At 67.7% G+C, this 458305-nt stretch carries 397 protein-coding genes (1 of these 397 only partly in view); 189 read left to right on the plus strand and 208 right to left on the minus strand.

From position 1 onward, the window contains the following. Window positions 1-535 precede the first annotated feature (535 nt). The 4 genes from ABL843_RS22085 to ABL843_RS22100 all read right to left on the minus strand — a co-directional run bounded on the left by ABL843_RS22085 (window position 536) and on the right by ABL843_RS22100 (window position 5457). Entirely contained in the window at window positions 536-1354 is an 819-nt protein-coding gene (locus ABL843_RS22085; RefSeq protein WP_418117309.1) for a hypothetical protein, read from the minus strand. 123 nt (window positions 1355-1477) lie between these two features. Beyond that, a complete protein-coding gene (locus ABL843_RS22090) occupies window positions 1478-2845 on the minus strand; it encodes a hypothetical protein (RefSeq protein ID WP_418117310.1) in 1368 nt (455 codons plus the stop codon). A 110-nt stretch (window positions 2846-2955) separates the two neighbouring features. Further along, the gene (locus ABL843_RS22095; protein WP_418117311.1) at window positions 2956-4728 is read right to left on the minus strand and encodes a hybrid sensor histidine kinase/response regulator; all 1773 of its coding nucleotides are present in this window, start codon (window positions 4726-4728) and stop codon (window positions 2956-2958) included. A gap of 45 nt (window positions 4729-4773) precedes the next feature. After that, the gene (locus tag ABL843_RS22100; RefSeq protein ID WP_418117312.1) at window positions 4774-5457 is read right to left on the minus strand and encodes a response regulator; all 684 of its coding nucleotides are present in this window, start codon (window positions 5455-5457) and stop codon (window positions 4774-4776) included. Window positions 5458-5987: 530 nt separating this feature from the next. On the opposite strand from ABL843_RS22100, the gene ABL843_RS22105 reads away from it, so the two are divergent. Continuing rightward, window positions 5988-6431, plus strand: a complete 444-nt coding sequence (locus ABL843_RS22105; RefSeq protein WP_418117313.1) for a TcpQ domain-containing protein — start codon at window positions 5988-5990, stop codon at window positions 6429-6431. Window positions 6432-6833: 402 nt separating this feature from the next. Here ABL843_RS22105 and ABL843_RS22110 read toward each other — a convergent pair whose 3' ends face one another. Beyond that, window positions 6834-7235, minus strand: coding sequence for a MerR family transcriptional regulator (locus ABL843_RS22110; RefSeq protein ID WP_418117315.1), 402 nt, complete (start codon window positions 7233-7235; stop codon window positions 6834-6836). A gap of 55 nt (window positions 7236-7290) precedes the next feature. Here ABL843_RS22110 and ABL843_RS22115 point away from each other — a divergent pair, with 55 nt between their 5' ends. The 4 genes from ABL843_RS22115 to ABL843_RS22130 all read left to right on the plus strand — a co-directional run bounded on the left by ABL843_RS22115 (window position 7291) and on the right by ABL843_RS22130 (window position 10306). Further along, entirely contained in the window at window positions 7291-8058 is a 768-nt protein-coding gene (locus ABL843_RS22115) for an alpha/beta fold hydrolase (protein WP_126024421.1), read from the plus strand. A 142-nt stretch (window positions 8059-8200) separates the two neighbouring features. Continuing rightward, entirely contained in the window at window positions 8201-8920 is a 720-nt protein-coding gene (locus ABL843_RS22120; RefSeq protein ID WP_418117316.1) for an SIR2 family NAD-dependent protein deacylase, read from the plus strand. A 215-nt stretch (window positions 8921-9135) separates the two neighbouring features. Next, on the plus strand, window positions 9136-9732 hold the full coding sequence (locus ABL843_RS22125) for a hypothetical protein (RefSeq protein ID WP_418117318.1): 597 nt from the start codon (window positions 9136-9138) through the stop codon (window positions 9730-9732). Between the two features lie 124 nt (window positions 9733-9856). Beyond that, window positions 9857-10306 carry a hypothetical protein gene (locus ABL843_RS22130; RefSeq protein WP_184642668.1) on the plus strand — a complete coding sequence of 150 codons (450 nt, stop codon included), beginning with the start codon at window positions 9857-9859 and terminating at the stop codon, window positions 10304-10306. Window positions 10307-10580: 274 nt separating this feature from the next. Here ABL843_RS22130 and ABL843_RS22135 read toward each other — a convergent pair whose 3' ends face one another. Next, complete coding sequence (locus ABL843_RS22135) at window positions 10581-10778, minus strand: hypothetical protein (RefSeq protein ID WP_418117319.1); 198 nt, start codon at window positions 10776-10778, stop codon at window positions 10581-10583. 98 nt (window positions 10779-10876) lie between these two features. Between ABL843_RS22135 and ABL843_RS22140 the strand changes: the two genes are divergently transcribed. After that, on the plus strand, window positions 10877-11326 hold the full coding sequence (locus tag ABL843_RS22140) for a hypothetical protein (RefSeq protein ID WP_418117320.1): 450 nt from the start codon (window positions 10877-10879) through the stop codon (window positions 11324-11326). A gap of 88 nt (window positions 11327-11414) precedes the next feature. On the opposite strand, the gene ABL843_RS22145 is transcribed toward ABL843_RS22140, so the two are convergent. Next, window positions 11415-12002, minus strand: a complete 588-nt coding sequence (locus ABL843_RS22145; protein WP_418120504.1) for a DUF308 domain-containing protein — start codon at window positions 12000-12002, stop codon at window positions 11415-11417. A gap of 165 nt (window positions 12003-12167) precedes the next feature. Between ABL843_RS22145 and ABL843_RS22150 the strand changes: the two genes are divergently transcribed. Next, on the plus strand, window positions 12168-13643 hold the full coding sequence (locus ABL843_RS22150; protein WP_418117322.1) for an HD domain-containing phosphohydrolase: 1476 nt from the start codon (window positions 12168-12170) through the stop codon (window positions 13641-13643). Here the strand turns inward: ABL843_RS22150 and ABL843_RS22155 are convergent. Continuing rightward, the gene (locus tag ABL843_RS22155; protein WP_240650777.1) at window positions 13636-13941 is read right to left on the minus strand and encodes a hypothetical protein; all 306 of its coding nucleotides are present in this window, start codon (window positions 13939-13941) and stop codon (window positions 13636-13638) included. The two genes, ABL843_RS22150 and ABL843_RS22155, sit on opposite strands and share 8 nt — an antisense overlap. A 223-nt stretch (window positions 13942-14164) precedes the next feature. On the opposite strand from ABL843_RS22155, the gene ABL843_RS22160 reads away from it, so the two are divergent. Continuing rightward, window positions 14165-15187, plus strand: coding sequence for a LysR family transcriptional regulator (locus ABL843_RS22160; RefSeq protein WP_126024404.1), 1023 nt, complete (start codon window positions 14165-14167; stop codon window positions 15185-15187). Here the strand turns inward: ABL843_RS22160 and ABL843_RS22165 are convergent. The 4 genes from ABL843_RS22165 to ABL843_RS22180 all read right to left on the minus strand — a co-directional run bounded on the left by ABL843_RS22165 (window position 15105) and on the right by ABL843_RS22180 (window position 20215). After that, window positions 15105-16001, minus strand: coding sequence for an ABC transporter permease subunit (locus tag ABL843_RS22165; protein ID WP_126024402.1), 897 nt, complete (start codon window positions 15999-16001; stop codon window positions 15105-15107). The two genes, ABL843_RS22160 and ABL843_RS22165, sit on opposite strands and share 83 nt — an antisense overlap. Continuing rightward, entirely contained in the window at window positions 15994-16782 is a 789-nt protein-coding gene (locus ABL843_RS22170) for a taurine ABC transporter ATP-binding protein (protein WP_184641581.1), read from the minus strand. Before ABL843_RS22170 ends, ABL843_RS22165 begins: the two co-directional genes overlap by 8 nt. Window positions 16783-16798: 16 nt before the next feature. Beyond that, window positions 16799-17812 carry a taurine ABC transporter substrate-binding protein gene (tauA, locus tag ABL843_RS22175; RefSeq protein WP_184641580.1) on the minus strand — a complete coding sequence of 338 codons (1014 nt, stop codon included), beginning with the start codon at window positions 17810-17812 and terminating at the stop codon, window positions 16799-16801. 864 nt (window positions 17813-18676) lie between these two features. Continuing rightward, window positions 18677-20215 carry a PLP-dependent aminotransferase family protein gene (locus tag ABL843_RS22180; RefSeq protein WP_418117324.1) on the minus strand — a complete coding sequence of 513 codons (1539 nt, stop codon included), beginning with the start codon at window positions 20213-20215 and terminating at the stop codon, window positions 18677-18679. 149 nt (window positions 20216-20364) lie between these two features. Between ABL843_RS22180 and ABL843_RS22185 the strand changes: the two genes are divergently transcribed. The 12 genes from ABL843_RS22185 to ABL843_RS22240 all read left to right on the plus strand — a co-directional run bounded on the left by ABL843_RS22185 (window position 20365) and on the right by ABL843_RS22240 (window position 34109). Continuing rightward, complete coding sequence (locus ABL843_RS22185) at window positions 20365-20772, plus strand: nuclear transport factor 2 family protein (protein WP_126024395.1); 408 nt, start codon at window positions 20365-20367, stop codon at window positions 20770-20772. A gap of 37 nt (window positions 20773-20809) precedes the next feature. After that, the gene (locus ABL843_RS22190; RefSeq protein ID WP_418117326.1) at window positions 20810-22294 is read left to right on the plus strand and encodes an NAD(P)/FAD-dependent oxidoreductase; all 1485 of its coding nucleotides are present in this window, start codon (window positions 20810-20812) and stop codon (window positions 22292-22294) included. A 220-nt stretch (window positions 22295-22514) separates the two neighbouring features. Next, window positions 22515-24128, plus strand: coding sequence for an ABC transporter substrate-binding protein (locus ABL843_RS22195; protein WP_418117327.1), 1614 nt, complete (start codon window positions 22515-22517; stop codon window positions 24126-24128). An 18-nt stretch (window positions 24129-24146) separates the two neighbouring features. Next, window positions 24147-25124, plus strand: a complete 978-nt coding sequence (locus ABL843_RS22200) for an ABC transporter permease (RefSeq protein ID WP_418117329.1) — start codon at window positions 24147-24149, stop codon at window positions 25122-25124. Then, on the plus strand, window positions 25121-26038 hold the full coding sequence (locus ABL843_RS22205; protein ID WP_418117330.1) for an ABC transporter permease: 918 nt from the start codon (window positions 25121-25123) through the stop codon (window positions 26036-26038). The genes ABL843_RS22200 and ABL843_RS22205 overlap by 4 nt, the downstream gene beginning before the upstream one ends. Window positions 26039-26189: 151 nt before the next feature. Beyond that, the gene (locus ABL843_RS22210; protein ID WP_418117332.1) at window positions 26190-27245 is read left to right on the plus strand and encodes an ABC transporter ATP-binding protein; all 1056 of its coding nucleotides are present in this window, start codon (window positions 26190-26192) and stop codon (window positions 27243-27245) included. Next, window positions 27242-28279 carry an ABC transporter ATP-binding protein gene (locus tag ABL843_RS22215; RefSeq protein ID WP_418117334.1) on the plus strand — a complete coding sequence of 346 codons (1038 nt, stop codon included), beginning with the start codon at window positions 27242-27244 and terminating at the stop codon, window positions 28277-28279. The genes ABL843_RS22210 and ABL843_RS22215 overlap by 4 nt, the downstream gene beginning before the upstream one ends. After that, window positions 28276-29976 (plus strand): amidohydrolase, encoded by a 1701-nt coding sequence (locus ABL843_RS22220; RefSeq protein WP_418117335.1) that lies wholly within the window; start codon window positions 28276-28278, stop codon window positions 29974-29976. Before ABL843_RS22215 ends, ABL843_RS22220 begins: the two co-directional genes overlap by 4 nt. Then, window positions 29976-30926, plus strand: a complete 951-nt coding sequence (locus ABL843_RS22225) for a CobW family GTP-binding protein (RefSeq protein ID WP_418117336.1) — start codon at window positions 29976-29978, stop codon at window positions 30924-30926. Before ABL843_RS22220 ends, ABL843_RS22225 begins: the two co-directional genes overlap by 1 nt. A gap of 59 nt (window positions 30927-30985) precedes the next feature. Beyond that, window positions 30986-31447 (plus strand): N-acetyltransferase family protein, encoded by a 462-nt coding sequence (locus tag ABL843_RS22230; RefSeq protein ID WP_418117337.1) that lies wholly within the window; start codon window positions 30986-30988, stop codon window positions 31445-31447. An 11-nt stretch (window positions 31448-31458) separates the two neighbouring features. Then, window positions 31459-31938: a nickel-responsive transcriptional regulator NikR gene (gene nikR, locus ABL843_RS22235; RefSeq protein WP_418117339.1), complete on the plus strand. Its 480-nt coding sequence runs from the start codon at window positions 31459-31461 to the stop codon at window positions 31936-31938. Between the two features lie 89 nt (window positions 31939-32027). Beyond that, a complete protein-coding gene (locus ABL843_RS22240) occupies window positions 32028-34109 on the plus strand; it encodes a TonB-dependent receptor (protein WP_418117340.1) in 2082 nt (693 codons plus the stop codon). A gap of 8 nt (window positions 34110-34117) precedes the next feature. Here ABL843_RS22240 and ABL843_RS22245 read toward each other — a convergent pair whose 3' ends face one another. Next, window positions 34118-34459, minus strand: coding sequence for a hypothetical protein (locus ABL843_RS22245; RefSeq protein WP_418117341.1), 342 nt, complete (start codon window positions 34457-34459; stop codon window positions 34118-34120). Between the two features lie 198 nt (window positions 34460-34657). Between ABL843_RS22245 and ABL843_RS22250 the strand changes: the two genes are divergently transcribed. After that, window positions 34658-36565: a GspE/PulE family protein gene (locus ABL843_RS22250; protein WP_369661345.1), complete on the plus strand. Its 1908-nt coding sequence runs from the start codon at window positions 34658-34660 to the stop codon at window positions 36563-36565. A 39-nt stretch (window positions 36566-36604) separates the two neighbouring features. On the opposite strand, the gene ABL843_RS22255 is transcribed toward ABL843_RS22250, so the two are convergent. After that, a complete protein-coding gene (locus ABL843_RS22255) occupies window positions 36605-37774 on the minus strand; it encodes a DJ-1/PfpI family protein (protein ID WP_418117342.1) in 1170 nt (389 codons plus the stop codon). Window positions 37775-37816: 42 nt separating this feature from the next. Here ABL843_RS22255 and ABL843_RS22260 point away from each other — a divergent pair, with 42 nt between their 5' ends. Continuing rightward, complete coding sequence (locus ABL843_RS22260) at window positions 37817-38839, plus strand: GlxA family transcriptional regulator (protein ID WP_418117344.1); 1023 nt, start codon at window positions 37817-37819, stop codon at window positions 38837-38839. A gap of 203 nt (window positions 38840-39042) precedes the next feature. After that, complete coding sequence (locus ABL843_RS22265) at window positions 39043-40779, plus strand: YadA family autotransporter adhesin (protein WP_418117345.1); 1737 nt, start codon at window positions 39043-39045, stop codon at window positions 40777-40779. Window positions 40780-40818: 39 nt separating this feature from the next. Here ABL843_RS22265 and ABL843_RS22270 read toward each other — a convergent pair whose 3' ends face one another. The 5 genes from ABL843_RS22270 to ABL843_RS22290 form a co-directional block, all read right to left on the minus strand. Continuing rightward, window positions 40819-42699 carry a WD40/YVTN/BNR-like repeat-containing protein gene (locus tag ABL843_RS22270; RefSeq protein WP_418117346.1) on the minus strand — a complete coding sequence of 627 codons (1881 nt, stop codon included), beginning with the start codon at window positions 42697-42699 and terminating at the stop codon, window positions 40819-40821. A 237-nt stretch (window positions 42700-42936) separates the two neighbouring features. Further along, window positions 42937-44277 (minus strand): adenylosuccinate synthetase, encoded by a 1341-nt coding sequence (locus ABL843_RS22275; RefSeq protein WP_418117347.1) that lies wholly within the window; start codon window positions 44275-44277, stop codon window positions 42937-42939. 7 nt (window positions 44278-44284) lie between these two features. Further along, on the minus strand, window positions 44285-45265 hold the full coding sequence (locus ABL843_RS22280; protein WP_418117348.1) for a VWA domain-containing protein: 981 nt from the start codon (window positions 45263-45265) through the stop codon (window positions 44285-44287). A 40-nt stretch (window positions 45266-45305) separates the two neighbouring features. Further along, window positions 45306-46301: a lipopolysaccharide kinase InaA family protein gene (locus tag ABL843_RS22285; RefSeq protein WP_418117349.1), complete on the minus strand. Its 996-nt coding sequence runs from the start codon at window positions 46299-46301 to the stop codon at window positions 45306-45308. Window positions 46302-46311: 10 nt separating this feature from the next. Next, the gene (locus ABL843_RS22290) at window positions 46312-47625 is read right to left on the minus strand and encodes a hemolysin family protein (protein ID WP_184641567.1); all 1314 of its coding nucleotides are present in this window, start codon (window positions 47623-47625) and stop codon (window positions 46312-46314) included. A gap of 23 nt (window positions 47626-47648) precedes the next feature. On the opposite strand from ABL843_RS22290, the gene ABL843_RS22295 reads away from it, so the two are divergent. Next, window positions 47649-48494 (plus strand): symmetrical bis(5'-nucleosyl)-tetraphosphatase, encoded by an 846-nt coding sequence (locus ABL843_RS22295; protein WP_418117350.1) that lies wholly within the window; start codon window positions 47649-47651, stop codon window positions 48492-48494. Window positions 48495-48509: 15 nt separating this feature from the next. Here ABL843_RS22295 and ABL843_RS22300 read toward each other — a convergent pair whose 3' ends face one another. After that, entirely contained in the window at window positions 48510-49226 is a 717-nt protein-coding gene (locus ABL843_RS22300; RefSeq protein ID WP_418117351.1) for a GNAT family N-acetyltransferase, read from the minus strand. Between the two features lie 97 nt (window positions 49227-49323). On the opposite strand from ABL843_RS22300, the gene ABL843_RS22305 reads away from it, so the two are divergent. Next, window positions 49324-50802, plus strand: a complete 1479-nt coding sequence (locus tag ABL843_RS22305) for a PLP-dependent aminotransferase family protein (RefSeq protein ID WP_418117352.1) — start codon at window positions 49324-49326, stop codon at window positions 50800-50802. Here the strand turns inward: ABL843_RS22305 and ABL843_RS22310 are convergent. The 7 genes from ABL843_RS22310 to ABL843_RS22340 form a co-directional block, all read right to left on the minus strand. After that, window positions 50799-51716, minus strand: coding sequence for an AraC family transcriptional regulator (locus ABL843_RS22310; protein ID WP_418117353.1), 918 nt, complete (start codon window positions 51714-51716; stop codon window positions 50799-50801). The genes ABL843_RS22305 and ABL843_RS22310 overlap by 4 nt on opposite strands. Window positions 51717-51817: 101 nt before the next feature. After that, the gene (locus tag ABL843_RS22315; protein ID WP_126024355.1) at window positions 51818-52507 is read right to left on the minus strand and encodes a fumarylacetoacetate hydrolase family protein; all 690 of its coding nucleotides are present in this window, start codon (window positions 52505-52507) and stop codon (window positions 51818-51820) included. Between the two features lie 82 nt (window positions 52508-52589). Beyond that, window positions 52590-53573: an ABC transporter substrate-binding protein gene (locus ABL843_RS22320; protein ID WP_418117355.1), complete on the minus strand. Its 984-nt coding sequence runs from the start codon at window positions 53571-53573 to the stop codon at window positions 52590-52592. After that, window positions 53570-54571, minus strand: a complete 1002-nt coding sequence (locus tag ABL843_RS22325; protein WP_418120505.1) for an ABC transporter substrate-binding protein — start codon at window positions 54569-54571, stop codon at window positions 53570-53572. The genes ABL843_RS22320 and ABL843_RS22325 overlap by 4 nt, the downstream gene beginning before the upstream one ends. A gap of 10 nt (window positions 54572-54581) precedes the next feature. After that, on the minus strand, window positions 54582-55409 hold the full coding sequence (locus tag ABL843_RS22330; protein WP_418117356.1) for a class II aldolase/adducin family protein: 828 nt from the start codon (window positions 55407-55409) through the stop codon (window positions 54582-54584). 9 nt (window positions 55410-55418) lie between these two features. Continuing rightward, entirely contained in the window at window positions 55419-56546 is a 1128-nt protein-coding gene (locus tag ABL843_RS22335; protein WP_418117357.1) for an LLM class flavin-dependent oxidoreductase, read from the minus strand. A 38-nt stretch (window positions 56547-56584) separates the two neighbouring features. Beyond that, window positions 56585-57586: an ABC transporter substrate-binding protein gene (locus ABL843_RS22340; RefSeq protein WP_418117358.1), complete on the minus strand. Its 1002-nt coding sequence runs from the start codon at window positions 57584-57586 to the stop codon at window positions 56585-56587. Window positions 57587-57697: 111 nt separating this feature from the next. Between ABL843_RS22340 and ABL843_RS22345 the strand changes: the two genes are divergently transcribed. The 5 genes from ABL843_RS22345 to ABL843_RS22365 all read left to right on the plus strand — a co-directional run bounded on the left by ABL843_RS22345 (window position 57698) and on the right by ABL843_RS22365 (window position 62521). After that, the gene (locus ABL843_RS22345; protein WP_418117359.1) at window positions 57698-58930 is read left to right on the plus strand and encodes an acyl-CoA dehydrogenase family protein; all 1233 of its coding nucleotides are present in this window, start codon (window positions 57698-57700) and stop codon (window positions 58928-58930) included. Beyond that, window positions 58927-59907 (plus strand): ABC transporter substrate-binding protein, encoded by a 981-nt coding sequence (locus ABL843_RS22350; protein ID WP_418117360.1) that lies wholly within the window; start codon window positions 58927-58929, stop codon window positions 59905-59907. Before ABL843_RS22345 ends, ABL843_RS22350 begins: the two co-directional genes overlap by 4 nt. Beyond that, window positions 59904-60518 (plus strand): cysteine dioxygenase, encoded by a 615-nt coding sequence (locus ABL843_RS22355; RefSeq protein ID WP_418117361.1) that lies wholly within the window; start codon window positions 59904-59906, stop codon window positions 60516-60518. Before ABL843_RS22350 ends, ABL843_RS22355 begins: the two co-directional genes overlap by 4 nt. Then, complete coding sequence (locus ABL843_RS22360; protein ID WP_418117362.1) at window positions 60515-62146, plus strand: rhodanese-related sulfurtransferase; 1632 nt, start codon at window positions 60515-60517, stop codon at window positions 62144-62146. Before ABL843_RS22355 ends, ABL843_RS22360 begins: the two co-directional genes overlap by 4 nt. 141 nt (window positions 62147-62287) lie before the next feature. Continuing rightward, the gene (locus ABL843_RS22365; RefSeq protein ID WP_126024346.1) at window positions 62288-62521 is read left to right on the plus strand and encodes a hypothetical protein; all 234 of its coding nucleotides are present in this window, start codon (window positions 62288-62290) and stop codon (window positions 62519-62521) included. A 134-nt stretch (window positions 62522-62655) separates the two neighbouring features. On the opposite strand, the gene ABL843_RS22370 is transcribed toward ABL843_RS22365, so the two are convergent. From ABL843_RS22370 to ABL843_RS22395, 6 genes are all read right to left on the minus strand, one after another. Then, entirely contained in the window at window positions 62656-64122 is a 1467-nt protein-coding gene (locus ABL843_RS22370; protein ID WP_126024345.1) for a DEAD/DEAH box helicase, read from the minus strand. 131 nt (window positions 64123-64253) lie between these two features. Then, window positions 64254-65138: a neutral zinc metallopeptidase gene (locus ABL843_RS22375; RefSeq protein ID WP_369661324.1), complete on the minus strand. Its 885-nt coding sequence runs from the start codon at window positions 65136-65138 to the stop codon at window positions 64254-64256. A gap of 99 nt (window positions 65139-65237) precedes the next feature. Further along, the gene (gene dcd / locus ABL843_RS22380; RefSeq protein WP_019655140.1) at window positions 65238-65804 is read right to left on the minus strand and encodes a dCTP deaminase; all 567 of its coding nucleotides are present in this window, start codon (window positions 65802-65804) and stop codon (window positions 65238-65240) included. A 163-nt stretch (window positions 65805-65967) separates the two neighbouring features. Next, on the minus strand, window positions 65968-67254 hold the full coding sequence (guaD, locus tag ABL843_RS22385; RefSeq protein WP_369661323.1) for a guanine deaminase: 1287 nt from the start codon (window positions 67252-67254) through the stop codon (window positions 65968-65970). Between the two features lie 97 nt (window positions 67255-67351). Further along, the gene (locus ABL843_RS22390) at window positions 67352-68326 is read right to left on the minus strand and encodes a hypothetical protein (protein WP_418117363.1); all 975 of its coding nucleotides are present in this window, start codon (window positions 68324-68326) and stop codon (window positions 67352-67354) included. A 5-nt stretch (window positions 68327-68331) separates the two neighbouring features. Next, complete coding sequence (locus ABL843_RS22395; RefSeq protein ID WP_418117364.1) at window positions 68332-68937, minus strand: short chain dehydrogenase; 606 nt, start codon at window positions 68935-68937, stop codon at window positions 68332-68334. Between the two features lie 104 nt (window positions 68938-69041). On the opposite strand from ABL843_RS22395, the gene ABL843_RS22400 reads away from it, so the two are divergent. From ABL843_RS22400 to ABL843_RS22410, 3 genes are all read left to right on the plus strand, one after another. Next, entirely contained in the window at window positions 69042-69923 is an 882-nt protein-coding gene (locus ABL843_RS22400; RefSeq protein WP_418117365.1) for a LysR substrate-binding domain-containing protein, read from the plus strand. A gap of 64 nt (window positions 69924-69987) precedes the next feature. After that, window positions 69988-70458 (plus strand): helix-turn-helix domain-containing protein, encoded by a 471-nt coding sequence (locus ABL843_RS22405; RefSeq protein ID WP_418117366.1) that lies wholly within the window; start codon window positions 69988-69990, stop codon window positions 70456-70458. After that, entirely contained in the window at window positions 70451-71179 is a 729-nt protein-coding gene (locus ABL843_RS22410; RefSeq protein WP_184641549.1) for a nucleotidyl transferase AbiEii/AbiGii toxin family protein, read from the plus strand. The genes ABL843_RS22405 and ABL843_RS22410 overlap by 8 nt, the downstream gene beginning before the upstream one ends. On the opposite strand, the gene ABL843_RS22415 is transcribed toward ABL843_RS22410, so the two are convergent. Continuing rightward, window positions 71176-72285, minus strand: coding sequence for a BMP family ABC transporter substrate-binding protein (locus ABL843_RS22415; RefSeq protein WP_418117367.1), 1110 nt, complete (start codon window positions 72283-72285; stop codon window positions 71176-71178). The genes ABL843_RS22410 and ABL843_RS22415 overlap by 4 nt on opposite strands. Window positions 72286-72509: 224 nt before the next feature. On the opposite strand from ABL843_RS22415, the gene ABL843_RS22420 reads away from it, so the two are divergent. After that, window positions 72510-72764 (plus strand): hypothetical protein, encoded by a 255-nt coding sequence (locus ABL843_RS22420; RefSeq protein ID WP_418117369.1) that lies wholly within the window; start codon window positions 72510-72512, stop codon window positions 72762-72764. A gap of 22 nt (window positions 72765-72786) precedes the next feature. On the opposite strand, the gene ABL843_RS22425 is transcribed toward ABL843_RS22420, so the two are convergent. Both ABL843_RS22425 and ABL843_RS22430 read right to left on the minus strand, forming a co-directional pair. Beyond that, window positions 72787-73650 (minus strand): SDR family NAD(P)-dependent oxidoreductase, encoded by an 864-nt coding sequence (locus tag ABL843_RS22425; protein ID WP_418117370.1) that lies wholly within the window; start codon window positions 73648-73650, stop codon window positions 72787-72789. 110 nt (window positions 73651-73760) lie between these two features. Continuing rightward, a complete protein-coding gene (locus ABL843_RS22430; protein ID WP_418117371.1) occupies window positions 73761-74708 on the minus strand; it encodes a GlxA family transcriptional regulator in 948 nt (315 codons plus the stop codon). A 171-nt stretch (window positions 74709-74879) separates the two neighbouring features. Here ABL843_RS22430 and ABL843_RS22435 point away from each other — a divergent pair, with 171 nt between their 5' ends. Beyond that, the gene (locus tag ABL843_RS22435) at window positions 74880-76127 is read left to right on the plus strand and encodes an MFS transporter (RefSeq protein ID WP_418117372.1); all 1248 of its coding nucleotides are present in this window, start codon (window positions 74880-74882) and stop codon (window positions 76125-76127) included. 22 nt (window positions 76128-76149) lie between these two features. On the opposite strand, the gene ABL843_RS22440 is transcribed toward ABL843_RS22435, so the two are convergent. The 4 genes from ABL843_RS22440 to ABL843_RS22455 all read right to left on the minus strand — a co-directional run bounded on the left by ABL843_RS22440 (window position 76150) and on the right by ABL843_RS22455 (window position 83221). Further along, window positions 76150-78606, minus strand: a complete 2457-nt coding sequence (locus tag ABL843_RS22440; protein WP_418117373.1) for a penicillin acylase family protein — start codon at window positions 78604-78606, stop codon at window positions 76150-76152. 152 nt (window positions 78607-78758) lie between these two features. After that, window positions 78759-81296: a penicillin acylase family protein gene (locus ABL843_RS22445; RefSeq protein ID WP_418117374.1), complete on the minus strand. Its 2538-nt coding sequence runs from the start codon at window positions 81294-81296 to the stop codon at window positions 78759-78761. A 121-nt stretch (window positions 81297-81417) separates the two neighbouring features. Then, a complete protein-coding gene (locus tag ABL843_RS22450; RefSeq protein ID WP_418117376.1) occupies window positions 81418-82224 on the minus strand; it encodes a helix-turn-helix domain-containing protein in 807 nt (268 codons plus the stop codon). Further along, the gene (locus tag ABL843_RS22455; RefSeq protein WP_418117378.1) at window positions 82190-83221 is read right to left on the minus strand and encodes a LysR substrate-binding domain-containing protein; all 1032 of its coding nucleotides are present in this window, start codon (window positions 83219-83221) and stop codon (window positions 82190-82192) included. The genes ABL843_RS22450 and ABL843_RS22455 overlap by 35 nt, the downstream gene beginning before the upstream one ends. A 105-nt stretch (window positions 83222-83326) precedes the next feature. Between ABL843_RS22455 and ABL843_RS22460 the strand changes: the two genes are divergently transcribed. Next, complete coding sequence (locus ABL843_RS22460; RefSeq protein ID WP_418117379.1) at window positions 83327-84637, plus strand: MFS transporter; 1311 nt, start codon at window positions 83327-83329, stop codon at window positions 84635-84637. Here ABL843_RS22460 and ABL843_RS22465 read toward each other — a convergent pair. Together ABL843_RS22465 and ABL843_RS22470 are read right to left on the minus strand one after the other, a co-directional pair. Continuing rightward, window positions 84598-85659: an adenosine deaminase gene (locus ABL843_RS22465; RefSeq protein ID WP_418117380.1), complete on the minus strand. Its 1062-nt coding sequence runs from the start codon at window positions 85657-85659 to the stop codon at window positions 84598-84600. The genes ABL843_RS22460 and ABL843_RS22465 overlap by 40 nt on opposite strands. A gap of 86 nt (window positions 85660-85745) precedes the next feature. Next, a complete protein-coding gene (locus tag ABL843_RS22470; protein ID WP_126024332.1) occupies window positions 85746-86549 on the minus strand; it encodes an IclR family transcriptional regulator in 804 nt (267 codons plus the stop codon). 204 nt (window positions 86550-86753) lie between these two features. Between ABL843_RS22470 and ABL843_RS22475 the strand changes: the two genes are divergently transcribed. The 5 genes from ABL843_RS22475 (at window position 86754) to ABL843_RS22495 (ending at window position 90739) form a co-directional block, all read left to right on the plus strand. Further along, on the plus strand, window positions 86754-87521 hold the full coding sequence (locus tag ABL843_RS22475) for an ABC transporter substrate-binding protein (protein WP_184641536.1): 768 nt from the start codon (window positions 86754-86756) through the stop codon (window positions 87519-87521). Window positions 87522-87535: 14 nt separating this feature from the next. Continuing rightward, window positions 87536-88207 (plus strand): ectoine/hydroxyectoine ABC transporter permease subunit EhuD, encoded by a 672-nt coding sequence (gene ehuD / locus ABL843_RS22480; protein WP_126024330.1) that lies wholly within the window; start codon window positions 87536-87538, stop codon window positions 88205-88207. Next, entirely contained in the window at window positions 88204-88965 is a 762-nt protein-coding gene (locus ABL843_RS22485; RefSeq protein ID WP_126024329.1) for an amino acid ABC transporter ATP-binding protein, read from the plus strand. Before ehuD ends, ABL843_RS22485 begins: the two co-directional genes overlap by 4 nt. Then, a complete protein-coding gene (locus ABL843_RS22490) occupies window positions 88962-90242 on the plus strand; it encodes an NAD(P)/FAD-dependent oxidoreductase (protein WP_418117381.1) in 1281 nt (426 codons plus the stop codon). Before ABL843_RS22485 ends, ABL843_RS22490 begins: the two co-directional genes overlap by 4 nt. Window positions 90243-90346: 104 nt before the next feature. Beyond that, the gene (locus tag ABL843_RS22495; protein WP_418117382.1) at window positions 90347-90739 is read left to right on the plus strand and encodes a nuclear transport factor 2 family protein; all 393 of its coding nucleotides are present in this window, start codon (window positions 90347-90349) and stop codon (window positions 90737-90739) included. Window positions 90740-90901: 162 nt separating this feature from the next. On the opposite strand, the gene ABL843_RS22500 is transcribed toward ABL843_RS22495, so the two are convergent. The 17 genes from ABL843_RS22500 to ABL843_RS22580 form a co-directional block, all read right to left on the minus strand. Beyond that, a complete protein-coding gene (locus tag ABL843_RS22500) occupies window positions 90902-91237 on the minus strand; it encodes a hypothetical protein (RefSeq protein ID WP_126024326.1) in 336 nt (111 codons plus the stop codon). 174 nt (window positions 91238-91411) lie between these two features. Then, window positions 91412-92071: a hypothetical protein gene (locus ABL843_RS22505; RefSeq protein ID WP_240650771.1), complete on the minus strand. Its 660-nt coding sequence runs from the start codon at window positions 92069-92071 to the stop codon at window positions 91412-91414. Window positions 92072-92178: 107 nt separating this feature from the next. Further along, the gene (locus ABL843_RS22510; protein WP_126024325.1) at window positions 92179-93129 is read right to left on the minus strand and encodes an FHA domain-containing protein; all 951 of its coding nucleotides are present in this window, start codon (window positions 93127-93129) and stop codon (window positions 92179-92181) included. Between the two features lie 22 nt (window positions 93130-93151). Next, window positions 93152-95299 carry a TOMM precursor leader peptide-binding protein gene (locus ABL843_RS22515; protein WP_418117383.1) on the minus strand — a complete coding sequence of 716 codons (2148 nt, stop codon included), beginning with the start codon at window positions 95297-95299 and terminating at the stop codon, window positions 93152-93154. Then, the gene (locus ABL843_RS22520; protein ID WP_418117384.1) at window positions 95292-96047 is read right to left on the minus strand and encodes a class I SAM-dependent methyltransferase; all 756 of its coding nucleotides are present in this window, start codon (window positions 96045-96047) and stop codon (window positions 95292-95294) included. Before ABL843_RS22520 ends, ABL843_RS22515 begins: the two co-directional genes overlap by 8 nt. 100 nt (window positions 96048-96147) lie before the next feature. Beyond that, window positions 96148-96930, minus strand: coding sequence for a BMA_0021/BMA_0022 family TOMM bacteriocin (locus tag ABL843_RS22525; RefSeq protein ID WP_126024322.1), 783 nt, complete (start codon window positions 96928-96930; stop codon window positions 96148-96150). Between the two features lie 18 nt (window positions 96931-96948). Beyond that, window positions 96949-100986: a TOMM system kinase/cyclase fusion protein gene (locus tag ABL843_RS22530; protein ID WP_418117385.1), complete on the minus strand. Its 4038-nt coding sequence runs from the start codon at window positions 100984-100986 to the stop codon at window positions 96949-96951. A gap of 327 nt (window positions 100987-101313) precedes the next feature. Next, window positions 101314-102486 carry a BMP family ABC transporter substrate-binding protein gene (locus ABL843_RS22535; protein WP_418117386.1) on the minus strand — a complete coding sequence of 391 codons (1173 nt, stop codon included), beginning with the start codon at window positions 102484-102486 and terminating at the stop codon, window positions 101314-101316. Window positions 102487-102535: 49 nt separating this feature from the next. Continuing rightward, entirely contained in the window at window positions 102536-103456 is a 921-nt protein-coding gene (locus tag ABL843_RS22540) for an ABC transporter permease (protein WP_126024319.1), read from the minus strand. Window positions 103457-103458: 2 nt separating this feature from the next. Further along, the gene (locus tag ABL843_RS22545; protein ID WP_369661306.1) at window positions 103459-104607 is read right to left on the minus strand and encodes an ABC transporter permease; all 1149 of its coding nucleotides are present in this window, start codon (window positions 104605-104607) and stop codon (window positions 103459-103461) included. Continuing rightward, window positions 104594-106132, minus strand: coding sequence for an ABC transporter ATP-binding protein (locus tag ABL843_RS22550; protein WP_418117388.1), 1539 nt, complete (start codon window positions 106130-106132; stop codon window positions 104594-104596). The genes ABL843_RS22545 and ABL843_RS22550 overlap by 14 nt, the downstream gene beginning before the upstream one ends. Window positions 106133-106245: 113 nt before the next feature. Continuing rightward, window positions 106246-107646 (minus strand): NCS2 family permease, encoded by a 1401-nt coding sequence (locus ABL843_RS22555; protein ID WP_126024316.1) that lies wholly within the window; start codon window positions 107644-107646, stop codon window positions 106246-106248. A gap of 75 nt (window positions 107647-107721) precedes the next feature. Beyond that, window positions 107722-108714 (minus strand): LysR family transcriptional regulator, encoded by a 993-nt coding sequence (locus ABL843_RS22560; protein ID WP_126024315.1) that lies wholly within the window; start codon window positions 108712-108714, stop codon window positions 107722-107724. Window positions 108715-108906: 192 nt separating this feature from the next. Continuing rightward, window positions 108907-111354 carry a xanthine dehydrogenase molybdopterin binding subunit gene (xdhB, locus tag ABL843_RS22565; RefSeq protein ID WP_418117389.1) on the minus strand — a complete coding sequence of 816 codons (2448 nt, stop codon included), beginning with the start codon at window positions 111352-111354 and terminating at the stop codon, window positions 108907-108909. Window positions 111355-111356: 2 nt separating this feature from the next. Then, window positions 111357-112973 (minus strand): xanthine dehydrogenase small subunit, encoded by a 1617-nt coding sequence (gene xdhA, locus ABL843_RS22570; protein ID WP_418117390.1) that lies wholly within the window; start codon window positions 112971-112973, stop codon window positions 111357-111359. Between the two features lie 187 nt (window positions 112974-113160). After that, the gene (locus ABL843_RS22575; protein WP_418117391.1) at window positions 113161-113940 is read right to left on the minus strand and encodes a TSUP family transporter; all 780 of its coding nucleotides are present in this window, start codon (window positions 113938-113940) and stop codon (window positions 113161-113163) included. Between the two features lie 171 nt (window positions 113941-114111). Next, the gene (locus ABL843_RS22580; RefSeq protein ID WP_418117392.1) at window positions 114112-115026 is read right to left on the minus strand and encodes a LysR family transcriptional regulator; all 915 of its coding nucleotides are present in this window, start codon (window positions 115024-115026) and stop codon (window positions 114112-114114) included. A 120-nt stretch (window positions 115027-115146) separates the two neighbouring features. On the opposite strand from ABL843_RS22580, the gene ABL843_RS22585 reads away from it, so the two are divergent. The 11 genes from ABL843_RS22585 to ABL843_RS22635 all read left to right on the plus strand — a co-directional run bounded on the left by ABL843_RS22585 (window position 115147) and on the right by ABL843_RS22635 (window position 132927). Further along, on the plus strand, window positions 115147-116361 hold the full coding sequence (locus ABL843_RS22585; protein WP_206169551.1) for a PQQ-dependent sugar dehydrogenase: 1215 nt from the start codon (window positions 115147-115149) through the stop codon (window positions 116359-116361). Between the two features lie 38 nt (window positions 116362-116399). After that, window positions 116400-117005, plus strand: coding sequence for a c-type cytochrome (locus ABL843_RS22590; protein WP_369661299.1), 606 nt, complete (start codon window positions 116400-116402; stop codon window positions 117003-117005). 99 nt (window positions 117006-117104) lie between these two features. Further along, a complete protein-coding gene (locus ABL843_RS22595) occupies window positions 117105-119264 on the plus strand; it encodes a thiamine pyrophosphate-dependent enzyme (RefSeq protein ID WP_418117393.1) in 2160 nt (719 codons plus the stop codon). Between the two features lie 14 nt (window positions 119265-119278). Beyond that, on the plus strand, window positions 119279-120895 hold the full coding sequence (locus ABL843_RS22600) for an indolepyruvate oxidoreductase subunit beta family protein (protein ID WP_418117394.1): 1617 nt from the start codon (window positions 119279-119281) through the stop codon (window positions 120893-120895). 38 nt (window positions 120896-120933) lie between these two features. After that, window positions 120934-121914: a Bug family tripartite tricarboxylate transporter substrate binding protein gene (locus ABL843_RS22605; RefSeq protein ID WP_126024307.1), complete on the plus strand. Its 981-nt coding sequence runs from the start codon at window positions 120934-120936 to the stop codon at window positions 121912-121914. Window positions 121915-121920: 6 nt separating this feature from the next. Next, on the plus strand, window positions 121921-123156 hold the full coding sequence (locus tag ABL843_RS22610) for an alpha-hydroxy acid oxidase (RefSeq protein WP_418117395.1): 1236 nt from the start codon (window positions 121921-121923) through the stop codon (window positions 123154-123156). Window positions 123157-123201: 45 nt separating this feature from the next. Beyond that, entirely contained in the window at window positions 123202-124254 is a 1053-nt protein-coding gene (locus ABL843_RS22615) for a TRAP transporter substrate-binding protein (RefSeq protein WP_418117396.1), read from the plus strand. A 3-nt stretch (window positions 124255-124257) separates the two neighbouring features. Beyond that, window positions 124258-124782 carry a TRAP transporter small permease gene (locus ABL843_RS22620; RefSeq protein WP_418117397.1) on the plus strand — a complete coding sequence of 175 codons (525 nt, stop codon included), beginning with the start codon at window positions 124258-124260 and terminating at the stop codon, window positions 124780-124782. Then, on the plus strand, window positions 124779-126080 hold the full coding sequence (locus ABL843_RS22625) for a TRAP transporter large permease (RefSeq protein ID WP_418117398.1): 1302 nt from the start codon (window positions 124779-124781) through the stop codon (window positions 126078-126080). Before ABL843_RS22620 ends, ABL843_RS22625 begins: the two co-directional genes overlap by 4 nt. Then, window positions 126080-126514 (plus strand): acyl-CoA thioesterase, encoded by a 435-nt coding sequence (locus ABL843_RS22630; protein ID WP_418117399.1) that lies wholly within the window; start codon window positions 126080-126082, stop codon window positions 126512-126514. The genes ABL843_RS22625 and ABL843_RS22630 overlap by 1 nt, the downstream gene beginning before the upstream one ends. 158 nt (window positions 126515-126672) lie before the next feature. Continuing rightward, window positions 126673-132927, plus strand: coding sequence for an autotransporter outer membrane beta-barrel domain-containing protein (locus ABL843_RS22635; RefSeq protein WP_418117400.1), 6255 nt, complete (start codon window positions 126673-126675; stop codon window positions 132925-132927). Here the strand turns inward: ABL843_RS22635 and ABL843_RS22640 are convergent. Next, entirely contained in the window at window positions 132893-133543 is a 651-nt protein-coding gene (locus ABL843_RS22640) for a low molecular weight protein-tyrosine-phosphatase (protein ID WP_418117401.1), read from the minus strand. The two genes, ABL843_RS22635 and ABL843_RS22640, sit on opposite strands and share 35 nt — an antisense overlap. A 252-nt stretch (window positions 133544-133795) precedes the next feature. Here ABL843_RS22640 and ABL843_RS22645 point away from each other — a divergent pair, with 252 nt between their 5' ends. From ABL843_RS22645 to ABL843_RS22655, 3 genes are all read left to right on the plus strand, one after another. Next, window positions 133796-133993 carry a hypothetical protein gene (locus ABL843_RS22645; protein WP_184641513.1) on the plus strand — a complete coding sequence of 66 codons (198 nt, stop codon included), beginning with the start codon at window positions 133796-133798 and terminating at the stop codon, window positions 133991-133993. A gap of 226 nt (window positions 133994-134219) precedes the next feature. Beyond that, entirely contained in the window at window positions 134220-136985 is a 2766-nt protein-coding gene (gene mgtA, locus ABL843_RS22650; RefSeq protein WP_418117402.1) for a magnesium-translocating P-type ATPase, read from the plus strand. Window positions 136986-137078: 93 nt separating this feature from the next. Further along, window positions 137079-137795 (plus strand): MgtC/SapB family protein, encoded by a 717-nt coding sequence (locus tag ABL843_RS22655; protein WP_126024302.1) that lies wholly within the window; start codon window positions 137079-137081, stop codon window positions 137793-137795. A 6-nt stretch (window positions 137796-137801) separates the two neighbouring features. Here ABL843_RS22655 and ABL843_RS22660 read toward each other — a convergent pair whose 3' ends face one another. Beyond that, entirely contained in the window at window positions 137802-139244 is a 1443-nt protein-coding gene (locus ABL843_RS22660; RefSeq protein ID WP_418117403.1) for an NAD-dependent succinate-semialdehyde dehydrogenase, read from the minus strand. A 230-nt stretch (window positions 139245-139474) separates the two neighbouring features. Here ABL843_RS22660 and ABL843_RS22665 point away from each other — a divergent pair, with 230 nt between their 5' ends. After that, window positions 139475-140062: a phospholipid scramblase-related protein gene (locus tag ABL843_RS22665; protein ID WP_418117404.1), complete on the plus strand. Its 588-nt coding sequence runs from the start codon at window positions 139475-139477 to the stop codon at window positions 140060-140062. Between the two features lie 27 nt (window positions 140063-140089). Here ABL843_RS22665 and ABL843_RS22670 read toward each other — a convergent pair whose 3' ends face one another. From ABL843_RS22670 to xdhC, 3 genes are all read right to left on the minus strand, one after another. Continuing rightward, window positions 140090-141433, minus strand: coding sequence for a glycerate kinase type-2 family protein (locus ABL843_RS22670; protein WP_184641510.1), 1344 nt, complete (start codon window positions 141431-141433; stop codon window positions 140090-140092). A gap of 78 nt (window positions 141434-141511) precedes the next feature. Beyond that, window positions 141512-142717, minus strand: a complete 1206-nt coding sequence (locus tag ABL843_RS22675; RefSeq protein ID WP_418117405.1) for a urate hydroxylase PuuD — start codon at window positions 142715-142717, stop codon at window positions 141512-141514. 219 nt (window positions 142718-142936) lie between these two features. Then, complete coding sequence (gene xdhC / locus ABL843_RS22680; protein ID WP_418120506.1) at window positions 142937-143746, minus strand: xanthine dehydrogenase accessory protein XdhC; 810 nt, start codon at window positions 143744-143746, stop codon at window positions 142937-142939. Window positions 143747-143802: 56 nt separating this feature from the next. On the opposite strand from xdhC, the gene ABL843_RS22685 reads away from it, so the two are divergent. Beyond that, entirely contained in the window at window positions 143803-144300 is a 498-nt protein-coding gene (locus tag ABL843_RS22685; RefSeq protein ID WP_126024298.1) for a hypothetical protein, read from the plus strand. 9 nt (window positions 144301-144309) lie between these two features. On the opposite strand, the gene uraH is transcribed toward ABL843_RS22685, so the two are convergent. After that, window positions 144310-144660, minus strand: coding sequence for a hydroxyisourate hydrolase (gene uraH / locus ABL843_RS22690; RefSeq protein ID WP_184641509.1), 351 nt, complete (start codon window positions 144658-144660; stop codon window positions 144310-144312). A gap of 94 nt (window positions 144661-144754) precedes the next feature. On the opposite strand from uraH, the gene ABL843_RS22695 reads away from it, so the two are divergent. The 4 genes from ABL843_RS22695 to ABL843_RS22710 are packed head-to-tail and all read left to right on the plus strand — an operon-like array spanning window position 144755 to window position 149419. Beyond that, a complete protein-coding gene (locus ABL843_RS22695) occupies window positions 144755-145429 on the plus strand; it encodes a GntR family transcriptional regulator (protein ID WP_019655080.1) in 675 nt (224 codons plus the stop codon). 8 nt (window positions 145430-145437) lie between these two features. Further along, window positions 145438-146400 carry an allantoinase PuuE gene (puuE, locus tag ABL843_RS22700; protein WP_418117407.1) on the plus strand — a complete coding sequence of 321 codons (963 nt, stop codon included), beginning with the start codon at window positions 145438-145440 and terminating at the stop codon, window positions 146398-146400. Continuing rightward, entirely contained in the window at window positions 146397-148175 is a 1779-nt protein-coding gene (gene uraD / locus ABL843_RS22705) for a 2-oxo-4-hydroxy-4-carboxy-5-ureidoimidazoline decarboxylase (RefSeq protein ID WP_418117408.1), read from the plus strand. The genes puuE and uraD overlap by 4 nt, the downstream gene beginning before the upstream one ends. A 17-nt stretch (window positions 148176-148192) precedes the next feature. Continuing rightward, window positions 148193-149419, plus strand: coding sequence for a M20 family metallopeptidase (locus tag ABL843_RS22710; RefSeq protein ID WP_418117409.1), 1227 nt, complete (start codon window positions 148193-148195; stop codon window positions 149417-149419). Between the two features lie 24 nt (window positions 149420-149443). Here the strand turns inward: ABL843_RS22710 and ABL843_RS22715 are convergent, their stop codons facing one another. After that, a complete protein-coding gene (locus ABL843_RS22715) occupies window positions 149444-151474 on the minus strand; it encodes a putative bifunctional diguanylate cyclase/phosphodiesterase (RefSeq protein ID WP_418117410.1) in 2031 nt (676 codons plus the stop codon). A gap of 164 nt (window positions 151475-151638) precedes the next feature. Between ABL843_RS22715 and ABL843_RS22720 the strand changes: the two genes are divergently transcribed. Continuing rightward, window positions 151639-153357: an S-layer protein gene (locus ABL843_RS22720; RefSeq protein WP_418117412.1), complete on the plus strand. Its 1719-nt coding sequence runs from the start codon at window positions 151639-151641 to the stop codon at window positions 153355-153357. Between the two features lie 31 nt (window positions 153358-153388). On the opposite strand, the gene ABL843_RS22725 is transcribed toward ABL843_RS22720, so the two are convergent. After that, complete coding sequence (locus tag ABL843_RS22725; RefSeq protein WP_126024292.1) at window positions 153389-154138, minus strand: TerC family protein; 750 nt, start codon at window positions 154136-154138, stop codon at window positions 153389-153391. 431 nt (window positions 154139-154569) lie between these two features. Here ABL843_RS22725 and gspD point away from each other — a divergent pair, with 431 nt between their 5' ends. After that, window positions 154570-157236: a type II secretion system secretin GspD gene (gene gspD / locus ABL843_RS22730; RefSeq protein ID WP_418117413.1), complete on the plus strand. Its 2667-nt coding sequence runs from the start codon at window positions 154570-154572 to the stop codon at window positions 157234-157236. Between the two features lie 36 nt (window positions 157237-157272). Here gspD and ABL843_RS22735 read toward each other — a convergent pair whose 3' ends face one another. Further along, window positions 157273-158055, minus strand: coding sequence for a winged helix-turn-helix domain-containing protein (locus ABL843_RS22735; protein WP_418117414.1), 783 nt, complete (start codon window positions 158053-158055; stop codon window positions 157273-157275). A gap of 341 nt (window positions 158056-158396) precedes the next feature. Between ABL843_RS22735 and ABL843_RS22740 the strand changes: the two genes are divergently transcribed. The 8 genes from ABL843_RS22740 (at window position 158397) to ABL843_RS22775 (ending at window position 168144) form a co-directional block, all read left to right on the plus strand. Continuing rightward, window positions 158397-159695, plus strand: coding sequence for a hypothetical protein (locus tag ABL843_RS22740; protein ID WP_418117415.1), 1299 nt, complete (start codon window positions 158397-158399; stop codon window positions 159693-159695). Between the two features lie 278 nt (window positions 159696-159973). Next, a complete protein-coding gene (locus tag ABL843_RS22745; RefSeq protein ID WP_126024288.1) occupies window positions 159974-161467 on the plus strand; it encodes an NCS1 family nucleobase:cation symporter-1 in 1494 nt (497 codons plus the stop codon). A gap of 42 nt (window positions 161468-161509) precedes the next feature. Then, the gene (locus ABL843_RS22750) at window positions 161510-162247 is read left to right on the plus strand and encodes an aspartate/glutamate racemase family protein (RefSeq protein ID WP_418117416.1); all 738 of its coding nucleotides are present in this window, start codon (window positions 161510-161512) and stop codon (window positions 162245-162247) included. Window positions 162248-162261: 14 nt separating this feature from the next. Then, the gene (locus ABL843_RS22755; RefSeq protein ID WP_418117417.1) at window positions 162262-163017 is read left to right on the plus strand and encodes a GntR family transcriptional regulator; all 756 of its coding nucleotides are present in this window, start codon (window positions 162262-162264) and stop codon (window positions 163015-163017) included. Window positions 163018-163023: 6 nt separating this feature from the next. After that, entirely contained in the window at window positions 163024-163563 is a 540-nt protein-coding gene (locus tag ABL843_RS22760; RefSeq protein WP_418117418.1) for a helix-turn-helix transcriptional regulator, read from the plus strand. A 116-nt stretch (window positions 163564-163679) separates the two neighbouring features. Beyond that, a complete protein-coding gene (locus tag ABL843_RS22765) occupies window positions 163680-165446 on the plus strand; it encodes an EAL domain-containing protein (RefSeq protein WP_418117419.1) in 1767 nt (588 codons plus the stop codon). 55 nt (window positions 165447-165501) lie between these two features. Then, the gene (locus ABL843_RS22770) at window positions 165502-166485 is read left to right on the plus strand and encodes an NAD-dependent epimerase/dehydratase family protein (protein ID WP_418117420.1); all 984 of its coding nucleotides are present in this window, start codon (window positions 165502-165504) and stop codon (window positions 166483-166485) included. A 168-nt stretch (window positions 166486-166653) separates the two neighbouring features. After that, complete coding sequence (locus tag ABL843_RS22775; protein ID WP_126024282.1) at window positions 166654-168144, plus strand: nucleobase:cation symporter-2 family protein; 1491 nt, start codon at window positions 166654-166656, stop codon at window positions 168142-168144. Window positions 168145-168157: 13 nt separating this feature from the next. Here ABL843_RS22775 and ABL843_RS22780 read toward each other — a convergent pair whose 3' ends face one another. Both ABL843_RS22780 and ABL843_RS22785 read right to left on the minus strand, forming a co-directional pair. After that, window positions 168158-169018, minus strand: a complete 861-nt coding sequence (locus ABL843_RS22780) for an aldo/keto reductase (RefSeq protein WP_418117422.1) — start codon at window positions 169016-169018, stop codon at window positions 168158-168160. Between the two features lie 31 nt (window positions 169019-169049). Next, on the minus strand, window positions 169050-170477 hold the full coding sequence (locus ABL843_RS22785) for a sensor histidine kinase (RefSeq protein WP_418117423.1): 1428 nt from the start codon (window positions 170475-170477) through the stop codon (window positions 169050-169052). A 351-nt stretch (window positions 170478-170828) separates the two neighbouring features. Here ABL843_RS22785 and ABL843_RS22790 point away from each other — a divergent pair, with 351 nt between their 5' ends. The 9 genes from ABL843_RS22790 (at window position 170829) to ABL843_RS22830 (ending at window position 181135) form a co-directional block, all read left to right on the plus strand. Further along, a complete protein-coding gene (locus ABL843_RS22790) occupies window positions 170829-171914 on the plus strand; it encodes a tartrate dehydrogenase (protein WP_126024279.1) in 1086 nt (361 codons plus the stop codon). Between the two features lie 36 nt (window positions 171915-171950). Further along, a complete protein-coding gene (locus ABL843_RS22795; protein ID WP_418117424.1) occupies window positions 171951-172901 on the plus strand; it encodes an ABC transporter permease in 951 nt (316 codons plus the stop codon). After that, window positions 172898-173797 carry an ABC transporter permease gene (locus tag ABL843_RS22800; RefSeq protein WP_418117425.1) on the plus strand — a complete coding sequence of 300 codons (900 nt, stop codon included), beginning with the start codon at window positions 172898-172900 and terminating at the stop codon, window positions 173795-173797. Before ABL843_RS22795 ends, ABL843_RS22800 begins: the two co-directional genes overlap by 4 nt. A gap of 175 nt (window positions 173798-173972) precedes the next feature. Further along, window positions 173973-174968, plus strand: a complete 996-nt coding sequence (locus tag ABL843_RS22805) for an ABC transporter ATP-binding protein (protein ID WP_184641491.1) — start codon at window positions 173973-173975, stop codon at window positions 174966-174968. After that, on the plus strand, window positions 174965-175783 hold the full coding sequence (locus ABL843_RS22810; protein ID WP_184641490.1) for an ATP-binding cassette domain-containing protein: 819 nt from the start codon (window positions 174965-174967) through the stop codon (window positions 175781-175783). The genes ABL843_RS22805 and ABL843_RS22810 overlap by 4 nt, the downstream gene beginning before the upstream one ends. A gap of 50 nt (window positions 175784-175833) precedes the next feature. After that, window positions 175834-177327, plus strand: coding sequence for an ABC transporter substrate-binding protein (locus ABL843_RS22815; RefSeq protein WP_418117426.1), 1494 nt, complete (start codon window positions 175834-175836; stop codon window positions 177325-177327). A 4-nt stretch (window positions 177328-177331) separates the two neighbouring features. Beyond that, entirely contained in the window at window positions 177332-178753 is a 1422-nt protein-coding gene (locus ABL843_RS22820; protein WP_418117427.1) for an amidase, read from the plus strand. A 24-nt stretch (window positions 178754-178777) separates the two neighbouring features. Beyond that, complete coding sequence (locus tag ABL843_RS22825; RefSeq protein ID WP_418117428.1) at window positions 178778-180232, plus strand: aldehyde dehydrogenase family protein; 1455 nt, start codon at window positions 178778-178780, stop codon at window positions 180230-180232. Window positions 180233-180241: 9 nt separating this feature from the next. Next, on the plus strand, window positions 180242-181135 hold the full coding sequence (locus tag ABL843_RS22830) for an NAD(P)-dependent oxidoreductase (RefSeq protein WP_369661263.1): 894 nt from the start codon (window positions 180242-180244) through the stop codon (window positions 181133-181135). Between the two features lie 269 nt (window positions 181136-181404). Here ABL843_RS22830 and ABL843_RS22835 read toward each other — a convergent pair whose 3' ends face one another. Continuing rightward, complete coding sequence (locus ABL843_RS22835) at window positions 181405-182028, minus strand: tyrosine-type recombinase/integrase (RefSeq protein WP_418117429.1); 624 nt, start codon at window positions 182026-182028, stop codon at window positions 181405-181407. Window positions 182029-182243: 215 nt separating this feature from the next. Next, entirely contained in the window at window positions 182244-182639 is a 396-nt protein-coding gene (locus tag ABL843_RS22840) for a winged helix-turn-helix transcriptional regulator (RefSeq protein WP_418117430.1), read from the minus strand. A 91-nt stretch (window positions 182640-182730) separates the two neighbouring features. Here ABL843_RS22840 and ABL843_RS22845 point away from each other — a divergent pair, with 91 nt between their 5' ends. Both ABL843_RS22845 and ABL843_RS22850 read left to right on the plus strand, forming a co-directional pair. Then, entirely contained in the window at window positions 182731-183141 is a 411-nt protein-coding gene (locus ABL843_RS22845) for a DoxX family protein (RefSeq protein ID WP_418117431.1), read from the plus strand. Window positions 183142-183153: 12 nt separating this feature from the next. After that, window positions 183154-183900 (plus strand): SDR family NAD(P)-dependent oxidoreductase, encoded by a 747-nt coding sequence (locus ABL843_RS22850; RefSeq protein WP_418117432.1) that lies wholly within the window; start codon window positions 183154-183156, stop codon window positions 183898-183900. A 122-nt stretch (window positions 183901-184022) separates the two neighbouring features. Here ABL843_RS22850 and ABL843_RS22855 read toward each other — a convergent pair whose 3' ends face one another. Both ABL843_RS22855 and ABL843_RS22860 read right to left on the minus strand, forming a co-directional pair. Then, on the minus strand, window positions 184023-185003 hold the full coding sequence (locus ABL843_RS22855) for a pilus assembly protein PilP (protein WP_418117433.1): 981 nt from the start codon (window positions 185001-185003) through the stop codon (window positions 184023-184025). Between the two features lie 434 nt (window positions 185004-185437). Then, complete coding sequence (locus ABL843_RS22860; protein ID WP_418117435.1) at window positions 185438-186412, minus strand: LysR family transcriptional regulator; 975 nt, start codon at window positions 186410-186412, stop codon at window positions 185438-185440. Window positions 186413-186605: 193 nt separating this feature from the next. Between ABL843_RS22860 and ABL843_RS22865 the strand changes: the two genes are divergently transcribed. After that, window positions 186606-187355: a glucose 1-dehydrogenase gene (locus tag ABL843_RS22865; protein WP_418117436.1), complete on the plus strand. Its 750-nt coding sequence runs from the start codon at window positions 186606-186608 to the stop codon at window positions 187353-187355. A 29-nt stretch (window positions 187356-187384) separates the two neighbouring features. Beyond that, window positions 187385-187774 (plus strand): nuclear transport factor 2 family protein, encoded by a 390-nt coding sequence (locus tag ABL843_RS22870; protein ID WP_260319672.1) that lies wholly within the window; start codon window positions 187385-187387, stop codon window positions 187772-187774. Window positions 187775-187916: 142 nt separating this feature from the next. On the opposite strand, the gene ABL843_RS22875 is transcribed toward ABL843_RS22870, so the two are convergent. From ABL843_RS22875 to ABL843_RS22890, 4 genes are all read right to left on the minus strand, one after another. Further along, a complete protein-coding gene (locus ABL843_RS22875; protein WP_418117437.1) occupies window positions 187917-188186 on the minus strand; it encodes a hypothetical protein in 270 nt (89 codons plus the stop codon). A gap of 494 nt (window positions 188187-188680) precedes the next feature. Continuing rightward, on the minus strand, window positions 188681-191512 hold the full coding sequence (locus ABL843_RS22880) for an ExeM/NucH family extracellular endonuclease (protein WP_418117438.1): 2832 nt from the start codon (window positions 191510-191512) through the stop codon (window positions 188681-188683). A 285-nt stretch (window positions 191513-191797) separates the two neighbouring features. Beyond that, window positions 191798-192115, minus strand: coding sequence for a YciI family protein (locus tag ABL843_RS22885; protein ID WP_418117439.1), 318 nt, complete (start codon window positions 192113-192115; stop codon window positions 191798-191800). A 48-nt stretch (window positions 192116-192163) separates the two neighbouring features. Next, a complete protein-coding gene (locus ABL843_RS22890; protein ID WP_418117440.1) occupies window positions 192164-192790 on the minus strand; it encodes an FMN-dependent NADH-azoreductase in 627 nt (208 codons plus the stop codon). A gap of 100 nt (window positions 192791-192890) precedes the next feature. Between ABL843_RS22890 and ABL843_RS22895 the strand changes: the two genes are divergently transcribed. After that, a complete protein-coding gene (locus tag ABL843_RS22895; protein ID WP_418117441.1) occupies window positions 192891-193895 on the plus strand; it encodes a LysR substrate-binding domain-containing protein in 1005 nt (334 codons plus the stop codon). On the opposite strand, the gene ABL843_RS22900 is transcribed toward ABL843_RS22895, so the two are convergent. Next, complete coding sequence (locus tag ABL843_RS22900) at window positions 193853-194035, minus strand: hypothetical protein (protein ID WP_418117442.1); 183 nt, start codon at window positions 194033-194035, stop codon at window positions 193853-193855. The two genes, ABL843_RS22895 and ABL843_RS22900, sit on opposite strands and share 43 nt — an antisense overlap. A gap of 243 nt (window positions 194036-194278) precedes the next feature. Here ABL843_RS22900 and ABL843_RS22905 point away from each other — a divergent pair, with 243 nt between their 5' ends. From ABL843_RS22905 to ABL843_RS22920, 4 genes are read left to right on the plus strand one after another with little or no spacing between them, the layout of a single operon-like run. Beyond that, a complete protein-coding gene (locus ABL843_RS22905) occupies window positions 194279-194848 on the plus strand; it encodes a TetR/AcrR family transcriptional regulator (protein ID WP_418117443.1) in 570 nt (189 codons plus the stop codon). A gap of 33 nt (window positions 194849-194881) precedes the next feature. Continuing rightward, window positions 194882-195868, plus strand: a complete 987-nt coding sequence (locus ABL843_RS22910; protein ID WP_126023504.1) for a Bug family tripartite tricarboxylate transporter substrate binding protein — start codon at window positions 194882-194884, stop codon at window positions 195866-195868. After that, a complete protein-coding gene (locus ABL843_RS22915; RefSeq protein ID WP_418117444.1) occupies window positions 195865-198744 on the plus strand; it encodes a carboxylesterase family protein in 2880 nt (959 codons plus the stop codon). Before ABL843_RS22910 ends, ABL843_RS22915 begins: the two co-directional genes overlap by 4 nt. 29 nt (window positions 198745-198773) lie before the next feature. Then, a complete protein-coding gene (locus ABL843_RS22920; RefSeq protein ID WP_418117445.1) occupies window positions 198774-200498 on the plus strand; it encodes a tannase/feruloyl esterase family alpha/beta hydrolase in 1725 nt (574 codons plus the stop codon). A gap of 159 nt (window positions 200499-200657) precedes the next feature. Here the strand turns inward: ABL843_RS22920 and ABL843_RS22925 are convergent, their stop codons facing one another. Beyond that, on the minus strand, window positions 200658-201545 hold the full coding sequence (locus tag ABL843_RS22925) for a LysR family transcriptional regulator (RefSeq protein ID WP_126023502.1): 888 nt from the start codon (window positions 201543-201545) through the stop codon (window positions 200658-200660). Window positions 201546-201814: 269 nt separating this feature from the next. Here ABL843_RS22925 and ABL843_RS22930 point away from each other — a divergent pair, with 269 nt between their 5' ends. The 5 genes from ABL843_RS22930 to ABL843_RS22950 all read left to right on the plus strand — a co-directional run bounded on the left by ABL843_RS22930 (window position 201815) and on the right by ABL843_RS22950 (window position 210416). Then, on the plus strand, window positions 201815-205375 hold the full coding sequence (locus ABL843_RS22930; RefSeq protein WP_418117446.1) for an indolepyruvate ferredoxin oxidoreductase family protein: 3561 nt from the start codon (window positions 201815-201817) through the stop codon (window positions 205373-205375). A gap of 108 nt (window positions 205376-205483) precedes the next feature. Next, a complete protein-coding gene (locus tag ABL843_RS22935; RefSeq protein WP_418117448.1) occupies window positions 205484-207676 on the plus strand; it encodes an ATP-binding protein in 2193 nt (730 codons plus the stop codon). Continuing rightward, a complete protein-coding gene (locus ABL843_RS22940; protein WP_418117449.1) occupies window positions 207673-208299 on the plus strand; it encodes a response regulator transcription factor in 627 nt (208 codons plus the stop codon). The genes ABL843_RS22935 and ABL843_RS22940 overlap by 4 nt, the downstream gene beginning before the upstream one ends. A gap of 204 nt (window positions 208300-208503) precedes the next feature. After that, entirely contained in the window at window positions 208504-209856 is a 1353-nt protein-coding gene (locus ABL843_RS22945; RefSeq protein ID WP_126023498.1) for an MFS family transporter, read from the plus strand. Between the two features lie 125 nt (window positions 209857-209981). Then, window positions 209982-210416, plus strand: a complete 435-nt coding sequence (locus ABL843_RS22950) for a hypothetical protein (protein WP_418117450.1) — start codon at window positions 209982-209984, stop codon at window positions 210414-210416. 28 nt (window positions 210417-210444) lie between these two features. Here ABL843_RS22950 and ABL843_RS22955 read toward each other — a convergent pair whose 3' ends face one another. After that, a complete protein-coding gene (locus tag ABL843_RS22955; RefSeq protein ID WP_418117451.1) occupies window positions 210445-211194 on the minus strand; it encodes an SDR family oxidoreductase in 750 nt (249 codons plus the stop codon). A 114-nt stretch (window positions 211195-211308) separates the two neighbouring features. On the opposite strand from ABL843_RS22955, the gene ABL843_RS22960 reads away from it, so the two are divergent. After that, a complete protein-coding gene (locus tag ABL843_RS22960; protein ID WP_418117452.1) occupies window positions 211309-212214 on the plus strand; it encodes an AraC family transcriptional regulator in 906 nt (301 codons plus the stop codon). Between the two features lie 109 nt (window positions 212215-212323). On the opposite strand, the gene ABL843_RS22965 is transcribed toward ABL843_RS22960, so the two are convergent. Continuing rightward, window positions 212324-213850, minus strand: a complete 1527-nt coding sequence (locus ABL843_RS22965) for a tripartite tricarboxylate transporter permease (protein WP_184642724.1) — start codon at window positions 213848-213850, stop codon at window positions 212324-212326. Window positions 213851-213866: 16 nt separating this feature from the next. After that, window positions 213867-214253, minus strand: coding sequence for a tripartite tricarboxylate transporter TctB family protein (locus tag ABL843_RS22970; protein WP_184642743.1), 387 nt, complete (start codon window positions 214251-214253; stop codon window positions 213867-213869). A gap of 287 nt (window positions 214254-214540) precedes the next feature. On the opposite strand from ABL843_RS22970, the gene ABL843_RS22975 reads away from it, so the two are divergent. Then, complete coding sequence (locus ABL843_RS22975) at window positions 214541-215233, plus strand: SMI1/KNR4 family protein (protein WP_418117453.1); 693 nt, start codon at window positions 214541-214543, stop codon at window positions 215231-215233. A 19-nt stretch (window positions 215234-215252) separates the two neighbouring features. On the opposite strand, the gene ABL843_RS22980 is transcribed toward ABL843_RS22975, so the two are convergent. The 6 genes from ABL843_RS22980 to ABL843_RS23005 form a co-directional block, all read right to left on the minus strand. Then, complete coding sequence (locus ABL843_RS22980; RefSeq protein ID WP_418117454.1) at window positions 215253-216518, minus strand: TCR/Tet family MFS transporter; 1266 nt, start codon at window positions 216516-216518, stop codon at window positions 215253-215255. A gap of 10 nt (window positions 216519-216528) precedes the next feature. Then, on the minus strand, window positions 216529-217494 hold the full coding sequence (locus ABL843_RS22985; RefSeq protein ID WP_418117455.1) for a glycosyltransferase family 2 protein: 966 nt from the start codon (window positions 217492-217494) through the stop codon (window positions 216529-216531). Window positions 217495-217658: 164 nt separating this feature from the next. After that, window positions 217659-219524, minus strand: coding sequence for a DUF1963 domain-containing protein (locus ABL843_RS22990; RefSeq protein ID WP_418117456.1), 1866 nt, complete (start codon window positions 219522-219524; stop codon window positions 217659-217661). Between the two features lie 61 nt (window positions 219525-219585). Further along, on the minus strand, window positions 219586-220638 hold the full coding sequence (locus ABL843_RS22995; protein WP_418117457.1) for a hypothetical protein: 1053 nt from the start codon (window positions 220636-220638) through the stop codon (window positions 219586-219588). A 205-nt stretch (window positions 220639-220843) separates the two neighbouring features. Beyond that, complete coding sequence (locus ABL843_RS23000; protein ID WP_369661232.1) at window positions 220844-221803, minus strand: DUF72 domain-containing protein; 960 nt, start codon at window positions 221801-221803, stop codon at window positions 220844-220846. 174 nt (window positions 221804-221977) lie between these two features. Continuing rightward, complete coding sequence (locus ABL843_RS23005; RefSeq protein ID WP_369661231.1) at window positions 221978-222823, minus strand: PASTA domain-containing protein; 846 nt, start codon at window positions 222821-222823, stop codon at window positions 221978-221980. Window positions 222824-223264: 441 nt separating this feature from the next. Here ABL843_RS23005 and ABL843_RS23010 point away from each other — a divergent pair, with 441 nt between their 5' ends. Beyond that, window positions 223265-227443 carry an ESPR-type extended signal peptide-containing protein gene (locus ABL843_RS23010; RefSeq protein WP_418117458.1) on the plus strand — a complete coding sequence of 1393 codons (4179 nt, stop codon included), beginning with the start codon at window positions 223265-223267 and terminating at the stop codon, window positions 227441-227443. Window positions 227444-227480: 37 nt separating this feature from the next. Continuing rightward, window positions 227481-228356 (plus strand): OmpA family protein, encoded by an 876-nt coding sequence (locus tag ABL843_RS23015; protein WP_418117459.1) that lies wholly within the window; start codon window positions 227481-227483, stop codon window positions 228354-228356. Window positions 228357-228386: 30 nt separating this feature from the next. Here ABL843_RS23015 and ABL843_RS23020 read toward each other — a convergent pair whose 3' ends face one another. The 3 genes from ABL843_RS23020 to ABL843_RS23030 all read right to left on the minus strand — a co-directional run bounded on the left by ABL843_RS23020 (window position 228387) and on the right by ABL843_RS23030 (window position 234344). Further along, window positions 228387-231788 (minus strand): efflux transporter outer membrane subunit, encoded by a 3402-nt coding sequence (locus tag ABL843_RS23020; protein ID WP_418117461.1) that lies wholly within the window; start codon window positions 231786-231788, stop codon window positions 228387-228389. Then, the gene (locus ABL843_RS23025) at window positions 231776-233053 is read right to left on the minus strand and encodes a hypothetical protein (RefSeq protein WP_418117462.1); all 1278 of its coding nucleotides are present in this window, start codon (window positions 233051-233053) and stop codon (window positions 231776-231778) included. Before ABL843_RS23025 ends, ABL843_RS23020 begins: the two co-directional genes overlap by 13 nt. A 61-nt stretch (window positions 233054-233114) precedes the next feature. Next, on the minus strand, window positions 233115-234344 hold the full coding sequence (locus ABL843_RS23030; protein ID WP_418117463.1) for an HlyD family secretion protein: 1230 nt from the start codon (window positions 234342-234344) through the stop codon (window positions 233115-233117). 570 nt (window positions 234345-234914) lie between these two features. Here ABL843_RS23030 and ABL843_RS23035 point away from each other — a divergent pair. Together ABL843_RS23035 and ABL843_RS23040 are read left to right on the plus strand one after the other, a co-directional pair. Beyond that, a complete protein-coding gene (locus ABL843_RS23035) occupies window positions 234915-235295 on the plus strand; it encodes a hypothetical protein (RefSeq protein WP_369661228.1) in 381 nt (126 codons plus the stop codon). After that, window positions 235292-235681 carry a DUF427 domain-containing protein gene (locus tag ABL843_RS23040; protein ID WP_126023485.1) on the plus strand — a complete coding sequence of 130 codons (390 nt, stop codon included), beginning with the start codon at window positions 235292-235294 and terminating at the stop codon, window positions 235679-235681. The genes ABL843_RS23035 and ABL843_RS23040 overlap by 4 nt, the downstream gene beginning before the upstream one ends. A 21-nt stretch (window positions 235682-235702) precedes the next feature. Here ABL843_RS23040 and ABL843_RS23045 read toward each other — a convergent pair whose 3' ends face one another. Next, a complete protein-coding gene (locus ABL843_RS23045; protein WP_369661227.1) occupies window positions 235703-235990 on the minus strand; it encodes a hypothetical protein in 288 nt (95 codons plus the stop codon). Between the two features lie 298 nt (window positions 235991-236288). Here ABL843_RS23045 and ABL843_RS23050 point away from each other — a divergent pair, with 298 nt between their 5' ends. From ABL843_RS23050 to ABL843_RS23070, 5 genes are all read left to right on the plus strand, one after another. Then, a complete protein-coding gene (locus ABL843_RS23050) occupies window positions 236289-236720 on the plus strand; it encodes a hypothetical protein (protein ID WP_369661226.1) in 432 nt (143 codons plus the stop codon). A 33-nt stretch (window positions 236721-236753) separates the two neighbouring features. Further along, on the plus strand, window positions 236754-236966 hold the full coding sequence (locus ABL843_RS23055) for a hypothetical protein (RefSeq protein ID WP_369661225.1): 213 nt from the start codon (window positions 236754-236756) through the stop codon (window positions 236964-236966). A gap of 69 nt (window positions 236967-237035) precedes the next feature. Further along, window positions 237036-237461: a CBS domain-containing protein gene (locus ABL843_RS23060; protein ID WP_126023481.1), complete on the plus strand. Its 426-nt coding sequence runs from the start codon at window positions 237036-237038 to the stop codon at window positions 237459-237461. A 30-nt stretch (window positions 237462-237491) separates the two neighbouring features. Next, window positions 237492-237824 carry a hypothetical protein gene (locus ABL843_RS23065; protein WP_418117464.1) on the plus strand — a complete coding sequence of 111 codons (333 nt, stop codon included), beginning with the start codon at window positions 237492-237494 and terminating at the stop codon, window positions 237822-237824. Window positions 237825-237854: 30 nt separating this feature from the next. Beyond that, the gene (locus ABL843_RS23070) at window positions 237855-238292 is read left to right on the plus strand and encodes a PPC domain-containing DNA-binding protein (protein ID WP_126023479.1); all 438 of its coding nucleotides are present in this window, start codon (window positions 237855-237857) and stop codon (window positions 238290-238292) included. Window positions 238293-238298: 6 nt separating this feature from the next. Here the strand turns inward: ABL843_RS23070 and ABL843_RS23075 are convergent, their stop codons facing one another. Beyond that, complete coding sequence (locus tag ABL843_RS23075) at window positions 238299-239201, minus strand: nucleotidyltransferase (RefSeq protein WP_418117465.1); 903 nt, start codon at window positions 239199-239201, stop codon at window positions 238299-238301. Window positions 239202-239297: 96 nt separating this feature from the next. On the opposite strand from ABL843_RS23075, the gene ABL843_RS23080 reads away from it, so the two are divergent. From ABL843_RS23080 to ABL843_RS23090, 3 genes are all read left to right on the plus strand, one after another. Further along, window positions 239298-240116: a metallophosphoesterase family protein gene (locus ABL843_RS23080; protein WP_260319414.1), complete on the plus strand. Its 819-nt coding sequence runs from the start codon at window positions 239298-239300 to the stop codon at window positions 240114-240116. A gap of 186 nt (window positions 240117-240302) precedes the next feature. Continuing rightward, window positions 240303-241634 (plus strand): C4-dicarboxylate transporter DctA, encoded by a 1332-nt coding sequence (locus ABL843_RS23085; protein ID WP_126023477.1) that lies wholly within the window; start codon window positions 240303-240305, stop codon window positions 241632-241634. A gap of 29 nt (window positions 241635-241663) precedes the next feature. Continuing rightward, the gene (locus ABL843_RS23090) at window positions 241664-242371 is read left to right on the plus strand and encodes a GntR family transcriptional regulator (RefSeq protein WP_019657009.1); all 708 of its coding nucleotides are present in this window, start codon (window positions 241664-241666) and stop codon (window positions 242369-242371) included. Window positions 242372-242467: 96 nt separating this feature from the next. Here ABL843_RS23090 and ABL843_RS23095 read toward each other — a convergent pair whose 3' ends face one another. Both ABL843_RS23095 and ABL843_RS23100 read right to left on the minus strand, forming a co-directional pair. Further along, complete coding sequence (locus ABL843_RS23095; RefSeq protein ID WP_418117466.1) at window positions 242468-242803, minus strand: hypothetical protein; 336 nt, start codon at window positions 242801-242803, stop codon at window positions 242468-242470. A 6-nt stretch (window positions 242804-242809) separates the two neighbouring features. Then, complete coding sequence (locus ABL843_RS23100) at window positions 242810-247690, minus strand: RHS repeat-associated core domain-containing protein (RefSeq protein ID WP_418117467.1); 4881 nt, start codon at window positions 247688-247690, stop codon at window positions 242810-242812. Between the two features lie 428 nt (window positions 247691-248118). Here ABL843_RS23100 and ABL843_RS23105 point away from each other — a divergent pair, with 428 nt between their 5' ends. From ABL843_RS23105 to ABL843_RS23115, 3 genes are all read left to right on the plus strand, one after another. After that, window positions 248119-249234 carry an AI-2E family transporter gene (locus tag ABL843_RS23105; RefSeq protein ID WP_418117468.1) on the plus strand — a complete coding sequence of 372 codons (1116 nt, stop codon included), beginning with the start codon at window positions 248119-248121 and terminating at the stop codon, window positions 249232-249234. A 126-nt stretch (window positions 249235-249360) separates the two neighbouring features. After that, window positions 249361-249798 (plus strand): DUF2141 domain-containing protein, encoded by a 438-nt coding sequence (locus ABL843_RS23110; RefSeq protein ID WP_418117470.1) that lies wholly within the window; start codon window positions 249361-249363, stop codon window positions 249796-249798. Between the two features lie 18 nt (window positions 249799-249816). Beyond that, complete coding sequence (locus ABL843_RS23115) at window positions 249817-251316, plus strand: carotenoid oxygenase family protein (RefSeq protein WP_418117471.1); 1500 nt, start codon at window positions 249817-249819, stop codon at window positions 251314-251316. A gap of 19 nt (window positions 251317-251335) precedes the next feature. On the opposite strand, the gene ABL843_RS23120 is transcribed toward ABL843_RS23115, so the two are convergent. Next, the gene (locus ABL843_RS23120) at window positions 251336-252238 is read right to left on the minus strand and encodes a LysR family transcriptional regulator (protein ID WP_418117472.1); all 903 of its coding nucleotides are present in this window, start codon (window positions 252236-252238) and stop codon (window positions 251336-251338) included. Between the two features lie 111 nt (window positions 252239-252349). On the opposite strand from ABL843_RS23120, the gene gcl reads away from it, so the two are divergent. The 3 genes from gcl (at window position 252350) to ABL843_RS23135 (ending at window position 256035) form a co-directional block, all read left to right on the plus strand. Beyond that, window positions 252350-254140, plus strand: a complete 1791-nt coding sequence (gene gcl / locus ABL843_RS23125) for a glyoxylate carboligase (protein ID WP_369661216.1) — start codon at window positions 252350-252352, stop codon at window positions 254138-254140. A 163-nt stretch (window positions 254141-254303) separates the two neighbouring features. Next, on the plus strand, window positions 254304-255089 hold the full coding sequence (hyi, locus tag ABL843_RS23130) for a hydroxypyruvate isomerase (RefSeq protein WP_418117473.1): 786 nt from the start codon (window positions 254304-254306) through the stop codon (window positions 255087-255089). Window positions 255090-255123: 34 nt separating this feature from the next. After that, window positions 255124-256035 carry a 2-hydroxy-3-oxopropionate reductase gene (locus tag ABL843_RS23135; protein WP_418117474.1) on the plus strand — a complete coding sequence of 304 codons (912 nt, stop codon included), beginning with the start codon at window positions 255124-255126 and terminating at the stop codon, window positions 256033-256035. Window positions 256036-256177: 142 nt separating this feature from the next. Here the strand turns inward: ABL843_RS23135 and ABL843_RS23140 are convergent, their stop codons facing one another. Further along, window positions 256178-257512, minus strand: a complete 1335-nt coding sequence (locus ABL843_RS23140) for an NAD(P)/FAD-dependent oxidoreductase (protein WP_418117475.1) — start codon at window positions 257510-257512, stop codon at window positions 256178-256180. Between the two features lie 253 nt (window positions 257513-257765). Between ABL843_RS23140 and ABL843_RS23145 the strand changes: the two genes are divergently transcribed. The 5 genes from ABL843_RS23145 to ABL843_RS23165 all read left to right on the plus strand — a co-directional run bounded on the left by ABL843_RS23145 (window position 257766) and on the right by ABL843_RS23165 (window position 263551). Next, window positions 257766-260066 (plus strand): NADP-dependent malic enzyme, encoded by a 2301-nt coding sequence (locus ABL843_RS23145; RefSeq protein ID WP_126023463.1) that lies wholly within the window; start codon window positions 257766-257768, stop codon window positions 260064-260066. 207 nt (window positions 260067-260273) lie between these two features. Beyond that, complete coding sequence (locus ABL843_RS23150; RefSeq protein ID WP_184641186.1) at window positions 260274-261305, plus strand: ABC transporter substrate-binding protein; 1032 nt, start codon at window positions 260274-260276, stop codon at window positions 261303-261305. Then, window positions 261305-262159, plus strand: a complete 855-nt coding sequence (locus tag ABL843_RS23155) for an ABC transporter ATP-binding protein (protein ID WP_418117476.1) — start codon at window positions 261305-261307, stop codon at window positions 262157-262159. The genes ABL843_RS23150 and ABL843_RS23155 overlap by 1 nt, the downstream gene beginning before the upstream one ends. A 10-nt stretch (window positions 262160-262169) precedes the next feature. After that, the gene (locus tag ABL843_RS23160) at window positions 262170-262940 is read left to right on the plus strand and encodes an ABC transporter permease (protein ID WP_369661212.1); all 771 of its coding nucleotides are present in this window, start codon (window positions 262170-262172) and stop codon (window positions 262938-262940) included. A gap of 11 nt (window positions 262941-262951) precedes the next feature. Then, window positions 262952-263551 (plus strand): putative immunity protein, encoded by a 600-nt coding sequence (locus ABL843_RS23165; RefSeq protein ID WP_418117477.1) that lies wholly within the window; start codon window positions 262952-262954, stop codon window positions 263549-263551. 12 nt (window positions 263552-263563) lie between these two features. Here the strand turns inward: ABL843_RS23165 and ABL843_RS23170 are convergent, their stop codons facing one another. Continuing rightward, window positions 263564-263788, minus strand: coding sequence for an oxidoreductase-like domain-containing protein (locus tag ABL843_RS23170; protein WP_369661210.1), 225 nt, complete (start codon window positions 263786-263788; stop codon window positions 263564-263566). Window positions 263789-263861: 73 nt separating this feature from the next. On the opposite strand from ABL843_RS23170, the gene ABL843_RS23175 reads away from it, so the two are divergent. Then, window positions 263862-265034, plus strand: a complete 1173-nt coding sequence (locus ABL843_RS23175) for an acyltransferase family protein (RefSeq protein ID WP_418117478.1) — start codon at window positions 263862-263864, stop codon at window positions 265032-265034. Here the strand turns inward: ABL843_RS23175 and ABL843_RS23180 are convergent. Further along, the gene (locus ABL843_RS23180) at window positions 264970-266322 is read right to left on the minus strand and encodes a sensor histidine kinase (RefSeq protein ID WP_418117479.1); all 1353 of its coding nucleotides are present in this window, start codon (window positions 266320-266322) and stop codon (window positions 264970-264972) included. The genes ABL843_RS23175 and ABL843_RS23180 overlap by 65 nt on opposite strands. Before the next feature lie 7 nt (window positions 266323-266329). Further along, a complete protein-coding gene (locus ABL843_RS23185) occupies window positions 266330-267013 on the minus strand; it encodes a response regulator (RefSeq protein WP_369661207.1) in 684 nt (227 codons plus the stop codon). 126 nt (window positions 267014-267139) lie between these two features. Here ABL843_RS23185 and ABL843_RS23190 point away from each other — a divergent pair, with 126 nt between their 5' ends. Next, the gene (locus ABL843_RS23190) at window positions 267140-267838 is read left to right on the plus strand and encodes a phosphatase PAP2 family protein (protein WP_418117480.1); all 699 of its coding nucleotides are present in this window, start codon (window positions 267140-267142) and stop codon (window positions 267836-267838) included. A gap of 4 nt (window positions 267839-267842) precedes the next feature. Here the strand turns inward: ABL843_RS23190 and lpxO are convergent, their stop codons facing one another. From lpxO to ABL843_RS23205, 3 genes are all read right to left on the minus strand, one after another. After that, window positions 267843-268739, minus strand: coding sequence for a lipid A hydroxylase LpxO (gene lpxO, locus ABL843_RS23195; RefSeq protein ID WP_126023442.1), 897 nt, complete (start codon window positions 268737-268739; stop codon window positions 267843-267845). Between the two features lie 111 nt (window positions 268740-268850). Next, on the minus strand, window positions 268851-270278 hold the full coding sequence (locus tag ABL843_RS23200; RefSeq protein WP_126023441.1) for a sensor histidine kinase: 1428 nt from the start codon (window positions 270276-270278) through the stop codon (window positions 268851-268853). Then, window positions 270275-270958 (minus strand): response regulator, encoded by a 684-nt coding sequence (locus tag ABL843_RS23205; protein WP_184641178.1) that lies wholly within the window; start codon window positions 270956-270958, stop codon window positions 270275-270277. Before ABL843_RS23205 ends, ABL843_RS23200 begins: the two co-directional genes overlap by 4 nt. Before the next feature lie 231 nt (window positions 270959-271189). Between ABL843_RS23205 and ABL843_RS23210 the strand changes: the two genes are divergently transcribed. After that, entirely contained in the window at window positions 271190-272263 is a 1074-nt protein-coding gene (locus tag ABL843_RS23210) for an alpha/beta fold hydrolase (protein WP_418117481.1), read from the plus strand. A 1-nt stretch (window position 272264) separates the two neighbouring features. On the opposite strand, the gene ABL843_RS23215 is transcribed toward ABL843_RS23210, so the two are convergent. Next, a complete protein-coding gene (locus ABL843_RS23215; protein ID WP_418117482.1) occupies window positions 272265-273167 on the minus strand; it encodes an NAD(P)-dependent oxidoreductase in 903 nt (300 codons plus the stop codon). Window positions 273168-273292: 125 nt separating this feature from the next. Between ABL843_RS23215 and ABL843_RS23220 the strand changes: the two genes are divergently transcribed. After that, window positions 273293-273646 carry a winged helix-turn-helix transcriptional regulator gene (locus ABL843_RS23220; RefSeq protein WP_176662848.1) on the plus strand — a complete coding sequence of 118 codons (354 nt, stop codon included), beginning with the start codon at window positions 273293-273295 and terminating at the stop codon, window positions 273644-273646. A gap of 241 nt (window positions 273647-273887) precedes the next feature. Here the strand turns inward: ABL843_RS23220 and ABL843_RS23225 are convergent, their stop codons facing one another. From ABL843_RS23225 to ABL843_RS23235, 3 genes are read right to left on the minus strand one after another with little or no spacing between them, the layout of a single operon-like run. Continuing rightward, entirely contained in the window at window positions 273888-274289 is a 402-nt protein-coding gene (locus ABL843_RS23225; RefSeq protein ID WP_184641173.1) for an OsmC family protein, read from the minus strand. After that, entirely contained in the window at window positions 274286-274813 is a 528-nt protein-coding gene (locus tag ABL843_RS23230; protein WP_184641172.1) for a GNAT family N-acetyltransferase, read from the minus strand. Before ABL843_RS23230 ends, ABL843_RS23225 begins: the two co-directional genes overlap by 4 nt. Before the next feature lie 22 nt (window positions 274814-274835). Then, the gene (locus ABL843_RS23235; RefSeq protein WP_019656974.1) at window positions 274836-275303 is read right to left on the minus strand and encodes a winged helix-turn-helix transcriptional regulator; all 468 of its coding nucleotides are present in this window, start codon (window positions 275301-275303) and stop codon (window positions 274836-274838) included. Window positions 275304-275431: 128 nt separating this feature from the next. Between ABL843_RS23235 and ABL843_RS23240 the strand changes: the two genes are divergently transcribed. Continuing rightward, entirely contained in the window at window positions 275432-276733 is a 1302-nt protein-coding gene (locus ABL843_RS23240) for a D-amino acid dehydrogenase (protein ID WP_418117484.1), read from the plus strand. Window positions 276734-276863: 130 nt separating this feature from the next. On the opposite strand, the gene ABL843_RS23245 is transcribed toward ABL843_RS23240, so the two are convergent. Then, window positions 276864-277949 (minus strand): Rieske 2Fe-2S domain-containing protein, encoded by a 1086-nt coding sequence (locus ABL843_RS23245; RefSeq protein ID WP_418117485.1) that lies wholly within the window; start codon window positions 277947-277949, stop codon window positions 276864-276866. Between the two features lie 347 nt (window positions 277950-278296). Here ABL843_RS23245 and ABL843_RS23250 point away from each other — a divergent pair, with 347 nt between their 5' ends. From ABL843_RS23250 to ABL843_RS23285, 8 genes are all read left to right on the plus strand, one after another. Beyond that, window positions 278297-279337 carry an ABC transporter substrate-binding protein gene (locus tag ABL843_RS23250; RefSeq protein ID WP_418117486.1) on the plus strand — a complete coding sequence of 347 codons (1041 nt, stop codon included), beginning with the start codon at window positions 278297-278299 and terminating at the stop codon, window positions 279335-279337. Beyond that, window positions 279334-279867 carry a nucleoside deaminase gene (locus ABL843_RS23255; protein ID WP_184641168.1) on the plus strand — a complete coding sequence of 178 codons (534 nt, stop codon included), beginning with the start codon at window positions 279334-279336 and terminating at the stop codon, window positions 279865-279867. Before ABL843_RS23250 ends, ABL843_RS23255 begins: the two co-directional genes overlap by 4 nt. A 136-nt stretch (window positions 279868-280003) precedes the next feature. Continuing rightward, window positions 280004-280834, plus strand: coding sequence for an urease accessory protein UreD (locus ABL843_RS23260; protein ID WP_418117487.1), 831 nt, complete (start codon window positions 280004-280006; stop codon window positions 280832-280834). A gap of 117 nt (window positions 280835-280951) precedes the next feature. After that, a complete protein-coding gene (locus ABL843_RS23265; protein ID WP_418117488.1) occupies window positions 280952-281854 on the plus strand; it encodes an iron-containing redox enzyme family protein in 903 nt (300 codons plus the stop codon). After that, entirely contained in the window at window positions 281851-282798 is a 948-nt protein-coding gene (locus ABL843_RS23270; RefSeq protein ID WP_418117489.1) for a methyltransferase, read from the plus strand. Before ABL843_RS23265 ends, ABL843_RS23270 begins: the two co-directional genes overlap by 4 nt. Then, window positions 282798-283895: a hypothetical protein gene (locus tag ABL843_RS23275; RefSeq protein WP_418117490.1), complete on the plus strand. Its 1098-nt coding sequence runs from the start codon at window positions 282798-282800 to the stop codon at window positions 283893-283895. The genes ABL843_RS23270 and ABL843_RS23275 overlap by 1 nt, the downstream gene beginning before the upstream one ends. Before the next feature lie 14 nt (window positions 283896-283909). Next, a complete protein-coding gene (locus ABL843_RS23280; protein ID WP_184641163.1) occupies window positions 283910-284728 on the plus strand; it encodes a GNAT family N-acetyltransferase in 819 nt (272 codons plus the stop codon). A gap of 148 nt (window positions 284729-284876) precedes the next feature. Continuing rightward, the gene (locus ABL843_RS23285) at window positions 284877-286421 is read left to right on the plus strand and encodes a diguanylate cyclase domain-containing protein (protein WP_418117492.1); all 1545 of its coding nucleotides are present in this window, start codon (window positions 284877-284879) and stop codon (window positions 286419-286421) included. A gap of 5 nt (window positions 286422-286426) precedes the next feature. Here ABL843_RS23285 and ABL843_RS23290 read toward each other — a convergent pair whose 3' ends face one another. Further along, entirely contained in the window at window positions 286427-287305 is an 879-nt protein-coding gene (locus tag ABL843_RS23290) for a LysR substrate-binding domain-containing protein (RefSeq protein WP_126023425.1), read from the minus strand. A gap of 108 nt (window positions 287306-287413) precedes the next feature. Here ABL843_RS23290 and ABL843_RS23295 point away from each other — a divergent pair, with 108 nt between their 5' ends. From ABL843_RS23295 to metC, 4 genes are all read left to right on the plus strand, one after another. Beyond that, window positions 287414-288007 carry a hypothetical protein gene (locus ABL843_RS23295; RefSeq protein ID WP_418117493.1) on the plus strand — a complete coding sequence of 198 codons (594 nt, stop codon included), beginning with the start codon at window positions 287414-287416 and terminating at the stop codon, window positions 288005-288007. An 88-nt stretch (window positions 288008-288095) separates the two neighbouring features. Further along, window positions 288096-289679 (plus strand): rhodanese-like domain-containing protein, encoded by a 1584-nt coding sequence (locus ABL843_RS23300; protein ID WP_418117494.1) that lies wholly within the window; start codon window positions 288096-288098, stop codon window positions 289677-289679. 59 nt (window positions 289680-289738) lie between these two features. Continuing rightward, a complete protein-coding gene (locus ABL843_RS23305; protein WP_418117495.1) occupies window positions 289739-290758 on the plus strand; it encodes a Bug family tripartite tricarboxylate transporter substrate binding protein in 1020 nt (339 codons plus the stop codon). 45 nt (window positions 290759-290803) lie between these two features. After that, window positions 290804-292015 carry a cystathionine beta-lyase gene (gene metC / locus ABL843_RS23310; RefSeq protein ID WP_418117496.1) on the plus strand — a complete coding sequence of 404 codons (1212 nt, stop codon included), beginning with the start codon at window positions 290804-290806 and terminating at the stop codon, window positions 292013-292015. 4 nt (window positions 292016-292019) lie between these two features. On the opposite strand, the gene ABL843_RS23315 is transcribed toward metC, so the two are convergent. The 6 genes from ABL843_RS23315 to ABL843_RS23340 all read right to left on the minus strand — a co-directional run bounded on the left by ABL843_RS23315 (window position 292020) and on the right by ABL843_RS23340 (window position 298875). Further along, window positions 292020-292541 (minus strand): lipocalin family protein, encoded by a 522-nt coding sequence (locus ABL843_RS23315; protein ID WP_418117497.1) that lies wholly within the window; start codon window positions 292539-292541, stop codon window positions 292020-292022. Between the two features lie 163 nt (window positions 292542-292704). Then, complete coding sequence (locus ABL843_RS23320) at window positions 292705-293133, minus strand: sel1 repeat family protein (RefSeq protein ID WP_418117498.1); 429 nt, start codon at window positions 293131-293133, stop codon at window positions 292705-292707. Between the two features lie 120 nt (window positions 293134-293253). After that, window positions 293254-295419 carry a TonB-dependent receptor gene (locus ABL843_RS23325; RefSeq protein ID WP_418117499.1) on the minus strand — a complete coding sequence of 722 codons (2166 nt, stop codon included), beginning with the start codon at window positions 295417-295419 and terminating at the stop codon, window positions 293254-293256. 241 nt (window positions 295420-295660) lie between these two features. Further along, window positions 295661-296464 (minus strand): class I SAM-dependent methyltransferase, encoded by an 804-nt coding sequence (locus ABL843_RS23330; protein WP_184641156.1) that lies wholly within the window; start codon window positions 296462-296464, stop codon window positions 295661-295663. A 127-nt stretch (window positions 296465-296591) separates the two neighbouring features. After that, window positions 296592-296798: a YbdD/YjiX family protein gene (locus tag ABL843_RS23335; RefSeq protein WP_124462312.1), complete on the minus strand. Its 207-nt coding sequence runs from the start codon at window positions 296796-296798 to the stop codon at window positions 296592-296594. A 4-nt stretch (window positions 296799-296802) separates the two neighbouring features. Next, window positions 296803-298875, minus strand: coding sequence for a carbon starvation CstA family protein (locus tag ABL843_RS23340; protein ID WP_418117500.1), 2073 nt, complete (start codon window positions 298873-298875; stop codon window positions 296803-296805). Between the two features lie 219 nt (window positions 298876-299094). Between ABL843_RS23340 and ABL843_RS23345 the strand changes: the two genes are divergently transcribed. From ABL843_RS23345 to ABL843_RS23405, 13 genes are all read left to right on the plus strand, one after another. Beyond that, a complete protein-coding gene (locus ABL843_RS23345) occupies window positions 299095-299502 on the plus strand; it encodes a type IV pilin protein (protein WP_418117501.1) in 408 nt (135 codons plus the stop codon). Further along, window positions 299496-300053, plus strand: a complete 558-nt coding sequence (locus ABL843_RS23350; RefSeq protein ID WP_418117502.1) for a type IV pilus modification PilV family protein — start codon at window positions 299496-299498, stop codon at window positions 300051-300053. Before ABL843_RS23345 ends, ABL843_RS23350 begins: the two co-directional genes overlap by 7 nt. Next, window positions 300050-301195, plus strand: a complete 1146-nt coding sequence (locus tag ABL843_RS23355; RefSeq protein WP_418117503.1) for a PilW family protein — start codon at window positions 300050-300052, stop codon at window positions 301193-301195. Before ABL843_RS23350 ends, ABL843_RS23355 begins: the two co-directional genes overlap by 4 nt. Next, a complete protein-coding gene (locus ABL843_RS23360; protein WP_418117504.1) occupies window positions 301192-301764 on the plus strand; it encodes a hypothetical protein in 573 nt (190 codons plus the stop codon). Before ABL843_RS23355 ends, ABL843_RS23360 begins: the two co-directional genes overlap by 4 nt. A gap of 43 nt (window positions 301765-301807) precedes the next feature. Then, window positions 301808-304888 carry a pilus assembly protein gene (locus ABL843_RS23365; protein WP_418117505.1) on the plus strand — a complete coding sequence of 1027 codons (3081 nt, stop codon included), beginning with the start codon at window positions 301808-301810 and terminating at the stop codon, window positions 304886-304888. A 20-nt stretch (window positions 304889-304908) separates the two neighbouring features. Further along, window positions 304909-305424 (plus strand): GspH/FimT family pseudopilin, encoded by a 516-nt coding sequence (locus ABL843_RS23370; protein ID WP_126023410.1) that lies wholly within the window; start codon window positions 304909-304911, stop codon window positions 305422-305424. A 144-nt stretch (window positions 305425-305568) separates the two neighbouring features. Beyond that, on the plus strand, window positions 305569-306393 hold the full coding sequence (locus ABL843_RS23375) for a DUF6502 family protein (protein WP_126023409.1): 825 nt from the start codon (window positions 305569-305571) through the stop codon (window positions 306391-306393). Then, window positions 306390-307757, plus strand: a complete 1368-nt coding sequence (locus ABL843_RS23380) for a DUF5666 domain-containing protein (RefSeq protein ID WP_418117506.1) — start codon at window positions 306390-306392, stop codon at window positions 307755-307757. The genes ABL843_RS23375 and ABL843_RS23380 overlap by 4 nt, the downstream gene beginning before the upstream one ends. A gap of 85 nt (window positions 307758-307842) precedes the next feature. Beyond that, window positions 307843-309135: an FAD-dependent oxidoreductase gene (locus tag ABL843_RS23385; RefSeq protein ID WP_418117508.1), complete on the plus strand. Its 1293-nt coding sequence runs from the start codon at window positions 307843-307845 to the stop codon at window positions 309133-309135. A 135-nt stretch (window positions 309136-309270) separates the two neighbouring features. After that, window positions 309271-309987 carry a DUF3348 domain-containing protein gene (locus ABL843_RS23390; protein ID WP_418117509.1) on the plus strand — a complete coding sequence of 239 codons (717 nt, stop codon included), beginning with the start codon at window positions 309271-309273 and terminating at the stop codon, window positions 309985-309987. Beyond that, a complete protein-coding gene (locus tag ABL843_RS23395; RefSeq protein ID WP_418117511.1) occupies window positions 309984-312617 on the plus strand; it encodes a DUF802 domain-containing protein in 2634 nt (877 codons plus the stop codon). Before ABL843_RS23390 ends, ABL843_RS23395 begins: the two co-directional genes overlap by 4 nt. Beyond that, window positions 312614-313270, plus strand: coding sequence for an OmpA family protein (locus tag ABL843_RS23400; RefSeq protein WP_418117512.1), 657 nt, complete (start codon window positions 312614-312616; stop codon window positions 313268-313270). The genes ABL843_RS23395 and ABL843_RS23400 overlap by 4 nt, the downstream gene beginning before the upstream one ends. Further along, on the plus strand, window positions 313263-313961 hold the full coding sequence (locus tag ABL843_RS23405; protein WP_418117513.1) for a DUF2894 domain-containing protein: 699 nt from the start codon (window positions 313263-313265) through the stop codon (window positions 313959-313961). The genes ABL843_RS23400 and ABL843_RS23405 overlap by 8 nt, the downstream gene beginning before the upstream one ends. Here ABL843_RS23405 and ABL843_RS23410 read toward each other — a convergent pair. From ABL843_RS23410 to ABL843_RS23425, 4 genes are all read right to left on the minus strand, one after another. Beyond that, window positions 313958-314512 carry a C40 family peptidase gene (locus tag ABL843_RS23410; RefSeq protein ID WP_418117514.1) on the minus strand — a complete coding sequence of 185 codons (555 nt, stop codon included), beginning with the start codon at window positions 314510-314512 and terminating at the stop codon, window positions 313958-313960. The two genes, ABL843_RS23405 and ABL843_RS23410, sit on opposite strands and share 4 nt — an antisense overlap. 134 nt (window positions 314513-314646) lie before the next feature. Further along, entirely contained in the window at window positions 314647-314934 is a 288-nt protein-coding gene (locus tag ABL843_RS23415; RefSeq protein WP_125946996.1) for an HU family DNA-binding protein, read from the minus strand. 196 nt (window positions 314935-315130) lie between these two features. After that, window positions 315131-315400: a hypothetical protein gene (locus tag ABL843_RS23420; protein ID WP_418117515.1), complete on the minus strand. Its 270-nt coding sequence runs from the start codon at window positions 315398-315400 to the stop codon at window positions 315131-315133. A 100-nt stretch (window positions 315401-315500) separates the two neighbouring features. Next, entirely contained in the window at window positions 315501-316127 is a 627-nt protein-coding gene (locus ABL843_RS23425; RefSeq protein WP_418117516.1) for a DUF938 domain-containing protein, read from the minus strand. A gap of 205 nt (window positions 316128-316332) precedes the next feature. Between ABL843_RS23425 and map the strand changes: the two genes are divergently transcribed. Beyond that, window positions 316333-317079 (plus strand): type I methionyl aminopeptidase, encoded by a 747-nt coding sequence (map, locus tag ABL843_RS23430; protein WP_418117517.1) that lies wholly within the window; start codon window positions 316333-316335, stop codon window positions 317077-317079. A gap of 76 nt (window positions 317080-317155) precedes the next feature. Here the strand turns inward: map and ABL843_RS23435 are convergent, their stop codons facing one another. From ABL843_RS23435 to ABL843_RS23510, 16 genes are all read right to left on the minus strand, one after another. After that, complete coding sequence (locus ABL843_RS23435) at window positions 317156-317974, minus strand: class I SAM-dependent methyltransferase (RefSeq protein WP_418117518.1); 819 nt, start codon at window positions 317972-317974, stop codon at window positions 317156-317158. A gap of 443 nt (window positions 317975-318417) precedes the next feature. Continuing rightward, complete coding sequence (locus ABL843_RS23440; RefSeq protein ID WP_418117519.1) at window positions 318418-319140, minus strand: hypothetical protein; 723 nt, start codon at window positions 319138-319140, stop codon at window positions 318418-318420. Window positions 319141-319251: 111 nt separating this feature from the next. Beyond that, a protein-coding gene (locus ABL843_RS23445) for an IS3 family transposase (protein WP_418116623.1) occupies window positions 319252-320387 on the minus strand; the annotation gives its coding sequence in 2 pieces (ribosomal slippage) (window positions 319252-320126 and window positions 320126-320387; 1137 coding nt in all). A 65-nt stretch (window positions 320388-320452) separates the two neighbouring features. After that, window positions 320453-321031 (minus strand): hypothetical protein, encoded by a 579-nt coding sequence (locus ABL843_RS23450; RefSeq protein WP_418117520.1) that lies wholly within the window; start codon window positions 321029-321031, stop codon window positions 320453-320455. A 645-nt stretch (window positions 321032-321676) separates the two neighbouring features. After that, on the minus strand, window positions 321677-322354 hold the full coding sequence (locus tag ABL843_RS23455; protein WP_418117521.1) for a response regulator: 678 nt from the start codon (window positions 322352-322354) through the stop codon (window positions 321677-321679). Then, a complete protein-coding gene (locus ABL843_RS23460) occupies window positions 322351-323733 on the minus strand; it encodes a cache domain-containing protein (protein WP_418117522.1) in 1383 nt (460 codons plus the stop codon). The genes ABL843_RS23455 and ABL843_RS23460 overlap by 4 nt, the downstream gene beginning before the upstream one ends. 38 nt (window positions 323734-323771) lie before the next feature. Beyond that, entirely contained in the window at window positions 323772-325019 is a 1248-nt protein-coding gene (locus ABL843_RS23465; protein WP_418117523.1) for an MFS transporter, read from the minus strand. A 123-nt stretch (window positions 325020-325142) separates the two neighbouring features. Then, the gene (locus tag ABL843_RS23470) at window positions 325143-326081 is read right to left on the minus strand and encodes a DedA family protein/thiosulfate sulfurtransferase GlpE (RefSeq protein ID WP_418117524.1); all 939 of its coding nucleotides are present in this window, start codon (window positions 326079-326081) and stop codon (window positions 325143-325145) included. A gap of 132 nt (window positions 326082-326213) precedes the next feature. Beyond that, window positions 326214-327611 (minus strand): heavy metal sensor histidine kinase, encoded by a 1398-nt coding sequence (locus tag ABL843_RS23475; RefSeq protein ID WP_418117525.1) that lies wholly within the window; start codon window positions 327609-327611, stop codon window positions 326214-326216. Further along, complete coding sequence (locus ABL843_RS23480) at window positions 327608-328303, minus strand: heavy metal response regulator transcription factor (protein WP_019657824.1); 696 nt, start codon at window positions 328301-328303, stop codon at window positions 327608-327610. The genes ABL843_RS23475 and ABL843_RS23480 overlap by 4 nt, the downstream gene beginning before the upstream one ends. Window positions 328304-328356: 53 nt before the next feature. Further along, entirely contained in the window at window positions 328357-331530 is a 3174-nt protein-coding gene (locus tag ABL843_RS23485; RefSeq protein WP_019657825.1) for an efflux RND transporter permease subunit, read from the minus strand. Further along, window positions 331527-332744: an efflux RND transporter periplasmic adaptor subunit gene (locus tag ABL843_RS23490; protein ID WP_418117526.1), complete on the minus strand. Its 1218-nt coding sequence runs from the start codon at window positions 332742-332744 to the stop codon at window positions 331527-331529. Before ABL843_RS23490 ends, ABL843_RS23485 begins: the two co-directional genes overlap by 4 nt. Window positions 332745-332748: 4 nt before the next feature. Beyond that, entirely contained in the window at window positions 332749-334239 is a 1491-nt protein-coding gene (locus ABL843_RS23495; protein WP_418117527.1) for an efflux transporter outer membrane subunit, read from the minus strand. Window positions 334240-334715: 476 nt separating this feature from the next. Beyond that, window positions 334716-335726 carry an aldo/keto reductase gene (locus tag ABL843_RS23500; protein ID WP_019657828.1) on the minus strand — a complete coding sequence of 337 codons (1011 nt, stop codon included), beginning with the start codon at window positions 335724-335726 and terminating at the stop codon, window positions 334716-334718. 99 nt (window positions 335727-335825) lie between these two features. Then, window positions 335826-337409, minus strand: a complete 1584-nt coding sequence (locus ABL843_RS23505; RefSeq protein WP_418117528.1) for an alkaline phosphatase D family protein — start codon at window positions 337407-337409, stop codon at window positions 335826-335828. A 70-nt stretch (window positions 337410-337479) separates the two neighbouring features. After that, window positions 337480-338745, minus strand: coding sequence for a cupredoxin domain-containing protein (locus tag ABL843_RS23510; protein ID WP_418117529.1), 1266 nt, complete (start codon window positions 338743-338745; stop codon window positions 337480-337482). Window positions 338746-338918: 173 nt separating this feature from the next. Here ABL843_RS23510 and ABL843_RS23515 point away from each other — a divergent pair, with 173 nt between their 5' ends. Further along, window positions 338919-339497, plus strand: coding sequence for a sigma-70 family RNA polymerase sigma factor (locus ABL843_RS23515; RefSeq protein ID WP_418117530.1), 579 nt, complete (start codon window positions 338919-338921; stop codon window positions 339495-339497). Then, window positions 339484-340176 carry an anti-sigma factor family protein gene (locus ABL843_RS23520; protein WP_354326222.1) on the plus strand — a complete coding sequence of 231 codons (693 nt, stop codon included), beginning with the start codon at window positions 339484-339486 and terminating at the stop codon, window positions 340174-340176. The genes ABL843_RS23515 and ABL843_RS23520 overlap by 14 nt, the downstream gene beginning before the upstream one ends. 9 nt (window positions 340177-340185) lie before the next feature. On the opposite strand, the gene ABL843_RS23525 is transcribed toward ABL843_RS23520, so the two are convergent. From ABL843_RS23525 to ABL843_RS23570, 10 genes are all read right to left on the minus strand, one after another. Further along, the gene (locus tag ABL843_RS23525) at window positions 340186-341436 is read right to left on the minus strand and encodes an MFS transporter (protein WP_184606297.1); all 1251 of its coding nucleotides are present in this window, start codon (window positions 341434-341436) and stop codon (window positions 340186-340188) included. A gap of 132 nt (window positions 341437-341568) precedes the next feature. After that, the gene (gene urtE, locus ABL843_RS23530; protein WP_418117531.1) at window positions 341569-342261 is read right to left on the minus strand and encodes an urea ABC transporter ATP-binding subunit UrtE; all 693 of its coding nucleotides are present in this window, start codon (window positions 342259-342261) and stop codon (window positions 341569-341571) included. A gap of 13 nt (window positions 342262-342274) precedes the next feature. Continuing rightward, window positions 342275-343153 carry an urea ABC transporter ATP-binding protein UrtD gene (urtD, locus tag ABL843_RS23535; protein WP_019657835.1) on the minus strand — a complete coding sequence of 293 codons (879 nt, stop codon included), beginning with the start codon at window positions 343151-343153 and terminating at the stop codon, window positions 342275-342277. Next, on the minus strand, window positions 343150-344376 hold the full coding sequence (gene urtC / locus ABL843_RS23540; RefSeq protein WP_418117532.1) for an urea ABC transporter permease subunit UrtC: 1227 nt from the start codon (window positions 344374-344376) through the stop codon (window positions 343150-343152). The genes urtD and urtC overlap by 4 nt, the downstream gene beginning before the upstream one ends. Continuing rightward, window positions 344373-345920 (minus strand): urea ABC transporter permease subunit UrtB, encoded by a 1548-nt coding sequence (gene urtB, locus ABL843_RS23545; protein WP_418117533.1) that lies wholly within the window; start codon window positions 345918-345920, stop codon window positions 344373-344375. The genes urtC and urtB overlap by 4 nt, the downstream gene beginning before the upstream one ends. Before the next feature lie 193 nt (window positions 345921-346113). Then, on the minus strand, window positions 346114-347382 hold the full coding sequence (gene urtA, locus ABL843_RS23550; protein WP_019657838.1) for an urea ABC transporter substrate-binding protein: 1269 nt from the start codon (window positions 347380-347382) through the stop codon (window positions 346114-346116). Between the two features lie 116 nt (window positions 347383-347498). Continuing rightward, window positions 347499-348179, minus strand: a complete 681-nt coding sequence (locus ABL843_RS23555) for a hypothetical protein (protein ID WP_418117534.1) — start codon at window positions 348177-348179, stop codon at window positions 347499-347501. A 121-nt stretch (window positions 348180-348300) separates the two neighbouring features. Further along, window positions 348301-348618 (minus strand): nucleotide pyrophosphohydrolase, encoded by a 318-nt coding sequence (locus ABL843_RS23560; protein ID WP_184606296.1) that lies wholly within the window; start codon window positions 348616-348618, stop codon window positions 348301-348303. A 64-nt stretch (window positions 348619-348682) separates the two neighbouring features. Further along, the gene (locus tag ABL843_RS23565) at window positions 348683-350143 is read right to left on the minus strand and encodes an MFS transporter (protein ID WP_418117536.1); all 1461 of its coding nucleotides are present in this window, start codon (window positions 350141-350143) and stop codon (window positions 348683-348685) included. A gap of 64 nt (window positions 350144-350207) precedes the next feature. After that, on the minus strand, window positions 350208-350603 hold the full coding sequence (locus tag ABL843_RS23570) for a nuclear transport factor 2 family protein (protein ID WP_126183219.1): 396 nt from the start codon (window positions 350601-350603) through the stop codon (window positions 350208-350210). A 126-nt stretch (window positions 350604-350729) separates the two neighbouring features. Between ABL843_RS23570 and ABL843_RS23575 the strand changes: the two genes are divergently transcribed. Continuing rightward, window positions 350730-351659: an AraC family transcriptional regulator gene (locus ABL843_RS23575; RefSeq protein ID WP_132799462.1), complete on the plus strand. Its 930-nt coding sequence runs from the start codon at window positions 350730-350732 to the stop codon at window positions 351657-351659. A 21-nt stretch (window positions 351660-351680) separates the two neighbouring features. Here the strand turns inward: ABL843_RS23575 and ABL843_RS23580 are convergent, their stop codons facing one another. Next, complete coding sequence (locus ABL843_RS23580; protein ID WP_418117539.1) at window positions 351681-352733, minus strand: alpha/beta hydrolase family esterase; 1053 nt, start codon at window positions 352731-352733, stop codon at window positions 351681-351683. A gap of 67 nt (window positions 352734-352800) precedes the next feature. Beyond that, complete coding sequence (gene ppk2, locus ABL843_RS23585) at window positions 352801-353730, minus strand: polyphosphate kinase 2 (RefSeq protein ID WP_184606292.1); 930 nt, start codon at window positions 353728-353730, stop codon at window positions 352801-352803. A gap of 157 nt (window positions 353731-353887) precedes the next feature. Here ppk2 and ABL843_RS23590 point away from each other — a divergent pair, with 157 nt between their 5' ends. From ABL843_RS23590 to ABL843_RS23625, 8 genes are all read left to right on the plus strand, one after another. Further along, window positions 353888-355519 carry an inorganic phosphate transporter gene (locus ABL843_RS23590; RefSeq protein WP_418117541.1) on the plus strand — a complete coding sequence of 544 codons (1632 nt, stop codon included), beginning with the start codon at window positions 353888-353890 and terminating at the stop codon, window positions 355517-355519. An 18-nt stretch (window positions 355520-355537) separates the two neighbouring features. Continuing rightward, a complete protein-coding gene (locus ABL843_RS23595; protein WP_369661134.1) occupies window positions 355538-356614 on the plus strand; it encodes a transporter in 1077 nt (358 codons plus the stop codon). Between the two features lie 97 nt (window positions 356615-356711). Continuing rightward, a complete protein-coding gene (locus ABL843_RS23600; protein WP_418117542.1) occupies window positions 356712-357569 on the plus strand; it encodes a 3',5'-nucleoside bisphosphate phosphatase in 858 nt (285 codons plus the stop codon). Then, complete coding sequence (locus tag ABL843_RS23605) at window positions 357566-358543, plus strand: DMT family transporter (protein WP_184641114.1); 978 nt, start codon at window positions 357566-357568, stop codon at window positions 358541-358543. Before ABL843_RS23600 ends, ABL843_RS23605 begins: the two co-directional genes overlap by 4 nt. A 19-nt stretch (window positions 358544-358562) precedes the next feature. Beyond that, the gene (locus ABL843_RS23610) at window positions 358563-359198 is read left to right on the plus strand and encodes an L-threonylcarbamoyladenylate synthase (protein WP_126023361.1); all 636 of its coding nucleotides are present in this window, start codon (window positions 358563-358565) and stop codon (window positions 359196-359198) included. Between the two features lie 41 nt (window positions 359199-359239). Continuing rightward, entirely contained in the window at window positions 359240-359911 is a 672-nt protein-coding gene (locus tag ABL843_RS23615) for a site-2 protease family protein (protein ID WP_126023360.1), read from the plus strand. A gap of 33 nt (window positions 359912-359944) precedes the next feature. Further along, window positions 359945-361279, plus strand: a complete 1335-nt coding sequence (locus tag ABL843_RS23620) for a tryptophan--tRNA ligase (protein ID WP_184641112.1) — start codon at window positions 359945-359947, stop codon at window positions 361277-361279. 74 nt (window positions 361280-361353) lie between these two features. After that, the gene (locus ABL843_RS23625) at window positions 361354-361956 is read left to right on the plus strand and encodes a LuxR C-terminal-related transcriptional regulator (RefSeq protein ID WP_007837193.1); all 603 of its coding nucleotides are present in this window, start codon (window positions 361354-361356) and stop codon (window positions 361954-361956) included. Window positions 361957-362106: 150 nt separating this feature from the next. On the opposite strand, the gene shkS is transcribed toward ABL843_RS23625, so the two are convergent. Then, a complete protein-coding gene (shkS, locus tag ABL843_RS23630; RefSeq protein ID WP_126023358.1) occupies window positions 362107-363522 on the minus strand; it encodes a surface-behavior sensor histidine kinase ShkS in 1416 nt (471 codons plus the stop codon). Between the two features lie 97 nt (window positions 363523-363619). Between shkS and ABL843_RS23635 the strand changes: the two genes are divergently transcribed. Then, complete coding sequence (locus ABL843_RS23635) at window positions 363620-364021, plus strand: phage holin family protein (RefSeq protein WP_184641111.1); 402 nt, start codon at window positions 363620-363622, stop codon at window positions 364019-364021. A 4-nt stretch (window positions 364022-364025) separates the two neighbouring features. Here ABL843_RS23635 and ABL843_RS23640 read toward each other — a convergent pair whose 3' ends face one another. Together ABL843_RS23640 and ABL843_RS23645 are read right to left on the minus strand one after the other, a co-directional pair. Beyond that, on the minus strand, window positions 364026-365342 hold the full coding sequence (locus tag ABL843_RS23640; RefSeq protein WP_418117544.1) for an FAD-dependent oxidoreductase: 1317 nt from the start codon (window positions 365340-365342) through the stop codon (window positions 364026-364028). Between the two features lies 1 nt (window position 365343). Next, complete coding sequence (locus ABL843_RS23645) at window positions 365344-366354, minus strand: Bug family tripartite tricarboxylate transporter substrate binding protein (protein WP_418117545.1); 1011 nt, start codon at window positions 366352-366354, stop codon at window positions 365344-365346. A gap of 138 nt (window positions 366355-366492) precedes the next feature. Here ABL843_RS23645 and ABL843_RS23650 point away from each other — a divergent pair, with 138 nt between their 5' ends. After that, window positions 366493-367392, plus strand: coding sequence for a LysR family transcriptional regulator (locus ABL843_RS23650; protein WP_418117546.1), 900 nt, complete (start codon window positions 366493-366495; stop codon window positions 367390-367392). A gap of 100 nt (window positions 367393-367492) precedes the next feature. Beyond that, window positions 367493-368437, plus strand: coding sequence for an alkaline phosphatase D family protein (locus tag ABL843_RS23655; RefSeq protein ID WP_418117547.1), 945 nt, complete (start codon window positions 367493-367495; stop codon window positions 368435-368437). A gap of 22 nt (window positions 368438-368459) precedes the next feature. Here the strand turns inward: ABL843_RS23655 and ABL843_RS23660 are convergent, their stop codons facing one another. Genes ABL843_RS23660 through ABL843_RS23675 form a run of 4 tightly spaced genes read right to left on the minus strand, consistent with a single transcriptional unit; the run spans window position 368460 to window position 373132 of the window. Continuing rightward, the gene (locus ABL843_RS23660; RefSeq protein WP_418117548.1) at window positions 368460-369575 is read right to left on the minus strand and encodes a substrate-binding domain-containing protein; all 1116 of its coding nucleotides are present in this window, start codon (window positions 369573-369575) and stop codon (window positions 368460-368462) included. 28 nt (window positions 369576-369603) lie between these two features. After that, the gene (locus ABL843_RS23665) at window positions 369604-370692 is read right to left on the minus strand and encodes an ABC transporter permease (protein ID WP_418117549.1); all 1089 of its coding nucleotides are present in this window, start codon (window positions 370690-370692) and stop codon (window positions 369604-369606) included. Then, entirely contained in the window at window positions 370689-372203 is a 1515-nt protein-coding gene (locus ABL843_RS23670; protein ID WP_418117550.1) for a sugar ABC transporter ATP-binding protein, read from the minus strand. The genes ABL843_RS23665 and ABL843_RS23670 overlap by 4 nt, the downstream gene beginning before the upstream one ends. Beyond that, window positions 372200-373132 (minus strand): SMP-30/gluconolactonase/LRE family protein, encoded by a 933-nt coding sequence (locus ABL843_RS23675; RefSeq protein WP_369661123.1) that lies wholly within the window; start codon window positions 373130-373132, stop codon window positions 372200-372202. The genes ABL843_RS23670 and ABL843_RS23675 overlap by 4 nt, the downstream gene beginning before the upstream one ends. 292 nt (window positions 373133-373424) lie before the next feature. On the opposite strand from ABL843_RS23675, the gene ABL843_RS23680 reads away from it, so the two are divergent. Next, window positions 373425-374435, plus strand: a complete 1011-nt coding sequence (locus ABL843_RS23680) for a LacI family DNA-binding transcriptional regulator (protein ID WP_369662411.1) — start codon at window positions 373425-373427, stop codon at window positions 374433-374435. 10 nt (window positions 374436-374445) lie between these two features. On the opposite strand, the gene ABL843_RS23685 is transcribed toward ABL843_RS23680, so the two are convergent. Then, window positions 374446-375192, minus strand: a complete 747-nt coding sequence (locus ABL843_RS23685) for an IclR family transcriptional regulator (protein ID WP_418120507.1) — start codon at window positions 375190-375192, stop codon at window positions 374446-374448. A gap of 169 nt (window positions 375193-375361) precedes the next feature. Between ABL843_RS23685 and ABL843_RS23690 the strand changes: the two genes are divergently transcribed. The 7 genes from ABL843_RS23690 to ABL843_RS23720 are packed head-to-tail and all read left to right on the plus strand — an operon-like array spanning window position 375362 to window position 381875. Continuing rightward, a complete protein-coding gene (locus tag ABL843_RS23690) occupies window positions 375362-376348 on the plus strand; it encodes a Bug family tripartite tricarboxylate transporter substrate binding protein (RefSeq protein WP_418117551.1) in 987 nt (328 codons plus the stop codon). A 51-nt stretch (window positions 376349-376399) separates the two neighbouring features. Continuing rightward, window positions 376400-377089 (plus strand): RraA family protein, encoded by a 690-nt coding sequence (locus ABL843_RS23695; RefSeq protein ID WP_418117552.1) that lies wholly within the window; start codon window positions 376400-376402, stop codon window positions 377087-377089. After that, a complete protein-coding gene (locus ABL843_RS23700; RefSeq protein WP_418117554.1) occupies window positions 377086-378015 on the plus strand; it encodes an NAD(P)-dependent oxidoreductase in 930 nt (309 codons plus the stop codon). The genes ABL843_RS23695 and ABL843_RS23700 overlap by 4 nt, the downstream gene beginning before the upstream one ends. A gap of 43 nt (window positions 378016-378058) precedes the next feature. Continuing rightward, window positions 378059-379045 carry a Bug family tripartite tricarboxylate transporter substrate binding protein gene (locus ABL843_RS23705; protein ID WP_418117555.1) on the plus strand — a complete coding sequence of 329 codons (987 nt, stop codon included), beginning with the start codon at window positions 378059-378061 and terminating at the stop codon, window positions 379043-379045. A 22-nt stretch (window positions 379046-379067) separates the two neighbouring features. Next, window positions 379068-380030 (plus strand): tripartite tricarboxylate transporter substrate binding protein, encoded by a 963-nt coding sequence (locus ABL843_RS23710; RefSeq protein ID WP_418117556.1) that lies wholly within the window; start codon window positions 379068-379070, stop codon window positions 380028-380030. 13 nt (window positions 380031-380043) lie between these two features. Further along, complete coding sequence (locus ABL843_RS23715) at window positions 380044-380931, plus strand: amidohydrolase family protein (protein ID WP_418117557.1); 888 nt, start codon at window positions 380044-380046, stop codon at window positions 380929-380931. A gap of 23 nt (window positions 380932-380954) precedes the next feature. Further along, on the plus strand, window positions 380955-381875 hold the full coding sequence (locus ABL843_RS23720) for an SMP-30/gluconolactonase/LRE family protein (protein WP_418117559.1): 921 nt from the start codon (window positions 380955-380957) through the stop codon (window positions 381873-381875). Window positions 381876-381961: 86 nt separating this feature from the next. On the opposite strand, the gene ABL843_RS23725 is transcribed toward ABL843_RS23720, so the two are convergent. The 3 genes from ABL843_RS23725 to ABL843_RS23735 all read right to left on the minus strand — a co-directional run bounded on the left by ABL843_RS23725 (window position 381962) and on the right by ABL843_RS23735 (window position 387101). Beyond that, window positions 381962-385042: an FAD-binding and (Fe-S)-binding domain-containing protein gene (locus tag ABL843_RS23725; protein WP_418120508.1), complete on the minus strand. Its 3081-nt coding sequence runs from the start codon at window positions 385040-385042 to the stop codon at window positions 381962-381964. 172 nt (window positions 385043-385214) lie between these two features. After that, the gene (locus ABL843_RS23730) at window positions 385215-386204 is read right to left on the minus strand and encodes a Bug family tripartite tricarboxylate transporter substrate binding protein (RefSeq protein WP_418117561.1); all 990 of its coding nucleotides are present in this window, start codon (window positions 386202-386204) and stop codon (window positions 385215-385217) included. Window positions 386205-386225: 21 nt separating this feature from the next. Continuing rightward, complete coding sequence (locus tag ABL843_RS23735) at window positions 386226-387101, minus strand: amidohydrolase family protein (RefSeq protein WP_418117562.1); 876 nt, start codon at window positions 387099-387101, stop codon at window positions 386226-386228. 85 nt (window positions 387102-387186) lie between these two features. Between ABL843_RS23735 and ABL843_RS23740 the strand changes: the two genes are divergently transcribed. Further along, window positions 387187-388152, plus strand: a complete 966-nt coding sequence (locus ABL843_RS23740) for a LysR family transcriptional regulator (RefSeq protein ID WP_418117563.1) — start codon at window positions 387187-387189, stop codon at window positions 388150-388152. Between the two features lie 65 nt (window positions 388153-388217). Here the strand turns inward: ABL843_RS23740 and ABL843_RS23745 are convergent, their stop codons facing one another. Continuing rightward, the gene (locus tag ABL843_RS23745) at window positions 388218-389297 is read right to left on the minus strand and encodes an L-idonate 5-dehydrogenase (RefSeq protein WP_418117564.1); all 1080 of its coding nucleotides are present in this window, start codon (window positions 389295-389297) and stop codon (window positions 388218-388220) included. Between the two features lie 30 nt (window positions 389298-389327). Next, entirely contained in the window at window positions 389328-390281 is a 954-nt protein-coding gene (locus tag ABL843_RS23750) for a 2-hydroxyacid dehydrogenase (protein WP_418117565.1), read from the minus strand. 140 nt (window positions 390282-390421) lie between these two features. Between ABL843_RS23750 and ABL843_RS23755 the strand changes: the two genes are divergently transcribed. The 3 genes from ABL843_RS23755 to ABL843_RS23765 are packed head-to-tail and all read left to right on the plus strand — an operon-like array spanning window position 390422 to window position 392526. Beyond that, window positions 390422-391183, plus strand: a complete 762-nt coding sequence (locus tag ABL843_RS23755; RefSeq protein WP_184641091.1) for an SDR family oxidoreductase — start codon at window positions 390422-390424, stop codon at window positions 391181-391183. 45 nt (window positions 391184-391228) lie between these two features. Continuing rightward, complete coding sequence (locus tag ABL843_RS23760) at window positions 391229-392134, plus strand: NAD(P)-dependent oxidoreductase (RefSeq protein ID WP_184641090.1); 906 nt, start codon at window positions 391229-391231, stop codon at window positions 392132-392134. Between the two features lie 50 nt (window positions 392135-392184). Further along, the gene (locus ABL843_RS23765) at window positions 392185-392526 is read left to right on the plus strand and encodes a hypothetical protein (RefSeq protein ID WP_126023335.1); all 342 of its coding nucleotides are present in this window, start codon (window positions 392185-392187) and stop codon (window positions 392524-392526) included. On the opposite strand, the gene ABL843_RS23770 is transcribed toward ABL843_RS23765, so the two are convergent. The 25 genes from ABL843_RS23770 to fliE form a co-directional block, all read right to left on the minus strand. Next, complete coding sequence (locus tag ABL843_RS23770; protein WP_418117566.1) at window positions 392489-394432, minus strand: glycoside hydrolase family 15 protein; 1944 nt, start codon at window positions 394430-394432, stop codon at window positions 392489-392491. The two genes, ABL843_RS23765 and ABL843_RS23770, sit on opposite strands and share 38 nt — an antisense overlap. Before the next feature lie 354 nt (window positions 394433-394786). Beyond that, complete coding sequence (locus ABL843_RS23775) at window positions 394787-395521, minus strand: RNA polymerase sigma factor FliA (RefSeq protein ID WP_126023334.1); 735 nt, start codon at window positions 395519-395521, stop codon at window positions 394787-394789. Window positions 395522-395559: 38 nt separating this feature from the next. Then, window positions 395560-396369 carry a MinD/ParA family ATP-binding protein gene (locus ABL843_RS23780; protein WP_418117567.1) on the minus strand — a complete coding sequence of 270 codons (810 nt, stop codon included), beginning with the start codon at window positions 396367-396369 and terminating at the stop codon, window positions 395560-395562. Between the two features lie 10 nt (window positions 396370-396379). Next, on the minus strand, window positions 396380-398905 hold the full coding sequence (gene flhF, locus ABL843_RS23785; protein WP_418117568.1) for a flagellar biosynthesis protein FlhF: 2526 nt from the start codon (window positions 398903-398905) through the stop codon (window positions 396380-396382). Then, window positions 398902-401004, minus strand: coding sequence for a flagellar biosynthesis protein FlhA (flhA, locus tag ABL843_RS23790; protein ID WP_184641085.1), 2103 nt, complete (start codon window positions 401002-401004; stop codon window positions 398902-398904). Before flhA ends, flhF begins: the two co-directional genes overlap by 4 nt. Next, window positions 401001-402158 carry a flagellar biosynthesis protein FlhB gene (gene flhB / locus ABL843_RS23795; protein WP_184641084.1) on the minus strand — a complete coding sequence of 386 codons (1158 nt, stop codon included), beginning with the start codon at window positions 402156-402158 and terminating at the stop codon, window positions 401001-401003. The genes flhA and flhB overlap by 4 nt, the downstream gene beginning before the upstream one ends. Window positions 402159-402300: 142 nt before the next feature. Then, complete coding sequence (gene cheZ / locus ABL843_RS23800; protein ID WP_126023329.1) at window positions 402301-402948, minus strand: protein phosphatase CheZ; 648 nt, start codon at window positions 402946-402948, stop codon at window positions 402301-402303. 1 nt (window position 402949) lies between these two features. Beyond that, window positions 402950-403348: a chemotaxis response regulator CheY gene (gene cheY, locus ABL843_RS23805; RefSeq protein ID WP_126023328.1), complete on the minus strand. Its 399-nt coding sequence runs from the start codon at window positions 403346-403348 to the stop codon at window positions 402950-402952. A 34-nt stretch (window positions 403349-403382) separates the two neighbouring features. Continuing rightward, window positions 403383-404462, minus strand: a complete 1080-nt coding sequence (locus ABL843_RS23810; protein ID WP_418117569.1) for a protein-glutamate methylesterase/protein-glutamine glutaminase — start codon at window positions 404460-404462, stop codon at window positions 403383-403385. 2 nt (window positions 404463-404464) lie between these two features. Beyond that, on the minus strand, window positions 404465-405109 hold the full coding sequence (gene cheD / locus ABL843_RS23815) for a chemoreceptor glutamine deamidase CheD (protein ID WP_126023326.1): 645 nt from the start codon (window positions 405107-405109) through the stop codon (window positions 404465-404467). After that, window positions 405106-405942 carry a CheR family methyltransferase gene (locus ABL843_RS23820; RefSeq protein WP_418117571.1) on the minus strand — a complete coding sequence of 279 codons (837 nt, stop codon included), beginning with the start codon at window positions 405940-405942 and terminating at the stop codon, window positions 405106-405108. Before ABL843_RS23820 ends, cheD begins: the two co-directional genes overlap by 4 nt. A 108-nt stretch (window positions 405943-406050) precedes the next feature. Further along, window positions 406051-407349, minus strand: a complete 1299-nt coding sequence (locus ABL843_RS23825) for an EAL and HDOD domain-containing protein (protein WP_418117572.1) — start codon at window positions 407347-407349, stop codon at window positions 406051-406053. A 20-nt stretch (window positions 407350-407369) separates the two neighbouring features. Further along, window positions 407370-409478, minus strand: coding sequence for a chemotaxis protein CheA (gene cheA, locus ABL843_RS23830; RefSeq protein ID WP_418117573.1), 2109 nt, complete (start codon window positions 409476-409478; stop codon window positions 407370-407372). A gap of 53 nt (window positions 409479-409531) precedes the next feature. Continuing rightward, window positions 409532-410410 carry a flagellar motor protein MotB gene (motB, locus tag ABL843_RS23835; RefSeq protein WP_126023322.1) on the minus strand — a complete coding sequence of 293 codons (879 nt, stop codon included), beginning with the start codon at window positions 410408-410410 and terminating at the stop codon, window positions 409532-409534. Between the two features lie 40 nt (window positions 410411-410450). Next, window positions 410451-411311 carry a flagellar motor stator protein MotA gene (gene motA / locus ABL843_RS23840; protein WP_126023321.1) on the minus strand — a complete coding sequence of 287 codons (861 nt, stop codon included), beginning with the start codon at window positions 411309-411311 and terminating at the stop codon, window positions 410451-410453. 75 nt (window positions 411312-411386) lie between these two features. Continuing rightward, a complete protein-coding gene (gene flhC, locus ABL843_RS23845) occupies window positions 411387-411974 on the minus strand; it encodes a flagellar transcriptional regulator FlhC (RefSeq protein ID WP_369661100.1) in 588 nt (195 codons plus the stop codon). Beyond that, window positions 411971-412333, minus strand: coding sequence for a flagellar transcriptional regulator FlhD (gene flhD, locus ABL843_RS23850; RefSeq protein ID WP_184641079.1), 363 nt, complete (start codon window positions 412331-412333; stop codon window positions 411971-411973). The genes flhC and flhD overlap by 4 nt, the downstream gene beginning before the upstream one ends. 337 nt (window positions 412334-412670) lie before the next feature. After that, a complete protein-coding gene (locus ABL843_RS23855) occupies window positions 412671-412946 on the minus strand; it encodes an EscU/YscU/HrcU family type III secretion system export apparatus switch protein (RefSeq protein ID WP_126023319.1) in 276 nt (91 codons plus the stop codon). A gap of 61 nt (window positions 412947-413007) precedes the next feature. Continuing rightward, window positions 413008-414309: a flagellar hook-length control protein FliK gene (locus tag ABL843_RS23860; RefSeq protein WP_418117574.1), complete on the minus strand. Its 1302-nt coding sequence runs from the start codon at window positions 414307-414309 to the stop codon at window positions 413008-413010. Window positions 414310-414343: 34 nt separating this feature from the next. Continuing rightward, complete coding sequence (locus ABL843_RS23865; protein ID WP_221297679.1) at window positions 414344-414676, minus strand: flagellar protein FliT; 333 nt, start codon at window positions 414674-414676, stop codon at window positions 414344-414346. Window positions 414677-414704: 28 nt separating this feature from the next. Continuing rightward, window positions 414705-415124, minus strand: coding sequence for a flagellar export chaperone FliS (fliS, locus tag ABL843_RS23870; RefSeq protein ID WP_184641077.1), 420 nt, complete (start codon window positions 415122-415124; stop codon window positions 414705-414707). A gap of 34 nt (window positions 415125-415158) precedes the next feature. Further along, a complete protein-coding gene (fliD, locus tag ABL843_RS23875; RefSeq protein ID WP_369661097.1) occupies window positions 415159-416601 on the minus strand; it encodes a flagellar filament capping protein FliD in 1443 nt (480 codons plus the stop codon). Between the two features lie 55 nt (window positions 416602-416656). After that, window positions 416657-417013, minus strand: coding sequence for a flagellar protein FlaG (locus ABL843_RS23880; protein WP_184641075.1), 357 nt, complete (start codon window positions 417011-417013; stop codon window positions 416657-416659). A gap of 166 nt (window positions 417014-417179) precedes the next feature. After that, entirely contained in the window at window positions 417180-418835 is a 1656-nt protein-coding gene (locus ABL843_RS23885; RefSeq protein ID WP_184641074.1) for a FliC/FljB family flagellin, read from the minus strand. 179 nt (window positions 418836-419014) lie between these two features. Continuing rightward, on the minus strand, window positions 419015-419332 hold the full coding sequence (gene fliE / locus ABL843_RS23890; RefSeq protein ID WP_126023313.1) for a flagellar hook-basal body complex protein FliE: 318 nt from the start codon (window positions 419330-419332) through the stop codon (window positions 419015-419017). Between the two features lie 282 nt (window positions 419333-419614). Here fliE and fliF point away from each other — a divergent pair, with 282 nt between their 5' ends. From fliF to fliR, 13 genes are all read left to right on the plus strand, one after another. Then, window positions 419615-421369 (plus strand): flagellar basal-body MS-ring/collar protein FliF, encoded by a 1755-nt coding sequence (gene fliF, locus ABL843_RS23895; RefSeq protein WP_418117576.1) that lies wholly within the window; start codon window positions 419615-419617, stop codon window positions 421367-421369. Next, window positions 421362-422360 carry a flagellar motor switch protein FliG gene (fliG, locus tag ABL843_RS23900; protein ID WP_126023311.1) on the plus strand — a complete coding sequence of 333 codons (999 nt, stop codon included), beginning with the start codon at window positions 421362-421364 and terminating at the stop codon, window positions 422358-422360. The genes fliF and fliG overlap by 8 nt, the downstream gene beginning before the upstream one ends. Then, window positions 422347-423177: a flagellar assembly protein FliH gene (gene fliH, locus ABL843_RS23905; protein WP_418117577.1), complete on the plus strand. Its 831-nt coding sequence runs from the start codon at window positions 422347-422349 to the stop codon at window positions 423175-423177. The genes fliG and fliH overlap by 14 nt, the downstream gene beginning before the upstream one ends. Window positions 423178-423185: 8 nt before the next feature. Then, window positions 423186-424643: a flagellar protein export ATPase FliI gene (gene fliI / locus ABL843_RS23910; protein WP_418117579.1), complete on the plus strand. Its 1458-nt coding sequence runs from the start codon at window positions 423186-423188 to the stop codon at window positions 424641-424643. Continuing rightward, on the plus strand, window positions 424640-425095 hold the full coding sequence (fliJ, locus tag ABL843_RS23915) for a flagellar export protein FliJ (protein WP_126023309.1): 456 nt from the start codon (window positions 424640-424642) through the stop codon (window positions 425093-425095). The genes fliI and fliJ overlap by 4 nt, the downstream gene beginning before the upstream one ends. Window positions 425096-425126: 31 nt before the next feature. Further along, complete coding sequence (locus ABL843_RS23920; protein ID WP_418117580.1) at window positions 425127-426563, plus strand: flagellar hook-length control protein FliK; 1437 nt, start codon at window positions 425127-425129, stop codon at window positions 426561-426563. 166 nt (window positions 426564-426729) lie between these two features. Beyond that, window positions 426730-427242, plus strand: a complete 513-nt coding sequence (fliL, locus tag ABL843_RS23925) for a flagellar basal body-associated protein FliL (protein ID WP_126023308.1) — start codon at window positions 426730-426732, stop codon at window positions 427240-427242. A 36-nt stretch (window positions 427243-427278) separates the two neighbouring features. Beyond that, window positions 427279-428277, plus strand: a complete 999-nt coding sequence (gene fliM / locus ABL843_RS23930) for a flagellar motor switch protein FliM (RefSeq protein WP_126023307.1) — start codon at window positions 427279-427281, stop codon at window positions 428275-428277. Then, window positions 428270-428725 (plus strand): flagellar motor switch protein FliN, encoded by a 456-nt coding sequence (fliN, locus tag ABL843_RS23935; RefSeq protein WP_126023306.1) that lies wholly within the window; start codon window positions 428270-428272, stop codon window positions 428723-428725. The genes fliM and fliN overlap by 8 nt, the downstream gene beginning before the upstream one ends. Further along, on the plus strand, window positions 428722-429159 hold the full coding sequence (fliO, locus tag ABL843_RS23940; protein ID WP_184641070.1) for a flagellar biosynthetic protein FliO: 438 nt from the start codon (window positions 428722-428724) through the stop codon (window positions 429157-429159). Before fliN ends, fliO begins: the two co-directional genes overlap by 4 nt. Next, the gene (gene fliP, locus ABL843_RS23945) at window positions 429156-429917 is read left to right on the plus strand and encodes a flagellar type III secretion system pore protein FliP (RefSeq protein ID WP_260319401.1); all 762 of its coding nucleotides are present in this window, start codon (window positions 429156-429158) and stop codon (window positions 429915-429917) included. The genes fliO and fliP overlap by 4 nt, the downstream gene beginning before the upstream one ends. Before the next feature lie 13 nt (window positions 429918-429930). Beyond that, window positions 429931-430200 carry a flagellar biosynthesis protein FliQ gene (gene fliQ, locus ABL843_RS23950; RefSeq protein ID WP_126023304.1) on the plus strand — a complete coding sequence of 90 codons (270 nt, stop codon included), beginning with the start codon at window positions 429931-429933 and terminating at the stop codon, window positions 430198-430200. A gap of 28 nt (window positions 430201-430228) precedes the next feature. Continuing rightward, window positions 430229-431014 carry a flagellar biosynthetic protein FliR gene (fliR, locus tag ABL843_RS23955; protein WP_165909663.1) on the plus strand — a complete coding sequence of 262 codons (786 nt, stop codon included), beginning with the start codon at window positions 430229-430231 and terminating at the stop codon, window positions 431012-431014. A gap of 37 nt (window positions 431015-431051) precedes the next feature. On the opposite strand, the gene ABL843_RS23960 is transcribed toward fliR, so the two are convergent. From ABL843_RS23960 to ABL843_RS24065, 22 genes are all read right to left on the minus strand, one after another. After that, a complete protein-coding gene (locus ABL843_RS23960; RefSeq protein ID WP_418117581.1) occupies window positions 431052-431966 on the minus strand; it encodes a hypothetical protein in 915 nt (304 codons plus the stop codon). Between the two features lie 88 nt (window positions 431967-432054). Continuing rightward, entirely contained in the window at window positions 432055-433089 is a 1035-nt protein-coding gene (locus ABL843_RS23965) for a GGDEF domain-containing protein (protein ID WP_418117582.1), read from the minus strand. Window positions 433090-433167: 78 nt separating this feature from the next. Continuing rightward, complete coding sequence (locus tag ABL843_RS23970) at window positions 433168-435165, minus strand: EAL domain-containing protein (RefSeq protein ID WP_184641068.1); 1998 nt, start codon at window positions 435163-435165, stop codon at window positions 433168-433170. Between the two features lie 208 nt (window positions 435166-435373). Then, window positions 435374-436585, minus strand: coding sequence for a flagellar hook-associated protein FlgL (gene flgL, locus ABL843_RS23975; protein WP_418117583.1), 1212 nt, complete (start codon window positions 436583-436585; stop codon window positions 435374-435376). Between the two features lie 68 nt (window positions 436586-436653). Then, window positions 436654-438618 (minus strand): flagellar hook-associated protein FlgK, encoded by a 1965-nt coding sequence (flgK, locus tag ABL843_RS23980; protein ID WP_418117584.1) that lies wholly within the window; start codon window positions 438616-438618, stop codon window positions 436654-436656. Window positions 438619-438726: 108 nt separating this feature from the next. Then, the gene (locus tag ABL843_RS23985) at window positions 438727-440442 is read right to left on the minus strand and encodes a methyl-accepting chemotaxis protein (protein ID WP_418117585.1); all 1716 of its coding nucleotides are present in this window, start codon (window positions 440440-440442) and stop codon (window positions 438727-438729) included. A gap of 20 nt (window positions 440443-440462) precedes the next feature. Further along, window positions 440463-442181, minus strand: a complete 1719-nt coding sequence (locus ABL843_RS23990) for a methyl-accepting chemotaxis protein (protein ID WP_418120509.1) — start codon at window positions 442179-442181, stop codon at window positions 440463-440465. 68 nt (window positions 442182-442249) lie between these two features. After that, entirely contained in the window at window positions 442250-443947 is a 1698-nt protein-coding gene (locus ABL843_RS23995; protein WP_418120510.1) for a methyl-accepting chemotaxis protein, read from the minus strand. Between the two features lie 26 nt (window positions 443948-443973). Then, on the minus strand, window positions 443974-445575 hold the full coding sequence (locus tag ABL843_RS24000; RefSeq protein WP_418117586.1) for a methyl-accepting chemotaxis protein: 1602 nt from the start codon (window positions 445573-445575) through the stop codon (window positions 443974-443976). A gap of 70 nt (window positions 445576-445645) precedes the next feature. Then, complete coding sequence (locus ABL843_RS24005; RefSeq protein WP_126023294.1) at window positions 445646-446140, minus strand: chemotaxis protein CheW; 495 nt, start codon at window positions 446138-446140, stop codon at window positions 445646-445648. A gap of 61 nt (window positions 446141-446201) precedes the next feature. Further along, window positions 446202-447818, minus strand: a complete 1617-nt coding sequence (locus ABL843_RS24010; RefSeq protein ID WP_418117587.1) for a methyl-accepting chemotaxis protein — start codon at window positions 447816-447818, stop codon at window positions 446202-446204. Between the two features lie 18 nt (window positions 447819-447836). Further along, window positions 447837-447989: a hypothetical protein gene (locus ABL843_RS24015; protein WP_165909652.1), complete on the minus strand. Its 153-nt coding sequence runs from the start codon at window positions 447987-447989 to the stop codon at window positions 447837-447839. Window positions 447990-448098: 109 nt separating this feature from the next. Next, window positions 448099-449814, minus strand: coding sequence for a methyl-accepting chemotaxis protein (locus tag ABL843_RS24020; protein WP_418117588.1), 1716 nt, complete (start codon window positions 449812-449814; stop codon window positions 448099-448101). Between the two features lie 104 nt (window positions 449815-449918). Then, window positions 449919-451637 carry a methyl-accepting chemotaxis protein gene (locus tag ABL843_RS24025; RefSeq protein ID WP_418117589.1) on the minus strand — a complete coding sequence of 573 codons (1719 nt, stop codon included), beginning with the start codon at window positions 451635-451637 and terminating at the stop codon, window positions 449919-449921. Beyond that, window positions 451634-451933, minus strand: a complete 300-nt coding sequence (locus ABL843_RS24030; RefSeq protein ID WP_369661080.1) for a hypothetical protein — start codon at window positions 451931-451933, stop codon at window positions 451634-451636. Before ABL843_RS24030 ends, ABL843_RS24025 begins: the two co-directional genes overlap by 4 nt. Before the next feature lie 6 nt (window positions 451934-451939). Further along, complete coding sequence (locus ABL843_RS24035) at window positions 451940-453505, minus strand: methyl-accepting chemotaxis protein (RefSeq protein WP_418117590.1); 1566 nt, start codon at window positions 453503-453505, stop codon at window positions 451940-451942. A 63-nt stretch (window positions 453506-453568) separates the two neighbouring features. After that, on the minus strand, window positions 453569-454087 hold the full coding sequence (locus ABL843_RS24040; protein ID WP_126023289.1) for a chemotaxis protein CheW: 519 nt from the start codon (window positions 454085-454087) through the stop codon (window positions 453569-453571). 34 nt (window positions 454088-454121) lie between these two features. Further along, the gene (gene flgJ / locus ABL843_RS24045) at window positions 454122-455102 is read right to left on the minus strand and encodes a flagellar assembly peptidoglycan hydrolase FlgJ (RefSeq protein ID WP_418117591.1); all 981 of its coding nucleotides are present in this window, start codon (window positions 455100-455102) and stop codon (window positions 454122-454124) included. Window positions 455103-455115: 13 nt separating this feature from the next. Beyond that, complete coding sequence (locus tag ABL843_RS24050; RefSeq protein WP_184641057.1) at window positions 455116-456207, minus strand: flagellar basal body P-ring protein FlgI; 1092 nt, start codon at window positions 456205-456207, stop codon at window positions 455116-455118. Window positions 456208-456425: 218 nt separating this feature from the next. Next, window positions 456426-457145: a flagellar basal body L-ring protein FlgH gene (locus ABL843_RS24055; protein WP_126023519.1), complete on the minus strand. Its 720-nt coding sequence runs from the start codon at window positions 457143-457145 to the stop codon at window positions 456426-456428. A gap of 17 nt (window positions 457146-457162) precedes the next feature. Continuing rightward, window positions 457163-457945, minus strand: coding sequence for a flagellar basal-body rod protein FlgG (flgG, locus tag ABL843_RS24060; protein WP_093197930.1), 783 nt, complete (start codon window positions 457943-457945; stop codon window positions 457163-457165). 46 nt (window positions 457946-457991) lie between these two features. Continuing rightward, window positions 457992-458305: the final stretch of a flagellar basal body rod protein FlgF gene (locus tag ABL843_RS24065; RefSeq protein WP_418117592.1), read on the minus strand. Its footprint extends 433 nt past the window's final position; only the last 314 of its 747 coding nucleotides appear in the window; its start codon lies off the right edge, out of view — the gene reads right to left on this strand; its stop codon occupies window positions 457992-457994.

The raw sequence follows: 458305 nt of genomic DNA on the forward strand, positions 1-458305 counted from the left end.
ACTCGGATGCCCGCGATGCGGACAAGAAAAAAAGCCTGCCGGGTGGACCACCCGGCAGGCTTTTATTGCCTGAAGGATGGACCTCCAGGCACACAAGGGCCTGGAAGCTCTACACGAGCGACTCCACGGAGAACGCGCACAGCGCTGCGCCGGCAGCAAGTGCGGCGAAGGCAAGTTCTCGTTCGAAGGTCATGTCCACATCTCCAGTTGAGCAGGCGGAAAAACAAAAAACCCGGTGGCTTGGGCCTACCGGGTCTTGTGAAACTCAGGAGGCCGAGCCTCCGGGGGAAAGGCTCTAGGAAAGCGATTCAGCGAAATATGTGCGCAGCGCATCCACCGCTGCATTGCGGGTCGTCGATGCGTCTTGCGTGATCGGGAATTGCTTCATGGTCTCTCGTGCTATTGGCTGGTACCGCACGCGATGGTTGTAAATCTTTGGGGAGCGGAGGCTAACACCGTCGTCGAGATCCGGCAACAGGAGCGTTGCGCGACCGCTGCAGCAGCGGCTCTCGGAAAGGTGTCGCGCATGCTCCCGTCATCGTCTGCGAGGGCTGTACTCGGCGCAGGACTTCTTGCCTGCAGAAAGCAGGCATTGCATCCGCTCATCCTCCACACCTACCGCATCAAGGTATGGACTCGTCCCCGTCGCACCGTCGGGGTAGGTCACCAGATAGCGGCGGCTCTCCTGAGGGTCGGCGCGAACCGTCATGGCCATGTCTTCGACAACTCTCACTTCCAGGGTCATGGTTCCAGATGCCGAGGGATCGAGGTTCGGCGGAAAGAAGAGTGACTTGGGCCGCAGCCGAAGTTCATTCTTCGAAGGATCGTCCTTCACAAGGATCACAGGGAAGTACGCGAACTCCGCCTTCACGTTCGGGGTGCGAATGGCATCCTTCGCGCTCCTGAAGTTGAACTCGTTTCCATGCGAGATCACTTCCCTGCCTTTGACCAGCCGATGGTTGCTGCGGTACTTGAATGAAGTTTCCAGCAATGCCAGTTTCCACTGGCAAGCACCTCCTGCATCGATGGCGAAGCGCGCCTTGTAGGCGTTACCCGAGGCCTCCCTGACGAGTTCGACCTTCTCGAAGTTCAAGGCTCGCATCATGGCAGTGCCGCTTTGCGACTGGCCGCCAACGCCGTAGTGCGTCGCTTCCTTGCATTTCTCAGATGCGTACTGCAGCGTGACGGGCTGGGGCTCCACACCATCCGCAGCCTTCACGATCAGCGTCAGCCAGCGTGCATCCGCGGAGGGGCTTTGCGTGCGGTCTGCCTTTCGATCCAGGCCAGATGCCGATGTGCAGCCCGCCAGGAAAGAACAGATCACGAACAGGGGAATGCCAATTCTCTTCTTCATGTGTCTCGTGTTGACTTCGTCGAAGCGGCCGGCGGTCTTGATGAGCCGGCGCGCTCCGGGTTGCCAACACTATAGGGGCCGGCAGGTTGGCCGGATGCCTGGCCCTCGGGACTTCGGAAGAGCTCAAGGCGCAAGCGTGAGCTTGAAGATCTGGTTGCCGTTCGATGCACCCACGTAGATGGTCCCGTCGCCGGCAACGGCCACGCCGATCGGGAAGTTGAACGCCAAGGCCGTGCCGCTGCTGTCCCGCAGCGTGCTGATCTCACCCGACGGCGAGACCACACGCGCCACGCCATCCCATGCCTGGGTCAGGAACACGTTGTTGTTCGCATCAGCCGTCACGCCATAGGAGTAACCGAGCTTGGCCGGCGTAGCGGAGGTGCCGTCGACCACGCCGGCGCCCGCATTGCCGTTGGCGCAATCGCCCAACAGCGTGCTCACCGTGGCGCTGGCCACGTCGATCTTGCGCAGGCAGGGGCTGTCGGTGTCCGTGTCGTACAGCGTGCTGCCATCGCGGCTGATCGCCAGGCCCTGCGGACGAGCCATCTGGGCGGCCGTGCCTACTCCGTCCAGGTAGGCCTGCGTGCCGTCGCCCGCAAGCGTGCTGGTGGTGCCGTCGGCCGCGACCTTGCGCACGCGCTTGTTCTCCGTGTCTGCCACGAACAGGTTGCCCGCGCTGTCCAGCGCAATGCTGGCGGGGTTGTGGAACAGCGGAGTGGCCGGGCTGTCGGCATAGCCGCTCGTGCTGTCGCCAACCCAGGCGCTGAAGGTCGTGGCGTTGGGGGCGATCTTGTTGATGCGGTGCTGGTCGCTCACGTACAGCGTGCCATCGGCTCCAAGCGCCAGGCCATACGGCGTATTCATGGTCGTGCCTGGTGTCACCTCTGCGCCGTTGCCGCTGGCCGTGTCGATTTTGTAGACCGAGCCATTGCCGCCCATGGCCACGTAGAGGTTCGCGCCGCTCGCATCCAGAAGCAGTTGATAGGGATGGTTGTAGCTCACACCCGTGGTCGCCAGCACGTTGGCGACCCATGGCTTGACGGTCAGCGTGGCGGCATGGCTGGTCACGCTGCCGTCTGCGCCCGTCACCCGTACGCGCAGTTGCTGGCCGCTGTCGGCCAGCTGGTTGGCAGCCGTGGTGAAGCTGTCTCCAGTGGCCCCGGAGATATCCGTCCAGCTGGTGCCTCCATCGACGCTGCGCTGCCACTGATAGGCCGTGGCGCGCACGGCTTGCACCTTCAACGTGGCGGACACACCCTGTCCAACGGTGGTATCCGATGGCTGCATCGTGATGGAAGGTGTGGTGTCTTCCGGTGCGGGCGCAGGCGCCGGAGTTCCCTGCGAAGCGGGCGCGGGCGCGGGGGCGACAGCGAACCCGGGGAACCCGCCGCCTCCTCCCCCGCCACCGCCGCAGGCGGCCAGCAGGAGATTCGTCATGAGCAGCGCGACAGGTGCACGCCATGCACGGGAAACGGTACGAGTGGCAATCATGATGGGCCTTCCTTTTTTCAAGTGGAGTGAACGAGAAGGCCTTCACGTTAGGGAACGTAACTCCCGCAATCCAGTGTCGAAGGTCATCGGATTGCGCAGAAAAAAGATGCTCAGGAGTGCATGGAGGTGTCCGTCGTATCGCGTCGCTTCAACGCTGAAAGGGCCTGCAGCAACCTCTCGGCGGCCACCGGCTTGAGCAGCACCTGCAACCCGGAGTCGCGCATCTGCTGTTGTCGTTGCGGTGCGGTTTCCCCGGTGATCAGCAGCACCTGCAGGCCGGAGCCGAAGCGCGCGCGCAATCGCTGCGCCACAGCCAGTCCGTCGGCACCATCGGCCAGGCGGACATCGCACAGCAGCACTTCGACAGGGGCACTGCCATGTGCGGCGTGCGACAGCACGGCCCCGGCCTCGGCTTCGCCAGCCACTGCATCGATGGTCACGCCGTGGGCCTGCAGCAGCCCGGTGACGGCCTGGCGGATCGCGACTTCATCGTCGACGATCAGCACGCGCTGCGGCAATGGCAAGGCAGCGCCCTGGCGCGCAGCGGATGGCGCGACGCCAAGGGCCGACACCGCAGGAAGCACCAGGCGAAAGCGACTGCCGCGATGCAGGCGCGAACGCACCTGCAGCGGATGTGCCAGCAGGCGCGAGATACGCTGCACGATGGACAGGCCGATGCCCAGCCCTCGCGCCCGGTCGCGTCCCGGATTGCCCACCTGGTAGAACTCGTCGAAGATCCGGCCGAGGTGCTCGTCCGCAATTCCGATGCCGGTGTCGCAGATGTCGATCCACACCACCGGCCCTCGCGCACGGGCGGCCACCACCACGCCGCCGCGCTGCGTGTACTTGAGCGCGTTGTCGACGAGATTGGACAGCAGCCGCTGCAGCAGCTGCGGATCGCTCAGCACCCAGCACGGCGTGGCGCGCAAGCGAAGCTGCAGCTCCTTGTCGGCCGCCTGTGCCGCAAACACATTGTTGAGCGCGAGAAACAGTGGATTGAGCTCCACGGGCCGTATCTGCGGCGCCACCTCGCCGGCATCCAGCCGCGAGATATCCAGCAGCGTGTCGAGCGAATCGCCGAGCGTTCCGACCGCATCCATCAGCCGCGCAGCGCGATCCCAATCCTCGCTGCCGCGAAGCTTCTTCTCGATGACGGCTCCGAACAGCGCGATGGCATGCATGGGCTGGCGCAGGTCGTGGCTCGCCGCGGCAAGAAAGCGCGTTTTCTCCTCGCTGGCGCGCTGCGTGGCTGCAATCTGGTGGCTCAGCTGCTCGGCCAGCGCCTCTTTCTCGAAGCGCATCGTCAATGAAGCGGTCAGCAACCTGTGATGCTGCAGCGCGAACATGATCATCACGCACATGTACAGCAGACAGCCGCTGGCCAGGAACAGGTGCGTGCTGTCGCCCCGCCAGGCCAGCGCCAGGGTCAGGCTCGCCATGCTGGGCACGATGAAGCGCGGGATGTTGCGCTTGAGAACTGCCAGCGACAGCGCTCCGCCCGCGCAGCCGCCCATCATCATGACGATGACCATGACCCAGAGCCCCAGGTTGCGCCCCGCCGGAACGCACAACCAAGGCGCAAGGCCCCAGACGCAGGAGCGCAGCAGCACATTGCGCGCATTGAAGCGCGCCCAGTACTCGGGGTGCTCCGCCGCATCGGGGCTGCGCTGATAGCGCCTGTAGGCGCGCCGCAGCGTCAGCGCCAGGTGCAGCGTCATCCACAGCAGGACTTGCCAGCGCAACGTGGCCAGGAACAGGCCGATGCCCAGCGACTGCGCCGTGAGGAAGTCCGCAAGATAGGCCGCAGGCGCGTTGGCATGGACCGCGGCCACCTGCTCGCGCAGCACCCGCTGGGCCAGCTCGGGCGGATGCAGGTCATTCATGCAGGCATCGCCACATCGAAGGCCGCATGACGCAAAGAGATCAGCTCACCGAAGGCTGCTGATGAGCTGGGCCCGCGAGCGCATGCCGAACAGCAACAGCAGGGTGGACACATGGTTCTTCACCGTGCCTTCGGTCAGATGCGACAGCTGCGCGATCTCCTTGTTCGACTTGCCGGACAGCACCCAGTCGAGGATCTCGACCTGACGCGCATTGAGCTGCGGCTGCAGCTCGGCTGGTACTGGTGTTGCGCAGATGGAGACCGGAGGCGCAGGCTGCGAGGCCGGCTGGGCGACCAGATCGTTGTCCCTCACGTAGCGCAACACCTCGCCCAGATGACCGGTCTTGGGCAGGAAGGCCTGAGCCCCGAGCGCCATCACTCCCTGCATCAGCGCATGGCTGTCCTTGCCCGAAAGCACGACCACGCGCGATGCGGGAAAGGCGCGCCTGAAGCGCACCAGCGTATCCAGGCCTTGAGAGTCGGGCAGATCGAGATCGAGCAGCACCAGAAGATGCGACGAGATATGGAACTCGTACAAGCGCAATGCGTCGGCGAGGCTGCGTGCCTCGTGCACCGGCACGCTTGCGGTCTCGGCCAGCAGCAGCGCCCGAAGGCCCAGACGCACCAGCTCGTGGTCGTCGACCACCAGGATGCCCCGCGCCGATATGGCGACACCGGCCTCGCTACGCAACGGTGCGGCATGCGAAGACAGTGATGCGGCGTTGGCCATGGTGCGGGCATCTTAGTTCCGATGTTTGCGAAGCTGAAATGACCAAAGTCATGAGGAACAGGGCGCTGTTGCCTTGCTGCGGCGGCTGTTCTCTTGCCCTGGCGACGCATGAAGTCTGCGGATCTGGCTGGCGATCAAGTTGATCTCCAACGGTTCGATACCAGCTCTCACAGAGGAGAGAAGCATCAGAAGCATCGCTCTCGCCGACTCCAGATGCCTGACCACGATGCCGGACGTGCTCGCCCTTCTGGAGTTCGGTTGCCTCGCAAATAGGAAGGCATACGCAAGAAGACATATGCCTTCAGAACGCCTCGCTTCAGGAAGCATGGAGCACTCGCCCTGCAGACCTGATGCCTCGCTTGCAGGCCCGTGCTCGATGCTGCCGGATAAAATGCGGCACTGCTTTCCTGGCCAAGCCCCACCGGGCTCTGCGCCGCTGCTCCCTCAACCACTTGCCAAACTCCTTGCATCCCACGGACTCGCCGATGAGAAAGGCTCTGCTCCGTCCATCAATCTGGGTAGGAATCAGCATGAGCCTTGCCGCGACGCTCGCCGGCGCAACGGCGGGGGTTCAGGTGGAAAAGATATCGCGAGACATGCCCGCAGGCGTCGCGCTCCCGGGGCCGGATGAAGTTGTCCCTGCAAGCGCCGCAGCCAGTACGCCCGCGGCAGAGGCCGCCTCGCTCGCCGAGCGAAGAATCCGTGCGGTTCGCGCTCAGTGGCCCATCGAGGACGAATCATTGCGTCGCGTGATCATGCACTGGGGCTCCACCGTGGGAGTAGAGGTCCGCTGGGACAGCACTCGCGACTACACCCTCACACCCGAGGTACGCGCCGGACATTTCAGCGGATCGTTCAAGGATGCGCTGTTCCAGCTCGCGCAGAAGTATCAGATGCTCGATGCGCCGCTGTTGCTCGAGTTTTCGGAGGACGGCACCGTTCTTCGGGTGAGCGATCAGGAAAGGCCGCAGTAGGTCTTGCGCTCCTTTGAAGCGATGCATTGACGGCTCCGCGAGTGCGGCGTCGACATTTCTGCAACTACAGTCGGCCGCCTACGACGCCGAGCTTTCGCCTGCAGAGGGTGCGTGAGTTGCAAAGCTGTCTCAAGCTGAACTGGCGCTCATCGATACGGCACTTCTCTTGCAAGTCTCCAGAGATTGGAGAAAAGTCGCACGCGTGGTCGGAATGGCGATTTGTCGATGCGAGACCCCCCAAGCGATGTTCCCGACGCCTTCTTCGCGAAGCGGGTCGGGCTGCTTGTCGAATCCGGTCAACTTGAATCGCAGGGCGACCTTCGGCGGATGCGATTTGGCGAATTACGGCGAACATCTGGGTGACGGCAGAATGCGGCCATGAGCTGACATCGCATCCCCACCTCATCTCTTTGCGGCATGGTTGGCTGGGTGTGAAGGCGGCGGCCCCTTCGCGCCCGTTTCGAGCCAAGCTATCTTTCGTTCGATGAAGGTGAGCATCGCCTGCAATTCCAGAGCCCTGCCACGCAACTTGTCGCGCTGCACGGTCAAGGCCTTGAGCATCCGGGCGTGTCCGCTTCCTGAACGCCGCTCCCCGATGAGCAGCTTGATCTCCTGGAGTGAGAGGCCCAGAGCCTGGCCCGCCTGGATGGCCGAGAGCAGGCGCAGGTCGGATTCGGTGAACTCCAGGTAAGGCCGCGACCCGCCGGCGGGCCCGGTACGCCGCGACAGCAGGCCTTCCCGCAGGTAGTGCCTGACGGTCGTCTGCCTCACTCCTGCGCGGCGCGCGAATTCAGTGATCCACATCTGTCGTGTACCCCGTCTTGACTATGCATCCAACTGCATAGTTATAACCTCGGTCATGAACCACCCGACGCCCATTCTTCTCCTCCCCGGTCTGATGAACGACGCCCGAATCTGGAGTCCGCTGACGACCGCCATCGCCGGAGAGCGCACGTTGCATGTCGCTCCTACGCAGCTGCATGACAGCATCGTCGAGTCGGCTCGCGATGCGATAGCGGCCATGCCAGCCGGATCATTCGCGGTCGCAGGGTTTTCGCTGGGTGGGTACGTCGCGCAGGAGGTTTGCCGCCAGGCGGGCGGCCGCATTGCCGGGCTGGGCCTCCTGGACACGGGCGCCCGAGCCGACACCGAGGAAGTGAAGCAGGCACGAGAGAGGATGATCCAAGCCGTGGACGGCGCCGAAGGCGCGGGCACTGCCACCTTCGTTCAGGTCGCTCAAGGGTTTGCCGCGCGAATCGTTCACGCATCGAGGCTGCAGGACCGGGAGTTGTTCCACCTGCTGCTCGACATGGCTTCCAACGTGGGGAGCAAGGGCTTTGTCCGGCAGCAACGGGCCGCAATGAACCGGGACGATACCCGTGACCTGCTGCCTCGCCTGCACGTTCCCGCCGTAGTGGTATGCGGGCGTGAGGACCAAATCACTCCCTTCAGCCTGAGCCAGGAGATGGCATCACTTCTGCCGGACGCCGAGCTTGTGGCAGTGGCCGAGGCGGGTCACATGTCGATCCTAGAGCAGCCTGCAACGGTCGTTGCGGCGCTGGTGCGTTGGCTGCGACGTGTCGACGCTGCAACCGCGCGCCACGGCGAAAGGCCGGCGTCGGCCTGAGAACGGCTGCGTTGGGCCCGTTCACGACAGCGGCGCGACCGGCTACATTCGGCCAGGAGCAGCCAGTCGCCACGCTCGCTTAAATTGGGCTGCGACCTGCATTCTTGCCAATCCCTGTTTTACCGAAAGTCTCAGGCGTTGAATGAAACCAGAGGTTCAATCGAACAAGGTTGTCGTGCTTTCAGGCTCTGGAGTCAGCGCCGAGAGCGGCCTACCAACCTTCCGTGACTCGGCAGGTCTCTGGAACTCGTATTCGTGGGAGGAAGTATCGAGTCCGCAGGGCTGGGAGCATCGACCCGAAGTGGTGCTTGACTTCTACAACCAGCGACGTCAGCGGGCCTGGGAGGCGGCACCCAACGCCGCGCATCACGCTATTGCAGCCCTGGAGGCTCGCTACGAGGTCGTCGTCATCACCCAGAATGTCGATGAACTGCACGAGCGGGCAGGTTCCAGCAACGTCATCCATGTCCACGGGCAAATTGCGTATGCGCGCGGAACTTCTGTCGCGCGAAGGCGCTACAAGATTGGCGGCGCGGCGATTTCGATGGGGCAGCTTTGCGAAGATGGGACGCAACTTCGACCTGATGTGGTCTGGTTTGGCGAAGAGGTTGAATTTCTGGCGGAGGCGAAACGCCACGTTGCGAGCGCAGGGCGGGTACTCGTAGTCGGAACATCACTTTCGGTCTTTCCGGTCGCCGCTCTGGTGAAGGCTGCACGTGGCAGGGCCGACAAGATCCTAATCGGATTCGACGTCACAAAGCCGCCATACGGATACACGTTCCTTCGGGGCAAGGCGACCGAGCTTGTCCCAACGGTAGTGGACAAATGGCTAGCCGACAGCAAGTCCAGGACCAGCACGTAGCGGGACGGATTTGGGCAGATGCCAACGAACTCTCGCGTTCACAACCAGGCAGCGGCGGACTACAGTCGACCATAACCGGTCATTCGAGGAGGCCTGGTCGCGTCGTCGGCGACGGGCGTCGATTCAGTTCTCTGCCCCCTAATAAGTGAGTAGTGCCTCGCAGCCCATATCCTTCCTCCCGTGCATTGTTTTGTGATAACAAGAGGGAATTTTTAATGAGACTGATGATCACCGCCGCGGCAGCCCTTTTCTGCTGGGCCACGAATGCGTCGGCAGAACAAGTTACCTTGAAGGCGCTAGGAGCTGCTGTAGTTCTTCCTCCGCAGTGGATCGTCACTCAGGGGGGTGATTCCACACGCCGTTGGGCCGCATTCAAGCCATCGAAAGACGCCGATGCGAACAACGCCTTGCGCTGCAGGATAGACAAACACCAACTGCCCGAACGTTTTCGTAGCATGACTCAAGCTCAGATCAATGAGTTGCAGGCGCGCGCGCCGCTCAGTGCTCCAAAATTCGCGGAGCAACTGCAAATGGACGGAGTGTTGCCCACCATCGTAGAGAACGGCGATGGGATGATCGATACCAGTCGTGCGAGTTGGGCGATCACGACTACTTCGGAAACCAAGGGGACAACGACCGCTTACTACAAGTCGAAAATTGCGTTACCCCAGACGCCTGGATACGGTTGGAACCTTCAATGCATTGCTGTCTCGTCCGGTGGACCGGCTGGGGCGAACGCAGTATTCATCGCAAGCAAGTCAATCATCGATCAATTTTTCCAGTCGTTCCACTACTTGCCTATACAGAACTAGCGCAGGCTATGGCCCAAACGCGACGCCGCTTACGTGACGGGAGGCGGCCATGACCAGTCGTTGGTACCGAGAGGGAAAATCAATCAGACAGCGGACGTTCAAGCCCTGCGACTACGGTTATTAAATGAGTTCCGACAGCAAACGCAACGTTGCCAACATAATCATTCTTCTGGGTCTGGTCCCCGCCGTGTTGTGGCTAGGACTTTTCGCGATCAGTAGAGCACTGACCCCGTGGGCAGCCGGCGGCATCATCTGGCTCGGGGTTCCTCTGTGTTTTCTGAGCCTCATGATTGCCGGCAGTGCGTGGGTATGGGCGCGCGATCTTGCAAAAGCCAATCCTGAAGAATGGCGAGGTGCTCACCGTATCCCTGGATGGATCGCGACCGGTGTCGGTGGCGTTGCAGTTGGCGCGGTGTTCGCCATCAACATCCAAAGTTCTAGCACGCCTGGAGAACCTCCGTCTCGATCAGTCCAGTTGTCCGCGGAGGAAAATGCAGAGGTCGAACGGCAGGCGAAATCAATGATTGAACAACTGACCGGCAAACCTCAATCGCCGGCCTCACCCGCTCGCTAGTGGCGAATGCGGCCAGAACCGGTCGTTCGCCGACCCGGCACAACGCGGCCACAAGCGGACGTGGCCCTGAGCAAGCGAACTTGAATATCTCATTCCACTTCAACGTATGAGTGCAACTCATCGCACCGATCAGATCCTCCTCCACGCAGCTGAGCCTCCCTCAGCGGGAAGCCACCGTGTTGTGTCAAGGGTGGAAGTGGAAACTGGGTCTGGCTATGTTCATGTCTTGCAGAACACGGTCGCATCCAAGCATGAACTCGATACTTTTTGGGCATCATGTCTCAGCGCTGATCAGTCCATTGAGCCCGTGCGAGCTCAAATAGAGGCGGCAGATCCGGCCCACCTGCAGAGGATTCTCGAATCCATTAAACGCGATCTTGCGCGAGTGGCGAGTGTCGCGACGATCAATTTGTTGTTGCCGGTAGACGAGTGCTTTCACGTCATAAATGGGTGCGAGCATTGTTTTGGGCATGTGTTACTGCTGAGCTCGGGTGGCAACGCTGTGTTCATTCATTGGCATCGGGAGTCATAGACTCCACTCGGCCAAAAAGCAGCAGCACAGGACACTCTATGCATCACTCCCGCGAATTGAACTTTTGCTTCGTTGAGCTAACCACTGTTCCTGCCGACGAGCATCTTGACCAGCAAGGCGTTGCCGTTCGTGTTGAGTTCTCGTACGACGAGTCTGGCTGTCGTTCGGCCGAGTATTGGAAAAGCACCACCCGTGCCATGCAATGGTTGGAGCGTGAGAACCCCTCGACCATTCGAGTTGGGCCAGCTACGCCGTTGAAGCTCGAAGTCGCGGCATCCCTCTTGGACTTGGTGCGCTCGGCAAAGATTGGTGCCGTTGTCGAGGGCCGCTATGCCTACATCCATGCCACCATTTTTCGATTGACGGTTTCGTCATTGGAGTTTTCGTGCGACCTCTCATGGTCTGCCGAGCTACCGCCAGAGTGGCACTCACTTCAAGAAGTGGTCCAGACGCTCATGTCGATAGGCAGCGGGGCGGTACCGAACTGACGGCGAGACGAGCGACCGTTTTGGAGATAGTCCGACCGGCAGCTTAGGGCCCCAAGCTGCCGCCCAACGCTCCAGCACCCCGTCGACATCAACCTCCCCCAGAAGCAAGCCCCCGAGCCCCCCGCCTGCTCTCCCGAACCAGAACCATCACCCCCGAAATCAGAAAGTACACGGCCCCGACCGCCGCGTACCCCACGATCGTCTGAAGCACCGGCGCACCACTCCCCTGCTGCGCCACGAAGAACCCACCGGCCAGCGCCGACTGCGCCCCGCTCAGCATCATCACCCACTGCCCTCCGTTGTCCTTGCGGCGACGAATGGCCGTAGCCAGTTGCAGCAGCCCTGCAACGATCGCCCAGATTCCGAATATCGCCAACGCGATCTGCAGCTTGAACACCAGAGAGCCCGCAACCGCCAGCGTGACGAGTGCGCTGATCCAGATGTTGAGCAATTGCGTGGCATTGGCCTTCGCACCGCCAGTCATCCTCACATCCAGCAGATTCGCAAACGCATCCCAAGCGGGATAAACGATCAGCAGCACGGTCGCCAGTGCGGGCGATTGCTTCGCGACGGTGAAGACCGCCGCGACCCACGCGAACGAGAAGGCGGCACGAACGAGGTAGTACTTGCGCAGCCAGGCGGCTCGCTGGGATTCGGTTTTCAAGGGGTCGGACATGATGAGGAATGAAAAGGAGAAAAGATCGCCGTCCATCGAGTGAACGGCACGGACGCACCCATTCTTTTCCCTCCCCGCCGCACGCGGTATCCGTCGGATGACCGACAGAGCCCCGAAAAACTGTGCGATGCTGGGTGCCCGCCGCCGCGATTCCCTCCTGCCCCCATGTCCGACGACACGACGACCATCACCGTTTTCGACGCGGTCCGCGCGCTGGCCTTCATCGGCGACCTGAGCATGGGCCAGCCGACGGACCACTCGCTGCGCACGGCCTGGCTGGCCGGGAAGATCGCAGCCGGGGCTGGGTGCGACGCGTCGCAGGTCGAGGCCGTGCGGCATGTCGCGCTGTTGCGCTGGTCGGGCTGCACAGCCAATGCGCAGGAGTTCGCGGATTTCCTCGAAGACGATGTACAGGGCCGGCAAGCGCTGCTCGCATCGCGGGCACCCCGCATGCGCCAGCCGCACATCAGCGGGCCGGTGCCCGATGCCGTGCTGGCCATGGCCGACATCCATTGCGAGATTGCCGGCGACATCGCGAACACGTTGGGGCTGAGCCGCGAGACCGAAGCCGCGCTGCGCACGGTGTTCGAGGCTTACGACGGCAGCGGCGTGCCCGGCGTGCTTCAGGGCGAAGACGTTCCGCTTGCGACCTACGTGGTGGCGCTGGCGAGCGATCTGGAAATCTTCGGGCGTCTCTACGGAATCGATGAAGCGCTCACTGTGGCGCGCGGACGTGCGGACAGCCTCTACCCGGCCTTCCTCGTCGATGCGAGCATGCCCTTCGCCCCGGCATGGATGAAGGAGCTTGATTCCCCCGCCGCGCCATGGACCGAGCCCGCGGAGCAGCCCGCATCGATGCTGCGACGCATGGGCCTGGAACTGGTCGGCGATGTGATCGACCTCAAGCTGCCGTGGATGACGGGCTACTCGCGCCGCGTGGCCAGCCTGGCGCGCGATTGCGGTGTACAGCTCGGCCTGGATGAAGCCGCGTGCCACCGCACGTACAAGGCCGGCCTGATCCACGGCATCGGCCGGGCGGCGGTTCCCAACGCGATCTGGAATGCACCCGAGCCGCTGCCGGCGTCGTCGCTGGAGCGCGTGCGGCTCGTGCCCTACTGGACTTCGCGCGCCGCCGGGCAGATCGACGGTCTCGCAGCCGAAGCGGAGATCGCATCCTTCGCCTTCGAGCGGCGTGACGGCTCGGGCCACTTCCGCGGCCGCTCGGGCTCGGCGATGCCGCTGGAGGGGCAGATCGTCGCCGCGGCCGAGCAGTGGCAATCGCACCGCACCCGACGTCCATGGCGGCCGGAACTCACGCAGGCACAGGCGCTCGACTGCATGAAGGAAGACGCCAAGGCAGGCCGCTTCGATCAGGAAGTCGTCACGGCGCTGCTCGCATGCGTTCAGCCGGGCAGCGTTTCAAAGCCCGTTGTGCCGGCACAGGCCGATGCGTCCCTTTCCCAGCGCGAACTCGAAGTCCTGCGTTGCATCAGCCAGGGCCACAACACGAAGGAAGTGGCCCGTGTGCTGGGCATCAGCCCGAGCACGGTGCGCACTCATGTCGAGCGCGTGTTCCAGAAGCTCGGATGCACGACCCGTGCGGCCGCGACGCTGAAAGCCGCGACCAGGGGACTCATCTAGCAGCAACGGCGGCACGCAACGACCGCAGCGTGCCCTCGGCCGCCTCGATGCGCCGGCGCAGTTCGTCGTTGACGACGCGCACCAGCGCGCTGAGTTCGGAGCGGCTGGAGCAGACCTCCTCCGCATCGTTCACGCGCTGCGGGCAGATGAGCCTTTCGAGGCCGGCGTAGGCGTGCCGCACTTCGTGCAGGCTATCGATGTCATCGCAGGCCTGCAGCGCAAGCGATTCGACGCCGGTGGATTCTTGAGAGTCGGGGAATGAAGAGACACGCGCGGACGCGCGAGCGGATGCAGCCATGAATTGGCCTCCAAGACGTTCAGTTATTAAAAACAATGCCGCTGGCCAAGAGGCGCTTGCGGCGGCGTCGCAGAGGTGACTCGGGAGACCAAGCCCGGTCACGCCTTTTTGTGACGTGACGGGGCGCAGTATAGCTACGGAGGTATTCATGGCAGCGGCCCCAAACCGGCGATGTCCCTACACCCGACGGCCTCATCCCGGAAGCTGGAACAATCCGGCCACCATGGACGGTCTGGATCTCATCAAAACATTTCGCGAAGTCGCCTTCCGGCGCAGCTTTTCCCGCGCGGCGATCTCGCTGGGCATGTCCAAGGCCACCGTGAGCCGCTACGTGGCCGAGCTCGAAGCCCGCAGCGGCGTGCGGCTGCTCAACCGCTCCACCCGCTCCCTGAGCCTCACCGACGCCGGCCAGGTGCTGCTGGAACGCAGCACGCAGCTGGTGACGATGGCCGAGAACACGCTCAACGACCTGCAGGCGCATGGCTCGCATCCGCGCGGGCGGCTGCGCATGAGCGCGCCGCACGGGTTGATCGCCGGCTGGCTCTCCGACGTGATCGCGGGCTTCATCAAGCTCTACCCCGACGTGTACGTGAGCCTTGTGTTCACCAACGACGACCTCGACCTGATCGAGGAAGGCATCGACATCCACCTGACCGGCGGGCGCATCGACGACATGAACCTGATCGTGCGCCGCCTCGTGCAGTTCGACATGGTGGTGTGCGCGGCGCCTTCCTACTGGGCGCAGCGCGGCATGCCGCAGGTGCCCGAAGACCTGAGCCGCCACGACGTGCTGAGCTTCTCGGCCAAGCAGACGACCAACCTGCCCTTCGAGACCGACGGCGAGCCGTACGAGGTGCCGGTGCACAGCCGCATGGAAGCCAACGATGCCGTCGCGCTGATCGAACTGGCGCTGCGCGGCGTGGGCGTGGCCTACGTGCCGGAGCCGCTGGCGCAGTCGCACCTGGAGCGCGGCGCCCTGGTGCCGGTGCTGCGCGACCACATGCCGCGCGAGCACTGGCTGTACGCAGCCTACTCGCAGCGCCGCCACAACAGCGCCGCGATGCGCGCGATGCTCGACTACCTCGAGCAGTCGATGGACGCGCTCACCGAAGGCCCAGCCCTGCCGCCTCCGATGCCCGTGACGGTGGCACCGCCGCCACCGGTCACATGCGCCCTTTCCAAGGCACAAGGCGCCGCTCGAGCCACCGCATCAGCAGGTCGAAAAGATAGGCCACCACGCCAATGACGACGATGCCCATGATCACGATGTCGGTGCGCAGGAAGTTCGACGCGTTCAGCACCATCTGACCCAGCCCCATGTTGGCCGCGACCATCTCGGCCGCCACCAGCGTGGTCCAGCCGAAGCCGATGGCGATGCGCATGCCCACCAGGATGTCGGGCAGCGCCGAGGGCAGGATCACGTGGCGGATCACCTGCATGTAGCTCGCACCCATCGAGTAAGCCGCGTTGATCTGCTCCTGCGAGGCGCTGCGCATGCCCGAGCGGGCGGCCAGCGCCAGCGGCGCGAAGCAGCTCAGAAAGATCAGCAGCACCTTCGGCAACTCGTCGATGCCGAACCAGATGATGATGAGCGGCAGGTACGCCAGCGGCGGCAGCGGCCGGTAGAACTCCAGCGGCGGATCGAAGATGCCGCGCCAGAAGCGGCTCATGCCCATCGCGATGCCCACCGGAATGGCCGTGGCACAGGCCAGCAGGAAGGCCGAGAACACACGGAACATGCTCGCCAGGAAGTGCTGCCACAGCGGCTTGTCGTTGGCCTGCCCGGTGAGGTATTCGTAGAACTGCTGGAACACCGCCTGCGGCGTGGGCAGGAAGAGCGGCTTCACCCAGCCCATGTTCGTGACGAGGAACCACAGCGCCACCAGCGCGATCACCGTGACGATGCTGATCGTCAGGCTGGAGCCCTCGCCCGGCACCTTGAAGGAGCTGGTCTTGAGCTTGGCGCCCGTCGCCGGTGGTGCTGCAGGCGTCGGCGATGCGGCGGGCTTGGAAGGTGTTGGCGTCATGGCGACGGGGGATGCGATCGACACCTCAGGCATGTGCAACCTCGCGATGATGAATGATCGACAAGACCTCCTCGCGCATGCGGATGAAACCGGGCTCCGACTTCACCTTGCGCGAATCGCCATGCGAGAGGTACTGGCGCGAGAACGGCACATCGTCATACACGTGCGAGATGCGCCCCGGGCTCGGGCTCATCACGATCAGCCGCGTGGCGAGGAAGAGCGCCTCCTCCACCGAGTGGGTGATGAAGAACACCATCTTGTTCGACTTGGACCAGGCTTGGAGAAGAATCTCCTGCACCTGCTCGCGCGTGAACGCATCGAGCGCGCCCATGGGCTCGTCCATCAGCAGCACGGCCGGGTCGCTCGCCAGTGCGCGCGCAATGCCCACGCGCTGCTGCATGCCGCCCGAGAGCTCGTACACCGCGCGATCGGCGTACTTCTGCAGGCCGACGAGATTCAGCTTCTCTTCGGCAATGCGGTCGCGCTCGGCCTTGCCCATGCCGCCCAGCCGAAGGCCCAGCGCCACGTTGTCGCGCACGTTGAGCCAGGGCATGAGCGCATGCTTCTGGAACACCACGCCGCGGTCGGCACCGGGGCCGGCCACGGGCTTGCCGTCGAGCAGGATCTCGCCGGTCGAGGGCGGCAGGAAGCCCGCGATGCTGTTGAGCAGCGTGGTCTTGCCGCAGCCCGAGGCGCCGAGCGCAACGACGAAATCGCCGTCGTGCATCGTAAGGTTCACCGGCGCCAGCGCTTGGAGCGTGCCGCCCTTGACCGCGTAGTTGACCGTCAGGTCGCGAATGTCGAGCGTGGGCATGTGGTGCCGCTCCGGTTCACTTGCCCATGGCCTTTTCGACGTACGCCGTCGTCACGTAGGCGCTGTAGTCGGGCTTCACCTCCTGCACCCGGCCCTGCTCCTTGAGGAACACGGCCGTGTTCGCCATCGCCTTGGCCGCGCCGCCACCCAGCCACGTGGGCGAGACCTGCTCGGCCATGGTCGGGAACGAATAGAGCGCCATCGCCGGGCCCACGTCCTTCGGGTCGGCCTTGGTCCACTTGGCCATGGCTTTTGTCTGCGGCGAATCGGGTGTCCAGCTCTTGCCCGTGGCCTTGTATTCCTCGTTCGCGCGGTTGAGCGCCTTCACGAACGCGACCATGAAAGCCTCGTTGGCGGCTGCCCACTTGGCGTTCACCACGATGCCCTCGAAGGTGGGCGCGCCGCGCTTGCCGATGCTGCCCGACGTGGCGATGGTCTTGCCCGTGCCCTTGATCTTGGAGAGCACCGGGTCCCAGATGAAGGTGGCGTCGATGTCGCCGCGCTCCCATGCGGCCGCGATCTCCGGCGGGCGCATGTTCATCACGTTCACGCTCTTGGGGTCGACACCGTCCATCTTCATGCCGGCCATCAGCTGGTAGTGCGCGGTCGACACGAAGGGCGTCGCCACCTTCTTGCCGGCCAGGTCCTTCATGCTGCTGATGCCCGACGCGTTGCGGGCAATGAGCGCCTCGGCGTTCGCGATGTCCGCGGAGATCCAGAACAGCTTGATGTCCTGCCCCTGGCTGGCCGCGGCAGTCAGCGGGCTGGAGCCGGTTTCACCCATCTGCACGTCGCCTGAAGCCATCGCGCGGATCACGTCGCCGCCGCCGGAGAACATGCGCCAGTTGATCTTGTAGCCCGTGGCTTTCTCGACCTCGCCGGATTCCATGACCAGGCGCAGGGGGACGAGCATGTCCTGGTGGGCGAAGGTGACTTCCTTGGCCTGCTGGGCGTAAGCCGTGCCGCACAGGGCTGACAGCGTGGCGGCGAGAACGGCGAACTGGAGGGGGAGACGGCGGGACATGGTCATCTGGTTGCTCCGGTGGGTGAATTGAATCTCGCCGGACTTTGCACCCATCGGGAGCAGCCAGGAAGTACCAGCGACTGTGTCGGCATGGAGCCAGTCGGTGAGTGAATACCCTTGTTGTGGTGCGTTCTGCACGGGGGAGGTGCATTTTGGAAGTTGGCTTTGCCTCGGTGAGACGCTGCTGGGTGGTTGCTTCCCGAGGCCGGGTCTCGGCCCGGCGGCCGACCTACTTTTCTTTGCTTCGCCAAAGAAAAGTAGGCAAAAGAAAGGCGACCCTACTGTCTGCGTCCCTTCGCTTCGCTACGGGCAACCTGCGGTGCTCGACGTAGGAGGGGGTCCGCAGAACTCGCTCCACTGCGTTGCGCTCAAACAGCTGCGGCCCTTATCCCTCCTACGTCTGCGCTCCTCGGCGCAGCCAGAAGGGATCTCCACGCGCCATCGCTGCGCTCGGCTTCTGAACAGCCTTGGACTGGCCTTCGCTTCGCTCGGCCGGGGATACAGGTTCAGAACTAGTCTTGACGGCGCCAGCAGCGTACGCAGCAACCTCACCGCCTCATTCCAAGGCACGGCAGGCGCGAAGCGCCTGTCGTGCCTTGGGGGCCGAGCGAAGCAAAGGCCCGGGCATCTCCCCTCCCCCTCTGGCTGCGCCGAGGAGCGCAGCGTTTCGCGGATAAGGGCTCGCCCCTGTCTGAGCGAAGCGAGTTTGGGCGAGACCCCGCGAAACGCGAGCACCGCAGGTTGCCCCTTCGCAAAGCGAAGGGGTCGCAGACAGTGGGGTCGCCTTTTCTTTGCCTACTTTCTTTTGGCGAAGCAAAAGAAAGTAGGTCGCCCGCCGGGGCGAGTCCCGGCCTCGGGAAGCAAACCAACTCAGTGAGTAAACCCGCCAAGAGATCGAACTTCACCCCGAGCCAACGCCAACTCCCCCACAGCCAAAGCCAAAGCCCGAATCCCAGCCGGAATCTGCCCAGCAGCAATAGAAGAAAGCCTCAACCGAAAGAACGGACAAGGATAAGGAGGCCGAGCAAAGAACACATCCCCCGCCTCGATCAACACCCCATGGCTTCGAGCCATCAACGCCAGCTCAGTCGCATCCACCCAAGTAGGCGCCTGCACCCATATGGAAGCCCCTCCGGAAGGCAGCCGAAACTCGAAATCAGGCAAGTGCTCCCGCAACGCCTGCGCCGCAATGGCCAGCCGCTCCTGCATCGCATGATTGACGCGCCGTGCATGCGACTCGTGGTGTCCGAGCGAAAGAAACAGCGCATAGGCATGCTGCAGAAAGGCACTCGGATGCCGCACCATCGCATGCCGGATCACCCGCAGTTCCCTGATCAACGCCCGAGGCGCAACAATGAACCCCAGCCGAAGCGCAGGCGAAAGGCTCTTAGAAACAGACCCCACGTAAATCACCCGCCCCGTCTTGTCCAGGCTCTTGAGCGCCGGCATGGGTGTGCCTTCATAAAGGTTCTCAGCCTCGTAGTCGTCTTCGATGATCACGAAGTCCTGCAGCTCCGCCTTGCGCAACAGCCACTGCCGCCGCTCCAGGCTCAGCGTGGCGGTGGTGGGGCTCTGATGCGAAGGCGTGACGAACAGATAGTCGGCAGCGGGCAGCGCATCGACCACCAGCCCGTCTTCATCCACATCGACCTCCACCCACTTCGGCTGCCGCAATGAAAAGCTGTTGCGCGCATGCGGGTGCCCCGGCTCCTCCAGCCCCACGCGGGTCTGTTCGTCGAAGAGCGCCTCGGCCAGCAGGTAGTAAGCGTGCTGCGCGCCCATGGTCACGAGGATCTCTTCCTTCAGCGCGAACACGCCGCGCTTGGGCAGCAGGCGCGTGCGGATCTGCTCGATCAGGTCGGGGACGTCGTCGGTTTCGAAGTCGGGCGTCCAGTGGGGCAGCTGCGAGCGCGCCAGGCTGCGCGCGCAGCATTCGCGGAAGTCTTCGGTGGGGAACAGCTGCGGGTCGTAGTTGCCGTAGACGAAAGGGTACGGGTAGTCGCGCCAGCGGTCGGGCTTGGAGAGCGTGGGCTTGTCGACCAGCGAGCGCAGTACACGGTCCGACCAGTCCGGCGGCTGGCTGGCCTGGCCGCTGCGGCCCACAAGCGGTTCGGCGGGCGCCGCGGTGAGAGGGCGCGCGCCGTGCGCCACGAACACGCCGCTGCGCGGGCGCGCCTCCAGAAAGCCTTCGTCGATCAGTTGCAGGTAGGCCGAGGTGACGGTGTTGCGGCTCAGCCCCAGCAGCGCGGCGAGTTCGCGCGACGAAGGCAGCGGTGCGCCGGGCGCCAGGTGTTCTTCGAGGATGGCCTGCACCACGCTGGCGCGCAGGCGGGCCTGCAGGGGCAGCGCCGGCTGGTCGGGCAGCGCGAAGAGCTGCGCCCATTGGGTTGCTCGCGGATTCGGGGGCATGGTGCGCCGCAGTTTAGGGCAGGCATGCCGATCCGTGGCGCATCCGTGGCGTTCTGGCTCGGTCGAATCTCCGCAACTGGCCCTATCGCGCCGGCACCCCGCTGCCTACTCTTGCCTCCATCGAACTCCCCAGCCTCAGTGCAACCGCCATGCCTTCTTCTTCCGCAACGCCCGCAGTGACCACCGACACCCTCGCCGCCTTCAGCGACGCCTGGAACCGCCACGACATCGACGCGCTGATGAGCTTCATGACGCCCGACTGCATCTTCCAGACCGCCGCCGGCCCTGATGCCTGCGGCACGCGCCACGTCGGCACCGATGCGGTGCGCACGGCCTTCGCCGCGGCCTGGGCCACGGTGCCGGACGCGCAATGGAAAAACGGCGTGCACTTCGTGCATGGCGACTTCGGCACATCGCAGTGGACCTTCACCGGCACGGCCGCCGACGGCAGCCGCATAGAGACCGACGGCATCGACGTCTTCACCTTCAAGGACGGGAAGATCCACCTGAAGAACGTGTTCCGCAAGGCTCGGCCCAACCTGCCCGCCGCCAAGTGAACCGTTCTACAGCTCTCTTCTTCGACTGGAGCCTTTCATGACCACGACAAGCACTGCGCGCCGCCTGGACGCCAGCGCGGCCAGCATCGACAGCGCGGCGCTCCAGCATCAGCAGCAGCCCAAGGCACCGTCCCGCCCCTACGACCCGCAGTACGACCCGCTCCTGGCCCCCGACCCCGGCGCCGGCCGCGCCTACGCGCCCACCTGGTGGGTAGCGAGCGCAGGCACGCCGCCGGAGGACGACGGCCCGCTCACGCAGGACATCGATGTCGACGTGGCCGTCATCGGCTCGGGCGCGACCGGAATGTCGACAGCGCTGTACCTCGCGCAGGAGCATGGCATACAGGCCACGGTGCTCGAAGCCAACCAGGCAGCCTGGGGCTGCTCCAGCCGCAGCGGCGGCCAGGGCCAGAACGCGAGCGGCCGGCTGAAGCGCTCGCAGTGGATCGAGCGCTGGGGCCTAGACACCGCGAAGAAGCTCGACGCAGAGATCCGCAGCGGATTCGAGAACTTCCGCCACCTCACCACGCAGATCGATTGCGACGCCTGCGACGGCGGCCATCTCTATCTTGCGCACCGCAAGGAGAAGCTGCCCGTCCTCGACGCCGAGGCGCGGCTGATGCGCGAGAAGTTCGGCTACGCCACCCGCATGATGAGCGCGGAGGAAGTGCGGCGCGACTACTGCGATGAGCGCGAGACGGTCGGTGCGCTGTACGAGGCCGAGGGCATCGGCATCCACCCGCTGAAGTTCACCTTCGGCCTGATGCGGCGCGCCCGCGCGCTGGGCGTGAAGGTGCACACATCGAGCCCAGTGCAGGGCTGGCAGACCATCGACGGCGTGCACCACCTGCGCACGCCCGGCGGCGTGGTGCGCGCGCGCCGCGTGGCGGTGTGCACCGGCGGCTACACGGGGCAGGCGCTGAACCCGATGCTGAAGGACCGGATCATGCCGATCCTGTCGAACTCGGTGGTCACGCGCCCGCTCACCGATGCGGAACTGCAGGCCACCAACTTCCGCTCGAAGACCTTTCTGACCGACACGCGCACGCTGCGCTTCTACTACCGGCTGCTCGAAGGCAACCGGCTGCAGATCGGCAGCAGAAGCGCGGTGAGCGGCGCCGATGCCGAGGGCGCGGTGCACCTGAAGCTGCTCACCGACGCCATCGCGCGCAAGTTCCCGCCGCTGGCGGGCATCCGCATCGACTACTCGTGGTGGGGCTGGGTCGACATGAGCCACGACATGATGCCGCGCATCACCCAGCCCGATGCGAGCAAGAGCATCTGGTACGCGGTGGGCTACGGCGGCAACGGCGTGTCGTTCTCGACATGGGCCGGCAAGCGGCTGGCCGAGCGCGTGGCGGGCAAGGACGCCGGCCGGGAGGTGTTCGAGCTTCCCATCTACCACTCACAGCTGCCCTTTCCCAATGTGCTGGGCGTGGTGGAGTCGCGCGCCTTCGCGCCGTTCCGGCGCATGGGGCAGCGCATGCTCTACAAGTGGTACTGGCTGCGCGACGAGAAATAAAGAAGGTAGCGCGGCGCACCGCCGTCGCGCATTCCCCGAAGTGGCGCACCGCCTCGCCGCACAACGGGGCAAACCCGCCCCTTCTGGCCCTGCGAGTCGCAGCGGGTTGGCTCTTCGCTGGCATGCACCCAGCGCCTATCTTCGACACAAGGTCTTCGCATCGCACCACTGCGATGAGGCCGAATCCGATTGCCTGTGTCGAACTCTCCGAGGTCCTGTCATGCAGCTTCCCCCTCCCCAGCTTCCCCTGCTCACGCGCCGCACCACCCTGCTCTCCGCCACGCTACTGGCCGCGAGCAACCTGCTTCCGCTTTACGCCTTCGCGGCCGAAGAACCCAAGCGCGGCGGCACGCTGGTGATCGGCAGCACGCAGACGCCGCGGCACCTGAACGGCGCGGTGCAATCCGGTATCGCCACCGCCATGCCTTCCACGCAGATCTTCGCGAGCCCGCTGCGCTTCGACGACAAGTGGAACCCGCAGCCCTACCTGGCCGAATCGTGGAAGCTGGCCGAGGACGGCAAGTCGCTCACGCTCAAGCTGCGCAAGGACGCGCTCTTCCACGACGGCAAGCCCGTCACCTCGGCCGACGTGGCCTTCTCGATCATGGCCATCAAGGCCAACCACCCGTTCACCACCATGATGGGGCCGGTGGAGAAGGTGGACACGCCCGATCCGTACACCGCCGTCATCCGCATGGGCGTGCCGCACCCGGCCATCGTGCTCGCGATGTCGCCCGCGCTGTGCCCCATTCTTCCCAAGCACATCTACGGCGACGGGCAGGACCTGAAGAACCATCCGCGCAACACCACCGACGTGGTCGGCTCGGGCCCGTTCCGCGTGACCGAATTCAAGCCCGCGCAGCGCATCGTGATGGAGCGCTTCGACAAGTTCTTCCTGCCCAACAAGCCGTACCTCGACAAGGTGATCGTCAACATCACGCCCGACATGGCGAGCCTGGTGCTCGGGCTGGAGCGCGGCGATGTCCAGATGCTGCCCTTCGCCACGCTGCCCACGGACCTTAAGCGCTTCGCGAACGACCCGAGAGTGTCGCTCACGCCCAAGGGCTACGACGGCATCGGCGCGCTCAACTGGCTGGCCTTCAACACCGCGAAGAAGCCGCTTTCCGACGTGCAGGTGCGCAAGGCCATCGCCACGGCGATCGACAAGAACTTCATCGCCAAGGCGCTGATGGGCGGCTTCGCCACCGTCTCCGACGGCCCGCTGGTGGCGAACAGCCCCTTCGCCGTGCCCGACCTGGTGCGCTACCCGCTCGACCTGAAGAAGGCAGGCGAGATGCTCGACGCTGCCGGCTACAAGGCCGGCGCCAACGGCGAGCGCTTCAAGCTCACCATCGACTACCTGCCGGGCGCGGACGACCAGCAGAAGAACGTGGCCGAGTACATCCGGGGCCAACTCAAGAAGGTGGGCATCACGGTGGAGGTGCGCGCCTCGGCCGACTTCCCGGCCTGGGCCAAGCGGCTGGCCTCGCACGACTTCGACATGTCGATGGACGTGGTCTTCAACTGGGGAGACCCGATCATCGGCGTGCACCGCACCTACCTGTCGACCAACATCAAGCCCATCGTCTGGACCAACACACAGTCTTACGCCAATCCGAAGGTGGACGAGCTGCTGAACACCGCGGGCGGGCTGATCGACCCGACGCAGCGCAAGGCCTACTACGCGACCTTCCAGAAGATCGTGACCGACGAACTGCCCATCGAGTTCATCAACCAGGTGCCGTACCACACCATTGCCAGCAAGAAGGTGGCCAATGTGCCGGTCACCATCTGGGGGCCGCTGTCGCCGCTGGACGAGGTGTACATCAAGTAGGCAGGCGGGCGCGACATCATGGGCACGCTTCGCTATGCCGCCTCGCGTCTGCTCCAGGCCCTGGGCCTGGTGCTCGCCGTGGTGGTACTCAATTTCGTGCTGGTGCACGCCGCGCCGGGCGACCCGGTGGAAACCATCGCCGGCGCCAGCGGCGGCATGTCGCCCGAGCTGATGGCGCAGCTGCGCACGCAGTACGGGCTCGACCGGTCGCTACCCGTGCAACTGGGGGTGTACCTCGGCAAGGTGGCGCAGGGCGACCTGGGCTACTCGTACTTCTTCAACCTGCCGGTGACGAGCATGATCGCCGAGCGCGTGCCGGCCACGCTGCTGCTGGTGCTCAGCGCGGTGCTGCTGGCCTTCTTCGTGGGCACCGCGCTGGGCGTGCTCTCGTCGCGCAGGCCGAACGGATTGCTCTCGCAGTTCATCACCGTGCTGTCGCTGGTGGGCTTCGCGGCGCCGGTATTCTGGCTGGGGATCATGCTGGTGATATTGCTGGCCTCGGTGTTTCCGGTGCTGCCGGTGGCAGGCATGCGCTCCATCGACTCGACGGGCGGCGGCGGCTTCGCCGACATGCTCGACGTGGCGCACCACCTGGTTCTGCCCACGCTCACGCTGAGCCTGGTGTACCTCGCGCAGTACAGCCGGCTGGCGCGCTCGTCGATGCTCGACGTGCTGGGCTCCGACTTCATCCGCACCGCGCGCGCCAAGGGCCTGGCCGACCGCGTGGTGCTCTACAAGCACGCGCTGCGCAACGCGCTGCTGCCGGTGGTGACGGTGCTGGGCCTGCAGTTCGGCAACGTGCTGGCGGGCGCCATCCTGGTGGAGACGGTGTTCAACTGGCCGGGCCTGGGCCGGCTGGCCTTCGAGTCGGTGCTGCGGCGCGACTACCCGACCATCCTCGGCGTGCTGCTGTTCTCCTCCATCGTGGTGGTGGTGATGAACCAGCTCACCGACCTTTGCTACCGCTTCATCGATCCACGGATCAAGACCTCATGAGCAAGGTGATCGCAATGCCCACCGCTGCTGCTTCTGCCGCCGCCGCATCCGAGAAGAGGCCCGCCGTGCGCGTCGAGCATCCGGGCGTGGAGGCGATGCGCATGTTCCTGCGCAACCCGGCGGCCATCGCCGGCATGGTGATGCTGCTGGCCGTGCTGCTGGTCGCGATCGCCGGCCCGTGGATCTACCCGGCCGACCCGTTCGAGATCAAGGCCGCGCCGCTCACCCCGCCCTTCAGCGAGGAGGCCTGGCTGGGCACCGACTACCTCGGCCGCGACGTGCTCACCGCGCTGATCTACGGCGGCCGCGCCACGCTGCTGGTGGGTGCCGTGGCCGCGCTGCTTTCGGTGCTGATCGGCATCACGCTGGGCGCCTTCGCGGGCTACTACGGCGGCAAGGTCGATGCCGCGCTGATGAAGCTCACCGAGTTCTTCCAGGTGCTGCCGGCGCTGCTCTTCGCGATGGTGGTGGTGACGCTGTTCTCGCCCACGCTGGTGACGGTGACGCTGGCCATCGGAATCGTGAGCTGGACCGGCACCGCGCGGCTCACGCGCGCGGAGTTCATGAAGTACCGGGGCCTGGAGTTCGTGCGCGCCGAGCGGGCCATCGGCGCGCGCGACGCACGCATCATCTGGAGGGTGATATTGCCGAACGCGCTGCCACCGCTGGTGGTGTCGGCCACGCTGGCCATCGGCGCGGCGATTCTTTTCGAGGCGGGGCTGTCCTTTCTCGGCCTGGGCGATCCGAACCAGATGAGCTGGGGGCTGATGATCGGCTCCAGCCGGCAGTACGTGCTCTCGTGCTGGTGGGCGGTGGCCTTCCCCGGCGCGGCGATCTTCATCACCGTGCTGGCCGTGAGCCTGATCGGCGACGGCCTGAACGATGCCCTCAACCCCAAGCTGAGGGAAAGATGAAGTCCACCCCCAGGCTTGCCCACTTCGTGTGGCCGCCAACCCCCTTGAAGGGGGCAATACCTGCGGCCCGGCAAAGCCGGTTCCGCGGTATTCCCGGAAAAGACGCCACGCCGGGAATGTCCGCAGATTTGCGTGCGAAAGGTATCTTTGCATGACTTCGCCTTCCGATAGCACGCTGCTGCGCGTGCAGGACCTGCACGTGGAGTTCAAGACGCGGCGCGGACAGGCGCTGGTGCTCAACGGCGTCGACTTCGAGATCCGCGCCGGCGAAACGCTGTGCGTGGTCGGCGAGTCGGGCTGCGGCAAGAGCATGACGGCGCTGGCGCTGCTGCGGCTCATTCCCTCGCCGCCGGGGCGCATCCGCGGCGGCCGGGTGCTGTTCCAGGACGAAGACCTGGTGCAGGCCACCGATGCCCGCATGCGCGAGGTGCGCGGCAACCGCATCTCGATGATCTTCCAGGAGCCGATGACTTCGCTGAACCCGGTGTTCACCGTGGGCGACCAGATCGGCGAATCGCTGCAGCTGCATGCCGGCATGAACGCGCACGCGGCGCGGCAGCGCGCCATCGAGATGCTGCGGCAGGTGGGCATTCCGGCGCCCGAGCGGCGCGTGGACGAGTACCCGCACCAGCTCTCCGGCGGCATGCGCCAGCGCGTGATGATCGCGATGGCGCTGGCCTGCAGGCCCGACATATTGATCGCCGACGAGCCCACCACCGCGCTCGACGTGACGGTGCAGGCGCAAATCTTCGACCTGCTGCGCGAGCTGCAGCGCGAGAAGGGCACGGCCATCATGCTCATCACGCACGACATGGGCGCGGTGGCCGAGATGGCCGACCGCGTGATGGTGATGTATGCCGGCCGCGTCATCGAGCAGGGCACCACCGAGCAGGTGCTGTCCGAACCCGGCCATCCCTACACGCGCGGCCTGATCGACTGCCTGCCCGAGCTGGGCAGCAGCACGGCGCAGGAGGGCGACGGGCGCGAAGACCTGGCCGAGATCGCCGGCGTGGTGCCCTCGATCTGGGAGCTGGGCACCGGCTGCGCCTTCCGCGAGCGCTGCCCGCGTGCCATGCCGCGCTGCGCCGCCGAGGTGCCGCCGATGTTCGCCGTGCACGGCGAGGTCGCGGCGGGCGTGCCGCACGGCGCCGCCTGCTGGCTGCATGCCGAGGCCCACGCGGCCCAACCCGAAAGAGAGGCCGCATGACGTTCATCGGCAAGACCGACACGCTGCTTTCGGTCGACGACCTGAAGGTGCACTTTCCGCGCGGCAAGGCCGGCTGGGGCCGCACACCCGAAGTGGTGAAAGCGGTGGACGGCGTTTCCTTCGAGGTGCGCCGGGGCAGCACGCTCGCCGTGGTCGGCGAATCGGGCTCGGGCAAGACCACCACCGCGCTGGCGGTGATGCGGCTCGCGCCCGTCACATCGGGCCGCATGCAGCTGGGCGACACCGACTTGGGCGCGCTGCAGGGCGAGGCGCTGCGGCAGGCGCGCACGCGCATGCAGATCATCTTCCAGGACCCGTTCTCCTCGCTGAACCCGCGCGAGCGCGCGGGCGCCGCAGTGCGTGCGCCGCTGGACCTGATGCGGGTGGGCACGCCCGAGGAGCGCACGCGCCGCGTGGCCGAACTCTTCGAGGCGGTGGGGCTGCGGCCAGAGCAGCAGCACCTGTTTCCGCACCAGTTCTCGGGCGGTCAGCGCCAGCGCATCAACATCGCGCGGGCGCTGGCCACCAACCCGGAGCTGGTGGTGTGCGACGAGCCGGTGTCGGCGCTGGACATCGCCATCCGCGCGCAGATACTGAACCTGCTGGCCCGGCTGCAGCGCGAGCTGGGGCTGACCTATCTCTTCATCTCGCACGACATGGCGGTGGTGGAGCACATCTGCGACGACATCGCCGTGATGTACCTGGGCCAGATCGTCGAGCGCGCGCCGCGCCGCAGCTTCTTCGCGCGGCCGCTGCATCCGTACAGCGTGGCGCTGATGTCGGCCGTGCCCACGGTGAGCGGCGGACGCCGGCGCGCGGCCAACCGCATCAAGCTGAGCGGCGACCCGCCCAGCCCCATCGACCCGCCCAGGGGCTGCCGCTTCGCCGGCCGCTGCCCGGTGGCGGAAGCGGCCTGCGCGGCCGAACTGCCGCCGCTGCGCGAGGTCGCGCCCGATCATTGGGTACGCTGCAGGCGCGTCGACATCGTCGACGGGCTGCCGCGACCTCCTCTTTCGATTCCGGAATCGCCATGAGCCAACAGACAGCGAACAACACGACCACCACCGTCTACACCGCCCGCAAGATCATCACGATGAACCCGATGCAGCCGCACGCCACCCACGTGGCGGTGCGCGACGGCCGCGTGCTGGCCGTGGGCGCGCTCGCGGACATGCAGGGCTGGGGCCCGTTCACGCTCGACGAGCGCTTCGCCGGCAAGGTGGTGATGCCCGGCCTTGTCGAAGGCCACTGCCACCTGAAGGAAGGCAGCATGTGGGACTGGACGTACCTCGGCTGGTTCGACCGCCGCGACCCCGAGGGCAAGGTGTGGAGCGGCCTGCGCTCGATGGACGAAGTGGTCTCCCGCCTGTCGGAGGTGGCCGCGAAGATGACGGCCGACGGCGTGCCCGACACCGAGCCGCTGGTCGCCTGGGGCTTCGACCCCATCTACTTCGGCGGCGAGCGCATGACGGTTCGCCACGTCGACCGCGCGAGCAGCACGCGGCCCATCGTCATCGGCCATGCCAACGGCCACCTGATGAACGTCAACAGCGCGATGCTGCGCATTGCCGAGATCACGCGCGACAACGAGATGGAAGGCGTGGTCAGGTTCGCGGACGGCGCCGATGAAGGCGAGCCCACCGGCGAGTTGCAGGAGCCGGCCGCGATGTTCCTGGTGCTGCGCAAGATCGGCAACGCCGGCCTGCTCGCACCGATGACCGAGGCCGGCGTGCGCTCCTTCGCGCGGCTGGCCTGCCTGCAGGGCGTGACCACCGCGACCGACCTGGTCAACAAGCTCACGCCCGACGACTGCGGCGTGCTGGAGACGGTGACGGCGGACGACGGCTTCGGCGTGCGCATCCTGCCTGCCTTCCAGGCCTTCCATGGCACGCACGGCGCGGCCCAGGGCGCGGAGCATGTGAAGTCGCTGCTGCCGCGCAACACCGACCGTCTGCGCTACGGCCTTGTGAAGATGATGCTCGACGGCTCGATCCAGGGCTTCTCGGCGCGGCTGCGCTGGCCAGGCCATTTCAACGGCGCGCCCAACGGCATCTGGGTGACGGCACCCGCGCAGTACGAGACCGATTTCGAGACCTACCACCGCGCGGGCCTGACCATTCACACGCACACCAATGGCGACGAGGCCAGCGCCGTGGCCATCGACGCCATCGAGCGCGTGCTGGCGCGCGCGCCGCGCCCCGACCACCGCCACACGCTGCAGCACGGCCAGATGATCGATGCGCCGCTGTTCCGCCGCATGGCCGCCCTGGGCCTTTGCGCGAACCTGTTCGCCAACCACATCTGGTACTGGGGCGACCAGCACTACGAGATGACCATGGGGCCCGACCGCGCCAACCGGCTCGACGCCTGCGGCAGCGCGCTCGCTGCGGGCGTTCCGCTGGCGATTCATTCCGATGCGCCGGTGACGCCGCTCGGACCGCTCTTCACCGCCTGGTGCGCCGTCAACCGCATCACGCCCAAAGGCCGGCTGCTGGGCGAGGCCGAGCGCATCACCGTGCCACAGGCGCTGCGCGCCATCACGCTCGGCGCCGCATGGACGCTGAAGCTGGACGGCGAGATCGGCAGCATCGAATGCGGCAAGCGCGCCGACTTCTGCGTGCTGGAAGACGACCCGCTGGAGATGGACCCGATGGCGCTCAAGGACGCGCGCGTGTGGGGCACGGTACTCTCGGGGCGCGTGTTCGAGGCGCAGAGAGGCCAGGGCGCGTGATGCCCGGAAGGAGGCTTCCGTTCACCGTCATCGGCGGCTTCCTCGGCGCCGGCAAGACCACCCTGCTCAACCGCTGGCTGCACGGGGCCAGGGGCCTGCGCATGGCGGTGCTGGTGAACGACTTCGGCGCGCTCAACATCGACGCCGGGCTGATCGCCGCCACGCATGGCGACACGGTGGCGCTGACCAACGGCTGCGTGTGCTGCCAGATCGGCGACGACCTGGGACGGGCGCTGGCGGACGTGATCGAGGCGACGACGCCCTTCGACGCGGTGGTAATCGAGGCCAGCGGTGTGTCGGACCCGTGGCGCATCGCGCAGATCGGCATGGCGGCGCCCGAGCTGAGCCTGGAAGGCGTGATCGTGATGGTGGATGCGAGCGCGGCGGCGCGGCAGTCGACGGACCCACTGCTGGCCGACACACTGGCGCGGCAGTTGAAATCGGCCGACCTCGTGGTGCTGAACAAGGCCGACATCGCAGCGCCTGATGCGCTGGTCGCGGCGAGGTCATGGGTCGAGGCGAACGCGCCCGGAACGCCGTGCATCGAGACCACGGAAGCGGCGGTGCCGCTGGCGCTGCTGTCGGGGCTGCCGCAGCAGGCCTTGGGCACCGCTCACGCATGCGGCCCCGACTGCGATCACGACCATCACGCACCCGACCACGGCGCACTGTTCCAGACCTGGAGCGCGCAGCCCGGCGCGATGATTCCCGCGGCCGCGCTTCGCGCCTGGCTGCGCGAAATGCCGGCGGGCGTGCTGCGCCTGAAAGGCCTGCTGCGCACCGGTCATGGTGCCGTCGGCGAGGAGTGGTCGGAGGTGCAGTACGCCGGCCGCCACGGCTCGCTGCGCAAGGCGGCACCGCCCTCGGGGCTTGCCCGCGCCGGAGTGGTCGCCATCGGCCTGCATGGCCAGCTGCCTGAAAAGGCACTGAAGGAATTCTTCGTTCGCTGAGCGCCGGCCGTGTTGCCCATGTTGCAATTGCACGTTTTCAACGCGCAGTTTCCGACGACATGACCTCTTCCTTGCTGATCCGCCCTCCGGTGCCAGAAGACTACGCGGCATGGAAGCCGCTCTGGGACGGCTACAACGCCTTCTACGGCCGAGAGGGCCCGAGCGCCCTCGCCGACGAGATCACGCAGGCCACCTGGCAGCGCTTCTTCGACGCGTACGAACCCGTGCATGCGCTGGTCGCCGAGCGCGACGGGCAACTGGTCGGCCTCGCCCACTACCTCTTTCACCGCAGCACCACCCGGCTGGAGCCGACCTGCTACCTGCAGGACCTGTTCACCCTGCCTTCCGAACGCGGCAGGGGCGTCGGCCGCCAGCTGATCAACGGTGTGTACGAGCGCGTGAAGCTCGCGGGCGGCCATCGCGTGTACTGGCAGACGCACGTGACCAACACGGCAGGCCGCACGCTCTACGACAAGGTCGCGACGCACGACGGCTTCATCGTGTACGGCACGCTGGTCTGAGCACACCTGCCATGCAGCGCTTCACCATTTCCCTGGACGACGAACTTGCGGCGCAGTTCGACCAGCTGATTGCCAGCAAGGGCTACGTCAACCGGTCGGAGGCAGTGCGCGACCTGATCCGCTCCGCGCTGGGCAGCGCCGTGCTCGACACCACGCCGCGCAAGAAGGGCCCCGCCCCTTGGTGCGTGGCGAACGTGAGCTACGTGTACGACCACCACGAGCACACCGTGACCTCGCGCGTGCTCGACCTGCAGCACGACCATCACGACCTTGTGATCACCAGCCTGCACACCCACCTCGACCACGACCACTGCCTGGAAACCGTGGTGCTGCGCGGCCCCACCGAAGCCGTTCGCGCCTGCGCCGAGCAGCTGGTGGCGCTGCGTGGCGTGCGGCACGGCAACGTGCACCTGGTACCGATGGACGCCAGCGGCGAGCGCCATTCGCACGGCACGGCGGGCGCGCACGCGCACCTCAAGCCGCGCAACTGAAAAGCCGGCCGGAGGTTCGCCGGATGGCGTATGGCGCCTGGGCCCGGATGTATGAAGAATTCCATTTTCTTCCTACACAGAACAAGAACATGCCGCCTCGTCTCCATCGCCACGTCCTCTGCACGGCACTTCTCGGCGGCGCAGCAGCCGTCTGCGCGCAGGAAAGCCACCTGCCCGAGGTGCAGGTGCGCGGCCCCCGCGACGCCACCATCGGCACAGCCGACAGCGCCAGCGAAGGCGCCGCCGAGCGCGAGTCGTTCCAGTCGCGGCCCAAGCTGCGGCCCGGCGACATCGTCGAGGCGGTGCCGGGCGTGGTGGCCACTCAGCATTCAGGCGACGGCAAGGCCAACCAGTATTTCCTGCGGGGCTTCAACCTGGACCACGGCACCGACTTCTCGGTGACGGTGGACGACATGCCCGTCAACATGCCCACGCACGGCCATGGGCAGGGCTATGCCGACCTGAATTTCCTGATTCCCGAGCTCGTGTCGGGCGTGCGCTACCGCAAGGGGCCGTACTTCACGGACTCGGGCGACTTCTCTCTGGCAGGCAGCGCCTCGATGGACTATTTCGGCGCGCTCGAGGCGCCCTTTGCCGAGGCCACGCTCGGCGGCCACGGCTTCAAGCGCCTGCTGGCGGCCGGCTCGCGCACCGTGCAGGACCAGACCTGGCTGGGCGCCATCGAGCTCGAAGGCAACAATGGCCCGTGGGACGTGCCCGAGAACCTGAAGAAGGCCAATGCCGTGCTGCGCTACTCGCAAGGTTCTCAGTCGCGCGGCTTCAGCATCACCGGCATGGCCTACAGGAGCAACTGGACCTCGACCGACCAGGTGCCCCAGCGCGCCATCGACAGCGGCGAGCTGAGCCGCTTCGGCAGCCTCGACCCGACCGACGGCGGCAAGACCCAGCGCATCAGCCTGTCGGGCAAGTGGTTCGACAAGAGCGCGGAAGGTGAAACGCAGATCAGCGCCTACGCCATCGACTACCGCTTCGACCTGTTCTCCGACTTCACGTACTTCCTGAACAACCCCGTCAACGGCGACCAGCTCGAACAGACCGACCGCCGCCGCGTCTTCGGCGCGCAGGCCTCGCGCTCGGTGGCCAACAGGATCGGCGGGCTCGACGGCCTTTTCAACTTCGGCGCGCAGTGGCGCGGCGACCGCATCGGCGAGGTCGGGCTCTACCAGACCGAGGCACGCCAGCGGCTGTCGACGGTGCGCAACGACAAGGTCTCGCAGGACCTGTTCTCGGTGTACGCCCAGCAGTTCGTGAACTTCAGTGACCGCTGGCGCGGCTATGTCGGCCTGCGCGGCGACACGCTGCGCTACGACGTTCGGGGCCGCGAGCCGGTCTACGGACCGGCCAACAGCGGCAAGGGGCACGATTCCATCGCGAGCCCGAAGGCGGGACTGGCCTTCACGCTGACGCCGGCGCACGAGCTGTACCTGAACGCGGGCACGGGCTTCCACAGCAACGACCTACGCGGCAGCACCATCACGCTCGATCCGCAGAGCGGCCTTCCCGCCGATCGCGTGCCCGCGCTGGTGAAAGGCCGCGGCACCGAGATCGGCTGGCGCTTCCAGCCCGGCGAAGACTTCACGCTGACCGCCGCGCTGTGGCAGCTGAAGCTCGACTCCGAACTGGTCTATGTCGGCGACGCAGGCACCACCGAGCCGGGCCGCGCCAGCAGCCGGCGCGGAATCGAGGCCACGCTGCGCTGGAAGATCGACCGCGCATGGCGCCTCGAGCTCGACGCGGCGCTCTCGCGTGCGCGTTTTCGCGGCGTGGCGCCCGAGGGCGAAGGCAACTACGTCGACAACGCGGTCGAGCGCGTGTTCGCCGCCGGCGTAACTTATGCCGACGGACCGTGGACGGCCTCGCTGCGGCTACGCTACCTGGGCCCGCGCGCGCTGGACACCACCAACAGCGTGCGCTCGCGCTCCGCCACGCTGCTGAACCTCGGCATGCGCTACGCGGTGAACAGGAACCTCACGCTGGGCCTCGACGTGTTCAACCTCGCGGGCAGCAAGGGCAACGACATCGAGTACTTCTATGCCTCGTGCACGGCGGGCGAAGTGGTGGGCGGAAGCTGCAACGGCGGCGTGAACGACCGGCACATCCACCCGATGGAGCCGCGCACCGCGCGCGTGAGCGCCCGCTGGACTTTCTGACAGCCTGATCAGTACCTGATCGTCACCCCGGCCTTCACGCCGTTGTTGTTCTTGCCGTCGCTCTGCACGCCGCCCGAGAACGACACGTTGCCGCCGGTGCTCGCGCCCAGCGAGTACGTGGGCCGGGGCGTGGAGGTGTCGGTGCCGATGTAGGTGCCGCTGCCGTCGGGGCGCTGTACGCCGACGGTGGCGCCGTTGACGGTGGCCGATGTCTCGGTGGGATTGACGTTGGGGGCGACGTAGACGGAGCCCTTCTCGTCGCTGTCTACAGGCAGCTTGATGGGCTCTGCCCTCGCCGCGAAGCCGAGCATGCCCACCAGCGCAGTGGTGGCAAATATCAATCGATGCATTCCGGCGATGTTTGGCGAAGCGGCGGTTGCTGCCCGTAGGACGAAAGGAAATCCGGCGCACGGACCGTGCCGCCGGTTGCCGTCACGAGTTAACTTGTTGTTGACTTGAGTACTTGCGTACTCAAGCTCGAACCTGTGGCAATGGACCCGATCACGCTCTACGATCCATGCACGAAATCGAGCAGGAGAACGTCCCCCATGTCCATCAACGAAGTCGTCATGCCGGAGCAATTGCTGAACGCGCTGGAGGCCCAGAGCCGCACGCCCATCGCGCGCATCGGCGAGGCGCTCATCTCGCTGGGGATGGTCACGCAGGAGCAGCTTCGCGCGGGCCTGGACCGGCAGAAGCTGGACCCGATGGTGCCGCTGGGCGAGACGCTGGTGCGCATGGGCGTGGTGAGCCGGGGCCAGTTGCAGACGGCGCTGGTTCGCAAGATGGGCTATCCGCTGGTCAACCTGCATCTCTATCCGCCGGCGGCCGAGGCGCTGCGCAAGCTGCCGCACGCGGTGGCGCGGCGGCTGCAGGTCATGCCGCTGATGCTGCACGAGGGGCGGCTCATCGTCGCCATCGACGATCCGACCAGCCGGCACTCGGCGCTCGACGAGGTGGAGTTCATCGCGCAGCTGAAGGTCACGCCGGTGGTGGGCCAGTGCCTGGACCTCGACGGCGTGCTGAACGCGGTGTACGAGAAGATCGGCGAGCACACGGGCGCGGCGCCCAACCCCTTCGCGGCCCACTTCGACCCGAGCCAGCCGCTGGACTTCGACGTGGCCGGTACGAGCGAGCTGCTGCAGACGCTGGAGAAGGAAGTCGCCGCGCCGCCGGCGGCAAGCGAGGCGCCCATCGAGCAGTCGGACAACTCGCTGGTGCGCATGATCAACAGCATGATCATCGAGGCGCACCGCGAGGGCGTCTCCGACATCCACATCGAGAGCTACCCGGGCCAGGAAAAGACCCGCATCCGCTTCCGGCGCGACGGCCTGCTCTACACCTACCTGGAGCTGCCGCCGAGCTACCGCAACGCGATCGTCGCGCGCGTGAAGATCATGTGCGACCTCGACATCAGCGAGAAGCGCAATCCGCAGGACGGCAAGATCAACTTCGCGAAGTACTCGCCACAGCACCGCATCGAGTTGCGCGTGGCGACCATTCCCACCAACAACGGCCTCGAAGACGTGGTGATGCGCATCCTGGCGTCGGCCAAGCCCATTCCGATGGACCGGCTGGGCCTGTCGCCCGACAACCTCGCGCAGTTGACGAAGGCGGTCGAGCGCCCCTACGGCATGGTGCTGTGCGTAGGCCCCACGGGCTCGGGCAAGACCACCACGCTGCACTCGGCGCTGATGCACATCAACACGCCCGAGCGCAAGATCTGGACCGCGGAAGACCCGGTGGAAATCACGCAGGCCGGGCTGCGGCAGGTGCAGATCAACCCGCGCATCGACTGGACCTTTGCCAAGGCGCTGCGCGCCTTCGTGCGCGCCGACCCGGACGTGATCATGGTCGGCGAGATCCGCGACGAGGAAACCGCCAAGACCGCCATCGAGGCCTCGCTGACAGGCCATCTGGTGCTCTCGACCCTGCACACCAACAGCGCGCCCGAGACCGTCACCCGCCTGCTGGACATGGGCATGGACCCGTTCAACTTCGCCGACTCGCTGCTGGCCGTGCTCGCCCAGCGGCTGGTGCGCCGCCTGTGCACGCAGTGCACCACCGGCACGCCCGCGAGCCCCGAGGCTGTAGAGGAACTGCTGGACGACTACATGCACGCCTTCGGCCCCGAGCAGCAGCGCGACGCGGCCCAGCGCCAGGCGGTGCTGGCCGGCTGGGTGCAGCGCCATGGCCGCGACGGGCGGCTGCACACCTACACCAGCAAGGGCTGCAAGCACTGCGGCGACACCGGTTTCAAGGGCCGCGTGGGCATCCACGAGCTGATGAGCATGTCGAAGACGCTGCGGCGGCTGGTGCAGACCGGCGCGCGCGCCGAGGAGCTCCAGCAGGCCGCGTTGCAGGAAGGCATGCGCACGCTGCGCCAGGACGGCATCGAGAAGGTGCTGGCCGGGCAGACCAGCATCGAGGAAGTGCGCGCAACCAGCAACGCCTAGGCGGCCAGCCGACGTTGCCCGTGTCCCCACCCGGCGCGGTCACCCGGCGCAGGCGGCGCCTTGCTGCGCCGGGTACTCCATCTCCAGCATCACCCAGTCGCGCCGGGCATCGCCGTGTCGACCGGCGATCTCGCACAGCGTGCGGTCGAGTTGCGGCACCGGCTTGAGCGTGGCCGACAGGGGCAGCCGGCGAGCGCCATTACTGACGCCATCGCCGGCGGAGGCGGGCCTGGCCAGCAGCACCAGTCCGCTGCGCAGCCTGACCGGGCCCGAGGCCGACACCGCCTCGACACGCACGCGCCCGGTGCGCTCCCATGCGTCCACAGCCAGCGCGAGGGATACGTCGTCCGTGCCGTCGCGCACCTCGACGCTCCAGCGCTCGACGCGCCAGAACGCAGCCTTGTTGAGCAGGTAGGCGAAGCGCTTGCCGGCATCGAGGCCGAAGGGCGTGCTGTCGTGCACCGGGCTCCACGAGGCCACGCCCAGTTCGGCCGCGAGTGCGGAGGCCTTCTCGCGTCCGCCGATGGCCTCCACCAGCGCCAGCATCGCGGGCACCGACGCGGTGATGCCGGTGGTGGTGGCCACGCCGCGGTCCACCACGTAGCGCCGGTGCGGTACGTGCGTCGAGCCAGCATGGCGCTTCAGCAGCGTGCCGCGGTCGTACCAGTGGCCCGCGAAGCGCCGGCCGTCGAGCAGGCCGGTCTGCCCCACCACAAGCGCGCCGGAACACACGCCGATCACCCGCGCGCCCTGCTGCGACTGCCGCCGCAGCCAGGCGGTGATCTCGGGCGCATCGTCCTTGAGCATCGCGGGGACGATCACGTAGTCGGCACCCGAGGGATGCGCGCGGTCGAAGCCGGCGAAGTCCTGCGCGCCGTCCACCTGCAGCGCGGGAAACAGGTCGATGCGGCCGGCGCGCGGCGCCACGATGCGCACTTCGGCGATGTCGGCGCGCCCGAGCACCGCGTACGGCAGGAGCAGGTCGGTCATTTCGGTGCCGTCGTTGGACGCGAGCACGGCGATCACCGGCCGGCTGCCGCCCGGGCTGCGAGGCTTCATCGCATCGACGAAGGCCTGCTGGTCGCGCTGGAGCGCGGCCGCATCGTCGCGCGGCGGTGGCGGCAGCGGCGCGCCGGAGGAGCAGCCCGCCAGAACGAGCACCGCCATGCCGGCGGCAACCAGCGCGCGTGAAAATGACCCCGTGAACATCGCCGTTCCTCCATGGCTGCAAGCAATGCCCTGAGACTACGAATGCCCACCCTGCCCCACAAGGACGAAGAAGCCGCTGTTTCTGCCAGCCATGGCGCCGGCGGCGCGGTGGTGCTGCTCGCCTTCGATGGCGTCGAGGCCATCGACATCGCCGGCCCGGCCAGCGTCTTCAGCAAGGCCGAGCAGATGCGCCCCGGCACCTACCGGCTGCACATCGCGTCGCCCGCGGGCGGCAGCGTGCCCACCAACGGCGGCCTGAGCTTCGCGGGCACGCTGGCGCTGCGCGAACTGCCGGCCGCGATCGACACGCTGATCGTGGCCGGCGGCGACGAGCCCTCGGTGCGCTCGGCCATCCTCGAACAGAAGGTGAGCGAATGGATCGCCGAGGTCGCGCCGCGCGTGCGCCGCGTGGGCAGCGTATGCACCGGAGCCTTCGCGCTCGCAGCCGCCGGCCTGCTCGACGGGCGCGAGGCCACCACGCACTGGAGCGCCTGCGACATGCTGCAGCAGCTGCGCCCGCGGGTGCGCGTGCAGCGCGAGCGAATCTACGTGCAGGACGGCCCGATGTGGACCTCCGCCGGCGTCACCACCGGCATCGAGCTGGCGCTGGCCCTCGTGGAAGACGACCTGGGCCATGCAGTGTCGATGGACATCGCCCGCACGCTGGCGCTGCCGATGCTGCGCGGCGGCGAGCAGCCGCAGCTGAGCCAGGCACTGGAGGCACAGGCCACGGCCAGCCATCGGCTGCGCGAGCTGGTCGCGTGGATAGGCACGCATCCGCAGGAAGACCTGTCGGTCGAGGCGATGGCAGGGCGCGTGCGGATGAGCCCGCGCAATTTCGCGCGCGCCTTCGCCACCCAGACCGGCTGCACGCCCGCGCGCTTCGTCGAGCAGACCCGCGTGGCCGCCGCCGCGCAACTGCTGCGACAGACGGGCTGGACGCAGGAGAAGATCGCCAGCCGCAGCGGCTTCCGCTCGGTGGATGCGCTGCAGCGCGCGTTCGCGCGCCAGCACGGGGTGACGCCGCAAGGCTATCGCGACGGGGGCGGCCGCGAGGGCCGCTGAGCGGTCCGATCGCGGCGGCCGCCCTTCGGCACGGCAACGCCGCCCTTCGCGCTCCCACTGAAGGGCAGCCCGACGGGCGAAGGCTCATGAACGGCCCCGAAAGGGCCGGATTTACCAGTTCTCGGGGATGGCGGCACTGGAAACAAAAACACACACTCGTGCTGTTTTTTTGTCTGTCTGCCGTTTCAGCGAAGGAGGAACTCATGACCACTCAGCCCAAACACGTACTCAGAAGCCTGCAGGCCGCCGCATTGCTCGCCATCGGAAGCGCCCACGCGGCAGGCTATGTGGCCGGCGCCCCGGGCAACCCGGGGCCCAACCAGCCGGGCTGGACGAGTTCCAGCGGCGGTGCCGCCGCCACGGTCCAGGGTGACGGCGCCACCGCCATCGGCGCGGGCGGCGACGGCAGCAACGGAACCGCCGGCGGAAGCGGCGGCATAGGCGGAGCTGGCGCCAGCGCGAGCGCGAACGGCGCGACGGCCATCGGCGGCGGCGGCACTGCCGGCCAGGGCTTCGCGGGTGGCACGGGCGGCGCCGGGGGCAGCGGCGCGCAGGCCTCGGCCAGCGGTGCCATCGCGGTCGGCGCGGGAGGCCAGGGCGCGGAAGGCTGCTGCGGCTTCCCCGGCACGGCCGGCGGCAGCGGCGCACAGGCATCGGGCACCTCGGCGGTCGCCATCGGCAGCGCATCGGGCACCACGCGGGGCGCGGTGGCATCGGGCAACGGCAGCACGGCGATCGGCGGCGCCTACAACGGCTCCGCCGGCGCGTCGGCGCTGGCCACCGGCGGCGTGGCCATCGGCTCGGGCAGCCAGGTCGCGGCCGGCGCTGCCAACAGCATCGCCATCGGCGCCAACTCGGTCGCCACCGCGGCGAACACGGTTTCCTTCGGCTCGGCGGGCCAGACGCGCACCCTCGTCAACGTGAGCGCGGGCGCGGTGAACGCCACCAGCACCGACGCAGTCAACGGCAGCCAGCTCCACACCGTGCAGCAGACCTCCGACACGGCCCTGGGCCTCGCCCAGAACTCGGCGCAGTACGGCGCCGGCGGCACCGCGCTGCAGCTCAACGCCAACGGCGGCGCGGGCACCACCATCAACAACGTGGCCGCCGGCCAGGCGAGCAGCGACGCGGCCAACGTCGGCCAGGTGCAGCAGGCGCAGCAGACGGCCATCACCACCGCCAACAACTTCACCGTGCAGCAGGTCAGCGCGCTGCAGTCGCTGATGAACCAGGCCCTGTCCAGCGGCGTGTGCGCGGTGAGCGCAAGCGGCTCGGTGGCCTGCGGCCCGGGCGCGGGCGCCAGCGGCGCGGGCAGCACCTCGATGGGCACCAACGCGCAGGCCAGCGGCGAGAACACCGTGGCCGTCGGCAACGGCGCGCAGGCCAACCATGCGGGCTCGGTCGCCATCGGCGCGGGCGCGAAGGCGCTGGCCGACCCGACCACCGCCGTCGGCAACAACGCCGTGGCCACCGGCAACAACGCCGTCGCGCTGGGCGCCAACACGCTGGCCAGCGGCAACAACGCGGTGGCGCTGGGCCAGGGCTCCGTGGCCGACCGGGACAACACCGTGTCGGTCGGCAACGCAGCCACCAACCAGTTGCGCGGCATCACGAATGTCGCGCCCGGCCTGCTGGCCACCGACGCCGTCAACCTCGGCCAGTTGCAGCAGGCGGTGGCCAACGCGACCAGCCAGGCGAACGCCTTCGCCGCGCAGGGCGTCGCGGCGGCGCTGGCCATGCCGTCGATGCCGACATTGGCTGCGGGGAAGAAATGGATGGGCGCCGCCGTGGGCAACTACGCGGGCGCGTCGGGGGTGGGCGTGGCCTTCGGCTATCAGGTCAGCGACAACCTGAACCTGGGCGTGGGGGTTTCGACGGCTACGAGCAGCGGGAACGGGAGCAGGGTCGCTGCGCGGGTGCAGGCGGGGTATGCGTGGTGAGGCGCGGGTGCGGCATCGGTTGGTCGTGGGCCTGCGGCTTCAGCGAACGACGAATGCCGCATTGGCCAGCACATAGCCGACGGGCATGAACACGCCGCCTCCCACGTATTGCAGCTCCAGCGAGTCCTGTTGCCCTCCGGAAATCGACCCGGCCGTGCCGAGGGTGGTCGAAGTGCGACGCGTGCCGAGCTGGATGGCCGAGCCCGCCTTGGCGGCGGCCACCTTCAGGCCGTCGGTGCTGCTCGCGACCGCAGTCCAGCTACCGCCGTCGCTGGTCGCGCGCCAGGTCCGGCCGCTGTCGCTGGACTCGTACAGGCGGCCACCGCTGGTGGCGGCCACGACGTAGCGGCCGTCGGCGGACGTGGCAATGCCTCGCCAATCACGGCTGACGGTCTGCGCTTCCCATGTGGCACCCGAATCGGTGGAGAGCCAGATCGCGCCCGTGTCCACGGTGGCGTACAGGGCGCTGCCGTCCGCCGATGCCGCCACCGACCACCAGAACTGGCCGCTCGCACGCGCGGCCCAGCTCACGCCATAGTCGGTCGAGACAAACAGCTGGGAGCCATTGGTGGCCGCCACCAGAACCCGGCCATCGGCCGAAGAGGCCACGGCGCGCCAGGCGCGGCTCGATTCACGCGCCGTCCAACTGCCACCGCCATCCGCCGAGGTCCAGATCTGCCCGAGGTAGGCGGTCGCGACCAGGCGCGACCCGTCGGCGGAACTGGCCACCGCGCTCCAGGCCCGGGACGATCCGTCGTTGGTCCAGTTGAGGCCGCCATCGGCCGAGCGGTAAAGCGCACCGCCGTTGGATGCAGCGATCAGCGACAGGCCATCGCTGGAAGAAGCGATCCCACTCCAGGGCTGTCCCATGAGGCGCGGGATCCAGGTCGCACCGGAATCATCCGAGGTGTAGAGCTCGCCGCTGGTGGACACTGCCGCCAGGCGGGTGGCATCGGCGGACGAGGCAATGCCGCTCCAGCTGCCGGCGGGCGACACCGGGCGCCAGTCGAAGTCCGTTCCGCCGGGCAGGCCGCGCGTGTCGATGCGCTGCCCCACGTTCTGCGCGATGGTCCACCCGCCGCTGCCCACCCCCACCACCTTGATCCAATCGCCCACCGTGGGCTCGGGCGGCAGCGTGAGCGTGACGCCGGTGCTCGAATTCGCCTGATAGCCGGTGTTCGACTCGGTCTGGAAACTCGAGGCGGTGACGCTGACCCAGCGCGTGTCGGCCGGCGCGGCCGCGCACACGTAGGCCGTGGCCGTGACCTCCGCGGCGTCGAGCACGCCGTTGGCGTTCAGGTCCAGCCCGGACTGCACTCGTTGACCGCCATAGGCGCAGGTGCCGCCCGGAGCTTCGGCGGCGAATGCGAGCAGGCTGTCGCGGCCATTCGACCCTACAGCACCCGCAGCGCCCGTGGCCCCCGGCGCACCGCCGCAGACGTATGCAGAACTCGTCACCTCCGCATCCTCGAGCACGTCATTGCGGTTCAGGTCCTTGCCGGCCAGCACCTGCGAGCCGCCCTGCGCGCAGTTGCTGCCGGCGGGCTCGGCCCGCATGCGCACCAGCGTGCTGAGGCCATCCGCCCCGGCGGTGGCGTTGCAGATGTACTGGGTGGACGTGACTTCGCTGTCCGCGAGCACGTGATCGTTGTCGGCGTCCAGGCCGGCCTCGACGCGTGCACCGCCCAGGATGCAGTTGACGCCGACCGCCTCCGGCTTGATGCGCATCAGGACGGTGGATTCGCCGGATGTGCCGCCGGGCGCAGGCGCGGCGGGCTGCTGCGCGGGGGGAACGAAGAATGCCGCGTTGCCCGCATCGCCTCCGCCACCGCCACACGCGGCCAACGCCACAGCGGAAATCAGGCCTGCGGCCAGGCGGGCATTGCGAACGCAGAAGTAGGCAAGTCTGGACGAGGGCATGAGCGGGCGCTGTGAATGTACGAAGGCGCGATTTGGGTTGCACCGGCGAAATGAAACGCAACGTATTGTAAGAAAATGCCGCACAAAGTCACATCTCGACAAGCCGGTAGCAGGCGTACAGAGACGTCGGCCGGCATGCCAGGGAGCCCGGAACGAGGCGCTCGTTGCAACAGAACCCGCTTTTTGCCGCTGAATGGACAGGTCACGCGCCGCCGCCGGCTGCCCCCGCGTTCTCGATCAGGGCAGGTGCTTGCGCCCTCGCACGCTCTCCCGCGTCGGCCCGAAGGAGCCGAAACGAACCGGCAGGCCGCTCAGCGCCTCTGCGTGCTCCACCCACGCATGCGGCGTGGCGATGAGATTCGGCTCGTAGATCGGCTCGGCGCTTTGCAGCAACTGCGTCAGCGCCTGCTGGTGATCGAGGTCCCGCACGCCGCCCAGCGGCAGCGAAGTGATCCGCCCCGCATCGTCCGTGCGATAGCCCGCGCACCATCGCAAACCGGCCCTCTCGATGGCATCCAGGTGACTCACCGCCAGCCCGTCGAGCGTTCCGACCACATCGAGCGCATAGCGCAGCAGCACCGCATCGGGGTGCCCCCTGCGGAATGCGCCCTGCCAGCCTTCGTCGGCGTTGTGCGGTTCGGTCAGCCGCGCATCGAGCATGCGGTCGTGCGTGGGCAGCGGGCCGGGGCCGTGGCGCGTGAGGTAGCTGCGCAGCACGCCCACATGCTGGACGTGGGCGTCGATGCCGGCATCGTGCAGCACGGCTTCGACGGCGGCGGTCGAGATGGTGCTCCAGGTGGTGTGCGGATGGAAGCCGTGCCATTCGTCGAGCAGCACGCCCTGGGCGCCCTCGAAGATCACGGTGCCGGACCGCGCGAGGCGTTCGGCGATGCGGTCGATGCTCGCGGGCGGCGATTGCGCCACGCATGGCGCGGCGGCTTCCAGCCAGCGCCGCGCAAGCGTGTCGTCGCGCAGCATGGCGATTTCCTGCGCGGCATGGGCGTGCCGCAGCGCCGGGCTGGCCGCGAACTCGTGCAGAAGCACGGTGCGCAGCGCTTCGATCTTTTCGAATGCACGTGCAGGATCGCGCAGATCGCCATAGCGCAGCGCTTCATCGGGCGAGGCCAGCGCCTGCCGCGCGGTCTCGCCCACGCCGACGCCGCAGCTGCCGTGCGCGGCCTCGCCCCGTTCCAATTCGCGCAGGCGGCCTGCGGCCTGGTGGAACGGCGTGGTCACGCGGCAGCGCGCGTCGACGAGCAGCCGCCCGAAGGCGTCTTCCACGCCGACCCGGCGCAGCGCGGCTTCCTCCACGCGCAGCGCCGTGGGGTGCACGACCACCGGGCTCGCAAGCACGGTGCCCACGCCCGCATGGAAGCTGCCGGCGCCGAACTGCGAGAAGGTGTGGTGCCGCCCGTCGGCCAGCACGACGTTGTGCCCGGCCTGTGCGCCGCCGTTGAAGCGCACCACGGTGTGGGCGTCCAGCGCGCCGCCGAGGTGGTCGGTGAAGAGCCCCTTGCCGCAGTCCCCGAAGCCGAGGCCCAGCAGCGAGACGTAGTGCGTGCGAGCGTGCGCCGTCACACGGCCGTCAGCCGAACAGCCGCTTCCACCACGACGAGCGCGCACCGGCCGCGGCTGCCGCCACGCTGGGCGGCGCATGACGTGGCGCGCCCGGGTCGAGCAGCGCGGCATAGGCGTCGAGTGCGTGCAGCACGCCGCCCACGCGTTCCTTCTCCATGCCGGTGGCGCTCATCACGCCGGCCAGCGCTTCGAGGCTGGGCACGGCCTTCTCGGTGAGGGCGACGATGCCGGCGGCCACGGCGCAGGCGTCGTCGGGCGATTCCATGCAGATGACGTGGTCGCCCAGCAGTTCGCGCCAGCGGCCTTCGCAGCGGCGGCGGCGCTGCGCGTCGGGGATCAGGAAGAACAGATGCGTGGTCTCGGCTGCGGCGGCGATGACTTCCTCGATGGGAATGTCCTCGTCGAGCTTCTCGCCGATGAGGCCCTCGATCTGGTGGCGCGAGACGGCCGGATAGGGCAGCTCGTCGCCGGTCACGAACAGGTAGCCGCGCTTCCTGCGCTTGACCCAGCAGTCCATGTCGGTGTGCTGCGCCATCACGTAGAAGGCGAGCTCGTAGCTTTCCTCGCCGGTGCCGCCGCCACCGCCTTCCAGGTAGCTCCAGGTGAGCCACTGGTCCATGAGGTTGGCGGTCGATTCGAACTGGCCGACCTGCAGCGGCGCATGGTCGGAGTTGGCGTCGCCGATGGCCATGAACAGGAGTTGCGGGTCCGCCACGCCGCAATCGGTCAGCAGCTTCATGAAGGTGGGCAGCTCGCGGCGCGCGAGGATCTGCGGGATGTCGCCCATGGAGCCGGTCACGTCCAGCGCGAAGGCGATGCCCAGCGAGTTCGGATGGTCGGCGTTGTCGCGCGATTCGCGCACCTTGAGCCCTTGCGGGTTCATCAGCGGATGCGTGGAACGCTGCGTGAAGACTTCCGCGCCCGGTCTCGCGGCGCGGTCGGCGATGAGTGCCGTGTGGGCGGCGTGCGAGTAGTTTCCGTAGCCCATGGGTTCTGCTCCTCTGTGACTGTTGTACGTATGCGTTGATTCAGGCGCCGGCGTGCGGTGCAGGCGCCGGATCGAAATGGACGAACCGCGGCGCACCGAAAGCTTCGCGCGAAGCCGCCGACAGCGCCTGCTCGATGCCCTGCGCGCCCAGGCGCCCGCAGGCGGCTGCGTCCTCGCTGCATTCGCGCAGCAAGGCGGCGAGAGGCGCGGGTGTGCGGGCACCAAGGCCGGGCTCGCCGGGTGCTGCGCCGTGCAGAACGGCGCGCACGGCCCAGGCCGATTGCATCAGGTCGCGCGCGACGGCTGCGTCGTGCGCCGGCCCGGTGGCCTGCTGCGCGCGCGACCAGCCGATGAGCAGCACGCCATGGTCGCGCGGATGCACGAGCGCATGCGAGGGCGACAGGTCGCGGTGCGTCCAGCCGGCGCCATGAACGAAGGCCAGCACTTCCAGCATGCGGCGCCAGATCCATACGGCGTGGCGCGGGTCGATGCCTTGCGGGTTGGCCTGCCGCACGTCTTGCAGGCTGCCCCAGAAACCGGTCGGGTGGCGCAACACCAGCGCCTGCCGCGAGCCGTCGCTCATTGCGCTCGCCAGCCCTTCGGCCACGCCGATGCCCAGCGGCTGGGGCAGGCGGCGGGTGAAGTAGGCCGCGCCGGGCACGGAAAGATCCTGCAGGGCTTGCAGCACGGTGAATTCGCGCTGCAGCACGCCGTCTGCCGAACTCTCGCGTGCAAGCTTGAAGGTGACGCGCTCGGGCAGCGCGCCCAGTCGTTCGGCCAGCAGTACATCGCTGTGCTCGCCGGTGGCCAGCGGCGCGAGCACGCGGTAGCGACCGCCGCGCCACGCAAGAACGCGGCCGCCGGGCACGTCGGCATTGGCCCGGCGCCATGCGGCACGGAAGCTCTCGCGCTCGACGGTCTCCTGCCCACGCACCACGGTGGCGCCGCAGTAGCTGCAGTTCACCGTGCGCCACCGGGCGGCGCGCGACAGGGGCGCGGAGCACTGGGGGCAGCTGAGAGCCTGCAGCGACAGCATGGCCCGCGCCCTACTCTTCCCTGGGCGGGGCCGTCGGGTCCGGCGAGGCCAGCACCCGGTCGATGCGGCGGCCTTCGAGCGCGACGATCTCGAAGCACCAGCCGGCGCAGTCGATCTGCTCGCCCACCTCCGGCAGGTGGCCCGACACGGCCATCAGCAGGCCGGCCACGGTGTTGTAGAGGCCGCGCTCCTCGTCGGGCAACTCGCGAATGCCCAGGCGCGCGCGCAACTCCGACACGGGCATGAGGCCGTCGAGCTCCCAGAGGCCGTCGGCGCGCTGGTGCGCCCAGGCGTCGGTCTGCATGCCGGGCTGCAGCTCGCCGGTGATGGCTTCGAGCAGGTCGCGCGGTGTCATGAGGCCCTGCACCACGCCGTATTCGTCGACCACGAACACGAGCCGGCCGGCGCGGGCGCGGAACTGCTCCAGCAGCTCCATGCCGGTGAGGGTCTCGGGCACGAACACGGCGGGCGACGCCTCCTGGCCCAGCACGCCGGTGTGCGCGGGGCCCAGGCGCAGCAGGTGCGCAACGCTGATCACACCGACCACGTCGTCCAGCGAATTGCGGCACACCGGATACCAGGAGTGCACCAGGTTGAGCGCGCCCGCGTCGGCCACCTTCTGCAGCGCCTGCTGCACGGTGAAGGAGGCGTCGAGCCATTCGATGTCGGCGCGCGGGATCATCAGCGACGACAGGCGCCTGTCGTCGAGGTGGAACACGTTGCGCACCATCTGGTGCTCGTGCTGCTCGATGACGCCGGCGTCCACGCCCTCCTCGAGGCTGGCGGAGATTTCCTCCTCGGTCACCGAACGCGCCGCGTTGGCGTCGATGCGCAGCACCTTCAGCGTGGCGGCGGTGGCGCCCGCCAGCAGCCACACGAAGGGCTTCGCGCCCTTGGCCAGCCCGCGCATCGGGCGAGACACCCAGCGCGCCACCGGCTCGGGATAGAGCTGGCCGATGCGCTTGGGCACCAGCTCGCCGAAGATGATGGTGAAGAAGGTGATGCAGGTGACCACCAGCGCGGTCGACGCGATGCTGGCCGTGCCGCGGCCCATGCCCAGCCCTTCCATCCACACGCCGAGCGGCTCGGCGAAGGCGGCCTCGCCCACGATGCCGCTGAGCATGCCGATGGAGGTGATGCCGATCTGCACCGTCGAGAGGAACTGCGTGGGCGATTCCATCAGCTTCAGCGCGGCCACCGCGCCGGCGTCTCCCGTTTCGGCCAATGCCGCGAGACGTGCGCGCCGGCTGGTGGAAAGGGCCATTTCGGACATTGCGAACAACGCGTTCAGCGTGGTCAGCAAGGCCAGGAGGAAGACATCCATGAACTGAGGGAGAGAATGGGGGAATGGCACTTTACTTGATCGGCGACCTGCAGGGCTGCGACGCCCCCTTCCAGCGGCTGCTGCGGAAGATCGACTTCTCCCCCAGCCGCGACACCCTCGTGCTGCTGGGCGACCTGGTGAACCGGGGCCCCGATTCGCTCTCGGTGCTGCGCCACGTGCAGGGCTACGGCGCCTCGGCACTGAGCCTGCTGGGCAACCACGACCTGCACCTGCTGGGCGTGGCGCACGGCGCGCGCAAGGCCGGCCGCAAGGACACGCTGGGCGAGCTTCTCGCCGCCGCGGATGCCGAGGCGCTGCTCGACTGGCTGCGCAACCAGCACATGGCGCTGCACATGCGCATAGGCGCCGGCGACCTGCTGATGGTGCATGCGGGCGTGCTGCCGCAATGGACGGTGGGCGACACGCTGGTGCTGGCCTCCGAGCTCGAGTCGGTGCTGCGCGGCCCGGCGCTGGGCGAATTCCTGATGTCGATGTACGGCAACGAGCCGGCCCGATGGAGCGACACGCTCACCGGAAGCGCTCGCCTGCGCGCCATCGTCAACGCGCTGACGCGCATGCGCTTCTGCACCGCGGACGGCGTGATGGAGTTCGAGGCGAAAGACAGCGCCGCCACCGCGCCCGAGGGCTACATGCCGTGGTTCGACGTGCCCGGGCGCAAGACGGCCAACGCCACCGTCGCATTCGGCCACTGGTCCACGCTGGGCTGGCTCTCGCGGCCCGACCTGCTGTCCACCGACACCGGCTGCGTCTGGGGCGGCTGCCTCAGCGCGGTACGCATCGGCGCGACGCTGGACGAGCGCGAGCTGATCCAGGTCGAGTGCGAGCAGGCGCAGAAGCCGGGCAAGTAGCTGGCGGCGGAGGAATCAGGAAGAAGGCAGCCGGAACTTGTCGAGCGACATGCGCTGGCCGCCCTTCTCGTCGAAGTTGCCGGGCGCCAGCCAGCGCTCGAAGGCCGTGCGCAGCGCCGGCCACTCGCTGTCGATGATCGAGAACCACGCCGTATCGCGTGTGCGGCCCTTGTAGATCACCGCCTGGCGGAACAGCCCCTCGTACCTGAAGCCCAGCCGCAGCGCCGCGCGCTTCGAGGGCTCGTTGAAGTTGTCGCACTTCCATTCGTAGCGGCGGTACCCCAGCTCGTCGAAGGCGAACTTCATCAGCAGGTACTGCGCCTCGGTGGACATCGGCGTGTTCTTGAGCAGTGGCGAGAAGTTGACGGTGCCCACCTCGATGGTCCCGTTGGCCGGATCGATGCGCATCAGCGCCAGCGAACCCACGGCGCGGCCGCTTCGCACGTCGACGACGGCGAAGTGCAGCGGATCGCAGCTCTTCGCGATGCGCTCGACATAGGCCCGCAGGCCGGCCAGATCGGCGGGCCGCTCCACGCCAAGGTAGGTCCAGTCGCGACCATCCGGCGCCTGCGCATAGGCGGCGTACAAATCGTCGGCGTGTTTTGCAACGTCGAGCGGCTCGAGCCTGCAGAAACGGCCCTCGATGACGCGGCGCGGCGGCAGGGCGCGGGGCGTCCATTCGGGAACCTCGGGGCCGATGGACTGGCCGAACTCGTTCTGGCGGGCTGACATGGGTGGAAGCTTTCGGTGGATGGTGAACGGCGGGGCCGGAGAGCGCTAAAGTAGCCGCAACGTGGCGCCACGAGAAGTGCCATGCAGATCCAATTTCATGGTGCCACGCTCCACTTCCCCCTTGCTCGAATCCCCGCTCTCCAGGGAGCGCCGGTCGGGCCCGATGCAGCGCCAGCTGCACGACCGCCTCAAGAACGCCATCCTCGACGGCAGCCTCGCCCCCGGCAGCCGCCTGCCGGGCTCGCGTGCGCTGGCCGAGGCGCTCGGCATCTCGCGCAATACGGTCACCGCCACCTACGAGCATCTGGCGGCCGAAGGCTATGTGCGGCCCGACAGGCAGGGCACACGCGTGGCCGAGCTCTCGTCGCCGGCGCCATCGAAGCGTGAGCGTGCTGGCAAGCAGGCCGGCACGCCGGCCACCGCGCAGCGCCTCGCAAGGATCCTGCCGAGCGCTCCACGTGCCGACATGGGCGCGGCGCTGCGTCCCGGGGTGCCCGCGCTGTCGCACTTTCCGCTGGCCGCATGGCGTCGCTCGCTGGAACGTGCGATCCGCGGCGGCTGCTGCGCGGCTCTGGGCTACGGCGACGCGCTGGGCGAGCCGGCGCTGCGCGCTGCCATTGCGCGGCACCTGTCGGTGGCGCGCGGCGTGCGCTGCGAGCCGCGGCAGGTCGTCATCGCCGAAGGCGCGCAGGAAGCCATCTCGCTGTGCGTGCGCCTGCTGTCCAACCCCGGCGAGACCGGCTGGGTCGAAGATCCGGGCTACCGCGGCGCGAAAGCCGCCATGCATGCGGGCGACATGCGCATCGTGCCCATGCGCGTCAATGCCGAGGGCCTCTGCGTGAGCGAGCGCGACTGGCGCAAGCACCCGCCGCGGCTGGTCTACACCACGCCGTCGCACCAGTACCCGGCCGGCTCGGTGCTGAGCATCGCGCGCCGGCTGGAGCTGATCGCGCAGGCCCGGCGGCACGGCGCGTGGATCGTCGAGGACGACTACGACAGCGAGTTCCGCCACACGGGCGAGCCCATCGTGGCCATGCAGGGGCTGGTGGACGACGCGCCGGTGCTCTACGTCGGCTCCTTCAGCAAGACCATGTTCCCGTCGCTGCGGCTCGGCTTCCTGGTGCTGCCCGAGCGCCTGGTGTCCGCCGTGCAGGCACCGCTGGAGGAGATGCTGCGCGGCGGCCATCGCCACGAGCAGCTCGCCATGGCCGACTTCATCGAGAGCGGCCAGTTCAGCAGGCACCTGGGCCGCATGCGCAGGCTGTACCGCGACCGACAGCAGGCACTGCGGCTCGCGCTCGAAAAGCATTTCGAGGTGCCGCACGAGATCGACGGCGGCCACTGCGGCATGCATCTCACCGTGCGCCTGCCCGGGCGCTTCGACGACCGGAGGATCGCCGCCGAGGCGCTGCGCCAGCGCATCGCGCCCACGCCGCTGTCGGGCTTCGCGATGCGGCCGATGCCATCGGACAACGGGCTGGTGCTGGGCTATGGAAACACGGCGAGCGAGCTCTTCGCGCCGCTGGTCACGCGGCTGTCGCAGCTCGCGCGGGCCTCGGAACCCGGCGGCGTCTAGCCGAGCTTGCCCACCACGTGCTCGCGCCTGAAATTGCGCGGCGTGCTCCCCACCACCTGCCGGAAGCGCCGGTTGAAGTACGCCTCGTCGGCAAAGCCGCACTGGTGCGCGATCTCCCGCACCAGCAGCGAGGTGGACGCGAGCAGCTCCTTCGCGCGCTCGATGCGCCGCTCGGTCACGAGGTCGGTGAAGGTGCGATCGGTTTCCTTGCGCAGCAGGTTGGCCAGGTAGTTGGGCGAAAGGAATGCGGCCGCCGCGGCGTCGGTCAGCGACAGCGGCTTGTCGAGGTTGTCGCGCACGTAGCGCACGACGCGCTGCAGGGCGTCGCGCTGCGAAGTCTTGCCGTCGTGCTGCAGCGAAAGCCGCATCAGCGCGTTCTCCTGCCGCATGCAGGCCAGGCCGACGATCTGCTGCAGGATGCCGCGCATGGCAGTCTTTGCGCCGAAGCTGCGGCTCGCGTTCAGCGCATGCAGCTCGTCGAGCCAGCCGCGGATGCGCGCGAAGTCGGCCTCGTCGAAGGCGAAGTCGACGTATTCCTGGAACAGGAAGGGCGCGAGGTCGGGATGGCGCGCGAGCGGCACGTCTTCCAGGTCGAGCGCGTCGACATCGAGCTCGGGCCACAGGAAGCGCTGGTCGAAGTTGACGATGCAGTACAGCGCCTCGGGCGGATGCGGGATCACGTGCACCCGGTACGGCAGCACGAAGCTCAGGTGGCGCGGTCCGAAGGGGCGCACCTCGCCGCCGATGGACTGCTGCGAGCTGCCCTCGATGCCGATCTGGATCTGGAAATAGGCATGCCGGTGCGGCAGCGTGAGTTCGTTGCGCGCACCCTGGAAGCGGATGTCGAAGTCCAGGTGGTCGGCACGCTCGTGCATGCCGTAGGTGCGGACTGACGTGGGGGTGGAGGAGCGCATCGGGGCAGGCGTCTTCGTCTTTCGCCCGTGAGGGTACGCCATCTGGCGCACCGGCGATCCGGTCGCACCCGCCGGATCTGGTGAGCGCCCTGTCTTCGGGCTCAGACGACCGCGACTTCGAGCACGCCCACGCCCGCCACGCTGCCGCGCATGCGGTCGCCGCGCTGCACCGCCGCCACGCCGGCCGGCGTGCCGGTGAAGATCAGGTCGCCGGGCTGCAGCGTGAACAGCGTCGAGAGGTAGGCGATGGTGTCGGGCACGTTCCAGATCATGTCGGCGAGGTCGCCCACCTGGCGCTGGGCGCCGTTCACGTCGAGGCGGATCTCGCCGCTGGCCGGATGGCCGGCCCTGGCCACCGGCACCAGCTCGCCGCAGGGCGCGGAGCCGTCGAAGGCCTTGCCGGTGTCCCAGGGCCGGCCCATCTTCTTGGCCTCGCCCTGCAGGTCGCGGCGGGTCATGTCGAGGCCGACGGCGTAGCCGTAGACGTGGCCGAGCGCGTCGGCGGCGGCGATGTTCGCGCCGCCGGTCTTCAGCGCGACCACGAGTTCGATCTCGTGGTGCACGTCGTTCGACAGCGGCGGATAGGCGAACTCGCCGCCGTCGGCCACGATGGCGCTAGCCGGCTTCATGAAGAAGAACGGCGGCTCGCGGTCGGGGTTGTGGCCCATCTCGCGGGCGTGCTCGGAGTAGTTGCGGCCCACGCAGAAGATGCGGTTGACAGGGAAGCGGACCTGATCGCCCTGGATGGGCAGCGAATGGACGGGGGCGGGGGAAATGGCATAGGAAGTCATGCGACGACTCTAGCCAGCGCAACTCCGCGCCCCGCGCACGCAACTACGCGAGTCTTGGACTCAGCTACGGTCGCGCGTTTTTTCAGCCGGCCACGCCGAAGCTGGTGTCGAAGGTGCCCTTCACGTCCAGCGGCTGCCTGATGAGCCCCACCTGCCGGTAGAAGTCGGCCGTGCCCTGCTGGTCGGCGATGACCTGCGCGTCGATGGCCACCCACTTCTGCTGCCGCCGCTCGAACTGCAGCTTCGCCGCCTCGGGCGGAATGCCGATGATGCGCGCCAGCGCGGCCGAGTAGGCATCGACGTTGCGGTACGACCAGAGCTGCGCCTTCACCACGCGCTGCAGAAAATCCTGCAGAACCGGCCGCTTGGAAGCGATGGCGCTGTCGGTGGCCGCGAGGTAGCTCAGCCCCGGCAGCAGCCCGCGCCCGCTCACGAGCACGCGCGCGTGCTTGCTGACCTCGGCCAGCGCGGTGTAGGGCTCCCAGGTGGCCCAGGCGTCGACCGAGCCCTGCGTGAGCGCGAGCTTGGCGTCCGCCGGCGCCAGGAAGCGCAGGTTCACGTCCTCCGGCTTGAGGCCGGTCGAGGTGATGGCCTTGAGCGTGACGTAGTGGCCGATGGAGCCGCGATTGGTCGCGACGCTCTTGCCCTTCAGGTCGGCGGCAGTCTTCAGCGGCGAGTCGGGCCGCACGAGCACGGCCGTGCCGTAGGAGTCGGAGCGGTTCGCGCCGATGGCCTTCACGCGCGTGCCGGCCGCCAGCGCGAAGATCAGTGGCGCGTCGCCGATGGGGCCCGAGTCGACGGCGGCGGCATTGAGCGCCTCCGCCAGCGGCGCGGCGGCCGGGAACTCCGACCACTGGATGTCGTAGCTGAGCCCTTCGAGCCCGCCGGCTGCTTCGAGCAGCGCGCGCAGCCCGCCCTTCTGGTCGCCGGCCTTGAGCACCGGACGGCCCTGTGCAAAGGCCACGCCGGGTAATGCGACAGCGGCTGCAATGGCCGTGCCCTGGGCAAGAAGCTGACGACGGGAACTGTTGTGGCTCATGCGGATGCGGCTCGTATTTCTGTTCATGCCAGGGGATCGAAGGAAACGTGGTCGGCAAAGCGCACCGGGTCGGTGGTCTTCTTGAGTACGCCCACGCCGCGGAAGTCGCGGGCGTAGAACTCGACCTCGTCGCGCAGGTTGCGACCCAGCGGGTGGTGCTTGTGCGTGAGCGTGCCCAGCAGCGCGCGCAGGTCTTCCACCGCCACGTTGGGCGAATATTTCGAGAAGAGCCTGGCCGACTCGTTCGGGTTCTCGGCCACGTAGTCGGAGGCCTGCGCGATGGCGCGCACCAGCGAGGCGACCGTCGCCTTGTCCTTGCGCACGAGCTCGCCGCGCGCGCCGACGATGCAGCAGACCTTGTCCTTGTATTCGCCCGAGAGGTTGCTCGCCACCTCGACGTAGGCGCCCTGGTTGCGCTTCTCGATCAGGTAGATGTTGGGATCGCCGTCGGCAATGGCCTGGATCTCGCCCTTCTTCACTGCGATGTCGAGCAGGTCGGCCGGGTACTGGCGCCAGGTCACGTCCCTGTCGGCGTCGATGCCGTTCTTCGCGAGCAGGATCGAGAAGAAGTTCTTGCCCGGGCTCGCGATGTCCGACACGCCGATGGTCTTGCCCTTCAGGCTCGCGAGATTGGTGACGCCCGCGCCCTTGGCTCCCACCAGCCGCACGCAGCCGCCATGCGAGCTGCCGACGATCTTCACGTCGAAGCCCGATTCGAGCGGCTTGAGCCAGCGGTGGATCATGCCCACCGCGGCGTCGGCCTTGGCGGTGGCCAGCGATTCGAGCAGCTGGTCGGTGGAACCCGTGTAGTTGATGAGGTCGACCTGCAGGCCGTTGCGCTCGAAATAACCGCGCTCCTGCGCCACCACCACGGGCGAAAGGCAGAAGGCCGAGGCGTTCCAGGCGAAGGTGAGCTTGCGGGACTGCTGCGAGAAGGCCTGCGAGGCGATCAGGCCACCCGAGGCGACCACGGCGGCGGCGCCGCCTGCGCGCAGCACGCTGCGGCGGGAAAGAGTGGGGGTCATCATGTTCGCGTCAGAGCAGCAGTTCGGGCTCGGCCTCGACCAGGCCTTCGTAGAGGCTGTCGAAGGAATGGATGGCGCCTTCGGGCCCGCCGATCTGGCTGTGCGTGTGACGCGCCGTGGCCTCGTCGATGGGCTGCGGCCTGCCCGCGGCCTCGGCCAGCAGCTGCGTGTGGCAGGCGTTGTCCAGCGCGATGTACCACCAGGCGGCAGCTTCCACCGTGGGGCCCGCCGTCAGGATGCCGTGGTTCTTGAGGATCGCGCCCTTCCTGTCGCCCAGCGCCTGGGCGATGCGCTCGCCCTCGCTGGTGTCGACCACCATGCCGGTGAAGTCGTCGAACAGCGCCACGTCGTCGTGGAACACGCAGCTGTCCTGCGTGATGGTGTCGAGCTTGCGGCCCAGCGTCGACCAGGCCTTGCCGTAGGTCGAGTGCGTGTGAGCGGCGGCGACGATCTTCGGGTTGTGCTCGTGGATGGCCGCGTGGATCGCAAAGGCCGCCTTGTTGAGCGGCCTGTCGCCGATCACGGTCTCGCCCTTCGAGTTGACGAGCAGCAGGTCGGAGACCTTGATGCGCGAGAAATGGATGCCCAGCGGGTTCACCCAAAAGTGGTCGGTGAGCTCCGGGTCGCGCGCCGTGATGTGGCCGGCAAGCCCCTGCGCGAAACCGAAGCGTGCGAACAGGCGGAAGGCGCCCGCCAGGCGCTCCTGCCGGTGGCGGCGCTCCGCCTGCACGGTGGTGCGCGGCGGGACGGGATCGAACCAGTATTTCTGCTGCGGGTTCTGGTTGAGCTTCAGGGGCTGCGAAGCCGCGCTGCGGTCGATGGAAAGAACTGCGCTCATGGTGATTCCTCAGGCCGCCTTGCGTTGTTGCTGCGCGCGCTGCGCCACCAGCTCGCGCGTGCGCGGGATCAGCTCGCGGCCGTAGTCGAGCGCGTCTTCCAGTGGATCGAAGCCGCGGATCAGGAAGGTGGTCACGCCCAGGTCGTAGTAGTCGAGCAGCGCATCGGCCACCTGCTCGGGCGTGCCGACCAGCGCGGTGCTGTTGGAACGCCCACCGATTTCCTGCGCCACCGCGGTCCACAGCCGCTTGTCGAGCCGTGAGCCCTTCTCCGCCGCGGCCAGCAGGCGCTTGGCGCCTTCGCTCTGCTGGGGGCCGCCGCGGTTGTAGCCCTGCACCACGCGCAACCTTTTGGTCTCGGCCAGGATGTTCTCGGCGCGCGCCCATGCGGCCTCCTCGGTATCGGCCAGGATCGGCCGGAACGACACCGAGAAGCGCACGCTGCGCCCATGCTTCGCCGCCTCGGCGCGCACGCGCGCGGTGAGTTCGCGCGCCTGGTCGAGCGATTCGCCCCACAGCGCGTAGACGTCGGCGTACTTGCCCGCCACCGGAATCGCTGCCTCCGAGGCACCGCCGAAGTACACCGGCACGTGCGGCCTGCCGTTGCGCGTCTGCAGCGGCCTCACTTCGGAGAAGGCGTTCTGGAAGCGGTAGTGCGCGCCTTCGTGGTCGAAGGGCTTCTCCGCCGTCCACACCTTGTGCAGCACCTCGAGGTACTCGTCGGTGCGCGCGTAGCGTTGGTCGTGGTCGAGCCAGTCGCCGTCGCGGCGCTGCTCCTCGTCGGAGCCGCCGGAGATGTAGTGCACCGCGAGCCGGCCGCCGCTGAACTGGTCGAGCGAGGCGAACTGCCGCGCGGCCAGCGTGGGCGCGACGAAGCCGGGGCGGTGCGCGAGCATGAAGTGGATGCGCTCGGTCACCGAGGCCGCATAGGCCACGGTGAGCGTGGCGTCGGGGCTGGTCGAGTGGTGCGGCACGAGAACGCGGTCGAAACCCGCGGTCTCGTGGGCCTGCGCGAAGGCGCGCACGTAGTCGCGGTCGAGCGCGGGGCCCTTGGCCGGGTGGATCTCCGAGACTTTCTGGCCCTGGATCATGCCGATGAATTCGACGAGGCCGTCTTGTTGCTGTGGCTGCTGGCTCATGGTGCTGTCCTTGTTTGAATGTTCATGGAAGGTGGTTGTCAGGCGGCGGGCAGGCGCAGCACGCTCTCGAAGCTGCGGTCCCACAGGGGCTTCACATCGGCCGGGCCGTCGAGCACGCCGATCTTCAGGAAGGTGTCGGCCACGTCCTGGTGGCTGCGCACCACCGCGTCGCTGACCGGGCCCAGGCTGTAGTCGCCGCTGCGGCGGTTGAACAGCTCGACGATGTCGCCCACCGGTACGCGCGTCTCGGCCGACTGGGCGCGGGCGTAGGCGAGGAAATTGCCGTTGATCCACGCGAACGAACGCTGCAGCCGCTGCAGCAGGTCGGCCAGCGCGGCGCGGCGAAGCTGGTCGTCGAGCGCGCGCGGATTGGCGTAGATCGGGAAGTTGCCCGAGAGATAGCCCACGCCGGTCTTGATGACCCGCGCCCCGTACTGGGTGCGCGCGAGTTGGCCGTTGTAGCCGTAGATGGCCCAGGCATCGAGGTCGCCGCGCGCGAAGGCTGAAAGGCCGTCCGAAGGCGTGAGGCTCACGGCCTGGATGTCGTTGAACGTGAGGCCCGCCTCGGCCAGCTGCTTGGCGAGGTAGTAGTGCGAAGTGGTGGCGCGCACGTAGCCCACGCGCTTGCCCTTGAAGTCGGCGATGCTGCGGATCAGCGCGTCCTTGCGCGCCAGCGTGGCCTGGTTGTTCAGGTCCTCGTGCGTCACGGCCACCAGCTTCACGCTGGATTTCTGCCGCGCCGCGAACACCGGCGGAATCTCGCTGCCCGAGCCGAGGTCGAGCGCGTCGCCGTTGATGGCCTCGATGTGCAGCACGCCGTTGTTGAGCTCGCGCCAGTCGATCTTGTACGGCGTGCCGGCCTGGCCCGACGCAGTGAGCAACGGCCGCCACAGGCCCTTGTAGGTGCCCACGCGCAACGTGACGCCAGAGAGGTCGCGTGATGGCGCAGTGGCTTGCGCCCAGCTGCCAGAGCCGGTGGCGGCGAGCGCCGCGGCGGTCTGCAGCAGCCGGCGACGGTCCGGAAGAAAGTCTGATTTCATGCACCCGGACCGTAACCAGGCGCCGCGCGGAAACGAACGCAGAAAAACGAGTTTGCATATGCGGGATGCGTCGTTTTCGCGCGGCGGGCGGGCCGCTACCGTGCGGAAACCATGAGTGCACTTCCCTTGCGCCGCGCCAGCGCCGCGCCCGAACACCCCTCCCCCGCCACCGTCGATGCTTCCGTGCTGGCCCGCCTCACGGCCCAGTTCGCAGCCACCGCCGCCGACCACGACCTGAGCGGCGCCTTCCCTCGCGAGAACTTCGCGGCGCTGCAGGCGCGCGGCCTGATCGGCCTGGTCGCGCCCGCCGAGCACGGCGGCGGCGGCGCCACGCTGGCGACGGCCCGGCGCGTGATCTCGGCGGTGGCGCGCGGCGAGCCGGCCACGGCGCTGATCCTCACGATGACCTACCTGCAGCACCATGCGCTGACGCGCCCGAACAGCCGCTGGCCCGCGCACCTGCGCGAGCGAGTGGCGCGCGACGCGGTGGAGAACGGCGCACTCATCAACGCGCTGCGCGTGGAGCCGGCGCTGGGCTCGCCCGCGCGCGGCGGCCTGCCCGGCACGGTCGCACGTCGCCACGGTGACGGCTGGCAGATCGACGGCCACAAGCTCTATACCACCGGCATCGAAGGCCTGAGCTGGCTCGCCGTGTGGGCGCGCACGGACGAGGCGCAGCCGCGCACCGGCGTGTTCCTGGTGCCGCGCAACGCGCCCGGCGTACGCGTGATCGCGAGCTGGGACCACCTGGGCCTGCGCGCCTCGGGCAGCCACGAAGTCGTCTTCGAGAACGTCGCGATCGACGCCGACCATGCAGTGGACCTGCGCGCGGCGGCCGACTGGGCGCCCGACGCGGGCAGCCAGACCGACATCGACGCCCACGCCGCGCAGCAGGCGTGGATGACCGTGCTGCTCGGCAGCCTCTACGACGCGGTAGCGCAAGCCGCGCGCGACTGGCTGGTCGACTTCCTGAACCGGCGCGCGCCTGGCAGCCTCGGCGCGCCGCTGGCCAGCCTGCCGCGCGTGCAGGAGCACGTCGGCGAGATCGAGGCGCTGCTGCGCACCAACCGCGTGCTGCTGGACGACGCCACCGCTGCGGTCGACGGCGGCCATGCGCAGCCGGCCACCGACAGCGGCCTGCTCAAGTACACGGTGACGGGCAACGCGATCCGCGTGGTCGAACTCGCGCTGCAGCTGAGCGGCAACCATGGCCTCTCGCGGCGCAACCCGCTGGAGCGGCACTACCGCGACGTGCTGTGCAGCCGCATCCACACGCCGCAGAACGACGCGATTCTGGTGGCGGCGGGCAAGCGCGCGCTGTTGTCTTCGGGGGCTGCGGCATGAGGTCTGCGCTCTTCTCCAGGTCATCACGGCGTGGCTGGCTCAAGCAAGGCGCCGCGCTGTCGCTGACCGCTGCCGGCTCGCTGCGCGCCTTTGCGCAGCCCCAGACCGCGCTGGTGCTCGGCGACCAGGCCGGTGGCCTGCGCTCGCTGTTCGAGGCCTCGCGCGCGCTCGACGGCGCCCCATTTGCCTACCGCTGGGCCAACTTCCAGGGCGCCGCGCCGCTCTTCGAGGCGCAGCGCAGCTCGGCGGTGGACACCGCCATGGCCGGCGACCTGCCCGTGCTTGCCGCAGCCGTGGGCAAGACGCCGCTGAAGATCGTCGCCACGCGCGTCGGCAAGGCCGATTCGCTGGGCATCGTGGTGCAGCCCGATTCGCCGCTGCGCAGCGTCGCGGACCTGCGCGGCAAGACGGTGATCGTGTCTTCCGCGCGCGGCAGCATCTCGCAGTACCAGCTCTACGGCGCGCTCGAAGAAGCCGGCGTGAAGCGCGAGGAGGTGACGGTGAAGTTCGTGCTGCCCACCGACGCGGCCGCGGCCTTCGCGTCGAGGCAGATCGACGCCTGGGCCATCTTCGACCCCTACTACACCATCGCCGTGCAGCAGGGCGGGCGCATCTTGCGCGACGGGCGCGGCATCAACACCGCGCTGGGCTTCATCACGGCCACCGAGTCTTCGCTGGCCGACCCTGCCAAGCGCGCGGCCATCGTGCAGTTCCTCGACCGGCTCGCGCGCGCGGGCGACTGGGCGCTGGCCAATCCCGAGGCATATGCCCAGGCCTACAGCCAGCTCACGCGGCTGCCCATCGAGTCGTCGCGCATCATCACCGCGCGGGCCTCGGTGGCGGGACGGCCGGTGAGCGAGGCCGACATCGCCGCGCTGCAGACGGTGGCCGACCGCTCGGCGCGAGACGGCATCCTGCCGGTGCGGGTGGACGTGCGCGCGATCACCGACACTGGGGTCTGGAAACGCCCCGCATGACGACAAACTCCCTGACTCCCCTTCGCGAATTCGTCGGCGCCTTCGGCAGGCTGCTCGATGGCGCGCCCGACGAGCCGCGCATTCTTTCGGAAGGCGGCGCGCTGCTGCGCAAGCTGGTGTCGCGCGACGACTGGCTGCCGGAAGCCTTCGCACAACCCGACCCCGTGTACTACCGGCAGTTCCTGCTGCACGCCGACAGCACCGAGCGCTTCTCGGTCGTGAGCTTCGTGTGGGGACCGGGGCAGGCCACGCCCGTGCACGACCACACGGTGTGGGGGCTGATCGGCATGCTGCGCGGCTCGGAGTTCAGCCAGGGCTATGCGCTGGACAGCGTCGGGAACGCGCGCCCGCATGGCGAGGCGGTGCGGCTCGACCCCGGCCAGGTGGAGGCGGTATCGCCCACCGTCGGCGACCTGCACCGCGTGCACAACGCGCACGCCGACCGGGTCTCGATCAGCATCCACGTGTACGGCGCGAACATCGGCGCCGTGCGGCGGCATACTTACCCGGCGGAGGGCGGCCGCAAGCCCTTCGTCTCCGGTTACTCCAACACGCTGCTGCCCAACCTGTGGGACCGCAGCGCAGAACTCAGAGCCTCGACAGACGCATGACGACGACCACCGCCAACAGCTTTCCCGTTCTTTCCTACGCCGCCGTGCGCGAGCGGCTCATCGCCCGCGACGAGACCGCGCTGCTCGACGTGCGCGAGGAAGACCCGTTTGCGCAGGAGCACCCGCTGTGGGCGGCCAACCTGCCGCTGTCGCGCATCGAGATCGAGGCCTGGCGGCGCATTCCGCGGCGCGACACGCTCATCGTGCTGTACGGCGAACACGCCGGCACCGACCTCGCGCCGCAGGCCGCGCGCACCCTCGCCGCGCTGGGCTACACCAACGTGCACCTGCTCGACGGCGGCCTCGAAGGCTGGCGCAAGGCCGGCGGCGAACTGTTCCGCGACGTGAACGTGCCGAGCAAGTCCTTCGGCGAGCTGGTCGAGCACGAGCGGCACACGCCGTCGCTCTCGGCGCCCGAGGTGAAGGCACTGATCGACGCGAAGGCCGACGTGGTGGTGCTCGACGCGCGCCGCTTCGACGAATACCAGACGATGAGCATTCCCTCGGCCACGAGCGTACCGGGCGCGGAAATGGTGCTGCGCGTGCGCGAGCTGGCGCCCGATCCGGCGACGCGGGTGATCGTGAACTGCGCGGGCCGCACCCGCAGCATCATCGGCACGCAGTCGCTGGTGAATGCGGGCATCCCGAACCCCGTGGCGGCGCTGCGCAACGGCACCATCGGCTGGAAGCTGGCCGGACAGGTGCTCGACCACGGCGCGGACAGGCAGGCCCCGGCGGCCGTGTCCGAAGCCCATCGCGCGCAGGCGCAGGCCGATGCGCGACGCGTGGCCGACAAGGCGGGCGTGCATCGCATCGCGCTGGACGCGCTGCACACGCTGGAGGCTCCGGGACGCACCGTCTACCGCTTCGACGTGCGCACGCCAGAGGAATATGCGGCGGGCCACCTGCCCGGCTTCGCCAGCGCGCCCGGCGGGCAGCTGGTGCAGGAAACCGATCACCAGGTGCCGGTGCGCGGCGCGCGCATCGTGCTGGCGGACGACGACGGCGTGCGCGCATCGATGAGTGCGTCATGGCTGGCGCAGATGGGGTGGGAGGTCTATGTGCTCGATGCGGTGCCGGCAGCGGCCGACTTCAGCGAGACGACTACTCCCGCGAGCGCATACCCCCAGGTTGCCGTCGCGGTGAGCGAGATCGCACCGGCCGAGCTGGCTGCGCTGCTGAAGCAGCCGGGCACCGCGGTGATCGACGTGACCACCAGCGCCAATTACGTGAAGCGCCACATTCCGGGCGCCTGGTATGCGATCCGCGCGCAGTTGCCGCAGGCGATCGACACGGCCATCCCGCCCTCGTCGCGCTACGTGCTGACCTGCGGCAGCAGCCTGCTCGCCCGCTATGCCGCGGCCGACCTGCGCGCGCTGCTCGATGCTCGCGGCCAGCGCGATGCGCAGGTGCTGGTACTGGCCGGCGGCAATGCGGCATGGTTCGCCGTGGGCCTCGGCCAGGAAAGCGGCGAAACCCGCCTCGCGACCGCGCGCACCGACCGTTATCGCCGCCCCTATGAAGGCACCGATGCGCCAGCCGAGGCGATGCAGGCTTACCTGGATTGGGAGTACGGCCTTGTCGCGCAGTTGGGTCGCGATGGAACGCACCATTTCAGGGCGATCTGAAGACCTGGCAAGCGCGAAAGCGTTCTGAAAGGAAAGAGACACGCCGGTCACAGTGTGTCGCCCGGGTAAAGGCCGTCATCCGGCGGTACTGGACGACGTTGGAGGTTCACACCGACAACAACTCGTTCCAGGAGCTTCGCCATGAGATTCCCATCTCTTCTTGCAGTGTCCGCCACCGCCGTGCTGGCGGCCACGCTCACCGGCTGCGTGGTCGCGCCGGCCGCCCCCGCCCCCGTGTACGCGGCGCCTCCTGGCGTGGCCTACGTGGCGCCTACGTATGTATCGCCGGGCGTCGGCTTCGTGTGGGCATATCACCCGCGCTATGGCTGGGGCTGGCACCACCCGCAATACGGCTGGCATCGCGGCTGGAGGTGACCGGGCTCGCCCCCCGGCTGCGCGCACTTCGTGTCGCTGCGCCCCCTAACGGGGGCGATACCTGAGGCCCGGCAAAGCCGGTTCCTCGGTGTTCTCGAATCAGAAAAGGGGAGCGCCAGTGCCCTGTCGGGCGATCAACTCGGCTCGGCGCTCTTGAACAGGGCCGGGACCTTGCGCTTGGACTTGATGTTGCTGGAGATGCCGCGTCCGGGCGTCGAGGCCTTGGCGGCGGCTTCCCATGCCGGCGTCGCGTCGGGCTGGCCGGGCTCGTAGGGCTTGTCGAAGAACGGGTCGCGCGGCGCCGCGGGTGCGCGATGCGGGCGTCCGCCGCCGCCACGACGGGCGTCGGCGTCGCGGCGTTCGCGCGGCTGGTCGAGCACGTCGCGTGCATCGCCCGCTTCGCCTTCTTCGCGCCAGTGGCGGCGTCCGTCGTTGATGCGGCCGCGCGGGCGGTCCTCCTCGAATTCGACGGGTTCGAGCTCGATCTTCTTCTTGATCAGCTTCTCGATGTCGGCCACCAGGCGGGCATCGTTGCCGCCGCTGGCGAAGCTCACTGCCAGGCCCGAGGCGCCGGCGCGGCCGGTGCGGCCGATGCGGTGCACGTAGTCTTCTGCGTTGAACGGAATGTCGAAGTTGAAGACGGCGGGCACGTCCTTGATGTCGAGACCGCGGGCTGCGACGTCGGTGCACACCAGCAGGTCGACCTCGCCGGCCTTGAAGGCCGCGAGCGACTTCAGGCGCTCGTCCTGGCTCTTGTCGCCGTGCAGGGCCGAGGTGCGAAGGCCATCGCGCTCCAGCGAACGCGCGAGCCGCGCGCAACCAAGCTTGCTGTTGACGAAGACGAAGGCCTGCGTGATGCCGCGCTGGCGCACGATCTGCCTGAGCGCGCGGCGCTTGTCGTCGTCGGCCACGCTGTAGAAATGCTGCTCGACGGTTGAGGCCGTTTCGTTGGGCCGTGCCACTTCGATGGTGACCGGGTTCTGCAGGTAGCTGCCGGCCAGCCGCTTGATTTCGGGCGAGAAGGTCGCGGAGAACAGCAGCGTGGTGCGCTGCTTGGGCAGGTAGCTCAGGATGCGCTGCAGGTCGGGCAGGAAGCCGATGTCGAGCATGCGGTCGGCCTCGTCGAGCACCACGTACTCGACCTGGTTGAGCACCGCGTTCTTGGCTTCGATGTGATCGAGCAGCCGGCCCGGCGTGGCCACCAGCACTTCGACGCCCTTCTTCAGTTCCAGCGTCTGCGGCTTCATGTCGATGCCGCCGAACACCACCGTGCTGCGCAGGTTGGTGTACTTGGCATACAGCTTGATCTGCTGCGCAACCTGGTCGGCCAGCTCGCGCGTGGGCAGCAGCACCAGGGCCCGCACCGGATGCCGCGCGGGCGAGGTCGAGGCGTTTTCATGCTTGAGCATGCGCTGCAGCAGCGGGAGGGAGAAAGCCGCCGTCTTGCCGGTGCCGGTCTGGGCGGCGCCCATCACGTCCTGGCCCGAGAGCACGACCGGAATGGCCTGCGCCTGGATCGGAGTCATGGTCTCGTAGCCCATTTCGGCCACGGCGCGCGCCAGCGGTTCAGCCAGCAGTAGATTGGAGAAGGAGCTTGTCATTGAGCCCGCTATTGTCGCATTGCCGCAAAAAACGGCAGTGACCGCGCCATGACAACGCCCGCGCCGGCCAAATTGCTATTTATTCCATAGCATTCGAGCCAGCCTCAACGGGCGCTTGCAGCTACCGCAGCTCAGAGGCTGCGTGCATTGAAGGTGTCGCAGGCCTTGATGTCGCCGCTCTGGTAGCCCGTGCCGAACCAGCGCTGGCGCTGGGCGCTGGAGCCATGGGTGAAGCTGTCGGGCACCACCGCGCGGCCCGCGGAGCGCTGCAGCGCATCGTCGCCGATCTTCTGCGCGGCATTCATGGCGGCCTCGATGTCGCCCGGGTCGAGCCACTTCTTCGACTCCTGCGAATGATGGGCCCACACGCCCGCGAAGCAGTCGGCCTGCAGCTCGACGCGCACGCTCATCGCGTTGTTCTGCGTCTGGCTCAGGCGGTTGCGCATGCCGTCGACCTTGGCGGTGATGCCGAGCTCGTCCTGCACATGGTGGCCGACCTCGTGCGCGATGACGTAGGCCTGCGCGAACTCGCCCGGCGCGCCGAGCTGGTTCTTGAGCGTGTCGTAGAAACCCAGGTCGATGTAGACCTTCTGGTCGCCCGGGCAGTAGAACGGCCCCATGGCCGACTGGCCCGTGCCGCAGGCCGTGGGCGTCGCGTTGCGGAACAGCACGAGCCGCGGCGGATGGTAGGTGCCGCCGTTCTTGCGGAAGATGTCCGTCCAGACCACTTCGGTGTTCTTGAGCACGGTCGAAACGAAGGCGGCCTCGCGGTCGTTCGACGGCGGCCTGGGCGCGGGCCCCTGTTGCTGCTGTTGCACCTGGGCCGGGCCACCGCCGCCGCTGAGAAGACTCAGCACCGTGAGCGGGTTGATGCCGAAGACCCAGCCGGCGATCAGCGCGACCGCGATGGTCCCGATGCCGATGCCGCGGCCGCCGATGAAGCCGCCACCGCCTCCGCCGCCTTCACCGCGGCGGTCCTCGACGTTGTCCGATTGTTCGTTGCCTTCCCATCTCATCGCGCTCTCCTTGCCGGCCTTTTGCAGGAGTGATGGCCGGTGACCGCAGGATGGTACTTCGGGTGCGGCGCACCCGTGTAAGCGCTTATGCCGAACCGATCAGGTCTTCGGCAGGGTCACGCCACGCTGGCCCTGGTACTTGCCGCCGCGGTCCTTGTAGCTGGTTTCGCAGACCTCGTCGCTCTCGAAGAACAGCACCTGCGCGCAGCCCTCGCCCGCGTAGATCTTGGCGGGCAGCGGCGTGGTGTTGCTGAATTCGAGCGTCACGTAGCCTTCCCATTCGGGCTCGAAGGGTGTCACGTTGACGATGATGCCGCAGCGCGCATAGGTGCTCTTGCCCAGGCAGATGGTCAGCACGTTGCGCGGGATGCGGAAGTATTCGACGGTGCGTGCCAGCGCGAAGCTGTTGGGCGGGATGATGCAGTAGTCGCCGTGCATGTCCACGAAGCTCTTCTCGTCGAAGTTCTTCGGGTCGACCACCGTGCTGTGGATGTTGGTGAAGACCTTGAATTCAGGCGCGCACCGGATGTCGTAGCCGTAGCTCGAGGTGCCGTAGCTGATGATCTTGTGGCCCGAGGCCTCGCGCACCTGGCCGGGCTCGAAAGGCTCGATCATGCCGTGCTGCTCGGCCATGCGCCGGATCCATTTGTCGCTCTTGATAGACATTGAAAAACACCCCAGTCTTCGCGCACTTCGTGTCGCTACGCCAACCCCTCGAGGGGCAACACCAGCGGCCCGGCAAAGCCGGTTCCGCGGTGTTCCTGGAAAGGGTTTCGCCGCGCTCGCTGGGTCGGCGATTGTGGCATGGGCGGGTCCGCCCTCCCGGGCCCTAGCAGGCCTGCGAGATCACGGTGCGCTCGACCAGCCGGTCGTCGCCCAGAACGATCATCGCGAAGAGCATTTCCTCCAGCGAGTCCGCCTGCTTCGTCTTGCGAGCCAGCAGCGGCGTGGCCGCCGGATTCAGCACCAGGAAGTCGGCCTCGCAGCCCGGCTGCAGGTTGCCGATGACGCCGTCGAGCCCCAGCGCGCGCGCCGCGCCGCCGGTGTGGCGCCACCAGAGTTCCGATGGCGCGATGCTCAGGCCGGCCTTGGTCTGGCCCTCACGGCCGACGTAGTAGGCAGCCATCATGGTGTGGAACGGGCTGAAGCTGGTGCCGCCGCCCACGTCGCTGGCCAGGCCGTAGGGGTAGCCCACGCGGTCGGCCGAGCCGAAGTCGAAGAAGCCGCTGCCCAGGAACAGGTTGCTGGTCGGGCTGACGGCCGCGGCCGTCTTCGTCTCGCGCAGCAGGGCGCGGTCGGCCTCGTCGAGGTAGATGCAGTGGGCGTACACGGCCCGCTCGCGCATCAGGCCGAAGCCTGCATACACGTCGAGGTACGAGCGCGCCCTGGGGTACAGCTCGCGCACCCAGCTCACCTCGTCGCGGTTCTCCGCCACGTGCGACTGGATCCAGGTGTCGGCGTACTTCGCGGCCAGTTCGCCCGCGCCGCGCATCTGGGCGTCGGTGCTCGCAGGCGCAAAGCGCGGCGTGATGGCGTAGCCCAGCCGGTCGACCTTGTGCCACTTGCGGATCAGCGCCTCGGTGTCGACCAGGCTCTGCTCGGTTTCGTCGCGCACGCCGTCGGGCGAGTGGCGGTCCTGCAGCACCTTGCCGGTGATCAGGCGCATGCCGCGGCGCTGCGCGCCCTCGAAGAGCGCGTCGACCGAGGCCACGTGCGAGGTCGCGAAGGTCAGCGAGGTGGTCACGCCGTTGCGCAGCAGCTCGTCGAGGAAGAACTGCGCCACTTCGTTCGAATGCGCGGGGTCGGCGAACTTGCTCTCCGCGGGAAAGGTGTAGTTCTCGAGCCAGGGCAGCAGGCCCGGCGCCGGCGAGCCGATGATGTCGGTCTGCGGATAGTGGATGTGCATGTCCACGAATCCCGGCGCGAGGATGCGCCCCGGCAGGTGGGTCGTGTGTGCGCCGGGATGGCGGGCCGCGACGTCGGCATGGCTGCCGGCATCGAGCACGCGCTGGCGGCCGGTGGCGTCGGGGGCGACGACCAGCAGGCCGTCCTCGTCGAAAACGGGCTTGCCGGAGGCGTCGAATCGCAGGAGGGAGGCGCGGTAGGCTTTTTTCATCGTGGTTGCGGAGGGTAATCCAGCGCCGTCCCACCGCAATTTCCATGGGCGTATGAGTGCTATATGCGCAGCGCACTCGCCGCGGTGCGGCACCTACCTAATGCGGCAGCGCGCGCGACTGGATGTCGAAGGGCACGCCGGTCGGCACCGGTCCGTCGCCCTCCTTGCGCCTGGTGAGCAGCGAGTACTTCGACTCGATGAAGTAGACGCGGTCGCCCCACACCGCGCCGGACGAGGGATCGTTGAGCCCCGCAACCACCGTCCGCAGGCCGAGCCTCGCGCCTTCGACGCGCGCCACAGTGATCTGCCCGCCGTAGGGGCCTTCGCCGAAGGCATTGCTCTCGAACAGCACGAGCCGCCCGGGCTTCCACGCGCGGATCGCGTCCACATTCTTCAACTCGCGCGGCGCCTCGACGCGCATCACCTCGCCGGCCTTGCCGTCCGCGCCGAGACCGATGCGCAGCACGTAGGGCGCCGCCGCCACGAGGCTCACGTAGACATCGCGCCCGCCGTCGATGGCGATGCCGTTCAGGCCCTTGTAGGGGCCCGCGCCGGCCAGCGCCTGATCCTCCTTCCACACCGCGAGCGAGGCGGCGCCTGGCGCGAGTTTCAGCACGCGCGGGTGGTACGAGTCGGTCACGTAGAGGTTGCCGCGTGGGTCCTGCGCGAGGTCGTTGCAATAGCCGCCGTCGGGCATGGCGTAGCTCGCGCGCGGCGCGCCGGTGGCAAGGTCATAGCGCTTGAGCGCGCTCGGCGTCGACGGCACGGTGGTGAAGCCGATGTTGCCGGAGCAGACCCACAGCGCGCGGCGCTTCGCGTCGACCAGCACGCCCTGCCCGTTCGCGAGCCCGTGGGTGCCGGGCTTGACCAGCACCTCGGCCTTCGGCGCCGAGCCCGGCTTCAGCCGGGCGACAGCGCCCTGCCGCCAGCTGCCGACATAGAACGCGCCGTCGGGCCCGATGGCCACGCTCTCCGGATACCAGTCGTCGGGCAGCGCCTGCACCACGGGAGGGACGGCGATGGCCGCCGTCGCCGCGAGCGCCAGCAGCGCGCCTGCAAGCCGTGGATGCACGCTCTTCATTGCCACACGCGGAAGACGCGTCCCGTCAGCGGACCTTCGACGCTGCGCACATAGGCCAGCGCCACGCGCGCGGCTGATACGGTTTCGACGCCCGGAAAGAGCGCGCCATACGCCTCCATCGATTCAGTCAGCAGCGTCGGGCTCACCGCGTTGATGCGCAGCCCGCGCGCCAGTTCGACCGCCGCGCCCTTCACGAAGCCCTCGACCCCGGCATTGACGGCAGCCGCATTGCCTCCGCCGCGAACCGGATCGTCGGCCGCGACGCCCGTGGTCAGCGTGATCGAGCCGCCGTCGCGCAGCACATGCTGGCCGAGCAGCGCGAGCCGCACCTGCCCCAGCAGCTTGTCCTGCAGGCCTACATTGAAGTCCGCCGGCGTCATCTCGAACAGCGGCCCGAAGAAGAGCCCGCCCGCCGTCGAGACGATCGCATCGACACGGCCGACCGCCGCGTACAGCGCCTCGACGCTCGCGTCGCTGGTGATGTCGACCTGGTGATCGCCGCGCGTACGCCCCGCGCGAATCACCTCGTGGCCCCGCCCTGCCAGCGCCTGGGACACCGCACCGCCAATCGCGCCCGTCGCGCCCACAACAAGAACCTTCATGGAAAACCTCGCAAAGTGAATCAAACAAGCGGTGATTGTTTTGCGAACCATTCATTTGATAAATTTCCTCGCAGTTAGCTCATTCGGAATCAGGAGTTCGCAATATGGACAAGCTGCGCGCAATGGAAGTCTTCGTCGCAACGGTGGACGCGGGCAGCTTCGCCGCCGCGGCCGAGGCGCTCGATCTCTCGGCCGTGATGGTCGGCAAGCACATCCGCGCGCTCGAGGAGCAGTTGGGCGCCCGCCTGCTGGAGCGCACCACGCGCCGCCATTCGCTCACCGAGATCGGCGCCGCGTATCTGGAGCGCTGCCGCGACGTGCTGGCCAGCGTGCACACGGCCGACGGCGTGGCCGAGTCGATGCGCGCCATGCCGCAGGGCGTGCTGCGCGTCACCGCGCCCGTGGCCTACGGCGCGCACCGCCTCACGCCGGTCATCGGCGAGTACATCGCCGCCTATCCGCAGGTGAAGGTGGAGCTGAGCCTCAACGACCGCGTGGTCGACCTCGCCGAGGAAGGCTTCGACTGCGGCATCCGCTCGGGCACGGAGGTAGACGACCGGCTCATCGCGAGGCCGCTCGCGCTGGCGCGTATGTACGCGGTGGCCAGCCCCGCGTGGGTCGCGCGCCACGGGCAGCCGAAGCACCCGTCCGAGCTCGAAGCCTTCCCGCTGCTGGGCTTCGCGGCCTGGGGGCCGAACCATTCCTGGCGCTTCACGCGCGAGGGCAGGACAGTGCACGTGCCGGTGCGCGGGCCCCTCAACACCAACAACGGCCAGGCACTGCTGGCCGCAGCCATGGCCGGCGTGGGCGTGATCGTGCAGGCCGATGCGCTGCTCGCTCCCGCCCTCGAGTCGGGCCGGGTGGTGCAACTGCTGCCCGGCTGGGAACTGCCCACGCGGCCGGTTCACATCATCCGGCTGCCGGAAGCGCGGCCCAGCGCGAAGCTGCGGACCTTCGTGGACTTCGTGGTGGAGCGGCTGGGCTGAAGCGAACGCTTCAGATGCATCTCATTCTGGACAAATTATCAAATTTGCCTAATATGAGATACACATGCCATCCACTTCCCCACCCACCACCGCCACGGCCGACCGTCGCCTTGCCACGCTAGGCCGCCGCATCCATGCACGCCGCAAGGCGTTGAAAGTCAGCGCAACCACCGCCGCAGAGGCGGCGGGCCTGTCCCGCATGACCTTGCACAGGATCGAGCGCGGAGAGCCCTCCGTCACGATGGGTGCCTACATGAACGCGCTGGGCGCCCTGGGTCTCGATGTCGACGTGGTGACATCCACCGAGCCCCCCGCCCTTGCGCCGCTCCCTGGCGGCATCCGAGTTGCCGACTACCCTCAACTGCGCCGGCTTGCCTGGCAACTGGACCCGGGCACCGAACTCACACCCAAGGAGGCATGGGGCACCTACGAGCGCAACTGGCGCCATGTCGACATAGCCGCACTGGATGCGAGGGAGCGACAGCTGCTGGCAGACCTGGCGCGCAGCCTCGGCAGAAAGCCGCTGCATGTTTGAGCGGCCACACCATCAGCGTGTCGCATTCGTGCTGGGCGCACTCGACGCGGATCTGCTCGCCCGAAGCCACTGCCTTTTCGGAGGCGGTACGGCCATCGCGCTTCGCTACGGCGAGTACAGGGAATCCGTGGACATCGACTTTCTCGTATCCGACATCGGAGGCTATCGGCATCTGCGCCAGTTGCTGACGGGAAGCCAAGGCCTCGGTGCTCTCGCGCATCGAGGCTTGCAGATACAGCAATCGGCCGAGCTCCGCGCCGATCAGTACGGCATCCGGTCGTCGGTTCGCGTGGACGACACCGAGATCAAATTCGAAATCGTGCTCGAAGCACGTATCGAGCTCGAATCGCCGGGAGCGGAAGACAGGATCGGTGACATCGCGACGCTGACGCCCCTCGACATGGCAGCGAGCAAGCTGCTCGCAAACTCGGACCGCTGGGCCGACGACAGCGTATTCAGCCGCGACGTCATCGACCTCGCGATGATGAACCCCGGCGCCAGGCTGTTGCGTCAGGCAAGGGCCAAGGCCAGCCGCGCCTATGGCGACAGCATCGAGACCGACCTGGCCAAGGCCGCCGAGGCACTGCTTTCGCGGCAGGGTCGAATGGACCGCTGCATGGCCGTTCTGCAGATGACTCCGACCGTCACGCCCGCGCTGCTTCGCCAGCGCATCAAGGCTCTGCTGCCTCGCGTTTCTCGCGACGGGCGCCAGCCGGGCTAGCGCCCGATCCGCCCCTGCACGCCCTCGGCCAGCCAGTTCATCGTCAGGATCTGCTCGTCGTTCAGTTGCGCGCCCTTGGCGATCACGACGCGGCCCTCGTTGTCGCGCACGTCCGCCAAAACAGCACGGAACGGCTGCAGCTTGCCCGCCGCGATGTCCTTCTGCCGCGCCAGCACCTCGTCCTGCACGGCCTTCGGTACCTTGGTGCCGAAATCGCCGACGCGGATCATCCCTTCCTTCACGCCGCCCCACAGATTGCCGCTCTTCCAGCTGCCGTCGAGCACCGCCTTCGCGCGCTGCATGTAGTAGCCGCCCCACTGGTGCGTGACCGCGACGACCTGCGCGTCGGGCGCGATCCTGCGCATGTCGGAGTGGTAGGCGATGGCTAGCTTGCCGCGCTCCTGCGCCGCCGCCATCACGGCGGTGGAGCCGGTGTGGAAGGCGACGACGTCGGCGTTCTGGTTGAACAGCGCCATGGCGGCGTCACGCTCCTTGGGCGGATCGAACCATTCGTTGAGCCACACCACGCGCACCTGCGCCGAGGGGTTCACCGAGCGCATGCCCAGCGTGAAGGCGTTGATGCCCTGCAGCACTTCCGGAATCGGAAAGCCCGCGACATAGCCCGAGATGTTGGTCTTCGTCATGCGCCCGGCCGCGATGCCCGCGAGATAGCGGCCTTCGTAGTAGCGCGCGTTGGCCGTCGCCACGTTGGGCGCGGTCTTGTAGCCGGTGATCGACTCGAACTTCGCGTCGGGGAAGTCCTTCGCGACCTTCATCGTCGGCTCCATGTAGCCGAAGCTCGGCGTGAAGATGAGCTTGTTGCCCTGCTGCGCGAGGTCGCGGATCACGCGCTCCGCATCGGCGCCCTCGGCCACGTTCTCGACGTAGGTGGTCTTGACCCTGGCGCCCAGCGCGGCCTCGACGGCCTTGCGGCCTTCCTCGTGCTGGCGCACCCAGCCGGCGTCGGTGACGGGCGTGACGTAGACGAAACCGATCTTCAGCGGCGCCTGGGCCTGCTGCTGTGGCTGCTGTTGTGAAAGAGCGGGGGATAAAAAGCCGGCGGCCGCCAGCGCCAGAACGGCGCGGCCCGCGAGGTTTTTGTACATGGTGTTCCTCTACATGGCCCCGGAGATGCAAAACCCCGCAACCGGCCGGGACGCCCGATTGCGAGGGGCGGGATTTTAAACGGCGCCGCAGTCCGCGATGCGGCCGGGGCGTTGGCCTACTTCAATGTCGGCGCTTCGCCTCAGGCCCGATGCGCCGGGATGCACGAGGCTTGCAGCACCGATCGATTCACTATCCAGAAAGAGAGAAAGGAAGGCCAGCCACCATGACCGCATCCACCGTCAACGATTCGCTGACCCCGCTCGACATCTCTCAAGCCGTGCTTGAAGGCGAAGAAAACCCGAACGCGGCACGGCCGCTCACGCCCAAGGAACGTGCCGCACGCGGCCTGCATGCCGAACCAGGCCGCCGCGCGGGCATTCGAGGCATGCTGCGCAGCCCTGCCCTCGCCTGGTGCGGCGCGGCGGCCACGGGGCTGGCACTGGCGGCGCTCTACGCGCGCCGGACCAACCGCATCTGAACTGGAAGACCCCGGTACGACCTCACGCCGGTGACGCGGCGGAGTCGACGCCGACGCGGTAGCGCGCCGCGGGAGCGGTGCTGGACAACCGCCCCGACATCGCACGCCGCGCCGTATCGAAGGCCTCCCACTCGGCCAGGTCGGGCAGCGCGGGGATCGTGACCTGCTCGCCTTGGTCGAGCCCGGCCAGGGCGGCGTCGACCATGTCTTGCGCTGTCATGACGATCTCCTTGGGCAGGTGCTCCATCGGCACGCCTGCGATGCCCCAGAACTCGGTAGCCGTCGCGCCTGGCAGCACGGCCTGCACACGCACGCCCTTGTCCTTGAGCTCGTGCTGCAGCGACTGGCTCAACGCGAGGACGAAGGCCTTGCTGCCGCCGTACACGCCGTTGAGCGTCTCCGGCGAGATCGCGACGATGGAGGCAATGTTCACCAACGTGCCTTCGCCGCGTTCCACGAAGCCGGGCACGGCCGCATAGGTGAGCCGCGTGAGCACGCTCACGTTGAGCGCGATCATCTCTTCCATCTTGTCGACGTCGGAGGCCAGCAGCGGCGCGGCGGCGCCGACGCCGGCGTTGTTCACCAGCATGGTGATGTCGCTGCGGGTGCGCAGCGCGGCCTCGACTGGCGCGAGGTCCTTGCGGCTCATCAGGTCGGCGGGAAGAACCTCGATCTTGCGGCCGGTTTCGCGGACCAGCTTCGCGGCCAGCGCCTCGAGGCGTTCGCGGTTGCGCGCCACGAGGATCAGGTCGAAGCCGCGCCGCGCGAGACGGTCCGCGTACACGGCGCCGATGCCGGACGACGCGCCGGTGACGAGGGCGGTGCCCTTGGGGGAATTTGCCGAAGCAGCAGCAGCAGTAGTAGTAGTAGTAGTAGTTGCAGTCATGGAGCTTTCCTTTTTCGCCGCATCGATGTGTGCGGCAGTGGGGGAAAGTCTCCTCCTGCAAGGCTATGGCGTAAATGTCATATAAGCCACCTTTCAGGACATCCTGCCGCTCAGGCCACGGCCGCCTCCCGGCGCGCCACGCGTCGCACGCTCTGTGGCGGCTGCCCCAGCGTGCGCAGGAAGGCGCGACGCATGCGCTCGGGGTCGCCGAAGCCCGTTTCGCGCGCGACCACGCCGAGCGCGAGGCTGCCTTCGTCGATCAGCGCACGCGCCGCCTCCACGCGCAGATTCTCCACCGCATGCGCGGGCGACTGGCCCGTCTCCGCCTTGAAGGCACGGCTGAACTGGCGCGGGCTCAGGTGCGCGACCTCGGCCAGTTCCTCCACCGACAGCGTATCGCGCAGGTTGGCCCGCGCATGCACCAGCGCCTTCTGGATGCGGTCGGATTTCGGCTCCAGCTCCAGCAGTGCGGAGTACTGCGACTGCCCGCCTGCGCGCCGGTGGTAGACAACCAGCTTGCGTGCCGCGAAGCGCGCCGCTTCCACGCCGAGGTCTTCCTCCACCAATGCCAGCACGAGGTCGATGCCCGCGGTCATGCCGGCCGACGTCCACACCGGCCCGTCGTTGATGAAGATGCGGTCGGGCTGCACCTTCACCGCGGGATGGCGCTTCTGCAGTTCGCCCGCGAAGGACCAGTGCGTGGTCGCCTTGCGGCCGTCGAGCAGCCCCGCATCGGCCAGCCCGAAGGCGCCGGTGCAGATGCTGGCCACGCGGCGCGCATTGCGCAGCCCGGCGCGCAGGAAGCGGCACATCTTCTCGGAGGTGGGCGCGATGAAGAGCGCGCCGCTCAGCACGAGCGTGTCGTACCTCGCCGTGCCGAAGCGCTTGCTGTCCGTGCTCACGCCAGACGAACTGACCACGAGGCCTCCCTCCTCCGACAGGAGCTCGACCTGGTAGACCGGCTTGCCGGCGTGAATGTTCGCAAGCTCGAACGCGGCGATGGCGGCGAGGTCGAGGATCTGGAAGCCGGGGAAGACGAGCACGCCGATGCGTTTCATGGCGATGTCCTGAAAGGAGGTTTACGAACGATGCAGGACGCGAGACTAAGCGACCCGGTCCAACCGCGCGGGCATCAGGGACTCGCGGCATGCCTTGCCGCGCTGCGATGGCCGCCGCCGCCAATCGGTAAGCGCCATCGCGCATGCGTCGTCCCACAATGGGTGTTCCCCATGACGCATCCGACGACAACCGCAACGACGACCGCCCCTTCCGCCGAGCAGGGCGCCAATCTCCACTGGCAGCGCAACCTCGCCGTCTGCATGTTCGGCTCCTTCACGACCATCATCGCGATGACGCTGCTGCTGCCCTTCCTGCCGCTGTACGTCGAGCAGCTTGGCGTGAAGGACCACGCGGCCATCGTGCAGTGGTCGGGCGCGGCGTACGGCGCCACCTTCCTGAGCGCCGCGCTGGTGGCGCCGCTGTGGGGCCGGCTGGCCGACCGCTACGGGCGCAAGCCGATGCTGATCCGCGCGAGCCTGGGCATGGCGGTTGCAATGGCGCTGATCGGCGTCGCGGGCAATGTGTGGCAGCTGGTGGGCCTTCGGCTGCTGGCGGGGCTGCTGGGCGGCTACGCCTCGGGCTCGATGGTGCTGGTGGCCACCCAGACGCCCAAGGACCGCACCGGCTGGGCGCTGGGCACGATGTCATCGGCGATCATGGCGGGCAACCTGGTGGGGCCGCTGGTCGGTGGCGCGCTGCCGTCGCTGATCGGCATCCGCGCCACCTTTTTCGCGGCGGGCGCGATCATCTTCGTGGCCTTTCTCGCGACAGCCTTCCTGATTCGCGAGGAGCGCAAGGCACCTGTCGCACGCAAGCAGGATGGCGGCATTGCTGCCGAGCAGACCGGCTGGGCCGCCGTGCCCGACAAGCGCCCCCTTGTCGCGATGCTCTTCACCGGCATGCTGCTGATGCTGGCGAACATGTCGATCGAGCCGATCATCACCGTCTATGTCGCCACGCTGGTGGAAGACCCGAACCGCGTGACGATGATGGCCGGACTCGTGATGTCGGCGGCAGCGCTGGGCAGCATCCTCTCGGCCTCGCGGCTGGGCAAGCTGGCCGATCGCGTGGGTCACTGGAACGTGATCGTCGGCTGCCTCGCGGTGTCGGCGCTGCTGCTGGTGCCGCAGGCTTTCGTCAGCTCGGGCTGGCAGCTGGTGGTGCTGCGCTTCCTGATGGGGCTTTCGCTCGGCGGGCTGCTGCCGTGCATCGCGAGCGTGATCCGCCACAACGTGCCCGAGCGCGTGGCCGGCAACATGCTGGGCTACTCGACTTCGGCGCAGTACACGGGCCAGGTGGCGGGGCCGCTGCTCGGCGGCTTCGTGGGCGGGCACATCGGCATGCGCGCCGTGTTCCTCGGCACCTGCGTGCTGATGGCTGCGGGTGCCGCGTGGAACTGGCTGGCGAAGCGGCGCTGAAGCGCTACTTCGCCCCTCTGCCTCACTCGCGGATGGTCACGCTGCTGTAGGCAGCATCGGCCTTGATCTCCGACTCGGAGAACGGCAGGCGCAGCCACTGCCCGGCGCTGTAGGCCCGCGTGTAGTCGCCGTTGTGCGCCGAGGCCGGATCGTCCGACAGCGAGAAAGTCAGGAAGGTGTGGGCCTCGACGCCGCCGGCGGGGAACCGCACGATCTGCATGTAGCTGTTGCCGTTGGGGTCGCCGTCCATGGTGTAGCCGCCCTTGTCGAGCGGGTTCTCCGAGCACATGACGGTGAAGTAGCCCTGGGTGTCGCAGCCGCCGGACAGCGGCACCTTGCGGCCGTTGCGCGTCACGAAAAGAGCTTCGCCGCGCGGCGCGTCGAGCGCGTAGCCGCTGGCCTGCACGCGCAGCACGGCCGCGCCGAAGGCCTGGCGCAGGTCGTCGGCGGCCGAGGCCTTGAGGCCGCGTGGCGTGCCGATGGGGTCGTTCGCGCTGAAAGGCACGGCATAGAGCTCGTCGGCAGGCAGGCGCACGGCGCGCGCCCAGAACTCGTCCCATACGTGAGCACCGCGCGCCGAGGCCACGCCGGTGTTGTTCCATGCCTTCAGCACCTCGCAGGCGGGACCGGTGTCGACGCCCCGCGGCGGCGAGAACGACTCGCCGGTCTGCGCGTCACCCTTCACCTCGATGCGGGGCACGCCGCACAACATCTCCAGCGCGGGGGCCTTGAACAGCTCGGCGGTGTAGGCGCGGCTGTCGAGCGTCGCACGCTCGACTGCTTGGACCGTCGCGCCCTTGGCCGTGCCCTGCGCGATGAGGTGACCGAGCCGCGTGCGGAAGCTCTGCGCGTCGCTGCCGGTCGGTCCGAAGATGGCCGGGTAGCCCGTGAGCGGTGCCTTCGGGTTGGCGAGCCAGTAGCTGTCGTTCATGTTCGCCACATAGTCGTCGCGCAGCAGGTTCGGCATGCGCGAGGCGCCAATGGCACCCTTCTGCACCGAATCGGCATCGGTCTGCCAGTCGCAGGCACTGCGCGAGCCGTCGAACACGGGCACGCGCGGCAGCACGGCCGCCATCGCCTTGCCGGCCGGCGTGGTGCAGTTGGCCACCTGCTCGGGCGAAACGTTGGGCACTGCGCCGATGTCGCCGTACCAGACCTGGGCGCTGCCCCGGCCCACGGCCACGGTGTTGACCCAGGGGATCGAAGCTTCTTCGCGCTGGATGGCCATGAGCTCGTCGAGCGACTTCGCCTGCGCCCAGCGCAGCCAGGTGCGGAAGGTGCGGAAGTTGTCGGCGTTGATGTCGCGGATGGCGAAGGCAGCGGACCGGTTCCAGGCCAGCGCCGGATTGATTGCGCCCAGGTTCACGAGCGGGCCGTATTCCGAGGCGTAGAGCGTGCGCGTCACCGGCTCGACACGGCCCGAGGCCCGCTTCACCTTCACGGTGATGGCACGGGCCTGCATCCTCACGGGCTTGCCGTCGCGCAGATAGCTGGTGGCGTCGCCGGGCACGAGCGCGAGCTGGTAGAGGCCGAAGCGCCGCGCCGCCGACACGGTGTGGCTCCACGCGATGTCGTTGTTGAAGCCGATCAGCAGCACCGGCACGCCGAGGAAGGAGGTGCCGCTCGCGTCGAGCTGCCCCGGAATGGTGAGCTGCGCCTGATAGAAGCGGTCAGGCCCGCGCCAGTACCAGTGCGGGTTGCCGAAGAGCAGCGGGCTCGAATCGCCGGTGGCGGCCGTGCCGAAGCCGATCATGTTGCTGCCCACGCCCGCCGCGCCGCCGACCTGGAGCGCCATAGGCTGCGCGTCGCTCGTCCCGGGCGACGACACCCCGGCGCCGGGCGGTGCCGCGTTCGCGATGTTCGAGAGAAAGTTGCTGTAGCCCGCCGCGAGGTTGGTGGCGTACATGCGGCGGAAGATGTCTGTGGCGCTCACCGGCCGCACCCACGCTTCGTTGCGGCAGGCCGCGTGGGCATTGCCCTTGTCCACGGCACCGCTCTTCAGGTCGCGCACGTATCGGTTGTAGCCGGCGGCGAAGCCTTCGACCATGCCCCGGATGGCCGCGGGCTGCGCGCGGTGCATGGCGTCGATCACTTCGTCCGTGATCACGTGGCGATGGAAGAAGTCCGAATCGATGTTCGCGGGCTTGCCGATGGTGCTGCTGGCTGGCGGCTTCGCCTGCGCCCCGAAGAACTCGGAGCGCTCGCCGCGGTAGGTGAGAAAGCCGTCGGCCATGGTGCAAAGGTTGTCCTGGGCCTGTGCGTAGCCGTAGCCATAGCCCGCGCCGGCCCAGTCGCGGGCCTTGATGTGCGGCACGCCCATGGCGGTGCGGCGGATCTCGGCCTGGTAGCCCGCAGAGCGTGCCGAGGCATCGAAATGAGAAGTCGAAGACCGGCTCGAAATGCCTGAACAGGCCGCAAGGGCCATGGCAACCGGCAAGAGAAAAAGCGGCCTGAGGCCGCCTCTGAGTTTTGGGCGCATGCAGTGTGTTCCTGTTGGATGAGGAGCGCAGCTGCGTAAGCCCTGAGCGTGCGTGGCGCGTTCGCCGCCGATCTTACGGCCAGCGGCAGACGGGGCGCCCCGCACGCGCTTTTTTCATTTTTTCACTGCCCGACAGGATTGCCGGGCGCCGATCACTCGGCGACCGACTTGCTGGTGTAGTTCGCGTCGGCCTTGATCTCCGGTTCGGAGAAAGGCACCTTGAGCCACTTGCCCTCGCTGTAGGCGCGCGTGTAGTCGCCGTTGTGCGCCGAGGCCGGGTCGTCCGAGAGCGAGAAGGTCAGGAAGGTGTGGGCTTCCACGCCGCCGTCGGGGAATCGCACGACCTGCATGTAGCTGTTGCCGTTCGGGTTGCCGTCCATGGCGTAGCCGCCCTTGTCGAGCCGGTTCTCCGAGCAGGCGATGGTGAAGTAGCCCGGCCCGCCGCAGCCGCCGTACAGCGGGATCTTCTTGCCGCCGCGCGTGGCGAACAGGTAGTCACCACGGGGTGCGTCCACCGCGTAGCCGCTGGCCTGCACGCGTGCCACCGCGGCTCCGAAGGCCTCGCGAAGCTGGGTACTGGCGGCACTGTTGAGGCCGCGCGGCGTATGGATCGGGTCTGCCGGATCGAAGGGCACGGTGTAGAGCGAAGCTGCGGGAATCTGCGAAGCGCGATTCCAGAACTCGTCCCACAGGTGCGCCCCCTTCGCGCCGGTCACGCCCGTGCCGTCCCATGCCGTGAGCGCGGTACATGCAGCGCCCACATCCACGCTCGGGCCGATGGCCTCGGTGGTCAGCGGGTCCTTGGTCACCGCGATGGGCGTGCCGTCGCACACGATCGGCAGCACGTCGGCCTTGAACAGCTCCGCCGTGAGCACGCGGCTATTGAGCACCATGCGCTTGACGGTGTCGGGCGTCGCGCCCTTCGCGCCGTAGCTGTCGGAGCCGTCGATGCGTCCCTGCGCCAGCACGTTGCCCATGCGGGTGCGGAAGCTCACAGGGTCGGAGCCGGCCGGGCCCATGATGGGCGGGAAGCCGGTCATCGGCGCCTTCGGGTTGGCGAGCCAGTAGCTGTCGTTCATGTTCGCCACGTAGTCGTCGCGCAGCAGGCTGGGCATGCGCGATGCGCCGATGGCGCCCTTCTGCGCCGAGTCGGCATCGGTCTGCCAGTCGCAGGCGCTGCGCGAGCCGTCGAAGATCGGCACGCGCGGCAGCGCGGCCTGCATCGACGCGCCCGCCGGGGTGGTGCAGTCGGTGACCTGCGCGGGCGACACGTTGGGCACCGCGCCGATGTCGGCGTACCAGGCCTTGGCGCTGCCACGGCCCACGGCGACGGTATTGACCCACGGAATCGCGGTTTCTTCGCGCTGGATAGCGATGAACTCGTCGAGCGACTTCGCCTGGTTCCAGCGCAGCCAGTTGCGGAAGGTGCGGAAGTTCTCGCCGTTGATGTCGCGCATCGCGAACGCGGTGGTCTGGCTCCAGGCCAGTGCCGAGTTCATCGGGGCCAGGTTGACCATCGGGCCGTATTCGCTCTTGTAGAGCGTGCGCGTGACCTGCGTCATCGCGCCGTCGGTGCCCTTCACCTTCACGGTGATCGTGGAGGGCTGCATCTTCACCGCGGCGCCGTCGCGCATATAGCTGGTCGTGTCGCCCGCTGCCAGCTTAAGTTCGAAGAAGCCGAAACGCCGCGCAGTCGACACGGTGTGGCTCCATGCGATGTTGTCGTTGAAGCCGATGAGGATCACCGGAATGCCGAGGAACGAGGTGCCGCTGATGTTCAGCTCGCCCGGAATGGTGAGCTGCGCCTGGTAGAAGCGGTCGGGTCCGCGCCAGTACCAGTGCGGGTTGCCGAAGAGCAGCGGGCTCGAATCGCCGGTGGCGGCAGTGCCGAAGCCGATCATGTTGCTACCCACGCCCTCATGGCCGCCCACCTGCAGTTCGGGCTCCTCGAGCTTCAGTGCCGCCATCTGCGTCGCCGCCTTCCTGTGGGCGGGACGATCCGCCGACACCTTGGTAGGCGCAACCACGGCAGGCGCCGTCGCGTTGGCGATGTTCGCGAGGAAGTTGCTGTAGCCGCCCGCGAGGTTCGCCGCGTACATGCGGCGGTAGATGTCGTCGGCGGTGATGGGCTGCACCCATGCCTCGTTGCGGCAGGCCGCATGTGCCGTGCCGCCGGCCTTCACCTCGCGCACGTAGCGGTTGTAGCCGGCGGCGAAGCCGACGACGAGCTTCTTCAGGTTGTCGGGCTGGGCGTCGATCATCTTCTGCAGCACGTCGGCCGAGATGACATGCCGGTGGAAGAAGTCGGAGTCGATGTTCTTCGGCAGGCCGATGGTGCTGCTGGCCACCAGCTTCGCGTCGGCGCCGAAATACTGCGAGCGCTCGCCGCGGTAGGTGAGGAACGAGTCTGCCATGGTGCAAAGGTCGTCCTCGGCCTGCGCGTAGCCGTAGCCATAGCCCACTCCGGGCCAGCTGTCGGCCTTGATGTGCGGCACGCCCATCGACGTGCGGCGGATCTCGGCCTTGTAGGTGGCCTCGGCTGGCGGATTCGTCGGCGTGGATGGCGAGGACGGGAAGAACACGAAGCCGTTGCCTCCTCCACCACCGCCTCCACAGGCGGTGAGCGCAGCGGCGGCGGCGAGCGCGAGCAACGACGGCGGCACGACGCCGCGACGGATCGAAAGTCTCATGAGGTCTCCAGTTGATGCTGATGCTCTCTTGGCGGAGCGTCCCGGAGCTTAGGCAGCCTCACGGCTCGCGGCTTGTACGCAGCCGCTGCATTGCATGCGATGGCCCCTGCGGCCGATCGCGTCAGTGCAGCGGCGCGTTCTGGCCCCACGCGTGCGAGGCATGCTCATCGGCCGTCACGCGCACCTGGCTGGCCAGGAACGAAGGCGGCAGGCCGAAGTAGCGCTGGAAGGTGCGGCTCATGTGCGCCGCATCGGTGAAGCCGCTGACCAGCGCCACGTCGGTGAGCGAACGCTGCCCGGTGAACTGCTGCACAGTGCGGCGCACCTTGGTCCACAGCGCATAGCGCTTGACCGACACGCCCACCTGCTCGGCGAACAGGTGCGTGAGCCTGTCGGGCGAAAGGCAGGCAACGGCCGCGAGATCGCGCAGCGCGATCTGCCCCGCATGCGCGCGGATGGCCTGCAGCACGCGGTCGATGCGTGGATCGAGCGGCGCCTGCAGCTCGGGGCTCTCGGTGATGGCCTCGACCATCTTCGCGCTGAGCGACTGCAGCCGCTCGTTGGGCAACGCGCCGCATTGCGCGGGCCCGAAGTCGTCGCGCAGCGCGCCGAAGCGCCGCGCGTCTATGGGCTGGATGCCATGGCCGCCCATGCGGCGCGCGAGCATGCGGTAGGCGCTGGAAGCGGGGTCGAGGTTGAGCGAAAGCAGCCCGCAGCCATCGACGTCGAGCCGCCGCGACACGTGCGGCGCGACCAGCGCGGCGGTGCAGTGCACGCGGGTGCCGTCGACCGCCTCGAGCGTGAAGGGATGCCCGCTGACCGACGCCAGCAGCGTGGCCGACGAGCGGGCCGTCAGGCCCGACTGGATGGCCGGTGTGATGTAGAGGAACCTGTCATCCCACAGGTGCAGGAAGTTTTGCGTTGCCATGCCGTACCACTTTTGTTCTTGTCTCCAGCGGCGGATTCTCACGCATCGGCAACCCGGCCGGCTGCACGTGCTGGCGAACGGCCTCCAGCAGCAGCCCGGCAAGGCGGCTCGCCGGCGCCTCGGGCAGGGCCTGCGCACGATAGAGCACGAGCGATATCTGCGGCAGCGCGGGCAGCGCCAGCGTGGAGCGGTCGATGGCCCGCACGTGCGACGGCAGGCCGAAGGGCGTGCGCACCGTGAGCCCCAGCCCGGCCGACGCCGCCGCCCACAGCGCCGCGAGGCTGGCACTGCCGAAAGCGCGCCGCCAAGGCACGCCGGCCTTGTCGAGCGCGGTGATGACGATCTCGCGCAGCGGACAGGGCGCGTCGAGCATGATGAGCGGCAGCGGCTCCTTGCTATCGGGCTGGCGTGCGCCCGCGCCGTGTTGCTGCTCGCGCTGCGTCCACCAGAGCGCCTCGACCCGCTCGGGCGTGCGCGGCCCGATCCACAGCAGGGGCAGCCGCGCGACGCGCTCGGCATACGGCGACAGCGGCTGGTCGCCCGCATCCCAGGCCAGCGCGAGGTCGAGCTGGCCGAGTTCGAGCCGCTCGCGCAGTTCGCCGCTGCGCGCCACGCAGGCCTCGATGCGCACCTTGGGATGCGCGCGTGCGAAGCGGCCCAGCACGGCCGGCAGCAGCGTCTCGCCGAAGTCTTCCTGAAGGCCCAGCCGCACCGAACCCTGCAAGTCGACGCCGCGCATCGCGGCGCTGGCTTCGTCGTTGAGTTCGAGCATGCGGTGGGCATACGCCAGCAAGGTCTCGCCGGCATCGGTGAGCTCCAGCCCCCGGCCGGCCTTGCGGAACAGCGCGGTACCGGCCTGCGATTCGAGCTTCTTCAGCTGCGCGCTCACGGCGGAGGTGGAGCGCCCCAGCTTGTCGGCCGCACGAGCGAAGCTGCCGAGCGCGATGCCGGTGGAGAAAGTGCGCAGCACGTCTAGATCGAACATCACCTGGCTCATTGCGGTTCCTTCGGGTTTCGTGGCGATCATCCTGTTTTTCAGGACGATTCGCCAATTATTTTCTGATTTTCAAAACCGTCGCCGAGGCGGAAACTGCCCGGCAAGATGACCCATTCGCCCTTTTCCCCCATCCCCTCTTCATTCACGCCGCGCCACCGCTGGAAGGTGCTGGCGGCAGGCGTGGCTGCCAACGCCGCCTTCTCGGTGGCCTTCAGCGGCATCCCGATGACCGCCGTACTGATGCGCACCGGCTACCAGCTCGACAACGCCACCCTCGGGCTGGTGCTCGGCCTCATGGGGCTGGGCATCGCGGTGAGCGAGCTGCCCTGGGGCCTACTGACCGACCGCTGGGGCGACCGCCCGGTTCTGCTGGCGGGCCTGGGCAGCACGGCGCTCGCGCTGGTCGCGATGGCGCTGTGGGCCGCGCCGGCCGCGGGGCACATCCCCGGGCTGGGCTGGCTGGGCAGCGGGCTGCTGCTGGTGGGGCTGCTCGGCGGCAGTGTCAACGGCGCCAGCGGCCGCGCGGTGATGACCTGGTTCGACGCCAGCGAGCGCGGCCTCGCGATGAGCATCCGCCAGACGGCCGTGCCGATGGGCGGCGGCATCGGCGCGCTGGTGCTGCCTTACGTCGCGCTGCACTTCGGCTTCGCGGCGCTCTATGGCCTGCTCGCGCTGCTGTGCGCGCTGAGCGCTGCCATGAGTTGGGCGTGGGTGCATGAACCGCCCATCGCGGTGGCCGGCGACACGGCTTTGCCGGCTTCAGCCGCCGCGCCGAAGAGCGGACCGCTGCGCGACGAGCGCGTGTGGCGCATCGTGGCCGGCATCGGCATTCTTTGCGCGCCGCAGTTCGCGGTGCTCTCCTTCGGCACGGTGTTCCTGCACGACTTCGGCCATGCGGGCCTGGCGACCATCACCGCGACGATGGTGTTCGTGCAGGTCGGCGCGATGGCCATGCGCGTATGGAGCGGCCGCTGGACCGACCGCAACAGGAACCGGCCGGCCTACCTGCGCGCCTGCAGCGGGCTCACGGTTCTCCTGTTCGCGGGCCTCGCCGTGCTGGCGCTGGCATCGGGCGCGCATGCGGCCGACTCGGCGGCGCTGCGCATCGCGCTGGTCGTGCTGCTTGGCGTGAGCGGCGTGTGCGTGTCGGCATGGCACGGCGTGGCCTACACCGAGCTCGCCACGCTGGCCGGCGCATCGCGTGCCGGCACCGCGCTGGGCATGGCGAACACCAGCGTGTTCCTGGTGTGCTTCGTCACGCCCTTCTCCATTCCGCACCTGCTGGCGCTGCAGGGCTGGCCGATGGTGTGGCTGGCGGCCAGCGCCTGTGCGCTGGTGGCGATGCCGCTGCTGGTGGGGCGGCCCGCCGCCGCCGATCAGAAGCTCGCGAAGACGGCGTTGAGCCGCTCGACGTAAGCGCGCTTGGCGGCCGCGTCGATGAAGCTGCCTTCGAAGCTGTTCGCCGCGAGCTGCCAGGCCTGCTGCACGCTCAGGCCGGTGGCGGCGAAGGTCTCGGTGAAGTTCTGGTTCATGTAGCCGCCGAAGTAGGCCGGATCGTCCGAGTTGACGGTGGCCACCAGCCCCGCGTCGAGCAGCGCGCCGAGGTTGTGCTTCGACAGGTCGGGGAACACGCAGAGCTTGAGGTTCGACAGCGGGCAGACGGTCAGCGGAATGCGGTCCTTCGCGAGGCGCTTCATCAATTCCGGGTCCTTGGTGCTCTGCACGCCGTGGTCGACGCGCTCGACCTTCAGCAGGTCGAGCGCGCTCCAGACGTATTGGGGCGGGCCCTCTTCTCCCGCGTGGGCGACGAGGTGGAAGCCCAGCTCGCGGCAGCGCGCGAACACGCGGGCGAACTTCTCGGGTGGATGGCCCACTTCGCTCGAATCTAGCCCCACGCCGATGAACTTGTCGCGATAGGGCAGCGCCTGCTCCAGCGTCTCGAAGGCATCTTCCTCGCTCAGGTGCCGCAGGAAGCACAGGATGAGCGCGGCGCTCACGCCCAGCTTCGCCTGTGCATCGACGCAGGCGCGGTGCAGGCCGCTGATCACTGTCTCCATCGCCACCCCGCGCGCGGTGTGCGTCTGCGGGTCGAAGAACATCTCGGTACGCACCACATTGTCGGCCGCGGCGCGCTCCAGGTAGGCCCAGGCCATGTCGTAGAAGTCCTGCTCCTTGAGCAGCACGCTGGCGCCGGCGTAGTAGATGTCCAGGAAGCTCTGCAGGTTGGTGAAGGCGTAGGCCTTGCGCAGCTCCTCGACGCTGGCGTAGGGAATGGACACGCCGTTGCGCTGCGCGAGCGCGAAGATGAGCTCGGGTTCGAGCGAGCCCTCGATGTGCATGTGCAGCTCCGCCTTGGGCATGGCGCGCAGCAGCGCGGGCAGGCGGTCGGCGGCGATGCGGTCGAAGCTCTTGTCGTAGGTGGGGCGGAAATCGGTCATGGTGGGTGCGAACTGCTGCTGCGTTGTGATCCCGCACAGCATAAGGGCAGCCACCTGCCGGCGCGATGTCTGAAACCGTATAGGTCTCAGTCGATGCTGCGTGCCGAACTGGTGAGCGAGCGTGCGCACAGCAGCAGCGTGGGCGCCAGCTTGCGCACCGCCTCCTCCAGCGTCCAGCGGCTGGTGGGCGCCACCACGTGCACCGAGGCCACCGGCCGCCCCTGCGCGCCCAGCACGGGCGCGGCGATGGTCATGTCGCCGAGAAAGAGCTCCTCGGCATTGGTGGCGAAGCCCTGCTGGCGCGCCTGGCGAAGCTCTTCCAGGATCTCGTCCACGCCGGTGCGGGTGTGCATGGTGTGCGCCACGCGGTCGGAGGCTTCGATGAGCGCGCGCGCCTCATCCTCGGGCAGCGCGCTGAGAAAGGCGCGCCCCGAAGCGGTGCAATACATGGGAATGCGGCTGCCGATGGGCATGTGCACCGGCACGAACTGCGCGCTGACGAAGCGCGCCACATAGACCATGTCCAGCCCGTCGGGTTCGGTGAGGCAGGAGGTCTCTGTCGTCACCTTGGTGAGCTCCGACAGGAACGGGTTGGCCACGTCGATCAGCGAATGGGCCGCGAGGTAGTTGAAGCCGATCTCCATGACGCGCGGCGTGAGCTGGTAACGCCGCGTCTTCGGGTGCTTGCGCACGTAGCCCAGCTTCTCGAGCGTGAAGACCATGCGCTGCGCCGAGCTCTTGGTGATGTCGGTGGCCTCGGCCACGTCGGCCAGCGTCATGGTGCGGCGCCGGGCGCTGAAGGCGCGCAGCACGGCCAGGCCCTTCTCCAGCGACTGGTTGAAAAGCAGGCTCTGGCTGTCTTCGGGGGCTGTGTCGGGGGTGGCGTCCATGGCGGTGGAGTATAGCCACACTCTTCCGAAGTATCGAATATCGATATTTATGATTCGACTAGTGGTTTGTATTTATTGTCTAGAGATTCAAAAGAATCGATTATTGGCATGCATGTTGCATCGCGCTGCCCGCATCACTTTCCTTCGCTGCCTCTTTTTTTCTTGTCTCTTTCTTCAACTTCCCTTGCTTCGAGGAGTGCTTCCATGAATCGCATCGTTCGCCGCCTTCATCGCCTGGCCCTGGGTCTTTGCATCGCCGGCGCCGCCTCGCTGGCCGCCGCGCAGGGCGCCGCGCCCACCTACAACGTGGGCGCCACCGCCACCGGCGTGCCCTTCACCTTCCTCGACGTGAAGACCAACAGCATCCAGGGAATGATGGTCGACACCGTCACCGCCGTGGGCAAGGCCGGAGGCTTCGGCGTGAACGTGCAGCAGACGGTGTTCTCGGCGCTGATCCCCTCGCTCACCGCGCGCAAGATCGACATCGTCTCCGCCGCCATGCTGAAGACGCCGGCGCGCCAGGAGGTGGTCGACTTCAGCGACCCGGTGTACTCCTACGGCGAGGGCCTGATCGTCAAGGCCGACGACACCCGCGCGTACGTCTCGCTCGACGAGCTCAAGGGCGAGGTGGTGGGCGCGCAGGTCGGCACGGTGTTCCTCGACATGCTCAACAAGAAGGGCATCTTCAAGGAAGTGCGCAGCTACGACTCGGTGGCCGACATGACGCGCGACCTCTCGCTCGGGCGCATCAAGGCGGGCCTCGGCGACCAGCCCATCATGGCCTACCAGATCCGCCAGAACACCTTCCCCGGCGTGAAGCTGGTTGACAGCTACAAGCCAGTGAACGTGGGCGATGTGTGCCTCGTGGTGCGCAAGGGCGACGCCGAGACCTTGGCGCGCATCAACAAGGCGATCGCCGCCATCAAGGCCGATGGCACGCTCGCCAAGATCGTCCAGAAATGGGGCATCTGAGGGCGCTCTGACTCATGGCTGCTCCCTCCTTCCTCCAGCACGCGCAGGACTTCCTGCCGATCCTCCTGCAGGGCGCGATCGTCACCGTGCAGGTGACGGTGCTCTCGTTCCTGCTGAGCAGCGTGCTCGGCCTCGGACTCGCGCTGATGAAGCTCTCGCCGGTGCGCCCGTTGTCGATGGCGGCTACTGCGGTGATCAACGTGATCCGCGGTCTGCCGATCATCGTGCAGCTCTTCTACATCTACTTCGTGCTGCCGGATTTCGGCGTGCAGCTCACGGCCTTCCAGGCCGGCGTGATCGGGCTGGGCATCGCCTACTCGGCCTACCAGGCGGAGAACTTCCGCGCCGGCATCGAGGCGGTCGACCCGGGCCAGCGGGAAGCGGCGCAGGCCATGGGCATGCGCTCGGCGCTGATCATGCGGCGGGTGATATTGCCGCAGGCCTTCCGCATCGCGCTGCCGCCCTACGGCAACACGCTGGTGATGATGCTGAAGGACTCCTCGCTGGTCTCGACCATCACCGTGGCCGAGATGACGCGCGCGGGCCAGCTCATCGCCTCGTCCACCTTCCAGAACATGACGGTCTACACGCTGGTCGCCCTGCTCTACCTGCTGATGAGCCTGCCGCTGGTGTACGGCCTGCGCCGGCTCGAGAAGCGCTTCGCCGCCGGGAGGAAGCAGCCATGATCCACGTCGAGGGACTCGAAAAGCGCTTCGGCGCGCACCGCGTGCTGCAGGGCGTGAGCCTGCATGTGGACAAGGGCGAGGTGGTGTGCCTGATCGGCCCGTCGGGCTCGGGCAAGTCGACGGTGCTTCGCTGCATCAACGCGCTGGAGTCGTACGAGGGCGGCGAGATCCGCGCCTTCGGCGAGCGCGTGGACCGCAACGCGCCGAACATCCACCGGCTGCGCAGCCGCATGGGCATGGTGTTCCAGCGCTTCAACCTGTTCCCGCACCGCACGGTGCTGGAGAACGTGATGGAAGGCCCCGTCTACGTGCTGCGCCAGAGCGCGGCGCAGGCGCGCGAGGAAGCGATGGCGCTACTGGCCAAGGTCGGGCTGGCCGAGAAGGCGCAGGCCTGGCCGGCGCAGCTCTCGGGCGGACAGCAGCAGCGCGTGGCGATCGCCCGCGCGCTCGCGATGAAGCCCGAGGCCATGCTGTTCGACGAGCCCACGTCGGCGCTCGACCCCGAGCTGGTCGGCGACGTGCTCGGCGTGATGCGCGCGCTGGCCGACGAGGGCATGACGATGATCGTGGTCACGCACGAGATGGGTTTCGCCCGCGAGGTAGCCGACCGCGTGTGCTTCCTGCACAGCGGCAGCATCGTGGAGGAAGGCCCGTCCGCGCAGGTGCTGGGCGCGCCGCGCCATGCGCGCACGCAGGACTTCCTGCGCCGCGTGCTGCATCCTTCCGGTGCCGCGGCGGCCGCGGAGGTGCGCGGATGAGCGCTGGCGCACTGCCACCCTCCCTTTGGGCCGCCACTGCGCCGCCGGCACCGCCGACGCCGCCGCTGGCCGAGTCGCGCAGGGCCGACGTGCTGATCGTCGGTGGCGGCTTCACGGGCCTCTCGGCCGCGTTGCACCTGGCCGAGGCCGGCGCACAGGTCTGCGTGCTGGAAGCGCACGAGCCCGGCTGGGGCGCCTCTGGGCGCAACGGCGGACAGGTGAACCCGACGCTGAAGCACGACCCCGACGAACTCGTGCGGATCTTCGGTGCCGAGCGTGCCGAGCCGCTGATCGACGCCGTGTCGCGCTCGGCCGACCTGGTGTTCGAATTGATCGCGCGCCACGGCATCGACTGCCAGCCGGTGCGCAACGGCTGGCTGCAGCTTTCCTATTCGGAGAAGGACGTGGCCGGCCTGCACGCGCGCGCCGCGCAATGGGCCAGGCGCGGCGCGAAGACGGAAACGCTGGACCGAGCGGCCGTCGCGGCGCGGCTGGGCACCGACACCTTCGCCGGCGGCTGGCTCGACGGCCGCGCCGGCGGCATCCAGCCGCTGGCCTACACGCGCGGGCTGGTGCGCGCCGCGCAAAGCCTGGGCGCGGCGGTGCACGGCGGCACCGAGGTCACGGCGCTGGAGCGGCGCGGCGCGCACTGGCACGCGAGCACGGCTACGGGCGCGAGTGTCACGGCCGAGCAGGTGCTCATCGCGACCAACGGCTACACCGGCGCGCTGTGGCCGGGGCTGAAGCGCACGGTGCTGGCGGCCAACAGCTTCATCGTGGCCACCGAGCCTCTGAAGGGCGCTGCGGCCGACGCCATCCTGCCGCGCGGCGAAACCGCTTCGACCTCGCAGCGCCTGCTGCTCTATTTCCGCAAGGACGCGCAGGGCCGCCTGCTGATGGGCGGGCGCGGCCATTTCGCCGATCCGGCCGGTCCGGCCGATTTCGCGCACCTGGAGCGCTCGCTGGAGCTGCTGTTCCCGCAGCTCGGGCGGCTGCGCTACGAGTACCGCTGGGCCGGCCGCATCGCCGTCACGCGCGACTTCATGCCGCACGTGCACACGCCCGCGCCGGGCATGACGATCGCGCTGGGCTACAACGGCCGGGGCATCGCGCTGGCCACGAGCATGGGCCGGCACGTGGCGGCGCGGATGCTGGACGCGGGGGCGGATTTTCCGTACCCGGTGTCGCCGATCCGGCCGATACCGCTGCATGGTCTGCAACGCTTCTATATCGCGGGCGGCGTGGCGTGGTACAGCCTGCTGGACCGGCTGGCCTGAAGCACGGGTCGCTGCAGAGTCGCCTAGGCGCGCGCGGCGCCTTGCCATGGCTGCCGCGCATGCGTCAAATGGCGGGCATCGACCACAACAGCCCCAGGAGACTCATGCCGATCGACACCCTCGCCACCTGGCACCGGCTCGTCAAGGAACGCGATGTCGCAGGGCTCGACGCCCTGCTCGACGACGCGGCGGTATTCCATTCACCGGTGGTGCACACGCCCCAGGTGGGCAAGCGCATCACGCAGAAATACCTGGCGGCGGCATTCCAGGTCTTCTTCAACGAGAGCTTCCGCTACGTGCGGGAGCTGAAATCGGAGCGCGACGCCGTGCTCGAATTCGCGCTGGAACTCGACGGCATCCAGATCAACGGCGTCGACATGATGAAGTGGAACGACGAAGGGAAGATCACCGATTTCAAGGTGATGCTGCGCCCACTGAAGGCCGTGAACCTGATCCACCAGAAGATGGGCGCCCAGCTGCAGCCCCCAAATTCCTGAGCTATCCCGCGCGCCCTGCCCCATTCGCGGGACACCGCGGAACCGGCTCCGCCGGGCCGCAGGTGTCGCCCCCGGAAGGGGGTTGGCGAAGCGACACGAAGTGCGCGCAGCCTGGGGGAGAACCTATTCCTCCACGAAGTGCGCGCAGCCTGGGGGAGAACTTTATTCCGCCACTACCTGCAGCGTGCCCTGCTGGCTGTAGGCACGCACGCACATGCGGGTCAGCTGCACCAGGAACTGGAACACGGCCGGCTCGCCCAGGCAGTCGGGCGTGATCGCCATGATGTCCTTGCGCAGTTCCATCAGCCGATTGCCCGACATCGCCATCTCGGCGGAGGCGCCGTAGTAGTTCCTCCAGAAGTCCTGCAGGAGACCTCGCTTGACCTCGTCGATCACCAGCGTGTAGCCGCGCTCCCAGACCTCCTCCTCCATCGGCAGGCAGTCGACCTGCGGATCCTCCAGGTGGCCGCCCCGGGGCACCAGGCACACGCGCCGCATGGCCACTCTCTCAACTGTTGCTTGCCGCATGTGCATGGCCGGACTCCTGGAATTCGATGGCCGCCGCCGGCGCCGTGCCGGGTTTGGCTGGGTGGACAGGGTGGCGGGTGCTTCTTTTCTTCATGGTCGTCGTCCTCAACGAAGCCACAAGGCGTGTGACAGGCTTGGAGTTCTTCATGCCGCCGCGAGCATGCGCAGGCGGCTTGCGTTCGAAAGCGCCAGGCTCTCCGGCTGGTCCCAGCTTCCGTCCGCGTTCAGCGTGGTGGTCAGTGCATAGACGCCGGGCGGGTACGCCAGCTCCAGCGGGTTGCCGATCGCGCCGACGTCGATCACGTCGCCTTCCTCGAAGTCGCCGTAGGCGATGAAGTACTTCGGATGCGGCGAGAAGGTCAGGTTCTGGCCGGTGCGCGCCTGCACCGCGTACACGGTGCTGCCGCCCATGGTCACGCCCACGGCGGCGGCCGACCTGGCCGGAATGGCCGTCGACTGGGCCAGATAGAGGCGCGACTGCTCAGGCCCCTGCGAGGGATTCACGAACCGGTAGGTGCGATTGCAGTCGAGCGTGATCTTGTTGTTGGCGCCGCTCGGCTCGTAGGTTTCGGTGGGGGTGAACTGCACGCCGGGCTGCAGCTCGCCGGTCTCGGCCCAGGCGAAGCCCACATCGACGCTCCACTGGAACTTGACGCGGGAGGTCGGCCCCGGGTTGGAGAACCTGGCGAACCAGGCCAGCGACAGGGCATTCGGCGCCAGTTGCGTCGGGTCGTTCTGGAACACCATGAAGTAGGCCGAGTGGCTTGCATGGTTGTTGACCGTGACGGAATAGATCATTCCCATGACGACTTCCCGAATGAAACAGAGTGGTGGGCGGCAGTACGGGCCACGATGGCACCGTGCTGGACCTCACTCTAGGGAGCGCAGGGGGTGATTTGAATTACAGACGATTACAGAGGTTGCGCTCCGCCACGAATTTCGAAGGGGTAGTTGCCCAGGCGCACGGTACCGCGCCGGCGCTCGACCAAGGGCGGCTCGGCCAGGTGCGCCGGCAGCGCGTTCAGGATCTGGTGCTTGGCGCGGAAGATCTGGATGTTCACGTAGGAAGGCTCCACCCCCAGCATGCGCGACAGCTCGTCGAGCCCGACCCAGCCCTGGCTCTGCGGCGCAATGCCGCGCTGCGCGTCCTTCTGGCGCAGGCGCGCCAGCGTGACCAGCGTGTAGTGGTGAATGCGCTCGCCCAGCGGCACCGACCTGCCCTGCGCCACCAGGTTCAGGCTGGTGTGCTCCTCGTTCTGGCTGACCTCGAAGTGCAGGGCCACGCCGGCCGACATCGGCACCGGCATGGGCGTCGATATGGGCGTCTCGGAGGTGAGGTCCAGGTCGTCGCACAGGACGAACTCCCAGGTGCCGGACGAGGTGCGCACCGTGGCGCCGTCGCTCAGCAGCTCGATGCCGTCGATGTGCTCCAGCATCCACTTGCCGTCCTGGAAATACACGTTCGCCTCGGGCTCGTGCTCGTCCGGCAGCAGGTTCTCGCGCAGGTTCAGCTCCACGATGCCGCCGGCTTCGTCGACGCCGGACGGAAAGAGGCAGGTGGCCGGCGGCGAGAGGTCTTCCACGGTCCAGACCGACTCGTCGCCGATGCCCATGCGGACCTCGGCGCCGGCCGGCAGCGCGGTCCAGCGGCCGCTGGGCAGGCGCTGGCCGTTCAGCGTGGTGCCGTTGCGGCTCTGGTCGGCGATTTCCCACGCCTGCCGGCTCCAGCGCACCATCGCGTGGACCTGGGACACGTCGGGCGCCTGCAGCACCGTCTGGCAGACCGAGGCGCGCCGGCCGAATGCATGTACCGGCCGCAGCACGGTGGCACGCCGGTCGAGCTTGTTCCTGAAGATGGCCATCGCCGCATTCTCCTACGCGATCTCACACGTACAGCGCCTGCGGATTCAGGTCGCCTTCGCGCAGGGAAGTGTCGCGCCATCCGAGGGCGACCGGCACGCCGTACAGGCGCGGATTGCCAAGTTCCGGCCAGATGTGGCACAGGCCCGGCACCACCACCTTCACCGTGCACAGGGGGAGATCGGGGCGGGTGTGGTCCAGGACGATGGTTTCCAGCCCGAGCGAGGCGGCGATGCCGACGCAGCGGCGGATCTCCCCGGCGATGTCGGACCGGGCGGCGGGGGCCGCCGCAACCGGCGCGGCGCCTGCGGGCAGGAGAAAGGCCGGCGCCCCCTCCTCCCCGGATTCGGCGGCCGGCACCGCGAAGCTCTTGCCAGCCGCGATCAGCTGGCTCATCTCCGTGAGCGCCCGCTCGCATGCCAGCGCCCGGCCGGGGCTGCACCCGAAGCCGACGGCCCAGGCGCCCGTGTCCAGATGACGACCGATGGCGACGACGACCGGAATGCCGAAATCGTGCGTGATGTCGAGCACCCAGCGCTCCCAGCGCGGGCCGCAGGTGCGCTCGATGCGCTGGAGGATCTCCGCAGACAGGCTGTCGAGCCCGACCGCCGGCCTGCGGTGCCGGCCGTACCACCAGATGGCGGCGGCGTCGCGCTCCACCAGTTCGAGAAAGCCCTGGAGGATGGCTTCCTCGCGCGTATTTCCCGCCGCGCAGCCGTTGGAGGTCCAGCCCACGTGGAACTGGCTCTGCGCCGGTGCATTGGCGAAGCAGAAGGCCAGCGGCAGGTAGCGGGGCTCGTCGGCGGTCAGCGACCAGGCGGGCGTCCACCATGACGCTGCTTCCTGCGGCGCGGCGGACGTGGCCACGGCGTGCGGCGGCTTGTGCGTGTGGAAGCGTTCGCGCTGCCGGTCGCTGAAGAGCGCCAGCGCATGCGGTTCGATGCAGGGCGCGTCCAGGTCGGCCGCGGGCGCGATCACCCAGGCCTCGTCGCCTTGGAAGAAGGCCGAATGCCGCTCGGCCGCCTCGCAAAGCGCGCTGGCGCGGGACTGCTCCATCGACATGCCCTTGCCCAGGCACACCTGGGTCAGCACGCCGGGCAGTTCGTCGTCGCCGGCCGGCGGCGTCCTGAAGATCTCGCTGCGGTAGACCGTCAGCGCGCCCTCGGCCTCGGCGTTCAGCGGCACGATGCGCGCGACCGCGCCGGTGAGCGGGCTGACATGGCGCATCAGCCGCTCCACGGTGACCGAGGCCGGCACGGTGCGCCAGCCGCCGTCGTGGCTCGCGGTGGGCAGGCCGGGCGCCAGCACGACGCGCTCGCGCTGCCGGCGCGCCACGAGATTCGGCGTTCCGCAATGCGGGCATTGCGGGCGGACGGCGACGAAATGAGGCTGCGGCGAATCCAGCGTCCGCACCTGGGCGCCATCCGCCTGCGCCACGATGTCGAGCGCGATCGGGAGCAGCTGGCCGAGGCGCTCGGCGACGAGCCCTTCGCCGGCACGCACCGGCGCGCCGCTTTCTTCGTTTCCGTGGCGCGATTGCCACCAGGCACGTGCCGGGCGGTTCCGGAGCCAGCGATGCGCGAGGCAGTGCCAGCACGGGCCGGAAGACCTGAAGACCGGGCCGGCCATGGCCTGCTCGCCGGTCGGCTTGACCAGCAGCCAGGGCCGGCCCGCGGCACGCTGCTGCGCGTCGATGACGGCAAGCCGGGGGTCGAGATAGTCGTCGCAGAAAACCAGGGTGAGGCCGGTGCCGGCGGGCAGCGACCGTGCCCAGTGGCCGGGCACATCGCCGCCGACGGCCTTCGACAGCGCGACCGCGTCCACATCGCCGGACAGGGCGGTGCGCACGGGCACCGCCGAATAATCGGGAACCAGCCAAGAATCGGTGTCGCCCTTCGCGACAGGCCGGACCAGCCCCTGGCGCGCCAGCGTCTCCAGCGCATGGAGCATCTGCGCGAGCTGCGCGGCGGCTTCCCCGGTGCGGCAATAGGCGGCGAGGCTGACGCCTTCGCGAAGCACCCGCTCCAGGGCCATGACGCCGGGCGAGCCCAGCACCAGCAGGTCGTTCTCGCTGGCCAGCAGCAGGCGGTCTTGAAGCACCACCGGCGGCAGGAACCTGTCGTGCCAGCGGAAGACGTCGGAGAAGAAATCGGGCGCCACGGCGCTATTCATCACCGTGGCGCCCCAGTTCGAGGCGCACCACGCCGTACGGCGATGCGCCGGTCGTGGCCCGGAATGCCGCTTCGAAGAGCCGGTGCTTTTCCGAGAACTGCCCGTAGATGTGGTCTTCCGAGAGCACCCGCATCGACGGATGCAGGCGCGCGATCTGCGCGGCGTTCTCGAAGCCCGAAACCACCGGCAGCCGCATGCCGCCCACGGCCATCGACTGGGCCGCGAGCACCGGATGCACGTGGTCGAGCACGACGACGCAGGGTGCCGTGCCTTGCGCGAAGCGATCGGCAAGGCTGCGCAGCACGGTCTCCAGCGGAGACTGCGGCAGGTAGGGGCACACGCCCTCCAGCATCACGAGCACCGGCCGGTCGCCCGGCAGGCCGGCGGTGTCGAGCCAGCGCTCGTCGAGCACGGAGCAGACAATGTCGGCGCCCTCGCCTTCGTCGGCGTGCGGTACGTGTTGCGCCCGCAGCCCGATGGCATCGGGCAGGTCGATGTTGAGCCAGCGCGAGCGCGCCACCAAGGCGCCGAGCCGGCTGCGGCGCGTGCACAGCCCCGCGCCCAGCGTGATGCACAGGGCGCCGGGATGATCCGAAAGAAAACCGGCCGCGAAGCGGTCGAAGAGCGCTGCGCGCAGCACGATGCTGCGCACGAAGGCCGGGTCGGCCGCATAGGCCGAGATGTCGAAAGGCAGCGACGCGGCAATGCGCCGTGCCTCGGGATCGGAGAACACCGACGCATCGGCCACGGCGCCGGAATTGGCGCGCGCAGCCAGCGTCAGCAGGAGCGTGGCCGTGGCGCCCTGCAGCGCGGGCGCGCTTGCGGCCGGCTCCTGCCCTGTCGCGGACTCAGCAGGTGAAGGGATAGGGGTCGCCCGTGTTGTTGTACGAGGTCAGCGCGATGGCGCGCATGTTCTCTTCCACCGGTGCCGTCGGGTAGTTCAGGCGGATGGCGTTCTTGATCGCGGTGCCGTCGGCGTTCTTCTGGTTCCATTCGCACTTCGTCGCGTCCCAGGTGAAGGCCGAGTTGGTGGTGAACAGGATCTTGAAGTTGAACGGGTTGTTGTAGCCCAGCCATTGGCTCAGCACGTTCGCCTTGTCGGTCTCGGGGTCGCGGGTCAGCTCGTACTGCAGCTCGGGCGACTGCCATGCGATGGCGATCGCGCGCAGCACCACGCCGCCGAAGGCCAGCAGCGAGCCCTCGTTGCCGCCGGGAATGCCCAGGCCGGTGGGCAGCGCGCCGCCCACGATGCCGGGAGGAATCTCGAAGGCAGCGGAAGAACCCATGAAGTTCGGGAACAGCTGGTAGTAGGCGGCCAGGGCTTCGGTGGCGTTCGAGGCCGGAGCCTGCGGCAGCACGATGACGAAGGAGTCGTCGGGGCCGACCCAGCCGGAAGTCAGCATCGGCTTCCATTCGGCGCGCTGGGCCGGATCGGGGCTCTGGAACAGCGACACGTCCAGCTGCGGCCAGGCTGTCGGCAGGCCGAAGTCGCGGTGCAGCATCGGCTGGATGTCCTGCTGGTCGAGCAGTTCGCGGCGGTAGGCGTCGTCCTGCCACGAACGGGCGATGGCGCGCAGGTAGGCCAGGCGGAACTCGAGCAGCGGATCACCGCTTTGGACTTGGAAAGTCATGATTACTTCATCCTTGGTTCAAGAGGAAATCGGCGCGTGCGTCGGCACGCGCGCGGGCAACTCCGGCCGCAGCCCGGCCAGATTCTTCAGGCGCTCGGCGATGTCCGGCGAGGCGGAATCCGCCAATGCCTGCATCGCCGCCAGGGCCTCGTATTCGGTTCTGTGCTTGGCGCCCTCGCGCGCCACCTCGGCGGCCTTCGCGAAGCACGCGGCCACCGTCTCGCGGTCGCCGCCGGCGGCCTGCAGGTAGCGGGCCTTCTGCAGGTGCAGCTCCGAGCGGTAGAGCCCTTCCTTGAGCTCGTCGGTCATGCGCAGGCATTCGTCGATGCGCTCCAGCGCCTCGTCCCAGCGGCCGTTGGCGGCCAGCGTGTCGGCGGCGAAGGCGCGGTAGTAGGTCTGGCAGTAGCGGCAGCCCATGGCCCACAGCGCCTGTATCCAGGCATCGGCCGCCGCGATGTTGTCGACGTCGCCTGTGGCCCAGCAGCGGATGATCTCGGCGTAGCCCTGGAACGCCGGCAGGCCGTAGCGCTGCGTGATGCCCAGCAGCTCGCCGGTGCTCACCAGCGCGCGCGCCTTGTCGTTGCGGCCCTGGTGGCCCAGGCTCTGGTAGAGCAGCGCCATGCTCAGCGACGGGATGTGCGACATCTCGCGTGCCCAGCGCACGGCATTGGTGGCGTCGGCGCGCGCGGCGGCGTCGTGGCCCGCGAACCAGCGCACCAGCGCGCGGCCGGTGGTCGCCCACACGCGGGTGTCGAAGCCGAAGTCGGCCGCATGGTGCGCGTGGGCCTCGGGGTTGTAGCGCTCGACGGCGTCGGTCAGCGACTGCTCGGCGCGCTCGAAGTCGCCGTCGGAGTAGTGCGCGAGGCCGAGGTAGGTCTGCGCCGCGACGAACACGCCCTGGTCCTGCTGCTGCACGGCCTGGTCGAGCAGGCGGTTGCTCAGCTGCTGCACCTCGGCGCGGTTGCTCGCCACGTGGTGGAAGGTGATCAGCGTCCAGAGATGCTGCACCTGCTTCTCGCGCGGCACCTCGTCGGACAGCAGTTCCTGCGACAGCGCGATGCGGTCGACCACCTGCGCATGCGCCCAGCCGTACTTGTTCATCATGGCCTGCGTGACGTAGCTGTTCACGTCCAGCCGCGCCTCGCGCTGCGCCTCGCCTTCCAGGTGCGCCATCCAGCCGTCGATGTGTTGCGCGTAGGAAATCGTTTCGTCGTTGAGCGAGCGGTGCTGCGTGATGCGCAGCTGGCGCACCGCCAGCGCCACCGCCTGCGCGTACTCGCCCGCATCGGCCCAGTGCTGGGCCACGTTGCCGGGTTCGTTCGCCACGTATTGCGGCTGGCTGTCCATCAGCGTCTGCGCGACGTTGCGGTGCAGCTGCCGGCGCTGCGCGACCAGCATGCTCTCGTAGGCGGTATCGCGGATCAGCGCGTGGCGGAAGATGAAGCTGCCCGGCTGGCCCGCAGGCGCGACCAGGCCCGCATCGAGCAGCACGGACATGTCCTTGTCCATCGCCTCGGCGCTCTTGCCCGAGCAGGCGCACAGCAGTTCGGCCTCGAACTGGCGCCCGATGGTGGCGGCGAGCTGCAGCAGGCCCTTGACGGCGCCGAGCCGGTCGAAGCGGCTCACCAGAGAGTCCCGCAGAGTGACCGGAATCGCCGCCGGCTGCGCCGTGTCCTTGAAGACCCAGACGTGGTCCTTCTCGACCAGGTAGGCGTCGAGCATCATGCGCGCCATTTCCTGGATGAACAGCGGCACGCCGTCGGTGCGCTGCACCACGTTGTCGATCACCTGCGGCGCGACGACGCGCGGCGCCAGCGCCTGCCGCGCCAGCTCGGCGGCCTGCACATCTTCGAGCCGGCGCACCTCGATGCACTCGGCCTGCATGGCCTCGGGCTTCACCCATTCGGGGCGAGCGGTGAGCACCAGCAGCACGCGCCGCTGCGGCAGCTGGGCGATGAGCTGCTCGACGAACTCGATGGTCGTGGGGTCGGCCCAGTGGACGTCCTCCAGAAGCAGCAGCAACGGCGAGGCCTCGGCCATGTGCAGCAGCCACTGCGCGATCGACTGCAGCAGCAGCGCCTTCTGCATCGGCGGCGACATCTGGCTCGGCGTGCGGTCGCCCAGCGGCAGCGACAGCCACGCGCAGAAGATCGGCAGCACGGCCTCGCCATCGCAGCCTGCTGCCTGCAGGGCCTCGCGCAGGCGCTCGCGGCGGGCCTCGGGCGATGCGGCGTCGGGCATGGCGTCGAGCCGCTGGCGCAGCAGCGCGAGGAACGGCGTCAGCGCGTTGTTCTGGTTCTCGGGCTGGCACTGCGCGACGACGGTCTGCAGGCCTTCCTTGGCCACCTGGTCGCGCAGCACGTCGGCCAGGCACGACTTGCCGATGCCCGGCTCGCCGCGAATCCACACCGCGCCGCCCTGCCCTTCGCGGGTCCGGGTCCATGCCGAGCGCAGCTGCTGCAGCTCGGCCTCGCGGCCGATGCACGCCTTGTGCAGCGCCTGCTCGGCGAAGCCGTCGGAGGCCAGCGCCTGCTGCTCGCCGCCGAGGCGGTAGGTCTGGATGCCGCCTGACTGGCCCGGCAGCGTGACGGTGCCGGCCTTGTCGAAGCTCGCGTGGCGGCTCAGCAGGCGGTAGCTGCTCTCGCTCGCCAGCAGCGTGCCGGTGTCGGCCACGCCTTCGAGCCGCACCGCGACGTTGACGGCATGGCCCGAGGGAATCTCGCCGGCGGCGACGATCGCCATGCCGGTGTGCATGCCCATGCGGATGCCGAGGTGCACGCCGTGCTCCTGCTCGATGGCGGCGGAGCGCTGGCGGCTCAGGGCGATGAGTTCCATGGCCGTGCGGCCGGCCTGCCGCGCGTCGGTGTCGCTGGCGTGCGGATAGCCGAAGAGCACGATCATCCGGTCGCCCAGCGTGCCCGCCAGCAGGCCGCCGCGGCGCGTGGCGGTCTCGGAGAACAGCGCGAGCTCGTTGCGTTGCAGCAGCTCCAGGTTCTCGATGTCGGAAGGCAGGGCCTCGTCGGCGCTCTCGTCGTCGGCCGCGTCGGGCCACACCGAGACGCTGCAGCACAGCACGGTGAGCTGGCGCTTCTCGGAGAAGCCGCGCGTGGTGATCACGGTCTGCGCGAGCGCCTCGTCCTGCGCCTGCTTGGCCGAACGCAGCACGCCCACGAGGTCGTCCAGCCGCAGGCGGCCGAGTTCGCCCAGCAGGGTGGCGGCGGAATCGCTGCGGTCGGCCGCCTTCTTGCGCAGCGCCTGGCGCAGCACGGAGGCGACCGGGTGGCTGGCGATCTCTGCGGGCAGCGGCACTTCCTGTGGGCTGAGCTGCTGGTGAAGGATCTCCGCCGCCGAGGCGCCGCGGATGGCGGGCGCACCGGTGAGGCACTCGATGAACATCAGGCCCCACGCGTACAGGTCGGACTTCACGCCCGGCGGTTCGCCGCGCAGCTGCTCGGGCGCGCTGTAGGCCGGCGTGCCCAGGGCCTCGTCGGTCATCGTGAGCGTGGGGAACTCGTCGCCGCGGTTCGAGGGAATGACGGTGCCGATGCCGAAGTCCAGCACCTTCGCGTGCGGAACGGCGCCGGTGAACGTGACCATCACGTTGTCGGGCTTCAGGTCGCGGTGCACGATGCCCGCGCTGTGCGCGCAGTCGAGTGCGTCGAGCACCTCGGCCATCAGGTGGCCGGTCTCGGTGGCCGTGAGCGCGCCCTTGCGCCGGATCAGGCTGGTGAGCGTTTCTCCGGGCACGTACTCGAAGACGCCGTAGACGCAGGGCCCCTGCTCGCCCTTGTCGAGCAGCTGCACGATGTGCGGATGGTGCAGCGAGGCGCACAGCTTCGTCTCGCGATGGAAGCGCGCCACGCGCTGGCTGCCCACCTGCAGCTTCACGACCTTGATCGCGACCACGGTGCCCGTGCTTCGCTGCAATGCGCGATAGACGATGCCGTAGCCGCCGGCGCCCAGCTCCTCCAGCAACTCGTAACCCGGAATCTCCAGCGGCTCGGGCAAATTCGGCTGCGACGCCGCGTGCGTGGGATTGGTGACTGCGTCCTGCATTTCAGTCTCGTCGTGATGGAGCGTGGATGGTCCTCCGGGACTTGCCTCGGACTGCGTTCCGCCCTGCGACAGCACGCAATAGTGACACTAATTGTTACTTTAGCGGAGGCCGAGAGGTTTCAGGTAGGTAACCCCTTAAAAAAAGAAAACCCGCAACATGTGCGGGTCGTTAGAACTTTTCGGTGTATATGAAGCGCCCGGCGCAGCCCGGGCTCCTTCGCAAACACCGCGGAACCGGCTTTGCCGGGCCGCAGGTGCGCAGGTGTTGCCCCCGGCAGGGGGTTGGCGCAGCGGGCACTCAGTGTCCACGCAGCCTGGGGGCGAGCTTTACTTCTTGTCGCCGCCGGGCACCTTGCCTTCCACGCCCTTGACGTAGAAGTTCACGCCCGACAGGAACTTGTCGTCGGCCACCGCGTCCTTGGCGACCACTTCCTTGCCGTCCTGGCCGAGGATCGGGCCCTTCCAGATCACGAAGCTGCCATCCTTCAGGCCCTTCTTCACCTCCTCGACCTTGGCCTTGGTTTCGGCCGGCACGTCTTCGGCGATGGAGACGAGGTCGATCGCGCCTTCCTTCACGCCCCACCAGGCCTGGCCGGTGGTCCACTTGCCGTCCAGGGCTTCCTGGGTGGCCTTGATGTAGTACGGAGCCCAGTTGATGGTGGCCGAGGCCAGGTGGGCCTTGGGACCGTAGGCGGTCATGTCGGAGTCCCAGCCGAAGGCGCGCTTGCCCTTTTCCTGCGCGGTCTTGAGCACGGCCGGCGAGTCGGTGTTCTGGAACAGCACGTCGGCGCCGCCGTTGATGAGGGCGGTGGCGGCTTCGGTTTCCTTCGGCGGGCTGAACCACTCGTTCACCCACACGACCTTGGTCGTGATCTTCGGGTTCACCGACTGGGCGCCCAGCGTGAAGCTGTTGATGTTGCGCAGCACTTCGGGAATAGGCACCGAGCCGACCACGCCCAGCGTGTTGCTCTTGGTCATGGCGCCGGCGATCAGGCCGGCCATGTACGCGCCTTCGTACGTGCGGCTGTCGTAGGTGCGCATGTTGTCGGAGGACTTGTAGCCGGTGGCGTGCTCGAACTTCACGTCCTTGCTGTCGGCCGCGACCTTCAGCATGGGCTCCATGTAGCCGAAGGTGGTGCCGAAGATCAGCTTGTTGCCCTGGCCGACCATGTCGCGGAACACGCGCTCGGCGTCGGCGCCTTCCGGCACGCTCTCGACGAAGGTGGTCTTGATCTTGTCGCCGAATTCCTTCTCGAGCGCCTTGCGGGCGTTGTCGTGCGCGAAGGTCCAGCCGCCGTCGCCAACCGGTCCGACGTATGCGAATGCGATGTTCAGCGGCGCTGCCGGGGCCGGAGCCGCCGCGGCGGGTGCCGGGGCCGGCGCGGGTGCAGCCGCAGGAGCCGCCGCTTCTTCTTTCTTGCCGCAGCCGATCAGGGCCGCCGAAGCGACCGCCGTGAGGGCGGCCAGCTTGAGCAGGGAGCGCTTGTTCAGATCATTCATTGTCGGAAATCCTCAAAAGGACAGGTTGGCGGGAAAACGAAAAACGCGATTATGAGCCGGGGTAGAACGGTTTCCCGATGGAAGCCGGCATGTTGGCGCGGATGAAAGCCGGGTTGCGCGAGATCAGCGCCAGCACCACGATCGGCGCGATGTACTGCAGCATGCTGAGGAACTGCGCCGGTACGTCCACGCCGCTGCTTTGCAGGTGGAAGCCCAGCATCGACACCCCGCCGAACAGGTAGGCACCCAGCAGCACGCGCACCGGCCGCCAGGTGGCGAAGGTGGTGAGCGCCAGCGCGATCCAGCCGCGGCCGGCCACCATGCCCTCGACCCACAGCGGCGTGTACACCGTCGAGAGATACGCGCCCGCCAATCCGCACAGCGAGCCGCCCGCGATCACCGCCATGAAGCGGATGCGCCGCACCGGGTAGCCCAGCGCATGCGCCGACTCGGGCGACTCACCCACCGAGCGCAGCACCAGCCCCGCGCGCGTGCGGTAGAGGAACCAGATCAGCCCGAAGGTCAGCACCACCGCGAAATACACCATCGGGTGATGGCGGAACAGCGCCGGCCCGACCAGCGGGATGTCGCCCAGCACCGGAATGGCGTACGAGGCGCTTTCCGGCAGCTTGGCCTGCACGAAGCTGATGCCAGCGAAGGCCGAGAAGCCCACGCCGAACAGGCTCAGCGCGAGGCCGGTCGCGTACTGGTTGGTGTTGAGCCAGATCACAAGCACACCGAAGAAGGCCGCGAGCAAGGCGCCCGCCGCCATGCCGGCCAGGAAGCCGAGCCAGGGGTTGTGCGTGGTGACGACCGTCGCGAAGCCCGCGATGGCGGCGCAGAGCATCATGCCCTCGGCGCCGAGGTTGACGATGCCGGCCTTCTCGTTGATGAGCAGGCCCAGTGCAGCGATGGCGAGCACGGTGCCCGCGCTCAGGGTGGAGCCCAAAAGGAGTGCGTAGCTTTCCATGGTCAGTTGCTCCCTTCGGTGGCACGCGCGACGGGTGCGGTAATGGGCGTGCTCGCCTGCAGCGAGGCCGTGGTCATGGAGGAGGCAGCCTTCGCGGCCGCCTTGCGCCGGATGCGGTAGGCAATGAGCGTGTCGCAGGCCAGCAGCGTGAACAGCAGCAGCCCCTGGAACACGCCGGTGAGCGACTTGGGCAGGCCCAGGCGCGACTGCGCCAGTTCGCCGCCGATGTAGAACATGCTCATCAGGATGGCCGAGAAGATCATGCCCACCGGATGCAGCCGCCCGACGAAGGCCACGATGATGGCAGCGAAGCCGTAGCCCGCCGGCACGTAGGGCGTGAGCTGGCCGAGCGGCCCGGCAACTTCGAGCGCGCCGGCCAGTCCGGCCGCGGCGCCCGAGGTCAAAAGCGCCACCCACACCGCGCGCCGCGCCGAGAAGCCCGCATAGCGCGAAGCCGCCGGCGCCAGCCCGCCGACCTGCTGCGCGAAGCCCGCGCGCGTGCGGAACAGGAACACCCACAGCGCCCCCGCCCCCACCAGAGCGATGACGAGGCCGATGGTCACGCGCGAGCCCTTGAACAGTCGCGGGATCTGCGTGACCGCCTCGAAGGTCTTGGTCTGCGGGAAGTTGTAGCCGTGCGGGTCCTTCCAGGGTCCGTAGACCATGTAGCCCAGCAGCAGCGTGGCCACGTAGACCAGCATCAGGCTCACCAGGATCTCGTTGGCGTTGCACCTGTCGCGTAGGAAGGCGACGATGCCCGCCCACACCATGCCGCCGACGATGCCCGCCAGCAGGATGGCCACGACGATCCACTGCCCCGTGTTCTTGTCGGCCAAAAGCGCCACGCCGCCCGCCGCGATCGCGCCGAACACGAACTGCCCCTCGGCGCCGATGTTCCACACGTTGGAGCGGAAGCACACCGCCAGCCCCAGCGCGATGATGAGCAGCGGCGTGGCCTTCACCATCAGCTCGCCGATGGCGTAGCCGCTCTTGATGGGCTCGTAGAAGAACACCAGCAGGCCCTTGACCGGGTCCTTGCCCAGCGCGGCGAAGAGCGCCACGCCGATGAGCACGGTGATCAGCAGCGCCAGGATCGGCGAGGCATAGCTCCAGAAGCGGGACAGCTCCGGACGCGGTTCAAGCTTGAGCATGGGCCGCCTCCAAGGTTTTATTGCCTTCGCCCTGCCACAGGCCACTCATCCACTCGCCGATCTGCTGCAGCGTGGCGGCCGCGCGGTCGATGGAAGGCGACAGCCGCCCCTTGGCGATCACATGCAGCCGGTCGCTGATATTGAACAGTTCGTCGAGTTCCTCGCTGATGACCAGCACGGCGCAGCCCGCGTCGCGCAGCGCGAGGATCTCGACGTGGATCAGCGCGGCCGCGCCCACGTCCACCCCCCAGGTCGGCTGCGAGACGATGAAGAGCTTCGGGTTCGCGTCGATCTCGCGCCCGACGATGAATTTCTGCAGGTTGCCGCCCGAGAGCGAGCGCGCTGCTGCCTTCGGACCTCCTGCCTTGACCTTGAAACGCTCGATGATGGCCTTGGCCTGGCGCTCCAGCGCGCCGGTGCTGATCCATCCGCCCCGGCCCACCGCCTCGCTGCGCGTGAGCAGCAGGTTGTGCGCGAGCCCCAGCGTGGGCACGGCGCCGCGGCCCAGCCGCTCCTCGGGCACGAAATGCAAGCCCAGCGCGCGTCGCGCCCGGGGGCGCAGCCGCCCTGCCGGCTTGTCGAATACGCGCACCATCGGCGCCTCGGCGCGCACGTCCTCGCCCGAGAGCGCGTAGAGCAGTTCCTTCTGGCCGTTGCCCGAAACGCCCGCGATGCCGACGACCTCGCCCGCGCGCACCTCGAAGGAAATGCCGTCGAGATCGACGCCGAACTGGTCCTCGCGCGCCAGCGACAGCCCGTCGACGCGCAGCGCCACCGCGCCCGCGTGCACCGGGCGGTGCTGCAGCGGCGGCGGCTCGCTGCCGATCATCAGCCGCGACAGCGACTGGGTGCTCTCGTTCTGCGGATTGCACACCCCCGTCACCTTGCCGCCGCGCAGCACGGTGCAGGCGCTGCACAGCTCCTGGATCTCGTGCAGCTTGTGGCTGATGTAGAGGATGCTGCAGCCCTCGGAAGACAGTTTCTTCAGCACCGTGAAGAGCTTGATCACCGCCTGCGGCGTCAGCACCGAGGTCGGCTCGTCGAGGATCAGCAGCCTGGGGTTGGTGAGCAGCGCGCGGATGATCTCCACCCGCTGCATCTCGCCCACCGACAGCGTGTGCACCGGGCGCGAGGGGTCGATGTCCAGGCCGTACTCGCTGGCCTTGGCGGTGATGCTGCGCGTGACCTCGGCCAGCTGCAGCGATTTGTCGAGCCCCAGCCAGACGTTCTCGGCCACGGTGAGCGTGTCGAACAGGCTGAAGTGCTGGAACACCATGCTGATGCCCAGCGCCCTCGCCTGCTGCGGGTTGCGCAGGCTGACGGCCTGGCCGTCGAACATCACCGTGCCCTCGTCGGGCTTCACCGAGCCGTAGATGATCTTCATCAGGGTCGACTTGCCGGCGCCGTTCTCGCCGAGCACGGCGTGGATTTCGCCGGGCGCGACGCTCAGGGAGATGTCGCTGTTGGCCACCACCGCGGGATACCGCTTGGTGATGTGAGCGAGCTGGAGTCTGGGGGTTGTCATGCCGGGTTTCGTGGATTTGTCTCGTTCAACAGCAACAAAGCGGGAACGGCCATGAGTCTAATGGCGTCCCCGCGACCATCGGCGCCCGACGGCGCTTCGCTCAGCTCACTGCTTCAGTGCCCGCCGATGTAGGCGAACTTGAAGAGGAACACGGCTGCGATGACCCAGACCATCGCATGCACTTCCCGTGCCCGCCCGGTGCACAGCTTCAGCACCGCATAGGTGATGAAGCCGAAGGCCAGGCCGTTGGCGATCGAGTAGGTGAAGGGCATGGCCAGCGCGGTCACCGCCGCCGGGATGACCTCGGTGGTGTCTTCCCAGTCGAGCTCGACCAGGTCGCGCAGCATCAGGCAGCCCACGAAGAGCAGCGCCGGCGCGGTGGCGTAGGCCGGCACCGAGCCCGCCAGCGGCGAGATCATCAGGCAGGCCAGGAAGAGCAGCGCCACCACCACGGCCGTGAGGCCGGTGCGCCCGCCGGCCTGCACGCCGGCCGCGCTTTCCACGTAGGCCGTGGTGCTCGAGGTGCCGAGCAGCGAGCCCGCGAAGATCGCGCCGCTGTCGGCCAGCAGCGCCTTGTTCATGCGCTCCATCTTGCCCGGTACCAGCAGGCCTGCGCGCTTGGCCACGCCCATCAGCGTGCCGGTGGCGTCGAACATCTCGACCAGGAAGAACACCAGCACCACGTTCAGGATGCCGCCCTTGAGCGCGCCCAGGATGTCCAGCTGCATGAAGGTCGGCGCGATGGACGGCGGCGCGTCGAACACGCCGTGGAACTTGTTGCCGCCGAAGAAGAAGGACAGCACCGTCACCGTGATGATCCCGATCAGGATGGCGCCGCGCACCTTGAGCTTGTCCAGCGCCACGATGATGAGGAAGCCCAGCGTCGCCAGGATCACCGGCGCCGAGTGCAGGTCGCCCAGCGTGACGAAGGTGGCGGGCGATGCGGCCACCACGCCGGCGCTCTTCAGTGCGATGAGCGCCAGGAACATGCCGATGCCCACCGTGATCGCCGTTCGCAGCGACTGCGGTATGCCCTGTATGAAGAGCTCCCGCAGCCCGGTAACCGTGACGATCAGGAACAGGCAGCCCGAGATGAAGACCGCGCCCAGCGCCACCTGCCACGTGTAGCCCATGCCCAGCACCACCACGTAGGAGAAGTAGGCGTTCAGGCCCATGCCCGGCGCCATGGCGATCGGGTAGTTGGCGTACAGGCCCATGATGAGCGTGCCCAGCGCCGCGATCAGGCAGGTGGCCACGAAGACCGCGCCCTTGGGCATGCCCGCGTCGCCGAGGATCGACGGGTTCACGAAGATGATGTAGGCCATCGTCAGGAAGGTGGTCAGCCCCGCGATGACTTCGGTGCGCACCGTGGTGTTGTGCGCATCGAGCTTGAACAGGCGTTCAAGCAGACCCGAGCCGCTTGCGCTGCCCACAGCCGCGCGCGGGCGCGCGGACTCGACATGCCCCGGCGCGCGGGGCTCGGCGCCCTTGGGCGCCTGTTCAAACGTACTCATTTCGCTTGTCTCCAGCTGTTGTAGTGGCGGTTTCATCGTTGCCCCGCTCACGACGCCGGCGCGAACGGGGTTTTCTCAGGGATCCGAGGTTTCAGGTGCGGCGGGCGGGCGCGCCGTGGCGCCTGATATGGCGGAAGCCGGAGGCCGCAGCGACGCCGCCACCTCCTTGATGCATTCGCGCAGCCAGCGCGCCGAGCTCGACGAATGGGTGCGTTCGTGCCAGAGCTGGTAGTACATGAGGCGCGGCAGCGCCACCGGGCAGTCGAGGATCTTCAGCGGCAGCCGCGCAGCGAAGCGCTCGCAGTACTGTCGGCCGGTGGTCAGCACCAGCAGGCTGGAGGCGACCATGTCCGGAATGAGCCCGAAGTGCGCGCAGCGCGCCGTGATGTTGCGCTGCCGGCCCAGCTCGTCGAGCATCTGGTCGATGATGCCGCGCCCCCCCGGGTGCATGGGCGTGGGCGCGATGTGCTCGGCCGCAAGCCAGGTCTCCAGGTCCCAGCCGCGGCGCACCGCCGGATGGTCCTTGTTGACCAGCGAGACCACGTCGTCCCCGAAGAGCCGCGCCATGTGCAGGTCTTCCGGCGGCTTGAGCCAGTTGCCGATCACCAGGTCGACCTGGCCGAGCGCCAGGTGCCCGTGGTAGTCCGAGTCGGGCGTGAGCGCGTGGATCTCGATCTGGCACAGCGGCGCGTCGCGCTTGACCTGCGCCACCAGCATGGGCAGGAAGAGCGGGTCCATGTAGTCGCTGGCCGCGATGCGGAAGGTGGTGGCCGCCGACTGCGGATCGAAGCCGCGCGCATCCGAGAACAGCATCTCCGCCGCGCGCAGGATGCTGGCGGCCGGCTCGATCATGCGCAGCCCCGCGTCGGTCGGCACCATGCCAGAGCCCGATCGCACCAGCAGTGGATCGCCCGAGAGCTCGCGCAGCCGCTTCAGTGCCGCCGACACCGCCGGCTGGTACATGCCCAGCCGGATGGCCGCCCGCGAGACGCTGCGGTCGGTCAGCACGGTGTGAAGCACCCGGATGAGGTGCAGATCGATCTTGTCGAAAAGAGCCTGGTCTCTCATGGCCGCGTGCCTGGTAGTGAGCAATGCGGATGGTTATACGCCGGAAGAAATCGGGCAGCCGAACACAGAAGGCAGACAGAAGTTGCGCAGAAGTCGCGAAAGGGACCGAAGACATTTTTTCGGTTTTCCTTCTGCGACCTTCGCGAAACCTTCGCGTCCTCTGCGTCCGGCTGTCCGCTTTCACGGCGGCCATCACCCCTGCACGGCAGTGATCGCACGCAGGATCGACTCGCTCGTGGCCGGCGCCTTCAGCGGCGGATCGACCCTGTGGCCACCCGCGGCCGACACCGCGTCGCGGATCGCGAAGAACACCGAGAACGGCAGCAGGAGCGGCGGCTCGCCCACGGCCTTGCTGCGGTGGATCGAGTCCTCGAAGTTCTGGCCCTCGAACAGGCGCACGTTGAACACCGGCGGGCAGTCGTTGGCCGTGGGGATCTTGTAGGTGCTGGGCGCGTGCGTGGTGAGCTTGCCGCTTTGCGGATGCCACACCAGCTCCTCGGTGGTGAGCCAGCCCATGCCCTGTATGAACGCGCCCTCGACCTGGCCGATGTCCACCGCCGGATTCAGCGACTTGCCCGCGTCGTGCAGGATGTCGGCGCGCAGCAGCTTCCACTCGCCGGTGAGCGTGTCCACGATCACTTCGCTCACCGCCGCGCCGTAGGCGTAGTAGTAGAACGGGCGGCCCTGCATCTTGTCCTTGTCCCAGCTCAGGCCGGGCGTGGCGTAGAAGCCGTCGGACCACAGCTGCCTGCGGTCGAGGTACGCCTCGCCCACCACGGTGCTGAAGGCCAGCGAGCGGCCGTTGACCTCGACCGTGTCGTTGGCGAAGCGCACTTCGCTCGCCTTGCCGCCGTGGCGCTCGGCCGCGCATTCGGCCAGGCGCTCGCGGATCTGGCGCGCCGCGTCCTGCGCGGCCTTGCCGTTCAGGTCGGCGCCGGTCGATGCGGCCGTGGCCGAGGTGTTGGCCACCTTGGTCGTGTCGGTGGCCGTGACGCGCACGCGCTCGAAGCTCACGCCCAGCTCGTGCGCCACCACCTGGGCCACCTTGGTATTCAGGCCCTGCCCCATCTCGGTGCCGCCGTGGTTCACCAGGATCGAGCCGTCGGTGTACACGTGCACCAGCGCGCCGGCCTGGTTGAAGTGCTTCACGTTGAAGGAGATGCCGAACTTCAGCGGCGCCAGCGCCAGCCCGCGCTTGAGCACCGGGCTCTTCGCGTTGAAGGCGGCGATGTCCTCGCGCCGCGCGCGGTAGTCGCTGCTGGCCTCCAGCTCGGCCACGAGTTCGTGGACGATGTTGTCGGTCACGGTCTGGCGGTACGGCGTGACGTTGTTCTCGGCCTTGCCGTAGAAGTTGATGCGGCGCACGTCGAGCGGATCGCGCTTCAGTTCGCGGGCCACCGAGTCCAGGATGTTCTCGATGGCGATCGCGCCCTGCGGGCCGCCGAAGCCGCGGAAGGCCGTGTTGCTCTGCGTGTTGGTCTTGCCCGAGAAGCCGTGCATGGCCACGTTGGGCAGCCAGTAGGCGTTGTCGAAGTGGCACAGCGCGCGCGTCATCACCGGACCCGAGAGGTCGGCCGAGTGTCCGGCGCGCGAGACCATGGTGATCTCCGCGCCCAGGATGCGGCCCTCGCCGTCGTAGCCCACTTCGTATTCGTACCAGAAGCAGTGGCGGCGGCCCGTGACCATGAAGTCGTCGTCGCGGTCCAGCCGCAGCTTCACCGGGCGCTGCAGCTGGCGCGCCGCGATGGCGGCCACGCAGGCGAAGAGCGCCGACTGCGATTCCTTGCCGCCGAAGCCGCCGCCCATGCGCCGGCATTCGACGTGCACCTCGTTCGACTGCAGGTGCAGCGCATGCGCCACCAGGTGCTGCATCTCGCTCGGATGCTGCGTGGAGCAGTGGATGTGCAGCGCGCCGCCTTCCTTCGGAATGGCGTAGCTGATCTGGCCTTCCAGGTAGAACTGCTCCTGCCCGCCCACGTCGAAGGTGGCCTTGTGGCGGTGCGGCGCCGCGGCGATGGCAGCGCGCACGGCCGCCTCGTCGCCCTGGTTGGCGGCACCGCCGCTGCGCACGATGTGCATCGGCGGCACCACGTACTGGCCGCGCTCGTGCGCGGCCTGCGGCGTGAGCACCGGCGGCTGCGCCTCGATGGTCAGCGCGTCCTTGGCCTTCGCGGCGGCGCGGCGCGCGGCCTCGCGGGTCTCGGCGATCACCGCGAACACCGGCTGGCCGAGGTAGCGGATCTCGCCGCCGTCGTTCACCGGCAGCAGGATGGGGTCGTCGTGGATGATCGAGCCGCAGTCGTTGGTGCCCGGAATGTCGTCGGCCGTGATGACCGCGACCACGCCCGGCATCGCGCGAATGGCGTCCAGCGAGATCGCCGTGACGCGCCCGTTGGCCGCCGGTGAAAGCCCCAGCGCGCAGTGCAGCGTGCCGGCGAGCTCGGGAATGTCGTCGATGTAGGTGGCCTCGCCGGCCACGTGCAGGTGGGCCGACTCGTGCGGGCGGCTGATGCCCACGCGCATGCCGCGCTCGTGCGCCAGCGCTTCTGCGCCCACGTCGATGCGCGCGGCGGTGTTGGCCAGGTAGTCGGCGAAGGCCTCGGCGGGCTGCAGCAGGCGGGCGTCGATGGGTTTGTTCATGTTCAGATTCCTTCCGCCGCCGCGTTGACGGCATGGGGCATCACGCTCCAGACGCTGGTTTCCTCGATCAGCAGCGCGTCCTCCGCCCGCGTTTCGAGCCAGAGGCGCTGGATGAGGTTCTGCGCCACCAGCAGCCGGTAGTCGGCCGATGCGCGCATGTCCGACAGCGGCTTGAAGTCCTGCGCCAGCGCGAGCCTGGCGGTGGCGACGCTGGCCTGCGTCCAGGGCTTGCCGACCAGCGCGGCCTCGGCGTTCGCCGCGCGCTTGACCACGGCGGCCATGCCGCCGAAGGCCAGGCGCACGGCCTTCACCGTGTCGCTGCCCGCCTCGAGCTCGATGGCGAAGCCCGCGCACAGCGCCGAGATGTCGCAGTCGAAGCGCTTGCTGATCTTGTAGGCGCGCACCTGGCGGCGCATCGCGGCGTGCGGAACGACCAGGCCCTGGACGAACTCGCCCGGCTGGAGCTGGTTCTTCATGTAGTCCAGGTAGAACTCGGGCAGCGGCATGCGGCGCACCACATCGCCTCGGCGCAGTTCGATCTGCGCATCGAGCGACATCAGCACCGGCGGCGAATCGCCGATGGGCGAGCCGTTGGCCACGTTGCCGCCCATGGTGCCGGCATGCCGGATCGGGGGCGAGGCGAAGCGCAGCCACACCTCGGCCAGGCTGGGCACGCGCTCCACCAGCGCCGCGAAGGCGGACTCGAGCGAGGCGCCGGCGCCGATGTAGAGCTCGCCGCCGTTGTCCTTGCGGTCCTCGATGGTCTTCAGCTCGGCCACGTCGCCCACGTAGATGATGTCGCCCAGGTCGCGGAACTGCTTGTTGACCCACAGGCCAACGTCGGTGGAGCCGGCCAGCAGCTGCGCGCGCGGCTTCTGTTCGCGCAGGGCGGCGAGCTGGGCCAGGGTCTTCGGGGCGTGGAAATGGTCGATGCGCGCGCCCAGCGGCGCGGCGTAGTCGAAGCCCTCGTTCTTCAGCGCGGTGAGCGCGGCGATCACGGGTTGGGTGTCGAGGCGCACGGCGGGCAGGTCGAACATGCGCTGGCCTGCGTCGAGGATGGGGCGGTAGCCGGTGCAGCGGCACAGGTTGCCCGAGAGCTCGTCGGCCAGCTGCTGGCGGGTGGGCTGGGTGCCGCCAGCCTGGTGGTGCTCGTAGCTGGCCCACAGCGACATCACGAAGCCGGGCGTGCAGAAGCCGCACTGGGAGCCATGGCAGTCGACCATCGCCTGCTGCACGGGGTGCAGCGTGTGCACCGGGTGCTTGCCGTTGCTGCCGCTCTGTGTCTTCGGCAGGCACTGCGCCTGCGCCTTGAGGTCTTCGACGGTGAACAGGGCCTTGCCGTGCAGCGTGGGCAGGAACTGGATGCAGGCATTGACGGTCTGCAGGCTCAGGCCGTCGACGGTGCCGGGAGCCTGGGGGTCGGCGGCCAGCTCGCCGATGACGACGGTGCAGGCGCCGCAGTCGCCTTCGTTGCAGCCTTCCTTGGTGCCGGTGCAGCGGGCGTCCTCGCGCAGCCAGTCGAGCACGGAACGGGTCGGATGGACGCCGGTGACGTCGACGATCTTTCCGCGATGGAAGAAGCGGATCGGTTGAATCTTGCTGCTGCTGTCGGTGCTCATGCTTTTGGGGCTCGTGGGCGACCCGTCATGGGTCAGTCATGGACGTTAGCGGCTTGTCCGGCGTCTTGCATACGCAGGTGCCCATAACGCGTATGTGGGGGCCGGTATGCCACGTACGGGGAAACCCTTGCGTGGGGGTTGCAATTCCCGGGCCACCGGGGGATTTTCGGATGGCCCCGGGCGAGGTTCAGCGCTGCGCGATGGCCACCCAGGCAGTGGCCACCAGCGTCGAACCCGCCACCGCGAGCAGCCCGCCGACCAGCCACTTGAGCGTGCGCGGCTGCAGCTTGTTGGGCAGGCGGTGATGCAGCCGCGTCACGCCGTAGACCACCGGCATCGCGCAGCCGGCCAGCAGCGCCGAATGCCACGAGAAGTGCCCCGTGGGCACCACGATCATCAGCCGCACCAGCGAGTTGAAGGCGAACATCAGCAAGAGCGCGCGGCGCACCAGCTCGCGATCCAGCGGCTGGCGGTACATGTGGAACACGATGGGCGGCCCCGAACTGGAGAAGAGCCCGCCCAGCACGCCCGACAGCCCGCCGATGACGGCGAAGCTCGCGCGCCCCGACACCACCGGCAGCGGCTTCGCCTGCAGCACCAGCAGCACCGCGCAGCCCAGGATCGACACGCCCAGCAGCCCGCGCAGCCAGTCGACCGCGCCACCGCTGAGCCAGGTCAGCAGCATCAGGCCGACGATCACGCCCACGGTGCTGCCGTTGAGCGCCGGCTTCATCAGCTGCCAGGGCACCACGCCGGGCCGGGCGCGGAAGTAGGTCCAGGCATTGATCAGGCTCAGCACGGTGGCTGCGTTGGCCGTGTCGCTCACGCTGGCGACGTGCAGCACCGACACCAGCCCGAGCAGGATCAGGCTGAACGCGAAGCCGGTGAGGTTCTGCGCGTAGGTGGCAAGGGCCACGCAGGCCATGAAGACCAGCACGGGGCCGGCCTGGGAAAGAATCGCTTGCACGGGCTGCTCGCTCAGAGTGCGGCGGCAGGCGCGGAACGGAAACGGGAGGCGTGGGGGAAGAAAGCGGGAGACGGAACGGACATTCGGAGGCAATCGGGGGGCAACTGAAGGCGCGGGCAGCAAGGAAGGGCGCCTGCCCAAGAATAACCGCGCCCCCGATCCGGGGCCCGCTCACGGTTTCTCGGAGAAGAGCTCCGTGATGACCTGCCTGAGCCAGCGGTTGCCCGGATCGGCCTCGAAGCGCTTGCTCCAGTGCAGCGACACGGTGAAGTCGCGCAGCGGAAACGGCGGCTCCACGATGGCGTAGCCGCCCTCCTGCGCGAAGCCGCGCGCGATGTTGCGCGGCATCACCACCGCGAGGTCGGTCGCGCGCACGATGGCCGGCAGCACCATGAAATGCTCCGTTGTCAGCCGCAGCCGGTCTTCCAGGTTCAGCAACTGCAGGATGCGCAGCGTCTCGGCGTGCGTGCGCACCGCCACGTAGTCGAGCTCCTGCAGGGCCTCCAGCAGCGCCTGCCCGCTGCGCCTGCGCTTCACGAAGGGATGGTCCTTGCGCAGCAGCACGATGTAGCGGTCCTTCAGCAGCTGGGCGCGCTGGGTGTCCTTCACGCCGGGCAGGAAGCCGAAGGCGAAGTCGACCTTGCCGCTGTCGAGGCCGGCCGCCACGTCGCCCGGCGCCAGCGGCATGGTCTCCAGCCGTACCCCCGGCGACAGCTCGCGCAGCCGCGCCATCAGCGCCGGCAGGAAGCGGCCCTCGCCGATGTCGCTCATGTGGATGCGGAAGGTCTTGCGCGACACCTGGGGCTCGAAGCGGTCGGGCTCGTGCAGCGCCTCTTCCAGCGTGCTCAGCGCCGCCTGCACCGCCACCGCGAGCCGGTCGGCGCGCGGCGTGGGGGCCACGCCGCCGGGGGCGCGGGTGAAGAGCGCGTCCGCCAGCAGCAGCCGAAGCCGCCCCAGCCCGTGGCTGGCCGCCGGCTGCGTGAGGCCTAGGGACTCGGCCGCGCGGCTCACGTTGCGCTCGCGGTAGACCGCGTCGAAGAGCCGCAGCAGGTTGAGATCGAGCGCGTCCATATGCATGCCATTCATATTACTTAGCTCGATCATTTTATTGAGCATGGCGGCGGCGCCACGCACACTGGCGGGCGCTGTCCGGATCGCCCCTCGAAAGGCGCCGGCCGGCGCCCCACGACAAGAAGGAGACGAGACATGGCCCCGATTCGTGCACTCCGCGCGTTCCGCGCGCACGCGGCGCTCGCCGCCCTGCTCTGCACCGCCGTTACCGCCGCCGCGCAACAGCCGCCGGCCGAAGAACCTGGCTGGGCCAAGGGCCGGCCGAAGACCGAGGCGGCCACGCGCATGGCACCGGTGCCCTCCTTCCCCATTCCGACAGCGCCCGACCAGCTGCCCACGGCCAAGTTCAAGCTGCCGCCGGGCTTCAAGGTCGAGACCTGGGCCTCGGGCGTGCTCGACGCGCGCGAGCTGCGCCAGGGCGCCAAGGGCACGGTGTTCGTGAGCACGCTCTTCGTGGGCAACAAGGTCTACGCCATCGCCGAGAAGGGCGACCGCAAGCCCAAGACCATCATCGACAAGACCGAGTTCGCCACCGGCATCGAGTTCGACAAGGGCGCGCTCTACCTCGCCACGCACAAGCAGATCCTTCGCTACGACGGCATCGAGGACAAGCTCGACAACCCCGGCGCGCCGGTGGTGCTCAACGACAAGCTGCCCGGCGGGCAGGACCACAGCTGGCGCTACCTGCGCATGCACGAAGGCAAGCTCTACTACGCCGTGGGCGCGCCCTGCAACCTGTGCGAACCCGACGACGCGCATGCGCGCATCTTCCGCATGAACCCCGACGGCAGTGGCATCGAGACCGTGGCGCGCGGCGTGCGCAACACGGTGGGCTTCGACTTCGACCCCAAGACCGGCAACCTCTGGTTCACCGACAACGGCCGCGACTGGCTCAGCGAAGACCTGCCCAACGACGAGCTGAACGTGGTCACCAGGCCCGACCAGCACTTCGGCTACCCGTACTGCCACCAGGGCAACATCCTCGACTCGGAATTCGGCTGGGGCAAGAGCTGCAGCGACTACCAGAAGCCCGCCGCACTGCTCGGCCCGCACGCCGCCGCGCTGGGCCTGACCTTCTACAACGGGAAGATGTTCCCGGCCAGGTACCGCGGCGCCATGTTCATCGCGCGCCACGGCCCGTGGAACCGCACCGTCAAGTACGCCGACATCGCCGTCGCCTGGCCCGACGGCAAGGGTGGCGCGAAGGTGGAGCCCTTCATGACCGGCTTCGTCGAGAACAACAACTACCTCGGCCGCCCGGTCGACTTCCTGGTGCTGAAGGACGGCTCGATGCTCGTGAGCGACGACCACGCCGGCGCCATCTACCGCATCAGCTACGGTGGCCGATGACACCTGCGAGCCTTCTCTTCCGATGCGCGGTGGCGGCAATGACCGTGGCAGCGGCGGCATCGCCGGCCGGTGCGCAGGGCACCAAGGGCAGCGTCTACGCCCAGCGCTACGCCGAGCTGTGCGCCTCGTGCCACGGCGCCAACGGCCGTAGCGACATGGCGGGCACGCCGGTGCTCGCCGGGCAGCATTCGTTCTACGCCATCACGCAGCTCTACCTGTTCCGCGAAGGACGGCGCGACAACCCCGCGATGAGCGCGGTGGCCAAGACCATGAAGGACGAGGACCTGCGCGGTTTCTCGGACTTCATCGCCACCCTGCCCGCCGTGCCCGCGCCGCCGCCGGCCACGCCGCCCGACGCGGCGCGCATGGCACGCGGCCAGGCACTGGCGCAGGAGAACCGCTGCCTGCTGTGCCATGGCGCCGACCTGGCCGGCGGGCAGCAGGTGCCGCGCATCGCGCAGCAGCACGAGGACTACCTGCAGCTGACCCTGCAGGGCTTCCGCACGGGCAAGCGCCCGGGCTACACGCAGGCCATGAGCGAGGCGGTGGGCCGCATGTCGCCTGAAGACCTGGACACCCTTGCCTACTACGTGGCGCGCTTCCCCGGCGCCGCCGCAAAGCCGACTTCTTCGCCCCCCAGATAGACGCCATCACCCGACGTGCGGCACCCGCAGGACGAGCGCGGTGCGGGCACGGCTCACCCCGAATCCCGAACAACCCCCTCAACATCGGAGCCGAATCTCTTGGAAGTTTCATTCAGCAAGGAAGTGGAAATGCTGCGCCTCGGCGCGGGCGACACCTTTCACGGCGAGGGCATCCTCGCGATCACCAAGGGCCTGCTGCAGTCGGGCGTGGCGTATGTGGGCGGCTACCAGGGCGCGCCGGTGTCGCACCTGCTCGACGTGATGGTCCAGGGCAAGGCCTACATGGACGAACTGGGCGTGCACGTCGAGGCCTGCTCCAACGAAGCCTCGGCCGCCGCCATGCTCGGCGCCTCCATCCACTACCCGCTGCGCGGCGCGGTGACGTGGAAGTCGATCGTCGGCACCAACGTGGCGGCGGACGCACTGTCGAACCTGTCGTCGCCGGGCGTGACCGGCGGCGTGCTCATCGTGGTGGGCGAGGACTACGGCGAAGGCGCCAGCGTGATCCAGGAACGCACGCATGCCTACGCGCTCAAGTCGAGCATGTGCCTGCTCGACCCGAGGCCCGATCTCGGCGTGATGGTGCGCATGGTCGAGGAAGGCTTCCGCCTCTCGGAAAGCTCGAACATGCCCTGCCTGATGGAGCTGCGCATCCGCACCTGCCACGTGCGCGGCAGCTTCGAGTGCAAGGACAACGTCGCGCCCACCGTCTCCACGCGCTCGCTGATGGAGGAGCCCGCCGGCTTCGACTACATGCGCCTCGCGCATCCGCCCGTCACCTTCAGGCACGAGAAGCTCAAGGGCGATGCGCGCATCCCGGCCGCGCGCAGCTACATCGCCGAGCACGGCCTCAACGAGCTGATGCCCGGGCGGCGCCATGCCGACCTCGGCATCGTGGTGCAGGGCGGGCTCTACAACGCGCTGATCCGCAGCCTGCAGCAGCAGGGCCTGGCCGACGCCTTCGGCGAGACGGACATCCCGATCCTGGTGCTCAACGTGACCTACCCGCTGGTGCCCGCGCAGGTCGCCGACTTCTGCGTAGGCAAACGCGCGGTGCTGGTAGTGGAAGAAGGCCAGCCCGAGTACATCGAGCAGGACATCGCCACGCTGCTGCGCCGGCGCGACATCCAGACGCCGCTGCACGGCAAGGACATGCTGCCCCCGGCGGGCGAGTACGGCGTGGAGGTGCTCTCGGCGGGCATCGGCGCGTTCGCCGCGAAGTACATCGAGCCGGACGAGGCCTCGCACTCGGCGCAAGCCTGGCTGGCAGGCAACCGCGAACGCCGCGAGGCCGTGGCGCGCAGTCTGAGTTCTCCGCTGCCCAACCGGCCGCCGAGCTTCTGCGTCGGCTGCCCCGAGCGGCCGGTGTTCTCCGCGCTCAAGCTGGCGCAGCAGGAGACCGGGCCGGTGCACGTGGCCGCCGACATCGGCTGCCATGCCTTCGGCACCTTCGAGCCTTTCTCGATGGGCCATTCCATCCTCGGCTATGGCATGAGCCTCGCGAGCCGCGCGGGCGTGGCGCCGATGATGAACCGGCGCACCCTGTCGATCATGGGCGACGGCGGCTTCTGGCACAACGGCCTGCTCACCGGCGTGCAGAGCGCGCTCTTCAACGGCGACGACGCGGTGCTGCTGATCTTCAAGAACGGCTACACCTCGGCCACCGGCACGCAGGACATCATCTCCACGCCGGACGACGAGATCAAGGAACGCGCCGAGGACAAGCAGCAGAGCCTGGTCGACAAGAACCAGACCATCGAGGCCACGCTCAAGGGCCTGGGCGTGCAGTGGATGCGCACCGTGACCACCTACGACGTGGAGCGCATGCGCCGCACGCTCACCGAGGCGCTCACCAGCGACTTCGACGGCCTGAAGGTGGTGATCGCCGAGGGCGAATGCCAGCTGGAGCGGCAGCGCCGAATCAAGCCGTGGATCTCAAGCCTGCTGAAGAAGGGCGAGCGCGTGGTGCGCGTGAAGTACGGCGTGGACGAGGACGTATGCAACGGCGACCACGCCTGCATCCGCCTGTCGGGCTGCCCCACGCTCACGCTGCGCGACAACCCCGATCCGCTGAAGGTGGACCCGGTCGCCACCGTCATCGACGGCTGCGTGGGCTGCGGCCTGTGCGGCGCGAATGCGCACGCGGCCACGCTGTGCCCGAGCTTCTACCGGGCCGAGGTGGTGCAGAACCCGAAGTGGCATGAGCGGCTTCTTCACGGCCTGCGCGGCGCCTTCGTTCGCGCACTGCAACCGGCATGAGGGGCGAGGAAACCATGGAACAGAACCGCCCCATCACATTGCTCGTCTGCGCCCTCGGCGGCGAAGGCGGCGGCGTGCTCACCGAATGGCTGGTCGACACCGCGCGCCATGCCGGCTACGCGGCGCAGAGCACGTCCATTCCCGGCGTGGCGCAGCGCACCGGCGCCACCACCTACTACATCGAAGTGTTCCCCGTGCCGCTCGCGCAGCTCGGCGGGCGCCGCCCGGTGTTCAGCCTGAGCCCCGTGCCGGGCGCGCTGGATGCCATCGTCTCCTCGGAGCTGCTGGAAACCGCGCGCCAGATCGGCAACGGCATGAGCGCGCCGCAGCGCACGCTGGTCATCAGTTCGTCGGCGCGCATCCTCACCACCGCCGAGCGCATGGTGCCCGGCGACGGCCGCGCCGACGCGCAGCGGCTGCTCGACGTGGTGAAGGCCTTCAGCCGCGAGCACCATGTGTTCGACATGAACGCCATCGCGCGCGACAGCGGCACGGTGGTCAGCGCGGTGATGCTCGGCGCCATCGCGGGCAGCGGGCTGTTCCCGTTCCCGCGCGAGGCCTACGAGCACGTCGTTCGCGGCGGCGACACCAGCGCGCCCGAGAAGCTCAGCAAGATGGCCGCCGCCAGCCTGCGCGGCTTCGCCTCGGCCTTCGACGCGGTGAACGCCCCGCGCGCGCAGGCCGCCTTCGTCAGCAGCGTGATGGCCGGCGACACCAACGACGCGCCGCCGCCCCCCGCGGCCCTGCCCTCCGACCTGGCACGGCGCTTTCCGCCGGCCGTGCACGACATGCTCGCGCTGGGCCATGCCCGCGTGCTCGATTACCAGGACGCCGCCTACGCATCGCTCTACGCCGAGCGGCTGGGCCGCCTGCTCGATGCCGAACGCGCCGCCGATCCGGCCGGCGCGCGGGGCTTCGCCATCACCCGCGAGGCCGCGCGCTGGCTCGCACTGTGGATGGCCTTCGACGACATCGTGCGGGTGGCCGCGCTCAAGGGCCGCGCCAGCCGCGCGCAGCGCGTGCGGCGCGAGGTGCGCGCCGGCAAGGAAGACATCGTGAAGGTCTACGACCACTTCAAGCCCGGCGCGGCCGAGTTCGCGGCGCTGCTGCCGCCCTCGCTCTCGCGCCGCGTCACGGCCTGGGACCGGGGCCGCCAGTCGCGCGGCCTCGCGCCGTGGGCGCTGCCGCTGAAGGTGGGCAGCCACTCGGTGCTGGGCATGGCCTCGCTGCGGCTGCTGGCCTCGCTGCGCTGGCTGCGCCGCCTGGGCAGCCGCTTCGCGCAGGAGCAGGCACTCATCGAACGCTGGCTCAAGGCCGTGGAAGCAGGCACGCGCGAGACCTGGGCGCTGGGCCACGAGCTGGCGCTGTGCGGACGGCTCATCAAGGGCTACGGCAGCACCAACGAGCGCGGCAAGCACAACCTGCTGCATGTGATCGACGAACTCGCCGGCCGCAACACCCTGCCCGCCCCCGCGCGCGCCACGGCCATCGCGGCGGCGCGCGAAGCGGCACTGGCCGACGAGGGCGGCAAGGCGCTCGACGCCACGCTGGCCGCGCACGGCGCCGCGCCGCGACCGGTGCAGGCGCAGCCGATCCGCTGGATGAAGCGCCCCCCGTCGGTCAAGGCCTGACCGGACGCAGCGAAATACAAGAAAAGGAGACAAGACCAATGACCCGCCCCGCCCTTCCCTGGCGACGATGCCTGCTGGCACTGGCCGCCGCTGCCATGCTCGCCCCGGCGCATGCCAACACAACATGGCCCGCCAAGCCGATCAAGGTGATCGTCAACTTCCCCGCAGGCGGCGCGGCCGACCAGATCGCGCGCGCCATCTCGCAGCCGCTGCAGGAGTCGCTGAAGCAGCCGGTGGTGATCGAGAACCGCGCCGGCGCCAACGGCAACCTCGGCGGAGAGGCCGTGGCCCGCGCGCCGGCCGACGGCTACACGCTGCTGATGAGCTCTGGCGGCATGGTGTCGGTGAACCCGCACCTGTACTCGCGCATGAGCTTCGACCCTGCGAAGGACCTGGTGCCGGTGGCGGCCGCCGCGCGCGTGCTGGTGTTCCTGGTCACGCGGCCCTCGCTGCCGCCGGCGAACGTGAAGGAGTTCATCTCGTACGTGAAGGCCAACCCGGGCAAGCTGTCGTACGGCTCGCCGGGCAACGGCAGCTCGCCGCACCTCGCGGGCGAGATGTTCAAGACGCAGGCCAACCTGTTCGCGCTGCATGTGCCCTACCGCGGCGCCGCGCCCGCGCTGCAGGACCTGCTGGCCGGCCAGATCGACTACGCCTTCGACCCCGGCATCGCGCTCACGCAGGTGCGCGCGGGCAAGCTGCGGCTGCTGGCCGTGGGCAGCCCGAAGCGCTCGCCGCTCTTTCCCGACGTGCCCACGCTCGACGAGGCCGGGCTGCGCGGCTTCGACGCCGACACCGTGTTCGGCTTCTACGCTCCGGCCGGAACGCCGCCCGAAGTGGTGGCGCAGCTCAACGCGCAGATCAACCGCACGCTCGCGCTGCCGGCCGTGCAGGAGCGCATCGCGTCGATCGGCGGCGAGCCGCAGCCCGGCTCGCCGGCTGCGTTCCAGCAGCGCGCGGCGACGGACTTCCAGCGCTTCGGCGCGCTGATCCGCGAACGCCGGATCGCGGCGGACTGAGCAAGGATGGCCCAACTGCTCAACGTGGAAGACTACCGGCGCCGCGCCCGAAGCGCGCTGCCGCGGCTGGTGTTCGACTACATCGACGGCGGTGCGGAAGACGAGCGCTGCATGCAGCGCAACCGCGACGCGCTCGAAGCGCTGCCGCTGATTCCCGAATGCCTGCGCGACACCAGCAAGGTGGACATCGGCATCGAACTCTTCGGCCGCCGCTGGCGCGCGCCCTTCGGCATCGCGCCCATCGGGCTGGCCGGCCTGGTGCGCCCGCGCGCCGACGCGCTTCTGGCCGCCGCGGCGCAGGCGGCCGGCGTGCCCTTCGTTCTTTCCACCGCCTCCAACACACGCATCGAGGACGTGCGCAACGCCGCGCCCGATGCCGCGCTGTGGATGCAGCTGTACGTGATGGGCGAGCGCGCCATCGCCGAGCGCATCGTGCGCCACGCGCGCAATGCAGGCTTCGAGGCGCTGGTGCTCACGGTAGATGTTCCCGTGAGCGGCCTGCGCGAGCGCGACCTGCGCCACGGCTTCCGTGTGCCCATGCGGCTCACGCCCGGCACGGTGCTCGACATGGCGCGGCATCCCGCGTGGCTGCTGCGGCAGGCCGGCGGCGGCATGCCGCAGTTCGCGAACCTGCTTCCCGATGAAGAAGACAGCGCACCGGTCTCCGCGCAGACGCAGGCCGCGCTGCTCTCGCGCGCCATGGACCGCACGCTGACCTGGGACAGCCTGGGCTGGCTGCGCAGGCTCTGGGACGGGCCGCTGCTGGTCAAGGGCCTGCTGGGCGCCGAGGACGCGCGCCGCGCACTGCGGCATGGGGCGGACGGCATCGTGGTCTCCAACCACGGAGGCCGCCAGCTGGATGCCGCGCCGGCCACCATCGCCGCGCTGCCGGCCATGCTCGATGCGGTCGGCGGCCGCATTCCGGTGCTGTTGGACAGCGGCATGCGACGCGGCAGCGACATCGTCAAGGCGCTCGCGCTCGGCGCCAGCGCGGCGCTCGTGGGCCGCGCGCCGGTCTACGGACTGGCCTGCGGCGGCGAACAGGGCGCGCTCTCGGTGCTGCAGCTGCTCGCGCAGGAAACCGAACGCACGATGACCCTGCTCGGTGCCTCGCGCGTGGGCGAACTCGGGCGCCGGCACGTCGAAATGCATGCGCCGCGTTCGCACGCCGAACAGGCTGGGCCCGCACCCGTGCAGGCGCACGGGAAAGCCTCCATTTACCCCGCGCACGCGGCTGCCTAGATTGCGGATTCACTCGTAGAGACACACAACACAACGAAGGAGACCATGAAAGCCAATCGCCAATCCCGTCCGTCCCGTCGCCTGGCCACGAGCCTCGCGGCGGCCACCGCAGCCCTCGCGCTGACCGCCCCGGCCGTGCAGGCGCAGGACAAGCCGGTGCAGCTCAAGCTGTCGAGCTGGGTACCCGCGCAGCACCCGCTCAACCCCGCGCTGCAGGCGTGGGCCGACGACATCAAGAAGGAATCGGGCGGCACCATCACCGCGATCCTCTTCCCGTCGGAGCAGCTGGGCAAGGCATTCGACCACTACGACATGGCGCGCGACGGCATCGCCGACTTCTCGTACGTGAACCCGGGCTACCAGCCGGGCCGCTTCCCGGTGATGGCGGGCGCGTCGCTGCCCTTCCTGTTCGCCAACGGCAAGGAAGGCTCCGCCGCCATCGATGCCTGGTACCGCAACTACGCGGCCAAGGAAATGAAGGACGTGAAGTACTGCTTCGCCTTCGTGCACGACCCCGGCACCTTCCACTCGCGCAAGAAGATCACCGTGCCCGGCGACGTCAAGGGCATGAAGGTGCGCCCGGCCACCAGCACCGTGGGCCAGCTCATCACCTCGCTGGGCGGCACCAACGTGCAGGCCTCGGCCCCCGAGTCGCGCGACATGCTCGAGCGCGGCGTGGCCGACGCCATCACCTTCCCGTGGGGCTCCATCGGCCTCTTCGGCATCGACAAGGTGGTGAAGTACCACATGGACGTGCCGCTTTACGTCACGCCCTTCGTGTGGGTGATGAACAAGGGCAAGTACGACGCCATGTCCGCCGCACAGAAGAAGGTGATCGACGACCACTGCACCAGCGAATGGGCGCAGAAGGTGGCCGGACCGTGGGCCGACTTCGAGTTCGCGGGCCACGCCAAGATGGCGGCACTGTCGGGCCACGAGATCTACAAGCTCACGCCCGATCAGCTGGATGCATGGCGCAAGGCGGCGGCACCCGCCGAGGCGCAGTGGGCAGAGGGCGTGAAGAAGGCCGGTGAAGATCCGAAGGCCGTCATGGACGCGCTGAAGGCCAGCCTCGCCAAGTACAAATCGGCGCTCTGAGCGATGGCTACACGGTCCGCCAGCTATATGGACCGCGCGATCAACACGATCGAATGGCTCGCCGCCATCTTCGTGGGGATCGTCGCGCTCAACATCTTCGTGGCCGTGGTGCTGCGCAAGTTCTTCGACACCTCGATTCCCGACGCCTACGACTTCGGGCGCATGCTGCTGGGCATCCTGATCTTCTGGGGCATCGCGGCCACCAGCTACCGGGGCGGCCACATCACGGTCGACCTGGTGTGGACGGCGGCGAGCCCGCGCATGAAGCGCGCCATCGACGTGTTCGCCACGCTGGTGCTGCTCTTCGTGGTGGCGGTGCAGACCATCATGCTGTTCGACAAGGTGCGCGGCACCTATGTCGACAACGTGCAGACCTACGACCTCAACATCCCGACCTGGCCGTTCTACGCCGTGGCCTGGGCCGGCGACGTGTGCGCCGTGCTGCTGATCGCCATCCGCACCTACAGGCTGATCTTCCATCCCGAACAACTCGAAGAAGTTCACGCAGAACAGAAGGCCGACGAATGAGCCCCGATGCAGTCGCAGTGTTGGGCTTCGTCGCCCTCTTTGCTTTGATGTTGTTGCGCGTGCCGGTCGGCATGGCGATGGGCCTGGTGGGCGTGGTGGGCTACAGCTACCTCGTCGGGCCGGGCCCCGCGCTCAAGCTGGTGGGCCAGACCTCCATGCGCACCGTGACCGACTACACCTTCGGCGTGATCCCGATGTTCATGCTGATGGGAGCGCTGGTGTCGGTCTCGGGTGTGAGCCGCGAGCTCTTCAAGGCCGCCAACTCGATGATCGGCCACCTGCGTGGCGGCCTGGGCGTGGCCACCGTGGTGGCATGCGGCGGCTTCGCGGCGATCTGCGGCTCGTCGGTGGCCACGGCCGCCACGTTCTCGGCGGTGGCCTATCCGGAGATGCGCCGCTTCAACTACCCGCAGTCTTTCTCCACCGGCGTGATCGCCGCGGGCGGCACGCTGGGCGCGATCCTGCCTCCATCGACCGTGCTTGCGGTGTACGCCATCCTCACGCAGCAGGACATCGGCAAGCTCTTCATGGCGGGCATCGTGCCGGGCATCCTCGCGATGGCCATGTACGTGCTGACCATCGCGGTCATCGTGAAGACGCGGCCGGGCTGGCTGCCTGGCGGCGAGGTGAAGCCCTGGTCGGAGCGCCTGAAGGACCTGAAGAACGTGTGGGCGCCGCTGGTGCTGTTCGTGTTCGTCATCGGCGGCCTGTATGGCGGCTTCTTCACGCCGACCGAGGCGGGCGGCGTGGGCGCGAGCGGCGCCTTCATCCTCGGGCTGGTACGGCGCAAACTCGACGGGCCGAAGATCCGCGAGGCGCTGCTGTCGGCCACGCGCACGGCGGCGGCAGTGTTCACCGTGCTGATCGGCGCGCTGCTGTTCGGCTACTTCCTCACCATCACGCAGAGCCCGCAGAAGCTCACCGAGTTTCTTACCGGCCTGGGCATCGGCCGCTACGGCGTGCTCGCGCTCATCATGCTCATGTACCTGGTGCTGGGCTGCCTGATGGACGCGATGGCGATGATCATCCTCACGGTGCCGATCATCTACCCGGTGATCGTGCACCTGGGCTTCGACCCGATCTGGTTCGGCGTGATCATCGTGATGACGGTGGAACTCGGCCTGATCCACCCGCCGGTGGGCATGAACGTGTTCGTCATCAAGAGCGTGGTGAAGGACGTGAGCTTCACCACCATCTTCAAGGGCGTGCTGCCGTTCATCGTGACCGACATCGTGCGGCTGGTGATCCTGATCGCGTTCCCCATCATCGCCCTGTGGCTGCCGACGAGAATGGGCTGATGAGCAATACAAGCACCAACGCAACCAAGGAAGTCGTCTACACCGTGCGCGTGGAGTTCGGCGACTGCGACCCCGCCGGCATCGTCTGGTTTCCGAACTTCTTCCGCTGGATCGATGCGGCCTCGCGCCACTTCTTCGCCGAATGCGGCGTGCCGCGCTGGGAGGAAACGACCGAGACGCTGGGCGTGATCGGCACGCCGCTGGTCGACACGCACACGCGCTTCGTGAAGTCCGCGAGCTACGGCGACACGCTGCAGATTGCGGTGCGCATCACCGAGTGGCGCGAGAAGAGCTTCGTGCAGACCTACCGCGTGACGCGCGGGAGCGAGCTGGTCCTGGAGTGCGAGGAAGTGCGCATCTTCGGGGCGAAGCGCGAAGGCGGCGGGATCCGGGCCGTGGCGATTCCGCCTTCCATACGGGTGCTCTGCGAATAGCCGCGAAGCCGGCGCCACCTGCGCGGCGCTGGTTTTCACCTACGCCATATTTCTTCTTTCTCTTGCCGCATCACGCGTCCTGAGTCCTTTCGGCAGATATTCACCTCGCCCATGCCTCACAAATAATCACACGCATTACAAAGGCTTGGAGGCGAGCCGTGAACCATGTCTACCGTGTGATCTTCGACCGCCGGCAGAGCCGGTATCGCGTGGTTTCCGAACTGGCGAAAAGCGCCAGCGGTTCCGGAGGGACAGCAGTCAGGGGACGAAGGCGCACCGCGCGCAGGGGCGCAGCTCCTGCGCTCGGGGCGCTCGGGGCCCTCGCGGCCCTGGCCGCACTGGCACTGCATGGCGGCACGGCGCTCGCGGCCTGCACGCCCGCCTCGCCTGTCGACAACGACGTGGTCACCTGCACCGGCGTTCCGATCCTGCTGCCCCCCAACCCGAACAGCTTCCTGAGCAACGCCAACGGTCTTGCCGTCACGGTGCAGTCGGGCGGCATCATGAGCACCCTGCCGGGCGGCACGGCGATGACGCTGGGCGGCAACGGCATCACGCTCAACAACCTGGGCGCCATCGACGCCAACGCAGCGGGCTCCCTCGTGCTCTCGCGGGCCCTCACGATCGGCAACCTGGTCGTGCCCGGCAGCGGCAACGTCACGGTGAACAACCAGGGCATGATCGAAGGCACCTTCGACGGCACCTTCGGCCTGCTGGGCGCGGCGGCCGTCATCGCCACCACCGGGACCACGACTTTCAACAACAGCGGCACGATCGGCATGAGCGCGCTCGGGCTCTTCGATCCGATCAACTCGATCGCCGTCGCCGTGTACGGCGGCGGCAACGTCAACTTCACCAACACCGGAACGATCACCGGCCGCGTGGCCTTCCAGAGCCCCGACAGCGGCGGCAACGCCTTCGTCAACGCTGGCACGATCAACGGCAGCGTCTCGCTGGGCACGACGCTGAGCAACGACACTTTCGTGGCGGTCACGGGCTCGTCGATCAACGGCGGGCTGGTGCCGCTGCCCGGCGTGACCATTCCGACGCCCGCGGTGCCGCCGAGCTTCCTCACCTTCGCCGCCGGGGGTACGGTCGACGCGGGCATAGGGGGCAACGACACGCTGGTGCTGCAGAACACCGTGGCGGGGCCTGGTTCCGGCAGCGGCGGCGCGGGCACGGTCTCGAGCCTGCAGTACCTGAACTTCGAGAACCTCGTCGTCAACAGCGGCACCTGGACGCTCGAGGGCCCCGTGGTGAGCGGCGCGGCCGCGCTCAACGGCGGCACCGCGATCTTCGACAATGCGCTGTCCTTCGGCACCGGAACGCTCACGGCGAACGGTGGTTCCATGCAGGCCTCGGTGGCAGGCCTGACGCTGACGCAGAACATCAGCCTCACGGGCGGCCTGATCGTTCAGGGCGCAAACTCCCTGACGCTCGGCGGCACCGTCACCGGCGCCGGGGGGCTGATCAAGAACGGCAGCGGCGCGCTCACGCTGTCGGGGAACAACGACTTCAGTGGCGGGCTGGCCCTCAATGGCGGCGGCCTGACGCTGGGCAACGCGAGTTCGCTCGGCACGGGCCTGTTCCTGGTCGGCGGCCCCGCCACGCTCAACACCGCCTTCACCGGCACGCTGACCAATCAGGTGCAGCTCGACGGCGCGCTGACGCTCAACGGCGCGGGCACGCTGAGCTTGAACGGCAACATCAACGGGGGCGGCAGCCTGACGCTCGCCAGCGGCGACCTGGTGCTGAACGGCGCCAACAACTACAGCGGCGGCACCGTGCTGCAGGCCGGCTCGATAGACCTCGGTTCCGCAACCGCGCTCGGCTCCGGCGCATTGACGGTCGATGGCGCCGCCACGCTGACCGGCAAGAACGGCCTCGCGTTGAGCAACGACATCGTGCTCAACAACACGCTGAACCTGGGCGGCGGCGGAAGCGGCGGTGCGCTGACGCTCAATGGCAAGATCAGCGGCGCGGGCGGGATGAGCCTGGCCGGCGCGCCAGGGCTCACGCTCAACGGTGCCAACGACTTCAGCGGTGGCTTCAACCTGGGGGGCGGCCAGCTCACCGTGGGCAACAACTTCGCGCTGGGCACGGGCGCGGTGACGGTGAGTGGCGCCAGTTCGCTGGCAGCGAATACGCCCGTGGGCCTGACCAACAACTTCAACCTGAATGCGGGGCTGAACGTTGCGAGCAGCAGCGCTCTCTCGCTCAACGGCACCATCGGCGGCCTCGGCGGACTGACGCAGTCGGGGCCAGCCAAGCTCACCTTGGGCGGCGCCAATGGTTTCGCCGGCGGAGTGAACCTGCTGGGCGGCGGACTGGGCGTGGGCACCAACACCTCGCTGGGACTCGGCGCGCTCACGGTCAACGGCGCGGCCACGCTCGATGCCAGCGCGGGTGTGAACCTGGGCAACGCGGTAGTGCTCAACGCGGGCCTGGATGTGGGCGGCAGCAACGACATCGCGCTGGGCGGGCCGGTGTCGGGCGCTGGTGCGCTGTCGTTCAACGGCACGGGCAAGCTGAGCCTGAACGCTGCGAACGCCGGCTTCAGCGGCGGCGTCACGCTGGGCAGCGGCACGCTCGGCGTGGGCAACAACCTCGCGCTGGGCACCGGCGGGCTCGCCGTGACAGGCAACGCGAGCCTCACGGCGAACGTGCCGGGCATCGTGCTAGGCAACGGCGTAACCCTGGGCAGCGGGACCACGCTGAGCCTGACCGGTGCCAACGCGCTCGCGCTGGGCGGCACCATCACCGGCGCCGGCGCGCTCGCGGTGAACGGTCCCGGCGGCGTCACGCTAGACGGCGCGAGCGACTTCTCGGGCGGCGTTTCACTGGCGGGCGGCACTCTTTCGCTGGGCACCAGTACCTCGCTGGGCAGCGGCACCCTCGGCGTGACGGGCAACGCCGGCCTGCAAAGCGCGGCCGGCGCCCTGACGCTGGTCAACGCCGTATCGCTCGGCACAGGCGCGGGCCTGACGGTGGGCGGCGCCAACGATCTCACGCTGAACGGGCCCATCGGCGGCGGAGGCTCCCTCATCAAGACCGGCGCCGGCACGCTGGTGCTCGGCGGCGCCAACAACTTCGGCGGCGGTGTGACGCTGCAGGCCGGCACGCTCGGCGTGGGCACCGGCACCTCGCTGGGCACGGGCACGCTGACTGTGAGCGGCGCCGCCACGCTGACATCGAGCGCCGACGTCGCGCTGGCGAACGACGTCACGCTCAATGGCGCGCTGAGCGTCACGGGCGCGAAGAACATCGCACTGGGCGGCGTGATCGGTGGCGGCTCCGGCCTCAGCTACAGCGGCACCGGCATCCTGAGCCTTGGCGGCGCGAACGCCTATGCAGGCACCACCACCGTCGCTTCGGGCACGCTGCTGGCCACCAATGCGAGCGGCAGCGCCACGGGCACCGGCGCGGTCACGGTGCTGACCGGCGCCACGCTGGGCGGAACCGGCCGCATCGGCGGCGACGTCACCCTGAACACGGGCGCGAAGCTGGCTCCGGGCGCCGGCACCGCCGGAAGCTTTGGCGTGCTGGCCGTGGGCGGCAATCTTTCGCTCGCCGCCGGCAGCACGCTCGATTTCGATTTCGGCGCGCCTGGCCCCAACTTCAGCACGCCGGGCGCGAGCGACAGCGTGAGCGTGGGCGGCGACCTGTCGCTCGGCGGCGCGGTGACGCTGAACGTCGCCAACGCCGGCAGCTTCGGCCCCGGCGTGTACCGGCTCGTCGACTACGGGGGCTCGCTGACGGGCGCCGGCAGCCTTTCGCTCGGCGGCTTGCCGGGCGGCAGCACGGTGCTGCTGCAGAACCTCAGCGCCGACAAGCGCTTCAACCTGCTCAACACCACCGGCCTGACGCTGAATTTCTGGAACGCCGACGGCCTGGCCAGCCCGGTGCAATCCGGCGGCGGCACGGGCACGTGGTCGACCACCAGCCCGGTTTGGACCGACGCGGCCGGTACCGTGACCGTGCCCATGCAGCCGCAGCCGGGCTTCGCCATCTTCGGCGGCGCGCCGGGCACCGTGACCATCGACAAGACCGGTGGCGCGGTGCAGGCGCTGGGCATGCAGTTCACCAGCGGCGGCTATACGCTGGCCGGCGATGCGCTCACGCTGCTGGGCACCGGCGGCGGCAAGGCCGAGATCCGCGTGGGCGACGGCAGCGCGGCCTCTACGGGCTTCGTCGCGACGGTGAACAGCGCCATCGACGGCAGCGCGGGCATCGCCAAGACAGGCGCGGGCACGCTGGTGCTGGGCGGCACCAACACCTACACAGGCGGCACGACCGTGCAGGGTGGCGTGCTGTCGGTTTCCGCCGATGCCAACCTCGGCGCGGCCGGCGGCGGGCTCGCGCTCGACGGCGGGCGCCTGCAGATCACCGGCACGGGCTTCGCCGGTACGGCACGCGACATCGACATCGGCGCGGCGGGCGGCGGCATCGAGGTCGTCGACGCGGCCCACGACTTCACCGCGAGCGGCACGCTGGGCGGCAGCGGCACCCTCGTCAAATCGGGCCAGGGCACGCTGACCCTGGCCGGCACCAACACCCACACGGGTGCCACGGTGGTCGACTCCGGCACGCTGCGGCTCGGCGCGGCCGATCTGCTGAACCCGGCGGCGACGATCGCGCTGGCCGACAAGGCCGGCGCCACACTGGACCTGAACGGCTTCGACCAGACCATCGGCTCGCTCTCGGGCGGGGGCAGCGCGGGCGGCGAACTGAAGCTGGGCAGCGCGACGCTCACCACCGGCGGCGACAACACCAACACCACGTTCGGCGGCAGCCTGAGCGGCAGCGGCAGCGTCGTGAAGCAGGGCACCGGCACCTTCACCCTCGCCGGCTCGAACAGCTACGGCGGCGCGACGCAGGTGAATGCGGGCACGCTGCAGGCCGGTGCCGCCAACGCCTTCAGCGCGACTTCGGCCCACGGCGTGGCCGCGGGCGCGACGCTCGACCTCGCGGGCTTCAACCAGACCGTCGCGTCGCTGAACAACAGCGGCACGGTTTCGCTGCCGGGCGCGACGGCCGGCACCAGCCTCACCGTGACCGGGCCTTACGTGGGCAACAACGGCGTACTGCGGCTGGGCGCGGTGCTGAACGCGAGCGGCCCGTCCGACCGGCTGGTGCTCGACGGCGCCGGCGCCACGGCCAGCGGCCGCACCACCGTGCAGATCGTCAATCTCGCAGGCCTGGGCGCGCTGACCACCGGCAACGGCATCGAGGTGATCAGCGCCCTCAACGGCGCGACCACCACCGCGCAGACCACCAGGGACGCCTTCACGCTCGCCGGCGGGCACGTGGATGCCGGTGCCTACGAATACCGCCTCTATCCCGCCGATGCGAACGGTGCGGGCGAAAACTGGTACCTGCGCTCGACCACGGGCGCGGGCGGCCCCGGCGTGCCAGGTGCACCGGGCGGGCCGGGCCTGCCGACCTATCGCGCCGAAGTTCCGCTCTATGCCGCCCTGCCCCAGCAGTTGCGCCAGGCCAATGTCGCGATGCTCGGCAACCTGCACCTGCGCGGCGGCGACGAGATGCGGCAGCCCAACGACGCCGGCGACACGACGACTTACGCCGGACGCCGCGCATGGGGCCGCGTGCTGAGCACCGACATCGACGTGCGCCAGCGCGGCACCGTGAGCCCCGAGAGCAAGGGCCGCCTCACCGGCTTCCAGGCCGGCACCGACCTGTGGGCCGATGCGAACTGGCGTGCCGGCATCTACGTCGGCCAGCTCGAGGGCGACGTCGACGTGCGCGGCTTCGCCAGCGGCATCCAGGGCCTGCGCGTGGGCCGCAGCGATCTGCGCAGCCGCTACCTCGGGGTGTACGCCAGTTGGCACAACGATGCCGGCTGGTACACCGACATCGTGCTGCAAGGCGGCCAGCACCGCTACACCGCGCGGCCGCTTGCGAGCATGGGCAGCTCGGGCAAGGGCGACAGCTTCCTGGCTTCGTTGGAAGTGGGCAAGGCCTTCGACATCGGCGGCGGCTGGCGCGTGGAGCCGCAGCTGCAGCTCATCCACCAGCGCCTGAGCATGGACGGCGCGAGCATCTCCGGCGCGTGGATCACGCAGGACACGCACGACGGCCTGATCGCGCGCGCCGGCGTGCGCATCAAGGGCTCCATCGCCACCGGTGCCGGCTTGCTGCAGCCCTACGCGCGCATCAACGTGAACCGCGCATCGAGCGGCACCGACATCGCGCGCCTGACAGGGCCGGCCGGCAGCACCGGCATCGCCAGCGAAACAGGCGGCACCAGCACCGAACTGGCCGGCGGCTTCACCCTCGCACTCGGCGAGCGCACGGCGATCTACGGCGAGCTGGGCAAGCTGTGGGCCACCGGCGGAGACACGCGCATGAAGAGCTCGCTCAACGCCTCGGTGGGCGTGCGGGTGCGCTGGTAGCCCCGGCGTCGGCTTGCAGTCGCGCGAGCAGGCCATCCACGCCCTGGTCGATCAAGTCGAAGACCTCGACAAAATCCTTCTGCCCGCCGTACCACGGGTCGGGCACATCGCCCTCGATGCCGTCGGCGTATTCGGTGAACAGATGGATCTTGCCGGCCGTGCTGGCGGGCGCGAGCCTGCGCAGCGCCGCGCAGTGCTGCGCGGTCATGCCGATGATCAGTTCGAAGCGATCGAAGTCGGACTTGCGAACCTGCCGCGCGCAGTGCGCGTGCATCTCGATGCCGCGCCGCCTGGCCTCGGCCACGGAGCGCGGATCCGGCGGGTTGCCGCACTCTTCATTGGAGATGGCGGCGCTGTCGACTTCGACATCGAAGCCGGCTGCGCGAGCCTTGTGCATCAGGAGAACGTGGGCTGTCGGGGAGCGGCAGATATTCCCCGTGCAGATGAACAAGACTGACGGTGTCTTCATCGAATTGAATGCAGATTGAAAGGTTCGCGTCGAATGCTGCAGGCCAATCGCAACATGGAGGCAATAAGCCCGCGAATCGCATCGTAAAACACCGTCCCGCGGGTTGACGCACCCTGTGATGCGGTGCAACAATCCGGAAATCTTCATTTCGGAGCCCCGTGCGTGGACAGTGCCAGTTGGATCAGTGACAAGACGCGTGCCTCGGCAGGCGTGACACATCCGGCCCTCTAGCGCAGGCTTCCCCCGCGCTGCGTGCCGGTCGTTGCACACAGCGTGACCCGTTTGCCATTCCGGCAAGCGGCTCCCCTCCTCCCGATTTCCGTCGTTCTCGTCACTGACTTTTTCAGTCAGCTTGCGTGCGTCCGTGCGCGAGGCCCTTCTGTGCGAAGGAGCCTTGTCATGCGTCACTTCCATCTTCGTCGTCAGCCGCACGAACAGCCGCGTGTTCGTCCGTCGGCGCACGTGCCTGCGCACGCTGCGGCGGCGGAAGCAGCGCCTGCCGTGGATGCCAGGCTCGACCAGGCCGCCGCGCTCTGGACCACGCGCCGCATCCGCAGCTATCTGCTGCTGCAGCCGATCTGCGTGCCCCGCCGCTGAAGCGCGCGCCGCCACTCTTCTCTTCGAGCAATCCGCAAGCAACCCAGGAGCACACCATGGACCCCGCCTCTTGTTGGCGCCATAGCGCGCCCCCTTTGCCAAGACCTATTCCAACAACGACGCGGCCCGCTGCCGCGCCTCGCAGAGGGTTGAGCCCGGCCGGCTGATCGATGCCGGGGTTCTCCTTCCGCGGGCGCCGGTGGCGGCCGCTCCGAAGGAGAACATCATGAAGAACGTACTCAAGTCCTTTTTCGAAAGCTTCCTGCGCAGCCGCCACATGCTGCACCACTTCGAGCGCTGGCAGACGCTGCTGGGTTCGAAGCCCGTCGGAACCGGCTCCATCAGCATGCCGCCCGACATCGCGAAGGCCCTGAACGCGGCCTCGCGCACCGATGCCGGCGAGATGCTGGTCAAGCTCGGCAGCTCGCCGCGCGGCCTCAGCGAAGGACACGCGCAGGTGCTGCGCAAGCGCCTGGGCAGCAACGAGGTGCGCCACGAGCAGCCGCTGCGCTGGTGGCAGCACCTGTGGCAGTGCTACCGCAACCCGTTCAACCTGCTGCTGACAGTGCTGGCGCTGGTCTCCTACGTCACCGAGGACATGAAGGCCACGCTCGTCATCGGCAGCATGGTGGTGCTGTCGACGGTGCTGCGCTTCCTGCAGGAGTCGCGCTCCAACAAGGCAGCCGACCGGCTCAAGGCGATGGTGAGCAACACCTCCACCGTGCTACGGCCCGCCCCGGGCCACAAGGCGGGCGCGGCCGGCGACGAGGGCTTCGACACCACGCACGCCGGCACGGTGCGCGTCGAGGTGCCGATGCGCGACCTCGTGCCGGGCGAGGTGATCGCGCTTTCGGCCGGCGACATGATTCCGGCCGACTGCCGGCTGATCACGGCCAAGGACCTCTTCATCAGCCAGTCGGCGCTGACGGGCGAGGCGATGCCGGTCGAGAAGTTCGTGGTCGACCGTGGCGACCACGCGGTGGGCGCTCTCGAACGCGAGAACCTGCTCTTCATGGGCACCAACGTGATCAGCGGCACCGCCACCGCGGTGATCGTGCACACCGGCGACCGCACCTTCTTCGGCGCGCTGGCCCAGCGCGTGACGGCCGCCGACCGCGGCACCAGCGCCTTCCAGGCCGGCATCAACCGCGTGAGCTGGGTGCTGATCCGCTTCATGCTGGTGATGGCGCCGCTGGTGCTGGTGATCAACGGCGTGGCCAAGGGCGACTGGTGGGAGGCCGCGCTGTTCGCGCTGTCGATCGCGGTCGGCCTCACGCCTGAGATGCTGCCGATGATCGTGACCGCCACGCTGGCCAAGGGCGCGGTGGTGATGTCGCGCCAGAAGGTGATCGTCAAAAGGCTCGAAGCCATCCACAACTTCGGTGCGATGGACGTGCTGTGCACCGACAAGACCGGCACGCTGACGCAGGACCGCATCGTGCTCGAGCGCCACACCAACGCGTGGGGCGAGCAGTCCGACCACGTGCTGCAGCTGGCCTATCTCAACAGCTTCCACCAGACGGGACTGAAGAACCTGCTCGACAAGGCCGTGCTGAGCCACGCCGAGATGCAGCTCGAAACCCGCCTGCAGACCGCCTACCGCAAGATCGACGAAGTGCCCTTCGACTTCTCGCGCCGCCGCATGTCGGTGGTGGTGGCCAACGGCGGCAGCGAGCACCTGCTGATCTGCAAGGGCGCGCTGGAAGAGATCCTTTCGGTGTGCGCCTCGGTCGAACGCGGCGCGGAAGTACTGTCGCTCGACGCCGACGTGCTCGCGCGCATCCACAGCGTGGCCTCGGAGCTCAATGCCCAGGGCCTTCGCGTGGTGGCCGTGGCCAGCCGCTCGCTGAAGGTCGATGAGCAGAAGCCGGCCTACGGCGTGACTGACGAATCGGGGCTCACGCTGCTGGGCTACGTGGCTTTCCTCGATCCACCGAAGGAATCGACCGCGCCCGCGCTGCGCGCGCTGGCCGAGCACGGCGTGGCGGTGAAGGTGCTGACGGGCGACAACGAGCTGGTCACGCGCAAGGTCTGCGCCGACGTGGGCCTCGAAGTGGGCCGCATCGTTCTCGGTGCGGAGATCGAGGAGATGGTCGATGCCGACCTGAAGCTGGTCGTCGAGGCGCACCAGGTCTTCGCCAAGCTCACGCCCGCGCACAAGGAACGCATCGTTCACGCGCTGCATGCCAACGGGCACGTGGTGGGCTTCATGGGCGACGGCATCAACGACGCGCCCGCGCTGCGCGCCGCGGACATCGGCATCTCGGTGGACAGCGCGGTGGACGTGGCCAAGGAGTCGGCCGACATCATCCTGCTCGAGAAGAGCCTGATGGTGCTGGAGCAAGGCGTCATCCAGGGCCGCCGCACGTTCGCGAACATGCTCAAGTACATCAAGCTCACCGCGAGCTCGAACTTCGGCAACGTGTTCTCGGTGCTGGTGGCCAGCGCCTTCCTGCCCTTTTTGCCGATGCTGCCCCTGCACCTGCTGGTGCAGAACCTGCTGTACGACGTGTCGCAGATCGCGATCCCGTTCGACAACGTGGACGACGAGTTCCTCAAGAGCCCGCAGCGCTGGAACCCGGCCGACCTGGGCCGATTCATGGTGTTCTTCGGCCCGCTGAGCTCGGTGTTCGACATCCTCACCTTCACGGTGATGTGGTTCGTCTTCGCAGCCAACTCGGTGGATCACCAGACGCTCTTCCAGTCGGGCTGGTTCGTCGAAGGCCTGCTGTCGCAGACGCTGATCGTGCACCTGATCCGCACGCGCAAGATCCCCTTCCTGCAAAGCCGCGCCGCATGGCCGTTGCTGATCATGGGCGCCGCCATCGCCGCCGTGGGCATCTGGCTGCCGATGGGGCCGCTGTCGCACTACTTCAAGCTGCAGGCCCTGCCGCTGGCGTACTTCCCGTGGCTGGCGGCGATGCTGCTGGGCTACGCGCTGCTGACGCAGGCGGTGAAGGGGTGGTATGCGCGCAGGTACGGGTGGCAGTGACTTCTCGCGGCCGTCCGGCTTGCATGACATGTTCATGACACCGGGCGGCTTCAAACTGCCGCACCAACATCAACAACAAGAGGGAATCCATCGATGCAAGCCATCCACAACATCAACCTGGCTTCGCTGCTCGACACCTTCATCAGCGTGGCCGCTGCGTTCATCCTCGGCTCGGTGATCGGCCTGGAGCGCCAGATACGGCAGCGCACGGCGGGCCTTCGCACCAACACGCTGGTGGCGGTGGGCGCGGCGGTGTTCGTCGACATGGCCTACCGGCTGGACGGCAGCGGGGGCGCCGTGCGCGTGGTGGCCTATGTGGTGTCGGGTATCGGCTTCCTGGGCGCGGGCGCGATCATGAAGGAAGGCGCCAACGTCACGGGGCTGAACACAGCGGCGACGCTGTGGGGATCGGCGGCAGTGGGCGCCTGCGCGGGCGCGGACCTGCTCGGCGAAGCACTCATTGCGGCGCTGTTCGTGCTGGCCAGCAACACGTTGCTGCGGCCGGTTGTGAACCGCATCAACCGCCAGCCGATCAGCGAGGAGAGCAGCGAAGCGACGTACGTGGTGCGCGTGATCTGCTCGCGCGCGGCGCGGCCCGACGTGCTCGACCATCTGCTGGTGCTGCTGGAGGCCGCGAACTACCCGGTGCGCGACGTCGACCAGCACCCCTTCGGGCCGGCCGACACCGAGATCGGTGCGACGCTCTACGCGACGGCGGTCGAGCCCGAGGAGCTCGACCGCGTCATCGAGGAACTGGAAGCGCTCGACGGCGTGCAGCAGGCCTTCTGGAATGCCACCGCCGAAGAGTAAGGGGCGTCAGACGCCCAGGATCGAGACCGCCTTGGTGTTGAGGTAAGCCTCAAGCGCCTCTGGGCCGCCTTCCGAGCCGTAGCCCGAATCCTTCACGCCGCCGAAAGGCATTTCCGGCGAGGGGGTTGCGGGCTGGTTGATCCAGAGCATGCCCAATTCGAGCTTTTGGCTCAGCAGGTGGGCGTTCTTGATCGACTTGGTGAAGGCGTAGCCGGCCAGGCCGAAAGGCAGGCGGTTGGCTTCGGCGATCGCTTCTTCCAGCGTGTCGAAGCCGCGGATGGCGGCGATGGGGCCGAAGGGTTCGTTGTTGAACACGTCGGCATCCAGCGGCACGTCGGTCAGCACGGTGGGAGCGAAGAAGTTGCCGGCATCGCCGACGCGTTCGCCGCCGGTCGCGACCGTGGCGCCCTTCTTGCGGGCATCTTCCAGCACGTAGGCCATGGCCGTGAGGCGGCGCGCATTGGCCAGCGGGCCGAGGTTGGTGCCTTCGGCAAGGCCGTCGCCGAGCTTCAGGCCTTCGGCGTGCTTGACCAGCAGGCTGGCGAACTCGTTGCGCAAGCTGTTGTGCACCAGGAAGCGGGTCGGCGAGATGCAGACCTGGCCCGCGTTGCGGAACTTGGCGGCACCGGCGGCCTTGACGGCCAGCGCCACGTCGGCGTCTTCGGAGACGATGACCGGGGCATGGCCGCCGAGCTCCATCGTCACGCGCTTCATGTGCTGGCCGGCCAGCGCGGCCAGCTGCTTGCCGACCGGGGTCGAGCCGGTGAAAGTGACCTTGCGGATGATCGGGTGGGCGATCAGGTAGTTCGAGATCTCGGCGGGGTTGCCGAACACCAGGCCAACCACGCCGGGCGGGATGCCCGCGTCGACGAAGGCGCGCAGCAGCGCGGCGGGCGACGCCGGGGTTTCCTCCGGCGCCTTCACCAGGAACGAGCAGCCGGTGGCCAGCGCCGCGCCAAGCTTGCGCACGATCTGGTTGATCGGGAAGTTCCAGGGCGTGAACGCGGCGACGGGGCCCAGGGGCTCCTTCAGCACCAGTTGCTGCGCGGCCAGGTTGCGCGAGGGCACGATGCGGCCGTAGACGCGGCGGCCTTCGTCGGCGAACCACTCGATGATGTCGGCGGCGGCCATCGTCTCGACCTTGGCCTCGCCCAGCGGCTTGCCCTGCTCCTGCGTGAGCAGCTTGGCGATTTCGAGGGAGCGTTCGCGGATCAGGCCCGCGGCGCGGCGCATGACGGCGGCGCGCTCGTTGGCGGGGGTGTTGCGCCAGGTTTCGAAGCCGCGCTGCGCCGCGGCGAGGGCGCGGTCCAGGTCGGCGATGCTGGCATGCGCCACCTTGCCGATGGCCTTGCCGGTGGCGGGATTCACGACGTCCAGCGTCTTGCCGCCGGTGGCGTCGACCCACTCGTTGTCGATCAGCAGGCGGGTGTCGGTGTAGGTGGCGGTCATGGCGAGCTATTCCTTCAGGACTGGATGATGAAAAGAAGAATGGGGAATTCTGGGTGTGCGGCGCGGCACCGGGGGTGGCGACGGCGGCGGCGGCCACGGGCCGCAGGGGGCATAGATTAACCCGAGTTCACAAACCTCGCCGGCTGGGCGGCCACCGGCGAGGGCCGGACCAGCCATGCGCGCCGAACATAATCGCCGCCCAACCAACACCAAGAGGGATCAGAGGAACCATGCACTCGGCACTGCGCAACAACCTGTTTTTCATCAAGGAGCACGTCGGCATCTTCAAGGCGGCCAACAACTACGACATCTTCGACCCGCACTCGCAGCAGAAGATTCTGGAATGCCGCGAACCCGACCTGGGCTTCTTCAGCAAGCTGCTGCGCTTCACCGACTACAAGCGCTTCACGCCTTTCAACGTGGTGGTGTCGACGCCCGAGGGACACAAGGTGCTGTCGATCCGGCGAGGCGTTTCCATCTTCCTGTCGAAAGTGGAGGTGCTGGACGAGAACGACCGGCTGGTCGGCTCGTTCAAGCAGAAGCTCTTCTCCATCGGCGGCAAGTTCGATGTGCTCGACGCGCAGGAGGAGGTCGTCTGCACGCTCAGGGGCAAGTGGACCAGCTGGGACTTCCGCTTCGTGCAGGGCAGCAGCGAGCTTGCCGCCGTGTCCAAGAAGTGGGCGGGGCTGGGCAAGGAGCTCTTCACCACCGCCGACAACTACATGCTTTCGATCGACCCGGGCGTGCCGGCCAGCGACGCCCGCCGCCTGCTGATCATGGCGGCCGTGATGTGCATCGACATGGTGCTGAAGGAGTAACGGGGAGCCGCTCCTTCAGCCGCCCGACTACAACACCAGCAGCGCGCGGAAGTCGTTGACGTTGGTGTTCGTGGGCCCGGTCACGAACAGGTCGCCGATGGCATCGAAGTAGCCGTAGGCGTCGTTACGGTCGAGGTGGTCAGACAGCTTCTTTCCGGCGGCCGTGGCGCGCGCCAGCGTGTCCGGGGTGACGAAGGCACCGGCGTTGTCTTCCACGCCGTCGATGCCATCGGTGTCGGCCGCCAGCGCCCACACCTGCGGCTGGCCCATGAGTGCCCCGGCCAGTCCCATGCAGAACTCGCCGGCCCGCCCGCCCCTGCCCTTGGCCTGGCCCGGCTGGCGGGGACGGATCGTGACGGTGGTCTCGCCGCCCGAAAGAATGACGCAGGGCCGCGCGAAAGGCTCGCCGCGGTGCGCCACGGCGCGCGCGAGCGCGGCATGCACCTTGCCGACTTCGCGCGACTCGCCTTCCATCTCGTCGCTGAGGATGTGCGCCTCCATGCCGGCCTCGCGCGCCGCCCGCGCCGCCGCTTCGAGCGACTGCTGGGGCGTGGCGATCATGTGCGTCTCGTGGCCCTTGAAGACGGCGTCGTCGGGCTTGGGCGTCTCGAGTTCGCCGCTCTCGAGGCGCGCACGCACCGGCGCGGGCACCTCGATACCGTAGCGGTCGAGGATGGCCAGCGCGTCGGCGCAGGTGGTGGCGTCGGGCACGGTCGGGCCGCTGGCGATGACGGCCGGATCATCGCCGGGCACGTCGCTGATGGTCAGCGTCACCACGCGGGCCGGCGCGCATGCCGCCGCCAGCCGGCCGCCCTTGATGCGCGACAGGTGCTTGCGCACGCAGTTCATCTCGCCGATGTTCGCGCCGCTTTCGAGCAGCTGCTTGTTGATACGCTGCTTGTCGGCCAGCGTCAGCCCTTCGGCGGGCAGCACCAGCAGCGACGAGCCGCCGCCGGAAATCAGGCACAGCACGAGGTCGTCGGCTGTGAGGCCCTTCGTCAGCGCGAGGATGCGCTCGGCCGCCTGCTGGCCCGCTGCGTCGGGCACGGGGTGCGCGGCCTCGACGATCTCGATGCGCTGCGGCAGCCCTTCCGGGCGCGGCGGAATGTGGTCGTAGCGCGTGACGACCAGCCCCGACAGCGGCGCGTCGGCCGGCCACAGGGCCTCCAGCGCGTGCACCATCGAGCCGCCGGCCTTGCCGGCGCCCAGCACCAGCGTCCGGCCCTTGGGTGGCGGCGGCAGGTGGGCGCCCAGCGTGGACAGCGGCAGCGCGCGGTCCACCGCCACGCGATAGAGATGTTCGAGGAAGGCGCGCGGGGCTTCGCGCGGATCGGGGGCGGGGCCGAAGGCCGGGGTCGATGCGGTCGTCATTGCTGCTTTGTCTCCAATCCGGCGATTGTGCTGCGGACCGTGACCGGCCCCGCTTGCCGCCGGTCAACTTCTGTCTGACTAGTTGGTCTTTGCGCCTGCCTGGAACCAGCGGCCGACCAGGGCCCGCTCCTCGTCGGTGATGCCCGTGGCGTTGTTCATCGGCATGATCTTGGTGACCACCACCTGCTGGTAGATGGCCTGCGCGTGGGCCGCCACCTGCTCGGGCGAATCGACCCGCACGTTCTTCATCTGCACGGCAGGGCCGTGGCACATGAAGCAGCGCTGCTCAAGCACCTTCTGCACGTCCTTGAACTGCACGGCCGGAGCGGCGGCAGCCACCGCGGGCGCGGCGACCTGCTCTGGCTTCATCCACACGATCGTCAGGCCCAGCACCACGATGCCGACCAGCGCATAGGGCAGCGGATTGCCCGCGTTGCCCAGCTTGAAGCGATGGCGCACCACGAAGAACTGCCGGATGGCCGCGCCGCCGAGCATGATCAGCAGCAGCACGATCCAGTTGTACTTGTGCGTGTAGGCGAAGCTGTAGTGGTTGCTCAGCATCGCGAATAGCACCGGCAGCGTGAAGTAGGTGTTGTGCACGCTGCGCTGCTTGCCGCGCTGGCCGTGCACAGGGTCGACCGGCCTGCCTTCGCGCAGCGCCGCCACGTTCTTGCGCTGGCCGGGGATGATCCAGAAGAACACGTTGCCGCTCATGGTCGTGGCCATCATGGCGCCCACCAGCAGGAAGGCCGCGCGACCCGCGAACCACTGGCAGGCCAGCCACGTCGCGAAGGCGATGAAGACGGCGATCAGCACGCCGACGATGGTGTCGCCGTGCTTGCGGCGCCCGAAGATCTGGCAGATGCCGTCGTAGACCATCCAGAACACGACGAAGAAGGCCAGCGCCACGGCAATGGCGGCGCCGGGCTGCCAGTCCATCTTCGACTTGTCGATGAGGTAGGTGCTCGCGTTCCACAGGTACGACATGGTGAACAGCGAGAAACCCGTGATCCAGGTGGAGTAGCTCTCCCAGTAAGACCAGTGCAGGTGGTCGGGCAGCTTCTTGGGCGCCAGCGCGTACTTCTGCATGTTGTAGAAGCCGCCGCCGTGCACGGCCCATTGCTCGCCGCCCACGCCCTTGTCGAGCGATTCCTGGTCCTGCGGCTTCTCGAGGCTGTTGTCCAGCATCACGAAGTAGAAGGAGGCGCCGATCCAGGCGATGGCGGTGATGACGTGGACCCAGCGCAGCAGCAGGTTGGCCCAGTCGAGGTAGTAGCTTTCCATATGCTTCTCTCTCAACCCGATTGGCGCGTGAGGACGCCAGGAAAGGGTTTCAGCCTGCTCACCACCGCGGGCGCTGTAAGCAGAGAAAGTGCCGCGAACGCAGGCTCCATGGGCAGATGGGCCTCGCTCCGCTGCGGCTTGTTGTGGACCGAAAGTGTATACAGTTTTGGCAAGGGAGGGTGCGGTTTTTTTGGGATGCGACCGCCGGGAAAACCCTGTTCAGCCCAGCGATTGCAACAACTGTGCCGCCACCGCCACCGCGATGACCTCGGGCTCCTTGCCCGTGATGCCGGGCACGCCGATCGGGCAGGTGACGCGGGCCAGTTCGTCGGCCGTGAAGCCGCGCGCCTCCAGCCGGTGGCTGAAGGTGGCCCATTTGGTCTTGCTGCCGATCAGGCCGATGTAGGGCAAGTCGTTGCGCTCGCGCAGGCGCTTGAGGCAGGCGATGACGATGTCCAGGTCTTCGGCATGGCTGAAGCTCATGATGAGCACGCGGCTGCCCGGCGCGAGCGCGGCCACGGCGTCCTGCACGGGCTCGGAATGCTCGGTGTCGATCTGCGCGGGCAACTCTTCGGGGAAGACGCCGTCGCGGCTGTCGATCCAGCGCACCGAGAACGGCAGCGTCGACAGCAGGCGTGCCAGCGCCGCGCCCACGTGGCCGCCGCCGAAGAGGGCCACCGGCTCGAGCTGAGCGAGCAGGTCCTGCTGCAGCCTCGGCGCATCGGCGGCCGTGATGCGTTCGTAGGAGAGGAACATCACCCCGCCGCAGCACTGCCCCAGGCTGGGTCCGAGCGGATAGCGCTGGATGCCGTCGAAGGGCTTGCGCGTGCCTGCCAGCAGCTCGCGCGCTTCCTTGGTCGCCTGGAACTCCAGCTGCCCGCCGCCGATGGTGGCGGTCAGGCCGTCGGCCCACACGGCCATCCAGGTCCCGGCCTCGCGCGGCGCCGAGCCCTGCGTGGACTCGACGCGTACCAGCACCGCGTCTTCATGGCGCAGGCGCGCCAGCAATTGATCGACCGCACTGCTCATCGTCATCGATACCTTCGGTTGCCGGGCGCGCGACGACTCACGGTATAAACCCGGCCATGAATCGCCAGCTTACGCCTCGCCGCCTCGCACTTGCAGCTTCTGTTGTTTCGGCCCTCTGGCTTGCCGGCTGCGGCTCCACCGGGTCGGTGCCCGGCCAGCTGAGCGGGGCCAGCGGCGATGTCGGGGCCGGGCCGGTGCCGTCCGCATCCAGTGCTTCTTCCGCACGCGCCTATCGCCGCGATGCCGCGCGCCATGTCTATGAAGCCAACCGCTCGCGCATCTACAAGGGCCAGCTGCCGCCGGTGCTGTACGCGGTCGGCACGCTCGAGGTGAACATCGACGCTGGCGGCAAGGTGCGTTCGATGCACTGGCTGCGCGCGCCCAAGCATGCGCCCGAAGTGATTGCCGAGATCGAGCGCACGGTGCTGAAGGCGTCGCCCTTCCCTCCGGCAACGCGCCTGGGCTCCGTCACCTGGACGGACACCTGGCTGTGGGACGAGAGCGGACGCTTCCAACTCGACACCCTGACCGAAGGCCAGCAACAAGGCGACTGAAGCCCCGGCTCAGGAGCCGCGGTAGGTGGAGTAGCTCCACGGGCTCACGAGCAGCGGCACGTGGTAGTGCTGGTCGGTGTGGGCCACGCCGAAGTCCAGCGAGACCTTGTTCAGGAAGTTCGGCTCCGGCAGCTTGACGCCGAGGGCCTTGAAGTAGCCGGCCACGTCGAACACCAGGCGATAGGTGCCGACCTTCAGCGAATTGTTGTCGTAGAGAGGCCCGTCGCTGCGGCCGTCCGAATTCAGCGTGAAGCGCTTCACCAAGGTGGCGACGTCGCCGTCGGTGGTGTACAGCGCAACCTCCATGCCGGCCGCGGGGCCGCCGTGCATCGTGTCCAGTACGTGAGTGCTAAGGCCCATGGGGCGCTCCTTGAAAGTCCGAAAAGCTCGGATCGGCGGGTGCGGGAAATTCCGGTGGACAAAAGTGTATACAGTTACCGGCTTTGGGTCTATCATGAAAAACATGGAGTCCTCCACCACCCGTTCGATCGTCGATGCCCTCACGAAGGCCATCGTCGAGCACCGGCTTCAGCCCGGCACCAAGCTGGCCGAGCAGAAGCTGGCCGATCACTTCGGCGTCTCGCGCACGCTGGTGCGCCAGGCGCTGTTCCAGCTGTCGCAGAACAAGCTCATCCGGCTGGAGCCCGCGCGCGGCGCCTTCGTGGCCGCGCCCGCGGTCGACGAGGCCAAGCAGGTGTTCGCGGTGCGCCGCATGCTCGAGGCCGAGATGACGCGCGAGTTCGTGCGCACCGTCACCCCGGCCAAGATCAAGGCGCTGAAGGAGCACGTGGCGCTCGAGAAGTCCGCCGTGTCGGGCGAAGACGTCTCCGGCCGCACCGAGCTGCTCGGCGACTTCCACGTGCGCATGGCCGAGCTCATGGGCAACCAGGTGCTGGCGCAGATCCTGGGCGAGCTCATCTCGCGCTGCGCCCTCATCACGCTGATGTACCAGAGCGCCAGCGCGGCCGAGCACTCCAACGACGAGCACGCCGACATCGTGAAGGCACTCGCCGCGCGCGACGAGGAGCGCGCCGTGCGCCTCATGACCGAACACCTCGAGCACGTCGAGGCCAACCTCACCTTCGACCGCAAGGTCCCGACCAACGACATCTCGCTGGCGTTGTCCTGATCCACACAATGACTGTCTACGACTCCACCCTGCCCTATCCGCGCGACCTGATCGGCTACGGCCGCAACCCGCCCCATGCGCAATGGCCGAACGGCGCGCGCGTCGCCGTGCAGTTCGTGCTGAACTACGAGGAAGGCGGCGAGAACGCCACGCTGCACGGCGACGCGGGCTCCGAGCAGTTCCTCTCGGAGATGTTCAATCCGGCGAGCTTTCCCGACCGGCACATCAGCATGGAAGGCATCTACGAGTACGGCTCGCGTGCCGGCGTATGGCGCATCCTGCGCGAGTTCGAGAAGCGCGGGCTGCCGCTGACCGTGTTCGGCGTGGGCATGGCGCTGCAGCGCTATCCCGAGCTGACCGCCGCCTTCAAGGAACTGGGCCACGAGATCGCCTGCCACGGCTGGCGCTGGATCCATTACCAGAACATCGACGAGGCCACCGAGCGCGAACACATGCGCCTGGGCATGGAAGCCATCGAGAAGCTCACCGGCGAGCGCGCCGTGGGCTGGTACACCGGCCGCGACAGCCCCCGCACGCGCCGCCTCGTGGCCGACTACGGCGGCTTCGAATACGACAGCGACTACTACGGCGACGACCTGCCCTTCTGGATGAAGGTGCAGAAGACCGACGGCACCGTCGTGCCGCAGCTCATCGTGCCCTACACGCTCGACTGCAACGACATGCGCTTCGCGCTGCCGCAGGGCTACTCGCACGCCGACCCGTTCTTCCAGTACATGAAGGACAGCTTCGACGCGCTCTATGCCGAAGGCGACCCGAACGGCGACGACAGCCCGAAGATGATGAGCATCGGCATGCATTGCCGCCTGCTCGGCCGGCCCGGGCGCATCACCGCGCTGCAGCGCTTCCTCGACCACATCGCCAAGCACGACAAGGCGTGGGTCTGCCGCCGCGTGGACATCGCGCGCCACTGGAAGCAGGCGCATCCCTTTGAAGCCGGAGCCGCATCATGAGCCTCACCATCGCCCAACTCAACGCCGCGGCGCCGGCCGAAGCCGTCGCGCTGCTCGACGGCATCTACGAGCACTCGCCCTGGATCGCCGAGCGCGCCCTCGCCGCGCGCCCCTTCCGCTCGCTCGCGCACCTCAAGCACGCGCTGGTGCAGGCGCTGGCCGCTTCGTCGGCCGATGAGCAGATCGGCCTGATCCGCGCCCACCCCGAGCTCGCCGGCAAGGCCATGGTCAGCAAGACGCTGACAGCCGAATCGACCAACGAGCAGAGCAAGGCCGGCCTGACCGACTGCACGCCCGAGGAGTTCGCGAAGATCCAGCAGCTCAACGCCGACTACAACGCCAAGTTCGGATTTCCCTTCATCCTCGCGGTGCGCGGCCCGCGCGGCACCGGGCTGGCCAAGCGCGAGATCATCGAGACCTTCGCTCGCCGGCTGCACAACCACCCCGACTTCGAACTCGGCGAGGCGCTGCGCAACATCCATCGCATCGCCGAGATCCGCCTGAACGACAAGTTCGCCGCCGACATCACGCTCGGCAACGACGTGTGGGACTGGCAGGAGCAGCTCTCGGTGCACACCGACCCCGGCTATGCCGAGAAGGGCCAGCTCACCGTCACCTACCTGACCGACGCGCACCGCGCCTGCGCCGCGCAGATCAGTGCGCTGATGCGCGACGTGGGCTTCGACTCGGTGCACATCGACGCCGTGGGCAACGTGGTCGGGCGCTACGAAGGCGCCACGCCCGACGCAAAGACCCTGCTGACCGGCTCGCACTACGACACCGTGCGCAACGGAGGCAAGTACGACGGCCGCCTCGGCATCTTCGTGCCGATGGCCTGCGTGCGCGAGCTCAAGCGCCAGAACAGGCGCCTGCCCTTCGCCTTCGAGGTGGTGGGCTTCGCCGAGGAGGAAGGCCAGCGCTACAAGGCGACCTTCCTTGGCTCGGGCGCGCTCATCGGCCACTTCGACCAGCGCTGGCTCGACCAGAAGGACGTCGACGGCATCACCATGCGCGAGGCCATGCAGCATGCCGGCCTGAAGCAGGAAGACATCCCGAAGATCCAGCGCGACCCGGCCCGCTACCTCGGCTTCGTCGAGGTGCACATCGAGCAGGGCCCGGTGCTCACCGAGCTCGACCTGCCGCTGGGCATCGTCACCTCCATCAACGGCAGCGTGCGCTACGTGGGCGAGGTGATCGGCATGGCCAGCCACGCCGGCACCACGCCCATGGACCGCCGCCGCGACGCGGCCGCGGCCGTGGCCGAGCTGATCCTCTACACCGAGCAGCGCGCCGCGAAGGACGGCGACTCGGTCGGCACCGTCGGCATGCTCGAAGTGCCCAGCGGTTCCATCAACGTGGTGCCGGGGCGCTGCAAGTTCAGCCTCGACCTGCGCGCGCCCAACAACGCGCAGCGCGACGCGCTGGCCAACGACGTGGTCGCGGCGCTGAAGGACATCTGCGAGCGCCGCGGCGTTCGCTACGAGCTCGAGGAAACCATGCGCGCGGCCGCTGCGCCCAGCGCGCCCGCCTGGCAGCAACGCTGGGAAAAGGCTGTCGACGCGCTGGGTATTCCGCTCTTTCGCATGGCCAGCGGCGCCGGCCACGACGCCATGAAGCTGCACGAGGTGATGCCGCAGGCGATGCTGTTCGTGCGCGGCATCAACTCGGGCATCAGCCACAACCCGCTCGAATCGAGCACCAACGACGACATCCAGCTCGCCGTGGAGGCATTCCAGCTCCTGCTGGACAACCTGGCGACCGAACAAGCCCACTGAAACACAGAAAAAACGCCATGACCGACTACGCCAAGCTCGACGCCTGGATCGACGCCCACTTCGACGAGGAAGTGAAGTTCCTGCAGCAACTGGTGCAGGTGCCCACCGACACGCCGCCGGGCAACAACGCGCCGCACGCCGAACGCACCGCCGAACTGCTGAACGACTTCGGCCTCACGGCCGAGAAGCACGCCGTGCCCGCGCAGGAAGTGAAGGACTACGGCCTCGAATCGATTACCAACCTGATCGTGCGCCGCCAGTACGGCGACGGCGGCCGCACGGTGGCGCTGAACGCGCACGGCGACGTGGTGCCGCCCGGCGAAGGCTGGACGCACGACCCGTACGGCGGCGAGATCGTCGACGGCAGCCTCTACGGCCGCGCCGCCGCCGTGAGCAAGAGCGACTTCGCCAGCTTCACCTTCGCGCTGCGCGCCCTCGAGGCGGTGGCCAAGCCGGCCAAGGGCAGCATCGAGCTGCACTTCACCTACGACGAGGAGTTCGGCGGCATCCTGGGCCCGGGCTGGCTGCTCGAGAAGGGGCTGACCAAGCCCGACCTGATGATCGCGGCCGGCTTCAGCTACGAAGTGGTCACGGCGCACAACGGCTGCCTGCAGATGGAGGTGACGGTGCACGGCAAGATGGCGCACGCCGCCGTGCCGGCCACCGGCATCGACGCGCTGCAGGGCGCCACGAAGATCCTGAACGCGCTCTATGCACAGAACACCCTCTACAAGCAGGTCACGTCGAAGGTCGAGGGCATCACGCACCCCTACCTGAACGTCGGCCGCATCGAGGGCGGCACCAACACCAACGTGGTTCCGGGCAAGGTGGTGTTCAAGCTCGACCGCCGCATGATCCCCGAGGAGAACCCGGCGGAGGTGGAAGCCACCATCCGCAAGGTGATCGCCGACGCGGCCGCCGAGAGCGAAGGCATCACCGTCGAGATCAAGCGCCTGCTGCTGGCCAACTCGATGAAGCCCCTGGCGGGCAACAAGCCGCTGGTCGACGCGATCCAGAAGCATGGCGGCGAGCTGTTCGGCGAGCCGATCAAGGCCATGGGCACCCCGCTCTACACCGACGTGCGCCTGTACGTGGAAGCCGGTATTCCCGGCGTGATCTACGGCGCCGGCCCGCGCACCGTGCTCGAATCGCACGCCAAGCGCAGCGACGAGCGCGTGGTGCTGGAAGACCTGCGCCGCGCGACCAAGGTGATCGCGCGCACGCTCAGCGACCTGCTGGCGTAATCAAACGGGTCGGGCGGGGGCAGCTCAGCCTGCCCTGGCGGGCGCAGGCGCCGAGCGCGCGGCGGCCCACGCCATCACCTCGGGCAGCGGCGCGGGCCGCGCGAGGTGATAGCCCTGCACCAACCCACACCCCAGGTTGCGCAGCACGTCGAGCTCGGCCTGCGTCTCCACGCCCTCGGCCACCACCTGCACGCCCAGCGAGTGGCCGAGCTGCACGATGGCATCCACCAGTACCTCGTTGCTCGGCGAGGACGACAGGTCGAGGATGAAGCTGCGGTCGATCTTCACCTGCCGCACATATTCGCTGCGCAGCGAGGCCAGCGACGAGTAACCCACCCCGAAGTCGTCGACCACGATCGCCACGCCCGCGGCCGAGAGCGCGTTCAGCCGGCCGCGCGTGGCGTGGGTGTCGAGCGCCACCTCTTCCGTGATCTCGATCTGCAGCCGCCGCGGCGCGATGCCGCGCAGCTTCAGCATGCCGAGCACGATGTCGTCCACCGCCAGCTGTGCCATTTCGCGCGGCGAGACGTTGACGGCCACCGGCACGGCCGCGAGGCTCGAGCCGGCGGCCTCCATCTGGCGCATGCCCCGGCAGACCTCGTCGACCAGGTGCCGCAGCAGCGGCTCGGCCACGCCGGTGCTCGCGGCCGCGTAGATCACGTCCTCCGGGGCGATGTGGCCGTGGCGGGGGTGGTTCCAGCGCATCAGCGCCTCCAGGCTGTGGACCTCGCTGCCGTCGCTGCTCATGATCGGCTGGTACCACACGCCGATGCCGCGCGATTCGATGGCCTGCAGCAGGTCGCGCTCCACGTCGCGGCGCGTGGCCAGGCGCTGGTTGAGCGCGCTGTCGAAGACCTGGTAGCGGTTGCGTCCGGTGCGCTTGGCCTCGTGCAGGGCCTCGTCGGCGAAGCTGATCATGTCGGCCACCTCGGTCTCGCCCGAGAGCGAAATGCCGATGCTCACGCCCAGGTGGCCGCCGTAGTGCGCCGTGGCGAAGGAAATGGAGCGGATCAGCGCCTGCGCGATCTCGGGCGGCGCCTGGCGTTCATTGCGCAGGCAGTAGAGCAAGGCGAACTCGTCACCGCCCCAGCGGCCGAGCACGGCCTGCATCTCGGCAGTTTCGCGCTGCAGCCAGTGGGCCACGTCCTGCAGGACGCGGTCGCCCACCTTGTGGCCGAAGGCGTCGTTCACCGCCTTGAAGCCGTCGAGGTCCAGCAGCAGCAGGGCATGCTGGCGGCCATCGTGCGCGGCGAGGTGCAGCGTGGCCGCGTCGGTGAAGCCTTCGCGGTTGAGCAGGCCGGTGAGCGAGTCGTGCGAGGCGCGGAAGGCCAGTTGCTGCGTCGCGTCGAGCGACTGCGCGTGCGCCTTGCGCAACTGCACCGCCATCGCGGTGGCCTCGTTGCGGATGCGGCTGCTTGCGCGGAAATTCCTGTCGCTGTGCACCGCGCCACGCACGAGCGCCGCCAGGTACAGCAGCACCATCGCCGCCAGGCTCAGGTTGTCGAAGCCGCCCGCATAGGCCAGGCAGCCGGCCACCGACAGCAGCGCCGGCACAATGAAGCTGATAGGCACGAACGCATAAGCGATGCCGTAGGTAACCGCCCCTGCGCAGATACCGCACACCACCGTCAGGTAGAACACCGCCTGCGGCGAGGAGTACCCGTCGCACAACAGCGGGATGAGCGCCCACACGCAGCCCGACACCGCCGCCATGGCCGCCGCGACCCGCAGATGCCACTCGACCGGGCGGGCATCCGGCGAGGTCGCGATGCCGTTCTCGGGCACGATGCCCGGCCAGGGCGCGAAGGGCCAGCGGCAGATGTAGCTGCGGATGCCGTTCACCATGAGCGACAGCAGCAGCCAGCAAAGACCTTCGAAGGCGCGGCCGGCGTTCAGGGCGACCAGCGCCGCGACGCAGCTCAGCACCACGTTGATGGGGATGGCCGAGAGCACGCTGCGGCGCACCGCCACCATCTGGTCGGTGCGCACCATGCGCGACAGCACCTCTTCGTCGACGGACGCGGTGAGCGGTGAGGAAGGCGCGCTGGAATTCATGAGCCGCACAGTTTATAGAGCGCAGGGCACATAAGCGCCCCAGTGGTGCGTGGCGACAACGAACTTTCGTTCAACTTTCATCGGGACGTCATCGCGACCTCCGAGACTCGCGGCTTTTCTCGCAGACGCGCACTTCAGGTGCGCGTCTCCTTTTCCAGCCTGCCATGTTCAATCTTCCGACCTCCCTCCCGACCGCCCTGCCCGCCCTGCCGTTCCGCCGCACCCTGTTCTCCACGCTCGCCGTCGGCACCCTGATGCTCGCCGGCTGCGGTGGCGGAGGCGGCTCCAGCGGCCCGGCCTTCCTCCCCACCGCCCCCGGCACTCCGACCGCCGTTGCGCCGGCACCCGCGCCCGCCCAGGCACAGCCGCCGGCTCCCGGCCCGGCGGGCCGATGGACTGTCGGCGACCTGCACATCCACACGATGCAGTCGGACGACACCCAGCAGATCTCCACGCTCGACCAGGTGCTGGCCAAGGCCTTCGACCAGTTCGGGCTCGACTGGGCGGCAATCTCCGATCACCTGCGCCTGTCTTCCTACGACAACAACGGCAACAAGCTGGCCGCGCAGATTCCGTTCTCCGAAGGCATGGCCAAGTACCAGGTGCCGCGCATCAAGGCGCTGCAGGCCGGCGGCAAGTACGCCGACAAGACCATCTTCGCGGCCTTCGAATGGGACATGCCCTCGCACGACCACGGCAACGTGGGCATCCTGACCGACAACCCGATGTCGGACGCCGCGCTCAAGGCCGTGAGCCAGTTCGAGTACCTCTTCACCAACCGCGATCCGGCGCTCTTCCCGGCCGCCGACGTGGCCGCCTGGGGCCCCAAGGCCGGCACCGGCTACAACACGCACGCCGAGACCATGGCGGCGATCGCCTGGCTCAAGAAGAACTACCCCGACACCAGCTACCTGCAGATCAACCACCCGTCGCGCAACCCCGGCAAGTACACGATCGCGCAGCTGCGCGAGATGAACGACCTCGCGCCGAACATCGTGTTCTCGCTCGAAGGCATGGTCGGCAACCAGATGGAGCCCGACCGCGGCGGCTACAACAGCGCCTACATCGACGCCAACCTGCCTTCGCGCACCTATGGCGGCGTCGACTACCTCGTCGCCAAGCTCGGCGGCACCTGGGACGCGCTGCTCTCCGAAGGCCGCCGCATCTGGAACGTGGCCGACTCCGACTACCACTTCACCATCTCGCAGGGCCAGTACAGCAGCGGCTACGCGCCTGGCGAGTACGCGAAGAACCATCTGTTCGGCGACATCAAGGATCCGAAGTCGCTGCTCACGGCCATGCGCTCGGGCAAGCTCTTCGCGGTGAACGGCGGCCTGATCGATGCGCTCGACTTCAAGGTCCAGAGTGCCAAGACGGCCGGCGAGATGGGCTCCGAAGTGGCGGCAAAGGCCGGTGAAGACCTCACGATCACCATCCGCTTCAAGAGCCCCGAGCGCAACAACTTCGAGTACCAGCTCGGCAGCGGCCGCTTCGCCAACGTGAAGCCGGTGGTCGACCACATCGACCTGATCGCGGGCGACGTGACCGGCCCCGAACTGCCGGGCACACCGGGCTACTCGCGCGACACCAACCCGTCGACGCGCGTGCTCAAGCGCTTCACGCGCGCCGACTGGAAGCTCGATGCCGACGGCTACTTCGCCGTGAGCTACACGGTGAAGGCCGGCAACAACCAGTACTTCCGCCTGCGCGGCACCAACCTGGGTACCGACGTGCCCAACGAAACGGCCGGCGGCGAGCCGCTCTTCGACGCGCAGACCACGGGCACCGACAACGTGGCCCGCTTCAACGCGATCAACGTGCGCAACTACAGCGACCTCTGGTTCTATTCGAACCCGGTGTTCGTGAAGGTCGCCGCGCAATAGCCGGGCGGCCGAACGCCGCGCAGCCCCCGGCTCAATCGCCGGGCATGCGCGGCGGGTTCAGTTCGACGCGCCGGGCGGCCTTGGTGCGCATGCGGATGTTGAGCATTTCCACGATCAGCGAGAACGCCATCGCGAAGTACACATAGCCCTTGGGCACGTGATGGTCGAAGCCCTCGGCCACGAGCACCACGCCCACGACCACCAGGAAGGACAGCGCCAGCATCTTGATGGTCGGATGGGCCGAGACGAAGCGGCCGATCGGGCCGGCGAACAGCATCATCAGCAGCACCGAGGCAATGACCGCGGCGATCATCACGCGCACGTCGTCCACCATGCCGACGGCGGTGATGATGGAGTCGAGCGAGAACACCAGGTCGATGATCATGATCTGCAGGATCACCGAGGCGAAGGTCGCCTTGACGGCACTCTGCTTGTGCTCATGCTCGCCTTCGAGCGACTGGTGGACCTCGCTCGTGCTCTTCCAGATCAGGAACAGCCCGCCCAGGATGAGGATCAGGTCGCGCCCCGAGATCTCCTGGTTGAACACAGTGAAGAGCGGCGCCACCAGGCCGACGATCCAGGCGAGCACCAGCAGCAGCCCGATGCGCATGAACATGGCCATGAAAAGGCCGATGCGCCGCGCGAACTCCCGCTGGGCCAGGGGCAGCTTGTCGACCAGGATCGAGATGAAGATGATGTTGTCGATCCCCAGGACCAGCTCCAGGGCGGTCAGGGTGGCGAAGGCGATCCAGACCTGAGGGTCGGTAAGAAGTTCGAGCATGGAACGACGCGGTTGCAGCACGCGCGGCCGGCGGCCGCTGCGGGCGAGCGCATCTTACGGGTCCCCGCGCGCCTGGCGCCAGCGTCCCCTCGCCTCATGGGCCATTACATTGCCGGCGATCCCGGCCCGGGCGCTGGCCGATTGCTTGCAAAAATGAGGTTCTCAATCTCATTTCGACGGCTAGTGGAAGGAAGGCAGATCGGCGAGCATCCGTGCCCGGAAGTACCGGACAGCGCATCCGTCTTCCGGCATAGCCCCAAGCAGCAACGATGTGGATCGGTGCGGAAACTCAAACCATCGTTGTCGGCCCTGATGCCGTTTAGCCCCGCGATTCGAACATGCACGAAGAACCCGCCCGCGTCATACCAGGGCGGACGAGCCTTGCAGCTGCGAAGTACCTCTGCGACCCCAGGTTGCGCGGGCACTGACGCATGAGGGCGTCACCCAACGGCGCGCGCGGCGTTCGCGCCGCATGCCTCGGCTTGCTGATTTGCGGCGCACTGGGCGCGGCCCATGCGCAGAACACCGTCAAGGCGGTATCGGGCTACGTGCAGCATGGAACCGCGGTCGTCCAGATCGACCTGGCGCAGCCGCTCGATGAGCTGCCCGGCGGATTCGCCATACAGAACCCACCGCGCATCGCACTCGACTTTCCCGGGGTTGCCAGCGAAGTCGGCCGCGCGGCCGTCGAAGTGAACCAGGCCAACCTGCGTTCGATCAATGTCGTGCAGGCAGGAGAGCGCAGCCGGGTCGTGCTGAACCTGTGGCAGCCCGCTTCATACAAGACCGAGATACAGGGCAGTTCGCTCAAGGTCACACTGCTGTCCGCCGGCGCTGCCGCCTCCCCGACGCAGGCTCGCACGCCCGCAGGCGCCAAGGCGGCGCCCGCCGGCGGCGAACCCATCACCCTGAACTTCTTCAACGCAGACATCGAGGCGGTGGCCCGCACCATGGCGGTGGTCACCGGCCGCGACGTGGTGATCGACCCGAGGGTGAAGGGCACGATGAACCTCGCCACCGAACGCGCGATCCCTCCGGCCGCGGCCTTCGACCAGTTCGCCCTTGCGCTGCGGCTGCAAGGCTTCGCCCTGGTGGAAGCCGAGGGGCTCTACAAGGTGGTGCCCGAGGCCAGCGCCAAGCTGCAAAGCGGTAGCGTCAACACCTCGATCGGCGCCATCCCGCCGAACGCCGGCAACCAGGTCGTCACGCAGATATTCAGGCTCAACTACGAGTCGCCGAGCAACCTGCTGCCGGTACTGCGTCCGCTGATCGCGCCGAACAACAGCATCAACGTGAACCCGGGCACCAACTCGCTCGTGATCACGGACTACGCGGACAACATGCGCCGGCTCGCGCGCGTCATTGCGTCGCTGGATGTTCCAAACGCATCCGACGTCGAGATCATCCAGCTGCGGTACGCACTCGCCGCCGACATCGTGCCGATGCTGCAGCGGCTGATCGACGGCGGCAGCTCGGGTGCATCGGGCGGGCCGGCCATTTCCGGCATGTCGAGCATGCCAGGGTCACCGGATGCGGTGCCCGTCGTGAACGCAGCGGACACATCGTTCCGCACCACCCTGATGGCCGATCCGCGCAGCAACTCGGTGCTCGTGCGGGCGGCCAACCCGGCGCGCATGCAGCTCGTGCGCGCGCTGATCGACAAACTCGACCGCGCGCCGGCGGACACCGGCAACGGCGCCGCCGGCAACATCTCCGTGGTCTACCTGAAGAATGCGGATGCGGTGCGGCTCGCCGCTACGCTGCGTGCCGCGATGGCGGTGGGCCAGCAGAACGCGTCCCAGGCTGCAGGCAGCGGCGTTCCCCAGCAAGGACAGCAAGCCTCGCCGGTGGGCCTGAACGGCGGCGGCCAGGGCAGCGCTTCGAGCGCCGCCGACGCGCCCCTGAACAACGCGAACCAGCCGTCCACCGGCGGCCAGATCCAGGCCGATCCGTCGACCAACTCGCTGATCATCACCGCGCCCGAGCCGCAATACAGGCAGATGCGCGCGGTGATCGACAGGCTCGACGGCCGGCGCGCGCAGGTGATGATCGAAGCGCTGATCGTCGAGGTGAACGCCAGCAAGGCCGCGAGCTTCGGCGTGCAATGGCAGAGCGCGCTGGGCCGCAACGCGGTCATCGGCACCAACTCCAGCCTCAACAGGAACAACATCCTCGCGCTCACCCAGGCACTGGCCACACGCAATGCCGCCGGCGTGGCGGGCCAGATCGCGCCGGGGCTGAACATCGGCGTGGGCGGCAGGATCGGCGGCCAGTACGTGCTGGGCGCCATCGCCAACTTCTTCAGCAGCGACGGCGATGCCAACATCCTCTCCACGCCCAACCTGCTGACGCTGGACAACGAGGAGGCCCGTATCGTCATCGGCCAGAACGTGCCCTTCGTCACGGGACAGTATGCGAGCGCGGCCGGCTCGGCCGGCGTCAATCCGTTCACCACCGTGGAACGCAAGGACGTGGGCCTCACGCTGCGCGTGCGCCCGACCATCAACGAGAACGGCACGGTGAAGCTCACCATCTTCCAGGAGGCCTCGACGGTCGACCAGAACACGGTCAACAACCAGAACGGGCCGACCACCAACAAGCGCTCCATCGAGTCGAACGTGCTGGTGGAAGACGGGGGCCTGGTCATGCTCGGGGGCCTGCTTTCCGACACCTACAACAACACCATCGAGAAGGTACCGCTGGCCGCAGACGTGCCGGTGGTGGGAAACCTGTTCAAGAACGAGAACCGGACGCGCACCAAGAGCAACCTGATGATGTTCCTGCGTCCCGCCGTGATGCGCGATGCGGACGCCATCGAGTCCTTCTCCTATGGCCGCTACGACGAGATCCGCAGCATGCAGCAGCGCACGCAGCCGGACACCGGCAACCTCATGCTGCGCGCCGTGGATGCGGCGCCGCTGCTGCCGGCAACACCGCCGGTACCTGCGCAGGGACGAAACGGCAGCACCCGCATGGAAGGCACCGAACTCATCCCTCCACCGCGCGCCGCCACGGACGATCGCAAGCTCGCGCCGAGCCCGTTGCGCGGCGCGCTGCCGCCGACGGCAGACCCTGTGAGTGCGCGCGAGCTGCCGTAGGACGGACGGCAGGGCTGCTGCCTGCCGATCGTCGGCTCAGGAGCCGGATCTGAGCTCGAGCACGTAGCCCTTGCCTCGCACCGTGTGCAGCAGCTTCACGTCGAAGGGCGCATCGACCTTGTTGCGCAGGCGCAGTATGGCCACGTTGATCGCGTTGGTGGCGGGATCGAACTCCGTGCCCCAGACTTCGCGGGCGAGCGTTTCGCGCGACATCACGCGCCCCTGATTGCGAAGCAGCGCAAGCAACAGCACGAACTCCATCCTGGTCAGCCCGAGGTCCTTGCCGTCGCGGGAGCACGTCGCATCTCGCTCATTGATTTCCAGATCATCCAGCCAAAGTATCGGCTGAGGACGTGCAACGCTGTTGCGCGCCAATGCCCTGATGCGCGCCAGCAGCTGGGGCATCGTGAAAGGCTTGACCAGATAGTCGCTCGCGCCAAGTTCCAGCCCTGCCAGGCGCAAGGCGACGCTGTCGCGCTCGGTAAGAACAAGCAGCGGCGCATTCGTCTTTCGCCGGATCGATCGCACGGCGCTGAGTCCTGCGGCGCCGAGCTGCATGGAGTTCAGCAGAACCAGTGAATAGTCCCGTGCGAGCGCGGGAGTCTCCATCGCATTGGTGCCGCGTGCCGTATCGATCAGCAGCCCCCGCTGTTGCAACGCTTCATTCATCGAATCGCAAAAGCTGGAGCGATGATCGACGAGCAATATCCGGGTGGCATCGATATCTTTGGCGAGCCCCTTAACTCGACCTTTCGAAGCCCCGGGGAATGAACCACCCGATTCGTTCTCGAGCGAAAGTTGGGAATCCAGCAGCCGCACAGTTTCTCCTTCCAAGGCGCCAAGATGGAACTACCGTGCCGTTATATGTTTGCTGCAAATCATTGATCTAATTCATTACTTAGGAAGATGACTGGTCTTTTCATCTTCCTGCTTGTGGAGCGTTCGATTTCTTCCTCGTCGAGGGGATCCAGGCTGAGCGCAGCCTGACACGGATCGACTTGACAGTGGAAATATCGTTACCGCATGAAATTCATTCCGGCACTGTCATCGGCGGTTCTCGAGAGCCCGTTGGGTCGTTCCCTGTGCCACGTGCACATCACCGGGAATATCGAATGAGAAAAGCATCTTCTCTGCCCGCCTTTCAACTCGCCGGAATTCTGATGGTGAGCCTGATCGCAGGCTGTGTCGTTCAACCACCGGCCACGGCAGTCCGCACCGTCGTTCAGCCCGCACACGTCGCCGTCGCCGCGCCACCGGTCGTGAGCGTGTACGTCGATCCGCCGCTATATCAGCCTCCTGCCATCGCGGTGGCATGGGCTCCGCCGCCGATGCTCGTGGAAGTGCCGCCGCCCTCGCCATTCGTGGGCGCCGTGTGGACCGGCGGCTACTGGACATGGCACGGCAGCTGGGTGTGGGCCGCGGGCCGCTGGTCTGCGCCTCCACAGCCGGGCTATGCATGGGTGCAACCCTATTACGAGCATCGCGACAACGTGGTGGTCTTCGTCGCCGGCCATTGGTCGCCGCCGGGCGTTGCATTCGTGCCGCCGCCGTTGGGCCTGAGCCTCGCGGTGTCGATCGCGGCGGCAGGCGTGGTGGCGGGGATCGCTCCGATCGGGCCGCCTGGCGTGTTCGTTCCCGCGCCTCCCGGTTCGCGGCCCGGCCTGATCGTGCCCGCGCCGATCGGTACGCCGCCGGCGGTGGTCGTCAGTGCGCCGCCCGTCACCAACGTCGGCATGCGCGTGCAAAACACCACGATCAACAACGTGACGAACAACACGACCGTCAACAACATCACCAACGTCACGAACATCACCAACAACAACCAGACGGTGAAAGTGGTGGCGCCAGCCAGCGCGACTGCGAGTGGGCGGCCGTTCGAAGCTGCGATACCGGCAAGCGCCCACCTTGCCGCCGCGCTCCCGCCCGTCGTGCATTCGATGGCGCCCGTTCCGGCGAGCCCGAAGCCGATCGCCGCCCTGCCGGCCGACCGCCAGCCGCCACCCGCGGCACGGCCGGCAGAGGCTATGCGTCCTACGGCTCCCGGCACTCCTGCCGCACAGCAGGCTGCCGCGGTTCGCCCGCCTTCGCAGCCGCCCTCCGCACCTCGGGCACGCCCCGAGCCGCTCGTGTCCGAAGCGCCCGCCAGGAGGCCCGAGGCAGCGATGGCCTCGCCGACACCGGCGCAGGCTCACGCGGAGATGTCCCGGCAACCGAAGCCGGCCGCCGTGGAGCCGCAGGCCCGCATGGCGCCCGGGGAAGATCCTCGAATGGCGCATGAAGGGCGTCCGGCAATCGCCGCGCGCGAGGGAGCCGAGCAGAAGATCCAGCGTCCGCCAAGACCCGCGCCGGCTCCTGTACCGAGGCCGCGCCCGCCCGCGCCGCCACATGGGCACCCCGAGCATCCCCCGGCTCCCCACGAACGCGGCGCTCCCCCGCACAAGAAAGAGCACGGCCAGTAAGGTCGTCGCACGCCTCACGCCGCCGCATCGGGCGATACCGGCCGCGTAGCGGTGCACCTCACGGGTGCACCACTACGCGGCCGCGCCCCGTTCCGAGGCATCCGGCCCGGTCCGCACCCGACGCCAACGCAAGACCTCAGGGATTACACCGATATATGAGTTCTCCAATGAGCTTGATTGCGCCCATTTTTTGTATACAAATAACGCATCCGAAAAACCGGCGCGAAATTTGCGTCAAAACAGGTCCTGATCCACCCACTCGCACGAGGAAGAAGACCATGAGCACAGTCGTCAGCCAGGCCCCCGCGGGGGCGAGCGAAGCCGGCATTGCGCCGCACGCGGAATCCAACGCCATCATCAAGCCCGGCTACCACCCGCGCCTGACCAACGAAGACCTCGCTCCGCTGAAGAAGCAGACCTGGGGCCAGTACAACATCTTTGCCTTCTGGATGTCCGACGTGCACAGCGTGGGCGGCTACATCACCGCGGGCAGCCTGTTCGCGCTGGGCCTGTCGAGCTGGCAGGTGCTGGTGTCCCTGCTGGTGGGCATCGTGATCGTGCAGATCTTCTGCAACCTCGTGGCCAAGCCCAGCCAGGTGACGGGCGTGCCTTACCCCGTGGTGTGCCGCGCGCCCTTCGGCGTGCTGGGCGCGAACATCCCGGCCATCATCCGCGGACTGATCGCGGTGGCCTGGTACGGCGTGCAGACCTATCTCGCCTCGGCGGCCTTCATGGTGCTCGCATTGCACATGGCGCCGGGCCTGGCGCCTTACGCCGAGGTCACCAGGTACGGCTTCGCGGGCCTGTCCGCCCTGGGCTGGGTCGCCTTCATGGTCATGTGGGTCCTGCAGGCCTTCGTGTTCTGGCACGGCATGGACGCGATCCGCAAGTTCATCGACTGGGCCGGTCCCGCCGTGTACGTGGTCATGGCCATCCTGTGCGGCTGGCTGGTGTGGAAGGCCGGCTGGAGCAAGATCGACCTGAACCTGGGCGGCATCAAGTTCCAGGGCTGGGACGCGCTGCCCGTGATGCTCTCGGCCATTGCACTCGTGGTGAGCTACTTCAGCGGCCCGATGCTCAACTTCGGCGACTTCTCGCGCTACGGCAAGAGCTTCGAGGCGGTGAAGAAGGGCAACTTCTGGGGCCTGCCGGTGAACTTCGTGTTCTTCTCGCTGCTGACGGTCATCACCACCGCGGCCACGCTGCCGGTGTTCGGCGAGCTCATCACCGACCCCGTGCACACCGTGGGCAAGATCGACAGCACCACCGCCGTGGTGCTGGGCGCGCTGACCTTCATGATCGCCACCATCGGTATCAACATCGTCGCGAACTTCGTCTCGCCGGCCTTCGACTTCTCCAACGTGGCGCCGCAGCACATCAGCTGGCGCACGGGCGGCATGATCGCCGCGGTGGGCTCGGTGTTCCTCACGCCCTGGAACCTCTACAACAGCCCCGAAGTCATCCACTACACGCTCGACGTGCTGGGTTCCTTCATCGGCCCGCTGTTCGGCATCCTCATTGCCGACTACTACATCGTGCGCAGGCAGCGCATCGACGTGGACGCGCTCTACAGCATGAGCCCCAAGGGCGAGTACTGGTACAGCGGCGGCTACAACCCGAAGGCGATCCAGGCGCTGGTGCCGGCGGCCATCGTGCCCATTCTTTGCGTGATGGTGCCGACGCTGCGCGGCGCCGCCAACTATGCGTGGTTCATCGGCATGGGCCTGGGCTTCATCATCTATGCCGTGCTGAACCGCAGCGACAAGACTTGAATCATCGGTTAGTCAGATAGACAGAAAGAAAGGGACCGCGCCGTGCGCATCAAGATCATCAATCCGAACACCACCTGGAGCATGACCGAGAAGATCGGTGCCTGCGCCCGGGCCGTGGCGCAGGCCGGCACCGAGATCGTCGCAGTGAGCCCGGCCATGGGGCCGGTGTCCATCGAAAGCCACTACGACGAGGCTCTGGCCGTTCCGGGCCTGTTGCAGGAAATCGCGGCGGGCGAACGCGACGGCATCGACGGCTACGTGATCGCCTGCTTCGGCGACCCCGGCCTGAAGGCCGCGCGCGAGCTGGCGCGCGGCCCCGTGGTGGGCATCGCCGAGGCGGCGATGCACCTGGCCAGCATGATCGGCAGCCGCTTCAGCGTGGTGACCACGCTGGGCCGCACCATCGGGCAGGCCTGGCACCTGGCCGAGATCTACGGCATGGAGCGCTTCTGCGCCAACGTGCGCGCCTGCGAGCTGCCGGTGCTCGAACTGGAGGAGCCCGGCTCGCGGGCCCGCGAGCGCATCGTCGACGAGTGCCGCCGCGCGCTGGAAGAAGACGGCACCGACTGCATCGTGCTCGGCTGCGCCGGCATGACCGACCTGTGCGAGCACATCGAGGGCGTGCTGGGCGTGCCGGTGATCGACGGCGTGGCCGCCGGCACCAAGCTCATCGAGTCGCTGGTCGCACTGAAGCTGCGCACCAGCAAGCGCGGAGAGCTCGCAAAGCCCCTGCCGAAGCCCATCATCGGTGCGCTCGAAAGCTTCACACTCTCGCGCTAGGCCACAATCCGCGCATGCCCCGCGCCAGTTCCAAACCTTCCGTTCCCCCCGCTGCCGCCGTTCCGGACGAGAACGGCTCAGCCGTGACCGACAAGAACAGCTCCATCGAGAGCATCGCCAACGACATCGCCACCGCGATCGTCGAGAAGCGGCTGCCGCCCGGCACCTGGCTGCGCGAGGAAGCGCTGGGCCGCGTGTATTCGGTGAGCCGCACCAAGGTGCGCGCCGCCCTGCTGATGCTGTCGAAGGACAAGCTCATCGAGATGATTCCCGACAAGGGCGCCTTCGTGAGCCAGCCCTCGGTGGAGGAGGCTCGCGAGGTCTTCGCCGTGCGGCGCATCCTCGAGAGCGAGGTGGTGCGCCTCTTCATCGCATGCGCCAAGGCGCGTGACTACCAGGCGCTGGAGCAGCACATCAAGTTCGAGCGCACCGCCCTGCGCCAGACAACCACCATGGGCACCGTGCGCGAGAAACTGCTGGGCGATTTCCACGTGGCGCTGGCCGAAGCCACCGGCAACCGCACGCTGGCCGAGCTGGTGCGCGAACTGGTGGCGCGCAGCTCGCTGATCGCGATGCTGTACCACTCGTCGAACGACCCGCATTGCTCGTCGGACGAGCACGCCGAATTCCTGCGGCTGTGCCGCAAGGGCGACGTGGAAGCCGCCGTGAAGAGCATGACCGAGCACCTGGAGCGCATCGAGGCCAGCCTCGAGCTCGGCACCGAAAAGCCCGACCGGCAGCTCGACCTGGTCAAGGCCCTGCTGGCCTGACCCGGCATGCGGAAGAACCTCGGCCTCGCGCTGCGACAGATGCGGCTGCTGCGCGGCATCAAGCAGACGCACTTCGCGCAGTTGATGGGCGTGAACCAGGCGACGGTGTCGCGCTGGGAGCGTGGGCAGCTCGCGCTCTCGCCGGCACAACAAGCCATGGCGCACAGGCTGCTCGCGGCGGCCTGCGACTCGGCGCAGGACGCGGCGCTGAAGCGGCTGGTCGAATCGTCCACGCGCAAGGTGCACCTGGTCTGCGACCGCACGCACCGGCTGCTGGCCGCATCGCCTTCGCGGCAGGCCGAATGGCGCGCCGACGCCAGCGAGTTCATGGGCCGTTCGCTGATCGGCTTTGCCTCCAAAGAGATACTGGAAGCCGAAGCCACGCTCGAAGAGCTGGGCTGGCACGCGGGCGAGCTGTCGTCGCTCGAAGTCGCTACCGGGGCGAACACCGACCGGATCGTTCCGATCCTGCCGGGGCGCGTGCTGTGGGAGCGCATCGCGCTTTCCGACGGACGCGCGGGGCGCATCGTCACCACCATCGCCTGACCACGTCGCCGGCAGGGCGGCCCGTGCTCCTGTCATATAAATGCGGCATGCTGTAGCCCAAAAGGGCTACTCGCTGTTCTTCTGCTCGAGGGCCGCCGACGAACAATCTCCTCAGCATGCTCCGGCCATCCCTGTCCAGCGCCAAGCCGCATCCTGCGATCACTGCGTTCTTCCAGCCGATCGTGGATCTGCGCCAGGGAACGATCTTCGGCCACGAGGCCCTGATACGCGGCGGTGCCGGCATCGCGCTACCCAGCCCCGAGGCAATGCTCGCGCTGGCCGCGGCGGAGTCGAGGCTGACCGGCTTCGAGCTTCACTGCGTGGAAGCGGTGCTCGCGCAATGGGGCCGCCTGAGCAAGCCGGGCCGGCTCTTCGTGAACATGAGCGCCGATACGCTGATCGAGGCCATGAACGCCGCGGGCGGCACATGCTGGCTAGAGCGCATGCTGGCGAACTACAACATCGCGGTGCGCGACGTGACGGTGGAGCTCACCGAGCAATGCGCCGCGGGCGATGCCGAGGCGCTGCGCCAGGCAGTCAAGGCGCTGCATGCGCTGGGCGCGCGCATCGCGCTCGACGACTTCGGCGAGGGCCATTCCAACCTGCGGCGCTGGAAAGAACTACAGCCCGACTTCGTCAAGATCGACAAGCTGCTTACCCAGGACATCGCCAACTGCCCGCAAAACGTGGCGCTGGTGCGCGCCATCGCCGGCCTGGGCAATGCGATGGGAAGCGAACTCATCGCCGAGGGCGTGGAGAACGCCAAGGACCTGCGCGTACTGCGCGACCTGGGCATCGCGCTCGGCCAGGGCTACCTGTTGGGCCCGCCTGCGCCGGAGCTGCTGCCGGCGCTGCCCGGGGCCGTGGCTGCCACCATCGGCGATTCCCGCATCGCGGTGATGCCGCATGCGGCGCAAGCCTCGCAACCCAGCGTGCTGCGCGGCCTCTCGGTGATCCAGGCGCCCGCGCTGAGCCCGCAGACGCCGGTCGACGAGGTCGCGGCGGCCTTCCAGAAGCATCCGGCGCTGCATGCACTGGCCGTGGTCGACGATGGAACGCCCGTGGCGCTGATCAACCGCCAGTCGTTCATGAACGACTACGCGCGGCTGTACTTCCGCGAGGTGCACGGCCGCCGCCCCTGCCTAGCCTATGGCAGCAGCACGCCGCTGGTCGTGGAACGCGAGGAGAACGTCGAGAGCCTGCTCGGCATCCTGATGTCGGAAGACCAGCGCTACCTGAGCGAAGGCTTCATCGTGACGGAGCAGAAGCGCTATGCGGGGCTGGGCACGGGCGACCAGCTGGTGCGCGCGGTCACCGAGGCGCGCATCGAGGCGGCGCGGCACGCCAACCCACTGACCTCGCTGCCGGGCAACATCCCCATCAACATCCACATCGCGCGGCTGCTCGACAGCGGCGCCGACTTCGCGGCCTGCTATGCGGACCTGAACAGCTTCAAGGTGTTCAACGACCACTACGGCTACTGGCGCGGCGACGAGATGATCCTGCTGCTCGCGCGGCTGGCGACGCAGCATGCCGACGCGCATCGCGACTTCGTCGGCCACATCGGCGGCGACGACTTCCTGATGCTGTTCCAGAGCCCCGACTGGTACCGGCGCTGCGCCGGGCTGATCGCCGAGTTCAACCGGCAGGCACCCGGCCTCTACGACGAAGCCGACCGGCAGTCCGGCGGCATCGAGGGCGAGGACCGGCATGGCGTGGTCCGCTTCACGCCCTTCGCCACGCTGGCGATAGGCGCGGTGCGCATTCCGCCGGGCATGTTCCGGCACGCCGAGGACGTGGCGAGCGAAGCGGCCATCGCGAAGCACGACGCCAAGCAGGCAGCCTCCGGGCTCACGGTGCGGGAAGCAAGGCCACGCGCCTGAATCGCGCATAACTTATGCGTGGACGGTCCATGCGGCCGCGGCTAGTCTTGCGGCCATGACCATCCTCATCACCGGCAGCGCCGGCCACCTCGGCGAGGCCCTGATGCGCACGCTGCGCGCAAGCTCGCAGGCCGCGCGCGGCATCGACATCGCTTCCTCCGGGTTCACCGACCGCACCGGCTCCATCGTCGACCGCGCCTTCGTGCGCGGCTGCATGAAGGGCGTGCGCACCGTCATCCACGCGGCCACGCTGCACAAGCCGCATGTGGCAACGCACAGCTTGCAGGAGTTCGTCGACACCAACATCACGGGCACGCTGGTGCTGCTCGAGGAGGCTGTCGCCGCGGGTGTCGAGTCGTTCGTGTTCACGAGCACGACCAGCACCTTCGGCTCCGCGCTCACGCCTGCAGAGGGCATGCCGGCTGCGTGGATCACCGAGGACGTGACGCCTGTTCCGAAGAACATCTACGGCGTGACCAAGACATCGGCCGAGAGCCTGTGCGAGCTGTTTCATCGCAAGCAACAGCTGCCAGTGGTGGTGCTCAAGACTTCGCGCTTCTTCCCCGAGGAAGACGACGATGCCGCGGCGCGCAGCCTGCACTCGCTGGACAACGCGCAGGCCAACGAGCTGCTGCATCGCCGCGCCGATATCGAGGACGTGGTGCAGGCGCATCTTCTTGCGGCCCGGCACGCACCGCGCATCGGCTTCGGCCGCTACATCGTCTCGGCCACCACGCCCTTCGCGCGCGACGACTTGCAGATGCTGCGGGAGAACGCGGCCGCCGTACTGCGCCGGCTCTTCCCCGAGGCGGAGGCACTCTACGCGAAGCAGGGATGGACACTGCCAAGGCAGCTCGATCGCGTCTACGTGAACGAACTCGCGCGGCGCGACCTCGGATGGCAGCCGCGCCATGACTTCGCTCATGTGCTGCGCTGCCTGCGCGAAGGCCGCGATTTCCGCAGCCAGCTCGCGCGCGAAGTGGGCAGCAAGGGCTATCACGCCGAGGCTTTCGACGACGGCCCCTACCCCGTCGCATAGCAAGAAACGACCGGGGCAAGGCCCCGGACCGGATACGGGTTTTCCTGAATCCGGATTGTTGCATAAGTTGTATACAGTTTGGCGTACACAAACAGGTGTGCGCATGCCGAGCCGTGTCGCCCGCCTCTCCTCGATCAATCCCTCTCTCGCCGCAGCAGGAGAAACACGATGACGGCCGACAGCACCCCCTCAACAGTCCATCCCGTGGATCAGCGGCTGCCCACCGGCAAGCTCGCCGCCCTCGGCCTTCAGCACGTGCTGGTGATGTATGCGGGCGCCGTCGCGGTGCCGCTGATCGTCGGCCGCGCGCTCAAGCTCAGCCCCGACGAAGTTGCACTGCTGATCTCCGCCGACCTGTTCTGCTGCGGCATCGCCACGCTGATCCAGGCGCTGGGCGCCACGCAGTTCTTCGGCATCAAGCTGCCGGTGATGATGGGCGTGACCTTCGCCTCCGTCGCGCCCATGGTGGCCATCGCCAACGCCAACCCCGGCCAGAACGGCGCGCAGCTGCTGTTCGGCGCCATCATCGGCGCGGGCGTGGTGTCGATACTCATCGCGCCGCTGGTCAGCCGCATGCTGCGCTTCTTCCCGCCGGTGGTCACCGGCACCATCATCGCGGTCATCGGCATCAGCCTGATGCGCGTGGGCATCAACTGGATCTTCGGCAACCCCGTGGGCCCGACCGCGCCCGCGCTGGTCGACCCGGTCTATGCGAAGTGGCTCGCCGAGGTGACCTCGCCCGGCAGCTCCATTCCCGCCGTGCCCAAGGGCTTCGCGATCCTGCCGACGGTGCCTAATCCCAAGTACGCGGACCTCTCGGGCTTCGGCGTGGCCGCGCTGGTGCTGGTGTCGATCCTGCTGATCGTGAAGTACGCCAAGGGTTTCGTCGCCAACATCTCGGTGCTGCTGGGCATCGTGATCGGCGCCGTCGTGGCCTCGCTCACCGGCCTCATGACCTACGAGAAGGTGGGCAAGGCCGCGTGGGTCGACATCGTGCTGCCCTTCCACTTCGGCATGCCGCAGTTCGACCCGATCCTGATCCTCACCATGACGCTGATCATGATCGTCGTGATGATCGAATCGACAGGCATGTTCCTCGCACTCGGCGAAATGACCGAGCGCAAGATCAGTCAGAAGGATCTGGCGCGCGGCCTGCGCACCGACGGCCTGGGCACGCTGATCGGCGGCGTCTTCAACACCTTCCCCTACACCAGCTTCTCGCAGAACGTGGGCCTGGTTGCCGTCACCGGCATCAAGAGCCGTTATGTGTGCGTGGCCGGCGGCATCATCCTGATCGTGCTCGGCCTGCTCCCGAAGATGGCGGCGCTGGTGGAGTCGCTGCCCACGGTGGTGCTGGGCGGCGCGGGCCTCGTGATGTTCGGCATGGTGGCCGCCACCGGCATCCGCATCCTCTCGGGCGTGGACTTCAGGAACAACCGCCACAACGCGATGATCGTCGCGGTCTCGCTGGGCATCGGCATGATTCCGCTGATCGCGCCCAACTTCAAACAATGGATGCCGCACGCCATCCACTCGCTGATCGAGTCGGGCATTTTGCTGGCGTCGATCGCGGCGGTGCTGCTGAACCTGTTCCTCAACGGCGCGAAGCACGATGAGAGCGCCGTGATCGCCGCGGCAAAGCAGGCCGAAGCCCACTGATCGCCGCCAGCGCTCAGATCATCGCCAGGGGCATCTTGCACTTCGGCGGCGGATGCAGGCGATCCAGTTCGGCCAGGGTCGCCGCATCGAGCTTCAATTCGGCAGCGGCCAGGTTTTCCTTCAGGTGGGTGCTGCGAACCGCCTTCGGAATCGCAGCCACACCGGGCCGAGCGATCACGGCAGCCAATACGAGTTGCGCTGCCGTCACGCCCAGTCGCTCGGCCAGTTCCACCAGCCCATCGTCCTCGGCCAGCGCGCCCTGGTCGATGGGGCTGTAGGCCATCAAGGGCATGCCGCGCTCGCGCTGCCAAGGCAGCAGGCCGAACTCGGGCCCTCGTTCGCCCAGCGACAGGTAGACCTGGTTGGCCGCACAAGCCGGGCCGTTGCCGCCGGTCGCCTCCTCCAGTTCCTCCATGTCGTCGATGTCGAAATTGCTCACGCCCCAGTGCGCGATGCGGCCATCGTCGACCAGCGAATGCATCGCCGCCACCGTCTCGCGCAGCGGGTGGCTGCCGCGCCAGTGCAGCAGGTAGAGATCGAGGGCGTCGAGCCCGAGCCGCTTCAGGCTGCGTTCGCAGGCATCTAGCGTGCCGCGTCGGCTGGCGTTGTGCGGATAGACCTTGCTGACGATGAAGAGCTCTTCGCGCCGCACATCGTTCGCGCGCAGGGCCTCGGCGATGGCTTGGCCCAGCACGGTCTCGGCGCCGCCCTCGCCGTACATCTCGGCGGTGTCGATCAGGCGATAGCCGAGCACGATGGCTTCGCGCACGGCCTTGACCTCGTCGGCGCGGCGCTTCGCGTCTTCGCCCATGCGCCATGTGCCCAGGCCCAGTACCGGCATCTCGCCGCCGGTGGGGAGTTGAAGTGTTCGCATCGGTCCATCCTAAGAGGGATGCGCCCGCTTGTCAGCCAGCCGACAGCGGAAGCCACACGGTCGCGCGCAGGCCACGACCGCCCTCCCCGTCGGACAGCTCGATGCGCCCGCCATGCTTCTCAAGCACCGACCTGACGATGGCCAGCCCCAGTCCGCTGCCCGACTGCGTCTGGTCCGGATTGCGGAAGAAGCGGTCGAACACGCGCTCGCGCAGCGCGGGCGGAATGCCCGGGCCCTGGTCCGTCACGCGCAGCACCGCATCCGATGACTCGCGCCCGACGCGCACCGTGACAGCGCCACCATCGGGGCTGTACTTGATGGCGTTCTCCACCAGGTTGCTCACCATCGAGATCAGGCTTTCCCTCTCGCCGTGCACCGGCACCGGTTCGGGTACTTCAGAGGCGAACTCCAGCGCGATGCCGCGCGCCCGCGCCAGTGCCTCGACGAGCGGAATGCGGTCGCGCACCAGCGCATCGAAGGCCAGCGTCGCGGGCAAGGCGTCCAGCGGCATCTCGTCGCTTCGCATCAGTTGCCGCAGCTGGCCCACCAGCCGTGCCGCGCGGTCGTTGCTTCGCAGCAGGTTGGCCATGAGCTCGCGTTGCCCGGGGTCGGAGGTCCGGGCCTTCAGCGCCTCGACGTTCACGCGCATCGCATCGAGCGGGGTGCGCAGCTCGTTGGCCGCGTCGGCGATCAGGCCGCGCTTGCGCGATGCGCGGTCGCGCACGCTGCGCAGCAGTCCGTTGATGCCGCTCACCAGTGGCTGCAGTTCCTTGTGCGGCGGCTCGAAGGTCAGCGGCGAAAGATCGGCCGGGCCGCGCTCGGCCGTCTCCTTCGTCACCTGCCGCCACGGCCGCAGCGCAAGCATCACCGAGAGCCAGGCCGGGAAGACGACGAACGGCAGGCTGATGGCCAGCGGCAGCAGGTAGTAGCTGCGGTGTTCGATGGTGAAGTTCAGGCGCAGCACGTCGGGCTCCGCCAGCAGTACGCGCGTGTCCAGCAGCGGCGAAGTCATCGAGCGGGCGCGCCACACGCGATCGCCGGCGCGCACCTGCTCCACCCGCCCGGGCATCTGCGTGTGCATGAGCGGCGCACTCGGCGCGGAGTTGTAGATGAGCCGGCCCTGCTGCCACACCTGCAGCACGGGCGCCCGATCCTGATCGGATTTGAAGTCGCTCGAAGTCTCCTGCAGCGCCATGTCGAAGGCCTTGAGCGTCTGCTGCTGGCGCGCGGGATCGAAGGCCAGGTTCTGCGCGCAGGCCATGATGCTTTCGAAGACCTTGTCGTAGCGCACCAGCTCGGGCAGGCGGTTCGAGTCATACAGGAAGAGCGCCAGCGTGGCGCACCACAGCAGCCCCGCCACCGCGATCTGCGCGAACAGCAGGCGCCGCACCAGCGAGGGCTGGAGCCACCGTCGGATGCGGCGTGCGACCGCCTTCGCGGCAACGGACAAGAAATTCATGGGTCTCCTGGCGAGCGGTCTCTGCGGAGCGCCTCGCGAGCGCGCGGAGTATCGGGCAGGGCCGCGCGGGCTGCTTCAGAAAACCTTCATGTAGGAGGCTCGAGGGCTTTCATGCGAGAGTTATCGGGAGCTTTCGCCTTCTAATTATTCGAATTCGAAGTCGGTTCCGTGACACACGATTTCTTCATTGCCATAGGGAAACGCATCGACACAGCCTTCTTATTTTGTCAAGGCGAACTGGGTGCGAACCCCCTGCGCAGGCCCGTTTCTCGCTTCTAGAATTTTTTCGAAAGCCCGCGTCACGAGCGCCGGTGCCCCCCGAACGAAACGAACTTTGAACAGGTTGAGTCAATGCAGAAAAAGCACAGGATTGCAGTCATTCCCGGAGACGGCATCGGCGTCGAGGTCATGCCCGAAGGGCTGCGCGTTCTCGACGCGGTCGGTCGCCGCTTCGGCATCGATTTCTCCTACGACCATTTCGACTGGGGTTCCGACCACTACGTGCGCACCGGCCTGATGATGCCGGCCGACTGGGCCGACAAGATCCAGGGCCACGACGCCATCTACTTCGGCGCCGTGGGCGCGCCCGACAAGGTGCCCGACCACATCGCCGTGTGGGGCCTGCTCATCAAGATCCGCCGCGACTTCGACCAGTACGTCAACCTGCGCCCCGTGCGCCTGATGCCCGGCGTGCCCGGCCCGCTGGCGCACCGCAAGCCCGGCGACATCGACTTCCTGGTGGTGCGCGAGAACACCGAGGGCGAGTACACCTCCGTGGGCGGCCGCCTGTTCGAGGGCACGCCGCGCGAGATGGCGATCCAGGAAGCGGTGTTCACCCGTACCGGCGTGGACCGCATCATCGACTACGCGTTCACGCTCGCCAACCGCCGCAAGCGCAAGAGCCTGACGGCCGCCACCAAGTCGAACGGCATCTCCATCACCATGCCCTACTGGGACGAGCGTCTGGCCGAGATCGCCAAGCGCTACCCCGACGTGGCGACGAACAAGTTCCACATCGACATCCTGTGCGCGCACTTCGTGCAGCACCCCGACTGGTTCGACGTGGTCGTGGCCTCCAACCTCTTCGGCGACATCCTGTCCGACCTGGGCCCGGCCTGCACCGGCACCATCGGCATCGCGCCGTCGGCCAACCTCAACCCCGAACGCAAGTTCCCGTCGCTGTTCGAACCGGTGCACGGCTCCGCACCCGACATCGCGGGCAAGGGCATCGCCAACCCGATCGGCCAGATCTGGTCGGCCGCGCTGATGCTCGATCACCTCGGCGGCGACGATCCCGTCTATGCACAGGCTTCGGCCGCCGTGCTCTCCGCCATCGAGACCGTGCTCAGCGAAGGCCCCCGCACCCGCGACATGGGCGGCACCGCGAACACCGTGGACGTGGGCCGCGCCATCGCCGAATGCATCTCGGCAGCATGACGCCCTGCCTCCCCAGTAGCGACCTGAGAGGCTGAGATGGGCCTGTTCCTGCTGAAGCGCACGCTGACGCTGATCGGCACCCTGATCGGCGCCTCGGTCATCGTCTTCCTCGTGCTCGAGATCCTGCCCGGCAACGCCGCGCAGATGCTCATGGGCCCCGACGCCTCCCCCGAGGCCGTGGCCGCCCTGGCCACCAAGCTCGGCCTCGACCAGCCCGCATGGACGCGCTACTGGCACTGGATCGGCGGCCTGCTCACCGGCAACCTCGGCGACAGCTACGTCTACAGCTCGCCCGTGCTCGACCTCATCCTCGAACGCTTGGCGCTGACGGTACCCCTGGCCGTGCTCGCCATGGCGCTCACCGTCGTGATCGCCCTGCTCGTGGGCGTCACCGCCGCGGCCCGCCACAACAAGCTCGGCGACGTCGGCCTCATGGGCATGGCCCAGGTCGGCATAGCCATTCCGAACTTCTGGTTCGCCATCCTGCTGATCCTGGTGTTCTCGGTGCAGCTGCAGTGGTTCTCCGCTGGCGGCTTCGAGGGATGGGGCGAAGGGATCTTCGCGGGGATCAAGTCGTTGCTTCTGCCTGCGCTTTCGCTGGCAGTCGTTCAGGCGGCGATCCTCGCACGCATCACGCGCTCGGCCGTGCTCGAAGTGATGCGCGAAGACTTCGTGCGCACCGCCCGAGCCAAAGGCGTCTCTCAGCGCATGGTGCTTTGGACGCACGTGCTGCGCAACGCGATGATCCCCGTCATCACGGTCATGGGCATGCAGTTCTCCGAACTGCTGGCCGGCACCATCGTGGTGGAGAACGTGTTCTATCTTCCCGGCCTGGGCCGGCTGATCTTCCAGGCCATCAGCAACCGCGACCTGATCGTGGTGCGCAACTGCGTGATGCTGCTGGCGGCCATGGTGGTCATCGTGAACTTCGTGGTCGACGTGCTCTATGCCGTGATCGACCCGCGCATCAAGGCCAGCGACATATGAGCGCCGTCAATCCAACCTCCGCCGCGCTGCCCGCCGCCCCCTCCGGCGTGGCACTGAAGGCCCCCGGCTTCTGGCGCCGCGCACTGCGGCATCGCAGCTTCTGCATTGGGGGCGTGCTGGCCGCACTGCTGGTGCTCGCCGCGCTGATCTCCTATGTGTGGACGCCCTACTCGCCCTACGGCATGGACATGGCGAACAAGCTGCAGGCGCCGTCCGGTTCGCACTGGCTCGGCACCGATGCGTTCGGCCGCGACGTGGCCTCGCTGCTGCTCGTCGGCGCGCGCGCATCCATCCTGGTCGGTGTGATCGCGGTGGGCATCGGCCTGGTGGTCGGCACCGCCTTGGGCCTGCTAGCAGCCGCCAGGCGCGGCTGGGTCGAGGAAGCAGTGATGCGGCTGTCCGACTTCACGCTGGCGTTTCCCGCCATTCTCTCGGCCATCATGATGACGGCCGTGTTCGGCGCAGGCATCGTGAATGCCATCGTGGCCATCGGCATCTACAACATCCCGACCTTCGCGCGCATCACGCGTGCATCGGCCAACGCGATCTGGTCGCGCGAGTACGTTGCCGCCGCACGCGCCTGCGGCAAGGGCAGTTTCGCGATCACCATGCAGCACGTGCTGCCGAACATCTCGGCCGTGCTGATCGTCCAGATCACCATTCGCTTCGCCATCGCCATCCTCGCGGAAGCCGCCCTCTCCTACCTCGGCCTGGGCACGCAGCCGCCGCAACCTTCGTGGGGCCGCATGCTCAGCGAAGCCCAGACCCTCATGTTTCAGCAGCCGCTGCTGGCCGTCTTCCCCGGCATGGCGATCGCGCTCGCGGTGCTCGGCCTGAACATGCTCGGCGACGGCCTGCGCGACCTGCTCGATCCTCGTCTTGCGCGTGCACGGTGAAGAGGTGGTCGATGAACGAGCACTTCAAATGCGGGTACCAGTACGCAGAGGGCGCGAAGGTTTCGCGAAGGCCGCGAAAGAAATCCATAAACAATTTTCCTGATTCCCTTCTGCGACTTCTGCGTAGCTTTTGTCTTCCTTCTGCGTTCGGCTGCCCGATCCCGATCCACTGACCATGCCACTCCTCGAAGTCAACAACCTCCAGATCGGCCTGCAGACCCAGCGCGGGCCGGCGCAGGCCGTGCGCGGCATCTCGTTCTCGCTGGAGCGCGGCGAAACGCTGGGCATCGTCGGCGAATCCGGTTGCGGCAAGTCGATCACCGTGATGTCGCTGATGGGCCTGCTGCCCTCCACCGCCAAGGTTTCGGGCAGCATCAAGCTCGACGGGCAGGAGCTCGTCGGGCTGCCCGAAAAGAAGATGTGCGAGATCCGCGGCAACCGCATCGGCATGATCTTCCAGGAGCCGATGACGGCCCTGAACCCGGTGCACACCATCGCGCGCCAGGTCGGCGAGCCGCTGCGGCTGCATCGCGGCCTGACCAAGGAGCAGGCCCGCAAGGAAGCGCTGAACCTGCTCGACCGCGTGGGCATTCCCGACGCGGCCTCGCGGCTCGATGCGTACCCGCACCAGTTCTCCGGCGGCCAGCGCCAGCGCATCGGCATCGCGATGGCGCTCGCCTGCGGCCCCGACCTGCTGATTGCCGACGAGCCGACGACCGCGCTCGACGTGACCATCCAGAAGCAGGTGCTCGACCTGATCCAGGGCCTGGTCAAGGAAATGGGCATGGCGCTGATCCTGATCTCGCACGACCTCGGCGTGATCTCCAACAGCGTGAAGCGCATGCTCGTGATGTACGGCGGCAGCGCGGTGGAAAGCGGCCCGACCGACGCGGTGTTCGCCGGACGCGCCCATCCCTACACCCGCGGCCTGTTCGCGGCGCGCCCCGCCCTCGGCGCGGTGCGCGCGGGCCGGCTGCCGACCATCCGCGGCAGCGTGCCCGAGCTGGTCGACATGCCGCGCGGCTGCGCCTTCGCCGGCCGCTGCGCCCACACCATCGACCTGTGCCAGAGCACGCGGCCGCGCGAGACGCTGCTGCCCAACGATCACGTGGTGCGCTGCCTGCGACTCGGAGAAATCGCCGCATCCACCGCCAGGACCGCCACCGCATGAGCCAGCCCGCTGCTAACGCCCGCCAGCCCCTGCTGGCAGTGAACAACCTCTATCGCCACTACGCGCTGCCGCGCGAAAAGCTCTTCGGCCCACCGCCGAGCGTGAAGGCGCTCAACGGCGTGAGCTTCGAAGTGCAGGCCGGCCAGAGCGTGGGCATCGTGGGCGAATCGGGCTCGGGCAAGTCGACCATCGCGCGCTTGGTGATGGCCCTCGATACGCCGACCTCGGGCACAGTGTCGCTCGAAGGTCGCAACCTGCACGCGCTTTCCAAGGAAGAGCTGCGCGTGGCACGCCGCGACTTCCAGATGGTGTTCCAGGACCCGTACGGCTCGCTCGATCCGCGCCAGACGGTCGCGCGCATCGTCGCAGAGCCGCTCGAAGCGCTCGCTGCCACCACGCGTGCAGAGCAGCGCGAACGCGCCGCCGAGACCCTGGCCGCCGTGGGCCTGCGCACCACCGACATGGACAAGTACCCGCACGAGTTCTCGGGTGGGCAGCGCCAGCGCATCGCCATCGCGCGCGCCCTGATCACGCGCCCCAAGCTCATCGTGGCCGACGAACCCGTGAGCGCGCTCGACGTGTCGGTGCAGGCCCAGGTGCTCAACCTCATGCAGGACCTGCAGCAGCAGTTCGGCATCAGCTACCTGCTCATCAGCCACGACCTCGCGGTGGTCAACCACCTTTGCGACGAGGTCTGCGTAGTCTTCAAGGGCCGCATCGTCGAACGCGGCCGGCCGGCCGACCTGTTCGAGCACGCGCAGCACGAGTACACGCGCACCCTGCTTTCCGCCGTGCTGCACACGCCGTCTCGCTAGCGCGGACGTCGACGGCAAGTTTTTTCCACCCTCACCTCAGGAACTATCGAATGTTGAAGCGACGCACACTCATGACTTCCGCCATGGCCGCGGCGATCCCGGGTGTCTTCCTGCCCCAGGCCCGCGCGCAGGCCGGCAAGAACACGCTGACGATCGGCATGCCGCTCGAACCGCCGGGCCTGGACCCGACCAGCGGCGCGGCATCGGCCATCGCGGAGATCACGCAGTACAACATCTTCGAGACGCTCACCAAGGTGAACGCCGACGGCAGCGTCACGCCGATGCTGTCGGAGAGCTGGTCGTCGTCGCCCGACATGAAGACCTTCGTCTTCAAGCTGCGCAAGGGCGTGCGCTTCGAGAACGGCCAGCCCTTCAACGCGCACACGGTGAAGTTCTCCTTCGACCGCGCGGGCAGTGCCAAGAGCACCAACAAGGACAAGCGCTTCTTCAGCGAGATCGGCACCGTGGTACTCGACGAGTACACGGTGGGCGTCAACAGCACGCTGTCGAACCCCGACCTGCCCTTCATGCTGGGCCAGTCGACCGCCTGCATCGTGGAGCCCAAGAGCGCCGAGACCAACGCCACCGCGCCCGTGGGCACCGGCCCCTACAAGCTGAGCGCCTGGCAGCGCGGCGCCTCGTGCACGCTGGTGAAGTCGCCCACCTATCGCGACCCGAACCTCGCGAAGACCGAGAAGTTCGTCTTCCGCTTCATGTCGGACACGGCCGCGCAGACCGCCGCGCTGCTGTCGAACGACATCGACATCTTCCCGCGCGCGGGCACGCGCTCGGTGAGCCAGTTCAAGGGTAACTCGCGCTTCCAGGTGATCGAGGTTGGCACGCGCGGCAAGGTGATCCTGACCATCAACAACCGCAAGAAGCCGCTGGACGACGTGCGCGTGCGCCGCGCGATCCTGGCGGCCATCGACCGCAACGCGATCATCCAGGGCGCGGCCGACGGCTTCGGCAGGCCCATCGGCAGCCACTACGCGCTGGGCGCGCCGGGCTTCATCGACACCACCGCGATGAACCCGTTCGACGTGGAGAAGGCGAAGAAGCTGCTGGCCGAGGCTGGCGTGAAGACGCCGCTGGAACTGCGCCTGCAGCTGCCCCCGCCCTCCTACGCCCGCCAGGGCGGCGAGGTGATCGCCGCGCAGCTCGCGCAGATCGGCATCAACGTGAAGATCCAGAACGTCGAATGGGCGCAGTGGCTCAGCGGCACCTTCGGCGGCGCGCACGACTTCGACCTGACCATGGTCGCGCACGTGGAGCCCTTCGACCTGGTGAAGTACACCGAGCCCGACTACTACTGGGGCTACGACTCGAAGAAGTTCCGCGACCTGTTCGTCACCATCCAGAACGAAGAGAACAAGAAGCGCCGCGCCGACCTGCTGGCCGACGCCCAGCGCATGCTGGCGACCGACGCGGTCAACGGCTTCCTCTACCAGGCGGTGTTCCCGACCATCGCGCGCAAGGAAGTGAAGGGCCTGTGGCCGAGCATGCCGATCGTGGTGAACGACCTGGCCGCAATCTCGTGGGGCTGATGCGATGAGCACCTCGACATCGAAGCCGCTTTATGCCCTGGGCGTGCAGGAGCTGCATGCCGCCTATGCAGCCAAGGAACTCTCGCCGGTGGAAGTGGCGCGCTCGGTGAACGAGCGCATCGCGGCGTACGAGCCCGAGCTGCACGCCACCTGGCTGTTCCGCCCCGAGCTGGCGCTGGAGCAGGCCCGCGCCTCCGAAGCCCGCTGGCTGGCCGGCAAGCCGCTGGGCACGCTCGACGGCGTGCCCGTGACCATCAAGGACAACCTCGCGACCAAGGGCGATGCGATGCCGCTGGGCACCGCCGCCTACGAGCTGGTGCCGATGAGCTACGACTCGCCGCCCGCCGCGCGCCTGAAGGAAGATGGCGCCGTGCTGGTCGCCAAGACCACCATGCCCGACCTGGGCATGCTGTCGTCGGGACTGTCGAGCTTTCATGAACTCTCGCGCAACCCGTGGGACCTGTCGCGCACGCCCGGCGGCTCGAGCGCGGGCGCCGGCGCCGCAGCCGCTGCAGGTTATGGCCCGCTGCACGTGGGCACCGACATCGGTGGCTCGCTGCGCCTGCCGGCGAGCTGGTGCGGTATCTACACGCTCAAGCCCAGCTTCGGCCGCATTCCGCTGAGCTCGCCCTACATGGGCCGCTGCGCCGGCCCGATGACGCGCACCGTGGCCGACTCGGCGCTGATGATGGCCTCGGTCGCGCAGCCCGACGACCGCGACTACTCCGAGCTGCCGCCGCCCGTCATCGACTGGACGGCCTTCGAGGTCGACCCGTCGTTCATCAAGGGCAAGCGCGTGGCGCTGCACATGGACGCGGGCTGCGGCCTGCCGCTCGATCCGCAGATCGCCGAGGCCGTGCGCCGCGCGGCCAAGCGCATAGAGGCCGCCGGCGCCGTGATCGAAGAGATCCCGCCCTTCATGACGCCGAAGATGCTGCAGGGCATGGACCACTTCTGGCGCATGCGCTCGTGCATCGACATCCAGGCGATGGCGCCCGAAGTGCGCGCGAAGATCCTGCCGTACATCCGCGAATGGGCCGAGAGCGCGGCCGGCTTCTCGGGCGCGCACATCTTCGACGCCTACAGCCAGTTCATCGCGGCGCGGGCGGCGGCCATTGCGGCCACCAAGGCCTACGACTTCGTGATCTCGCCGGTGTCGCCCAACATGCCCGCGCCGGCCGACCACGCATCGCCGACCAACGACCCGATGCTGCCGCTGGAGCACATCGGCTTCACGGTGCCCTACAACATGTCGGAGCAGCCCGCTGCCTCGATCAACTGCGGCTACTCGGCCGAGGGCCTGCCGACTGGCCTGCAGATTGCCGGGCGCCGCTTCGACGACCTGGGCGTGCTGCAGTTCAGCCGCGCCTTCGAGCAGATCCGCGAACCGCAGAAACCCTGGCCGGAACCCAACACGTCCCGCTGACCGGTCTTCAGGAGACAAGACATCATGAACGCAGCAGCAGCCCACTACATCGACGGACGCCACGTGCAGTCCGAAGGCAACGCCACCATCGACGTGATCGACCCGAGCGATGGCAGCAAGTTCGGCGAGATCGCGCGCGGCACCGCCGCCGACGTGGACACCGCCGTGCGCGCCGCACGCCAGGCCATGGGCGAGAACTTCGACGGCCCCTGGGGCGGCATGACCGCGCTGCAGCGCGGCCGCCTGCTCGCCAAGCTCGGCGCCGCCGTCATGGAGCACCACGAGGAGCTGGCCCAGCTGGAGGCGCGCGACACCGGCAAGGCACTGCGCGTGGCGCGCAACGACGCCACCGCGCTGGCCCGCTACATGGAGTACTACGCCGGCGCCTGCGACAAGCTGCACGGCGACACCCTGCCCTACGAGCGCGGCTACACCGTGCTGACGGTGCGCGTGCCGCACGGCGTGACGGGCCACATCATTCCCTGGAACTACCCGATGCAGATCGCGGGCCGCAGCGTGGGCGCCTCGCTCGCCGCGGGCAATGCCTGCGTGGTGAAGCCGGCGGAAGACGCGAGCCTGTCGCTGCTGCGCCTGGCCGAGATCGCGACCGAGGTCGGCTTTCCGGCCGGCGCGCTCAACGTGGTGACCGGCTACGGCAAGGAAGCCGGCGCTGCGCTGTGCGCACACCCCGGCATCGACCACATCTCGTTCACCGGCTCGACCATGACCGGCCGCAGCGTAGGCCTGGCCGCTGCCGAGCGCCATTGCCCGGTGACGCTGGAGCTGGGTGGCAAGTCGCCGCAGATCGTGTTCGCGGATGCCGACCTCGACGCGGCGGAGCCGGTGCTGCTCAACGCCATCATCCAGAACGCCGGCCAGACCTGCTCGGCGGGCAGCCGCGTGCTGGTGGAACAGTCGGTCTACGAAGAAGTGGTGCAGCGCCTCGCCAGGCGCTTCTCAGCAGTGCGCGCGGGCACGCCCGCCGAAGACCTGGACATGGGCCCGCTCATCAACGAGAAGCAGTTCCGCCAGGTGCGCGACATGGTCGCGACTGCCGAGGCGGCCGGCCTGAAGGTGGCGGCGCGCGGCACCGTGTCGCCCAACGCGTCTTCCACCGGCTACTACCAGGAAGCTGTGCTCTTCCGCGACGTGCCGCACGAGAGCGACATCGCGCAGCGCGAGATCTTCGGCCCGGTGCTGGCCCTGACGCCTTTCGCCGACGAGGCCGAGGCGGTGCGCCTGGCCAACGGCACGGACTTCGGGCTGGTGGCCGGCGTGTGGACCCGCGACGGCGCGCGCCAGCTGCGCATGGCGCACAAGCTGCACTGCGGCCAGGTCTTCGTCAACAATTACGGTGCGGCGGGTGGTGTAGAACTGCCATTCGGCGGCGTGAAATCAAGCGGCTTCGGCCGCGAGAAGGGCTTCGAGGCCCTGCTCGGTTTCACGACCCTCAAGACCATCGCCATCAAGCACGGATGAAGACAACACATGACAAGCACTGAACAGCAGCAAGCGCCGCGCAAGGTCGGCCTCGTCGGCGTGGGCCTGATGGGCCACGGCATCGCCAGCAACATCGTCAAGCACGGCCACCAGCTCACCGTGCTGGAGCACGCGGGCAACCAGCCCATCGACGGCCTGCTGAAGGCCGGCGCCACTTCGGTGAAGGACGTGGCCACGCTGGCCGCGCAGGTCGACGTGCTGATCCTGTGCGTGACCGGCACGCCGCAGGTCGAGGCCGTGATGCTGGGCGACAACGGCGCGCTCACCACGCTGCGCCCCGGCACCGTGGTCATCGACTGCTCCACCGCAGTGCCCGCCTCCACCGCCAAGGTGGCTGAAGCCGTGAGCGCCAAGGGCGGCAAGTTCATCGACGCGCCCATGACCCGCACCGCGAAGGAAGCCGCCGAAGGCCGGCTGAACCTGCTGGTGGGCGGCGACGAGCAAGTGCTGGCCTCGTGCCTGCCGGTTTTGCGCTGCTTCGCCGAGAACATCACGCACGTGGGCGGCATCGGTGCCGGCCACGCGATGAAGCTGCTGCACAACTTCGTGTCGCTGGGCACAGTGGCGCTGCTGTGCGAGGCCGCGGCTTGCGCCGAACGCGCCGGCGTGAAGCCCGACGTGTTCGTCGACGTGCTCGCCAAGGGTGGCGGCAACGGCGTGGCACTGGAACGCGTCAAGCCCAAGCTGCTGACCGGCAGCACCGATTCGCTGAAGTTCTCGATGGCGAATGCAAAGAAGGACCTGGGGTACTACAACGACATGGCCCAGCAGTCGTCTTCGAGCCATGGCATTGCGCAGGCTGTGGATGCGCTGCTGACGCATGGGGTCGAGAAGTTCGGTGGGGACCGGATGGTGCTTGATCTGGTTGAGGCGTTGCGCTGAATATTTGACCGTTCCTGCCCTGTGCGATGCCGATTTCATTCGGGGCTCATGCACAGGGCACCGGACAGGCATTGCTCCGAAGGATCGATCTCGGCCACGGTCGACATGGGCATGACTGCGTTCAATGCCCGCTCCACACTGGTTTCAGTCAGTCGACGCGGCCCGCTGAATGACTGCTATGCGCCGCGATCGAGCCATCCGGCGGCGCATCGAGCCGCTTCACCGCCATAGCAGGGAAGATGGATCTGCGCCTCTCAATCGGCACTCGCTCAGATTTCCGTCTGCTCCGAGATCTCCAGGGCGTCATCCACATCGATGCCCAGGTATCTGACGGTCGACTCAAGCTTGGAGTGGCCGAGCAGCAGTTGCACCGCGCGGAGGTTCCTCGTTCGCCGGTAGATCAGCGTCGCTTTCGTCCGTCGCATCGAGTGCGTTCCGTAGTCGGCAGGATCTAGTCCAAGCTCTCTGACCCAGCCGCCAAGAATCCGGGCGTACTGCCTGGTGCCGAGGTGCGGTGAGTCGTGCATTCGGCTCGGGAACAGGAAGTCGTCCGATCGCAGTCCGGTGCGCCGGATCCAGGCCTGCACAGCCTCGCGGGTTCCGGGCGTCAGCTCGAACTGCACCGGACGCTGCGTCTTGTGCTGCATCACTGTTGCCCGTGGGGCAACTTGCTCTCCGTGGCAGACGTCCCTGACTTTCAGGCTGACAAGGTCGCAGCCTCGCAGCTTACTGTCCAAGCCCAAGTTGAAGAGGGCGAGTTCGCGCACTCGCCCCTGCAGTTGCAGCCGCACCCGCAGCGCCCAAATGTCCTTGAGCTTGAAAGGCGCCTTCTGGCCGACGATCTTGCCCTTGTTCCAGGGCCCACGACAGGTTCCAGTGTCTGCTGATCCCATGATGGTCTCCCATCGAGTTGAGGGAATGTGAGCATGCGCGCGCCGTGTGCAGTTGTCCTTGATGCAGCACTTGCGTTCCATGGGTTAGGCATCCGCTTTCGCGGCTATGCCTGAACTGCGGCAAGGGGCACAATTGGCCAAGACCGGACCTTCGAACATGGGTCGGAATTTAGGCGAGCCGAGCATCGAAGCCCCCGCGTGGCGCGGGCATAGCATCACCCTGACTTCGACTTTGTCGCCTTAGCAGCGCGGCCACGCGTAGCATTCTTGACGGGCACGCTTCGCCCGTATTCGGTCCACCACGCGGTGAGTGCCGCCATCGTCGGTCCGAGTCCTCGCGCCTTCTCGGTGATTTCGTATTCGACCCGCGGTGGGACTTCCGCGAACACCGTGCGCGACACCAGGCCATCTGCCTCCAGTTCGCGAAGCTGAGCCGTCAGCATGTGCTGGGTGATGCCAGGAATGGCCTTGCGCAGTTCTCCGAAGCGGTACACGCGCTGATTGAGCAGCCACATGATTTCCAGCTTCCATTTGCCCGATAGCAGGGCAAAGGCGCGACGCATTTCCTCGTGCATGTTGAGACCTGAGTCTTCATTAGTCTGCTTAACCATACTAAGCGCCATTTTTTCATCCTACTTGTCAGTTTTTATCTTAGTCGACATCCTTGCTGCATTTCGAACTCAAGGAACTGATCAGGAAATCATGGCCGCTACATACATCTATTGGCTCAGCACCGCGCTACTCGCTCTGCTTTATTTCGCGTCCGCCACCATGTACATCGCCAAGGGCGACTTCGTTCGCAACGCGCAGGCAGATCTTGGCTATTCAGCGCCCTACCTGGTGCCCCTCATGGTCGTGGTCAAGGTGCTCGGACCTCTTGCGATTTTGTGGCGCTTCAACGTGGCGCTCAGTGATCTGGCCTACGCCGGCATCTTCTATCACCTGATCCTGGCTGGCATGGCTCACCTTGGTGTCCGTAAGCCCACAGCCGCGGTCCCGGCGGCCGTAGGCCTCGTCCTTCTAATCGCCTCATTCGTGACGCAAAACGCCGTTCGCCAACTTCCATCGCCCTACGCACCGCTCGCCACGGTCTTCCAGGCACCCCTCATCTAAAAGGAAACAGACATGACACGACTCAATGGGAAAGTGGCAATAGTCTTCGGGGCGGGCCGCGGGATCGGCCGCGCCACGGCCAAGCTCTTCGCAGCAGAAGGCGCAAAGGTAGCTGTTGTCTCACTCACTCAGGCCAACATCGATGCTGTCGTGGGCGACATCGAGATCGCGGGCGGCACCGCCCTAGGCGTGCGCTGCGATGTGAGCAAGACTGAGCAGATCTCGATGGCAGTGGAGAAGGTGGTAGCAGCCTACGGTGGCGTCGACATCCTGGTAAACGTCGCGTTCGACCCATCGGTAGTTCAAGCTTCGATCCTCGAACTCTCTGCCGAGCAGTTGCAGCGCAACTTCGACATGAGTCCGATCGCCTACCTCCGGACGATGCAAGCCTGCTATCCGTATTTGAAGGCGTGCGGTGAGGGGCGAGTTATCAACTTCGCGTCCTTGGCCGGTGTGACCGGGCTCACGCCCTACGGCCCGTACAACATGGCCAAGGAGGGTGTACGCGCGCTGACTCGGACCGCAGCACACGAATGGGGCAAGGACAACATTACGGTCAACAACGTCATGCCCGTTGCCGATACGTGGGGCGCTGCGGCGGCCAATGCGCCTCCACCGTCAAATGCGCTTGGTCGGTATGGCTCACCCGAGCAGGACATCGCACCCGTCGTCTTGTTTCTTGCGAGCACGGATGCGAAATTCTTGACCGGGTACAGCCTCTCCCCTGATGGCGGCCACATCATCGATGCAGGTCGCTGATGAGAGCGCCAGCAGAACAGCCGCCCCCAAGAATGACCGCTACGGAGCAACACGTATAGCCGGTATGGGCCCAATTGAGACATTGAGACTTCCATAGAGCGGGCGTTGGATGCTTCCGACGATCACCGCTCGGCCGTGCTCTTCACCGGCACGAATGCCAGCGAGTTCTCGCTTTCCCGCCACACCCCGTGATCGTCTTGAACGATCTCACGCAGTGCAATTCCTTCGTCCGAAATGCGATCGATTCGCCCAAACTGGCGCCCTACGTAGTTTCCCTTCAGCACGGTGAATAAGAGATCATCAGGTGATTCCACAAAGCCTGTGCGGCCGCTCGGGCTGTCCATGAACCCCCTCGCCACGAGGGACTGCAGAGCGTATCCCTCAAGTTTCTCAACTCGCCGCAAGGGAGCGCCAGCCGGTTGAGTGTTCTCTAAACGAGGGGCAAATGACTGTACGTTGGATCGTGCTGCGAACTGTGAAGCCCGCGGCAAACAGTCTCCCGCTGGTTGACGCGCATTCACTGCAATATCGCCACTCGAACCTCGGATCAGGTCAGAACCGCTGGCCATTGCAATGGCATCCAAAAGCGATGCGATGGGTACATCTCTGACGGCGACTCCAAGATTGGCTGTTGGGGCGCGGGCTACTTTCGAGTCCCCCTTGAAGTTATTAGAAAGAAAGTCGCGCAACACAGCAAGGAGAGTGGGTACTTCGATGTGCTGGAAGTTCAGCGAAACCTTCTGAGCTCCTCGATCCTTTTCGATGCTTCCACCGCCGCCTGCAATGCATTTGCCTTTAACCACGGTGACTTCACCGCGCTGCACGACCACGCCGTCGACTCGCTTTGCAATGTCTTCAAAAAGCTCGTTCGTCGACGAGTAGCTACGGTCGATGTTCAATCGTATGCCGTGCAGCGCAGGACCAACTACAAGATTGCTTTCACGGCGTACCGCCACTGAGGTCAAAAAACTAGCCGCCTCCACATCAGCGACGCGAACATAAAATGACACATCGGCATTCGGAGTTTGAGCGCTTGAAACTGACGAGACCACAAAAAGTGCGGCCGCGATAAACGCGAGAGTTCTAAGCATGCGTGGGTTCATGTTTGCGGGAAGGTTGGAGGATGCAGCTCAACGTCCGCTCTTGGCCGGATTCTGCCGACTGTAGCCGAGGCGAGGCTGACGCCCCGGGCCCCTTGCAGCAATCAGTTCCAGCCACCGTAAATGACCGCTACATCGGATAGCAGTCGTTTGTCTGGTTGTAGGGCGATGTCCGCCCACACTCAGCGCCATGCAGGCGGCAGCGCTAGCTCTCGCGCCTAACACTATGGGATGCAGATGATTTCTTGCGCCCACCGCCGACTTCTCTCCAAATTCCGTCATAAAGCGTTCAGAGAAAGGCTGCAACCAGGTTATTGATGAAGGCCTGGGGGGGCAAGCGGAAGCCGCCAAGCGCACGAAATGGCAGTCCTCAGGATGATCCGTGCGGGGGCGACCCCATGACTTGGCTGGCGATGGAAAGAGCAGCGCCCCAGCGACTAGCCAGTTCGCCCTGCATGCCGTGCACGCGGCCTCGCGTAGGAAGATGCCGTCTTCGCGGGAGACTTGCCTTCATTGAGTCGCCCAGGGAAGACCTCGACCACCCAGTCGATGAAGACCCGCAGTCGATGGGTGACATGCCGGGTCTGCGGGTAGACGACGTGGAAAGGATATGGCGCCGGTCGCCAGGGCTTCAGGATCTCCACCAGCGATCCGTCGCGCAGCGACGAGTCGGCCGCATAGGTGAATGTCTGCACGATCCCCAGGCCTGCGACGCACGCGGCCAGATGTGCGTTGCTTTCGTTGACGCCCATGCGATGCTCGACCTTGATCTCGATCTTCTCGCCGTCGCGCTCGAATCGAAACGGCATGGCCCGGCCCGTCTGGCTGGACACGTAGCTCACCAGCCGGTGGCCGTTTTTCAGCTCGTCGGGATATGCCGGCGTGCCGAACTGCTTGAGATAGTTTCGCGTGGCGCAGGTGATGAGCGCCGCGTTGCCCAGGTGCCGGGCCACGAGCGATGAACTGTCCAGCGGACCGCCGCGTATCACGCAGTCGACGTTGTCGCCGATCAGGTCCACCGGGCGGTCGGACACGCCCAGGTCGATGCGGATGTCCGGGTAGCGCGCCATGAAGTCCGGCAGCAGCGGAATGAGCACGTCACGCGCGGTGGAGCCGCCGACGTCGATGCGCAGATGTCCGCGCGGCCTGCCGCGTGCGAGATTGAACGAGGCATCGATGTCTTCAAGATCGCGCAGGATGCGCGTGCACTTGGCGTGGTAATCCTGGCCTTCCGGCGTCACCGTCACGCGCCGGGTCGTGCGCTGCAGGAGCGACACCCCGAGATGGGCTTCCAGCTCTCGCACCAGCTTGCTCACCGTGGCGATGGGCATGTCGAGCGAATCGGCCGCGCGGGTGAACCCGCCGGCTTCCACCACGCGGGCGAAGGCGCGCATCGCCAGCAGTTGGTCCATGGGCATTCCTTGCTGCAGAACAAGCCCTTGATTATCCATATGTGTGGATAGTCATTTCATTCATCTCTCTTTTTCGTTCAATGAGCGAGGCCTACATTTGCTCCATGCCTCCAACAAGGCGTCGCTGCAGAAGTGCAGCGGACCGCCGCGAGGCACCGATCCATCCTCATCCATTCACGAAACGGAGCACACCATGAACAAGCAACTCGAAGGCAAGATCGCCCTGGTCACCGGCGGCAGCAGCGGCATCGGCCTCGGTGCCGCGAAGGAACTCGCGGCGCAGGGCGCGCGCGTCTTCATCACAGGCCGTCGCCAGCAGGAGCTGGACGCGGCGGTCGCTCAGATCGGCTCTTCCGCCACGGCGCTGCGCGCCGACGCATCGGTGCTGTCGGACCTCGATGCCGTCTACGCTCACATCGCGAAGACGGCCGGCCGTCTGGACATCCTGTTCGCCAACGCTGGCGGCGGCGACATGATGGCGCTGGGCGCCATCACCGAAGAGCACTTCGACCGCATCTTCGGCACCAACGTGCGCGGCGTGCTGTTCACGGTGCAGAAGGCGCTGCCCCTGCTGAGCAACGGGGCCTCGGTGATCCTCACCTCCTCCACCACCTCCATCCAGGGCACGGCCAGTTTCAGCGTCTACAGCGCGAGCAAGGCGGCGGTGCACAACTTCGCGCGCTCCTGGGCCCTGGACCTCAAGGACCGCGGCATCCGCGTGAACGCCGTGAGCCCCGGCCCGATCCGCACGCCCGGCCTGGGCGACCTCGTGCCCGAGGAGGCGCGCCAGGGGCTCTTCGACCACCTGGCATCGCAGGTACCTCTGGGCCGGCTGGGCGAGCCCGGCGAGATCGGCAAGGCCGTGGCCTTCCTCGCGTCCGACGCCGCCAGCTTCGTCAACGGCATCGAGCTCTTCGTCGACGGCGGCATGGCCCAAGTCTGAGCTGCCCACGCATCCAGAGGAAATTGCAAATGACCAAACTGACCACCGCGACCGATCTGCTCAACGCCTATCTGGACAGCGTCTCGAATCCCACGGCAGCCGGTGCACTCTTTGCGGAAGATGGCATCCTGGAACTTCCAACCGTCAATGCACGAGCCCAGGGGCCGGCCGCTGTTGCCAATTTGCTGACGGGGTTGCTGAAGAAAGTTCCAGACTTCGCTTTTCAAGAGCCTACGTTCTGGATCCAGACGCCCGATCGAGTGTTTGCCGAGTACAGGGTCGAGGCACTGGTTCCGGACACCGGCAAGATCTACCGGCAGGTCTACGCGGGAGTTCTGATCGCAGAGGACGGTCGAATCAAGCTGTTGCGGGAGGCTCTTGATACGGCCGAGGCGACTCGCGCGTTCAAGAAGGACTGAGTTCGGCCTGCCCCCTTCGGACGTGCCAATGTCGAGTTGGCGAGTCCAAGGTTGTGGAGACTACTTGATCTCCGGTGATTGCCTTGCATCGCCAGCGCACTGGCGATGCAAGGCGGCGAACCTGCAGCCCGCAGACCAGTTCCTACCCGCCAGCCTCAGGCGCCCCACGCCGCGCCTTCTCGCTCATCTGAAACAGCTCCCCAGCCTTGCGAGCCATTTCAGCCGCAAGCCAAAGCAGGTTGTCCAGTCGTCGAGGCCCATCACCGCTGCACCAGTCGATCTCTTCACCGTGGCAGACCCACAGGAGAGCTTCAAGCTGAGTGAGGGTGTTTTCAAGAAGATCCGCCGGGTCTTGGGCGGTTTCTGCGGAAGCTACCGGCGTGCGAGGCCGGGCTATAGTCTTGGTAGCCATTTTTTGTGCGGTTCCTTCCAAGGTTGGTGCACGAACTTGGTTAGACGGCTGGGGTGCTGGTAACACCCTGGCCGTCGCCTTTTGATACCTCGCATCTGCATCGTTGCTTTCGCACCGACGACCTGCCGCGAGGCAAGCAGCCTTCGAACATCTGGCGGTAGCTTGGTGTGTTGCGCCTTTCTTCTCCCCTTGGCGGGGTATCGAGTGACAGGGGCATTCACTCTAGAGAAGAACACGGCAAGCGGCCGTTCCGCACAGCACGAAGTCGCAGAGACTGCCAACAAATGCAGCTTCCGCAATACGCTGTGCGCAGACCCCGCGGGCCTCTCACCGAGTCAGCCCCGTCGGCGTGAGCGTCGCCCTGAACAAGCAGCGCATCGATTGGTTCGAGCTTGCTTGAATCGTTTTCGGCCGGATCGAGGCGTTGCGCTGAACGCCCCTTCCCGATCTCTTTGCTGCATGCGGCGCGCCCTTGTACGGGCGCCCCGCAGCGTTCAGTTCACCGTGTGCGAGCCCAGGCCCGCGGAGGTGTCGATGGGAAAACTGTCCCATTGCGTCGCCGTATCGAAAGCAATGCCCGGGTTGGGATCGCCCGATTTGATGGTGGGCTTGCGGCGCAACGTCTGGTTCAGCGTGCTGGCGCCGTTGGCGCTCTTCCACTCGGTTCCGGGGTCGAACCCGACCTGGCCGATGCGGTCGATGACCGTGCCCGATTTCTCCAGCGTCAGGGCATCGTCGCCGTTGAAGTTGGCGACGCCGCTGTCGAACGTGCCGGCAGGCTTGAAGGCGGCGGTGGCACCGGAGTTCGCCAGCACGACCGTGCCGCCAGGCGGCAGGGAGCCGCTCAGCGCCTGCGTGCTCGTAGCCGCGGTCGCGCCGTTCGAGTACAGCTTGACGGCATAGAGGCTCAGGTCGATCGCCGAAGCGGTCGGGTTGTAGAGCTCGATCGCCTTGTTGTTCGACGAACCTTCCACGTACTCGCTGAAGAACAGATCGGGCGGGCCGGGCGGCAGCACCACGACCGTGGTGGTGACATTCACATTGCCCGTCTTCGTCGCGGTCCGGCCGGCGGAGTTGGTGAGCGTGACCACCACGCTGAAGGTGCCGGGGGCCGCGTAGGTGTGCGTGACGGCGCCGGTGCCCGCTGCCGTGGTGGCGGCGGTGCCGTCACCCCAGTCCACCGTCAGCGACGTCAGGGTGGTCGCACCACCAGGCGTGGCTTCGGTGATATCCATGCTGTAGGTCTCGCCGGTCTTCGCCGAAGCCGGAATCGACGCGCTGACGATGGGCTCGACCACGGCGGCATCGGCCGCGAGGTTCAAGCCCACCAGCACCGGGTCATGGTCCGACGCGCGGAACGGCGTGGGCGCGTAGCGGTCGTCGGTGGTGAAGTCGGTGTTGTAGTCGAGCGCGGTCGGTTCGTCGGAGTTGATGTGCCACACGTTCACGCCGTTGACCTGCGTCGCCAGCGAGGCCGATACGTAGGCATGGTCGAGCGCGCCGGTCTCGCCGCCGAACACGTAGGTGTAGCGGTCGGCCGCGGGCATGCGCTTGAGCAGGCTCTCGTTGCCCGCGGCCTCGAGTTGCTTGGTCGGGTCTTCGAGCAGGTAGCTGTTGAAGTCGCCCATCATCAGCACATCGGTCTCGCCGGTCGTGCCCATGGCCTTGAGCTTGCCGACAAAGCTGTTCAGTGCCTGCGCCTGTTTGACGCGCGCGAGGTTCCAGCAGCCCTGGCCCTGGTCGACGTCGCCCGTGGTCGGGCAGCTGCCCTTGCTCTTCAGGTGATTGACCACGAACCAGAAGCCGCCGTTGTTGCCGACCACGCTGAAGCGCTGGGCCAGCGGCGGGCGGCCGCTGGCGGCGGTGTAGTCGGCCAGGTCGGCGCCGGTCGGCAGCACGGCGTTGCCGACGCGCTGCACCTTCGCGGGCTTGTAGAGGATGTCGACCTTGATGGCGTCGGTGCCGAACACACCGCTGTTGACCGCCGCATAGGTGTTCGCGCCGACCTTGGCGTTGAGGGCGGCCAGCAGGTCGTTCGTCGCGACGTCGGTGTTCTGGATCTCCATCAGGCCGATCACGTCGGCGTCGAGCCCCGCGATGGCCGCCACGATCTTGGCCTGCTGCCGCTTGAACTCGTTCAGGTTGTTCGCGCCGCGGCAGTCCGTCGCTACGCCTGTGCCGAGCAGGCAGACCTGGCCGGTCTGGCCTGCAGAGTTCGTGCCGTCCTGGAAGGTGGTGAAGTAGTTGAGCACGTTGAGGCTGGCCACCTTCAGCGAACCGCCGACCACCGGCGCCGTGGGCTGGCGCGGGTTGGCCTGCGCGAACACCGGCGCCACCGTCGGCTGGATGCGGTAGGCGCCGAAGTTGTGGCTCAGGATGCCGGTGATCTTCTGCGTGGTGTCGCCCATGCGGCGGGTGCCCTCGGTGCCGGCCGCGCTCAGGTACGGAATGGGGTTCGGGTTGGACACCGACGAGCCGTCGTCCAGCATGATGCGCGAGAGCAGGTTCTGCGCATGCGTCGCCGTCGCGTTGCCGTTGGTCGGGTTGAACTGGCGCCCGTTCAGCGACAGCACCATCTGGCCGTAGCGGCCCAGCTCGAAGAGCTCTGTCACCGCCAGGGGCTGCGCGATCTCGACCAGCATGCCCTCGTAGCGCTCCAGCGTGGATTCGTCGGCCACCGGCAGCGTGATCTGCGTGGGCTTGACGACCACGCCGCTGCCGCAGACGCTGATGGCCAGCGCAGTGGCGCCAGTTCCGACGATCTCGGTGATGCTGTCAGGCTTCGCGCCGGCACCGGCTGTCTGGCCGAACTCGGTCACCTCGCCGGTGACCTGCACGAAGTCGCCGACGGCCACGCGGGTGCTGCCGCTCGGCGCGTAGACGAAGACGCCTTCGGAGGTCAGCGGATCGGCATCGGGCACGAGTTGCTGTACGAAGAATCCGTTCAGCTTCACCGAGGCGGAGCCGGTGTTCTGGAAATCGCCCACCACCACGCCGCGCACGGTCACGGCCTGGTTCGCCATGGGGCTGATGTGGCCCGTGCCTTGCACGGACGAGATGGCCGTCAGCGGTGCGCCGGCCGGAACGGCTGCCGCGCATGTGGGCGGCGGCACCTCGGGTGTGGCGTTGTCAGGCTGCGTGGCTGGTGGCTGCGTCGCCGGAGGCGGCGTGTTGCCGGAGGGCGAGCCGCCGGACGATGGGGGAATCAGTGGAAAGGAAGCGCCGCCACCACCGCCGCCGCAGGCGGTCAGCGCGATGGCAAGAGTAGTCAGCGCCAGTGTCCTGAATGGCCACGCGGGCCTCGATCCTCGTCCTCGATGCGTCATTTGGGGTCTCTCTTGTTGTGGGGGCCGGCAAGCGAACCGCGGCCGTTTTTATGGTTCTTGTGTGTAACCCCCGAGACACCCCCAGGCAACCCTGGGTGATGGGGCGCCGGGCTGGCCGCCAGCGCCAAGCCGAATCCCGCCTGTGTCCTGTCCTGCTTGTGTCGAGCATGAATATCGCAAGCCTCGCGGCATGTTTCCCAGGAGGAGATGGCGCGAGGTCCCGCCGGAACATGCACCGAGGTCGAGCGCCTCTGCGCGTCTCTTGTGAAGTCGCCTGTGCGGATATCAGCCGGCGGCAATGGCTTTTGCCAATGGCGCCCATTGCGCCGCAAAGGCCTCCGCGCGCAGCGCCGGCTCGAAACTTTGCACCGAGACGGTGACCACGCGCTCGATCACGAAGGCGTCCTGCTCCATCATGGCTTCGAGTTCATTGGAGTCGGCGCAATGGACCAGCATCACCCCACCCGTGCCGTCCGCGAGTGGTCCTGCGGCGAGGATGTGTCCCGACTTGGTGAACCTGCCCAGCCATTGTTTGTGGGCGTCCAGATGCCCGTTGACTTCCTCGATGAGGCGCGCGTAGTTCAGCGTTACGACGTAAAGCATGGTTTTCCTCGGATGTTGAATGAAACGTGTGTTTGGGGCGATGCGCCTTCAGTCGCGCAGAGCCGCGTCGACCACCCGCAGCACGCCGGCCCGTGCGTCTTCCATGGCACGCGCCCGGATATCCGGGCCCCTGGACATGCTCTCGGCCCGCAGGTAATGCACGTCGGTGATGCCGATGAATCCGAAGGCCGCCTTGAGATAGGTCTCCTGGAAGTCGAGCGCGGCCATGGGCCCCGCGGTGTAGACGCCGCCGCGCGTGGAAGCGACGATCACGCGCTTGCCGCCGGCCAGGCCGACGGGACCGGCGGGCGTGTACTTGAAGGTCTTGCCGGGTTGCATGACGCGATCGATCCAGGCCTTCAACTGGGTCGCGACGGAGAAGTTGTACATGGGCGCGCCGACGACAATGACGTCGCTGCCCTGGAGTTCGTGAACCAGCGCGTCGGACCGGGCATGTTCACGCGCCACGTGGGGGTCGTCCGAAGCGATGGACAGGTCGCGGAATCCGGAAGCGATGGGGCCGTCGAGATGAGGAATGGCGTCCAGCACGAGGTCGCGGTAGACGACGTTGGCGTCCGGGTTGTGCGTGCGGATCGCCGACACGATGGAAGCACTGAGGGCGCGTGAACCGGAGGCATCGCCGAGGATGCTGGAATCGAGATGAAGGACTTGCATGATGTGGGAGTGTCGAGAGGAGCCATGAAGATAGGCGCGGCCTCCTCGCGGCACCAGACGGCACAATCGCAACTCTTCGTTCTGGCCCGCAGGACAATCAATGCAGCAGCCCGCACCCGCACAGTCCCCAGACCTCGCCATGCGCGGGAACTCGCCCGTGGACCTGAATGATTTCGCCCTCTTCGTGGCGGTCGTGTCGCACGGCAGCTTCTCGGCCGCCGGGCGTGCAATGAGCATGCCGAAGTCGCGCATCAGCCGACGCATCGCCGATCTCGAGAAGCGGCTCGGCGTTCGGCTTCTGCAGCGCTCCACGCGTGCGATGCATGTGACCGAGGTCGGCGCTGCGTTCCTTCAGCACTGCGAGGCCATGACCCATGCCGCCCGTGCCGCCATGGAAGTGGCCGAGCATGCGAACGCCCGGCCGGCCGGGCGGTTGCGCGTTAGCTGCCCAGTGGGGATCGCGCATCTCTTTCTCGCCCCTGTGATCCCCAAGTTCCTTGACCGGTACCCCGACGTTCGCCTCGATCTGGAGCTGACCAACCGAAGGGTCGATGTCGTGGCCGAGGGATTCGATGTGGCCGTGCGCGTGCGAACAGTCGTCGACGATTCCCAATTGATCGTGCGCAGCTTCGGGTTGAGCGAGCAGGTGCTGGTCGCCAGCCCACGCTTCATCGCAGCGCACGGTCCGTTTGAAACCGTGGCCTCGTTGCAAGGCCAGGTAGGCATAGGGCTCGGGGTAAGCATGGGCGAACGTCCGGCGTGGCGAGTGACCGATCCGCAAGGCGCCGATGAGTCGATCGAGTACCTACCTGTGCTTGCGACCGACGATGTCCATCTGATCTGGCAGACCGTACTGGCCGGCGTGGGCATCGCGAGACTTCCCTTCAACCTGTGCGCGGAGTCGATCGAGAAGGGCGACCTGGAAATCCTGCTGCCCGATCACAGGCTCGCGCCGCACCAACTGCATGCCGTGTTTCCGTCGCGGCGCGGTCTGGTGCCGGCGGTTCGCGCGCTGATCGACTTGTTGAGCCAGGAGCTCACTCAGACGATGACGCACGCCAATCAGCGTTTTTCCAGATTGCTCGAAGCCGCCAAGCGCGGCTGAAACGCCTGAGGGCGCATGGTCGCGCCGTGGACCAGGGCGATTTCCTTCACGCCGCCCGAGGTGGCCGGGCCGGCCGTCGACAGGGCCGCAAACAGCGACAACGCTGCAAAGGCGACAAGCAGTTCGAGAAAGCGCTTCATACCTTGAATCCTCGAAGAGGAACGGGAAATCGAAGAGGCTCCTTGCGGAAGCGGACGGTGCCATCGGGTTACCCCTATCCAGGGGCACGCCGGATGCAAATACATTTTACTGAAAATCCGTAATGTAAATACATGCACAGACCTTCCGCACCCCGTCGCACGCATGCCGAACGCAGCGCCGCCACAAGAAAACACCTGATCGCCACGGCCATCGATGTGATCCAGACCCGAAGCCTGGAGGACATGTCGATCCACGAACTGGCCAGGACCGCCGGCATGACTTCCGGTGCGGTCCAGCATCACTTCGAATCGAAGGCGGTGCTGATGATGCAGGTGCTCGGCGAGCTCATCCAGTCGGGTGTGGATGCGGGCGAACTCTGGCCTGCGGAAACCTTGCCGCTGCACGAACGCGCGTCGGCTTTCGTCAACGCGGCCTGGCAGTTGATCTACGCGCAGCCTCGCTTCGTCGCAGCCTGGAACATCTACCTCGGCACGCGCAATCAACCCGAAGTCCTCGCACAAATTGCCAGTCTTCGGATCGAACTCGGCGAACAAATGGAAGCGGGATTCTTCGGCGCCTTCCCGGAACTCGAGAACGCCGCCGATCGGCACGCAGTCGTAGGGCTTGTCTTCTCCGCGCTGCGGGGCCTGGGCCTCCTGCAGCTCTTTCCCTCTACCGCCGAGGAAGTGCGCTCGGAGCGATCGCAAGCGCAACTCGCGTGCCTTGCGGATCTGATCGTCGCGCACTGCGAAGCGGCCGCGGCGCCTCGCAAGCCCAGGAAGCCTTCGCGCGCCCCGTCGGCACGCAGCTAGGCCCGGGCGAACACCTATTTTCCAGGAGACAAGATGAACCCTATCCACACGCCCAGGCTGCTGCTCGCGATCCTCATCTCTTCATGCGCCGCAGCCAGTTGGGCAGACGCTGTGGTGTACCCAGCCAAGCCAATTCAACTGATCGCGCAACAACCGCCGGGCAGCGCATCGGACTCGATGACGCGCGTCTGGGCCGACTGCATCGCACGCGAACTCGCGCACCCGGTGATCGTGCAGAACAAGCCAGGTGCCAATGGCTTGCTGGCCATCAACAACCTCAAGGGGCAGTCGCCCGACGGCTACACGCTGATGAGCATCGGCATGTCCCAGATGAGCATCACGCCCTACACCTACAAGCAGCGCCCCTACGATCCGGCGACCGACTTCGAAGGCATCGCGATCCTGGGCACCTCGCCGCTCGTGCTCACGGTGCCCGCGGGCGAAGGCATCGCGCGGCTGGCTGACCTGGAGAAGCTGGCGAAGACCACGCCCGGCGGCATCAACTTCGGGTCTCCCGGCAAGGGAAGCCCGGCACACTTGCTGACCACGGCGCTGCTGGACAAGGTTGGCGTGCCAGGCACGCACGTGCCCTTCGTCGGCGAGGGCGCGGGGCTCACCGGGCTGATCGGCAAGCAGATCCAGGCCATGACGCTCGTGATCGGCACGGCGGCGCAGCAAGTGAAGGCCGGCAAGCTCGTGGCACTGGCGGTCTTCGACAGCCAGCGATCGAAGCTGCTGCCTGACGTGCCCACGATTGCCGAATTGGTTCCGGCCGCGGCAGATCTTGCGAGGCCTTCCTGGATTGCGGTGGTGGGCAAGGCGGGGCTGCCACAGCCGATCGCGGCCAAGCTCAACGTAGCAACGGAGCAATGCCGCACCAACGAACAGTACAAGGCACGCATGGAGGCAATGAACGTCACGCTCATTGCTTCCGCGCCCGCGGATGTGCGCAGCTGGGCAGCTCGCGATGCCGCGGTGTGGCGCCCATTGATCGACAGGCTGGGCCTGGCCACCGAATGAACGCGAAGCACGCACCCGAGGTGCGCCTGGCCCATGGCGGCGGGCTCAGGGGTGCATGGCTCGACGGCGTGCGTGTCTTCAAAGGCGTGCGCTATGCGCAGCCGCCCTTCGGCGCGCTGCGATTCGAGGCCCCGGTGCCCGTGCCCGGATGGACAGGCGTGCGCGATGCCTCCTCGTTCGGCCCGGTCGCCTTCCAATGGCCGCGCGACCCGCAGGCGCAGGACGACCCGCGCGGCGGCGAAGACGCGTTGCGGCTGAACATCTGGGCGCCGGATGCGCCGCCCGGCGCCCATCTGCCGGTGATGGTCTGGGTCCATGGCGGTGGGTTCTTCCGCGGCGGCACGAGCGACCCTTTGTACGACGGCGCCTCGTTCGCAAGGCAGGGCGTGGTGTTCGTCTCCATCCAGTACCGGCTTGGCGTGGACGGCTTCGCACACCTTCCTTCGGCGCCGGACAACCGCGGGTTGCTCGACCAGCTCGCGGCGCTGCAGTGGGTCCAGGCCTTCATCTCCGCTTGGGGCGGCGACCCCGAAAGGGTCACCGTGTTCGGCCAATCCGCGGGGGCCGGTGCCCTGGCTTGCCTGATGGGCATGCCCGCTTCGCGCGGCCTCTTTCACCGCGCAATCCTTCAGAGCCCGAGCATCGCTTGTCAGAGCGTGGACGAAGCCACCGTGGCTTTCCGGGCGATCGCGTCGGTGGCCGGCATCGAGCCGACGCGATTGGCCATGGCCGCGGCGCCCATCACCGTTCTTCTGCAAGCGGTGCATGCACTGGCGAGCGACCCGCGCCTGCGAAAAGCGCACGGCATGAGCGCCCGCAACCTCTTCCCGTTGCGCCCTGTCGTCGACGGGCGGATCCTGCGGGCAGAGCCCCTGCAGGCGATGGCGGATGAATGGACGGCCGCACCGAGGCGCTTGCAGATCCTGGTGGGCAGCAATGCGCAAGAGATGCGCCTGTACTACGTGCCGACGGACGCGCTCTCCCGCCTGACCGCCACGGACCTCGAGGACTTCGTTCGCGAAGCCGGCCTGCCGATGCCCGCCGGCCAGGAAAGCCCCGGCGCCGCGCTGTGCGCGTTGCAGTCCGAGTACTTCTACAGCACCCCTGCCCGGCGGATCGCCGAGCTGGCCGACGCGCACCTCGGACCGGCGTACCGGTATCTCTTTTCCTGGCGCTCGCCGCAATGCGGCGGCCGGTTGGGCGCCGCGCACGGTGTCGAATTGCCATTCGTCTTCGCAAACCTGCATACCCCCATGGGCCGCGAGTTTGCGGGAGCCGCGGCGCCCGGTGAGCTGGCGCGCGAGATGCACGAAGCCTGGGCGCGGTTCGCAAAAGAAGGTGATCCGGGCTGGCCCGCGCACACATCCGCACGTCCCTGGACCAGGACCTTCGACGGACCTTCGAGAAAGGTCGCCTCGGCGCATTCGCAGCCAATGTCTCCCATCGAAAGTCGAGAAGCAGTTTTCATGTCCAGGCAAAACACAGCACTGTCAATTGAAGAAGTCCGCGAGGCGCTGGTCGGGGTTCTGGGCGAATCCCGGGTCCTGCAGGACCCGGGTCGCCTGGAGGCGCATTCAGGCGATTGGAGCGAGGCCAAGCGCGTGCGCCCATCGCTCGTCATCTGTCCACGGACGCCGCAGGAAGTGGCCAGTGCGCTCGCTGTCTGCTCGCGCCTGGGCCAGCAGGTGGTGGTGCAGGGTGGCCTCACCGGCCTGGCCGGAGGCGCGACGCCATGCAGCGGCGAGATAGCGCTCTCGCTGGCCAGGCTCAACGCCATGGAGGAACTCGACGAGGTCGCGGGGACCGTGCGGGTGCAGGCCGGCGTGGTGCTCGAAGAACTCCAGCAGTGGGTCGAAAAGCGGGACTGGACTTTTCCGCTGGACCTCGGTGCCCGTGGCTCCTGCCACGTCGGTGGCAACGCAGCCACGAACGCGGGCGGCAACCGCGTCATCCGCTTCGGCACGATGCGTGAACGGGTCCTCGGCCTGGAGGTCGCGCTGCCCGACGGCCGGCTTCTGTCGATGCTCAACCGGGTGACGAAGAACACGACTGGCATCGACCTGAAGCATCTTTTCATCGGGTCTGAAGGCACGCTGGGGGTCATCACCCGGTTGGACCTGAAGCTGTCGCCCAAGCCGACATCGTCGAGCACCGCCCTTTGCGCGCTGCCGTCATTCGAGGCAGCAACGCAGCTCGTGAGAGACCTGCAGCGGGCCTTGCCGGCGCTGTCGGCGTTCGAGGTGATGTGGAGCGACTATCTGGCTGCCGCGACGCAGATCACTTCGCTGCGGCGTCCGTTCGAGGAAGACCATCCGGTGTACGTGCTGATCGAGACGCTCGGGGCCGACGACCTTGCCGATCGGGAGGCGCTTGAGCGTGCCTTGGGGCAGGCACTCGATTCAGGCCTGGTCGCCGACGTGATCGTGGCCCAGTCCGTGGAGGATTCAAGGCGCCTCTGGACGTACCGTGAAGCCGTCGGTGAACTCCTCGGTGCATTGAAACCCTTTGCCGCCTTCGACGTGGGCATTCCGATGTCTCGCATGCAGGAGTTCGTCGAGCAGGTCGGACGGGATCTCAGGCAGCTCTTTCCGGACCAGAAGCATCTCTTCTTCGGTCACATCGGCGATGGCAACCTGCACGTGCTGTCCGGTCCGCACAGTGCCAACGGCAGCCTGCACGAAATCGAGAAGATGGTGTATCTCGCCACGGAACGGGCGGGCGGCTGCATCTCGGCGGAACACGGCATCGGCGTGGTCAAGAAGGAGTTCCTGCCCCACAGCCGTACCGGCGAGGAGCTCGACGCGATGCGCAGCCTCAAGCTGCTTTTTGACCCGGCGAACATACTCAACGCAGGGCGCGTCTTCGATGCCGCCTGAGGCCCCATGAAACCCGACCCGAGACACATATGACGAGAGAAAATCATCCAAACCGCTGGCTCGGCGTAGCTGGCCTTGTTGCCTGCTCTGCGCTGCTTGCTGCGTGCGGCGCAGGCCGCTGGAGCGGCAAGGCCGTCAACCTGGCCGTACCGGACAAGACCTCGCTCGCTCAGGCTTGCGCCGGCATGGCCGGCAAAACGGTGTCGCCGGGGCAGATCGCGCTGACGAGCGGCAAGGCAACTGTGTCTTCGGCCATGCTCGTACCCGCCGTCACTACCGCGCCAGCTTTCGCCGAATATTGCAGGGTGCAGGGCTCGATCGCTCCCCTTACGGCGGGTGCAGATCCGATACGCTTCCAGCTCAACCTGCCGACCACATGGAACGAAAAGGCCGTCATGGTGGGAGGTGGCGGTTTCAACGGCACGGTCATCGATGGCGTCGCCCCGCTTCGCGACGCGGCACCGGGTCAAGCGCAGCCGATCACCCAGGGTTTTGCGACCTTCGGCACCGACTCTGGCCACGACGGAACGACTTACAACGCTACCGATCCAGCCAGGTTTGCGTTGAACGACGAGATGTTCCTGAACTTCGCGCATCAGTCATACAAGAAGGTCAAGGACGTCGCGCACGTGTTGATGCAGCAGTACTACCTGCGCACGCCGTCCAAACAGTACTTCTACGGCGGCTCCGAGGGCGGGCGCGAGGGCCTCACCATGGCGCAGCGCTACCCGCAAGATTTCGATGGCATCGTTTCCGTCGTGCCCGTGATCAGCTGGACGGGACTCTTCAACGGGTTCATCAGCTACCAGTTGCCGCAGTTCTCCGGCGGGGCAATCAACGCCAGCAAGGTGCGCCTGCTCGCCAACTATGTGAACACCACATGCGACGCGCTGGACAACAGCGCAGATGGCGTGGTGAGCAACTATCTCGCCTGTCCGTCTCGCATCGATCTGCAGCGCCTGCGTTGCCCTGGCGGCGGCGACACGGGCGACACCTGCCTGTCCGACGCGCAACTCGCTGTACTCAAGGCGTCGTACGGACCGACAGTCCTGCCTTTCCCGCTCGCCAACGGTCTCACTACCTACCCGGGCCGCCTGTACGGCGGCGAGATCCAACTCGGCGGGGAAGGCGTGGGTCGATGGGTGACGACGGGCCTCGTTCCCAATCTGGCGCCGACTTCGGCAGACGCTCGCGGTGTGATCTACGGCAGCAGCTACGCTCGCTATGTGATCGCGAAGAACGCCGCCTTCGACATCCGCACATGGAACGCCTCGAACTTCCAGGCGCGCATCCAGAAGGTGTCGGCGCTGATGGACTCGACCGATCCCGATCTTTCGGCCTTCCGCGCGCGGGGCGGCAAGCTCATCATCCGCGAGAACTCGGGCGACTGGGCGCAGAGCCCGATGGCCGGCATCCAGTACTACCAGAGCGTCGTCGACAAGCTCACGCAGCCGGTCGTCGACGAGTTCGTGCGCCTCTACGTTTCACCCGCATCGAATCATGGCGGTACGGCGGCAAGCCTCACGACAGGCGCCGAAATTCCCACCAATCACGATTTGCTCACGACGCTGGATAAATGGGTGACGAGTGGCAGCGCGCCGGCCGATGCACTCGTGCAGGTGCGCAACTCGCCCTCCGCCCCCTTCAGCACTCTCGCGACGCGCCCCATGTGCCGCTACCCGAACTACCCGGCGTACGTGTCGGGCGACGTGACGAAGGCTGAAAGCTATCGTTGTGTTGCGTCGTTGCCCTGACTTGTCGGGCGTCTGCGCAATCACATCTATCGCAGGCTGCCGAAGAGTGCGATTCAACCGAACCGCCCTCCATCACAAAGGCCGAAGACCGGGGGACATTCGCGCAGCAAGGCACCCCGTCGGCGTGAGCCTCGCCCTGAACGAACCCGGACCCGAGCCTCAGGACATCCCGCGCGCCAGCAGATGGTCGACAAGCCTGCGCTGCGGAAAGCTCAGCGCCTCCTGCCGGGTGCACAGGTACATCCGCCGGGAGGCCCACGCGTCGGTGAGATTGATGAAGCGCAGCTTCATCTCCTTGCGATAGGCCACCGCAGCGCCTTCGGGCAGGATGCCCACGCCCATGCCCGCTTCGATCATCCGGCACACTGCCTCGAAGCTCTTCACGCGCACGCGCAGGCGCAGCACCTTGCGCGCGCTCATCGCGGCGTCTTCCATGGTGCGGGAGATGGCGGAGTCGTCTTCCAGGCCGACGAAGTCGTAGTCGAGCAGCTCCTCGAACGACACCTCGCGCCCGCGCCACGGGTGCTTCTGCCGCACGATGGCCACGAGCCTGTCCGTGCGGTACGGAATGAAGTGCAGCGCCGGGTCTGCGGCCTCGCTGGTGATGACGCCGACGTCGGCCTGCCGGTCGCGAATCGCCTGCACGATGTAGACGCTGCGGTGCTCTTCCACGCTCACGCGGATCTCGGGGTAGCGCTGGCGGAAGCTCGCCACGTCGTCGGGCAGGAACTGGCCCATGGCCGATGCGTTGGCATGCAGCCGCACGCGGCCGGTGGCGCCCTGCGCGTAGTCCGACAGGTCGGCGCGCATGCGGTCGACGTCGCGCAATATCTGCCGCGCATGCATGGCGAGCGACTCGCCGGCGCCGGTGGGCGTCACGCCCTTCGAGGTGCGGTTGAGCAGCACCACGCCAAGTTGCTCTTCGAGGATGGCAAGGCGGCGGCTGGCGGCCGACAGCACCATGTGGCTCTCGGCGGCGGCCTTCGACAGGCTGCCGTGCTCAATGGCGCGAAGGAAGAGCGCCAGCGAATCGAGGTCGGGTCTCATGGTGTGTGGGTCGGGTCTGCGAGGCCGACATTGTCGGGCCGGCGGGGTCCGGGGCTCCGGCCGAAATACTTTCGGCGGATCGCGCCCGCAAAAGACAGATCTTCCGGAATTGGCTGCTCTTTGCCAAAACGAAGAAGCACTTTCCGCGGACAAGCCGGAAGAATCGTTGCTGCCCCGGCGTCTACCCCGCCGGGGCATTCCGCGAGCCGGCCCTCTACCGGGGCCATGCCCGCATTCCGACGAGTCCTACCCGGAGTCTTTTTTCAGCCATGGCATCCCACGAACTGGCCAGCGTTGCGCTGGACGACAAATACACGGCCACCGAAGGCCGGATCTACCTCAGCGGCATCCAGGCACTGGTACGCCTCATGCTCGTGCAGAAATGGCGCGACCAGAAGGCCGGGCTGAACACCGCGGGCTTTGTCTCGGGCTACCGCGGCTCGCCGCTCGGCGGCCTGGACGAGGCACTGTGGAAGGCGCAGCCCCAGCTCGAAGCCAGCGCGGTGAAGTTCCTGCCCGGCGTGAACGAGGAACTCGCCGCCACCGCCGTGTGGGGCGCCCAGCAGGTGCACCTGACGGGCGAGTCCGCCGTCGATGGCGTCTTCGCGATGTGGTACGGCAAGGCCCCGGGCGTGGACCGCTGCGGCGACGTGTTCAAGCACATGAGCCACGCGGGCACTTCGCCCCACGGCGGCGTGCTGCTGGTGGCGGGCGACGACCATGGCGCGTCTTCGTCCACGCTGCCCAACCAGAGCGACCACCTGTTCGCCGCGTCGATGATCCCGATGCTCTACCCGCAGAGCGTGGAGGAGTACATCGAACTCGGCCTGCATGGCTTCGCGATGTCGCGCTTCGCGGGGCTGCCGGTGGGCTTCAAGGCGCTGGCCGACACGGTGGAGTCTTCAGGCTCCATTCCGGCCGGCGTGCTCGACGTGCACACCCAGCTGCCTTCGGACTTCGTCTTCCCGCCCGGCGGCGTGCATGCGCGCCTGTCGACCGACACGCTCGGCGTGCAGGCGCGCAAGCAGGAAGCGCTGATGCAGGACTACAAGATCTACGCTGCCATCGCCTATGCGCGCGCCAACCGGCTCAACCGCGTGACCATCGATTCGCCCAAGGCACGCCTGGGCATCGTGGCCTCGGGCAAGTCGTACCGCGACGTGCTCGAGGCGCTGGAAGAACTGGGCATCGATGCCGACGAGGCCGCGCGCATCGGCATCCGGCTCTTCAAGGTGTCGATGCCGTGGCCGCTGGAGCCCGATTCGATCCGCGAGTTCGCCGATGGCCTCGAAGAAATTCTTGTGGTCGAGGAGAAGCGCCAGATCGTCGAATACCAGCTCAAGGAGCATCTCTACAACTGGCGCGAGGACGTGCGCCCGCGCGTCATCGGCAAGTTCGACGAGCAGGGCGAATGGGGCGCGCATCCGCGCGGCAAGTGGCTGTTGCCGGCCACGGCCGATTTCTCGGTGGCGCAGATCGCGCGCGTCGTCGCGGGGCGCGTGGCGCGCTTTCACACCAGCGACCGCATCCGCATGCGGCTGGCGATCCTCGACGCGAAGGACGTGGTGCTGGGCAAGGCCGTGGCCACGCCCTCGCGGCCGGCCTGGTACTGCTCGGGCTGCCCGCACAACACCTCGACCAAGGTGCCCGAAGGCAGCCTCGCGCTCGCGGGCATCGGCTGCCACGTGATGGCCACCGCCATCTACCCCGAGCACAACCGCACGACCACGCACATGGGCGGCGAAGGCGCGCCGTGGCTGGGGCAGGCGTGGTTCTCCAGGCGCAGGCACGTGTTCGCGAACCTGGGCGACGGCACCTACTACCACTCGGGCTCGCTCGCCATCCGCGCGGCCGTGGCGGCGGGCGTGAACATCACCTACAAGATCCTCTACAACGACGCGGTGGCGATGACAGGCGGCCAGCCGGTGGACGGCCCGATCACCGTGCCGCGCATCGCGCACCAGATGGCGGCCGAGGGCGTGAAGCGCCTTGCGCTCGTGGCCGAAGACCCGTCGCGCTGGTCCGACCGCAGCGTGCTGCCGCCGGAGCGCGAGGGCTTCATGCTCACCGTGCACCACCGCGACAGCATGGACGCGGTACAGCGCGAGCTGCGCGAGTTCGAGGGCGTCTCGGTGCTGATCTACGACCAGGTATGCGCCGCCGAGAAGCGCCGCCGCCGCAAGCAGGGCGAGTTCCCGCAGGCCGCGCGCCGGGTGTTCATCAACGACGCGGTCTGCGAGGGCTGCGGCGACTGCGGCGAGCAGTCGAACTGCACCGCCCTGCTGCCGAAGCAGACCGAGCTGGGCCTGAAGCGCGCGGTGGACCAGAGCGCTTGCAACGCCGACGAGTCGTGCATCAAGGGCTTCTGCCCCAGCTTCGTGACGGTCGAAGGCGTGAAGCCGCGCAAGCAGGCGCCGGTCGCCGCGAAGGCTGCAGCCGAAGAGGCGCCTCTGCCCGAGCCGAAGCAGCCAGCGCTCGAAGGCATGCACAACATCCTGATCACCGGCATCGGCGGCACGGGCGTCATCACCATCGGCGCGCTGATCGGCATGGCCGCGCACCTCGAAGGCAAGGGCGTGAGCGTGCTCGACATGACGGGCATGTCGCAGAAGAACGGCTCGGTCACCTCGCACGTGCGCATCGCGCGCGACGCGGCCCAGCTGAAGGCGCAACGCATTCCCACCGGCGAGGCCGACTTGATCCTGGGATGCGACATGCTCACGGCCGGCGCGCCCGACGCCATCGCGCGCATGCGGCCGGGGCGTACCTATGCGCTGGTCAACACCTTCGAGCAGCCGACCGGGCATTTCGCGCAGCAGCCCGACTGGCAGTTCCCGGCGGCGCAGGTGCGCGCGCTCATCGAGGAATCGGTGGAGAGCCGCGCCGACTTCGTCGACGCGACGCAGCTGGCCACGCGGCTCATGGGCGACGCGATCGCGGCCAACCTGTTCCTGCTGGGCTTCGCCTTCCAAAAGGGCCATGTGCCGCTGTCGGCCGAGGCGCTGGACAAGGCCATCGAGATCAACGGCGTGGCGGTGAAGGCGAACCAGGCCGCATTCCGCTGGGGCCGCAAGGCTGCACTCGACCTCGCGGCGGTGACGCGAGAAGCTTCGCCGCAGAAGGTCGTCGCGCTGCAGCGGCCGCAGAGCCTGGAGGCGCTGGTCAGGAGCCGCACCGAGTTCCTCGTGTCGTACCAGAACGCCGCGTACGCGCAGCGCTACGCGGAGCTGGTGGAACGCGTGCGTGCGCTCGAAGAGCGCGAGCGCGGCAGCAACCAGCTGGCGAAGGCTGTCGCATCGGGCCTCTTCAAGCTCATGGCCTATAAGGACGAGTACGAGGTCGCGCGCCTCTACACCGACCGGCGCTTCATGGAAAAGCTGGGCGAGCAGTTCGAGGGCAAGCCGGTGCTGCGCTTCCATCTCGCGCCGCCGGTGCTCGGCCGCCGCGATGCCGAGGGCCGCGCGATGAAGACCAGCTTCGGGCCTTGGGTGATGGGTGCCTTCCGCGTCCTCGCGAGCCTTCGCGGCCTGCGCGGCACGGCCTTCGACCTGTTCGGCCGCACCGCCGAGCGGCGCATGGAGCGGCAGCTCATCGAGGACTACCGTGCAATGGTCGAGGACGTGCTCGCGCGCTTCGATGCCATCGACTTCGATACTGCCCTCTCGCTCGCACGGCTGCCCGAGCAGATCCGCGGTTTCGGGCATGTGAAGGAGGAAAGCGTGGTGTCGGCGCGAGTGCGGTGGGAGGCGCTCGCAAGGCAGCTCGACGCGCGCCCGGCCGGGCGGGCCATGCAGCGGGCCGGCACGCAGGAGCAGCCGGTGGCGGCCTGAACGGAAGGTGGGCGGAAGGTCGGCGGAAGGCGGGCGGCAGAGCCTGCCCGGGAGGATCAGGGCAAAATCCTCCCGCCGCCGGTCGGCCCCGCCCCCATGCCGCCCACCATGTCCACCCCCGCCCCCGATCCGACGCATACGACGTCGGCGACCGCCCAGGCCCGCCCTCGCCGGCGGCATCGCAGCACGATCGCCTGGATGGCCGCGTGCACGCTGGCCCTGCTGCTGATCGGCCTCGCGGGCCAATGGGCGGCGAACCGCGAAGCGAGCTTCCAGGCCGACTCGATCCGCCGCGCCATGGAAGTGCACGTGCTCGGCCTGCGCGACGCCGCCGGCAAGTACAGCTACCTGCCCTTCACCGCGGGCCTGCATCCCGACGTGCTGGCCGCGCTGGCCCGCCCCGACGACATTGCCGCCAAGCAGCGCGCCAATCTCTACATCGAGCGGGTGAACCGGCAGGCAGGTTCCGACGTGCTCTACCTGATCGACATGCAGGGCCTCACGCTGGCGGCCAGCAACTGGAACACGCCGCAGAGCTTCGTCGGCCAGTCGTATGCCAACCGCCCCTACTTCATCGACGCCCGCGCGGGGCGCAACGGCCTTTTCTATGGCGTGGGCCAGACCACCGGCGAGCCGGGGCTCTTCATCTCCTCGCCGGTGCGCGGCGAAGGCGGCGAGATCCGGGGCGTGGTGACGGTCAAGGTCAGCCTGCGCCAGGTGCAGGAAACCTGGACCTTCGTGCGCGACCCCATCCTGCTGACCGACGCTCGCGGCGTCGTGTTCCTGAGCTCGGTACCGTCGTGGATGTACCGGTCATCGCGCCCGCTGCAGGCCACCGAGCTCGAAGGCATGCGTCGCGACCAGCAGTACGGCACGCGCACCAGCTTCACGGCACTGCCGTGGAAGGTGGAACGCGAGGAAGGCCAGCTCGGCTACCTGGTGCGCACCGATATCGGTGGCCGGCCGCGCGAGTACCTCGCGGTGGACGAGCGCCTGCCCGACCTCGGCTGGACACTGACAGTGATGACCGACCACGCGGAAGTCTCAAATGCCCGCGAGCGCGCCTGGATGCTGGGCCTGCTGTGCGCCGTCGTGCTGCTGCTGGCCGGCCTCTACTGGCAGCTGCGCGAACGCCGCTTCGCCGAGCAGCGCGACGCGCGCCGCGTGCTGGAGCTGCGCGTGCGCGAGCGCACCCACGACCTCGACGAGGCCCATGCCTTCCGCAAGGCGATGGAAGACTCTCTGCTGGTGGGCATGCGCGCCCGCGACCTCGAAGGCCGCATCATCTACGTGAACCCGGCCTTCTGCGAAATGACCGGCTATGGCGCCGACGAGCTGCTGGGCAAGCTGCCGCCCTACCCCTACTGGCACCCGAACGACGTGACGCAGCACTGGCGCCACTACGACGCGATGATGAGCGGCCAGCCCGTGCGCTCCGGTTTCGAGTCGCGCCTGCGGCACCGCGACGGGCACGAGGTCATCACCATGGTCTACACCGCCGCGCTGATCGATGCCGACGGCAAGCACGCCGGCTGGATGAGCTCGGTGGTGGACATCACCGAGCAGAAGCGCGCCGAGCTGCGCCAGCGCCAGAACGACGAGCAGCTGCAGCACGCCCAGCGCCTGGCGAGCCTGGGCGAGATGGCCTCCACGCTGGCGCATGAACTCAACCAGCCGCTGATGGCGCTGAGCAACTTCGCGAGCGCCGCCAAGGCCTTCGCCGAGCAGGGCAACCAGCAATTGCTGGTGAGCAGCCTGGACGAAGCCGTGATGCAGGCGCAGCGCAGCGCCGAGATCGTGCGGCGCATCCGCGGCTTCGTGCGCCAGCGCACCGTGGGCACGGAAGACTGCTCGGTGGCAGCGCTGGCCGGCAACGCCATAGCGCTGCTGCAGGGCGAGATCCGCATGCGCCAGGCGCGCGCCGAGCTTCGCATTCCGCCCGGACTGCCCGAGGTGCGCGGCGACCGCGTGCTGCTCGAGCAGGTGCTGCTCAACCTGCTGTCGAACAGCCTGCACGCCATGCAGGCCGTACCGCCCGAGCAGCGGCTGGTGGAGATCGAGGCGGGGCTCAAGGAAGGACGCATGCACATCCACGTGGCCGACCGCGGCCCGGGCATCGACGCCGCCGTGGCCGAGCAGGTGTTCTCGCCCTTCTTCACCACCAAGACCGGCGGGCTGGGGCTGGGCCTGAACATCTGCCGCACCATCGTCGAGGCGCACAGGGGCCGCCTCACCTTTGCCGACCGTCCGGGCGGTGGCACAGTCTTCACCCTCGAGCTGGAAATATCGCCACCGACATGATCCACAACAGCGCCGCTCCCGCCAACAACCTGTGCATCGTGGACGACGACGAGGCCGTGCGCCGCTCGCTCGGCCTGCTGCTGCTGTCGCGCGGCTACGCGGTGCAAACCTTCGCCTCGGGCGAAGCCTTCCTCGAAGGCACCGACCTGCAGCGCGCCGGCTGCGTGATCATGGACCTGCGCATGGAAGGCATGAGCGGCCTGCAGGTGTTCGACACGCTGCGCACGCAGGACAGCCCGCTCGTGGTCATCTTCCTCTCGGGGCACGGCGACATTCCCATGGCCGTGGAGGCCGTTCAGAACGGCGCCTTCGGCTGGCTCGAGAAACCCTGCAACGACGAGCGCCTGCTCGACACCATCGCCCGCGCCCTGCAACAGGCCGGCGAGATCGCCACCCGCCGCCAGGCCCGCCAGGCCGCGCAGGCGCTGTGGGACAAGCTCACCCCGCGCGAGATGCAGGTCGCCCGGCTGGTCGCCGAGGGCAAGCCCAACAAGCAGATCGCGCAGGAACTCGCCCCGCTGGAGCAGCGCACGGTGGAAACGCACCGGGCGCACGTGTTCGCGAAGCTGGGGCTGGCGAACAGCCATCAGCTGGATCGGTTCCTGCGGGAACACTCGCTGTAGCTCGCCAGGCACCGGCCATCGCCGACGGCGCACGCCCGTCGCGGCCCCAATCTAGGTATTTACCCTTGCGTACCGATACGTAGACGGCCAACGGCCGGTTACGGACGACAGCGCTTCCGCTGCCGGACAGACTCGCCGCAACGGCCCCCGCGTGCCTTTTCTTCTTAACGCCGCGGGCCGCAGCCAGAGACAAGGACCCCTTTCATGACCGCCATCGCAAGCGCGGCCGCCGGCGCTTCCAGCCCCGACGCGGCACCCGCCACCGCCAACAACAACACGCCCTACACCTTCGAGGAAAAGCGCAAGCGCATCTTCGCCATCTTCGCCGCCTCGTCCGGCAACCTGGTGGAGTGGTTCGACTTCTACGTCTACGCCTTCTGCGCCATCTATTTCGCGCCCGCCTTCTTCCCCAAGTCCGACCCCACGGTGCAGCTGCTGAACACCGCCGGCGTGTTCGCCGCCGGTTTCCTGATGCGCCCGATCGGCGGCTGGCTGTTCGGCCGCATCGCCGACCGCAAGGGCCGCAAGACTTCGATGGTGACCTCGGTGGTCATGATGTGCGTGGGCTCGCTGGTCATCGCCTGCCTGCCCACCTATGCGCAGATCGGCGCGGCCGCTCCGGCGCTGCTGCTGCTCGCGCGGCTGCTGCAGGGCCTGTCGGTGGGCGGCGAGTACGGCACCACCGCCACCTACATGAGCGAAGTGGCGATGCGCGGCCAGCGCGGCTTCTTCTCGTCGTTCCAATACGTCACGCTGATCGGCGGCCAGCTGCTCGCGGTGGTGGTCGTTGTGGTGCTGCAGCAGGTGCTCGACGAGGCCGAGCTCAAGGCCTGGGGCTGGCGCATTCCCTTCGTGCTCGGCGCCGTGGCGGCCGTGGTGGCGCTGATGCTGCGCCGCACTCTGACCGAGACGGCCAGCAACAAGACCCGTGCCGCCAAGGGCGCGGGCACGATGCGCGAGCTCTTCACCCATCACAAGCGCGCCTTCTTCGTGGTGCTCGGCTACACGGCCGGCGGTTCGCTGATCTTCTACACCTTCACCACGTACATGCAGAAGTACCTGGTGAACTCCGCCGGCATGTCGATCAAGACCGCCAGCAACGTGATGACGGCCTGCCTGTTCATCTACATGTGCATGCAGCCGCTGTTCGGCGCACTGTCGGACCGCATCGGCCGCCGCAGCAACATGCTGCTGTTCGGCGCCCTGGGCGCGCTGATGACGGTGCCCGTGCTGAGCAACCTGCAGAACGTCGGCAGCCCGCTGGTGGCAGGTGCGCTCATCACCCTCGCGCTGGCGGTGGTGAGCTTCTACACCTCGATCAGCGGCATCGTGAAGGCGGAGATGTTCCCGCCCGAGATCCGCGCGCTGGGCGTTGGCCTCTCCTACGCGGTGGGCAACGCGATCTTCGGCGGCAGCGCCGAGTACGTGGCGCTGGGCCTGAAGTCGATCGGGCACGAATCCTACTTCTACTGGTACGTGACGGCAATGATGGTCGTGGCCTTCACCGTGAGCCTGCTGCTGCCGAAGCAGGCGAGCTACCTGCATCACGACAAGTAAGCAGGCGCTACCGCAATGAAGCTCCGGGAGGCCCGCGCCTCCCTCAAAAAAACGCGGGCCCCTGGGAAAGCTTTTCGAGTCAGCGAGCCGCAAGAAAGCATGAGGGTACGAACATGGCGAGACGGATGGTCCACAACGCAAGCATCACCTTGAAGCTGCCGCGCGACATGGAAACCGGCGCAAGGGTCACGGCCCTTCGGGCTGCCGGTGTCCCGGTCGACGCGGAAGGCAACGCACAGCAGGGATTTCTCTTCGTGCGCTCGGGTGATGGCTACAGGAGTCAGGTCAGCATCTTCAGATGGTTTCCCGACGAGGTGAGCCCCATCACCCGCGGAGCCTCCGGCGCCGCGGAGCCCTCGGCCCGCGAGCATCGCCCCACAGCGCCGCCGGACGACACGCTCGACCACTGGCTGGCCCAGATCCTCACCGCGCCCATCCCCGGCACCGACAGCGCGCTGCAGTGCGAGCCCGAGGCCTTGCCGGCCACCGCGGCTGCGATTGCATCTGCGCCTGCACCTGCACCTGCGCCTGCGACCGCAACTGCGGCAACGGCAGGCTGAAGCTCGCGGCCGGCGCCGGCCGGCTGCCTCAACCCGCGCCCCGCTGCGCCAGCGCGACCGCGTCGGCGCCCGCCGGAAATCGCAGTTGCCCCGTCGCATCGTTCGCCGCGCGCCAGACCGCCTCGGCGACATCCAACTCCTTCGTCAGTTGCGTGGCCTGCGCCAGCGCACCGAAGATCGACTGAGCAAGGGGCGCATACGGCTCGGTGATCAGGCCCTGCATCCGCTCGCCACCGTTCTCGGTGAATCGCGTCGTGGGCGCGTAGCCGGGTTCGACGAGCTTCACGGCGACATCGAATGCCCTCAGCTCGTGAGCGAGCGAGGCCGTGAAGCCCTCGATCGCCGTCTTGCTGGCGGTGTAGACCGCAACCAGGGGCATTGGCGCAAGGGTCGCGCTCGAAGTCACGTTGACGATCACGCCCCCGCGGCGCTCGCGGAACGCGGGCAGCACGGCCTGCGTCATGGCCATCACGCCGAAGGTGTTGGTCTCGAAGAGCTCGCGCGTCGTCGCCATCGGCGTGGCCTCGAAGGCACCGAACAGGCCGATGCCGGCGTTGTTGACGAGCACGTCGACGGGGCCTGCCGCGTCCAGCGCGGCGACGATGCTCTCGGGCCGCGTCACGTCGAGCGCAAGCACGCGCATGCGCGGGGAGTCTTCGAAAAGTCCGTCTTGCGGCTTGCGCATGGTCGCGACGACGTTCCAGCCTTGAGCATGGAAATGGCGCGCAGTGGCAAGGCCGTAGCCGGACGAGCAGCCGGTGATCAGAACAGTCTTCATGGTGGTCCTCTGAATGGGTAAGTGAACGAGCGGTTGAAGGAACTCGTACGATAGGCTCGACCTACCGGACTATCTACAATCATCAGTCCATCATTTGTTTGCGAAAGTCCATCCATGGCTATCGACCCGCTGTCGCAGGTGATCGCACTGCTCAAGCCCCGGGCGGTGTTCTCGAAGGTGATCAGCGGCGCCGGACGCTGGGGCGCGCGCTACACACAGTTCGGCCTGCCGAGCTTCTGCGCACTGCTCGAAGGCAGTTGCCTGCTGTCGGTCGATGGAGCGGAAACGCTGACGCTCACCGCGGGAGACTTCGTGCTGCTGCCCACCACGCCCGGCTTCACGATGACGAGCCTGGAGCCCGGCACGCCGGTGCCGATCGACGCGCGCAAGGCGGCCATGGACACGAGCGGCAGCGAAATACGCCACGGCACGCGCGGCGGCCGGCCCGAGGTGCGGATGCTGGGCGGCTACTTCGAGTTCGACTCGCCCGATTCGGCGATGCTGGTGTCGCTGCTTCCCGCCGTGCTGCATGTGCGGGGTTCGCAGAAGCTGCCGCTGCTGACCCAGATGGTGCGCGAGGAATCGCTGGACCGTCGGCCGGGCCGCGAGCTGGTACTCACCCGGCTCGTGGAAGTGCTGCTGGTGGAAGCCCTACGCAACACCTCCGGCGAAGAGGCACCGCCCGGCCTGCTGCGAGGCCTGGCGGACAAGCGGCTCGCGGCCGCGTTCCGCCACATGCATGGCGACCCCGCGCGCGGCTGGACGGTGGAACAGCTGGCGCGCAAGAGCGCGCTATCGCGCTCCGCCTTCTTCGACCGCTTCAGCCGCGCGGTCGGCATGCCGCCGATGGAATACCTGCTCTCATGGCGCATGGCCCTCGCCAAGCAGCTGCTGCGCCGCGAAGAGCTGGCGATCGCGGAAGTGGCCGAGCGGGTGGGCTACGGTTCGGCCAGCACCTTCAGCACGGCGTTCAGCCGGCATGTGGGGCAGCCGCCCGGGAAGTTCGCGCGCATGCACTGACGGTGCGCGCGAACGGGGCCACCCCAAAGCAGTTCGCCGCGTTACCCAGGCGGGCAACGCGGCGAACAGGTCTATCGTTGCTTGCCGCCGAAGCGGCCGGCAGGCGTGTCTATTCCTCCATCGCCGGCACGGGTTGCGGCGGCAGGGCCGCGCCCTTGTTCTTGCGCACCTTGATCAGGAACGAAGCCACCTGCCACACGATGAACACGCCGACCAGGCTCAGCAGCGTGGCGCTGATCGGGCGCGTGGCGAAGATGCCGAAGCTGCCGCGGCTCAGCAGCATGGCGCGGCGGAAGTTCTCCTCCAGCATCGGCCCGAGGATGAAGCCCAGCATCAGCGGCGCCGCGTCGAGCTCCAGCCGCATGAACATGTAGCCCATGAAGCCGAAGGCGGCGGTGATGAAGATGTCTTCCAGGCTGTTGTTCACGCTGTAGGTGCCGATGCAGCAGAAGAACAGGATCGACGGGAACAGCACCGCGTACGGGATCTTGAACACCGACAGCCAGTAGCGCACCAGCGGCACGTTCAGCACCAGCAGGAACACGTTGCCGATCCACATGCTGGCCACCAGGCCCCAGAAGAGTTCGGGGTGGCTGCCGATCATGTTCGGGCCGGGCTGGATGCCCTTGATGATGAAGGCGGCCAGCATCAGCGCCATGACGGCGTTCTCGGGAATGCCGATGCTCATCAGCGGAATGAAGCTGGTGCGCGCGGCGGCTTCGTCGGCAGCGGCCTGGCCGGCCACGCCTTCGATGCAGCCGGTGCCGATCTCGTGCTTGTACTTGCTGACCTTCTTGTCGATCGCGTAGGCGGCGAACTGGGCGATGGTCGGGCCGCCGCCGGGCAGGATGCCCAGGAAGGAGCCGACCGCGCTGCCGCGCAGGGCGCTCGGAATGATCCGCTTGAACTCGGCCCAGGTCGGGATCAGGTTGATCTTGCCGTTGAAGGGCGAGCGTTCCTCGCGCGAGTCGAGGTTCTTGGTGATCTCGGCGATGCCGAAGCAGCCCAGCGCGATGCTCACGATGCCGACGCCGTCGACCAGGAACGGCAGGTCGAGCGTGAAGCGCTGCATGCCGCTGTTCACGTCGGTGCCGATGGTGCCGAGCAGCACGCCGATCATGCACATCGCCAGGCCGTTGAGCAGGCTGCCGGTGGTCACGAAGCTCACGCACACGAAGCCCACGAGCATCATCGCGACGTAGTCGGCGGGCCCGAACAGGAAGGCCACTTCACCGAGCACGGGCGCGAGGAACGACAGCACCAGGATGGCGACCGTGCCGCCGATGAAGCTGGAGAAGCCCGCGGTGAAGAGCGCGAGGCCCGTCTGGCCCTTGAGCGTCATCGCGTAGCCGTCGATGCAGGCCACGATGCTGCTCGCATGCGGGATCTTCATCGTGATGGCGCTGACGCTGTCGCCGTACTGCGCGCCGTAGTAGATGCCGGCCAGCATGATGAGCGCGCCGGTGGTGGGAATGGAGTAGGTCAGCGGCAGCAGCAGGCTGATGGTGGCCAGCGGGCCGAGGCCCGGCAGCAGGCCGACAAGCGTGCCCACCGTGCAGCCGATGGCACAGAACAGCAGGTTCTGCATGGTCAGGGCATGCGAGAACCCGAACGCGAGGTTGTTGAGGACTTCCATGATGCTCGTTCCTTCCTCAGTACAGCGGAAGGTTCAGGCCGAGCAGCTTCTGCAGGGCCAGCGCCATGACGACCAGCCCGGCGGAGATCTTCACGTTGCGCACGACCGAGTAGGACGACGCGGCGAAGCCCGAGCAGAAGACCATGAAGATGATCCCGGCGATCATGTTCACGTACATGGAGATCACCGCCAGGCCGCAGAGGCTGCCGAGGATCAGCGAGATGTTCTTGAAGTTGAACTCCAGCGCCACGCGCTCCACGAAGAACGACCGGATCACGGTGGAAACCGCGATCACCAGCAGCATCGCGCTGATCATGGCGGGGAACAAACCGGGGCCGGCGCGGCTCAAGTCTCCGATGGGGTAGCGAAGCGAGGTCAGGCCGAAGGCCAGCGCTATCGCCATGAGGAACAAGCCTCTGACAAGGGTTCTGTTTTTCATCTCTTCTTGTGCGATGGGTTTCGAAATCACCGGCACCGGCAAACCGGGGCTGATCGTCTCCATCCGGGCGGAAGTCCGGACCCCTGCATGCTCTGGCGCCAAACTGATTGCAATCTGACCGGACCGTAAGGGGAATTACGTACGGGCCATGCGGCCAGTACTGCCCAGATGCCGCCCGGAGACCGCCCACCTATACTCGCCGCGCCCCAAACAGCACGGCTGGCGCCCTGCCCCGCCCCGCCGCACAGACCATGCAGACAGCTCCTTCCCTGACCGACCGCCTCCCCCGCTTCACCGCCGCCCTCGACCGCCACGAAGCCAGGGTCGAGGAACTCGCCCGGCAGGTCGCCCGGATCGAGGACGAAGACGCGGCCGAGGATTTCGGATACGCCTTCTCGGCGGTCCGCCAGGCCCCCGAGACCCCTGACGCCATCGAGCGCCTGGAGGCCCGCATCGGGATGCGCCTGCCCGAGCCGCTGAGGGCGCTCTATGAATCGCTGGGCGCCTTCTCGCTGCTGCCCGAGAACCGCATGCGCCATGTCGACCTGCTCTCCATCGACAGATTGCTCTCCTGGGCCGAGAGCCCGGACGTCGACGACGCCTGGCCCAGCCTCATGGGAGCGCTGTGCACCTTCGGCAGCCGGCGGGAGTTCGGCGGGCTGAAGCCGGCCTCGCAGGAAGCGCTGACGGAGCACTACGTGGTCTTCGGCTGGGCGCACCACCGCTATGAAGACCGCACGCTGCTGGCCTTCGACCGGAACGGCGCCTTCCACAACGTCGTCTACGAGCACGACGCGGGCGAAGAGGACTGGGTGGCGCGCTACCAGCCGCTGTGCCGGAAGGCGCTGGCCGGCATCGACCTGGACGAGATGCTCGCCGCCCATGTCGCGCTGGCGACGCGGCGCATGGAGCACCAGTTCGACGAGGGCGAGTTCCTGGGCTGAAGCGGCCCGCTCGGCGGCCTCAGGTCGGCTCGGTCGCTGTTTCGCCGGCTGCCGCCACCGCAAGCCGCGTGCGCCGCCATGCGACCCGCATGCCCACGCACAGGAACAGTGCGGCAATGAAGAACGGCGCGCCCGGCAGATGCACCGGTGCGTCCACGCCGATGAAATAGCCGAAGCTGCCGGCGAAGGCCGCGGGCCCCACGATGCCCGCCACCGACACCAGGCTCGTCAGCGCGCCCTGGATGCGCCCCTGCTGCGCCGCGTCGACCTGCCGCGTGACCAGCGCCTGCGCTGCCGGCCCCGCGAAGGCCAGCAAGGTGCACAACGGCAGCGCGAGCATGAAGACCGCCACGGCATCGGCCACGCCGCAGATCGCGAAGCCCAGCACGCCGCAACCCAGCCCGAACAGCAGCGCCGCGCGCTCGCCGAAACGCTTCACGCCCGGCCCGATCAGCAGCGCGTTGACCACCACGCTCAGCACGCCCACCAGGCCGAGCACCCAGCCCACGGTGTCTTCCTTCCACTGGAAGCGGTAGTCGGCGAAGAGCACGAACACGCTCGGGTACACGTACTGCGCGAGGTTGACCAGGAAGATCACCGCCGCCAGGCCGAACACCTGCGGATAGCGCTTCAGCAGCATCAGCGAGCCGACCGGGTTGGCATGCGACCAGTCGAACTTCAGGCTGCGCCGCTCTGGCGGCAGCGATTCGGGCAGCACGAACCACCCGTAGCAGAAGTTGAGCATCGTGAGGCCGGCCGCGAACCAGAACGGCAGGCGGGCATCGATGTGGCTCAACTGGCCGCCGAGCACCGGACCGAGCACCAGGCCCACGCCGAAGGCCGCGCCCACGATGCCGTAGCTCCTGGCTCTTTCTTCCGGCGCCGTCACGTCGGCGATGTAGGCATTGGCGGTGGTGAGGCTGGCCGAGAACACGCCCGACACCACGCGGCCGATGAAGAGCCACGGCAGGCTGTCGGCAAGGGCCATGAACACGAAGTCGACGGCAAGGCCCAGGCATGACAGCAGGATCACAGGCCGCCGCCCGAAGCGATCGGACAGCGCGCCCAGCACCGGCGAGCACACGAACTGGATCGCCGCGAACGCCGTGCCGAACACCGCGATCCAGTACGCCGCGGTCGCGGCGCTGCCGCCGGCCAGCCGCTCCACCAGATGCGGCAGGCCTGGAAGGATCAGGCCGAACGCGAGGAAGTCGATCAGCACCGTGACGAAGATGAAGGCGAGCGCGGCGCGGCGCACGCGCGGTGCCTGGAGGGTCGGATTCATCGCTGCAACCTCAACCGCTGCGGCTCAGGTACTTGCCCACGCGCGGGCGAACCTCGCGGATGCCACCGAGCCTGCCGAGCAGGCCGTCGATGCAGCCGACCAGCAGCGCGACGCTCTTTCTCAAGCGGTCGCGCTCGAAGATCAGCATGGGCAGGATCTGCTTGAGCGTGTAGACGTTGATGAACAGGATCGCCGGAAAGGCACGCATGTGCGCCAGCGAGAGGTCGAGTGCATTGCGCGAGATGTAGTAGCGCCGCACGGCCGGGTAGTTGATGACGTAGATTTTCCAGCCGAACAGCGACTTCGCCTCGAGGTCGCCGATCTGGTGCCGCAGCACCACCTGCGTATTGAGATAGAGCGGCACCTCGCTGCGCAGGGCGCGCATGCAGTAGTCGGTGTCGACGTGGTCGATCACGTAGCGCTCGTCGAAGCGCCCGACCTTGGCCCAGGCCCCGCGCGAAATCAGAGAGCCCGAGGAGATCATGAAGGCGCAGCGCGCCAGCGGCTCGGTGAAGGGCTTGCGCAGGTCGAGCTGGTAGACGCGCCTGCCCTGCAGGCCGAATTGCGGGATCAGCGCGTCGAGGTTGGTGTCGTGGACGAGCGGGCCGATCAGGAAGGCAGCGTCTTGCTTGCCTTCAACGGAAGCCTTTCCCTGTGCCGTCTCCGCCGCCTGGCACATTGCTTCGAAGTAGCCGAAGGGCAGCACCGAATCCTGATCGAGCAGAAAGAAAAGTTCGGCGCCCTGCGCTTCGAGCTCGGTGATGCCGCAGTTGAATGCGCCCGCGATGCCGCCACGGTTGCCGTTGTGCAGCACGGTGATTCCCGCATCGGCGAGTGCGCCATGCCAGTCGCCCGGCTCCGGCGTGTTGTCGACCACGCACAGACGCGGACACGAGCGCGAAAGCGTATGGAGATTCGTCAGTTGCCCGTCGGTGGGGAAGTACGTGACGACGACGGCACCGAACGAAAAGGACATCGCGGCTTCTCCGGTTGATGGAGCCGGGCGGACGCCCGGACCGGCGCGATTCTAGGTATGGGAATGCGTGCCGACGCCTCATCCGGCACGGCGGAATGCGGGTATTGCGAAAGAACAACGCGAGCGGGACTGCGAAAGTTCTAGTCCGCACCAACCAAGCGGATTCAGCTGCTTTCCAGGCTCCAGTGCACGCGCGAGAAGTCGCCCAGCGCCAGGTCCTTCTCGTGGATGCTGAAGGTGAAGGTGCCGGCATCCCAGAAGCAGAAGCCGGGCTTGTTGTCCGAATCGAGCGTGAGCAGGTTGATCCATTCCTGCGGCAGGCCGCCCCTTTCGCGCGAGGCCTGCTCCTGCGGGTTCTCGTGCTGTGTGAAGACGTGTGCGTTCATCAGGTGTGCGCCGTTCCTGCGCTCGCCATCGCCGGCGAGCTCGGCTTCGAGAGCCCAATACGCTTCCTGCAGCTTATCGTCCCTGTCGATCTCGAGCAGCGAGGCGTCTTCACCGCTCAGGCGACCTCCTCCGGCGTTGTAGAGGTTCGGCAGCGACACGGTGGCGTCGATGCGGACCTTGTAGCCTTCATGAGCGTCGCCCACGTCGACGCCGTCGGCGAACTCCGCGTCCTCCGGCCATACATAGGGTTGCAGCTCGGCGGCAGAAGCATTCGAATGCAGCACGCGCACACCGTCGCCCTCCTCCTGGCCCTCGCCGAAGAAGTAGAGGCGGCCGGTGCGCGGCAGCCACGACTGAAGCCCGGCGATTTCTGCAAGATCGATCTGCGCGTAGAAGCGCCAGAGCTTTCCGTCGGTGGCCGGGTAGTCGATGCCGGGCGGCAGGTCCGGCCTGCCGCCGATGCGCGTGCCGCCCGGGATCGCATAGTTCTCACGCTCCGTGGTGCACAGGCGCAGCGCCTGGCGCGCGTGGCGCCGAAGCGGCCCTTCGTAGGCCTTGAGATCGTGACGTGCCAGCGCATCGCTCAACAGCGCCACATGCCGCGGGCTGTTGCGTGCCATGAAAGCCTCGCGGTCGATCGCGACCTCCACGTCGGGGCGATAGCGGATGTCGCGGAAGAGCGCTTCGTTCTTCCTCTCGATATTGACCTTCGCGATGTTCCGCAGCGAAGCCGGCAGCGACTCGAAGGGATTGCGGTTGATGCTCAGCAGCTGGAGGGCCGGCAGGTGGCCTACCGATTCAGGCAATGTCTTGAGCAGGTTCCCGTCCAGCAGCAGTCGTTGCAGATGCACGAGCTCGCCGATGCTGTCGGGCAATGTCTCGATCTGGCAGTACTGGAGCGAAAGCACTTCCAGCGATTCGAGCGTCCCGAGGTTCTCGGGAAGACGGGCGATATGGCGGCTGCGCAGATGCAGCTCGCGCAGGCGCGTCAGCGTGCAAAGGGATTCGGGCAAGGCCGTGACGGCCTTCTCGGGGTTGCCTGTCCATAGGTCTTCCATCGACAGGAACTCGAGCTGCGTGAAGCGCAGCAGTTCCTCGCGCCACACGGCATCCCAATGGCTGATGATCAACCGCCGCACGCGCTCTGGCGGAGCAGCCATCGCCTCATCGAAGCTGCCGTAGGTGTGCGCGCGCAGTTCCACCTCTCCCGGCGTGCAGTGCCACACCACGTCGACCGCAACGCCCTCCTCGTCGGTCTCGTAGTCGTGCCGCAGCAGGCCGTGCATTTCGATGCGGTCGGGCCGCAGGTCGATCTCGCCGAAGAAGCGCGTGCCGAAGTCGAAGCCCTTCTCCCAGAGATAGAAGCCGTGCGTCGGCTGATCCTTCAGGTAGCGCACGCGCCGGTGCGGCGTGTCGTGGTTGTCATGGAAGTGAAAGGTCGAGGAGCGGAACGAAGGAGCAACCTGCCCCGGCGCCGGGTTGTCGGAGCCCTCGGGGTCGAAGGGCGGCGCGTGCAGCGCCTTGTCGAAGGCGACGGGCCGAGCCTTCAGTTCGAAGGACATGCCGCCGTCCTCGAAGACGACATGGGTATCCGGCGCGAACTCGAATGCGCACTTGCCGATCTGGAACTTGTTGCTGGACATTGTTGAGAGACTTCTTCCGGGGAATGAGCAAGCGAGCCTGGCAGCCGATGGATGGCCGGGCTCAGGGTTCGCCGTAGAACAGCACCGTCCAATGCTCGCCGTCGAACTCCAGTGCCCCGTGCCAACCGGCAACCAGCATCCTGCGGCCATCCGGCGACACATCGAGCCGCCGCGATGCCAGCGAGCAGCCCTTGGGCATCGGTTGCCGGCGTGCATCCATGGCCAGCACCATCCTGCTGCCCTGGAGCACGTAGCAGCCGCCCGTGCTGCCGGTGCACCAGAGCCGGCCGGCGAACCAGGCGCTGTCGAGAAAGCTTTCGCTGTGCGGCTTCGGAGTCAGGCAACGCCAGCTGTCGTCGCGCCCTTGCCATACGTGGCCGCGCTCGTCGGTGACGTAGGCCGTGCCGTCGGGCGCAACGGCTACAGTCTTCAGATCCAGCGTCGAGGGAAAGGGCAGCTGCCTCCAGAGCCCCTCATGCCGTCGCCAGGCGGCGCCGCGCGAGCCGACCACGTACAGGTCCTGCGCGGACAGGCCAGCAAGATCGTTGAAGTCCGAGTTCGACAGGGCCTCGTCAGCAACATCCGGCTCCGTGCTGGCCAGCCCCTCGGGCAGCGGAATCTCCGTGTGCTCGCGCCATTGCCCGGGGCCCAGTCGCTCGAACACCCGGAACGGCGCACCGACCGAGAACACCGTGGTGCCGGCGCGCGCGGTACGCAGCACGATGCTGTCGTACATGAGTCCAGAAACGGGATGCGGCTCGCCCGCGCCATGAAACGGAATGCGCGCCTCCTGCCCCTTGTGGACTTTCGGCTTGTAGGCCAGCGTCTCCCGCCCGATGCCCACCGAGACGAACTCCGAATGGTCCGGCGCCCAGGCGCTGGACAGATCGCAGCCCAGCCCCAGCGCATGGGTGGTCAGCGTGAAGAACCGCGTCTCGGCCGGATTCGCCAGCTTGACGGCGAGCAGCCGGACCTTGAACGGCTCGTCATGGTCCTTGTCCTCCTGCTCCTCGAACAGCAGGAAGCCAAGGCGGCCATCCTCGAAGCCGATGGTGCAGTCGCGGATGAAGTAGCCGTCGAAGAAGCGGCGGTAGGTGTCGCGGTCGAAGATCATCGGGCGGAAAAGACCTGGCCTTGCAATACCTTCAACCGCGCCCGCCGCTGCGCACGCGCAGCAGGTTGTCGTGTTCGTGCAGTTCGATGAATTCGCCGCTTGCCGCGGCTTCGAGGTAGATGGGCGCTTCGCCCGGCATGAGTGCGGTCATGCGGGCAATGTAGTTGAAGAAGATTGCTTCACGCCGAGAGCCGGCCGGGCTCCTTCATTTTCGGTGGCGGGCTTTCTCTTCCGGCTCGAAGCCCGTCGGAAGCCCCAGCCGCATCGCCAGGTGCGCCGCGTCGTAGGGCGCGCGCACCTTGGTGTCGTTGTCGAAGTAGCAGTACACATCGTGCCGGCCCCGCCGTGCACCGACATCCGAAGCAAGCCTGGCGTCGCCGACCTGGCGGCCCTGGCTCCATGCTTCGATGCGCTCGGCCCAGCGGTCGAGTGCGGCGTCGCCGTAGCCGCTGGCGTAGAGCTCCTTGTCTCCGTGCAGCCGGATGTAGACGAAGTCCGCCGTCATGTCTTCGAGCATCGGCCAGCGGCCCGCGGTGTCGGCCACCACCAGGGCCACGCCGTGCCGGCGCAGCGTGGCGATGAAATCGGGGTCGGCAAAGCTGCGGTTGCGCACTTCGATGGCATGGCGGATGCGAAGGCCGCGCGGGGCCTTCATCGAGGACCGCCCGTTCATGCGCTCGTCGTGCTCGCGCGCCAGCGCCGACGCGGCCTTGGCATCGTGCGGCAGCAGCGAGAGAAAGGCTTCGACGCGCTCGGCGTCGTAGCGCATGCGCGGAGGAAGCTGCCAGAGGATGGGGCCGAGCTTGCGGCCCAGTGCGAGCACGCCCGAGGCGAAGAAGTTGGCGAGCGCCGGGCGCACGTCCTTGAGCTGCAGCATGTGCGTGATGTAGCGCGAGCCCTTGACCGCGAACACGAAGCCGTCGGGCGTCTGGTCGCGCCATGTCTCGTACGACTCGGGGCGCTGCAGCGAATAGAACGATCCGTTGAGTTCGATGCTGGGCAGCATGCGCGAGGCGAAGGCAAGCTCGTTGCGCTGTGCCAGCCCGGCCGGATAGAAGCGGCCCCGCCACGGCGCGTACCGCCAGCCAGAGATTCCGATGCGGATGTCTCCATGCGGCTTTTTCGCCGCTCGCGTGCGCGTTCTTCGGGTGGACGGGGTTGCCAAGTCTGTGCTCCGGTGCCGGTACTCGATCCGGAGTCGATGCTTTTGCGCCGCGATGCGGGCGAATGTGGGAACGGCCGGGCAACCCGTGTAGGTGCGCAGGCATCGCCTGCCTGAATCCGCCCCGCCCTGCCCCGCCGGCCTGGCTTCAGTGCGCGGCGCCAGGCTTCATCTGCATCAGCGGCAGTTGACGTCGTAACCGACGACGTTCGGGAGGCTCTTCTCGCCCGCCGTGGTCACGGTCAGCCGGCCGGCCGGGCCGGAATAGCCGAAGTCGCAATAGGCAAGGCCGGTGCCCGCGCAGGACTCGGCTTCGGCGATGCCGCGCTTGACAAACCCGGCCTGCCGGGACTCGCTGCTGGCCCCGCCACGCACCGGATTCCATCCGCTGGCAGCCAGAACCTTGCGCGCCTTGTCGATCGGCATGCCGTAGACGTTCGGCACCTTGGCGCGGCCCTTGCAGACCGACTCCTCATCGGCCAGCTTGCCCAGGCGCAGGGTGCCGTCGGCCTCGACGCGCAGGTCGCCCACCGGCGAGCCGATGAGGTCGCCGTCCCACACGCGCGCGGAGCCGCCTTCCAGCGCGGTCAGGTTGCCGATGGCGGGGTCTTCGGGCGACTTGCCGTAGGCCAGCGCGACCAGCCTGTCGCCATCGAACACCGCCACGTTGCCCTGGGTGATCGTGCAGGTGCCGCTGGTTCCGGCTTCCATCTGGCCAGCGAAGCTGACGGCGCGATAGGAACCCATCGGCACATCGGCGGTCACCGCCCAGCCCTGCGCAGCCACCAATTTGGCCGCTGGCGACTTCGGCTGGATCACGCGCCATGAGCAGCTATTGCGGTCGTCGGCGCTGCCGCCCGCCTTGGGCAGGCTGGTGATCGCCCGCATGCGGATGTCCTTCAGGTCGGACTGCACGCGCGGCGGCGGTGCGCCCGTTTGGGCCACGGCCGGCAAGCTCGGCGCGAAGCCGAGTGCGAGGGCGGCGGATGCAGCAATGGCGGGGAAGCAGAAGCGGGAAGACATGACGGGGATGGAGAGAAGTGGTGGGAAGGCTTCGAAGCGGCGTTGCCACTCGGGACCGGCCGGGATTATCACGACGAGTCGCGGCATTCGCGCTGCCCCGGACACCGCGTCCGCATGGAAATATCAAATTCAATAAAAAATCAAATTGATTTTCAAGCGTGATCCATATCAAAAATGTGATTACAACTTATATCTAAACGGCTGATTTTTTAAAAATACAACAAAATAATTCAAAGAGTATCTTTACATTACTATTTTGACATTTGGCTTGATTTAAAATTCAAATCAATTCGACAATTTGACTCCAAAATGAGACATTAAAAGGCGCCTCCTTCAATTCATTCAATAAGATTTGTTTGCAAAAAATAATTTGAAAATTGCACAGGGAGCCCGAACGGTTTTGGCCGTTCAACGACCTTTTGAATGGATGGGACGGGGCTCATGAACAAGACTTATCGTTCGTTGTGGAACGAATCCCTCGGCGCCTGGGTAGCGGCGTCTGAAATCACTTCCGCTGGAGGAAAACGCGGCGGGAGCCGCGTGGATGCAGCGCCCCGCGCGCTCACATTGCTCCGGTCAGGACACTGGCGCGCGGGCGTCGTGAGTGCACTGTTGACCATGGGAGGACTCGGAGGGGCCTCGATGGCGCATGCGCAGTCGGCAATTTGCACCACGGCGCCTTATAACTACTACAGCGGCAGCGCAACCTGCGTGGGGCAGCAGTCTCAAGCAACTGCCGGCGGAGCCACTGCCATAGGTTATGGCGCCAGCAGTACGGGCCTGAATGCCGTGACTCTCGGCTTCGGTGCCATTGCCTCTGCGATCAATTCCCTTTACCTGGGCGCACGTACCGCTGCGGGAACAGGCGCCCTGAGCGAGAGTTCGATCGCAATCGGCACGGACGTGACCGCAAGCGGCAACGCTGCCGTTGCCATCGGCGTGCAGTCTGCCGCAACCGCCCAGACGGCAACAGCCCTCGGTTCCACGGCAAAGGCAAGCGACGAGGCAGCCACTGCCGTAGGGAACGCCGCCCGGGCGCTGGGGAACAGTTCGCTTGCGCTCGGGGCGCAGGCGGTCGCGAGCGGGGCCAGTTCGGTCGCGGTCGGCCAGGGCGCGGGCGCGGGCTCTACGAGCGCCAATACGGGTTCGGCCGCAGTGGGCATTGCCGCGGGAACACTGGTCAGCGGCGCGCAGAACACCGCCATGGGGGGAGGCATCGCGAGCGCGATGCGGGGCGCCGGCTCAGGCGTCACGGGAACGCGCAACATCGCCTTCGGCGCAGGCGACGGTACGGTCGCCTACGATGCCACCTTGAAGGCCTCCGCAGGCAACCTGGTCAGCGGCAACGACAACATCGCCATCGGCACCAATGCGGGGATCGGCGTCGCGGCCAACGCGACGACGTCGATCGGCCTGAACGCGACTGCTTCCGCACAGGACGCCATCGCGCAAGGCACCAGCGCCGGCGCGAGCGGCCGCAACGCCATCGCGATCGGCTTCCAGGCTGTGGCCTCCCAGATAAATTCCATCAACCTTGGCGCACGCACAGTGGCGGGAACGGGCGCAACGGCGGATGCCGCCATCGCCGTCGGCACGGACGTGGAGGCGTCCCAGACACGCGCTGTCGCGATGGGTATCGCAAATCACGCGACCGGCGTCGACTCGGTTTCGATCGGTACCCGAACCAATGCGGGCGCCGACAACGCCACCGCGCTCGGCTCGGGCGGGACCACCGCCGCCACCGCAGTGCGCGCCACTGGCACCGGTTCCGTGGCGGTTGGCGGCAACACGACCGCCGGTGCCAATGCAGCAGGCACCAATGCCATTGCCGTCGGCGGAGAGTCGTCCGCGACCCAGACGGAAGCGATCGCAATCGGCCGCCTGTCCAGTGCCTCGGCCCTGAACACCATCGCGGTCGGCAGCAACACCCGGGCGGATTCGGCCGAAGCGGTTGCAATCGGCACCAACGCCACCGCCACCGGCGGCAAGGCCGTCTCCATCGGTTCCGGCAACACGGCCTATGGCAACGGCGCGGTCGCCATCGGCGATCCGAGTTTTGCGAGCGGCACAGGCGCGTTCGTCGGCGGCGCGGACAACATCGCCAACAGCGACGGCACGGCCTCGGCCACCGCGGCCAACCAGGCCAACGGCGCAGTGGCCATCGGCAACGGCAACAAGGCGATCGGCCAAGGGTCGGTGGCATTGGGCAATGGCTCCACGGCCGGCGCCGTCGGCAAGGCGGGCAGCGTGGCCATCGGCGATGCGGCGACGGCGGCGGCCAATGCGGGCGACGTCGCACTGGGCTCCGGCTCGGTCACCGCCACGGCGGTGGGAACGCCCAGCGCGACCATCGGCGGCACGGTCTACAACTTCAAAGGCACCACGCCGACCAGCACCGTGAGCGTGGGCAGCGTGGGCGCGGAGCGCACGATCACCAACGTGGCCGCTGGCCGCATCTCCGACACCTCCACCGACGCCATCAACGGCTCGCAGCTGAACGCCACGAACCTGCAGGTCACGAAGAACACGGCCGACATCACCAACATCAACGCCGGCGGGGGCATCAAGTATTTCCACGCCAATTCGACCCAGCCCGACTCGCAGGCGGTGGGAGCGGAATCCGTCGCCATCGGCCCGAACGCAGTGGCCAACAATGCCGGTGCCGTGGCGCTGGGCTCGGGCTCGGTGACCGACGTGGCCGTCGGCACGGCCAACGCGGTGATCGGTGGCACAACCTACAAGTTCGCCGGCACGACGCCGACCAGCACGGTCAGCATCGGTGCCGTCGGCGCGGAGCGCACGATCACCAACGTGGCCGCCGGCCGGCTCTCCGACACCTCGACCGACGCCGTCAACGGCTCCCAGTTGAACGCCACGAACCTGCAGGTCACGAAGAACACGACCGACATCACCAACATCAACGCTGGTGCGGGCATCAAGTACTTCCACGCCAACTCGGTCCTGCCCGACTCCCAGGCGCTGGCGACGGATTCCGTCGCCATCGGGCCGAACGCCGTGGCCAGCAACGCCGGCGCCGTAGCGCTGGGCGCCGGGTCCACCACGGCCGCGGCCGTCGGCACGGCCAGCACGGTGATCAACGGCACGACCTACAACTTCGCCGGCGCCGCGCCGACGAGCACAGTCAGCGTCGGTTCGGTCGGAGCCGAGCGCACGATCACCAACGTGGCAGCCGGCAGGCTCTCGGGCTCGTCGACCGATGCCGTCAACGGTTCGCAGCTTTTCTTCACCAACCAGTCGATCGAGAACCTGAGCAGCACGGTCACGGCCAACAAGATCAGGTACTTCAGCGTCCAGTCCACCGGCGGCGGCAACGAAAACAACAACGGCGCCACGGGTGCCGACGCTGTCGCCGTGGGCAAGGATGCGAGCGCCACCGTCGACAACGGGGTCGCACTAGGCTCGGGCTCCGTTTCCGACCGCACGGTCGCGGGCAGCACCGGCAACATCCCGGCGGGCAGTTCCCTGATCCCGTTCAACACGACCGACCGCACGCTGCTGGGCGCCCTCTCCGTCGGCAGCGCGACCACCTACCGCCAGATCACCAACGTCGCCGACGGCACGCAGGCGCAGGACGCGGTCACGGTGCGCCAGCTCAGCGGCGCGCTGCAGTCCTTCGCGGTCACGCCGATCCAGTACTTCCACGCCAACTCCACGGCGGCCGACTCGCTGGCCATCGGCGCGGAATCCGTCGCGGTCGGCCCGCAGACGGTGGTCAACGGCAACAACGGCGTGGGCATCGGCAACGGTGCCGTGGTGCAGCAGAGCGCGCCCGGCGGCATCGCGATCGGCCAGGGCTCGACCTCGCACCTGGCCGACTCGATCGCGCTGGGCACGCAGTCTTCGGCCGCCGCGGTGCAGGGCGTGGCGCTGGGCGCCGGCACCAGCGTGACGCAGGCCGGCGGCGTGGCGCTGGGCGCGGGCTCGGTGGCTTCGACGGCGGCGGGCGTGGCCGGCTATGTGCCGCCCACCGCGACCGACGCGCAGCGCATCGCCATCGGTGCGACCACGAGCACGCTGGCGGCCGTGTCGGTGGGCAATGCCGCCAGCGGCCAGTTCCGCCAGATCACCGGCGTGGCCGCGGGCACGGCCGACAGCGATGCGGTCAACGTGTCGCAGCTGCGGGGCGTGCAGGGCCAGGTGGCGGTGATCGATCAGTCGACGGTCAAGTACGACACCAACGCCGACGGCACGACCAACTACAACAGCGTGACCATGGGCGGCAGCAACGCCACCGGCCCGGTCACGGTGCACAACGTGGCCCCGGGCGTGGCGGGCACCGACGCGGTCAACGTCAATCAGCTCAATGCGACCAGCGCCGGCCTGAACAACCGCATCAACGCCCTGGGCGACCGCCTCGACGGTGTCGAGAAGAACGCCTATGCCGGCGTCGCCGCCGCCATGGCGCTGCAGATGCCCGGCAGCTACGTGCCGGGCAAGACGGTCATGCGCATCGGCGCGGGCTCGTTCAAGGGCCAGAGCGCGGTGGGCGTGAGCTTCCGCCGCACCGCGGAGAACAACGCCTGGAGCATCACCGGCGGCGTGGCCACCAGCCGCGCCGGCGTGGGCGCCACCGTCGGTGCGGAATGGGTCTTCAACTGAAGGGAAAGCGATACAGATGAACCGGACGAACCCCATCATGAACAAGCTCTTTCGCTTCAGGACCCCTTGCGCTGTTTCCGCGCTCTGCATAGCGGCATTGCTGGCCGGCGGCTGCGCCAGCCCGAGCTACACCGTCACGCCCGAGATGCAGGCCCGCGCCGCTTCGGAAAACCCGGCGCCGCCGAAGGACGACGAGTTCCCCTCCCCGGACTCGGCCAAGTGGAAGCAGGGGGCCTTCCCCAGCCTCGATGCCCTGCGCACCATGCGCACCGGCATGGGCAAGGACCAGGTCCGCGAACTGCTGGGCTTCCCGCACTTCAGCGAAGGGCTGGGCGGCGTGCGCGAGTGGAACTACATCTTCCACTTCCGCACCGGCGCGGGGCCGGAGTACATCAGCTGCCAGTACATGGTGCGCTTCAACGCGGACGTGCTGACCAACGGCATGTACTGGAAGGGCCCGGGCTGCGCCGACCTGCTGCGTCCGACGCGCGCGGCGGCCACGCCCGTAGCCGCCCGGCCGGCCGCTGCCGCCACGAGGACCACGCTCGGCGCCGACGGCCTGTTCCGCTTCGACGGCCGCTCGCTGTCCGACCTGCTGCCCGAAGGACGGCGCAGGCTCGACGCACTGGCGGGCGACATCAGGGGCAGCGCCGGCCCCGTGGAGTCGATCAGGATCACCGGTCACACCGACCGGCTCGGCACCACCGCATACAACCAGGCACTCTCGCTGGCTCGCGCCGAGACCGTGCGCGACTACCTGGTGCGCTCGGGCGTGCCGGCGCAGGCCATCCAAGTGCAGGGCAAGGGCGAGTCGGAGCCGAAGGTGCAATGCGCGCAGACGGCGAAGCGGGCCGAGCTGATCGACTGCCTCGCGCCGAACCGGCGCGTGGAGATCGAGGTGTTCGTGCGGTGATGACGAGAGCCGGGAACGGCTGGCGCCTCCTCAGGCGCTCCCCCAGCCACCCCCGAGCGCCTTGTAGAGGTTCACGAGGTTCACCGCATCCTTGAGTTGCAGCTCGATCAGCTGCTGCTGTTCGGCGTACAGCTCGCGCTGCGCATCCTGGCTGGAGAAATAGTCCTCCAGTCCGCTGCGGAAGCGGGTGCGCGAGATGCTGGCGACTTTCTCGAGCGACTGCACGCGCAACTGCTGCGCTTCCAGCTGCGGGCGCAGGTGGTCGCCGGCGATCAGGGCGTTGGCGGTCTCGCGGAAGGCCACCTGCGCGGCCGATTCGTACGAGGCCATCGCGGCCGCGAGCTTCTCTTCGTTGCTCGTGACGTTGGCCGAGCGGCGCCCCCAGTCGAACAGCGGCAGCGACACGCCGAGCACGCCGGCCCAGCTCCGGTTGCCGCTGCTCAGCAGCGTCGAGAACTCGTTGCTGACGCCGCCCGCCAGCGCGGTCAGCGAGATGGTCGGCAGCATGGCCGCCTTGGCGGCGCCGATGCCCGAGTTGGCGGCCTCGACGCGAGCGCGGGCGGCCAGCAGGTCGGGCCGGCGCTGCAGCAGGCTGGAGGGCAGCCCCGCCGCCACCGACTGGGTGGAGCGCTCGGGCCAGGGCCGCGCGGAGCCGGTGTCCGGCGGCACGGGCTGGCCCACCAGCACGTTCAGCCCCTGCAGGTCCTGCGCGACGCGCATGCGGTATTCCTCCTGCCGCACGCGGGCATTCTGCAGCAGCGACTGCGCGCGGTACACGTCGAGCTGCGCGGCGCCGCCCACGGCCTTGGCGCGGCCGATCATGTCCGCGTTGGCCGAGAGCGAAGCCGCGTTGGTGTCGGCCAGCGCGAGCAGCGCACGATCGGCGCGCAGCGTGAGGTACGCGTTGGCCACCTCGCCCACCAGGTTCATGCGGGCCGCCGCGTAGTCCTTGTCGCCGGCCTCGGCCAGGGAGCCGCTTTGCTGCGCCGTGCTCTGCTGGCGGCCGAAGAAGTCGAGCTCGTAAGACATCACGCCGGCCTGGACATCGAAGCTGTTTGACACCCGCCCGTCCGACGGAATGTTGCCCACCGGGCTGAGCGAGCCCTGCGGCGTGGTCTTCGCGCGCTGCGCGTTGCCGGACAGCCCCAGCTCCGGGAACAGCGAGGCGCGGCTTCCCGCGTAGACCGCTCGCGCTTCGCGCGCACGCGCCGCATACACGCGCAGGTCGCGGTTCTGGCGCAGGGCGGTGTCGATCAGGCCTCGCAGCTCGTCGTCCTGCACGAAGCCGCGCCAGTCGGCGGGCTCCGCCGAGGGCACGGTGGCGCCGGCGGGCCAGCTCGACGGCACCGTCAGGTCGGGCTGCTTGAGCGGCGGCGTGAGGTTGCAGCCGCTCGTCACCAGCAGCACGCACACCGCCAGCACGAGGAGCGAAAGCCGCAGGAACATGCGCACGACGCCGGCTCCCGGCGAGCCGAAGCCCGCGCTCGCAAGCAGCGCCGAGGCCGCGCCCCAGGGCCGCACCTGCACCGCGACGTGGCTCGGCGGCACGTTGAAGACATGGCTCACCAGCTGCTCGCGCTGCGCCTCGGTGGCGGCGAAGCGCAGCTCCGCGCTGGCGCGCTTGCGGCGGTCGATGAAGGCCGGCAGCCAGCCCACCGGGTCGACAAAGACCTCCAGCGGCTGGCCCACGCGCAGGCGCTTGAGGAGCGCGCCGCCTTCGATCAGGGCGCCGTCCGCGGCGATGTTGACGAAGCGCGACTCGCCCTCGCCCGCCGCCGTTCGCACCCGCGTCGCGACGCGCCACGGGAATCGCTCCTCGCCATCGGGCCTCGGCAGGTCCACGCAGGCGATGAGCGCGCCGAGGCACAGGACGAGCGCGATGCCGGTCCACACCAGGTTGAGCTGGTCGCCCGGCGCGAGCGCCGGCCCGGTCATGATGGCCGTCGCACCGCCCAGCTGCAGCGCGACGAGCAGCCCGCCGAACACGGCGACCAGTTTCCAGTGCACCACCGTCTTCGATCGGTCCAGCCCCTTGGCAGTCACCTTGAACGGATGGCCGAAGGGCTTGAGCATCGCGGCGAGCAGCGTGCCCGTGACGGCCATGGCCGCGACGAGCTGGCTCACCTCGCTGAACACCGGCAGGCAGCGCCGCTGGCTGATCCAGTAGCTGTACGCCCAGAACATCATGAGCGGCGGCAGCCCGTAGGCGGCGAAGGCCTGCGGCGTCGCATGAAAGGCCGACACGTCGGCATACCAGTACAGCGCGGGCGCCAGCATGATCAGCGCCATGAAGGGCTTGCCCAGCCAGTGCAGCAGCCCGTGCAGGAAGTGCAGCCGCGCCGAGAGGCTGTATCCCTTGCCGCGCAGCGGCCCGTTCGGCAGCAGCGCGAGCTGCACCGTGCCCAGGCACCAGCGGCTGCGCTGGTTGATGTAGTCGACGATGCTCTCGGCGGACAGCCCGTTCGACAGCCGCTCGCCCAGCCAACGCGTGACATGGCCGCGGCGCAGCAGCAGGTAGGTGGTGTGGATGTCCTCGCACACGCTGCCCACCGGGAAGCCGCCCGCGGCCGTGATCAGGTCGCGGCGCACGATGAACGAAGTACCCACGCAGAAGGCGGAGTCGACCGCATCCTTCGCGGGCTGCAGCACGTCGAAGAACACGCGCTGCTCGTCGACCCAGCTGTCGGTGGCGCGCAGGTTGTGCTGGATGGGGTCGGCGTTGTAATAGAACTGCGGCGTCTGCACCAGCCCGACCTTCGGGTCGTCGAAGAGCCCGAGCATGCGCCAGGCGATCTGCCGGCGAGGCGCGAAGTCGGCGTCGAGCACCAGGATGAAGGGCGCGTTGGTCGTCTGCGCAGACAGCCGCAGGCCGTTGTTGAGGTTGCCCGCCTTGGCGTGGCTGTTGTCGGGCCGGCGCGCGTAGTTCACGCCCCTGCGCGCGCAGTAGTCGCGCAGCCAGTCGCGCCGGGTGTCGTCGAGCACCCAGACCTGCAGGCGCGGGTAGTCGATGGCCTGCGCGGCGATGATGGTCTTCTCGAGCACGGCCAGTTCCTCGTTGTACGTGCAGATGAACACGTCCAGCGCCGGCACATCCGCGCCGCGCGCGCGCAGCGCGGCCTCGCCCAGATCGGCGAGCCGCCGGTTGTCGCGGCGCCGCACCAGCATGTGGATGGACATCAGCGTGTAGACCACGGCCGTCATCTCGAAGAACAGGAACACCCAGGCGAACAGGGTCTCGAAGCCGAGGTCCGAGGGCGGCATGGTGGCCGTCACGCGCCATACGGCATAGCGCATGAGCAGCAGCGCGGTCAGCGCCCCGAACACGGCGCGGTGGCTCGTGCGCTCGACACGGCCCCACGTCATCAGGAGCAGCGCAAGCCCCGCCACGAGGGCGTTGAGCTGGAACTCCGGCGTGGCGATCAGGTGGGACATGATGGAATGGCTCCTGCTGCGGCGGTCTTGCCGGTGAATGGGTTGAAGCCGTTGGCGGCCAGCGCGATCCACGCGGTGGCGCCCAGGTGCGGCCAGTGGTAGTAGAAGAAGTCGGCGCCGGGCGAATCGGGCCCGATGGCCAGCCCCGTGGAAATGCGCGCGCTGGGCGTGGCGTAGTACAGGCCGTTGTCCGCGCGCTGCGATGCGAGCAGCCGCCACAGCGCCTCGGGCGCCGAGCCCTTGCGGGCCACCAGCGTCGCGGCGAACTGCGCGCTGCCTTCGGTCCAGATGCCGTCGGGATCGCGCGAGAAACCGTAGCCCTCGCCGGAGCGGTGGTGCTTCTGCGCCCAGTCGAGCGCGCCCGTCCAGGCGCAGGAACGGTCGGTCGCCGCCAGCAGCGGCCAGAGCTGCGCGTCCAGGCCCGAGCTTTCGGTGGAGATGGTGGCGCCGTCTTCCTTGGTCCCGATATTGAAACGCTGCTCCGACGGGTTCCACATGCGGCCGACGAAATCGAGCGCGGTGCGCGCCTGGCGGCGCATGGCCTCGCCCTGCCCACCTGCCTCACCCGATCGCGCGGCCCAGGCGGCGGCCACCGCGATGTCGATGTTGTGCTCGGTCGACTTCCAGGTCTGCGCACGCTGCGCGTTGTCCCAGCCGTACCAGCCGCCGTTGTAGCCGTCGGGGTCGTTCTTCGCGCGCGTGCGCTGCTCGATCCAGCCGAGCAGCCTGCGCACGCCCGCCGAATAGGCCGGCGTCGGCTCGGCCTGCGACAGGTTCAGCAGCAGCAGCGCGGCCCAGGCCACGTTGCCGGTGGCGGTGCTCACCTGGTAGGCGTCGGCGATCCACTGCTTGCGGCCCTCGTCCCAGCGGCCGGGCAGCGCGGCCTTGTCCTCGGTCATCGGGCCTGCGCGGTAGGCGTTGCGCACGCGGCCGTCGGCGGCGTTGGGGTCGCGTTCGATGGCGCGCACGACGGCATCGCCGATGCGCCTGGCGGAAGCCGCGTCGCCGCATGCGAGCAGCGCGATGCCGGCCAGTGCGTTGTCGTAGGTGTAGGCCGCGTTCGCCAGCGCCGGCTCCAGCGGCGCAGAGCCGCGGTCGTTGCCGGCAACGCGGTAGCTCGCAAGGAAGAGCGGGCCGCTGGTGGTGCTCTTCTGTGCGTCCTTGACCGCTTGGCGCAGGCCCTCGCAGCTTTGCTGCGCGAGGCGCTGCTGGGTCGATGTCGCTGCGGGCTGCTGGGCAAAGGCCGCCGCGGGCAAGGCAACCATGCAAAGCGCCAAGGCACGCAGCATCGGGATCGCTCGCATGGCTCGTCCCCTCGATCCTGGCTCAGGAGCGCAGGCTCGCCGCGACCACCTTGCCAGGAGCGCACAGGCTGCTTCCCTCGGTGGCCTTCTGCGCCGCGTTGCCCTCGAAGTCCGCGACGGCGTAGATGGAGCCTTGTTCGGCGAAGGGGAAGGGCACGCTGTAGGTGCTCTGCAGCGCATCGGACGCCACCGGCAGCAGCTGCTGCACGCGCGCCGGCATCGCGGGACCGTTCTGGTCGAGCTTCACGTCAAGCATCGAGCCGATGCTCAGCCGCTTCGCCACCCGCGCGGGAAACACCGCCACCACGCCCAGACGCCGGCAGTCGGTGACGCGCACCAGCGAAGCCCCGGCGGTGACGTAGGCGCCTTCGGGCGCCAGCACGGTATGGACCTGGCCCGGCTGGCTCGCCTTGACTTCATAGGCCGAGAGCTTCTCCACCCGCTGGCGCTCCTCGTTCTCCAATGCCGTCACCTGCTTGAGCTGCGAGAGGATGGCCGTGCCGTCCTGCTTTGCGCGATTCACGCTGTTGCGCAGCACCTCGCGCCGGCTCTCCAGCGTCTGGAAGATGCTGTTGCCGCCGGTGCCCACGAAGGCGCCCTGCCCCGCGCTGGCCACCGTCTGCGCCTGGCCGGCGAAGGCCTGCTCGGCCACCGACGCATTGGCGCGCGCCGTGTTCAGCTGCGCCTCGGCCGCGTTCATCACCTGCTCGCTGATCGCGCCCTGTTCGAGCAGCGCCCTGTTGACCCGGACCTTGTTCTCCTGCTCCTCGACCACGCTGTGCGCGACGTCGCGCTGGCGCTGCGCGATCTGCCATGAGTCCCAGGCCTGCGCCAGCGAAGCCTCGCGGTGCACGTTGGCCTCGTGCCCGACGAACTTAAGCTCCTGGCTGTCGGCCTTGAAGTGGTTGCCCAGCTGCGCGAGCTGGCTCTGCAGCGCGAGGCGCTGCGAACTCAGCGTGGTGAGGATCTCCTGGTTGATGGTCGGGTTGCGCACCGTTGCCACCACGGTGCCCGGCTCGACCGTGTCGCGCGCATGCACCACCATCTGCGTGACCACGCCGTTGATCGGCGAGGTGATGAGCCCCACGGGCGCCTGCAGCACCGCCCGGGTGGCCTGCGAGGACAGCAACGGCTGCACCAGCGTCGAGACCATCAGCCAGAGCACGAACGCCAGCAGGCCATAAGCCGCGAGCTTGGGCACGAAGGCGCCGCGCTGCCGGAACCGGCCGCGCGGACCGGAAGGCGGACGCACCGCCGCACGGGCCGTGCCCCTCGGGCGCCGGGAAGGAAGAACTGAACGGAGTTTCGAAACACGCATGACCACCCCTTGGCGACGAACGTGCGCAAGGGTCGGAACTCCGGCGCGCGTCCACTGGTTGAAGAGACTCAGGCACCGCGTTCACGAACATCACGGGTATTTCCGCCGTCCGCGTGCTTGCTGCAGTGCAATATCAAGGTAAGGCGGAACCCCCGTTTTTGGCTGCATCGGAGCGAAACAGAGTGTGCAAAGTTCACATTTGGGCCACAGCACGGTCGGGCGAAAGTCCTACATCGCCACGGCATGAGGGTCACGCGGCGACGAGGTAGCGCAGCCGTTAGGCAAGGCCGAAGCCGGCACCGCGCGTCAGAGGGAAACGCGGAAATCGCGACGCCGATGCACCGCGATGCGGGCGCGAAGGGCGAGGTCGCGGCGGCCGGATATTCGGTAACGTTACTGACGGATCCGTCCAATCATGAACGGCTCCTGACGCACTCGCTGCTCCCGAATCGCTCGGCGCGAAGTGAATTCGTCCGACATGAGTGCACACGCCAGAGGCACAGATTGGTTTTCTTTCTGGAGGCCGCCATGTCCGGACCAGACCTGAAGAAACTCATCGTCCTCGCCGCAGCCTGCCTGGCTGCGGTTCACGCAACGGCGCAGCAGGCGCCGCTTCCAGTGCCGGCGGAAATCGATGCGACCAAGCCCAAGGGCGACGGCAACGCGAACAAGCCTGCCGAGGCAGCAAGGCAGGAGGCCATCCGCCGGGCGGCCATCAAGAAGTGCGACGACCTCAGGAGCGCGGCAGAGCGATCCGCCTGCGCGGCGCAGGCCGACGCTGACAAGGCCAGGGGCGGCGCGAACAGCGATGCGTCCCTTCCCGACAAACCCGCCGCGCCGGTCGTCGCGCCGAACGGCCAGGCACCAGACAGGAACAGCAAATGAGCAAATCCCCCGGTCACCGGAAACATCCCGGCCACCAGGTCCGTGAAACGCGGCTGCAGCAACCCGTGGAAGTCGAGGCCGAAGGCGTTGTCATCGCCACGTCCAACAATGTCGTGAGGGTCGACGAAGACCACGCTCCCGCCCGCTACTACTTCCCGCGCTCCGACGTGCGGATGGAGAAGCTGGCGCGTTCGCAGACCACCACCGAGTGCCCGTTCAAGGGAACGGCGCACTACTACAGCCTGAATCTCGGCGAGAGACGGCTGGAGGACGCGGTATGGAGCTACGAAGACCCGTACGACGAGCATCAGGGCCTGAAGGCGCGGCTCGCGTTCTACGACGACAAGTTCCCCGAGATCCACGTGCGGGTCGGGTCCGGCGCATGAGCGCCCCCTGCACGTCCAGAACTAGAACTTCGTCGCAGCTCTCGGCCGCTGCTCCTCGTCGGCGCTGCTTTCGTCGTCGGCTGTCACGATCCGCAGCCGCGCCTGCTCGTGCCGCAGCGAGAGTTCGCTGCGCCGCTCCTGCGACGGCTCGTCGTCCGCTGCCCCATCGTCGTCGTCGAAGTCGATCAGGAACTGCGATTCCTCGAAGGTGAGGCCGTGGAGCACTTCCTGGCTCCTGGCGTTGATGGCCAGGAGGCCATCCGCCAGCAGGCGGGCGCGCCGCTCGCTCGAAATCCGGAGCATCTGCATGGGGGTCCTTTCCTGGTCCCGGGTTTTTCCCCTGTCCGGATGTTGAACGGCGCACGAGCGCAGCCGGTCGGAAGGCGCAGCGCATCGGCGTGAGAACAGTCCGTCACCGCATCGCGCGTCAGCATGCACTGACGGGCGCATCGCCCAGCGTCCTATCGACGCATCCTCGGTGCTTTCTAGTCTGGATTTCATGCGCCGGACAACCCGAACCGGGTGAACCAGCTATCCGATCCTTTTCCGATCCTTTTCCCGGTTCCATCCTGTGTGCAACGAGCGCCGGCGTTCCAAGGAGATGGACATGACCAAACTCATCTACAGCTGCATTGCCGCATCCTGCCTCACGGCGCTTTCGGCCCATGCGCAGATGAACGCACCCACGGCACCCGCGCCCGATCCGGCAGTCGCCGAACTCAAGGCCGGCCGCGACAAGATCGCAGCCGACTACAAGGCCGACCGCGCAGCCTGCGATGCCATGAAGGACAACGCAAAGGACGTCTGCGTGGAAGAAGCCAAGGGCAAGGAAAAGATCGCCAAGGCCGAACTCGACCAGAAGGTCAGGCCCAGCGACAGCGGCGCCCGCAAGGTGGCCGAGGCCAAGGTCGAGGTGGCCTACAGCATCGCCAAGGAAAAGTGCGACGACCAGAAGGGCGACGCCAAGTCCGCGTGCATGAAGCAGGCCAAGGCCGACGAGGACAAGGGCAAGGCCGAAGTCAAGGCCATGAAGAAGTAGGCCCGCAGCGCAGCGACAGCAGTTCCGCCGGGCATGAAGGAAGAACAGCGGCCGCAGGGTGCCGAACGCGAAGAGCGCCGCGTCTTCGCGTGGGGCATCGTGGCGGCGGTGATCGCGCTGTTGGGCGCGCTTGCCTACTTCCACGTGCTCCAGAAGCGCTTCGAGGTTCCGGTGGAACTGCCGGCCACGCCCACTGCGCCGACCGCGCCGGGCGAACCGGCTCCCGGAACTCCCCGGAGCAGATAGCCCGGTTTCTCCAGCAGCCAGCTTGCCGGCGGCGAGCCATGGCTGCCCATTTCAGAAAAGGATTTCCAGATGCGAAAGATCAACGATGTGATGACCCGCGACGTCGAGGTCATCAGCCCCGATGCGACCATCGCCGAAGCAGCGAAGCGCATGCGCGACGGCGACTTCGGGATGATGCCGGTGGGCGAGAACGACCGCATGGTCGGCGCGATCTCCGACCGCGACATCGCCATCCGCGGCGTGGCCGAGGGCCATGACGGCAACACCAAGGTGCGCGACGTGATGTCCGACGGCATCCGTTGGGCCTACGAGGATGACGCGGTCGACCACGCGGCGCAGATCATGGCCGAGCACCAGATCAGGCGCCTTCCGATCGTCGACCGGGACAAGCGGCTCGTCGGCATCCTCGCGCTCGCCGACGTGGCGGTGAAGGAGCGCAAGACCAAGCCGGCCACGGAAGCGCTCTGCGGCATTTCGCAGCCGGTGCCGGCCTGAGTGCCGCAGTCCGGTTCCAGGCTGGCTTCGATGACTTCAACGAAGTCCATGCTGGTGGCCGGCGCCCTGATGCTGTGCGCCGGACCGGCCGCCGCGCAGCCCGCGGCAGGGCAGCGGCCGCCGGCCGGCACCGGCGAAGCTCAGCCCGGCGCAGACCCGGCAATCATCGTAAAGCCGCCCGGCAACGGCGATCCGCGGCTGGTGAAGCCCGCTCCGCCGCACAGAGACCGGGGCCTGATCGAGAAGCCGCCCGCGGATGCCGTGCCGGGCGAGCGCGATCGCACCAAGCCCCGCGCCGGCCCTCCCCCGCGGTCACGCGCGGACCGCCCATGCAAGGAGTCCACCGAGGATTGCAGGCGGTGAAGCAAGTCACGTCCACAGGAGCTCCCGCAGATGAAGTTCAAGATTCTCAACAAGCAGCCCGAGCGGACCATCGCCCTCGTGTTCGAAAAGGGCGACGACGTCATCCCCATCCTCGAGAGATTCGCGAAAGAGCACGCACTGACCGCCAGCCGCTTCAGCGCCATCGGCGCGCTGCGGTCCGCCGAACTCGGGTATTTCGACTGGGAGCGCAAGGACTACGAGCGCATTCCGGTCGATGAACAGGTCGAGGTGCTTTCGCTCAACGGCGACATCGCACTGGATGGCGACCGGCCCAAGGTGCACGCGCATGCGGTGCTGGGGCGGCGCGGCGGCAGCACCATCGGCGGCCACGTGCTGCAGGCCACGGTGCAGCCCACGCTGGAGGTACTGCTTGTCGAATCGCCAGGCTACCTGCGCAAGACCTGCGACCGCGAAACGGGGCTGGCGCTGATCGACGTCGACGCCTGAGCGGCGTCATTCGCCCCCGTCCTTCGCCTCGTCCTTCGCCTCGTCCTTCGGTTTCTTCGCCTGGATGTCCTCGGTCCACGCCGCCACGTCCTCCTGCGTCATGCCGCTGGCCGGGGTGAGGCGCATGTCCACGTAGCCCATCTGGCGCACGTCGGGCAGGTACTGCTCGCGCGAGAGCAAGGTGCCGGCGCAGACGTGGTCTTCCGGATGCGGCGCCTCGCGCATCTCGTCGGCGAGGCGGCCGATCAGGCGGGCGACCAGCCATGCGGGAATGCGGTGGCGCTCGCCGGGATAGATGTAGCCGAACAGCGTCACGTGGGCCATGAGCACCCGCCAGTGCACGCCGAAGCGCTCCAGCAGGCCGGCCCAGTCGAGGCGCTCCGCGCACGCGAGCATCAGGTGGGCGATGTCGCCTCCGTCGAAGCGCTCGCGCTCCATGATGAAAGCCTTGGACAGCACGCAGTCCTCGGCATTGGCCACGAGCACCGGCACGCCCAGGACCTCGGCACTGCAGTTGCCCCTGAACCAGCGCTCGTCCACCGGGAACAGGCCGTTGCCCGAATTGAAGATCAGGTCGATGAACTCGCGGCCGTCGTGCACCTTGGCCAGCCAGTGCGGGTGGCGCATCTCGGCGCGCCAGCCGTACTTCTGCAGCAATAGCTGCGCGATGCGCTCGTAGTCCTCGCGCCGGATGAAGAGGTCCAGATCCTTGGTCGGGCGGCGGATGCCCGTGTAGCAGGCCTGGGCGAAAGTGCCGCCCACCAGAAAAGGAATTCCGGCGCTGGCAAGCGCGCGCAAGGTCCGCCGGTAGAAGTCGGCCACGCGGGGATCGACCTCGTCCTCGAGCGAAGGCGCGAGAGCGGGAGCAGCAACTGCTGCCGCGGCAACTGCAACGGCCGGATGATCCATGTCGGGCAGCGTAGGTACCGCGAGCGAACCCGGGCCCGGCGCGAACGGCCCCATCGAACGTCGGCGGGCACCTACAGGCGCAGCGGGATGGGGCCGATGAGCATCCATCGCGTGCTGGCGCAGGCTGGCATCGCCATGGCTCATCCCAAGTCTTCTTCTCACGTCCGCTTCGCCGCGGTGGGCGATCTCCATGTCCATCGCGACTCTGCAGGCTCGCTGCACGGCTTCTTCGCGCAGGCCGCCGACGAGGCGGACGCGCTGCTTCTGTGCGGCGACCTCACCGACTATGGCACCGCGGAGGAAGCCAGGATCCTCGCCGCGGAACTGAGCGGCGTGTCCGTTCCCATCGTCGCCGTGCTGGGCAACCACGATTTCGAATCCGGCACACCCGGGCAGGTGGTCGAGGTGCTGGCCCAGGCCGGCGTGCGCGTGCTCGACGGTTCCATCTGCGAGATCGAGGGAGTGGGCATCGCCGGAGTCAAGGGCTTCGGCGGCGGCTTCGGGCGCGGCTCGCTCGGCGCCTGGGGCGAGCCGGCGATCAAGCTCTTCGTGCAGGAAGCGCTGAACGAAGCGATGAAGCTCGAGTCGGCGCTCGCCAAGTTGCGCACCCGGCGCCGCATCGCGCTGCTGCATTACTCGCCCATCGCCGGCACGGTGCAGGGCGAGCCGGTGGAGATCTTTCCTTTTCTCGGCAGCAGCCGGCTTGAAGAGCCGCTGCTGCGCTATCCGATGGATGCCGTGTTCCACGGCCACGCGCACCGCGGCACGCTGCAGGCGCGCACCATCAACGACGTGCCGGTCTACAACGTGGCGAGGCCGCTGCTGCTGCGCAGCCGGCCGGGCGAGCCGCCATATTTTCTGTACGAGCTGCCGCGCGAGGCAGCCGAAGAAGCGGCACCGCCCCCCGCCGCCTGACCTGGCGTTCAACAACGGGCGCGGCTGCCGGCCATGTCCCCGTCTGCCAGCCTGTCCCGTGCCCGGGAATACCCTCTGACGCCCTCCTTGCTACCTTGCCTACATTTCTTGCATGCAAGAAATGGCATTGCTTGCATGCAAAAACCAGGCAAGACAAACAGCAGGTAGACAGACAGGAGACACCCCATGCCCCGCTTCGCCAAGTCGCTTTTCGGTCAGGTGGTCATCGCGCTGGTGCTCGGCGTGCTCGGGGGGCTGCTGGCTCCCGAGTACGCCGTCAAGCTCAAGCCGCTCGGTGACGGTTTCATCAAGCTGATCAAGATGATCATCCCGGTGCTGGTGTTCTGCGTGGTGGTGCATGGCATCGCCGGCGCCGGAGACCTCAAGCGCGTGGGCCGGGTGGGCGTGAAGTCGCTCATCTACTTCGAGGTGCTGACGACCATCGCGCTGGCCATGGGCCTGGTGCTGGCCTTCGTGTTCCAGCCGGGCACGGGCATGAACGTCGACCCGTCGAAGCTCGACCCGGCCGCGATGAGCGCCTATGCCTCGAACGCCGACAAGCTCACGAGCGGCGGCACGGTCGAGTTCCTGATGAAGCTCATCCCGACGACGGTGGTGAACGCCTTCGCCACCGGCGACGTGCTGCAGGTGCTGCTGTTCGCGGTGCTCTTCGGCTGCGCGCTCACGCTGCTGGGCGATCGCGGCAAGCCGGTGGCGGCGGTGATCGACGCAACGTCGCTGGTGCTCTTCAAGATCATGGGCATCATCATCAAGCTGGCGCCGCTGGGCGTGCTGGGCGCCATCGCGTTCACGGTGGGCCAATACGGCATCGGCTCGCTCAAGCAGCTGGGCATGCTGGTGGCGCTCTTCTACGGCGCGGTGCTGGTCTTCGTGTTCGTGGTGCTCGGGCTGGTGATGCGCATGTCGGGCTTCAGCCTGATCAAGCTGCTGCGCTACCTGCGCGAGGAGCTCACCATCGTCTTCGCGACCACCTCGTCGGACAGCGTGCTGCCGCAGGTCATGGCCAAGCTGCGCCGCATGGGCATCCGCGATTCGACGGTGGGCCTGGTGATTCCCACGGGCTACTCGTTCAACCTCGACGCCTTCTCGATCTACATCACGCTGGCGGCCGTGTTCATCGCACAGGCCACCAACACGCCGATCTCGATGGCCGACCTGCTGACCATTCTGGCAATCGCGCTGGTCACCTCCAAGGGCGCCCACGGCGTTCCCGGCTCGGCCATCGTGGTGCTCGCGGCCACGCTGCACGCGATTCCGGCGATTCCCGCCATCGGGCTGGTGCTGGTGCTGTCGGTCGACTGGTTCATGGGCATCGCCCGCGCGCTGGGCAACCTGATCGGCAACTGTGTGGCGACCGTGGCCATCGCCGCCTGGGAAGGCGACATCGACCGCGAACGCGCCCATGCGGTGCTCGACGGCAACTATTCGCCCGACGACGAGCCGCTGGCCGAAGCCGAATCCGGGGCCAGGCCCGTGGTAAACACCGCAGCACACTAATTGATAGAGAAAGAAGCCGGACCGTCAACATGCCCGCCCCCGACGTCAGCCCCACCGTCATCGCCGAACGCGTCGTCGAGGCCATCCTCGCGCAGAAGCTCGCGCCGGGCGAACGGCTGGGCGAGCAGGCGCTGGCGGAGAACTTCTCGGTAAGCCGCACCATGGTGCGCGAGGCGCTGATGCAGCTGCAGGCACGCGGTTTCGTCGAAGTGCAGTCGCGCCGCGGCTGGTATGTGGTGGAGCCCTCGGCCGAGGAAGCGCGCGACGCCTTCTCGGCCCGGCGCATCGTCGAGGCCGGCATCCTCGAGGCCAGCGAAGGCCGGCCGCTAGCGAAGGTGATCCGCAAGCTGCGCGACCACATCGCCGACGAACAGCGCGCCATCGAGGGCGCCGACGCCGCCACCCGCGCTTTCCTGCTGGCCGACTTCCACGTCTGCCTGGCCGAGCAGATGGGGCACCAGCTGCTGGTCGACGTGCTGCGCGACCTGACAGCACGCACCACGCTGGCGGCCACGCTCTATCAGTCGAAACATGAGGCCGGGCAATCTTGCGCGGAGCATGGCGCGATCGTCGCGGCGCTGGAGGCCGGGGACACGGCCGGGGCGCGGCGGCTGATGCTGGAGCACATCGGCAATGTCGAGCGGGCGTTGGAAGTGGATGCTGCGGCCGAGCCGGATGCGACGAGCAGGTTGAGAGCTACGCTGGCGCCGGTGGCGTTGCCGCGGGCGCGGCGCTGAGCGTCGCACGGCCACTCGCTTCGCAACGCGCGGTGTAGCCGGCAATGATTCCGGATTCTAGAAAACGAAATCTTCATCCTCACTCGCCCTCACCACTCAAAGAGCATGCTTCAGGCGCGAAAGAACTCTGACAATCAATTCATCTCGCCGCGCATTCAATTCTTTTTCAAGAGAAAACCATTCGTCAACGAAATTGAAAATTTCCTCATCCCCCTTGCCTTCCTGATTCATTATTTCCGCAACAACCTGACACCCCCCATCTTCGAGTCTGCTTAACTGAATTATCAAATCGAGTTCCTGCGGATAAAAACTTGCATAAGCATAAAAAACTCGTCCATTATCATTCACTCCAGAATTAGTTTGCGCCACGTTGCCCGCAGTTAAGAAATGCGCCCCGATTTCCTTAATATATTTTTCCAAGAAATACTTCATTTGCGATTACTTCTTGCCTTTTGATCGAATTCCACCAAGCAAGCTTTCTGTATATGAATGCGGTTTTCCGGTGCCACGAGTAGCCGACCAAGATTTGAGCTTTTCATCATTTGGATCATCTGCCGGCCGTATAGTGACATGCCCATCAGGTTTGTCATGGATTACGTCCAACCCGCAGGAGCATGCATGTGCGACGTCTAATTCGACATATTTTCCAGAGTCCAATCCACCAACACTTGTAGCAGCAGAAAGCCCAGGCAGTCGACTCCCTTTTCTAACGTCATCCACCCCTGGGCGAGGAGTCATGCTATCGGCAGTTCCAGAGGCATTTCGATAAATGCTTCCGGCTTTAAGTGGTTTTGGTTGAAATACGCTTAAGCCCAGTGGATCGATCCAAATTATTGAGTTGGGGGCATGCGCATGTAAATTGATGCCGCCCAAGATGCTAATTGGATCTTTCGATACGAACCGTCCACTCGCCGGGTCGTAATACCGATACCGGTTGTAGTGCAACCCCGTCTCGTCGTCAAAGTACTGCCCTTGGAAGCGGATAGGGTTGCGGAAGCCAGCCCTCCTGCCTACCTCACTGATCGCCTGCTCGGCCTTCCCCAAAGCCTTGTAGCTCGCCGACCAGGCCACACGCCCCTCATGATCCGTCAGCTCTTGCGGCGTGCCGAGATGGTCACACTGGTAGAACGCGATCTCTTCCTTGCCGAATGGCGCGGGCGTTCGACTTTGTTCCCCATTCCATAGCGAGTCCAGTTCGATGTCGTAGCGTCCGTCGTTGTCGGCCATCAACGCCTTCACATCCGTCGTCTCGCTCAACGCAACCGCCTGAGCCTGCCGGATCTGCACCAACGGCACGAACGAGCCGGGTTCATGGATGTAGTGAACGCTGTCGCCCCGCCACGCATGCTCCTGCCAACCCTCGGTGCTCTGCGTACTCTCGAACGCCAGCGTGTCCCCGTCCCATCCGAACAAGGTACAGGCATGCCTCGTGCGCTTGGCGATGCGCCGACCCAGCGGGTCATAGCTGAAGCTCGTGGTTTCGCCGAAGGTCTCGGCGCTGCGCAAGCGGTTGTAGCCGTCCCAGGTGAACACCGTTTTTTCGCCGTTGCGGCTGCGCTCGATGAGGTTGCCGCGCTCGTCCCACTTGTAGCGGGTGCCGGCGTAGTCCTTGAGCAGGTTGTCCATCAGCTTGCCGGCCAAGCTGAGGCCGTCCCCGCCCGCGCGAACGGCGGCTCGATTGGTGATGCGGCCTGTCGGCTGCACCGTGCCTTCCGCTTCTGAAGAAGGGTTGCCGATGTTCCCCGCCGGATCGAACGCGAAGGTCTCCCGTCCCAGTCGGCTGTTGGCTTCGAGCAGGCGGCCTACCGGGTCATAGCGGTAGCTCAGGTTGCCGCGGCGGCTGTCGCCAATGGCGATCAACTGGCCCGCCTTGTCGTACTGGTAGCTGCGGCGGATGCCGGTGGGATGAAGAGCGTCTCGCCTGGTCTGGGATATCTGCTGCTCCAGCAGTCGGCCGGCCGGGTCGTAGCTCTGTTTCTGCAGGAGCCCATTGGCCTGTTCGCGCCCGATCTCGCGGTGCAGGTCGTCGCGCTCGAAGCCGACGATGTCCTGCCCGTCGACGAGCAATCCGTGCACGTGGCCGGAGCCATAGGTGAGCCACTGCGTCACGTGGCCGTCGGGGCGGATGGTCGCAACGCGCTGGTTGAGTTCGTCGTAGCCGTGCTGCCAGACTGCGGTGAGAGCGCCCTCCACATAGTGCTGATGCTCGCGCGTCAGGTTACCCGCGGGGTCATAGAACCATTGCAGCTTGGCGTCGCTGTTGCCGGCTTCGACCAACCGGCCGTTCCGGTCGTAGGCGAAGCTCTCGGCAACACCGCCGGCCCTGCGCTCGGTCAGGCGGCCGATAGCGTCGAATTGCAGCATCGTGGTGTGATCGCCCTCGGCCACTTCCGCCAAAACTCCCGTGGAGTCTTCATAACGGTACCGTGTGGTCTTGCGGTCGAAGCCCACTTCTTCCAGCAGACGGCCCACGGGGTCATAACGGAAGTCGTAGCGGCTGCCGTTCTCGTTGTGCAGTTCGCTCAAGCGTCCGAGCAGGTCCCAGCGGTACTTGAGCGTGTGCCCCGCCGCATCGGTGCGCCTGGACACGAGGCCGGAGCGCGTGTAGTCATAACTCGTCCTGCGCCCCAGCGCATCGGTGTGCGCAAGCAGGCGTCCCTCGGCGTCATGCACGAAATGCTCGCTGCTGTTGTCCGGCAGGGTGATTTCCTCGAGCTGACCTGGACGGTTGGCGTTCGCCGCAGCGGCAGCGTTCCCGTGCCCGTTCGCCCCGGTGTAGCGATATCGCGTGCCCTGGCCCATGGCATCGATCGCCTTGATAAGGCGCCCCTGCGCGTCGTATTCCCACCGCGTGGTCTTGCCCGAGCAATCGGTGTGGCTGGCAAGTTGCCCAGCGCAGGTGTAGGTCAGCGTCTTGGCGCCGCCCTTCGCATCGGTGATTCGCACGGGCCGGCCGGCCTTGTCGTAGGCGTATGCGGTCTTGTGCCCCAGCGGGTCGATCTCTTCGACGAGGTTGCCGTCGGCGTCGTAGTCGCGCTTCCAGACACCGCCCTCGGCGTCGCGCAGGCCCGTCACGCGTCCGCGCTTGTCGTGCGCGAAGTGCACCTGACTGCCGTCGGCCCGCGTGTGGGTCCGCAGGTTGCCGTCGGCGTCGTAGCTGAAGTCGTCGGTGCTGCCGTCGGTGTGGACATGGCGCGTGATGTTCTTCGCCTCATCGCGAAAGAACCACTCCTGGCGCTTGTCGGGATGGATGATCCGGTAGGTGTAGCCGAGGATGTCGTAGTAGTACCAGGTCTCACCGCCGAGCGCATCGGTCGCATAGGTCAGGCGGATGTTCCTGTCCCACTCGAGCCTGAGGGCGAAGCTCCCGTCATCGCTCCACTCGCGAACCGCCCTGGCATCGACGCCGGTGCCGTCGTACTCGAGGTTGATGCCCCGGCCCGTGCGGTCGGTGTACCGGGTCACGAGATGGCGGCTGTAGCTGTAGTTCCAGGTTTCGCCGTTTTCGTCCTGGGCCGCGACGAGGTCGCCTTCGGCGCCGTGCACATAGCCGGCGAGTTGTCGCACGACCTGGCCGCCCTTGATCTCCCACAGGCTGGCGATCAATCCGCTTCTCGCATCGGGGCGAGTGCCCACGTGGGCCACGGTGACATCACCCTGCTTGCTGACGATGTCGCTCAAGACCTGTTCGCCGGTGGCTGCGATCACATGGTCGTAGCGCAGGCCGATGCTGGCCTCCTTGCCGGCGTGCAGCGCGACAAGCCGGAAGTGCTGTCTGCCTTGCGTAGCGACCTTGCGGGCGGAGGTATCCACCAGCTCGTAGACCTCGCGCCAGTCGCCGGATTCGCCGCTCGATACGGGCCTGCCGAAATCCAGAGCCAACAGCCTCTCGCTCAGCCGCGTGAGCGTCACTTCTTCGATGGCATCGCGGTAGCTCCGGCCCACGGCCAGCAGCGGATAGGCATGGCTGCGGCCGTCCGCGCCGTGATAGACCAGGCTGGGCTCGCCGGCCCGCGGGCCCTGCGTCGGTGTGGCGATGTCCACGCGCGTGCTGTAGGGCGTGAGCCATCTCGCGCCGAGGGTGCCCTCGTCGAAAGCGCCAAGATTGCTGCGATAGGTGCGCGCCCAGGTGATGGGCAACGGCGCAACCAGTGTGAAGTCGACGTGGGTGAAGCTTTCGCAGCCGGTCGCCAGGCTGATGGCGAACCTGCTTGCCGAAGGGACCGTTGTGCCCGAAAGCGGGCAGTTCTTGCAGCCGGGGTCGCCGTGGGCCGGCGCCTGTACACGCACGTGCTCGACCCGGGTGCCGGGCCTGCTCTTGGTTGCTTCGGCACCTGCACCTGGCGACATGATGGCCGCGCGCAGGCTCTTCTTCTGCGCCATGGCCGACAGCAGCTGGCGCAGCAGCCACATGATGCTGCCCTGCAGTTCCTGGTTGGCGAGGTCGGTCAGTTGCCTGCGGAAGTCCGCCTTCAAGGCAACCAGGCTCTCGATCACCTCGTTGACCCTGGCCCTGACGCTTTCGGGCAGGTAGGCTGCGGCCTTCCTTGCGGCGTAGTTGGCGGCGCGCCTGGCCGTGCCCTCGGAGTACTTCACCGCGCGGCGCCACATGCCGCTCCACGTGCTTTGGGTCCTGGGGTCGTAGTCGTTGGTTTCGGGGGCACCCGGCCTGGCGACGGTGAAGAGGTCCTGCCCGCCGAGCACGCGCTGAAGGATGCCGATCAGGTTGTCCAGGATGCTGTCGGAGAGCCTCGCGCAATCTTCCAGAATGCCCGAGAGCCTTGCGATGGCGCCGTCGATGAAGGTCTCCAGCTCACCGACGATGGATGCATTCAGGTGCCCCACCAGCATGGTGACGATGGTCTGGCCGAGATTCCTGGCCCCGTGCAGGAGTTCCTGCCTGACGAGGTGCAGCGTGGGCCGCAGGCTCATGCGCGCCGCGGCCATGGTGGGCGGCGCTGGAATCAGGCCGATGAGATTGATGCCGAGGCTCGCCCAGTTCAGGAACCTCGTGACGGCATCGGTGGACTTCTTGTCGAGGATGGTGACGATGTCGAGAAACACATCCACCAGCGCCATGATGTTGCCCACGATGGGGATGCTGCCCAGCACCGTGGTCAGCCGGTCGAGCGTGACATAGCCGCCGGTGAAGGACCGCAGCCATTCGTCCACCGCCTTGCTCGCGGCGGCGATGTCTTCCTTGGCGATGGTGTTCAGCGGGGCGACGGCCGTCTGGGGCTCGCGCTCGGCGATAGATGTCGGCGCGGGCTGGCCTTGACGTGTGCCCGATGGTGGCCGCTGCGGCGTGCCTGGTCCCATAGTCCAGTCTCCCTGACTGCGTCTGTTTGTTTCGTGAAGATCAATTGGGAAAGAAAAGAGGCTCGGCCGCGCAATCGGGCTGCCGGCTTGCAGAGTTACGGCGCCTCTGCCGACGGGTTCTGAATCCGGACGTGCAGGACCATTGCCGGATCAATGCCTGCAGGCACGACAGGAATCCCGGAGCAATTCGTGCCGCACGAATTGCAATTGCAAATTGAGCTCACGCTCACCTCCCTCTTTTATTTCTTGCAGAAAATCCTAGGACGCAAGCCGATGCGAATGCGGGCATCTGAAATAAACGAGCGGGCTTTGGTGCGATTTGTCTCGATATTCCCAACGCAGGAAAGCAGATCCTCGATCGCTCGAGCGAGCCGAAGCCGGCAAATGGGTTCTGCTGTCGCTGCGCTCGGCTACAGTCCGAGACACGTATGAACTCACCCCAACTCCAGCGCGGCGTGTTCCTCGCCCTTCTCGCCGCCGTGACCGTCGCCTTCCTCTGGGTGCTGATGCCGTTCTTCGGCGCGGTGCTGTGGGGCGTGGCGCTGGCGATCCTGTTCACGCCGCTCTACAAGCGGCTGCTGAAGACGATGCGCGGCAAACCCAATGCGGCGGCGCTGTCGACGCTGGCGATCTGCCTGTTCATCGTGATCCTGCCGCTGGCCATGGTGGGGGTGTCGCTGGTGCAGGAGATCGCGCTGGTCACACAGAGCATCCGCTCGGGCCAGATCAACTTCGCGGCCTACTTCCAGCAGATCCTCGACGCCTCGCCGCAGTGGCTGCTGAACCTGGTGGAGCGCTTCAACCTGGGCGACATGGCGGCATGGCAGGCACGCATCTCGGCGGCCGCCGGGCAGGCCAGCCAGATCATCGCGAGCCAGGCACTGGCCATCGGCCAGAACACTTTCGACTTCATCGTCAGCTTCTTCGTGATGCTGTACCTGCTGTACTTCCTGGTGCGCGACGGCTCCGACCTTTCCAAGCGGATGCGCGACGCGCTGCCGCTGGCCAAGCCCCACACGCACTACCTGCTGAACAAGTTCACCACCGTGATCCGGGCCACGGTCAAGGGCAACGTGGCCGTGGCGGTCGCGCAGGGCGCGCTGGGCGGGCTGGCCTTCTGGTTCCTCGGCGTGCAGGGCGCACTGCTGTGGGCGGTGCTGATGGCATTTCTCTCGCTGCTGCCGGCCGTGGGCGCGGCGCTGATCTGGGGGCCGGTGGCCATCTACTTCCTGGCCACGGGGCATTTCTGGCAGGGCGGCGTGCTGATCTTTGTGGGCGTGTTCGTCATCGGCCTGGTCGACAACATCCTGCGCCCCGTGCTGGTGGGCAAGGACACGCAGATGCCCGACTACATCGTGCTGATGTCGACCATCGGCGGCATGGCGATCTTCGGCATCAACGGCTTCGTGATCGGGCCGGTCATCGCAGCGCTGTTCATGGCGGCATGGAGCCTCTTTGCCGACTCCGGCCATGTGGGCCCAGGGCACGAGCGGGCCGAGGACGCACAGCCCAGACAAGTCGCCAAGGACGAAAAAGCCGGCTGAAGCCGGCGCCGTCCGCTCCCCGCCGCGCGCATTTCGCGCGCGCAATCCCGCATTCCGTCGCATGAGGCTGGGCGCCGCGCCCGGCCTGCGGGATCGTCGGGCCTCCAACAACCAACGAGGCCCGTCATGCAACTCCGCCTTCCCCCGTTCCGCCCCGCCGTGCGCGCCCTGTGCGCGGCCGCGATCCTCGCGCCCCTGGGCGCCCTCGCCGCCGACCTGAGCCTGAGCGTCGCCGACGGCCCGGCCGCGGACGCCACGCTCTACGTCGCGGTGTACGGCGACGCCGCCAGCTACACCGACGGCAAGCCCGTGGCCTCGCAGACCGCACCGATGCGCGAGGGCAAGGCCCGCCTGCTGTTCACCGGCCTGGCGCCCGGGCGCTACGCGCTGCGCGTGTTCGCCGACGAGAACGGCAACGGCAAGCTCGACACCAACCTCATGGGCATGCCCATCGAGCGCTACGGCTTCTCGAACGACGCCAAGGGCAACCGCGCGGCGCCCGGCTTCGACGCGGCGGCGATCAGTGTCGAGGCCGACATGCAGACGGTCATCCACCTGCACTGAAGACGAAGGGAGACAGCCATGGAACGACGCGAACTCCTGCGCCTGCTGGCTTCGGCCGGTGCCCTCCCCCTTCTGGCGCCGCTGGCGCGGGCAGCCGGCACGGAGGACGACTGGCAGGTCCAGTTCGAAGCCTCCGGCGCCCCCTGGAAGACCGGCTTCGCCACGCCCCGGGACGACATCCCGCTCACCCGCGCCACCGTGCGCGGCCGCTTCCCCGATGCCGTCGCTGGAACGCTGTTCCGCATCGGCCCGGCCGGCCATGACCTGGGCGGCGAGCGCTACCACCACTGGTTCGACGGCGACGGCATGGTGCACCGCTTCGTGATCGAGGGCACCGACGTGCGGCACCAGGGCCGCTACGTCGCCACGCCCAAGCGCGTGGCCGAGACGAAAGCCGGCCGCCGCCTGTTCGAGGCCTTCGGCACCACTCCGCCGGGCGTCGAGCCGCCGACCTCGGCCGACAGCATCAACGTCGCCAACACCAGCGTGCTGCCGATGGGCGGCGAGGTGCTGGCGCTGTGGGAAGGCGGCTCGGCCACGCGCATCGACGCGAGCACGCTCGACACGCTGGGCGTGAAGACCTGGCGCGCCGATCTCGCGGGCATGCCGTTCTCGGCCCATCCCAAGATCGATCCGGACGGCACGGTGTGGAATTTCGGCGTGAGCTCCGGCCAGGGCCTGCTGGCGCTGTACGAGATCGCGCCCGAAGGCACGCTGCGTCGCGCTGCTGTGGTGCCGGTGGCCGACATGCCAATGGTCCACGACTTCGCCGTGACCGAGCGGCACCTGGTGTTCCTGCTGCCGCCGCTGGTCTACGACGGCAAGCGCAAGACGGACGGCACGAGTTTTCTCGATGCGCACGTCTGGCGGCCCGAGCTCGGCATGCGCGCGCTGGTGGTCGACAAGCAGAACTGGGAGCGCCGCCAGATGCTCGCGCTGCCGGCGGGCTTCCTGTTCCATGTCGGCAACGCCTGGGAGGAAGACACGCCGCGCGGCACGCAGATCCACATCGACTACGTGCGCTCTGACAACGCCGACTCGGTGTTCATCAGCAACCGCGAGGTGATGCGCGCGCGCCGCGTGAAGACCACCGAGCCGCACCTGACTGTCGCCACGCTGAATCTGTCCACCGGCCGGGCCACGCAGACGGCGCTGGCGCAGGAGGCCGAGTTCCCGCGCATCGATCCGCGCCGCGTCGGCCTGCGGCATCGCCAGGTGGTGCACGCCACGCAGATCCGGCGCGACCTGCCCGGCTTCGGCGCCGTCGCGCGCACCGACGTGGAAACCGGCCGCAGCCAGCGCTTCAGCTACGGCGCGCAGACCATGGTGGAAGAGCACGTCTTCGTGCCCGACGGCTCGAAGCCGGGCTGGGTGCTGGGCACGGCCTTCGACTTCGGGCGGCAGAAGACGGTGCTGTCGTGCTTCGCGGCCGACAACCTGGCGACGGGACCGGTGGCACAGGCTACGCTGCCCTACGCCCTGCCGCTGGGGCTGCACGGCGCCTTCGTGGCGGCCTGAGGCCGTGGCGAGGAGGCGCTCAGGCCTCCCACCAGCCCTCCTCGAAGCGCCCCTGCAGGAAGGCCACGAAGCCCGACACCTTGCCCGGCACCAGCTTGGGCGAGGGGAAAACGGCGTGGATCTCCTGCTCGGGCAGCGCATGGTCGCCCAGCACCTCGCGCACCTTGCCGGCCGCCAGCGAATCGCTGGCCACGTAGCGCGGCATGAGCGCGATGCCCAGTCCGTCGCGCGCCGCCGCCAGCACGGCCGAGAGGTTGTTCGAGCGGAAGCGGCCCGACACGGGCACGGTGACCGGCTCGCCCCTGGGCGTGTGCATGCGCCAGAACTCGTCGCCCACCACGCTGCTGTAGATCAGCGCCACGTGCGCGCTGAGGTCCTGCGCGCGCTTCGGCGTGCCGTGCTTCTTCAGGTAGGCGGGCGAGGCGACCATGACCCACGGGTTGGCGCCCAGGTAGCGCGCGCCCAGCGACGAGTCGGCGAGCTTGCCCATGCGGATGGCCACGTCGATGCCTTGCGCGATCAGGTCCACGTAGCGGTCCTCGAAGCTCAGGTCGAGCTGCACCTGCGGATGCCGGTTCATGTATTCGAGCGCCAGCGGCACCACCACGCGACGCCCGAAGGCCACCGAGGTACCCACGCGCAGCAGGCCCTGCGCCTGGGTCTGCCGCAGCTGCACGATGCTGTCGGCCTCCTCGGCCTCGCGCACGATGGTCTTGCACTTCTCGTAGTAGAGCGCGCCCGGCTCGGTGAGGCTCACGCCGCGCGTGTTGCGGTTGAGAAGGCGCACCTTCAGCCGCTCCTCGGTGGCGGCGACCTGCTTGGTTACCGTGGGCTGCGTGGTGTTGAACTCGCGCGCGGCCTTCGAGAAGCTGCCCGTCTCGACCACGCGCACGAACATTTCCATTGCCAGCAATCTGTCCATGGGCCGGATGGTAGTCACTTATTCCAGCCTGGAATAGGTTTTATGGTCCGCAGCCGTCTTCTTGGAATCCGCCCGGATTTCTACAGTGAGCCCATCCCAAAGGAGACTCAGATGGCAAAGATGACAGCGGTCCAGGCCGCGGTTCTGGTGATGGAAAAGGAAGGCGTGACGCAGGCCTTCGGCGTTCCGGGCGCGGCGATCAACCCGATGTATTCGGCACTGCGCCAGCGCGGCAGCATCGCGCACATCCTGGCGCGCCACGTGGAAGGCGCCTCGCACATGGCCGAGGGCTACACCCGCGCGGTGGCCGGCAACATCGGCGTGTGCATCGGCACCTCGGGCCCGGCGGGCACGGACATGATCACGGGCCTGTACTCGGCCTGGGCCGATTCGATTCCCATCCTGTGCATCACCGGCCAGGCGCCGCGCGCGCGGCTCTACAAGGAAGACTTCCAGGCGGTGGACATCGAGTCGATCTCCAAGCCCGTCACCAAGTGGTCGGTCACGGTGCGCGAGCCGGGCCAGGTGCCGCAGGTGTTCCAGCAGGCCTTCCACCTGATGCGCTCGGGCCGTCCGGGCCCGGTGCTGATCGACCTGCCCTTCGACGTGCAGATGGCGCAGATCGAGTTCGACATCGACAGCTACGAGCCCCTGAAGCCCTACAAGCCGGCCGCCACGCGCGCCCAGATCGAGAAGGCCATCGGCATGCTCAACGCGGCCGAGCGCCCGCTGATCGTGGCCGGCGGCGGCGTCATCAACGCCGACGCATCCGACCTGCTGGTGCGCTTTGCCGAAGCCACCGGCGTGCCGGTGATTCCCACGCTCATGGGCTGGGGCTCCATTCCGGACAACCACCCGCTCATGGCCGGCATGTGCGGCCTGCAGACCAGCCACCGCTACGGCAACGCCACGATGCTGGCCAGCGACTTCGTGCTGGGCATCGGCAACCGCTGGGCGAACCGCCACACCGGCTCCGTCGACGTCTACACCAAGGGCCGCACCTTCGTGCACGTGGACATCGAGCCCACCCAGATTGGCCGCGTGTTCACGCCCGACTTCGGCATCGTGTCCGACGCCAGGGCCGCGCTGGAACTCTTCGTCGAGGTGGCCGAAGAGATGAAGGCCGCGGGCCGCCTCACCGATCGCCGCGACTGGGCCAAGGCATGCATCGAGCGCAAGAAGACGATGCTGCGCAAGACCAACTTCGACGAAGTGCCGATGAAGCCGCAGCGCGTGTACCAGTGCATGAACAACAACTTCAGCACCGATACCTGCTACGTGAGCACCATCGGTCTCTCGCAGATCGCAGCCGCGCAGTTCCTGCACGTGTACAACCCGCGCCACTGGATCAACTGCGGCCAGGCCGGCCCGCTGGGCTGGACCATTCCCGCCGCGCTGGGCGTGCGTGCCGCCGATCCCACGCGCAAGATCGTCGCGCTCTCGGGCGACTACGACTTCCAGTTCATGATCGAGGAGCTGGCCGTGGGCGCGCAGTTCAAGCTGCCGTACATCCACATCGTGGTCAACAACTCCTACCTCGGCCTGATCCGCCAGGCACAGCGCGGCTTCGAGATGGACTACTGCGTGCAGCTCGCGTTCGACAACATCAACGCGGCGCCCGACGCGGGCATCGAGAGCAGCTACGGCGTCGACCACATGAAGGTGGTCGAGGGCCTGGGCTGCAAGGCGATCCGCGTGAACCGCCAGGAAGAGATCGCGCCGGCCATCCGCCGCGCCGAGGCCCTGATGGCCGAGTTCAGCGTGCCGGTGGTGATCGAGGTGATGCTGGAGCGCGTGACCAACATCGCGATGGGCACCGAGATCGACAACATCACCGAGTTCGAGCCGCTGGCCGAGACCCCGGCCGACGCGCCGACGGCTGTTGCGGCGCTGCTGGACTGATCAAGGACCGCTGAATACGGGCAGCCGAACGCAGAAGGAATACAAAAACTACGCAGAAGTCGCAGAAGAAAACTTCTTTGGTTTTCCTTCTGCGACCTCTGCGAAACCTTCGCGACTTCTGCGTTCGGTTCCCGATCCCTCATGAACGACTGAAAGACCCGACATGCCCAAGTTCGCAGCCAACCTCACGATGCTCTTCACCGAGCTGCCCTTCATGCAGCGCTTCGAGGCCGCCGCCAAGGCCGGCTTCAAGGGGGTGGAGTACCTCTTCCCCTATCCCTTCGAGAAGAAGGAACTCGCCGCCGCCCTGCGCGCCAACGGCCTGGAGCAGGTGCTGCACAACCTGCCGGCCGGCGACTGGGACAAGGGCGAGCGCGGCATCGCCTGCCATCCCGACCGCACGGGCGAGTTCGCCGAAGGCATCGGCATGGCGATCGACTACGCCACCGCCCTGGGTTGCCCGCAGGTCAACTGCCTCGTGGGCAAGGTGCCTGCCGGCGTCGACAGGGGCGCGGCGCACAAGACCGTGGTCGCCAACCTGCGCCTCGCCGCGCGCGAGCTCGAAGCAGCGGGCCTGCGCCTGCTGGTCGAGCCCATCAACACCTTCGACATCCCGGGCTTCTTCCTCACGCGCACCGACCAGGCGCTGGCGCTGATCGACGAGGTCGGCTCGGCCAACCTGCGGGTGCAGTACGACATCTACCACGCGCAGCGCATGGAAGGCGAGCTGGGCAACACGCTCTCGAAGAACCTGGCACGCATCGGCCACATCCAGCTGGCCGACAACCCGGGCCGCGGCGAGCCGGGCACGGGCGAGATCAACTACCCGTGGCTCTTCAGGCACATCGACGCGCTGGGCTACGACGGCTGGATCGGCTGCGAGTACAAGCCCCGCGCCACTACGGTCGAGGGCCTCGGATGGCGCCACGCGCTCACGCAGCAGCAATGAAATGAATGACTGACATCGGAAAAGGAACAAGAACATGACGACCCAGCAACAGAAGATCGGATTCATCGGCCTCGGCATCATGGGCGCGCCCATGGCGGGCCACCTGCTCGAGGCGGGCTACCAGCTCTTCGTGAACACGCACGGCAACACGCCCGAGCCCTTCGTGTCGAAGGCCACCATCTGCGCCTCGGCGGCGGAGGTGACACGCCAGTCCGACGTGGTCTTCATCATGGTGCCGGACACGCCCGACGTGGAGAAGGTGCTCTTCGGCGCACCCGGCGCCGAGGGCGTGGCCGACGGCCTGAAGGGCTCCAGCGGCAAGATCGTGGTGGACTGCAGCTCCATCGACCCGATCGCCACCAAGGACTTCGCGCGCCGCATCACCGCGCTGGGCGCCGGCTACATCGACGCACCGGTCTCCGGCGGCGAGGTGGGCGCCAAGGCCGCGAGCCTCACGATCATGTGCGGCGGCGACGAAGGCACCTTCGGGCGCGTGAAGCCGCTGCTCGACCGGATGGGCAAGAACGTCACGCTCGTGGGCGGCGCCGGCGACGGCCAGGTCTGCAAGGTGGCCAACCAGATCATCGTGGCGCTGAACATCGCGGCCGTAGGCGAGGCGCTGGTGTTCGCGTCGAAGGCCGGGGCCGATCCGGCGAAGGTGCGTCAGGCGCTGATGGGCGGCTTCGCGAGCTCGCGCATCCTCGAAGTGCACGGCGAGCGCATGATCAAGCGCACCTTCGCACCGGGCTTTCGCATCGGGCTGCACCAGAAGGACCTGAACCTCGCGATGCAGAGCGCCCGTTCATTGGGCGTCTCGCTGCCGCAGACGGCCGGCGCGGCGCAGCTCATGAATGCCTGCGCAGCACTGGGCTACGGCCAGCTCGACCACTCGGCGCTGGTGCGCGCGCTGGAGGCGCTGGCGCAGCACACAGTCACGCCTGATTGAGATTCTTCGAAAACGGACTTCCGAACGCAGAAGAAATACAAAAGCTACGCAGAAGTCGCAGAAGAAACCATGAAATCCTTTTTTGGTTTTCCTTCTGCGACTTTCGCGAAACCTTCGCGACCTCTGCGTTCGGCTGTCCGCTTTACTTCAACGCTTCCAGCGATTCCTTCAGGTTGCGGCGGCGCCAGGCCCAGGTCTTCACGGCCTGCGGCAGGATGCCCAGGCACGAGGCGTAGTACGTCACCTTGAAGCCCCAGAAGCGCGGACCGATGGGCGTGTTGCGGAACAGGTCGCCGGCCAGGATGGACAGCAGCGCCTCCTGCATGCGCCAGATGTTGCGTGGGGCCATGAACAGGCGCCGGATGGCCGGCGAGGTGATGCGGTAGATGAACCACGAGAACATCTTCGGTCCGTGCTTCATCACCTTCTCGTAGTGCCGGAAGGCGCGCTCGGCCTCCTTCATCTCGCCCTTGAGCCAGTGGTCGGCACAGGTCGCGGCCTCGAAGCCGCTGTTCATCGCCAGGTACACGCCCGAGGAGAACATCGGGTCGACGAAGGCATAGGCGTCGCCCACCATCATGAAGCGGTCGCCGCGGCAGAACTTGGAGTCGTAGGCGTAGTTGCCGGTGGAGGTGGCGCCTTCCATCAACGTGGCGTTCTTCAGCCGGTCGGCGAGCTTGGGCGCGAGCGCGATGGTTTCCATCAGGAACTCCTCGAGCGAGCCCTTGCGGCGCTTGAAGTAGGCGGGAGAAGCCACCGCGCCGACGCTCACCGTGCCGTCCTTCAGCGGGATGTACCAGAACCAGCCGTGATCGAACCAGAACAGCGTGATGTTGCCCTCGAAGCGGCCCGGCCGCCGCTCGGCGTTGGCGAAGTGGCCGAACAGCGCCGCGCTGGCGTGCTTGCGGTTGCGGCGCTTGGCGTCGAACTGGTTCGACAGCAGGGTGTCGCGCCCGCTGGCGTCGATCACGAAGCGCGGGCGCCAGGTGGTCTCGGTGCCGTCGTCGGCCTTGACCTTCACCAGCGGCCTGTTGTCGGGCGTCCCTTTGCCGGCATCCATGTCCACGCCGGTGACGCGCTGTCCCTCGAAAGTGCGCGCGCCGCGGTTGCCGGCGTGGCGGAACAGCAGTTCGTCGAACTCGGAGCGGCGCACGTGCACCGCGTAGGGAAAGCTCTTGTCCATCGCCTCGGCGAAGTGGAACTGGCTGGAGTGGTCGTGCCAGGGCGAGACGAACTCGGCACCGTGCTTGCGGATGCCGATGGCCTCGACCTCGGTGCGCACGCCGAGGCGGTCGAACAGCGGCATGTTCATCGGCAGCAGCGATTCGCCGATGTGGAAGCGCGGATGCTGCGCCTTCTCGATCAGCACCACGTCGTGCCCTTTGTCCGCGAGCAGCGCGGCCACCGTGGAGCCCGATGGGCCGCCTCCGATGACCACGACGTCGGGATCGTTGCTGTTGAAAGGTCCGGATGCCATGCGAGTTGCCCCTCTTTTCGCGGTGTTTTCGTTGTCGGCGATACCCCCGGCTCGATGCCCGGCTGGATGGCCGGTCCGTTAACCAGTTGGTAACGATCGGCAGTTTAGCGAACCCCAGAGCCCCCTCCCATCCGCCGGAACCCCGCCTTATCGAGCGGAAGCTATGGGTCCAGGCGTTTTCGGCATTTCCCCAGTAATAGGAGGCCCTGCTTTTGCGGTAGCCTCATTGCCCGTCAGAAACAAGGAGACTTTCATGGCTGCACCCCTTTCCCCCGCAGAAGAAGCACTTCGCGAGGCAGCGCGCGAATACCACCGCTCGCCCGTCAAGGGCAAGATCTCGATCACCCCGACCAAGCCCCTGCTGAACCAGCGCGACCTGTCGCTGGCCTATTCGCCCGGCGTGGCCTATCCCTGTCTCGACATCGCCGCCGACCCGGCAACCGCCTCCGAATACACCGCCCGCGGCAACCTCGTGGGCGTAGTCACCAACGGCACCGCCGTGCTGGGCCTGGGCGACATCGGCCCGCTGGCCGCCAAGCCCGTGATGGAAGGCAAGGGCTGCCTGTTCAAGAAATTCGCCGGCATCGACGTGTTCGACATCGAGCTGGCAGAGCGCGACCCCGACAAGCTGGTCGACATCATCGCGGCGCTGGAGCCGACGCTGGGCGGCATCAACCTGGAAGACATCAAGGCGCCCGAGTGCTTCTACATCGAGAAGAAGCTGCGCGAGCGCATGAACATCCCGGTGTTCCACGACGACCAGCACGGCACGGCCATCATCTCGGCCGCCGCCCTGCTCAACGGCCTGGAGCTGGTGGGCAAGAAGATCGAGGAAGTGAAGATCGCCGTCTCGGGCGCGGGCGCAGCCGCCATCGCCTGCCTGGACGTGATGGTCGGCCTGGGCGCCAAGCCCGCCAACATCCACGCCTGCGACTCCAAGGGCCTGATCTACATGGGCCGCGCGGGCGGTTTCGACGAATCCAAGGCACGCTACGCCCAGAAAGACACCGGCGCCCGCACCCTGGCCGACGTGGTGAAGGACGCCGATGTGTTCCTGGGCTGCTCGGCCCCGGGCGTGATGACCGCCGAGATGGTCAAGACCATGGCGAGCCAGCCCATCATCCTGGCGCTGGCCAACCCCGAGCCCGAGATCCGCCCCGAGCTCGCCAAGGCCGTGCGGCCCGACTGCATCATCGCCACCGGCCGTTCGGACTACCCGAACCAGGTCAACAACGTGCTGTGCTTCCCGTACATCTTCCGCGGCGCGCTCGACTGCGGCGCCAGCAAGATCACCGAAGAGATGAAGCTGGCCTGCGTGCGCGAGATCGCCGAGCTCACCAAGGCCGACATCAGCGAAGAGGTGGCCACCGCCTACGCCGGCCAGGAACTCTCCTTCGGCCCCGACTACATCATTCCCAAGCCCTTCGACTCGCGCCTGATCCTGCGCATCGCGCCGGCCGTGGCCAAGGCAGCGGCCGCCTCGGGCGTGGCCACGCGCCCGATCGAGGACATGGACGCCTACCGCCAGCACCTGACGCGCTTCGTCTATCAGACGGGCATGTTCATGCGCCCGGTGTTCAGCGCCGCGAAGATCGCCACCGCCAAGCGCGTGGCGTACGCCGAGGGCGAGGACGAGCGCGTGCTGCGCGCCGCGCAGTGGGCCGTCGACGAAGGCCTGGCCAAGCCGATCCTGGTGGGCCGCCCCGCCGTGATCGACGCGCGCATCAAGAAGGCCGGCCTGCACATCCGCGCGGGCGTCGACTTCGAGATCGTCAACCCCGAGGACGATCCGCGCTTCCGCACCTACTGGGAGAGCTTCCACAAGATCATGGGCCGCCGCGGCGTGACGCCGGAGGCCGCCAAGACGATGGTGCGCCGCTCCAACACCACCATCGCCGCGCTGATGATGCACCTGGGCGACGCCGACGCCATGATCTGCGGCCTGGTCGGGCGCTTCGACGTGCACCTGGAGCACATCCGCAACCTGATCGGCCTGAAGCGCGGCGCGCCGGGCTTCGCGACGCTGAACGCGCTCACGCTCGACAAACGCACGGTGTTCATCACCGACACCAACGTGAACGAAGACCCCAGCGCCGAGCTGCTGGCCAGCATCGCGGTGATGGCCGCCGAGGAAGTGCGCCGCTTCGGCCTGCCGCCGAAGGTGGCGTTTCTCTCGCACTCGAACTACGGCACCTCCAGCCGCTCGTCGGCCCGCAAGATGCGGCTGGCGCGCGACCTGTTCGCGCAGATGGCGCCCGACATCGAATGCGACGGCGAGATGCACGGCGACGCGGCGCTGTCGGAGGAAATCCGCCGCACCGCACTGCCCGAGACCACGCTCAGCGGCGAGGCCAACCTGCTGGTGTGCCCGAACCTCGACTCGGCCCACATCCTCTACAACGTGCTGAAGATGACCGGCGCCAACGGCATCACCGTGGGCCCGGTGCTGCTGGGCGCCGCGAGTTCGGCGCACGTGCTCACGCCTTCGTCGACGGTGCGCCGCATCATCAACATGACTGCGCTGGCGGTGGCGAAGGTCACGGTCGACAAGTAAGAAGCGGGAAAGAAGCGGGCCTGGCGCCCGCTTTGAGTGCTCGAAACGCGGCCTCGGCCGCGTTTTTGCATTGACGGGGTGCAGATCGCGCCCTTGGCGCACTACTTCGATTCGCGAGGAAGGGTTCGCACCAATCACGTGCGGGCACCGTTTTTGCTTGAATGCAGAAGCATTCAATCCCCTTTCATCCAACGGATCGATCTCCGCATGAACAAGCGCCAACTGCTCCAGTCCTTCCTCGCCGCCTCGGCCATCAGCTTCGGCCTCGCACCGGCCTTTGCGCAGAGCCCGACGCCGATCAAGTTCCAGCTCGACTGGCGCTTCGAGGGACCGGCGGCGCTGTTCCTTCATCCCGCCGCCAAGGGCTACTTCAAGGCCGCGGGCCTCGACGTGACCATCGACGCGGGCAACGGCTCGGGCGGCACGGTCACGCGCGTGGCCTCGGGCGCCTACGACATGGGCTTCGCCGACCTTGCGGCGCTGATGGAGTTCCATGCCAACAACCCCGACAGCCCCAACAAGCCGGTCGCGGTGATGATGGTCTACAACAACACGCCGGCCTCGGTCATGACGCTCAAGAAGAGCGGCATCACCAAGCCTTCGGACCTCACGGGCAAGAAGCTCGGCGCGCCGGTGTTCGACGCGGGCCGCCGCGCCTTCCCGATCTTCGCCAAGGCCAACAACATCGGCACGGTCAACTGGACCGCCATGGACCCGACGCTGCGCGAGACCATGCTGATGCGCGGCGACATCGACGCCATCACCGGCTTCACCTTCACCTCGCTGCTCAACCTGGAAGCGCGCGGCGCCAAGACCGCCGACGTGGTGATCCTTCCCTACCCCGACTACGGCGTGAAGCTGTACGGCAACGTCATCATCGCCTCGCCCAAGCTCATCAAGGAGAACCCGGCGGCGGTGAAGAAATTCCTCTCGGCCTTCGCCAAGGGCGCGAAGGAAGTGATCGCCAATCCGGCCGTGGCCATCGAGTCGGTGAAGGCGCGCGACGGCATCATCGACAGCAAGCTCGAGACGCGCCGCCTGCAGCTGGCCATCGACACCGTCATCAACAGCGCCGATGCGCGCGCCGAGGGCTTCGGCGCGGTCAACGCGGGCCGCATGTCGCTGATGGCCTCGCAGGTTTCGGACGCCTTCAACACCAAGACGCGCGTGAGCCCCGACGCGGTGTGGACCGCAGCACTGCTGCCGCCCGCGGCCGAACTGAACATCCTGAAGAAGTGATGGCAGCCGCATCACAGGACGCGGCCCCCTTCGTCGACTTCCAGGACGTCTGGCTCGCCTACAACGAGGAGCTGCTGCGCGCCAACCACTTCGCGGTCGAGGCCATCGACCTGAAGGTGAAGCGCGGCGAGTTCATCGCCATCGTCGGGCCCTCGGGCTGCGGCAAGTCGACCTTCATGAAGCTCTCCACCGGGCTGAAGATGCCGTCGATGGGCAAGATCCGCATCGACGGCCAGCCGGTGACCGGGCCGCTGAAGATCTCGGGCATGGCCTTCCAGGCGCCCTCGCTGCTGCCGTGGCGCACCACGGTCGACAACGTGCTGCTGCCGCTGGAGATCGTCGAACCCTACCGCTCCAGCTTCAAGGCGAAGCGCAAGGAGTACGAGGAGCGCGCCCGCCGCCTGCTGCAGAAGGTGGGCCTGGGCGGCTATGAAGACAAGTTCCCGTGGCAGCTCTCGGGCGGCATGCAGCAGCGCGCGAGCATCTGCCGCGCGCTCATCCACGAGCCCAAGATGCTGCTGCTCGACGAGCCCTTCGGCGCGCTCGACGCGTTCACGCGCGAGGAGCTGTGGTGCATCCTGCGCGACCTCTGGACCGAGCAACAGTTCAACGTGATCCTGGTGACGCACGACCTGCGCGAATCGGTGTTCCTCGCCGACACGGTGTACGTGATGAGCAAGAGCCCGGGCCGCTTCGTCGTGAAGCGCGAGATCGACCTGCCGCGTCCGCGCGAGCTCGAACTCACCTATACCAAGGAGTTCACCGACATCGTGCTGGAACTGCGCGGCCACATCGGCGCCATCCGCAACACCGGCGCGAGCGCAGCCCAGTCCGCCGCGGCGGTGTCTCACTGAGGGCGCGCACATGAAGAACACCAAGCAAATCGAACGCTGGTCGCCCTGGCTGCTGCTCGTGGCGGTGATCCTGCTGTGGCAGGTGATCTGCTCGGCCTTCGAGGTTTCGGACTTCATCTTCCCGAGCCCGTGGCGCATCTGGAACCAGTTCTGGGAATTCAAGGAAGTCATCGCGGGCCACGCCTGGCGCACCTTCTGGGTCACGATGGCAGGCTTCGGCCTCGCAATCGTGGTGGGCGTGCTGCTGGGCTTCGTCATCGGCAGTTCGCGCATCGCGTACGCGGCGATCTACCCGCTCATGACGGCCTTCAACGCGCTGCCCAAGGCGGCCTTCGTGCCGATTTTGGTGGTGTGGTTCGGCATCGGCATCGGGCCGGCGATCCTCACGGCATTCCTCATCAGCTTCTTCCCGATCATGGTCAACATCGCGACCGGCCTCGCCACGCTCGAGCCCGAGCTCGAAGACGTGCTGCGCGTGCTCGGCGCCAGGCGCTGGGACGTGCTCATGAAGATCGGCCTGCCGCGCTCCATGCCCTACTTCTTCGGCTCGCTCAAGGTCGCGATCACGCTGGCGTTCGTGGGCACCACAGTCAGCGAGATGACGGCTGCCAACGAAGGCATCGGCTACCTGCTGATCTCGGCCGGCTCTGCCATGCAGATGGGCCTGGCCTTCGCCGGGCTGATGGTGGTGGGGGCGATGGCGATGCTGATGTACGAACTCTTCAGCGTGGTCGAGAAGCACACGACGGGGTGGGCGCATCGGGGGTCGCAGAACCAGTAGGCCTGTCGTCGTTGCCGCTGCGGCAGAATCCAGCCCGCAGCGGAGCTCTTCTTCCGCGAGAGCTCCAAGAGCAATGGATCACGCCCCCCAGCTCACCCCTTCTGACCAACGAAGACCTGCGCCAGATCGCACGCTGGGCCGCCGATTGCGCAGAGCGGGCGCTGCCGGTGTTCGAGGCGAGATCACCCGACGATGCAAGGCCGCGCGAGGCCATCGCGGCCGCGCGCACCTTCGCAGCCAGCGGAACACGCACTGCGAATCTTCGCAAAGTCGCTTGGGCTGCCTTGAAAGCTGCAGGGGAAGTGGACGATCCGGCAGCAGCGGCCGCGGCTCGGGCGGCATCAACCGCCGCCGCATCCGCCTACACCCATCCGATCGCGACGCCTCACCAGGTCAATCACATCCTGAGCCCTGCTGCCTACAGTGCATGCGCGATTGCGCTTGGCGCGGCTGACGAGACTGCCGCCGCCGAAGCGGAAATCCGATGGGCGCTCGAACAGGCATCGCCCACGGTTCGTCAGGTGGTGCAGCGAATGCCCGCGCGCGTTGCAGGCAAGAGCCGGATGAGCGCGCTGCTCCATCGGCTCGATATGAGCCTGCGAGGCAGATAGGCGCTCGGCGCCTCAGCCGAGCAGCAACGAGGCCTCGTCCCGCCAGTAAGCCACCGCGGCGAGCCACCCTTCCCACACACAGCCGTTGCAGCCCCGCCCGCAGCAGGTAGTCGGCTCTGGCGGTGGCGCGCGCATCGCGAGCCCTTCCGCATCGAGCTGCGCGCGAACGCGATCGATCAGCGCCTGTGCGCTGGCGAGGTCGATCGGGGGAAGAAGGTCTTGGTCGGCAAGAGGCATGGCGGCAGGCCCTATTGTCGGTGCTTCAGAAGCCCTTCAGCCGTCATGCCGCAGGCGATCACAGAATCGCGCGATGGCTTCTTCCGCCCCCCTTCCGCGCCTGACGCATGTGGACCTGCTGCGCGGATTGCTCGCGATCTTCGTGGTGCTGCTGCACGCCAACCTGCGCATTCCCTTCGCCCCCCCGGAGCTGAGCCAGTGGATGGGCTCCAGGGCCGGCGGCATCCTGTTTCGCAGCGGCTACTACGCGGTGATCGTGTTCTTCGTGGTCTCGGGCTACCTGATCACGAGCGCATCGATACGGCGCTGGGGCGATCTGTCACGCGTGCGGCCCGCGGCGTTCTACCACCTTCGCGCGGCGCGCATCCTGCCGCCGCTGTTGCTGCTGCTCGCGGTGCTGTCGGTGCTGCACATCGCGAGCAGCGCATGGTTCGCGCTCGACACATCCAAGGTCTCGCTGTGGCGGGCACTGCTGGCGGCGCTGGGGCTGCACATCAACTGGCTGGAGGCGCAGGTCGGCTACCTGCCGGGGCCGTGGGGCGTGCTGTGGTCGCTGTCGGTGGAGGAGGTCTTCTATCTCGGCTTTCCGCTGGTGTGCGTGCTGTGCGGCAGCGAGCGGCGGCTGGCACTGCTGCTGATCGTGCCCATCGTGCTCGGGCCGCTGGCGCGCAGCGTCTTCAGCGACAACGAGCTTTGGCAGGACCATTCGTACCTCTCGGGCATGGACGGCATCGCCTTCGGCTGCCTCGCCGCCCTGCTCGCGCATCGCGTGCCGCGCGTACCGACCGCGGCTGCGCGGCGTGCAGTGCTGCTTGTGGGCATGACGCTGGGCGTGACGGTCTTCTGCTTCCGCAAAGAGGTCTACCAGCTGGGCTTCACGCGCTTCGGGCTGCAGGTGACGCTGCTCGAGCTGGGCGTCGCGCTGATGCTGGCCGCGGCGCACTGGCGTCCCTGGGCATGGTGCGCCAGTGCCGCAGTTGCTCCGCTGAGTTGGTTCGGGCGCAACAGCTACGAGGTCTATCTGAGCCACATGTTCGTGGTGATTCCCGGCGCATGGCTCTTCCAGTGGCTGGGTGCGTCGCCCTCGTGGATTCCGGTGTGGTTCGTCGCGGTGGTCGCAGCCTCGGGCCTGCTGGGACATCTCGTCGCCCGGTGCTTCTCGGAACCCTGCAACCGCGCGCTCAGAGGTCGAGGCTCAGCTCCAGCCGCATCTTCGCTCCACCCGATTCGCTCGATCCGATCGTGAGCTGCCCGCCGTGCAGGCGCGCGACCTCGGCCACCAGATGCAGGCCCAGCCCCGCGCCACGCCCGCGCGGCACCAGCCGGTGGAATGGCGCCACCACGCGCTCGCGATCGGCCTCGGGAATGCCGGGGCCGGAGTCGAGCACCTCGAAGCCCGAGGGCTCCCACAGCCGCACCTGGATGTCGCAGCCCTGTCCGCCATGCTCGATGGCGTTCTGGATCAGGTTGCTCAGCGCGCGCTCCAGCGAGGGCGCGTCGCCGCGCACCCACAGTGGCTTCGGCGCTTCCACCGACAGCGTGCAGCGGTTCATGATGGCCAGCGGCGCGATGTCGCCCGCCACGCGTTCGCACAGCGCCTTCAGGTCGACCTGCTGGCGGTCTTGCACCGCCACGTGGTCCAGCCGCTGCAGGTCTAGCAGCTGCTCGGCAAGCGTGGCGAGCCGCGCCGAGGCCTGCATGAGCTTCACCTTGAGCGGGCCGTCCTGCAGGCCTTCGAGATGGATCTGCAGCGTGGTAATGGGCGTGCGCAGCTCGTGCGCGGCGTCGGCCAGGAAGCGCTCCTGCCGGTCGTAGCCTTCGTTGAGGCGGTCGAAGGCGCGGTTCACGGCGTTGACCAGCGGGCGGATCTCGCTCGCCACATTGGCCAGCGGCAGCCGCGTGGTGCGCTCGTGCACGTCGATGCTCTCGGCATGCTCGGCCGTGGCCACCACACCCTTGAGGCCGCGCTTCACGACGAAGGGCGTGGCCAGGATCACGCCGAGGCAGGTCACCAGCGCCATCGGCGCCACCAGGAAAAGGAAGGCGATGGCGGTGCCCTTGAGCGTGTTCTTCACGGTCAGGGGGCTGCCCGTCTGCGTCATCACAGCCACCAGGCCCGCGCGCGTTTCCACGCGATCGAAACGGGCCTTGGGCCGGGTGTTGTCGCTCTCGGGGTTGATGGCCATGCGCTCCATGCCGTCGAGCGAATCGAAGAGCCTGGCGTAGCTGGGCGGCACGTCGCCGTTGCGCAGCTCCGCGCCATGGCTGTCACGCGCGATGAACCAGAAAGGAGGATCGGCCTCCCGCAGGCGCTGAACCTCCGGCGTGGGCTCGATCGCCAGTTTTCCGTCGGGGCCGCGCACCAGCGCGCGCTGGATGGCCGTGATGGTCTCCTGCCCGGTCTCGTCGACCACGCGGCCCAGCACCCAGGCCAGGCCGAGAAAGCCACCCATCACCAGCGTGCCGACCACCACCTGCAGCAGGATCAGGCTCCAGATCAGCTGCCAGCGCAGCGAGAGCAGGCCTTGTCTCATGCGACCGTCATGCCGCCGGGCGGGCCGCGCAGATCAGGTAGCCCACGCCGCGGATGGCATGGATCTCGACCTGCGCACCGGCCTTGTCGAGCTTGGAGCGCAGGCGAGACACGTGCGTGTCGAGCGCGTTCGACTGGATGTCGTCCGCATGGCCGTACACGCGGTCCTGCATGGCCTCGCGCAGCACGGTGCGTCCACGATGCTCCAGCAGCGCTTCCAGCACCAGCAGCTCACGGCGCGGCAGCGTGAGGCACTCTTCGCCGACATGGGCCTGCCGCGTGTGATGGTCGAAGCGCAGCTGCCCCAGCGTCATGACGAGGTTCGCACGCACCGCGGGGCGCCGCGCCAGTGCACGCACGCGCGCCATGAGCTCGTCCATGGAGAAGGGCTTGGCGAGATAGTCGTCCGCGCCGCCGTCGAGGCTCAGCACGCGTTCCGCCACGTCGGTCATGGCTGTGAGTACCAGCACGGCGGCGGGAATGTCGTTCTGGCGCAGGAACGCCACCAGCGAGAGGCCGTCACCGTCGGGCAGGCCACGGTCGAGCACGATCACGTCGTGCTGCGCCGACAGCGCCGCGTCTTCGGCTTCGCGCAGCGAGCCCGCCACGTCGACCACCGCCTGGTTCTGCCGCAGCGCCGAGGCCAGGGCTTGAGCCAGATCGACTTCGTCTTCGACGAGCAGGATTCGCATGGGAGTACGTAGAAAAGGGAGACCACTGAAAGGCCTGGCAGAGGCCAGGGCCGGCCATTCTAGGAGAGGCCTTTTCTGCAACCGGCGCAATGTTCACGCAATGCAGTTGCATAAGCTGCAACGCCGATGACCCGTCGCGCCGCGCCCTCCTCACCCTTCCCCTCCTCGTGTCCTACACCCTGGTACGGGGCAGTGGGCCGTCGCATCGCCACGCACTGGGTGGCGAAGATGATCGGCACCACGGCGGGCATCACGGGCTTCTTCGTCCTCTACTTCTGGGTGATGCACAACCCGCCGACGCCGCCCACCGTGATGCCGCTCACCGCGCTCGACCACTGGGTGGGCGTGAGCGACGAGGCGATGCTGCTGTACGGCTCGCTCTGGTTCTACATCTCGCTGCCGTCCGCCTTCGCCAAGGACTGGGCCGAGTTGCGCGCCTGTGCGCGCGATGCCGCACTGATGGCGGGCATGGGCCTGGTGGTGTTCTGGTTCTTTCCGACGACAGTGCCGGCATTCGCGGTCGACTGGGCGCAATACCCGTCGCTGATGTTCCTCAAGAACGCCGACGCGGGCGGCAATGCCTTCCCGTCGTTGCACGTGGCCTTCGCTGTGTTCACCGCGGTGCTTCTGCAGCGTCAGCTTCGCGAGGTGCGCGCGCCGGCCTGGGTGCGCGTGCTCAATGTGCTGTGGGCCCTGGGAATCGTCTATTCGACACTGGCGACGCGCCAGCATGTGCTGCTCGACGTGCTCGGCGGCACGCTGCTGGCGACCGTCGTGAGCCGGGCAGGCACCGGGCGCACCCGGCTGACATGGAACGAGGCCTGAGCCCTTACCAGAAGATCCAGAGCGCCAGGCCGCCGAAGATGGCCCACTTCACGAGGTAGTACACGCGCTTGTCCCAGGCCTTCAGGCGCTTGCCGACCACGCGGATCTGGTAGATGTACTTGAACGCGCGGTTGATGCCGCCGGTCTTGTCGCCGGCATCGTTGGGCGATGCGGCCGCGGCCAGCAGGTTCTTCGCGAACCAGCGGTTCACCGCGCTGGCCCATCGGTACTTCAGGGGGCGCTCGATGTCGCAGAACAGGATCACGCGGTCGTGGTCGGTCGTGTTCTCGGCGTAGTGGATGTAGGTCTCGTCGAACACCACGGCCTCGCCGTCGCGCCAGTGGTAGCGCTGGCCGTCCACGTCGATGTAGCAGCCCTCGACGCCCGGCGTCCACAGGCCCAGGTGGTAGCGCAGCGAACCGGCGAAGGGATCGCGGTGGCGCACGAGGCGGCTGCCCGGCGGCAGCTCGGCGAACATGGCGGCCTTGATGGTGCCGATGCCCTTCAGCAGCTCGGTGGTGCGCGGGCACAGCACGGCGGCCGAGGGGTGCGCATCGTCGTACCACTTCAGGTAGAAGCGCTTCCAGCCGCTCTTGAAGAAGGAGTTGAAGCCCACGTCGTTGAACTGGCTCGACGCCTTGATGCTGCCGCCGTTGCGCATGGCCAGCGCCTCCTCGCGGATCACTTCCCAGTTTTCCTCGAGCACGCGCATCTCGGGGAACTCGGCAGGCGACAGGTAGGGCGTACCCGGCACCTTCGAGAAAAGGTACATGAAGACGTTCAGCGGCGCCAGGAAGGTCGAGTGATCAGAGAGCTGCCTGAAGAAACGATGCCGTACCTGGCCGCGGAAATGAACGTAGAGCGCGCTGAGCGCGAAGATGGCAAGAATGACCCACTTCATGGGAAAGTGTCCTGTAAACAGCGCCGGGTAGTGTAATTCCTCGCCCCAATTCGGGGCTGACCACGCCCTTTATGCCCTTCGGCCCCTTTCGGCCATGCACCGGGGAAGGTTTCAGCTGCACAGCATGGGTTGCGGCGCATCGGCGGTAGCCAGCGGCAGGCGCACGGTGGCCAGCAGGCCGCCGCTCGCGGTTTCGCCCAGCGCCACCTCGCCGCCGTGCCGGTCGACCACCGACTTGACGATGGCCAGCCCCAGCCCGCTGCCGCTCTGGCTCTGGTCGGGGTTGCGGAAGAAACGGTCGAACACCCGCTCGCGCAGCGCGGCCGGCACGCCGGGGCCCTGGTCCGCCACCGTCAGCAGGGCCTGCTCGCCATCGCGCGACACATGCACGACCACCGTACCGTCGGGCGGGCTGTACTTGATGGCGTTGTTGATGAGGTTGTCGATCATCGAAACCAGGCTTTCGCGCTCGCCGAGCACCGGCACGCGGTCTTCGCAGACCAGCTCGAGCTCGATGTTGCGCGAGCTGGCCAGGCTCTCGATCATGGCCAGGCGGTCCTGCACCAGCGCGTCGAGCGACAGCATCACGGGCAGGGTGTTGTCCGAGACCGCGTCGCTGCGCATCAGCTGCAGCAACTGCCCCACAAGGCGCGCCGCGCGGTCGTTGCTGCGCAGCAGGTTGCCCATGAGCTCGCGCTGGTGCTCGTCGGTGCTCTGCTCCTTCAGTGCCTCCACGTTCACGCGCATCGCGGCCAGCGGCGTCCGCAGCTCGTGCGCGGCGTCTGCGATCAGGCTGCGCTCGCGCGATGTGCTGTCGCGCACCCGCTGCAGCAGGCTGTTGATGCTCTGCACCAGCGGCTGCAGCTCCTTGTGCGGTGGGGTGTACGACAGCGGCGTGAGGTCGGCCGGCCCGCGCTCGGCGGTCTCCTGGCTCACGCGGCGCCAGGGCCGCAGCGCGAGGCGCACCGAAAGCCACGCGGGAAACACCAGGAAAGGCAGGCTGATGACCAGCGGCAGCAGGTAGTAGCCGCGATACATCACGGTGACGGTGAGCCGCCAGACGCTGGGCTCCGCCAGCATCACGCGGATGTCGGAGTCGGGCGAGGCGATCGTGCGCGCGCGCCATTCGCGGTTGCCCGCCTTCACGGTCTCGATGAGGTTCGGCGCGGTGTTGAGGATGACGGGCACGGCCGCCGTCGAGCGGTAGACCAGCCTGTCGCCCTGCCACACCTGCATGACGGGCGAGGTATCGGAGGCCGCGTCGCCGTCACCGATGGTCTCGAGCAGCGCGGCGTCGAAGGCGGCGAGCGTCTCCTGCTGCTTGTCGGGCCGGTCGGCGGTGTTCTTCGCGATGGAAATCACCGTCTGGAAGATCTTCTCGAACTTCAGCAGCTCGGGGTCTTCGTAGGAGTCGTACAGCAGAAGCGCGATGGCCATGGTCCACAGCAGGGCGACCACGCCCATCTGCGCAAGCAGCAGGCGCCGCATCAGGGAAGGTTGTTTCCAGTTCTTCCAGCGCTGCGCCAGCGCCTGAATCATTTCTGCGTGCTCCGCGCCAGCGATTGCACGTCGATCACGTAGCCGATGCCACGCACCGTGCGGATGTAGCCCTGGCCGATCTTCTTGCGCAGGTTGGAGATGTGCACCTCGAGCGAATTGCTGCCGTTGGCCTGGCCGCCGGGCAGCACCTGCTCTTCCATCACGCGACGCGTGACCACGCGGCCGGTGCGCTTGAGCAAGAGCGCCAGCAGGTCGAACTCGCAGCGCGATAGCTCGACCGGCTCCCCGTCGACGATCACGCCGCGCGTGGGCTCGTGCAGCGCCAGCCCGCGCATGCGGATGGTCTCGTCGTTGAAGCCGTAGCTGCGGCGCGCGAGCGCACGAACACGCGACAGCAGCTCGGCCAGCGCGAAGGGCTTGACCAGGTAGTCGTCGGCGCCGTCGTCCAGGCTGCGCAGCCGGTCGTTGAGCGCGTCGCGCGCGCTGAGCACCAGCACCGGCAATATCTGGCGGTCGCGGCGCAGGCGGAACAGCAGGTCGAGCCCGTCGCCGTCCGGCAGGCCGAGGTCGAGCAGCACCATGTCGAAAGTGCCGCCCTCGAGCGTGCGCAGGGCGTCGTCGAGCCTGCGGACCCACACCACATCCATGCCTTGATTGGCCAGCGCGATGCGCACGCCATTGCCGAGGTCAAGGTCGTCCTCAACAAGCAAGAGATTCATGAGCCTCCACGTGAACTGAACACTCCGCTTCCGGAATGTGGCGGAAGTATCTGCCAGGCGCCAAGGCGGTACTTCAGGAAATCTTCATGAATGCCGAAGCAGGTCTTCAGGTGCGGCCGGGACACTGGAGCCATCCCCTGCACACGGAAACGGAACACCCAAGTGAATCGATTGCCCTCCCTGCCGGCACGTACTGCCCGAGCGGACCGCTACCGCCCACGGCGCCGTGACGTGCTCCATGCCATTGGCCTGACCGGCCTTGCGAGTCTCGCGGCCTGCGGTGGCGGCGGGCATGGTCATGGCGGCGTAGAGGTTGGCGGCGTCGGCACCGGCGGTGGCGGCAAGCCCACGGTCATCGACCGCCGGGTAAAGGTGTCGGCCACACCCGAAGTCTCGCTGCAGGTGCGCGACTGGCAGCCGCCCGGCAGCAGCACAGGGCCTGTCATCGTGCTGCTGGCAGGACTCGGCGGCAATGCGCGCTACTTCGACAGCCTCGCTCCCGCGCTGGCCGCCAGGTCGCGCGTGATCGCGATCAGCCGGCGCGGCTACGGTCTTTCGAACAAGCCGATGCCGGTGAAGACCGCCACGCAGTTCTACGAGGTGGATACGCTGGTTGCCGACCTGAAGGCGGTGCTCGATGCGCTGGGCGTGCAACGCGTGGTGCTGGGAGGCCACTCGATTGCGGGCAACGAACTCACCCGCTTCGCGGGCCTTTACCCCGGCCGGACGCAGGGCCTGATCTATCTCGACACAACCTTCGACTACACCGTCGACGGCGACAGCGGCGGAGAAAAGATTCCAGAGAACCCGCTGCTCGACGAGCCCAGGCCGACGCTGAATGACGGCCGCTCGCTGCAGGCTGCCATTGCCTTCTTCCGGCGCAACTCGAAGAACTGGTGGCCTCCGCTGGAGGCGAACCTGCGCGATGCGGTCGACATCCATGGCGATGGCAGCGTGAGCCTCAACACCCCTGATGAAGTGGAGACCGCCATGCACGCTGCTTCCCGTTCCTATTCGCCCGACTACAAGGCCGTACGCGCGCCCTCGCTTGTCGTGACTGCCCTGCCTTCCGACAACCGCGACATGTTCCCATGGCTGGAATTGCCGCTGGATGCGAAGACGCAGAAAGACGCTGCCGACTACCTGCGCATCTTTCGCCGCGCGTCCATCACGAATTCGAACCAGCTCGTGGCAGCGCTCGACACGCCCAATCGCCTGACCCTGGACCACGCCAACCACGGCGACTTCATCATGGAGCGCGAAGCCGAAGTGCTGCGTGCGATCCAGTTCATGACATGGGCCTGAGCTATGCCTGCACGCCATTCACGCGAAGCAGCTTGATCAGCGCCGCGAGTTCCTCGCCACCCAGGCCGGCCTCGTCCGCTCGCCGGAAGATGCCCGCCGCGAAGGCCGGAAACTCGGTATCGATGCCCGAGGTTTGCGCCGTCTCCAATATGCGTTTCGTCGCCTCGACCGAGATGCGCATCGGGCTCTGCGAAATGGCGAAGTCGCCCGACTGGATGACGGAGCCTTCGTGCTGAAGAAAGCCGGCGAAGGTCGGCATGATGCCCGCGACGATGCGGCCGTATTCGGCCACGTCGAAGCCTTCGTGCTCGGCAATGCGCGCGCCGTGGATGAAGCCGAGCATCGTGCCGTAGATGGTGGAGAGCGTGGCGAGGTCCATGGCGGCCGCCGCGCTCGCGGCCTCGCCGAGGTAGACGATGCCGCCGGCCAGCGCCTCCAGCCACGGCCGCGCCTCGTCGTACGCAGGGCGCGCGCCCGATACCAGCAGCGGCGTGTCGGGCCGGCCCATCTGGTCGGGCGCGGCCTGGATGGCGCCTTCGACGTACGCGGCGCCGTGCTTGTGCGCCCATGCATGGGCATCTCGCGCGTCCTGCGGGCTGCCGGTGGTCAGCTGCACAAGCAGGCGGCCGTCCATGGCGGCGGCCACGCCGTCCATCGCGAGGATGGCCTCGGCGGCGCGGTAGTCGTAGACGCACATCACGACCACACGCGCAGCGCGCACGGCCTCGCTCGCGCTGCGCGCCAGCACCGCGCCCTTGGCGACCAGCGCGCCGGCCTTGTCGGCGCTTCGGTTCCACACCGTGACCTTGTAGCCCTGGTCCAGGTAGATCTGCGCGATGGCTGCGCCCATGGCGCCCAGGCCCAGGACGCTGACTTCCTTGATGTCGCTGCTCTTGCTGCTCATGACGATTCGCTTGATGGTTGTGAAGATGGACGCATCGTAGAAATTGAGCTCCGATATGGTCAAGTACCTACAATTAAGTGAGGTACTTACCAAAATGTATGTATTACCTACTGATGGGGATGAAGATGAAATCCAGGAAACCCTACAACTGCGGCATCGGCCCGGCCTTCGACGTCATCGGCGGCAAGTGGAAGGCGGTGATCCTGTGGGAGTTGCATGTGCAGCCCCTGCGCTTCGGCGAGCTGAAGCGGGCGCTGCCCGACATCAGCGAGAAGATGCTGATCCAGCAGCTGCGCGAGATGGAGACCGACGGCATCGTCCACCGCGAGGTGTTCCATGAAGTGCCGCCGCGCGTGGAGTACTCGGAAACGAAGCTGGGCGCCACGCTCAATGCCGCGCTCGCCCCGCTGGCCGACTGGGGTGACCGCTATGCCAAGCGCGTGGAAGCCGCGCGCACGCGGGCCGAGGCCGCGAAGTGACGACGACACGGGCGAAGACCGCGGCCGCGCTGCTCTTGCTGTGCGCCGCCCTGCATGCTTCGCCGGGCACGGCGCAGACGGCGTGCATGCCTTCGCCCTCCTGGCTGGGTCGCCGATGCGCTCCGCGCCCGAAGCGGCCACAGCGGCGGCATCGACGGCTTCACGAGCATCGTGGCCTGTGGGCGCTGCTGCGCGCGCGATGCGCACTTATCGCGCGCTGCAGTGACCGGAAGGAGCGGGTTCAGTCAGCCCAGCCGGTCTCGATCTCGGTCTTCACCTCGGTCATGAGCTTGTGCACCGGGCACTTGCCGGCCACGCGCAGCAGCTCGTCGCGCTGCGCCTCGCTCAGGTTGCCGCTCAGGCGCAGACCCGACTTGAGGCGGTAGACGCCCTTGCGCTCCTCGCTGTCGTCGCGATCGACCACCACTTCGATGTCTTCCACCGGAATGCCCTTGCGGCGCGCGTAGATCAGCACGGTGAGCGCCTTGCAGGCCGCAAGCGATGCGTCGTACAGGTCGTGCGGCTCCGGGCCGGCGTCGCTGCCGCCGCCTGTAGGAGAAGCATCGACCGGGATCTCGTGGTTGCGGATCTTCAGGATGTGGCGCGTGCCGGTGATGCCATCGCGGCGGATCGAGATGCTCATGGGTGTGTCCTTGGGGAGTGTGTTGGGGTAAGGGGAGAAAGCGTCTTCACGTACAGGATGGTCGTGAAACCGCTGTGCCATTCGAGATCGGGGTAACGGTCGGCTTCGCGGTAGCCGAGCGCGATATAGAAGCCCTGGCTCTGCGTGTTGAAGGTGTCGGTCTCCAGGCGCGCCAGCGCCACGCCTTCGGTGCGCATGCCGTCCTCGGCGAAGGCCATCAGGGCCCGGGCGATGCCCTTGCGCTGGTGTGCGGCCGGCACGTGCAGGGCATGCACGAAGTCTTGCTCCCAGTGCACCATGCCGACCACCTCGCCGTCGATCTCGGCCACGAAGAAGGCCGGGCCCTTCTCGTCGATGTAGCCCACGGGCGCGCCGCTGTCGCGGTAGGCCTTCGCGGCCTCGGGCGTGAGCTGCGGCAGCCAGGTGCCGGCGAAGGTGTCGTCGAGGATGGCCTTCACCGCGTCGAAGTCGTCGAGGCGCCATGGCCGGATGGTGACGTCCGGAACGTCGTTGTTCGTGCTCATTGGTTCGGCGATTCAGCGGTTATCAGCGGTCCACGGCCAGCATCAGCGTTTCCTTGATTTCCTCCATCACCACGTAGCTGTGCGACTCTGCAGCCACCGGCAGCTTCTTGAGGATGTCGCCCAGCAGGTGCCGGTATTCGCTCATGCCGCTCAGCCGCGCCTTCACGAGGTAGTCGAAGCTGCCCGACACCAGGTGGCATTCGAGCACCTCGGGCATGTGCAGCAGCTCCTTGCGGACCTTGTCGAACACGTCGCCCGACTTGGCCGAGAGCTTGATTTCCACGAACACCAGCAGCGTGCGGCCCAGCGCCTCGGGCGACACGTGGGCGTGATAGCCGGTGATGACGCCGTCGCGCTCCATGCGCTTCACGCGCTCGGCGCAGGGCGAGGCCGACAGGCCGATGTGCTCGGCCAGTTCGGTCATCGACATGCGCCCCTGGCGCTGCAGGACGTCGAGGATCTTGCGGTCTATGCGGTCGAGTTCGGGCATTTCACTCCGGGGGCGGCCTTGGAAGGTTCGCGGCAGTGTATTCCACTGCCGAATCGAGTAAATCAGTGGAATCCACTGCCTTGAGGACTTTAGATTCCATTCATTCCATCTGAATCGGCGAATACACCATGAAAGTCATCGTTCTCGGCGGCGGCGTGATCGGCACCACCACGGCCTACTACCTCGCCCGCTCGGGCGCCGAAGTCACCCTGCTCGACCGGCAGGCCGGCCCCGCCGAGGAAACCAGCTTCGGCAACGCCGGCCAGGTGTCTCCCGGCTACTCCACGCCGTGGGCCGCGCCGGGCATTCCGCTGAAGGCGATCAAGTGGATGTTCAAGAAGCACGCGCCGCTGTCGATCCGCCCCGACGGCACGCTGTTTCAGCTGCGCTGGATGGCCGCCATGCTGCGCAACTGCTCGCCCGAGGCCTACGCGGTGAACAAGGAGCGCATGATGCGCGTGGCCGAATACAGCCGCGGCTGCCTGCAGCAGCTGCGCGCCGACACCGGCCTGCAGTACGAGCAGCGCACCGGCGGCACGCTGCAACTCTTCCGCACGCAGGCCCAGCTCGACGCGGTGCAGCGCGACATCGCGGTGCTCGAGGAATGTGGCGTTCCCTATGAACTGCTCGACCGCGACGCGCTCGCCCGTGTCGAGCCCGCGCTGGCCGGTGCGCGCGACCGGCTCACCGGCGGCCTGCGGCTGCCCAACGACGAAACCGGCGACTGCCACCTCTTCACCCGCGGCCTTGCCGAGATCGCACGCGGCCTGGGCGTGGACTTCCGCTTCGGCCAGACCATCGCCGCGCTCGAGACCGACGGCGGCCGCATCACCGGCGTGCGCACCACCGCCGGCAAGATCCTCACGGCCGACCGCTACGTGATGGCCTTCGGCAGCTACTCGCGCGCCGCCATCGCCTCGCTGGGCCTGGACATTCCGGTGTACCCGGTCAAGGGCTACTCGCTCACGGTGCCGCTCGTCGACGAATCGCTCGCGCCACAGTCGACCGTGCTCGACGAGACCTACAAGGTGGCCGTCACGCGCTTCGACAACCGCATCCGCGTGGGCGGCATGGCCGAACTCGGCGGCTTCGACCTGCGCCTGAACCCTGCCCGCCGCGCCACGCTCGAAAAGGTCGTTACCGACCTGTTCCCCGGCGGCGACGTGCCGAACGCCACCTTCTGGACCGGCCTGCGCCCGATGACGCCCGACAGCACGCCCATCGTCGGCGGCACGCGCTACGCGAACCTGTTCCTCAACACCGGCCACGGCACCCTGGGCTGGACCATGGCCTGCGGCTCGGGCAAGCTCATCTCCGACATGGTGATGGGCCAGCGCCCCGAGATCCGCACCGACGGCCTGGCGATGGACCGCTACGAATCGGGCCCGTCGCGCGTCCAGCAACCGCGCCCTGCTTCAGTCACTGCCTGAGGAGGCGGGGCCAGAACGCAGAAGTCGCGAAAACCACGCAGAAATCGCAGAAGGAAAAGCAATAATTCTTTTGATCCCTTCTGCGACTTCTGCATAACTTTTGTCTTTCTTCTGCGTTCGGATCCCGAATTCAAGCAGCCTTCGCAATGGGAATCACGGCGTTCTCGTCCATCCCGCGATAGACCTCCGCCTCCCCGTGCTTCGCAAGCAGCTGCATCAGGTGCTTGCGGATCAGCATCCCGGGCCGGTCCGACTCCATCGAATACTCCACGCCGCGCCGGCGCGTGTCGACCAGCGCGTCGGGATCGGTCGATTCGAGGATGTCCTTGTCCTCGCGCGTGATCACCTCGTCGAAGTCGATCAGCATCTGCGCGGTGCAATCGGCCTCCGTGTCGTTGCGGAACAGCCACTGGCACAGCTGCATGCGGCCGTCGTCGATGGGCGTGAAACAGTTGATGATGATGTGACGCACGCCGCTGGGGTACTCGATGTCGAGCCGGCGCGAGAACGGCAGGAAGTACGCGTTGCGCATGTGGCGCGTGGTGATGGGGTCGGTCACGCCGCTGATCGCGTGGAACTTCACCGGGTTGGTCGCGTCGATGATCGTCTCGGCGTAGAAGCCCGAGTCGTTCTCCACCAGTTCGTACTTGCTCGGCTTCGGGCTCGCGGCCACGCCGAAGGTGGCGCGGTGCACGAAGCTGAAGTGCGAATTGTCGAAGGAGTTCTCCAGCGCGCGCATCGGGCTGGTCTGCCACTCCTCGTAGAACTGGAAGATGGTGCGGTAGCCCGGGTCGTCGAACTCCGGAATCGAGGGGATGTCGGCGATGGGCTCCTCCAGTGCCACCCATGCGTAGCCGTAGCGCGCGGTGCAGCGGTAGGCGGTGGTGCGGTACTCGGGCGAGATCCTGCGGTCGGCCTCGTACTGCGGAATGCGGATGACCTGGCCGCTGCGGTCGTAAGTCCAGCCGTGGTAGCCGCACTGGATCGCGCCGGTGCCGCAGGCCTGGCCTTCGCCGTCCACGCACCAGCCCTTGGAGAGCCTCGCGGTGCGGTGGCAGCAGCGGTCGCGCAAGGCGGCGGGCTGGCCGTCCGAGTCGATGAAGAGGACGATGTCTTCGCCCAGCAGCCTGAAGGGCTTCGGGCCGTTGGCCAGTTCGGTCAGCGGCATGACGGCATGCCAGAACTTGCGGAAGACGGGTTGACGGGTGACGAGCATGCGCGGACTCCTTCTGTGGTCGTGTGGGGACGAACTGAAAGAGCAATTTCCTGCCTGGACCCGGCGATGCCGGCGGCTGAACGCTTCTACTCTGCGCAAGCTGCCCTGCAAGTTGCGCGCCCGGATTGTGCGCGCGACCGGCCACGCCTCCAAGCCCCAGGCCCAATCCCGAGCAAAAGCCCTTGGCATGCCTCGTGCATCACCGCCCGCAAGAGTAGAAGCGTTCAGCAGCGCACGCACCACGACTGTGCGCCCGCCCGGAAATTGCTCTTGAAACGCCCGCCGCCTTTCTTCCTTCACCGGGAAAGGGCGACCGGATTCAAGACACGAAGCTTCCGAGGCCCCACATGCAACGTCGACCCTTCCTCGCGGCCACTACCGCAACCATCGCAGCCATCGCCGCCCCCGCCGTGCTTGCGCAGAACGGCAAGCTCACCCCGCTCAAGTTCACGCTCGACTTCCGCATCAACGGGCAGACCGCGCCCTTCTTCCTCGCGCTGGCCAAGGGCTACTACAAGGACGAAGGGCTGGACGTGAGCATCGACACCGGCGCCGGCTCGGTCGCCTCCATCACGCGCATCGCCAGCGGCGTCTACCAGCTGGGGCTGGGCGACATCAGCTCGCTGGTCGAGTTCAACGCGCAGAACCCCGGCACGCCGATGGTGCAGGCCGTCTACCAGTACTACAACCGCGCACCGTTCGCGATCATCGGCCGCAAGGACCGCGGCGTGACCGGCGACTTCAGGAGCCTCGCGGGCAAGAAGGTCGCGGCCGCCGCCGTCGAATCGACGCGCCGCGCATGGCCGCTGGTGGCGCGCAAACAGGGCATGCGCGCCGACGCCTTCCAGTGGCAGACCACGGACTTCAGCGCGCGCGACAACGTGATGGTGCGCGGCGACGTCGATGCCGCCACCTACTTCCACGACTCGGCCGTCTCGCTCTTCGCGCGCATAAAGCCCGAGGAGCTGTCGGTGCTCAAGTACGCGGACGCGGGCGTGAACCTGTATGGCAACGCCATCCTCGCGGGCAGCAACCTCATCGCGCAGAACCCGAAGGTGGTGGCCGCCTTCCTGCGCGCGAGCAATCGCGCCATCGTCGAGACCTTCGCCAACCCGGCGCCCAGCATCGCCGCGATGCGGCAGCGCGAGCCCATCCTCGATGAGAAAATCGAACTCGAGCGCTGGGGCATTACCGCGCAGTACGTCGGCGCGGCCGACACGCAAGGCCATGGCCTCGGCGACATCAGGAAGCTCACGCTGGAGCAGCAGGTCGACGAGGTGGCCGAAGTCTTCGGCCTGAAGGTCAAGCCCGCGTCCGACGCCATCTTCAACACTTCGATGCTCCCATCGCGCAGCGAACGCACTCTTCCGAAATCCTCCAAGGCATGAACGATTCCATCGACAGCAACAGCATCGGCACCTTCTATCCGCCAGAGACCGCCCTCGACGAACGCGACGGCCGCTACCTGCGCAAGGCCATCGTGTGGTCGCACGCGGCGCGGCGCAGGGGCAACCGGCCCTTCGGCTGCGTGATCGTCTCGGCCGCCGGCGAAGTGCTCTCCGAGGCCGGCAACAGCAACACCGAGACCGGCGACTGCACCGCCCACGCCGAGGTAAACGCACTGCGCGCGCTGGCCGGGCGCGGGCTCTCTCGCGAGGAACTGGCCGGCGCCACGCTCTACGCCTCGGGCGAGCCCTGCGTGATGTGCGCGGGCGCGATCTTCTGGTCGAACATCGGCCGCGTGGTCTTCGGCATCGACGCCGAGCGGCTGCGCGTGTTCCGCGGCGAGCGGCAGGACCAGCGCGATGCGGAGCTGTCGTGCCGCGATGTGTTCCGCGCCTCGCCGCATCCCATCGAGTGCATAGGCCCCGCTCTCATCGATGAAGCCAGCGCCGCCCACGACGGCGCCTGGAAATAGGACTCGCCCCCAGGCTGCGCGCACTTCGTGTCGCTTCGCCAACCCCCTTCCGGGGGCAACACCTGCGGCCCGGCAAAGCCGGTTCCGCGGTGTTCCACGAAAAATCCGCTCGGCTGGCACGCTCTAGACTCTCTCAATGCCCTGGCACGCCCGTCTCCATCTCTCCTACCAGCAGGAATCCGCCCGCACCGTCGCCCGCTTCCGCCATGACGGCCCGCTGCGCATCCTGCAGAGCCTTTATCCCGAGGGCGATGCCGTCTGCCACAACGTGCTGGTGCATCCGCCCGGCGGGCTGGTGGGCGGCGACACGCTCGACATCGACATCGAGGGCGCCGACGGCAGCCACGGGCTCATCACCACGCCCGGCGCCTCGCGCTTCTACCGCAGCGAGGGCGAGCTGGCGCTGCAGCGCACCCGCATCCGCCTTGCGGCAGGCGCGCGGCTCGAATGGCTGCCGCTCGAAGCCATCTGCTACAGCGGCTGCCAGGCCGAGAACCGGCTCGGCATCGAGGTCGAGCCCGGCGCCGAACTGATCGGCTGGGACGTGACCGCGCTGGGCCTGCCCAACGCCGGCCAGCCCTTCGAGCGGGGCTCTTTCCTGCAGCACATCGAGGTGCCCGGCATCTGGCTGGAGCGCGGTCGCATCGACGCGGCCGACCACCGGCTGCTGCAGAGCCCCATCGGCCTGGGCGGCCACCGCTGCATGGCGTCGCTCTTCTTCGTGGCGGGCTCGCCGGTGGCGCGCGCCCGGCGCGATGCCCTGCTCGCGCATGCGCGCACGCTGCTCGAGGGGAGCCCCCTGGCCGAGAGCGCCGGGGCCACCAGCCCGCATGCCGAGGTGGTGGTGCTGCGCGTGCTGGCGCCCGTGGTCGAGCCTGCGATGCAGCTGCTGCGGCAGGTCTGGCAGGCCTGGCGTGGCGAGCTGTGGCAGTTGCCTGCGGCCACGCCGCGCATCTGGTCGACCTGAAGCGGTTTCTCTGCGCGCACCGGCCACCAGGGCCGAATCTGTAGGCGCCGTCTGACGGACAGCCGCCGCGCAAAGGCGCACTCTGCCCCTTTGCCCAGCGGATGACGAGGATCGGCCATGTCCACTGACGACACCCCGGACGCCAGCGCAGACACCAGCACGCAGCTTCACCGCCGCCTGGCGCGGTTCAACGCCGTGCGGCTGAGGCCCGGCATTCCTTCGCCGTGGTGGAAGGACGAACTCGCCGACGAGCACGCCTGCCGCCTGCTGGAAGGCGAGCATCTCGAAGCCCTGCGCGCCACCGTGCAGGCGGCGGCATCGGCTTCCACCGGCAACGCGGCCCACTTCGTCGCCTGGTTCGAGTCGCTGGAGCAGAACGGGCCGGGCCAGCACCATCCGCTCTTCGACTGGCTGGCCGGCGAAGCCACGCTGGCGCAGATGCGATGGTTCCTCACGCAGGAGGCCGCGGGCGAAGCGGGCTTCGAGGACCTGCTGGCCTGCACGCAGGTCAAGCTGCCGCCGCAGCCCAAGCTGGAGTGCGCGCGCAATTTCTGGGACGAGATGGGGCACGGCAAGCAAAGCGCCATGCACGGCCAGATGCTGGAGCAGATGGTGCGCGAACTCGACCTGCATCCGGCCATCGACACCACCCTTTGGGAGTCGCTGGCGCTCGCCAACACCATGGTCGCGCTGGCGACCACGCGGCGCTACGCCTACCACTCGATCGGCGCGCTCGGCGTCATCGAGCTCACGGCCCCGGGGCGCGTGAAGCTGGTGGCCGCCGGCATGCGCCGCCTGGGGCTGAGCGGCCGCGCGCGCGCCTATTTCGACCTGCACGCGGCGCTCGACGTGTCGCACTCGCGCGCATGGCTGCGCGAGGTGATCCGGCCGCTGGTCGAGGCCGATCCGTCCTGCGGGCAGTTCATCGCCGAAGGCGCGCTGATGCGGCTGGCCTGCGGGGAGCGCTGCTTCGAGCGCTACAGCGCCGAACTGCGAGTGGCCGAGGAGCTGGCCGCATGATGAACGCGGCCGATGTGCTGCGGCAGGTGGCTGGTACGGGCTATCGCTTCACCACCGTCACGCCGCTCACCCACCAGCGCGTGCTCGCCCGGCGCGGGCGCGAGCCGGGCATCACGCTGCGCGACATCTTCGGCTGGAACCTGTCGTTCGAGCCCCGCGCGGTGCCGCCGGAACTGCTGGCCGCCATGGAGCATGCCGGCATCGTGCGGCGTACTGGATCGCTGCTGCGCAGCACGGTGCGTATCGCCAGCCTGGGGGACGACCTGTTCCTTCACTCGGCCTACCCCACGGTCGAGGAGAACGCCGTGTTCTTCGGCCCCGACACCAGCCGCTTCGCGCGCTTCATCCGGCATGCGCTGGACCGGCATCAGGCGCAACGCAAGCCGCTGCGCGTGCTCGACGTGGGCTGCGGCAGCGGCGCGGGCGGCATCGCGGTGGCGCGCGCGCTGGCGGCCAGAGGCACGCCCGCGACGATCGTGATGAACGACATCAACCCGCTCGCGCTGCAGTACACGGCCGTCAACGCGGAAGTGGCCGGCGTCGAGGTCGCGCTCGCGCAGGGCGATGCACTCTCGGCCGTCGAGGGCGACTTCGACCTCATCGTGTCGAACCCGCCCTACCTCGACGACGCCGCCCAGCGCGCCTACCGCCACGGCGGCGCGCGGCTCGGGCGGGCGCTGAGCGCGCGCATCGCGGCCGAGTCGCTGAAGCGGCTGGCACCGGGCGGGCAGCTGCTGCTCTACACCGGCGTGGCGATGGTCGACGGCGAAGACCCCTTCCTCGCCGAGATACAGCCGCTGCTGGCGGCGCCCGCCTTCGAGTGGTCGTACGCCGAGATCGACCCCGACGTGTTCGGGGAGGAGCTGGAACGGCCGGTGTACGCGCACATCGACCGCATCGCCGCCGTGGGCCTCGTCGCCACGCGCAGGCCGGAGGCCGGGTGATGGCCGCGGAACTGGAGCTTGGCGGCGCCGAAGCCTCGCGGCTGGCCGTGGTGCGCGAATGCAGCGTGCTGGAGCGCATGCCCAAGTGGCTCATCTGCGTGCCGCTGGTGGCGCAGTGGCTGTGGCTCTCGCTGCGCCATGGCGGCGCCACCGTGCCCTGCGCGGCGAATCCGCACATCACTTCGGGCGGCATGGCGGGCGAAGGCAAGCTCGAATACTTCCGGGGCATGGGGCCGCTGGCGCGCTCGGTCACGGCCGACTACTGCGCGGTGTTCAACGACGGCACGGCGACGGAGGATTCGCTGCGGCAAACCATCGCCGCGGAGGGCCTTTGCTTCCCGCTGGTCGCCAAGCCCGACCTCGGCCTGTGCGGCTACGGCGTGCGCCTGCTGCCGGACATGGCTGCCCTGCTGGCGTACCTGGCGGTCTTTCCTCATGGCGAGACGGTGGTGCTGCAGCGCTACCTGCCGCAGGATGGCGAGGCCGGCATCTTCTACGCGCGCGATCCGGTCACCGGCGAAGGCCGCATCGTCGGGCTGGCGCTGCGCTACTTTCCTCGCGTGACGGGCGACGGCCGCAGCACGGTGGCCCAGCTTGTCGCAGCCGACGTGCGGGCGCGCCGCATCGCGCGCTCGCCGCGCCACGAATGCAGCGTACCGTTCGGCAGCGTGCCGGCAGCCGGGCAGCAGGTGCGGCTTGCCACCATCGGCTCCACCCGCGTCGGGGGGCTCTACCGCGACGCCGCGGCGCTCATCACCGCCGAACTGGTGCGCGCCGTCGACGCCGTCGCGCGCGACATGCCCGACTTCCGCTTCGGCCGCTTCGACGTGCGCTACGAGAGCCTGCGCGAACTCGCCGCCGGGCGCGGCTTCACGATCATGGAAGTCAACGGCGCGGGCTCCGAGGCCATCGAGGCCTGGGACCCGGACATCGGCGTGATCCAGGGCTTGCGCATGGTCTTCGCCAAGCAGCGGCTGCTGTTCGCCATTGGCGCGGCGCAGCGCAAGGCCGGCGTGCGGCCCATCGGCCTGCTCGCGCTCGCACGGCTCAACCGGCGGCAGAACCGCCTGGTCGGCCGCTATCCACCCTCCAACTGAGTGGCCAAACGCACATGGACATCGCCTCTTCGCAAGCCCGGCCCGACCGTTCGTTCACTTCGCCCGCCGCCATGCCCGCGCTGGAAACCCGCTGGGCCGACTGCGAGGACGATGTGCGCGACGCCCAGCGCCTGCGCTTCCGGGTGTTCGCACTGGAGATGGGCGCGCACCTCACGCCGCCTGAAGGCACCCCGCCCGGCCTCGACGCCGACCGCTTCGACAGCTACTGCGACCACCTGCTGGTGCGCTCGGTCGACCCGGTGAACGGGCCCGGCCCGCTCATCGGCACCTACCGCGTGCTCACGCCGGGCGCGGCACGCAGGGCCGGCGGCTTCTACACCGACACCGAGTTCGACCTCTCCCCGCTCGCCCCGCTGCGCGGCAACGCGCTGGAGCTGGGCCGCTCCTGCGTGGACGCCGACTGGCGCTCGGGCAGCGTCATCATGGCGCTGTGGGCCGCGCTGGGGCAGTACATGGTCGACCACGCGCTCGACACCATGATCGGCTGCGCCAGCATCGGCCTGGACGACCAGGGCGCGAGCGCCGCGCGGCTGTGGCACCGGCTGTGCCGTACCCACCTGGTGGAAGAGCGCTGGCGCGTGGAGCCGCGCATCGCGCTGCCGCTGGACGCCGAGCCCGACAGCGATGCCGACAGCGACACGCCGCCGCCGGCCGCTCCGCCGCTCATCAAGGGCTACCTGCGCTGCGGCGCGCGCCTGCTCGGACCACCCGCGCTCGACGTCGCCTTCAACACAGCCGACTTGCCGCTGATGCTGCGGGTGGACGACGTGGCGCCGCGCTACCGGCAGCATTTCTTCGGCATGGCGAGCTGAATCCGGCCGACGGACAAAGGCGGAAGGAGGCCCAAAGAAGGGCCTGGGCAGCGCTTCGGATACAGTCCCGCACCTACCCGCCTCCAGACCCGACGCCAGAGTGAATCTCCGAAAATCCGCAAACAGCCTGGTTTTCCGTCTGCTCGTCATGGGTCTGGTGATGGCGGTCGTGGGCACCGCCGCCAGCTACATCCAGCTCACCCGCTTCCTGCGCGAGGACCTCACCAGGTCGGTGGCGACGCAGCAGACGGCGCTGGCCACCTACGTGGCCCGCGACGTCGACAACTACCTGGGCGAGCGGCTGTCGTTTCTGGAGCGGCTGGCGGGCGCCGTGCCGCCCGAACTCCTGGCGCAGCCCGGGCAGCTGCGGGCATGGCTCGCCGAACGCAGCACGCTGAGCGCCCTCGTCCCCCTCGGACTGACAGTCGCCGACACCGGCGGCAAGCGGCTCGACGATGCCGGACAGCTGGTCACGGACAGTCCGGAATTCACCGCCGCGCTCGCCGGGCAGCGCGCGGTGGGCCGTCCTCACGCCACGCTCTCGGGGCACTCGGCGCTGCCCATGGCCGTGCCCATGCGCAACGGCGCCGGCCAGGTTGTCGCGGTGCTGCTGGGCACCGCCGACCTCACGGCCGACGGCCTGCTCGACCATCTGCAGGATGGGCGGGTGGGCCAGTCCGGCGGCATTCTCGTGATCTCGCCGCGCGACCGGCTCTTCGTCGCTTCCACGGACGTATCGATGTCCCTCAAGCCCACGCCGCCGGATGGCGTGAACCTGCTGCACGATCGAGCCATGGCGGGCTTTCGCGGCAGCGGGACGACGCGCAACGCCAAGGGCATCGACGAAATCTCCGCCATCGCCTCGGTGCCGACGAGCGGCTGGTTCGTGGTGGCGCGGCTGCCCGTCGCGGAGGCGCTGGCGCCGGTGGGGCGGATGCAGTCCTTCATCCTGGCGCAGCGCGGGCCCGCGGTGTCGGCGGTGCTCATCGTGCTGGGCCTGGTCATGGCCTGGCTGCTGCGACCGCTGTTCCGCGCCGCCGACCAGGCCGACCGCATGACCCGCGGCGAACTCCCGCTCGCGCCGCTGAAGGTGGTGCGCGACGACGAGATCGGCCACCTCACGCAGGCCTTCAACCGGCTGCTGGCCAAGCTGCTCGACAACCAGGAGGCGCTGGAGCGCCTAGCCCACCACGACACGCTGACCGGCCTGCCCAACCGCAAGCTGCTGGACGACCGGCTGCAGCAGGCGCTGGCCCACGCCGGGCGGCAGGGGCACATGGTGGCGGTGCTGTATCTCGACCTCGACGGATTCAAGAGCCTCAACGACACCTTCGGCCACGAGGCCGGCGACAGGGTCTTGCAGGAAATCGCGCGCCGGCTGCAGGAACTGGTGCGGCAGACGGACACGGTGGCCCGCATCGGCGGCGACGAATTCGTGCTGCTCGCCACCGGCCTCAAGGAGCCCGCCGAACAGGGCGCGCTGGCGCTGGCGCAGCGGTGCATCGACGCGATCACCGAGCCGCTGCCGCAGGAGCAGGCCGGCATGGCGATCGGCGTGTCGGTCGGCATCGCGCTGGGCAACGGGAGCGAGGCGCCGCGCGACCTGCTCGCCGCGGCCGACAAGGCCATGTACCGGGCCAAGCAGGGCGGGCGCGGCAGCTATGCGATGACGGGCGTGGCCACCGAGGGTTGACCGAACTACGCCGGCATGTCCGTGCGCGGCAGCCGCAGCTGTTTCTTCAGCGTCTCGAACACCTGCCGCGTGACCGGGTTCACCACGTGGCTGCGCACATAGAGGTAGTAGGCCAGGTCGGGCAGCCTCGGCATGCCGTCGCCGGCGCCGAGAACGCGCAAGCCGGCGTCGAGCTGCTCCACGCCGCGCGCAGTCACGCCCAGCCCGGCGCGCAGCGCGGCCTTGATGCCGATCAGGCTCGACGATGTGTAGCGCGGCGTCCAGGCCACGCCCGCGGTGTCGAGCGCCTCGTGGCCGATGCGGCGGAAGATGCTGGGCCCGTCGGCCATGATGAGCGGCACCGGCTTGGCGGGGTCGTGCACGTAGCTTGCGGCGCACAGCCACACGGTGGGCGAGTTGCGCAGCACCACGCCTTCGAACTGCGACTGCGCGTCGGCGCGGTTGGAGATGATCATGTCGACCTCGCCGCTCTTGAGCGAAGTCATCAGGTAGGGGCTGCGGCCGATGTGGATGTCGAGTTGCAGCAGCGGCGATGTGCGCGCCACCTCGGCCAGCAGCAGCGGCAGCATGGTCTCGGCCACGTCGTGCGGCGCGCCGATGCGCAGGTTGCCTTCGAGCTGACCCTGCCGCAGGCTGCGCAGCGCCTCGTCGTTCAGCGCCAGCATGTGGTGCGCGTAGGTCAGCAGTCTCTCGCCGTGCTCCGTCAGCCGCTTCTGCCGCCCCTGCTTGGCGAAGAGCGGGTGGCCGATCTGCTCCTCCAGCCGCTGCATCTGCTGCGTGATCGCCGACTGCGTGCGCCCCAGGTGCACCGCCGCCGCCGCGAAGCTGTGATGGCTGACGACGGCCGCGAAGGAGCGCAGCAGTTCGAGATCGAGCGTGGGCATGTATTAATTTTATTGAAGTGTTTCCTGCGCCAGCTGGATTGTTGCGTCACGCCCCCGTCACTACAGTGGACGCACATCGAACAGGTAACCCCACTGGAGAAAGACCGAATGAGCAGCACCCCGTCCGAGCAACGCAGCCAGGCCGTCGAGGCGTCCATCGCCACCATGAAGAAGGCCATCGGCGGCGGCGAGCCCACCCGCGAGAAGCTCGCCGTGGTGCTCGACGCGCTGCAGGGCCTGGCCGCGCGCACCGCGTACTGGGGCGCCGCCGACTTTCCGCCGCCCGAGGCCGGCGAGCACCAGGCCCGCTACCTGATCGCCGAAGACGCCGACCAGAGCTACGCGCTCTACCTGAACGTGATGCGCCCGGGCAAGAAGATCGTGCCGCACAACCACACCACCTGGGCCTGCATCGCGGCGGTGGAAGGCACCGAGCACAACCGCGTCTACGAGCGCACCGACGACGGCAGCGTGCCGGGCGTGGGCAAGCTCGAGCAGACGGAGCTGGTCGTCGTCGCGCCCGGCAAGGGCATCGCGCTGATGCCCGAGGACATCCACTCGGTGGAGATCCAGGGCGAGCAGGTGATCCGCCACCTGCACATGTACGGCCGCGCACTCGAAACGCTGAACAGCCGCACCGCCTACGACCTGGAAGCGGGCACGTACCAGACCATGGGCATCGGCGTGCAGACGCGCCGCTAGCCGCTTCTTCTTTCACCTTTTCTCGTTGTTCATGCGGGCCGCGCGCAGCGGCCTCGCAGGACCTCATTCGTCCCGACGCCCCGCCTCCATGACCCACACCATCGACCCGAAGACCCTCAAATCCTGGCTGCACGACGGCGGCGAGATCGCGCTGCTCGACGTGCGCGAGCACGGCCAGTACGGCGAAGCCCACCTGTTCTACGGCATTCCCCTGCCCTTCAGCCGGCTGGAGATCGACGCGCCGCGCCTCGTGCCGCGACGCGGCGTGCGCACGGTGGTCTACGACGAGGGCGACGGCGGCGAGGTCGCCGAGCGCGCCGCGGTGCGGCTCGCCGCGCTGGGCTACACCGACGTACACGTGCTGCAGGGCGGCGCCCGCGCATGGAAGGCCGCGGGCTACGTGCTCTTCGCGGGCGTGAACCTGCCCTCGAAGACCTTCGGCGAGCTGGCCGAGGAGGTCTATCACACGCCGCGCGTCAGCGCCGACCAGCTGGCCGACATGCTGGCGCGCAAGGACAAGGTGGTGGTGCTCGACGGCCGCCCCACCGGCGAGTTCCGCAAGATGAACATCCCCGGCGCCACCTGCTGCCCCAACGGCGAGCTCGCCTACCGCGTGCGCCGGCTGGTGCCCGACACCACCACGCCCATCGTCATCAACTGCGCGGGCCGCACGCGCAGCATCATCGGCGCGCAGACGCTCATCAACCTCGGGCTGCCCAACCCGGTGTATGCACTGGAGAACGGCACGCAGGGCTGGTACCTCAACGACCACAAGCTGGAGCACGGCGGCACGCAGCGCTATGCCGACGACAGCGGCAACACCGACCTGCGCCCCGCCGCCAAGGCGCTCGCAGCGCGCTTCGACGTTCCCAGCGTGAACGCGCAGACGGTGCGCCAATGGGCCGACGACGCCAGCCGCAGCCTCTTCCTCTGCGACGTGCGCACGCCGGAGGAATTCGCCGCCGGCACCCTGCCCGGCGCGCAGCACACGCCTGGCGGCCAGCTGATGCAGGCCGGCGACCAGTATTTCGGCGTGCGCGGCGCGCGGCTGGTGCTGTTCGACAGCGACGGCGTTCGCGCGCCCACCATCGCGAGCTGGCTGCGGCAGATGGGGCACGACGCGAGCGTGCTCGAAGGCGGGCTGGCGAGCGGGCTGGCTCTCACGCCGGCTGAGGCGCCTGCCGCACCCGCGCTCGACACCATCGACGCGAAGACGCTCGCAGCGCGCATCGAGCGCAACGACGTGGCCGTGATCGACCTGCGCGGCAGCATGCAGTTTCGCGCCGGCCACATCGCGCAGGCGCGCTGGTCGATCCGCCCGCGCCTCGCCGCCGACCTCAAAGGCGAGCCCCGCCAGCTCGTGCTGGTTGCCGACGACGCGGCGCTCGCCGCATGGGCAGCCTCCTGCGAACTCGCCGGCGTCTCGCCCGCCCCGCTGCTGCTGTCCGGCGGCATGGCCGCCTGGAGCGCCGCAGGCCTGCCCGTGAAGGCCACGCCCGCGCTGCCCGCCGACGCGGACTGCATTGACTACCTGTTCTTCGTGCACGACCGCCACGACGGCAACAAGGAGGCCGCGCGCCGCTACCTCGCCTGGGAGACCGGCCTCGTCGCGCAGCTCGACGCGCAGGAGCGCGCGGCCTTCCGGCTGCCGGGCACCGCATCGCACGCCTGAGCCCTCATCGGTCCCGCTTTCTGTTCGTCCTTGTCAGTTCCTATTCCAGGAGTTCCGTCATGTCGTTCGCCAGCCGCATCCCGCACATCGCCCATATCGCCAGACTTGCCGCCGCAGCCGCCTGGCTCGCGGCGCTCGCACTCCAGCCAGCCACCGCCGAGCCGATGGCGCCGCGCAACGGCTTCCCGTCGCAGCCGGTGAAGTTCATCTCGCCCTTCCCGCCGGGCGGCGGCAACGACGCGACGGCGCGCCTGGTCACCACCAAACTGCCGGAGATCATGGGACAGGCCGCCCTGGTCGACAACCGCGGCGGCGCGGGCGGCAACATCGGCGCCAAGGCAGTGGCCGACGCCAAGCCCGACGGCTACACCGTGCTCACGTCGCAGGTGTCGATCATGGCCGTGAACCCCTCGCTGTATGCCTCGCCGGGCTTCGACCCGATCAAGAACTTCGTGCCCATCACGCAGATCAACGCCGCGCCGCTCGCGCTGGTGGTGGAGGCCAACTCGCCACTCAAGAGCTTCGCCGACCTCGCCGCCAAGGCCAAGGCCAACCCCGGCAAGGTGACCTACGCGACGCCGGGCAACGGCACGCTCTCGCACCTGGTGGGCGTGGTGCTCGCCAAGGACAACGGCGTGGAGATGACGCACGTGCCCTACAAGGGCGCCGGCCCCGCCCTCACCGACCTGATCGGCGGACAGGTGGACGTGATGGTGACCTCCACCGCGTCGGTGGCGGGCATGGTGCAAGGCGGCAAGCTGCGCGTGCTGGCCGTGACCAGCCCGCGCCGCATCGGCGTGTTCGCCAAGGTGCCCACGCTGGAAGAGCTGGGCTATGCCGGCGCGCGCTTCGAGGACTGGTATGGCTTCTTCGCCCCCGCCGGCACGCCGCCGGAGCGCGTGGCCTTCCTCAACGAAGCCATCGTGCGCACCCTGCGCCTGCCCGAGGTGACCAAGCTCGTCACCGACGGCGGCAGCGAAGTGGTGGCCAGCACGCCCGATGCTTTTGCTGCGCAGCTGAAGCAGGACATCGAGCGCTGGTCGCGCATCGTCAAGCTTTCGGGTGCGCGCGCCGACTGATTGAAGCAACATAGCGGCCCAGATTCGCCTTTCCAGCAGAACACGATGCCCGACTCGCACCACGCTTCCTCCGGCCTGACGCTGGACACCCGCCTCACCCGCACCGGCAAGTCCCCGTCCCATGCCGGAGGCGTGCCCGTCAACACGCCGCTGGTGCGCGCCAGCACCGTGCTCTTCGACAGCGTGGGCGCCATGCGCGACGCTCGCGCTCGGCGCGACAAGGAGCGCATCTTCAGCTACGGCGCGCGCGGCACGCCCACCACCTTCGCGCTGGAAGACGCGGTGAGCGAGCTCGAAGGCGCCTGGCGCACGCGGCTTTTCCCGACCGGCCTCGCGGCCATCGGCATGGTGCTGCTGTCGTACCTGAAGCCGGGCGACCACGTGCTGATGTCCGACAGCGTGTACGAGCCCACGCGCAACCTCGTGCATTCCTTCCTGGAGCCCTACGGCATCCGCAGCACCTTCTTCGCGGCGGACGGCAGCGGCATCGAGGAACTGTTCGAGCCGAACACGCGGCTGGTGTACGCCGAATGCCCTGGTTCGCTGGTCTATGAGATGTGCGACCTGCCGAAGCTGGCCGAGCTGGCGCATGCACGCGGTGCGCTGCTCGCGGCCGACAACACCTGGGGCTCCGGCGTCCAGTACCGCCCGCTCGCGCTGGGCGCAGACATCTCGACGATGGCCGCAACCAAGTACCTCTCGGGCCACTCTGACGTGATGATGGGCACCGTCGCCACCACCGAGGCCGCATGGCGCCCGCTCAACGAACGCTGCGACGCCTTCGGCATGACCGTGAGCCCCGACGATGCATGGCTGGTGCTGCGCGGCATGCGCACCCTCTCGGCGCGGCTGCAGATGCACGAGCGGCATGCGCTGGAAGTGGCGCACTGGCTGCAGGAGCGGCCCGAAGTGGCGACCGTGTTCTGCCCCGCGCTACCGCAGCATCCTGGGCACGAGATCTGGAAGCGCGATTGCAGCGGTACGAACGGGCTGCTGTCGATCGAGCTGCAGCCGGGCGTCGGGAACGCGGCGGTCGAGCGTTTCGTCGATGCGCTCAGGCTCTTCGGCCGCGGCTCCTCATGGGGCGGCTACGAGAGCCTCGTCGCCTGGACCAACATGCGTGCCGCGCGCAGCGTGACCGACTGGAGCGGGCGCGGCGCGGTGGTGCGGCTGCACGTCGGGCTGGAGTCACCGCGGGACCTGGCGGCGGACCTGGCGAGCGGCTTCGAGGCGATGGCCTCTGCCAGCGGCGCCTGAATGGCTACTGCTTCGCGGCGCCGGCCTGTTCCTCGGGCCAGCGCTGCGGCACGCGGCGCAGGCTCTCGACCGAATACCCCAGCCCTTTGAGGCGCGCGACCGCCGCCTCGTAGGCTGGCTCGGGAATGCTCGGCGTGCGCGCCATGATCCACGCGTAGTCGCGCTTGCTGCGGCCGACGATCGTCAGGCCGTAGTCCTTGTCGACGTCGACGATCACGTACTCCGCCTTCACCGGCCACACGAACTGCATGCCCCACACCGCGTTGCCGGTGCCGGGCACCACGCGGCCCACCGGGTTCATGGTCTTGAGCGGGCCGTCGAAGCCGCCTTCGCGGTAGCGGAAGCGCGTGTCGATGCGGCCGTCGGGCTGCAGCGTGTACGACTCCACCGCGTTGAAGGCATCGCGTTCCGGCCGCGTCGGGATATTGCCGATCACGTACCAGTCGCCCATGAAGCGCTGCAGGTCGATCTGCTTCGCCGTCGGGATGGTGGGCGGCGACACCGCGCACCCGGTAACCAGGAGCATCGCCGCCACGCCTGCCGCGATGAGAAGAGCCGGGCCGGCCAATGGGTGTTTCGGGTGTCGCTTCATCTTGCTCGTGCCTCCGATGGAAGAGCCCCAGCCTAGCGACCTCCCCGGCAGGCCTGCGTCGGACGGCGCCTTCGCCCATGATCGGGCGCCCGGCCCTTCAGCCGCAGGCGCGGCGCCCGTCGGGCGAACTGCGCAGGCGGTTCAGGAAGGTCAGCTGCACCTTCGCCGTCTCGCTGCCCTGCACCGCCGCGCGGCGCATCCATTCGCCGGCCTCGCAGCGGTCGGCCTTCACGGCGGTGCCGTAGAGCGCGGGGCCGGTCATCAGCACCATCCCGAGCATCTCCTGCGCCTCGGCGTGGCCGTGCGTGGCGGCATCGCGCAGGTGCTGGAGCATGGCGCGGTAGTCGCGAGCGGCCTGGGCCTCCAGCGCAAGCTGGAAGCGCTGCTCGGCCTGCAGGTCGATGTCCGCGCCCGAAGGACGCGCCGCGCTGATCGCGGCCGCCAGCATCAGCACGCCCGAGAGCACCACACGCAGGCGCAGCGAGAGGCCGGTCATCCGGCCGAGGTCGAGTTGTTCGGTTGGCATCGATAGGCTCCACGGACGTTGTTGTCGTGGAGGCATCGTCGTGCCGCGGCGCCGAACGGAAAAGCAGGAATTCGCGCAGGCGGGCTCAGCCGCAGACTGAGCCCGCAACCGCATCCGGGATCAGAACTTCGCGGTCAGCATCACCTGCAGTTCGCGCCCCGGGCCCGGCATGATCAGGTTGTCCACGCTGCCGTGCGCCGACACGTAGTACTTGCGGTTGGTGATGTTCTTCAGGTTCGCCGAGATCTCGTAGCGCCCGGTCTTATAGCTCGCGGCCAGGTCGGCCGTGACGTACGAGGGCAGCGTGACGAGGTTGCTCAGCGACGCGTAGCGCGAGGCCACGTAGTTGACGCCGCCGCCGGCGCTCAGGCCGTTGCCCAGGTCCTTCATGAGCCACACGAAGGCCGAGTGCCGTGGCGTGAGCGGCGCGATCTTGCCCTGCACCGGCATCGCCGGGCCGATCGGCAACTGCAGCGAGCTCACCGTGGCCAGCGACCTGGTCATGCGCCCGTCGAGATACGCGTAGCCCGCGCTGACGTCCCAGCGGCCCGGCAGCTTGCCGGCCAGCGCCAGCTCCATGCCGTTGGTGCGCTGCGTGCCGACGTTGATCTGCCGCGCGGGGTTGGCCGGGTCGGTGTTCTTGATGCCCGAGCGCTCCAGGTTGAACAGCGCCGCCGTGACATTGAGCGCGCCGTCGAGGAAGTCGAGCTTGGCGCCGATCTCCTTGTTCACCGTGATCTCGGGGTCGTTGGCGGTGTTGCTGGCCGACAGCGCGAAGGTCTCGGCCGAAGGCTGGAACGAGCGGCTGTACGACACGTAGTACGACTGGGTTTCGCTCGGCTGCCAGACCAGGCCCGCGCGCGGGCTGAACTTGCGGTCGGTGCGCGACAGCGGCGCGAGCGTGCGCTCGAAGGAGGTGTCCTGCCCGAACACGTCGTAGCGGCCACCCACCAGCGCCTTCCACTGCGGTGCCAGCGTGATCTGGTTCTGCGCATAGAGCGCGGCCGTCTTGAACGTGGAGTTGCTCGGAATCGCGCTGGCGGCCGTGTAGCTCGAAAGCGGCAGCGGCGCCGGCACGGCCACCGGGTTCAGGATGCTCACGCGCTCGTAGCCGGTGGCCGAACTCACCGAGTACAGGCGCTTGTCCTGCTGGCCGAACTCGGCGCCGACCAGCCATTCCTGCCTGAAGCCGCCGAGCTCGTTGCGCCAGGTCAGGTCGGTCTGGTTGAACCAGCCGCTCTCGTCGCGGTCGACGAAGCCGCGCGTGCGGCCGACCGTGAGGCGTACCGGGTCGGTGGTGCCGCTGGGCAGGGTGTTGAAGCGGTCCAGCTTGTAGCTGTAGTAGCGCGTGGTGTTGCGCAGGGTCAGCGCATCGCTGAAGCGGTGGTTGAGCGTGGCGGTGAACGACTGCACCTTGGTCGTGGTGGTGTCGTCGCGCTTCGCGAACGCCGAGCCGTAGTAGGTGCCGATGGGCACGTTCACGGGGCGGCCGTTGAGCGCCGGGATGCCGAAGTCGGTGAGGCGCTGGTCGTGGGCGTTGGTGTACTGCAGCAGCAGGTCTGTCTGCGGGCTGAACTTGATGGCCAGCGAAGGCGCGATGTTGTAGCGGTCGATGAACTGCTGGTCGCGGTAGCTGCCCGACTTCTCTCGCGCCACGTTGAGGCGGAAGGCCATGTTCTCGCCGATGGGCGTGTTGAGGTCTGCGGTGGCGCGCTTGAAGTCGTGCGAGCCCAGGCCGAGCGACACCTCGCCGAAGGGGCGCTCGAAGATCGGCTTCTTGGTCACGCGGTTGACGAGGCCGCCCGACGAGCCGCGGCCGTACAGCACGGCCGCCGGCCCCTTGAGCACTTCGATGCGCTCGGTGTCCGACAGGTCGCGGAAGTACAGCGCGTCGTCGCGCACGCCGTCGACGAACCAGTCGGCAATGGCGGTGAAGCCGCGGATCACCACCTGGTCGCGCTGGCCGTCGCCCGCGTTGAACGACACGCCGGGCGCGTTGCGCAGCGCGTCCTGCATCGAGGTCGCGCCCTGATCGCGCAGCAGTTGCGCCGGCAGCACGTTGACGGCCTGCGGAATGTCGCGCAGCGGCGCGCTGCCCTTGGTGGCCGTGCTGCCGACGGAAGGCGCGTAGCCGACATCCTGTTCGGAAGTGACGGTCACCTCCTTGAGCGTGGCGTCGGTGCCCTGGGCCTGGGCCGCGCAGTGGGCAGCGGCCAGGGCGGCGACGATCAGGGACGGATTGCGCAGGCGAAGCTGAAGGCGCGGCGCGCGAGAACGGACGGACATGGCAGGAATTCCCTCAAGGCGATTTGTTTTTGAAATCGCGAAGCGCCACGCCGGCGCCTCCATCGCTTCGACGGAGAAACCGTGTGTGCCCTGCCTTGAACGAATCTGGGTTGGGTGCCCTCGCCGGCCCGCACCGGCGCGGTGGCCGGGGCTTCGGACGAGGGATCGCGTCGCGCGACCCGCGAATTCTAAATAAGTGCAACCGCGTTCCGGGCCGGCTCTCCGGCCGCCGCTGCGGCGCTCAGCGCGCGCGGGCCCGCGTCAGCAGGTAGCTCTGGTGCACCACGTTGTCGACGTAGTAAGGCTCGGCGAGCGCATCGAACTCGGCCCGCAGCGCCGCCAGCTTCCGCGGGTCTTCGGCAAGGCCTTCGACCAGCTTGCGCATCGGGCCGACCGAACGCTCCAGGAACAGGCGGAAGTGCCCCAGGCTCAGGGCCGGAAAGTGCATGGTGCCGCGGCCGAAGAACGGCGCGTCGAAGTGCTGGCCCAGGCGCTCCGTGACGATGGCCGGGTTGCCCCATTGAGGTGGCGGCGACGCGCCGGCCGGTGGCGGCGGCGAGTTGCGCCCGATGAAGGCGAACATGCGCCCCACGAAGTGCTCGGGCGGCCAGGTGGCGAAGGCGATGCGCCCGCCGGGCTTCAGCACGCGGCGCATCTCGGCCACGGCCACTTCGGGGCGCGGCGCGAACATGTGGCCGAACTGGCTGAGCACGACGTCGAAGGAGGCGTCGGCATACGGCAGGTTCTCGGCGTCGCCTTCGGTCCAGGCGATGTCGCCGTGCCCGGAAATACCGGCGTTCTCGCGCGCGGCCTCGATCAGTTCGGGCGTCAGGTCGAGCCCCGTGACGCGTGCGCCGCGGCGCGCCGCCGTGACGGCCACCACGCCGGTGCCGGTGCCCACGTCCAGCACGGTCTCGCCTTGCGCAACCTGCGCGAACCTGACGAGATGCCCGGCCACCGGCGTCGTGAACATGGCGGTCGGCGCGAAGGTCGACCACATCTCGCGCTGCCGGCTCTTGAACTCTGCAAAGGGATCCTGCGACATATCACCCTCCATTCCAGCCACGGGGCTGCGGACATGGAGGGGGACTCTAGGCCCGGGGAATGGGCCCGTCCATCCCGCGGAACAGGGCTTCGATCGGAAAGAGCTGTAACGCAATCCCGCGCCAGGTTCAGCAGCAGCGCCCCTTGCCCGCCCCGTAGCGCGCCTCCAGCCGCTCGCGGAAGAAGGCCTCGTAGCTCATCGGCGGCTGGTCGGGATGGGTGGCCGCCATGTGCGTGAGGTAGGCGTCGTAGTCGGGCAGCCCGACCATGAGCCGCAGCGACTGCTTGAGCGAGCGCGCGAAGTAGCGCCCGGCTTCCGGCAATGCGAGGCCCATGGCTTCAGTGGGCCGCCGTCGCGGCGGTACCCATCGGCTCGAACGGGGTTTCCTGCGCGGTCGGCCGGTTGGCCGCGCGCGCAGCGATGCAGGCCTTGATGCTGTAGACCAGCACGCTCAGCACCACGAAGATGAAGAGCGCGCACAGCGCGGCGTCGAGGCGGTCGTTGAAGACGATGCGCGACATGGCCTCCGGCGTCTTGGCCGGCGCCACCAGCACGCCGTTGGCGATGCCTTCGGTGTACTTGGCCGCGTGCGAGAGGAATCCGATCTTCGGGTCGGCCGAGAAGATCTTCTGCCAGCCCGCGGTGAGCGTGCACGCCAGCAGCCACGCGGCCGGCGCGATGGCCACCCACGCATAGCGCTCGCGCTTCATGCGGAAGAGCACCACCACGCCCAGCATCAGCGCGACGGCGGCGAGCATCTGGTTGGAGATGCCGAACAGCGGCCACAGCGTGTTGATGCCGCCCAGCGGATCGACCACGCCCTGGTACAGGAAGTAGCCCCAGGCCGCCACGCACAGCGCGGTGGCGACGAGGTTGGCCGGCAGCGAGTCGGTGCGCTTGAGCGCGGGCACGAAGCTGCCCAGCAGGTCCTGCAGCATGAAGCGGCCGGCGCGGGTGCCGGCGTCCACGGCCGTGAGGATGAAGAGCGCCTCGAACAGGATCGCGAAGTGGTACCAGAAGGCCATCATGGCCTGCCCGCCGATCGCCTGGTGAAGGATGTGGGCCATGCCCACGGCCAGCGTCGGCGCGCCGCCGGTGCGACCGAGGATGGTGGTCTCGCCCACGTCCCTGGCGGTCTGCAGCAGCATCTCGGGCGTGATGACGAAGCCCCAGCCCGACACCGTGGCCGCCACCTGCTGCGCGGTGGTGCCGACCAGCGCGCCGGGGCTGTTCATCGCGAAGTAGATGCCGGGCTCGATGCACGAGGCCGCCACCAGCGCCATCACCGCGACGAAGGACTCGGCCAGCATGCCGCCGTAGCCGATGAAGCGCGCATGGCGTTCGTTGTCGAGCATCTTGGGCGTGGTGCCCGAGGAGATGAGCGCGTGGAAGCCCGAGACGGCGCCGCAGGCGATGGTGATGAACAGGAACGGGAACAGGCTGCCCGACCACACCGGGCCGTTGCCCTGCGCGAACTGCGTGACGGCAGGCATCTGCAGCGTGGGCATCACGAACACGATGCCGATGGCCAGCGCGATGATGGTGCCGATCTTCAGGAAGGTCGAGAGGTAGTCGCGCGGCGCGAGCAGCAGCCACACCGGCAGGCTGGCGGCGACGAAGCCGTAGCCGACCAGCATCCAGGTGAGCGCCTTGCCGTCGAAGGTGAAGAGCGGCGCCCATTCCGGGTTCTGGCTCACGGCCTGGCCGCCGAAGATGGCCAGCATCAGCAGCACGAAGCCGATCACCGACACCTCGCCAATGCGCCCCGGGCGGATGTAGCGCAGGTACACGCCCATGAAGAGCGCCACCGGAATCGTCGCGGCCACCGTGAAGGTGCCCCACGGCGATTCGGCCAGCGCCTTCACCACGATCAGCGCCAGCACCGCGAGGATGATGATCATGATCATGAAGGTGCCGAACAGCGCGATCATGCCGGGCACGGGGCCCATCTCCTGCTTGACGAGGTCGCCCAGCGAGCGGCCGTCGCGCCGCGTTGAGATGAACAGCACGATGAAGTCCTGCACCGCGCCGGCGAACACCACGCCGGCCAGCACCCACAGCAGGCCGGGCAGGTAGCCCATCTGCGCCGCCAGCACCGGCCCCACCAGCGGGCCCGCACCCGCGATGGCCGCGAAGTGGTGGCCGAACAGCACGTTCTTGTCGGTCGGCACGTAGTCCAGGCCGTCGTTGTGGCGGTGCGCCGGCGTCTTGCGGTTGCCGTCCAGGCCTAGCACCTTGTCGGCGATGAAGAGGCTGTAGTAGCGGTAGGCGATCAGGTAGGTGCAGATCGCGGCGGCCACCACCCAGAGGGCGTTGACGCTTTCGCCGCGGGTCAGGGCCACGGTGGCGAGCGCGAACGCGCCGACCACGGCCACGACCAGCCACACCAGATGGCGGCGGATGCTGTGCATGCGGATGTCTCCTTGGGATTGAACCCGGGGAGTTTTGCCGGGCCCAGGCGCCGACGCATCCGTCGCACCGCGCGGAGCATGCGCGTGGCTTTGCGTAATGGAAAACCCTGGATTCCGCCGTGGTGGACACCGCACACCGGAGCTTCCAGGCCCTTGCATTTCCCTCAAATGTGATAAATTCACATAATTAACAATGTGAAACATTCCTTCCGAGCCACGATGAACCAGCATTCGCAGGCACGCAGACGCAGCAGCGGCTTCACATTGATCGAGGTCATGATCACGGTCGCGATCGTGGCCATCCTGGCTTCGATCGCCCTGCCGAGCTATCAGCAGTACATCATTCGCTCGAAGCGCTCGGCGGCCCAGGCGCAGATGATGGACATCGCCAACCGGCAGCAGCAGTACCTCATCGCCAACCGCGTCTACGCCGACAAGGCGGCGCTCACCGCCAGCGGCTACAGCCTGCCGTCGGAGGTTTCGGCGAACTACAGCTACGACGTCACCCTCTCGACCTCCGGCGCGCCGGGCTACACGCTCACCTTCACGCCGACCGGCTCGCAATCGGGCGACGGCAACCTCAGCCTTACCAGCGAAGGCGTGAAATCGCCGGCGGGCAAATGGTGACGCGCCGCTCCATCCACCGCCAGCGCGGCACGACGCTGATCGAAGTGCTGGTCACGCTGCTCGTCGTGGCTTTCGGGCTGTTCGGCCTCGTCGGCCTCCAGGCCCGCATGCAGGCCTCCGAGATGGAGTCGTACCAGCGCTCGCAGGCGCTGATCCTGCTGAACGACATGGCCAGCCGCATCGCCATCAACCGCCGCACCGCGGCCAGCTACGTCACCAGCGCACCGCTGGGCGCCGACGCCGCTTGCCCCACCGCCACCGGCACGCGGCAGCAGGTGGACGCCAAGGAGTGGTGCGACGCACTGCAGGGCGCCGCCGAGGTCTCCGGCGGCAGCAAGCTCGGCACCGTGATCGGCGGGCGCGGCTGCGTGGAGGACATGGGCAACAACGAGTACCTGGTCACCGTCGCCTGGCAGGGGCTGGGGCCGATCTCGGCGCCGCCGGCCGGCGTGGCCTGCGGCAAGGGCCAGTACGACAGCGGCACCACGTGTACCGACGACAAGTGCCGCCGCGCCGTGACCACGCTGGTGCGCATCGGATCGCTCTCATGAGCCGCCCGCGCGCCTTGCAGCACGTCCGGCATGCCCAGCGCGGCCTGACGCTGATCGAGCTGATGGTGGCCATCACCATCACGCTCATCGTGGTGGCCGCGCTGCTCGCGCTCTTCCTCAACGTGAACAACTCCCAGCGCGAGCTGGAGCGGGTCAACCGGCAGATAGAAAGCGGCCGCCTCAGCGTCTTCGTGCTCGAGAACGAGCTCTCCCATGCCGGCTTCTGGGAGAACTACATGCCCGAGTTCGACGACCTCACCGTCACCGGCGCTCCCACGCACGTGCCCACCGGCGCCCTGCCCGACCCGTGCCTGCCCTACTCCGTCGCGAACTGGACCGACGACTACAAGCGCCAGCTGCTCGACCTGCCGGTGCAGACCTACGACAGCGTCCCCGCCAGCTGCACCGACCTGCTGAAGAACATGAAGGCCGGCACCGACATCGTCGTGGTGCGCCACGCCGAGACCTGCCTGCCCGGCACGCCCAACTGCGAGGCGGACACCAGCGGCGCGATGTATTTCCAGTCGTCGCTGTGCGGCACGCAGAAGCCCTCCTCGTTCGACCTGTCGACCGCCGGCTTCGGCAACATGTTCCAGAAGGACTGCACCACCCCCTCGCCCAAGCGCAAGCTCGTCGCCGACATCTACTACGTGCGCGACTACGCCGACACCGTGGGCGACGGCATTCCCACGCTGGCGCGCTCGCGCTTCGACTTCGTGGGCGGCACGCTGGCGCAGCAGCCGCCCACGCCGCTGATCGAAGGCGTCGAGGGCTTCCGCGTCGAACTCGGCCTCGACACGCTGAGCAAGACCGGCGCCGCCGTCGACTACACCACGGCCATCGCCTGGGCCGACCCGGCGAACAAGTCCACGCCGGCCAACCGGGGCGACGGCAGCCCCGACGGCAACTTCGTGCACTGCACCACCAGCCCCGCCTGCACCGCCGACCAGCTCGTCAACGTGGTGGCCGTCAAGCTCTTCGTGCTGGCGCGCAGCTCCGAGGCCTCGCCCGGCCACACCGACACGCGCACCTACCAGCTCGGCGGCGCCACGCTCGGGCCTTTCAACGACCACTACAAGCGCCACGCGTTCTCCACCTCCGTGCGCCTGAGCAACGTCACCGGCCGAAGGGAGACGCCATGAACACCAGCGTGCCGTTCGCCCGCGACGCCGGCCAGCGCGGCGCCGCCCTGCTCATCGGAATGATCATGCTGCTGCTGATCACCCTGGTGGTCACCGCGGCCTTCAACCTGAGCAACGCCAACCTCAAGGCAGTGGGCAACCTCCAGACGCGCAACGAGGCGGTGGCCGCCGCCAACCGCGCGATCGAGGAAGTCGCCACCAGCCTGCTCGTGCCCGGCAGCGACGGCAGCCCCACGCTCGCGCCGCCGCAGCGGACGGTGAGCATGGTCGACATCGACAACGACGGCATCACCGACTACAGGGTGGACGTCGCTCCCCCCGTTTGCGTGCGCGCCACCAAGGCACTCGACACCGGCAGCGGCGGCAGCACCGGCCCGGGCGGCGTCACCGGCGGCGCATCGAGCAGCGGCTCGGGGCTCTCGACGCTGCCCGACCAATACAACTCCGTGTGGGACATCAGCACCACGGTCACCGACGCCCGCAACGGCAACGGCGCCACCACCTCCGTGCGCCAGGGCGTGCGCGCCCTGCTCAACAAGGCGCAGTTCGAAGCGTTCTGCGCCTCCTAGGCATGCCAATTCAAGACAACCCGACGACGAACAGGCCCGCACCATGATCCGGAAACTTCTCGCTTCGCTGTGGACGGCCGCCGCGCTCACCGCGTTGACGGCGCTGCCGGCGGGCCCGGCCCACGCCGAGGACATCGATCTCTTCGTGGGCTACAACCCCAGCGCGGCGCAGGCGCCGAACGTGCTCTTCGTGCTGGACAACACGGCCAACTGGAACCAGCCCTTCACCGCCGAGATGACCGCGCTCGCCTCGGCCTTCGAAAGCCTGAAGGCCAACAAGTTCAAGGTCGGCCTGATGATGTTCACCGAGACCGGCCAGGGCAACTCCAACTCCGACGGCGGCTACGTGCGCGCAGCGGTGCGCACGCTGGACGACGGCACCAAGATCAAATACGGCGCGCTCATCCGCAGCCTCGACAAGCTCGGCGACAAGTCCAACGGCGGCAAGGCCGGCAAGACCATGGCCGAGGTCTACCGCTACCTGGCCAGCGGCACGCCGATCGCGGGCAACGGCAAGGTCAAGGCCGACTACAGCGGCAACACGAGCGGCACGGCGGCCTCGAAAGCCATCTACGCGCTCACGCGCAACGCGCTCAGCGGCTTCTCCGCCACCACCTACGTCGGCCCGAGCACCGAGAACTGCACCGGCACCTACGTCATCTACATCAGCAACGGCGCGGCGCAGGACAACACCAGCGACAGCCAGACCTCCAACGCCGCCCTGCGCGCCGCGGGCGGCGACACCACGCAGATCGCCCTGAGCCCCAGCGGCTCGCAGGACAACACGGCCGACGAATGGTCGCGCTTCCTGCAGACCAGCATGGGCGTGAAGGTCTACACCATCGAGGCCGCCAAGGCGACCGGCGGCCAGGGCCCGGGCTGGACCTCGCTGCTCAAGAGCATGGCCACCCAGAGCAAGGGCGAGTACTACGACATCTCGGCCAAGCCCGACCTGGGCAGCGCGCTCGGCGCGGCGCTGGACGACATCTTCAGCAAGATCCAGTCGGTCAACAGCGTGTTCTCCTCGGTGAGCCTGCCGGTGAGCGTGAACACCCAGGGCACCTACCTGAACCAGGTGTTCGTGGGCATGTTCCGCCCCGACCAGGATGCCTTCCCGCGCTGGAACGGCAACCTCAAGCAATACAAGCTCGGGCTGGACAGCAGCAACCAGCTGATCCTGCAGGACGCGGCGGACAACAACGCGGTGAACAACCAGACCGGCTTCGTGGCGCCCTGCGCGCGCAGCTTCTGGACGCCCGCGCCCAGCGATACCGACCTGTACTGGAGCTTCCGGCCCTCCGGCGACTGTCTGGGCAAGGAAGCCGCCGACAGCCCCGACGGCAACGTGGTGGAAAAAGGCGCGCAGGGCTACATGCTGCGGCGCATGGTCGTCGCCAACCGGAACATGAAGACCTGCACGCCGGGCAGCTGCACGGCCCTCACCGCCTTCGCCGACGGCAACGCCGCCATCACCAAGGCCGCGCTGGGCGTCACCGCCGACACCGACCGCACCACGCTCATCAACTGGGCGCGCGGCCTCGACAACAAGGGTGACGAGCGGCCCGACGCGCAGGGCAATCCCGTCACCTCCAACTCGATGCGCCCCTCGGTGCACGGCGACGTGGTGCACTCGCGGCCGGTGGCCATCAACTACGGCACCGACGCCGCGCCGCAGGTGGTGGTGTTCTACGGCGGCAACGATGGCGTGCTGCGCGCCGTCAACGGCAATCGCACCGACGCCATCGGCTCGGCCGCCGCGGGCGACGAGCTCTGGTCCTTCATGCCGCCGGAGTTCTACGGCAGCATCAAGCGGCTGTACGACGACACCACGCGCATCAACTTCCCCGGCCTGCCGGTCACCATCGGCGCGGTGGCGCCCAAGCCCTACGGCATGGACGGCCCCGTCTCAGCCTATCGCCAGGGCAGCACCGCCTGGCTCTACGCGAGCATGCGTCGCGGCGGCCGGCTGATCTACGCCTTCGACGTCTCCTCCGCCACCGCGCCCACGCTGAAGTGGCGCAAGGGCTGCCCCAACCAGGGCGACGACACCGGCTGCGACAGCGGCTTCGAGGGCATCGGCCAGACCTGGTCGGCTCCCAAGGTGATGCGCGCAAGCGGCTACGGCGGCGGCAACAGCCCGCTGCTGATCTTCGGCGGCGGCTACGACAAGTGCGAGGACGTCGACACCAACAGCGCAGTCCAGGCCTGCGGCACCGCCGCCAAGGGCAGCGGCATCTACGTGCTCGACGCCGACACCGGCGCGCGGCTGCAGATGTTCCCCACCGCGCGGCCGGTGGCCGGCGAGGTCACCGTGGTCACCGATTCGCTCGGCATCGCGCGCATCGCCTACGCGGCCGACCTGGGCGGCAACGTCTATCGCATCGCGCTCGGCAGCGGCGCACCTTCGGCCTGGACGATGACGCAGATCGCCTCTCTAGGCTGCGACACCGTCACCACCTGCACACCCAACCGCAAGTTCATGTTCGCGCCCGACGTGGTGGAGGACAACGGCGCCTTCGTCATCCTGCTCGGCTCGGGCGACCGCGAGAAGCCGCTGCGCTACTACAACGTCGCACTCGGCGTGGCCAACCGCTTCTACATGCTGGTCGACAAGCCCACCGACAGCACCTGGCTGAGCAGCGAAACCAGCAACTGCGGCGCCGGCAACGGGCTGCTGTGCCAGGCTTCGCTGCTGCCGATCACCGACACCTCCACGCCGACCTCCTCCGACCTTGCCACCAAGAAGGGCTGGTACCTCGCCCTTGCCGCCGGCGAGCAGGTGGTGACCAGCTCGGTCACCGCCTACGGCGTCACCACCTTCAACACCCACACGCCGAGCAACCCGAACACGCAGACCTGCCGCGCCGACCTCGGCACCGCGCGCGTCTACAACGTGTCGTACGTCAATGCCGCGCCCCAGGGGCCCGGCGGCCGCTTCCAGAACGTGGTGGGCGGCGGCCTCGCGCCCTCGCCCGTGGTGGGCCGCGTCCAGCTCGACAACGGCACCATGCGCGACGTGGTGATCGGCGCCAACCCCGACTCATTCCTGAGCCCCAAGGGCACCTCGCCCAAGGCCGCGTTCAAGCAGCCCAAGGGCCGGGTCTACTGGTTCATCCAGAAGTGAGCCCCTGGAGCACCGGCAGCATGCGCAACCGCCCCCGCACCGCCCGCGCGCGTGGCTTCACGCTGATCGAGCTGATGGTCACCGTGGCCGTGCTGGTGGTGCTCGTCGCCATCGCCGTGCCTTCGTTCGATGGCATCCGGCTTTCCATGCGCCTGAGCAACTACGCCACCTCGCTGGTGGCGGGCAGCCAGCTCGCCCGCAGCGAGGCCATCAAGCGCAACGCGCCGGTCACCCTCTGTGCCTCGGCCAACGGCAGCAGCTGCAGCACCAACGGCCAGTGGGAAGCCGGCTGGATCGTGCTCAGCGGCACGCAGGTGCTGCGCGCGGAAAGCGCCGCGGCCACGGGCTACCTGCTGCGGGAAGCGGGCGGCGCGAGCGCCATCGTGTTCCAGGCCACCGGCGTGGGCGCCAGCCAGAGCCGGATCACCATCTGCCGCAGCACCCCGAGCGCCAACCAGTCGCGCGCCGTGAGCATCAGCGCCACCGGGCGCACCAACATCACGAGGTCGAACGACGGTACCTGCACCGCGACCTAGCCGCCCTCCGCATACCCCGGAAAGGCCATCTTCGCGGACGAACGACAATAGCCAGCTGCGAAGGAGCCCGGACGGCGGCCCGGCCCCCTTCCCCATCCTTCCTCTTGTCCCGCACGCACAGAACCAGGAGCAACGACCGCATTCATGGAACACCGGCTGGATTGGGCCCTTGCCGCCTGCGCTCGCATCCTTCGTCCGGTGGTCCGGCTGGCGCTCGCCATGGGCGTCAAGCACCCCCACCTCGAAGAGCTGCTGCGCGACCTGCTCATCGAGGAGGCGCAGCGCTCCTGGCGCCAGCAGGGCGTGAAGCGGCCCAACCTCAGCCAGATCTCGGTCACCACCGGCCTGAACCGCAAGGCCGTCACCGCCAAGGTCCGAGCCACCGTCGATCCCCTGCCCCACACCGAACTCTCGGCCGCCGCCAAGACCTTCACGCTCTGGCTGCAGATGACGGTCGAGAACGAGGACCTGCGCCGCATTCCGGTCACCACCGAGGACGAGGCGCCCTCCTTCGAGCGCGTGGCCCGGCTGGCCAGCCGCGGCAACATCCACCATCGCACCATCCTGGATGAGCTGGTGCGCCTGAACATGGTCGCGGAAGGCAACGGCACCGCCGAGCTCATGGCCGACGGCTTCGTGCCGGTCGAAGACCTGCAGTCGATGCTCGCCTTCCTGGGCGACAACGGCCGCGACCACCTGCTGGCCGCCGTCTCCAACACCCTGGGCGAAACGCCCCGCATGCTGGAGCGCTCGGTGTACGCGCGCGGCCTCACGCTGGAAGATTGCGAGAAAATCCAGCTTCTCGCGCGCGAGCGCTGGACCGCCCTGCACCACGAACTGGCCCGCGAGATGACCGAGGCCGTCGATCGCGCGCCCGCCGACAGCAAGGCCCGCATCCGCGTCGGCATCTATACCTATTACGAAGACGACGAAGCCGCGCAGAAGAAGAGCGGGCCGCCCTCACGATGAACACGATCCTGACCCTCCCGCGTTCCTTCCGGCTCGCGCAGCGCCTCCTTCGCGGCCTGCTGCTTGCGGGCGGCATGGCCATGCTTCTTTCTTGCGGAGGCGGAGGCGGCGGCGGTGGCGCAGGCAGCGCGTCCGGCCTGGGCGTTGCAGGCGTATCCGGCTCCGGCACCACCACGGAAACGGGCGGTGGCGGCGACAGCGGCGCCTCCGGCGGGTCCAGCGGCAATGCAGGCAGCGGCGGCGACGGCACCAGCACCGCGGGCAACACCAACGGCGACGGCTCCGGCGTGGGTTCCGGCGGCACCGGCGTGAGCGCGGACGCGGCCGGCATCGGCGCGGCGGACGGCCTGGGCAGCATCATCCTCAACGGCCTGCGCTACAACACCGACAGCGCCGCCTTCAGCCTCGAAGACACCAGCGAACTGCAGATCGGCATGAGCGCGCGCGTCGCCGGCAAGGTCGACGCCGACTTCACCAGCGGCGTCGCCACGCAGGTCGTCTCGGCCGCCGAGCTGCGCGGCGCCGTCTCCGCCATCAACCTCGCGGACGGCAGCTTCACCGTCATGGGCAGCCGCGTGACCACCGACACCGCCACCGTCTGGGGCGACGCCGGCGGCCCGGCCGACCTGCGCGACGGCGCGGTGATCCAGGTCTGGGGCCTGCCCGCCTCGCCGGGCACGCTGCGCGCCACGCGCGTGCACATCGCGCCCGCCTCCGCCGAGCCGCTGGCGACCGGCACCGTGCAGAACCTCGACCTTGTCGGCCGGCAGTTCACGCTCGGCCTGCTCACCGTCGACTTCGGCCCCGGCGTCGACACCGCCAGCCTGGCCGAAGGCGCCATCGTCCGCGTGCGCGGCACCGTGGCACCGGTGGCAGGCCGCTTCACCGCCACCACGGTGAAGGGCTGGTACGCCATCCCCACCGCCGACGGCATCGCGCTGCAGCTCGCGGGCGTCGCCACCGACTTCGCCTCGCTCGGCGACTTCCGCGTGCTCGGCAACAAGGTCGACGCGCGCAACGCGCAGATCACCGGCGGCCCGGCCGGCTCCATCGGCAACGGCGTCAAGGTCGAGGTCGACGGTTTCCTCTCGGGGCAGGTACTCGTGGCGAAGAAGCTGCGCATCCGCTACGTGCCCGGCACGGGCGGGCCGGCGTCCTTCACCGTGATCGGCCCGGTCTCCGGCTACCAGTCGCGTTCCGACTTCATCGTGCGCGGCCAGCACGTGAACGCCGGTGACTCCGCTACCATCTTCGAAAACGGCACCGCCGCGGACCTGGGCAACGGCAAGCGCGTGACAGTCGTCGGAGACCGCGTGGTCGACGGCGTGCTCATCGCCCAGCGCGTCACCTTCGCGCAGCCCTGAGCCGGGCTGGGCCCGGTACACCGGGCGGCGCCGCGCAACACAGGCCACGTCGTCCGCGGCGCGACCGGATCGATCGATCGGAGCCATGGAAACGCCAACCGCCCAAGCGAGCGCATCCCCGACGCCACGCTGCTGCATCGCAGGTGGTGGCCCTGCCGGCATGGTTCTGGGCCTGCTGCTGGCCCGTGCCGGCGTGCCGGTGGTCGTGCTGGAGAAGCATCTCGACTTCCTGCGCGACTTCCGCGGCGACACGGTGCACCCGTCCACGCTCGAAATCCTCCACGAACTGGGACTGCTCGACGCCTTCCTGCAGCGCCCCCACGACCGCGTGGACGAGCTGCGCGCCAGCTATGAGGGCCGCGCCGTGCCGGTGGCCGACTTCACCCACCTGCCCTCGCACAGCAAGTTTCTCGTGCTGATGCCGCAGTGGGAGTTCCTGGACTTCATGTACGACGAGGCCCGGCGCTACCCTGGCTTCGAGCTGTGGACCGACGCCGAGGCCATCGGCCTGCTGCAGGAAAGAGGCCGCGTCAACGGCGTGAAGGTGCGTCGCGACCGCCGCGCCGGCCAGCCGCGCGAGGTCGAGCTGCATGCCTCGCTCGTGGTGGCCGCCGACGGCCGGCATTCCGCGCTGCGCGACGCGGCGGCGCTGCCGCACATCAGCTACGGCGCGCCCATCGACGTACTGTGGATGGCCGTTCCGAGGCTGGCCAGCGACCCCGACGCCACCGCGGGCCACATCGCAGGCGGCCACATCCTGGTGACGCTGAACCGTGGCGACTACTGGCAATGCGCCTTCGTCATACCCAAGGGCGGCCACGATGCGCTGCAGGCGCGGGGCATGGCCGCCTTCCACGAAGAAATCGGCCGAATCGCGCCCTTCCTCGCCGAAAGGCTGCCTTCGGCGCTGCCCGACTGGGATTCGGTGAAGCTGCTCGAAGTGACGGTCGACCGGCTCGAAAGCTGGTCGTGCCGTGGCCTGCTGTGCATCGGCGACGCCGCGCATGCGATGTCGCCCGTGGGCGGCGTCGGCATCAACCTCGCGGTGCAGGACGCGGTGGCTGCCGCCAACCTGCTGGCCCCCGCCCTGGCCGGCGAAGCGACCGACAAGGAAATCGACGCCCTGCTGCCCCAGCTGCAGCGCCGCAGGGAGTGGCCGGTGCAAGTCACCCAGGCCGTGCAGCGCTTCATACAGGACCGCGTGCTCATGGCCGTGCTCGACGGCGCGGCTACGGCCAGGCCGGGGCGTCGTCTGCCCTTGCCGCTGCGGCTGCTGGCGCGCTGGCCGCTGCTGCGCCGGCTGCCTGCAAGGGCCGTGGGGCTGGGCGTGCGGCCGGAGCATGTCCGGTCGCCGAATTCGCCGCGCACGCCCCAATGAAAACGGCGCTGAAAAACTGGCATTTCGTTACACAGCCGGCGTCCTGAGCTGCCGTCCGGAGGGGCCCGGACAAAGGGCGCTGTTGTAGACTGCCGGGTTTTTCGAAGAGGCGCGTTCAGGCGGATCCAGGAGGTTATGGGGCAAGTTTTCAAGCGCTCAGGTTTCAACGGCTCGGCGCTCATTCGCTTGCTTTCCCGACTGGCCGAGGCTGACGTCCGCGAACCCGCAAACCCCACCGCCGACCGGCTGAGCCAGTGGTTCGGCTGGACCGACGCCATCTCGCTTTCAGCCGCGCTCGACGGCACGCCCGCAACGGCGCAGACCAGCATTCGCGCTCCCCGCAACACCGAAGAAAGCGAATGCAACCGCGTGAAAAGCGCGCTGGCCAACGCCATCGTCGAAGACAACACCTTCGGCGCCGGCAAGGACGCCACTTCGGACTTCGCCCCCTACCGCCGCCGCTACCTCGCCCGGCAGCAGGCCATGGAAGCCGGCGTGGGCTCGCTGCGCAGCAGGCTGCGCTCGGCCATGGCTGCCAGGTCGCCTGCCATGGCGCGGCTGGCCTCGGTCGACGTGGTGATGGCGCAAGTGCTGGAAGCGCGCGAGCACAGCCTGCTTTCGGCCGTGCCGGGGCTGCTGGAGCGGCATTTCGAGCGCCTGCGCAAAGCGGGCGAAGCGCCGGCAGCGGAAGAAGCGCAAACGCCGGACGCCGCCGCCCCGCCCCCCGACGCATGGCTGGACGTGTTCCGCAAGGACGCGCAGGACGTGCTGCTCGCCGAACTTGATTTTCGATTCCAACCGGTCGAAGGGCTGCTCGATGCCCTTCGCACCCAGGCCACCAGGACCCCATGACCCGATTCCTTCAATACGCTGTGTTTGCCGCCGGCCTGGCCGTCGTCGGCTGGGTGGGCGCCGGATACATCGGCACCAACACGCTGGCGCTGGCCGTCACCTTGATCGTCGGCGCCTTCTACATCATGGGCGCGCTGGAGCTGCACCGCTTCCAGCAGGCGACCGCCACGCTGACCGGGGCCGTCTCCGGCCTGTCCGCCCCGCCCGACAACCTGGGCGCATGGCTCGACCGCCTGCATCCCTCGCTGCGCAACGCCGTGCGCCTGCGCATCGAGGGCGAGCGCGTGGGCCTGCCCGGCCCGGCGCTGACGCCGTATCTCGCCGGCTTCCTGGTGCTGCTGGGCATGCTGGGCACCTTCGTCGGCATGGTGGTCACGCTCCGAGGCACCGGCATCGCGCTCGAAAGCTCGACCGACCTGCAGACCATCCGCGATTCGCTCTCGGCCCCCGTCAAGGGCCTCGGCCTGGCCTTCGGCACCTCGGTGGCCGGCGTGGCCGCATCGGCCATGCTGGGCCTGGCCTCGGCCCTGAGCCGCCGCGAAAGGCTGCAGGCCGCGCAACTGCTCGACACGAAGATCGCCACCGTGCTGCGCGTCTTCTCGCAGACGCACCAGCGCGACGAATCCTTCAAGCTGCTGCAGCAGCAGGCCCACGCCATGCCCGAACTGGTCGGCCAGCTGCAGGCCATGATGCTGGCGATGGAGCGGCAGAGCCAGGCGCTGAACGAGCGCCTCGTCGCCGGCCAGGACAGCTTCCACAGCAAGGCCGAAACCGTCTACGGCAACCTCGCCGCTTCCGTCGACCAGTCGCTGAAGCACAGCCTGACCGAGAGCGCGCGCGTCGCGGGCGCGGCGATCCAGCCCGTGGTCGAAGCCACCATGGCCGGCATCGCACGCGAAACCGTCGCGCTGCACGACACCATTTCGAAGACGGTGCAGCAGCAGCTCGACGGCCTCTCCGGCCGCTTCGAGGCCACCACCACCCACGTGGCCGACACCTGGAAGAGCGCGCTCGTCGAGCACCAGCGCACCAGCGAAGCGCTGGCCGGCGACATGCGCGGCTCGCACGACCAGTTCGCCCAGAGCTTCGAGCAGCGCTCGACCGCGCTCGTGGACGCCGTGTCCGCCCGCCTCGAAAGCGCCGTCGGCAAGGTCTCCAGCACCTGGGACAGCGCCCTGGCCCGGCATCAGCAGGTCAGCGAGAAGCTCTCCGGCGATGCGCATCAGGCCCTGTCGACCGCTGCGGCCGCCTTCGAACGGCACTCCGCATCGCTGCTTCAATCCGTCGATCAATCGCACGCGAAGTTGCAGGCCGAACTGGCATCGCGCGACGAACAGCGCCTTGCCGCCTGGACCCAATCGCTCACCGCCATGGCCGCATCGCTGCAGCAGGAATGGCAGCAGGCCGGCACGCACAGCGCAGGCCAGCAGCAGCAGCTTCTCGACGCCATGACGCAGACCGCGCGCGACATGACGGCGCAGACCGAAGCGCACGCCAAGAACACCATCGCCGAAATCGCGAAGCTGCTGCATGCCGCATCGGAAGCGCCGCGCGCCGCGGCCGAGATCGTGTCGCAGATGACGCTGCGCGACGAACAGCGCCTCTCGGCCTGGACGCAGTCGCTCGCGGACATGACCGCGTCGCTGCGCCAGGAGTGGCAACAGACCGGCGAGCACAACGCGAGCCAGCAGCAACAGCTGCTCGACACCATGGCGCAGACCGCTCGCGAGATGTCGGCCCAGAACGAAGCGCACGCGAAGAACACCATCGCCGAGATCGCGCAACTGCTGCAGGCGGCGGCCGAAGCACCGCGCGCCGCTGCCGAGATCGTGTCGCAGATGACCTCTCGCGACGAACAGCGCCTCTCGACCTGGACGCAGTCGCTCACCGACATGGCAGCCTCGCTGCGCCAGGAATGGCAACAGGCCGGCGAGCACAGCGCGAGCCAGCAGAAGCAGCTGGTCGACACCATGGCGCAGACCGCGCGCGAGATGTCGGCCCAGTCCGAAGCGCATGCGAAGAGCACCGTCGCCGAAATCGCCCAGCTGCTGCAGGCCGCAGCGGAAGCGCCGCGCGCCGCGGCCGAAGTGATCACCGAACTGCGCCAGAAGCTCGCCGACGGCATGGCACGCGACAACGCGATGCTGGAAGAGCGCAGCCGCATCCTCGAAACGCTCTCCACCCTGCTCGACGCGGTGAACCACGCCTCCACCGAGCAGCGCACCGCCATCGACACGCTGGTGTCGGCGTCGGCCGAGATGCTGGAGCGCGTGGGCAGCCGCTTCACCGAAAGGGCCGATGCCGAGTCCGAGAAGATGGCCTCCGTTGCCGCGCAGATCACCGGCAGCGCCGTCGAGGTGGCCAGCCTGGGCGAAGCCTTCGGCCTCGCGGTGCAGCTCTTCAGCCAGTCGAACGACAAGCTCGCGGGCCACCTGCAGCGCATCGAAGGCGCGCTGGGCAAGTCCATCGCGCGCAGCGACGAGCAGCTGGCCTACTACGTCGCGCAGGCGCGCGAGGTGATCGACCTGAGCATCATGTCGCAGAAGCAGATCGTCGAAGACATGCAGCAGATCGCCAACCGGCAGCAGCAACTGCAGCATCAACAAGCGCCCGCGGACAGCGAAGCATGATCCGCGACGACATCGAGGCCGGCTTCGACGAACCGGGCGTGCCCGTGTGGGCCGTGTTCGGCGACCTCATGGCCGGCCTGCTCGGCGCCTTCGTGCTGATACTGGTGTGCGCGATCGGCATGCAGCTCGAACTCGCTTCGAAGCTGGAAACCGAAGTCAAGCAACGGCAGGCCGAAGCCAAGCGCCTGCAGACGCTCGAGCAGGCCCTGGCCGCGCCGCTCGCGGCGGGCCGAGTGACCCTGAACAACGGCCGCATCGGCATCAGCGGCAACGTGCTCTTCGCCTTCAACTCCGCAGAGCTGCAGCCCGAAGGCCGGCAACTGCTGAAGAGCCTTGCAGCGCCGCTGACCAGCTACCTCAAGTCGCGCGACGAGATCCTGATGGTGAGCGGCTTCACCGATGACCGGCAGATGCGCGACAACGCACGCCAGTTCGCCGACAACTGGGAGCTCTCGGCCCAGCGCGCGCTGACCGTGACGCGCGCGCTGATCGAATCCGGCGTTCCGTCGTCGTCGATCTTCGCGGCTGCGTTCGGCTCCGAGCAGCCCGTCGCATCGAATGCCGACGCCGACGGCCGGTCGAAGAACCGGCGCGTGGAGATGGCGCCCACGCCGCGCCCCTCCAGCAGCGCGAACGCGAAGCCCCGTGACTGAGGCCGAAGGCAGCGAAGCCGCACGCGACATCGGCGCGATGGTCGCTGCCGCCCTCGCGCGCGGCGAGCAGCGCTTCGACCCCGTGCGCTTCCGCTTCATCGAAGCGATGGCGAAGCGTGCCACCGCGCATGGCGGCGAGGCGCGGCGCATGCTGGACGACAAGGTGGCGACGCTTCTTGCGGCATACGACGAGGATCGTGCGAAGGCTCAGCCCACAAGCACGGCGGAGCAGAAAACCGCTGCAGAGCCCAGTCCGTTCGCGGAACTCGCCGAACATATCGCGCGCCATGCACCGATGCTCGGCAATGCCCCGGCTGCCCCTGCTGCTGCAGCAAAGGCCGGAGCCACCACCAAGGCCTCTGCTGCGCCTGCCGCGCCCGAACTCAAATCGATCCGCTACTTCCAGAGCACCTGGTCCAAGCTCAGCGCCGACCGGCGCCTGACGCAGTCGCTGTCGAAAGTGCCCGAGAACGCGGGCCCGCTCAACTCGCACCACCTCGTGCACCGCTCGCTCACGCTGATGCACAACCTGTCGCCGGAGTACCTCAACAGGTTCATGGCGTATGTCGATGCGCTGTCGTGGGTCGACCAGCTGAACGCCGGCAGTGGCGCTGCTGCAGCCGCACCAGCGAGCGCGACAGGCTCACGCGGCGAGCCCGCGAAGAAGAGCAGCAGAAGCAAGTCCGGCTAAGGCCTGCGCGCCTGCACCGTCTGGCGCGACCAGTACACGCCGTCAAGCCGATCGAGCCGCACCACGCCGCCAGTCGAAGGCGCATGCACGAAGCGGCCACCGCCCACATAGATGCCCGCATGCGAGGGCGTGGACGAGCCGAAGAGCACGAGATCGCCGGTGCGAAGCTCCGACACCGGCACCGGGCTGCCGAAGCCCGTCATGCGCGCCACCGTCCTGGGCGGCGATTCGCCCACGCTGTTGAGATACACGTAGCCGATGAGGCCGCTGCAGTCGAAGCCGCCGTCGGGCGTGTTGCCGCCATAGCGGTACGGGGTGCCGACAAGGCCCAGCGCGTGGATCGCGATGCTGTTCGATTGCTCGGGCGTGAGCGAGCTGCTGACCGCGGGCCCTGTCGGGCCACCCTGCCGCGGCCCCGAGGGGCCAGCACAGCCCACGATGAGAAGGCAGAACCCGATCGAAGAGAGAAGACGCAGCAGCCAGCGCTGCAATGCGGGGGAAGAAGAAAAAGAAGTCGGCGTTGTCGGCACAGCAGGCGCGTGGTCGTGCATGTCGGAGGGCTGGGCTTGTGAACGTGCACAAACTCTAGCGCGGAATGCCGCGGTTTCCTGAAGATGCCGACCCTCCGCGGCCCGCACTGCTGCGCGGGCGCCACGGAGGGAATGAGGGAAGGAAGACGGAAGGCTTACTCGGCCGCAGGCGCGTTGACCGCGTCCTTCAGCGCCTTGCCGGCGGTGAACTTGGGAGCCTTGCTGGCCTTGATGGTCATCTTCTCGCCCGTCGAGGGGTTGCGCCCTTCACGCTCGGGGCGGCTGGCAACGGCGAAGGTGCCGAAGCCGATCAGTTGCACCGTGTCGCCCTTTGCCAGGGCACGCGACAGGTTGTCGATGGCGGAGTCGAGCGCGCGAGCGGCATCGGCCTTGCTGAGGTTGGTGTCCGTGGCGATGGCGGCGATGAGGTCGGTCTTGTTCAAAACGGATGGTCTTTCTTGCTTGGATCAAACGGTGGAAAAAACGGTGGCGCGAATGCGCACCGGGCTTGAATGTAATCGCGCTCGCGGGAAGCGTTGGAGCGCCGATGCGTTTCAAAAGTGAAACATCGTGATCGATGCGCGGGGGTGGGCGAAACTTCGGCAGCTGTTGGCAAAGCAGACAGCCACCAATTGCCCGTCAGATCTCGCTGCTCTTCTTGCTGCGTCTCCGCCGATACAGCCAGTTGCCGATGAATCCACCGACGACAACACAAAGGGCCTGCACGAGCAGCGCAATCATGAAGGCATCGGAGAGGTCGTACTCGCTGCGCGCCATGTTCATCTCGTACCAATGGCCCATCGCGACGAGCATGAAATTGGAGATGAGCCCAAGCAGCAATCCACCGCCGGCAATGAAAAGAAATCGAAGCCCTGCGTGCATGGCACGCGCTTGCGTAAACGTCGACACTGAATCCTCCCTGAAATTGTTGGGGCATTGTTCACTCTTCTGAGGCCTCAATCACAGATCAAGCAGGCTACCCGACTCCCAGGAATTGCCAGTGAAGCATTCAGGGCAGACCGAACACCAGCAGCAGATTGTTCGCAGGCATCACGTACCTCTCCCGCAACACAAGCCCCACCCGCTGCGCCTCCGCAGCCACATCCTCAATACGCCGTATCCCCCACGCAGCATTGCGCCCACGCAAGTCCTCATCGAACGCCAGATTGCTCGGCGCCGTAGCCACTCCATCCTCGAAGTAAGGCCCATACGTGACCAGCACCCCACCAGGACGCAGATGCCGCGCAGCCCCTTGCATCAGGCCGACGCATGCGGCCCAGGGCGCGATGTGGATCATGTTCGCGCAGTAGATCGCGTCGAACCTCTCATCTCCTTCAGCGAAGGCGAATCCCTGCGACGGCCACCGGGATGCCGTCACGTCGAGCAGAAGCGGCGCGCGAAGGTTGGGCAACGCGGCCTGCTCGATTCGGGCGGCAATCCCAGGCAATGCGCGCGCATCGGCGTCGGTAGGCTGCCAGGTCCATCCGCTCAACGCCGAGGCGAACGAGACGGCATGCTGGCCGGTGCCGGACGCGATCTCCAGCATCGCACCCTGTTCGCCGAGGATGCCGCTCAGTGCATCGAGGATGGGCTGCTTGTTGCGTTCGGCGGCGGGGCTGTGGGGAAGGTCGGGCATTTGGGAAGGCACCTGAACGGGGTGGATGGGAGCGAGTACGCCGGAGCGAGCAAGAATATTCGAATGACTGGCGAAGATGCCCGGAAATTCGATGCGGCATATAACAATGCACTCCAGCCGCCCCGCTCCATCGCATCGACGGGCCCCTGCCCGGCGGGCCATCCATCGTCAGCCCGCACCCATCTTTCACAAGGACCCGACAGACATGACCATCGAAACACAAGACGACGTCATCGCCCTCAAGCGCATCGGCCGCATTGTTTCGCTGACGCTGCAGCGCATGCTCGACGCGGCGGAGCCCGGCATGACCACGCGCGAGCTCGACCTGATCGGCCAGCGGCTGTTGGAGGAGCACGGTGCGCGGTCGGCGCCGAAGCTCACGTACAACTTTCCGGGCTCGACCTGCATCAGCATCAACGAAGAGGCCGCGCACGGCATTCCCGGTGACCGCGTCATTCGCGCCGGGGACGTGCTGAACGTCGACGTGTCGGCCGAGCTCGGCGGCTACTTCGCCGACACCGGCGGAACCACCATCGTGCCGCCCACCACCCCGCAGAAAACCCGCCTGTGCCACGCCACCCGCACTGCGCTGGCCGAAGCGATGAAGACCGCCCGGGCCGGGCAGCCGATCAACCGTATCGGCGCCGCCATCGAGCGCACCGCAAAGGCCTACGGCTTCAAGATCATCGAGAACCTCGCGAGCCACGGCGTCGGCCGCGCGCTGCACGAGGAGCCCGAGCACATTCCGGGCTACTTCGATCCTTCGGACACGCGCACGCTGCACGAAGGCATGGTCATCACCATCGAGCCCTTCCTGTCGACCAAGAGCCGCATCGTCACCGAGGCTTCCGACGGCTGGACGCTTGCGGGCGTGAACGGCAACCTGTCGGCGCAGTACGAGCACACGATGATCATCACCAAGGGCGCGCCCATCGTCGTCACGACGCATTGATCGATGGCTGATTGGCGGCCGTGCCCTGAAGGCAGCGCCCTCGCCTCCCGCCCTGCCCCTCTACCCCTTTACCCCGCTACCCCGCCGCCACGATCACATGCGCCTGGATCTTGCCGGCCACCGGGCCTTCGCCATGCCGGCTGGCAATGACCTGCGCCGCCCGGTCCGTCGCCGCCTGGAGCGCATTGGCATCGCGCGCCTCGATCTCGTTGCGCAGCGGCGTTCCCTGGCAATAGGCGGTGGCTACGTCGCGCGCCGAGGGTGAGCGGCTCGTCTTCTCGCGCGTCTCGATCTCTATGCTGGTGAAGCCCGCGCGGCTCACGTCGCTGCGGATCAGCGCGACGTCGTGATAGCCGTGCGGCGTGCGGGCCAGGAAGCGCGGAGGGTCTTGCGGAAAGATTTCCGCGACGGCGCTGGTGACCTCGTCGGCAAAGGCGTTGTCCTCGATGCGGTCCCACACGGTGAACACGAAGCGCCCACCCGGCCTCAGCACGCGGCGCGCCTCGGCATAGCCGGCGGTGCGGTCGGGGAAGAACATCGCGCCGAACTGGCAGAAGACGACATCGAACGACGCGTCTTCGAACGGCAGCTTGAGCGCGTCGGCCTGCTGCCATTCGATGTCGATGCCGCTGCTGTCGCCCTGACGAGTGGCGGCGTAGTCGAGCATGGGCCGATTGAGATCGGTCACCACGTAGCGCGCGCCTTTGCCCAGCCTGGGCGCCAGCGCCCGCGTGACCACGCCGCTGCCGGCGGCTGTCTCGAGCACCGCGCCGGGGGAGAAGCCGGCGACCAGCTCGGCGGTATCGGCGGCGTAGGCCTCGAAGATCAAGGGGACCATGAGCGTGTCGTAGAGCTTGGGGATCGAGCCTGCGAAGAGCTTGTCGCTTTCGGTCATGGGGTGGCTCCTTGAAAGGTGAGGCTGGATGGTGCCCTTGGGTGCCCTGTTGTTACCCAATCCGGAGTTGGCTGGGCGGCTTCGACAGGTAACCGCCTGATTGGGCATTGGCGGCACTGCGTCACATAGTGGCTCGGTGCACTGGCCTCGTCAACGGCATAACGTCGGCAGGTCCAGCGTGAATGTCCGCCGCCTACCCTACCGGGCATTCGAGCCCGTGCAAGGGCACCTCAGGCGCGCGTGCAGCCGACCCGTCGAGAAAGCGCCATCTGCCACATCGCACTCATTGCTGCGACATGAAGTCCGTCAAGCCTCTTGAACCTGCGCAAGTAGCTTTCCCAACGCCGCTGCGCGCTCGCGCTTTTATGGCATCCGTAAGTCGTGCCGTAGTTTTTTCTATTTCCTGATCCTCTCCAGATATTTTTCGGAAGGGCTAGCAGGCGTCATTCCTGACCGGTACCGTTTGTAGGACTTACTGGTGGCGGCTTAGACGAGATTGGTGGCTTCTTGCCGAAGCGTCGCAAGGGAGTAGTGAGGAATGCGTAGGTGCTCATAGGCTCCCTAAAGCAAGGCGCGACCGCTTCGCCCAACTGCTTTTCAGCGGCAGCAAGCATTGTGCGAATCTCATCGCCGGCCTCATCGTCGTCCCAGAAAATTCGCTCGTGTCTGCGCATCTCTGCAAGGTGTCGATCAAACTCTTGTTGAGTCATCGGAACTCGACCTTGGCGTTTCCAATAGTGATTTCCGAGCATTCGAGAGGAATGAAGGATCAAGCCCGCTGCCCCAATAGTCTTGCCAAAAATCGGCTGATACTCGGAACCAAACGAGGCCATGAAGCGATACTTCAGAGCCTCGAATTCAGTAAAGACGATTTCCCTTTTCCTGTATCTCTCGATAGCAACAAAGGCCTGATCGAGAATTCTTGATTCCTCTTGATTTTCGTTCTCGCCTCGTTCTCGCGTGTTCCCTTCGCCTCCAAACCCGAACGGGCTGCGGATATCGGCAATGGCATCGCGGCACTCGTAGAACTTCGCCAACACCAGTTCGGCGAGTTCGATCTGCCGTTTTCCAATGAACTCGCGCTTCCACGCACCAATGCCTGAAATGATTGCCCAACAAGCGGCTATGACCGCCCCGGCTTGAGCCCAACTCAGCGTCTCAGACATCGGACTCTTTCAACTCACGGTTTGGCAAAGGATGAAAGCCAGTTTCGGGCTTCTTTTGACCTGCCCCCTCTTGCCATGCCATTCATAACGAGGAAGTCCGGGGTTGCAAGATTAATTGATCTCGGTGGTGTTTGAGCTGGGCCGAGCTGCATCGCCAGCGCGCTGGCGATGCAGCTCGGCGAACTTGGCTGGCGGCATGCGATTGCAACTGCTGTGCGGCCTGACCTCGTTGTAGTCCTGCCGCCAGGCGGTGATGGCCGACCTGGCCTGCACCAGCGTCTCGAACCACTGCTCGTTCAGGCACTCGTCCCTGAATTTGCCGTTGAAGCTCTCGATGTAGCCGTTCTGCATGGGTCGCCCGGGCTCGATAAGGATGTGGCGGATGCCATGGGTCTGGGCCCAACCCATGAAGGCGCGACTGGTGAACTCGGGGCCGTTGTCCGTGCGCACGGCCAGCGGATAGCCTCTGAAGACCGCCGCCTGGTCCAGCAGCCGCGTCACGTACTGCCCAGAGATGCCCCAGTCCACCGAGATGCTCACGCACTCGCGGCTGAAGTCGTCGGCCACCGTCAGGCACTTGATGCGCCGCCCGGTGCTCAGGCTGTCGCTGACGAAGTCCATGCTCCAGACCTCATTGACCGTCCTGGCCAGTTGCAGCGGCACGCGCTCGCTGACGGGCCGCTTGGCCTTCTTGCGCTTGCGCACGGCCAGGTTGGCCGCGCTGTAGAGCCGGTAGACCTTCTTGTGGTTCACGCCGGGGAAATGCGGGCGCAGCATGTCGTGGATGCGCCGATAGCCGAAGCGCCGGCGCACATGCGCGATCTCGACGATCTTGCTGCTGAGCTCCTGGGTCATGGCATCGATCTCAGGTGGGTTGCGCCAACTGTCGCGTGAGAGCCCCACAAGCCTGCACGCCCGTCGCTCGCTCAGATCGCATTGCTCGATCATGGTGGCGATGGCGGCACGCTTGGCCTGTGGGGCTAACGCTTTACCCCGAAGGCGGTGTTCAGCGCGTGGATGTCCAGGTGGGCTTCGGCCAACAGCTTTTTGAGCTTGTTGTTCTCCGCCTCCAGTTCACGCAGTCGCCTCGCATCGGGCACCTCCATGCCACCGTACTTGGCTCGCCACTTGTAGAAGGTGGCGTCGCTGAAGCCGCCCTTGCGGCACAGCTCCTTGATCGGCAGGCCGGCCTCGGCCTGCTTGATGAAACCGATGATCTGCTCCTCGGTGTATCTGCTCTTTCTCATGTCCGTCATTCTCCAAGTTGACGGACTTCGCTGCCATTACGCTGGTACGGCCGGGAGGGGGCAGGTCACTTTCTCCTTAGGAACTGAGGTATGTCATGCAGGACCATCATGTCTTTCACCACCAACTGTTCGATCTCCGTCCGTAGATTGGCGATCTCCTGATAGTTAGCCTTGCCGAAGTCGATCCAGCCTTGCACCTTCGGACGCGAATACATCAAGACGTTGAGCTTTCGGGTAGCCTGGAACAATTCATCGCTAAGCCACATGCTCTGGCCCATAACGCTGACCATAAGCCTGTTCAGGCCGAAGTTTTCTTCCTCAAAGGCAAACGCTATGTGATACGTCTTGCCGTCCTCGTCAGCAATGGCGATCTTCACCTTCACGATCAGTTCCTCGATCAACTCATACGCCTTCATTCGACGGTCGAGCACTAGCTTGTAGTAGGCGTTCTTGTACTCGTCCTTTTTTGCGAGCCTACCGAATACTCCGTTAAGACTCGCCGTTACCAGTGCCGAAACAACCGCGCTGGATAGAAGCAAGGTCACAAGTTCTGGAATCGACAACGACGAGTTCATGCCCAGAATGTAGCTGACTGCTTCGGAAAGCTTGGGGGCGCCCCACCCACCGCGAACAGGATCGTTCACTACCGTTACGCTGGACCGGGACGCCGCCAACCCCCTTATCCGGCCGGATTCATATCCTGAAACAACTCCACAGCCTCCCGCGCCAAATCCGAAGCAATCCAAAGCAGATTCTCCCGATGCGCCTCCCCCGCATCCTGGAACCATCCGTCCCCAGCGCCGTAGAAGCACCAGAGCAGCGAGTTCAGCTGCTCCAGCTTGTTCTCCAGAAGACCGGACGGGTCCCGTGTCGTGGTGGTCGCGTCCGCGGATGCCGGCTTTGAAGGCCCGGCCATAATTCGTTTAGCCACTTGGTGTGCTCGCTTTCCAAAGTTAGTGCACGTCATTTGGTTAGACGGCTGAGGTGTTCGCGCACCTCGGCCGTCGCCTTTTGCGCCCCACGTTCGCGTCGATGCAAACCGCACCAACAGCCCGCCGCGAGGCAAAGCGGTTCATCCATCAGTTCAAGAAGAAGTAGTGCCCTCCATGCCCACCAAGGTGGGTCGTTCAACCACAGGGGCATTCACTGTATAGAAGACCAGCCCCGAGCAGAAATAACTTTCTGCCCAGAATTTCTCGATTCCTTCGAGCAATTGCCGAGCGGCGGCGCCAGTCCACAAAGCGCTGACAGTCAGCGCAACAAGACGGGTAAATCAGCGGTCGATTGACTCAGGAGCCCTGCCCGAATTCCCGCGCATGCTCCACCGCGTACTTGATGAGCTCGGCCTGCCCCTCGATGCCCAGCCGCCGCTTGATGCTCTGCCGGTGCGCCTCCACCGTGCGCACGCTCAGGCCCAGGTCGCGCGCGATCTGCTTGCTCGATTCGCCTCGGCCCAGCGCCGAAAGAATCTCGCTCTCGCGCGGGGTGAGCAAGGGCCTGGGCTCCTGCGTGCGGAAGAGTTTCTTCGACACTGCCGGGCTCAGGAATGTGCCGCCGGCCGACACGGCCTCGATGGCCGCGACGATCTCGGCCGCGGGCGCGTCCTTCAGCACGTAGCCGCGCGCGCCCACCTGCAGGGCCTTCTGCACGTACTCGGGGTTGTCGTACATGCTGAGCATCACGATGTGCGGCGCGCCCTGGCGTTGCAGCAGCAATGCCGCGAGCTCGATGCCGTTCATGTCCTTCATGCCGACGTCCATCAGCATGAGGTCGGGCCGCACGCTTTCCACCAGCTCCAGCGCTTCGGCGGCGCTGCCGGCCTCGCCGACGATCTCCAGGTTGGGCATGGAGCCGAGCCTTGCGCGCAGGCCGTCGCGCACCAGCGGGTGGTCGTCCACCAGGAAGAGGCGGACCGTTGTCGTTGCGGGTGCCGAAGGGGGCGTCGTGGGCTTGGGTGCGGTCGTCATGCTGCTGCTGTCTGCGCCTTCGCGCTGCGGGCCGGCACTTCGGCTTCGATGGATGTGCGCCCGGCGTTGCTGCACATGGTGAGCCGCCCGCCGATGGCCTCCATGCGCTCGCGCATGTTGCGCAGGCCGATGCCGCGCCGGGGGTCGAGCTGCACGGCCTGAATGTCGAAGCCAGTGCCGTCGTCGCTCACTTCGAGGCGCACGCCTTCTTCTTCGTCGAAGCTCAGCGCAATGTGCACGTGCTGCGCCTTGGCGTGCTTGCGCACGTTGGTCAGTGCCTCCTGCGTGAGGCGGAAGAGCGCGGTCTTCACCTCGGGCTGCAGCTCGAAGGATTCGCCGCCGACCATCATCGATGCATCGACGCCGCCGCCCTCTTCCCTGAACTCGTCGACCAACCGCTCCAGCGCGGCGGGCAGGCCCAGGGTGTCGAGCAATGCGGGGCGCAGGCGGTGCGATATGCGGCGCACTTCTATCAGCGAATCGTTGAGCCGCTGCAGCGCCTTCGCCAGCGCGGGCGGCGTGGGCTGCTGCTGGCGGTCTAGCGATTCGACGGCCGATTCGATCAGCAGCTTGGCCGACACCAGCGTCTGGCTGGTGCCGTCGTGCAGCTCGCGCGCGAGGTGGCCGCGCTCTTCTTCCTGCGACTGCACCACGCGCCGCGCGAGCAGCCGCAGCTTGGCTTCGGCCGTGCGGTGCTCGCTCAGGTTCAGCAGCAGGCCGGCGGCGCTGACCACGCCCAGGCACAGCGCGGCAATGCCCGCAATCCACAGCAGCGTGGCCGTGACGTTGGCGTTCATCTGCCGGTCGAGGGTGTCCATGGTCGACTGGATGTCGTCGAGGTACAGCCCGGTGCCGACCATCCAGTTCCAGCGCGGCATGGCGGTCACGTAGCCGAGCTTTGGCGCCATCTGCGCGCTCGAAGGCTTGCGCCACTCGTACTCCACGTAGCCGCCGCCGTTCTCCTTCGCGCCCTTGATCAGCTCCTGGATGGTGTAGCGCCCGTGCGAATCGCGCAGCTCCCACAGGTTCTGCCCCACCAGCTCGGGCTGGCGCGAATGCATGAGGGAGTTGCCCTCCAGGTCGTACACGAAGAAGTAGCCGTCGTCGCCGTAGTTGAGCGCGGCCAGCCGGCGCAGCGCCTCGTTGCGGGTGGCCTCGTCGTCCTGGCCCGATTCGTACAGCGGCAGCAGGTTGCTCACGGCCAGGTCGACATAACTGCGCAGCTCGCTGCGGCGCTGGGCCATGTAGCTGCGCTCGATGAGGGCACGCTCGCGCTCGGCCAAGTCGTGCTCCTGATGGCGCACCGCCAGCGCCACCAGCACCAGTGCGATGAGCAGGGGTGCGACGGCCAGGGCGACGATCTTGGTGCGGAGGTTCATCGGGTGGCAAGGCTACCACCGCGCCTCCTGCGGCCGGATCAGCTGCCTACGGCTGCCGGAGCGGCTACCCGCTTGAATTCCGTTGCGTAGTAAAGCAGCGCCAGCACCACATACCCGCCACCCAGCAGGCACAGCCCGCTCCACCCGTGAAAGGCATACACCGCAGCCGCGATGCCCGATGCCACCGCCGCGCAGATGAAGATGAAGGTCATGAACAGGCCGTTGAGCCGGCCGCGCAGCTCGGGCGCGAGCATGAAGAGGCTGCGGAAGTTGAGCACCTGGCAAAGCTGCACCGCGCCGTCGAGCAGGATGCCGGCCGCGACGAGGCCGGCCAGCGAGCGGTAGTGCATGGAGATGGCGCCCAGCACGAAGGAGAACAGCGCGACCACGATGGCTCCGCCGGTGGCGGGGCGCGTCCATCCCCGGTCGGCCAGCCGGCCTGCCACCGGTGCCAGCAGCGCGCCCGCCGCGCCGGCCAGCGCGAAGAGCGCAATGCCGCGCTGGCCCATGCCGAACTCGTGCACCAGCGCGAGCGGCACGGCCGTCCAGAAGGCCTGGAAGGCGGAGAACATCATCCCCTGGTAGAAGCCGCGGCGGCGCAGCAGCGGCGTGTTCAGCACGATGCCGGGCAGCGAGGCCATGGTGCGCGCATAGCCCACCGAGGCATGCGGGTGGCGCTGCGGCAACGCACGCCACAGCACGGCGATGAGGGTGGCCATCAGCACGGCCGACACCCAGAACACCGCGCGCCAGCCCAGCGCGGAAGCCACCACGCTGGCAAAGGGCCGCGCCAGCATGATCCCGCCCAGCAGGCCGGCCATGATGTTGCCGACCACCTTGCCGCGCGTGGCCTCGGGCGCGAGGTGCGAGGCAAAGGGCAGCAGCACCTGGGCCGCGACCGCGCAGGTGCCCACCACGAAGGAAGCGGCCAGGAAGGTGATGGCCGAGTTAGACAGCGCGATGCCCACCAGCCCGATCACCGCGCCGAAGAGCGCGCCCACGATGAGCCGGCGGTTCTCGACCACGTCGGCCAGCGGCACCAGCAGCAGCAAGCCGGCGCCGTAGCCGAGCTGGGTCAGCGTCATGATGAGCCCGGCCAGGCCGGCGTGCAGCTGCAGCGTGTCGGAGATGGGGCCGATCAGCGGCTGGGCGTAGTAGATGTTGGCTACGCACAGGCCGCAGGCGACGGCGAAGACCAGCGTGAGGGCCGGGCTGAGGCCCGAGGCTGCGGATTGGGCGGAATGGCCGGGGTGGGCGGCGCGTGGCGCGGAGGAAGGAGAGGACACGGAGGGATCCCGGTTGCGAGAGGTCTGCCCTCGGGTTAACCCGAGGGCCGGGCACCATAGCACGCGGGGCAGGTTTCTGCAGGCGTGGGCCTTGTGCAGGCCCTCGGAACAGAGTCGCCGCCCTCAGTCGACCGTGGTCGGCCGGCCCGAGGCCACCCAGGCGTCGAGCCCGCCGGTCAGCGGCAGGGCCCGCCGCGCACCGCGCGCCAGCAGCACGCGCGCGGCCTGCGCGGCCGACACCTCGTTGGGGCAGTTGCAGTACAGCACCACGTCGCGCCCCGCCGCGTGCGACAGGTCGAGGCTGCGCTGCTGCAGCGCCTTGAGCGTGTACGACTGCGCACCCGGAATGCGGCGCGGATCGACCTGCACGCCGGCCTTGCCGCGCACGTCGATCACCAGCGGGGGCTCTTCGCCGCTGAGCAGTTCGTGCAGCTCTTCCACCGAGATGCGGGGCATGCCCGTGAGCCGCATGAAGGCGCGGCGGCGCCAGTAGCGCACCGCCAGGATCACCAGCAGCACCACCCCCAGCGCGACGGTGGCCACGCCGCCGGCCTGCGCCATGATGGCCAGCACCTCCTGGATCTGGTTGCGGAACACCCAGCCCAGCCCGATGAAGAGCCCGGTCCACACCAGCGCCGCGCCCACGTCGAAGCCGATGAAGCGCCGCACCGACATGCCCAGCGCCCCGGCCATCGGCGGAGCCACCACCGACACGCCCGGCACGAACTTGGCGGCCACCAGCGAGAGGCCGCCCCAGTCGGAAATGAGCGATTCACCGCGCCGCACGCAGGAGTCGGGCGAAAGAGAGATGCGGCACAGCAGGCGCATGAAGCGGTAGCCGAAGCGCCGTCCGGCATAGAACCACGCCCCGTCGCCCAGCAGGTTGGCGATGACGGCCGCCACCACCACGCCGGCCACGGACACATCGCCCGCAGCGAGCAGCGCGCCAGTGAGCACCAGCACCGCCGCGGCCGGCACCGGCAGACCCAGCCGCGCGGCGAAGCTGGCGGCAAAAACCACCAGGATCGCGTTCTGCACGAGCAGGGACATCAGCTGTGCCATGGCTGCCCTTGTCTTGGCCCGGATGCGGGCGGAAATTGCGGTGGTTGCGTGCTGTTCATGCCGGCAGCGATTCTCCGGCATGGCCCAAGAACGTACCGGGCACAGGCCATTGCCTGGCGCCTTCAGCCATCGTCAGCCGGCCGTTTTCTCGTGGGAGCGCGATACGCTGAAGCCGAAGGTATTCCAACCTTCTTCGCTTGATGCACTCACCTGCCCACCGTGCATGCTCGCCACGGCCTTCACGATGGCCAGGCCCAGGCCGTGGCCGTGGTGCTCGCCGCCGTCGTTGCGGGCCTCGTCGACGCGATAGAACCGGTCGAACAGGTGCTGCAGGTGCTGCGCGTCGATGGGCTCGCCGGGGTTCGACACGGTGATCCAGGTGGCAGCGGCCTCCTCGCGCAGCCTTACGGCGATCTGCGCGCCGGGCTGCGAATGCTCGATGGCGTTCTGCAGCAGGTTCGACATCGCGCGACGGAAGAGCGCGCTCTCCAGCCGGGCCTCGGCCTGCACGTCGCCCTCGATGACGACCTGGGCGCGCGTCTCGTCGAGCACGAACTCGAAGAACTCGATGGTCTTGCGCACCTCCAGCGCCACGGGCGTGAGCACCAGCCCGGTCGCCACCTCGCCGCGGTCGGCGCGCGCGAGGAAGAGCATGTCGTTGACGATGGAGCGCACCCGCTCCAGGTCTTCGAGGTTGGCCTGCAGCACTTCCTGGAACTCGCCCGCGCTGCGCTGGCGCGAGAGCGCCACCTGCGTGCTGCCGATGAGGTTGGCCAGCGGCGTGCGAAGTTCGTGCGCCACGTCGGCGTTGAAGGCTTCGAGCTGGCCGTAGGCCTCCTCCAGCCGGCTCAGCGCGCCGTTGAACGCTTCGGCCAGCGCCGAGAGTTCGACCGGCAGACGCTCCACCTGCAGCCGCTGCGAAAGCGTCTTGGGCCGCAGCGCCTGTGCCTCCCTCGACAGCCGCTCAAGCGGCCGCAGCCCCAGCTGCGCGATCCAGTAGCCCGCCGCGGCCACCACCAGCACCGCGCACAGCCCGAGCCCGACCAGCGCGGTCAAAAAGTTCTGGCGCGTGCGCGCATAGGGCTCGGTATTGCGCCCGACGATGAGCCGCACGGCCGGACGCTGCTCGAAGGGGTCGATGTGCACCGACAGGGTACGGAAGGGCCGCTCCTGCCCCGGCAGCTCGATCACGCTGGTGTGGCCGTTGGCCTGACGCGTGAGCCCGTCGATCTCGGCCAGGCCCTTGCCGTACTGGAAGCGCGGGTCGTCGCTGAGCACCCAGAAGCGCACGCTGCCGTCCTCTGGCGTGAGCGCGTCCATGCGCGCCTGCACGCGCGGCCAGCGCTCGGGGCTGCCGATGGCCTTGATCCAGAACTGCAGGCTCTTGAGAGTGGTGTCGAGCTCCTCGTACTGATGCCGCTCCAGCTCGCGCGCCAGCACGCTGTGCAGCGCGAAGCCGGCCAGCGCGAAGGTCGCGAGCGCCACCGCCGCGAACATCAGCACCAGCCGCGCGGTGATGGAGCGCTTCACGGGGCCGCGCCCTCCCCTGCTCCCTCGCGCAGCTCCATTACGTAGCCCATGCCCCGGATGGTGTGCAGCAGCTTCGGGCTGAAGGGCGCGTCGATCTTGTCGCGCAGCCGCTTGATGGCCACCTCGACCACGTTGGTGTTGCTGTCGAAGTTCATGTCCCACACCAGTTCGGCGATGGCGGTCTTCGACAGGATCTCGCCCTGGCGGCGCGCCAGCACGGCCAGCAGCGCGAACTCCTTGGCGGTGAGGTCGATGCGGGTGCTGCCCCTGAAGGCTTTTCGCGCCAGCAGGTCGATCTGCAGGTCGGCGATGCGCAGCTGCATCGGCTCCTGCTTGCGGCCGCGGCGGTTGAGCGCCTGCAGCCGCGCCAGCAGCTCGAGAAAGGAGAAGGGCTTGACGAGGTAGTCGTCTGCCCCTTCGTGCAGGCCCTTGATGCGGTCTTCGACGCGGTCGCGCGCGGTGAGCATGATGACCGGCGTCTGCTTCACGGCACGCAGCGCGCGCAGCACCGAGAAGCCGTCCTGCCCCGGCAGCATCACGTCGAGCACGATCACGTCGTACTCGTGCGTGAGCGCGAGATGCTGGCCGTCGATGCCGTTGTGTGCCATGTCGACGGTGCAGCCCTGCTCGGTCAGCCCCTTGGAGAGGTAGTCCGCGGTTCTCAGTTCGTCTTCGACTATCAGGATCTTCATGGCGCTTTCTGCCCTCTTGTCTTTGTCTCCACCCCCGCGATCTCAGCCGGTGTTCATCCGTGCACCTCGGCGGGCACGGGGGCCTTGCCTTGCTTCGCTGCCTTGCGGGCCTTGCGCGCTTCCTTGCGGCGCAGGTACCAGTAGTGGGCGCGGTCGAGGTACAGGTAGACCACCGGGGTCGTGAAGAGGGTGAGCGCCTGCGAGAGTATCAGCCCGCCAACCATCGCGTAGCCCAGCGGCCGGCGCAGCTCGGAGCCGGAGCCGTGGCCCAGCATCAGCGGCAGCCCCGAGAGCAGCGCGCACATGGTGGTCATCATGATCGGGCGGAAGCGCAGCAGGCAGGCCTGGTAGATGGCGTCGTGCGGCGTCATGCCCTGCTCGCGCTCGGCCTTGAGCGCGAAGTCGATCATCATGATGCCGTTCTTCTTCACGATGCCGATGAGCAGGATGATGCCGATCAGCGCGATCACGCTCAGGTCGTAGCCGCCCGCCATCAGGATGAGCAGCGCGCCCACGCCGGCCGAGGGCAGCGTCGAGAGAATCGTCAGCGGGTGGATGTAGCTCTCATACAGCAGGCCCAGCACGATGTACACCGCCACCAGCGCCGCCGCGATCAGGTAGGGCTGCGTGGCCAGCGAATCCTGGAAGGCCTGCGCCGTGCCCTGGAACGAGCCGGTGAGCGACTGCGGCAGCCCCATGTCGGCCTGCGCCTTGTTGATGGCGTTCACCGCGTCGCCCAGCGCATGGCCCGGCGCGAGGTTGAACGAGATGGTCACGGCCGGGAACTGGCCCTGGTGGCTGATCGAGAGGTAGGCGGTCTTGCTGGTGTCCACCTTCACGAAGGTCGACAGCGGCACCTGCTGGCCGGTGATGGGCGAGTTCAGGTACAGCTTGCTGAAGAGCGCCGGGTCCTGCTGCAGCGCGGGCGTGACCTCCAGCACCACGTGGTAGCTGTTGAGCTGGGTGAAGTACTGCGCCACCTGGCGCTGGCCGATGGCGTCGTACAGCGTGGCGTCGATGGTGGCCGGCGAGATGCCGAAGCTCGATGCGCGGTCGCGGTCGATGGTGAGCACGGCCGAAGCGGCGGCGTTCTGCTGGTCGGTGGCCAGGTCGGTGATCTCGGGCAGCTGCCTGAAGCGCTCCAGCAGCTTCGGCGCCCAGGTGTTGAGCTCGTCGAGGTTGGCGTCGGTCACCGTGTACTGGTACTGCGTGCGCGATGCGCGACCGCCCACGCGGATGTCCTGCCCGGCCTGCAGGAACAGGTTCACGCCCTGCACCTTGGCCAGCTGCGGGCGCAGCCGCGCGATGATCTCGTCGGCGGTGGCGGTGCGGCCCTCGTCCTTGGGCTTCAGGCTGATGTAGAAGTTGCCGGTGTTGTAGGTGGAGGAGCTGCCGTTCATGCCGAAGCCGGTCACGTCCGGGTCCTTGCGCACCACGTCGGCCAGCTCGACCATGCGGGCGTTCATCGACGCGAAGGAAGCGTCCTGCGCCGATTCGGCGAAGCCCGAGATGAAGCCCGTGTCCTGCTGCGGGAAGAAGCCCTTGGGAATGAACACGAACAGCACGCCGGTGGCCGCCACCGTGGCGATGAAGGTCATGAGCGTGATGAACTGGTGGTCGAGCACCACGTGCAGCCCGCGCTTGTAGGCGCCGAGCATGGCGTCGAAGCCGCGCTCGAAGAGCTGGTAGAGCCGCCCGTGCTTGCTGCCGTGCTCGTTCTTCAGGAAGCGCGAGCACAGCATGGGCGTGAGCGTGAGCGAGATCACCACGCTGACCACGATGGTGAGCGTGACCGTCACCGCGAACTCGCGGAACAGGCGCCCCACGATGCCGCCCATGAGCAGCAGCGGAATGAACACCGCCACCAGCGACACCGAGATGGAGATGATGGTGAAGCCGATCTCGCCCGCGCCCTTGTACGCGGCCTCGACCGCCGACATGCCCTCTTCCACGTAGCGGTAGATGTTCTCCAGCATCACGATGGCGTCGTCCACCACGAAGCCGACCGCGATGGTCAGCGCCATGAGCGAGAGGTTGTCGAGGCTGTAGCCCAGCAGGTACATCACCGCCACCGTGCCCAGCAGCGCGAGCGGCACCGTCACGCTGGGGATGAGCGTGGCCGGCACGTTGCGCAGGAACACGAAGATCACGGCCACCACCAGCGCGATGGTCAGCAGCAGCGTGAACTCCACGTCCTTCACCGAGGCGCGGATGGTCTGGGTGCGGTCGATGATGGCGTTGACCTCCACCGTCGGCGGGATCGAGGCCTTCAGCCTGGGCAGCGCGGCGTTGATGCGGTCCACCGTCTCGATGACGTTGGCGCCCGGCTGCTTGGTGATGGCCAGCACGATGGAGCGGCCGTTCTGCACGCTGCTGCCCTCGGGCGCGGCGGCGCCGGCATAGGCCCAGCCGGCGATCTTGGCGTTCTCGGGGCCGTCCACCGCCACGCCCAGGTCGCTCACGCGGATGGGCGCGCCGTTGCGGTAGGCCAGCACCACGTCGTTCCACGGCTTGGCCTTCAGCAGCTGGTCGTTCGTGTAGACGGTGAAGCTCTGGTTGGGCCCGTCGATGGTGCCCTTGGGCGCGTTGACGGTGGCCGATGCGAGCACGGTGCGCACGTCTTCCAGGCTCAGGCCCAGCGCCGCGAGCTTGGCCGGATCGACCTGCACCCGCACCGCCGGCTTCTGCACGCCGCCGATGTTGACCAGGCCCACGCCCGATATCTGCGAGATCTGCTGCGCGAGGATGTTGTCGGCGTAGTCGTTCACCTCGGTCAGCGGCAGCGTCTTCGACTGCACCGAGAGGATGAGGATGGGCGAGTCGGCCGGGTTCACCTTGCGGAAGGTCGGCGGGCTCGGCAGGTTGGCCGGCAGCTGGCCGGTCGATGCGTTGATGGCGGCCTGCACGTCGAGCGCGGCGGCGTCGATGTTGCGGTCGAGGTCGAACTGCAGCGTGATCTGCGTGGAGCCCAGGCCGCTGGTCGAGGTCATCTGCGACAGCCCCGCGATCAGCGAGAACTGCCGCTCCAGCGGCTGCGCCACGTTCGACGCCATGGTCTCCGGGCTGGCGCCCGGCAGGTTGGCCGAGACCTGGATGGTCGGAAAGTCGACCTGCGGCAGCGGCGCCACCGGCAGCAGCGGAAACACCGCCGCGCCGACCAGCAGGATGGCCAGCGCCAGCAGCGTGGTGCCGATGGGGCGCTTGATGAATGCGGCGGAGATGCTCAATTGCTGCTCCCGCTGGCAACCTTCTTGCCGTCGGCATTCTTAGCGGCGGCGGGCGGCGGTTCGACGATGGTGGCGCCGGGCTTGAGCTTGTACTGGCCGTCGACCACCACGCGCTGGCCGGCCTCCAGGCCCTTGTCGATCACGGCCGTGCCGTCGGCGATCTGCACCACGTGCACCGGTACGTTGGCGACCTTGTTCTCTGCATCGACGGCCCAGACGTAGGTGCTGTCCTGGCCGCGCTGCACCGTGGCGGCAGGCAGCGTGAGCGAGTCGGCCCGGCGGTCGAGTTGCAGCCGCACGTTGACGAACTGGCCCGGCCACAGCGTGTGCTGCGGATTGGCGAAGCTGCCCTTGAGCTGCACCGTGCCGCTGGTGGTGTCGATCTGGTTGTTCAGCAATATCAGCTTGCCGGTGCCCAGCATCTGCGTGCCGCTGCGGTCGTAGGCCACCACCGAAAGAGGCTGGCTGCTCTGCTGCTGCACGCGGTTGATGTCCTGCACGGCCTCTTCCGGCAGCGTGAACTGCACGGCGATCGGGTCGATCTGGTTGATGACGACCAGGCCGTTGGCATCCGCCGCATGGACGATGTTGCCCGGGTCCACCAGCCGCGCCCCCACACGGCCGTTCATGGGCGAGGAAATGCGCGTGAAGCTCAGCTGCACCTCGGCGTACTGCACCTGGGCGGCGTCGTTCTGCACCGCTGCTTCGAGCTGGTTGACGAGGGCCTTCTGCGTGTCGACCTGCTGCTGCGTGGCGGCGTCCTGCGACAGCAGCGTGGTGTAGCGCTTGAGGTCGGCACGGGCATTCGCCAGCGTGGCCTGGTCCTTGGCCTTGGTGGCCTGCGCCTGCGCGAGCTGGGCCTGCAGCGTGCGCGGGTCGAGCTGGGCCAGCAGCTGGCCGGCCTTCACGTCCTGCCCCTCCACGAAGCCCACCTTGTCGAGCTGGCCGTCGATGCGCGCCTTGACCGTCACGGTGGCCATCGAGGCGACGGTGCCGATGCCCGAGCGGTAGACCTGCACGGTCTGGGTCGCGACGCGCGCGGTGGTCACCTGCACGGGCGGGCTCTTCGGCGCATCGGGCTTGGCGGCGTTGGCCGCGTGGTGGGTGAGCGCCCAGGCGCCGCCGCCGAGCACGAGCACCAGGGTGGCGGTCGCGAGCCAGGTGGAGCGGCGCTGGAACAGGGGAAGCGTGGTGGTTTCTGCGGTCGTCGTCATGGCATCAATTCCCGGAAGTCGTTTCTGCGGCGTTCCAGCCGCCGCCCGTGGCTGCGATCAGCGAGACGCTGGCGGCCAGCTGGCGGCCGAGCACCTGCGCGGCCGCGCGCTGGTTGGTGAGCGAAAGCGTCTGCGCCGTCACCACGCTGAGGTAGGTGGCGGTGCCCGCGCGGTACTGGCTCAGCGCCATGCGCTCGGCGAGCTGGGCGGCGCGCACCGCGTCGGCCTGCAGTGCCGATTCGTTGTCGAGCACGCGCAGGGTGGCGAGGTTGTCTTCCACCTGCTGGAAGCCCGCGAGCACGGTCTGCTTGTATTGCGCGACGGAGGCGTCGTAGGCGGCCACGGCCTGGTCGCTGTGCGCCTTGCGCAGGCCACCGTCGAACACGGTCTGCGCCAGCGCCGCGCCCAGCGACCACACGCGGCTGGGCGTGTTGAACAACGTGCCCAGCGTTGCAGCGCTGAAGCCGCCGCTGGCGCTGAGCACGATCTGCGGGTAGTAGGCGGCCTTGGCTACGCCGATGTTGGCGTTGGCGGCCTGCACGCGGCGCTCTGCGCCCGCGATGTCGGGGCGGCGCTCCAGCAGTTCCGAAGGAAGGCCGGCAGGCGTCACAGGAAGTTGCAGGCGCAGCGCGGCGGCTGACGAAAGCGATTCGGCGGTCGGCGGGTTCGAAGAGTTCTCGAGCGGCGGCAGCGTGAACGACGCAGGCGCCTGCCCGGTCAGCACCGCGATGGCGTGTTCGAGCTGGCTGCGCTGGGCTTCGAGATCGACCGCTTGCGCCTGCGCGGTCTTGAGTTGGCTCTCGGCCAGCGCCACGTCGGAGCGCAGCACGGTGCCGGCCGCGTACTGGTGCTGCGTGAGCTCGAGCGCCTTGGCGTAGGCGGCGGTGGTGCTCGCGTAGAGGTTGCGCTGCAGGTCGATCACGCGCACCTGCAGGTAGTCCTGAGCCAGCGTGGTCTGGATGCTGAGCCGCGCGCCGGCCAGGTCGTCGGCGCTGGCCTGCGCGCCGGCATTGCCGGCCTCGACCGAGCGGCGCACGGCGCCCCAGATGTCGGGCTCCCAGCTCGCGCCGAGGCCCAGGGTGTCGGTGGTGCCGAGCTTGACGGTGCCGGTGCTGTTGGTCTGCGAGCGCGTGGCGCCGGCGTTGAGGCCCACCGTGGGGAAGAAGCCAGCCCGCGCCGCGGCGGCCAACGCCTGCGCCTGGCGGTACTGCGCCTCGGCCACGCGGATGTTCTGGTTGGCCGCGTTGGCCTGCACGATCAGCGCGCTGAGCGTGCTGTCGCCGAAGGCGTCCCACCAGGGATGGTCGGCGTCGATGGTCTGCGGGGCGGCGGTCTTCCAGGGGCCGCCGGTTTCCTTGAAGGCGGCGGGTACGTCCAGCTGCGGGCGGACGTAGTCGGGGCCGACGGCGCAGCCCGCGAGGAGCAAGGCGGCCAGCGCGAGGGCTGCGCGCGGGAGGGCTGCGCGCGGGAGGGGAGGTACGTCGGAGAAAACCATGATGAGGGCACTCTAGGTACCCCCGTCAAACCCCTCGCTGTCGACTAACTGACAGTTCTGAAAGAAATGGCCCTCCCCAAAAAAAATGGCTCTCCCCCAGGCTGCGCGCACTTCGTGTCGCTCCGCCAACCCCCTCCGGGGGCAACACCAGCGGCCCGGCCGAGCCGGTTCCGCGGTGTTCCTGGGCTTCCTCCCTCCCCCGCTGGGGGAGGGTCGGGGTGGGGGCACGGCCGCGCTCATGGAACGCGGCGCCTGTTCAAGGGCCTGCCCCCATCCCGACCTTCCCCCAGAGGGGGAAGGAGGAAAACCTCTCACCGTGGCGCGTCGCCCTTGCACTACTCGGCGGTTATCTCTTCTCCCTCCCCCACTGGGGGGGGTTGGGGTGGGGGCACGACGGAGTTCAAGGAAGCGCGGAGCCTTTTCAAAGGCCTGCCCCCATCCCGGCCTTCCCCCGGAGGAGGAAGGAAACAAACCGCTCAGCGCGGGGCGTCGCCCTTGCGGTACTCGGCGGTCAGCTCGTCCAGCTTCTGCTTGAGCGCCGGGTCGAGCTTGTATTCCGCCGCCGCGATGGTCGCTTCGAGCTGGTCGGGGCGGCTTGCGCCGAGCAGCGGCGCGGTGATGAGCGGGTTCGCCATCACCCAGGCCACGGCCAGGGTGGCCAGCGGTACGCCGGCTTCGTCGGCGAGCTTGTGCAGTTGCGTGACGGTGTTGAAGCTGCGCTCGTTCCAGTAGCGGTCTTGATACATGCCGCCTGCGGTGCCGAGGGTGAAGCGGGTGTTCTCCTCGGGCTTGCTGCCGGGCTTGTACTTGCCGGTGAGCAGGCCGCCGGCCAGCGGGTTGTAGGGGATCACGCCCAGGCCCTCTTCCGCCGCGAGCGGCAGCAGCTCGCGTTCGATCTCGCGGAACAGCAGGCTGTAGCGCGGCTGAACCGACACGTAGCGCGTGAGCCTCAGCAGGTCTGACTTGCCCAGCGCGCGGGCCAGGCGGTAGGCCAGGAAGTTCGACACGCCGATGTAGCGCGCGCGGCCCGACTTCACGATGGTGTCGAGAGCCTCCAGGCTCTCTTCGAGCGGCGTCTCGCGGTCGTCCATGTGCAGCTGGTAGAGGTCGACGTGGTCGGTCTTCAGCCGCTTGAGCGAGGCGTCGATGGCGTCCAGCAGGTGCTTGCGCGACGCGCCCTGGTCCCAGCTGTTGGGGCCGACCTTGTTGACGGCCTTGGTCGCCAGCACGAAGCGGCGGCGGCCCGCGGGGCCCTGCTTCTCCAGCCAGTTGCCGATGATCTCCTCGGTGCGGCCTGCCGTCTCGATGGTGCCGCCGAGCGGGTAGACGTCGGCCGTGTCGAGGAAGTTGATGCCGCCTTCGGCCGCCTTGTCGAGGATCTGGTGCGATACGGCCTCGTCGGTCTGCAGGCCGAAGGTCATGGTGCCGAGGGCGAGGCGGGAGACGGTGAGGCCGGTGCGGCCGAGACGGGTGGAGGGAATGCTCATGGTGTTCGGTTCTCGCTCGGGAGGGAAGGAGATGAGATGGAAGGAAGGCAGCGGCGGCCATCATAGGCACGGCCGCGCAATCCTGCAGGCGGGCGAGGTTTAGCTGCCTTCGGCGTGCACGCCAGGCGCACCCCGCTCGACCGAGAAGCGGGCCATGGTGCCGACCGGCGAATCGGCCGTCTTCTCGTCTTCCACCGCGCGGAACTCAACCGTGGCGCCGCGCGCATCGAGCGTGGCGAGCGCATAGCCGCGCCTGTCGGCCCGGCCATAGCGCAGCTGCGGATTCTTCGCGAGCATGTTCGCCACGCCGGCGGCGCTCGGCCCTTCGGAGGTGATGGCGCCACCGACGAACTCGGTCGCGACCAGCGGCCCCTGCTGCGCATCGCCGCGCCGCAGGTCGGCGGCCCAGAAGGCGTGCACGTCGCCGCTGGCGACCAGCGCATTGCCGCCGCGCGCCTTGTGTTCGGCCAGCGCGTCGAGCAGGCGCGAGCGGGCGGCGGCATAGCCGTCCCAGCCGTCCATCCAGTAGCCGTGCTCTGGTCCGCGCTTGCGGTCGGCCTCGGCCAGCAGCGTGGGCTGGGCGAGCACGGTCCATCGCGCGGGCGGCGCGGCGAGTTCGCGGGCGAGCCAGGCCTCCTGCTGCGCCCCGAAGAGGCTGCGCTCGGGCGCGAGCCGATCGGGGCAATCGGCCAGCGGCGAGGCACTGCGGCCGGAAAGGCAGACATGGTGCGAGCGGTACTGGCGCCCGTCGGTCAGCAGCAGGTCGAGCATGCGGCCGAAGCGGTGCCGGCCGTAGATGAGCGCATCGGGGCCACGTGGACGCATGCTGGCGGGCACGGGCATGTGCTCGTACCACGCCTGATAGGCGGCTGCGCGGATCGCGAGGAACTGCGCAGGGTCGGCCGTGCGCGGCGACTCGTCGTTCGTGTAGTCGTTGGCCACCTCGTGGTCGTCCCAGGTCACGAGCCATGGGAAGGCCGCGTGAGCGGCCTGCAGCTGCGCATCGGCCTTGTAGAGCGCGTAGCGGTCGCGGAACTCGGCGAGCTGCGTCGGAATGCCGCCCTCGTGCCGGCGCACCTGGTGCGATTTGCGGGAGCTTTCGTAGATGTAGTCGCCCAGATGTACGACGAAGTCGAGCGGCTGCGCGGCCATGTCTCGGTAGGCGGCGTAGTAGCCCTGCTCGTAGTGCTGGCAGGAGGCGAAGGCGAAGCGCAGCTGTTGCAGGGCCTCGTCGTTGTCGCCTGGCGTGGTGCGCGTGCGGCCGGCGGGGCTGCGCGCGCCGCCGGTGGTGAAGCGGTACCAGTACCAGCGCGCCGGCGACAGGCCCTGCACCTCGACGTGCACCGAGTGCGCGAGCTCGGCTGTCGCGACGGCGCTGCCCTTCGCCACGATGCGCCTGAAACCCTCGTCGTCGGCCACCTCCCAGTTCACATCGACGGGCGCATCGCCCATGCCGCCGCCCTGCAGCGGATCGGGCGCGAGCCGCGTCCAGAGCACGAAGCCGTCGGCGCGCGGCACGCCAGAGGCCACGCCCAGCGTGAATGGATAGCGATCGCCCGATGTCGCGGCCGTGCCTGTCGTCGTCGCTGGCTGCGCCTTCAGCAGCAGGAACGGATGGCCCAGCGAAGCGGCCGCGAGCCCGCCGCACAGCAGGCGTCGGCGCGAGAGTCTTTCTTCCTTCATCCAGTGCAATGTCGTGCGCTTCGCTCGCTCCTGTCAATCGGGCGGCGCATGGGCGACGGCGTGAACCCGGCTACGGCCCCACCACGGTGACCCGCGCCGTCATGTACGGATGGACCGAGCAGACGTAGTCGTACACCCCCGGCTTGTCGAAGACGCGGGCGAAGGCCTTGCCGGGCAGCAGCAGATCGATGCCGGCGGCGCCGTCCTTGAAGGCCAGGCCGTGCGGCGCGCCGTCGTCGTTCTGCCAGCTCACGCGCTGGCCGGCCTTGACGGTGATCTGCGCGGGCTCGAAGGCGAAGTTGCGGATGGTCACGTGCGCCGACCCGCCTGCGTGCGCGCCGTCCGCAGCCGCTGCAGGCGAAGCGGCAGCCGCCGTGCGCTGCAGCGCGATCTTGCGCGGCGCGTTGCCCACCTGCACCGTGCGCATCGGCCCGCCCGCGAGGTCGACCACGCTGACGTCGTTGGAGCCCTCGTTGCTCACCCAGAGCTTCCTGCCGTCGGCCGACAGGTCGAGCCAGTGCGGCTGCTTGCCCACGGGAATGCTGCGCACGGCCGTGTGCGCTGCGGGGTCGAACAGCATGACTTCGCCGGGCCCCTGCACCACCACCACGCCGCTGGCCATGCCCGCGAAGTGCTGCGCGATGTGCGGCGACACGCCCGTGGGAACCGGCGCGCCCCACTGGTTGTTGGCCGGATCGAGCACCTGCACGGCCGCAACGCCGGCCAGCGTGAGGTAGAGCGACTTGCCGTCATGGCTGAACTCGAGGTCGCGCGGCGGCTTGTCGAGCGGGATCTGCGTGACCACGGCGCGCGTCGCCATGTCGATGACCACCAGCGCGAAGTGCCCCGGCTCCTGCGATGCGACGTACGCCTGCCGCCCGTCGGGCCGGATGGCGATGGTGTGCGGCTTGGGCACCGGCACGGTGGCGCTCACGCCATGCGCCGTGGTGTCGACGAAGGCCACGCGGTCGTCGCCGTTGACGGCCACCAGCAACCACTTGCCGTCGGCAGTCATGGCCAGCCCCTGGGGACCCTTGCCCACGTCGATGGCGCGGGTCACGCGGTCGCTCGCGGCATCGATCTCGCTCACGGCGGCGGCGCCGGAGCCGCTGACGAACACGCTGCGTCCATCGGGCGCAACGATGATGCCGTCGGGCCCTGCCGCCACCGGCAGCGTGGCCACGACGCGCTCGGTGCCGGTGTCGATCACGCTGACGGTGCTGTCCTTGAAGTTGCCGACATAGGCCCTGGGACCCGCGGCAAGCACAGAGCCGGCCGAGGCCGCCAGGGCCGCGAAGATGACGAGGATGCGTGCGAAGCCGGGCATGGCGATCATGGTGAAGACCCTCATGGAAAGCGGAAGAGGAAGAGGAAGAGGAAGACGGAAGAAGCAGAATCCGAGAATCCGCAAAGGGCATGACGCATGGCATGCCCCGCCTATTCCAGCGGGGCCGAAAAAAAGCTGGAATAAAACGCCGGACTGTCACGTCATGCAGGAAGAAGGAGCACTTGAGCCTGTCGACCGACCGCACACGCCAGTTCGAAGCCGCCGCGCTGCCGCATCTCGATGCGGCATGGAACCTTGCGCGCTGGCTGCTGCGCGACGACCAGCTGGCCGACGACGCGGTGCAGGAGGCCTACCTGCGCGCATTCCGCTTCTTCGAGGGTTTGCGCGGAGAGAGCGCACGGCCGTGGCTGCTGGGCATCGTGCGCAACGCCTGCTACGACTGGATGCGGCAGAACCGGCAGCTGGCCGACCAGCTGGAGTTCGACGAGCTGCGCGACAGCGAGGCGGTGTCGGCGCCCTTCTCCTCCTCCGCCGACGGTGATCCGGCGCGGCAGTGGGAGCAGCGCGTGCAGGGCGAGCGAGTCAACGCGGCCATCGACGCGCTGCCGCCGATGTATCGCGAGGTGATCGTGCTGCGCGAGCTGGAGGAACTGCGCTACGAGGACATCGCGCGCATCGCGGGCATACCGCTGGGCACCGTCATGTCGCGGCTGTCGCGTGCGCGCTCGATGCTGCGCGAGAGCCTGCGCGACGAACGTCCCGGCGATGCGGGAGGAAGGACACGCCATGTCAATGTCTGACGAGGAACTGGGAACGCTGATCCGGCGCCACGCCGTGCGGCACATGCCGCCCGAGGGCCTGGCGGCGCGCATCGCGAATGCGGTCCGCACGGAGGAAGCCGCCGCGCCGGCGCCGAAGCCCGCTCCCGCGCGACAAGGCCGCGGGCTGTGGCAGGGGCTGGCATGGTTCGGCACCGGTGCCGCCACGGCCTGGGGCTTGGCGCTCGTGCTGCTGGCCACGCCGATGCCGCCTGCCGACGCGCTCGCCGAAGGCGTCACGGCGAACCACGTGCGCTCGCTGATGGCCTCGCACCTGGCGGACGTGGCCTCGTCCGACCATCACACGGTCAAGCCCTGGTTCGCCGGCAAGCTCGACTTCTCGCCGCCGGTGGTCGACCTCGCGGCGGAGGGCTTTGCGCTTGCTGGCGGACGGCTCGACTACCTGGACGGGCGCACCGTGGCGGCGCTGGTCTACCGCTCGGGGCCGCACGTGATCAACCTGTTCGTGTGGCCGGCGCCGGATGGAAAGAAAGCGCAGGCGCAAGGGCCGGTGGCTTCGGCCCGGCAGGGCTACCAGCTCGTGCACTGGACCCAGGGCGGCATGCAGGCCTGGGCGGTGTCTGATCTCAATGCGACGGAGCTGCAGAACTTTGCGGTGCTGCTGCGCGAGCGAACCGCGCCGGCGCCTTCGCCGAAGTAGCAGCCCTGTTCAGCAGGCGACGGCTGCCGGCCTGCGTGCGGCGGCACGGGCGCTCGCCACCGCCCAGCCGAAGATGCCCAGGCCGGCCAGCGCCAGCAGCGCGCCGACCCAGCCGGTGGAAGTCCAGCCCAGCCCCGCGGAAATTGCCACGCCGCCGAGCCACGCACCCAGCGCATTGGCCATGTTGAAGGCCGAGTGGTTGAGCGCGGCCGCGAGCGTCTGCGCGTCGCCGGCCACGTCCATGAGACGGATCTGCAGTGCCGGGCCGATGGCCACGGTCGAGCCGATGAGGAACACGTTGACGGCGGCCGCGACCACGTTGTGGGCCGCGAAGGTGAACACCGCGAGCACCAGCGCCGCGTAGACCATCACGCCGCCGATGGTGCGCATCACCGACTTGTCGGCCAGCCGCGAGCCCACGAGGTTGCCCACCACCATGCCGAGGCCGAAGAGCGCGAGCACGATGGGCACGCCGCCCACCGGCATGCCGGCCACCTCGATCAGCGTGGGCTTGATGTAGCTAAACACCGAGAACATGCCGCCGAAGCCGATGGCGGCGATGCCCAGCGTGAACCACACCTGCTTGCGCTTGAGCGCGCCGAGTTCGCGCCAGGGACTGGCGCCGGCGGCGGGCGCCATGTCGGGGATGTCGCGGCGAAGCAGCACGATGGCCACCAGCGCGATGAGGCCCACGAACACGAAGGCCGCGCGCCAGCCGAAGAACTGGCCCAGCCACGCCGCGATGGGCACGCCCACCAGCGTGGCGCCGGTGAGCCCCAGCATCACGAGCCCCACGGCCCGCGCGCGGCGGCCGGGCGGCGCCAGCGTGGCGGCCACCAGCGCGGCCACGCCGAAGTAGGTGCCGTGCGGCAGCCCCGCGGCGAAGCGCAGCAGGTTGAGCAGCAGGTAGTTGGGAGCGGCGGCGCTGGCGAAGTTGCCGGCCGCGAACACGGCCATGAGCGCGATGAGCAGCGCGCGGCGGCGCCAGCCGGCTGCGAGCACCGCGAGAACGGGGGCGCCGATGACCACGCCGATCGCATAGGCGCTGATGACGTGGCCGGCCTGCGGGATGCTCACGCCGATGTCGCGTGCGACCTCGGGCAGCAGGCCCATGATGACGAACTCGCCGGTGCCGATGGCGAAGCCGCCGACGCCGAGCGCGAGCACCGCGCGCAGGAAGTTGGCGGGCGCGCCCGAAGGCAGGGTGAAGGAAGAAATGTCGGTGGCCGCGCTGTCCTGCGCGGGTGGGGAGGCGTTCAAGGCCAGGCTCCTGGAGGGGGTGCCCGGCGGCAGCGGGCAAGGCACGATTTTAGGGTAAACCCTGAAACTGCACCGATACGCAGATGCCGAAGACCTTGTACTGGCAGGGCCGCGAAGGCCTCGCCCGTGGGCTCAGATGGCCACCAGCTGCCGCACGCCCTGTGCTTCCATGTCCTTGCCGAGGCCGCGCGCGATGATCTCGCCGCGCTCCATCACGAGGTAGTCGTCGGCCAGTTCCTGGGCGAAGTCGTAGTACTGCTCGCACAGCACGATGGCCATGTCGCCCCGGTCGGCCAGCATGCGGATGACGCGGCCGATGTCCTTGATGATGCTGGGCTGGATGCCTTCGGTGGGCTCGTCGAGGATCAGCAGGCGCGGCTTGGGCGCCAGCGCCCGGGCAATCGCCAGCTGCTGCTGCTGGCCGCCGGAAAGGTCGCCGCCCCTCCTGTTCATCATCTGCTTGAGCACGGGGAACAGTTCGTACAGCTCCGCCGGGATGGGCGTGCCGCCGCTCTTGTAGGCCAGCCCCATGCGCAGGTTCTCCTCGACGGTGAGCCGAGCGAAGATCTCGCGGCCCTGCGGCACGAAGCCGATGCCGGCCCTGGCCCGCTCATAGGGCGTGGCCTTGTGGATCGGCTTGCCTTCGAGCTCGATGCTGCCGCTCTTGATGGGCACCAGGCCCATCAGCGACTTCAGCAGCGTGGTCTTGCCCACGCCGTTGCGGCCCAGCAGCACGGTGACCTTGCCCAGCTTCGCCTCGAAGCTCACGTCGCGCAGGATGTGGGAGCCGCCGTAGTACTGATGGATGTTCTTGACTGTCAGCATCTTTCGTTCTTCCTCAGCGGCCCAGGTAGACCTCGATCACGCGCTCGTCGGCCTGCACTTCGTCCAGCGTGCCCTGTGCGAGCACGGAGCCGTCGCACAGCACGGTGACGATCTCGGAGATGGTGCGGATGAAGCTCATGTCGTGCTCCACCACCATCAGCGAGTGCTTGCCCTTGAGCGTGAGGAACAGTTCGGCGGTGCGAGCGGTCTCTTCGTCGGTCATGCCGGCCACGGGCTCGTCGAGCAGCAGCAGTTTCGGGTCCTGCATCAGCAGCATGCCGATCTCCAGCCACTGCTTCTGGCCGTGGCTCAGGTTGCCGGCCAGGCGCGAGACGCTGTCGGCGAGGTGGATGGTCTCGAGCACCTCGGCCAGGCGGTCGCTCTGCGCGGAATCGAGCCTGAAGAGCATCGAAGAGCGCACGCCCTTGTCGGTCTTCAGCGCGAGTTCGAGGTTCTCGAACACCGTCAGGTGCTCGAACACCGTCGGCTTCTGGAACTTGCGGCCGATGCCCAGCTGAGCGATCTCGGCCTCGCGGTGGCGCAGCAGGTCGATGGTGCTGCCGAAGAACACGGTGCCCTCGTCGGGCCGGGTCTTGCCGGTGATGATGTCCATCATCGTCGTCTTGCCGGCGCCGTTCGGTCCGATGATGCAGCGCAGCTCGCCCGGTGCGATGTCGAGCGACAGCTTGTTGATGGCCTTGAAACCGTCGAAGCTCACGCTGACGTCTTCCAGGTAGAGGATGCGGCCGTGCGTGACGTCGACCTCGCCCGGCGTGACGTGGCGGCCGAAGTCGGCGGCGCGGCCACCCGATTCGGTGCTGCCGCTCACGTAGTGGATGCCGCTTGCTCGCGCGGCGCGCTCGGCGCCTGCTTCCATGAGGTCGGGTGTCATGCGCGCGCTCCCTTCGCATCCACCGGCAGCGAGGCCAGCGCATCGGGCTCGACGCCCTGCTCCGCCGCGACGGCGCGGCGTGCCTCCTGCACCGGTTCGGGCTGCGGCTTCTCTTCTTCCTTCTTCTCCCTGGAAAGCCACTTGCGAACCAGCCCAACGATGCCGTTCGGCAGGAACAGCGTGACAGCAATGAACAACGCCCCCAGGAAGTACAGCCAGTATTCCGGATAGGCCACCGTGAGCCAGCTCTTCGCGCCGTTGACGATGAAGGCGCCGATGATCGGCCCGATGAGCGTGGCGCGGCCGCCCACCGCCGCCCAGATGGCGATCTCGATGGAGTTGGCAGCGCTCATCTCGCCCGGGTTGATGATGCCGACCTGCGGCACGTACAGCGCGCCGGCCACGCCGCACATGACGGCAGAGATCACCCAGATCGTGAGCTTGTACGGCAACGGGTTGTAGCCCGAGAACATCACGCGCGTCTCGGCGTCGCGGATGGCCTGCAGCACGCGGCCGAACTTGCTGCCGATGAGCCACTTCGCGAACAGGAAGAAGCCCAGCAGCGTGGCGCCGGTGAGCGCGAAGAGCGTCATGCGCATTTCCTGCGTGGCGATCGGGATGCCCAGGATGCGCTTGAAGTCGGTGAAACCGTTATTGCCGCCGAAGCCCGTCTCGTTGCGGAAGAACAGCAGCATGGCAGCGAAGGTCATGGCCTGCGTGATGATCGAGAAGTACACGCCCTTGATGCGCGAGCGGAACGCGAAGAAGCCTAACACGAAGGCGATGAGGCCCGGCACCGCGACGATCAGCACCAGCGTGGCGATGAAGCTGTCGCTGAAGGTCCAGTGCCAGGGCAGCGTCTTCCAGTCGAGGAACACCATGAAGTCCGGCAGGTCGCTCTTGTAGTTGCCGTCGCGGCCGATCTGGCGCATGAGGTACATGCCCATCATGTAGCCGCCCAGCGCGAAGAAGAGGCCGTGGCCCAGCGAGAGGATGCCGGTGTAGCCCCAGATCAGGTCCATGGCCAGCGCGCAGATCGCGTAGCACATGATCTTGCCGACCAGCGCCACCGCGTAGTCGCTCATGTGCAGCGGGCTGTCGACGGGCACCCACATGTTCAGCACGGGCGCCAGCGCGCACACCACGATGAGCGCGACGAAGAAGGCCGTCCAGCCCTTGCCGCTCAAGAGCGGCCCCTTGGTTGGAAGTACGACCTTGCTCATGCCTCTGCGCTCCGGCCCTTCATCGCGAAGATGCCCTGGGGCCTCTTCTGGATAAAGATGATGATGAAGACAAGCACCGCGATCTTCGCGAGCACCGCGCCCGCCCAGCCCTCGATGAACTTGTTGAGAATGCCCAGCCCCAGCGCCGCGTACACGGTGCCTGCGAGCTGGCCGACGCCGCCCATCACGACCACCATGAAGCTGTCGACGATGTAGCTCTGGCCCAGGTCGGGGCCGACGTTGCCGATCTGGCTCAGCGCGCAGCCGGCCAGGCCCGCGATGCCGGAGCCGAGCGCGAAGGCGTAGGTGTCGATGCGCGCGGTGTTCACGCCCATGCACGAGGCGATCGGGCGGTTCTGCGTGACGCCGCGCACGAACAGGCCCAGCCGCGTGCGGCCGATGAGCCAACCCATGGCCAGCAGCACCAACGCGGCGAAGACGATGATGCAGATGCGGTTCCACGGCAGCGTGACGTTGCTCAGCATGGTGAAGCCGCCGCTCATCCAGCCGGGGTTTTCCACGCCGACGTTCTGCGCGCCGAAGATGGAGCGCACCAGCTGCTGCAGCATCAGGCTGATGCCCCAGGTGGCCAGCAGCGTCTCGAGCGGGCGGCCGTAGAGGAAGCGGATCACGCCGCGCTCCAGCACCGCGCCCACGAGCGCCGATGCGAGGAACGACACGGGAATGGCGGCCACCAGGTACCAGCCGAACGCCGCCTCGGGCATGTACTTCTGGAAGATGCCCTGCATCACGTAGGTGGCGTAGGCGCCGATCATCATCAGCTCGCCATGGGCCATGTTGATGACGCCCATCAGGCCGTAGGTGATGGCGAGGCCGAGGGCGGCGAGCAGCAGCACCGAGCCCAGGCTGACGCCGCTGAACACGGCGTTGATGCGGTCGCCCCAGACCAGCGCGCCGTCGATGCTGGCGATGGACGCGACGATGGCGGCCTTGACGTCGGCCTCGGTCTCGTCGGCCAGGCGCTGGTTGAGCAGCAGCTTGGTGTCGGGGTTGCGGTTGTTGCCCAGTTCCTTGGCCGCGGCGAGGCGCTTGGCCTTGTCGGCGCTGCCGAGCATGCTGGCGGCGCGCACCAGCTCCAGCTGGGACTTGATCTTGGGGTTGGTCTCGGCGGCCAGCGCCTTCTCGACCATGGGCAGGCGCGACTCGTCGGGCTCCTTGAAGAGCGCCTGCGCGGCCTCGGCGCGCACCGCGTCGTCCTTGCTCGTGAGCTTGAGCGCGGCCTGGGCGGCATCGAGCGCGCCGCGCATCAGGTTGTTGTTGACGACGTCTTCGGCGGTGTCGGGCACCTTCAGCTCGGCCCCGGTGACGGGGTCGTAGCCCTTGTCGTCCTTCATCACGAAGACCTTGTCTTCGGTGTACTTGACCGCGTCGTCGGACATGGCCTGGATGAAGGCGGCGGTCTTCTCGTCGGCGGTGAGCACGGCCTTGTTGAGCGCGGCGATGCGGGCTTCGGAATCGCCGGAGGCGATGGCCCGGGCTTCGTCGGCGGTCAGCGCGTGGGCGGCCGATGCCATGAGGAGCATGGCGGCGAAGGCGCAGTGAAGGGATCGTCGAAGCATCATGAAATTCGTGTTGCTCCCTCTCCCCTGGGGGAGAGGGTTGGGGTGAGGGCCGGAGGCCTTCAAACAAACGCGGCGGCCCAATCGACCGCCGTTGCCCCCACCCCCGCCCTCTCCCCGAGGGGAGAGGGAGCAAGGCAAGGGGCTTGTCGATCACTTACATCGACTTGCCAGCGGGGTAATCCGGCTTCTTGTCGTTGCCTTCGATGTACGGGCTCCACGGCTTGGCCTTGACCGGGCCCGGCGTCTTCCACACCACGTTGAACTGGCCGTCGGCCTTGATCTCGCCGATGAACACGCTCTTGTGCAGGTGGTGGTTCTTCTCGTCCATCTTCGAGACGATGCCCGAGGGTGCGGTGAAGGTCTGGCCGGCCATGGCGGCGATCACCTTGTCGGTGTCGGTCGACTTGGCCTTCTCGACCGCCTGCTTCCACATGTGGATGCCGATCCAGGTGGCTTCCATCGGGTCGTTGGTGAGCGGCTTGTCCTTGTGGCCGGCGATGTTCTTGGCCTTGGCGTACTCGCTCCACTGCTTGATGAAGGCGGTGTTGGTCGGGTTCTTGATCGACATGAAGTAGTTCCATGCGGCCAGGTGGCCCACCAGCGGCTTGGTGTCGACGCCGCGCAGTTCTTCCTCGCCCACCGAGAAGGCGACCACCGGCACGTCCTTGGCCTTCAGGCCGGCATTGCCCAGTTCCTTGTAGAAGGGCACGTTGGAGTCGCCGTTGATGGTCGAGACCACCGCCGTCTTGCCGCCGGCCGAGAACTTCTTGATGTCGGCCACGATGGTCTGGTAGTCGCTGTGGCCGAAGGGGGTGTACTTCTCGTCGATGTCGGATTCCTTCACGCCCTTGCTCTTCAGGTAGGCGCGCAGGATCTTGTTGGTGGTGCGGGGGTACACGTAGTCGGTGCCCAGCAGCACCCAGCGCTTGGCGCCGCCGCCTTCCTTGCTCATCAGGTAGTCGACGGCCGGAATGGCCTGCTGGTTGGGCGCGGCGCCCGTGTAGAACACGTTCTTGGAGAGCTCTTCACCTTCGTACTGCACGGGGTAGAACAGCAGGCCGTTCATTTCCTCGACCACCGGCAGCACCGACTTGCGCGACACCGAGGTCCAGCAGCCGAAGATGACCGAGACCTTGTCCTGGCCGAGCAGCTGCTTGGTCTTCTCGGCGAACAGCGGCCAGTTGGAGGCCGGGTCGACCACCACGGGCTCGAGCTGCTTGCCCAGCACGCCGCCCTTCTTGTTGATGTCGTCGATCGCCATCAGCACCGTGTCCTTCAACACGGTTTCCGAGATGGCCATCGTGCCCGACAGCGAGTGCAGCACGCCGACCTTGATGGTGTCGGCGGCGAATGCGGGCGCAGCAGAAATGCTGGCCAGCGCGACGGCGGCGGTGAGCGCCTTGAGGGTGAAACGACGTTGCATGTTGACTCCTGCTCCGGGGTGGTTGAACCTTTTCGACAGCCTTGGCTGGCGTGGGAGGGAGTCTGCGGAATGCACCACAAAGGGGAAATACGCCGGGTGGCGTACACGGAAGGTATTCAGGCCGGCGGGCGGCTGCCGGAAGCCGGCTTCCCCTTCGCCGGCTCGGCTGCGCGAGCGCACATTTCCTCAAGAAAGCCCGGCTCCAGCCGGTCGCGATTGGACTCGGCCTTTCGCGCCCAGGCACAGGCATTGATGAAATCGTTCTTCAGGTAGTACGTGAAGGCCAAGTTGGAACTCGCGTTGCGCGCCGCCGGCGAGATCTGGAGCGCCTTTTTCAGCTGGACCTGGCTGGCATCGAGCCGCTTCTGCGTCATGAGAAAGTGGCCGTAGTCCACGAAGACCGCGGCATCGACCGTCGACTTCGAGACAGCCAACCGGAACATGTCCTCTACCTCGGACGATGGACCGTCGCGAAGCGCCAGCACCAGTGCGAAGCCGTGATAGACGTTGCCGTTGTCCGGGTCCAGCAACCACGCTTGGTTGAAGCGCGCCATGGCCGTCGCCATGTCTCTCCTGCCCCAGGCGGTCCAGCCCTGCCTCAGCATCTGTTTCGCGCCCTCCGCTCGAGAGAGGCCCTGCGTCTCGATCGATGCGATGAAGTCGACGTCGGCGTTCTTCATCTCTTCTGTCTTCGCGCGGCCGCCGTACATCGGCAGCTGGTTCATCGGAAGCGGATCGGCAAAGGCTGCGATGGCGGAGAGCAGCAGCAAAGTCACCAGAGCGTGGAGTCGTTTCATTCGGAGTTCCCTGAAAGTCCTTGATGGAAGAACGTTGAGGCTAGGGAACGCCCCCTCGGCGCGGGCCGATGAATCAGGAAAGCATCGTTGCTCGATACCCGAGGAACATCCAGACGAGACGCTATAGCGGGACGGGATACTTCTTCGCGTTGAGAAGCATCTTGCTTCGCGCCGCTTCGACCATATCGATGCCGAGCTTGTCGGCGAGCTGCAGCAGGTAGAGGAAGACGTCGGCGATCTCGGTGCCGATCTCGGCGCGCTTGTCGGCTGGAAGATCACGGCTCTGGGCCTCCGTGAGCCATTGAAAGTGTTCGAGCAGCTCGGCCGCCTCGACGGAAAGCGCGGAGGCGAGGTTCTTGGGAGAGTGGAACTGCTCCCAGTCGCGGGCCTGTGCGAAGTCGCGAAGGGCCTGGGTCAGTTGCTGCAGGTCGGTGGCCATGTCTGTCCTGTCTTGCGAACAGGAGAGTTTGGCACGGCCGCCTGCAGCGCTCGGCGCTTCGATTTCAGGCCTGCCGGCTGCCGCGCCGGTGCAATACAGCCACCAGCAACGCCGACCCCGTCAGGTAAAGCAGCGCCACCCCGAAGGCACTGGCGTACGCCCCCGCATCCGGCGCATGCCCGAGCCGCCCATAGAAGAGGATGCCGATCAGCGCCACGCCCAGCGCGTTGCTCGCCTGCTGCACCATCGATATCACGCCCGAGGCCACGCCCGCATGCTGAGGCGGCAGGCCGGCCAGCACGGTGGAGACCAGGGGCGCCATGACCATGCCGAGCCCCGCGCCCTGCACCAGCAGCAACGGCACCATCCACGCCACGACGTGCGAGTGTCCGGGCCATCCGGCCACGTTGACGAACTGCAGTGCGTGTCCCGCAGCGAGCACAAGGGCACCGAGCGCGATGGGCGGCTTGCCGCCGAAGCGGCGTGCGAGGCGCGCTCCCGCCATCGACGTCGCGAAGAAACCGGCCGCCAGCGACGTGAAGACGACGCCCGAGCTGAGCGGATCGAGTGCGAGGCCCTGCTGGAGATACAGCGCCAGCACGAAGTAGAGCGAGGCGTTGCCCACGTAGAAGGCCAGCGTCGTGAGCAGGCCCATGCCGAAGCGGGCATCGGCGAGCAGCACCGGAGCCACGAGCGGCGTGCCGCCGCGCGCGGCGAGCCGGCGCTGCTGGTACGCAAAGGCTGCGAGCAGCGGCAGCGCCGCCGCGAGGCACAGCCAGCTCCACAGCGGCCAGCCCTGCTCGCGGCCTTCCACCAGCGGCAGCACCACTGCCGCCGAGCCCGCGGCCACGAGCAGCATGCCGACGAGGTCGAGGCGGCTGTTGCCGTTGTTCGCCAGCGGCGGAATGACGCGCGGTGCGAGCATCAGCGCCAGCAGGCCGATCGGCACGTTGATGAGAAAGCAGCTGCGCCAGCCCAGGCCCGCCAGATCGGCATGGATCAGCAGGCCGCCGACCAGCTGCCCGAGCGTGGCTCCCAGCCCCAGGGTGAGTCCATAGGCCGCGAAGGCACGCGCCCGGTCTTCGCCGGTGTAGGCCAGGCCGATCATCGCCAGCACCTGCGGCTGCAGCAGCGCGCCGGCCAGCCCCTGCAGCACGCGTGCCGCCACCAGCAGTTCGGCGTTCGGCGCCAGGCCGCAGGCGGCCGAAGCGAGCGTGAACAGCAGCAGGCCCAGCATGAACATGCGGCGTCGCCCGAACAGGTCGCCGAGCCGGCCGCCGGTGATCAGCCCTGCGGCAGTGGCGAGGCCGTAGCCGGCCACCACCAGCTGCAGGGTTCCCGCGCTCGCCTGCAGTTCGCGCTGCATCGAGGGCAGCGCGACGTTGACGATGAAGAAGTCGAGCACCACCAGGAAGGTGCCGCTGAGCATGACCCACAGGCCGAGCCGGCCGGGTCTTGTCGCGTGCGGACTCTGGCTGCCGGTGGAAGAGAGCGCTGCTGCCGAAGCGATGTTTGACTGCGTCATGATGGATTCGAGTGTTGGAAGGAACAGGCACGGCGGCAATGACCTCGGAGGTCATCGGCCGGGCTCAGGCGGCCGGCGTCGGCAGGATGAACTGGTAGTCCGTGGCGATGCGACCGTCTTCGGCGAGCACCAGGAACTCCAGCCCGAGCGCGGCCACCGGGCCGCCCGCTGCCGGGACCATGTGCCAATGGAACATCACCGCGTCGTGCAGGAACTGGGCGTCGCCCGCGCGGACGAAGCGAAAGCCGGCGTCACGCACGTTCTTCTCGTGCGAGCCGGTGACGCGCTGCTGCAGCGCCTCGTGGCCCCTGGCCTGCAGCGTGCGCACGTAGTGCTCGCCGTCGGGCACCCAGAGGCTGGCGATGGCGGCGCGTCGCGCCTCGGCGTCGGGTTCGTTCCAGACGGCGACATAGCGGTCGGCGAGTTCGGTGAAATCGTTGAAAGCGGTTCTGGTGTTCATGGCCTGATCCTGCTGCCGGTTGCATTGGGAAAGAGTGAGACCGCAGTTTCTGGCGCCATCGCTGGACAGTGAATGCTCAAGAGGCCAAAAATCTTGTCCATTCGTCCACCGCACAAGGAGCCTTCGATGGACCCGCTCGATGACATCTTTGCCGCCATGAGGGTGCAGAGCGCCCTGTATGCCCGCCTCGAGGCCGGCGCGCCCTGGGGCGTTAGCCTGGCGGGCGGCGAGAGCGCGCGCTTCGGGCTCGTGGTGCGCGGCGGCTGCCTGCTGGAGGTCGATGGCATGGCGCAGCCGGTGGCGCTGGCGGCGGGCGACTGCTATGTGCTGGCGCATGGCACGCCTTACGTCCTGCGCGACCATCCGAACACGCCGACCGTGAGCTGCGCCTCCGTCGTGCGCGACCGCATCGGCGGGCTGGTGGAGCTCGGCGGCACGGGCACGGCGGCCTCGGTGATCTGCGGCTGGTTCCACTTCGACCAGCGCGCTGCGCGGCCGCTGCTCGATCTGCTGCCGGTGCTGCTCCACGTGAAGATGGAGCAGGCCCGCGCCCTCGCGCTGCAAGGCACGCTGCAGTTGCTGGCCATGGAGACCGGCGAGCCGGGCCTGGGGTCCAGCCTGCTCGTGAGCCGGCTGGCCGACATCGTGTTCGTTCAGGCGGTGCGCGCGCACGTCGCGGCCAGCGCCGAATCGCAGACAGGCTGGCTTGCTGCGCTGGCCGATGCGCGCATCGGCCCCGCACTGCGCGCGATGCACAAGGAGATCGCGCGCGACTGGACGGTGGAGGCGCTCGCCGCCGTCGCGAACCTCTCGCGCTCGGCCTTCGCGCAGCGTTTTCGCGAGCGGGTCGGACAGGCGCCGCTGGAGTACCTCACGCAATGGCGCATGTTCAAGGCCGGCAACATGCTGGGGCAAGGCAACGCTGGCCTGGGAGCGATCGCCGCTGCGGTGGGCTACGAGTCGGAGGCGGCCTTCAGCAAGGCCTTCAAGCGCAGCAAGGGGATGGCGCCCAGTGCGTGGCGGGCGGCGGCGCGCGAAGGAGCGGTGGCCGCATAGCCGCCCTGCCCCTCGCTTTCTTCAACCCTTCTTCGCGCCTCCAGCTGCCTTGAACTGCGCAGCCGCAAAAGCCCAGGTCATGCGCGTCGCATCGGGCCCCTCGGGGTCGCTGAACAGCAGCTTTGGCGCGCCGCCGCTCCACGAATGGCCGAGCCCCGCGATCTCGCACAGCGTGACCAGCGTGCGCCCCTTGCGCCTGAAGTCGGTCACCCGCATCGGGCGGCGCTTGCCGCGCTGCACCTCGCGCGTCAACCCGGGCCGCGCGCCCACGGCGGTCGCCCACACCGCGGCGCTGCTGACGGCGTTGCTCGGCGCGACCACCGCATCGGCATCACCATGCAGCACCAGCATCGGAGGCAGGGTGGTGAAGACGGCCGCCGCACCCATCGCCTTGCCGACGGCCGTTGTCGGCATGGGCGGCACGTGCTCGCCGCGCATCGCGCCCAGCGCCGTGGCGGACGACTTCGCCGCGCCGGGTGCCACGCCCGAATGCATCACGACGGCGCGGAAGCGGTTCGGATAGCGCGTCGCGAGCAGCGCCGCCATGCTCGCACCGGCGGAGAGGCCGGCCAGCGCCACCCGATCGCGGTCGACGGGGTAGAGCATGCAGGCCTGATCGATGGCGGCCATCAGCGTGGCGGCCTCGGCGTCGGCCTTGCCGGAGCGGCGCTCGTACCAGTTCCAGCAGCCCTGGGGATGGGCGATCCGGTCCTGTTCAGGGTAGAGCACCAGGAAGCGCTGGCGCACGGCCAGCGCGTTCATGCGGCTGCTCGCGGCGAAGTCGCGCCCGGTCTGGCCGCAGCCGTGCAGCATGACCATGAGGGGCAGGCGCTCGCCCGGATGCAGCTCCAGGCCAGCCGGGCGGAACAGGTGATAGCCGCGCGCACCGCCCGGGCCCATCGCGACGCCGGCGAGCCAGTCGCCCTTGCCCGGCGGCGGCTTGAGCCGCTTGGCGGTGGCCCGCTGGACCTGCCCCGCGATGCGCTTGCTGTTGCTCAGGGTGGCCTTGGTGAGCGCACGCAGGTTGCGCTCATAGGCGCGGGCAAAGACTGAAGCTGTGGAACGGCGGGCCATGGCGCGCAGTGTGACCGCAAAGCGCCGGCCGGCCTACCCTGGGCCGGCTTCGGAAACCGGGCTTTCCTCAGTAGATCTCGGGAACGATCATGTTCGCCGGCACGGGCTGGCGCAGATAGTCGGCATGGCGCACGCGCTCGGGCAGCTCGACCGGCGGATGCGGCACTTCCTGGTAGGGCAGCTGCCCCAGCAGGTGGCTGATGCAGTTCAGGCGCGCCTTCTTCTTGTCGACCGCCTGCACCACCCACCACGGCGCCTCGGGGATGTGGGTGCGCTCCAGCATGATTTCCTTCGCCTTGGTGTATTCCTCCCAGCGGCGACGGCTTTCGAGGTCCATGGGGCTCAGCTTCCACTGCTTGAGCGGATCGTGGATGCGGCCGAGGAAGCGCATGTGCTGCTCGTCGTCCGTGATGGAGAACCAGTACTTGATGAGCTTGATGCCCGAGCGCACGAGCATCTTCTCGAACTCGGGCACGGTGCGGAAGAACTCCTCGTACTCGTCGTCGGTGCAGAAGCCCATCACGCGCTCGACGCCGGCGCGGTTGTACCAGCTGCGGTCGAACAGCACCATCTCGCCGGCGGCCGGCAGGTGCGCCACGTAGCGCTGGAAGTACCACTGGGTGCGTTCGCGGTCGTTGGGTGCCGGCAGCGCGGCCACGCGGGCCACGCGCGGGTTCAGCCGCTGGGTGATGCGCTTGATGACGCCGCCCTTGCCCGCCGCGTCGCGGCCTTCGAACAGGATGACGACCTTCTGCTTGCTGTGCTGCACCCAGTCCTGCAGCTTGACCAGCTCGCCCTGCAGGCGGAACAGCTCCTTGAAGTAGGCCTGGCGCGCAGCCTTGTCGGTGGAGGATGCCGCGCTCACCGAGGCGGGGTCGAGTCCGTCGATGTTGCGGTCCTCGATCTCCAGCTCGAGCTCCTCGTCGTAGCTGTCGATCAGGTCGCGGGCGATGCGTTGCATCAGGTCTTCGTGGTCGGGAAGTGCGCTCGTCAGCATGATGGGGCGGCAGAAGAGAAAAGTTTGAAAAGGGAAGCGGAAAAAGCATGCTGCTCGCCCTCCATGACGGCCACGTGACGGATTTGACGCCGTTGACATGTAGTTGTCACACGCGGCGAACACCATCTGGAGCCATTCCAACACCCCAGAATCCCCCATGAACACGCTCGCTGCCCCGCATGCAGAGGTGCCGTCCGCGTCCGCCTCGCAGCGGCCGAAGCTCGACGCCAAGCCCGGTCCGCTCACGCTGATCACCTTCGTGGGACTGCTGGCCGCCGGCCTGCTCTTCACCGCATGGAGCCTGGTCGGCGACGTCACCGCCTCGGGAGCGCCCGTCACCACCTGGGTGCCCTACATACTTCTCGGCGTGGCGCTGCTGATCGCACTGGGCTTCGAGTTCGTCAACGGCTTCCACGACACGGCCAATGCGGTCGCGACCGTGATCTACACCCACTCGCTGCCGCCCAACTTCGCAGTGGTGTGGTCGGGGGTCTTCAACTTCCTGGGCGTGATGGTGTCCAGCGGCGCGGTGGCCTTCGGCATCATCGCGCTGCTGCCGGTGGAGCTGATCCTGCAGGTGGGCTCCGGCGCAGGCTTCGCGATGGTTTTCGCGCTGCTGATCGCCGCCATCATCTGGAACCTGGGCACCTGGTGGCTGGGGCTGCCGGCCTCGTCGTCGCACACGCTGATCGGCTCGATCATCGGCGTGGGCGTGGCCAACGCGCTGATGCATGGGCGCGACGGCACCAGCGGGGTCGACTGGGCGCAGGCCACCAAGGTGGGCTATTCGCTGCTGCTGTCGCCGATGGTCGGCTTCGGCTGCGCCGCCCTGCTGCTGCTGGCGCTGCGCGCCTTCGTGAAGAACCGCGCCCTGTATGAAGAGCCCAAGGGAACCGAGCCGCCGCCGTGGTGGATCCGCGGCCTGCTGATCCTCACCTGCACGGGTGTGTCCTTCGCGCACGGCTCGAACGATGGACAGAAGGGCATGGGCCTGATCATGCTGATCCTGGTGGGCACGGTGCCGATGGCCTATGCGCTGAACCGCGCGATGCCCGCCGACGAGAACGTCAAGTTCGTGGCCGTGGCCGAGATGGCGCAGAACGCGCTGAACCGCAGCGTGCCGACTTCGCTGCCGGCCATGGCACCCGCTGCCGCGCACGACACGCTCTCCACCTACGTGCGCACCCGCGAGTTCACGCCGGCCGTGGTGCCGGCCCTGGCCGCGACGGCCGGCAGCATCGGCACGCAGGTGCGCCAGCACGGCTCGCTGGCCGGTGTTCCGGCGGAGGCCGTCGCCAACGTGCGCAACGACATGTACCTGGCCTCGGAGGCCATCCGCCACCTCGACAAGAGCGGCGCGGCCAGGTTCGACGAGGAGACGAAGCTGCGCGTGAACACCTTCCGCCAGGAGCTCGACAGCGCCACGCGCTTCATTCCGCTGTGGGTCAAGGTGGCGGTGGCCATCGCGCTGGGCCTGGGCACGATGATCGGCTGGAAGCGCATCGTGGTCACGGTGGGCGAGAAGATCGGCAAGACGCACCTGAGCTACGCCCAGGGCGCCTCGGCCGAGGTGGTGGCCATGGTCACCATCGGCGCGGCCGACATGTACGGGCTGCCGGTGTCGACCACGCACGTGCTGTCTTCCGGCGTGGCCGGCACCATGACGGCCAGCGGCTCGGGCCTGCAGTTGTCGACGCTGCGCAACCTCGCGCTGGCCTGGGTGCTGACGCTGCCGGTGGCGATGCTGCTGTCGGGCTCGCTCTACTGGCTGTTCACCCGCATCTTCTGAACTCGCGTACTTACCATCTTGTCGGCATTCCATGATCTCGCGGCCCAGTCGTACGGGGGCGACGAAGCCGGGCTGATCTGCGGCTACCTCTTCGACGCCCGCGCGCCCGAACCCGCGCGGGCCATCGACTCCGCGCAGGCCGCCGCGTGGCTGGCCGGGCAGCGCAATATCGAAGCCAGCGAAGCCCGAGCCGGCTGCGAAGGCGAAGACGGGCAGGAAAACCCCGCCTACGTCTGGCTGCACTTCAACCTGAGCCACGCGCACGCCGAACGCTGGCTGGTGCGGCACGCGAACCTATCCGACACCTTCTACGAGACGCTGCACGAGGGCCTGCCCTCCACGCGCATCGAGCGCGACGACGATTCGCTGATCGCCGTCATCAACGACGTGCACTTCGAGTTCAGCTTCGAGCCCTCGGACATCTCCACGCTGTGGATCAGCGTCGGCCCGCGCCTGGTGGTCACGGCCCGCACCAAGCCGCTGCGCTCGGTCGATGCGCTGCGCACCGCGGTGAAGGCGGGCGACGCGCCGCGCTCCAGCACCGAGCTGCTGGAGCACCTGCTGCGCGCGCAGGCCGATGTGCTGGTGAAGATCGTGCGCGGCGTCACCTCGCGCATCGACCGCATCGAGGACGAACTGCTCGCCGGCCGCCTCGACCACAAGCGCGCGCGCCTGGGCGTGCTGCGCCGGCTGCTGGTGCGGTTGCAGCGGCTGCTGGCGCCCGAGCCGGCGGCGCTGTTCCGGCTGCTGCAGGGGCCGCCGGGCTGGATGTCCGAGCCTGACGCGCAGGCGCTGCGCGGCTCGACCGAGGAGTTCTCGGTGGTGCTGCGCGACATGCAGGCGCTGCAGGAGCGCATCAAGCTGCTGCAGGAAGAGATCGCCGCCAACGTCAACGAGGACAACAACCGCAGCCTGTTCGTTCTGACGGTGGTCACGGTGCTTGCGCTGCCGATCAACATCCTGGCCGGCCTGTTCGGCATGAACGTGGGCGGCATCCCGCTGGCGGACCACAAGCACGGCTTCTGGATCGTGGTGGCGATCGTGGCCACCTTCACCGCGGTGGCGGCCTGGGCGGCTTTCCGCAAGCAGCGCTGAGGCGCATGCAGCGGCGCATTAATGCTATTTATTTAATAGCATCTTTTGCAGTATCCACGCGCCCGCAACAGGGTTCCAGACCCCATAGAATGCGGGGGTGTCCTCCATTCTCAATGCCGATCTTCATTGCCACTCCGTGGTCTCCGACGGCACGCTGACGCCCGAAGAACTGGCGGCGCGCGCCGCAGCCAACGGGGTGGAACTCTGGGCCCTCACCGACCATGACGAGATCGGCGGGCAGCACCGCGCAGCGGCCGCGGCCCGCGCCAACGGCATGCGTTACCTCACCGGCACCGAGATTTCCGTGACCTTCGCGGGCGAGACGGTGCACATCGTCGGCCTGGGCTTCGACCCCGACGACGCGGCCATCTCGCAGGGCCTGTACGACACGCGCGGCGGCCGCGGCAAGCGGGCGCGGGAAATGTCCGAGGGGCTGGCCAAGGTCGGCATCCACGGCGCCTATGAAGGCGCGCTCAAGTTCGTCGGCAATCCCGAACTCATCTCGCGCACGCACTTCGCGCGCTTTCTCGTCGAACAGGGCCATTGCCGCGACACGCCCGAGGTGTTCCGCAAGTTCCTCACCGAAGGCAAGCCCGGCTACGTGCCGCACCGCTGGGCCACGCTGAAAGATGCCGTGCACTGGATCACTGCCGCCAAGGGCCTGGCCGTGATCGCCCACCCGGGCCGCTACAAGTTCACGGCCAACGAGGAATACGCGCTGTTCCTCGAATTCAAGGCGCACGGCGGCAAGGCGATCGAGGTCGTCACCGGCAGCCACACGCCGGCCGAGTTCGTCGAGTACGCCGACAAGGCGCTCGAGTTCGATTTCGCCGCCTCGCGCGGCAGCGATTTCCACAGCCCCGACGAGAGCCACTGCGATCTCGGCAAGCTGCCGCCCCTGCCCGGCGCGCTCACTCCCGTGTGGGAACTGCTCGGCGACCGTATCCAGCAGTGAGCCCAAGCCCCGGGACCAGCAACGACAACGCGGCGACAGTTGCGCTGGCAGCCGCTCGCGTGGCGCAGCAGCGAAGCCTCGGCAAGGAATCGGAACGCATCCTCGCCGGCATCGGCCTCGTGATACTGGCCGTGGCCTGCTTCGCCACGCTCGACACCGCCACCAAGTACTCCACGCTGGGCGTGCCCATCCTGATGGGCGTGTGGTTCCGCTATGCCTTCCAGGCGGTGGCGACCACGCTGGTGCTGCTGCCGCTGCGCGGCACGGCGCTGTTGCACACGAAGCATCCCCGCTACCAGGCGCTGCGCGGTGCGCTGCTGCTGGCATCGAGCATCTTCGCCTTCCTGAGCCTGCGCTACATGCCGCTGGCGGAGTTCACCTCGATCGTGCTGATCGCGCCGCTGGTCATCACGCTGTTGGCGGCCACCACGCTCAAGGAGCACGTCTCGCCGCTGCGCTGGACGCTGGTGGCGGGCGGTTTCATCGGCACGCTGGTCATCCTGCGCCCGGGCGGCGGCGCGTTCAGCTGGGCCGTTCTGCTGCCGCTGGGGCTGGTGCTGAGCAACGCCTGGTTCCAGGTGCTCACGAGCAAGCTGGCGCAGACCGAGAACCCGCTGACCATGCACTTCTACACCGGCTGGGTGGGCACGCTGATCGTCTCGCTCGTCGTGCCCTTCGTGTGGACCTCGCTGCCCTCCTGGGAATGGTGGGCGCTGCTGTGCCTCATGGGCTTCATGGGCACGGTGGGGCACTTCATGCTGATCCTGGCCTACCAGCGCGCGCCGGCGTCCACGCTCACGCCTTATCTCTATGCGCAGATCGCGTTCGCCATGCTTGGCGGCTGGATCGTCTTTTCCCATGTGCCGGACCGCTTCTCGCTTATCGGCATGGCGATGATCGCGGTCTGCGGCGCGGCCGGCGCGTGGCTCACGGTGCGTGAACGCCGCGTGCCCATCGAACCCGCCGAATCCTGACCAGGAACCTTTCTTCATCATGGCCCAGTACTTCGAAGTCCACCCAGAGAACCCGCAGCAGCGGCTGCTGAAGCAGGCCGTCACGCTGCTGGAGCGCGGCGATATCGTGGCCGTGCCCACCGACTCCAGCTACGCGCTGGCCTGCCACCTCGACGACAAGGACGCGGTCGACCAGTTGCGCCGCATCCGCCAGGTCGACGAGAAGCACCACCTCACGCTGCTGTGCCGCGACCTCAGCGAGCTCGCCAACTACGCGCGCGTCGACAACAAGCAGTACCGCCTGCTGAAGGCGGCCACGCCCGGCCCCTACACCTTCCTGCTCGAAGCCACCAAGGAAGTGCCGCGCCGCGTGAGCCATCCGCAGCGCAAGACCATCGGCCTGCGCGTGCCCGACCACAAGGTCTTGCTGGAGCTCCTGTCGCTGCACGGAGCCCCTCTGCTCGCCACCACGCTGATCGCCCCGGGCGAGACCGAGGCGCTGAACGACGCGCAGACCATCCGCGAGCGCTTCGAGAAGCAGATCGCCGCCGTCATCGATGCGGGAGCCTGCCCTTCGCAGCCGACCACGGTGGTCGACCTGACGCCCATGGGCAGCGGCGACGACCCTGTCGTGGTGCGCCAAGGGCGCGGCCAGCTGGCCGTTCTGGGCCTTTGAAATCGGGCAGAGAAACACGCCCCGTCTGACACAATCGCCCAGTGGATATTTCCAACCTCATACAGACAGTACTGATCTATGCGCTGCCCGTGATCTTCGCGATCACAGTGCACGAGGCGGCGCACGGCTACGTCGCTCGCCACTTCGGCGACAACACAGCCGAGGTCATGGGGCGCGTCACGCTCAACCCGGTGAAGCACATCGACCCCATCGGGACCATCCTGATGCCGCTGATGCTGTACTTCGCGACCTCCGGTGCCTTCCTGTTCGGCTATGCCAAGCCGGTGCCGGTCAACTTCGGGCGGCTGCGCCATCCGAAGCGCGACATGGTCTGGGTGGCCCTGGCAGGGCCTCTTTCCAATTTCGTCCAGGCGATCCTGTGGGCTCTGCTGCTGGTGGCGCTGGTCGCGGCGGGCGTCACTGAAACCTTTTTCATCAAGATGGCGCAAGGCGGCATCCTGGTCAACCTCGTGATGTGGGCCTTCAACCTGTTCCCGCTGCCGCCGCTCGACGGCGGGCGCGTGCTGGCCGGCCTTCTTCCCAGCGGCCAGGCCCAGATGTTCCTGGCACGCATCGAGCCATACGGCTTTTTCATCGTGATGGGCCTCGTCCTCGCGGGCATCGTCAGCACATACTGGCTGCGGCCGCTGATGGACGTGGGCTACTTCGTCATCAACCTGCTGATCACTCCGCTCAAGGCACTCCTGCTCTAGATTGCTTTAAGTAATTCTTCGTCTCTCCGTCCCATGGCTCCGTCTTCCAAAGCTCCCCTGCGCGTCCTGACCGGCATCACGCCTTCGGGCACGCCGCACCTCGGCAACTATGTCGGCTCGATCCGCCACTCGGTGCGGCAAAGCGTCGCGCCCGGCGTGCAGAGCTTCTTCTTCCTGGCCGACTATCACGCGCTCATCAAGGTGCAGGAGCCGGCGCTCATCCAGCGCTCCACCCTCGAGATCGCCGCCAGCTGGCTGGCCTGCGGGCTCGACCCCGAGCGCGTCACCTTCTACCGCCAGTCGGACATCGTCGAGATTCCCGAGCTGACCTGGTTCCTTACCTGCGTGACCGGCAAGGGCGTGCTCAACCGCGCGCATGCCTACAAGGCGCAGCTCGACAAGAACGTGGCCAAGGGCGAGGACCCCGACGCCGACGTGACGGCCGGCCTCTTCATGTACCCGGTGCTCATGGGCGCCGACATCCTGATGTTCAACGCCCACAAGGTGCCCGTGGGCCGCGACCAGGTTCAGCACATCGAGATGGCGCGCGACATGGCGCAGCGCTTCAACCACCTCTACGGCGAGCATTTCACGCTGCCCGAGGCCGAGATCGACGACGCGGTCGCCACCCTGCCCGGCCTTGACGGCCGCAAGATGAGCAAGAGCTACGGCAACACGATCCCGCTGTTCGCGCCGCGCGCGCAGCTGCAAAAGCAGATATCCAGCATCGTGACCGACTCGCGCGCTCCCGGCGAGCCCAAGGAAACCGAAGGCTCGGCACTCTTCCAGATCTACCAGGCCTTCGCCAGCGCCGAGGAAACCGAGACGCTGCGCAAGGCGTACGCCGATGGCATCGGCTGGGGCGACGCCAAGCAGATGCTGTTCGAGCGCATCGACCTCGAAGTGGCGCCGCTGCGTGAGCGCTACGAGGCGCTGATGAACGACCCGGCCCAGATCGAGCGCACCCTGCTGCTGGGCGCCGAGAAGGCGCAGGCGCTTTCGAAGCCTTTCATGGCCAGCCTGCGCCACGCGGTTGGCCTGCGCAACCTGGCGGCCGGCAAGGACAAGGGCGTCGCCAAGGCGGCCAAGGTCGCCAAACCCAGTTTCAAGCAGTACCGCGAGAAGGCGGACGGACTTTTCTATTTCAAGCTGTTGGATGCGCGCGGCGAAACCCTGCTTCAAAGCCGTGGATTCGCCTCGCCGCAGGAAGCGGGCCGTACCATCGCAATCCTGCAGGCGCAGCGCGGCGAAGCATTGCCCGCGCTGGCCAGCCAGATGGAGCCCATCGGTACAGAAGGAATACGCGCCGTCGAAGAGGCGCTGGAGGCACTGACGGAAGCGACACCCGGCACAACCAGCGGGAGTTGATCCGGCAACGCCCATCGGCTTATCGGCCGGTGAGCACGACGAGAGAAGACGGTGCGATCACAAAGGAAGAAAACATGAGCATTTATGTCATCGACGACCACCCCCTGATGCGCGACGCGATCGTGATGGTCCTGCGGCGCTTGCGCCCGGCCGAGAACATCGTCGAGCTCGAACGCCTCGACAAGCTCGCAGGCTCCGTGCAGCAGCGTGGTGCGCCTACGCTTTTCTGCCTGGACCTGAAGCTGCCGGACACCAACGGCGTGTCGGGCGTGATCGCGGTCAAGCAGGTCTATCCGAACGTGCCGATCGCCGTGTACTCGGCCGCGCCGTCCGCCGACATGGAAGACGCCTGCATCGAGGCCGGCGCCGACACCTACATCGAGAAGTCGGCCAGCTCCAACGAGCTGGCGGCCGCCCTTCGCGGCCTCCTGATGGCCGGCTCGGAAGACGAAGCCGACGAGATGCCGGCCGCCAACAGCGGCAAGCTCTCCAAGCGCCAGACGCAGCTGATCGCCATGCTCGACAAGGGCATGAGCAACCGCGACATCGCGACCGACCTGGAGATCAGCGAACACACGGTGAAGGTTCACCTGTGGCGCCTGTTCCGCAGGCTGGGCGTGAAGAGCCGCACCCAGGCGCTGCACTACGCGCGCACCAACGGCTTGTTGTCCGGCTAACCCCCAGGCTTCGCGCACTTCGTGTCGCTGCGCCAACCCCCTTGCAGGGGGCAACACCTGAGGACCGGCAAAGCCGGTTCCTCGGTGTTCCCGAATTGAAAAAACCGCGCCTTGCGCGGTTTTTTCTTTGGGGCGGGTCGGCGTGCGTCTTCAACCGCCGGAGGCTGTCACCCGCGCTTGCGCCACCGCCTCGTCTGCGTCGTGCAGCGCCACGCGGAACACGCTGCCGCTGCCCAGGCGCGAACGCACGCTCACCGGGTGCCCCAGCACGTGCGAGAGGCGCGCGACGATGGCGAGGCCCAGGCCGAAGCCGTCCGAAGTGCCGGCGTGGTCGGCGACCTTGTAGAACTCCAGGAATACGTCGCGCAGGTGCTCGGGCGCGATGCCGATGCCGGTGTCCCACACCTCCACGCGCAGGCCGTCGCGGGTCTGGCGGGCGGCCAGCAGCACGCCGCCTTCGGTCGTGTACTTGATCGCGTTGGCCAGCAGGTTGCCGATCATGCGGCGCACGCGGATCGGGTCGGTGAGGAAGGAGCCCTCGCACATGTGCACGCGGAAGTCGAGGCCGCGGCTCTCGGCCACGGGGCGGTATTGCAGCTCCAGGTCGTGCAGCAGCTCGGGCACGTCGACCCGCTCGACGTGCAGGCGCACCTGGCCCGAATCGATGCGCGCCAGGTCGAACATCGAATCGAATAGCGCATTCACCGCGTGCGTGGCGCGCACGATCTTCGGCGCGAGTTCCAGAACCAGTTCGGGCTCATTGCGCAGCCAGTCGGCGTACAACGAAAGTGCCAGCACGGGTTGGCGCATGTCGTGCGCGGCGCTGGCGAGGAAGCGGTTCTTCATGGCCACGGCCGATACCGCCGCCTGCCGCTGCTGGGTCAGCGACTTGATGAGGATGTGGTTGTGGAACAGCAGCTCCAGGCTGTTGCGCGCCGTCTCGTGGATGTGCCGCCCGGCCCGCAGCAGCAGGAACCAGTGGAGGATCGGCAATATCGGCATCAGGTAGCCGTACTGGAACTGCGGATGCTGCAGCGTGATGGACACCAGCCGTATCAGCACCGCGCCCAGCATCGTGATGAACAGCGTGTTGACGTAGCGCTTGAGCAGCGGCGGATGCAGCGCCAGCCCGTTGAGCGGAAAGGTGCCCACGCCGGCCACGATGAGCCAGCTCATGAACTGGTTGACCTGCGGCGTGCGCTCGAAGAAGAGCAGCACCGACAAGCCCCACACCACAGCGCTGGTGCTCCAGACGAAGCCGTAGCGCTCGGTGAACTGCTGCTGGGCGGCCGCACTGCGCCCGGCATAGCGCAGCGCATAGACACGCGCCCCCCAGGCGCGGCAGGCGGTGGCGATGACGCCGGCCAGGAGCCAGATCAGCAGTTCCCAGCGCGGCACATAGGCCCAGTTCAGGCCGACCATCGCCGGCATCAGCGCGGCGGAGACAAAGTACGAGCCCTTCGCCGAGCGCATCAGGCTGCGGATGAGCTCGCCGCGTACCCACGATTCGGCTTCATCGGCCGAAGCCGGGGCGGGGGTCATGCTGGCGATCGACGCATTGGCCATAAGCCGGCGATCTTAACGGCCCATCCGGCAATGTTTCACCGGGTAACAATCGATCGCCGCCCCCAAAATGCGGGCGATAACCCGGAAGAATTAACCGATGCTCGACAACCTGACTCCCTTCCTCGTCCACTGGGCCATCACCGGCATCTCGCTGTGGGTGGCAAGCCATCTTTTCCGCGGGCTCAAGTTCGACAGCACCGGCGCGCTGGTGGTCTCGGCGCTGCTGCTTGGCCTGGCCAATGCCATCGTCAAGCCGCTGCTGATCGTGCTCACGCTGCCGCTGACGCTGGTGACCTTCGGGCTCTTCCTGCTGGTGATCAACGCGCTGATGATCCTGCTGGTGGCCGCGCTGGTGAAGGGCTTCAGGGTGTCCGGCTTCTGGACCGCACTCTTCGCGAGCATCTTCATCTCGCTGCTGAGCGTGGTCATCGGATCGTTCGTGACCGGCAGCGACCCCGCCGAGAAGGTGCAGATGCCGCAGAGCGGCAACTGGCTGTGAACGGCTAGGCGAGCACGGCGCCCTCGCGCAGCAGCGCCTCGCGCAGCGCCGGCACGGCAACCGCCCGCACCTGCGCACCCATGCCCTCGCCGGCCGACCGCGCCGCCATGGCCGCGGCGATGCCGGCCGCATGCCCCACGGCCATCGAGATCGTCATGACCCGGATGGCAGCCAGCGCCTCGTGGCTGGCCGAGATGCCCCGGCCCACGCCCAGCGCGTTGTCGAGCGTGGACGGGATCAGGCTGCGGTACGGGATCTGGTAGGCGTGGTCGTCGCCCATGGGCACGTAGTGCAGCGAGCCGCCCTTCGCGGGGTGGATGTCGATCGGGTACGCCCCCGCCGCGATGGCGTCGGCGAACTGCACCGGCTCCAGCAGCTCTGCGGCTGTGAGCACATGGTCGCCTTCCACCCGGCGCGTCTCGCGCACGCCCACCTGCGTGGCGAAGGCGCGCAGCCGCCCGTCGCCGCAGCCGGGCACGTGGGCCGCAATGAACTCCGCCGCCTTCCATGCCTGGCGCCGGCCTTCGATCTCGGCGCCGCCGAGCGCCATCGGATCGGTGGCATCGATGGCCAGGCGGCTGATGTTGAACCAGGCATCGTCCGAATGCGGCACGCGGCTCGAATGCAGTGCCGCCCGCGCGAGCCCGCCCTGCGCATAGCCCCTGGCGGCCAGTTCGGCAAGCTCGGCTTTCGAAATCGCGCCGAAGCGCCCGAAATCGATCGGACCGAAGCGGAACATCATCGTGGCCGGCTGCAGCGCCTCGCCGCCGCCCAGTTCGAGGAAGCGCGCGCCCGCCTGCTTCAGCGCATCCATGTCACCCGATGCATCGACCAGCACGCCGGGGCGCAACGACAGCACGCCGCCCTTGGTCAGCACGCGCAGGCCCGTGACGCGACGCGCTTCGCACTGCACGTCGAGCAGGCTCGCGTGCAGCAGCGGCCGCACGCCGGCCTCGGCCACCATGTCGTCGAGCACCAGCTTGAGCACCTCGGGCTCGTACTCGACACGGTCCATGTGATGGCCGGTGGACATCACGAAGCGGTCGTGCTCGCGTGCGCCACCGTAGGCGCGCAGCCGCCGGACCACCTCGTCGGCCAGCCCCGCAACCACCGTTCGGCCGTTGCCGGTCTGCCAGCTGTTGAACTGCGCCACCGCCCCGGCCGTGGCGTTGCCGCCCAGGAAGCCATAGCGCTCGACCAGCACGACCGAAGCGCCCTGCCGCGCCGCCGCCACCGCGGCCATGGTGCCCGCGACGCCGCCGCCGCAAACCACCACGTCGGCCTCGACCGCATGGCTCGTTCCGATGTTCTCGTTGCTCATCCTAGTTCTCGACCTGGATGCCGCGGCTCTTCACAACCTGCCCCCATCGGCTGCCTTCGGCCTTGAGGTACTGCGCGGTGGCCTCGCGGCCACGGATGAAGGTCTCGAGGCTCAGCGCGTCGAAGCGCTTCTTCACCGCATCGGACTGCAGCGCCGAGGCCAGCAGCTTCTCGAGCCTCGCCAGTCCTTCGGCCGGAATGCTGCCCTTGGGCGCCACCAGCGTGGCCCAGCCCTCGACCTCCAGGCTCTGCAGCTTCAGGCTGCGCAGCGTGGGCACGTCGGCCAGTTCCGCCACCGGCTGCGCCGACGACACGGCCAGCGCGCGCAGCCGGCCCGAGCGGATGTGCACGATCACGCTCGGCAGGTTCAGGAAGCCCATCGACACCAGCCCCGAGATCAGGTCGGGCATCAGCGCGCTCTCTCCCTTGTAGGGCACGCTGACCAGCGAGGTGCCGGTCTCCTGCGCGAACAGTTCGGCCGTCAGGTGCGCCAGCGTGCCGGTGCCGCTGTTGCCGGCGCTGAGCTTGCCCGGCTGCGCCTTGGCCTGCGCCACCAGCTCGGCCAGGGTCTTCGCCTTCGAGTCGGCCGGCACCACCAGCACCAGCGGCTGCCGCGAGACCATGCCGACGGCGTCGAAGTCGCGCGCCACGTCGTAGCTCAGCTTCGGGTTGAGCGAGGGGTTGATCACCATGCTGTTGCTGCCCATCAGCAGCGTATGGCCGTCGCGGCTCTGCAACGCCGCCATCACACCGATGGCGCTGCCCGCGCCGGGCTTGTTCTCCACGATCACCGGCTGGCCCAGTTGCGGCGCCAGCACCTCGGCCAGCACCCGGGCCGATCCGTCGGCGCCCCCGCCGGGCGCGAAGGGCACGATGATGCGCACCGGCTTCGTGGGCCAGGCGTCAGCGGCATGGGCGCGGCGACCGAGGGCCGCCGCGAGCATCGCCGCCGAGATTGCGGAGATCGCATGCCTGCGCGTGATGCCGCGCGCGGCGGCTGTGGCTGTAGCCATGTCCTGTTTGCCTCTTGATCCGGTTGTTCTTGAAAGGAAGCCCGATGCTAGGAAGCGGCCGTCGGCCCGGCAAATACCAACATGTGGCAACGCCATAACATTGCGTTATCGAATCACGCCGATGGAACGGGCGATGTCATGAACCTCCGACAGATCGAAGTCTTCCGCGCCGTCATGCTGGCCGGCTCCGTCACCGATGCCGCGCGCTCGCTGCACGTCTCGCAGCCGGGCATCAGCCGCATGCTCTCGCACATCGAGCTGCAGCTGGGGCTGCGCCTCTTCGAGCGGCGCAAGGGCAGGCTGCTGGCCACGCCCGAGGCGCAGGCGCTCTTCGCCGAAGTCGAGCAGGTGTACCGGGGCGTGGCCCGCATCGACGACTGTGCTCAGGCGCTGAAGGACGGCAAGATGCTCACGCTGCGCGTGCTGTGCAGCCCCAGCACCGGGCTGGACATGGTGCCGCGTGCGCTCACCGCGCTGGGCGAGGAGTTTCCCTCCGCGCGCATCTACTTCGAGGTGCTGCTCGCGAGGGAGATGGTCAAGCGCCTCGCGGCGCACGAGGCCGACGTGGCGATCTCCACGCTGGCCATCGACGACCCGCTGCTCAGCTCCCGCCCCATCGGCCAGTGGACGCTGGCCGGCGTGTTCCCGCGCGGCCATGCGCTGGAGGCGCGGCGCACGCTGGCGCCTGCCGACATCCTGAAGGAACGCATGATCTCCTTCAGCCCCGACACGCCGCAGGGCCGCATCATTGCCGACTGGTGCGTGCAGCACCAGTTGCAGCCCGACGCCCGCGTCGAGGTGCGCGCCGGCCAGAGCGCCTGCGCCATGGCGGCGGCGGGCGCGGGGGTGGCCATCGTCGACGACCTCACCGCGCGCGGCTGCATGACCGACAGGCTCAGCTTCCGGCCGATCCGCAACGCGCCTTCCTTCGACATCTTCGCCGTGACCAACGAGAACTTCGCGGCCTCGCTGCTGGCGAACCGCTTCGTCGCCCACGCCCAGACCGCACTGCGCCAGCTGAAGAAAGAGCGGGCCTGAGCCCGGGGCGCCATCCCATATTCTGCGGAGGGACAGCGCGCGGCTGCTGCCTATGATCCGCCTCACCCCGGCGCCCAGACCGGCGGAACGAGGAGCCCCCATGAAGATCGCCTTCACGTCGTGCATGAACTTCAAGCCCGGCCCCGACGGCTACCAGCGCGTGTGGAACCGTATCGCGCAGGAGCAGCCCGACTACCTGTTCCTCCTGGGCGACCAGATCTACATGGACTTCTTTCCCAAGCTGGGCGAGCCGTCCGGATGGGACGCGGCGAAGTTCGCCGACGTGATGCAGGGCAAGTACGAAGCGCAGTGGAGCGTGCCGAACTTCAAGGCCCTGCGCGACGCGCTGCGCCAGAAGCAGGGCAACGGCGGCGGTGTGTACGGCACCTGGGACGACCACGACTTCGCCTGGAACAACGCGCAGGGCTCGGACGTCAGCGCGCCGGTGAAGCAGCAGACCCGCAGGCTCTTCACCCAGTACATGCAGATCGAGCAACTGAAGAACCCGGCGCATCTCGACCCGGCCGTCGACGGCATCTACTACTCGATTCCGCTGATGCACCAGCAGCAGCGCATCGGCAAGGCCATCTTCCTCGACACCCGCTGGTACAGCACCGCCCCCGGCGACTCCAAGCCCCTGCTCGGCCAGAAGCAGCTCGACTACCTGAAGCAGGAACTGGCCGACGAGCAGGGCTACGTGCTGATCTGCGCAGGCATGCCCATTCGCGCGACCGGCAACGGCTGGATGCGCTACCGCGACGACTACGCGAAGTTCCGCGCGATCATCCAGGGGCGCAAGTCGATCTTCCTGACCGGCGACATCCACGAGAACGCATTCCTGCCGCCGGCCGGAGAGACGAAGATGTTCGAGGTGGTCTCCTCCGGCGCCTTCGTCACCAAGTACTACCTCACGGGCGAGCGCGAGAACTTCGGCATCCTCGAATACACGCCCGGGAGCACCGGCATCAAGCTGTTCGACAAGCGGGGGCTGGAGATGCACAACGTCATCGACAACGCCACCTTCATGCACCAGGAGATCCGCTGAAGGCCTTCCCGCGGGCTGCGGCCTACTTGCCCCAGATCGCCTTGTACTGGTTGCGGTAGCCGTTGTCCGGGTCGAACACGTTCCTCGGCCCGCCGTCCTTGCCGACGTTGCCCACTGTCACTAGGTGCACCTTGGGCACGTAGCCCGACCACTTCTCCTTGGCGAAGGCGCGGTTGAGCTCGTCGACGATCTGCCAGCCCTGCATGTTCAATGGCTCCGGTACCGTGCCGGCCTGGAAGCGCTGCGTGCGGATGCGCTGGTAGGCGGCCTCGGAGCCGTCGCCGGCCGACACAGCCTTGGGCGCGCCATCGCCCTTCTTGCCCGCGGCCGTGAGCGAGGGGCCCATGAAGTCGAAGTACAAGTCGTTGATGGCCAGCGAGTGCGTCCACTTGTCGCCGAAGCGCTGCAGCAGCGCGGTGGTGAGCTGCGGCATGCGGGTGGAGCTCTCGGCGATGGGGCTGTCCTCGAAGCTCAGCACGGTGCAGCCGCCGCATTTCTTGACGACGGCCTCCATCGCGCGCGCCTTGTAGAGCGCGATGGCGTACTGCGAGTCGGTGAAGATCACCACGCCGGCCTTGCCGTTGGAATCGGCCACCACCCACGAGGCGGCGACGTCGGCCACGTCGTCGGTCACCGTGGTCACGTTGGCGAAGAGGCCCGCCTTCTCGTTCGGGCCGGGCTGCTCGCCCGAGTGCCAGCCGACCAGCGGAATGCCCGATTTGGCCGCGCCCGCGAACGCGGCCTTCTGCTCGGTGGTGTCGAAGCCGCCGACCACGATGCCCGCCGGCTTCACCGCCAGCGCCTGGTTGAGCGCGGCGGTGCGCCCGCTGACCGTGCCCTGCCCGTCGATGACGCGCACCGTCCAGCCGATGGCCCGGCCCGCTTCCTCCACGCCCTTGCTGACACCGACGATGCCGCCGTTCTTCATGTCGCCCGCGACGAAGACGATGGTCTTGCCTGCCGCCGCCTTCGGGCCGGCGGTGGGGCCGTCCCACTTCTCCTTGGTCATGGTCGCGACCTCGACCTTCTTCTTCGCGGCTTCGAGAAAGTCGTCGGCCATGGCCTTCGGTGCCAGTGCGGCTGCGCACAGCGCCAGCACCGCGGCGGCGACGGTGCGCGCGGGAACACTCTTCTTCATGCTTGTCTCCAGTCGTCGTAGTGGGCCGTCATTCCGACGGTGTTGAGGGAACCGGTTGCGCGTGATCGAGCTGCCGCTCGGCGATGCGCCGCTTGATCGAGCGGTTGCGCCGCTGCTGCGCCCAGCCCGCGATGCCGATGGACACCAGCAGCGTCAGGCCGTTGAAGAGCGGCTCCACGTAGAAGGCACCGCCGAACTGCTGGATGCCCGAGATGCCGATGGCGAGAATCGCCACGCCCACCAGAGTGCCCCACACGTTCACGCGGCCGGGCCGGATGGTGGTGGAGCCGAGAAAGGCGCCCACCAGCGCCGGCAACAAAAACTCGAGCCCCACGCTCGCCTGCCCGATCTGCAGCCGCGAAGCCAGCAGCACGCCCGCGAAGCCCGACAGCAGCCCCGAGGCGACAAAAGCGCCCATCACATGTCTGCGCACCGAAATGCCGTTGAGCTGCGCCGCCTTCGGGTTCGCGCCGATCACGTACAGCGCCCGCCCCAGCGGCGTGAACTCGGTGATCACCCACAGCGTGAGGCTCACCGCCAGCACGTAGAACGCGCCCACCGGCAGCCCCAGCAGGCTGCCGCCCGCGATGCCCACGAAGCCATCGGGCAGCTCGCCCACCACCTGCCGGCCGCCGCTGTGCCACATGGCCACGGCGTAGATCACGGTGCCCGTGCCCAGCGTGGCGATGAACGAGTCGATCTGCGCGAGCTCGACCAGCAGCCCGTTGAGCACGCCGAACAGCGCCGCGCACAGCAGCACCACCAGCACCGCCGCCGGCCAAGGCAGGCCCAGCTGCGTCTGCAGGCTGATCGCGAGGATGTGCCACAGCACGATGCCGTAACCCACGGTGAGGTCGATCTTGCCGGTGATCATCGGGATGGTCGCGGCCAGCGCCAGCAGCGCGATCACCGACTTGTCGGCCAGGATCGCGCGCAGGTTGAACAGCGTCGGAAAGGTCTCGGGCAGCAGCACCGAGAACAGCAGCGCGAGCGCCACCGTGAGCACGACGAGGCCGTACACCGGCATCGCGCGCCCGAGGCTCTGCGCGAGGGAGACAGCCTCGCCATCGAGGGACTTGTCGGGCTCCAGCGCCGTGGACTTGATAGAACTGCTCATGCTGAAACTTCCTCGCGCGTCGCCGCGCCTGCTGCCAATGCCAGGAGTCTTTCGACGGTGATCGCCTCGCCCGTGAGCTCGGCCGCGATCAGCCCGTCGCGGAAGACGAGCACGCGGGTGCACACGGTCGCGATCTCCTCGAAGTCGGTGGAAACGACGACCAGCGCCGTGCCGGCCTCGGCACGCTCGCGCAGCACGCCGTAGATCTGCCGCTTGGCGCCCACATCCACGCCCGCGGTCGGCTCCTCGAGCACCACCAGCGGCTTGTCGAGATGGAACCAGCGCGCCAGCACCACCTTCTGCTGGTTGCCGCCCGAGAGCTGCTGCACTTCGGCCGATGGCGCGGGCGGGTTGATGTCGAAGCGGCGGATGAGCGCGAGCGCGCCCTCGTTCTCGCGGCGCGGCCTGTCGAAGGCCAGCCCCCGGTCGCCGTGCAGCGTGGAATTGGGAAAGAGGTTCTCCAGCACGCTCATCGAGCCGGCCAGGTTTTCCTCGAGCCGCTCGCCAGCCACATAGGCCACGCCCGCGCGGATGGCATCGGCCGGGCAGGTGAAGTCGCAGGCCTTGCCCAGCAGCTGCATGCGCCCGGCCGACAGCGGCTCGCGCCCGAAGATCGCGCGGCTGATGGCCTCGTGCCCCGCGCCGCGCAGGCCCACGAGGCCCAGCACCTCGCCGCGATGCACGGCCAGGCTCAGCGGGCCGGCGTTGCCGCTGGCCGCGCCGTCGAGCTTCAGCACGGGCTCGCTTCGCGCAGGCGCCTTCGCCTTCTGCACCGAGGCCGAGAGCGCCTTGCCCACGATCAGCCCCACCAGTTCGCTCTCGCTGGTCTGCGCCGTGGTCTTCACCGCCACCAGCCGGCCGTCGCGCATCACGGCTGCACGGTCGGAAATGGCCATCACCTCGTCGAGCCGGTGCGACACGTACATCATCGCCATGCCCTGGCGGCGCAGTTCGCGCAGCACGCCGAACATGCGCTCCACGTCGCTCATCGGCAGGCTGGCCGAGGGCTCGTCGAGCACCAGCAGCCGCGCCTTCACCTCGAGCGCGCGGCCGATGGCGAGCAGCGACTTCTCGGCGCGCGTGAGCGAGAAGACGCGGCGGCCGGGGTCGATGTCGCAGCCCACGCGCGCCATCACGCGGCGCGCCGTGTCGTTCGCCGCCTTCCAGTCGATGAGGCCAAAGCGGCGCGGGTAGCCGGTGCCCAGGCCCACGTTCTCGGCAACGGTCATCCATTCGACGAGGCCAAGGTCCTGGTGGATGAATGCCACCGGCTGCTCGCGCCGGTCGGCGCGCCGCCACTCGGACTGCGGCCGGCCGTCGAAAAGAATCTCCCCGTCGTCCTCCGTGTGGATGCCCGCGAGCAGCTTGATGAGCGTGGACTTGCCCGCGCCGTTCTCGCCCAGCAGCGCGAGGACTTCTCCGGCACGCACGTCCAGCGTGACCTTGTCGACCGCCTGCGTGCCGCCGAAGCGCTTGCTCACGGCCTGGAACTGCAGCAGCGGCGTGCTCATGCGCGCACCGCCCCGCTCGTGTTCAGCCGGATGCGGTAGAGCGAGGTCGACGCGCACACGAAGAGCTCGTCGCCGTCGGTCCCGCCGAAGCTGAGGTTGCCCACCTTCTCCGGCACCGCGATGCGCGCGAGGCGCGTGCCGTCGGGGTGGTAGACCTGCACGCTGTCGGCGCTGCTGGTGTAGACGAAGCCGTGCACATCGACGCGGAATCCGTCGGCCAGCCCCGGGTTCACCACCGCGAACACGCGAGGGTTCGCGAGGTCCTGCCCGCCGATCACGTCGAACGCCACGATGTGGTGATGCCCCGAGCCGTCGGTGCGCAGCGCGGCCGAGGTGTCGCTCACGTACAGGATGCGCTCGTCGGGTGAGAACGCCAGCCCGTTGGGCTCCTCCACGAAGTCGCTCACCGAGCGAAGTGCGCCGCTCGCCGGGTCGAATCGGAACACGTGGTTGCGGCCCAACTCGCTCTGAGCCCTGTGCCCCTCGCGGTCGGAGACGATGCCGTAGGGCGGATCGGTGAACCAGATGCTGCCGTCGCGCTTCACGACGATGTCGTTGGGCGAGTTGAGCCGGCGGCCCTGGTAGCGGTCGACCACCACCTCGTCGGGCAGCGCCTGCAGGCCTTCGCCGGAACCCGCGAAGCGCGTGCGCACGATGGCGCGCAGCCCGTGCGAGCAATGCAGCAGCGATCCGTCGGCCTCGCGCGTGTGGCCGTTGGTGAACTCCACGCCTTCACGCCACACGCTCATGCCTTCTTCGGCGTGCCAGTGCAGCATGCGGTTGTTGGGAATGTCGCTCCACAGCACCGAGCCGTCCTCGCGCATCCACACCGGCCCTTCGCTCCAGACGGCGCCGGTGCACAGGCGTTCGAGCGGGCCGGCCCCTTGGGCGACGGGAGCGAAACGGGAGTCGAAGACTTCGATGGTCATGGCCACGGCGCTGGTTTCCCTGAACTTGGGATCGCAGTGTGGCACCAAAAAGATACCGGTAACTTAGGCTTTTCCCGTAGGCGCAGAGACCACAATTTCATTCTGCTTTCACGGGTACGCGCTGTATTCTTTGCGCATCGATTCACGCACTCATACAGTTATCGGTATCTCGCGCCGCACGGCCCTCGTCGCATATCCTCGAACCCGCCTTCCGAGAGAGAAAGAAAGAAGCTCCTTGCCTCCGACCAAAGCCTCCGCCGCCCCTGCTCCCGCCCTCACCCGCCCCGCGACGATGGCCGACGTGGCCGCGCGCGTCGGCGTGTCGAAGATGACGGTTTCGCGCGCGCTCAACCGCAGTGCGAGCAGCGACCGCGTGACCTCCGAGGCGCTGCGCCAGCGCATCCTTCAGGCGTGCGAGGAGATGGGCTACGTCATCGACCAGACGGCGCGCACCTTCTCCAGCAAGCGATCGGGCTTCGTCGCGGTGCTGATCCCGTCGCTCAACAACTCCAACTTCTCGGAAACCGCGCAGGGCATCACAGCCGCCGTGGAAGCGCGCGGGCTGCAGGTGCTGCTGGGCTACACCGACTACCGCGTGGAGACCGAGGAGCGCCTGCTGCGCGCCATGCTCGCGCGCCGGCCCGAGGGCGTGATCCTCACCGGCGGCTCGCACACGCCGGCCGCGCGCGCCATGCTGCAGGCAGCGGGCGTGCCGGTGGTCGAGACCTGGGACCTGCCGGCCACGCCCATCGAGCACACCGTAGGCTTCTCGAACGCCGAGGCCGCCGCCGCGATGGTGCGCCACCTGCACGGCAAGGGCTACCGGCGCATCGCCTTCATCGGCGGCACCTCCAACCGCGACACGCGCGGCGCCGACCGCCAGCGCGGCTACGCCAACGCGATCCGCGAACTGGGCCTGCCCGACGGCCGCGTCATCAGCTTCGGCCAGCCGCCGATCTCGATGGCGCAGGGCGGCGAGGCCGTGGCGCAGCTGATCCGCCAGTGGCCCGACGTCGACGCCGTGATCTGCGTGTCCGACCTCTCTGCCTTCGGCGCACTGATGGAATGCCAGCGCCGCGGCTGGGAAGTGCCCGGCCGCATCGCGATCGCGGGCTTCGGCGACTTCGAGGTCGCACGCGCCTGCCATCCGCGCATCACCACCGTGGCGGTGGATTGCGTGGGCATCGGCAAGGCGGCGGGAGAACTGCTGCTGCGCGTGATCGACGGCACGCGCGAGGGGCATCGGCCGCCGGCGGAGACGGTGCTGATCCCGTTCCGCATCGAGCAGCGCGAGAGTTCCTGAGCCCTCCCCTTCAGGGGTGCCAGGTCGAGACCACCGCAGGCGTCTGCGCCGTGGGCCGGCCCGCGAGCGCATAGGAGAGCTCGTTCGCGGCCTTCATGATCGTCTTCGCATGCCCGATCAGCTTGGCCTTGGGCAACCGGTCCGCGGGGCCGGAGATGCACACCGAGCCCAGCAGCGCCCAGCGCAGCCCGAAGACCGGCGCCGACACCGTCGCCACGTTCTTCTCGCGCTCGCCAATGGAGTAGTGGTAGCCCTTCTTGCGGATGTCCTCGTAGAGCTTTCCGGGCTCGCCCGAGAACGCGAGGATCACGCGGCCCGGTGAGCCAAGGTCCAGGGGCAGCATCGCGCCCATGCGTGCGTGGTGCCGGATGGGCTGCGGTCCTTCCACGCGGGCCAGGCAGGTTCTGGAGTTTCCTTCGCGAACGTAGAACGCGGCGCTCTCGCCCGTTGCCTGCGACAGTGCGAGCATCATCGGCTCGACCACGCCGTTGGCATCGAAGCTGGCCTGGTAGCGCGCGCCGAGCCAGCCGGCCGCGGGGCCCAGCCGCCAGCCGCCGTCCTCGCGCTGCACCACGTAGCCGGCGAGCGCCAGCGTGCGCAGCAGGCGCAGAGCGGTCGTCTTGTGCATCTGGCTGCGGCGCGTGAGCTCCGCGAGCGAGAGATGCTCGTCCTGCATGCCGAAGGTGTCGAGCAGCTGCAGCGCGCGGGTGACGGCGGTGACACCGCCCGAGGCCTCGGCGTCGGCCTCGCGGGGCATCTCGATCACTTCCTTGAGCGCGGATCCGGTCTTCGAATTTCGTTTCACACAGTGGTCCAAGGTCCGTTCAGTGGACCACCATTGTATGGAATGGAACGCAAACCTAAAGTCGCTCCACGCCTCGCAGCACGGCCTGCAGGTGCCCAACGAACGATTCGGAGACAGATCAATGCGCACCTCGAGCCTCGGCTCCATTCCCCGCCGCGCGGCCCTCGGCCTCGCCCTCCTTCTCGCCTCCGGCATGGCGCTGGCGCAGGCCTATCCGGCGCGCCCGATCAAGCTCGTCGTGCCCTTCCCGCCGGGCGGCGGCACGGACATCATTGCCCGCGAAGTCGCGAACAAGGTCGCGACCTCCGAAGGCTGGACCATCGTCATCGACAACAAGCCCGGCTCCGGCGGCAACATCGGCGTCGACGCGGCAGCCAAGGCCAGCCCCGACGGCTACACGCTGGTGCTGGGCCAGACCAGCAACCTCGCGATCAACCCCTCGCTGTACGCCAAGCTGCCCTACGACCCGGTGAAGGATCTCGCGGCAGTGGGCCTCGTCGCATCGGCACCGCTGGTGGTGGTCGTGTCCTCCGCCTCGCCCTACAGGAAGCTCGCCGACGTGGTCGCCGCCGCCAAGGCCAAGCCCACCGCGCTCAACTACGCGAGCTCGGGCAACGGCACCGTGGCGCACCTTGCGACCGAGCAGTTCCAGAAGGTCGCCGGCATCCAGCTCACGCACGTGCCCTACAAGGGCGCATCGCAGGGCCTGACCGATCTCGTCGGCGGGCAGATCCAGATCTACGTGTCGTCGGTGCCGACGCTCATCGCGCAGATCAAGAGCGGACAGCTGCGCGCGCTGGCAGTGACCTCGCTGCAGCGCAACCGCGACCTGCCCGACGTGCCGACCATGGTCGAGGCGGGCTACAAGGACTTCGAGGCCGTCACCTGGTTCGGCGTGGCGGGTCCCGCGGCGATGCCGAAGGACGCGATCGCGAAGCTCAACACCGCGTTCAACAAGGCTCTCGCGACGCCCAACGTGCAGAAGAAGCTCGCGGCGCAGGGCGCAGAGGTGCTGTCCGGCCCGCCCGAGAAGTTCGCCTCGCTGATCCGCACCGACGGCGTGCGCTGGGGCGCGATCGTGAAGGCCTCGGGCATCCGGCTCGACTGACGGCGCGGCGTTTCCCTTTTCTCTTTTCCCTCCCTTCCCGAAAGCACCTTCATGTCATCTCCCCTCCCCGACGTCATCCGCGACTTCGAACGCGTACCCGCGCACATCGTGGCGCAGGCGGCCGAGTTCCAGCCCGCCATCCTGGCCGACGTGGCCGGCCGCCGCGGCGCGCTGGACGGTCGCATCAAGGCCCTGCGGCCCCGCATGAAGCTGGCGGGCACCGCGCTCACCGTGGAAGTGCGCCCCGGCGACAACCTGATGATCCACGCCGCCATCGCCATGGCGAAGCCCGGCGACGTGCTCGTCATCGACGGCAAGGGCGACCAGACCTCCGCGCTCATGGGCACGATCATGATGACCGCCTGCAAGAAGGTCGGCATCGCAGGAGTGGTCATCGACGGCGCCTGCCGCGACAGCCTGGAGATCGACGAGATGGACTTTCCGGTCTTCTGCGTGGGCACCAATCCGAACGGGCCGACCAAGAACATCGGCGGGCGCATCGGCCATCCGGTGTCGATCGGCGGCGTGACCGTGCATGCGGGCGACTTCATCGTGGGCGACGCCGACGGCGTGGTCGCGGTGGAGCGCGACAAGATCGAGTCGCTGCTGCCCCACGCGGCGAAGAAGGTGAAGGACGAGGCCGCGCGCATCGCCGCCATCAAGGAAGGCAACACCGCCGCCAAGTGGCTCGACTCCGCACTGCGCGCAGCGGGCGTGCTGAAGGAAGGCGAGACGCTGTGACAGCCATTCTGGTGACGGGCGCCGACCTGGCGTCGCAGGCGGTCGGCCTGCTCGAGGGCTACGAAATCGTCTATGCGGGCAAGACGCCGACCGAAGACGACCTCGTCGCGCTGTGCCGCGCGCACGACCCTGCGGCCATCATCGTGCGCTACGGCAAGGTGGGTGCGGCCGTCATGGACGCCGCGCCGTCGCTGAAGGTGATCTCCAAGCACGGCAGCGGCACCGACACCATCGACAAGGCGGCGGCGCAGGCGCGCGGCATCGAGGTGGTCGCGGCCGTGGGCGCAAATGCGGCGGCAGTGGCCGAGCAGGCGCTCGCGCTGCTGCTGGCCTGCGCGAAGTCGGTGGTGGCGCTGGATGCACGCATGCACGCCGGCCACTGGGACAAGGCGACGCACAAGAGCCTCGAACTCGGCGGCCGCACCATCGGCCTCGTCGGGCTCGGCGCCATCGGGCTACGCTTCGCGCGCATGGCCGATGCGCTGGGCATGCGCGTGCTCGGCTTCGACCCTTACGCGAAGAACCTGCCGGCCCATGTGCAGGCCGCCGACCTCGCGACCCTCTGGGCCGAGTCCGACGTCATCTCGCTGCACTGCCCGTTGACCGACGAGAACCGGGGCCTGCTCAATGCGGACACGCTGGCGCGCTGCAAGCGCGGCGTGATCGTCGTCAACACCGCGCGCGGCGGCCTGATCGACGAAGAGGCGCTGCTGGCAGCCTTGCGCTCGGGCCAGGTTTCCATGGCCGGGCTGGACAGCTTCGCCATCGAGCCGATGACCGTCGGCCATCCATTCCAGGGCGAGAAGAACATCGTGCTGAGCCCGCACATCGGCGGCGTGACCAGTGACGCCTACGTGAACATGGGCGTCGGCGCAGCAAAGAACCTGCTGCAGGTTCTCGCGCGCCAGACGGCGGCGAGTTGCTGAGGCAGCATCGCCGCTACCCCGATCCAGACAAGGAGACAAGAGAATGAAGAGCGGCAAGAAGGCCCGCTGGACCGCGCTCGCAATCGGCCTGCCGGTCGCGCTGGCAGTTCAAATGCAGGCGCAGGCCCAGAGCTGGCCTACCAAGCCGGTGCGCGTGCTCGTCGGCTTCTCGGCGGGGGGCCCCACCGACGTGGTGGCGCGCGCCTTCGCCGACTACGCATCGCGCGCGCTGGGCCAGCCATTCGTCGTGGACAACAAACCCGGCGCCAACACCATCCTCGCGGCCGAGGCGGTCGCCGCCGCGCCAGCGGACGGCTACACCCTGCTGCTGGGCGCGACGAACCACACGATGATCCCGGCGCTCTACAGCCAGCGCGTCAAGTTCGACGCCGTGCGCTCCTTCGCGCCGGTGTGTTCGCTGGCCGTGAGCCCCACGGTGCTCGTGGTGGGGCCGTCGATGCCGGTGAAGTCGCTCGGCGCCTTCCTGCAGGCCGTGAAGGCCGAGCCGGGCAAGCGCACATACGCCACGCCGGGCTCCGGCAGCTCGGGCCACTTCGCGAGCGCGCAGTTCACGCAGCTCACGGGCACGTCGATGAACCACATCCCCTACAAAGGCGCGGCGCAGGCCGTGACCGATCTCATCGGCGGTCAGGTCGACAGCTCCTTCGCCACGCTGGGCTCGGTGCTCGCGCAGGTGCAGAGCGGCAAGCTGACCGCACTGGCGGTGGCCGCCCCGAAGCGCTCCGCGCTGCTGCCCGGTGTGCCGACCTTCGAGGAGGCTGGCGTCAAGGGCTACACGGCCGACGCCTGGTACGGCCTGCTGGCGCCGGCGAAGACGCCGCCCGAGGTGCTGGCCGCGCTGCGCCGCGTGGCCACCGAATTCGCGCAGGCGCCGGCCACGCAGGAAAAGCTGCGCTCGCTGGGCATGGAGGCCCGCAACACCTGCGGCGACGCATTCGGTGCGCAGCTCGCGGGCGAGGTCAGGCTCTACGGCGATCTCGCCCGATCGCTCGACCTCAAGACCGAATGAACGCATACAAGAGGAACACACCATGAAAGCCATCCGACGCATGCTCGCCGCATGCACCCTCATCGCGGCAGCGGCGACCTCCGCGCACGCAGCCTATCCGGAGCGCCCCATCACGCTGGTCGTGCCCTATGCACCCGGCGGATCGGCGGATGCGCTCGCGCGCGTGCTGGCCGTGCGCGTGGGCATGAAGCTGGGCACCACCGTGATCGTCGACAACCGGCCCGGCGCCAGCGGCACCATCGGCGCGGGCTTTGCGGCCAAGGCCTCGCCCGACGGTTACACCGTGCTCTACGACGCCACGCCCTACTCGATCAATCCGCATCTCTTCGCGCGCATGCCCTATGCCGCCAATGCGCTGCAGCCGCTCGCGCTCGTGGCGCTGGCGCCCAACATCGTGATCGTGCGCGCCGATTCGCCCTTGAAGAGCATCAAGGACCTCGCGGACAAGGCCAAGGCCGAGCCAGGCAAGATCAACTTCGCATCGGGCGGCAGCGGCACCGTGCAGCGGCTCGCGGCGGAGCTGCTGCGCCAGCGGCTCGGGCTCGACATGGTGCACGTGGGCTACAAGAGCGGCGGCCCCGCCATCACCGACGTGATGGGCGGGCAGGTCGACTTCATGTTCAGCACCATCGCCGCGTCGTATCCGCTCGTGTCCTCCGGCAAGCTGCGCGCGCTGGCGGTGTCGTCGCCGCAGCGTTCGCCGCGGCTGCCCGAGGTGCCGACCATCGCCGAGACCGTGGCGCCCGGCTACGAGGCCTACGAATGGAACGGCATGTTCCTGCCGGCCGGCACGCCGGCGCCCATCGCCGAGAAACTGCACAAGGCGGTGGTCGAGGCGCTGAAGGAAGACGAAGTGAAGAAGCGCTTCGTCGACGTCGGCGTGCAGCCGGTCGGCTCGACCTCCGCCGAGTTCGCCGACTTCCTGAAGAAGGAAGACGCGAAGTGGGCGGAGGTGATCCGCAAGGGCAACATCAAGCTCGATTGACCACAGCGCACGAATGAACGCCACCTCCATCGCGCAGCCGGTTCCCCACTCGGTGGGCACGGACCGTCCTGCGCTCGCGCTGCCCGCAGGCGCCTGCGACAGCCACATGCACATCTTCGATGCGCGCTTCGCCGCGTCGCCGCACTGGAAGCGCCAGCCGCCGCACGCCGAGGTGGCAGCCTACTGCCTGCTGCAGCAGCGGCTGGGCACCTCGCGCACGGTGGTCGTCAATCCTTCGACCTACGGCACCGACAACGCCTGCACCCTCGATGCGCTCGCGCAGTTGGGCGAACAGGCGCGCGGCGTCGCGGTCGTCGCCGAGGATGTGGCCGACGATGAACTCGACCGCCTCGCAGCGCAGCGCGTCTGCGGCCTGCGCGTGAACTTCGTGACGCCGCAGTCCTGGGGCACCACCACGCCGCAGATGCTGACGACGCTGGCGCGCAAGGTGGCGCGGCTTGGCTGGCATATCCAGGTCTTCGTGCATCCGGAGCAGCTGGTGGAACTCGAACCGGTGCTGGCCACCTTGCCGGTGCCGCTGGTCATCGACCACATGGCGCGCATCGATCCGGCCGAAGGTGCCAATGCAGCGGCGTTCACCGTGGCGCGGCGACTGCTCGACGGCGGCAACACATGGATGAAGCTCTCGGGCGTCTACATGCGATCGCGCGACGGAGCACCCGCCTACCGCGATGCCTTCGCGCTGGGCCGCGCGCTGGTCGAGGCCGCGCCCGAGCGGCTGGTGTGGGGCAGCGACTGGCCGCATACGACCGAGACGCCGGGAACGGTGGACGATGCCGCGCTTGCCAATGTGCTGGCAGCCTGGTGCGGCGACGAGGCCGTGCGCAGGCGCATCCTCGTCGACAACCCGGCGAAACTCTATGGATTCGCGGCTGCCTGATCCGCGCCGACTAGGAAACCGACATGTACTTCCTGCAAGCACCCCAGGTGCTGGAGCTCCAGACCTTCACCAGCATGCCCGGGCATTTCCGGCGCCGCGAGCCGAGCGTCTGGGCCGACGCCAACCGCGGCGGCCAGCCGACCGACTCCTTCCTCGAAGGCCCGGTGTTCGACGACGCCGGCAACCTCTACGTCTCGGACATTCCCTTCGGCCGCATCTTCCGCATCGACGCCTCGGGCGAGTGGACGCTGGTGGCCGAATACGACGGCGAACCGAACGGCATGAAGTTAATCGACGCGAACACGCTGCTCGTCACCGACTACAGGAGCGGCCTGATGCGCGTGGACGTGCACACCGGCAGCGTCACGCCGCACCTGCAGCGGCGCAACACCGAGAGCTTCAAGGGCGTGAACGACCTGGTGCTGGACGCGCAGAGCAACGTCTACTTCACCGACCAGGGCCAGAGCGGTCTGCACGACCCGTCGGGGCGCCTGTATCGCCTGCGGCCCGACGGGCAACTCGACCTGCTGCTGTCGAACGTGCCCAGCCCCAACGGCGTGGCGCTCTCGCCCGACGGCAAGGTGCTCTACCTCGCCGTAACGCGCGGCAACTGCATCTGGCGCGTGCCGCTGCTCGCGGACGGCAGCGTCGCCAAGGTGGGCCAGTTCTTCACCTCCTACGGCCCGAGCGGCCCCGACGGGCTCGCCGTCGACGCGCAGGGGCGGCTGCTGGTCGCCAACCCGGGGCTTGGCATCGTCTGGGTGCTCAATGCGCGCGCGGAACCGGTCGTGGTGCTGCGCGGCCCGGTGGGCGCGTCCACCACGAACATCGCGTTCGGCGGGCCGGACCGGTCGACGCTGTTCGTCACCGATTCGACGCATGGCAATGTGCTGAAGGCCGAGCTCGACGCGCCAGGCGTGGAACTGCATCGATTGAACGACTGAGGGGCTGAGCTTCGCTGGGGGCTGGTGCGTGGTGCGATCACTCGCGAAGGCAGTGTCGAGTCAGTTCCTCATCGCGCACCCGCAGGTCATTGCCGCTGGCCCGTCGCCGGCGACGCAGTCCGGGTATGGAACTGGAGCAATACCTCCACAGGATGCCGCAGATGCCGGCCCGCCATTCGCTTGGCCTGGCTGCGACAGGAGTAGCCCGTCGCCAGGAACTCCGTCTTCTGCGTCTCCCCGTCCTTCAGGATCGGTTCCCAGGACAGGGAGTAGATCTGGCGGGACGTCGCGACGTTCACGCTCTCATGGCCATAGGTCCCCGACATGCCGCAGCAGCCGCTGGCTTGCTGCTGGAGCTTCAAACCGGCGCGGGCGAACACATCGGGCCACAAGGCCGCGGCCGCAGGCGCGTTCGTCCGTTCGGTGCAATGACCCAGAAGCCGGAAGTCTCCCACTGCAGGTTGAGGATTCATCCGAGGCAGAACATCCAGCAGCCACTCCTGCGGAAGCTGCACGGCGGGAGGCTTTTCCAGGGCTGGGAGCTTCGCGTATTCCTGTCGATACACGAGTGTCATCGCAGGGTCGAGGCCGACGAGCGGCACGCCGCACGAAGCCAGTTCGTCGAGCATCGCCGCGTTCCTGCGCGCTGCACGGCCGAACCCCTTCAAAAAGCCAAGGACGTGAAGCGGCTTGCCGTTCGGCATGAAAGGCGCCAGCCACACCGTGTACCCGAGCCGTGAAGCGAGTTCGATGAATGCCGAGAAAACGTGCGTATCGAAATAGCGCGTAAAGGCATCCTGAACGAGGACGACGGACCGGGCCCGCTGCGCATCCGTCAGAGCCATCAGCGACCGCTCAGTGGCAGTGCGTACGCCCCAGCGACGCAGCGTGGCACGGAAGTCGAAACGGCTCAGCAGCGGACTGTCGACCATGCCCGCATGGCGTTCGAGCATGCGGCGCAGCAGGCTGGAGGACATCGCCGCGTTGTAGAGCCACGGAACCCGCGCGAAGAACGGCACGCTGAATTCGAGCGAACCGATCAGGTAGTCCTTCATCGGCCGCGAGTAACGGGAGTGATAGAGCTCCAGGAAGCGCGAGCGGAAATCCGGGACGTTGACCTTGACAGGGCACTGCCCCGCGCACGACTTGCAGGCCAGGCAACCGCTCATCGCTTCGTAGACCTCGTGGGAGAAGTCATCGGAAGCACCGTTGCGGGCCACCGCGCGACCACGGCCGCTCTTCCAGCGCCTGACGAATCCGGCGACGAGCGAAGGCTGCTGCGCAGCCACCCCGAGTACATCGACCCCCGCATTGCCCTGCAAACGCAGCCACTCCCGCATCAGGGCCGCACGGCCCTTGGGCGAATGCCTGCGTTCACGCGTGGCCTTCCATGAGGGGCACATCGCATCGTCAGGGTCGAAGTTGTAGCAGGCGCCGTTGCCGTTGCAGCGAAGCGCACTTGCGTGGCTTTGCCAGACGCGTTCGTCGATCTGGCGATCGGCGTCGGCGCGCAAAGGGACTTCGTCGATACGCAGCAACTCTGCAGGCTGGCCCGCGGGAGTGGCGATCTTTCCCGGGTTCAGCTGGTTGTATGGGTCGAACGCAGCCTTGAGTTGCTGCAGTGCCGGATACAACGGACCGAAGAACTTCGGCGCGTACTCGGAACGAACGCCCTTCCCGTGCTCGCCCCATAACACGCCGCCGTATTTCAGCGTCAACTCCGCGACCTCATCGGAGATCGTGCGGATCAACGCCGCGTGGGCCGGGTTTCTCAGATCCAGCGCCGGCCGGACATGAAGCACGCCCGCATCCACATGGCCGAACATGCCATAGCTCAGCCCATGGCCGTCGAGCAGCGCCCTGAACTCTTCGATGTAGTCGGCAAGCTTCTCCGGCGGCACCGCAGTGTCTTCGACGAAAGGCTGAGGCCGGGCCTCGCCCGGCACGTTGCCCAGAAATCCGACGGCGCGCTTGCGCATGGCGTAGACCTTCTCCACGCAAGCCTTCCCCCAAGCGACCGTGTGGCCGATGCGTGCCGCAGTGGCATCGTCCGCAAGATGGCCGACGAAGGCCGCCACGCGCTCGCGCAGTTCCTCCTGCGAGTCTGCGCAGAATTCGACCAGGTTGATGCCACGGGTCGGAAGCCTGTCGCCGTCGACAGGGAAGTACTCCGCCACGTCCTGCCAGACGATGTCGCCCATCGCCAGACTCAACACCTGTGAATCGACCGTCTCGATCGACAGCGGGCGATGCTGCATCAGGAATCTTGCGTCCCGCAGAGCATCCATGAAGCTGGCGTACCGCACATTGACCAGCACCGAATACCGGGGAATGGGGAGCAGCCCGATCTCGGCCTCGACCACGAATCCCAGCGAACCTTCTGCGCCGCACAGGACGCTGTTGAGGTTGAAGCGATCGCCGGGTTCCCCGAGGTGTGCCAGGTCATAGCCGGTGAGGCAGCGATTCAGCGGAGGAAAGCGCGCGGCGATCAGGTCGGCATGCCGGGTGGCGATCTGGTGTGCGCAGCGCCACACGGCACCCACTGGCCCGTCTTTCTGCAACTGCACCTGCAGTTCGCCGGCATCGACGGATCTGCTCGAAAAGCGAATGCCGCCCAGCATGACCATGTCGAGTTCCTGCACATGGTCCCGCGTCTTGCCGTAGGTGCAGCTTCCCTGGCCGCTCGCGTCCGTGTTGATCATCCCGCCTATCGTGGCGCGGTTGGAGGTCGACAGCTCCGGTGCGAAGAAGAGTCCATGCTCCTGCAGCGCCGCGTTGAGCTGGTCCTTGACCACGCCCGCCTGCACCCTTGCCACTCGCCGGACGGGGTCGATCCAGAGAATCCGGTTGAGATGCCGGGAGAGGTCGACCACGATGCCGTCCGTCAGCGACTGCCCGTTGGTGCCCGTCCCGCCGCCACGCGCGGAAACGACCACCTGCCGATGCTCCGGCGCGGCGAGCAGCTTCGCGAGCGTTTCGACGTCCGCCCCGTCCAGCGGGAAGACCACGGCCTGGGGCAGGCGCTGGTAGATCGAGTTGTCCGTGGCGAGGACGGTGCGGTCGGCGTATCGCGGCGAGATCTCGCCACGGAAGCCTGCCGCGCCCAATGCATGAAGAAAGCGCCGGTAGCCGCCTTGCAGTGCGACGGGGGCTGGAATGATCTCGATCAATTTCGGGGTTCCACGGTTGCGAGGGGCAGTCGGCCGGCCTGCCTGCGCTTGCAAGGCCGCGGCCGGCAAAGCCGCAAGAGCCTGCGCGCACCTGCAGCGCCCGCACGGCCGCTTTCCTTCCAGTAAGTCATGCGCCTTGCGATCCTCGCGCCAGGCGATCCGGTGCCGATCAGTCGGACTTCAGGCGTCCCTGCTTGACCATCTGCGCGGCCAGGGCCGACTCGGCGCTGACCAGCTTCTGGAGCGCAGCGCCTGTGCCTCCGACGGGCTCGCTGCCCAGGTCCTTGATCACGTTGGAAAACTCCGGCTGGGCCACGGCCTTGGTGGCCCAATCCTGCAGGCTGGCGACGCTGGCGGCGGGCGCGCCACGAGGCACGAACAATCCGACGAAGGTGGTTGCGTCGAACACCGGCAGGCCCAGCTGAGCCAGTGTCGGGACATTGGCGAGAAGCCCGCCGCCCTGCGGGCCCAGCACGATGAGGGCACGCAGCGCGCCGCTCTTGATGTGCGGGGTGGAACTCGTGATCTGGTCGACCACGGCGTCGATCTGGCCGCCCATCAGATCGACCAGGGCCGGGCCCGAACCCTTGTAGGGCACGGCATTGACCTGCGCCTTGGCGGAGTCCTCGAACTGGAGCAGCGCCAGGTGGTTGGGAGAGCCGGGGCCTGCGTGGCCGACCGTCACGCTCTGGCTGGCAGCCTTGGCGACCTTGAGGAAGTCCGCAGCGGTCTTGAACCGCGGGTCGTTGGCGCGCACGACCACGACAACGGGCGTACGGCTGAGCAGAGCGACCGGCGTCAGGCTGTCGGCCTTGTAGGGCACCTTGATGATCTCCGGAAGGGTTCCCAGCTGACCGGGTGTCGCCACCAGCAGCGTGTGCCCGTCGGGCTCGGCTCTCGCAACTGCGCCCGTTCCCACGGCGCCGCCGCCGCCGGCACGGTTGTCGATGATCACGGACTGGCCGACCAGCCTGGTCAGCGGCACGCTCAGCGAGCGCCCGACGATGTCCACGTTCCCTCCCGGTGCGAAGGGAACCACCAGGGTGATCGACTTCGAAGGAAAGCGATTCTGCGCAATGGCGGGGTGGAGTGCGGCGCAGGCAGCGAGCGATGCGGCACCTTGCAGGAAAGCTCTGCGGCTGCTTTTTTGATTGAACATGAATGTCTCCTTCTTGAAAAATCAGTCGTTCCAATAAAGCCGGGTCGGGTTCTCGACCAGGGCCTTGCGCCTGATTTCCTCGGGAAACCAGTGGGTGATCAGGTTTGCCAGCTCGATGCTGGCGATCGACTTCGCGTCGACGCCGGGATGGGGCCAGTCAGAGCCCCAGACGATGCGATCGGGATTCGCGTGCGCCAGGCTGTGCGCGAGCGGCAGCACGGCGGGGTCGACGCCTGAGCCTGTCGCGGATATCCGGTATGCGCCCGAGAACTTGACCCAGGCACGTCCCTCCTGAAGCAGGCTTCGAAGGCCCTTGACGCCCCTGCTGTCGATGTCGCCGCAGTTCGATGGATGGCCGAAGTGGTCCACCACGACGCTCATGCCCTTTTCGGTCAGGCGCTGGACGAGGCTGAAATCCGCATCGATGTTCACGAGCAGCTGGATGTGCCACCCAAGCCCCTTCACCCGATCCGCAATGGATTGCAGGCCGGCGGCGGAAACGCCTCCGCTGAACAGCGCATTGCATCTGGCGCCCCTCACTCCGAGTCGATGCAGTTCCTCGATCTCCGCATCCGGCGTGTCTTCGAAGATGACGGCCACGCCGCGCATGCTGCCGGGATCTGCGTCGCCGAGTGTCCGCTTCAGGAGCGAGTGATCGCGGCCGTACACGCTCGGCTGGACAAGAACGCAGCGATCCATGCCCAAGGGCCTATAGGCAGACCAGTACTGTTCGATCGTGGCCGGCGGCGGGGTGTACGAGCGCTCGGCGATGAACGGGAATGCCTCCGGAGATCCGAAAACATGCAAGTGCGTGTCGCATGCCCCCTCAGGAAAGATTCTTTGTTTTTCACCAGGAAGCGCCTGGTGGGCTGCGTCGTGGCGGCCTGTGATTGCCATGGATTCCGAACTGTCTGGTTAAGTACAGGCCAGATTGTTTTGGCTCGGCCCACAGTCAGTCAAATTCATTACCATCATCATTCAAATGAATGAAATTCAGCTTTCCCCGGACCAGGATCGCGCAGCGATCAACCTTCGCAGGATCGACCTCAACCTCCTGGTGATGTTCGAAGCGCTCGTCGAAGAGCGAAGCGTGAGCAAGGCGGCGGCCAGGCTCAACCTGACCTCTTCTGCCGTGAGCCACGCGTTGCGCCGTCTCAGGGACCAGTTCAAGGACCCCCTGATGCTGCGAACCGCGCAAGGCATGGTTCCGACCCCCGAGGCCGTTCGCCTCGCGAAGAGTTTCAGAAAGGCCTTCAGCGAAATCGAGAACGCCATCGGCGTTGCCGGTGAGTTCGACCCCGCCACCGCGAGAAGGACTTTTCTTCTGCGCGTGTCCGACTATGTCGGCATCCTCCTGCTGCCGCGCCTGTGCGTCGAACTGCGCACCGTGGCGCCGGGTGTCAGCCTCTCGGTGCAGTCTTTCGAGATGCGCCAGCCGTCGGACCGCGTCGAATACGAAGGCGTGGAGATCAGGCTCTCCGTTTCCCGGGGGCACTCCGTTCTTTCCGCCTCCCGACGAATACTGGACGACCGATGGATGGTGTTGATGAGGAAAGGCCACCCCGCCGCATCCGCACCGCTGACCCTGGACAAATACCTCGAACTCGGGCATCTGAAGGTCTCGGGGGTCGGCAGCAGCATCCTCGACGAACTGCTCGCCGAGCGCGGGCTGGCACGCCGGGTCATGATCCAGGTGCCCACCTGGCAAGGCATGGTGCCGGTGATCGAATCCACCGACCTGATTGCCGCCATGCCGGCTCACTGGATGGGCAGCGTGCTCTCAGGCTCGAACTGCGTCGCCTTTCCGTTCCCGCTGCCCGAGCTGGCGCTTTCCATCGATGCCGTCTGGCATCCCCGCAACGATCACGATCCCGGCCACAAATGGTTCAGGGAACTGATCCACCAGATCTTTCACGACGCGCACAAGAAATCGCACGTGCAAGACTGACGGCGATTCGATGAGCCGGGCGACGCCGCTTCAACCGGCGTGATCGAGGCCTTTCCCTCGATGAATCAGGCGGCGACGGCCTCCGCCTGCGCTGCATCCCCCGCGAAGTCGATCAGCACCTTCATCGCTTTCTGCCTGTCGCTCGCCAGCTCGAAGGCTTGGCGCGCCTGCAGCATCGGGAAGGTGTGCGACACCACCGGGGAAAGATCGACGCGCCCTTCGTTGATGAGCTTCACCGCCAGCGCGAACTCGGCATGGAAGCGGAACGAGCCGCAGATGCTGAGCTCCTTCGCCACCACCATGTTCTGCGGAATGCTCACGTCGCCGCCCAGGCCGAGCTGCACGACCACGCCGCGCGGGCGCATCACCTCCAGGCCGTCGCGCAGCGCGCGCTCGTTGCCGGAGCATTCGAGCATCACGTCGAAGGTGCCCTTGTCGGCGGAGTAGCGCGAGACCCAGGCCTTGTCCTGCGCGACGTTGATGGCGTTGTCGGCCCCCATGGCGCGCGCGATGGCCAGCGGCTCGTCGACCACGTCGGTGGCGGTGATCTCGGCCGCGCCGTGCGCGCGCGCCGCCGCGATGGCAAGCACGCCGATGGGCCCGCAGCCGGACACCAGCACGCGCTTGCCCAACAAGGGGCCGGCGCGCGACACGCCGTGCAGCCCCACCGAGAACGGCTCGGCCAGCGCGGCCAGGCGCAGCGGCACGTGGTCGGCCACCTTCACGCATTGCGTGGCCTCGCACAGCAGCATGTTGCGGAACGCGCCCTGCACGTGCGGCGTGCGCATCGCGCTGCCGTAGAAGCGCATGTCCAGGCACTGGTTGGGCAGGCCTTCGAGGCAGAACTTGCAGGCGCCGCAGGGACGGCTCGGGTTGACGGCGACCTTGTCGCCGATGCGCACGCTCTCGACGCCGGGCGCCACCGCCACCACGGTGCCGGCAACTTCGTGGCCCAGCACCATTGGCTCCTTGATGCGCACGGTGCCGAAGCCGCCGTTGTGGAAGTAGTGCAGATCGGAGCCGCAGATGCCGCCCATTCCGACCTTCACCAGCACCTGGCCGGGGCCGATCTCGCCGGCGTCCTGCTCGTCCAGGCGCAGGTCGTCGGGGGCGTGGATCACGAGGCACATGCAACGCAGGCGCATGGTTCTTCTTCCTTCTGTCTTTGTCAGGTGTCAGGCAACGGGGGTGATCAGGGGTCGGCCCGCGAAGTGGGCCTCGAGGTTGCGGCGCACCAGCTCGCCCATGGCGCGGCGCGTCGCTTCGGTGCCGCTGCCATGGTGCGGGGTGAGCACTACGTTGTCGAGCGCGGCGAAGCGCGGGTCGATGCGCGGTTCGTTGAGGAACACGTCGAGCGCCGCGCCGGCGATGGCGCGCGTCTCCAGCGCCTGCAGCAGCGCGGCTTCGTCGACGGTGGTGCCGCGCGACACGTTCACCAGCCAGCCCCTGGGGCCCAGCGCCTGCAGCACTTCGCCGTTGACGATGCCGCGCGTGGCCTCGCCGCCGGGGAGGATGACGATGAGCACGTCGCACCACTCGGCCATCGCGCTCAGGCTGGCGAAGTGGCGGTGCGGGCTCTCCGCCTTCGGCGTGCGGCTGAAGTAACCCACCTCCACGTCGAAGCCCGAGAGCCGCCGCGCGATGGTGCTGCCGATGCGGCCGAAGCCCGCGATGCCGATGCGCTGGCCGAAGACGCGCGTGGCCAGCGGCATGCCGCCGTGGGCCCAGGCGCCGCTGCGCACGAACTGGTCGCCTGCCGGAATGCGCCGCTGTACGGCCAGCAGGAGGCCTACGGCAAGATCGGCCACGTCGCCGTTGAGCACGTCGGGCGTGTTGGTCACGCGGATGCCGCGCGCGCGGCAGGCGGCGAGGTCGATGCCGTCGGTGCCCACGCCGTAGCAGGCGACCAGCTCCAGCTTCGGCAACGCCGCGATGAGTTCGGTGCTCGCGCCGAGTTCGCCGCGCGTGGCAATCGCGCGGATCTGCGGTGCGTGCTCGGCGATGAAGGCCTGCCGGTCAGGCGCCTCCCAAAGGCGGTGCAGCGTGTAGGCCTCCCGCATCGGCGCCATGTCCCATTCGGGGTAGGTGCCAGGCATCAGCACATGCGGAAGAGCGGCGGTGGTGGTCAAGCTGGTGTCCTTTTGGCTGGCGCGCAATGATACCGGTAACTTTAATAGTTTCAGCGGACCGCGCGAACTCGGGGTTTACCCATTGACTGCATCAAAAGATACCGGTAACTTATTTGCCTGTCACGCACCAGGAAACTCCCTTGAAACTGTTCGACCTCTCCGGGCGCACCGCCCTCGTCACCGGCTCCAGCAAGGGCATCGGCTTCGCGCTGGCCGGCGCGCTCGGCAATGCGGGCGCCCGCGTCGTGCTCAATGCGCGCGACCCCGCCCTGCTCGCCGCCGCCCGCGACGCCCTGCGCGCCAGGGGCATCGCGGCCGAAGCAAAGGCCTTCGACGTGACCGACGCCGAGGCCGTGGAAGCCGGCGTGGCCGCCATCGAGGCCGAGGTCGGGCCCATCGACATCCTCGTCAACAACGCCGGCATGCAGCATCGCGGGGCCTTCGCCGAGTTCCCGGTGGATGCGTGGCACAAGATCACCACCACCAACATCGACAGCGTGTTCCTGGTGGGCCGCTCGGTCGCGCAGCGCATGATCGAGCGCAAGCGCGGCAAGATCATCAACGTGTGCTCGGTGCAGAGCGAGCTGGGCCGCCCGGGCATCGCGCCCTACGCCGCCACCAAGGGCGCGGTGAAGATGCTCACCAAGGGCATGGCGATCGACCTCGGCAAGCACGGCATCCAGGTCAACGGCCTCGGGCCGGGCTACTTCAAGACCGAGCTCACGCAGGCGCTGGTGGCCGACGAGGCCTTTACCGCATGGCTCTCGGGCCGCACGCCCGCGGGCCGCTGGGGCGACGTGGAGGAACTCGGCGGCGCGGCCATCTTCCTGGCCTCGGACGCATCGAGCTTCGTCAACGGCCACATCCTGTATGTGGACGGCGGCATCACCGCGAGCCTGTAGCACCGTGCCGCGGGCCCACATCGGCCATCCCATGAAGGCCTTCGCATGACGAAGACGACCGCCCCGACGACGCGCGTGGCCGTGATCGGCGTCGGCATCATGGGCTCGGCCATCGCGCGCCGTCTGCTCGGCTGCGGCCACCGGGTGAGCGTGTTCGACCTCGATGCCGCCAAGGTCGCGGCGCTGGCAGAACACGGCGCGATCGCTGCCGCCACGGCGCGCGAGGCAGCCGGTGCCAGCGACTTCGTCATCACCAGCCTCAACTCGGCCGCGGTGGTGGAGCGCGCCATCTTCGGCGAGCACGGCATCGCCGCCGCCGTGCCGGCGGATGCGCAGCGGCTGCTGATCGACATGTCGTCCATCGACCCTCCTTCCACGCGCCGGCTCGCGCAGTCGCTGCGCGAGCGCACGGGCATGGGCTTCGTCGATGCGCCGCTCTCGGGCGGCGCGCCCAAGGCGCTGCTCGGCCAGCTCACGGTGATGGCCGGCGGCAGCGCCGAAGACGTGCAGCGCGCACGCGCCGTGATGGACAGCCTGTGCGCCAACTACACCCACATGGGCGAAAGCGGCGCGGGCCAGACCACCAAGCTGGTCAACCAGCTGCTGTGCGCCATCGGCTTCCAGGCAGTGGCCGAAGCGGTGCGGCTGGCCGAGGCCGGCGGCGTCGATGCCTCGAAGCTGCCCGCGGCGCTCTCCGGCGGACGTGCCGACAGCCAGATCCTGCGCGAGTTCGGCCCCAAGATGGCCGCGCGTGACTACTCGCCCACCGGCCGCATCGACAACATGCTCAAGGACCTCGAGGCGGTGCAGGCCTTCTCGCAGGGCCAGCGGCTTCCGCTGCCACTGGCGGGCGCCGTCTCGGAGCTGCATCGCGCCTTCGTCGCGGCCGGGCTGGGCGCGCACGACACGGCCGAGATGATGCGGCAGTTCAGCGGCTACGAACGCGGCTGAACGGTCCGCCGCCGTCATCGCACAGATTCGACACAGGAAAGAGAGAAGCCATGTTCATCCGCTGCGCGTTCTTCAGGGGCCGGGTCAAGCCCGGCATGGAAGAAGCCTTCGACCGCCACGTGCACGAGAAGCTCGTGCCGCTGTGGACCCGCTTTCCCGGTGCACTCGAGGTGCGCGTGCTGCGCCAGCTGGAAAGCGACGTGAGCGATCCCGAACTGGCGATGGTGCTGTCGATCCGCTACGCGAGCCGCGAGGACATCGCCCGCGCTCTCGAATCGCCCGTGCGCTACGAAAGCCGCGAAGTGTCGAAGAAGCTGTTCGAGATGTTCGACGGCACGGTCTTCCACACCGTGTTCAGCGCCGAGGAGTTCGCGCTCGCGAACGCTTCCTGACGGGCGGCTTCTTCACTTCCTTCTTCGCTTCCTTGCCCTCTTCCTTTTTCTTCTGCGGCGCCTTGCCATCGAGGTCCGCCAGCTCCCACACGCCGCCGGCCGCCGACACCAGCGCATGCGCGCTGTTGATCAGCCCGATGTGCGAGAAGGCCTGCGGAAAATTGCCCAGCTGCCGCTGAGCCACCGGGTCGTATTCCTCGGCGAAGAGGCCCAGGTCGTTGCCCAGCGCCAGCAGCCGCCTGAAGAGAGCGCGCGCCTTGCGCACCTTGCCCATGGCCACGTACACGTTCGCCAGCCAGAAGCTGCACGCCATGAACGCGCCCTCGCCGCCGCCGAGCCCGTCCACGCCTTTCTCGGTGCGGTAGCGGTACACCAGCCCGTTGAAGACCAGCTCCTTCTCGATGCGCGCGACCGTGCCCTGAACGCGCTCGTCATGGATCGGCAGGAAGCCGATCAGCGGCATCCACAGCAGCGCCGCGTCCACCGTGTCGGCGCCGTAGTACTGCACGAACGAGTTGCTCGACGCGTCGTAGCCGCGCGCGCAGACCTCGGCGTGGATCTGGTCGCGCGCCTCGCGCCAGCGTTCGATGGGGCCTTCGAGCCCGTATTCCGTGGCGCTCGCGATCACGCGGTCGAAGGCCAGCCAGCACATGATCTTGGAATGCACGAAGTGGCGGGGCTCGCCGCGCACCTCCCACAGGCTGCAGTCGGGCTCCCGCCAGAGTTCCATCAGCTGCTTCGCGATGGCGCGCTCCAGCGGCCACAGCTTGTCCATGTCCGACAGGCCGGCCTTGCGCGCCGCATGGAAGGCCGCGATGACCGAGCCGTACACGTCGAGCTGGCGCTGCCCGTGCGCGCCGTTGCCGATGCGCACCGGGCGGCTGTCCTCGTAGCCGCGCAGCCAGCCCAGCTCGAGTTCGGTGAGCGAGCGTTCGCCGTGCAGGCCGTACATCACCTGCAGTTCCTCGGGCGACCCGCCGACCGCACGCATCAGCCACCAGCGCCATGCGCTGGCCTCCTCGACGTAGCCCGAGCCGATCAGCGCGTAGAGCGTGAGCGCCGCATCGCGCAGCCAGCAGAAGCGGTAGTCCCAGTTGCGCTCGCCGCCGGGCAGCTCGGGCAGCGAGGTGCTCGGCGCGGCGACGATACCGCCGGTCGGCTCGTAGGTCAGCGCCTTGAGCGTGAGCAGCGAGCGCATCACCGGTTCGCGGAATTCGCCGTGGTAGCCGCAGCGATCGGTCCACGCACTCCATTCGGCGACTGTGCGCGCCAGCAGCGCGTTGGCATCGCGCGTCACCGGCGGCTTCAGGTGCGAGGGAAACCAGTCGAGGCTGAACGCGATGGACTGCCCCGCCGACACGGTGAAGTCGGCGAAGCTCGCGAAGTTCTCGTTGACCAGCGGCACGCCGGAGCTGATGCGCACCGAATCCGGCCCGGCCGTGGCGAACACCGCGCCATCGCGCCGCTCCATCCACGGGCACCACTCGCCGTAGTTGAAGCGGATGCGGAACTCGGTGTGCATGCTCACCGTGCCCCGTACGCCCCGCACGATGCGCACCACCTCGTGCGTGCCGTCCAGCGCGGGGCGAGGCATGAAGTCGGTGACGACGGCCACGCCCGTGCCGGTACGAATCGTGGTCTCCAGCACAACGGTGCCGGGAAGGTAGCGCCGCGAGACGCGCGCCTTGCGGTCGCGCGCGCACATGGTCCAGTGGCCGTTGCGCTCGTCGCCCAGCAGACTGGCGAACATCGCGGCCGAGTCGAAGCGCGGCAGGCACAGCCACTCGATGTCGCCGCCCAGATGCACCAGCGCCGCGCTGTGGGTCGAGCCGATGAGCGCGTATTCGCCGATGGGGCGGCTGGCCTGCAGCCTTGAAGAGGGTTGCTTGTTGCGGGTCTTTGGCAAGACTCCGAGTTTTCGTGCCCTCGCAAGCGCCCTGCGCCGGAGGCGAGCGCGCCTGGCTGACGGACAACGCCTATTCAGCGCATCCTTCTAGGGTCTGTTCACACTATTTCCGGGGTCGCGAAGGGCAGCCAGGGCGGGCCAATCAAGGCGCGTGACGACGCGTGTGCATGCGCACACGCTAGGAGCGCAACGCCGAGTGGCCCGCCCTGGCTGCCCTTCCCGCAGGGTTGGTGCTCCAAGGGGCCGTCTGCGGCGTTGCCCGCGCTTGCAAGGCGCCAGCCTTACTGCGCACGCGCGCCTTGCAGCCAGCCCCTTGGAGCACCAACGCGACCCCGGAAATAGTGTGAACAGACCCTAGAGCACATCCTTCAGCTTCGCCCGCAGCCTGCTGATCGCCTGGCTGTGCAGCTGGCACACCCGCGACTGGCTCACTTCGAGGATGGCGCCGATCTCGCGCAGGTTCAGCTCCTCCTCGTAGTAGAGGTTCAGCAGCAGCTGGTCGCGCTCGGGCAGCGCCGAGATGGCGTCCACCAGCTGGTGGCGGAAGCCGCTTTCCAGCAGTTGCTCCAGCGGATCGTCGCTGCTGCGCCGGTCCTTGCGGGCGTCCTGCGAGTGGCTGTCGAGAAAACCGTTGTCGGCGTCGTCCTTGGAGAAGTCTTCCACATACAGCAGCTGGCAGCCCTGGATCTCCTGCAGCAGCGACTGGTAGGCTTCGATGTCCATCTTCAGTTCCCGGGCGATCTCCCCTTCGGTGGGAGCGCGCCCGAGCCTGTGGCCCAGCGCCTGCATCGCCTTCTCGATGCCGCGCGCCGACTGGCGCAGGCCGCGCGAGCCCCAGTCGGCGGCACGCAGCTCGTCGAGCATGGCGCCGCGGATGCGCTGGCTCACGAAAGTCTCGAACTGCGCGCCGCGGTTGTCCTGGTAGCGCGCGGATGCGTCAAGCAGGCCGAGCATGCCGGCCTGGATCAGGTCGTCCAGCTCCACGCTGGCCGGCAGCTTCGCCATCATCTGCAGCGCGATGCGGCGCACCAGCGGCTGGTGCTGCGCGAGCAGGTGCGATTTCTCGATGGTTCCTTGTGCGGTGTACATGGCCGTCGTGCGTCCTTCCTCGGTGCGGAGCCGGCGGCTCAGGCCACGGCCTGCAGCGGGGCTGCCTCGGGCCATGGCCACTGGTCCATCTCGCCCGCGGCGCGGCGGAAGTCGACCGCCGCATGGCTCGCGGGAAAGGCCTCGGCGATGGTCTTCTTCAGCCGCCATGCGTCGGAGACGAGCGGATCGAAGCGCACCCATCCCGCCGCCCGCAGCGACAGCGCGAGGTAGCGGCTGCCGGCATGGGCGAGGTTGTTCATGATCTGGCGCGCGGCCTGCACGTCGACCACGCCGTTGAGCAGGAAGCGCATCTGCTTCAGGCCGTGGGCGTGGTGCAGGCGCTTGATGCCCGCGTAGGCCGAGGTGACCGAGGCCGGATGCGGCTGCAGCACCAGCAGCAGGTCGTCCGCGCACTGCGCGAGCGGCGACAGCCGGCCCTCGCCGTCGAAGGCCGCGTCGATGACGACCACGCCGTCGTGCCAGAACCTGCGCGGGTCGGCCGCGCCTTGCGATGTTCCTCTTGCAGCCGCGGGCGGCGCCGGCAGCACATGCACCCCGCAGGCCATGCGCACCTCGGCGCCGTCCAGCGTGAGGCGCCCGGCCGCGACGTCGACAAGGCCGCCCAGCGGGTCGATGTCCCAGACCTCGCAGGCCGAGCCCTCGGCGCGGCAATGCTCGTCCAGCAGCAGCACGTTGCGGCCCTGCCCCACCAGCGCCACGGCGAAGTTCATCGCGGCGGTGGTGCCGCCCGCGCCGCGCCCCATGCCGGCCACCGCGAGCACGCGCGCCTGCGTCGGCGCGAGCAGGCGCCGGAGGCCGTCCGCCTGATCCGCAACCAGCTTGTTCATCGCAGCGCCCTCAATCCTGCCGTTCCAGCTTCTGCGGCGTCTCCAGCGCACGGGGCGACTGCACCGGCGCGGTCGATTCGGTGCCGAGCGCGTCCAGCAGCAGGAAGAGCTTGCCAAAGCCCGCGTAGAGCGCGCTGCCGCTCATGGCGCGGCCGTTGCGTGCGGGGCGGCCGGTGAGCTGGCCCATCAGCGCGCGGGCACGGTCGGCCCATTCGCCTTCGGCCTGCAGCAGGCGCCACACGGTGGTGGTCATCTGCCCGGCGATCAGCAGCCGCTTCATGATGTCCGGGTCGCCCAGCTCGCCGATGCCGCCCACCAGTTGCACGCCGTCGCGCAGCAGGCGGAAGCAGGGCTCCGCATCCACGGCCCAGCCCAGCCACTGCGCGAGCTGCGGCGCGGAAACCTCGGTGCCGACGTTCGACAGCGCATGGCTCAGCGCCAGTACGTTGCCGCTGCGCGCATCGACCACGCGCGTGGCGATGCAGCGCAGCGCCGGCATCTCGTCGCGTGCGATGCCCGCCGCCATCGCGGCGGCATTGAAGCGCAGCACCACGTCGGCATGCGCCACGGCGAGCAGCGCCGCCTTGCCTCGGAAGCGCACGGGGCGCTCCTCGGCGAACTCGAAATCCATGCGCGCGAGCGTGTCGGGAGAGCCGGTGCGCGAATCGATCACGGCCGTGGAACCCGGCGCGCGCGCCAGCCAGCGCTGGCCCGCGGCCTGCCACTGCACCATGGCCTCGACGCCGGGCAGCCGCGTCAGCAGATGGACCATCGGGCGATGGCCGAAATCCTGCTGGCGCAGCCATGGCACCTGGCGTGCACCGGGCTTCCGCGCGGCGTCCTTGGTGCCGCGCGTGGCCGCCGTCGAAAGCCACTGGTTGGGCGCCGCCATCGGCAGGCCCGTGCGGTCCGACAGCAGGAGGCTGCCATGGCATTCGTAGGCATCGCCGCCTTCGTTCGAGCGCAGGCCGACCTGTCCGCACAGCGCGAGCACGTAGCTCTCGCAGCCTGTGGCCGCTTCGCTGCGCGCATGCACCAGCAAGTCCTGCAGCACGGCCTTCTGGCCCGCCTCCTCGTCCGTGGCCTGGCGCCACAGCGTACGTGCGCGCTCGAAGCCGATCTGCGAGCCGGCCAGCGCGCTCGCGGTGGTGGCGAGCTCCTGCGCATCGTGCGCCATCGCGCGGATCAGGTTCTGGTACTTCAGGCGCAGCAGGTCGGTCTCGCCCTGCGCCTTCTGCACCGCCTGCTGCGAGGCGGCGCCCGAAGCGGCGTCTTCCTGCAGGTCGCTCTCGGCAGGCACGAACAGCGGACTGTGCTGGCGCGGCTGGAACACGCTGTCCACCAGCTGCGCGCGGTCGGCCTGCATCAGGTTCTCGGGCACCTTCTGGCCGCTGGAGATGTAGTGCACCGGCAGGCGGTGGCGGATCACGGTGTCGATCAGCGCGCCCGGGTGCGTGGCCTCGTCCACCTTGGTGAAGATGCAGCCGGCAAGCTCGTTGCCGTGGCGGTAGGCGTGCACCACCTCGTTGAGCGTGTCGCCGTGGCTGGTGGCGTTGAGCAGCAGCAGCTTCTTCACCGGCCTCGGGCTCTGGCCCAGCATGGCGATCTGCTCGGGCACGGCGCGATCGCGCTGGCTCATGCCGACGGTGTCGATCAGCACCATGTGCTTCTCGCGCAGGTCGCGCAGTACCAGGTGCAGGTCGGCGGCGTCCTTCACCGCGTACACCGGCACGTTGAGGATCTGGCCGTAGATGCGCAGCTGCTCGTAGGCGCCGATGCGGTAGCTGTCGGTGGTCACCAGCGCGAGCTTGTCGGCGCCGAAGCGCATCACGCAGCGCGCGGCCAGCTTGGCGGTGGTGGTGGTCTTGCCCACGCCGGTCGGGCCCATCAGCGCATAGACGCCGCCCTGGGCGAACAGGGCATCCTCATCTTCGTGCACGGGCACGGCGCGGATGAGCTCCGAACGCACGTAGGCCATGCCTTCTGCGTAAGTGCGCCCGGTGGGCAGCTTCTCGAGCATGGCCTTGGAAAGCCGCGCGCTGAAGCCCGCGCCCAGCAGCGTGCGCAGCAGGCGGCCGCGCACCGGGTCGCGGCGCTGCCTGTCGTTCCATACCACGCTGGCGAGCTGTTCCTCGATCATGCCGCGCATGGAATGCAGCTCTTCGAGCACCGTGTCGGCGGGGGCCGGGACGGGTGCTGCAATCGGCGCAGCGGCTGCGACGGGCGCAACGGGCGCAACGGGAGCAGGCACCGGCGGCATCGGCATCGCATGCGCGACCGGCGCCGGCACAGCAACCGGTGCCGCCACGACCGGTGCAGCCACGGGCTTCGCAGGCGCACTGCCCTGCTGCACCACGCCCTGCACTTCGCCCTCGACCATGGCGACGATCTCCACGCCTTCGGCGGTGACGCGATGCGAGAGCACGATGGCGTCGGCGCCCAGCGCCTCCCTGACGAGTCGCAGGGCTTCGCGGCTGGTGGCCGCGACGAATTTGCGCGCAGTGGCGCGCACGTCTGTCTGTTGGGGGGAATTCAACCTCGTCCTCCGATGGCGGTGGTGACCTTGATGGTTCGGGAATCAGGAATCTCTGCGTGCGACAGCACCTTGAGCTGCGGCAGGCTGCGCCGCAGGAAGCGCGACAGCAGCACGCGCAGCGCGTGCTGCACCACCAGCACGGGCGCGAGGCCCATCTGCTCCTGGCGGGTGATGGCGGCCTGCGCCTGCCGCAGCAGGTTGTCGGCGATGCCGGGTTCGATGCCGCTGCTGTTGGTCAGCGCCTGCTGCAGCACGCCGTCGAGCGAGCCGTCCAGGCCGATGACCTGCATCTCGCTGTCGCCCGGGAAGAGCTGCTGCGTGATCGCGCGGCCCAGTGCCAGGCGCGTGAGCGTGGTGAGCTCGGTCGGGTCCTTCACGGTCGGCGCGTGCTCGGCCATCACGTCGAGGATGGTGCGCATGTCCCGGATCGGCACTTCCTCGTCGAGCAGGTTCTGCAGCACCTTGTGCAGCGTGCTGAGCGACAGCACCTTGGGCACCAGGTCTTCCGTGAGCTTGGGCGCGGTCTTGGCGATCTGGTCGAGCAGCTGCTGCACTTCCTGGCGACCCAGCAGCTCGGCGGCATGCGTCTGTATGAGGTGGTTCAGGTGCGTGGCCATCACCGTGCAGGCGTCGACCACCGTGTAGCCGTACACCTGCGCCTGCTGGCGCAGGCTCGCGTCGATCCATGTCGCGGCGAGGCCGAAGGCCGGGTCGCGCGTGGGCGTGCCGGGCAGCGTGCCGCTGACCTGCCCCGGGTTGATGGCCATCCACTGGTTGGGGAAGGCTTCGCCGCGGCCGATCTCCACGTCCTTCAGCGTGATGACGTAGGTGTTGGGCTTGATCTCCAGGTTGTCGCGGATGTGCACCACCGGCACAAGGAAGCCGACTTCCTGCGCGATCTTCTTGCGGATGCTCTTGATGCGACCCAGCAGCTCGCCCTGCTGCGACTGGTCCACCAGCGGAATGAGCCGGTAGCCGACCTGCATGCCCAGCGGGTCGACCATGGCCACGTCGTCCCAGGTGGCCTCCGCCGTCTCTGCGGAAGACGCGGCGAGGTTCGCGGCCTGCGCGGCGGCCGCCTCCTGCGCGGCCTGCTGCTTCGGCTTGCGCTGCAGCAGCCCGCGGCCAAGCCACACCAGGCCGCCCGCGATCAGCAGGAACGCCAGGTTCGGCATGCCCGGGATCATGCCCAGCAGCCCGACGATGCCGGCCGTGAGAAACAGCACCTGCGGGTTGGAGAAGAGCTGGCCCGTGAGCTGGCTACCCACGTCCTCGTCGGTGGTCACGCGCGAGACGATCACGCCCGCGGCGGTGGAGATCACCAGCGCCGGGATCTGCGCCACCAGGCCGTCGCCGATGGCCAGCAGCGTGTAGGTCTTGCCGGCGGTGGAGAAGTCCAGCCCGTGCTGCACCATGCCCACCACCAGGCCGCCGATGATGTTGATGACCATGATGAGCAGGCCCGCGATCGCGTCGCCGCGCACGAACTTGCTGGCACCGTCCATCGAGCCGTAGAAGTCGGCTTCCTGCGCCACCTCGGTGCGGCGCTTGCGAGCCACGTCCTCGCCGATCAGGCCGGCGTTGAGGTCGGCGTCGATGGCCATCTGCTTGCCGGGCATCGCGTCGAGCATGAAGCGCGCGCCCACCTCGGCGATGCGGCCCGCGCCCTTGGTGATCACCATGAAGTTGATGAGCACGAGGATGATGAAGACCATCACGCCCACAGCGAAGTTGCCACCCACGAGGAAGTGCCCGAAGGCCTCGATCACCTTGCCCGCCGCGTCGGCGCCGGTGTGGCCGTTCATCAGCACCACGCGCGTGGAGGCCACGTTCAGCGACAGGCGCAGCAGCGTGGAGAACAGCAGCACCGCCGGGAAGGCCGCGAAGTCCAGCGCCTTCATCGTGTACATGCTCACCAGCAGCACCATCACCGACATGGCGATGTTGAAGGTGAACAGCAGGTCGAGCAGGAATGGCGGCAGCGGCAGCACCATCATGCTCAGGATCATGATGATGAGGATCGGACCGGCCAGCCCCTTGAGCTGCGAGCCCGGGAAGAAGCGCGCGGGCAAGCGCATCAGGTTTGTCATCGCGTTCATGCGGCAAGCTCAGCCGCATCGGCGGCGGTGTATTGAAGATCTGCGGGAACCGGCAGGTCGGTGGGCGTGCGCGGCGCTTCGCCGCCTTCGGCCCTCCAGCGCCGAAGCTGGTAGACCCAGGCGAGCACCTCGGCCACGGCGGTGTAGAGGCCTGCCGGAATCTCGTCGCCCAGCTTCGTGTGCCTGTAGAGGGAGCGCGCGAGCGGCGGCGCTTCGAGGATCGCCACCTTGTGCTCCTTCGCCAGTTCGCGGATGCGCGCGGCCACGAGCTCGGTGCCCTTGGCCACCACGCGGGGGGCGCGCATGCCGCCCTCCTGGTACTTGAGCGCCACGGCGAAGTGCGTGGGGTTGGTCAGCACGATGTCTGCCTTGGGCACCTCGGACATCATCCGGCGGCGCGCCATCTGCTGCTGCTGGCGGCGGATCGCGGCCTTGATGTGCGGATCGCCTTCGCTTTCCTTGTGCTCCTGGCGCACGTCCTCGCGCGACATGCGCAGCTTGCGGTAGTAGCTCCAGAGCTGGAAGGGCACGTCGATCAGCGCCACCAGGAACAGCGTCGCGGCGATCAGCACGCAGTGCCTGGCCACCAGCACGACCGCATGCGGCAGCGCGTACTGCGCGGGCTGCGCCATCAGGGCCATCAGGGTGCCGATGTCCCTCGACACCACCCACCAGGCCACGCCGCCGATGAGCGCCGACTTGGCCAGCGCCTTGAGCAGCTCGGCAAGCGACTGCGAGGAGAACATGCGGCCGATGCCGGCCAACGGGTTGAGCTTGCCGAAGTTCGGCGCCACCGACTTGGTGGAGAAGAGCCAGCCGCCGAGCATCATCGGCGCGACCACGGCTGCGACGATCATCATCGCGAACATCGGGCCGATGGCGCCCAGCGCCTGCATCGACATCAGCCCGGTGCGGGCCAGCATGTAGGAAGGGTCGAAGGCTGCCGCGCGGTCGAACTGCAGTCCCATGCGCAGCGCGCCGTTCATGCTCGTGCCGAGCGACTCCGACGCGAGCCACAGGCCGGCACAGGCCGTGCCCAGCATGACGAAGGTGGTGAGCTCGCGGGAACGGGCTACGTTGCCTTCCTCGCGGGCCTTTTCAAGGCGCCGCTCGGAGGCGGGTTCCGTTTTCTCGAGATCGCTTTCCTCAGCCATTCATGCTCCGAACCAGCAGTGGCGAAGTACGCCTTGCTCATGGCCAAATTATTGAATTCGACCCTCCGGAACAATCTGTCGATCAGGGCCCTGATAGCCCTGCAATTCGGACAATAGAAAGGGGCCGGCAGGCCCCTTGAGATCAGAAGCCGAGGCTCTCCAGCAGGTCGTCGACCTGCGCCTGGTCGGTGACGGCATCGGGGTTGCCGGGCTTGACCTGCGGGCCGTTCTGCAGGCTCTGCGCGGCCTCGTGGCGCTTCTCGGGTGCCGAGTTGTCGATGAGCACCTGCAGCAGCTGCGTCTCGACGTCGTTGACCACTTCCATCATCTTCTTGATGACCTGGCCCGTGAGGTCCTGGAAATCCTGCGCCATGAGGATCTCCATGAGCTGCGAGTTGATCGCGCTCGCGCGCTCGGGCACGCCGTCGAGGTAGCCGCGCGTGTCCAGCACGAGTTCGCGCGCGTGGTCGAGCTCGATGGGATTCTTGAACCACTCGTCCCAGCGCTTGCTCAGGCCCTTGGCATCGGTGGACAGCGCTTCCTGCAGCGGCTGGGCCACGTCGATGGCGTTGAGCGCGCGGTGCGCCGCGCGCTCGGTGGTGGCGGCCACGTAGCTCAGGCGGTCGCGCGCATCCGGAATGGCCTGCGCGGCCCTGGCCACCTGCTTGTCGAGGCCCAGCTCGCGCAGGCCTTCGCGCAGCTGGCGCGTGAGCTGGCCGATGCGGCCCAGCAGTTCTTCCGTGGTGTTCGCGGGTTCCGCGACGGCAGCGGCGGCGGTGTTCTGGCTCATGTCAGGCCGCTTCCTTCGCGAGTTTCTCGAAGATCTTGGTGAGCTTTTCTTCGAGCGTTGCCGCGGTGAAGGGCTTCACCACGTAGCCGTTGGCGCCGGCCTGGGCCGCCGCCACGATGTTCTCCTTCTTCGCCTCGGCCGTGACCATCAGCACCGGCAGCTTCTTGAGCTCGGGGTCGGCGCGGATGGTCTGCAGCATGGTCAGGCCGTCCATGTTGGGCATGTTCCAGTCCGACACCACGAAGCCGAAGTTGCCGCCGCGCAGCTTCTCGATGCCGGCGGCGCCGTCCTCGGCTTCGTCCACGTTGTGGAACTCCAGCTCCTTCAGCAGGTTGCGCACGATGCGGCGCATGGTCGGGAAGTCGTCCACAACCAGGATTTTGATGCTCTTGTCGATCACGATATTTCCAACTCCAAGGTCGTTTTCTTTTCTCTCAAACTCGGTTCGTACGTTCACCGAACGTGCGAAGGTGCGCCAGCACGCGGCGGCCGACTTCGGCCAGGGGCGACACGTCGTCCACCGCGCCCAGCGCGATGGCCTCGCGCGGCATGCCGAAGACGACGCAGCTGGCTTCGTCCTGCGCCAGCGTGTGGGCGCCGGCGCGCCGCATGCGCAGCAGGCCCTCGGCACCGTCCTTGCCCATGCCGGTCAGGATGATTCCGATGGCGTTCTTGCCGGCATGCTTGGCGGCCGAATCGAACAGCACGTCGATGGACGGCCGGTGGCGGTTCACCGGCGGCTCCTGGTCGAGGTGCGCCACGTAGTTGGCGCCGCTGCGCGCGAGCGACAGGTGGTAGCCGCCGGGCGCGATGTAGGCATAGCCCGGCAGCACGCGCTCGCCGTGCTCGGCTTCCTTCACGTTGATGCGGCACAGGCCGTCCAGGCGCTGCGCGAACGAGCGCGTGAAGCCCGCGGGCATGTGCTGCGCGATCATCACGGCCGGCGAGTCGGGCGGCAGCGGCTGCAGCACTTCGCGGATGGCCTCGGTGCCGCCGGTGGAGGCGCCGATGATGATGAGCTTCTCGGTACTCAGCAGCGGGCTGCGCAGCAGCGATTCCTGCGGCGCCTCGCCGCCGGGGCGCGCCGCGGCGGCGTGTCGGGCGGGCAGCAGGCGTGCGCTTGCCGCGGTGCGGATCTTGCCGGCGATCAGTTCGGTGTAGTTGAGCAGGCCGTCGCGCACACCGAGGCGCGGCTTGGTCACGAAGTCGATGGCGCCCAGCTCGAGCGCGCGCAGCGCGATCTCCGAGCCGCGCTCGGTGAGCGAGGAAACCATGACCACCGGCATGGGCCGAAGCCGCATGAGCTTCTCGAGGAATTCGAGCCCGTCCATGCGCGGCATTTCCACATCGAGCGTGAGCACGTCGGGGTTGGTGACCTTGATGAGGTCGCGCGCCACCAGCGGGTCGGCCGCCGTGCCCACCACCGTCATGTCGGGCTGGCTGTTGATGATCTCCGTCATCACGCTGCGGATGAGCGCCGAGTCGTCGACGCACAGCACCTTGATCTTCTTCACGCTCACAGGTTTCCTTTGTTATCGGCAGCCGATGCAGCGCGCGAGCCGGACAGTCTGCGCAGCAGCTCGCCCTCCTCGTGCTGCACCTGGCGCACTTCTGTCTGCGCGCGCAGCTTGCGCACGATGGCCTTTCCCGTCGCCGGCACGAAGCACACGCGGCGCGCATGCGGCCCGCGCAGGTCCTGCGCGGCGACCTCGATGCGCTCGTTGCCCAGGTAGCGCAGCACGAAGTCGGCGTTGCGGTCGCCGATGTTGAGCGTGGTCATGTTCGCCAGCACCGCGCCGCCGCCGAAGACCTTGGCCTTGAGCCGGTCGCGGCGCGCGCCCGCGCGCACCAGCTCGCGGATCAGCACGTCCATGGCGTAGGTGCCGTAGCGCATCGATTCGGTGGCGTCGCGCGTGCCGGCCGAGGCGCCGGCTTCGCCGTCGTCGGGCAGCATGAAATGGTTCATGCCGGCCACGCCCGCCTCGCGGTCGTGCAGGCAGGCGGCCACGCAGGAGCCCAGCACCGTGCTGAGCGCGGTGTTGCTCGATGTCACGTAGTACTCGGAGGGCAGCAGCTTCACGGCCATCATTCCGACGTCGCGGTCGAAATAATGATGGCTCGCCACCGAGCCCGGGGCGGCCGCATTCGAGGCCGCGCTCATGAGGAAGCACCCGCGGCACGCGAGCGCGCCAGCTCGTACACGGTCTGGCCCAGCGGGCGGAAGGCCTGGTTGACCAGCGAGGCGTTCTCCGAATGCCCGGCGAACAGCAGGCCGTCGGCCTTGAGCAGCGGCGCGAAGCGGTCGAGCACCTTCTTCTGCGTCGGCTTGTCGAAATAGATCATCACGTTGCGGCAGAAGATCGCGTCCACCGGCTCCTTCACCACCCAGGCGCTGTCGAGCAGGTTGAGCCGCGAGAACTTCACCATCGCCGCCACCTCGGGCCGCACACGCACCTTGCCCGCGTTGGAGCCGGTGCCCTTGTTGAAGAAGCGCCGCAGCCGCTCGGGCGCGAGCCTGCGCACCTGCTCCGCGGTGAAGACGCCGGCGGAGGCCTTGGCCAGCACCGCCGTGTCGATGTCGGTGGCGATCACGCGAGAGGCCGCGGCCTTGTCGCCCAGCGCCTCCATCAGCGTGATGGCGATGGAATAGGGCTCCTCGCCCGTCGATGCAGCCGCGCACCACACGGTGACGGGCTGCTTCGCCTTGCGCACGTGCTCGGCCAGCGTCGGGAAGTGATGCGCCTCGCGGAAGAACGAGGTGAGGTTGGTGGTCAGCGAGTTGATGAAGAGCTGCCACTCCTCGCCGTCCTGGCGCTGTTCGAGCCAGTCGAGGTACGAGGCGAAGTCGGGCAGCTGCAGCTCCCTCAGCCGGCGCGAGAGGCGGCTGTAGACCATCTGCCGCTTCTGCTCGCCCAGGGCGATGCCGGCGCGGCGATGGATGAGGGTGCGCACGCGCGAGAAGTCGCTGTCGGTGAAAAGGAACTCGGTGGTCACGGCCAGCCTGGAAGGTTGGCTTTCAATGTACATAGCGGCCACCGTTTCCAATGGACCGATCAGACGCGCAAATGCCCCGCACTTTCGGCACTCCGGCCGCGGCTTGCTTCATTGCTCGCTCGCGGCGGGGCTGGCGCCCTGCGCCCACACCAGCGCGGAGAGCTGGGCGGCATTGACCTGCGCCGGGCTCAGGAACAGCGCCTCCGACAGGCGCGCCGCCTGCCCGTCGTCGAGCTCGCAGCTCTCGGCCAGCGCCACGAAGGGGCCGTAGAGGCCGCCGCGCGAAAGAATGGCCTGCTGCACCGCCTCGGTGAGCTGCACCTTGCGCAGCACGCCTTCCATCGACACGCCCAGCAGCTGGTCGAGCAGCGAGAACATGCCCGCCACGAAAAGGTTGTCGGCCTCGCTGGCAGGCAGCATGCCCTGCCCCACCAGTTCGACGAAGCGCCCGCGCAGGATGGCCTTCTTCATCATGTAGGGCGAGCCCGCCTTGTTGCTGGTGGCCAGCAGCAGCGAGAGCCAGCGGTACAGCGGCGAATAGCCGAGCATGGCGACCGCGTGGCGCAGCGAATGAATCTCCACCGCCATGCCCACCGCGGGCGAGTTGATGTAGCGCAGCAGGCGGTAGGTGAGCGCGGCATCGTGCTTGAGCGCGGCCTCGATCACGCGCAGGTCTTCGTTGCGCTGGAGCATCTGCATCAGCTGCACGATCAGCAGCGACTCGGGCTGCAGCGCGTCTTCGGTCTCGAGCACCGGCGGGTTGCGGAAGGCGCCGTCGATGAACACGTTCACGCGCCGCGACGCACAGGCATCGAACTCGATCCAGTCTTCCACGCGCGAGGCCACCGGCTCCACCGGCGGGTGGCCCAGCTGGGCGTCCTGGCGCAGGCGCGCGACGGTGTCCACGTCGTTCGCGCCGACTTCGAGGTGGGTGACGATGGAGCGCAGCTCCGGGTCTTCAGGCAGTACGGTGCCTGCGCACTGCATGAAGCCGAAGCCCTGCTCGCGCAGGAACAGCAGGATGGAGCGCAGGTCGGCGTCCATCAGTTCGTCCGCGCGCATGCACAGCACCACCTGCTGCGGCGGCAGCGACTGGAGCTCGCTCTGGAAGAGCGCGTCGACCGTCACGTCGACGAACAGCAGCTGCGATCCCAGCAGCCAGCCTTCGTCGCCAGGGTTGAGGTGCATGGCGAGCGTGTCCATGAGCGCCTTGACGCCCGCTGCGCCGCACGCATCGGAAGCCGCGCCGGCGGCGCGCCAGGCCATGCGATAGCCGATCACGCGCCTCTGCGCGTCGAGCAGCATCGCGTAGGCCAGGTGGCCTTCGCAGCCGGCCTCGGGCTGGATGGAGGCGCCGGTTTCGGCGCCGGCGCCTTCGGAAGCGCGACGGAAGAAATCAAACCGCATTCAGCTGTCTCCGTCGGATGTCAGAGTGCAATGGCGTCGGTCCTCCGGGCCGCGCCCGCGAGCGCGGCCGCACTCGCGGCCTGCGCGCGCTGGATGCGCGGCATGGCGCCCACGTCGATGATGAAGGCCACGCTGCCGTCGCCGAGGATGGTCGCGGCGGAGATGCCGGGCACCTTGCGGTAGTTGGTCTCGAGGTTCTTCACCACCACCTGGTGCTGTCCGAGCAGCTCGTCCACCAGCAGCGCGAAGCGGCTGTCGTCGGCCTGCACGATCACCAGGATGCCTTGCGTGGGGTGCGTCTGCGCGCCGGCCACGTCGAACACGCGGTGCAGCTCGATGAGCGGCAGGTACTCGCCGCGCACGCGGATCACGTGGCCGTCGGCGGTGATGGAATGCAGGTGCTCCGGCAGCGGCTGCAGGGACTCGATGACGTAGCTCAGCGGCAGGATGTAGGCCTCGCTGCCCACCTTGACCGACATGCCGTTGAGGATGGCCAGCGTCAGCGGCAGCACGATGCGCGTGGTGGTGCCCTGCCCGCCGCGCGAGTGGATCTCGACGTGGCCGCCCATTTCCTGGATGTTGCGCTTGACCACGTCCATGCCCACGCCGCGGCCCGAGATGTCGGTGACCTGCTCGGCGGTGGAGAAGCCGGGCGCGAAGATGAGCTGCCACACCTCGTCGTCGGGCATGGTTTCGCTCACCGGCAGGCCCTGCTGCATGGCCTTGGCAAGGATGCGCTCGCGGTTGAGGCCCGCGCCGTCGTCGCTCACCTCGATCACGATGTTGCCGCCGTGGTGCTGCGCCGACAGCAGCAGCTGGCCGGTGGCGTCCTTGCCCTTGGCCAGGCGCACCTCGGGCGTCTCGATGCCGTGGTCGAGGCTGTTGCGCACCAGGTGCGTGAGCGGGTCGACGATGCGCTCGATCAGGCCCTTGTCTAGCTCGGTTTCCTTGCCGTAGGTGTCCAGGCGGACCTGCTTGCCCAGCTTGGCGCTCACGTCGCGGATGACGCGCGGGAAGCGGCTGAACACGTAGTCCATCGGCATCATGCGGATGGACATGACCGATTCCTGCAGGTCGCGTGCGTTGCGCTCCAGGTGGCCCAGGCCGCTGAGGAAGCGCTCGTAGGCCACCGGGTCGAGCATGGTCGCGGCCTGCGTGAGCATCGACTGGGTGATGACGAGCTCGCCCACGAGGTTGATGAGCTGGTCGACCTTCTCGACGTCGACGCGTATCGAGCTGGATTCCTTGGCGGCGGCGGACGAAGCGGCTGCCGTGGTGGGCGCCGAGGGTGCGGGAGAAGGCGCGGGTTGCGGCTTCGCGGCTTCCACGATCGCGGCGGGCTCGGGCTCGGGCTCGGGCTCGGGCGCGCGCGCGGGTGCGGCCACCGCTGCCGGAGCTTCGGCAACCGCTTCGTGCGTGATGTCGATCTGCGATTCGTCGATGACGAAGCAGCAGACGGCGACGATGTCGTCTGGCGAGCAGGTGGTTTCGAGCAGCACTGTGAGCTGGTCGTTGCTGCGCGTGCTCGAGAGCACCTTGCCGAGATTGGCCAGCTCGCCGGTCAGCAGCTCGCATTCGCTTTCCGACAGGCGGGCGAAGCGGACGCGCAGCGCGCCGCCGCCCTTGCCGGCGGCGGCATCGGCCGGCGCAGCCACGGGCTCGGAGGCCGCCACAGGCGCGGGAGCCGGCGCTGGAGCCGGCGCTGGAGCCGGAGCGGGCGCGGGTGCCGCCGCACTTGCGTCACCGCTTTCGAGCGCGAGTTGCTGAAGCACGCCACAGATGTGCGCGACCATGTCCGGGTCCGGCTCGTTGCCTGCCTGGTAGGCGGTGAGTTGTTCTTGCAAGGCGTCCTTCGTTTCCAGGAATGCATCGATCATCCGGCCGGTCAGACGCAGCCGCCCATGGCGGGCGCGGTCCAAAAGCGACTCGAGAACGTGCGTGGTGTTGGTAAGGGCAGTGAAACCGAAAGTCGCTGCGCCGCCCTTGATGGAGTGCGCCGCGCGGAATATGGCGTTGAGCTGTTCGCTGTCGGGGGCGTCGACATCGAGTTCCAGCAGGAGCTGCTCCATCTCGGCGAGCAGTTCGATGGCTTCGACGAAGAAGGCTTGGGTGAATTGACTGAGGTCCATCTCGTGTCTTTGTGTGTTTCTTGTTTTTGTGCCGTCTGCTGCCGTGCATCCGTTCAGTCCGCCTTCGCGGCCGCCTTGCCGATGCGCAGCCCGCCGACGGGCTCCGCGCTGTTCTCGCGCTCGATGCGTTCCTGGGTCCGGTGGTTGAGCAGGATGATGCTGATGCGCCGGTTGATCGGGTTGCGCGGATCGGCCTTGTCCAGGTGCATGCTGTCGGCCAGGCCGATCACGCGCAGCACCTTGCCCTCGGCCATGCCGCCGGCCACGAGTTCGCGCCTCGAGGCATTGGCCCGGTCTGACGACAGCTCCCAGTTGCCGTAGGACCGGTCGTTGGTGTAGACGATGGCGTCGGTGTGGCCCGACAGGGTGATCTTGTTGGGCAGGCCGTTGAGCGCCGGCGCAAGCTCGCGCAGGATGGCGCGCATGTGCGGCACCACGCGCGCGCTGGCCAGCTCGAACATCGGGCGGTTCTCGGTGTCGACGATCTGCAGGCGCAGGCCCTCGGTGGTGATGTCGATGAGGATCTGGGAGCGGAACTGCTGGAACACAGGGCTCTTCTCGATCAGCGCGTCGAGATTTCTCTTCATCTCGGCGAGGCGGCTGGCGTCGGCCTCATCCTCGCTCGCGGTCTCGGTGAGCTTGACCTCGCCCTCCACGTGCACCGGGTCGGCGCCTCCGCCGGGGATCATGCTGGTGCTGAGGCTGGACTTGTCGCCGCCGGTGAGCGCCACGCGCAACGGCATGCGGAAGTGCTCCGCGATGCCTTCGCGCTGCTTGGTGCTGGAGATGGAGAGCAGCCACATCACGAGGAAGAAGGCCATCATGGCCGTCATGAAGTCGGCATAGGCGATCTTCCAGCCGCCGCCGTGCGCGCCGCCGTGCTTGCCCTTGTGGACGTGCTTGAAGATGACTCTTGGCTTGTCGTCGCTCATGATCGCTGGCTGCTCTGTGCTGGCTCGTGCGATGGGCGCGTCAGCGCGCCTTGACTTCGCGGACGTGGTCGTCCAGCTCGGTGAACGAGGGGCGCTCTGTCGAGAACAGCACCTTGCGGCCGAACTCCACCGCGAGCTGAGGCGCGTAGCCGTTGAGGTTGGCCAGCAGCGTGACCTTGGCGCACTGGTAGATCTTCATGCCTTCTTCCACCTTCTGCTCGATCAGCGAGGCCAGCGGCGAGACGAAGCCGTAGGCCAGCAGCACGCCGAGGAAGGTGCCCACCATCGCGTGAGCGATCAGCGCGCCCATTTCGGAGGGCGGCAGGTTGGCGGAGCCCAGTGCGTGCACCACGCCCATCACGGCCGCGACGATGCCCAGCGCGGGCAGCGCGTCGCCCACGCGCGAGAGGCTGTGGCCGGGTACCGCGGCCTCGTGGCGGATGGTCTCGATCTCGTGGTCCATCAGCGCCTCGATCTCGTGCGCATCGGTGTTGCCGCTGATGACCAGGCGCAGGTAGTCGCACAGGAAGACGGTGATGCCCTCGTGCGCCATGATGTTCGGATAGCGCGTGAAGATCTCGCTCTGGGAAGGGTCTTCCACGTCGGTCTCCAGCTTCATCATCCCTTCCTTGCGGGCCTTGGCGAGCAGCTCGTACAGCAGCGCGAGCAGGTCCATGTAGAGCTGGCGGTTGTGCTTGGAGGTGCGCAGCAGCAGGGGCAGCTCCTTGATGGTGGCCCTGATGGTCTTGCCGTTGTTGCCGGCGATGAAGGCGCCCAGCGCCGAGCCGCCGATCATGAGCAGTTCGACCGGCTGGAACAGGACGCCGAAGTGCCCGCCCATGAGGCCGTAGCCACCGAAGACGGCACCGATCACCACGATGTATCCAACCAGAACCAGCACGCGCTTCCCCTATCGCCCAGCGGGCGTCGAATCAACAAACCCCTGGCGGCCATGGCCGCCGGCGGGGCACTTTTCCTAGACGGCGCCGCCGATGTCCATCACCGGCGCCACCGCGACGAGCCCGCCGCGGCGGCGCTCTGGCGCCTTGGGCTTGCGTGCCTTGCCCGCGCGCGAAGGCGGACGGCACAGCACGCACACGTATCCGTTCTTGTTGTCGTGCGCATGCGCCACGAAATGGCCGCCGCAGCGACAGCAGGTGCTCAGCTGCAGCATGTCGCTGTCGAAGAAGCGGACCATGGTCTCGGCGCGGGTGAAGTCGAGCACCACCTCGCCACCGTTGGCCTCGACCTGCTGCGTATAGAGCCGGTAGGCCTTGATGAGCGCGGGCAGCTCGTTCTCGTCCGCCTCGTCGAGCATGAACCGGTAGATGTTGTAGAACATCGACGAGTGGATGTTGGCCAGCCACGTCATGTACCAATCGGTGGAGAACGGCAGCAGGCCCTTGGGCGGAGAGACGCCCTTGAGTTCCTTGTAGAGGCGGATCAAGCGCTCGCGGCTCAGCGTGACCGCGGCTTCCAGGAACTGCAGGCGCGCGCCGAGGCCGATCAGCTCGATCGCGAGCTGGACCTGCCGCACCTCGCCCAGGACGCTCTTGCTGGTCACGCCGCGCTCGCTCCGCGCATCTGCGCCTGCGACTGTGCCTGCGCCTGGCGCGCGGCCATCAGGATCGACATATGCGCCTGCTGCAGCGCGGGCTCCTTGCCCTCGCCGACCACCGCGAACATGGGGCGGTCGTCCAGCCGGAAGCTGCACAGCAGGAAGTTGGACGCGGCCAGCTTCACGATCTGGCTGAGCGACATGTTCGCCAGCAGATCGGCCAGCTCACGGCCCACGCCGAGGCGGAACATGGCCTCGGCCCTGTCCTGCTTCACCAGCTTCTGCGCCAGCAGCATATAGGCCAGATTTATCTCGCCGATTTCCCTCGAAATCACGCCGTTGGCGGTGATGTTGACGTTTTCCATCTCTGATCCCATTTCCGATTCAAAGCTCACTTCGTGCTCCTAACAATCGTGTATACATTATATACACAAAGTTTTACATGTTGAAGTGTTTTGTATGACATGAGGGTAAAAAAGGTAGGAGGCATCTGACAAGGCACTCCTCATCTCCCAATGGAGGCCCCGCGTTTACAGGTGTCAACCGTTTGGGTAACAAATGTTTCAGACGCCACCCAAAAAAGCGCGAATTTATTCGTCAGCAACATCGAATTGATAAACGCTATGGGTTTATTTAGTCCCGATGAAAGACCATTTGAACGAATTTCTCGATTCATGATTTCACATTGGTCCATCTGGTCAATTAGTCGCCTGCGCGACCCTCGAGGCGGTAGATCCACGCCATCACCTCCGCCACGGCGAGGTACAGCTGCGGCGGGACCTGCCTGTCCAGGTCGACCTGCATCAGGAGCTTCACGAGGTCGGCCGACGAGTGCACGTAAAGCCCGTGCTCGCGCGCCTCGCGCATGATCGATTCGGCGACCACGCCATAACCCTTGGCCACGACGACGGGCGCCCGCGTCTTGTCCGCATAGGACAGCGCGACGGCGCTGTTGCGGTTGTCGAGCACCTCGTTCATTGGAATACCTTCGTGCTTCGCACCGCGGTGCGAGCTTGCCTGGGGCGGCCCGGCGCGGCGCTCATAGCGCAACCTCCTTCGCGGCGACCAGCACCTGCTGCAGCTGCAGGCCCGCGGCGTCGAAACGCTTCGCGAGCCGGCCGGTGTCGCCGCGCAGGCGCGCCATGGTCGAAGCCTCGCGCGCGAACAGATGCGCCTGCACGGCCTGGCCGTCGAGGCTCAGCCGCAAGTCGACCTCGCCAAGCTTCGGCAGCTCCAGCGAGACCGTGGTCGACCAGCGGCGCGCACCCTCTTCCTCGGCCACCGCGCCCTCGCGCGCCTCGGACCGGGCCTGTTGTTCTTCCTCCACAGTCCAGCTCATCGGCACGTCGGGCCAGGCATGGCCGTTCCAGCGGAAGACCGAGCTGGCCAGCAGATCGAGCTGCTGGTGCACCAGCGTGACGGCCTGGGGATGGATCACTTCGCCGCCGCGCAATGCCGGCAGGGCCGTGGCGCTGTCGGCCTGGCGCGCGGATTCGCTGGCGCGGTGCGCGGGCATCGAATCGAAGCCGCCGCCGGGCGATGCGCTCTCGGGTTGCCGATAGGCGGCCTGCACCCGCGCCGCGTCGTTCGCCGCGGCTTGCTGTTCCAGAGTCTGCGGTTTGCCTTGCGAGGAGGAGACACCGGCGTCCTGCGGCTGCCCTGCTGTGGCCGGCGCCTGTGGCGCGGCAACGCCCACCGCGCGGGCGCCGTCGCCCTGCACCGCCGGCACCTGAGCTTGCGCCACGAGCGAAGGCAGTGCATCCGGCGAATCGACGATCGCCGCCGTCGATGCGGCAGCCACCACCTGCGACGCGACCGATGCACCCGCCTGCGTCTTCGCGATCACCGGCACCGCCCACTGCGCCTGCGGCTCCTGCTTCATCTGCGCGAGCGTGCGGCCGCCGGCCGTGAACGACGCCAGGTGCGATTCATAGAAGAGCCCGCTGTCCGACACAGCCTGCGCCAGCGTGCCCGCCAGCGCCGCGGCGTTCACCGGCTGCGCGCGCGAAGGCATCAGGGGCACGGCGCCACGCACCGGCCCCGGTTGCGCCTGCAGGTCGGCGAGCACCGCGCCGATGACGCGCGCCGCCACCGACAGCCGCGTCTCCATCGAAGGCTGGGCGCCGGAGCCGGCATGGGGAGTACCGCCGGCAGCGGCACCCGGGATCTGCCTGTCGAGCGCCGCATTGGAAGGCAGCCTGACATCGTTCTCGACCTTGCCGATCGCCACCGCCGGCCCGGGCGCGCCGATGGTGGTCTCGGGCTTGATGCCGAGCACGTCCAGCCGCGGCGCGAGCCTTGCGGCCAGCAGCGCGTCGAGCAGTCCGGCGAGTCCAGTCATGGTGCGGTTTCTTCAGGTCGTCCGGCAGCCGCGCTCAGTGCGGCGGCCCGTAGGCCCTGCCGAGGTTCTTCTGCTGCGTGAGATATCCCATGCGGCTGATCAGGCTCTCGAGCTGCGGCTTGATGAGCCCCGACACCTCGGCCTGGTCGGAACGTATGCGCTCCAGCAGATCGAGCACATGCTCGACCTGCGTCGCGTCCAGCAGCTCGTGGGGCTCGATGGCCTTCAGGCGCTCCACCATCGCCGAGCAGCGGGCTTCGAGCGCGGGGAGCTGGCCCCACTCCTTGGCGCGCGCCAGCACCAGCATCGATGCGATGCCGGTGGCCAGCTCTTCGTAGCAATGAACGACCTCACTCCGGAATGCCATGTTTTTCTGTTTCTCTTGCGGTTGCATTTCAGCCACGGGCCCGGTCGTCGATCTCCCGCCAGGCGGAAGCGATGTTCTCGAGCAGCCGGTCGGCCTCGTCCAGGGCCAGCACGTCGTTGTGCAGGTTGGCGCGGAACAGCCGCTGCACGATGTAGTCGTACAGCGCCGAAAGGTTGGCCACCAGCTCGGCGCCGGCCTCGCCGGCCGCCTGGGCGTCGAGCCCGGCCTTCAGGCCGTTGTCGACGATGCCGATGGCCTTGGAGATCGCGTTGCCCTTGGCTTCGGTGTCGCCGGCGGCCATGTGGTGGCGCGCCATGCCGATGGCGGTCTTGGCGCCATCGAACAGCATCGTGATGAGCTGGTGCGGCGACGCGCTCATCACGCTGGTCTCGACACCGAGGCGCGCGTAGGCACCGGCACCTGTGCGCATGTTGTGGGGGGTGTACATCGGCTGGTGCTCCAGGTTCCGCGTGCCTTGCGTCCTACTTGGACTGCTTCGACATCGCGTCGAACTGCTGCGTGAGGTAGTTCTTGGTGTTGTTCAGGTTGTTGATCAGCACGTCGAGCTGGTTGAACTGCTTGCGATAGCGGTCGACCGTGGCGTCCACGCGCAGTTGCATCGCGTCGTACTGGGTGTCGAGTTCCTTGATGGTCGCCGTCACGCCGTCGCTGGCCACCTTCAGCGCGCCCTTGGTCACGTCGTCCACCAGCGCGTCGATCTGCTTGCCGTAGCCGGCCTTGCTGCCGGTAGCGCTGGAGAACAGGTTCGCCACGCCCTTGAGGTTGTTGGCCAGCGCCTTGTCCAGCTTGTCGGAGTCGACCGCCAGGGTGCCGTCCTTCTGGAAGGACACGCCGATCTCGGTCAGCACCTTCATGTCGTTCGTGCCGCCGGACTGCGGCGCCACGAGCGCCTGGCGGATGCGCGTCTGCAGGTTGCGCAGCGTGCTGTCGCCCACCAGCGCCGCGGCGGTCTTGGTGTCGGCGTCGTACGCGGTCAGCGTCTTGGCCGTGCTCTGCAGGCTGTTGTAGGCCTTCACGAAGTCGTTGATGGCCGTCTTCACGCCGGCCGTGTTCTCCTTCATGGACAGGCCGGTCTTGCCGGTGCCCACCAGCGTCAGCGTGGCGCCCTGGATGGCTTCCTTCACCGTGTTGGTCGGGCTGGTGACGTCGATGCCGTTGACGTTGAGCTTCGCGTTCTGCGCCGCCGAGGTCTGCTTCAGGCTCTGCGCGCCGGCGGGGTCGTTGTTCAGCAGGCCCTGCAGCGCCGCGTCGCCGTCGACCGCGATGCGCATGCTCGACTTCTCGCCGGTCTGCGTCGAGGTCAGCACCAGGCGGTTGGGCGTGCCGCTGCCGTCGTTCACGATGCTGGCCGTGACGCCCGCGTTCGCGCCGTTGATGGCGTTGCGGATGCCTTCCAGCGTATTGTTGGTCGAGTCGATGGTGATCGACTTGGCGGGCCGGCTCGCGTCGGCGGTGAAGGTGGCGCCGCTGTACTGGCCGGTCGCCGGGTCGAGCGTGCCGCCGGTGATGGCGCCGAAGTCGATGGTGATCTTGCCGGTGCCGATGGCGGCCTTGGCGTCGGCCTGGCCCGCGCTCACCAGCGTCTGCGACTGCGCGATCTGCGACACGTCGATGGTGTAGTTGCCCGCCGCGCTCGTGTCGGTGGCGGTTGCCGACAGGATGCCGCTGACGGTGGGCGTGCCCGTCACGCTCTGGAAGAACGTCGGGTCGCCGAGCTTCTTGGCCGCCGCCTGCAGCGTGGAGAGCGCGCTCTGGATCGTGCCGTAGGCCGACAGCTTGCTCGTGTAGCTCTTGGCCTTGGCCTGCAGCGCCACCATGGGCTGCTTCTCGGCGGTCTCGAGCTGCGTGAGCAGGGAGGCGAGGTCGAGGTTGGCGCCGACGCCGAGACTGCTGATGGTTGCCATGTGGATGCTTTCCTGTTTTTCCTTGATTGAGATTGCCGGTGCCCGCGTGCCGGCCTCAGGCCGCGTGGTCCACCAGCAGTCCGTTGCCGTCGTTCATCAGCTTCGCGATGCGCACGACTTCCTCGTTGGGAATCTGGCGGATGACCTCGCCGCTGGCGCGGTCCACCACCTTGACGATGACCATGTCGGTCTCCTTGTCGACCTCGAACTGCAGTCCGACCTCGCGCAGCGCGAGCGACTCGTTCACCTGGCGCACCGCCTGCTCCACCTGGACCGGCGTGGCGCCCTCCTTCGCGTCGTCCTTCTCGGCCGTGGCGGCGGCGGCAGAGGCCGCGCCCGCGGCGCCGCCGACGAGCAGCTGCGTCCACTGGTTGTCCTTCACGGAGTTCGCCGACACGGGGTTCAACATCATTTCCACCTTGCTGTGCTGGGTTCGCTGTTCTCTGCGGCCTCGCCTGGACCGGCATGGCCGCAGGGAACAGCGCAGGCACTCCCGGATTGCGCCAGGGGCCTGCGTCGGCCGGGTCCCAACCCAGGGGAGGGACCCGGCTTTCCTCTGACTTCTCAGTACCTTTCGATCAACGCAGGAGCGACAGCACGCCTTGCGTGGTCTGGTTGGCCTGCGACAGCACCGAGGTACCGGCTTGCTGCAGGATCTGGGCGCGCGTCATGTTCGACACTTCGACCGCGTAGTCGGCGTCCTGGATGCGCGAGCGCGACGAGGACAGGTTGACGACCGTGGTGCCGAGGTTGGCGATCACCGAGTCGAAACGGTTCTGCACAGCACCCAGGCTGCCGCGCAGCGTGTCGACCTTGGCCAGGGCTGCGTCGAGCGCGGCCAGCGGGTTGCTCGTCTTGGTGCCCTTGCTGGTCGTGTCCGTGGTCAGCTTGCCGGCGGAGTTGACGTAGGCCACAGCGCCCACGTCGGCTGCGTACTTGCCCGTGCCGGTCGTCGAGGCAACCGTCACTTCGCCGTTGACTGCGTTGACGTTGTAGCTCGTGGTGTACGACGCGGTCTTGGTCATCTCCTTGTCGTTGTCCATGTACGTGTCGCTGGACTGGCCACCGGCAGCGGCGAAGGTCACGGTCGAGGCGAAGATGCCCGAGCCCAGGTTCACCGTCGAGGCGGCGCCGGCGACGGCGGTCTTCACGTCGTCCTTCGAAACGGTCTTCGTGTAGGTGAAGCCCGAGTTCGCGGCAGCGCCGAAGTTGTAGGTCGTGCCGTTGAGCTGGACGCTGGATGCGCTGGCGGTGGTGTCGCCGCTGGCGAACAGGCCCGACAGCGTGGCGGCCGGAGGAGCGCCGACGTTGTTGGTCGTCAGGTTGCCGCCCGAGAGGTAGGCTGCCTGGCCGCCGATGGTGATCGCGCCGGCGCTGTCCACTTCGAAGTTGGTGGTGCCGCTGACGCCCGTGAAGGTGCCCGAGAACTTGTTGCCCGCGGTCGGCAGCAGCGTGCCGGCGAAAGCCGTGGTGGGAGCACCGGTGGCCACGGCGACGGTGGTCGTGAAGTTGCCGGCGGCGGCGTCGTACTTGTAGGTGGTCGCACCCACGACAGCCGTGTTGCCGTCCTGCATCGCGTCGACGGCCTGCTCGGCGGTCACTTTGGCGAAGCTGGTGGTCACGACGTAGGGGCCCGTGCCGGTGGCGCCGGCCTTGGTCAGGTCGTTGACGTTGGCCTTGGCGTTGGCCGACACGCCCTTGCCGTTGACGTTGAAGCCGTCCAGGCCCAGGGTCTTGGCGCTGATTTCCTGCAGGTCGATGTCGATGGTTTCACCGTCGTTCGCGCCGACTTGCACGGTCAGCTTGCCGGCGTCTGCCGACAGGACCTTCACGCCGTTGAACTGGGTCTGCTGCGAAACGCGATTGATTTCGTCCATGCGCTGGCCGATTTCAGCCTGGATGGAGTCCAGGTCGCTGGCCGAGTTCGTGCCCGTGCCGGCCTGCACTGCCAGTTCGCGGATGCGCTGCAGGTTGTTGTTGACTTCGGTCAGGGCGCCTTCCGTCGTCTGGGCGATCGAGATGCCGTCGTTGGCATTGCGGGTGGCTTGCGTCAGGCCCTTGATGTTGGCCGTGAAGCGGTTGGCGATGGCCTGGCCGGCGGCATCGTCCTTGGCGCTGTTGATGCGCATGCCCGAAGACAGGCGCTCGATGGCGCTGTTCAGCGCCGACTGCGACTTGTTCAGGTTGTTCTGCGTGAGCAGGGAGAGGCTGTTCGTGTTGATGACTTGCGCCATGTTCGACTCCTGATTGATGAAAAAAGGTTGTGGACTCCGGCTTTTGGCCGTAACGCTGGACCCGCTTCCACTTAGAGACTCAAGCCATCGTTGACTTGGTTATCGGCGGGGCCCTGCGAACCTTTAGGGGGCATGCACGAAAAAGTTGCGCGCCCCTCTCCACATCACCCGTTCACCCCTCAAGCCTGCAGGTTCATCACTTCCTGGTAGGCGGTCACGAGCCGGTTGCGAACCTGCAGCCCGGTCTGGAACGCGACGTTCGCCTTCTGCATGTCGACCATCACGTCGTTCAGCGCGACGCCGGGCTTGCCCAGCTCGAAGGACTCGGCCTGCGCATAGGCCTGCTGCTGGGCGCCGCTGATGTTGGCGAGCGAGCGCTTGAGTTCGGCCGCGAAGCCGCCGGCTTCGGCCGGGGCTGCCGTCTGCGGCGCGATGCCCGTCTGGACCGCGGTGGCCCGCATCTGCTGCAGGACCGATTCGATGGCGCTGATGGACATGGTGATCCTCTTCCTCTTGTTTGTCTGAACACTTCTGCGTGACTTGACACGGAGGGACCAGGGCCCTCCGGCTGGCTTGCAGCGTATCAAGGGAAGACCCCGATTCAAGCGCGCAACTGAGGGCGAAAACCCCGGCTGTTCGGCCATTCGAATTCCGGGTGACTGCTGACAATCGTCCGCGAAACGAACAGGCCGCGGACGACATCACCGGCCATCCGGAATGAAATCTCTAAACCGAAATTCCTCTCCCACCATGGCCATGGCCGCGACGAGGGCGCACCCATGAGCACGGCTGCGCCCGCGGACGCGCTGCCCCAGTCCGGCAACGGCCAGCCGGCCCTGCTCGACCGCCTCCGCGCGCAGCCGAGGCTGCCGCTGATCATCGGCGGCGCGGCCCTGGTGGCCGCCGCGGCCGCGTTCATGCTCTGGAGCCGCGGCCCCGAATACAAGGTGCTCTACACCAATGTGTCGGACCGCGACGGCGGCGCGATCATCGCGTCGCTGCAGCAGATGAACGTGCCCTACAAGTTCGCCGAAGGCGGCGGCGCGATCCTGATCGCGGGCGACAAGGTGGCCGAGACCCGCCTCAAGCTCGCGGCGCAGGGCCTGCCCAAGGCCGGCGGGGTGGGCTTCGAACTGATGGACAACCAGAAGTTCGGCACCAGCCAGTTCGCCGAGCAGGTCAACTACCAGCGCGGGCTCGAAGGCGAGCTGGCGCGCTCCATCGAATCCATCGGCGCCATCGAGTCGGCCCGGGTGCACCTGGCGCTGCCCAAGCCATCGCTCTTCGTGCGCGAGCAGAAGAAGCCCTCGGCCTCGGTGGTGCTCGCGCTGGCACGCGGTCGCAGCATCGATGAAGGCCAGGTCAGCGCCATCGTGCACATGGTGTCCAGCAGCGTGCCCGACCTCGACGCCAAGAGCGTGACCGTGGTGGACCAGCGCGGCAACCTTCTTTCTTCCGCGCGCGGCGCAGACCGCGGGCTGGACGTAAGCCAGCTGAAGTACGCGCAGGAGATCGAGCAGGGCTACATCCGCCGCATCGAGGCGATCCTGCAGCCCATCGTGGGCGCGAACAACGTGCGCGCGCAGGTGGCAGCGGACATCGACTTCTCTGTGGTCGAGCACACCGACGAGAAATACAAGCCCAACCAGGACCCTTCCCAGGCCGCCGTGCGCAGCCAGCAGAGCAGCGAATCGGCGCAGCACGGCGGCGGACAGCCCGGCGGCGTGCCAGGCGCGCTGTCGAACCAGCCGCCGGTGAACCCCGTTGCGCCGATCACCGGCCCGAGGGCACCGAACGCACCCGGAACCCCGCCCGCCCCCGGAACCCCGCCCGCCCCCGGAACGCCCGGCGCACCGGGTGCCCCCGGCACCGCCACCGCATCGACGACCGCGGCGCCCACCGGCCCGAGCAGCTCGCGCAAGGACACCACCACCAACTACGAGCTCGACCGCACCATCCGCCACGTGCAGCAGGCCGCCGGCGGCGTGAAGCGCCTGTCGGTCGCCGTCGTCGTGAACAACCGCGACGCGGTGGATGCCGCGGGCAAGACCGCCAGCCGCGCGCTGACGCCGGCCGAGTTGGAGCAGATCCGCAACCTCGCGAAGGAAGCCATGGGCTTCAGCCAGGAACGAGGAGACTCGCTCAACGTGGTGAACAGCGCCTTCGCCCGTGACACCGACAACGCTCCCGCGCCCGAGGTGCCGTTCTGGCGCGACCGCGAGAACCTCGACCTCGCCAGGATCGCCGGCCAGTACCTGCTGTACGCGCTGCTCGCGCTCTTCGCCTGGTTCGCGGTGCTGCGCCCGCTGATGCGCAAGCACCTGGCGCCCCCGCCCGCGCCGGCCGCTGCGGAAGCCCCGGCCGTGGTGGCCGCCGCCGCACCGGATGAGAACACGCCCTCCGCCGAGGAGAGCCTGCGCGAACGCGAGGCCAACCGCCGCAAGGCCGACATGGAATACGCCCACCAGACCGCCGACAAGGACCCGAAGGTGGTGGCGGCGCTGATCCAGCACTGGATGAACAACGATGAGTAGCGAACAGGGAACACGCAAGAGCGCCATCCTGCTGATGGCACTGGGCGAAGACCGCGCGGCGGCCGCGCTGCACCAGCTGCCCACCTCCGAGGTGCAGGCGCTGGGCCTCGCTATGTCGAAGCTCACCTCAGTCTCGAAGGAAGAGCTGGCCGAGGTGCTGGCCGAGTTCCGCAACGAGACCGAGCAGCTCTCGGCACTGCACCTGGGCTCGACCAGCTACATCCGCGCAGTGCTGCGCAAGGCGCTGGGCGAGGACCGCGCCAGCAACCTGCTGGAAGACATCCTGCAGCCCGACGAGCCGCACGGCGGCATCGAGCGGCTCAACGAGCTCGAGGCCGGCGAAGTGGCCGAGCTCATCCGCGACGAGCACCCGCAGATCCTCGCGACGCTGCTCGTGCACCTGGACCGCATGAAGGCCTCCGAGGTGCTCGAGAAGCTGCCCGCGCGCCTGCGCCACGACGTGATCATGCGCGTGGCCACCTTCGGCGGCGTGCAGCCCTCGGCCCTGAACGAACTGACCGACGTGCTCACGGAGATGCTCGCGGGCCAGGGCCTGCGCCGCAGCCGCCTGGGCGGCGTGCGCACCGCGGCCGAGATCGTCAACCTCATGAGCACCAGCGTGGAGGAAGAAGCCATCGCCCACGTGCGCGAGCAGGACGAGGCGCTGGCGCAGCGCATCGTCGACGAGATGTTCGTGTTCGAGAACCTGCTGGGCCTGGAAGACCGCAGCATCCAGCGCCTGCTCAAGGACATCGAGAGCGACTCGCTCATCATCGCCCTCAAGGGCGCGCCGATGGAGCTGCGCGACAAGTTCCTCAACAACATGTCGCAGCGCGCCGCCGAGACGCTGCGCGAGGACATGGAGCTGCGCGGACCTGTGCGCGTGTCGCAGGTCGAAACCGAGCAGAAGGCCATCCTGCAGGTCGCCCGCCGCCTGGCGGAGGCCGGCGAAATCGTGATCGCGACGCCTGGCACCGATGAGTTCGTCTGATTCCAACGGCAACTTCGGCGGCTTCGGCGAATCGCGCGAGCGGCTCGCCGCCATCCACGCCGCCGCGCGCCACGCCGCCGGCGGGCCGAGGACCGAGCGCACGCAGCCCAACCCGCCCGCGCTCTCGGCATGGGAGCGCTGGGAGATGGGCACCATCGACGGCAGCCCTCGCACGCCCACAGCCGCCGCCCGCAAGACGGCGGCCGAACGCCGGAACACCGCGCCGCCACCGCCGCCGCCCGCACCCAAGATCGACCTCGCCGATCTCGCGCGCATCCGCAAGGAAGCCCGCATCGACGGCGAAGCCGAGGGCCGCGCCGCCGGCCTTGCCGAAGGCCGCAAGGTGGGCCACACCGAGGGCCTGGCCACCGGCCTCGCGGCCGCCACCGCGCATGCCGAGCGCCTGCGCGCGCTGGCCCGGTCGCTGCCCGACGCGCTGCGCCGCGCGGAAGAGGAGCTTTCGCAGACGGTGCTCGCGCTCGCGCTCGACGTGGCGCGCCAGGTGGTGCACCGCACGCTCAAGGCCGAGCCCGAATGGGTGCTGCCCGTGGTACGTGACCTGCTCAACACCGAGCCGGCCCTGCGCGGCGAGCCGCGTCTCTTGCTGCACCCCGACGACGTGGCGCTGGTGAGAAGCAGCCTCGGCGAAGAGATCGAAGCCGCCGGCTGGCAGATGCGCGCCGACGACACCATCACCCGCGGCGGCTGCCGCGTGCAATCGGCCACCGGCGAACTCGACGGCACGCTGGAAACGCGCTGGAAACGCGTGACCGGCGCCCTCAACGGCGACGCCGACGGCCGGTCAGAAGCCCGTTGAGAGCCGCCATGCAGGCCACCGCCCCCAACCCCCATCTGCAGTCGGTGCTCGCCGCGCTCGAAAAAGCGCGCGCCAATGTGGCGGGCTGCGAAACCACCATCGCCTCGGGCCGCCTCACGCGCGCCGTGGGCCTGGTGCTCGAGGCCGTGGGCCTGCAGCTGCCCGTGGGCAGCGACTGCCTGATCGAGCTGCCGCCGGGCCATGCGCAACGGCACGCCGAGGCCGAAGTGGTCGGCTTCGCGGGCGACCGGCTCTTTCTGATGTCGCAGACCGAAGTGGCGGGCCTGCTGCCCGGCGCGCGCGTGTATGCGCGGCCCGGCGCACCCGAGCCCGATGCGGCGGGAACCGTCGGCGGCGGCAATGCGCACACCAAGCGCCTGCCGGTCGGCGAAGGCATGCTCGGCCGGGTGGTCGACGCGGCCGGCCGTCCGCTCGACGGGCTGGGCCCGCTCGACATGGCCCGCAAGGTGCCGCTGAGCTCGCCGCCCATGAACCCGCTGACGCGCGCGCCGATCGATTCGGTGCTCGACGTGGGCGTGCGCGCCATCAACGGCATGCTCACCGTGGGCCGCGGCCAGCGCATGGGCCTGTTCGCCGGCTCGGGCGTGGGCAAGAGCGTGCTGCTGGGCATGATGGCGCGCTACACCAGCGCCGAGGTCATCGTGGTCGGCCTGATCGGCGAACGCGGCCGCGAGGTGAAGGACTTCATCGAGAACACGCTGGGCGAAGAGGGCCTGGCACGCGCGGTGGTGGTGGCGGCGCCGGCCGACAACTCGCCGCTGCTGCGCCTGCAGGGTGCGGCCTACGCGACCTGCCTGGCCGAGTACTTCCGCGACCGCGGCAAGGACGTGCTGCTCATCATGGACTCGCTCACCCGCTACGCAATGGCGCAGCGCGAGATCGCGCTGGCCGTGGGCGAGCCGCCGGCCACCAAGGGCTATCCGCCCTCGGTGTTCGCCAAGCTGCCGGCGCTGGTGGAGCGCGCCGGCAACGGCGAGCGCGACGCCAACGGGCGCGGCGGCTCCATCACGGCCTTCTACACGGTGCTTTCGGAGGGCGACGACCAGCAGGACCCCATCGCCGACTCGGCGCGCGCGATTCTCGACGGCCACGTGGTGCTCTCGCGCACGCTGGCCGAGGCCGGGCACTACCCGGCGATCGACATCGAAGCCTCCATCAGCCGCGCCATGACCGCGCTGATCCCGTCCTCGCAGTTCGACACCGTGCGCCGCTTCAAGCAGATGCTCTCGCGCTACCAGCGCAACCGCGACCTGATCAGCGTGGGCGCCTACGCGCCCGGCCACGACCTGCAGCTGGACCAGGCGATCGCGATGTACCCGCGCATCGAGGGCTTCCTGCAGCAGTCGATGGACGAGCGCACGGACTATGCCGAATCCATCGCCCGCCTGGAAAACCTGTTCGAAGGCGAGCCGCGCACACCCACTCCGCAAAGAAGCAAAAGATGACACGCAAGCTCCCTCTCGGCATGCTGATCGACCTGGCGCACACGCAGACCGACGACGCCGCGCGGCGCCTGGGCGCGCTGCAGAACGCGCACCTGGACGCCAGCCAGAAGCTCGACCTGCTGCTGCAGTACCGGCAGGACTACCACGAGCAGCTCGACGCCCTGATGCGCGACGGCCTGCCCTCCTCGCAGTGGCGCAACTACCGCAACTTCCTCGGCACGCTGGACAACGCCATCGAGCAGCAGCGCGCCATTGCCGCACAGACCGGCACCCGGCTGGACCACGGCCGCGACGACTGGCAGCAGCAGCGCCGACGCCTGAGCTCCTTCGACACGCTGGCCGAGCGCGTGCGCATGCAGGAGCTGATGGCCGAGGCCAAGCGCGAGCAGCGCGACAGCGACGAGCGCGCGGCGCGCAAGTTCTTCGACCGCGCCTCGCATCCGACCCTTTGAGAAACAGAAACATCCGCACGCAGGACCCGACATGCCTTCCATGATCATGCCCCCCGTCACGACGAATGCCGCAGCACAGCCCGCGGCCGCGCAGGCCGCCTCGCGCGGGCGCGGCGCGGACGAGGCGCAGGGCCCAAGCTTCGGCGCGGCGCTGGAGCGCTCGCGCGCCAACGGCGGCGGCCAGGCCGGTACGGCGGAGAAGGACGGCAGCACGTCGGACGTGGCCGCCATCGACCGCAAGGCCGCGCGCAAGCCCGGCGCGGATGAGGACACGAAGAAGGAAGACGCTCCGCTCGCCGACCCGAACCTCGCATTCCTCGCGCAGGCGAACTCGCCGCTGCACGCGCTGACGCTCGCGGGCCGGTCGGCGGCGCAGGCGGCGGGCGAAGGCACTGCCGACGGGCTTGCGAAGACGACGCCGGCAGACGCCACCACCGACGTGGCTCTCGATCCGGCCCTGCAGGCGCTTTCGGCGAAGACAGCCGCCGGCACGGCCGCTGTCGCCGCCGATGCAGCGGACACGGCCGAGGCCGCGGCCAAGGCCGCGAAGGAGGCCGTCGCGCAGAAGCCCGCCGCAGCCGCCGCGCAAGCCGCGCCCCTGCAAGCGGATGCCGCGCCCGCCGGCTCGCTGCACGATGCGGCCCGCGCCGCCATCGCGGCGCAGACCATGGCCGTGGGCTTCGCGAAGCCGGTATCCGCCCCCGCGAGCCCATCCGTGGGCACCGCAGCGACCGGCCGCGGCCCCGCATCGCGCGCGCCCATCGGCACCACCACCGCCGAGCAGCTCGCGAGCGCGGCGCAACCGGCGACAACAAACGATGCGCAGGCCGCCAAGGCCACCGTGGCTGCAAGCCCTGTCGCCGCCACGACCGATGGCGCGGACAGCCAGCCCGCCATCGACCCCGTCGCGCTGCAGCAGCCAGCCGCGGTGACGGCGTCGTCCCCGGAGCGCGCGGGCGACACCGCGGCCGCCGCGCGCGCCCCGGCCCACACCATCGCGCCCGAAGTCGGCAGCGACAAATGGGCGCCGGCCCTGGGCCAGCAACTGCTGCGCATGAGCGCCAGCGGGCACCACACGGCCGAGCTCAACCTGAACCCGGCCGGCCTCGGCCCGCTGAAGGTCACGCTGTCGATGGGCGACAACCAGGCGCAGGCGATGTTCGTCTCGGCGCACGAGAGCGTGCGCAAGGCCGTCGAGGCCGCGCTGCCGCAGTTGCGCAACTCGCTGTCGGAGCAAGGCATCACGCTGGGCCAGACCTCGGTCGGCGCGGAAACGCGCCAGCCCAACGGCAACGACGCCGCCTTCGCGCAGCAACAACAGGGCCAGCAGCAGGGCGCGGCGCGGCAGCAGGCCACGGCCTCCTACCCCGGCGCCGGACGCACGGCGGCCGGTGCACCGGCGCCCGCCGTCGCCGCCACGCGCCCCGCCGCCGCCAACTCGCGCTCCGGCATCGACACCTTCGCCTGAGGCAGCGAGGCACGCAGCAACCCATCTTCACCCCCCGCCCCGCGACGGCGCCCCATGGAAGGCGCCGCGCAATGAACGGATATGAAACGCCTTTGTGCGCTTGTTCGGCCGTTCGTCCGCGAGGGACTTCGAAAAGAATAGACCGGACAAGAAAAACCGCTTCAACATGGCTCCCCCAACATCTGTCGCAAACGCCGCACCGGCCTCCGCCTCGCTGCCCGCCCCGCGCCGCTCATCGAAGCTGCTGATCGGGGTCGTGCTGGCCGTCGGCCTTCTCGCAGCGGCCGGCGCCGCCGCGTACGTCTTCCTGCCGCGCTTCACGGGCGCCGCCTCCACGGAAGCGGCCAAGCCGCCGGTTCCCGAAAAGCCCATCTTCGTGATGCTCGACCCGCTGACGGTGAACCTGCAGGCGGAGGGCCGCAGCCGCTTCCTGCAGATCGGCATGGCGCTGCGCGTGCGCGACGAGCATGCCAAGGCGCAGATCGTCGAGTTCATGCCCGAGCTGCGCAGCCGGCTGCTGGTGCAGCTGTCGAACCGCGCGCCCGAGTCGCTGGTCACGCCGGAGGACAAGGCCAGGCTGGCCGAGGAAATCCGCACCGCGCTGAACGCACCGCTGACGCCGCAGACGCCCGAGCTGGGCATCTCCAGCGTCTCGTTCAACATCTTCGTCGTGCAGTGAGCACCACGTCACCATCCTCCGGACGACAAGCGATCCATGGCGTATGAACAGGTGCTCTCGCAGGACGAGGTCGATGCGCTGCTGCAAGGCGTCACCGGCGACGTCGACCAGGCGCCCCCTCCCCCACCGCCGAAGGACGGGCTGCCCGCCTACGACCTCGGCGCGCCCGACCGCGTGGTGCGCAACCGCATGCACACGCTGGAGGTCATCAACGACCGCTTCGCGCGCGGCCTGCGCAGCGCGCTGCTGAACTTCATGCGGCGCAGCCCCGACATCTCGGTGGGGCCGGTGCAGATCCAGCAGTTCGGCGAGTTCGTGCGGCACCTGCCGGTGCCCGCGAACATCAACATGATCCACATGAAGCCGCTGCGCGGCACCGCCCTCTTCGTGTTCGACCCGAAGCTGGTGTTCCTCGTGGTGGACAACCTCTTCGGCAGCGACGGGCGCTACCACGTGCGCGTGGAAGGCCGCGACTTCACGCGCACCGAGCAGCGCATCATCAAGCGCCTGCTCGACCTGTCGCTGCAGTGCTACGGCGAGGCGTGGCAGCCGGTGTTCCCGCTGGACTTCGACTACGTGCGCGCAGAGATGCACGGCAAGCTCGCCAACATCGTCGCGCCCAACGAAGTGGTGATCAACACCACGCTGCAGATCGAGTTCGGCCCCATCGGCGGCTTCCTGCACGTGTGCCTGCCCTACTCGATGATCGAGCCGATCCGCGACCTGCTGTCCAACCCGATCCAGGACGAGGTCGAGGTCGACAAGCGCTGGGTCACGCAGATGTCGCGCCAGATGCAGTCCGCCGACGTGGAGCTGGTGGCCGACTTCGTGACCATGCCCTCGACCATCGGCGAAGTGATGAAGCTGCGCGCCGGCGACGTGATTCCCATCGAGCTGCCGGAAACGGTCGTCGCCAAGGTGGGCGGCGTGCCGGTGATGGAGTGCGGCTACGGCATCTCCAACGAACGCTATGCACTGCGCGTGCAGAACATGATCACCCATCAAGACAGCGACCTGAAGAACGAACATGACTGACAACACATCCTCCGCCGGCAGCGAAGCGGACGACTGGGCCAGCGCGCTGGCCGAGCAGACGGCAGCCACCTCGGCGGCAGCCGCGCCGGCTCCCGCCGTGGCGCCCGCCACCGCGCAGGTCTTCCAGCAGATCCAGGACGCGCCTGCCGCGTCGCCCCTGCCGGCCGGCAGCAACGCCACGGCGGTGGACATCGCGCGCGTGCTCGACGTGCCGGTGCAGCTCACCGCCGAGATCGGCCGCACGCGCATCACCATCAAGAACCTGCTGCAGCTGTCGCAGGGTTCGGTGGTGGAGCTCGACGGACTGGCCGGCCAGCCGCTGGACGTGCTGATCAACGGCTACCTGATCGCGCAGGGCGAGGTGGTGGTGGTGAACGAGAAGTACGGCATCCGCCTGACCGACATCGTCACCCCCTCCGAGCGCATGCAGAAGCTCGCGCGGGCATGAGCCTCCCCACCGTGCCCACGCCCGTCCACGAAGTGGCGCCGGCCGCCGTCGGAGCCTCGGGCCTGCTGCAGGCGGGCTTCGGCATGGCGATGGTGGTGGGCCTGATCTTCCTTTGCGCCTGGCTGGCGCGCCGCTTCGGCCTGCAGCGGCTGGGCGGCGGCCACCTGGTGAAGGTGGTTTCGAGCGCCGCAGTCGGTCAGCGCGAGCGCGTGGTGGTGGTCGAAGTGGCCGACACCTGGCTGGTGCTGGGCGTCACGCCCAGCCAGGTCAATACGCTGCACACGCTGCCGGCGCAGGCCCAGACGCAGACCCAGCAGGCCAGCGCGGCATCGGCATCTACGCCCGCGACTCCCGTCGAACTCTTCGCCCGCAAGCTGCGCGAATCGCTCACCGGCAAGACGCAGCAGCCTCGGCAACACCACCCCGCCCCATGACCCGCCCCGCATTGCGCCGCGGCCTGCGCGCCGCGCTGCTGCTGCTCGCCGCCGCCCTGGTGCCCGCAGCCGCATGGACCCAGGGCCTGCCCGGCATCACCAGCACGCCCGGCCCCGGCGGCAGCCAGACCTGGTCGCTGAGCGTGCAGACCATGGTGCTGCTGACTTCGCTCACCTTCCTGCCCGCGCTGCTGCTGTCGATGACCAGCTTCACGCGCATCCTCATCGTGCTGGGCCTGCTACGCACCGCCATCGGCACGCAGACCTCGCCGCCCAACCAGATCCTGGTGGGGCTGTCGCTGTTCCTTACCTTCTTCGTGATGGCGCCGGTACTCGACAAGGCCTACGACGAGGCCTACAAGCCCTTCTCCGAGAACAGGATCAGCGCCGAGAAGGCCATGGAGCGCGGCATCGCGCCCTTCAAGACCTTCATGCTCAAGCAGACCCGCGAGAGCGACCTCGCTCTCTTCGCACGGCTGGCCAAGGTGCCTGAGATGCAGGGCCCCGAAGACGTGCCTCTGCGCATCCTGCTGCCTTCCTTCGTCATCAGCGAGCTGAAGACGGCCTTCCAGATCGGCTTCACCATCTTCATTCCCTTCCTCATCATCGACCTCGTGGTGGCGAGCGTGCTGATGTCCATGGGCATGATGATGGTGCCGCCGGCTTCCATCGCGCTGCCCTTCAAGCTGATGCTCTTCGTGCTGGCCGACGGCTGGCAGCTGCTCATCGGCGCGCTGGCGCAGAGCTTCTACCTCTAGGGCACGACCGGAGATGACACCCGAATCCGTCATGACCATGGGCCACCGGGCCATGGAGATCTCGCTGCTGATCGGCGCGCCGCTGCTGCTGGTGGCGCTGGTCATCGGCCTGGTGGTGAGCATCTTCCAGGCCGCCACGCAGATCAACGAGGCCACGCTCTCCTTCATCCCGAAGCTGCTCGCGGTGTTCGCGACGCTGGTGGTCGCGGGCCCGTGGATGCTCGACCGCATGCTGGACTACATGCGCGCGCTGTTCTCGGGCATACCGCAGCTGCTGGCCTGACGGGCTCGCCTTCGACGTGACGCCGTCGATCGTCTCCGTCACCTCGGCCCAGCTCGAGGGCTGGATCGTCGCCTTCCTCTGGCCTTTCGTGCGCATGCTGGCGCTCGTGAGCACCGCGCCCGTCTTCGGCGAGCCTTGGGTGCCGCGCCAGGTGAAGGTGGCCATGGCCGCCATGCTGGCCTTCGTGGTCTCTCCCACCATCGGACCGATGCCCGCCGTGCCGGTGGTGTCGGCGGGAGGCATCTGGATCATCCTGCAGCAGGTGCTGATCGGCGCGGCCATGGGCTTCAGCATGCGGCTGGTGTTCGCGGCAGTGCTGGCGGCGGGCGAATACATCGGCCTGCAGATGGGCCTGTCCTTCGCGTCCTTCTTCGATCCGATGAGCCATGGCAGCACCATGGTGGTGGCACGGCTGCTGAACATGCTCGCGATGCTGATCTTCCTGGCGCTCGACGGGCACCTGCTGATGCTCAACGCCCTGGCCGAGAGCTTCCACACCCTGCCCGTGGCCGATGCGCCGCTGGCTTCCGGTGGCTGGATGTTCCTGGTGCTGGGCGGGGGCGAGATCTTTTCCAGCGGGCTGATGCTGTCGCTGCCGCTCATCACCGCGCTGCTCACGCTGAACCTGGCCATGGGCATCCTGAACCGCGCCTCGCCGCAGTTCAGCATCTTCGCGGTGGGCTTTCCGCTGACGCTGCTGGCGGGCATCTTCATGCTGCAGCTGCTGATGCCGAACCTGGGCGCCTTCCTGGAGCCGCGCTTCGCGCAGGGCATCGCGGGCATGCTGCGGTTCACGCAGGGGCTGCGGCCCTGATCCAAGGCTCCCGCGAATCCCCGGCTTGCAGCTTCGCCTAGGCTTCGTCCGGTCTGTCGACCATGGAACGGATCTCGCGCCTGCGCCACTGCTCAAGGCGCTGGGTATAGCGCGGCGCAATCCGGTCGAAGTTCTCCCAGCCGTCCTGCGTCATCGCTTCGCCCGGCTTGCGCCAGCTGTTGCTGTCGCCGAACACTTCCTCCGTGTCGAACAGCGCCGACGCCTTCTCGGGCTCCATCAGGCGGTTCATGTAGGCGTGGCAGAAGGCCTCATGCTCGGGGCGCACGTCGTTTCGCCACAGCAATCCGCCCAGGCTGGAAGACAGGAAGGCCAGCGGAGACAGCTCCCGCTGGCGCAGCGCATCGAGCTGGCCGGCGGCCAGCCGGTCTTCCCGCAGGATGCCGTTGAGCGCGCACCAGCTCGCGAAGAAGCCTTCTTCCACGGAATGCTCCGGCTTGCTGCCGGGATAGACGGTGGCGTAGGTCTCCTCCTCGTCCACGCCCAGCAGCATGTGCTTGGGCAGGCCATCGGAGTTCATGGAGACCTTCGCCCGCAGGCCCTCCCCGGGAGCCGGCAGCGTGAAGCGCACTTCCTCCACCGCGCCTTCGACCCGCCGCCTGAAGCGCTCGCCCAGCGCCGCGTCGTCCATCTTCCAGTCGAAGCCCGCGGGCAGCGAACCGCGGTAATTCGGATAGATGAAGGCGGCCGACACCCAGGTGACCCACTTGCGGCCGTCCTTGCGCGGCGGGAAATGCGAGCGCGTGGCCAGGTTCATCTCTGCAATGACTTCGATGCCGAGCTTGCGATTGCCGATGTCGCAGCGGTTGCCCGGCGTCGCGTTCTTGAAGGGCTTCTTGCCGAGGGCTTCCGCAAGCCGGATGGCGGCGGGGTCGTCGATGCGTTTGCCGAGGGCGTCGAGCAGCAGAGGGGTCAGGTCTTGCGAAGTGGTCATGCTGGATGGAGTTTCGGCTTCGAATTGGATTGAAGGCGACGCATTATGGAGGCCGCGGCGTGCCTGCCCCGCACCACCGTCGGGGAGTTCAACCCGCGCCGTGCAAGGCGAACCTGTCCTTGCCCATGCGCTTCGCCTCGTACAGCGCCACATCGGCCTCCCGCATCAGCTCCGCCGGAATGCGATGGCCGGCCACGCCGGAGATGCCCACGCTCACAGTGACGAGACGGCCTTCGATGCGGATGCCGCGCACCTGCTCGATGATGCGCGCGGCCATCGCCTGCGCATGCGCCGTGCCGCCGCCCGTCAGCACGACGCCGAACTCCTCGCCGCCGAGCCTGCCCAAGGCATGGCCGAGCGCGGCCTCCCTGAGCACTGCCGCGACGCGCTGCAGCGCCAGGTCGCCGGCCGCATGGCCGAAGTCGTCGTTGATTTTCTTGAAGTCGTCCACGTCGATCATCAGGAAGCATCCGTCGCCGAGCCGCCCCTGCTCGTGAAGATGCTGGACGTCGGCCAGGAGCTTGCGGCGGTTGGGAATGCCCGTGAGCACGTCCTTGTAGGCGAGCGCTTCTAGCTCCTGGCGCAGTCTCAGGCTCTCTCGGTGCAGCGTCGTGAAGATGACGTTCAGCAGCAGCCCCATCATGATGGTTCCGCAAGGCATCAGCAGGGTCCAGCCGGAATCCAGGCCATGGGGAGTGCCCACCCAGTCGCCGCGCCCCATGATCAGCCATGCCCCTGCGCTCGCCAGCGCCGACAGGCTCAGCCGGGAGAAAAGCGGCGCGCCCACCACCGAGACGATCACGCTCATGGAGATCGCCCACACCTCTCGATCGGGGCTTTCCGACATGAGCATGGAAAAGCCCAGGCAGAGCAGCCAGACGGAGATGATCGAGAAGAACGAAAGGAATCGGGTCGCGCAGCTTGCGGCGATCGACACGACCACGCAGCATGCGAGCAGCGCCAGCTGCCAGGTCGCGTAGTGGTAGCTCGGATCCGCAAGCCACCATGCGGCCGCCCAGAACACGAGCCCCATCAGCTGCGTGCCCAGTGAGATCGGCTTGATGAGCCGGAGATAGTCTTCCAGCCGGGCCCGCTCGTCGATGGATGAATGGCGAAGGATCATGATCGGAGACCTGCAACCTGGTGGTTCACGCCGCTCGCGCGGTCGGATGGACACTGGGAGGACAGCAGCTCTTCGCTCTCAGACCCGTATCGGCCTCGGGCTCCTGAGCGTTCCGTCCGCGCAGAACGCGCCCTTGCGGCGGGCCATCTGGATCAGTTCGTCCATCGGAACCGCCCTGGAGAAAAGGTACCCTTGACCGAAGAGCACGCCCATCTCCAGCAGTAGCGCGGACTGGGCCTCGGTCTCCACGCCCTCCGCGACGAGCGCCGCGTTGTAGCGGGTCGCGCTCTCCAGCGCGAGCGCGACGGCCTCGCGCATGCGCGGCTGGTCAATGCGCGCGATCATGCTGTGGTCGATCTTCACTTCGGTGAACGGAATGGTCGCCAGTGTGGTCAGCGCGGAATAGCCGGTGCCGAAGTCGTCGAGCGACAGGCCCACGCCCGCGCGCTGCAGCACGACGATGTTGGCGCGTACCGTTTCCACGTCGGGCACGTGGCCGCTTTCGGTGATCTCGATGAAGAGAAGCTGCGGCGGAACGCTCAGCAGGTCGAGAAAAGCCAGCACGCGATCGCCGAAGCGCGGAAGCGTCAGCGTAGTCGCGGAGATGTTGACGGCCAGCGGTATCGGGTAGCCTGCCGCGAGGCAGCGCTTGATGTCGCGCGCGACCACCTCCAGGGTGCACCACTCGAATTGCGACAGCAGCTGGTGGCGGGTCGCGATCTCGATCACGTAGGGCGGCGGCAGTGGCTGCTGCTTCACCGACTGCGCCCGCAGCAGGGCTTCTGCCCCGCACACGTGGCGCGTCATCAGGTGGAACTTGGGCTGGTACTGCATTGGCGGGTTCGCCGTGTGGATCCATTCGATCAGCTGGCGGCGCACGTCTTCGTCCTTATCGGACTGCTCCGCGAAGGACGAATGGAAGTAGCGGACCATCTGTTCGTTGCTCTGCAGGGCGAGGCTCAGGTCGCGCAGTATCGAGGCGACGTTGACCTGCGGCCCCATCCGCGCGTTCGAGACACCGATGCGCAGCTGCAGCTGCATGTAGGCGACATGGGTGTTGCGCAGCGCCGCCATCGCTTCCGCCTGCACCCTCAGCGCCATCTGCTCCTGCTCCATCCACTCCAGCGACACGCCCTGCAGCACGACGATCAGCGAAAGATCACTGAACTGATAGATCCGGGGCTTGAAGGCTTCCAGCGTCCGGCCGGCCTGCCCTTGGGTCAGACTCGAGGAAAGCTCGCCCCAGAAGTGGTCCGTCCAGTCGTGGCCGAGGGCGCGCACCATTTCCTTGAGATTCGCGACCTGGAAGGTCATCAGCACATGCTGCCTGTCGCCGGCCGCCAGCAACTCTTCGAGGAATTCCCCGAGCGCAAGCCGGTTCGGAAGCCCGGTCAGCAGGTTGGTGTGCGACATGGAGAGCGCACGGGCATGAGACTCGCGTTCCCTCGCTTCCCTGCGAAGCAGGGCGAGCATGCAGCCGATGATCAGCAGCGACAGCGCGCAGCCGAGGATGCGAAGCGCGAAAACGCGCGCGTTGATGTGCGAAGGAACCAGCGCGAGCACCTGGATCAGCCCGGTGGCGAGCATGGAGAACGCCACCCGCACCAGCCATGCGTTGCGCACGTCGCGCCAGCCGAAGGAGGTGATCGGCTTGTAGCCGATGCGGTAGTGCATGACGATGCCGCCGAGGACCAGCATGGACATGTCGAGCACGAAGGCAGGCGCCTGGTGCGCTCCTCCGAAGAGAAACCGGCCGCCCACGAGCAGCGCCCAGCAGATGCCCCCGCCGCGCCAGCCGCCCAGCATGCCCGCCATGAAGAGCAGGTCGGAGCCGATGTACGGCTTGGACGGCAGGTTCATCAGCTGGAACGCCATCGCGAGCAGCACGAAGCCGGTGAGGCCCAGCGTCCAGCCATAGAAGCTGGCGCGCGCGTTCAGCACCGCCTCGCCCCCCTTCGACACGTTCGACAGCATCAGCACCAAGCTGAAGACGCCCAGCATCGCCGCCGACTGCATCAGCAGAATGGGATAGTTGGCCAGTTCGGCCTTCCACGCGGAAAGAACGAATTCCCACATGCCCGTGCTCCCTGGTTTTCTTGCCACGCTGCCCGCGCCTTCGCGGACACCTCACCTGCTCGTCGTGCCTGCGCTTGCAGCCCTGCGACGCGGCACCCGTCTTACGCCTTCGGACCCGGCGCTCAAGGACTTTTTTTTGTTCTCTTTTTGCTTGTTTGTTGTTTCTTCAAAAGCCGTCGGCCGGATCCCGCGGCGCCCTTTTTCCACGCTACAGGTAATTGAACAACGAGATGCTGTTCAGCCTGGCGAAGGTCATCTGTGTCGCCTGCAGCGAGGACTGGCGCTGATAGAACTCCGCGATCGCGCTGTACGGGTCGAGGTCCTCGATGGAGGACAGGTACGCCTCCTCCTGCAGCTTGCGCGCCGCGCCGCCCGAATCCAGCGCGTCGATCTCGCTCCGGCGCGAACCCACCGACGACAGCACCGTGAGCACGTTGTCGTGCGCGTTCGTCACCTTCACGTTGGCAGTGGCAAGCGCGTTCTGCAGTTTGGCCTGCGCGGCCGCGCCGCCGCCGGCCAGCGGAGTGCGCAGCGCGGTCACCAGTTCGCCGATGGCGGCGAACACGTCGGTGCCGGCGTTCTGCGCGGTGGATACGTCGAAGCTGTCGCCCGCCGCCGGCGTGCCGGTGAACTTGATCTGCACGCCGCCGAAGGAGATGGGCGTGTCCGGCGTGATCGGGCCGGTGGCCGCGACCACGGGCGGCGTGTCCTTGGTCGTCACCGTGTAGTCGGTGGCGCTGAAGGTGATGGTGAAGTCCTTGCCGTAGTTGGGCGCGGTGGCGTTGGTCACGCTCACCGGGCCGAACACGCCGGTGCCGGTGTTGCTCGCGGCGGCCGAGGCCACGTAGCCCGCGCTGCCCTGCACCGACTGGAAGATGGCGCGGCCGTCGTCCGAGGTCGGCATCTGGCGCGCCACGTCGACCTGCATCAGCCGCTGGCCCTGGTCGCCCACGTATTGCACGCCGCCGCCGGCCGCGGTCACGAAGGGCGGCGAGCCGCTCTTGAAGCCCGCGAACAGGTACTGGCCGTTGCCGTCGTCGGTGTTGGCCACGCCCACGAGCTGGTCGTAGGCGCTCTGGATGGCGGTGGCGAGCGATGCGCGGTCGGCATCCGAGATCGTGCCGTTGCCGGCCGCCACGGTGAGCGTCTTGATGTTCTGCAGGATCGAGGTGACCGAGTCGAGCGCGTTCTCCTCGGTCGACAGCGCCAGCGACGCACGCTGGCGGCTGGTGGCGTACTGCGAGATCTCCGACAGCGACTGGCTGGTGCCCAGCGCGCGCGCCGCGCCCACCGGGTCGTCGCCGGCCGAGAGAAACCTGGAGTTGGTCGCCAGCTGTTGCTGGACCCTGAACAGCTTCTGCTGCTGCTGGCCCATGGCCAGGACGTTCTGCTCGTAGAAGGATTGGGTGCTGATGCGCATCGCTTTGCCTGCCTTGCCTTGCCTTGAATCTTTGCCTTTGGGGAAGCCGGGAGAATCCGCTATCGGGCTCAGCCCCGGATGCCGAGGATGGCGTCGAAGATGGTCGACGCGGTCTGGATCACCTTCGCGTTGGCCTGGTACATCTGCTGGAACATCAGCAGGTTGGCGGTTTCCTCGTCCTGGTTCACGCCAGAGATCGCCTGCTGGCTGGCCTTGATCTGGCTCGTGACGCTGTCCTGCGTGGTGGCCGCCACCTTGATGGCCATCGCGCGGTTGCCCACCTCGCTCACGATCTGCGAGTACGCGCCGTTGAAGGTCGCGGTGCCATTGGCCATGGTGGTCTTGCGCTGCAGCGCGCCCAGCAGCAGCGCGTTGCTGCCGTCGGACACGCCGCCCGTGTTCTTGCCGATGGTGAAGGTGTCGCCCTGCGAGGGCGCGCCGGTCATGCTGACGGTGACGCCGTCGAAGCTCATCTTCGCGCCGGCGGTGTAGGGCACGGGCGCGCCGGCCGCATAGGTGGTGATGGAGCCGTTGGCCAGCGTGACCGTCACGGCGGAGGTGGCGGGAAAGCCGGTGAGGTTGCCGGTGGTGGCGTCGAAGCTCAGCGTGACCGTGCCGGCCAGCGGCGTGGCGGAATAGCCCGCGTTCACCGTGGCCGCGCCCAGTGCACCGCTGCCCTTGTTGCCGGCGGTGTTGCCGGTGACGATGGGCGAGGCGGCGGCCACCTTGGCGGGGTCGCGTGTCAGCACGTCGAGATCGCGCGCGCCGGTGCGCGTGGGCTGGATCAGGAACGAATCGCCCGCCTGCGCCGTACCGGTGCCGGCCGAGACGCTCACGCCGTCGAAGCTGATGGGGAAGGTGGTGAAGCTGCCCATCGAGGTCTTGTCCGAAAGGCGGGTGACCGTGTAGGTGAGCGTGCCCGCCACGTCGGTGACGCTCACGCTGTAGTCGCTGGCCGTGAGCTGCGAGGCATTCGTCAGCGTGGCGTCGAGTTCGAGATTGCCCGCGTTGTTCGCGTTGGAGATCGCGCCCGGCACGGACTGCGTGAAGAAGTCCTTGCCCAGCGCGCCGTTGAGGTCCACGCCCAGCTTGTGCTGCGCGTTCACCGCGTCGGACACCGACATGGCCAGCCGGCCGATCGCGTTCTGCGTGGGAATGAGGGTATCGCTGCGGAAGGACAGCAGGCCGCCGAGCGAACCGCCGGTGATGGCGCCGTCGGGCAGCTCGGCGGTGTTGCCGGCGAAGCCCTGCAGGGCGATGGCCTTGCGCGTCGGGTCGGCGGCGGAGTTCACCGCCGCCATGCTGGCGGCATAGTCGCCGACCACCAGCGACTGGCCGGTGGCGATGAACACGTTGTACTTGCCATTGTCCTGCTGCAGCACCTTCACGTCCACGATCTGGCTCAGCTGGCTCACCAGCTGGTCGCGCTGGTCGAGCAGGTCGTTGGGCGGCTGGCCGCCGGCCATTGCGCTGATCTGGCTGATCTGCTGGTTGAGGCCGGCGATCTTGCTGGCGTAGGTGTTGATCTGGTCGACGCTGCCCACGATCTGGTCGTTGACCGAGGAGTTCAGGTCCGACAGGTACTGGTCGGTCGCGCGGAACTTGCTGGCCAGCGCCTGCGCCGAGCTGATCATCTGCTGGCGCGCGGCCGGGTCGGCCGGCGTGTTGGCCACGCCCTGCACGCTGGTGAAGAAGCTCTGCATCAGCGGTGCGATGCCCGAGGTCTTGTCGGCCAGCAGCGTGTCGATGCGGTTGATCTGCGTGCTGTTGGCGGCGAGCGCGGCCGAGGCCGACTGCGCCGAGGAGAGCTGCGCCGTGAGGTAGCGGTCGTAGCTGCGCGAGATGGTCGAGACGTTGGCGCCCGAGCCGATGAAGCCAGAGCCGCTGGAGATGGCGCTGCCGGTGGCGATCTCCGCCACCTGGCGGCTGTAGCCCGCGGTGTACACGTTGGCTGTGTTGTGGGCCGTGGTCATCAGCGCGGTACGGGCGACGCCCAGACCGCTCAGACCCGTGTAGAACAAACTTCCGGACATATGGCTTTACCTGTCGATGAGGTGTGTGTGAGTTGGATTGGCACCGATCGCGTCGGTGCCTCAGCGTCTATATCGGCAACGGCCACCGAAAGTTGAGGGCCCTGCCGCTCAGAACTCGGTCCAGTCGCCCTTGCCGTCGCCAGCCATGGCCAGCTGCGGTGCACCCGCGGGCTCCTTGCGCGTCGGCAGGGCCTTGGCGGGACGCTTCGGTGCCGGCCTGGCCGGCTTGGGAATCGGCGTGATGCGCGTGAAGCCCGGCCGCACGGTGGCGACGGCGTTGGCGTCGAGCTTGAAGATGCTGACGGCTTGCACGAGGCTGCTGGCCTGCTCCTGCAGCGATTGAGCCGCTGCGGAGGCTTCTTCCACCAGCGCGGCATTCTGCTGAGTGACCTGGTCCATCTGCGTGATGGCCTGGTTGATCTGCTCGATGCCAGAGGTCTGTTCCTGGCTCGCCGCGGTGATCTCGCCCATGATGTCGGTCACGCGCTTGACGCTGCCCACGATCTCTTCCATCGTGCGGCCCGCTTCTTCCACCTGCTTGCTACCTTCCTCGACCTTCTCCACGGAATCGCCGATCAGGGTCTTGATCTCCTTGGCTGCAGCGGCCGAGCGCTGAGCCAAACTCCGGACTTCCGAAGCCACGACAGCGAAGCCCCGGCCTTGCTCGCCGGCTCGGGCTGCCTCGACGGCCGCATTCAGCGCCAGGATGTTGGTCTGGAAGGCGATGCCGTCGATCACGCCGATGATGTCGACGATCTTCTTGGACGAGGCATTGATCGAGCCCATGGTGTCGACGACCTGGGAGACCACACTGCCGCCCTTGACCGCGACTTCGGAGGCCGACACAGCCAGCTGATTCGCCTGTCGCGCGTTGTCCGCGTTCTGCTTGACCGTCGAGGTCAGCTCTTCCATCGAAGCTGCCGTCTGCTCCAGCGAACTCGCCTGCTGCTCCGTGCGCGAAGACAGGTCCTGGTTGCCCGAAGCGATCTCGCTCGAAGCCGTCGCGATGGTCTCGGTGCCTGTGCGCACCTCGCCCACCACCTTCGCAAGGCTCGCATTCATCTCGCGCAGCGCATGCATCAGCTTGCCCGTCTCATCGCGGCTTTCCACCGTGATGTTCGAGCTCAGGTCGCCCGCGGCGACCGTCTGCGCGACCTCCACGGCGTGTCCCAGCGGGCGCACGATGCCCACCGTCAGGCGCCATGCGAACAGCGCGCCCAGCGCCAGCGCGATCACCGACAGCACCAGCAGCGTCTGCTCGCCGGTCGTGTGATCGGCTTCGATGCCCTTTGCCAACTCGTCGATGCGATCGCGCTGGTAGGCGGCGAGCTTGCCCACGGCCTCCTCGTAGACGGCGAGCGCGGACGCGAACTGCGTGTCGGCCATCACCATGGCCTCCTCGTCCTTGCCTTCGGCCTTGAGCTTGTTGATGTTCCCGATCACCGTCAGCACCACGCTGCGCGGATCGGCGATGGCGGAGTACAGCTTCTTCTCCTCGGGCGAGGTCAGCAGCTCCTCGAGCTTCTTCTGCACCGGGTTGATCTGCGCCGACTTGTCGGCCCGCGCCTTCTCGAAATAGGCGATCGACTTGGGATCGGTCGCCTTGACCATCGCGAAGGAGTTCGCGACCGCGGGCCCGAGCAGCACGGCCCACTGGTTGGCCAGCCGCTCCTTGACCAGCGCGCGCTGCATCATGTCTTCCGTGGCCTTGCCCACGCTCGCCAGCCGCAGCATGCCAGTGGCCGCGATGACCGCCATCAGGAGCAGAACGGCTGCAAAGCCGAGGCCCAGGCGGGTTCCGATTCTCAGATCCTTCAGGTTCATTTGACTTCCTCTTGCTCTATTCAGAATTCGGTCCAGTCGCCCTTGGCATCGCCGGCCATGGCGAGCTGCGGGGCTGCTGCGGGTTGTTGACGGGTGGGCAGGCCCTTGGCGGGGCGCTTCGATGCAGGCTTGGCGGGTTTGGGAATCGGTGTGATGCGCGTGAAGCCGGGGCGCGCGGTGGCCACCGCGTTCGCGTCGAGCTTGAAGATGCTCACGGACTGGACGAGGCTGCCGGCCTGCTCCTGCAGCGACTGCGCCGCTGCGGAGGCCTCTTCCACCAGTGCCGCGTTCTGCTGCGTCACCTGGTCCATCTGCGTGATGGCTTGATTGACCTGCTCGATGCCCGAGGTCTGTTCCTGGCTCGCTGCAGTGATCTCGCCCATGATGTCGGTCACGCGCTTCACGCTGCCCACGATCTCTTCCATCGTGCGGCCTGCTTCTTCCACCTGCTTGCTGCCTTCCTCGACCTTCTCCACGGAATCGCCGATCAGGGTCTTGATTTCCTTGGCTGCTGCTGCAGAGCGTTGAGCCAGGCTGCGAACCTCCGACGCCACGACGGCGAAGCCCCGGCCCTGCTCACCTGCCCGGGCTGCCTCGACGGCCGCATTGAGCGCCAGGATGTTCGTCTGGAATGCGATGCCGTCGATCACGCCGATGATGTCGACAATCTTCCTGGACGAGGCATTGATCGAGCCCATGGTGTCGACCACCTGGGACACGACACTGCCGCCCTTCACTGCCACTTCCGAGGCCGACACAGCGAGCTGGTTCGCCTGACGGGCGTTGTCGGCGTTCTGCTTGACCGTCGAGGTCAGCTCTTCCATCGAGGCTGCCGTCTGCTCCAGCGAACTCGCCTGCTCTTCCGTACGCGACGAAAGATCCTGGTTACCCGAGGCGATCTGGCTGGATGCCGTCGCGATCGTGTCGGTGCCTGTGCGCACCTCGCTCACGATCTTCACGAGGCTGTCGTTCATGCCCTTCAGCGCTTCGAGAAGCTGCCCGGTCTCGTCGGTCGTCCGCGCCTCGATGCGGCTGGTGAGGTCCCCGCCGGCCACCGACTGCGCGACCTTCACCGCCTCCTCCAGCGGACGGGCGACGATGCGCGCGATCCACAGCGCCAGCCCGAGGCCCAGCACCACGGCGCCCAGCAGCAGGCCCAGCACCCAGAGCCTGGCCTGCTGGTGCACGGCGTTGGCGGTCTCGCCGGCGCGGACCGCGCCCGCGAGGTTCACCTGCGTCAGCCTGTCGAGCGCGGCATTCATCTCGCGGCTGAGCTGCTGCGACTTGCCGCGGATCATCGCGCTGGCCTGGTCGGTGTCCTGCGTGTGCGAGATGGCGACGATCTTCCGGTGCTCCAGCTCGTACTGCGCAAGAAGCTTCTCGAATGCCGGGAAGATCTCGCGCTCCTCGGGTTCCGATATGAAGCCCGCGTACTCGGCACGCATCTTCTGCAGCGCGGCCCACGATTCGTCCATCGCCTTCTCGTACGCGGCCATCTCGTTGAACGAACCCGACAGGGCATGCGCCATTTCCTGCGAACGGTAGTTCGCCACCATGCCCTTGAGCTCGAGCAGGGCGCGCGTGGCGGGCAGCCAGTTGGTCGAGAGCTCCGTGGAGGTCTCGTGCACCTTGGAAAGCTGCAGCATCGAGATCACGCCCAGGCAGGCCGTGAGCACGAGGACCGCGACGAACGACACGAGCAGCTTGGTCGCGATCTTGAGGTTGTAGAAAGCTTTGATGATCTTTTCCTTGGAGGCCTGAAGGGCCGATTCGGTGTTCCGGTTTTCTTTGCGGTCCAGGCCCGCGTTCAGAACTCTCGCCAGTCGCCGTCGCCAGCCACGGCCAGCTGCTGCGGGGTCGGCAGCGACGGTTCGACATGGGCCAAGGGTGGCTTTCCGGCTTGCGCCCGGGGCGCGGCATGGCTGCCGCTTGCGTCGAGCTTGAAGATGCTTACCGAGCGCACGAGGTTTCCGGCCTGCTCCTGCAGCGACTGCGCGGCGGCGGAGGCTTCCTCGACCAGCGCGGCGTTCTGCTGAGTGACCTGGTCCATCTGCGTGATCGCCTGGTTGATCTGTTCGATGCCCGAGGTCTGTTCCTGGCTCGCTGCAGTGATCTCTCCCATGATGTCGGTCACACGCTTGACGCTGCCGACGATCTCTTCCATCGTGCGGCCGGCCTCTTCCACCTGCTTGCTGCCCTCCTCGACCTTCTCCACCGAGTCGCCGATCAGGGTCTTGATTTCCTTGGCTGCAGCGGCAGAGCGTTGTGCAAGGCTGCGAACCTCGGAAGCGACGACAGCGAAGCCCCGGCCTTGCTCGCCGGCTCGGGCTGCCTCGACGGCCGCATTCAGCGCCAGGATGTTGGTCTGGAACGCGATGCCGTCGATCACGCCGATGATGTCGACGATCTTCTTGGACGAGGCATTGATCGAGCCCATGGTGTCGACGACCTGTGAAACGACACTGCCGCCCTTCACCGCCACTTCGGAGGCCGACACAGCCAGCTGATTGGCCTGACGGGCGTTGTCCGCGTTCTGCTTGACCGTCGAGGTCAGCTCCTCCATCGAAGCCGCCGTCTGCTCCAGCGAGCTCGCCTGCTGCTCCGTGCGCGAAGACAGGTCCTGGTTTCCTGCCGCAATCTGCTCCGAAGCCCTGGCGATGGTGTCGCTCGAATCCTTGATCTCCACGACGATCGACGTCAGCTGCGACTGCATCTTGCGGATGGAGTGCAGCAGGCTGCCGTCGTGCGCGGCGTCGGCGCTGACAGCCAGCGACAGGTCGCCGTCGGCGATGCGGCCGACCACGTCGGCGGCGTATTGCGGCTCGCCACCGAGCTGCCGCCCCATCAGGCGCGCCACCAGCACACCCAGCCCGACGCTGGCCACGATGCCGGCCAGCGCCAGACCCAGCATCGTCAGCCTGGAGGCCTTGTAGGTTCCGTCGGCCTGCTCGGCGCGCTCGCGTGCATGGTCCTTGCTGTAGGCGACCATGCGCTGGAGCACCTCTTCCAGGCCGCGCGATTCCTTCAGCAGGCGCGTGCTGTCCTCGCTCACCTGGCTGTCGAACTGGGTGCTGTCCAGCGGCTGCTTCTTCAGCAGCGTCACGAAGTCATTCATGCGCGTCGTCAGCGGCCCGATCAGTCCTTCGAACTGGCCGAACAGCTTCGCGCCTTCTTCGGTCTCGCTGAAGAAGGATTTCACCTCGGCCGCGCGCGCCGTGAGATTCTCGATGGACGCCTTGATCTCGTTCGCGCCCGCATTGCGCTCGCCGAGCGTGCCGGCCGACAGCAGCGTCATCTGCGCGCGGCTGGCATACAGCAGGCGGATGTTGGCTTCCTGTACGCCCTGCAGGGCGCGAAGCTCGTTGGCGTAGAGCGCTTCGGTCGATGCGCTGATGCGCCCCATGTGGAAGATGCCGAGCGCACTCACGGCGGCACCGATTGCCGCGACCACGAGGAAGCTCAGGATCAGCCGGACCGTGACGCGAAGGTTCTGGAACCACTGCATTGTCTTGTTTGCCATCTTCTTCTGCCTCATGCCGCCGGTGCCGAGAACGCCAGCCGATGGGCCGGACCGGCAGCGTGGCTGCCACCGAGGCGGAACACGCCCACCACCTGCGACAGGCTTCCGGCCTGCTCACGCAGCGACTGGGCCGCTGCGGAGGCCTCCTCGACCAGTGCGGCGTTCTGCTGCGTCACCTGGTCCATCTGCGTGATCGCCTGGTTGATCTGCTCGATGCCCGAGGTCTGCTCCTGGCTCGCCGCCGTGATCTCGCCCATGATGTCTGTCACGCGCTTGACGCTGCTCACGATCTCTTCCATCGTGCGGCCGGCCTCTTCCACCTGCTTGCTGCCCTCCTCGACCTTCTCGACGGAATCGCCGATGAGGGTCTTGATCTCCTTGGCCGCTGCGGCGGAGCGCTGGGCCAGGCTGCGCACTTCCGAGGCCACGACTGCGAAGCCTCGGCCTTGCTCGCCCGCACGTGCGGCTTCAACGGCAGCGTTCAACGCCAGGATGTTGGTCTGGAACGCGATGCCGTCGATCACACCGATGATGTCCACGATCTTCTTGGACGATGCATTGATCGACCCCATCGTGTCGACCACCTGCGAGACGACGCCGCCACCCTTGACCGCGACTTCGGATGCGGACACGGCCAACTGGTTCGCCTGCCGTGCGTTGTCCGCGTTCTGCTTGACCGTCGAGGTCAGCTCTTCCATCGAGGCCGCCGTCTGTTCCAGCGAACTCGCCTGCTGCTCGGTGCGCGACGAAAGATCCTGGTTGCCCGAAGCGATCTGGCCCGAAGCCGTCGCGATGGTTTCCGTGCCCGAGCGCACCTCGCCCACCACCTTCGCCAGGTTCGTGTTCATCTTCCGAAGCGCTTCCATCAGCTGCCCCGCCTCGTCGCGGCTTCGCACTTCGATGTTCGCGCTCAGGTCGCCCGCGGCCACCGTCTCGGCCACCTGCACGGCCTGCGCCAGCGGGCGCACGATGCTGCGCGAGATGAAGAACGCGAAGACGCCGCCGCTGATCACGACCAGCACGGTCAGCAGCAGCTGCAGGTTGAAGCTGCGGGTGTTGGCCGCGTCGATGGCCTCGCTCATGTCGTCGATGGCCTTGCGCTCCAGCGACAGCAGATCCAGCACGCGGGTCTCATAGGCCTTGGCTGCCGGCTGGAAGATTTCCTTGAAGACGCGCGCTGTCGCCACCGTGTCGCCGCCGGCCTTGGCCTTGCCCACGTCGTCCTTCGCCGTCTGGTACTTCGCCCGCAGTTCGAGGATGGACTTGAGGATCGCTTTTTCCTCCTCCGTCACCAGCAGCTTCTCGACCTTGGAGATGGTCTCGCTGCCCTTCTTCACGCTGTCGGAGATGACGTCGGCGAAGACCACCGGCAGGCTCTCGTCGGTGGTGCGGGCGATCATCGAGGTGCGCGCGATGGCCGAGTAGGTCAGTACGTACCAGTCGGAGATGAGCCGCTCCTTCGCGAGCGGACTGCGCATCATGATCCGCGTGGCTTCCGCGTTGTTGCGCGACGAGACCAACGCGATGGCGGTCGAGACCACGGTCAGGCCCAGGACGATGGCGAAAGCCAGCGCCAGCCGGTTGCCGATGCGAAGGTTGGAGAGGAAGTTCATGATGCGGACATTCAAGAGTGGAAGGTTGAAAACCGGGCCGACCCTGCAGTGCTCCGGCCGTGGTCCTGGCTCAGGCGGTGGCGGCTGCTTCGACCAGTCCCATCTCCTCGCTGGACATGAGCCGGTCGATGTCCACCAGGATCAGCATCCGCTCTTCCAGCGTGCCCAGCCCGATCAGGTAGTCCGCGTCCAGCACCGATCCCATCTCCGGCGCCGGCTTGATCTGCTCTCCCGTCAGCGTGATCACGTCCGACACGCTGTCCACCACCATCCCCACCACGCGGCCGCCGATGTTCAGCACGATCACCACCGTGAACTGGTCGTACGTCGGCTCGCCCAGCTTGAACTTGATGCGCATGTCGATGATCGGAACGATGATCCCCCGCAGGTTCACCACCCCCTTGATGTACTCCGGCGCGTTCGCGATCCGCGTCACCGCGTCGTACCCGCGCAGCTCCTGCACCTTCTGGATGTCTATGCCGTATTCCTCTTCGCCAAGCTTGAAGGTCACCACCTCCAGGCGGCTCACGCCGGTGGCGGAAGAGCCCGAGGCGGCTTGTTGCATGGGATCTCTTGCCTTGTTCAGCATCTTTTCTTCTCCGGTTTGATTGGGGTTGCGTGGTTCTTCAGGCGGGTTCCGCGACGGCCTCTGCGGCCTCGGCCCTGAAGACGCGCACGGCTTTCACGAGGCCATCGGCCTGTTCCTGCAATGACTGGGCTGCGGCCGAGGCCTCCTCGACCAATGCGGCGTTCTGCTGCGTGACCTGGTCCATCTGCGTGATGGCCTGGTTGATCTGCTCGATGCCCGAGGTCTGCTCCTGGCTCGCCGCGGTGATCTCTCCCATGATGTCGGTCACGCGCTTGACGCTGCCCACGATCTCTTCCATCGTGCGGCCGGCCTCTTCGACCTGCTTGCTGCCCTCCTCGACCTTCTCGACCGAGTCGCCGATCAGGGTCTTGATCTCCTTGGCTGCTGTTGCGGATCTTTGGGCCAGGCTGCGGACTTCCGAAGCGACGACAGCGAAGCCGCGGCCCTGCTCACCGGCTCGGGCGGCTTCAACGGCAGCGTTCAGCGCGAGGATGTTGGTCTGGAACGCGATGCCGTCGATCACACCGATGATGTCCACGATCTTCCTGGACGAGGCATTGATCGAACCCATGGTGTCGACGACTTGGGAGACCACACTGCCGCCCTTGACCGCGACTTCGGATGCGGACACGGCCAGCTGGTTCGCCTGCCGCGCGTTGTCCGCGTTCTGCTTGACCGTCGAGGTCAGCTCTTCCATCGATGCCGCCGTCTGCTCCAGCGAACTCGCCTGCTGCTCCGTGCGCGAAGACAGGTCCTGGTTGCCCGAAGCGATCTGGCTCGAAGCCGACATCACGCCCGTCACGTTGGCGCCCACGTCCGCGACGATGGCGAACAGGTTCGCGCTCATCTGGTTGAGCGCGCGCAGCAGCCCGGTGATTTCGTCGCCGCGCCGCACGTCGAAGCGCACGAGATCGCCGCCCGCGATGGCGCGCGCCACGTGCACTGCCTCGTCGAGCGGCCGGAACACGGTACGCACCAGGAACTGGCCCAGGCCCAGCCAGGACAGCGCGAAACCCGCGCCTGCGGCGGCCATGGCGCCTGGCAGCCAGCTCTGCGCACCGGCGGAGGCAACCAGCCGCGACGCTTCCATCCAGCCGAAGACGCCCAGCCCCAGCGACAGCAGCGCCCCCATGCCGGTCGCGCCGAAGACGCGCTGGCGCACGGGAATGCGGCGCAGCCGGGCCAGCGGGTCCTTCCAGCCGCGCGAGACCACTTCGCCCTGCAGCAGTTCGATGTCCTTCGCCCGACCCTCGCGGATGCGGGCATACAGCGCTTCGGCCTCGGCCACCTCGGCACGACCCGGCTTGCTGCGCACGGACATGTAGCCTTGCGTGCGGCCGTCGCGGCGGATGGGCGTGACATTGGCGAGCACCCAGTAGAAGTCGCCGTTCTTGCGGCGATTCTTGATGAGGCCGGTCCAGGGAAGTCCCTGCCCCAGCGTCTGCCACAGGTCGGCAAATGCTTCGGGCGGCACGTCGGGGTGGCGCACGATGTTGTGCGCCTTGCCCATGAGTTCGGCCGCGGTGAAGCCGCTGGCCTCGACGAAAGCGGGGTTGACGTAAGTGATGCGACCCTTCATGTCGGTGCGGGACACCAGGGCGGCGTCCGGCGACAGTTCGTACTCGATGCCGGTGACGGGAAGATTGACGCGCATGGTCCGTTCGTCCTCCCCTCAGGCCGGGATCAGGCGCAGCCGCGCGACCAGGCTCATCCGCACGATCGCCTGATTGATCCACCCGGAGTCCATGGTCAGGGCCATCGGCGTCGGTGCCGCCGCGAAACCCGGGCCGGGCCGAGTGCCGTTTGTCAGATCCTTCAAGCTCATACCTCTTTCTTCCTTCTCTAGCGTGAGACCGGGCCGCCGCATTCGATGGATGCACCAGCACCGTCGTCCTGTTATCGGCACGTGCGCGCCAGAGTTGAGCCCTTTGTTATCAGAAAGTGGTCCATTCGTTAGCGTCGGCGCCGGCCATGGCCAGCTGGCGCACGGGCTCGCCGCCTTTCTCGCTGCCTTCCGGTCCGCGCGCGTAAAGAGCATTCACCGGCTTCGCTATGGGGGTGATGCGGCTGGGACCCGGACGCTGCGCGGCACTGATGCCCGCGCCCTGATCCAGCTTGAAGATGCCCACGGTCTGCACGAGGCTTCCGGCCTGCTCCTGCAGCGACTGCGCGGCGGCGGAGGCTTCCTCGACCAGCGCGGCGTTCTGCTGCGTCACCTGGTCCATCTGCGTGATGGCCTGGTTGACCTGCTCGATGCCCGAGGTCTGCTCCTGGCTCGCCGCGGTGATCTCGCCCATGATGTCGGTCACGCGCTTGACGCTGCCGACGATCTCGTCCATCGTGCGGCCGGCTTCTTCCACCTGCCTGCTGCCCTCTTCGACTTTTTCCACCGAGTCGCCGATGAGGGTCTTGATCTCCTTGGCTGCTGCTGCAGAGCGTTGAGCCAGGCTGCGAACCTCCGACGCCACGACGGCGAAGCCCCGGCCCTGCTCACCTGCCCGGGCTGCCTCGACGGCCGCATTGAGCGCCAGGATGTTCGTCTGGAATGCGATGCCGTCGATCACGCCGATGATGTCGACCACCTTCCGGGACGACGCATTGATGGACTCCATGGTGTCCACCACCTGCGACACCACCATGCCGCCCCTGGTCGCGACTTCGGACGCCGAGACCGCCAGCTGGTTTGCCTGCCGCGCGTTGTCCGCGTTCTGCTTGACGGTGGAGGTCAACTGTTCCATCGACGCCGCCGTCTGCTCCAGCGAGCTCGCCTGCTGCTCCGTGCGCGAAGACAGGTCCTGGTTGCCCGAAGCGATCTGGCTCGAAGCCGTGGCGATCGTGTCCGTGCCGAGGCGGACTTCGCCGACCACCTTGGCAAGGCTCATGTTCATGTGCTTCAGCGCCTGCATCAGCTGGCCGGCCTCGTCGCGGCTTTCAACGCGGATGTCCACGCGCAGGTCGCCGGCAGCCACGGTCTCTGCCACTTCGACTGCATGGCCCAGCGGCCGCACGATGCCCGAGCTCAGGCGCCACGCGAACAGCGCACCCAGCACGACGGCAACGGCAGCCAGCGACAGCAGCATGATCCGGCCTGCGGCATGGTCTTCCGCGATGTCGCGGGCGGCCACGTCGATCTCGTCGTGCTGGTGCTGGTCCAGCCTGTCGACTGCGATGCCATAAGCTGCCAGCGCCTCGGAGAAGGTGGTGTCGACCATCTTCTGCGCTTCTTCGATCCGCCCCCGGTCCTTGAGCGTTGTCAGGTTCGTCACAATCTCGCGCACCCTGGTTCGCGCGACCATGATCTTTTCGTAGAGCTCTTTCTCCTCCGGCGTGCTCAGCCTCGACTGGAACTCTTTCTGGACCGAGGAGATACGCTCCATGCCGGTCGACTGGAGCTTGGCGAAATAGGCTTCGAGCGTGGCATCCGGCGCCTTGATCATGGCAATGGTGGCGACCGAGGTCGACCTGAGATTGCTCTGCCATTCGCCGGCCAGGCGTTCCTTTGCCAGCGCCTGGGTCATCATCTTCTCCGTGGCCTGGCTCACGTTGGCCAGCCTCCATAGCCCGATGCCGGCCATGCAGGCCACAAGCAACAGCATCACCGCAAAGCCCAGCCCCAGGCGTGTGCTGATTCTCAGGTCCTTGAATCTCATACTTCCTCCTCCGATGACAGGGGACGGCACCCATGCTTGCGCGACATGCGCAACACCGTCACCCCGCTATCGGCATCGGAATCTCGGACCTTCAATTTGTTAACTCAGAACTCGGTCCAGTCACCCTTGGCGTCGCCGGTCATGGCGAGTTGCGGGGCGGCCGAGGGCTCCTTGCGCGAGGGCAAGGCCTTGGCGGGACGCTTCGGCGCCGGCCTGGCGGGCTTGGGGATCGGGACGATGTGCGTGAACCCGGGACGCACGGTGGCCACCGCGTTCGCGTCGAGCTTGAAGATGCTCACGGACTTGACGAGGTTGCCCGCCTGCTCCTGCAGCGATTGAGCCGCTGCGGAGGCTTCTTCCACCAGTGCCGCGTTCTGCTGCGTCACTTGGTCCATCTGCGTGATGGCTTGATTGATCTGCTCGATGCCCGAGGTCTGTTCCTGGCTCGCCGCGGTGATCTCGCCCATGATGTCGGTCACACGCTTGACGCTGCCCACGATCTCTTCCATGGTGCGGCCGGCCTCTTCCACCTGCTTGCTGCCCTCCTCGACCTTCTCCACCGAGTCGCCGATGAGGGTCTTGATTTCCTTGGCTGCCGCGGCAGAACGTTGCGCAAGGCTGCGCACTTCCGAAGCCACGACAGCGAAGCCACGGCCTTGCTCACCTGCACGTGCGGCTTCAACAGCAGCGTTCAGCGCGAGGATGTTGGTCTGGAAGGCGATGCCGTCGATCACGCCGATGATGTCCACGATCTTCTTGGACGAGGCATTGATCGAGCCCATGGTGTCGACGACTTGGGAGACCACACTGCCGCCCTTGACCGCGACTTCGGACGCAGACACAGCGAGCTGGTTCGCCTGTCGCGCGTTGTCCGCGTTCTGCTTGACCGTCGAGGTCAGCTCTTCCATCGAAGCTGCCGTCTGTTCGAGCGAACTCGCCTGCTCTTCCGTACGAGACGAAAGATCCTGGTTGCCCGAAGCGATCTGCGCCGAAGCCGTCGCGATCGTGTCGGTGCCCGTGCGGACCTCGCTGACGATCCTGGCGAGGCTTTCGTTCATTTCCCTGAGGGCATGCATCAGCCGGCCGGTCTCGTCCTTCGACGCCACCTCGATGCGCGAGCTGATGTCGCCTGCGGCGACCTTTTCGGCCACCTGCACGGCCTGGCCGATGGGCCGGGTGATGGAGCGCGTGATGAGCCATGCGATGCCTGCGCCGATGAGCACGGCGAAGCTGGCCAGCGCCAGCATCAGGTTGCGCGACCACGCATAGCCTTCGCCTGCCTCCTGGTTGGCCTCCATGGAGCGTCTCTCCTGGTGCTCGGCCATCGCCTCGAGTTCCGCGAGCGCGGCCCTCACGGCGGGCTGGAACCTGGAGATGAAGAGCGCTGTCGCCTCTTCGTTCCTGTTCTGCAGCGCCGCCTCGCTGATCTGCGCATTCAGGGGCACGAGCACTGCCACCTTCTCGTCGATGCGCGCGAGCAGCGCCTTGCCCTCCGGCGTGGCGAGCAGCTTGGCCAGCGCGCCCCGGCTTTCGGTGAAGCGCTCGCGCGCAGCGGCGACCTTCTTCGACTCCGCCCGCATGGCCGCGTCGTCGGTCAGGAGAATCATGTTGCCGTCGAGGATCGCAATGTCGCGGATCGCGTCCAGCATCCTGTTCACCAGGACCACCTTGACGTTGTTGCCGGTGACGATGCCGTTGAGCCGCGACTGGATGTCGGTCATCGCGCTGAGGCCGAGGCCGGCAATGCCTGCCAGCAGCAGAAGGACGGCGGCAAAGCCCGCGCCGAGGCGGGTGCCGATCTTGAGATTGAGAAGCGAATTCATGGGGAAAGGTTTTTTTCGGAAATCTTCGTGTTGACGTGCTCGAGCAGCCGATCCAGCCGGTCGGACACCTTGGCTGCGTCATGGGTGGAACGCGTGACCGATCGCATGACGAGCCAGACGATGGCGACGGCGGTCAACAAGGCCGCCACGCCGAGCACGAACACTGTCTGCTGCGCCCACTCGTAGCCCGCACCGGCCTGGAAGCCGAGACTCAGGGCGATCGCGAGCAGGAGCAGCAGGATGGCGAAGCGCGCGCCGATGCGCAGGGCTCGCCTGGGACTGATACGCGTGCGCATGGGTTTTCAGGCCGGCAGGGCTTCCTCTTGCGCGTCGAGCTTGAAAGTGCTGACCGCGCGCACGAGGCTGTCGGCCTGCTCCTGCAGCGATTGCGCGGCGGCGGAGGCTTCCTCGACCAGCGCGGCGTTCTGCTGCGTCACCTGGTCCATCTGCGTGATGGCCTGGTTGATCTGCTCGATACCCGAGGTCTGTTCCTGGCTCGCTGCGGTGATCTCGCCCATGATGTCGGTCACGCGCTTGACGCTGCCCACGATCTCTTCCATCGTGCGGCCGGCCTCTTCCACCTGCTTGCTGCCCTCCTCGACCTTCTCGACGGAATCGCCGATGAGGGTCTTGATTTCCTTGGCCGCAGCGGCAGAACGTTGTGCAAGGCTGCGAACCTCGGAAGCCACGACAGCGAAACCCCGGCCTTGCTCACCTGCACGTGCGGCTTCAACGGCAGCGTTCAGCGCGAGGATGTTGGTCTGGAACGCGATGCCGTCGATCACGCCGATGATGTCGACGATCTTCCTGGACGAGGCATTGATCGAGCCCATGGTGTCGACAACCTGCGAGACGACACTGCCGCCCTTCACCGCCACTTCCGAGGCCGACACAGCCAGCTGATTGGCCTGCCGCGCGTTGTCGGCGTTCTGCTTGACCGTCGAGGTCAGTTCTTCCATCGAGGCCGCCGTCTGTTCGAGCGAGCTCGCCTGCTCTTCCGTACGCGACGAAAGATCCTGATTCCCCGCCGCGATCTGCCGCGAAGCGACCGCGATAGAGTCCGTGGATGCCTTGATGCGCGTCACCAGGTCGGTCAGCGTGTCTTCCATCTCGCCCATGCCGCGCAGCAGCCGGCCGAAGTCGCCGCCACGCTCGGTTTCGAATTCCTGGCTCAGGTCGCCCGAAGCCACGGTCTCGGCGATCAGCAGCGCTTCGCCGATGGGTTGCACGATGCTTCGCGTCAGCAGCCATGCGGTCGCCGTGCCGGCAACCAGTGCCAGACAGGCGAGCACCACGATCCAGCTGCGGCCCGAACGGTACTTCGCGTCGATGGCGGCGGCGGTCCTGTCGATCTCCTGCTGCTGGAGACTCACCATGGCCCGGATGCTCGCGTCGTAGGCGTCCAGCGCGGGCATGAGCTGCGCGTCGGTCAGCCTGGCCGCGTCTTCCTTGCGGCCGTCGGCCTTGAGCTTGAGGATCTGGTTGCGCAGTTCCACGTATTCGCCGCGCTTCTTCTTGATGTCGGCGCTCAGCGCCAGTTCTTCGGGCGAGGCCAGCACGGCTTCGAGCTTCTTCTGCGTCTCGGTGATGACGGCGCTGGTGGCCGAGATGTTCTTCTGCAGATAGGCCTGCACGGCCGGGTCTTCGCTCTTGAGCAGCGAGAAGGTGCGCACGCTGTTGGTGTTGGTGGCCAACTGCCATGCGGCCGCAAGCCGCTCCTTGGCCAGCGAGGCGCCGGCCATCGCCTGGGTCGCATCACCCACAGCCTGCAGCCGGAGCACGCCGATGCCCGCGATGAGCACCACCAGCGCCAGCACGCATGCGAAGACGACGCCCATGCGCCGTCCGACCGTCCAGTTCTTCATCATGTCCGTGTCTCCTGTCGGAACCTCTGTCTCGTGGTTGTGTGGGTTCGGGCCCGGATCGGACGCTCAGGCGGCCATCTTCTCGACCAGTCCCATCTCCTCGCTGGACATGAGCCGGTCGATGTCCACCAGGATCAGCATCCGCTCCTCCAGCGTGCCCAGCCCGATCAGGTAGTCCGCGTCCAGCACCGATCCCATCTCCGGCGCCGGCTTGATCTGCTCTCCCGTCAGCGTGATCACGTCCGACACGCTGTCCACCACCATCCCCACCACGCGGCCGCCGATGTTCAGCACGATCACCACCGTGAACTGGTCGTACGTCGGCTCGCCCAGCTTGAACTTGATGCGCATGTCGATGATCGGAACGATGATCCCGCGCAGGTTCACCACCCCCTTGATGTACTCCGGCGCATTCGCGATCCGCGTCACCGCGTCGTACCCGCGCAGCTCCTGCACCTTCTGGATGTCTATGCCGTATTCCTCTTCGCCAAGCTTGAAGGTCACCACCTCCAGGCGCGTGCCCGCGCCCTGAGGTTGCGGCGCCTGTGCGTGCCGGATTGCGGTTGCTGCTGCGGTCTCTGCCATGGCTTTTCCTTGGTGCGGCGAGCGCTGTGGCGGCTCAGCCGAATTTCTGCATGATGCGAACCAGCTTCTCGCCGTAGCGCGGGTCGGTCGCGTAGCCCGCGCGCTGCAGGCCGTGGGCCGCCTCGTTCGGGTCGTCGGTCGCCAGCACGTTCGCGTAGCGCGGGTTGCGGGTGATGAAGCGTGCGTAGTCGGTGAAGGCTTCCTCGTACGAGGCGTAGGCGCGGAACTTCGCGCGCACCTTCTGCGGTTCGCCGTCGACGTACTCGGTGGTCGTGGTCTCGACCGTCGCGCCTTTCCAGCCGCGGTCTGCCTTGATGCCGAACAGGTTGAAGCTCTGCGTGCCGTCGTCGGCGCGGATCTCGCGCTTGCCCCAGCCCGACTCGAGCGCGGCCTGCGCGAGGATCAGCGGCGCGGGCACGCCGCTGGCCGTGCTCGCGGCCTGCGCCGATGCGCCCATGCGGCCCACGAACTCGTCGACCTGCCCCTGCAGCGAACCGGCGCTCGCGCCCTGCGCGCGCCGGTCGCTGTTGAACTGGTAGATGCCGAGGTCCGCGGTGCGCGCGGTCGAGGCGACGGGCGCCGAACCGATCGGAATGCCCGCGCGCGCACCCAGGGGAAAACCTGGCGCGAGCGGCTCCAGCTGCATCGGCCTCACGCCGATCTCCGCATCGGCCTGCGCGTCGGGCGGGCCCGACGGCATGCTGCGGCGCAGCTGCGCAAGCATCGCCTCGGCCAGCCCCACGCCGCGCCCCGAGAGGTTCTGCGTGAGCTGCTGGTCGAACATCGACAGGTATACCTTCTGGTCCTGGCTGTCGAAGAGCCCGCTCGACGGCGTCGCCTCGCGCATGCTCTTGAGCACCATGTTCATGAACAGCGCCTCGAACTGCCGCGAGACCTGCTGCAGGCCCTCCTCGGGCGAGCTGCGCACGGTGCGCCGCAGCGCATCGACGCCCTGCACGTCGAGCGCAAAGCGCTGGTCGAGCGCACCGCTGCGGTCGTTGGCCGATACCGTCATCGCCGCCGCTCCGTCAGATGATTTCGAGCTCGGCGCTCAGGGCGCCGGCCGTCTTCATGGCCTGGAGAATGGACACCAGGTCCTGCGGATTCGCGCCCAGGCTGTTGAGCCCCTTGACCACGTCCGACAGCGAGGCGCCGCCGCGCACCATCTGGATCGCGCCGCCGCCCTGGTTGACCGAGATCTGGGAGGTCTGAGCCGCCACGGTGCTGCCGCCGGAGAACGCGCCCGGCTGGCTGATGACCGGCTCGGTGTTGATGACCACCGACAGGTTGCCGTGCGCGATGGCGCAGTCCTTCACGCGGACGGCCTGGTTCATCACCACCGAGCCCGTGCGGGCGTTCACCACCACGCGGGCACCGGCCTGCGTCGGCGTCACCTCAAGATCTTCGAGCCGCGCGAGGAAACCCACACGCTGCTGCGGCTCCGGCGCACGCACGCGGATGGAGCGCGCATCGATGGCCTCGGCCGTGCCCGAGCCGAACTGCCGGTTGATCGCATCCACCGCGCGCTGCGTGGTGCCGAAGTCGGAGCGGTTCAGCTCGATCGAGAACGTGCCCTCCGCGCCCACGGGCGACTCCACCGTGCGCTCCACCAGCGCTCCGCCGGGAATGCGCCCCGAGCTGAGCTGGTTGACCTGCACCTTGCTGCCGTTGGCCGACGCACCCGCGCCGCCCACCACCATGTTCCCCTGCGCCACGGCATACGTCATGCCGTCCACGCCCTTCAGCGGCGTCATCAGCAGCGTGCCCCCGCGCAGGCTCTTCGCATTGCCCATGGAAGACACCGTCACGTCGATGTTCTGCCCCGGCCGCGCGAACGAAGGCAGCGTGGCCGTGACCATCACCGCCGCCACGTTCTTCAGCTGCATGTTCACGCCCTGCGGAATCGTGATGCCCAGCTGCTGCAGCATGTTGTTCAGGCTCTGCGTGGTGAACGGCGTCTGCATCGTCTGGTCGCCCGTGCCGTCGAGACCCACCATCAGCCCATAGCCGATCAGCGGGTTGTCGCGCACGCCCTGAATGCTCGCCAGCTCCTTGAGCCGCTCCGCATGAGCAGGAACAAACAACAAGCAACCGAGCACCGCCAGCGCCGCGATGCGCAAGCGAGCCCGAAAATTCGCGGGATGCCACGGAACCGGCTTTGCCGGGCCGTAGGCATCGCCCCCTGCAAGGGGGTGGGCGCAGCGACACGGAGTGCGCGAAGCCTGGGGGTGAATCCAGGACCACCGCGGAACCGGCTTTGCCGGGCCGCAGGCATCGCCCCCTGCAAGGGGGTTGGAGAAGCGACACGAAGTGCGCGAAGCCTGGGGGTTTTCCATGTTCAGAACGGCATGACGTTGAGGAAGAAGCGCTGCATCCAGCCCATGTGCTGCGCCTCGTCGATATAGCCCTTGGCCGAGTACTCGATGCGTGCATCGGCCACCAATGTGGAGGGCACGGTGTTGTTGCCCGAGACGGTGCGCGGGTTCACCACGCCCGAGAAGCGGATGAACTCCGTGCCCTGGTTGATGCCCATCTGCTTCTCGCCGCTGACCAGCAGGTTGCCGTTGCTCATCACGTCCGTCACCGTGACCGTGATCACGCCGTTGAAGGTGTTGTTGGCGTTGGCGCCGCCCTTGGCGTTGAGCGAGTTGGTGCCCGAGAGCTTGGCGTCCTGCCCGTCGAGCAGGCCGCCGATGAGCTTGGGAATGACTGCGAACACGCTGGCGGTGCTGCCGGTGCGGCTCGCGTTGGCGCCCGAGTTCTTGGTGGCGTTGACCTTCTCGCTGATGACGATGGTGAGGATGTCGCCGACGTTGCGCGGGCGGCGGTCTTCGAAGAGCGCATTCGCGCCGGGGCCGTCCTGGAAGATCGCACCGGGCGATCGCCGCGTCTGCACCGCCGCGTAGTTGTCGGAGCGCGCCGTCATCGGCTGGTGCACCAGCGGCTCGCGCGGAACCTGCGCGCAGCCGGTGGCCAGCACGGCGGCGGCGAGCAGCGGCAGCAGCCGCGTCCTCGCGTCGGCCGCACTGCGGCAAAGAAGACGCAACGCCTGCAACATCGTCACCACCATCACGCTCACAGCTGGGCCAGGCGCTGCAGCATCTGGTCCGAGGTCTGGACCGCCTTGCTGTTGATCTCGTACGAGCGCTGGGTGGCGATCATGTTGACCAGCTCTTCCACCACGTTCACGTTGGAGGCCTCGACATAGCCCTGGCTCAGCGTGCCGGCGCCGTCGACGCCGGGGTTCACCTGGTTGGGAGCGCCCGATGCGTCGGTCTCGGCATACAGGTTCTCGCCCAGGCTCTGCAGGCCGGTGGGGTTGACGAAGGTGGCGAGCTGCAGCTGGCCGATCTGAACGGTGTTGGTGCTGCCCGCCTGCACCACCGAGACGATGCCGTCGCGGCCGACGGTGATGCTGGTGGCATTGGCCGGCACGGTGATGGCAGGCTGCACGGGAAAGCCGCTGGCGGTGACCAGCTGGCCGTCGCGGTCGGTCTGGAACGAACCGTCGCGGGTGTACGAGGTGGTGCCGTCGGGCATCAGCACCTGGAAGAAGCCTCCGCCGCTGATGGCCACGTCGGTGGGCTTGTCGGTCTTGGTGAGGTTGCCCTGCGAGTGGATGCGCTCGGTGGCGACCACGTGCACGCCGGTGCCGACCTGCAGGCCCGAGGGCAGGCGCGTCTGGTCCGACGACTGGCCGCCGACCTGGCGCAGGTTCTGGTAGACGAGGTCCTCGAACACGGCGCGGCTTCGCTTGAAGCCGGTGGTGCCGACGTTGGCCAGGTTGTTGGAGACCACGTCGAGCTGCGTCTGCTGCGCGTCGAGGCCGGTCTTGGCGATGTAGAGGGAGCGGATCATTTTTCTGGGAGTCCTGCGGAAGAGGTTGCGAGAAGGAGAGCGCGCATCAGCCGTAGGCCAGCAGCTTGTTGGCGGACTGCGCGTTGGTGTCGGCCGTCTGCAGCGACTTCATCTGCATCTCGAAGCTGCGTGCGTTGGCGATCATGGCCACCATGGTCTCGACCGGGTTGACGTTGCTGCCTTCCACCACGCCGCCGACCAGCGTGACGGCCTCGTCGGCCTCGGCCGGCGGCTGGCCGGCGCGCATGCGGAACAGGCCGTCCTCGCCGCGCTCCAGTTCGGCGACCGGCGGATTGACCAGCTTCAGGCGGCCGACTTCGGCAATGCCCGTGAGCGTGGTGGAGGCCGCGTCGCGCGCGC

Origin of the sequence: Variovorax sp. 350MFTsu5.1 (assembly GCF_048302515.1) — a bacterium.
GTDB lineage: Bacteria > Pseudomonadota > Gammaproteobacteria > Burkholderiales > Burkholderiaceae_C > Variovorax > Variovorax guangxiensis.

Bases quoted from the DNA above. Each gene is read 5' to 3' on its own strand.
- ABL843_RS22085 (WP_418117309.1), bottom strand. From the start codon at position 1,354: ATGAAGAAGAGAATTGGCATTCCCCTGTTCGTGATCTGTTCTTTCCTG.
- ABL843_RS22090 (WP_418117310.1), bottom strand. From the start codon at position 2,845: ATGATTGCCACTCGTACCGTTTCCCGTGCATGGCGTGCACCTGTCGCG.
- ABL843_RS22095 (WP_418117311.1), bottom strand. From the start codon at position 4,728: ATGAATGACCTGCATCCGCCCGAGCTGGCCCAGCGGGTGCTGCGCGAG.
- ABL843_RS22100 (WP_418117312.1), bottom strand. From the start codon at position 5,457: ATGGCCAACGCCGCATCACTGTCTTCGCATGCCGCACCGTTGCGTAGC.
- ABL843_RS22105 (WP_418117313.1), top strand. From the start codon at position 5,988: ATGAGCCTTGCCGCGACGCTCGCCGGCGCAACGGCGGGGGTTCAGGTG.
- ABL843_RS22110 (WP_418117315.1), bottom strand. From the start codon at position 7,235: ATGTGGATCACTGAATTCGCGCGCCGCGCAGGAGTGAGGCAGACGACC.
- ABL843_RS22115 (WP_126024421.1), top strand. From the start codon at position 7,291: ATGAACCACCCGACGCCCATTCTTCTCCTCCCCGGTCTGATGAACGAC.
- ABL843_RS22120 (WP_418117316.1), top strand. From the start codon at position 8,201: ATGAAACCAGAGGTTCAATCGAACAAGGTTGTCGTGCTTTCAGGCTCT.
- ABL843_RS22125 (WP_418117318.1), top strand. From the start codon at position 9,136: ATGAGACTGATGATCACCGCCGCGGCAGCCCTTTTCTGCTGGGCCACG.
- ABL843_RS22130 (WP_184642668.1), top strand. From the start codon at position 9,857: ATGAGTTCCGACAGCAAACGCAACGTTGCCAACATAATCATTCTTCTG.
- ABL843_RS22135 (WP_418117319.1), bottom strand. From the start codon at position 10,778: ATGCCCAAAACAATGCTCGCACCCATTTATGACGTGAAAGCACTCGTC.
- ABL843_RS22140 (WP_418117320.1), top strand. From the start codon at position 10,877: ATGCATCACTCCCGCGAATTGAACTTTTGCTTCGTTGAGCTAACCACT.
- ABL843_RS22145 (WP_418120504.1), bottom strand. From the start codon at position 12,002: ATGTCCGACCCCTTGAAAACCGAATCCCAGCGAGCCGCCTGGCTGCGC.
- ABL843_RS22150 (WP_418117322.1), top strand. From the start codon at position 12,168: ATGTCCGACGACACGACGACCATCACCGTTTTCGACGCGGTCCGCGCG.
- ABL843_RS22155 (WP_240650777.1), bottom strand. From the start codon at position 13,941: ATGGCTGCATCCGCTCGCGCGTCCGCGCGTGTCTCTTCATTCCCCGAC.
- ABL843_RS22160 (WP_126024404.1), top strand. From the start codon at position 14,165: ATGGACGGTCTGGATCTCATCAAAACATTTCGCGAAGTCGCCTTCCGG.
- ABL843_RS22165 (WP_126024402.1), bottom strand. From the start codon at position 16,001: ATGCCTGAGGTGTCGATCGCATCCCCCGTCGCCATGACGCCAACACCT.
- ABL843_RS22170 (WP_184641581.1), bottom strand. From the start codon at position 16,782: ATGCCCACGCTCGACATTCGCGACCTGACGGTCAACTACGCGGTCAAG.
- tauA (WP_184641580.1), bottom strand. From the start codon at position 17,812: ATGACCATGTCCCGCCGTCTCCCCCTCCAGTTCGCCGTTCTCGCCGCC.
- ABL843_RS22180 (WP_418117324.1), bottom strand. From the start codon at position 20,215: ATGCCCCCGAATCCGCGAGCAACCCAATGGGCGCAGCTCTTCGCGCTG.
- ABL843_RS22185 (WP_126024395.1), top strand. From the start codon at position 20,365: ATGCCTTCTTCTTCCGCAACGCCCGCAGTGACCACCGACACCCTCGCC.
- ABL843_RS22190 (WP_418117326.1), top strand. From the start codon at position 20,810: ATGACCACGACAAGCACTGCGCGCCGCCTGGACGCCAGCGCGGCCAGC.
- ABL843_RS22195 (WP_418117327.1), top strand. From the start codon at position 22,515: ATGCAGCTTCCCCCTCCCCAGCTTCCCCTGCTCACGCGCCGCACCACC.
- ABL843_RS22200 (WP_418117329.1), top strand. From the start codon at position 24,147: ATGGGCACGCTTCGCTATGCCGCCTCGCGTCTGCTCCAGGCCCTGGGC.
- ABL843_RS22205 (WP_418117330.1), top strand. From the start codon at position 25,121: ATGAGCAAGGTGATCGCAATGCCCACCGCTGCTGCTTCTGCCGCCGCC.
- ABL843_RS22210 (WP_418117332.1), top strand. From the start codon at position 26,190: ATGACTTCGCCTTCCGATAGCACGCTGCTGCGCGTGCAGGACCTGCAC.
- ABL843_RS22215 (WP_418117334.1), top strand. From the start codon at position 27,242: ATGACGTTCATCGGCAAGACCGACACGCTGCTTTCGGTCGACGACCTG.
- ABL843_RS22220 (WP_418117335.1), top strand. From the start codon at position 28,276: ATGAGCCAACAGACAGCGAACAACACGACCACCACCGTCTACACCGCC.
- ABL843_RS22225 (WP_418117336.1), top strand. From the start codon at position 29,976: ATGCCCGGAAGGAGGCTTCCGTTCACCGTCATCGGCGGCTTCCTCGGC.
- ABL843_RS22230 (WP_418117337.1), top strand. From the start codon at position 30,986: ATGACCTCTTCCTTGCTGATCCGCCCTCCGGTGCCAGAAGACTACGCG.
- nikR (WP_418117339.1), top strand. From the start codon at position 31,459: ATGCAGCGCTTCACCATTTCCCTGGACGACGAACTTGCGGCGCAGTTC.
- ABL843_RS22240 (WP_418117340.1), top strand. From the start codon at position 32,028: ATGCCGCCTCGTCTCCATCGCCACGTCCTCTGCACGGCACTTCTCGGC.
- ABL843_RS22245 (WP_418117341.1), bottom strand. From the start codon at position 34,459: ATGCATCGATTGATATTTGCCACCACTGCGCTGGTGGGCATGCTCGGC.
- ABL843_RS22250 (WP_369661345.1), top strand. From the start codon at position 34,658: ATGTCCATCAACGAAGTCGTCATGCCGGAGCAATTGCTGAACGCGCTG.
- ABL843_RS22255 (WP_418117342.1), bottom strand. From the start codon at position 37,774: ATGTTCACGGGGTCATTTTCACGCGCGCTGGTTGCCGCCGGCATGGCG.
- ABL843_RS22260 (WP_418117344.1), top strand. From the start codon at position 37,817: ATGCCCACCCTGCCCCACAAGGACGAAGAAGCCGCTGTTTCTGCCAGC.
- ABL843_RS22265 (WP_418117345.1), top strand. From the start codon at position 39,043: ATGACCACTCAGCCCAAACACGTACTCAGAAGCCTGCAGGCCGCCGCA.
- ABL843_RS22270 (WP_418117346.1), bottom strand. From the start codon at position 42,699: ATGCCCTCGTCCAGACTTGCCTACTTCTGCGTTCGCAATGCCCGCCTG.
- ABL843_RS22280 (WP_418117348.1), bottom strand. From the start codon at position 45,265: ATGGGCTACGGAAACTACTCGCACGCCGCCCACACGGCACTCATCGCC.
- ABL843_RS22285 (WP_418117349.1), bottom strand. From the start codon at position 46,301: ATGCTGTCGCTGCAGGCTCTCAGCTGCCCCCAGTGCTCCGCGCCCCTG.
- ABL843_RS22290 (WP_184641567.1), bottom strand. From the start codon at position 47,625: ATGGATGTCTTCCTCCTGGCCTTGCTGACCACGCTGAACGCGTTGTTC.
- ABL843_RS22295 (WP_418117350.1), top strand. From the start codon at position 47,649: ATGGCACTTTACTTGATCGGCGACCTGCAGGGCTGCGACGCCCCCTTC.
- ABL843_RS22300 (WP_418117351.1), bottom strand. From the start codon at position 49,226: ATGTCAGCCCGCCAGAACGAGTTCGGCCAGTCCATCGGCCCCGAGGTT.
- ABL843_RS22305 (WP_418117352.1), top strand. From the start codon at position 49,324: ATGGTGCCACGCTCCACTTCCCCCTTGCTCGAATCCCCGCTCTCCAGG.
- ABL843_RS22310 (WP_418117353.1), bottom strand. From the start codon at position 51,716: ATGCGCTCCTCCACCCCCACGTCAGTCCGCACCTACGGCATGCACGAG.
- ABL843_RS22315 (WP_126024355.1), bottom strand. From the start codon at position 52,507: ATGACTTCCTATGCCATTTCCCCCGCCCCCGTCCATTCGCTGCCCATC.
- ABL843_RS22320 (WP_418117355.1), bottom strand. From the start codon at position 53,573: ATGAACAGAAATACGAGCCGCATCCGCATGAGCCACAACAGTTCCCGT.
- ABL843_RS22325 (WP_418120505.1), bottom strand. From the start codon at position 54,571: ATGACCCCCACTCTTTCCCGCCGCAGCGTGCTGCGCGCAGGCGGCGCC.
- ABL843_RS22330 (WP_418117356.1), bottom strand. From the start codon at position 55,409: ATGAGCGCAGTTCTTTCCATCGACCGCAGCGCGGCTTCGCAGCCCCTG.
- ABL843_RS22335 (WP_418117357.1), bottom strand. From the start codon at position 56,546: ATGAGCCAGCAGCCACAGCAACAAGACGGCCTCGTCGAATTCATCGGC.
- ABL843_RS22340 (WP_418117358.1), bottom strand. From the start codon at position 57,586: ATGAAATCAGACTTTCTTCCGGACCGTCGCCGGCTGCTGCAGACCGCC.
- ABL843_RS22345 (WP_418117359.1), top strand. From the start codon at position 57,698: ATGAGTGCACTTCCCTTGCGCCGCGCCAGCGCCGCGCCCGAACACCCC.
- ABL843_RS22350 (WP_418117360.1), top strand. From the start codon at position 58,927: ATGAGGTCTGCGCTCTTCTCCAGGTCATCACGGCGTGGCTGGCTCAAG.
- ABL843_RS22355 (WP_418117361.1), top strand. From the start codon at position 59,904: ATGACGACAAACTCCCTGACTCCCCTTCGCGAATTCGTCGGCGCCTTC.
- ABL843_RS22360 (WP_418117362.1), top strand. From the start codon at position 60,515: ATGACGACGACCACCGCCAACAGCTTTCCCGTTCTTTCCTACGCCGCC.
- ABL843_RS22365 (WP_126024346.1), top strand. From the start codon at position 62,288: ATGAGATTCCCATCTCTTCTTGCAGTGTCCGCCACCGCCGTGCTGGCG.
- ABL843_RS22370 (WP_126024345.1), bottom strand. From the start codon at position 64,122: ATGACAAGCTCCTTCTCCAATCTACTGCTGGCTGAACCGCTGGCGCGC.
- ABL843_RS22375 (WP_369661324.1), bottom strand. From the start codon at position 65,138: ATGAGATGGGAAGGCAACGAACAATCGGACAACGTCGAGGACCGCCGC.
- dcd (WP_019655140.1), bottom strand. From the start codon at position 65,804: ATGTCTATCAAGAGCGACAAATGGATCCGGCGCATGGCCGAGCAGCAC.
- guaD (WP_369661323.1), bottom strand. From the start codon at position 67,254: ATGAAAAAAGCCTACCGCGCCTCCCTCCTGCGATTCGACGCCTCCGGC.
- ABL843_RS22395 (WP_418117364.1), bottom strand. From the start codon at position 68,937: ATGAAGGTTCTTGTTGTGGGCGCGACGGGCGCGATTGGCGGTGCGGTG.
- ABL843_RS22400 (WP_418117365.1), top strand. From the start codon at position 69,042: ATGGACAAGCTGCGCGCAATGGAAGTCTTCGTCGCAACGGTGGACGCG.
- ABL843_RS22405 (WP_418117366.1), top strand. From the start codon at position 69,988: ATGCCATCCACTTCCCCACCCACCACCGCCACGGCCGACCGTCGCCTT.
- ABL843_RS22410 (WP_184641549.1), top strand. From the start codon at position 70,451: ATGTTTGAGCGGCCACACCATCAGCGTGTCGCATTCGTGCTGGGCGCA.
- ABL843_RS22415 (WP_418117367.1), bottom strand. From the start codon at position 72,285: ATGTACAAAAACCTCGCGGGCCGCGCCGTTCTGGCGCTGGCGGCCGCC.
- ABL843_RS22420 (WP_418117369.1), top strand. From the start codon at position 72,510: ATGACCGCATCCACCGTCAACGATTCGCTGACCCCGCTCGACATCTCT.
- ABL843_RS22425 (WP_418117370.1), bottom strand. From the start codon at position 73,650: ATGACTGCAACTACTACTACTACTACTACTGCTGCTGCTGCTTCGGCA.
- ABL843_RS22430 (WP_418117371.1), bottom strand. From the start codon at position 74,708: ATGAAACGCATCGGCGTGCTCGTCTTCCCCGGCTTCCAGATCCTCGAC.
- ABL843_RS22435 (WP_418117372.1), top strand. From the start codon at position 74,880: ATGACGCATCCGACGACAACCGCAACGACGACCGCCCCTTCCGCCGAG.
- ABL843_RS22440 (WP_418117373.1), bottom strand. From the start codon at position 78,606: ATGCGCCCAAAACTCAGAGGCGGCCTCAGGCCGCTTTTTCTCTTGCCG.
- ABL843_RS22445 (WP_418117374.1), bottom strand. From the start codon at position 81,296: ATGAGACTTTCGATCCGTCGCGGCGTCGTGCCGCCGTCGTTGCTCGCG.
- ABL843_RS22450 (WP_418117376.1), bottom strand. From the start codon at position 82,224: ATGGCAACGCAAAACTTCCTGCACCTGTGGGATGACAGGTTCCTCTAC.
- ABL843_RS22455 (WP_418117378.1), bottom strand. From the start codon at position 83,221: ATGAGCCAGGTGATGTTCGATCTAGACGTGCTGCGCACTTTCTCCACC.
- ABL843_RS22460 (WP_418117379.1), top strand. From the start codon at position 83,327: ATGACCCATTCGCCCTTTTCCCCCATCCCCTCTTCATTCACGCCGCGC.
- ABL843_RS22465 (WP_418117380.1), bottom strand. From the start codon at position 85,659: ATGACCGATTTCCGCCCCACCTACGACAAGAGCTTCGACCGCATCGCC.
- ABL843_RS22470 (WP_126024332.1), bottom strand. From the start codon at position 86,549: ATGGACGCCACCCCCGACACAGCCCCCGAAGACAGCCAGAGCCTGCTT.
- ABL843_RS22475 (WP_184641536.1), top strand. From the start codon at position 86,754: ATGAATCGCATCGTTCGCCGCCTTCATCGCCTGGCCCTGGGTCTTTGC.
- ehuD (WP_126024330.1), top strand. From the start codon at position 87,536: ATGGCTGCTCCCTCCTTCCTCCAGCACGCGCAGGACTTCCTGCCGATC.
- ABL843_RS22485 (WP_126024329.1), top strand. From the start codon at position 88,204: ATGATCCACGTCGAGGGACTCGAAAAGCGCTTCGGCGCGCACCGCGTG.
- ABL843_RS22490 (WP_418117381.1), top strand. From the start codon at position 88,962: ATGAGCGCTGGCGCACTGCCACCCTCCCTTTGGGCCGCCACTGCGCCG.
- ABL843_RS22495 (WP_418117382.1), top strand. From the start codon at position 90,347: ATGCCGATCGACACCCTCGCCACCTGGCACCGGCTCGTCAAGGAACGC.
- ABL843_RS22500 (WP_126024326.1), bottom strand. From the start codon at position 91,237: ATGCGGCGCGTGTGCCTGGTGCCCCGGGGCGGCCACCTGGAGGATCCG.
- ABL843_RS22505 (WP_240650771.1), bottom strand. From the start codon at position 92,071: ATGGGAATGATCTATTCCGTCACGGTCAACAACCATGCAAGCCACTCG.
- ABL843_RS22510 (WP_126024325.1), bottom strand. From the start codon at position 93,129: ATGGCCATCTTCAGGAACAAGCTCGACCGGCGTGCCACCGTGCTGCGG.
- ABL843_RS22515 (WP_418117383.1), bottom strand. From the start codon at position 95,299: ATGAATAGCGCCGTGGCGCCCGATTTCTTCTCCGACGTCTTCCGCTGG.
- ABL843_RS22525 (WP_126024322.1), bottom strand. From the start codon at position 96,930: ATGACTTTCCAAGTCCAAAGCGGTGATCCGCTGCTCGAGTTCCGCCTG.
- ABL843_RS22530 (WP_418117385.1), bottom strand. From the start codon at position 100,986: ATGCAGGACGCAGTCACCAATCCCACGCACGCGGCGTCGCAGCCGAAT.
- ABL843_RS22535 (WP_418117386.1), bottom strand. From the start codon at position 102,486: ATGAATGATCTGAACAAGCGCTCCCTGCTCAAGCTGGCCGCCCTCACG.
- ABL843_RS22540 (WP_126024319.1), bottom strand. From the start codon at position 103,456: ATGGAAAGCTACGCACTCCTTTTGGGCTCCACCCTGAGCGCGGGCACC.
- ABL843_RS22545 (WP_369661306.1), bottom strand. From the start codon at position 104,607: ATGCTCAAGCTTGAACCGCGTCCGGAGCTGTCCCGCTTCTGGAGCTAT.
- ABL843_RS22550 (WP_418117388.1), bottom strand. From the start codon at position 106,132: ATGACAACCCCCAGACTCCAGCTCGCTCACATCACCAAGCGGTATCCC.
- ABL843_RS22555 (WP_126024316.1), bottom strand. From the start codon at position 107,646: ATGAGTACGTTTGAACAGGCGCCCAAGGGCGCCGAGCCCCGCGCGCCG.
- ABL843_RS22560 (WP_126024315.1), bottom strand. From the start codon at position 108,714: ATGAGAGACCAGGCTCTTTTCGACAAGATCGATCTGCACCTCATCCGG.
- xdhB (WP_418117389.1), bottom strand. From the start codon at position 111,354: ATGAACAAACCCATCGACGCCCGCCTGCTGCAGCCCGCCGAGGCCTTC.
- xdhA (WP_418117390.1), bottom strand. From the start codon at position 112,973: ATGAGCACCGACAGCAGCAGCAAGATTCAACCGATCCGCTTCTTCCAT.
- ABL843_RS22580 (WP_418117392.1), bottom strand. From the start codon at position 115,026: ATGAATGGCATGCATATGGACGCGCTCGATCTCAACCTGCTGCGGCTC.
- ABL843_RS22585 (WP_206169551.1), top strand. From the start codon at position 115,147: ATGGCCCCGATTCGTGCACTCCGCGCGTTCCGCGCGCACGCGGCGCTC.
- ABL843_RS22590 (WP_369661299.1), top strand. From the start codon at position 116,400: ATGACCGTGGCAGCGGCGGCATCGCCGGCCGGTGCGCAGGGCACCAAG.
- ABL843_RS22600 (WP_418117394.1), top strand. From the start codon at position 119,279: ATGGAACAGAACCGCCCCATCACATTGCTCGTCTGCGCCCTCGGCGGC.
- ABL843_RS22605 (WP_126024307.1), top strand. From the start codon at position 120,934: ATGACCCGCCCCGCCCTTCCCTGGCGACGATGCCTGCTGGCACTGGCC.
- ABL843_RS22610 (WP_418117395.1), top strand. From the start codon at position 121,921: ATGGCCCAACTGCTCAACGTGGAAGACTACCGGCGCCGCGCCCGAAGC.
- ABL843_RS22615 (WP_418117396.1), top strand. From the start codon at position 123,202: ATGAAAGCCAATCGCCAATCCCGTCCGTCCCGTCGCCTGGCCACGAGC.
- ABL843_RS22620 (WP_418117397.1), top strand. From the start codon at position 124,258: ATGGCTACACGGTCCGCCAGCTATATGGACCGCGCGATCAACACGATC.
- ABL843_RS22625 (WP_418117398.1), top strand. From the start codon at position 124,779: ATGAGCCCCGATGCAGTCGCAGTGTTGGGCTTCGTCGCCCTCTTTGCT.
- ABL843_RS22630 (WP_418117399.1), top strand. From the start codon at position 126,080: ATGAGCAATACAAGCACCAACGCAACCAAGGAAGTCGTCTACACCGTG.
- ABL843_RS22640 (WP_418117401.1), bottom strand. From the start codon at position 133,543: ATGAAGATTTCCGGATTGTTGCACCGCATCACAGGGTGCGTCAACCCG.
- ABL843_RS22645 (WP_184641513.1), top strand. From the start codon at position 133,796: ATGCGTCACTTCCATCTTCGTCGTCAGCCGCACGAACAGCCGCGTGTT.
- mgtA (WP_418117402.1), top strand. From the start codon at position 134,220: ATGAAGAACGTACTCAAGTCCTTTTTCGAAAGCTTCCTGCGCAGCCGC.
- ABL843_RS22655 (WP_126024302.1), top strand. From the start codon at position 137,079: ATGCAAGCCATCCACAACATCAACCTGGCTTCGCTGCTCGACACCTTC.
- ABL843_RS22660 (WP_418117403.1), bottom strand. From the start codon at position 139,244: ATGACCGCCACCTACACCGACACCCGCCTGCTGATCGACAACGAGTGG.
- ABL843_RS22665 (WP_418117404.1), top strand. From the start codon at position 139,475: ATGCACTCGGCACTGCGCAACAACCTGTTTTTCATCAAGGAGCACGTC.
- ABL843_RS22670 (WP_184641510.1), bottom strand. From the start codon at position 141,433: ATGACGACCGCATCGACCCCGGCCTTCGGCCCCGCCCCCGATCCGCGC.
- ABL843_RS22675 (WP_418117405.1), bottom strand. From the start codon at position 142,717: ATGGAAAGCTACTACCTCGACTGGGCCAACCTGCTGCTGCGCTGGGTC.
- xdhC (WP_418120506.1), bottom strand. From the start codon at position 143,746: ATGAGCAGTGCGGTCGATCAATTGCTGGCGCGCCTGCGCCATGAAGAC.
- ABL843_RS22685 (WP_126024298.1), top strand. From the start codon at position 143,803: ATGAATCGCCAGCTTACGCCTCGCCGCCTCGCACTTGCAGCTTCTGTT.
- uraH (WP_184641509.1), bottom strand. From the start codon at position 144,660: ATGGGCCTTAGCACTCACGTACTGGACACGATGCACGGCGGCCCCGCG.
- ABL843_RS22695 (WP_019655080.1), top strand. From the start codon at position 144,755: ATGAAAAACATGGAGTCCTCCACCACCCGTTCGATCGTCGATGCCCTC.
- puuE (WP_418117407.1), top strand. From the start codon at position 145,438: ATGACTGTCTACGACTCCACCCTGCCCTATCCGCGCGACCTGATCGGC.
- uraD (WP_418117408.1), top strand. From the start codon at position 146,397: ATGAGCCTCACCATCGCCCAACTCAACGCCGCGGCGCCGGCCGAAGCC.
- ABL843_RS22710 (WP_418117409.1), top strand. From the start codon at position 148,193: ATGACCGACTACGCCAAGCTCGACGCCTGGATCGACGCCCACTTCGAC.
- ABL843_RS22715 (WP_418117410.1), bottom strand. From the start codon at position 151,474: ATGAATTCCAGCGCGCCTTCCTCACCGCTCACCGCGTCCGTCGACGAA.
- ABL843_RS22720 (WP_418117412.1), top strand. From the start codon at position 151,639: ATGTTCAATCTTCCGACCTCCCTCCCGACCGCCCTGCCCGCCCTGCCG.
- ABL843_RS22725 (WP_126024292.1), bottom strand. From the start codon at position 154,138: ATGCTCGAACTTCTTACCGACCCTCAGGTCTGGATCGCCTTCGCCACC.
- gspD (WP_418117413.1), top strand. From the start codon at position 154,570: ATGAGGGCGTCACCCAACGGCGCGCGCGGCGTTCGCGCCGCATGCCTC.
- ABL843_RS22740 (WP_418117415.1), top strand. From the start codon at position 158,397: ATGGTGAGCCTGATCGCAGGCTGTGTCGTTCAACCACCGGCCACGGCA.
- ABL843_RS22745 (WP_126024288.1), top strand. From the start codon at position 159,974: ATGAGCACAGTCGTCAGCCAGGCCCCCGCGGGGGCGAGCGAAGCCGGC.
- ABL843_RS22755 (WP_418117417.1), top strand. From the start codon at position 162,262: ATGCCCCGCGCCAGTTCCAAACCTTCCGTTCCCCCCGCTGCCGCCGTT.
- ABL843_RS22760 (WP_418117418.1), top strand. From the start codon at position 163,024: ATGCGGAAGAACCTCGGCCTCGCGCTGCGACAGATGCGGCTGCTGCGC.
- ABL843_RS22765 (WP_418117419.1), top strand. From the start codon at position 163,680: ATGCTCCGGCCATCCCTGTCCAGCGCCAAGCCGCATCCTGCGATCACT.
- ABL843_RS22770 (WP_418117420.1), top strand. From the start codon at position 165,502: ATGACCATCCTCATCACCGGCAGCGCCGGCCACCTCGGCGAGGCCCTG.
- ABL843_RS22775 (WP_126024282.1), top strand. From the start codon at position 166,654: ATGACGGCCGACAGCACCCCCTCAACAGTCCATCCCGTGGATCAGCGG.
- ABL843_RS22780 (WP_418117422.1), bottom strand. From the start codon at position 169,018: ATGCGAACACTTCAACTCCCCACCGGCGGCGAGATGCCGGTACTGGGC.
- ABL843_RS22785 (WP_418117423.1), bottom strand. From the start codon at position 170,477: ATGAATTTCTTGTCCGTTGCCGCGAAGGCGGTCGCACGCCGCATCCGA.
- ABL843_RS22790 (WP_126024279.1), top strand. From the start codon at position 170,829: ATGCAGAAAAAGCACAGGATTGCAGTCATTCCCGGAGACGGCATCGGC.
- ABL843_RS22795 (WP_418117424.1), top strand. From the start codon at position 171,951: ATGGGCCTGTTCCTGCTGAAGCGCACGCTGACGCTGATCGGCACCCTG.
- ABL843_RS22800 (WP_418117425.1), top strand. From the start codon at position 172,898: ATGAGCGCCGTCAATCCAACCTCCGCCGCGCTGCCCGCCGCCCCCTCC.
- ABL843_RS22805 (WP_184641491.1), top strand. From the start codon at position 173,973: ATGCCACTCCTCGAAGTCAACAACCTCCAGATCGGCCTGCAGACCCAG.
- ABL843_RS22810 (WP_184641490.1), top strand. From the start codon at position 174,965: ATGAGCCAGCCCGCTGCTAACGCCCGCCAGCCCCTGCTGGCAGTGAAC.
- ABL843_RS22815 (WP_418117426.1), top strand. From the start codon at position 175,834: ATGTTGAAGCGACGCACACTCATGACTTCCGCCATGGCCGCGGCGATC.
- ABL843_RS22820 (WP_418117427.1), top strand. From the start codon at position 177,332: ATGAGCACCTCGACATCGAAGCCGCTTTATGCCCTGGGCGTGCAGGAG.
- ABL843_RS22825 (WP_418117428.1), top strand. From the start codon at position 178,778: ATGAACGCAGCAGCAGCCCACTACATCGACGGACGCCACGTGCAGTCC.
- ABL843_RS22830 (WP_369661263.1), top strand. From the start codon at position 180,242: ATGACAAGCACTGAACAGCAGCAAGCGCCGCGCAAGGTCGGCCTCGTC.
- ABL843_RS22835 (WP_418117429.1), bottom strand. From the start codon at position 182,028: ATGGGATCAGCAGACACTGGAACCTGTCGTGGGCCCTGGAACAAGGGC.
- ABL843_RS22840 (WP_418117430.1), bottom strand. From the start codon at position 182,639: ATGGTTAAGCAGACTAATGAAGACTCAGGTCTCAACATGCACGAGGAA.
- ABL843_RS22845 (WP_418117431.1), top strand. From the start codon at position 182,731: ATGGCCGCTACATACATCTATTGGCTCAGCACCGCGCTACTCGCTCTG.
- ABL843_RS22850 (WP_418117432.1), top strand. From the start codon at position 183,154: ATGACACGACTCAATGGGAAAGTGGCAATAGTCTTCGGGGCGGGCCGC.
- ABL843_RS22855 (WP_418117433.1), bottom strand. From the start codon at position 185,003: ATGAACCCACGCATGCTTAGAACTCTCGCGTTTATCGCGGCCGCACTT.
- ABL843_RS22860 (WP_418117435.1), bottom strand. From the start codon at position 186,412: ATGGACCAACTGCTGGCGATGCGCGCCTTCGCCCGCGTGGTGGAAGCC.
- ABL843_RS22865 (WP_418117436.1), top strand. From the start codon at position 186,606: ATGAACAAGCAACTCGAAGGCAAGATCGCCCTGGTCACCGGCGGCAGC.
- ABL843_RS22870 (WP_260319672.1), top strand. From the start codon at position 187,385: ATGACCAAACTGACCACCGCGACCGATCTGCTCAACGCCTATCTGGAC.
- ABL843_RS22875 (WP_418117437.1), bottom strand. From the start codon at position 188,186: ATGGCTACCAAGACTATAGCCCGGCCTCGCACGCCGGTAGCTTCCGCA.
- ABL843_RS22880 (WP_418117438.1), bottom strand. From the start codon at position 191,512: ATGACGCATCGAGGACGAGGATCGAGGCCCGCGTGGCCATTCAGGACA.
- ABL843_RS22885 (WP_418117439.1), bottom strand. From the start codon at position 192,115: ATGCTTTACGTCGTAACGCTGAACTACGCGCGCCTCATCGAGGAAGTC.
- ABL843_RS22890 (WP_418117440.1), bottom strand. From the start codon at position 192,790: ATGCAAGTCCTTCATCTCGATTCCAGCATCCTCGGCGATGCCTCCGGT.
- ABL843_RS22895 (WP_418117441.1), top strand. From the start codon at position 192,891: ATGCAGCAGCCCGCACCCGCACAGTCCCCAGACCTCGCCATGCGCGGG.
- ABL843_RS22900 (WP_418117442.1), bottom strand. From the start codon at position 194,035: ATGAAGCGCTTTCTCGAACTGCTTGTCGCCTTTGCAGCGTTGTCGCTG.
- ABL843_RS22905 (WP_418117443.1), top strand. From the start codon at position 194,279: ATGTCGATCCACGAACTGGCCAGGACCGCCGGCATGACTTCCGGTGCG.
- ABL843_RS22910 (WP_126023504.1), top strand. From the start codon at position 194,882: ATGAACCCTATCCACACGCCCAGGCTGCTGCTCGCGATCCTCATCTCT.
- ABL843_RS22915 (WP_418117444.1), top strand. From the start codon at position 195,865: ATGAACGCGAAGCACGCACCCGAGGTGCGCCTGGCCCATGGCGGCGGG.
- ABL843_RS22920 (WP_418117445.1), top strand. From the start codon at position 198,774: ATGACGAGAGAAAATCATCCAAACCGCTGGCTCGGCGTAGCTGGCCTT.
- ABL843_RS22925 (WP_126023502.1), bottom strand. From the start codon at position 201,545: ATGAGACCCGACCTCGATTCGCTGGCGCTCTTCCTTCGCGCCATTGAG.
- ABL843_RS22930 (WP_418117446.1), top strand. From the start codon at position 201,815: ATGGCATCCCACGAACTGGCCAGCGTTGCGCTGGACGACAAATACACG.
- ABL843_RS22935 (WP_418117448.1), top strand. From the start codon at position 205,484: ATGTCCACCCCCGCCCCCGATCCGACGCATACGACGTCGGCGACCGCC.
- ABL843_RS22940 (WP_418117449.1), top strand. From the start codon at position 207,673: ATGATCCACAACAGCGCCGCTCCCGCCAACAACCTGTGCATCGTGGAC.
- ABL843_RS22945 (WP_126023498.1), top strand. From the start codon at position 208,504: ATGACCGCCATCGCAAGCGCGGCCGCCGGCGCTTCCAGCCCCGACGCG.
- ABL843_RS22950 (WP_418117450.1), top strand. From the start codon at position 209,982: ATGGTCCACAACGCAAGCATCACCTTGAAGCTGCCGCGCGACATGGAA.
- ABL843_RS22955 (WP_418117451.1), bottom strand. From the start codon at position 211,194: ATGAAGACTGTTCTGATCACCGGCTGCTCGTCCGGCTACGGCCTTGCC.
- ABL843_RS22960 (WP_418117452.1), top strand. From the start codon at position 211,309: ATGGCTATCGACCCGCTGTCGCAGGTGATCGCACTGCTCAAGCCCCGG.
- ABL843_RS22965 (WP_184642724.1), bottom strand. From the start codon at position 213,850: ATGGAAGTCCTCAACAACCTCGCGTTCGGGTTCTCGCATGCCCTGACC.
- ABL843_RS22970 (WP_184642743.1), bottom strand. From the start codon at position 214,253: ATGGCGATAGCGCTGGCCTTCGGCCTGACCTCGCTTCGCTACCCCATC.
- ABL843_RS22975 (WP_418117453.1), top strand. From the start codon at position 214,541: ATGCAGACAGCTCCTTCCCTGACCGACCGCCTCCCCCGCTTCACCGCC.
- ABL843_RS22980 (WP_418117454.1), bottom strand. From the start codon at position 216,518: ATGAATCCGACCCTCCAGGCACCGCGCGTGCGCCGCGCCGCGCTCGCC.
- ABL843_RS22985 (WP_418117455.1), bottom strand. From the start codon at position 217,494: ATGTCCTTTTCGTTCGGTGCCGTCGTCGTCACGTACTTCCCCACCGAC.
- ABL843_RS22990 (WP_418117456.1), bottom strand. From the start codon at position 219,524: ATGTCCAGCAACAAGTTCCAGATCGGCAAGTGCGCATTCGAGTTCGCG.
- ABL843_RS22995 (WP_418117457.1), bottom strand. From the start codon at position 220,638: ATGATCTTCGACCGCGACACCTACCGCCGCTTCTTCGACGGCTACTTC.
- ABL843_RS23005 (WP_369661231.1), bottom strand. From the start codon at position 222,823: ATGTCTTCCCGCTTCTGCTTCCCCGCCATTGCTGCATCCGCCGCCCTC.
- ABL843_RS23010 (WP_418117458.1), top strand. From the start codon at position 223,265: ATGAACAAGACTTATCGTTCGTTGTGGAACGAATCCCTCGGCGCCTGG.
- ABL843_RS23015 (WP_418117459.1), top strand. From the start codon at position 227,481: ATGAACAAGCTCTTTCGCTTCAGGACCCCTTGCGCTGTTTCCGCGCTC.
- ABL843_RS23020 (WP_418117461.1), bottom strand. From the start codon at position 231,788: ATGTCCCACCTGATCGCCACGCCGGAGTTCCAGCTCAACGCCCTCGTG.
- ABL843_RS23025 (WP_418117462.1), bottom strand. From the start codon at position 233,053: ATGGTTGCCTTGCCCGCGGCGGCCTTTGCCCAGCAGCCCGCAGCGACA.
- ABL843_RS23040 (WP_126023485.1), top strand. From the start codon at position 235,292: ATGAGCAAATCCCCCGGTCACCGGAAACATCCCGGCCACCAGGTCCGT.
- ABL843_RS23045 (WP_369661227.1), bottom strand. From the start codon at position 235,990: ATGCAGATGCTCCGGATTTCGAGCGAGCGGCGCGCCCGCCTGCTGGCG.
- ABL843_RS23050 (WP_369661226.1), top strand. From the start codon at position 236,289: ATGACCAAACTCATCTACAGCTGCATTGCCGCATCCTGCCTCACGGCG.
- ABL843_RS23055 (WP_369661225.1), top strand. From the start codon at position 236,754: ATGAAGGAAGAACAGCGGCCGCAGGGTGCCGAACGCGAAGAGCGCCGC.
- ABL843_RS23060 (WP_126023481.1), top strand. From the start codon at position 237,036: ATGCGAAAGATCAACGATGTGATGACCCGCGACGTCGAGGTCATCAGC.
- ABL843_RS23065 (WP_418117464.1), top strand. From the start codon at position 237,492: ATGACTTCAACGAAGTCCATGCTGGTGGCCGGCGCCCTGATGCTGTGC.
- ABL843_RS23070 (WP_126023479.1), top strand. From the start codon at position 237,855: ATGAAGTTCAAGATTCTCAACAAGCAGCCCGAGCGGACCATCGCCCTC.
- ABL843_RS23075 (WP_418117465.1), bottom strand. From the start codon at position 239,201: ATGGATCATCCGGCCGTTGCAGTTGCCGCGGCAGCAGTTGCTGCTCCC.
- ABL843_RS23080 (WP_260319414.1), top strand. From the start codon at position 239,298: ATGAGCATCCATCGCGTGCTGGCGCAGGCTGGCATCGCCATGGCTCAT.
- ABL843_RS23085 (WP_126023477.1), top strand. From the start codon at position 240,303: ATGCCCCGCTTCGCCAAGTCGCTTTTCGGTCAGGTGGTCATCGCGCTG.
- ABL843_RS23090 (WP_019657009.1), top strand. From the start codon at position 241,664: ATGCCCGCCCCCGACGTCAGCCCCACCGTCATCGCCGAACGCGTCGTC.
- ABL843_RS23095 (WP_418117466.1), bottom strand. From the start codon at position 242,803: ATGAAGTATTTCTTGGAAAAATATATTAAGGAAATCGGGGCGCATTTC.
- ABL843_RS23100 (WP_418117467.1), bottom strand. From the start codon at position 247,690: ATGGGACCAGGCACGCCGCAGCGGCCACCATCGGGCACACGTCAAGGC.
- ABL843_RS23105 (WP_418117468.1), top strand. From the start codon at position 248,119: ATGAACTCACCCCAACTCCAGCGCGGCGTGTTCCTCGCCCTTCTCGCC.
- ABL843_RS23110 (WP_418117470.1), top strand. From the start codon at position 249,361: ATGCAACTCCGCCTTCCCCCGTTCCGCCCCGCCGTGCGCGCCCTGTGC.
- ABL843_RS23115 (WP_418117471.1), top strand. From the start codon at position 249,817: ATGGAACGACGCGAACTCCTGCGCCTGCTGGCTTCGGCCGGTGCCCTC.
- ABL843_RS23120 (WP_418117472.1), bottom strand. From the start codon at position 252,238: ATGGACAGATTGCTGGCAATGGAAATGTTCGTGCGCGTGGTCGAGACG.
- gcl (WP_369661216.1), top strand. From the start codon at position 252,350: ATGGCAAAGATGACAGCGGTCCAGGCCGCGGTTCTGGTGATGGAAAAG.
- hyi (WP_418117473.1), top strand. From the start codon at position 254,304: ATGCCCAAGTTCGCAGCCAACCTCACGATGCTCTTCACCGAGCTGCCC.
- ABL843_RS23135 (WP_418117474.1), top strand. From the start codon at position 255,124: ATGACGACCCAGCAACAGAAGATCGGATTCATCGGCCTCGGCATCATG.
- ABL843_RS23140 (WP_418117475.1), bottom strand. From the start codon at position 257,512: ATGGCATCCGGACCTTTCAACAGCAACGATCCCGACGTCGTGGTCATC.
- ABL843_RS23145 (WP_126023463.1), top strand. From the start codon at position 257,766: ATGGCTGCACCCCTTTCCCCCGCAGAAGAAGCACTTCGCGAGGCAGCG.
- ABL843_RS23150 (WP_184641186.1), top strand. From the start codon at position 260,274: ATGAACAAGCGCCAACTGCTCCAGTCCTTCCTCGCCGCCTCGGCCATC.
- ABL843_RS23155 (WP_418117476.1), top strand. From the start codon at position 261,305: ATGGCAGCCGCATCACAGGACGCGGCCCCCTTCGTCGACTTCCAGGAC.
- ABL843_RS23160 (WP_369661212.1), top strand. From the start codon at position 262,170: ATGAAGAACACCAAGCAAATCGAACGCTGGTCGCCCTGGCTGCTGCTC.
- ABL843_RS23170 (WP_369661210.1), bottom strand. From the start codon at position 263,788: ATGCCTCTTGCCGACCAAGACCTTCTTCCCCCGATCGACCTCGCCAGC.
- ABL843_RS23175 (WP_418117478.1), top strand. From the start codon at position 263,862: ATGGCTTCTTCCGCCCCCCTTCCGCGCCTGACGCATGTGGACCTGCTG.
- ABL843_RS23180 (WP_418117479.1), bottom strand. From the start codon at position 266,322: ATGAGACAAGGCCTGCTCTCGCTGCGCTGGCAGCTGATCTGGAGCCTG.
- ABL843_RS23185 (WP_369661207.1), bottom strand. From the start codon at position 267,013: ATGCGAATCCTGCTCGTCGAAGACGAAGTCGATCTGGCTCAAGCCCTG.
- ABL843_RS23190 (WP_418117480.1), top strand. From the start codon at position 267,140: ATGACCCGTCGCGCCGCGCCCTCCTCACCCTTCCCCTCCTCGTGTCCT.
- lpxO (WP_126023442.1), bottom strand. From the start codon at position 268,739: ATGAAGTGGGTCATTCTTGCCATCTTCGCGCTCAGCGCGCTCTACGTT.
- ABL843_RS23200 (WP_126023441.1), bottom strand. From the start codon at position 270,278: ATGATTCAGGCGCTGGCGCAGCGCTGGAAGAACTGGAAACAACCTTCC.
- ABL843_RS23205 (WP_184641178.1), bottom strand. From the start codon at position 270,958: ATGAATCTCTTGCTTGTTGAGGACGACCTTGACCTCGGCAATGGCGTG.
- ABL843_RS23215 (WP_418117482.1), bottom strand. From the start codon at position 273,167: ATGAGCAGCAAGAGCAGCGACATCAAGGAAGTCAGCGTCCTGGGCCTG.
- ABL843_RS23220 (WP_176662848.1), top strand. From the start codon at position 273,293: ATGAAATCCAGGAAACCCTACAACTGCGGCATCGGCCCGGCCTTCGAC.
- ABL843_RS23225 (WP_184641173.1), bottom strand. From the start codon at position 274,289: ATGAGCATCTCGATCCGCCGCGATGGCATCACCGGCACGCGCCACATC.
- ABL843_RS23230 (WP_184641172.1), bottom strand. From the start codon at position 274,813: ATGAGCACGAACAACGACGTTCCGGACGTCACCATCCGGCCATGGCGC.
- ABL843_RS23235 (WP_019656974.1), bottom strand. From the start codon at position 275,303: ATGCCCGAACTCGACCGCATAGACCGCAAGATCCTCGACGTCCTGCAG.
- ABL843_RS23240 (WP_418117484.1), top strand. From the start codon at position 275,432: ATGAAAGTCATCGTTCTCGGCGGCGGCGTGATCGGCACCACCACGGCC.
- ABL843_RS23245 (WP_418117485.1), bottom strand. From the start codon at position 277,949: ATGCTCGTCACCCGTCAACCCGTCTTCCGCAAGTTCTGGCATGCCGTC.
- ABL843_RS23250 (WP_418117486.1), top strand. From the start codon at position 278,297: ATGCAACGTCGACCCTTCCTCGCGGCCACTACCGCAACCATCGCAGCC.
- ABL843_RS23255 (WP_184641168.1), top strand. From the start codon at position 279,334: ATGAACGATTCCATCGACAGCAACAGCATCGGCACCTTCTATCCGCCA.
- ABL843_RS23260 (WP_418117487.1), top strand. From the start codon at position 280,004: ATGCCCTGGCACGCCCGTCTCCATCTCTCCTACCAGCAGGAATCCGCC.
- ABL843_RS23265 (WP_418117488.1), top strand. From the start codon at position 280,952: ATGTCCACTGACGACACCCCGGACGCCAGCGCAGACACCAGCACGCAG.
- ABL843_RS23270 (WP_418117489.1), top strand. From the start codon at position 281,851: ATGATGAACGCGGCCGATGTGCTGCGGCAGGTGGCTGGTACGGGCTAT.
- ABL843_RS23275 (WP_418117490.1), top strand. From the start codon at position 282,798: ATGGCCGCGGAACTGGAGCTTGGCGGCGCCGAAGCCTCGCGGCTGGCC.
- ABL843_RS23280 (WP_184641163.1), top strand. From the start codon at position 283,910: ATGGACATCGCCTCTTCGCAAGCCCGGCCCGACCGTTCGTTCACTTCG.
- ABL843_RS23285 (WP_418117492.1), top strand. From the start codon at position 284,877: ATGGGTCTGGTGATGGCGGTCGTGGGCACCGCCGCCAGCTACATCCAG.
- ABL843_RS23290 (WP_126023425.1), bottom strand. From the start codon at position 287,305: ATGCCCACGCTCGATCTCGAACTGCTGCGCTCCTTCGCGGCCGTCGTC.
- ABL843_RS23295 (WP_418117493.1), top strand. From the start codon at position 287,414: ATGAGCAGCACCCCGTCCGAGCAACGCAGCCAGGCCGTCGAGGCGTCC.
- ABL843_RS23300 (WP_418117494.1), top strand. From the start codon at position 288,096: ATGACCCACACCATCGACCCGAAGACCCTCAAATCCTGGCTGCACGAC.
- ABL843_RS23305 (WP_418117495.1), top strand. From the start codon at position 289,739: ATGTCGTTCGCCAGCCGCATCCCGCACATCGCCCATATCGCCAGACTT.
- metC (WP_418117496.1), top strand. From the start codon at position 290,804: ATGCCCGACTCGCACCACGCTTCCTCCGGCCTGACGCTGGACACCCGC.
- ABL843_RS23315 (WP_418117497.1), bottom strand. From the start codon at position 292,541: ATGCTCCTGGTTACCGGGTGCGCGGTGTCGCCGCCCACCATCCCGACG.
- ABL843_RS23320 (WP_418117498.1), bottom strand. From the start codon at position 293,133: ATGCCAACCGAACAACTCGACCTCGGCCGGATGACCGGCCTCTCGCTG.
- ABL843_RS23325 (WP_418117499.1), bottom strand. From the start codon at position 295,419: ATGTCCGTCCGTTCTCGCGCGCCGCGCCTTCAGCTTCGCCTGCGCAAT.
- ABL843_RS23330 (WP_184641156.1), bottom strand. From the start codon at position 296,464: ATGTCGCAGGATCCCTTTGCAGAGTTCAAGAGCCGGCAGCGCGAGATG.
- ABL843_RS23335 (WP_124462312.1), bottom strand. From the start codon at position 296,798: ATGGGCCTCGCATTGCCGGAAGCCGGGCGCTACTTCGCGCGCTCGCTC.
- ABL843_RS23340 (WP_418117500.1), bottom strand. From the start codon at position 298,875: ATGCACAGCATCCGCCGCCATCTGGTGTGGCTGGTCGTGGCCGTGGTC.
- ABL843_RS23345 (WP_418117501.1), top strand. From the start codon at position 299,095: ATGAACCAGCATTCGCAGGCACGCAGACGCAGCAGCGGCTTCACATTG.
- ABL843_RS23350 (WP_418117502.1), top strand. From the start codon at position 299,496: ATGGTGACGCGCCGCTCCATCCACCGCCAGCGCGGCACGACGCTGATC.
- ABL843_RS23355 (WP_418117503.1), top strand. From the start codon at position 300,050: ATGAGCCGCCCGCGCGCCTTGCAGCACGTCCGGCATGCCCAGCGCGGC.
- ABL843_RS23360 (WP_418117504.1), top strand. From the start codon at position 301,192: ATGAACACCAGCGTGCCGTTCGCCCGCGACGCCGGCCAGCGCGGCGCC.
- ABL843_RS23365 (WP_418117505.1), top strand. From the start codon at position 301,808: ATGATCCGGAAACTTCTCGCTTCGCTGTGGACGGCCGCCGCGCTCACC.
- ABL843_RS23370 (WP_126023410.1), top strand. From the start codon at position 304,909: ATGCGCAACCGCCCCCGCACCGCCCGCGCGCGTGGCTTCACGCTGATC.
- ABL843_RS23375 (WP_126023409.1), top strand. From the start codon at position 305,569: ATGGAACACCGGCTGGATTGGGCCCTTGCCGCCTGCGCTCGCATCCTT.
- ABL843_RS23380 (WP_418117506.1), top strand. From the start codon at position 306,390: ATGAACACGATCCTGACCCTCCCGCGTTCCTTCCGGCTCGCGCAGCGC.
- ABL843_RS23385 (WP_418117508.1), top strand. From the start codon at position 307,843: ATGGAAACGCCAACCGCCCAAGCGAGCGCATCCCCGACGCCACGCTGC.
- ABL843_RS23390 (WP_418117509.1), top strand. From the start codon at position 309,271: ATGGGGCAAGTTTTCAAGCGCTCAGGTTTCAACGGCTCGGCGCTCATT.
- ABL843_RS23395 (WP_418117511.1), top strand. From the start codon at position 309,984: ATGACCCGATTCCTTCAATACGCTGTGTTTGCCGCCGGCCTGGCCGTC.
- ABL843_RS23400 (WP_418117512.1), top strand. From the start codon at position 312,614: ATGATCCGCGACGACATCGAGGCCGGCTTCGACGAACCGGGCGTGCCC.
- ABL843_RS23410 (WP_418117514.1), bottom strand. From the start codon at position 314,512: ATGCACGACCACGCGCCTGCTGTGCCGACAACGCCGACTTCTTTTTCT.
- ABL843_RS23425 (WP_418117516.1), bottom strand. From the start codon at position 316,127: ATGCCCGACCTTCCCCACAGCCCCGCCGCCGAACGCAACAAGCAGCCC.
- map (WP_418117517.1), top strand. From the start codon at position 316,333: ATGACCATCGAAACACAAGACGACGTCATCGCCCTCAAGCGCATCGGC.
- ABL843_RS23435 (WP_418117518.1), bottom strand. From the start codon at position 317,974: ATGACCGAAAGCGACAAGCTCTTCGCAGGCTCGATCCCCAAGCTCTAC.
- ABL843_RS23440 (WP_418117519.1), bottom strand. From the start codon at position 319,140: ATGTCTGAGACGCTGAGTTGGGCTCAAGCCGGGGCGGTCATAGCCGCT.
- ABL843_RS23455 (WP_418117521.1), bottom strand. From the start codon at position 322,354: ATGACGACCGCACCCAAGCCCACGACGCCCCCTTCGGCACCCGCAACG.
- ABL843_RS23460 (WP_418117522.1), bottom strand. From the start codon at position 323,733: ATGAACCTCCGCACCAAGATCGTCGCCCTGGCCGTCGCACCCCTGCTC.
- ABL843_RS23470 (WP_418117524.1), bottom strand. From the start codon at position 326,081: ATGGCACAGCTGATGTCCCTGCTCGTGCAGAACGCGATCCTGGTGGTT.
- ABL843_RS23480 (WP_019657824.1), bottom strand. From the start codon at position 328,303: ATGAAGATCCTGATAGTCGAAGACGAACTGAGAACCGCGGACTACCTC.
- ABL843_RS23490 (WP_418117526.1), bottom strand. From the start codon at position 332,744: ATGACGACGACCGCAGAAACCACCACGCTTCCCCTGTTCCAGCGCCGC.
- ABL843_RS23495 (WP_418117527.1), bottom strand. From the start codon at position 334,239: ATGGTTTTCTCCGACGTACCTCCCCTCCCGCGCGCAGCCCTCCCGCGC.
- ABL843_RS23500 (WP_019657828.1), bottom strand. From the start codon at position 335,726: ATGAGCATTCCCTCCACCCGTCTCGGCCGCACCGGCCTCACCGTCTCC.
- ABL843_RS23505 (WP_418117528.1), bottom strand. From the start codon at position 337,409: ATGAAGGAAGAAAGACTCTCGCGCCGACGCCTGCTGTGCGGCGGGCTC.
- ABL843_RS23510 (WP_418117529.1), bottom strand. From the start codon at position 338,745: ATGATCGCCATGCCCGGCTTCGCACGCATCCTCGTCATCTTCGCGGCC.
- ABL843_RS23520 (WP_354326222.1), top strand. From the start codon at position 339,484: ATGTCAATGTCTGACGAGGAACTGGGAACGCTGATCCGGCGCCACGCC.
- urtE (WP_418117531.1), bottom strand. From the start codon at position 342,261: ATGCTGACAGTCAAGAACATCCATCAGTACTACGGCGGCTCCCACATC.
- urtD (WP_019657835.1), bottom strand. From the start codon at position 343,153: ATGACACCCGACCTCATGGAAGCAGGCGCCGAGCGCGCCGCGCGAGCA.
- urtC (WP_418117532.1), bottom strand. From the start codon at position 344,376: ATGAGCAAGGTCGTACTTCCAACCAAGGGGCCGCTCTTGAGCGGCAAG.
- urtB (WP_418117533.1), bottom strand. From the start codon at position 345,920: ATGCTCCTCATGGCATCGGCCGCCCACGCGCTGACCGCCGACGAAGCC.
- urtA (WP_019657838.1), bottom strand. From the start codon at position 347,382: ATGCAACGTCGTTTCACCCTCAAGGCGCTCACCGCCGCCGTCGCGCTG.
- ABL843_RS23555 (WP_418117534.1), bottom strand. From the start codon at position 348,179: ATGAAACGACTCCACGCTCTGGTGACTTTGCTGCTGCTCTCCGCCATC.
- ABL843_RS23560 (WP_184606296.1), bottom strand. From the start codon at position 348,618: ATGGCCACCGACCTGCAGCAACTGACCCAGGCCCTTCGCGACTTCGCA.
- ABL843_RS23565 (WP_418117536.1), bottom strand. From the start codon at position 350,143: ATGACGCAGTCAAACATCGCTTCGGCAGCAGCGCTCTCTTCCACCGGC.
- ABL843_RS23570 (WP_126183219.1), bottom strand. From the start codon at position 350,603: ATGAACACCAGAACCGCTTTCAACGATTTCACCGAACTCGCCGACCGC.
- ABL843_RS23575 (WP_132799462.1), top strand. From the start codon at position 350,730: ATGGACCCGCTCGATGACATCTTTGCCGCCATGAGGGTGCAGAGCGCC.
- ABL843_RS23580 (WP_418117539.1), bottom strand. From the start codon at position 352,733: ATGGCCCGCCGTTCCACAGCTTCAGTCTTTGCCCGCGCCTATGAGCGC.
- ppk2 (WP_184606292.1), bottom strand. From the start codon at position 353,730: ATGCTGACGAGCGCACTTCCCGACCACGAAGACCTGATGCAACGCATC.
- ABL843_RS23590 (WP_418117541.1), top strand. From the start codon at position 353,888: ATGAACACGCTCGCTGCCCCGCATGCAGAGGTGCCGTCCGCGTCCGCC.
- ABL843_RS23610 (WP_126023361.1), top strand. From the start codon at position 358,563: ATGGCCCAGTACTTCGAAGTCCACCCAGAGAACCCGCAGCAGCGGCTG.
- ABL843_RS23620 (WP_184641112.1), top strand. From the start codon at position 359,945: ATGGCTCCGTCTTCCAAAGCTCCCCTGCGCGTCCTGACCGGCATCACG.
- ABL843_RS23625 (WP_007837193.1), top strand. From the start codon at position 361,354: ATGAGCATTTATGTCATCGACGACCACCCCCTGATGCGCGACGCGATC.
- shkS (WP_126023358.1), bottom strand. From the start codon at position 363,522: ATGGCCAATGCGTCGATCGCCAGCATGACCCCCGCCCCGGCTTCGGCC.
- ABL843_RS23635 (WP_184641111.1), top strand. From the start codon at position 363,620: ATGCTCGACAACCTGACTCCCTTCCTCGTCCACTGGGCCATCACCGGC.
- ABL843_RS23640 (WP_418117544.1), bottom strand. From the start codon at position 365,342: ATGAGCAACGAGAACATCGGAACGAGCCATGCGGTCGAGGCCGACGTG.
- ABL843_RS23645 (WP_418117545.1), bottom strand. From the start codon at position 366,354: ATGGCTACAGCCACAGCCGCCGCGCGCGGCATCACGCGCAGGCATGCG.
- ABL843_RS23650 (WP_418117546.1), top strand. From the start codon at position 366,493: ATGAACCTCCGACAGATCGAAGTCTTCCGCGCCGTCATGCTGGCCGGC.
- ABL843_RS23655 (WP_418117547.1), top strand. From the start codon at position 367,493: ATGAAGATCGCCTTCACGTCGTGCATGAACTTCAAGCCCGGCCCCGAC.
- ABL843_RS23660 (WP_418117548.1), bottom strand. From the start codon at position 369,575: ATGAAGAAGAGTGTTCCCGCGCGCACCGTCGCCGCCGCGGTGCTGGCG.
- ABL843_RS23665 (WP_418117549.1), bottom strand. From the start codon at position 370,692: ATGAGCAGTTCTATCAAGTCCACGGCGCTGGAGCCCGACAAGTCCCTC.
- ABL843_RS23670 (WP_418117550.1), bottom strand. From the start codon at position 372,203: ATGAGCACGCCGCTGCTGCAGTTCCAGGCCGTGAGCAAGCGCTTCGGC.
- ABL843_RS23675 (WP_369661123.1), bottom strand. From the start codon at position 373,132: ATGACCATCGAAGTCTTCGACTCCCGTTTCGCTCCCGTCGCCCAAGGG.
- ABL843_RS23680 (WP_369662411.1), top strand. From the start codon at position 373,425: ATGGCCGACGTGGCCGCGCGCGTCGGCGTGTCGAAGATGACGGTTTCG.
- ABL843_RS23685 (WP_418120507.1), bottom strand. From the start codon at position 375,192: ATGCCCCGCGAGGCCGACGCCGAGGCCTCGGGCGGTGTCACCGCCGTC.
- ABL843_RS23690 (WP_418117551.1), top strand. From the start codon at position 375,362: ATGCGCACCTCGAGCCTCGGCTCCATTCCCCGCCGCGCGGCCCTCGGC.
- ABL843_RS23695 (WP_418117552.1), top strand. From the start codon at position 376,400: ATGTCATCTCCCCTCCCCGACGTCATCCGCGACTTCGAACGCGTACCC.
- ABL843_RS23705 (WP_418117555.1), top strand. From the start codon at position 378,059: ATGAAGAGCGGCAAGAAGGCCCGCTGGACCGCGCTCGCAATCGGCCTG.
- ABL843_RS23710 (WP_418117556.1), top strand. From the start codon at position 379,068: ATGAAAGCCATCCGACGCATGCTCGCCGCATGCACCCTCATCGCGGCA.
- ABL843_RS23715 (WP_418117557.1), top strand. From the start codon at position 380,044: ATGAACGCCACCTCCATCGCGCAGCCGGTTCCCCACTCGGTGGGCACG.
- ABL843_RS23720 (WP_418117559.1), top strand. From the start codon at position 380,955: ATGTACTTCCTGCAAGCACCCCAGGTGCTGGAGCTCCAGACCTTCACC.
- ABL843_RS23730 (WP_418117561.1), bottom strand. From the start codon at position 386,204: ATGTTCAATCAAAAAAGCAGCCGCAGAGCTTTCCTGCAAGGTGCCGCA.
- ABL843_RS23735 (WP_418117562.1), bottom strand. From the start codon at position 387,101: ATGGCAATCACAGGCCGCCACGACGCAGCCCACCAGGCGCTTCCTGGT.
- ABL843_RS23740 (WP_418117563.1), top strand. From the start codon at position 387,187: ATGAATGAAATTCAGCTTTCCCCGGACCAGGATCGCGCAGCGATCAAC.
- ABL843_RS23745 (WP_418117564.1), bottom strand. From the start codon at position 389,297: ATGCGCCTGCGTTGCATGTGCCTCGTGATCCACGCCCCCGACGACCTG.
- ABL843_RS23760 (WP_184641090.1), top strand. From the start codon at position 391,229: ATGACGAAGACGACCGCCCCGACGACGCGCGTGGCCGTGATCGGCGTC.
- ABL843_RS23765 (WP_126023335.1), top strand. From the start codon at position 392,185: ATGTTCATCCGCTGCGCGTTCTTCAGGGGCCGGGTCAAGCCCGGCATG.
- ABL843_RS23775 (WP_126023334.1), bottom strand. From the start codon at position 395,521: ATGTACACCGCACAAGGAACCATCGAGAAATCGCACCTGCTCGCGCAG.
- ABL843_RS23780 (WP_418117567.1), bottom strand. From the start codon at position 396,369: ATGAACAAGCTGGTTGCGGATCAGGCGGACGGCCTCCGGCGCCTGCTC.
- flhA (WP_184641085.1), bottom strand. From the start codon at position 401,004: ATGAACGCGATGACAAACCTGATGCGCTTGCCCGCGCGCTTCTTCCCG.
- flhB (WP_184641084.1), bottom strand. From the start codon at position 402,158: ATGGCTGAGGAAAGCGATCTCGAGAAAACGGAACCCGCCTCCGAGCGG.
- cheZ (WP_126023329.1), bottom strand. From the start codon at position 402,948: ATGAGCCAGAACACCGCCGCCGCTGCCGTCGCGGAACCCGCGAACACC.
- cheD (WP_126023326.1), bottom strand. From the start codon at position 405,109: ATGAGCGCGGCCTCGAATGCGGCCGCCCCGGGCTCGGTGGCGAGCCAT.
- ABL843_RS23825 (WP_418117572.1), bottom strand. From the start codon at position 407,349: ATGCGGTTTGATTTCTTCCGTCGCGCTTCCGAAGGCGCCGGCGCCGAA.
- cheA (WP_418117573.1), bottom strand. From the start codon at position 409,478: ATGGACCTCAGTCAATTCACCCAAGCCTTCTTCGTCGAAGCCATCGAA.
- motB (WP_126023322.1), bottom strand. From the start codon at position 410,410: ATGAGCGACGACAAGCCAAGAGTCATCTTCAAGCACGTCCACAAGGGC.
- flhD (WP_184641079.1), bottom strand. From the start codon at position 412,333: ATGGAAAACGTCAACATCACCGCCAACGGCGTGATTTCGAGGGAAATC.
- ABL843_RS23855 (WP_126023319.1), bottom strand. From the start codon at position 412,946: ATGAACGAGGTGCTCGACAACCGCAACAGCGCCGTCGCGCTGTCCTAT.
- ABL843_RS23860 (WP_418117574.1), bottom strand. From the start codon at position 414,309: ATGACTGGACTCGCCGGACTGCTCGACGCGCTGCTGGCCGCAAGGCTC.
- ABL843_RS23865 (WP_221297679.1), bottom strand. From the start codon at position 414,676: ATGGCATTCCGGAGTGAGGTCGTTCATTGCTACGAAGAGCTGGCCACC.
- fliS (WP_184641077.1), bottom strand. From the start codon at position 415,124: ATGTACACCCCCCACAACATGCGCACAGGTGCCGGTGCCTACGCGCGC.
- fliD (WP_369661097.1), bottom strand. From the start codon at position 416,601: ATGGCAACCATCAGCAGTCTCGGCGTCGGCGCCAACCTCGACCTCGCC.
- ABL843_RS23880 (WP_184641075.1), bottom strand. From the start codon at position 417,013: ATGATGTTGAACCCCGTGTCGGCGAACTCCGTGAAGGACAACCAGTGG.
- ABL843_RS23885 (WP_184641074.1), bottom strand. From the start codon at position 418,835: ATGGCGCAAGTCATCAACACGAACAGCCTCTCCCTGCTCACGCAGAAC.
- fliE (WP_126023313.1), bottom strand. From the start codon at position 419,332: ATGTCCATCAGCGCCATCGAATCGGTCCTGCAGCAGATGCGGGCCACC.
- fliF (WP_418117576.1), top strand. From the start codon at position 419,615: ATGAGCACGGCTGCGCCCGCGGACGCGCTGCCCCAGTCCGGCAACGGC.
- fliG (WP_126023311.1), top strand. From the start codon at position 421,362: ATGAGTAGCGAACAGGGAACACGCAAGAGCGCCATCCTGCTGATGGCA.
- fliH (WP_418117577.1), top strand. From the start codon at position 422,347: ATGAGTTCGTCTGATTCCAACGGCAACTTCGGCGGCTTCGGCGAATCG.
- fliI (WP_418117579.1), top strand. From the start codon at position 423,186: ATGCAGGCCACCGCCCCCAACCCCCATCTGCAGTCGGTGCTCGCCGCG.
- fliJ (WP_126023309.1), top strand. From the start codon at position 424,640: ATGACACGCAAGCTCCCTCTCGGCATGCTGATCGACCTGGCGCACACG.
- ABL843_RS23920 (WP_418117580.1), top strand. From the start codon at position 425,127: ATGCCTTCCATGATCATGCCCCCCGTCACGACGAATGCCGCAGCACAG.
- fliL (WP_126023308.1), top strand. From the start codon at position 426,730: ATGGCTCCCCCAACATCTGTCGCAAACGCCGCACCGGCCTCCGCCTCG.
- fliM (WP_126023307.1), top strand. From the start codon at position 427,279: ATGGCGTATGAACAGGTGCTCTCGCAGGACGAGGTCGATGCGCTGCTG.
- fliN (WP_126023306.1), top strand. From the start codon at position 428,270: ATGACTGACAACACATCCTCCGCCGGCAGCGAAGCGGACGACTGGGCC.
- fliO (WP_184641070.1), top strand. From the start codon at position 428,722: ATGAGCCTCCCCACCGTGCCCACGCCCGTCCACGAAGTGGCGCCGGCC.
- fliP (WP_260319401.1), top strand. From the start codon at position 429,156: ATGACCCGCCCCGCATTGCGCCGCGGCCTGCGCGCCGCGCTGCTGCTG.
- fliQ (WP_126023304.1), top strand. From the start codon at position 429,931: ATGACACCCGAATCCGTCATGACCATGGGCCACCGGGCCATGGAGATC.
- ABL843_RS23960 (WP_418117581.1), bottom strand. From the start codon at position 431,966: ATGACCACTTCGCAAGACCTGACCCCTCTGCTGCTCGACGCCCTCGGC.
- ABL843_RS23965 (WP_418117582.1), bottom strand. From the start codon at position 433,089: ATGATCCTTCGCCATTCATCCATCGACGAGCGGGCCCGGCTGGAAGAC.
- ABL843_RS23970 (WP_184641068.1), bottom strand. From the start codon at position 435,165: ATGTGGGAATTCGTTCTTTCCGCGTGGAAGGCCGAACTGGCCAACTAT.
- flgL (WP_418117583.1), bottom strand. From the start codon at position 436,585: ATGCGCATCAGCACCCAATCCTTCTACGAGCAGAACGTCCTGGCCATG.
- flgK (WP_418117584.1), bottom strand. From the start codon at position 438,618: ATGTCCGGAAGTTTGTTCTACACGGGTCTGAGCGGTCTGGGCGTCGCC.
- ABL843_RS23985 (WP_418117585.1), bottom strand. From the start codon at position 440,442: ATGAACCTGAAGGATCTGAGAATCGGAACCCGCCTGGGCCTCGGCTTT.
- ABL843_RS23995 (WP_418120510.1), bottom strand. From the start codon at position 443,947: ATGCAGTGGTTCCAGAACCTTCGCGTCACGGTCCGGCTGATCCTGAGC.
- ABL843_RS24000 (WP_418117586.1), bottom strand. From the start codon at position 445,575: ATGAACTTCCTCTCCAACCTTCGCATCGGCAACCGGCTGGCGCTGGCT.
- ABL843_RS24005 (WP_126023294.1), bottom strand. From the start codon at position 446,140: ATGCAACAAGCCGCCTCGGGCTCTTCCGCCACCGGCGTGAGCCGCCTG.
- ABL843_RS24010 (WP_418117587.1), bottom strand. From the start codon at position 447,818: ATGCGCGTCAATCTTCCCGTCACCGGCATCGAGTACGAACTGTCGCCG.
- ABL843_RS24015 (WP_165909652.1), bottom strand. From the start codon at position 447,989: ATGAGCTTGAAGGATCTGACAAACGGCACTCGGCCCGGCCCGGGTTTC.
- ABL843_RS24020 (WP_418117588.1), bottom strand. From the start codon at position 449,814: ATGAGATTCAAGGACCTGAGAATCAGCACACGCCTGGGGCTGGGCTTT.
- ABL843_RS24025 (WP_418117589.1), bottom strand. From the start codon at position 451,637: ATGAATTCGCTTCTCAATCTCAAGATCGGCACCCGCCTCGGCGCGGGC.
- ABL843_RS24030 (WP_369661080.1), bottom strand. From the start codon at position 451,933: ATGCGCACGCGTATCAGTCCCAGGCGAGCCCTGCGCATCGGCGCGCGC.
- ABL843_RS24035 (WP_418117590.1), bottom strand. From the start codon at position 453,505: ATGATGAAGAACTGGACGGTCGGACGGCGCATGGGCGTCGTCTTCGCA.
- ABL843_RS24040 (WP_126023289.1), bottom strand. From the start codon at position 454,087: ATGGCAGAGACCGCAGCAGCAACCGCAATCCGGCACGCACAGGCGCCG.
- flgJ (WP_418117591.1), bottom strand. From the start codon at position 455,102: ATGACGGTATCGGCCAACGACCGCAGCGGTGCGCTCGACCAGCGCTTT.
- ABL843_RS24055 (WP_126023519.1), bottom strand. From the start codon at position 457,145: ATGTTGCAGGCGTTGCGTCTTCTTTGCCGCAGTGCGGCCGACGCGAGG.
- flgG (WP_093197930.1), bottom strand. From the start codon at position 457,945: ATGATCCGCTCCCTCTACATCGCCAAGACCGGCCTCGACGCGCAGCAG.